We start from the raw sequence: 450,485 nt of genomic DNA, 5'->3' as shown, positions 1-450,485 counted from the left end.
GTGCGTGCTGGGCGAGCTGGCCCGCACCCCGCGCTACCAGGGCGGCGGCAGCTCGCACGTGACGCCGACCCGGCTCGAGAACGCCTGGCAGGCCCTGGGCGAGCCGCCGTTCGCCGCCGGCTACCGGCTGGACGGCGGGCCCGGCGCCGGGCTGCGCGAGGAGGCCGTCGCGCTGGCGGCCGGGTCGGAGGTGGCGCTGGTCTTCCTCGGCCTGCCCGAGCACGCCGAGTCCGAAGGGTTCGACCGCACCACGATCGACCTGCCCGCCGACCAGGTCTCACTGCTGCGCGCGGTGGCGGACGTGTGCGAGGAGGTCGTCGTCGTGCTGTCCAACGGCGGCGTGGTCTCGGTGGCCGAGTGGCGCGACTCGGCCACGGCGATCCTGGAGGGCTGGCTGCTCGGCCAGGCGGGCGGCGCGGCGATCGCCGACCTGCTGACCGGCGTGTGCGGCCCGTCCGGCCGGCTCACCGAGACCATCCCGCTCCGGCTCGCCGACGTGCCCTCCCACCTGCACTTCCCGGGCAGTGACGGCGTGGTCGTGTACGGCGAGGGCCGCTACGTCGGCTACCGCCACTACGACACCCTCGACGTCGAGGTCGCCTACCCCTTCGGCCATGGCCTGACGTACTCCCGCTTCGACTACTCCGATCTCCAGGCCGCGCTGGACGGCGTCGAGGTGACCGTCACCAACGCCGGCGACCGCTTCGCGCAGGAGGTCGTCCAGCTCTACCTGGCCTTCGACGGCGACCGGCCGCGCCACGAGCTGCGCGGCTTCGCCAAGGTGAGCCTGGAGCCGGGCGAGAGCGAGCGGGTGCGGTTCGCGCTCACCGAACGGGACCTGGCGCGGTGGTCGGTACGCCGGCACGGCTGGCAGGTCGATCCCGGCACCTTCACGGTCGAGGTCGGGGCCTCCTCGCGGGACATCCGCCTGCGCGCCGAGCTGACCACGCCGGGCGACGGCTACGTCGGGACGCTGAGCAGGATGTCCACGCTGGGCGAATGGCTCGCCCATCCGCGGGGCGGCGAGGTGCTGCGCGCCGCGCTGAAGCCGGGCGCCGCACCGGCGGACCCGGCGCTGATGCGGCTGGCGCTGGGCGTGCCGCTGGCCAAGTTCGCCACGTTCGGCGTGGGGCTGTCCACCGAGGTGGTGGACGCCCTCGTCGCCGCCCTGGCCCAGGACTCCGGTACGGACGCCGCCCCGGCACCGGACACCGGCGCGGTCACCGCAACGCCGTGAGGGTGAGTCTGCTGAACGATGCCGCGCAAGGCGATGATCATCGAGTGGATCGCCGGGTTCACGTGTCGATGCCGGCCGACGCCGACTGGACCGCCTCGCTCACTTGGGCTGGTGAGGTGCGCCAGGGAGCACCCAGGATGCCGGCAGGCCGGCGATCCGGCCGAGAGAGGAGAGCGCTTCGGCGGCACGCCGTCAGGCGGCATGAGCCCGGACGAGTTCGAAGGCAGTCGCTCAGCGGAGGATGCCGGTGCGGGCGATCTCGCCGAGCCGGCGGGCGCTCGGCTTGACGGTGCGGGCGAAGGTGTCCCGGTCGACTGACACCAGCCCGAACGTGGGCGCGTACGAGCCCCACTCGTAGTTGTCCAGCAGCGTCCAGTGCAGGTAGCCGCGGACGTCGGCGCCTTCGTCCATGGCGGCGTGCAGCCCGGCCAGGGCGCCGCGGGTGTACTCGACTCGTTCGTCGTCGTCCGAGGTGGCGATGCCGTTCTCGGTCACCAGGATCGGCACGCCGGGGGCTCGCGCGGCGGTGTAGCGCACCGCGGCGCCCAGCGCGTCCGGGTAGAACTCCCAGCCGGTGAGCGTGCGGCGGGCCTCGTCCGGCACCGGCAGCGCGCCCTCGCGGCCGATCAGGACGCGGGTGTAGGCCTGCACGCCGATGAAGTCGTCGCCCTTGGCCACCTCGATGAACTGGTCCTCGCGCGGCCACGCCCAGGCGTCCCGTTCGTCGTGCGCCCCGTCGTGCGCCTCGAAGTTCTGGCTGGCGATCGTCCATCCCGACCTGAACCCCGCCAGCTCCTCGCGGGCCGCGCGGTGCGCGGCGGCCAGGGCGTCGGCGGTCGCCTGGTCGGGCGGCGGCAGCGCGCCTGCGACGCCGCCGCCGGCGGGCCGGTCGTCCTTCAGCAGGCGGGCCATCATCGACACCAGGTTGGGCTCGTTGATCGTGCACACCCAGCGCACGCCGTCCAGGATCGGCACGACCGCGCGCACGTACCGGCGGAACCGCGCCACCGCGGCGTCCGCCAGCCAGCCGCCGTCCCGCTGGAACCACAGCGGGCTGGAGAAGTGGTGCAGCGTCACCACCGGGGTGAGACCGCGTTCCAGGCAGCCCTCGATCACCCGGCGGTAGTGGCCCAGCGCGGCCCGCGAGATCTGCCCCTCCACCGGCTCGACGCGCGCCCACTCGATCCCGAACCGGTAGGCGCCGAGCCCCAGCGACCGCACGATGTCGAGGTCTTCGGGCCAGCGGTGGTAGCTGTCGCAGGCGTCGCCGCTGCGCTCGGGCATCGGGGAGCCGGGGCGGTTCTCCAGGGCCCACAGGTCGCTGGCGACGTTGTTGCCCTCCGTCTGGTGAGCGCTGCCCGCAGCGCCCCACAGAAACCCTTTCGGGAATGCGCGGTCCATCCCGCCTGCCCTTCTCGTGGTACGGCCGTCAGCAAAAATCTACCACGTGGTTAATTTAACGCGCTTCGGCTTTGGCGGCTCTGCCATAGTGCAGAATGCAATATAGAAGGAGGCACTAACATGAAGATCTTGGTCATCGGATCGACCGGCCGTACCGGCAAGCACGTCCTCGCTCAGGGCATCGAGCGCGGTCACGAGATCAGCGCGTTCGCCCGCCGCCCCGAGCTGCTCGGCGGCCGTGCGGGGCTGGCCGGCGTGCACCAGGGCGACGCGCACGACGTGGCGGCGGTCCGCGAGGCGGTGGCCGGCCAGGACGCCGTGATCGCCGCCGTCGGCGGCAGCCGCATCGCCCGCACACTCATCACGGCGATGCGGGACGGCGGGGTGTCACGGCTGGTGATGACCAGCAGCCGCTCGGTGCCCGCCACCCGGCCGCGCCTCGCGGTCACCCTGGCCTGGCTGTTCTTCCACACGGCCTACGCCGACCTCGCGCGGGCCGAGGGGATGCTGGAGGTCAGCGGCCTCGACTGGACCATCGCGCGGGCCACCATGCTCAACGACAAGCCGGGCGCCGGCCGCGTGCACGTCGACTTCGAGGCCAACGCGACCGGCGGCGCCATGCAGCTTTCTCGCGCCGACTACGCGATGGCCCTGCTCGACGCCGTCGAGGACCCCACCCTGATCGGCCGCGCCGAGGGCATCTGCGGCCCCAAGTAACCCGGCCCGGGGGCCGCCACCCTGCACCGGCAGCCCTCGGAGACCGGCCCTCCGTGCCCCAGGACCCGCCGGCCACCCTGGGCCAGGTGCACCGGCCACTCCTGGTCCAGGGCACGCCAGGGGCCAGGCGAGCCAGGCGCCCCTGAACCAGGCCCGCGACCTCGCCGGGTCCGGCGAACCGGCCGCTCCTCAACCAGGCCGCGACCTCCCCGGGCCAGGTGAACCGGCCGCTCCTGAACCTGAGCGGCCGGTCGTTCCTGGGTTAGGCGAGCCGGGTGGGGCAGCCCAGTGTGCGGCCTATTTGGCCGAGCCGTTCGGCGAAGCCCTGGCGGGTGTTGTCGGCGAAGCCGATGAAGAAGCGGTTGGCCAGCGGGACGCCCCATCGCATCCACTGTGCGACGTTGAAGACCCTGTGTACGAGCAACGCGCCCTCGGGGTGCGGCTCGACGCTCCACTCGCCCCGGTACCACCAGCCGCCCTGGAAGGCGATGGCGTGGCCGGCGACCTCCACGGTGGAGGTGTGGCCGGGCAGATCCTCGACGGTGAACCGGCCGGCGCGCCTGCCGTCGGGCAGCAGCCTGCCCGCCAGCTCGTCGAAGACCTTGGCGACCGGGGCCTCGACGATTCCGGCGACCTCGGCGATCAGTTTCTTGCCGCTCATCGCGACATCCTGGGGGTGGGGACGGACATGACGCGACTCCTTCGTGGTCGTGGCGCCTATCCTTGGAGTTGCGAGTTCGGACAGGGCAGGCGCCTTGTTCGGATGTCCGGCCGCCGGGGTGTTGACGCACCCCGGCGGCCGTCTTTGTGAGGATCAGGCCCTCAGGGCCTGGGATCAGGCTCGCCGAGCACCTGCGACAGCAGGTCCTGTTTGAGGGTGCCCGGCCAGTCGAGCTCGCCAGACTCGAGGCGGGCGATGACGCGCTGGACCCAGGCCAGCTCGGTCTCGGCCAGCGCGTGCTCGTAATCGAGCTCGATCAGCAGCACGTCGGGCAGACCGCTGTCCTTCATCGCGCGCAGCTGGCCGTCCATCCCGGCCAGCAGGCCCTCGATCGCCGCCGCCCGGCTGCGCAGGGAACGCAGCGCGGCGGGCACCGGCAGGGTGCCGATGAGGGAGATGGCCGCGGTGAACGTACGGCGGTCGGGGTCGGGATGCTCGATGAGACCGCGGAGCCTGGTCGACAGCTCCTTGCGGCCCTCGTCGGTGATCTCGTAGACCGTACGCTCCGGCCGCCGTCCCTCTCTGCTGGTCTCGACCGGCACGATCAGCTCCTCGCCCGCGAGACGCTCGACCGCGTGGTAGAGGCTCCGGGGCAGCCCCGTCACATAGTCCTTGTGCGTGTCGATGATGAAGCGGTGCAGCTCGTACGGATGCCCCGCGCGTACCGAAAGCATGGCCAGCACGGTCAGGCCGACCAGGTCAGGACGCCGAGCCACAATGATGCTCCCCTCTATATTGCACTTTGCAGTATAGAGGATTTCGCTCACATCGCGCCGGGGAACGCCGCGTAGTAGCCGCCGACCTCGTCGCGGTAGCGCGGGTCCTCGTGCGCGGGCTCGTGGTACTCCGGCGCGTTCTTGATCTCCTCCTTGGTACGCGAGACGTACACCTTGCGGTGGTCCTGGTCGATGCGCTCGACCGTGGCGGCGGGAAGCAGCACCTTCTTGCCGAACAGCCACGGGTGCGTGTCCACGACGAGGTAGCGGTCGCCGACCTCGTTGCTGTCCACGTCCACCTTGCCGATCTTCCCGTCGCTCGCCTCCACCTCGAAGTCGACGAGCTCCAGCCCCTCGTGCGTCCCGAGCTCCGGGCGGAACTTCCACATGCCCTCGATCGTCATGAGTCCCACCTACCCGCCCGCCCGCGGGCCGCGGAGGACGGTGCCGTTTCTTGGGGAAGAGGTGATCCGTCCGTGGAAGTCCGTCGGGTGCGGCGTAGCTTGTGCGGACGGAAGTTCCCGCGGCCCGTCCGTGTTGCCATCAGCATGGAGAACCGTTTCGCCGCAGAGGACGTCATCAAGCGCCTGCTCCACGGGTCGCGGACGTGGGCGTTCGTGGGCCTGAGCGACAACCCGGAGCGCACCGCCTACGACCAGGCGCGCCTGCTCCAAGCGCGGGGCAAGCGGATCGTCCCCGTTCATCCCGATGCCGGGACCGTGCTCGGGGAGCCCGGATACGCCTCGCTGGCCGAGGTGCCCGGCAGGGTGGACGTGGTCGGGGTGTACCGGCGCTCGGAGTTCGCGGCGGGGGTGGTGGACGAGGCCATCGCGGCGGGTGCGGGGGCGGTCTGGCTGCCGCTCGGCGTGATCGACGAGGCCGCGGCCCAGCGGGCGCTCGACGCCGGCCTGGAGGTCGTCATGGACCGCTGCCCAGGAGTCGAATGGGCACTGCGGGCCTGACGACCCGGCGCGGACCGACGCTGGTCAAGGGCGGCCCGGAGTTGGTGAGGGCTGCCCGGGGCTACTCAGGGGTGGTCAGGGCTGCTTGGCTGGTCAGGGGGCGGGTGGGCTCAAGGGGAGCAGGCCGCGCTGGAAGGCGACGGCTACGGCGGCCGCGCGGTCGTTGACGCCCAGTTTGGCGTAGATGTGCAGCACGTGCGTCTTGACGGTGGCCTCGCTGATGAACAGGCGGGCGGCCGCCTCCCGGTTGGTCGTGCCCTGCGCGATCAGGCCCAGAATCTCCAGCTCCCGCGCGCTCAGCGGGTCGGCGGGGGCGCGCACCTGGCCGAGCAGGCGGGTGGCCACCGACGGCGCCAGCGCCGCCTCGCCACGGGCCGCCGCCGCGACGGCGCGCACCAGCTCCTCGCGCAGGGCGTCCTTGAGGAGGTAGCCGGTCGCGCCGGCCTCGATGGCGGGCAGGACGTCGCTGTCGGTGTCGTACGTGGTCAGGACGAGCACGCGCGCCTTGAGGCCCAGCCTGGCCAGCTCCTTGATGGCGGTGACCCCGTCCATCCTGGGCATCCGCAGGTCCATGAGGATCACGTCCGGCTCCAGGACCCGGGCCAGCTCGACCGCCTGGGCGCCGTCGCCGGCCTCGGCCAGCACCTCGAAGCCCGGGTCGCCGGCGAACATGCCGCGGATGCCGTCGCGGACGATGGGATGGTCGTCGGCTATCAGCAGCCGGATCGGGGCCTCAGGCACTCGGGCTCTCCCTGGTGACGGCGGACGTGGCGGGGACGACGGGGACCTTGGGGACATTCGCGGGGACCGCGGGGACTCCAGGGGCGACAGCGGGGACCGCGGAGATGACGGCGGGGACCGCGGGGACTCCAGGGGCGACGGCGGGGATCGCGGGGACTCCAGGGGCGACGGCGGGGACCGCGGGGACGACGGCGGAGATCGCGGTGCCGCCGCCCGGCTCCGACTCGATCTCGAAGGCGCCTGCCAGGCGGGTCACCCGCTTGCGCATCGACGCCAGCCCGTAGCCGCCCCCGTCGAGGGCGCGTTCCTGGTCGAAGCCGCTCCCGTCGTCGCGCACGTCCAGGCTGACCACATCCTCCATGTACGACAACGTCAGCCCAGCGCGAGCGGCCCCCGCGTGCTTGGCGATGTTGGCCATGGCCTCCTGGGCGATGCGGAGCAGGGTGGCCTCCACCTCCGGATGCAGGGACCGTACCGTGCCGGTGGTGGTGACCTCCGCGCGCACGCCGGTCAGCTCCGACCACTTCGCGGCGATCTCGGCGAGCGCGGCGGGCAGCGGAGCGGACTCCAGCGGCCCCGGCTGGACGGCGTGCACGGACCTGCGGGCCTCGGCCAGGCTCTCGCGGGCCAGGCCCATCGCGTGGTCGAGGTGCCGCCGCCAGGAGGAGGGGTCCTCGTGGGTGTGGGCGGCCGCCTGGAGCTGGGTGATGATGCCGGTCAGTCCCTGGGCGAGGGTGTCGTGGATCTCCCCTGCCATGCGCTGCCGCTCGTCGAGCACGCCGGCCTCGCGGGCCTGGACGAGGAGCTGGGCGTGCAGGCCGGCGTTCTCCCGCAGCGCCTCCTCCAGCCGCGCCACCATCCGCTTGCGCTCGGCGCTGCGCTCGGCCGTGACGTCCCCGACGAAGCTGAACAGGCTCACCACCGCGACGATCGCGGCGACGAAGAACACATGCGTGAGGATCGCGGCCGGGGTGCCCGGCAGGCCGCCCCGGTAGGCGGTGACGCTGATCGCCGCGGTGGCCGCCACCCCGGCGAACCTCCACTTCCCGCTCAGCATGCTCCAGGAGTGGAGATATCCGGTGAAGGCGAAGAAGCCGGCGAACCACACCCCGCGCGTGCACAGCACCCCGATCAGGATGACCAGGCCGGCCACGTAGACGTTCGGGTGGCGGGGCCAGCCGGACGGGGCGAGCACCGCCATCCAGGCCGCGGCGAGCGCCGCGAGGCCGAAGGTGGCGAGCTGGTACGTCCACGGGCGGTCGCCGGTGAGCCAGGACAGCGTCATCGACACCACGAGCAGCAGGTACGGGACTCCGCGCAGGAGCCGCTCCAGCAGCCGTTCCCAGCGGTCCAGCCGGGCGGCCGTCCCTGTCGTCATCCTCACTCCCAGCGGAAGAACCTGGCGGCGGCAAGGCTGATGATCACCGCGTACGCGGCCATGACGCCCAGCAGCAGGGGGTTCGGCGACACGCCCGCCCAGACGTCCTGGAGAGCCTGCCTGAAAGCCCCCAAAGGGGTGTATTCGCCGACACGGGCCAGGATAACCGGCATCTGGTCGGCCGGCTGCATCAGACCGGCGAGATAGGCCAGCGGGAAGTACAGCAGCACGCCCACCCCGTTCGCGGTCCGCCCGTTCTTCGCCACGGCGGCGATGAGCAGGCCGACGGCGAACATCGCGGCGGTGCCGAGCAGGAAGGCCGCGGCGACCGGCCCGGCCTGCGCGGGCATGTGCGCGCCCAGGACGGTGCCGGCGACGGCGACCAGCAGCCCGCAGGCGGCCAGCGCGAGGACGAACTGCATGATGAGCTGCACCACCAGCATGCTGCCTGGACGTACGGGGGTGGCGGACAGGCGGCGCAGGATGCCCCGTTCGCGGTAGGTGGCCAGGGTGGTGGGCAGCTGGTACAGGCCCACCAGCCCCACGGCGATCGCCAGCGTCATCGGCAGGAGCACCGTGTCGCCCGGCTCGATCGAGCTGCCGAAGACGACCAGGATGAACAGCGGGATGAGGACCGTGAAGACGGAGCCCGGCTCGCGGGCCAGCAGCTTGAGCTCGACGGTGGTGAGCTTGGTGATGACGGACATGTCGTGATCTCCTCAGAGGTGCATCGAGCGGCCGGTCAGGGCGACGAAGGCGTCTTCGAGCGTGCGCTTGTCGATGCGCAGGTCGGCGACGGGGATGAGGTTGCGGGCCAGGGCCGAGGTGACGGCGGTGGCGAAGTCGCCCCGGCCGGTGACGGTCACCTGGTTGCGGTCGCGGGTCACGCCCGAGACGCCGGGCAGGCCGCTCAGCAGGGCGGCCGGGTCGCTGTCGTCCCCCGCCATCAGCGTGAACCGCAGCTCGTGCTCGGCGTCGATCCCGTCGATCAGCTCGGCCGGGCTGCCGGTCGCGACGATGCCGCCCCGGTCGAAGACCGCGACGCGGTCGCAGAGCTCCTCCACCTCGTCCATGAAGTGGCTGACCAGGACGACGGTGACGCCGGACGCGCGGACCCGCTTGATCAGCTCCCAGGTGGCGCGGCGGGCCTGCGGGTCGAGCCCGGTGGTGAGCTCGTCGAGAAAGGCCACGCGCGGGCCGCCGACCAGGGCGAGGGCGATGAACAGTCGCTGCTTCTGGCCGCCGGACAGCTTGCCGAACCGGGCGTCGCGCTTGTCGGCCAGGCCCCACTGCGTCAGCAGCTCGCGCCAGTCGCGCGGCTTGGCGTAGAAGGAGGCGTACAGGTCGAGCGCCTCCCAGACCTTGATGTTCTCGGGCAGTTGCGTGTCCTGGAGCTGGACGCCGATGTGCTCGCGCAGTGCGCGGCCGTCGTTGACCGGGTCGAGCCCGAGCACCCGGATGGTTCCGCCGTCGGCGCGGCGCAGGCCCTCCACGCATTCGACGGCGGTGGTCTTGCCGGCGCCGTTGGGGCCGAGGAGGCCGAAGATCTCGCCTTCCTCGACGGAGAACGAGACGCCGTCGAGGGCTGTGTGGTCCGCGTACCTCTTGGTGAGGCCGGTGACGTCGATGACTGCCATGGATCAATCATGATTTTCCAGCTCACGATGGGGATCGCCCTGCTGGTCATGTTCTGGGGTGAATGCGGATGATCCGGAAATCCACCGTTCGGTTGATGGCCCGAGGCGCCCGCCGTGTGCTGGGGAGTCTTGCCGGGACCTTGCCGAAGAGGTGGCGGAGCGGACCCGGGCGTCCGGGCCGCGCCACGGTGGAATGGGCGGTGTCGTGGAAGGCGGGGATGTCGAAGTGCTCGATGAGATCCGGGCCGGTCGTGAGGCCGCGGGCATGGCGCTGGTGGGCGAGGTCGGCGCGGTCGCCGAGGCCGCGGCGGCCATGTCGGGACGATTCCGGCGCGGCGGCCGGCTGCTGGCCGTCGGCCGCGCCGAGGCGGCCGCGGACGCGGCGCACGTGGCGGTGGAGTTCACGCATCCGGTGATCGTGGGCAAGCCCGCGCTGCCCGCGCTCTGCCTGGGCGCCGAGCCCGCGCTGCTGCCGATCTGGGGACGGCCGCAGGACATCGCCGTCGGCGTCCGGCCGGCCGTCGGCGACCTGGCCGCCGCCCGCTCGCTCGGCATGCTGACCGTGGCCCTGACGGTGAACGCGACGTGCGCGGAGGCGGATCACGTGCTGGCGGCGCGCAGCGCGGATCCGCTGGTGGCGCGGGAGATCCACGTGACGATGTACCACCTGTTGTGGGAGCTGGTGCACGTGTTCCTGGAGTCGGAGGCGCAGACGTGAGCGAGGACCGGAAGGACGATTGCGACTCCTGCGTGACCTGCGGCGACGTCGCTGTGCAGGTGCGGGTCGTCGGCCTGCTGCCCGGCGGAATGGCCACGGTCGACACCGGCATCGGCGCGGGCACAGACGCGACCTCGGGTGCTGGCGCCGACGCGGGCGAGGTCGGTGAGGAGATCAGTGTGGCGCTGGTGGCGGCGCGGGTCGGTGACATCGTGCTGGTGCACGCCGGCGAGGCGATCGCCGTACTAGGAAGGGAGGAGGGGTGACGGAGACGCTCTATCCGTTCCTGCGGCGTGACCCGCTGGACGTGACGGCCTCCACCGCCGCGAAGGCGCGCGAGAGCCTGGAGCTGCGGCGGCGGGTGCTCGACGAGATGGCGGAGCCGCTGGCGCGGTGCGCGGCGGCGCTGACCGCCGCCTTCCGCGGCGGCGGGCGGCTGTTCGCCTTCGGCAACGGCGGCAGCAGCACGGACGCGCAGTCGGTGGCGGCGCTGTTCACCGGGCGCGGGCTGCCCGCGGTGTCGCTGGCCGGGGACGCGGCGCTCGTGACGGCGCTCGGCAACGACGTCGGGTTCGACGTGGTGTTCGCCCGCCAGCTCGCCGCGCTCGGCGGCACGGGCGACGTCGCCTGCGCGCTGTCGACCAGCGGCGGCTCGGCGAACGTGCTGCGCGGCCTGGCTCAAGCCGGGAGCCTGCGGATGGTGACGATCGGCTTCGCCGGCTCCGGCGGCGGGCGGATGGCCGAGGAGGGGCTGGCCGAGCACCTGTTCGTCGTCCCGTCGTCGTCGGTGCACCGCATCCAGGAGGCGCAGACGACGCTCTACCACGTACTGGCCGAGCTGGTGTCAGCAGATGCGCGGTAGCGGATCGCCGACGAGGACGTCCACCACCCGGGTGCCGCCGAACGCGGTGCGCAGCAGGACCAGCCCCGGCGGGTCGGCCGTGACCGTGCCGGCGATCGCGGCGCCGGCGCCCAGCGGGTGGGTGCGCAGCACGTCGAGCGCCTGGCCCGCGTGCTCCGCGCCGACCACCGCCACGAAGCGGCCCTCGCAGGCGACGTAGAGGGGGTCGAGGCCGAGCAGCTCGCAGACGCCGGTCACCTCAGGGCGTACCGGGATCTGCTCCTCCTCCAGGACCACGGCCACCTCCGAGGCGCGGGCCACCTCGTTGAGCACGGTGGCCACCCCTCCCCTGGTGGCGTCCCGCAGGCATCTGACGTGCTGCGGCAGCGCCTTGAGCAGGTCGGAGACGATGCCGTGCAGCGGGGCGGTGTCGGACTCGATCGGCGCTTCGAGGTCGAAGTCGCCTCTGGCCAGCATGATGGCGGCGCCGTGCGCGCCGATCGGGCCGGAGACGATGACGGCGTCCCCCGGCCGCGCGCGTGAGGCGGACAGCGTGACGGGGTGCTCGACGAGCCCGACCCCGGCGGTGGTGATGTAGCAGCCGTCGGCCTTGCCGCGCTCGACGACCTTGGTGTCGCCGGTGACGATCGTGACCCCGGCGGCCGACGCGGCGGCGGCCATCGAGTCGGTGACCCGCCGCAGGTCGGCGACCGGGAAACCCTCCTCCAGGATGAAGCCCGCCGACAGGTGGACCGGCCGCGCGCCGCACATGGCCAGGTCGTTCACGGTGCCGTTGACGGCCAGGTCGCCGATGTCCCCGCCGGGGAAGAACAGCGGCGAGACCACGTACGAGTCGGTGGTGAACGCCGTCTGCTCGCCCCCGATCCGCAGGAGCGCGCCGTCCTCCAGCGGGGCCAGCATCGGGTTGCGGAACGCCTCCAGGAAGACGGCCTCGACCAGGGTCTGGGTGGCCTTGCCCCCGGCGCCGTGGGCGAGCGTGATGCGCTCCTCCCTGACCACGGGCTTGCGCCGCCGCATCCGCTCGATGCGGTCGAGCACCTGCTGCTCCTGGATCACGTCCGGCTCGCCTCCTCTGCCAGCGGCTCGCGCGCCGCCGCGGTCATCCGCTCCCGGCTGAACCGCCCGAAGTTGTAGTACGCGGCGCAGGCTCCCTCGGAGGAGACCATGCAGGTCCCGATCGGGGTCTCCGGTGTGCAGGCGGTGCCGAACACCTTGCACTCCCACGGCTTGAGCACGCCCTTGAGCACCTCGCCGCATTGGCACGACTTGGGATCGGCGATGCGCAGCCCGGGCAGGTCGAAGACCCGCTCGGCGTCGAAGGCGGCGTACTCGCCCGCCATGGTGAGCGCGGAGTGCGCGATGAAGCCGAGCCCGCGCCACTCGAAGTGCGGTCGCAGCCGCATCACCCGGCCGATGGCGGACAGCGCGATGGGGTTGCCGGCCCACGGGACCACGCGGGCGTACTGGTTCTCCACCTCGCAGCGGCCCGCGGCGAGCTGGCCGAGCAGCATGTGGACCGAGGTGAGGATGTCGAGCGGCTCGAACCCGGCCACCACCAGCGGCTTGCCGTAGTCGCGGGCGATGAACTCGTACGGCCGGCAGCCGATCACCGCCGAGACGTGGCCGGGCCCGATGAACCCGTCGAGACGCAGGTCCGGCGAGTCGAGGATGGCCTTGATCGCCGGAATGATCATGACGTGGTTGCAGAAGACGGAGAAGTTCGTCAGCCCTTCGGCCTCCGCCCGCAGCACCGTCATGGCGGTGGAGGGCGCGGTGGTCTCGAAGCCGATGGCCATGAACACGACCCGCCGGTCCGGGTTCGCCCGCGCGATCTTGAGGGCGTCCAGCGGCGAGTACACCATCCGGATGTCGGCCCCCGCCGCCTTGGCGTCCAGGAACGAGCCCGTCCCGCCGGGCACCCGCATCATGTCGCCGAACGACGTCATGATCACGCCCGGCTGGCGGGCGATGTGGATGGCGTCGTCCACCCGTCCCATCGGGATCACGCACACCGGGCAGCCGGGCCCGTGCACCAGCTGCACCTCGGGCGGCAGGTGATCCTCCAGGCCGTGCTTGTAGATGGTGTGGGTGTGGCCGCCGCACACCTCCATGAACGTGTACCGGCGCCCGGGCCGGCAGCTCGCCGCGATCCGCTCGGCCAGCGCCCGCGCCCGGCCGGCGTCGCGGTACTCATCGACGAACCGCATCGGTCCCCCTCCGATCTGCGATCTCCATCAGGAGCTCAGCCGATGTCCGAGCCGCGCAGCGCGTCCAGCTCGTCCTCGTACGGCTGCCCGAGCCCGTGCAGGTAGTCGAGCACGGCCTGCGCCTCCTGCTCCGAGATCTTGGACAGCGCGAACCCGACGTGCACCAGCACCCAGTCGCCGAGCTGCAGGGCCTCGTCGGCGAGCAGGCCGATGTTGACGCGCCTGCGCACGCCGCTGACGTCCACCGTGGCCAGGTCGGCGTGCTCCTGGAGGAACTCGACCAGCTCACCTGGGATGCCGAGACACATCGGCCGCTCCCTCGCCGTAGGTGACCGACTCCAGGATCAGCTCCTCGCCGCCGGTGAGGTGCACGCCGTCGTCGCCGCAGACCGGGCACGCGGCCAGCGGGTCCACCGACTCCGAACGGCTCCCGCACGCGCCGCAGCCGACCGTCATCGGCATGACGACCAGCTCCACCACGGCGTCCTGGACGGCGGTGCCGGTCGCGGCGAGCGCGAACGCCTGCCCGAAGGCGTCGTCCACGACCGCGTGCCGGGCGCCGATGCGTACCCGGGCGGCCGTGACCCGCCTGCCCATCGCCTGCCGCTGGATCAGCTCGACGAGGCCCTCGCACATCCCGATCTCGTGCATGCCGCCCTACATTCGCTCGATCTTCATATACCGGCGGATCTCCGGCCATTGGTGGATGACGATGGCCGCCAGCCCGCAGAGCACGAGCAGCGTCACCATGCGTGACTTCCTCATCTCACAACACCTCACTGCGGTAGCCGATCGCGGGAGCTCGGACCGGCGCTTTCCGCAATCATGTCCATAACCAGGGAGTTCACTAGGCCGGCCGCTTCGCCGACCATCGCGCGTACGGGCTCGCTCAGCTCGAACAGCGCCTCGTCCACGGTGGCGGGCTCGCAGCAGACGACCCGCACCAGGGCGGGCAGCCGGCCGAGCCGCCTGGCCAGGCGCAGCACGCTCACCGGGTCCATGCCGTGCCCCTCCACCGGCGCGCCGTCGTCGTCGCCGGGCAGGTCGGGGTCGAGGACGGTGAGCGTGCCGGGGGCGTGACCGCGCGGGGCCGCGTCCACGAAGATCACGGCGGTGTAGTCCCGTTGCAGGGCGTAGGCCAGGTCCATGCCGCGGATGCCGAAATCTACGACGTCCACGCCCGGCACGCACGCCTGCTCGACCAGGAGGCGGGCCACCTCGACGCCGAAGCCGTCGTCCCCCAGGAAGACGTTGCCGATGCCGGCGACCAGGATCCGGCCGCCGGCCGGGCGCCCTTCGTCTTCGCCCAGCGGCTCGATCTCCGCCGCGGAGTAGAAGAACCGGTGCCCCGGCATGCGGGCCTCACCCAGGTCCCGGCCCGGGTCGCCGGCGAGCGTGACCGCGACGTGCAGCGCGCCGTCGTCGCTCTGTTCGACGCTCTCCACGATCGCCTCGCAGCCGTCGAGCACCAGGTCGAAGATGTCGGCCTGGCTTCCCGGCCGCAGCCGCACCCGGCTGCCCGGGCCGATCGCCGTGCCGTCCACGATCACCTCGGCGGGGCCGCGCCCGGCCATCCGCGTCCAGAACTCGGTCATGCCGTCGGCTCCGTCCTGCGCATGAGGCCGTGCAGGCGCATCAGGTCGTCCTGGGTGAGCGCGGCGCAGCGGTCGAGGATCTCGCGTCCCCGCGGGTCGCCGTCGCGGATCTCCTGTTGCTCCTGGTCGCTGAGCGCCAGCACGCTCAGGGTGAGGAGCTGGTCGATCTCGGTCGCGTCGAACAGGTCGCCCGGACTTTCCGGGGCGATGCGCGGGTGGTCGTACAGGATGATCGGCGCGGCCAGCACGGTGTGGCGGTCGCCTTCCGGGCCCGCCAGCACCGGCCAGACGCCTTCGTTGCGGCAGGCCGCGGCGTGCTCCCGCAGGTCGTCCGGCGGGTCCATGAGTGAGACGAACCGGGCATCCGGGGCGTGCAGCACGATGTGCGCGGAGACCAGGGCGCGGCGCATCGCGTCGGCGCGGGTGCCGCCCGGCCAGGGTGTGGTGTTGACCACCTCGGCGGTGATGCGGAACAGGCCGGGCCGCAGCCGCCGCGCGGCCACCTCGACCCGGCCGCACAACGCCTCCCAGGCGTGCGCGACCGGCTCGGCAGGCGGGCCGTCTGGTTCGGCACGCGGGCCGTGCGCTTCGGCGAGCGTGCCGTCCGGCTCGGCGGGCGTGCCGTCCGGCTCGGCGGGCGTGCCGTCCGCGCATGCCTGCGCGGCGCCGCGGCGGCCTGCGGGGATGTCGATCGTCGTGCGGGCGGGGTGGTGCGGCAGCTCGTCCAGGATCAGGCCGGGCAGGCTGAGCTCGCGTTCCCGGGCCTCCTCGCCGGACGCGGGGCGGGCGCCGGCGGCCGGCCCGCCGTCGTGCGGTTCGCGGGTGACGACGTGCAGGAATCGCACGCGTACGTCCACCGTGTCGCCGGGTTCGGCCTCGACGAGACATTCCGTCCGCATCCGCCACGGATTCCCGTCATGGGCCCTGCCGTACGCCTCGGGGTGGACGCCGCCGATGGTCCAGCGGTGCCGGTTCTTCAGCGACGACGCCCGATACGGCCACAGCAGGTAGCCCTCGTACAGGACGGCCTGCGCGATCTGCCGTACATGGTCCATGCGTGCTCAGCCTCCGCTCGTCTCCAGCAGTGACCGCACCGCGTCGTCCCAGCCGGGCAGCGTGTGCCGGGTCCTGTGCGCGTACAGGCGGTCGAACGTGTCGCGCTCCAGCCGGATCCAGGCGGTGCGCGGGAAGTGACGGTCCATGAGCTCCTTCCACACGGTCACCGGCATGCGGAAGTCCGCCTCGGTGTCCCAGGGGAGGCAGGCCGCCTGGAGGCGTCCGTCGTCCAGGTAGAAGACGGTGCCGGTGAACAGCAGCCGCAGCGGCACCTCGCCGTCGGGCAGCCCGTGCAGGTATTTGGCGGCGGCCACGTCGAAGTCGTACGTGCAGGGCACGGTGACCTGCGCGATCGTGCCGCCGGTGAAGGCGGGCACGTGGGTGACCGTCTGCGTCCAGAGCAGGCTGGACAGGTTGCGGTCCCACGCCTCGGGCGGCCCGAACAGCTCCTTGAGCCGCTGCCGGGCGTCCTCGTCGTAGCCGCGGGCGGTGGCGTCGATGCGGATCTGGGTGGTCAGCGTGAGCGCCCGGACCTCCGGCTCCCCTTCGCCCTGGTGCGAGCCGGGCAGGGCGCTGACGTTCAGGGCGAAGCGCAGGGCGGGCGCGGCGGCGGGTGCGACCGGCTCGACGCCGCGGACCTCGATCCGCAGAGCCGGTGCCTGTGGTGGTGACGGTGACATGGCCGGCGCGTTCAGGCGGGTGACAGGTTGGGCATGTCGGGGTCGATCGGGTCGTGCTTGGCCGGGTTGATGCCCGTCGAGCGCCTGGCCGTGGAGCTGCCGTCGGGCAGGTGGCCGTCCTGCTTGGCGTAGTTGCCGGTGGCGTTGCCCTCCTTGACGCCCTTGACGTGGGAGGTGGTGTCGGGGCGCACGTCCCGGCGGCCCGTCCTGATCGGCTGCTTCTTGCTCACGCTGGGCTCCTGGAGTCGTCGGCGGCCGGCACGGTGACGGCCCGCCCGCCGAGTGCGGTGAAGAATTCGGTGACGCGCTCGCGCACTTCCCGGCCGCCGGTCAGGCCCCGCCAGTGGGTGCGGATCGTTCCGACGAGGGCGTAGCAGTCGTCCACGGGGACGGTCCACGCGCCGTGGTCCTGGTCGACGAGCAGCGCCTCCACGTCGGGCTGCAGGTGGGCGAGCACCGGATGGTCACGGCACAGCGCGGCCCACGCCGGCTGGTCGGTCGCCGCGCGTACCGCGCCTGCCGGGCTCGGGTAGAACTGGACGACCTCCGCCGCGGCCGAGTCGGGCACCAGGAACACCGTGCGTACGGGAGCGCGCAGCCGCGCCCAGGCCGGCTGGTCCAGGGCGAAGCCGCTCAGCCGGCGGCGGCGCTCGGGCAGCAGGCGGTAGTGGCCGCCGCCGGCCGCCGCGTGGTCGAACAGCACCTGGCAGGCCCGGCACGCGCACCGCAGCTCGCGGGCGGGCAGCTCCAGCAGGTGGCGGTGGGTGGCGGGCAGCGGCTCGCCGCACATCGCGCACGGCTGCTCCTGTGCCGGCGCCTGGGGCGGGTGCTCCCGCGCCTGCGCGGCGAGCCGGCGCAACAGGCCGCTCATGGCGCCCGCGTCCCGGCGCGAACCGTCAGGCCGCCGGGCTGCGCCTCAGACCGGGCCTCAGGCTGGGTCTCAGGCTGGGTCTCAGGCTGGGCCTCAGGCTGGGCCTCAGGCTGGGCTTCAGGCTGGGCTTCAGGCTGGGCTTCAGGCTGGGCTTCAGGCTGGGTCTGGGCCTGGGTCGTCTGGCGGACGGTCAGGCTTTCGATCGGGATCAAGGGGGAATCGGGGTGTTCGAGCTCGATCTCCACCCGTTCGATCTCCGGGGCCGCCGCACGGACCGCCGCACGCAGCTCCGGCGCCGCCGCGGCCGCCGAGGAGCGGCAGCCGGTCGGCCGGATGCGCAGGCGTACGAGGTCGCCGTCGATCGCGAGCACGTCGGCGGAGCCTCCGGCGAGCGCCGCCTCGACGCGCGCCCGGATGTCCAGCGGATGCAGGTCGTGCAGCAGGAGCAGCGGCGAGACCAGCTCGTCGGCGGCCAGCCGGGCCGCCGGCTCCTCCCCCACGAGCTGCATGACCCGTCCCAGCCCCTCGCCGTACAGGTCGAGCAGCTCCTTGACGAGCTCGATCGCGGCCGGCCCGGCCTCGTCGAGCATGGCCTCGATGCGTCCGATGCGCTCGTTCATCCGCCCGTCCCCCATCCGCCGGCACCGGCGCCGAACGTCGGCGAGTGCACCTGCTTGAGCTCCTTGCCGCCGCCGAGGTACATGTGCACGCCGCACGGCAGGCACGGGTCGAAGCTGCGTACGGTGCGCATGATGTCGATGCCCTTGAACGAGTCGGGGCCGTTCTCCTCGAAGATCGGCAATCCCTGCACCGCGTCCTCGTACGGCCCCGGCGTGCCGTACACGTCGCGCGGGCTGGCGTTCCAGGGCGTCGGCGGGTACGGATGGTAGTTGGCGATCTTGCCGTCGCGGATCACCATGTGATGCGACAGCACCCCGCGCACGGCCTCGTGGAAGCCGCACCCGATCGCGTCCTCCGGCACCTCGAAGTCGGTGAACACCTGCGTGCGCCCGGCCCTGACCTCGGCCATCGCCTGCTCCAGGAAGTACACCGCCATCCCGGCCGCGTACGCCACGAAGTAGGCGCGGGCGCGGTTGCGCTCGATGGTGTTCGCCCAGCGCGGAACCTTCCACTCCAGCCGCGTCTCGGGGAAGCCCGCGCTCTTGGGCAGGTTGATCTCCACGCTGTGGCCGGTGGCGCGCACGGTGCCGGTGTCGACGAGCCCGGCCAGCGCCGTGGACCACAGCCGGGCCAGCGGGCCGCCGCCGGTGTCGAGCGCCAGGTGGTCGCCGGTGCGTGAGTCGTACCAGCGCGGGCTCATCACCCAGCTGTAGTTGCCGCCTTCCAGGTCGCGCTTCTGCGGCTTGGGCAGCGTCGTCTGGTTCCACGGGTGGCGCTGGTCGACCGGGTTGCCGAGCGGGTCGTGGCTGACGAACGTGGTCTCGGACTCCCAGTCGTCGTAGTAGGAGCTGCCCAGCAGGATCCTGATGCCGAGGTTGATGTCCACCAGGTTCGTCGTCAGCAGTTCGCCGTCCAGGACGATGCCCGGCGTGACGAACATCTGACGGCCCCACTCGCCCATGGTGCGGTAGTCGTAGTCGACGACCCCGGGGTTCTGGAAGGCGCCCCAGCAGCCGAGCATCACCCGCCTGCGGCCGACCTCCTCGTAGCCGGGCAGCGCCTCGTAGAAGAAGTCGAAGAGGTCGTCGTTCATGGGGACGGCCTTCTTGACGAAGTCGAGGATGCGCAGCAGCCGGACCAGGTAGTCGGTGAACACCTGCGGCGTCGCCACGGTGCCGACGCCGCCCGGGTAGAGCGTGGAGGGATGCACGTGCCTGCCCTCCATCAGGCAGCACATCTCCCGGGTCACCCGGCTCACCTGCAGCGCCTCGCGGTAGAGGTCGCCGCTGAACGGGTTGCAGGCGCGCATGATGTCGGCGATCGTCCGGTAGCCGTGGATCCCCGAGTTGGGCGCCAACGTGGTCTCGGCGCGGCGCAGCAGGCTCGGGTTGGTCTCCTTGACCATCTGCTCGCAGTAGTCGACGAAGACCAGGTTGTCCTGGAAGAGCGTGTGGTCGAACATGTACTCGGCCGCTTCGCCCAGGTTGATGATCCAGTCGGCCAGCGGCGGCGGCTTGATGCCGTAGGCCATGTTCTGGGCGTAGATCGAGCACACCGCGTGGTTGTCGCCGCAGATGCCGCAGATGCGGCTGGTGATGAAGTGCGCGTCGCGCGGGTCCTTGCCCTTCATGAACACGCTGTAGCCGCGGAACAGCGACGAGGTGCTCCTGCACTCGGCGACTTCGCGGTTGTTGAAATCGATCTTGGTGTAGATCCCCAGGTTTCCGATGATCCTGGTGATCGGGTCCCAGGACATCTCCACCAGCTCGCGGGCCTCGCCCGTCTGCTGAGGGGCCCCCGCCGTCCGGGTCGTCACTTCGCCGCGCTCCCTCTTAACCGTTTCCCCAGCGCGGGTCGTACCCGCTGGTCAGTTTGCGGCGGTTGTGCCGCCACTTCGGCTCCTCGTTGGCCGATCTGTTGGTGATCGAGCGGAGCCTGCGGACGAGCGAGCCGTACGCGGTGCTCATCGCGGCCGACGCCGATCCGCCGGGGGTTCATCCATGAACGGCATGAACTTGTCGGGGAAGCCGGGCATCGTGCAGCCGATGCAGATGCCGCCGACGTTGGGACAGCCGCCGACGCCGTCCATCCAGCCGCGCTTGGTGACGTTGCAGTTGACGACCGGACCCCAGCAGCCGACGCGCACCAGGCACTTGGGCGAGTTGTAGTCGTGGGCGAAGTCGCCCTGCTCGTAGTAGCCGGCCCGGTCGCAGCCCTCGTGCACGGTCTTGCCGAACAGCCAGGTGGGACGGAGCATCTCATCCAGCGGGATGGTCGGGGCCAGACCCGCGGCCTGGTAGAGCAGCCAGGTCAGCGTCTCGGTGAAGTTGTCCGGCTGGACGGGGCAGCCCGGGATGTTGACGATGGGCAGGCCGCCCGCGGAGCGGAAGTCGCGGCCCAGGTAGTCGGACAGGCCCATGCAGCCGGTCGGGTTGCCGGCCATCGCGTGGATGCCGCCGTAGGCCGCGCAGGTGCCGATCGCGACGACCGCCCACGCCTTGGGCGCGAGCCGGTCGATCCACTCGTTGACGGTGATGGGCTCGCCGGTGTCCGGGTCGTTGCCCATGGACGTCCAGTAGCCGTCACCGTTGATCTTCTCGTTCGGGATGGAGCCTTCGACCACGAGGATGAACGGCCCCAGCTCGTCCTGGTGCGCCCGGTGGAAGGGAGCCATGAAGGCGTCGCCCACCTCCATGGCCAGCACCTTGTTGTGCAGGTGCACCTTGGGCAGCCCCGGCACGAGCCCGAGCAGGACGTCCTCGAGGCTCGGGAGCGTGGCGGCGGTGACGGAGACGGTGTCGCCGTCGCAGCTCATGCCCTCCGAGGTCCACAGGATGTGCACCTCGTCCAAGGCGGTCGGTGTCCGGGTGGATGCCATGGCCTCTGCCCCCTTCGCGGCCTTCATCGGCACTGCAGAGGTTTAGGCGCCGTGTCCTCTGGTAGGCGACCTGCGACTCTACGTAGCCGACCTACCCGTGCCGGCAAAGGTGGTAAACCATGACGCAGACACTCCCTTCCCACACCCGACCATCCGCTGACCTGCGGGAACGCCCGCCCGCTCGCCCCCGGCGATCGCTCACGCGGGCCTGCGCGCGCGGGGCGATCGGCGCCATGGCGATGTCCGGTCTGCGGCAGTTCACCACGGCGATGGGCCTGGTGAAGAAGGTGCCGCCGGAGGCCGTGCTCGAACGCGCGGCGCCGCGGATGATCCGCCGGATGCCCGCCGGGCGCCGGCCCGCGATGGTGGAGCTGGTGCACTGGGGGTACGGCACGTTCGGCGGGTTGCTGTTCGGGCTGCTGCCGTCCGGGGTGCGCCGCCGTCCGTGGGCGGGGCCGGCGTACGGGCTGGCGTTCTGGGCCGTCTTCGAGACGACCATCGCTCCTGCGCTCGGCCTGCCGCGCCGCTCCCCGACCACGGCGGAACGGCTGGCGCTGCTGACCGATCATCTCCTGTACGGGACCGTGGTCGGCGCGTCCCCGTGGCCTCATCAGGACGAGCGGGACCGGAGCTGATCGCCGCATTGGCCGAGCCGGTCTCTGGCGACGGCGACGGCGACCTGGCCGAGGCTGATGCCGCCGTCGCCGGCCGGGACGCCGGTGTGGGTGAGGACCCGGAATCCGGCCTCGCTCAGCCCGTCCAGGGTGCGGCCGAGCAGCAGCACGTTCTGGAAGACGCCGCCCGAGAGCGCGACCGTGGTCAGTCCGGTCTCCTCGCGCAGCGTCCGGCAGCAGCGCACGACGAGGTCGGCCACGCCGTTGTGGAAGCGAGCCGAGATGACGTCCGGGCCGGCGCCCGCGGCCAGGTCCGCCGCGGCGGCCCGGACCAGATCCGCGCCGGCCGCCACGAGCCTGCCGTCCACGCGGCCGACGGCCGACGCGTAGCGGCCGCGCTCGCCCGGGTCGGCGAGCTGCTCCAGCTCGATCGCGGCCTGCCCTTCGTACGTGATCGTGTCCCGTACGCCGGCCAGCGCCGCCACGGCGTCGAACAGCCGGCCCGCACTCGACGTCAGCGGCGCGCCGAGCCCGCCCCGCCGCGCCAGCGCGGTCACCTGGTCCCAGCGCGGCCGGTTGCGCCGGGCCACGGCCAGGCCGTCCCCATCGGTCATCAGGTACGCGGCGGCCATGCGCCACGGCTGCCTGATCGCGGCGGCGCCGCCGGGCATCGGCACGACCGCCAGGTGGCCGGCCCGCTCGTACGAGGCCAGGTCGGCCAGCAGGAACTCACCGCCCCACAGGGTCCCGTCGGGGCCGTAGCCGAGGCCGTCGAACGCGACGCCGATCACCCGGCCGTGCTCACCGTGGCCGGCCAGGCAGGCGGCGATGTGGGCGTGATGGTGCTGCACGCCGACCAGCTCGACGTCCGGCAGGCTCATGGCGTGCTTGGTGGACAGGTATTCGGGATGCAGGTCGTACGCCACCACTTCTGGACGTATGTCGAAGAGCGCGGCGAAATGCTCGATCCCTTCGGTATAGGACCGGAGGGTCTCGTAGCTCTCCAGGTCGCCCATGTGCGGGGAGAGGATCGCGTGCCGCCCTTTGGCCAGGCAGAACGTGCTCTTCAGCGCGGCTCCGCAGCCGAGGACGGGGCGTGGCGCCGCCCAGGGCAGCGCGAAGGGGCGCGGGGCGTGGCCGCGCGATCGCCTCAGGACCATCCCCTTTCCCCTGAAGGGGCGGACGACCGAGTCGTCGGCGCGCAGGTGGATGGGGCGGTCGTGGGTCAGGAAGGCGTCCGCGATGCCGCCGAGGCGGTCGAGGGCGTCGCGGTCGTCGTGCACGATGGGCTCGCCGGAGCCGTTACCGCTGGTCAGGACGATGGGGGTGGCGGTCTGGGCGAGGAGCAGGTGGTGCAGCGGGGTGTACGGCAGCATGATCCCGAGGTGGCGGCTCCCGGGGGCGACCGCGTCGGCCACCGTCGTCTGCGCGCGGCGCGGGAGCAGGACGATGGGGCGGGCGCGGCCGGTCAGGAGCGTGGCCGCCGTGTCGTCCACCTCGCAGAGGCGTCGCGCCTCGTCCACGGTGGCCACCATGAGCGCGAACGGCTGGTCCGGGCGCCGCTTGCGCCGCCGCAGGCCGGCGACCGCGCGCTCGTCGGCGGCCAGGACCGCGAGGTGGTACCCGCCGATCCCCTTCACCGCCAGCACCCCGCCCGACCGCAGCACGCCGGCCGCTCCGGCGAGCGGGTCACCGTCCTGGCCAGCCAGCCGGTCGCCGTGCTGGCCGGACAGCGGGTCACCGTCCTGACCCGCCAGCGGATCGCCGTTCTGGCCGGTCAACCGGAGGCGGGGGCCGCAGGCCGGGCAGCAGATGGGCTGGGCGTGGAAGCGCCGATCGGCCGGATCGTGGTATTCGGCGCGGCACCGGGCGCACATCGCGAACCCCGCCATCGTGGTGGACGGCCTGTCGTACGGCATCGCGCGCACGATCGTCAGCCTCGGCCCGCAGTTGACGCAGTTGACGAACGGGTAGCGGTAGCGCCGGTCGGCGGGATCGGCCAGCTCGGCCAGGCAGTCGGCGCAGGTCGCGACATCGGGCGACACCATCGTGCGGGACCCGCCGGACGGATCGCTCGGCACGATCACGAACCCGGCGCCGGCCGGAGCCGTGCGGGCGCCGGTGGTGACGGTCACCCGGTCGATAGCGGCCAGCGGGGGCGCGTCGCGTTCCAGCCGCAGCAGGAACTCCTCGATCTCCCCCCGGCCGCCCTCCAGCTCGATGAAGACGCCGTGCGCGTCGTTGCCGACCCGCCCCGCCAGCCCCAGCCGGGTGGCCAGCCCGTGCACGAACGGCCGGAACCCCACGCCCTGAACGACGCCCTCGACCCGGGCCCGCACCCCCATCGGGCCAGTCTGCACCGAATTCCGGCCGGACTGAATCACCCCGGCCGACGCGCCGCGACCTGCCGGGCACGGCTCGCTACCAGGGAAGACCGCCCTCGGCGTCGAAGTAGCCGCCGGTCGGCCCGTCCGGGCCGATCTGCGCCATCCGGACGATGATCTCCGCCCCCTCCTCGACCGTCTGCGTGCCCGTGTTCGCGTTCAGGTCCGTCGCCGTGTAACCGGGCTCCACGGCGTTGATCCGGATGCCGGGGAACGCCTTGGCGTACTGCACGGTGATCATGTTGACCGCGACCTTGGACGCCGGGTAGGCGACGCCCGGGTAGGCGTACGTCGGCGTGCCCTCCGCCGTGATCCGGGCCATCGAGCCCAGGCCGCTGCTCACGTTGACGATGACCGGGGCGGCCGAGCGCCGCAGCAGCGGCAGGAACGCGTGGGTGACGCGGACGACACCGAAGACGTTCGTCTCGAACAGTGTCCGCATCGTGCCGGCGGTCAGGTCCGCCGCGCCGATCACCCCTCCTTCCGGCGTCCGCCCCTCGATGCCGGCGTTGCTGACCAGCACGTCCAGCCCGCCGTCGGCCTCGATGCTCTTCGCCGCGGCCAGGACGGAGGCGTCGTCGGTCACGTCGATGAGGACCATGCGCGCGCCCAGCTCCTCGGCGGCGCGGCGGCCGCGGCCGGCGTCCCGGCTGCCGACGTAGACGGTGTGGCCGGCCGCGACGAGCCGGCGGGCGGTCTCGAAGCCGAGACCTTTGTTCGCTCCGGTGATGAGTGTTGTCGTCATGTCTCCAGGATCCGGGCGGGTGGTGCGGTCAGCCAGTCGTACGAGCTTCCTGGGACTGTCCGTACCAGGCAAAACTCTGGCCGGCGGGGCAGACTGGGGGCATGGCGACGACAGAGTTCGGGCAGGCGGTGCGGCGCTGGCGCGACCGCGTCCCGCCGCAAGCCGCGGGGCTGCCGGCGGCCGGGTCAGGCACACGACGCAGTCGCAGCCCGAGTTCGAGGCCGCGCTGGTCGCCGGCCTGCGTGCGGCCGCCGGGCGGTATCCGGCCGACCAGGGGCTCCGGCGCCTGGTCGCGGAGCTGCGCGCGGGCAGCGGCCGCTTCGCCGAGCTGTGGGACTCCGGCGCCGTCGGCCACCACGAGGCCGCGCGCAAGACCATCGGCCATCCGCAGGCCGGCTCCGTGACGCTCGACTGCGACGTGCTCACCGTGACGGGCAGCGACCTGCGCATCATGGTCTACACGGCCGAGCCCGGCACGGAGGACGCCGACCGCCTGGCCCTGATCACCGTACTCGGCACCCAGTCCCTCGCCGGCTAGGGGGCAGACCAAGTACGGGCGAAAGGGACCGCCTATCCGCAGGTCAAGCGGCTGACGTCGGCGCGGGTGCCGCATGCGTTCTTCACGCCCTGGCCGGAAGAGTGGACTGGCCTGAAGAACGGACCGGCAGGTCGGTTCTCGTCTTACGAGGTTGTCCAGTTCCTCTTCTTGGCAGGCGGTGTCACGCCCAGGGCGCGGAAGTAGTCGCTCACGGGTGTGAAGTCGACGCTGTCGCCCCGGAAGCCGACGTACTTGTCCGGGCGGATCAGGTACAGGCTGGGGCGGCGCACGCCGTAGCGGTTGTGCGCCTCGCTGCGCAGGTCGGCGAAGACTCCGTCGATGGGGTCGTGCGGCAGGTGGCCGCGGGTGATGAGATGGACCTCGCCGTGCCCGGCCATCGCCTCGTGTGCGGAGGCCTGCCAGGCGGCCAGGGTGGTGGAGTCCGTCACGTCCGCCGCGAACAGGACGAGGTGGTGGCCCGGCGTCCGGAGGAGGTGCCGGAGCGCCACCGGCCCCTCACGGTTCTCGACGTAGACGTCGCGTACCAGCTCGCCGGCTTCCGGTCCGGTACACGCGACGTCACTCCACGCCCTGGCCGGTGACCCGTGCCAGCGTTCGAAGACGAGGCGGCTGCCGCGGTAATGGACGAGGTGCTCGCCGAAGGCGTTCGACAGTCGCTGTTGCACGGGATTGAGCTTGCCGAGCAGGCGCAGCGCGTGCCGCCTGGCTCTGCGGGCGACCAGGGTGGTGCCGGTGGCGACCTTCGTGGTGGTCGAGGTGGCGTCGACCACGGCCTTGACGATGGGCCAGCGTTCGGCCTGGTAACTGTCCAGGAGGGACTCCTCGGCGCGGCCGGTGACGACGAGCGCGAGTTTCCAGCCCAGGTTGTAGGCGTCCTGCATGCCGGTGTTCATGCCCTGGCCGCCCACCGGGCTGTGGCTGTGCGCGGCGTCGCCGGCCAGGAGGATCCGGCCCTGGCGAAGCCGGCCGGCCAGGCTCTCGCGGGCCACGAACGACGAGCTCCACTGCAGATCGCGTACGCGAGAGTCCAGGGGCGTGCGTTCGGCGACGTAGGCGGCGAAGTCGTCCAGCCCGGGCTCGTCCGGCGGTCGATCGTCCGGCGTGCTGGCCAGGATGCGCCAGTAGCCCCCGATCATGGGGAAGACGGCCACGAGGCCGGATTTGTCGAAGTAGACATGGAAGCGGTCGCGCGTGAGCGGCCAGTCCACGGCGACGTCGCCCAGGATGAACCCTCGCTTCAGGTCGGCTCTCTCCCGGGTGATGCCCGCCGTCTCGCGCACGGTGCTGTGGGCGCCGTCGGCGCCGATCAGCCACCCGGTTTCGCACCGTTCGCCACGTCCGTCCTCGTGGCTGAGATCCACGCTGACGCCCTTTTCGCCGGCCTGCTGCCCGACCAGGCGGGTGCCCCATTCGATGGTGACTCCGAGCTCCTGCGCGCGCTCGCGCAGCAGCGCGACCGTCTGCCACTGCGGGATGCACAGGTCCAGCGGGAACGGGGAGTCCACGGCCGTCACGTCCATCTCGGCCAGGGCGGTCGTGCCCTGGTAGAAGTTCAGCGTGTGGAGCGGGACGCCTCGTTCGATGGCGGCTTGGGCCAGCCCGAGATCGTCCAGCATCTCCAGCGATCTCGCCACGATCGACACCGCCCGGCTCTCCCGGTGGTCCGCGCGCCCGGCGTCAATGATCCGTGGGATCACTCCTCGCCGTGCCAGGTCGATGGCCAGCACCAGGCCGGTCGGCCCCGCGCCGACGATGAGAACGTCCGCTTTCGTGGTCACAAACCCATCCTCTTAGAACGAATGATCGTTCTTTTTAGAAGAGCATGGTCTTGCCGCCCTCGTCAAGAGCGAATGTTCGTTCTCTATCGAGCGGCTTGCGCGGGCGCCGACATCAGGGCCCGCATGCCGTTCCTGAAGGCCGCCGAATCCGCGTGGCCGTATACCGCGCGGCGCACCAGGAACCCGTCGACCAGGGCCACCAGCACATCGGCCACATCCTCGGCCGGGACGTCGGCGGGAAGCAGCCCGCGCTGCTGATGCCGCGCCACGAGGCCACCGATCACGCCGCGGGCCTCCGTCATGACCTCCTTCAGTTTCGTGTTCAGCGACGGCGATCGCAGCGCCTCCGACCAGACCTGGACCAGCAGCTGGGCCGACTCCTGCGATCCGGACAGCGGCGGGCGCTCGACCCCCAGCACCAGGTCGACGATGTTGTCCAGATCCGGCGGCCGCGCGTCGTCGTCCGCCTCGAACGCCGACGCGACCTCGGCAAGAGCCTCGGCGGCGGTCGCCGCGATGATGTCGTCCTTGCTCTTGAAGTAGCGGTAGACGGCCCCCGCCGACAACCCGGCCTCGGCCAGCACGTCCTGCATGGACGTGGCATGGAAGCCGTTGCGGATGAAGCAGTGCCGGGCGGCGTCCAAGATCTGGCGGCGGCGGGCTTCGAGGTGCTCCTTGGGCATGCGTGCCATGGGATCACAACGTAGAACGAACATTCGTGCTTGACAACTTCGCCATCCCGCTCTTAGAAAAGGAATGTTCGTTCTCTTTGTCGTGAAAGGTCGTACCATGTCGTTTGCCGCCAGCACACTGAGCGCTCTGGTCGCTCTCGTCTTCCTGCTCGCCGGCGCTCAGAAGGTCCTGTTACGGGATCCCGTGACGGCCAACCTGCTCAGGCTCGGCGTCGGCTCGACGATGACCCGATCGATCGGCGCCCTGGAGATCGCCGGCGCGCTCGGGCTCGCGGCCGGCCTCTGGTTCAAGCCGCTCGCCATCATGGCCGCCGCCGGTCTCACGCTGCTGTTGATCGGCGCCGTGGGATTCCACCTCCGCGCCCGCGACTTCACGCACCGGCGCCACCGCTCCCACGCCGTGGCGCCCGTGGTGCTGACCGTGGTCACCGGAACAACCATGGCCTTGTTGCTCGCGACCTCCTGAGCGAAGAGCGCGGTGACAGCACCGCTTCATCACTTGGGGTTCGCCCCGTTGACGACCACGCGCTCCGGCTGAGCGATACCACCCAACAGGCGCTGGAGAACCTCCTAGTTGGGTGGACTGGGGACATGCGCCGGCGGTACGAGCCGACTGACGACGGCATCGGCGTGCTCGCCGGAGCTACGGCTGTCTTGACGACGTGTGCGCGTGGCTCCACGGTGGCGCGTTTTCCTGTTGACGCCCCGGGCGGTGAGGCTCTGGACAACACTGCACATCCGTGATCTGACGGAGCAAAGCGCCGACGATCGCGAACAGGAGCACCGCGTAATGAGCGACACGCCGCGACTGCACACCGCCGGCACGACCCTGCTGGACCGAGCCCGCGAGCTGCGCCCGCTGATCGAGCGCGAGGCGGACGCGGCCGAGGCGCAGGGCAGGCTCACCGACCCCGTCGTGGACGCCCTGCACGAGTCCGGACTTTTCGGCGAATGGGTGCCCGTATCGCTTGGCGGTGCCGAGCTGTCGCCCCAGGAGCTGATCGCCGTCATCGAGGAGGTCTCGTACGCCGACGCCTCCACCGGCTGGGTGCTCATGGCCACCACGCTGGAGAACGGCACGGCCGGCGCCTACCTGGGTGACGCGGCCGTCGAGCGGATCTTCAAGGGCCCGCGGATGCCGGTCTTCGCAGGCCAGGGCACCAGGCCGGGCGTCGCCGTACCCGAGGAGGGAGGTTTCCGGCTCAGCGGGCAGTGGAGCTTCGCCTCGGGCATGCCCCACGCCCAGTACGCCCACAGCCTGGGCGCCGTCGAGGGCACCGACGAGATGCGGATCTGCATCACCCCGATCGAGGACGTCAAGATGCTCGGCAACTGGGACGTCCTGGGCCTGCGCGCGACGGGCAGCATCGACTACGCCATCGACGGCGTGTTCGTGCCGGAGTCGCAGACGCACGTCTTCACCCAGGACGAGCCGCTGCGCGGCGGCGCGCTCTACCGGCTCGGCGTGCTCGACCAGGCGCTGATCTGCCACTCCGGCTGGGCGCTCGGCGTCGGGCGGCGGCTGCTGGACGAGCTGGGCCGGCACGCGGCGGCGCGGGCCGGGCGGCCGGGCCAGATCGCCGGCAGCGACGCCTTCCACGCCGACTTCGCCAGGGCCGAGGCGAAGTTCCGGGCGGCGCGGGCTCTGGTGCGCGAGACCTGGGCGGACGCGGAACGCGCCCTGGACTCCGGCCAGTGGCTCGACGTGCGGCAGGAGACGATGGTGCGGCTCGTGCTCAACCATGTGACCTCGACGATCGCGGAGGTGGCCAGGTTCGTCTACGCCTCGGGCGGGACGTCGGCGGTGCGCGACGGGCTGATCCAGCGGCTGTTCAGGGACGTGCACGCGGGCACGGCGCACATCACCTCGGGCCCGCAGGTGCTCCAGGAGTGCGGCCGCGAGCTGGCCGGGCTGGCGCCGGGCGCGTCCTGGGTGGTGTTCGCCCTGGAGCCGTGAGCCACGAGCCACCGGGCGCCGGGCGCCGGGCGTCGGGCGTCGGGCGTCGGGCGTCGGGTCAGAGCCAGCCGGCGTCGCGGGAGATGCGGATGGCGTCGATGCGGTTGCGTCCCCCGACCTTGCTGATCGCGTTCGACAGGTAGTTGCGCACGGTGGCCTGTGACAGCGAGAGCTGGGTCGCGATCTGGGCGACCCGGATGCCGGTCTCGGCGGCACGCAGGACCTCGGTCTCCCTCGCCGTGAGCGGGCTGCTGCCGGTCTCCAGCGCAGCGGCGACCAGCTCCGGGTCGATCACGCGTTCGCCGCGGGCGATGCGGCGGATCCCGTCGGTGAGGGTCTGCGCGGGGGCGTCCTTGACGATGAACCCCTTCGCGTGCACCTTCAGCGCGCGCAGCAGGTTGCCCGGCTGGCTGAGGCCGGTGAGCACGAGGGTGCGGCAGGACGGCAGGCGCGCGGACAGCTGCTCGGCGGCCGACAAGCCGTCCAGGCCCGGCATGTCGATGTCGAGCACCGCGACGTCGGGCCGCACGCGCAGCGCCGTGGCCAGCACCTCGTCGCCGCGTTCGATCTCGGCGACGACCTCCATGTCCTCCTCCAGGGACAGCAGCGCCACGAGGGCGGAGCGGATCATGTGCATGTCTTCGGCGATCAGAACGCGGATCACGCGACCTCCTCGGGGATCTCGACCGGCAGCAGGGACGGGCCACCGGCCGCACCGGCGGGCGGCGCGCACCCGCTCGCCCATGCCCAGGGTAGAGGCACCGGCCAGTGGGAGCCTGGCCGGTGCGATGGAGAAGGTCGTACGCTTTCGCGGCGTCGCCGGATGGACCGGGAGCAGCCGCCGGATCACCCGCCGACGACCCTGCCGAGGTTGTCCATCTCGTTGGTACGGCCCATCAGCAGGCGCTGGGTCCACTCCTCGTCGTGCATCGCGTCCATGGTCATCGTGACGCGGGTGCCCGCCTCCACCGGCTCGATCCCGACCACCGTGAGGAAGTCGTACGGGTCCACGCCGGGGATGAAGTCGGCCAGCGAGGTGTAGGCGAGCCGGCCGGGCTCGTCCACGTCCACGAACGTCTTGCGCGACTCGGTGCTCAGCGGCAGGCCGGCGCCCTCCATGAACGCGACCTGCTCAGGAGCCGTCGCGGTCATGGTGTAGATCAGCTCGCCGCCGGGCTGGAGGTCCAGTTTCCCGACCTCCACGGTGAAGCCGTCCGGCGACCACCAGGACTCGATGCCCTCGGCGGTGGTCCAGAGCTGCCACAGCCGCTCCGGCGTGGCCGCGTACGTCCGCTCGATCCGTGACGTGGTCATGTGGTGCTCCTTCTGAGGTGGTGCTTACGAGGTCCAAGATTGTCCCGGCGCGCCGGGACGGCACAGATGCAAAAGTCACCTCCTGGGCGCTGACTTTCGCTTGTTAAACATACTGTTTAACACAAAATGTTGACAACTGCTCGTGAATAGCCCACCCTGGTCGAATGCCATCGAATCCCGAGCAGTCCGCACACCCGTTCACCCCCGAGGACCCGGCCCAGGCGCGGGCGCAGCGCGTGCATGCCTCGCTCTTCCGCATCGCCGAGCGGCACGCGGCCACCGACGCGCAACGCCGGCGGCAGGCGCACGCCTCCATGATCGGGCCGCAGGAAGCCCTCAGACTCGTGTCCTACCTGCTCAGCGGGGCCGCGCTGCTCGACGAGGGCGAGCCCGAGGTGGACCACGCCGACATCACCGCCGCGCTGAGCCTCGTCCCGCAGGCCCGCGGGGAGATGGACGAGCTGGAGGCCGGGCTGCTGCAGATGGCCAGAGGACGCGGGATGACCTGGCAGAGCATCGCCTTCGGCCTCGGGCTCGGCACCCCGCAGGCGGCCAAGCAGCGCTACGAACGCCTGCTCGACCGCACCACCGCCGAAGCCTGACCCGCCCCCAGACGGGGACCTCAGACCGCATCCTCAGGGGACGCCGGCCGGACGTTCCCTGAGGATGCGGGTGACCAGGCCGGTCAGGTGCTCGCGCTCGCCCGCGCTCAGCGCCGAGAACCACTCCTGCTCCCTGCGGGTCTGCTCGGCGAACGCCTCACGCACGGCCGCCTCGCCGTCCCCGGTCAGCGCCACCACCACCGCGCGGGCGTCCTCCGGCACCGGCCGGCGCTCCACCAGGCCGGTGCGCTCCAGGGTATTGACCGCGTTGGTGACCGCCGAGCGGGACATGGCGGAGAGCTCGGCGAGCCGGACGGGCTGCGTGGGCCCCAGCAGCCAGAGCTTGAACATCAGCCGGAACCCCGGCAACGTCCAGCCGCGCGGGCGGTGGATGTGCGTCTCCAGGTCGGTGACGAGCAGGTAGGCGAGCTGCAGCAGGTGATAGGCCAGCGCGAACGCCTCGGCGTCGGCCGGCGGCGGCATCGCGGCCAGGCGCTCGCGCGCGTACGCGGCATACCGCAGGTCCTCCGGCAAGGGTGGTCCCGCGAGGTCCGCGTCGGCGCTGTTCACCGGCCAAGTCTTGCGCATTCCCGCCCCTGTCGTGAATATTGTTACGGCCATAACAATCTGACGGGAGGCGCCGTGCGCATCGTCATCGCCGGAGCCGGCATCGGCGGGCTGACAGCCGCGCTCAGCCTGCACGCCGCCGGGTTCGCGGACGTGACGGTGCACGAGGCCGCCCGCGAGATCCGGCCACTGGGCGTCGGCATCAACCTCCTCCCCCACGCCGTGCGCGAGCTGACCGAGCTGGGGCTGGCCGACCGGCTCGCGAAGATCGGCGTCGCCACCGCCGAGCTGGCCTACTTCAACCGGTACGGCACGCCGATCTGGTCGGAGCCCAGGGGACTCGGCGCCGGGTACGCCTGGCCGCAGTACTCGGTCCACCGCGGGCGCCTGCAACTGCTGCTGCTGGAGGCGGTGCTCGAACGACTGGGCCAGGACGCCGTACGGACCGGCAGCCGCATCACCGGGCCGGGCGAGGAGGACCTGCTCATCGGCGCGGACGGGATCCACTCCGCCGTCCGGGCCCACCTGTACCCCGGGGAGGGGCCGCCGCCGTGCAACGGCCTGGTCCTGTGGCGGGGCACCACGTACGGCGAGCCGTTCCTGACCGGCCGATCCATGATCATGGCCGGGGACGGGATCCAGAAGTTCGTCGCGTACCCGATCGAGACGGGCGCGCGCACCCTGATCAACTGGATCGCCGAGCGGCCTCTGGACGGCGAGGCCCCGGAGCGGGGCAACTGGAACCGGCCCGCCGGCCTGCCCGAGATCGGCCGGCACTTCGCGGACTGGAGCTTCGGCTGGCTGGACGTCCCCGCCCTCATCTCGGGGGCGCAGGCGGCCTACGAATACCCGATGGTGGACCGGGACCCGCTGCCGCGCTGGACGTTCGACGGGGTCACGCTGCTCGGGGACGCGGCCCACGCCATGTACCCGATCGGCTCCAACGGCGCCTCCCAGGCGATCATCGACGCCCGGGTGCTGGCGTACGCGCTCGCCCAGGACGACCTGGACGCGTACGAGAGGCTGCGGCGGCCCGCCACGACGGCGCTGCTGCTGTCGAACCGGCAGATGGGGCCCGAGGTCGTCATGAAACTCGCCCACGAGCGCGCGCCCGGCGGCTTCGACGACGTCGAGCAGGTCATCCCGCACGCGGAGCTGGCCGAGATCGCGGGCTCCTACAAACGCACGGCCGGGTTCGACCCCGCCTCGCTCACCGAGCGTCCCTCCTGGAGCGTCACCCCGTGAACCTCGAACCGCTCGCCACCTTCCACGTCGACCTCGACCCGATCCTCGATCTGGGCGACTCGCACTGGGGCCGCCGCCGCGTGATCAACATCGTCGGCGGCACGTTCGACGGTCCCCGCCTGTCCGGCGCCGTCCTGCCCGGCGGCGCGGACTGGCAGATCGTGCACGCCGACGGCACCATCAGCGTCGACACGCGCTACACGCTGCGCACCCACGACGACGCCCACCTGTACATCTCCACCAGCGGGGTACGGCACGGCACGCCCGAGGTGCTGGCCCGCCTCGCGCAGGGCGAGGCGGTGGACCCGTCGGAGTACTACTTCCGGCTGTTCTGCCGCTTCGAGACCGGCGACGAGCGGTATCTCTGGCTCAACCGCACCCTGGCCGTGGCCTCGGCGGCCCGCACGGCCGCCGCCGTCCGGTACGACGCCTACACACTGACCTGATCCCCCAAGGAGCCGCACGTGCCGAAGCTCGATCGCCCCTCGCTCCCGGTCACCGTCGAGCACGACGCCCCCATGCCGATGCGCGACGGGACCGTCCTGCGCGGCTCCGTGCACCGGCCGGCGACCGGCGGGCCGTTCCCCGCGCTCCTCATGCGCACGCCGTACGGGGAGGGCTCGTTCCGCATGGCTCCGGTGCTCCCCGCGCTGCAGGCCGGCTTCGCGGTCGTGCTGCAGCACTGCAGGGGGCGCGGGACCAGCGACGGCGAGTACCGGCCGTGGCTGGACGAGGGACAGGACGGCCACGACACGATCGCCTGGATCACCGCCCAGCCCTGGTCGAACGGCGAGGTCGTCATGAGCGGCATGTCGTACCTGGCCGGATGCGCCCTGCAGGCGGCGGCGACCCGCCCGCCGGGGCTGAAGGCCGTGGTGGCGCAGATGACGCCGCACGACTTCCACGACGGGCTGAAGTACCACGGCGGGGCGTTCGCCCTGGGCTCGGCGCTGAACTGGGGCGCGCTGCAGTCGATGCTCGGGCTCGTGCACGCCATGGAGGCGGGCGAGGACGCGGGCGCGGGGTTCGGCACGCTGCTGCCCGTGCTGACCGACCAGCCCACGGCCGCGCGCACCCTGCCGGTATCCGACATTCCCGGCATCCCCTGGTGGCAGGACTGGACCGGGCATCCGGACCGCGACGGCTACTGGCAGGAGCGCGCCGAGACGCTGCGGCACGATCGCATCGAGGTGCCCGTGATGCACGTGGCGGGCTGGTTCGACCTGTTCCTGGCCGGGACGCTGGAGAACCATCGGCGTCTGGGCGGCCCGCTCGTCATCGGCCCCTGGTCCCACCTGGCGCCGGGCGCCTCCGGGACCGGCCGGCTGGACTTCGGCTTCGCCGCCTCGGCCCAGGCGATCCGGCTCGAACAGCGGCAGCTCGCCTTCCTCCAGGGCCAGGACGCCGGCCCGGCCGTGCAGATCTTCGTGATGGGCGACGACGTGTGGCGCGAGGAGGAGTCCTGGCCGCTCGCCCGCGCCGTCGAGACCCGCTACCACCTGCACGGCGACGGCCTGCTCTCCCTCGAACCGCCCGCGTCCGCCGAGCCCGCCGCCTTCACCTTCGACCCGCGCGACCCGGTGCCCACGCTCGGCGGCGGGCTGCTGCTCCCCGACCCCACCAACGTCGGCCCGCAGGACCAGCGGGACGTGGAGCTCCGGCCCGACGTCCTCTGCTACACCTCCGAGGTGCTGGCCGCCGACGTCGAGGTGACCGGCCCGGTCTCGGTGACCCTGCACGGCGAGACCTCCGCGGCGGCCACGGACTGGACCGCCAAGCTGGTGAACGTCCATCCCGACGGCCGGGCGCTGAGCGTGACCGACGGCATCGTCCGCACGCCGGCGCCGTCCGGGACGTACGCCATCGATCTGGTGGCGACCAGCCAGGTGTTCAAGGCCGGCCACCGCATCCGGGTGGAGGTGTCCAGCTCCAACTTCCCGCGCTTCGACCGCAACCCCGGCACCGGTGGCCCGGCCGCCGGCGCCACCGAGGCCGACCTGGTCGTCCAGCACCAGAAGGTCTACCCCGACTCCTACCTCACGCTGCCGATCGTCCCGCGCTGAGATCTGGTAGGGCCCCTTTCCCGTTCCGTCAAGCCTCTCCGTGGCGGCAGTAGCCATACAGAGTGACCACATAGAGTTATCGATCAGTCACACATCGCGACATCCGGCGTCGGGCAGACCCCAAGGCGACCGTCACCGCCGGTCATCGCTCCGCGATGGCGGCGGGGACGGGGTCCGGCACCTGCTACGAAAGGGTCACTCATGCCACGGATTCCCGCGACGCTCGCCGTCGCCACCGCAGCCGCGCTGCTCACCCTGTCCGTGCCCTCCGCCGCCTACGCCGCCAACGGCGTGCTGTACGTCAACGGCCAGTCCCACGTCAACCCCAGCGGGTGCTACTTCAGCTACAACTGGCCGCTGGCGGTCGCGAACCACACCGACGAGATCGCCCTGATCTTCGACTCGCCCGACTGCACAGGGGCGAACCCCGGTTTCGTCTATCCGGGTGAGCAGAAGATCTCCGAGTTCGGACGGAGCGTCTACGTCCACTGATCCCTTAAAGCGTCCTGGCCGGGTGCGGCGGGTCCCCACGTCGCATCCGGCCAGGCATCTTCATGAGGGGGCGTGGTGACGCTCGACAGCCGCGGCGGTCCGCGCGACGTCGCCCGCGACGATGGCCTCCACCAACTCGATGTGCACGTCCAGCCGCAGGCGCAGATAGTCGCCGGTGCGCGCGGCGTCGTCAGGACCCGCGTGCGCGGCCAGGTCGCCGATGCATCGCGTCATGCTGAGATAGACGGCCTTGGCCAGGTGGTTGGGGCTGATCTCGGCGATGCGCTCGTGCAGCGCCCAGTTGGCGCGCATGAACCGGTCGGTGCCGCCCGTCGCGCGCTTGAGGCCCGTGAGCAGCTTGCGCAGGTCGGAGATGTCCTTCTTGGTACGGTGCCGGGCCGCGTCGGCGGCGATCAGCGGCTCCAGCGCTTCGCGCACGGCGATCGCGTCGGCCACCGTGGTGGGCATCTTGCGTACGGTCAGCAGGGTGTGACGCAGCCGCACGATGGGGTTGGACCGGGCCACGAACAGGCCGCCGCCGCGACCGGGACGGATCTCGACGGCGCCGCGGTCGTTGAGCAGGCGCGCCGCCTCGCTGATGGTCGCGCGGCCGTAACCTGAGCGGTCACGGAAGTCGTCCATCGTGCCGATCAGGTCGCCGGGGCCGAGCCCCTGGTCGGCGATCATCGACTCGATGTCTGCGGCCAGCGCCTGCGCGCGCGTCAAGGGCTCAGCGTTAACCACCCGAACGATTCTATCCCATTCACCGCCGATCCCCTGGTCGGACGGCCTGCCTGCGCGCCACGGCGCTGCGCATTCGCAGGCCGAGGCGGGCGCCGCCGCCGGGGTGATCGAGCTCGGCCTCGTCGCACGGCCGGCGGACCAGCCACAGCCCGAGCCCGCGCGTCCCCGCCGGTTTGATCCGGGCCACGGCCAGGTGCCCGGGGGACAGCGTTCCGGCCACGTCGCTGATCCGGACGGTCAGGCCGCCGTCGTCGGCGACGGCCACGAGCCGGGACGCACGAGCGGGATGTTGACAGCCGGAACGATCGAACTTAGGTTTGACGACGAAAAGTGATCGATCACTTTTTGGACCCCCAAGGGAGTACTCGTGCCTGAGTCGTCGTCCCCGGCCCGCGTCGCGCTCGTCGGCGCCGGGGGCATCGCCACTGTCAGCCACCTTCCCGCCCTGGTCGCGGCGGGCGACGCCGTACAGGTCGTCGCCGTGTGCGACGTCGATCCCGCCCGCGCGAACGAGCTCGCCGACGCCCACGGCGTCCCGGGCCGCTACACCGATCTCGCGACGCTGCTCGACCGGGAGCGCCCCGACCTCGTCGTCGTCGCGACCCCGCCTGTCGCGCACCGCGCGGCCGTGATCGCCGCCCTGGACGCCGGCGCGTGGGTCTGGTGCGAGAAACCGCCGACGCTGTCACTGGCCGAGTACGACGAGATCCTCGCCCATGAGCGGGACGGCGGCCCGTACGCGAGCTATGTCTTCCAGCACCGCTTCGGCAGCGCGGCGCAGCGGCTGCGCGAGCAGATCCGTGACGGCGAGCTGGGCGCGCCGCACGTCGCCGTGTGCAACACGCTGTGGTACCGCGGCCACGACTACTTCGCGGTGCCGTGGCGCGGCAAGTGGGAGACCGAGGGCGGCGGCCCGACCATGGGCCACGGCATCCACCAGATGGATCTCCTGCTCGACCTGCTGGGCGACTGGCAGGAGGTGCACGCCGTGGCCGCGACGCTCGGCCGCCGGATCGAGACGGAGGACGTGTCGCTCGCGATCGTCCGCTTCGAGTCCGGCGCCGTCGGCTCGATCGTGAACAGCCTCCTGTCCGCCAGGGAGACCAGCTATCTGCGCTTCGACTTCGCCGACGCCACCGTCGAGGTCGAGCACCTCTACGGCTACGACAACTCCCACTGGCGGTGGACGTCCGCGCCGCACGTGGCCGACCAGGCGCGGGTGGACGGCTGGGCTCCGGCGGAGAACACCCCCAGCTCACACCGCGCCCAGCTCCGCGCGCTGCTGGCCGGCATGGCGGCCGGCGAGCGGCCCGCCGCCGGCGGGGCCGACGGCCGGCGCGTCATGGAGCTGATCACCGCCATGTATCAGTCCGCCATCACGGGACGTCCCGTCACCCGCGCCGAGCTGGATCCGTCGAACCCCTTCTACCACTCGCTCAACGGCGGCGACCTGCCCGCCGCCATCAGCTCCCTGCGGAACAGGAAGGCCGATCATGTCTGACACCGAGCTCGCCGTCCAGGACGAGGGCACCTCGCTGATCATCACGGCGGGCGACGTGCCGATCGCGCACTACGTCTACCGGCCGGACGCGCCCGACAGCGAGGCACCGAAGCCGTACCTGCATCCCCTCCGCAGCCTCACCGGCGCGCCGTTGTCGGTCTACCGCCCGTGGGACCACCGCTGGCACAAGGGCCTGCAGATGACCTGGGCCCACCTGTCGGGGCAGAACTTCTGGGGCGGCCCCACGTTCTCCGTGGAGAAGGACTACCACTGGCGCGACAACCTCGGGCACCAGAACCACGTCGAGTTCACCGGTGTCACGGGCGGCGGCGACGAGGTCGCGATCGACGAGAGCCTGCACTGGGTCACCGCGGCGGGCGAGCACTGGATCACCGAGCGGCGCCGCCAGGTCTTCCACGGCGCGGACGCCGGGCGCGGCATCTGGGCGCTGGACTTCACCACCCGCCTGCTCAACGTGCGCGGCGCCACCCTCGACTTCGGCAGCCCCACCACCCACGGACGGCCGGCGGCCGGCTACGCGGGCTACTTCTGGCGCGGCCCCCGGTCCTTCACCCAGGGCACGATCATCGCCGCCGGCGGCCGGGGCGGGGCGGAGATGATGGGGGAACAGGCCCCGTGGCTGGCCCTGACCGGCCAGCATGACGAGATCGACGGCGGCGGCACCGTGCTGGCCGTCGCCGGTCGCTCCAGCGCGTCCGTGCCGATCAAATGGTTCGTACGCAGGGAGCCGTTCGCCGTGATCAGCCCCTCCCCCGCCTTCGACGAGGAGATCGCGCTGCCCGCCGGGGACACGCTGGAGCTGGCCCATCGCTATGTCTTCATCGACCACGTCTGCGACCGGGCCGAGCTCGACGACCTCGGCGCCGAGTTCGCGCTCTGACCCCGCCCCGGCGGGATAACCGATTGCCCGGCCGGGAGGCCGCTGGCAGGGTCGTCGCCATGCCCACCTTCTCCGCTCCCGACGGCACCGTCCTCGCCTACCACGAGTCCGGCGGCGGCAGTCCCCTGGTCTGCCTGCCCGGCGGGCCGATGCAGCACTCCGGCTACCTCGGCGACCTCGGCGGCCTGTCGGCGCATCGGCGGCTGATCATGATGGACCCCCGGGGCACCGGCGGGTCCGCGACGCCGGCGGACGCCGCCTCCTACCGCTGTGACCGCCTCGTCGGCGATCTCGAAGCCCTGCGCGCGCAGCTCGGCCTCGACCGCATGGACCTGCTCGCCCACTGCGCGGGCGCGAACCTCGCGCTCCTGTACGCCGCCCGCCACCCAGGCCGCGTCCGCAGCCTCGTGCTGGTCACCCCCAGCACGTTCGCCGCCGGCATCTTCCCCGCGGGGCCGGCCAGGATGGAGATCGCCCGGCTGCGCGCGGACGAGCCCTGGTTCGGGCCGGCCTTCGACGCCCTGGAGAGCATCGTGGCCGGCCGGGACACCGACCGGGACGCCATCCAGCCGTTCTTCTACGGCCGGTGGGACGCGGCGGCGCGGGCCCACGTGGCGGCCCAGGACGGCAGCAGGAACGAGGAGGCCGCGGCCGTCTACGGCTCGGAGGGCGCGTACGACCCGGAGGCCACCCGCGCGGCGCTCGCCACGTTCGGCGCGCCGACGCTGGTGCTCGCCGGCGAGGTGGACCTCAACTCGATCCCGGGCGCCGTGGCCGAGCTCGCCGGGCTGTTCCCGGCGGCCGAGTTCGCCGTCCTGCCGGGAGCGGGCCACTTCCCGTGGCTCGACGACGCCGACCGGCTGGTGACGGCGATCACCACGTTCCTGGGCTGACGGCCGCTACGAGCCCGGCGCGGTCCTGGCGTGCGGGACCACCATCGGGGTGGCCGTACGCGGGTCCGGCACGATGTCGCACGGCAGCCCGAACACGTCATGGACGAGCTCGGCCGTCAGCACCTCCGGCGGCGGCCCTTCCTTGACCACCCGCCCCTGGTCCATCACCACGAGGTGGGAGGCGAAGCGGGCGGCCTGGTTGAGGTCGTGCAGCACGGCGACGATCGTCCGGCCCTCGTGGTGCAGCTCCTTGCACAGCTCCAGCAGGTCGTACTGATGGGCGATGTCGAGGAAGGTCGTCGGCTCGTCGAGCAGCAGCAGGCCGGTCTGCTGGGCGAGCACCATGGCGATCCAGGCGCGCTGCCGCTGCCCGCCGGACAGTTCGCCGGCCTGGGTGTGCGCGAGCTCCGCCAGGCCGGTGCGCTCCAGGGCGGCGTCGATCGCGCCGTCGTCCTCCGGCGACCATTGGCGCAGCAGCGTGTGGTGCGGGTAGCGGCCGCGACGGACGAGGCCGTGGACGGTGATCCCGTCGGGCGCGATGGGGTTCTGGGGCAGGAGGGCGACGTGCCTGGCGGCCTGCCTGCCGCGGTAGGACCAGATGTCGCGGCCGTGCAGCAGCACCTGCCCGCTGTCGGGCTTGAGCACCCGGGCCAGCGCCTTGATCAGCGTCGACTTGCCGCAGCCGTTGGGGCCGATGATCACGGTGAGGCCGCCGTCCGGGAGATCGAGGCTGACCTCGCGGACGACGGGGGCGCCCCCGTAGGAGACCGTCAGGCCTCGGGCGCCGAGCCCCTGCGGGACCGTATCGGTGCTCATAGGCTCCCTTTTCTCCATTCGCGGGTCAGCAGGTATCCGAGGTAGAGGCCGCCGACGGCCATGGTGTAGACGCCGACGGGCAGGTTGCCGGGGACGGGCAGCTGCTGCGCGGCGAGGTCGGCGAGCACCAGCAGCAGCGCGCCGACGAGCGCGGACAGCACCAGGTGCGGGCCGGGCCCGCGGGTGATCCGCCGGGCGATCTGCGGGGCGGTGAGTGCGATGAACGCGATCGGCCCCGCCACCGCGACCGCGCCCGCGGACAGGACGACCGACAGCACCACGGCGACGGTCCTGGTGCGCCTCGGCTCGGCCCCGAGCGCGGCGGCCAGCTCGTCGCCCATCTCGGAGACGTCCAGCCGCCCGGCGATGAGCGCCACGAAGGGGGCCACGGCCAGCAGCACCAGCCAGATCGTGGTGGCATGGTCCCAGGAGCGAGCCGCCAGGCTGCCGTTGAGGTACGCGGTCAGCACGGTCGCCTTGTCCCGCTCGACCGCGTACACCACGTATTGGGTGCAGGCCACCGCGATCGCCGAGACGCCGATGCCCGCGACGATGAGGCGTCCGGGGTTGCGGAACCCGGTCCCGGTGGAGACGTACACCAGGGCCATGGCGAGCACGGCGCCCGCGAGGGCGCCGATCGGCACCGGCAGCACGCCGGGCAGGAACAGCGCGGCCAGCGCGGCGCCCGCCCCGGCTCCGGCGGCGAGCCCGATCACGTCGGGGCTGCCGAGCGGGTTGCGGGTGACGGTCTGGAACAGCGCGCCGGACAGCCCGAGCGCCGCCCCGGTCCCCGCGCCGGCGACCAGGCGCGGCCCGCGCAGCCGCTCCAGCACGAACGCCGTCTTCCCCTCGGCCCCCTGGGTGAGCGCGCCCGCGAGGTCGGCGAGCGGGACGCCGAGCCGGCCGAGCGAGAGCGTGGCGACGGCGGCCACGGCGATGAGCGCCAGCACGACGGCCGCCGCGACGACCGAGGCGCGCCCCGCGGGGAGCGCCACCACGCGGCCGATCCTGAGCAGCCCCCGCGCGGGTCTGGTGCGGATCCCGGTCATGCGCCGCCCTTCATCCTGCGTACGGCCAGCAGCAGCGCCGGCGCGCCGAGGAACGCGGTCACGACGCCCACCATCAGCTCCTGCGGGCGCAGCACCAGACGGCCGGCGACGTCCGCGAACAGGAGCAGGGCGGGCCCGACGATCGCCGAGAAGGCGATCTGGGCGCGGAAGTCGATGCCCGCGAGCGCCCTGACGATGTGCGGCACGGCCAGGCCGACGAAGGCGATCGGGCCGACCGCCGCGGTCGCCGCCGCGCTCAGCAGCGTCGCCGCGACGAGCCCGCCGGCGCGCAGGGCGGCCGGGTTCGTGCCGAGCGCGGCGGCGGACTCGTCGCCGAGCGCGAGGGCGTTCAGCGCGGAGGAGAGCAGCACCGCCAGCAGCAGCCCGGCGGCGGCGAGCGGGAGCACCGAGAGGAAGACCTCGAAGTCGCGGCCGCCCAGCGCGCCGACCACCCAGTAGCGGTAGCTGTCGAAGACCTTCGGCAGGCCCAGGGTCACGGCCTGCACGTACGCGGTCAGCACCGAGGTCACGACCGCGCCGGCCAGGACCAGCCGCACCAGCCCGGCGCCGGACCCGGCCGAGCCGATGACGTGCACCAGCACCCCGGCGAGCAGGGCGCCGGGCAGCGCCCACCACACCGTGCCCCACTGGCCGCTCACCCCGAAGAAGGCGGTGGCGGTGACGATGCCGGCGGACGCGCCCGCGGTGATGCCGAGCATCCCGGGGTCGGCGAGCGGGTTGCGGGTGATGCCCTGCATGAGGGTGCCCGCCACGGCGAGGCAGAGGCCGGCGAGCAGGCCGAGCGCGGTGCGCGGGTAGCGGCTCTCGACGACCGTGGCGGTGTTGGCGTCCGCGGTGCCGTTCAGCACGTCGAAGACGTCGCCGAAGGAGGTGGGGTGGCTGCCGAACGCGACGCTCGCCAGCACGGCGAGCGCGAGCAGGGCGAGCCCGATGAGCAGCGAGCACAGCAGCCGGGCGGTGCGGGCGCGAGTGGCGCCCGCACCGCCCGGCGTGGTGCGGCTGGTGGTCGTCGTCATGGGGGTATCGCGTCGCCTCAGCGATCGATGGTGGCGACGGCCTTGTCGATCAGCGGCAGGTAGCGGTCGATGACCCAGGGCACGGTGAGCGGGTTGATGATCGAGGACGCGGTGACGAACGGGTTCTCATTGCTGGCCACGACGGAGCCGCGCTTGACCGCCGGGATCGCGCCGTACAGCTTCTGCGCCTCGATCTCCTTACGGGTCTTGGCGTCGGTGTAGAAGGTGAAGATCAGGTCGCTCTTGGCGAGCTTCTGGGCGTTCTCCAGGCCGATGAGGGCGGAGTCGGTGCCCTTGGTCTCCTCGAAGCCGTTCACGACCGGGTCCACGGTGAGCCCGAGCGAGGTCACCATCTCCACCCGCTGCTCCTCCGGCTTGAACACGCCGAGCGTGCCGGGGCCGGTGGTGTAGATGTAGGAGAAGGTGACGTCCTTGTACTGTGGCCGGGTGGCGGCCGCGTCGGCGAGCTGCTTCTTGACGGTCGAGATCAGCGTCGCGGCCTCGTCGGGCTTGCCCAGCGCCTTGGCGATGATCTGGATCTGCTGGTCCCAGTTCGTGCTCCACGGCAGGTCCGGGTAGGCGACGGTGGGCGCGATGTCCTTGAGGAGGTCGTATTGCTCCTGCGTGATGCCCGACCACGGGGCCAGGATCACGTCCGGGGCGAGCTCGACGATGGTGTCGAAGTCGATGTTCTCGCCGCCGGCGAACTGCTTGGGCAGCGTGCCGCCCGCCTTGGTGACGGCCTCGTGGATCCACGGCAGGTAGCCGGTCTTGTCGCTGCCCCACTCGTAGCTCTCGATGCCGACGGGCGTGTGGCCGAGCGCGATCGCGGTCTCCGTCGAGCCCTGGCCGAGGGTGACGACCCGCTCCGGCTGCTTGGGGATCGTCGCCTTGCCGAGTGCGCTGTCGATCGTCACCGGGAACGCCCCGGCGGCGGCGCTGCTGCCGGCCGACGCCGTCGACGGCGGCTGCTCGGCGGCCTTCGGCTCGCTGCCGCCGCCGCAGCCGGCGAGGGTCAGCAGGACCGCTGCGGCGGCTGCGGAGAGGGCGAGCGCGGGGCGGCGCACACGGGGGAACCTGAGCGGCATGGATGTTCCTTGCGATTTCACACGGTACGACGAGCTGAGCACGTCACTTCGGACACTTAGGCAAGCCTAACCTACTTATGCCCCGCTTTGCTCCCTGCCACCCCTTTCGTGAACCTGATCGGCCGCCCGCCCGACTGTGCTGGGTGACGGGAGGCTGAGATGACCGATGAGCTGCTGGTGGTGCGGGCCCAGTTGGGCGAACGCGCGGCACTGGCCGAGCTGGTGGCCCGCTGGCGGGTGCCGGTGTGGACGTACGTACGGCGCATGCTGGACGCCGAGCGGGCCGACGACGTGACGCAGGAGATCTGGCTGGCCGTGGTGCGCGGCCTGCCCCGGTTGCGTGAGCCCGGCCGGTTCGCGCCCTGGCTGTTCACGATCGCCCGCAGGTCGGTGACCGACCGGCTGCGCGGCGAGTACGCCTCCCGGCGGGAGGACCTGACGGCGGACGACCCGGTCGCCGAGGACCCGATCGAGGCGATGGTGGATCGCGCCGGCCTGGTGAGCGCGCTGTCGGCGCTGCCGGTGCCGGAGCGGGAGATCCTCGTCCTGTACTACCTGGAAGACCTGCCCGTGGAGGAGTGCGCGCAGATCTGCCAGATCCCGGCCGGCACGGTCAAGTCCCGGCTCAACCGGGCCCGCCGCCTGCTGCGCGAACACCTCCTGGAGAAGGGACACCGATCATGACAGAAGAGCCGCGCCTGTCGGCGGAGGAGCTGATCGAGCGACTTGAGCCGTCCCTGTCTCGCGGACGGCGCGTCCGCGCCCTGGCGGCGCTGCTGGCCGGGCTGGCCGGGCTGGTGTTCGCGGGCGCGCTGTGGTCGAGCGAGCCGGGTCCGCTGCCCGGGCGCACGCAGCTGATGTTCGGGCTGTGCGCCGTGTTCTGCCTGGCCTGGGCCTGCTATGGGGGGTGGCTGCTGACGCGCAGGGTGCCGCTGTTCGCCACCGATCGGGTGATCGCCGCCTGGATCGCCCTGGTCGCCTCCGTCACCACCACGGGGGTCGTGGCCGCCGTCGGCGTCCAGCGCGGCACCGGGGCGGGGGTGGCGGTGGCGGTGGCGGTCGGCGGCCTGTTCGTCGCGGCGGCGCTGGTCCTGGCCGTACGGGCCCACGCCCGCAGAGCCGCCCTGCTGCGCCGCAAGCGGGACCTGACCGGCGGCCCGTAGTCGTTCCCTTTTTGGGAGGAGACCCGGCATCAAGATCGGTCGTCGGCCTATACTGCAGCTCGTCTCGCACGTAGTGGAATTACATTCCGCATTACGGAATAGAGGGTGAGTTTGTTGATCCACCTCCGCACGCTCCTGGCCCGGTTCGCCGTGGTCACGGCCGCGTTACCGGTCGCCGTCGCCGGGCTCGCGCTCCCGTCCCAGGCGTCGAACGCCGGGGCCGCCGCCCTGTGGCGGCCACCCGTGCAGAGCCGGTGGCAGTACCAGCTCCAGGGCAGCAAGTCCTTCGCCGCGACCGGCGGCGTCAACGTCGACATCTGCGAGGTCCCGCAGAGCGGCGGCGCGTGCGTGCGGCCGAGCGTCTTCGACATCGACCTGTACGCCGCCGAGGAGGTGTCCGGCGACAACAAGACGCTGAACACGGCGGCCGTCAAGGCCATCCACGCCAAGGGCGCCAAGGCGATCTGCTACGTGGACGCGGGCTCGATCGAGGAGTTCAGGCCCGACTACCAGCAGGCCGTGACCTGGCACAAGAGCCACGGCAACGCCCTGCTGGGCAAGCCGTTCAGCCCTGAGTTCCCCAACGAGCGCTGGGCGAACATCAACAACGACAAGGGGCAGCGCGACTTTCTGCTCAAGCTCATGGAGGCCCGCGTCGACAAGTGCGTGCAGGCCGGGTTCGACGGGGTCGAGTTCGATGTCGTCAACGCCCACGAGGAGGGCAAGTCGGTCACCGGCTGGAGCGTCACCCCCGCCACCCAGCTCATCTACAACCGCGCGCTGGCCGACCTCGCGCACCGCAAGGGCCTCTCGGCGGCGCTGAAGAACGACCTCAGCCAGGTCGGCGAACTGGTGTCCCACTTCGACTACGCGGTCAACGAGGAGTGCTTCCAGTACGACGAGTGCGGCGAGCTGTCGGCCTTCGTCAAGGCGGGCAAGCCCGTCTTCCACGTCGAGTACGAGACCTCGCCGGCGAGCTTCTGCGGGAAGTCGGGCACGCTGAAGTTCAACTCGCTCAAGAAGCCGGCCGACTATTCGCTGTACGACAAGCCGTACAAGCCGTGTAAGTGAACAGCCTCCCCGCCACGCTCGCCGGGCAGGCTCCTGAGCACCGGTGAGCGTGGCGACGGGCCCCGGCCTCAGCGGGCCAGGCCGAGCGGATCGTGAAACGCCCGATTCAGCGTCTCGGAGCTCAGCACGTCGCCGGGCGGGCCCTCCGCGAGGAGCCGCCCCCGGTCGAGCAGGAGGCAGTGCTCGGCGCGCATCGCCATGGCCAGGTCGTGGGTGACGTGGACCACCGTCACACCGCGCTCCTTCTCCCGGTCGATGGCCTCGGAGATGTGCCGCCGGGCGTCCAGGTCCAGCCCGTTCGCCGGCTCGTCCAGCAGGAGCAGGTCCGGCTCCTGCGCCAGGCCCTGGGCCAGGAGGACGCGCTGGCGCTGGCCGCCCGACAGCGCGCTCAGCTGGCGTTCGGCCTGCTCGGACATGCCGACCATGGCCAGGCACGCGTCGACGACCGCCCAGTCGTGCGCCGTCAGCCGCCGCCACGGCCCGCGCAGCGCCCAGCGGCCCATGGCGACCGTGCCCCGCACGGTGATCGGCAGCGCGTCGGAGACGGCGTCGCGCTGGACCACGTAACCGGGACGGCCGGCGCCCCCGCCCTCGATCCCGCCGCGCGACGGCCGTACGGTCCCCGCGAGCACCCCGAGCAGCGTGGACTTGCCCGAGCCGTTCGGACCCACGACGGCGGTGACGCCGGCGCGCGGCAAGCGGGCCGAGAGGCCGTGCAGGACCGTTCTGCGGCCGTATCCCGCCATGACGTCACGGATGACGACCGCCTCAGCGACACCCATCGGGCCTCCTCATGAAACCTCCACTTGAAAGTGACAACGGTTTTCATTGTAGAGTGCTTCGTCATGGATTGGTTGCTTGATCCCTTTCAGGTGTCCTTCGTGCGGCAAGCCCTGTGGGCCGGGATCCTCGTGTCCCTGCTCTGCGCGCTCGCCGGGACGTGGGTGGTGCTGCGCGGCATGGCCTTCCTGGGCGACGCGATGTCGCACGGGATGCTGCTGGGCGTCGCGCTCGCCTCCCTCGCCGGCGTGAACGTCCTGATCGGCGGCCTGCTGAGCGCGGGCGGCATGGCGCTGGGCGTGAGTGTGCTCAGCCGGTCGCCCCGGCTGTCGCAGGACACCAGCATCGGCCTGCTGTTCGCCGGGATGCTGTCACTGGGCGTGATCGTCGTCTCCCACTCCCAATCCTTCGCCGTCGACCTGACCGCCTTCCTCTTCGGCGACGTCCTGGCGGTCAGGGGGCAGGACCTGGCCGGGCTGGGGCTCGCGCTCGCGGTCACCGCCGCGACGGCCGTCCTCGGTCATCGCCTGTTCGTCGCGCTCGCCTTCGACGCCCGCAAGGCGCACACACTGGGGTTGCGGCCCCGGCTGGCGCACGTCCTGCTGCTCGGCGTGGTCACGGTGGCCATCGTGGCCTCGTTCCACATCGTGGGGACGCTCCTGGTGTTCGGCCTGCTGATCGGGCCGCCGGCCGCCGCCGCGCTGTGGGCCCGCCACGTCCCGATGATCATGCTCGGGGCCGCGTTGCTCGGGATCGCCTCGACCGTGGCCGGGCTGGTCGTGTCGTGGCACGCGGGCACCGCGGCGGGCGCCACGATCGCGGCCGTCGCCGTGGCCCTGTTCTTCCTGTCCGCCCTGGCCGACCTGCTCAGGCGCAGGCTCCCCACCACCGCTGGAAAGGACATCGAGAAGTGAACGCGAGAACGCCCAGGGCGCTGGCGGCGATCCTCTGCAGCGCGCTTGCTCTGCCGGCGGGCTGCGCTCAGCCGAGCGGGGGCGCGGCCACGGCCGGGCGGGCGGAGGTCCCGCACGGGTACGTGGCGGGTGCCGAGGAGATGTCCGAGCCGCAGTCCCGCCTCGTCCTCGCCGACGGCGCGACGGGCCGGGTGCACGTGCTCGACCTGCTGACCGGGAAGGTCGCCGCGGTGGCCGGCGAGGGCGGCGTCCGGGCCGTCACCGGTGACGGCCGCTTCGCCTTTCTCCGTACGGGTTCAGGTGGGCTGCGGGTCGTCGACAGCGGCGTCTGGACCGTGGACCACGGTGACCACTCCCACTACTACCGGGCGGCGGCCCGGGACCTCGGCGTGATCACGGGGCCGCCTCCGTACGACGTGACGGGCGACGCGGCCGTCACCGCCGTACGCTCCGGCGACGGCACGGTCACGCTGCTCGACCGCGCCCGCCTGGAGCGGGGCGAGATCGCCGCGACGGGCACGATCGAGGCCGCCGCGGTGGTGCCCTACCGGCAACACCTCCTGGTGGCCGACGCCGGCGTCATCCAGGCCCGCCCGCACCCCACCGAACCGGGCACCACTGCCGGGACCGGCGGGCCGGGCGCCGCCACCGAACCCGGCACGACCGGCGGGACGGGGGTCACGGTCGGGGGTTGCGATGATCCGGCCGGGGTTGCGGTGACGCGGCGGGGTGTGGTGTTCGGCTGTGCCGACGGGGCCCTGCTGGTCTCCGAGAAGGACGGCGCCTTCGAGGGCGTGCGGATCCGGTATCCGGGCAAGCCGGCGGAGCGGGAGCGGGCGAAGGAGTTCTGGCACCGCCCGGGCAGCACGACGCTCGCGGCGAAGGCCGGCGAGCCGGGCGTCTGGGTGCTCGACGTCACCGCCAGGACCTGGCGGCTGCTGAAGACGGGCCCCGTGGTGGCCGTGACCGCCGCAGGCCCGGAGTCGCCGGTCCTGACCCTGACCCGGGACGGCGTGCTGCACGCCCACGACCCCGTCTCCGGCAAGGAGAGCGCCCGGACCGAGCTGCTCTCCGCTCCGCTGACCGGTTCGCCGGTCATCCAGGTGGACACCGCTCGCGCCTACGTCAACGATCCGGCGGGCCAGGTCGTTCACGAGATCGACTACAACGACGGCCTGCGCCGCGCCCGCACCCTGCGTCCCGGTTTCGCCCCAGCGCTCATGACGGAGACCGGCCGATGACCACGCCCCGCCGCGCCACCCGCGACGCCATCACCTCCCGAGCCATCCGAGCCACCTGCGCCGCCATCGTCACCCGAGCCCGCACCTCCCGAGCCACCCGATCCGCCCACGCCACCCGTACCGCCCGCGCCGCCCAAGCTGCCCGAGCCGCCGTCGCTGTCGTCTTGGTCGCGTTCGTGCTGGCCGGCTGCTCGGATGCCCGGGATCGCTCCCCCAGGGTCGTCGTCACCACGAACATCCTCGGCGACGTCACCCGCGCCATCGTCGGCGGTGCGGCCGAGGTGACCGTGCTGATGAAGCCGGACTCCGACCCGCACTCGTTCGGCGTCTCCGCGCAGGAGGCCGCCCTGATCGAGGGCGCGGACCTGATCGTCTACAACGGCCTCGGCCTGGAGGAAGGCGTGCTGCGCAACGTCGAGGCCGCCAAGGACGCAGGCGTGCCCGCGCTGGCCGTGGGCGAAGGCGTCGATCCGCTGCGCTTCACCGCCGACGAGTCGTCGGGAGAGCCCGATCCGCACTTCTGGACCGACCCGCAGCGGATGGCCAGGGCCGTGGACCTGATCGCGGAGCAGGTCGTCGCCCATGTGGCCGGCATCGACGCCGCCGCCGTACGAGCCGGCGCCGCCGCCTACCGTACGCGCGTCGCAGCGCTGGACGGCTGGGTCCGGCAGCAGGTCGGCACGATCACCCCGGCCGCCCGGCTGCTCGTCACCAATCATCACGTCTTCGGCTACTTCGCGCAGCGGTACGGCTTCCAGGTCGTCGGCGCCGTCATCCCCAGCGGCACGACCCTGGCCTCGCCGAGCGCGTCGGACCTGAAGTCGCTGCGAGACACGATCCGGCGCACGAAGGTGAAAGCGATCTTCGCGGACTCCTCGCAGCCCGACCGCCTGGCCCAGGTGCTCGCCTCGGAGGCGGGCGTGGACGTCGAGGTGGTCACCCTGTTCTCGGAGTCCTTGAGCCGGCGGTCACCGGGCGCCGCCACGTACCTCGACATGATCCGCACCAACACCACAGCCATCGCCGACGGCCTCAACGGCCGCCGCCGCTCCCCTTGAGAACCCCTAGAAAGGTGTACGACACATGACCGTCCGGCCACGGACCACCCCGGCGGTGCTGCTCGCAGCGGCCCTCCTCCTCACCGCCTGCGGATCTCAGCAGACCGCCGCAACACCGGCACCCACCCCCACCACCCAGAAGCCGGTGGCGGACCCCATCGTCCTGACCTACGACGGCGGCCTGTACGTCCTCGACGGCCAGAGCCTGGAGCTCGCCAAGGACATCCCCCTCACCGGCTACAACAGGGTCAACCCGGCCGGCGACCAGCGGCACGTCCTGGTCTCCACCTCCACCGGGTTCCGCGTGCTCGACGCCGCCGCCGCGACGCTGAAGGACGACGAGTTCAAGGGCGCCAAGCCCGGTCACGTCGTCCGGCACGCCGGGGCCACCATCCTGTTCGCGGACGGCACCGGCGAGGTGACCGTGTTCAAGCCGGAGGAGCTGGCCGCCGGCCTGCCGAAGGGCGAGGTCTACACCGCCGCCGCCCCGCACCACGGCGTCGCGATCAAGCTGGCGAACGGCGAGCTCGTCGTGACCCTCGGCACCGAGGAGAAACGTACCGGGATCCTCGTCCTCGACCAGGACCGCAAGGAGATCACCCGCAGCGAGGACTGCCCCGGCGTGCACGGCGAGGCCGCCGCGCAGGGGGAGGCCGTCGTGATCGGCTGCGAGGACGGCGTGCTGCTCTACAAGGACGGCAAGATCACCAAAATCGCCAGCCCGGACGAGTACGGGCGGATCGGCAACCAGGCCGGCTCGGACGGCTCCCCCGTCGTGCTCGGGGACTACAAGAAGGACCCCGACGCCGAGCTGGAACGCTCCACCCGGATCTCGCTCATCGACACGGCAAGCGGGAAGATGCGGCTGGCGGACCTCGGCACCAGCTACACCTTCCGCTCCCTGGCCCGTGGCCCGCAGGGCGAGGCCCTCGTCCTCGGCACCGACGGGGCCGTCCACGTGATCGATCCGGCGACGGCGAAGACCGTCAGGACCATCAAGGTGCTCGACCAGTGGACGGAGCCGCTGGAATGGCAGCGGCCCCGGCCGAACATCTTCGTCCGCGACCAGACGGTCTACGTGAGCGACCCGGCCAAGAAGCAGCTGCACGCGATCGACTTCGCCGCCGGGACGATCCGGAGGAGCGTGACGCTGCCGCAGGCCCCGAACGAGCTCACCGGCACCAGCGGGTGACCGCACCGCCGCTCTGATCGGTTGACGTGGTGAGTAAACGCTCGCTAACCTTCCAACGTTAGCGAGCGTTTACTCACCCATCCCTTAGGAGCGCAGATGAAACTGGTCGTCTTCGGCGCGACGGGCGGCACCGGGCAGCACGTCGTCCGTCAGGCCCTCGACGCGGGCCACCACGTCACCGCCGTCGTCCGTGACCGCGCCCGGCTGCCGCACGCCGGCCACGGCCGGCTCGAAACGGTCGTCGCCGACGTGCTCGACCCCGAGGCGATCGCCGCGAGCATGGCCGGCCGTGACGCCGTGGTGTCAGCCCTGGGCCCGCGCCCAGGCGGCACAGGCTCGGGCCCCGTCAGCACCGGCACCGGCACGGGCACAGGCACGGGCACGAGCTCGGTGTGCTCCGACGGCGCCCGCGCGATCATCACCGCCATGCGCGCCACCGGCGTCCGCCGCCTGATCGTCGTCACCGCCAGCGGCCACATCGTCGACCAGGGCGACGGACCGGCCAGCCGCTTCCTGGTCAAGCCGTTGCTGCGGCGGCTCCTGCGGGACGGGTTCGCCGACTTCGCGCGTACCGACGAGGCCGTCCGCGCCAGCGGGCTGGACTGGACGATCATGCGGCCGCCGCGGCTCACCGACGGCGAGCGCCGCGCGTACCGCACCGCGACCGACGTCAACGTCCGTGGCGGCATCACCATCGCCCGCGCCGACCTCGCCGACGCGATCCTCGCCGTCCTGAACGACCCCGCCACCGCCGGCCACACCGTCTCCGTGGGCTACTGACCAGCCACTCGAGAGGGCCGCTCAGCGGGAGCGGCGGAACCTCAGCGTGCGCCGCAGCAGCAGCGCGGCGGCCTCGGCGTCGTAGGACGGCAGCGAGCTGTCGGCGAAGGCGCAGCTCGGCGCCGGGAGCCTCCGCGGCCGGCGCGCCCGGGGACAGCGGCCGGTCAGGTGGCCGCGCCGACGTCGCCCGTCCAGTTGGCGAGGAGCTGGAGTGCCTGGGCGGTTTCTGAGCCGGGCTCGACGTTGTAGACGCACAGGGTCTGGTCGGGGTCGCCGGATGGCTGGAAGGACTCGTACGAGAAGTGCAGCTCGCCGACGAGGGGATGGTGGTAACGCTTGGCGCCATGCGTGCGGCGCAGCACGCGGTGGTCGTTCCACCATGAGCTGAACTCGGGCGAGCGCAGCGTGAGCTCGCCGACGAGGTCGGCGAGCCGGCGGTCGTGCGGATAGCGGCCTGCTTCGAGGCGCAGCACGGCGACGGTCTCCGCGGCGATGCGCTCCCAGTCACCGGTACGGGTGCGCGCCTCCGGATCCAGCAGGTAGTACCGGGCGAGATTGCGGTGCGGCACGGGAAGGGCGTCGAAGTCGGTCAGCACCTCCCGGGCCAGGCGGTTGGCGGCCAGGACGTCGGTGCGGCGGCCGAGGACGAAGGCGGGCACGCGGTCTAGCGTCTGCAGCATCAGGTGCAGCCCCGGCCTGACCCGCTGCGGGCTGATCGGGGCCCGGCGGGCGGGGCGGGCCAGCAGGTCGATGAGGTGCTCGCGTTCGGCCGGGTCGAGGACGAGTGCCCGCGCGAGCGCCTCGATGACTTCGGGGGACGGGTTTCCTGCGCGGCCCTGTTCGAGGCGGGTGTAGTACTCCGTGCTGACCCCGGCCAGCCTGGCGACCTCGTCACGGCGCAGGCCGGGCACGCGGCGGGCCCGTCCGTCGGCGGGCAGCCCCGTCCGGTCGGGAGTGATCCGGGCACGGCGGGAGCGCAGGAAATCGGCGAGCTCGCGGCTACGGTCGTCCATCCCTCCAGTGTGGCGAGCCCCGGCGGGTCCCCCGTCCGGCGGGGGTGGCCCTGCCAGTACCTGCCTCGTGAAGGCCTGCCTGGTCAGGGCACGATCGGGCGCCCTGCGAGCGCGTGTGGGCTGGTGTCCTGGATGAGGGAACGCGGCGACCGGCCGTGCTCTCTCGACCACCTCGGAAGGTGTGCATCATGACCACGCGAACCTCTGCCCTGCCCCTCGCCGGCCGCGTCGCCGTCGTCACCGGCGCCTCCAGCGGGATCGGCGCGGCCTCGGCCGAGCGGCTGGCCGAGCTGGGCGCACGGGTCGCCGTCCTGGCACGGCGGGCCGAGCGGCTGGACGATCTGGTCGCCAGGATCGGGAAGAACGGCGGCCAGGCCCTCGCCCTGTCGGCCGACGTCACCGACGTGGCGGCGGTGCGGGCCGCCGCCGATCGCGTGGCGGCCGAGCTGGGCGGCGCCGACCTGCTCTTCAACAACGCGGGCGTCATGCTCCCCGCCCCGATCGAGGAGCTGGCCGCCGATCAGTGGCAGCACCAGATCGACCTCAACATCACCGGCCTGATGAACGTCATCGGCGCGTTCGTCCCGCAGCTGGTCGAGGCGGCCGCTGAGCGCGGCGTGGCCGACCTGATCAACACCTCGTCGATCGCGGCGCAGAACATCTTCCCGAACTTCGCCGTCTACTCGGCGACCAAGGCGTACGTCACCCATCTCTCCCGGCACCTGCGGGCGGAGCTGGGCCGCAAGAACGTGCGGGTCTCGGCGATCGAGCCGGGCATCGTCGGGACCGAGCTGCAGAGCCACGTCACCGACGAGGGCGCGCTGGCCTGGCTGGCGGGCTCCAAGGAGGAGATGGAGTGGCTCACGCCGGAGGACGTCGCGCAGACGGTCGGGTTCGTCGCCGGCCTGCCGCCGCGGGTGAACCTCCAGCAGGTCACCATCATGCCCACGGGACAGCCCGGCTGAGACCACGGGCTCACGGGGTCGCGGCGCGGATGAACGCGAAAAGGTGCTCGGCGACCTCGGCCGGGGCGGCGTGGTGCAGGCCATGGCCGACGCCCGCCACGGTGCGGATCTCGCCGCCGTGGGCGCGTACGAGTGACACGTCGTCGGCGGCGGTCAGCGCCTCGACGGCGGGATCGCCGCGCAGGAGCGGCACCGGCCCCGGCACCGCGTCGAGCCAGGCGCCCGCGTGGCGGACGTCTCCGAAGACGCTCTCGCGGTGATCGAGGAGCGCGTCGAGGAAGCCGGGGTCGTGGCGGTGCAGCGAGTACGCCAGGTCCACCAGGTAGGGGTGGCGGGGGCCGAGCAGGTCCGCGAAGGTCCGGCCGCCCGCGTCCTCGTGGCCGAGCAGTCTCAACAGCTCGGGCTCGGGCCGGCCGCACCATCGCCGCCAGCGCCGCAGCCGCCCGGCGGCCTGGTCCAGCAGCCCGTACATGCGCTCCGCCGCCAGCGGGACGTCACCGCGCGGACGTCACCGCGCGGACCAAGGGGAGGAACACCTCGTCCACGATCCCGGCGATCGTCTCCTCGGTGACCGGGTGGTGGGTGAGGACCAGCTCGTGACGGAGCAGGTTCGCGGGCGTGGCCAGGACGCGGGGGCTCACCTCGGCGCAGGCGAGCTCGCCGCGGGCGGCGGCCCGTTCGATGACCTCCAGCATGACGTCGGACATGAGGCCGCTGAGGTCCGGCTGGATGTCGGCGGACTCGGCCATGAGGCCGTGGAGCACGTCTCGCGGGACGTCGTGCTGCCGCCTGGCCATCCAGCGCAGCACCTCCACGACGTCGCCGCGCAGCGTGCCCGTGTCCGGGCGGTGGTGCGCGATGGAGCCGACGTTGTGACGCATGGCGGCGACGACGAGCTCGGCCCGGTTGCGCCAGCGGCGGTAGAGGACCTGCTTGCCGGTCCTGGCCCGCGCGGCCACGCCCTCCATGGTCAGGTGGGCGTAGCCGACCTCGTGGAGCTCCGCCCAGGCGGCCTCCAGAATCGTGCCCTCCAGCTCCGCGCCTCTCCTGCGCTGGCCGGTCTGCTGCGCCACGAAGACCTCCATTAGAGACGTTGCGTCTCCTCCAAGAGTAGCGTAACAATAAGAGACGCACCGTCTCCCCGGGAGGTCGTCATGAAGACCCGTCTCGATCCCGCCGTGCTGAAGCTCGCCGGGATCCTCCTGCTCGGCGTCATGGCGCCGCTGCTGGACAGCACGATCGTGAACGTCGCCCTGCACACCCTCGGCCGCGACCTGAACGCGCCCGTGTCCGCCGTGCAGTGGGTGAGCACCGGATTCCTGCTCGCCCTGGCGATGGCGATCCCGATCACCGGATGGAGCGCGGAGCGGTTCGGGGCCAAGCGGATGTGGCTGGTCTCGCTGCTGCTGTTCCTGGGCGGCTCGGTGCTCTGCGGGCTGGCCTGGGACCTCGGCTCGCTCATCGCGTTCCGCGTGGTCCAGGGGGTCGCGGCCGGGCTGATGCTGCCGATCCTGCAGACCCTGCTCATGCGGGCCGCCGGCGGCAGGCAACTCGGCCGGCTGATGGCCGTCGTCAGCCTGCCCGCCCTCGTCGGGCCGGTCTTCGGTCCCGTGCTCGGCGGCCTGATCGCGGGGCACCTGAGCTGGCGCTGGATCTTCTACGTCAACGTGCCGATCTGCGTGGCCGCGATCCTGCTGGCCTGGCGCGCGCTGCCCGCCGACGCCGCGCGCGAGCGCCGCCGCCTCGACGTGACGGGCCTGCTGCTGCTCTCCCCCGGGCTGGCCGCGCTCATGTACGGGCTGGCGCGGGTGGGCACCGCGGGCGGCTTCTGGGACGTGACGGTGCTCGCCCCCGTCGCGGCCGGGGCGCTCCTGGTCACGGCCTTCGTCTGCCGTACGACGCCCGAGCCGCTGATCGACCTGGGCCTGTTCCGCGACAGGACGTTCGCGGCCTCCTCGGCGCTGTTGTTCCTGTCGGGGCTGGCCATGTTCGGCTCCATGCTGCTGCTCCCGCTGTTCTACCAGCAGGAACGCGGCCAGAGCGTGATCGCCGCCGGCCTGCTGCTGGCCCCGCAGGGCCTCGGGAGCCTGCTCGCCAAGGGCCTGGGCGGCGTCGCCGACCGCGTCGGGCCCCGGCCGGTCGTGCTGGCGGGCATCGCGATGACCGCGCTGGGGACGCTCCCGTTCGTGTTCGCCGACCGGCACACCGGCGGGCTGCTGCTGGGCCTGGCCCTGGTCGTGCGCGGCGCCGGCCTGAGCTCCGCGAACATGGCCATCATGGTCGGCGCCTTCCAGGGGCTGGACCGGGCCAGGATCCCGCACGCCAGCAGCACCACCAGGATCGCGCAGCAGGTCGGCGGGGCGTTCGGCGCGGCCGTGCTGGCCGTCGTCCTGCAGCGGCAGCTCGCCGGCCACCCGGCCACCGCGTTCGGGCACACGTTCGGCTGGGCGCTGGCGCTCACGGCGCTCGCCGTCGTCCCGGCCCTGCTGCTGCCCCGCGTACGCACCGAGCAGCCGGCCCCCGCCTGACGCGTTGACCGGTGTCGAAGGGAGATGGCCGCCGATCGCAACGGCTCCGGGCGTCGATGCCCGGAGCCGTTCCCGATCTCTTACGTGAACCGGCGCAGCCGCAGGCTGTTGCTCACCACGAACACGCTGGAGAACGCCATCGCCGCTCCCGCGATCATCGGGTTGAGCAGGCCGAGCGCCGCGAGCGGCAGGGCGGCCACGTTGTAGGCGAACGCCCAGAACAGGTTGCTCTTGATCGTGCCGAGCGTCCTGCGCGACAGCCTGATCGCGTCGGCGGCCACCCGCAGGTCGCCCCTGACCAGGGTCAGGTCGCTCGCCTCGATCGCGGCGTCGGTGCCGGTGCCCATGGCCAGCCCGAGATCGGCCTGGGCCAGGGCGGCCGCGTCGTTGACGCCGTCGCCGACCATGGCCACGACCCGGCCCTCGCCCTGCAGCTTCTTGACCACGTCCACCTTGTCGGCGGGCAGGACCTCGGCGATCACCTCGTCGATGCCCACCTCGTCCGCCACCGTCCTGGCCACGGCCTGGTTGTCGCCGGTCAGCAGCACCGGGGTGAGCCCGAGCGCGCGGAGCTGGGCGATGGCCTCCTTGCTGGTCGGCTTGACCACGTCGGCCACCACGAGCACCGCGCGGGCCTGACCGTCCCAGCCGACCGCGACGGCGGTGCGGCCGGCGGTCTGCGCGGCGTGCAGCGAGCGTTCGAGCTCCGGGGTGAGGTGCTGTGACCACTCCGCCAGCAGCCTGGGGCGGCCGACCAGCACCGCGTGCCCCTCCACGATGCCCTGCACGCCGAGCCCTTCGACGTTCGCGAAGCCCTCGGCCGCGGGCAGCTCGCCGGCCCGTGCCGCCGCGCCCTTGGCGACGGCCTGGGCGATCGGGTGCTCGGAGGCGTGCTCCAGCGCACCCGCCAGCCGCAGCACCTCGGTCTCGTCCTCGCCGTCGGCGACGTGCACCTCGACGAGGGTCATGCGTCCCTCGGTGACCGTGCCGGTCTTGTCGAGCACCACGGTGTCGATCTTGCGGGTGTTCTCCAGCGCTTCTGGGCCCTTGATCAGGATGCCGAGCTGGGCGCCCCGCCCGGTGCCGACCAGCAGCGCCGTCGGCGTGGCCAGGCCCAGCGCGCACGGGCAGGCGATGATCAGGACCGCGACCGCCGCGGTGAACGCCGCCCCCACGCCGTCGCCGGTGCCCAGCCAGAAGCCGAGCGTCCCGACGGCCAGCGCGATCACGATGGGCACGAAGACGCCGGAGATGCGGTCGGCCAGCCGCTGCGCCTGGGCCTTGCCGGTCTGGGCCGCCTCCACCAGCTTGGCCATCTGGGCCAGCTGGGTGTCGGCGCCCACCCGGGTCGCCCGGACGACGAGCCTGCCGCCCGCGTTCACGGTGGCGCCGGTGACCGCGTCGCCCGGCCGTACCTCGACCGGGACGGACTCGCCGGTCAGCATGGAGGCGTCCACCGCCGACGTCCCCTCTTCGACGACGCCGTCCGTGGCGATCTTCTCGCCCGGCCGGATCACGAACCGGTCGCCGGCCTTGAGCCGTTCGACCGGGACCCGCCGGCCGTCGGCCAGCTCGACGTCCTTGGCGCCCAGCTCCATCAGGGCCCTGAGCGCGGCGCCCGCCCGCCGCTTGGAGCGGGCCTCGAAATAGCGCCCGGCCAGGATGAACGCGGTGACACCCGCGGCGGCCTCAAGGTAGATGTTGCCCGAGCCGTCGGTGCGCTCGATGGTGAACGCGAACGGGTGCGTCATGCCCGGCGTGCCGGCGGTGCCGAAGAACAGCGCCCACAGCGACCAGCCGAGCGCGGCGATCGTGCCGATGGAGATCAGCGTGTCCATGGTGGCGGCGCCGTGGCGGAGGTTGGTCCAGGCGGCCTTGTGGAAGGGCCAGCCCGCGTACACGACCACCGGCGCGGCCAGCACCAGCGACAGCCACTGCCAGTTCGTGAACTGCAGCGGCGGGATCATCGCCATCGCGATCACCGGCACGGCCAGGATCACGGAGGTGAGCAGGCGGGCGCGCAGCGGACGCAGCTCGTCCTCCGGCTCCCGCGCGGCGCTCTCCGCCTGGGGCGGCACGGGCAGCGCGGCCGTGTAGCCGGCCTTCTCCACCTCGGCGATCAGCAGCTGCGGCTCGACGCCCTCGGGGAAGGTGACCTTCGCCTTCTCCGTGGCGTAGTTGACCGTGGCGGTCACGCCGTCCATCTTGTTGAGCTTGCGCTCGATCCGGTTGGCGCACGAGGCGCAGGTCATGCCGCCGATCGAGAGCTCGACCGCGTTGTGCCGGTCATCGGTGACGGAGGTCATCACCGTTCTCCTTTCTCTCGTTCAGTGGCCGTGATCGTCGCCGTGCCCGCTGGGCGCCGGCGTGGGTGTGGGCAGGTCGGGGCGGGTGCCCGCGCTCAAGGTGAAGTCTGCCGTGCGGACCTCGCCCTCGTGCTGGAAGTCCAGGAACAGGCGGTAGTCGCCGGTGCTCGGCACCTCGGCGTAGAAGACTATCCCGGGCCCCGCCGCAGTCTTGCCGTCGCCGGGCGTGCCGTCCGGGTGGACGTGCAGGTAGGCCAGGTCCTTGGCGCGCAGGGCCACCAGGTGGCCGTAGGCGCCGAGGTAGGGCTGCAGGTCGGTGACCGGCTTGCCGTTCTTCGTGACCTTCAGGGTGAGCTCGCTCGACCGGCCTGGCGTGAGGTCGCCGTCGAGGGTGACGGTGTATCCGTCCACCTTCGACGTGCGGCTGGGCGCGGGCAGGGCCTTGGGCTCGTAGTCGCCGGCCGCGTGCAGGTCGGTGCCGAGCGTCAGGCCCTCGGCGCCGGTCGGCGCGAAGTCGGCGAAGGCGCGGTACGCCCCCGCGTCCGGCAGCGTGAGCTCGACCGACCAGACGCCGTCGCCCGCCTGCTCGGGGTGCAGGTGCTGGAAGCTGCCCAGGTCGCGGGAGACCACGATGAAGTGCAGCTTCTTGTCGTGCTCGACCTGGTAATCGGTGACCGGCTTGCCGTCGGGGCCGGTCACGGCGAACCGGAAGTCCGTGGACCGGCCCGGCTTGATCGTCTCGGTGAGCGGGACGAGGGTGTACCCGTTCTCGGACACTTGGAGCCCCCCGGGGGTATCTTGCTTCGCTGCCTGAGTGGTGGCGTGCTCGTCATGTCCCGCGCTCGCGGCGGGCGCAGCCATGGCGCTGTGGTCCTCGGCCGGGGGTGTCCCGACCGGTCCCATCACCTTGCCCGCGCCCAGCGCGCCGCCGAAGACGACCGCCAGGCCCAGGGCGTACGCGCCGAGCTTGGCCGTGGTGTTCATGACTGACCCGCCACTTCGTATCCGGCTTCCTGGACCGCGGCCACGATCTTCGCGGCGTCAACGGGGCCGTCACTGCCCACGGTCAGCAGCCCGGTGGCCAGGTCGACCTCGACGCTGGTCACACCGGCCACGTCGCCGACCTCTTCCTTGACCGAGCTGACGCAGTGTCCGCAGGTCATGCCCTGGACGGTGTAGGTGACGGTGCTCATATCGATCTCTCCTTCAATCCGGTCAGGAACGAACAAGTCTGGCGATCGCCTCGGAGGCTTCCTTGACCTTCTCCGCCGCCTCGGGGCCGCCCTTCGCGGTGGCCTCGGCGACGCAGTGCGCCAGGTGCTGCTCCAGCAGCGACAACGAGAACGACTTCAGCGCGCTGGTCGCCGCGGACACCTGGGTCAGGATGTCGATGCAGTATTTGTCGTCCTCGACCATCCGCTGCAGGCCGCGCACCTGCCCCTCGATCCGGCGCAGCCGCATCGCGTGGTCCTGCTTGTCACCGCTGTAACCGGCCATGTCCAGCCCTCCCATCGCTTCCGTCGTCTCGGTCAACACTATACCCCCCTATGGTATTCCGAGCGCAAGCGGAGGCCGCGTCACCGGGCTCCGCTCGACCGCCGACGGTCGCCCGGGGCATACTGTTGCCGCTTCACCATGATCATTTACCCGAATGTCAGAGGAAGGTAAAGAGCATGTCCGAGCAAGCGATCAACCGGCGGCGGTTACTGGCCTCGGCGGCGGCCGTCGGCGGTCTGTCCTTGGGGCTTTCACTCGTCCCCGGCGCCGCGCGGGCCGCGTCCGAGGCCACCGCCCGCGGCCGCCGCAGTGCGGCCACGTGGGAGAACATCATCGAGAAGTCCTCCTTCGGCAGCTCCACGGCCTTCAGCCAGGAGTGGAACCCCCTCTATCCCTGGGACGGCGACGCCGACACCCACAACGGCGCCGCCAGGATGAACGCCGGCCAGATCTCCCTCTCCGGGGGCGTACTGACGTTGACGGCGACCCGGCTGGCCGCGCCCGACGGCACCAGCCCGCACGAGCCGCTGGCGCCGCTGTGGTACCGCTCGGGCGCCGTCCACGCCAAGGAGCAGATCCTCGTCGACGACCAGTTCCCCGAGTACGACATCGAGGGCGAGTTCCGTACGCAGACGGGGACGGGCATCTGGCCGGCCTTCTGGACCACCGGCACCTGGCCGGCCTGGCCGCCGGAGACCGACATCCTGGAATATGTCGGCAATCGCACCAACCTCTTCAACACCTGGAACAAGACTCCCAGCGGAGACGAGGGCGAGGAGCCGAACGGCGACGCGTACGTCACGCGCGCGAAGATCAGCGGCCACGAGCCCGACTCCTGGCACAAGTACCGCGTCTGGATGTCCAAGGACGGGGACGACGTCCTGCTCGACTACTACTTCGACGGGGTCTACCAGGCGACCCATCGGGGGGTCGGCTGGGCAGGCGTCCCGCAATGGCTGATCATCAACCTGCAGATGGGCTCCTGGGCCTCCGGCGTCGAGCCCGGCGATCCCGGCTGGAGCGACCAGCCCGGCCCGAGCGGCAGCACCTACTTCCGGGCCCGCAACGTATGGGCCGGTCGCACGCGCGCCTGGTGACACGCAGCCGCGAAGAGAACCCCTGAGCCATCGTGGAACTCGATGAAACGCCTACCGGGTGGGTGCCGGCGGAGCGCCCACCCGAACGGCGAAAGGGGACGCACATATCCAGAGGTGATCGAACGTACCGCGTTCCACGCGGTGTGCCGCGCGGTTCCTCACGGTCACCGACCCCGCCGCCACGCTCACCGTGGGCGCCGGCTGCACCCTGGTGACCCCGCACGAGGCGCGCTGCGCGGCCGCGAACGTCGGATCCATGGTCGTCCGCGGACTGGACGGCAACGACGTGATCACCAACTCGACGGGTCTCGGCCTGGCCATCGCCAGGGAGATCGCCCAGCGCCACCACGGAACGCTGACCATCGAGGCCGCGCCGGGAGGCGCCCGATTCGTGCTGCGGATCCCCGCCGTACAAGAGCTGCGGGCCGGACGACAGGGCGTACGGCCAGTCCCCCGCTCCTGCGCGCGTCGTTCCCCATAATGTTTGCCCCATGGCAACCAACACGTACAGCAACCTGGCGAACACTCTCAGACATGACGTGCCGGCCTCCGTCGTGGTGTTCCTCGTCGCCGTACCCCTCTCGCTGGGGATCGCGATGGCTTCCGGGGTGCCGCTGGCCGCCGGGCTGATCGCCGCCGTGGTGGGCGGGATCGTGGCGGGCGCCCTGGGCGGGTCGGCCGTGCAGGTGAGCGGGCCGACGGCCAGCCTCACGCTGGTGATCGCCGACCTGGTGTCCACCTACGGCTGGCGGGCCACCTGCATGATCACCTTGCTGGGCGGAGCCGTGCAGCTGCTGCTCGGCGTGTTCAGGGCGGCCAGGGCGGCCCTGGCCGTCTCGCCCGCCGTCGTGCACGGCATGCTGACCGGGGTCGGCATCCTCATCGCGCTCTCGCAGCTGCACATCGTCCTGGGCGGCAGCCCGCAGCGCTCGGCCATGGCGAACCTCACCGAGCTGCCCGGGCAGATCATCGGCCTGCACGGCCACACGGTGACGGTGGGGCTGGTCACCATCATGGTGCTCCTGGTCTGGACGCGGCTCCCCAAACCGATCAGGTCGGTCCCCGCGCCGCTGGCCGCGCTGCTCGTGGCGTCGGTGTCGGCCTGGGCGTTCGGCTGGGACGTCACGCGCATCGAGCTCCCCGACGTCCTGTCCACGTGGGCGCTGCCCGAGCTGCCGCAGGGCGACTGGAGCCGGATCCTGGGCGGCGCGCTGCTGATCGCGTTGCTGGCCGGGGCGGAGTCGCTGCTGTGCTGCGCGGCGACCGACACGATGCACACGGGCCGCCGCGCCGACCTGGACCGCGAGCTGTCGGGGCAGGGCGTGGCCAACATGGTGAGCGGGGCGCTGGGCGGCCTGCCGGTGGCCGGGGTGATCGTGCGGAGCACCACGAACGTCGGGGCAGGCGGGCGCAGCCGCTGGTCGGCGATCCTGCACGGGGTGTGGGTGCTGGTGTTCGCGCTGGGGTTCGGCTGGTCGATCGCGCTGATCCCGATGGAGGCGCTGGCGGCGCTGCTGGTCTTCATCGGGATCAGGACGATCAGCCTCGGCCACGTGCGGAAGGTGCACGGGCACGGCGAGGTGCCGGTGTACGTGGTGACGATGGCGGGCGTCATCGTGCTCGGCCTGGCCGAAGGGGTGCTCGCGGGGCTGGCCCTGGCCGCGCTGCTGGCGCTGCGCCGCCTGACCTGGGTGACAGTGCTCAAGCGGGAGGATCCCGAGGGCCGGCTGAACGTGACGATCTCGGGGTCGCTGACGTTCCTGGGGGTGCCGCGGCTGGCGCAGGAGCTGCGTACGATCCCGGCGGGCACGGCCGTGGACCTGGACCTGAACATCGACTTCATGGACAACGCCGCCTTCGACGTGATCCACTCCTGGCGGCTGGACCACGAACGGCTGGGCGGCGTCGTGGTCATCGACGAGCTGCACGACGAGTGGTACGCGATGGCCGCCAGCGGAGCCCGCATGTACCCGGCCAAGACCCCGCCCAAGGCTCCCGACCGCTGGTGGTTGCCGTGGGCCCACCGCGCGCCGGAGACGGCCGCGCCCGTGAGCGGGACCAAGCCCGCGACCGCCTGCCGGCTGACGCGGGGCGCGCACGAGTTCCACCGGCGTACGGCGCCGCTCATGCGGCCGGTCTTCACCGAGCTGGCCCGCAAGCAGCAGCCCTCCCACCTGTTCATCACGTGCGCGGACTCCAGGGTCGTGCCCAGCCTGATCACGGCCAGCGGGCCGGGGGACCTGTTCACGGTGCGCAACATCGGCAACCTCGTGCCGCGCAAGGGCTCCGCGCCGCACGACGACTCGGTGGTGGCCGCGATCGAGTACGCCACGCAGGTGCTGGGCGTGCACACGATCACGGTGTGCGGCCACTCGGGCTGCGGCGCGATGGCGGGCGTGCTGAGCGGCGGCGTCCAGGCGGGCAGCCTGCCCGGTCTGCGCAGCTGGCTGCGGCACGGCGACCACAGCCTGGCCAGGCTCATCGAGACCGAGGGCGACGCGCTGCACACCGGGGCCCTGGACCTGTTGTGCCGGGTCAACGTGCAGCAGCAGCTGGAGAACCTGCGTACCTACGCCAACGTGGACGCGCAGGTCGAGGCGGGCAAGCTGGAGCTGGTCGGGCTGTTCTTCGACATCGGCTCGGCCCGGGTGCACCTGGTCCCGCCGCTCAAGGCGGACCAGCCGTCGATCCGCGAATGAGCACGCCCCTGGCAGGACCTGCCAGGTGACCGGCCAGCCGGGGCGGTGGACGCCGGAGCTCCGGGCGACGACCGGCGGACCGCCGCCCGCGTCCGCCGCGATCACGCTCGCCGTCGCCGGTGCCACCCTCGGGCCGGGCCCGGTCGGCTGGGCGGTGGAGGTCATCCGTCAGGTGCAGGCGTACGGGGGCGGGCACCCTACGGGAGGTCCTCGGCGACCTGACACCTTGACGGCGTCGTCAGCCGATGCCACCGTCCGCGACCTGCCGGAAGACGACGGTGGCTTTGTAGCGGCCGTCATGCTCGGGGTCCGCTTCGGACTCGGCCGACACGACGTAGACCTCCGCGTCGTCGCCGAAGAAGCGCGTGGCCTCCAGGAGCGCCCGGGACGCCAGCTCCTTCGGGTTGGAGCCGACCACGTGGGTTGTGTGCTGGAAAGAGAAGTTCGCGAGCTGGTGAAGCCGGTCGCGGCTGTCGTTGCTCACGTGATCACCTTTCGCGAGGGGTTGATCTTTCGCGACAGTAGCACGCAGTCGAGCTCGACGCAGTCCACGACAGGGCCCCGCTCGACGGCGGCCGCCGCGATGATGCCCATGCGACCAGCGGACTGACCTCCATAAGAGCATCCCCCGCGCCTCATCCGGCGGGAAGCCGCTCGGTCCATTCAGCGTCGATCGTCACCCCCTGGTCGCTGGAGGCGATCCCTCCCGTGAGAGGGGCCCAGACGGGCGTGTTGCGGACCCGCGCGGTCGCCGGATCCACGACCACGATGCCCTTGCCGACCGCCAGCGGAATCTCCAGGCGTCGCCCCCCGTCGGTCTCGCCCAGGTCCACGACCCCCGGCCGCGCGGCGAGCGCCCGGTACGCGGCGGCGCGGACCTGGGGCGAGACCGGCGCCTGGCTGATCAGCGAGAGCAGCGTCTCCACGGCGAACCCGTCCTGCTGGACGTCGGTCGCCGGGCCCGCGCTGGTGCGCACGCCACGCTCGGCGATCGCCGACCGCAGGTGGGTGTACAGGGCGTCCGCCTCGTCCGGAAGCGCCCGTAGCTCGTCGAAGTTCATGCGCAGCGCTCCGACCGCGAACAGCGCGGGCTTCCTGGTGAACTTGAAGAGCTTGCCCTCGCCCTTCAGCCCCACGCCCTTGAGCCAGAACTGGCCGTCTCGCCGGTACCAGTACTCCTCCGTCGGCTGCCCCTCCCGGGTGACGGTGATGTGCCAGTACGTCCCGGAGCCCTCGGGCGCGCGCTCCGCGGAGGTGGCGGCCACGAGCAGGACCTCCCGCGCGTTCACCGGCACCGCCGCCGCGGACGGTGCCGGCGGCGGCGATCCGCCGAGACGGCCGGGCACGATCACGACCGCGGCGGCCGTGGCCGCGGCGACCACCGGGATCAGGAACCACCGCGCCCGCCGCCGGGGCGTGGCGCGGTGCATGCTGGAGCGTAGTTGCCGGCGCCGCCGGGCGACCGCCTCGGGAGACGGGTCGGGCTTGGCGAGCAGGGTCCGGATCTCGCGCAGGTCATCCATGGTCGTCCTCCTTGGCCAGCATCTCGTGGATCTTCTTGCGAGCGCGGCTGAGCCGCGAACCGACGGTTCCGTAGGAGACGCCGAGGGCGTCGGCCACCTCCTGATGGGTGAGCTCCGCCAGGGAGACGAGCGTCACCACGTCACGTTCGCCCTGATTGAGCCCGGCCAGCGCCCTGGCCAGGCGGGGGCCCATGCGCTGCGCCGTGACCGAGTCAACCACCCGGCCCTCGTGGCTGTCGGCGGCGGACTCGGCGCTCGTCCGGGCCAGCGCCCGGTAGTGGCGCGCCTCCTTGCGGCGGTGGCGGGCGATCAGGTTCGTGGCGATGCCGAACAGCCACGGCCTGATCGCGCCGCGGGCGGGGTCGAAGCGCCCCCGGTCGCGGAAGGCCAGGAAGAACGTCTCCGCCGCGATGTCCTCCCCGGCCTGGACGTCCAGCCGGCCGGCCGCGTACAGGTACACCTCGCGGAAGTAACGGTCGTAGACGGCCGTGAACTCCTCCGCGTCCATCCGGAAGCGGGCGACGAGTTCCCCGTCGCCCGCCTGCCCTCGCGTCTCGGTCGTCACGCTCTCACCCTTCTGCCGGCGGTCGTCGCCCTTCCTTCGCCGCAGCCGGGCCGAGCTTTCCCGCCGGTCGCGGACGAGGCTGACCGGCGGGCGGGTTACGGAGCGTGCTGTACGGCGATCTTCAACCCGCTTGCCGCCCGTCAACGTCCTCGACGGCGGCGGTCAGGCCCTCACCGAGGGGTCCGGCGAAGGCCTCTCCGGGCTGACGTCAAGGCCTCGCCCTAGAAGGCCTGAGCGATCTGAGGCGTGTTGAAGCTGCGGATCAGCCCCATACGGGTGTCGTTGAGCCTGATCCGGCCGAACACCTCATCCACCTGGGTGCCGAGGTCCTCATCGAGCCATACCCTCGGTACGGTGATCACGAAGTCAGCGCCGAGCCCGAACTCGTCCGAGGACCCGATGGTGACGACGGGAACGCTGAAAAGCCATCCGGTGGTGTCGTCCGCGAACACCGAAGCCGAGAACGGCGCGCCGTTCGTGGCGTTGATGATCCCATCGGCTTCCAGCTTGCTCATGTAAAAGTCGATGCCGATGGTGACTCTGTAGATGCCGGACCCCACGCTGTCGATCGTGAGGCACACGTTGCTGGTGGCTGCGCCCGTGCACCGCTGCTCGGCGGCAGCGGGCTGCGCCGCCAGAAGAACGACAGCGAAAGCGGACGCCATGACGATGGCGAACGCTCTCAGGAGGGCGTGTCTGGCACGACCTCGTAATCCGATGGCCCTGTTGATCATGTGAGCGTCCCTTCTGCTCGGCGTCATCATGGAGAGATGACGCTCCGATGAGAAGGCGTTCCATGCTGTTCCAATAGGCGCCGAGGCGTCCTGGGCCAGGCGTGCCGGACCTCGCGGCTACCTCTTGCGGGCGACCGCGCCGAAAAGTCGCTGCCGGGACGTAGCTGCCGGAGGGCAGGGCTTCGACGTAGCGGCCGATGAGCCCGACCGGGTCATGGGAGTCCGGCACGAAGTGCAGGACGGCGACGAGGATCAGCGCCATCGGCCGGGAGAAGTCGAGAGAGCGCAGCACCTCTGAGTGGGCAGGCCAGAGCCGATGTCGAGGCATTGGGTGACGCCTTGCTGGGCGAGGTATCGGGTGGCGGCGATCAGGAACGTGCGGTTGCTGACGGCCATGTCGCGCACCACAGGGCGCAGTCAGGAATTCCAGCGGGCTTCCCCGGATCGCCCTCGTGGACCGGCGCAGTACGTCTCCGGGTCGAGCGATCCTCGCCTGAGAACGCTTCCGCTCCCGTAGCCCGCGGATACGTCCGAACCATCACAAACACCTTCACGATCTTTAAACGCACCAATCTGGCCAGGCAGCCCCACATTGGAACACTTCTCGTTTACTACGCCTTGAGGTGGGCATTTGACTTTCTGTAGTCAAACGACTGCATAGAGTCACGATCAAGGGAGTTTCATGCCCCCCGTCAGCGGACGCGACCCCATCGCCAGCATCGACGCCCACGTCAAGACCGGCCCTGACGACGACGTCGCCGGCGGCAGCTACGACGACGACGCCTACCTCGGCATCGCCGGACGCGAGTTCAAGCTCGACCTCCCCGGCCAGAACGACCTGGATGTCGGCCAGGAGTTCCACTACATCTACGGCGCTGGAGGCAACACCGCCTACGACAAGTACAACGATCCCCGCAGCCCGCAACTGACCTTCGACGACGTCCTCAGCAACGACGTCTACGTCCGCATCAACCCCAGCGACGACTGGTGGCACGTCGAACACGTCCAGGTCAGCGTCCGTGGCGTCCTGGGCTCCCACGTCACCTTCGAGGCCCTCAACGGCAGCGCCTCCCAGTGGCTCGGCAACCCGCTGGGCCTCATCCTCCATCTGAAGAGAAGCGGCCACCAGGCCGACGAGTCCGAAAAGTCCTGACTCCAATGGCACCAGCCGACTGGCTGCGCCCTTCGTGAACCGTCCGGCATGCGCGGCTTCACAACCCGCATGCCGGACGGCAGCCAACTCCGCCGTCACAGGGAACGGCGACACCCCCAAGGCCTGCCAACCAAGATCGGCCCGAGGGCACACGCCTCTTTGTCGCTACGTACTGTAGCTGCGCCATTCACCGGCGATCTGATTTGATCACCACTGTCCGACTGGAATCAGCCCGTACGGGAGGCCGCTTTGCGTGTGACGAGCCGCACCGGGAATGCACGAAGAACCGGGTACGTCATCGTGGTCACGCTCGTTCTGCTCGCCTGTCTGGCCGAAGGCGTGCATTTGTTCGGAGGCCGCGCAGAACGCCTGCGCGAGATCTATGGTGGCGCCTTTCAGGTGGCGCATCCGGAGTTTTACCTCGTCGTGGATAAGAAGGTGGGCGTGGACCCCTTGTCGATACAGGTGTCGGCCGGGGTTTTCGACGTGGCTTCGCGTCGGCAAAGCCGTGGTGCGGAGGGGCAGATAGCGACGAACGTGCTGGGCACGACCTCTGCTTCCTCGATGCCGGAGACGACGATGAGCCCGATGTTGCGCTCGTTCCAGGGCGGCGAGGGGGTCGATGAGCCGTCCAGAGCCCATGCACGTGAGGCGATAGCGGCCCTGGACGAGAATGCCTTTTCCACCGCCGTCGTGGAGCTGGCCGAGCCCATGACCGAGGACGAGCTGACCACCACCCTGGGTGTGAGAGGGCTCCAGTCGGACGCGGTTTATCTGTTTCTCTCCGGATCGCCAGGGGGAGCCGGCAAACCTGTCTACTGGAGGTCGTGCGCAGTTTATGAGATGGAATGCGAGAGCACGTCGCCGATCGAGCTGTACCGGCGTTGGGCGGCCATCAGCCGATCCCCGTCCCGCGCCGACGGGACGGGCTCGTCCGCTCACGCGGCCAGGGTCTCGCCGACCTGAACCAGCTGATCCAGATCATGCACCGGTCGCCCACCCATTCACCGTCGAATACGCCACACCCCAGACCTTCTGCACCACCCGGCCCGGCCCACCAAGAACCGTTCTTCCGGATCGCCGAGGTCATGCCAGCATGGCCAACACCCCGGCACGTCCCCAGCGCGGGACGAGAACCTTCCGGGATCTCGCCCGACGCATGAGGCCGGCGATCAGGGTGGGCTTTCCGGTTGCTCGACTCGTCGGCCGGGCGTGCTCCTCTCCGGCCACGCCAGTCAGACACGAACCGTCTGAGACCGAAAGCTGTGGCCCAGCTCGGGCCCGAGCCCGTGGTAGTGGCGGAAGTTGAAGATCAACGGGCTCCAAGCGGTCGGATCGATATGATCGGTGCCGGGCACGACGATGCGGGAGTCCGCGTGCACCCGCAGCACGCGAGCCTCGACGATCAAGAACCGATCAGTCACGTCGGGCTGGACGCGTTCTGCCCGCGCTTCCAGTTGAAGAGGGCAGCCCACGACGCGGTGCGGCCGAACCAGGTGAGACGGCTCGGCAAGCAGGCCGGCCGCCTCGAACTTGGCCCGCTCGTGCCGGTACAGCTCCCGCTTGTCCTCCGGCACCGGGTCCCGGCCGGTCAGCGTGGCCAGACGCTCGACAGCGGACCACATCTCCGGCGCCGGCAGATTGATCACCACGTCGGGTCTGGTCATGAGGTTGTGCGCGGTCTGACTCGATCTCATCAACCCCAGGACGACGGCCTGGCCCAGCGCCCATGCCGACGAGACGGGGGCGAGGTTCACCGTGGAGTCGTCGTTCTCCGTGGTCAGCAACGCGACCGGTGTGCCGAAGTAGAGGATGCTGGGGCTGATCACCAGGTGCCTGCGGGCAGGAGCCGTCACATGTGTTTCTGCGGTCATGACGGCCCACCGTAAGGGCGGGACGCTTCGGCGATCCCCGAAGTGACGCTTTGGGAAGATGGGGGTCGTGAGCAGTCGAGACATGCCCGACGGCAACCCTGATGTGGCCGCGCTGGCCGGGTTGCTGGCCAACCGCAGCCGTGCCGCCTTCTGCCTGGCCCTGCTGGACGGCCACGAGTGGACGGTCAGCGAACTGGCCGGTTACGCCGGGGTATCCATCCAGACGGCAACGGAACACCTCAACATGCTCGTGGGTGGCGGCTTGCTGGCGGAAGAGCGCCGGGGCCGCCACCGTTATCTCCGGCTGGCGGGGGCGGACACAGCCGAGCTGATCGAAAATCTCGCCGCCCGCGCTCCGCAGCGCCCTGCCCCGGTACGCTCCCTGTCCGACGCCAACCGCCGCCGCTCCCTGGCCCACGCCAGGATCTGCTACGACCACCTGGCCGGCACCTTGGCCGTCGCGATCACCGACGCCATGACCGAGCACGGGCTGCTGGCCTGGGAGGCGCAGGAGCACGGCCCGCGGCTCAGCGAGCAAGGCATCGCCTGGCTCGTCGAACAGGGCATCGCACGGGACCCGCTGCCGGCGGGCTGGCACCCGCATGTCCGCACCTGCCTGGACTGGACGGAACAGCGCCTTCATCTGGCCGGAGCGCTCGGTGCGGCGTTCTACCGTCACATGCTTGCCGCGGGCTGGATGACCAGGAACGGCGTCAGCCGCCTCATCACGCTCACCCCCACCGGTCACACCGCCCTCCACCGGCAGCTCGGCATACCGGAAGAGGCACTCACCCCAGCTGACAGACGCTGACTCCCCCTCGGCCCGTGGGGTTCGGCCAGTGGCCGGCCCAGTCGGGCACGTCAGGGCCCGCAGGAACGTGGTGTCCTTGCTCCACGGGCACTACGAGAGTGTCGAGCCCAATCAACTCGATCTTGCGGACGAGGTGGGAGCCGACGATTCCGGCGGCGCCGGCGACCGGAATCACGAGGTGGTTCTTCTCAGGGTCGACTGGCAGGGATTCGCTCCTGCGCGGGGGAGGTGGTGATCACTTCGGTGTATCCGCCATGGGACGAACGGCGGATGATGCCGGTCTCGATGCCGTGCGCGCGTTCCTCCCGCTCCTGCGCCCGCAGGGCCAGGCACAGCCGGCGGGTGATCTCGAAGGCCACGACGGGACCGGCGAGGACCGCGACGCGGAAGAACCATGTGACGGCGAAGAGCGACAGATGGAACTGGTAGGCGATCTGGTCATTGGCCGCCGCCGTCCACAGCAGGCCGAAGAAGGTTATGCCCGCCGCGCCGAACGCGGTCCGGACAGCGGCCTCGCGGGGCCGGTCCAGTGCATGGTCGAGCGCACGGTCGCGGGTGAGCCTGCGTTCGATGAGCGGGTAGGCCGCCAGGACGGTGAAGAAGGCGCCCGGTATGCCCAGAGCGGGGATGAGGATCGACAGGGAGAGCGGGTGGCCGAAGACGACGGGTTCCCAGGCGGGCATGATGCGCAGGGCGCCGTCCAGGAAACCCATGTACCAGTCGGGTACGGCGCCCGCGCTGGTGGCGCTCGGGCCGGCCGGGCCGTACAGCCAGATGGGGTTGATCTGCACGACGGTGCTCAGCAGCGTGAGCATCCCGAAGGTGGCGAAGAACAACGCCAGCGAGCTGAGCGGCGGCACGTAGGTCGCGCCCGGGTAGTGCGTGCGGCCGTGCCGCCGCACCAGCCTGCCTCTGATCATGAGCAGCCCGATCATGATCACCGGGATGAGTGACACATGCAGCCAGTAGAACAGCGGGATCACCCGGTCTCCCGGTACGGCTTCGCCGAACAGCAGGCCCGTCAGGTGGGTGCCGATGAGCGGGATCGACTGGGTCACCCCCTGGATCAGCGCGAGACTGCCGCCCGACAGCATGTCGTCGGGCAGAATGCCGCCGGTCAGGCCCGCGGCGATCGCCAGGAGGGACAGGCCGACCCAGATCAGCCAGTTCAGAGCGCGGGGGCGGCGGAAGGCGCCGGTGAAGAACAGCCGCAGCAGGTGCAGGCAGATGGCGGCGACGAGGATCAGCGTGGCCCAGTGGTGGATTTGCCGGATCAGGAGGCCGCCGCGTACCTCCAGGCTGATCTCCATGGTGGAGTCGAAGGCACGGCTGACGGGCACACCGCGCAGCGGCGTGTAGACGCCCTGGTAGATCACCTGGGTGGTGTCGGGGTCGTACAGGAAGGTCAGGAAGACGCCGGTGACGATGAGCACGATCAGGCTATGGATCGCGATCTGGCCGAACAGGAACGACCAGTGGTCCATCCGCGCGCCCGGCCGGGCCAGCCGTACGAGGAGGCCCTTCATGCGTGGACCGGCGGCTGCGGACCCGCGACCTGGCCGCAGGTAGCACCGCCGCCGATCCGTTCGGTGATGTCGCCGCCGAAGTCACGGCGAAGGTTCTCAATCGTTGATCGCATGCCGCCCATCGTGGGTTTCGGGGGCCATGAGGATCAACGACGGATCACGCCATGCACTGGTAAGCCTGGCTTACTGCCGGAAACAGGATCCCGCTCCCGGCGCTGCCACCATCAGCCTCGGGAGCCCGCTCAGTCGAAAGTGAGCGCGCCCAGGTCTCGGAAAACCTGGGCGAGACCGCGGATGGCAGAGGTCTCCTCGTCCGTGCGCCAGACCAGGCCCCAGCTGATGGGGCGGGCGTCCCGGAGAGGCAGGTAAGCGATGTCGGGACGGGCGTTGTAGCGGATGGCGTGCCAGTGAACGGGCTGAACGACCTGGCGGTCGGCGATCAGCGTGGCCATTTCGTCCCAGGTCGTGATCGGCATGGTGCGCGTGACCGTGCGGCCCTTGGGAGTGCTGAAGGGCACCGCGGTGTCTTCCCAGTAGTCGGGCAGGGTGATCGAGGGCCCGCAGACGCCGTAATGGGCAAGTGCTTCGAGGCTGGCCGATCCACGCTCGATCAGTTCGTGGTCGGCGGCCACCATCAGGGCCCGGGGTTCGGTCCAGATGACGGGGCCGGCGGTGAGGTCCGGCTCCTCGACGGGAAACCAGCTGATCAGGGCGTCGATCGAGCCGCTGCGCAGTGGTTTGAAGGGTTCGATGAAGAGGTTGTGCCGGATCTGCAGGCCCCACTGGGGGTGCCGGGCACGGAAGGCGTCCCAGAAAGGCCGCAGGTCGTGGGCGAAGCTGGGGATCATGCCGATGCGGAGCACGCCGGTTTTGCCCTGGGCGGCCAGGGTGGCTCGCCGCATGCTCTCGTGCAGCTCCCGGTAGACCGGCCGGAGGTCGTCTCTGAGCTGCTCGCCGATCGGGGTCAGCCGTACGCTGCGGCTGGTCCGGTAGAACAGGTCGGCGCCGATCTTCCGCTCCTGCTGCTTGATCACCTGGCTCACCCGCGCGTGGGTGATGCGTAAGCGCTCGGCGGTGCGGCCGAAGTGCAGCTCTTCAGCGAGCGTCAGGAAGACCTCGATGTCCCGTAGTTCCACGTCGCCTTCCATCGGTAAGTCGGGCTTACCGGATCATAGCGAACTGCGTCGTTGATCCGGATCACCCGAAAATCCACCATTTGGAGAGGCGGCATCCAGCGGACTGAGGAGAAAGACCATGACGCATCGAGCGCGAGTCGTGATCATCGGCGGCGGCTTCGCCGGTTACAACGCCGCGCGGGTTCTGAACCGCAAGCACCGGCGGGAGATCGACGTCACCCTGCTGAACCCGACCGACTTCATGCTCTACCAGCCCTTGCTGCCGGACGTGGTGGCCGGGATCGTGCACCCGCGCCATGTCGCGGTGTCCCTGGCCGCCGCCCTGCCGTACACCCGGTTGCTGCCCGGCACCGTCACCGGGCTGGACGCCGGTCAGCGAGAAGTCCGTTATGTCGACTCCGAAGGCCGATCGCGGCAGGTGGGCTACGACCGGCTGATCGTCAGCGTGGGCGCGGTGAGCAAGGTGCTGCCGATCGAGGGTAGCGAGACCTACAGCCACGGCCTGAAGGGTCTGCCCGAAGCTCTCTATCTTCGCGACCACATCATCCGGCAGGTCGAGCTGGCCGCCGTCGCCGACGACCCGGAGGAGCGGCGGGCCCGGCTGACCTTCGTGGTGGTCGGAGCGGGGTACACCGGCACCGAGACGGCCGCCGTCGGCCAGTTGTTCACCCGGTCTCTGCTGCGCAAGTACCGGAGCCTGGCCGGCGTGCCGGTGCGCTGGATCGTCGTGCAGTACGACGATCGCCTCCTGCCCGAACTGCGCCCCTCCTTGGGCAGGACCGCCGAGCGGGTCCTGCGCAAGCGAGGAGCCGAGCTGCGGCTGGGCACCACCGTACGCAAGGCCGCACCGGATGGGGTGCTGCTCAGCGATGGCGAGTTCGTCCCGGCCAGGACCATCGTCTGGACCACGGGCGTCCGTCCCGATCCGGTCATCGACACGTTCGGCCTGCCCACTGCGGGCGGCCGGATCCAGACCGACGAGTACATGGCGGTGAGCGGCCACCCGGAGATCTACGCCGCCGGCGACGCCGCCGCCGTGCCCGACCTGGCCGGTCCGGACGAGGTCACCCCGATGACGGGGCAGCACGCCGAACGGCACGGCAAGGCCGTGGCCCGCAACGTCGCGGCCTCACTGGGACTGGGCCGGGGCGCCAAGCCGTACCGGCATCGGCTGCTGGGCTTCCTCGTCGACCTCGGCGGCTGGCAAGCGGCGGCGGACCCGCTGGGCGTGCCACTGTCCGGAGTGGCCGCGAAGCTGGTCACCCGGGGCTACCACCTGTACGTCATGCCGGGCAACCGGATCCGGGTCGCCGCCGACTTGCTGCTGAACGCGGTACTGCCGCGCCAGGTCGTGCAGCTCGGCCTGGTCAGAGGCGACGCCGTACCGCTGGACAGCCCCGACCCCGAGCTCCCCCGGCGGGTGTACCCGACCCGCTCGCCACAGGGTGAGCACGCCGAAGCGGGCACCCCTCTTTCCGTTCTCTGATCAAGCGCGGCACGGAGTCCGGCTCGTGGCCAAGGCGACCGCAACTCCTGCTCGAACCCGCCGCAGAGCCCGCCCACCTGGCCGCGCTCATCCCCCAACCTCGACCCGACGGGCCGACTCACCGAATAGAGGAGATCTCCATCATGATCCTGGTAACCGGCGCCACCGGAAACGTCGGATCCCACATCGTCACCCAGCTGCTCGACGCCGGCGAAAAGGTACGCGTCATCACCCGCAACCCCGGCGGCCATTCCTTCCCCGAGCAGGTCGAGGTCGTGCCCGGCGACCTCACCCAGCCGGACACCCTGTCGGAGGCGCTGGACAGCGTGGAGCGGGCATTCCTGTTCCCGGTCTTCACCGGGCTCGACGCCTTCCTCGACGCGGCCCGGCTGTCCGACCTGCAGCACGTCGTCCTGCTGTCGTCCGCGGCGGTCACGTACACCACACCTTCGTGGATCGGCGAACAGCACCTGAGCCTGGAGCAGGCCGTCGCCGCCTCCGGACTGGCGTGGGCGTTCGTCCGCCCCGGCTACTTCACGACCAATGACCTGGCCTGGGCGCCGCAGATCAAGGCCGGCGACGTCGTCCGCGGCATATACGGCAACGCCGCCATGGCCCCGGTCGACCCGCGCGACATCGCCGCCGTGTCCGTCCGGGCACTCCTCGATCAGCGCGTGGGCGAGTCCTTCCTGCTCACCGGGCCGCAGTCGCTGACCGGGATCGACCGGGTCCGGATCATCGCCGAGACGATCGGGCGGCCGCTGCGCTTCGACGAGCTGCCTCACGAGCTGTTCCGGGAGCAGATGTTCCACCACGGAATGCCTGCCCCCGTGATCGACGACATGATCAACGGGCTCGCCGAATGGGACGGCAAGACCGCACCGGTCCTGCCGACGATCGAGGAGATCACCGGGCGGGCGCCCTTCACCTACGGCCAGTGGGTCGCCTCCCGCGCGCAGGACTTCGGCCCGGCGCCGGCCTGACGCTGTGTCCCCGCATCGGCAGAAAGAGACAACCGCCATGATCCTGATCACCGGAGCCAACGGCGTCGTGGGACGCCAGGTGATGAACCAGCTGCTCAAGGACGACGCCGCCGTCACCGCGGTCACCCGCAGCCCCCGCGAGACCCGGCTTCCTGACGGCGTACGAGCCGTCAACGGAGACCTGTTCCATCCCCAGTGGCTCGAGGCGGCGCTGGAAGGAGCGGAAGCCATCCAGATCAGCCCGCGCGCCACCGGCCCCGGCCTCGGCGACCTGCTGAAGCTGGCCGCCAACCAAGGTGTACGGCGTGCGGTGCTGCTGTCGGCCACCACCGTGGAGTATCCAGCCGGGGAAGCCCGCTTCGCCGCCCAGTTCAAGCACGCCGAGGACCTCCTCACCAGCTCCGGCCTGGACTGGACGATCCTGCGCCTGGCCGACTTCGCCGCCAACGCCCTGGCCTGGGCACCCCAGGTCAAGGCCGGTGACGTGGTGCGCGGCGCGTACGGCCAGGCCGCCACCTCCCCGATCCACGAAACCGACATCGCGGCGGTCGCCGTACAAGCCCTCCGCACCAGCGCCCACGCCGGACAGGTCTACACGCTGACCGGGCCGCAGTCACTGGACCAGTTCGAGAAGGTGCGCCTCATCGGCGCCGCCACCGGCCGGGAGCTGTCGTTCCAGGAGCTCCCGCCTGAGCAGGTACGGCAGGGGATGCTCGCCCAAGGGCTGCCCGAGGAGGTCCCCGCCCGCCTGCTCGGCTCGCTGGCCGACTACGCCGGCCGGCCGGGCCCCACCACCGCCACCGTGGAAGAGCTGCTGGGCCGGCCCGCACTCACCTTCGCCGACTGGGCACACGACAACGCACGCGCGTTCGGCCGCTGATCACCACCCGAAGAATGGAATGAGATCATGAGCAAAGTTTGGTTCGTCACCGGTTCGTCGCGCGGTCTGGGCCGCAACTTCGTCGAGGCGGCCCTGTCTCGCGGCGACCAGGTGGCCGCGACCGCCCGGAACACCGGCAGCCTTGATGAGCTGGTCGCAGCCTACGGTGACGCGGTGCTCCCGCTGGAGCTGGAGGTGACCGACAAGGTCGCCGTCTTCGAGAGCGTGAAGCGGGCCAAGGAGCACTTCGGCCGTCTCGACGTCATCGTGAACAACGCCGGCTACGCCCAGTTCGGTGCGATCGAGGAGCTGACGGAGGAGCAACTGCGCGATCAGCTGGAGACCAACGTGTTCGGCGCGATCTGGGTCATCCAGGCCGCGCTCCCGTACCTGCGCGAGCAGGGGTCGGGGCACATCATCCAGATGTCCTCGGCGGCCGGGCTCATCGCCATGCCGCTCGGCGGCGCGTACCACGCCTCGAAGTGGGCGCTGGAAGCTCTGAACGAATCCCTTGCGGGCGAGGTCGCCGGCTTCGGCGTCAAGGTGACCATGGTCGAGCCCGGCGGCTTCGCCACCAGGTCCGGCAAGAACCCGAACCCGCTCGACAACGGCTTCAAGGTTGAGCCCAACCCGATCTATGACGGTCTCCGCCGGGCCCTCGCCGGGGTCGCGGGCAAGCTGCCCGCCGGCGATCCGGCCGCCGCGGCTCAAGCACTCCTCAAGATCGTCGACGCCGGCGACCCGCCTCTGCGGGTGCTCTTCGGCCAGGGTTTCTACCCGATGGTCCAGCAGGCCTATGCCGACCGGCTCAAGACCTGGGACGACTGGCAGGACCTTTCGGTGGAGGCTCATGGCCGGGCCGGCTGAGCAGCCTGGCTGGGCCGTACCGCCTTTCGCATCAAGCACACTCTGGTCTTCGTCGACCGGGTGCTGGTCACGCCGGCGCTGTCGGCGGGCCACGACATCACAGAAGCGAACAACTTTCCCGGCCGGCTGGCAGGGGGCACTGTCTTTCATCAGGACTCGAAGTCCAGGACACACAAGCGCTCACCCGCCGGCCGGCTACCAACCGGCGGGTCCGCCACACCGCGGACCCGCTACGACTGATGAGGACATCAGCCATGAACATCCTGGTTCTGGGAGCGGGATACGCCGGAATGACCGCCGTAGCCGCCGTCGCGCGCCGCACCCGCGGCGAGGACGTCCGCGTGACCCTGGTGAGCCCGAGCACCCGCTTCACCGAGCGGCTGCGGCTGCACCAGGTCGCCACCGGGCAGGAGCTGGCCGATCTGCGGATCCCGAAGATGCTCGAAGGCACGGGCGTCGAGTTCGTCCAAGGCTGGGTGACCGCGATCGACGCCGGCGCCCGCCGGGTGGCGCTCGCCGACGGCCGCTCGCTGGAGTACGACAAGCTCGTCTGCGCGCTCGGCAGCGTCGCCGACACCGGCATGGTGGCGGGCGTGGCCGAGCACGCGGTCACGCTGAACAGCGCGGACGAGGCCGCCCGTCTCGCCTCCCGCCTGGTGGCGGGCGCGACCGTCGTCGTCGGCGGGGGCGGCCTGACCGGGATCGAGGCCGCGGCCGAGATCGCCGAGCAGCACCCGTCCGTGCGGGTCGTCCTGCTCAGCCGGGGCGAGCTCGGAGCGATGATGGGCGCCAAGGCGCGTACCTACCTGCTGGCCGTGCTCGACCGGCTCGGCGTCGAGGTGCGGACCGGCGTGTCCGTGACCAAGGTGCTGCCGGAAGCGGTGGAGCTGAACGGCGGCGAGCTCGTCGCCGTTGACGCGGTCCTGTGGACGACCGGTGTGAAGGTGTCGCCGCTGGCCGCCGAGGCCGGGCTCGAGGTCGACGGGCGGGGCCGGATCGTGGTCGACGCCACGTTGCGTTCGGTCTCCCACCCCGAGGTCTACGCGATCGGCGACGCCGCGGCGATCCGCCAGAAGTACGGCGTGATCCACGGGACGTGCCAGAGCGGCATCCCGACCGGCGCCCACGCCGCCGCCTCGCTCGCGCGTGAGGTGCGGGGCAAGGAGCCCAGAGCGTTCCGCTTCCGCTACGTGCATCAGCCCGTGTCTTTGGGCCGCCGCGACGCCGTCATCCAGTTCACCCACGCCGACGACACGCCCGCCCGGTTCTACCTCAAGGGCAAGTGGGCGGTCTTCTACAAGGAGACGGTCAGCAGCAGCCCCTGGAAGGAGTTCGCGATCCTCAAGCGCTGGGCCCAGCTGCCGCTGTCCCTCAAGGGCGGCCGCGCGACCCGAATGGCATGATCGCCTCCACGGGGGACCACCGGAACCCTTCTTTCCGGCGACGCGATCAGCGGACGGGCAGGCCGGTGACGGCGCGGCCGATGATCAGCCGCTGGATCTCCGACGTCCCCTCGAAGATGGTGTAGATCTTGGCGTCCCGGTGGAAACGTTCCACCGGGTGTTCCCTGGTGTAGCCGGCGCCGCCGAGGATCTGGATCGCCTGCTCCGTCACCCAGACCGCCGTCTCCCCCGCCACCAGCTTGGACATCGACCCTTCCGCCTGCTCGAACTGCTTGCCGTTCCTGGCCATCCAGGCGGCCCGCCAGGTGAGCAGGCGGGCGACGTCCACCCGGGTGGCCATCTCGGCGAGCAGGAAGGCGATGGCCTGGTTCTCGCCGATCTTGCGGCCGAACTGCTCCCGCTCCCTGGCGTAGTCCCTGGCGTACTCGAAGCCCGCCCTGGCGATGCCCACGGCCATCGCGGCGACCGACGGGCGGGTGGTCTCGAACGTGCGCATCGCGGACTGCTCCCCGGCCCGTCCCCCATTGCGTACGCGGGCCAGCCGGGCGTCCAGCTTCTCCTTGCCGCCCAGGAGGCACGATCCGGGCACGCGTACGTCGTCCAGGACGACCTCGGCCGTGTGCGAGGCGCGGATCCCGTGCTTGCGGAACTTCTGGCCCATCGACAGACCGGGGGTGCCGGGCGGGATGACGAAGGAGGCCTGGCCACGGGTGCCGAGCGAGGGCTCGACCGAGGCCACGACCACGTGGACGTTGGCGATGCCGCCGTTCGTGGCCCAGGTCTTGACGCCGTTCAGCACCCAGTCGCCCTTGTCGTGGACGGCGCGCGTCCGGATGGAGCCGATGTCGGAGCCCGCGTCCGGCTCGGAGGCGCAGAAGGCGCCGAGCTTGACGTCGTTCGGAGAGCCGAACATCTGCGGCAGCCACTCCCCCATCTGCTCCGGCGTGCCGTTCGAGGAGAGGGCGGCGGCGGCCAGGCCGGTGCCGACGATGGACAGGCCGATGCCCGCGTCGCCCCAGAAGATCTCCTCGAACGCCACGGGCAGCGCCAGCCCGCTCTCCTCGAACCACTGAGTGGCGAAGAAGTCGAGGGAGTACAGCCCGATCTTGGCCGCCTCCTGGATGACGGGCCAGGGCGTCTCCTCGCGTTCGTCCCATTCGGCGCCGGCCGGGCGGATCACGTCGCGGGCGAACGCGTGCACCCAGTCACGCACTTCCACCACGTCGTCACTGAGCTCCGGATTGAACCCGCCCATGCGCTGCGCTCCTCGAAGAGTTACCGGTGGTAACACCTTACCGGCCAGTAGCCACCCCAGGAACGCCTTGTCCCCAGGAATCTCGGCCGCCTACCGCCGCGGCCTGACCAGGCGTGCGGAGACCAGTACGGCCAGGGCGGCCACGCCCATGCCGGCGGCCAGGCCGTACATGAGCGGGGTGAAGCCGCCGAACGCGGCGGCCACCTGCGGCCCGACGCTGCCGCCGACCGCGAGCGCGAAGGAGAAGAGCGCCAGCGCCGTCCCCCGCGCCTGCCCCGCGCCGGCGGAGATGGCCTCGTTCATGCTGGGCAGGCCGCCGGTGATGGCGGCGACGTAGACGGCGAGCAGGAGCACCAGGGCGGCGCCGCCGGTGAGGCCGACGGCGGCGAGCGCGAGGGCGCCCACCGTCAGGAACGCCGCCGCCCTGATCGTCATGGGAATCCTGGCGAGCCAGGGCATGAGCAGCGGCACCAGCACGATGGCCGGCAACCCGGAGGCGCGCAGCGTGAGCAGCTCGGACGGGGAGGTGACGCCGTAGATCTGCAGTCCGGTGTAGACGGCCACGAAACCCACCATCAGCATGATCGTGGCCACATAGCGGAGCAGCAGGACGCGGTCGAACAACAGACCCGGAACCGCCCGGTACGTGGACAGCAACGACCCGGCGGCCACCCGCGGCAGGTCGGGCAGCATCACGGCACGCAGCGCCAGCGCGGCGAGCACGAAACCGGCCGCGGAGATCAGGAACAGGCCACGCCACCCGATCGACTCCACCAGCAGTTGGGCGGCGACCTGCAGCATCACGGCGGAGGCGAGGAAGGCGCCGGTCACCGAGGCGATCGCGACCACCCGGCGGCGCGGCTCGACGCGTTCGGCCAGGTACGCCATGCCCGCGGGCGGGAACATCGCCACCGCGATCCCCTGGACCGCCCGTAGCCCGAACGCCACCTCAGGCGACGGGCTCAACGCCACCAGCGCCGTGGTGATCGCGGCGAGCGGCAAACCGATCATCAGCAATCTGCGCCGCCCGATGCGATCCGACAGCGGGCCGAACACCAGGAACCCCACCCCGTAACCGATGCCGAACGCGGTCACCAGCCAGGTCAGCCCGCCCGCCGAGGAGCCCCAGCCGGTGGCCATGTCGTGCAGCAGCGGGATCACGACGTAGAGCTGTCCGCTGACCAGCACGGCGGTGAGCGTGAAGGCCGTCAGCGTGCGCCCGAACGGCGCTACGGCCGGACGGGCGGCGGCGGCCGGCGCCGGAAGTGCGGCGTCATGTGGAGCGCGAGAAGCGCGTGGCGAAGTCAATGTCATGGAGCAGGACGCTAGCCAACCAACCAGTTGGATGTCAACTGGACGGTTGGGTTACAACCAACCAGTTGGTCGTGGCATGATGGTCACCATGGCACCCAAGGTCTCGACCGCCGCCACCAAGGCCGCCCTGCTGGAGGCCGCGCGGGAGGAGTTCGCCGCGTACGGCGTGGCGGGCGCCCGCGTGGATCGCATCGCCGAGCGCGCAGGCGTCAACAAAGAACGCATCTACGGCCACTTCGGCAACAAGGAGAAGCTGTTCGACGCGGTCATCCGGGAGGCGCTCGACGACCTGACCTCGCAGATGGCGCTGCCCGGGGCCGATCCCGTGGACTACGTGGCCAAGCTGGCCGACTACTACAACACGCATCCGGAGCTGGTGCGGCTGCTGATGTGGGAGGCGCTCAACTACCGCGGCCAGGACCTGCTGCCCGGACAGGAGGCCAGGGTCGAGCGCTGCGGACGCAAGGCGGCCTCGCTGGCGGAGGGCGCGGGCGAGCAGCCTTCGGCGAAGTCGGCGCGGATGCTGTTCATGCTGACGGGGCTGGCGTTGTTCCCGTCGATGATGCCGCAGCTCGGGCGAATCATTCTGGGCGAGGACGCCGACGACCACGCCGCGCTGCGCGACCAGGTCGCCGCCTTCGTCGCCGCCGGCCTGAAGTGACGCGCCGGAGGCAAGAACTGACCCGTTCCCGGCGCGCGTTCAGGCGGCCACCTCTCGGGCGCGCGTTCAGGATGCCATGGTGATCATCGGCGGGCGTTCGCCGATCCCGACGTCCCGTACCGTGACGTCGTGCCCGTCCGGCGCCCGTCTGAACTGCGCCAGCCGGTCGGACGGCTCATGGCCGCCCTCGATCTTCCCCTGACGCCGCAGCCGCGACCACGCGGCCAGCATGATCTGCGACGCCATCCCCCCGAGCGCCTCCGTCGACTGCGGCGCGTGCTCACGCGACCCCAGGTCCACCTGGGCGAACGCGTCCAGCCCCGCCAGGTCGAGCAGATCGATCAGCAGCCCCAGCTCCACCCCGTACCCGGTCAGGAACGGCACGCGTTCCAGGGCGGAGCGGCGACCGGCGTACTCCCCCGCAAGGGGCTGCACGAAGCCGGCCAGCTCCGGCCAGTGCAGGTTGATCAGCGGGCGGGCGACCAGCTCGGTGACCCGGCCGCCGCCCGTCGGAGCGCCGTCGAGCGGACGGTCGTAACAGCCCTTCGCGTACACCACGCTGGGGTCGGCGAGCAGCGGCCCGAGCAACCCGAATATCAGCGAAGCACGAAATTTCCGTATATCGGCATCGGCGAACACCAGCACGTCCCCCGACGTGACGGCCAGCGACTTCCAGAGTGCCTCGCCCTTGCCGTCCAGCGGCTTGAGCTGCGGCAGGATCTCGTCCTGGGCGTGCACCACGGCCCCGGCCCGCGCGGCGACCAGCGCCGTGTCGTCCGAGGAACGCGAGTCGATGACCACGATCTCATCGACCAGCCCGTCCAGCTCGCGCCGGATGATTCCGACGATCTCGCCCACGGTCTCCCGTTCGTCGCGGGCCGGTAGCACCACGCTCACCGTGGTCTGCCCCTTGGCGGCCACCAGGTCCTGGAGCTGCCAGTCCCCGGCGGACGAAGTACGGTGCCGCAACCATCCGCACACTTCAGGCAGCATGCGACCCCTCCCCCCGTATCCCCATATGTCAGCTTATGTGGTGGTCGGCCGCCGCGCCCAGCACCCCGAACCCTGCCGCTCACCTGCGAGTATCCCCGCCCTCCAGAGGTCACCACCGATCCAGCCGACTACCAACGGTTGGCAATGATTACTCTGGGTAGTTGTTTGGTTGCCGACGAAACCCTGCCGAGGCAGGCACCGGCAGCCCGGGAGATCACCGGGACCCACGCACCGAATGGAGAACCCTCATGGCCGTATCCTCCGCAGCCCGCATGCGGACGCGCTTCGGCACCGGCGCCGACGGCCTGCCCTGACCTGGACACGACCGCGCTCCCATGCTGATCTGCAGCGATCGCACAGTGAGCCGCGCCGAGTCGCCGGCGCTGGCGGACGGACGGGCGGCCAGGCTCGCGGCCCGCGGGATCGGGGGAAGGCGATCTCGCCGGGCTGTGCCTGCCGCACGGCTGTGAATGGGTGGTGACGTACCTGGCGCCGGCCCGGCTCCAGGTGTGCCGCGTGCCGCTGGACGCGGCGTCGGCCGACGCGGAGATCGCCCATGTGGTGCGTGACTGCGGCATGCGAGCGTTGTTCGTGTCCGCCGCCCAGGCCGGGGCGCTGGAGGGGACGTACGCGGGCCGGGTGCTGAGCTGCCCGGACGGCGCGGTCCCCCGAGCGCGGCCGGTACCCGGGCGCGAGGCCAGGCATGCGGCACCGGCCGGCGCCGCATGCCTGGCCTACCCCTCGGTGACGAGGCTGCCGGGTACGCCTGCGAACTGCGCGCCGGCGACGTCGGCGACGTCGGCGACACAGCGCGCGCTCTTCGACCCCGCGACAACGCGACCGTGAGCCGGTCGCCCCCGGCGGACGGGGATCGGCTACCGTCCATCCAAGCGTGAGGAAGAGCGACGATGGGGTGCCGGTGTCAGCAAACCCGAACGAACCTGGCTCAATGAGCAGCCGCCAGCCGCCCGGCAGGGAGGGACGAGCCAGGTGAGTGTGGCACTGGGCCTGCTGGCCATCTTCGTGCTCACGGCGGCCACCGGCTATTTCGTCGCCCAGGAGTTCGCCTACGTCAGCGCCGACCGCCTGGCCCTGTCGCAGCAGGCCGCCGGAGGCGACAGGAAGGCGGCCAGGGCTGTCGAGGTGATGGCGCGGCTGTCGTTCATGCTGTCCGGCGCGCAGCTCGGCATCACCGTCACCGCCCTGGTGGTCGGCTTCATCGCCCGCCCGGCGCTGGCCGAGCTGATCGCGCCCGCGCTGACCGCGCTCGGCCTGCCCGCGGGCATGGTCGGCGGCGTCGCGCTGGCGATCGGGTTCGCGCTGGCCACCGTCATCCAGATGGTGCTGGGCGAGCTGGCTCCCAAGAACCTCGCGCTGGCCAGGCCCGAGCGGCTCGCCCGCGCCCTGGCCGGCTCCACGATGGTCTATCTCACGATCGCGGGGCCGGTCATCAAGCTGTTCGACGCCGCCGCGAACAAGCTGCTGCGCGCCGTCGGCATCGAGCCCGTCGAGGAGCTGCACCACGGCGCCACCCTTGAGGAGCTCGGCCACATCATCGGCGAGTCCGAAGCCCACGGCCACCTGCCGGGCAGCCAGGCCGGCGTGCTGGAGCGGGCGCTGGCCTTCTCCGAGCACACGGCCGAGGAGGTCATGGTCCCGCGCGTCGAGGTGATCGCCGTCAGCGGCACGGCCACCGTACGAGACCTGGACGAGCTCATCGCCGCCCACGGTCACACCCACTACCCGGTGATCGGCCCCACGCTCGCCGAGGTGATCGGCCTGGTCAGCCTGCGTGACGTGGCCGCAGTCCCGGCCGCGGAGGCCGCCGCCACCCGTATCTCCGGCATCGCCCGCGACGTGCTGATCGTGCCGTTCTCCCTCTCGCTGCCGGATCTCGCCCGGCAGTTGCACGAGCGTGACGAGGAGGTCGCCTGTGTGGTCGACGAGCACGGCGGCCTGGCCGGGCTCGTCACGTGGGAGGACATCGCGGAGGAGCTGGTCGGCGAGATCGCCGACGAGAACGACGCCGACACCCCGCAGGCGCTGCGCCGGGACAGCGCGTGGGAGGTGGACGCCGGTCTGCGCATCGACGAGATCGCCCTCGAAACCGGGCTCAACCTGCCCGACGAGGACGAGTACGACACGCTCGCCGGGCTCATCCTGCACCGGCTCGGCCGCTTCGCCGCTCCCGGCGACACCATCACCGCCGAGCTGCCCGCCACCCTCGACCCCGGCGCGCCCACGCACGCCCGCGCCGAGGTCCTGACCCTCGTACGGCACGTCCCCGGACGCGTCCGCCTCACCCCCTACCGGCACGAAAGCCACGAGAGCCAGGAGCAGTCGTGAACCTGACCACCGGCCTCGCGCTGACCCTGCTCCTGCTGATCGGCAACGGGTTCTTCGTCGCCGCCGAGTTCGCCCTGATCGCCGCCAAGCGCCACCGCCTGGAGAAGGCCGCCGCCCAGGGCAGCAGGGCCGCCGCCGCGGCGCTGTCGGGCATCAAGGAGCTGTCGCTGATGCTCGCCGGCGCCCAGCTCGGCATCACGCTGTGCTCGCTCGGCCTCGGCGTGGTCTCTGAGCCGCTCATCGCCGGCACTCTTATGCCGCTCTTCCACACCGCCGGCCTGCCCGTGGCCGCCGCGCACACCGTCGCCTTCGTCATCGCGCTGGGCGTCGTGACGTTCCTGCACATGGTGCTCGGCGAGATGGCGCCCAAGTCGTGGGCCATCGCCCATCCTGAGCGTTCCGCCACCATCCTGGCGCTGCCGTTCCGCGGCTTCACCCTGCTCGTCCGTCCCCTGATCAGCGCACTCAACGCGATCACCAACGGCCTGCTGCGGCTGTTCAAGGTGCGTCCGCGCGAGGAGGGCGCCAATCCGCGTACCCCCGCCCAGCTCCAGCACCTGGTGGCGGAGTCGCGCCGGCTCGGCCTCATCGAGGCCGACGACCACGCCGTGCTCAGCCAGGCCCTGCGCGCCCCGACCGCCGCCATCGCCCCGTTGATCACCCCGCTGGACCGGGTCGTCACCGTGCCCGCCGACGCCACGCCCCCGCAGATCATCGACGCCTGCCTGCGCGCCGGGCGCTCCCGCCTGATCGCCGGCCCGATCGCCGATCCGGCCGGCGTGGTCCACCTCCGCGACGCCTATCTCGCCCACCGGCGCGGGACGTCCGTCTCGGCCCGGCGGCTCGCGTACCCGCTTCCTGCCCTGCTTCCTGATGTGTCGGTCGCCGAGGCGGTGGCCGGGATGCGCGCCGCCCGCAGCCAGGTCGCGCTGGTCCGCGCCGACGGAGACGGTGCTGTGGCCGGGATCGTCAGTCTGGATGACCTGCTGTCCACCTTGCTGATATCCGCGTGAGCGCTCTGGGGATCAGCGGGCGGGCAGGCGCAGGGCGAGCAGGGCGATGTCGTCCGTTCGCGGGGTGGGGGCGCGGGTGAGGATCTGGTCGCAGAAGTCCTGTACGGGGTGGCGGGCCAGGGCTGCGGCGTGGCGGCGCAGCCGGCACAGGCCGGTGTCCAGGTCGCTGGCCGGGCTTTCGACCAGGCCGTCGGTGTAGAGCAGCAGGGTGCTGTCCGGCGGCAGCGGCCGGGTGGCGTCGTGGCGGCGCACGCCGTCGCCGAGCGGGACGCCGAGCAGCAGGCTCTGCCCTTCCTCCAGGTAGCCGCTCTGGCCGTCCGGGGTGACCAGCAGCGGCGGCAGATGGCCGGCGCTGGTCCAGCGCAGCAGCCAGCCGTCGTGGCCGTCGGGCTCGATCTTGGCGAGCACCGCCGACGCGGTGGGCGCGTCGCTGACGGCGGCCATCACCTGGTTGAGGCGGTCCACGACGGCGCTCGGCGGCTCCCGGTGGTCCCAGGCGAGCGCGCGCAGCATGTTGCGGAGCTGGGCCATCTGACCGGCCGCCTCCAGATCGTGGCCGGCCACGTCGCCGATCACGAGCGCGGTGACCCCGTCGGGCAGGACGAAGGCGTCGTACCAGTCGCCGCCGACCTGCGAGCCGACCGGCGCCGCGAGGTAGCGCGCGGCCAGTTGCAGGCGATCCACCTGCGGCAGCGGGGTGAGCAGGTGGCGCTGCATGGTGACGACGATGTCGCGTTGCCGGCCGTACAGGCTCGCGTTGTCGGCGGCCAGCCCGGCGCTGCGGGCGATGTCCGCGATCAGCCGCACGTCGGCGTCGGTGAAGGGCGACGGTCCTGTACGGGCCACCGTCAGGGCGCCCACGACCCGGCGTGCGCTGCGCAGCGGGGCGACGATCGCCGATCGCCCGCCGAGCACGGCGAACAGCGCGCTGTGCGCGGCCGCCAGCGGCGTGTCCGGCGCGGTGGCGATCTCTTCTGGCCCGAGCAGCACCGCCCCTTCGTGGCCGCGCAGCACCCGGACGACCGGCGCGCGGGAGGAGACGGGCAGCGCGGGCAGCGGGCTGCACCAGCTCGGATCCATGAAGCGCCGGTCGCGGCACTCCACCGTCACCCGGCGCAGCTCCCGCGGCCCCAGGCAGAGGTCCACCGCGGCCCAGTCCGCGAGCCGCGGCACCAGCAGCCGGCCGAGCCGCCGCATGGCCTCCTCCACGTCCAGGGTCTGGGCAAGCACGGTGGTGATCTCGCTGATCAGCCGTAGCTGCCCGGTCTGGGCCTGCAGGCGGGCCAGCTGTTCGGCCTGCCGCCCGGCGGCGTCCAGCCGGTCGGCGATGCCGGCGAACACCACCGCCACGCCCAGCAGCCCGCCCTCGCCGCGAATGGGCGAGGCCAGCCACTCCACCGGCAGCAGCGCGCCGTCCCCGCGCAGGAACATGGCGGACTCGCTGCGCAGCGTCCGCTCCTCCTGCACCGCCCGGCTCAGCTCACAGCTGGAACGCGGCGGCAGCGTGCCGTCGAGCCGCCGGTGCAGCACCTCGTGCGCGTCCGCGCCGCGCAGCGACGCCGCGCTGCGGCCGAGCAGCAGGGCCGCTTGCGGGTTGACCGCGGTGATCCGCCCGTCCAGGCCGGTCAGGTAGACACCTGCTCCGGTACTGGCGAAGACGGCCTGCAACAGCTCTCCCTCCGGCGCGTCACCGCCATCCCGGCCGTCACCGCCACCATGGCCGCCTCCGCCGTCCCCGCGCCCCCGCTCATGGCTCATCGCGGCCCCCGTTCCGCTGCACCGATCATGCCCCTGACGTGGTCTTACCCAGCCGGCCGTCCCCGCAGAGGGCCGTCGAGCGACGGCGGCAGGCCGCAGGGCGCGAACAGGCCGGCGTCGAGGAACGCGACGACCTGCTCGACCCCCGCGGCGGAGAGGGTCAGCACCTGGAGGGCGTGCGGACGGTACACGCCGTCGCGGTCGCGCGCGTAGGAGCCGAACGCGGGCTGGCCGTTGACGCTCGTCGCGATCATCCGGTAGCCCCCGGCGGCGCGGAGCCTGGTGGCGAGGAACCGTCCGACCGTCTCCCTGCCCGCGAACCAGGTCGGGATCGGCGGCATCTCCCAGACCGCGTCGTCGGCCAGCACCTCCATCAGGGCGGGGACGTCGGCGTTCTCGAACGCGGTGGCGTACCGGTCGAGCAGCGCCCGCCGGGCCGGGTCGTCCGGCTCGGTGAGCCCGTCCGCGGTGGGGGCGATCTGGCCGAGCTGCGCCCTGGCCCGCTGCAACGCGCTGTTGACCGCGGCGGTCGTGGTGCCCAGCAGGGCGGCGACCTCGCCCGCCCGCCAGGCGAGCACGTCGCGCAGGATGAGCACCGCGCGTTGCCGCCCCGGCAGGTACTGCAGCGCCGCGACGAACCCCAGCCTCATCGTCTGCCTCGCCTCGACGACGGCGGCCGGATCGGCCGGCGCGGTGCCGAACAGCAGGTCGGGAGCCGGTTGCAGCCACGGCACCGCGGGCAGCCGGGCGCGCGCCGGGTCGTCCGGGTCGTCACTCGGGCCGCCCAGCCCGGAGGGCAGCGGCCGGCGGCCGTTGCCCTCCAGCGCCTTGAGACACGCCCGCGTCGCGATCCGATACATCCAGGTACGTAGCGAGGAGCGCCCTTCGAAACCGGCGTACCCGCGCCACGCCTGCAGGTAGGTCTCCTGGAGCACGTCCTCGGCGTCGTGAACCGAGCCGAGCATCCGATAGCAGTACGCCAGCAGCTCCCGCCGGAAGGGCTCGCTCAGCCGGGCGAACCCCTCGTCGCGCCCGGCGCCGTCCGGGTCCGCCGGTCGCGGCGCCGTCCGGGTCGTGTCCCCGCTGCTCATCCCATCTCCTGTCTCAGTGATGGTGGGCGTGCTGGTGGGAGCTGCCCGCGCCGCCGCCGTCGTAGGTGTCGTGGTAGGGGAACTCGTTGACGTAGCGGCCGCGGCCGAGTGGGGTCAGGTCGAGGTAGTGGTAGGTGCTCAGCATGACCTCGGCGCCGCGCCCGTACGTCGAGTAGGTGTGGAAGACGGCGTCCTCGTCGCGGACGAACACGCTGATGCCCTGCGCGTCACCGTTGACCGCGTACGCCAGGCCCTCCCGTTCCAGGGTGGCCCGGTCCTTGTAGTTGTACTCGACGGGCGCGACGGACTCGTCGTTGGTGACGTGGAAGTCGTAGTTGAAGTCGCTGCCGGCCGAGGAATACCACGGGACGATCCATCCCATCCGGGCCTTCCATCGCTCGATCTTCTCCAGTGGCGTGCGGGAGACGATCGCGAGCGTGGTGTCGCTCGCGTGCAGGTGTTCCAGGCGGCCCACGTTGTCGACCAGGAACGAGCAGCTCGGGCAGGCCTCCTCCCAGTCCTCGTTCCACATGAAGTGATAGACGATGAGCTGGCGGCGGCCCTCGAACAGGTCGGTGAGGCGCGCCCGCCCGGCCGGGCTCTCGAACGTGTACTCCTTGCCGATCAGCACCTTCGGCAGTTCCCGGCGCTGCGCGGTGACCGCGTCCTGCGCCCGCATGGCCTCCTTCTCCCTTTCGAGCAGCTTCAGCCGGGCTGCCAGCCACTCGTCACGGGAGACCGTCTGCGGAGAATGCATCGTGCTCTCTTTTCTGCTGAGGAACGACCATGAGTACAGCCGTCTACATGTACAGAGGCGCCCCGCGGCGAAAAGTCATCGATCCGGGCCCGGTCCGGCCCGGGAGCCTGCGATGGCGGCCGCTCGACCACCCGCACGCTGGGGAACCGAGGCGCTGGGCGGTCAGGAGTCCGCTTCGAGGGCGGCGATCTCCGTACGCAGCCACTCCATGTCGGCCCGCTTGGTGGCGGCGGCCATCGACAACATGCCCCTGCGGAACCGGTCGGTCATCTCGACCGCCCGCATCGGCCGCCCCTGATCGTAGAAGTAGCTGGCGGGCTGGTCGTAGAACTCCAGCCGCCTGCGCAGCACGCGCGCCTGGTCGGCCCGATCGGGCAGGTGGCCGAGGAAGGCCAGCAGGGTCAGGAAGGAGTTGCGGTCGGTGACCTCGACCTCGGCCGGGTCGCGCAGCCGCCGCAGCAGCTCGGCCCGGCCCTCTTCGGTGAGCGACAGCATCTGCCTGGTGCCGCCGCCCGGATCGGCCTGCTTGTCGACGAATCCGGCCTTGCGCAGCCGGTCGAGCGCGGGATAGAGCGCGCCATCGCTCACTGGGCGGATGTGCCCGGACAGGCCGGAGATCCGCGCCCGCAGTTCGTAGGCGTGCATGGGCCGCTCGTAGAGGAACCCCAGGACGCACAGCTCCAGCATGCGTCACAGTGTATCTCGATTAGAGTTGACTCTATTCGAGACACTCGACGATGACGCGGTTCGGCGCGCCGGCCTGGGCGCTCGCCGCGGTCCTTTCCTGAGCGGCGGACTTTACGTAGTGAATTCGCCGTCAAGCTGGAGCGAAATGGTGGCATATATCACGATTTATCGTGATTTAGGAGCTAATGTCGTAATTGTCAAAGACATCGACGGAGGGAGGAATGATGGCCGGACAGGACTTCCTGGAAGGAGGAGGCTGCGGACGCCGTCGCTGGCGTCGTCGTCGCTGCCGTCGCCGTCGGCGCTGGTGGGGCGGCTGGGGCGGCCCCTGGGGAGGCGACTGGGGAGGCGGTTGGGGTTGGTGAGGCATCAACCCCAACGAGAGCCGCAGACTGCGGTGAGTCTTGCTTCGCGCTTGATCCGAACCCGTTGGTGGCAGCGCCCTGCGAGGCCGCCGCAGTCTGCTTCGTGACCGCTCCGCGAATTTGAGCACCCCGAGCACCTCTGAGCGCGTACAGCGCCCAAGCACCGCACTGCTGACCCCGCAGCCGGAAGGAGATGAGGATGCACGGAAAATGTCTGCTTTTCGCTAGCCCGCTGATCGCCGCCCTCGTATTCGGGCCGGTCGGGACCTCACAAGCCTCAGTCGTTCCGTCGCCCATAAGCGCGGGCGACAGTCATGTCACGGCGGCCTCGAAGGCCGCGCCGCCCATTTGCCGCAGCCTCGAGAAGAAGCAGAAGAAAATCTGTACGAACGGTTACTCCGAGGGATTCGAGGCCGGTACGAAGTGCGGCCCGGCCCGCCGGCACGGGAGAATTTCCGACGACGAAGCATACGACATAGGCTTCACCGCGGGATTCCGCGCGGGCCAGAGAACGTGCCCGTCGTAGGACGCCTTCCCTGAGCTCCGGTCAGGAGCCGGGCGGCGGATATGCCGGTCCCAGGCTCCACACCCGCATCGATCCGTCGTTGCCGCCGGAGATCGCCACCGGGCGGCCGTCCAGCTGGGCCAGTGCCACCGACTCGATCAGGCCCTGATGGTCTCTGAAGGGTTCGCCGATCGGTACGCCGGTGGCCAGGTCCCAGACGCGTACCGTGCGATCTTTGTAGCCGCCGGAGACCACCACGGGACGGCCGTCACTGAGCTGCCCGACGGCCAGGCCCAGGGGCCAGCTCTGGTGGCCTTTGACGGGTTTGCCGATGGCCGTCCCGGCGGACAGATCCCAGATCCGCACCGTGTGATCGCCGTTGCCGCCGCCGGACACCGCCACCGGACTTCCGTTCAGCTGTCCTGTCGCCACCGACTCGACCGGTCCCCGGTGGCCGGTCAAGGGATTCCCGACGGCGGCGCCGGTGGCCAGGTCCGAGACCAGCACCCTGCCGTCGAAGCCGCCGGAGACCACCACCGGGCGGCCGTCGAGCTCCGTCACCGCCACTGACAGAGCCCACTTCTCGTGGCCCGCGAAGGGTTCGCTGACGAGATCTCCGGTGGCCAGGTCCCATACCCGCACCATCCCGTCGAGACCGCACGAGATCGCCACCGGACGGCCATCCAGCTGTCCTGCCGCCACCGACTCGACCGATCCCCGGTGACCGGTAAGCGGCTCTCTGACGGGATTACCGGTGGCCAGATCCCATAGCCGCACCGTCCCGTCGAGACCGCCCGAGATCGCCACCGGACGGCCGTCGAGTTCGGTCACCGCCACCGACCAGACCGGTCCCCGGTGACCCTTCAAGGGGGTCCCGACAAGGGTGCCGGTGGCCAGGTCGGACAGCAGCAGCGTGCCCTCGTAGGCGCCGGAGACGACCACCGGGCGGCCGTTCAGCTGGGCCACGGCCATCGACAGGACCCATTTCTGATGGTCTTTGGGCCATTTCCCGATGAGGGCGCCGAACGGGAGCGCGGTCAATGACGGCTCCGGCCGCGCGCTCGAAGTGGCAGGCGGGCGGGCGACGCCGGTGAAGAGGTCCGTCACGGCGGGCTTCAGCCAGAGCGCGACGGGGATCAGGAGGACCACGACGGTCGCCGCGAGCACCGTTCCCAGGCGGCGGAAGCGACCGCGTGCGGAAGGGGCGGCGGGGAGCGGGGTCACCTGCGGGGAACCCGGCGAATGCTCGGATGTGGGCAGTCGCGCCGAGGCGCGGGGCTCGGCGGCGGCACGCCGGCCATGCCCATCGCGCCCGGCACGCCCGTCGCCCCACCGGGCGGACGACGGTAGCGCATCGTCCGGTGCCGGCGCGCCCTGGAGGGAGTCCGTGAGCGGTGCCGGGCCATGGCGAAGCGCGAACGAACTCTCGACGGGCCGCTCGTGGGTGAGAGCGGTGAACAGCTCGCTGACATCGGGCCTGGCGGCGGGATCCTTGACCAGGCAGGCGGCCAGGAGCGGGCGCAGCCGGGCGGGCGTGTCGGACAGGTCGGGTTCGCGGGTCATGATGGCGTTGATCACGACCGCCGGGAGCGCGCCGGGAAAGGCCGGATGCCCGGTGGCGGCGTAGACCATGGTGGCGGCCCAGGCGAACACGTCCGAGGCCGCCACGGCCGGGTGTCCGTTGAGCTGTTCCGGCGACAGGTACGCGGGCGTGCCGGTCAAGCCGGATTGCGTCGTGGACTGCTCCAGCATGCGGGCGATGCCGAAGTCGATGACCACCGGCCCTTCCTGCCCCATGATCACGTTGCGCGGCTTGAAGTCGCGGTGGATGATGCCGGCCCGGTGGATCGCGGCCAGCGCCGTCAGGGTGGTGATGGCCAGCCGATCGAGTCCGCCGCCGGTGCGCGGCCCTTCCTGCGAGATGAGCTCGTCCAGAGATGGGCCGCGGACGTACTCGCTGACCAGGTAGGGGCGCTCCTGGGTGACTCCCGCGTCGATGAACCGCGCGGTGCAGAAGGCCGCGACGCGGCGGCTGATCTCGGCCTCGCGCAGAAAGCGTTCCCGCGCGGTGGAGTCGGCGGTCATCCGCGCGTGCATTGTTTTCACCGCGACCTGTTGACCTGAGGACGCCTGGCCGAGATAGACGACCCCTTGGCCGCCTTCGCCCAGCACGCCGATCAGTCGGTAATCACCGATTCGCCGGGGATCGCCTTCTGCAAGCGGGCGCGGACCAGACACAGGGATTCCCTTCTGCCGGCCGCGCAGGCGGACATTCCCAGCTGCCTTTCGAGCCAATTCGTAACGGTATATGTCTCCAGATAAGAGCGAAAGTCATTCGCGAGGACTTGGTCAGGCGGGAAACGCGGCCCAGAAGCGCTGCGGCCGTCGTCCTCCTCGGCCTCGGCCTGCCGCCCCCGATGCCAGAGCGGCCCTGACCCGCCCGCCCCTTGGAACGGGATGGAACGCCTATCGGGCGTAGGGCTCGTCGATCGAACCAGGGGGAAATCCCATGAAGTATCTGGCTAAAAAGCTGTTGGTCGCGCTGGCTGCCACGGCGCTGGCCGGTTCCGGAGTCGCTGCCGTCGCCGCGCTGCCCGCCTCGGCCGACGCCACCGTCCAGAGGGGCGCGCTGTTCGACGGGTTCGGCAAGGGGCTGGACGAGGACGTCGCGCTCGCCAACGCCGAGATCGCCGCCAGGCAGAACGCGGCGAACCACGGGTTCACGGAATGCTCCGTGTTCGAGTCGGTCGTTTCCCAGGACGCGAAGACGCTGGTGTTCTTCGCGATCGTCGCGGTCCGCTGCTTGGACGTGTCGTAGGGCGCGTCCCCAAGAAAAAGGGCCTCGTAGCTGAGGGCGTCTCCGCGTGTGGCGGGGACGCCCTCAGTGGTCTCGCCCAGGGCCGTCGAGCTCGATCTGGTCCGCCGGTTGGCCACCGCCGGGGAGGTCAAGGCGTTCACCCACCTGCGCTACCGCGTCCGCCGATGACCGCGGGGCGGATCGGGAGGTCGTAGTAGCGGCGGACGCTGGAGCCGATGCGGTCCAGGTCGGTGCCGTAGATGTGCAGGGAGACGGCGGTGGTGTCGCTGATGTTGCGGACGCGGTGGATGTCGCCGGGCGGGGCGAAGCCGCTGACCTCGCCGGTCAGGTTCGGGTTGTCGGCGACCTGGATCAGGGCGGTGCCGTCCTCGGTGGGCGTGTACAGCTCCTCGTACTCCACGCCGGCCAGCACGCCGAACACGCACCACGTCACGTGATCGTGGATGCGGGTCACCGCGCCGGGCTGCCAGACGATGGCCACCATCGAGAACGAGCCGTCCGGCTCCACGTGCAGGCGGTGGCTGCCGTACGTGCCGCGCCGGCCGGCGAGTTGATCGGCGGTGAGCAGCTCGGACGGCGGCAGGTGCTCGCTCAGCGCGTCGCCCACGCGGGACGCGGTGTCCCGCCAGCCGGCGTCGTGGCGGACGGCTGCGCGTACCGCGCCGACCAGCTCGTCCAGGTCTGCTGCGGGACGCACGGTTAGTCTGTTCACGGTGTCCTCCTCGTGTCGTGCCTCCAGCTTCCGGCCCGAGGGGTCCCGCGGTCATCCGTGCCACCCGCAGAGCACCACGGATGCCGCCACGGAAAGGGGCCACGGTGGCGGAACAGATCTCTGAGCGGGAAGCCGAGGTGCTCACGGCGCTCGGCGCGCGGCTGTCCAACGCGCAGATCGCGAGCCGGCTGCACATCTCTGTACGCACGGTGGAGAGTCACGTGTCGTCGTTGCTGCGCAAGTACGGCATGCCCGACCGATGGGCGCTGGCGGAGCTGGCCAGGGCCGGGGTTCGGGAGCCCGGCCGGATCGCCGGCCTGCCGGCGGACGGCACCACGTTCGTCGGCCGCGCCGCCGAGCGGGCCGCCGTGCTGGCCGCGATCGAGGAGGCCCGGCTGGTGACGCTGCTGGGTCCTGGCGGCGTGGGCAAGACCCGGCTGGCCACAGTGGTGGCCTCAGCGGTGGCTCCAGCGGTGGCCCCAGCGGTGGCCCCAGCGGTGGCCGGGGAGGCCGGCGCGCTGTTCCCGTCCGGCGGGGCGTTCGTGGATCTGGTGCCGGTACGCGACGGGTTCGTGGCCAGGGCGGTCGCGACCGTGCTCGGGGTGACCGAGGGCTCGCACCAGTCGCTGGCGGAGGCGGTCGCGACGCGGCTGGGCACCGGGCGGTCGCTGCTCATCCTGGACAACTGTGAGCACGTGATCGACGAGGTGGCCGCGTTCGCCGAACGGATCCTGGCCGACTGCCCCGGCACCCGCGTGCTGGTGACCAGCCGGGAGCGGCTGGGCCTCCCCGGCGAACGCAGTGTGCCGATCTCCCCGCTGCCGCTGGGCTCGGACGCCGAGCGGCTCTTCCACGACCGGGCGCGGGCGGCGGATCCGGCGTTCGTGGCTGAGCCCGGGATGATCGCGGAGCTGTGCGCGCGGCTGGACGGCATGCCCCTGGCGATCGAGCTGGCCGCGGCCCGGGGCGCGTCGCTGGGCGCCACGGGGCTGCTCGCCGCGATCGACGACGCGCTGCGGCTGCTGTCCGGCGGGCGGGGCGGCGAGGAGCGGCACCGGTCCCTGCGCGCGGTGCTGTCCTGGAGCTACGACCTGCTGGACGAGGAGGAACAGGCGCTGTTCCGGCGGCTCGGGGTGTTCGTCGGGGCGTTCGACATGGCCGCGGCGGCCGCGGTCGGCGGGGACCGGGCGGGCGTCGCGGACCTGCTCGGCCGGTTGGTGGACAAAAGCCTCGTGGTCCACCTGCGCGGGCGGGTCAGCCGGTGGCGGCTGCTGGAGACGGTACGGGCGTTCTCGCTGGCCGAGCTGTCCGCCGCCGGGGAGGAGGACAAGATCCGGGCGGCTCACCTGCACTGGGCGGCGGCCACGGCGTCCGCCCTCGAAGGCCGGCTCGGCGATCCCGCGTGGCGGGAGGACTTCGACGCCACGGCGGCGGATCTCCGGGCGGCGCTGGCCGCCGCGGGCGGGCCTGACGAGGTGACGCATCGGCTGGCGAGCGCGCTGGCCCACCTGGCCTTCGCCCGGCGGCACCTGCTGGAGTCCTTCGCGCACTACCGTACCGCCGCCGCGCTGGCCACGAGCGCTGCCTCGGCGGCGCGGGATCTGCGGGCGGGGGCCGGGTGCGCGCATGTGAGCACCACGTCCAACCAGCATGTGTTCGAGCTGCTGCTGGAGGCGGCCGAGCAGGCGCGGCGGGCCGGGGACGGCCGCGGGCGGGCGATCGATCTGGCGCGGGCGGTGGAGACGGCGTGCCGGTTCCCGGAGGCGTTCGAGACCGGCGTTCCGCGCGAGCGGCTCCTCGCCCTCTTCGACGACGCAACGCAAGCCGGAGCTGGGGCCGGAGCCGGAGCCGGGGCTGGGGCTGGGGCTGGAGCCGGAGCCGGAGCCGGGGCCGGGGCCGGGGCTGATCCGGAGGTGGTGGCGTGTTTGGCCGTGGCGCGGGCCTGGCTGAGCGGTCCGGAGGAGGGCGTACCAGATCTCGGGCTCGCGCCGGACGCGCTCGCAGCCGCCCGCGCGAGCGCGGATCCGGTGCTGATCAGCTCCGGGCTGTGCGCGGCGGGGACCGCTGCGCTGCATGCCGGGCGGCTGCGGGAGGCCAACCGGATCACCGGGGAACGCCTGCGGCTGCTGCCGTCCATGGATCGCGACGACCCGTACTGCGCGCCGGAGATCTGCAACGCCTACGGCCGGGCCTGCGTGTACGCGATCATGGCCGGCGATCTGCGCGGCGGGATGGCCGCGGCGCGCATGGGCATGGACGACGACCTGCTGAGCAACACGCACATCACCGCCAGCCGCCTGGTCCAGCCGCTCGCGCTGACCGGACGCTTCCGCGACGCCATCGGGTACGCCGAGCGGATGTGGGACCAGTGGGAGCTGGCCGGGCGGCCGGCGCCGCGCTGGATGCTGCCGTCGGTGTGCACGACGCTGCTGGCGTGCGGGATGCTCGGGGAGCCGGGGTCCATGGCGCTGTGGCGGTCCCGGGCCGCGGAGGTGGCCGACGGCACGCTCGGCACGGCGGCGGTCGCGGCGTTCGCGGATGTCCGTCTCGCCGTGCACAGCGGGCGGTTCGACACCGCCGAGCCCTTCGTGCGCAGGGCCTTCAGCGTCGGGACGCCGCTGGATCCGTACCTGGCGTACGCGCGGGCGGCGGGCGCGGAGCTGGCCGTGGCGGCGCGGCTGCCCGGCGCGGCGGAGCTGGTGGCGGCCGCCGCCCCGTTCGCCGAGGAGAACGGGTGGGCGGCGGCCTGCCTCGCTCGTGCCCGCGGGCGCCTGCACGGCGACCGCGACGAGCTCACTCGCGCGATCGACGCGTGGGAACGCATCGACGCGCAGGCCGAGCGGGACTGCACGCGAACGTTGCAGACGCAGCTCGGGCTCTAAGCCCAGGCGAGGACCATGGCCCTCGTGAGGACCATGGTCCAGGCGTGGCGAGGGCTTCAGTCCACCTCCACGACGGCCTGGGTGAACTGGGCCGAGTACAGCCGGGCGTAGGCGCCCTCCGCCGCCAGCAGCGACTCGTGCGTGCCCTGCTCGACGATCCGCCCGTTCTCCATGACCAGGATCAGGCTGGCGTCGCGGATCGTGGACAGCCGGTGCGCGATCACGAAGCTGGTACGCCCCTCGCGCAGCGAGCTCATCGCCCGCTGGATGAGCACCTCGGTCCGGGTGTCGACCGAGCTGGTCGCCTCGTCCAGGATCAGGATCGCCGGCTCGGACAGGAACGCCCTGGCGATCGTGATCAGCTGCTTCTCCCCCGCGCTGACCGTCGCGCCCTCCTCGTCGATCACCGTGTCGTAGCCGTCGGGCAGCGTGTGCGCGATGCGGTCGACGTGGGCGGCCTCCGCGGCGGCCTCGATCTGGGCGCGCGTGGCGCCTTCGGCCCCGTAGCCGATGTTCTCGGCGATCGTGCCGCCGAACAGCCAGGTGTCCTGCAGCACCATGCCGATGTTGGCGCGCAGCTCCTCCCTGGACATCTCGGCGACGTCGACGCCGTCGAGCGTGATGCGGCCTCCGGTCACCTCGTAGAAGCGCATGATGAGGTTGACCAGCGTCGTCTTGCCGGCTCCGGTGGGGCCGACGATGGCCACGGTCTGGCCGGGCTCCACGGTCAGCGACAGGTCCTCGATCAGCGGCCGGTCCTCGGCGTAGCGGAAGGACACGTTCTCGAACGCCACCCTGCCCCTGACCTGCGCCGGCCGCGCGGGCTTCGCGGGGTCCCCGGACTGCTCGGGGGTCTCCAGCAGCTCGAAGACCCGCTCGGCCGAGGCGACGCCGGACTGCACCAGGTTCGCCATGCCGGCCACCTGGGTCAGCGGCTGGCTGAACTGCCGTGAGTACTGGATGAAGGCCTGTACGTCGCCCAGCGAGATCGAGCCCGAGGCCACCTTGAACCCGCCCACCACGGCGACCAGCACGTAGTTGAGGTTGCCGATGAACATCATCGCCGGCTGGATGAGCCCGGAGATGAACTGGGCGCGGAAACTGGAGGCGTACAGGGCCTGGTTGTGCTCGGTGAAGGTCTCGGCGGCCTCCTGCTGCCTGCCGAAGACCTTGACCAGCGTGTGCCCGCCGTACATCTCCTCGATGTGGCCGTTGAGCTTGCCCGTCGACGACCACTGCTTGATGAACTGGGGCTGCGACCGCTTGCCGATGACCGTGGTGACGTAGACCGACACGGGCACCGTGACCAGCGCGATGAGCGCCAGGATCGGCGAGATCCAGAACATCATCACCAGCACGCCCACGACCGTCAGCACGGACGAGATGAGCTGGCTCATCGTCTGCTGCAGCGTCTGCGCGATGTTGTCGGTGTCGTTGGTGGCCCGGCTGAGGATCTCTCCGCGCGGCTGGCCGTCGAAGTAGCTCAGCGGCAGCCGCGCCAGCTTGGCCTCGATCTGCCCGCGCAGCCGGGACGCCGCCCGCTGCACGACGGTCGTGGTCAGCCGGAACTGCACGATCCCGAGCAGCGCGGCCACCAGGTAGATCGCCAGCACCCAGGCCAGCACCTGGGCCAGCGCGGTGAAGTCGATGCCCTGGCCGGGCACCACGCTCATCGACGACACCATGTCGGCGAACGTGCCCTGGCCCTGGGCACGCAGCCCGGCCACGGCCTGCTCCTTTGTGGCGTCCGCGGGCAGCCGGGCCCCGATGATGCCGGAGAAGATCAGGTCCGTGGCGTGGCCGAGGATCTTGGGTCCGGTCACGGTCAGCGCGACGCTGGCCGTGCCGAGGGCCAGGACGACGATCAGCAGCGCGCGCTCGGGCCGCAGCAGCCGCAGCAGGCTGTGGAACGTACCGCCGAAGTTGAGGGCCTTCTCGGCGGGCCCGGACATCATCCTGGCCGGGCCGAACCCGGGCTGGGGACGACGCGGGGGTGCGTCGGCGGTGCTCATGCCGCGGCCTCCTGTTCGGTGAGCTGGGACAGCACGATCTCGCGGTACGTCGGGCAGCTGTCCATCAGCTCGGTGTGGTCGCCGCTGCCGACCACGCGGCCCTCGTCGAGGACGAGGATGCGGTCGGCGTCGCGGATCGTGTTGACGCGCTGGGCCACGATGACGATGGTGGCGTCGGCGATCTGGTCGGACAGCGCGGCCCGCAGCCGGGCGTCGGTGGCGTAGTCGAGGGCGGAGAAGGAGTCGTCGAACAGGTAGATCTCGGGCCGGTGCACCAGTGTCCTGGCGATGGCCAGGCGCTGGCGCTGGCCGCCGGAGACGTTCGTGCCGCCCTGGGAGATCGGCTCGTCGAGGCCGCCGGGCATCTCCTGGACGAACTCGCGCGCCTGGGCCACCTCCAGGGCCTGCCACAGCTCCTCGTCGGTCGCGTCGGGCCTGCCGTACCTCAGGTTGGAGGCGATGGTGCCGGAGAACAGGTAGGGCGACTGCGGGACCAGGCCGACCGTCCTGGCGAGCACGACGGGGTCGAGGTCGCGGACGTTGACGCCGTCGACCAGCACGTCGCCGGCGGTCGCGTCGAACAGCCGCGGGATGAGGTTGAGCAGCGTCGTCTTACCGCTGCCCGTGCTGCCGATGATCGCGGTGGTACGCCCTGGCCGCGCCGCGAAGCTGACCTCGCACAGCACCGGCTCCTCGGCGCCCGGGTAGCGGAAGTCCACCGAGCGCAGCTCCAGCTCGCCGATGCGCCGCTCCGGGGTGACGGGGTCGGCCGGCGGGTGGACGGTCGGCTTGCTGCCGAGGACCTCCTCGATGCGTTCCGCGCAGACCTCGGCCCGCGGGATCATCATGAACATGAACATCGCCATCATCACCGACATGAGGATCTGCATCAGATAGGAGATGACCGCGGTCAGCGCGCCCACCTCCATGGCGCCCTCGGCGATGCGGTGGCCGCCGAACCACACCACGGCGACGCTGGAGACGTTCACCACCAGCATGACCGAGGGGAACATCAGCGCCATCAGCCGCCCGACCCGCAGCGACACGTCGGTCAGCTGGTCGTTGGCCACGCCGAAGCGCTCGCGCTCGTGCCGGTCGCGGACGAACGCCCTGATGACCCGGATGCCGGTGATCTGCTCGCGCAGCACCTGGTTGATCCGGTCGATGCGCTCCTGCATCGTGCGGAAGAGCGGGCGCATCAGCACCACGATCACGCCCACGATGATGATCATCACGGGCAGCACGACGAGCAGCAGCGACGACAGGGTGGGGTCCTGGCGCAGCGCCAGGACGATGCCGCCGACGCACATGATCGGTGCGGCCACCATCATCGTGAACGTCATCAGCACGAGCAGCTGGACCTGCTGCACGTCGTTGGTGGTCCGGGTGATCAGGGACGGCGCCCCGAACCTGCTGACCTCCTGGGCGGAGAAGTCCTGCACCCGGTGGAAGATCGCGGCCCGCAGGTCCTTGCCCAGCGCCATCGAGGTCTTGGCGCCGTAGTAGACGGCCACGACCGAGCAGACGATCTGCACGAGCGTCACGACGAGCATCACCAGGCCGACGCGCATGATGTAACCGGTGTCGCCCTTGACGACCCCGTCGTCGATGATGTCGGCGTTGAGCGTGGGGAGATAGAGCGTGGCCAGCGTCTGCACGAACTGGAAGAGGACGACGAGCGTGATCTCTTTCCCGTACGGCCTGAGCTGGCCCCGCAGAAGACGCAGCAGCATCAAGATGCGCTTTCTGTCGAAGGGGTGGGGGACGGGCTCATGAGCAGCCCGTCGAGCAGGACGGAGACGATCTCTTCGTCGTCCATGTCGCCGAACTCGCCGCCATGGCCGAAGCCGCGGTGCACACTCACCGCGATCAGCATGAGCAGCAGATGCGCCGCGGCCTCGGGCGAGCGGCGCAGCCGGTCGCGGTCGGGCTCGACGAGGGCGGCCAGGCCGGCCGCTATCCGATGCCTCGAGCTCATCATCCGCTCGTGGAACTCGGCGTCGTCGGCCATCAGCTCTCTGGGCGCGGCCATGAGGTTGGCGTTGGCGCTCATGCCGGCCCGCAGCAGCGCGACGGCCTGAGACAGCCGCGCGCGCAGCTCGGCCCGGGTGCCGATGGCCGCCAGCGCGTCCACCGCCGGCTGCGGGTCGAACGCGCTCATCAGCGCCGCCCGCAGCAGCGAGGCCTTGTCGGGGAACACCCCGAAGATCGTGCCCTCGGCCACTCCCGCGGCCTCGGCGATCTGCCGGGTGCTCACCGCGGTGCCGTACGCGCGCAGCAGCGGGAGCGTCGCGGCGATGAGCGCGGCACGGCGCTCTTCTGGCGCCATGGCCGGCACTCGTTGTCGTCTTGCCATGCGGCGATCCTAATGAGCGAGTACTCACTCGTTCAAATGGTTTTACGCCGTACGTCCGTCCATCACCCCGATGGAGAAGATCGCGCTAGTCCGGGAGGGTGGGCTCGGTGTCGTTCCAGCCCGCGTCCACGACCAGCCAGGAGCCGAGCATCCTGCCGGGAACCTGCCACTTCTGGCTTTCGGGGCCCGGTTCGAGCTGGATGTCCCGGCTGCCCAGGACCATGCCGGTCCGCTGGTCGAACAGCACCTCCCGCCGGATGCTCCCGCGTCCGTCGGCGCTCTCGAACGGGGCCGCGAGGCCGACCGCGGCGCGGCCGAGTGGATCGGTGACGGTGCCCAGCTGCTGCATGCCGGGATAGTCGGTGATCAGGCGCATGAGACCGGCTCGCACCTTGGGCGGCACGGGCGTGTTCGCGAGGACGTCGAAGACCCCGTCAAGCACGTTTTTGGGGCCGTCGCAGTGCTTGGGCCGTCCCGACCGGCCTGCCGCGAGCTTGACCGAGCCCTCGCACAGGATCTCGCGCAGCTCTCCTGGCTCGGTGGGGAACTCCTGGAGCTCCTGATAGCTGAACTGGCCCATGCCGGGGATGTGGAAGGTGCCGCCGCCCTGGTCGTCCGGATCGTCCACCTCCCAGGCAGCCGACTTCGTCCTGACGGTCCTGCTCACTCCCGACGAGCGAATGGTCCAGCTCGACGGGGAGCCCGCCGCACGCCAGGCGTCCGCGTCGGCCCGGGTCTGAGGCCTGCCCGCGAAGTCTCGGCCATAGAAGGACTCGCCGTCGCCGCGGGCACGTCCCGTCCACTTGAAGAACTCGCTGCGCTCTTCCACGACGTACCCGCCGGTCTTGCCGAGCGCGAGCGCCGCGAAGGCGGTGCGCTGGCGGGTGTACCAGTAGCGGCCCTGCTGTTGCCGCTCCGCCTGGGAGGCGGCGGCCAGCATCAGGCCGCGCGGCGACAGGGGACGAGGGGTGACCTCCACGCCTGGTCGCGGACGGGCGGCGTCGTCGGTGACGAGCGTCAGGCCCGCCACCGCGGCGACGACCGTAGCGGCGGCCACCAGGCCGATGGGCATGCGCCACGCGCGGCGGGTACGCGGCCGTGCGGTGTCGTCCTGGCTCAGCATCCGGCCACGGGCGGACGCCGCGACCTCCTGGGAGGGCGGGGGCGGGTCGTCGTACACCCCGCGTACGAGATCCAGTTCGTTCATCGGCGTGTCTCTTCCTCGTCCAGGAGCGGATTCGTCCCGCCCAGCGCCTTGCGCAGCTTCTTGCGGGCCCGGTTGAGCCGCGAGGACACCGTGCCGAAGGGCACGTCCAGAGCCTGTGCCACCTCGTCGTAGCTCAGCCCCGGGAGCGCCACCAGCAGCAGCACGTCACGCTGGTCCGCGGGCAGGGTGGCGATGGCCTCGGCCAGCGCGCGTTTGACGCCTTGCGCGCTCACCTTCGCCGTCACCTCGTCCTCGTGGCCCCGGGCCGGCTCCGCCTCCGGATGCAGCCGGCCCACCGCTCGGAGGAGGCGCACCTCATCGCGGCGGTACCGGCTGATGAGGTTGGTCGCGATGCCGTAGAGCCAGGGACGGGCGCTGCCGCGGCTCGTGTCGTAGCGGCGGCGCCGGCGGAAGGCGAGGGCGAACGTCTCAGCGGAGACATCGTCGGCGGCGTGCGGGCCGAGGCGGCGGGCGACGTAGCGGTGGATCTCCGCGTAATGCGCGTCGAAGACGGCGCCGAATCGCTCGGGTTCGTCCCAGGACCGCTCGATCACCGCGGCGTCGTCCTGCGGCGGTGGGGCGACGCCCGGCGGATCGGCCAGGTGTGGCTCATTCATTCAAAGGCCTTGGGGTCGGCGGGACATCGGTCACCTGCTGTTGCCCGCAGGCCGCCGTCGCCTTCCCCTGAATTCCCGGTGCCCGTCCGAGGGCACCGGCGGGTCGTACCCCTAGTCGCGCACGCCGCCGGGTCCTGGCAGCAGCGCCGCGGCGTCCTTCACCTCGTCGCCTGCCCTGAAGCGCTTGCCGAGCCCGGTGATCTGCAGGAGCCGGGCCACCCGGGGCGTTATCCCGCTGAGCGCGAGCCGGCCCCCTGCGGCCTCCACGGTGTTCGCGGTCCAGATCAGCGCGTTCAGCCCCGACGAATCGCAGAAATCGACCGCCTGGAGGTCGGCGACGATGAGCGGTGGATCGAGGCGCGACATCGCGTGGGCCAGACTACGGCGGAACTCGGCCGCCGAGGCGAGGTCCAGGTCGCCGATCGGGCTCAGCACGGCGACGCCGTCCCGGTCTTCGGCGAGCACGGTGAAGCCGGCCTGGCCTACGTTTCCCATGACACTCCGCCGCCCTCCGCCGCCGGGATCTCACGCAGCCGGGCGTAAGTGGCCGCGTACTTTATCTTTGCACAATGCAATGGAGCCGGGAAGCTGATTCCGGCCGTGTGGACGGCCTCGCAGACCTGAGTCCAGGTATGCCGGTACAACAGTGCGTATGGCGGAAGGCGATGCGGGCCGGGTGCAAGGAGAGGATCTTTCTGCCGTCATCTCGGCGGTCTTGACGGGCTCGCGGCTGCTGGTCGCCGTGACCGCGCGCTCGCTGGGGGCGGTCGAGGACGGAGTCACGCTGCCGCAGTTCCGGATGTTGGTGGTGCTGTCCGGGCACGGGGAGACCAAGCTGGTCACGATGGCCGAGCTCCTGGACGTCAACTCCTCCACGGCCATGCGGATGGCCGATCGCCTCGCGTCCGCCGGCTTGATCGTGCGGGAGGTCAATCCGCACAACCGGCGCGAGAGCCTGATGCGGCTGACGGATGAGGGGCGGCGCATCGTGGACGAGGTGATGGAGCGCCGCCGTAAGGAGATCGGCGCGATCGTGGCGCGGATGTCCGCCGCGCAACGCCGCGCGCTGATCTCGGCGATGAACGCCTTCAACGACGCGGGCGGCGAGCCCCCGGTCACCGGGCCGCACCCCCTGGGCTGGCCCGACGTCTGAATCCCCGGCCCGCGCTCTTCGCAGACGTGAAGACGCGCTGGAGGCCCAGCGCCGGGTCAGGCCGACGGCGTGGGAAAGCTTTCCGCGGTGGTCAGGCCGGTGCTCTCCAGGAGCCGCTGGTGGTTTGACGTAGGTGGTGTCGTAGGAGGAGCCGGATTCGCTGGAGATGTCGCTCATCCAGGCCTGCTGGACCGTGGTGGGCCTCACCGGCAGCTTGACCTTCAGCTTGGTGGCCGGCTCCCGGACCTGCTCGTCGAGCGTGTGGTGCTGGGCCGCGATCTCCTTGCTGATCTGGCGCACACGGGTGGAGCCGGCGCGTTGCATCGCCCGACGGCACCGGCGCAGGGGTGAAGACTGGGCGCATGGAGTTCTTCTGTTTTCACCGTGACCGGCCCGGTTCCTTGCCGCTGCGCGAGAAGCTGGTGGAGGAGCACTGGTCCTACATGGACCGGTACGCGAAGGAGCTGATCGCCCGCGGCCCGACCTTCACCGCCGATGATGAGATGCCCACCGGCAGCGTGCACATCGTCGATCTGCCGGACCCCGCCGCGGCCCGCGCGTTCGCCTTCGACGAGCCCAACTATCAGGCCGGGGCCTACCGTGACGTGCTGCTGCGCCGGTGGAGCAACAGGCTGGGGCGGACGATGTGGGATTTCCCCGGCGGCCGGACCGGTGGCAACCGCTACCTGGTGCTCGGGCTCGGCCCTGAACAGGGCGCCGAGCCCGCCGTGCCGGCCGAACGGGACGAGCTGATCGCGTACGGGCCGCTGCTGTCCGACGACGGCGCCACCTGGCTGGGCACAGCGGCGCTGGTCCGGGCGCCCGACCCGGAGACGGCCCGCGCGGTCCTGTCCCCGGACCGGTACGCCGACGTCGAGGTGCACGACTGGGAGTTCGGCGGGCGCCGATGACGCGCCCCGGTGGTCAGTGGTAGGCCAGGTTCACGACCAGGGCGGCCACCGCCAGGGAGAAGAACACGGCCCAGACGCCGAGGTGGTGGTTACGGGCGCGCAGGTGGGCGGCGAACGCGCCGAGGAAGTACAGCACGAGGCCGGCGGCGGCGAGGATGCCCAGCACCGGCACGGCGAAGCCGGCCAGCAGGCCCAGTGAGCCCGCCGCCAGCAGCGTGCCCAGCGGCAGCGTCCAAGACCGCGGCACGCGCATCTTGTCCGCTTGCTTCTTCGGGTAGTCGTGGCCGATGAGGTTGGCGACGGCGGCCACGCCGTTGACGGCCGACGCGAGGAGGGTGACCACGACATAGGCGGTGAACACGACGCTCTCCTTGTCCGTGAGGATGCACGACTGGTTCTTCATGTCACGGACGGGACAGCCGCCCCGAACGTGACACTCCTCCATGACAGATCGCGCTGACCGTCAGGCTGTACAACCTCCGGTACGCCTACCAGGGCAAGAGCTGCCCTGGCGCTACGGCTGTGGCCAGAAAGGTTCGCCGGCCTCGCCGTCCCCGTTTTCCACGTGGTGTCCCGCCTCCTTCAGGGCGATGACGGCCTGCTGCTTTCTCTGCTGGGGAATCAGAACGAGGTCGGCGTGGAAGGTGGAGGCGACGAACACCGGTATGGCCGCCTCTGCCAGCGGCGTGACGATCGCGGCCAGCATTCCGGGGACGTCCAGGTCATGGGCGGTGGCGCCACCGTAGAAACCGATCCACCCTTCTCCGGGGTCCAGAGGCGGGGCCGCACGGACCACGGTCAGCCCTTCGGGCCCGCGGACCAGCACGACCCAGTCGTCCCCGGGTGACGCCGTATGCGGCAGCTGCTCAACGGCGAATACCGGGGAAACGATGCGCAGGTGCTGAGCCTTGGACGAGGTCATGGACGCGTGTCTACCAGAGATCCGGCGGCCCCACTCGTCCGGCCCCAGCGCTAGTCCCGGCCGCCGGGGTGCGAAAGGCCGGCCGGCTGCTCGACGTTCAGCGAGTCGATCAGCTCGTCGGCCTCGTCGTTGCGTACCGGGGCGATGAGGCCGACGAGCACGAACACCACCAGCGCGGACAGGACCGGCGTGGCCACCTCCTCGGTCTGGCTCTGACCGGGGAAGACGTACTTCAGCAGCGCGAAGACCACGAGCCCGGTCGCCCAGGAGCCGATCGCGGCCGCGGGACCGCAGCGGCGGAACATCGGCAGCATGCCGAGCAGCATGGGGATGGCGATCGGGCCGACCAGCGCGCCGAACCAGAGGATCAGCAGGCCCAGCACGCCGCCGAAGCTGTCCACGCTGAGCGCGATGCCCATCGACAGCGCGATGAACAGGAACGTGGAGACCCGGCCGGCCAGCAGCTCGGACTTGGAGGACAGCTGGTTCGCCCGCTTCCAGACCGCGGGGATGATGTCCCTGATCACCACCGAGGAGATCGCGTTGGCGTCGGAGGACGTCATCGCCATCGTGTGCGCGAACATGCCTGCCAGCACCAGGCCGATCAGCCCGCCGGGCAGCAGCTGCTGGGTCAGCAGCGCGTACGACTGGTCGGGCTCGGCCAGGTTGGGCAGCAGGATCGGCGCGGCCCACATCGGGAAGAACAGCACGAGCGGCCAGAACAGGTAGAGGCCGGCGGAGAACAGCGCGGCGCGCCTGGCCGAGTCCCCGGTCGGCGCCGCGATGAACCGCTGGGCGAGGTTCCAGGTCCCGCCGTTGTAGGAGAGCGTGTTGATCAGCAGGTAGACCAGGACGAAGCCCACGGTGTACTTGTCGTTGAACGGCTGGCCGTGGCCCTCCGGCAGGCGGTCCCACAGCGTCCAGATCGCGGAGACGCCGCCGAGCTGGGCGAGCACGGCGACGAACATCGTGATCCCCGCGACGAGCTGGATGACGAACTGGCCGAGGTCGGTGAGCGCGTCGGCCCACAAACCGCCGATCGTCGAGTAGATCAGCGTGACCCCGCCGGTGAGCAGCACGCCCCAGGCGATCGGCACGCCCGCGAACACCTGGAGCAGCAGCGCGGTCGCCGCCCACTTCGCGCCGACGTCGAAGACCTTGAGCGCGGTGCCGCTCCACGCGAGCACCTGCTGCGCCGGCACGTTGTAGCGGGTCGCGAGGTACTCCAGCGGCGAGATGATCCCGAGCCGCTGCCGCAGCCGTGGCCAGCGCGGTGCGAACAGGAACGACCCGACCACCATCGCGAACGTGATCCCGATCGCCCACCAGACGTACAGGGTGAAACCGGCGGTGTAGGCGATGGCCGCGTAACCGACGAAGACCGCTGAGCTGTAGCCCGACATGTGGTGCGAGATACCGGACAGCCACCAGGGCATCCTGCCTCCGGCGGTGAAGAAGTCCTTGGCGTCGTGGATGCGGGACTTCGCCCAGACGCCGATCGCGATCATCACGACGAAGTAGCCGCAGATCACTAGCCAGTCGAGAAAACCCATGAGATCTCCCAGGTCGGGGGTGGGGAGCCGTGCTGATCAGGTGGTGGTAGGAGGTCGGATGGCGGTCGGGGCCGAGGTCGGCAGGTCACGTGGTGGTGGGTGGTGGGTGGTGGGTGAAGGGTGGCTGAGGGCGCGTCAGGTGGTGTGGACGTGGACGCCGTTCACGTAGGTGTGCAGGACGGACAGGCCGGGAGTGGTGACGATCAGGTCGGCGGGCGCGCCGGGCTCGATGCGGCCGCGGCCGGTCCCGAGCAGCCGGGCCGGGTTCGCCGCGGCCAGGGTCACCGCGGTGCCGAGATCGACCTCGGTACGCGTGACCGCCCAGCCGACGCACTCGATCAGCGAGCTGCCTGACCCGGCGAGCAGCTCACCGCCGGGCAGCGTCACCCGGCCGTCCTCCCCCACCGTGATCCGGCCGCCGACCGGCGTCGTGTAGTCGCCCGGAGCACAGCCCGCCAGCGCGACCGAGTCGCTGACCAGCACCGCCCGGCCGATCCCCTTGGCGCGGAGCATCGCGGTGAACGTGTCGGCGGGCAGGTGGTGACCGTCCGCGATGAACGACGCGGTGAGCCTGTCCTCGGCGAGCTGCGCCCAGATGTAGTTGGGGTGCCTGCGGATCATCGCGTGCGCGCCGTTGCCCAGGTGGGTGGAGAGCCGCGCCCCCGCCCGTACGGCCGCCTCGATGGCGGCGGGCTCCGCCGCGGTGTGCCCGATGGACACGATCACGCCCTGCCGGGCGAGCTCGGCGATGTAGCCGGCGGCCCCGGCCCGTTCCGGGGCCAGGGTGACGATCTTCACCAGCCCGCCGCTCGCCTCCTGCCAGCGCCCGAACTCGGCGAGGTCGGGATCGCGCAGGTGCCCGGCGTCGTGCGCGCCGCGCGGCCCGTCCTCGGGCGCAAGGTAGGGCCCTTCGACGTGCAGGGCGGGGATGGCGTGCGCGACCAGCGGGTCGGCCGCGCGTGCCGCCGCGATCACGGCCAGATTTCTGGTGATCTTGTCTTCAGGCGCCGTGATGATCGTGGGGCACAGCGTCGTGGTGCCGCGCCGCCGCAGCTCGCGTACCAGGTCGGCCACGTCGCCGGTCGAGAGGCCGGCCGCGTTGAAGTCGTACCCGCCGTACCCGTTGACCTGGAGGTCCACCAGGCCGGGGAGGATGAGCACGTCGGGTGCGTCACGGGTCTCGCGGACCGCCGCGATCCGCGGCCCGTCCAGCTCGACGCGTACGTGACGCCCGTCCGCGAGCCGCCCGTCGATCGTCACGCCGTCTCCCCGGCGAGTGCCCGCGCGGCGGCCATGACCTGGCGGCCGGCGTCGGGCGTGAACGCGGCACGCAGCCCGTACGCCCGGTGGGCCTCGCAGATCTCGTACCCGCCCGCGGCGTAGTGCGTCTCCGGGTAGGGCAGGTAGCCGGGCACCCCGCCCGTGTACCCGGCGACGAGCAGCCCGGGATCGCCGAGCGCGGCGCGCAGCTCCACGGCGAACTCGACGAAGGGCTCGCCGGGCAGGAAGACCAGCGGCACGCCGCCCCAGCGGTGCACGGCGACCTGGACCTCGACCGCCGCCGGCCCGGTGCCGGCCAGCTGGGCGCGCGCCCACCCCGTCCAGATCCCGTCGGGCTCGGCGGCGAGCGCGCGCAGCTCGCCGGGCGTGAGCGGGTCGCCGAGCGGCAGCTCGACGCGCGTGGCGGCGACCGACACCGGCCCGGCGGCCGGTTCGGTGCCCGCGGCGAGTACGGCCTCGCCGACCTGGGCCCCGATCCGCTCGGCGGCCTCGAAGGTCCTGCCGGGCTGCGGCTCGGCGGCGCGCAGGCTGTCGAGCGCGGTGTGGCCGGTGTTGAGCTGGCCGCAGCAGCCCTGCAGGAACAGGGCCACGCCACCGATCCTGGACTCCAGGTGCCGTCGCGCGTAGCCGGGCCAGTCCGCGGTGATCCGATGGTTGTCGGGGCCGAGCGTCACCGGGTGACAGGCGTGGGAGAACACGGTGGCGATGGGCTCGCCGTTCTCGCGCTCCAGCCGTACGACGGGGACCGCCGGATCGGTGAGCGTCCCGCCGCGCCGGTTGGCAGAGACGCCGTGCAGCGTGCCGCAGCCGCGCCGGAGGACGGCGGGCTCCAGTGCGCCGAGCGCCGCGACGGCGGCGCCGGCGATCCTGGCGCAGGCGTCCCCGACGTATCGCGGGTCGGCGACGCCGCCGATGCCGCCCCTGGTCACCGCGGGGCCCGCGTGCGTGTGCGTCACCGCCACGGCCACCCGCCCGGCCGGGATCCCGGTGCGCTCCTGCACGTCGCCGGCGATCCGGCGGGTGGTGTCCGGGTCGAGCGCGATGAGGTCGCAGGAGATCACGATGGACGTGGTCACGCCGTCGGAGACGGCCACGGCGGTGGCCAGGAGGGGGTCGTGCACCGCGGTGGACCCGGAGGCCCGTGCGGCGTACCCGGCCAGCGAGCCGCCGACCGGCGGCGTGATGTCGGCGACCGCGGCCCCGGCGAACAACCGCACACCTTCCCCGGCGCGCGACCCCTCCTGGGTCACGGTCAGCGTGCCTCCCCTTGCCACGGCGGGCGGCTCCTGTTCGGTCACAGGAAGCGCATCTGCCCTGGTCGTGGCCGGTGAATCGGGCCCGGTCACAGCCATCGGACCCGTCCGCGGAAGCGGTCGAGGAAGAGCCCGTTGCGCTCGTCGCCGCCCGGCGCGTTCCCGCTGCGCCAGATCTCCGGAACGGTGCCCCGCCCGGCCAGCTCGGCGATCGCCGCGGCCATCACGCAGTTGAGCGTGAAGGCGTTGGCGAACGTCGAGATCGCGCCGACCCGCTCGGGGACCCCCTCGATCTCTATTACGGCGTCGCCGATCGGCACCTTCGTGTCGATGTGCAGGTCGACGAGGTCGTGCAGATTCTGCTTGGTGGGGTGCCTGGCCGGGTGTCCGGGCGCGGTCCCGTCGGCGTGCTCCCTGGAGGAGACGCCGATGACGCTCACGCCACGCTCGCGGGCGGTCAGCGCGGCGTCGATGAGCGCGGCGTTGATGCCGTACGCGTTGACCAGGATGAGCAGGTCGCCCGCGCCGAGCCGGTTGTCCTCGATGACGATGCGCCCGTAGCCGGGGGTGCGTTCGATGGCCATCGAGCGCAGCGCGCCGCCGGACAGCAGCGTGCCCTCGTCGAGGATCGCGCTGACGTTGACCAGGCCGCCGGCGCGGAAGAACACCTCCTGCGCGGCGAGGTTCGAGTGCCCTCCCGGGCCGTAGACGTAGATCAGCCGGTCCGCGCCGTGCCGGGCGATGTGGTCGGCGATGAGCGTCGCCGCCGTCCCGATCGCGTCGGCCTCCTCGGCCTCGATCCTGCCGATCAGGCCCGCGACCTGCTCGGCGTACGTTCGCATGAGCGACGTGTGCCGTCCGTTTTGCACCTGCAGGCTCCTCGTGACCGATGAAAGCGATTGCAGGCATTTAAGACCATGTCCGAATCCCGGTCAAGAGCCGGACCGCGGCCCCGTGGAGTCTCGCGCCACGAAGGCGCCCGGCAGCGTGACGTGCTCAGGCGTGCCGCCCGGCGCCTCGATCTGCCTGGTCAGGACCTGGACCGCGGTGGCGCCGAGGTCGTCCATCGGCGCGGTCATCGTGGTCAGGCTCGGCGTCACGGTCCTGGCGAGAAGCACGTCGTCGCAGCCCACGACGCTGCGCTCCCCCGGTACGGAGACGCCGCGACCGGCCAGCTCGGCGAGCACGCCGCACGCGCTGAGGTCGTCGAAGGCGAAGGCCGCGGTGGCGTCGGTCCCGAGCAGCGCGGCGCCCGCCTGCCTGCCGCCCTTGAACGTCGCCCTGAACGGCCCCAGCTCCACCAGCTCGGCCCCGCGGCCCCGCGCCCACCTGCGGATCGCCTGCGAGCGCCGGGCAGCGGCCCACGACGCGCTCGGGCCGGCGAGCAGCGCGAACGAGCGATGACCGTGCTTGTAGAGGTGCTCGCCCGCGTCGAAGAGCGCGCTGGTGTTGTCGCAGACCACCGAGGACAGGTCGCGCAGCGGGCGGTTGAGCAGGACGCAGGGCAGCCCTCTCGCGGCCTCGCGCAGCGCCGCCGACGACGAGCGCGGCGAGGCCACGATCACCCCGTCCACCCTGCTGCGGAGCTGGGCGACGTGTCTCACCTCCGCCGCCGCGCTCTCCTCCGCGTCGACGAGCATGACCGAGCTGCCCATCCGCTCCGCCGTGCGCTGGATCGCCCGTACGAGCAGCGGGAAGAACGGGTTGGTGATGTCGGGGACGATCAGCCCGATCATCTCGGCCCGGCCCGTGACCAGGCCGCGCGCGGCCGAGCTCGGCTGGTAGCCCAGCTCGCGGGCGGCGGCCATGATCTGCTCCCTGACCGGCGGGCTGACCAGCTCGGGGCGGTTGAAGGCGCGCGAGACGGTCGCGGCGGAGACGCCGCACCGCTGAGCGATGGAGTAGATCGTCGGCTTGCTCACGCCGCGGCTCCTCAGCATTCGTCCGACCCAGCTTGACCGAAGTACTCTAGCGAAGCCAGAATCCATGCAATCGCTTTCATTGTCCGGCTACGAAAGGACGGCATGGGTTCCGAGCAGCCCGAGCGGATCGCCCGCAGGCAACTCGAGGACGTCATCCTCCCGTTCTGGCTCGAGAACGGCATCGACACCGAGCACGGCGGGTTCTTCACCTGCTTCGACAATCGCGGCCGGCACCGGCTGTCGGCGAACAAGTTCACCTGGTCGCAGGGGCGTTTCATCTGGTTGCTCGCCCGCGCCGCCCGGCTCGCCGACCGTGGCCTGCTCTCGCTGGACGCCGCGCGCACCGACCCGGGCGCGCTCGTCCGGCACGCGGAACGCGGCGCGGCCTTCCTCCTCGACCACGCCGTCCACGCGGACGGCCGGTGCGCCTACGTCCTGGACGAGCGGGGCGGGACGGCGCTCGACGAGGAGGGCCGGCCGCTGCCCGCGGAGCGCAGCGTCTTCGCCGACGCCTTCGTCGCCATGGGGCTGGCCGAGCTCACCCGCCACACCGGCGCGCCCGATCTCCTGCCCGTGATCGACGCGATCGTCCAGCGGGTCGCGGACGACGTGGCGGCGGGCGATCCGCCGACCCCGCCGTACCCGCTGCCGCCCGGCTGCTCGGGGTTCGGCGCCCGCATGATCGTCCTCAACGCCCGGCTCGACCAGGCACGCGCGCACCAGGCGGCGTCCGCCCTCGGGACGAACCCCCACGCGGACGATCTGCGCGCCGCGCGCCGGGCCATGCTCGCGCACCGGGAGGACGGCGGCCTGTTCACCGAGACGTTCGTTGCCGATCCCGGCAGACGGGACACGATCCTGGCCAGGCACCGCACCCCCGGCCACGCGCTGGAGGGCATCTGGATGGCGCTGGAGGCGGGCGAGCTGCTGGGTGAGACCGGGGACGACGCCGACCTGCTGGCGAGCGTGCCGGCCCTGTGCGAAGCCGGATGGGACGACGCGTACGGCGGCCTGTTCCGCTACGTCGGTGTCTCCGGCAGGACGTACGGCGGGCCGTACGAAGACCTGGTCAGGCGGACCTGGTCGACCAAGCTGTGGTGGGTCCACACGGAAGCCGCCTACACCACCCGGCTGGCGGCCGAGCGCTACGGCGACCCGAAGGCGGCGGCCTGGTTCGGCCGGATCTGGGACTACACGCTCCGGACGTTCCCCGGTGGGGCGGACGGCGAGGAGTGGATCCAGATCAGGGACCGGGCCGGGGCGCCACTCGACGAGGTCGTCGCCCTGCCGGTCAAGGACCCGTACCACATCGCCAGAAACCTCATGCAAATCGTTGAGCTCGCTGCTCAGGGAGATCAGCCGTGACAGGCACGAACACGGAACCCGTGATCAAGCGGAAAGCCGGGCACCTCGATGTCCGGATATACAGCGACAGGGCGCAGTCGGGTGCCGCCGCGGCACGCGCGGCGGCGGCCGTGTTGCGCACGGCGCTCGCCGCCCGCGGCGAGGCCAGGGTGGTCTTCGCGGCCGCGCCCTCGCAGCGGGAGACGCTGGCCGGCCTGCGCGCGGCCGAGGGGATCGACTGGTCCAGGGTCGCCGTCTTCCACATGGACGAGTACATCGGCCTGCCCGCCGGCGCGCCCCAGAGGTTCGGCCGCTTCCTCGCCGACGAGCTCTGGGACGCCGTACGGCCGGGCGCGGTCCACGTGATCGACCCGGGCGACGACCCGGAGGCGGCGAGCGCCCGCTACGCCGAGCTGCTCGGCGGCGGGCCCATCGACCTGGTCTGCCTGGGCATCGGCGACAACGGCCACCTGGCGTTCAACGATCCCCCGGTCGCCGACTTCGCCGATCCCCTCACGGTCAAGGTCGTCGAGCTCGACGACGCCTGCCGGCGGCAGCAGGTCGGCGACGGGTGCTTCGCCACGCTCGCGGACGTGCCCGCGCGGGCGATCACGCTGACCGTCCCCGCGCTGCTGGCCGGGCGCACGCTGGTCGCCACCGTGCCCGGCGCGAGCAAGCGGGCCGCGCTCGCCGCCGCGCTCGGCGGGCCGGTCTCCGAGAGCTGCCCCGCCTCCGTGCTGCGCACCCACCCGGACTGCACGCTCTTCGCCGACCTGGAGGCCTACCAGTGAGAATCACCGACGCCCAGGTGATCGTCACCAGCCCGGGCCGGAACTTCGTCACCCTGAAGATCACGACGTCGGACGGCGTCACGGGCATCGGCGACGCGACGCTCAACGGCAGGGAGCTCGCGGTCGCCTCCTACCTGCGCGACCACGTCTGCCCGCTGCTCATCGGCCGCGACCCCGCGCGCATCGAGGACACCTGGCAGTACCTCTACCGCGGCGCGTACTGGCGGCGCGGCCCGGTCACGATGACCGCGATCGCGGCCGTCGACACCGCGCTGTGGGACATCAAGGGCAAGGTCGCCGGGCTGCCCGTCTACCAGCTGCTCGGCGGGCGCTCGCGCGACGGCGTCACGGTGTACGGCCACGCCAACGGCGAGACGATCCCCGAAGTGCTCGACGAAGTCGCGAAATATGTCGATCTCGGCTACCGCGCGGTCCGCGTGCAGTGCGGCGTCCCCGGCCTCGACGCGACCTACGGCGTCAGCCGGGACAAGATGTTCTACGAGCCCGCCGATGCGCGGCTGCCGAGCGAGGCCACCTGGTCGACCGAGCGCTACCTGCGCGTCGTGCCCGAGTTGTTCGCCGCCGTCCGCGACCGTTTCGGCTTCGACCTGCATGTCCTGCACGACGTCCACCATCGGCTCACCCCGATCGAGGCCGGCGGGCTCGGCGCCCGGCTGCAGGAGTACCGGCCGTTCTGGCTGGAGGATCCGGTGCCCGCCGAGCTCCAGGAGGGGTTCCGGCTGATCAGGCAGCACACCACGACGCCGATCGCGGTCGGCGAGGTGTTCAACTCGATCTGGGACTGTGAGCAGTTGATCCGCGAGCAGCTCATCGACTTCATCCGGGCCACGGTCGTCCACGCGGGCGGCATCACCCACCTGCGGCGGATCTTCGACCTCGCCGCGCTGCACCACGTGCGCACCGGCTCGCACGGCGCCACCGACCTCTCGCCCGTCTGCATGTCGGCCGCGCTCCACCTGGACCTCGCCGTCCCCAATTTCGGCATCCAGGAGTACATGCGGCACACCGAGGCCACCGACGAGGTGTTCCCGCACGGTTACCGCTTCGCCGACGGCTACCTGCATCCGAGCGAGGAGCCCGGTCTCGGCGTCGACATCGACGAGAAGCTCGCCGCCCGCTACCCCTACGAACCGGCCTACCTGCCGGTCAACCGGCTCACCGACGGGAGCATGCACAGTTGGTGAGACTCAGCCGCGCCACCCTGTCCAGGGTCGCGCCCGCCGCCCGCCCGCTGGCGCTGCCGCGCCTCACCGGCGTGGTGCACCTGGGCATCGGCGCCTTCCACCGGGCTCACCAGGCCGTCTACACCGAACGCGCGATGGCGGCGACGGGCGACGACCGCTGGGGCATCTGCGGCGTCAGCCAGCGCAGCACCGACGTGGCCGAGCGGCTGCGCCCCCAGGACTGCCTGTACGCCGTGCGCGCCGGCGACGAGGTCCGCGTGGTCGGCTCCGTGCGCGAGGTGCTCGTCCCCGGTGACGACCTCGCCGCGCGGCTGGCCGCGCCGCAGACCGCCGTCGTCACGCTGACCATCACGGAGCAGGGCTACCGCCGCGGCCAGGCCTCCGGTCAAGCATCGAGCCCGGCGTCAGGGGCAGCGTCAGGCCCGGCGTCAGGCGCAGCGTCAGACCCGGCGTCAGACGCAGCATCCGGACCGGCGGCAGGCGCGGCGGCCGGCGCGGTCGGGCGGCTCGTCGCCGGGTTGCGCGCCCGTGCCGCCGCGGACGCGGGCCCGCTCACCGTCCTCTCCTGCGACAACCTCCCCGACAACGGCGCGACCCTCGCCCGGCTCGTGGCGGAGCTGTGCGAGCCGCCGCTGCTCGCCTGGGTCGAGGAGAACGTCACGTTCCCGGCCACGATGGTGGACCGGATCGTCCCCGCGACCACGCGGGCCGACCTGGACGACATGGCCGCCAGGCTCGGCGTGCGCGACCTGGCGGCGGTCGTGACGGAGCCGTTCGCGCAGTGGGTGATCGAGGATCGCTTCGCAGGGGACCGGCCGGCCTGGGACGAGGCGGGCGCGCTCCTGGTGGAGGACGTCCGGCCGTACGAGCGGATGAAGCTGCGCCTGCTCAACGGCAGCCATTCGGCCATCGCGTACCTGTCGGGGGCGGCGCTCGTGTCCGAGGCCGTGGGCGATCCCGCGTTCGCCGGGTTCCTGCGGCGGCTGATGGACGACGACCTCTCGCCCACCCTGGACGGGCTGGACGGGTTCGACCTGGCGGGGTACAAGGAGTCGCTGCTGGCCAGGTTCGCCAACCCCGGCCTGCGGCACCGCGTCGCGCAGATCGCGGTGGACGGCTCGCAGAAGCTGCCGCAGCGCCTGCTCGACCCGGCGCGCGACCGGCTGGCCGGCGGGCACGAGCCCCGGTGGATCGCCCTGGCCGTGGCCGGCTGGATGCGGCACGTCACCACGGCTCGCGAGCTGCACGACCCGCTGGCCGACCGGCTGCGCGGCGACGGGACGGCCTCCGCCGCGGCGACCGTGCACCGCCTGCTGGCGATCGAGGAGATCTTCGGCGCCGACCTCCGGGAGAACGAGGTCTTCACCGGGCTGGTCACGGACGCCCTGGAACGGCTCACCGCCGACGGCGGTCGCGCGCTCTTGTCATAGCCGCCTCCGCAAATTACGGTCAGGACCGTAATGAATTCTTCGGAGGTGGTACATGCGCATCATCGTGGCAGCGCTCCTCGTCACCTTATCCCTGGCGAATCCGGCCCAGGCTGAAACATCTGCCGCTCCACCGGCGGGCTGCGGCTTCGCCGCCCTCGGCACCCTCCCGCTGACCGGCGCCACCACGGCCGGAACCGCACTCGACGCGACCTACACCGGCGGCCCGCGCGTCTACTCCGTCACGTCGAGCGCGTCCGGTCCCGCCGTGCTCGGCGTCAGGAACGCCCGCGACGGCAGTCTGATCGCCGAACGCCCGCTCCCGCTGGCACTCGGCTCATGGGCCGTCACGGTGGCGCCCGACCACTCCGTCTACGTCGGCAGCTACAACGCCACGGCGGGCGCGATGGGCCGGCTGTTCCGCTACACGCCCGCCACCGACCAGGTGAGCGAGCTCGGCATCCCCCTCGCGACCGAGACGTTCGTCTGGACCGTCGCCGCCAGCCCGGACGGCTCGTCCGTGTACGGGGGCACCTCGCCCAGCGGCAAGCTGTTCCGCCACGACACGCGCACCGGCAAGACCACGGACCTGGGCAGTCCCGTCGCCGGCGAGCAGTATGTCAGAGACCTGGCCATCGCCTCCGACGGCACCGTCTACGCCGCGCTCGGCGCAGCCAGCATGAAGATCGCCGTCCTGACGCCGGACGGCGTTCAGAAGAAGGTGATCGCGCCGCCGATCGAGGGCAGCGGCTGGGCGTACGACGTGGACGTCGCAGGCCGATACCTGTTCGCCCGCTTCGTCACCCTCACGGGCGCCAACCCGATGGGCGTGTACGACCTGCGCCGGGGCGTGTGGAAGGACGTGGTCGACGACGTCGACAATTTGACCGTCGGCGGCGGCAAGCACGGCCATGACCTGTACCTGTTCCAGAACGACGAGCTCGCGAAATACGACCTCAAGACCGGCAAGATCAAGAAGCTGGGCTTCACCGAGTACGGCGAGGGCGCGGCCCGCCCGCTCGGCTGGCTCGGCCACACGCTCGTCGGCACCAGCTCGACCGGCCGCATCTGGCACTACGACCGCAAGACGGGCCAGGGCCGGCTGCTCGACGCCACGCTGACCGGCCAGCCCGTCAGCATCCGCTCGCTCGGCAACGGCCCCGACGGCCGCGTCTACGCGGGCGGCTTCTTCACCGGCGGCCTGGCCGCCTACGACCCGGCGACGGGCGAGTCCCAGTACTGGCAGAACGTCGGGCAGAGCGAGGGCATCGTCACCCACAAGGGCAAGCTCTACCTCGGCGTCTACCCGGGGGCACGGATCTACGAGTTCGACGGCGCCGCGCCGAGACAGCTGCTCAGCCTCGGCGACCAGGAGCAGGACCGGCCCTTCGCCATGATCTCGGCCGGCGACTGGCTCGCCTTCGGCACCGTACCGAAATCGGGCGCCGTCGGCGGCGCGCTCGGCCTGCTCGACCCGGCCACCGGCCGCACGGTGATCAGGCGGAACCTCATCCCCGGCCACAGCGTCATCGGCCTCGCCTACCGCGACGGGGTGATCTACGGCGCCACCTCCGCCTTCGGCGGCATCAGCACCCCGCAGGGCGACGCGGCCGTCGTCTTCGCCTACGACATCGCCACCGACTCGGTGAAGTGGCGGACCGAGCCGGTGGCCGGCGACCTGGCCCTCGGCTCGATCACGTTCGACGCGTCCGGGCGGCTGTGGGGCCTGACCCCGGACGCGCTGTTCGAGCTGGACCCGGCCACCGGCCAGACGCTCAGGACCGCCAAGCACCAGACCTACCCCTGGTCGACGGCGACCCAGGTCTGGCTGGACACGAACATCGTCTTCCACCGGGGATTCCTGTGGGGGAAGACGCAGGGCAAGGTGTACCGGATCGATCCGGCCACGATGTCCTTCACCCTCATCGCCCGGCCCATCTCGAACCTCCTCCAGGGCTCCGACGGTCATCTGTACCTGTCACGGATGGAGAGCTTCTCCACCTACCGGATCTGCTAGCGCGCCACCCTGAACAGGCGCGGCCCCTCCGCGAAGTAGACGTCTCCCGACCCGTGCACCGCGAGCTGGTGCACGGGTCCCTCCTTCAGCACGGTGTGCCGGCCGGTCAGCGGGTTCAGCTTGAAGACGTACTGGCCGGCGTGCGCGCCGTACAACGAGAGGTCGCGGCGGTTGAAGACGAGCCGGCCGGTGGCGCTCTTGCTGCCGGAGAGGGTGATCCGCTTGGTCACCTTCCTGGCGGCGGTGCTGACCGCGAACACCTCGCCGCCGGCGATCCCCCACAGCCTGCCCAGCGCGTCGAACGTGAGGTCCGGGATGGCGGGCTTGCCCGGCGCGGGGACGAGCTCCCACAGCAGCCGGTTCTCCTTGACCGACCAGGCGAACAGCTTGGCCTCCGGCTGCGTCGGCGGCGTGGCCGACTGCCCGCTGTAGATGGAGGTGCCGCCGTAGAGGACGCCGTCGCGGTAGGCGAGCGCGACGATGCTCTGATCCTTGATCACGTCGCGCTGGGCGTGCTTCAGCGTGCCCGTCTTCGCATCCCACAGGGCCAGCACGCCGCCGAGGTGGCCGAGGTCCGGCATGGTCCCGGTGGCGAGGTAGCGCCCAGCGGAGACGATGGCCCTGGGCCTGATCTGCTTGTCGGCGGCGAGATCGAACAGCCGCGCCGGGTTGGCCGCGGGGCCCGGCTCGGGGCTGGGCGAGTACTCGGTGCTGTTCCACGGCAGCTTCGGGTCGTAGGCGTAGACGCGGGCCTCGGGATAGGCGCCGATGTAGAGCTTGCCGTCGTGCGCGGCCATGTCCTCGCTCTGGGAGAAGGTGTGGAACTCCTCGCGCTCACCCGTCCGGGCGTTCAGCGCGGCGAAGCCGCCGTTGAGGAAGCCGCCCGCGTACATGCGGCCGTCGGGGCCCTCCGCGAGCGCGGTCACGTCGATCGGCTCGCCCCTGACGCCCGTCTGGACGAACGACTTGGCGCCGGTCTCGGGGTTGTAGCGGAACATCAGGCCGCGCCAGAGCAGGCCGACGATGCTCCTGCCCGGGTAGTCGGGCAGGCCGAGCTCGGCCCAGCCGATGCCGCGCGTGTTGGCGACGCGGCCGGCGAACGGCAGGCCGGTCGGCGTGGTGACCTTGGTCCTGGGGTCGTAGCGGACCAGCTCGCCGGCCTTGACCAGGTAGACCCGGCCTTCCTCGTCCGGTGGGGAGACGTCGAGGCCGTGTGCGGGGTCGATCGTGTCGATCCAGCGGCCCGCGGCGATGTCCCAGACGTGGAGGGGGCCGGGAGAGGCGCCGCCGTAGCGGACGTACAGGTGGCCGGCGGCGGCGTTCACGTCATATGCCCATTTGCCCGCCGGATCCAGACCGTCCGGGGTGGGGAGCTGCTTGCTCACGCCGGTGGCGGCGTCGATCTCGAACACCGCGGCGGGCGCCTCGGTGCCGGCGTAGATCTTGCCGTTCGCGTACGAGACGCTGCGGACGTACGCGTGCGCCGGCGACAGCCTGCCGTAGTCGCGCGCCCCGGTCGCCGGGTCGTAGGCGAACAGGCGGCCGCCCGGATAGGTGCCGCCGTAGACCGTCGCGCCCTCGCCCGCGGCCAGCGACCAGATGAAGGTCTCCGACGCGATCGGCCTGCCGAGGTCCTGCACGCCGGCCTGCTCCGTCCAGCGGAACAGGTGGCCCTGGCCGTACGTGCCCGTATAGACGCTGCCGTCGGGCGTCGCGTCGACCGCCCACGAGCCGTCCGCGCCGGGCAGATCGAACCTGGCCGCCTCGGCCCCGGTGGCGGGATCGACGGCGTTGAGGTGGGCGGGGCTGCCGGAGGAGGCGCCCCACAGGACGGTCCTGCCGCCGGGGCCGGGGGCCACCGTGCCGCCGATCAGCAGGACGTCCTGGAGAGGCACGCCCAGGTCCTCCGGTGCGCGGGCGGGCTGCGCGCTCACGGGCGCGGCCATGGCCAGCAGGGTCGTCACCGTCAATGCGGCAGCCGACAGGCGTCTTATTAAGGTCATGCCCGAAAACTTAAGAACGCATCCCCTGACCGTCAATACCTAATTACGGATCAGACCGTATCCAATTCAGCCTCGTGACGTACGCCAGGCCCGTTCCCACTGCCGGGTCAGGGCCGGGTAGACGATGAGGTAGCGGAACGGCGCGATGGCGGCCATGTAGAGCCGCCCGAACCATCCGTTGTGCTTGACGAGGACGGCCAGCCGCAGCTCATGGTCGCCGTTCGCGCCCTGGACCCAGCCGAGGTGCATCACGGCGTGCACGGTCTTGTTCGCCAGCTCGCGAGCGGACTCCATGTCCAGCTCGTAGACCGCCGTGAGGGGCATGCTGCCGTCGTCCGGGCCGCGCGGAGCCGCGCGGATGTCGTCCGGCAGCCGGTCGTGGAGCGAGGCGACCCGCGCGCCGACGCCCGCCGACGGTTCGTCCCAGCCGAAGAGCGCGCCGAGCCTCCACCGGAGGTCGAACAGGAACTTCACCGCCCCGGTCTGCCGCATGGGCCCGCCTGCGGCTCGCATCGCCGCGAGCATCGACGGGAAGTCGCCGGGCCCGGCTCCGGGCGTGCGGTACGACCACACGTCCTCGACCGTGAAATCGCTCGTGAGTTCGTGGATGCGCCACGGGCGCGAGGTGTGCGTGGTTGTCTGCAGCTTCACGAGAGCCAAGCTAGAAGCGGCCGGGCGATACCACCTCCCCCGGCGGGGGGATTTACCGCACCGTCGCCGAGCTCCCCGGGCCGTACGCTCAGCCGCCCGTGACGGTCTCCGGCTCCGAGAGCGGCGGTGCGGTCTCGTGCTCGATGCCCGCGCACCATACCCGCAGGATGCCGCCGGTCGCGGCGATGTCGGCCAGCGGGTCCCCGTCGATGAGGAGGAGGTCGGCGCGCTTGCCGGGTGCGATGACGCCCCGGTCGGCCAGGGAGAAGTGCCGCGCGGGCAGGCACGTGGCCGAGCGCAGCGCCTCCACGGGGCTGAGCCCGGCCTGCACCAGCAGCCGCAGCTCCTCGTGCAGGCTCTGGCCGTGCCGCACCTGGAACGGGGCGGCGGGCGCGTCGTTCGCGTCGGTGCCGGCCAGGATCGGCACGCCGGCCGCGTGCAGCGCGGCGACGGTCGCCATGCTGCCGGCGAAGCCCTCGGGACGGCCGGCGAAGCGCGCCACGCCGCGCATCATGGTCAGCGTCGGGATGGCGACGCGTCCCCCGTCGCGGAGGCGTGCCACGTCGGCGGGATCGGCCGGCGCGCCGATCGGGCAGTGCGTGACGCGGTCGGCGCCGCAGTCGACGGCCATCGTGTACGCGCCCGCGGAAGCGGCGTGCGCGACGACCAGCCTGCCGCGGGCGTGAGCGGCTTCGACCAGGGCCGCGGCGACCTCGGCCGTCAGGCCGCCTTCGCCGGGGGCCTCCATGACGATCTTGATGTACTCCGAGCCCTCGGCGATCCGGTCCGCGACCCACCGCCCGGCCTTGGCCGCATCGGTCACGACGGCCTCGGGGGTCGTCACGATCATGCGGGCGTGCGGGCCGTCCGGGCCGATGGCCGGGATGCCGGCGCTCTGGAGATCGGCGGTGCCCGCGGTCCCGCGCAGCGACGCCGGCAGCTCCGGGGGCCAGGCGGCCATGTCGAGGCCGGTGGTCACACCGTGCCGGGCCAGCGCGTCCAGGCTCTCGCGGCCGTGGACGTGGACGTGCGCGTCGATCAGGCCGGGGAGAAGGACGGCGCCGTGGACGTCGATCCGCTCGGCTCCCGCCGCGTCGTGCCCGATGAGCCCGTTCTCGACCACGACGGTGGCCGGTCCGGTCAGTTGCCGCCCGTCGAAGACGCGCGCGCCGACCAGGGCGAACGTGGTCGCCATGGACATCCTCCCCTTTAAGAGACAAATTTGTCCTCTATTAAGAGGCTATCCGTAGGCGCGAACCCCGTGCAACGAGGCCGTCCGCTATAAACGGAGGGTGGTCACTCGTCCCGCCGCGCCGGCCGGCACGCAGCAGGGGAAGCCCACCCGCAGGCGGGGAACGGAGCTCACCCGGGCGATCTACCGGGCCGCGTTCGAGGAGCTGGCCCGGCACGGCTTCGACGCCCTGGCCTTCGACAAGCTCGCCCCGCGCGCGGAGACCGGCAAGTCGGTCCTCTACCGGCGCTGGTCAACCCCCTCCGAGCTGCTGCTGGCGGCGTTGAACGACCCGGTCGAGGGCTTCGGCGACCCGCCGGTCCCCGACACCGGCACCCTCCGCGGCGACCTCCTTGCCCTGCTGCAGGGCCTGGCCCGCGTCCTCGACGAGCCCCGGGGCAAGGCGCTCGTCCCCCTGATGACCGGCCGGGGCCGCCCGCCGGAGCTCTACAGCGCCGTCCGCGAGCTGGTCTTCACCCCCCACAAGGACATCCTCGTCGGCCGCCTGCGCGCCGCCGCCGATCGGGGCGAGGCCGACCCGGCGTCCGTCACGCCGCTGGTCGCGTCGGTCGGCCCGCGCATGGTCCTGGCCGAGTCGATGGACAAGGGACACGTGACCGAGGCCGACGTCGTCGCCATCGTCGACCACGTCCTCCTCCCCCTGACGGCTCCGCGCGGCTAATCCGTTTTCTGCAATCGGTTGTTGCAGAAACAGCGACACCACCTGGTTGAACGTGCTGCGGCGTTTGCAGTTTTACCTGGATGTATTGACGTTTCCGCTATGTAACGTCACTGTTTCTGCAACCGGTTGGTATCGAAAACGCGCGTCCCCGCTATGCCCCGATCTCAGCACCCCTTCGTACGAATGGAGCTGGACGTGCCCTTCGGAAGACGATTGGCGGTCGTGCTGACCGCCGGCCTCATCACCACCGGCGCCCTGGTGGCCGCGCTCAACACGCCGGCCTCGGCGGCCCCATCCAACGGCGACTACACGCTGGCCAACGCCGGGAGCGGCCTGTGTGCCGCGGTCCCGGGGCCGAGCACCGGCGACGGCGTGCAACTCGTGCAGAACACCTGCGCCGGGACCGCCGGGCAGGTCTTCACGATCACCGCCGCCGGCGCCGGCTACCAGGTCAAGGCCGCGCACAGCGGCAAATGCCTGGGCGTCCGCGACGCCTCCACCAGCGCGGGCAAGGCGGTGCAGCAGGAGACGTGCACCGGCGCCGCGTCACAGACCTGGCAGCTCACCGCCTCCGGCTCCGACTACCGGATCGTCAACGCCAACGGCGGCAAGTGCCTCAACGTCAAGGACAACTCCACCACCGCCGGCGCGCTCCTGCAGCAGAACTCCTGCGACTCGGCCGCCACCAAGCAGTGGACCCTGCGCCCCGCGGGCAGCGGCCCGACCCCGACGCCCACGCCGACCCCGACCCCGACCCCGACGGTCACCCCGACCGTGCCGCCGTCCTCCGGCACGCTGTATGCGGCGCCGAACGGCAACGACGGCGCGGCCGGCACGCAGTCGGACCCGACGACGCTGGCCTCGGCCATCACCCGCATCGCCGCCGGCGGGACGATCTACCTGCGCGGCGGGACGTACGGTTTCGCGCAGACGGTCACCATCGCCCCGGGGAACAACGGCACCTCCAGCGCACGTAAGAAGCTGTCCGCCTACCCGGGTGAGACGCCGATCCTGAACTTCTCGGCCCAGACCGAGGACCCGGCCAACCGCGGCCTCGCCGTGAACGGTTCGTTCTGGCACCTCTACGGCATCGTCGTCGAGCGGGCCGGGGACAACGGGATCTTCGTCGGCGGCAGCAACAACATCCTTGAGCGCACGGTGACCAGGTACAACCGGGACACCGGGCTGCAGCTCTCGCGGATCGTCTCCGACACCCCGCGCGACCAGTGGCCGGCCGGCAACCTCGTGCTGAGCGCGCTGTCGCACGACAACGCCGACTCCGACGGCGAGGACGCCGACGGCTTCGCGGCGAAGCTCACCGTCGGCTCGGGCAACGTCTTCCGGTACGCGGTGGCGCGCAACAACATCGACGACGGCTGGGACCTCTACACCAAGACGGACACGGGCGCCATCGGCGCGGTGACCATCGAGGACTCCCTGTCCTACAACAACGGCACCCTCAGCGACGGCAGCCAGGCCGGGAACGGCGACCGTAACGGCTTCAAGCTCGGTGGCGAGGACATCGCGGTCAACCACGTCATCCGCCGCAACATCGCCTACCACAACGGCAAGCACGGGTTCACCTACAACCGCAACCCCGGCACGATGTCGATCGCGAACAACGTCAGCATCGACAACACCGAGCGCAACTACACGTTCGACGCCGGCACCTCGGTGTTCCGCAACAACGTCTCGTGCCGCAGCGGCAGCGGGACCAACGACCGGATCATCGGGGATGCCGACGCCTCCAACCAGTTCTGGTCCGGCTCGAACGGGTCCCGGTGCTCGTCCTACTCCGGCGCCCTGAGCTGGTCCTTCGCCACGGACGGCCGCCTCGTCGTGACCTTCGGCGGGACGCCGGCTCCGTGACACAGCTCCACCGGGCCCGGCGGCCCCTGCCATGCGGCCGGGCCCGGTGGTCCGGTCAGCGATACTCCGTGATCGTGTTCCGGCCGATCGCCCACAGCGGCTTCCCGCCGGGAAGGGCGGTCATCGTGGTCACCGGGGCGGAAGGCGTGACCCGCGACCACCGCTCACCCCCGCCGGCCAGCAGCCCGTACGCGTCCTCGGACCCGGAGACGAACCGCCGGCTGGCCACCCACACCACGCCGTCGCCGTCGCGGGCGATCCCGGTCAACCGCCCGCCGTCGATGGCGACCGCCCGCCAGGCCGTGCCGTTCCACCGGTACGACAGCGGGCGGAACGTCCCCTCCGCCGTCTCATAACCGCCCACGGCCCATGCCTCACCCGGGGCCGGCGCCAGCACCGCCGACAGTCCCGAGCCGAACACCTCGGACGAGCCGGGCGACGGCGGCGCGGGCAGGGGCAGCCGCCGCCACGCCCGGCCGTCGAAGTGGGCGACGGCGGGCTCCGACTGCGCGTAGGTGTCGTCGGGCAGCGGGTCCGCCTCGCCGACCGCCCAGATGTCCCGCGGTGACAGCGCGACGGCGGCGCGCGTGACGAGCGGGACCGCGTGGCGGGTCCAGCGCCGCCCGTCGAAGTGCCGCGCCCATCCGTCGCCGAACGTCCACGCCTGCCCGCCGCCCAGGGCGATCACCTCGGACGGGGTCTCGGAGTCGGGGGTGAACGACCAGCGCCGCCCGTCGAAGTGCAGCAGCCCCGACTCGCCGCCCTCCTGGTCCTCGGCGACGACCCAGACGTTGCCCGGATCCGAGGCGTCCACCTTGGTGAGGGTGACGTGTCGCGCCGCCTGCGGCAGCTCCTTCGTCAGCCGCCGCCACCGCGCGCCGTCCCACCGGACCAATAACGCCTCGTGGCCGTCGGTGCCGAAGGTACGCTCACCGACCGCCCACGCGCCGGCCGTGCCCGTGGCCGCGATGTCCAGGAACTCGGCGCCGTGGCCGAGCCCTTTCTGCCGGTGGACCACCCGCCAGCGGCCCTCGGGACGCGCCGTGCCGGCCGGACCGGACGTGAACTCGCCGTCGCTCGGGCCGGGCTCGCGGCCGGTGGCCGGGACGGCCGAACATCCGGCCAGCACCGCCACCGCCAGAACGGCGGCCGCCAGTCGCGGGCGCATCGCGTCTCCCTTCGCTGCGGGGTGGCCGGTTCAGCTGCCGGCGGCTCGTTCCAGCCATTCGGACATGAGCCCGCGTTCGGCCTCGGAGAGCGCGGGGAGCTTCGGGACGACGGTCCTGAAGGCGACGGCGGCCGCGATCGTACCGTCCTCATCGAGTGCGAGGGGCGGCGACGCGGGCGCGTCGAGCAGGATCGACCGCATCACCGCGTCGTACATCGCGTCCGCCAGCCCCGGGTCCCGCTCTTCCTGCGGCATGGAGAGCAGGGTGAGCACGGCGCCGGTGCCGGCGGCGCGGATGAGCTCGACGGCGCGGCGCTCGGTGACCCGGAGCCGGCCGGTCTCCGCCACACGGCGCACCCGGGCGCGCAGGACCTCGTGCCCGGCGGCCGCGGCCGGTGACCGGCCTCTGGCGGGATCGTTGAGCAGCCCGAACAGGGCCGCGTTGGCGAGACCGAAGCCGATGTGCGTGTCCCACCCCGCCCGGAGGTCCGCGACCGGGTCGCCGCGGTCGGCGCCGGAGGTCTTCCCCGCGACATAGGTGGCGAGTACGTGCTCGGCGACGGCGTCGAGCAGCCCTTCCTTGTCCCCGAACAGCCGGTAGATGGTCGGCGCCTGCACGCCGGCCGCCTGGGCGACGGCCCGGGTGGTGACGGCGGCCGGTCCCTGCTCATGCAGGAGGCGCGCCGCCACCTGCACGAGGTTGGCCCGCGTCTCCCCTCTGGCGTCCTGCATGTTCCAACGATAACGCGCCGCCGTTAGCGCTGGTTGTTTCCAATGCTATCGTTAATCTCGTTCCATCGATAACAACGGAAGGCACAACATGATCATCATCACCGGTGCCACCGGCCGGCTCGGTTCCCAGATCGTCCGGCAGCTGCTGCAGCGGGTCCCGGCGGACCGTGTCGGCGTCAGCGTGCGCGACCCCGGCCGCGCCGCCGGCCTCGCAGAGAGCGGCGTCCGCGTGCGCCGGGGCGACTACACCGACCCCGGCTCCCTCGCGGCGGCGTTCGAGGGCGCCACGCAGGTGCTCATCGTCTCGGCGGACGCGACCGGCGCGGCGGCGCTCGCTCAGCACGCCACGGCGATCGACGCCGCCCGCGAGGCCGGCGCGCGGCGCGTCCTGTACACCAGTCACCAGGCCGCCGGCCCCGATTCGCTCTTCGAGCCCATGCCCGACCACGCCGCCACCGAGCGGCACCTGGCCGGGAGCGGCACGCCGTTCACCTCGCTGCGCAACGGCTTCTACGCCGCCACCGTCCCGCACCTGCTCGGCCAGGCCCTCCAGACCGGCGAGCTGCGCGCGCCGGCCGACGGCCCCGTGTCGTGGACCGCGCACGCCGACCTCGCCGAGGCGGCGGCGATCATCCTGGCCGGCGAGGGCCGGTTCGACGGCGCGACACCGCCGCTGACCGCCCCGGACGCCCTCGACCTCAAGGACGTCGCCGGCCTGCTCACCGAGCTCAGCGGGCGCACCGTCCACCGCGTCGTCGTCGACGACGACGAATGGGCGGCGGGGCTGATCGGGCACGGAGTGCCGGAGGGTCGGGCGAACATGCTGCTCGGCATGTTCCGGGCGGCCAGGAACGGCGAGTTCGCCACCACCGGAGCCACCCTCGAAAGCCTGCTCGGCCGGGCCGCCACTCCGCTGCGCTCGATCCTCCAGGAGGCCGTCTGAAGCGTCCCCGGCCCTACGACGCCCGCAGCGTGCCGAGGGCGCCACCCCAGGCGAGGACCTGGTCGAGCATGAGGTTCAGCTTGTCCTCGTGCGTGGCGGCGGGCTTGAACGCGGTGGCGTTCTCGAAGTCGGTGTAGATCGAGAGTGCCACCTGGTGCGTCACGGTGGCCACGCCGACCATGGCGAGGATGTGGCGCAGGTGCTCGACCGCCCGCACGCCGCCGTCCACGCCGTAGCCGACGAATCCGGCCGCCTTGTTGTTCCATTCGGCGTACAGGAAGTCGATGGCGTCCTTGAGCGCGCCCGTGATCGAGTGGTTGTACTCGGGCGTCACGAACACGAACGCGTCGAACGAGCTGATCTTCGCCGACCAGCGCTTGGTGTGCTCGTGCTGGTAGTCGCCCATGGCCGGGATCTTCGGCTCGTCCAGGTGGCCCAGGGCGTAGTCCTTCAGGTCGACCAGCTCGTACTCGGCGTCGCCGCGTTTGGCCGCCAGGTCACGTACCCACTGCGCCACCGCCTCGCCGTTGCGGCCAGGACGGGTGGTGCCCACGATGATGCCGACCTTGCTCATGCTGCTGCTCCTCAGGTGTTCGGTGTGCTGTGACCACCGTAGGAGCGGCAGGTGAGATAACCAATGCGTCAGTGTCCACTGTTTATACGCGAAAGTCTCAGGCTTTGGACGGACGCGCGAGGGCGCTCTCCTGTGCCCCGGTGTAGGAGACGCGCCGGTACCACTCGTTCGCCAGCATCTGGGCGCGGGCCTGCTCCGGCAGCGAGGTGAGCAGGGTCATCGACGCGCCGCGCTCGACCTCGGACTCGTGCGCGTGCATGGCCGCCCATTTCCGCTCGGCCCACCGGCCGACGTCGAGGTGGGTGGTGACCTGCTCGTCGGGGACGCCCGGCAGCGTCTGGCCCGGCTCGGGAGGCGCCCCGAACACCGCCTGCCAGTGCGAGACCACGACCGAGCGCGGGATGGTCGCCAGGTAGAGGGCATGCGGCCGCCAGGGATCGCCCGCGTCGCGATAGAGCTGGTCGTAGCCGGCCGCTTCGACCGCGGCCATGGTCACCCGGTGCACGTGCAGATGATCCGGGTTTCCGTACGAGCCGTAGCCGTCGTAGGTGAGCACGACCTCGGGCCTGAACTCCCTGATCTGCTCGACGACCCGCCGCACCGCCTCGTCGAGCGGCGCGTCCAGGAAGCGCGGGCTGCCGGGCGCGGATTCGGGCTTGCGGGCGTCGGCGTAACCGAGCAGCCTCGGCTTTCCCGCGCCGAGGATCTCCAGGGAGCGTTCCAGCTCCCCGGCCCGCCGGGTTCCCGCGGCCCACGTGCAGGTGACGACGGCGGTCCTGGCGCCCTCGGCGGCGTATCTGGCCAGCGTCCCGCCGGTCCAGATCGCCTCGTCGTCCGGATGCGCGTGCACGGCCAGCACTCCGAAATCCACCCGAAACCCCCTGAGCGATCAACGGGCGCCCATCCTAGCCGGGGGCCGGGACCGGGATCAGGGCGTGGGACGGCGGCGGCTCCAGGAGTCGAGGATGTGGCGGCGCATGGCGGCGGCCGCGGCGTCGGGGTCGCCGGCGGCGATCGCGTCGCTGATCGCCTGATGCTCGTCCAGCGTCTGGCGCATGACGGCCTCGTTGTACTGGCCGTGGTAGCGCATGCTGGTGCGGGCCTTGTCGTGGATGCTGTTGACGACGGCGCGGCCGAGCCGGTTGCCGGACGCGGCCATGATCATGTCGTGGAAGCGCACGTCCGCGGCCCCGAAGTCGGGGGCCGAGTCGAGCCGGGCGCGCATCACACCCAGCTCGGCGGCGATGCGTTCCTCGTCCTGCGGGGTGTGGGCGCGGGCCGCGGCGGCGGCCATGTCCGCCTCCAGCGCCGTACGGACCGAGACCAGCTCGTCCAGGAACGTGGCGTTCTCGTCGTGGGCGATGACCGACGTCAGGACGACGTCGTCGAGCAGGTTCCACTGGCGGGGGTCGGTGACCTGGGTGCCACGGCCGTGCTCGATCCTGACCAGGCCCTTCTCCTGGACGATCTTCACCGACTCGCGGATCACGGTGCGGCTGACGCCGAACTCCTCGCACAGGTCGCCCTCTGACGGGAGCGCGGAGCCGGGGCGGAGCGTGCCGCGGACGATGTCGTCGACGAGTTGCCCGACCACGGTGGTGCCCAGCTTGGCGGGGCGCTCGCGGCGCGATCGGCGAGCGGGTGGGCCGGGCTGCGCGACGTCGCCGGTCCACGGGCCTGCCGGTGCGTGCTGAGTCAACGTGCCCTCCCGAGCACTGATGGTCCCGATCTTCGGACCAGCTTGATTATAGGCCATTGTAAAGACATCACACGTATGATGTCATATCTCGAAACGCGACGTTTACGTACCTCACTTCCGTCCCCCTGCCTTTCGCTCACGAGGAACACCAATGAGACGACGCAGTCATGTCCCGGCGCCGGCGATCACCGCGGCCGCGGTCCTGATCGCCCTCACCGCTTGCGCCCCGCCCAGCCCCTCCGGCACCGCGAAGACCGCCGCGGCCACGCCGGCCGCCGGCTCCCCCTACGGCTTCGCCCCGGCCCCGCAGCAGGCCGGCAAGCTCGTGGTCTGGGTGGACTCCACCCGGCTGGACGCGGCGAAGGCGTACCAGGCCGCGCACCCGGACGCGCAGCTCGACATCGTCACCTACGACGGCAACGCCAACGGCTCCAACACACTCAAGACCAAGGTCCAGCTCTTCAACCGGGCCGGCGACGGCTGGCCGGACGTCGTGTTCACCACCGACAACAACACCGCGTCCTGGGCCTCCCAGGGCGACGACGCCTTCGTGGCCCCGCTCGACAAGGGACTGATCGACCAGAGCACGCTGAGCGGGTTCGCCAAGGGGGCGCTCGACGTGTGCACGGTCGGCGGCAGCGTCTACTGCCTGCGCAACGACCTGGCCCAGGTGGTGCTCTGGTACAACAAGAAGCTCCTGGACAAGTTCGGCTACGAGCTGCCCAAGACCTGGGAGGACTACCAGGCGCTGGGCGCGAAGGTGGCCGCCGAGCACCCGGGCTACCTCATCGGCACCGCGGGCGACGCGTGGGCTCCCGAGATCTACATGTGGGGCGCGCAGTGCCCGGCCAACCAGGTCACGGCGGCCAAGGCGATCACCGTCAAGGCCACCGACCCCGCGTGCGTGCGGGCCGCGAAGCTGATCGACACGCTCGTCGCCGGCAAGACCATGTCCATGCTGCCCCTGTTCGGCCCCGACTTCGCCAAGAACCAGGGCGACAAGGTCCTCATGCTGCCCGGCCCCGCCTGGTACGGGGGCGCGGTGTTCCAGGGCACGCTCAAGACCCCGAAGGGCGAGCTGGCGGTCGGCGACGCGCTCCACTGGGCCGACCAGAGCCCGCCGGTGACGGGCAACGTCGGCGGCGGCGCCTGGTGGATCTCTCGGCACAGCGCCCGCCTGGACGCCGCCAAGGACTTCGTCACCTGGGTCACCACCGCCGACGCGTACCAGGTGGAGAAGTCGCCGGGCTACCCCGCCCACTCCGCGGCGGCGGCCAAGTGGATCGCCAAGCAGCAGGACAGCGGCTACTACGCCGGTGACATCGCCGCCCCGATCACCGCCGCGGCGGGTCAGGTGTGGCCCGGCTGGGGCTCGCCGGAGTTCAGCCAGGAAGCGGTGTGGGCCAAGACGGTCATCCCCGGCCAGACCGCGGGCAAGACCGTCGAGTCCCTGCTGCCGGAGTGGCAGACCGCGATCGAGCAGCAGGCCCAGGTGTCGGGCTACCAGGTCACCAAATGAGCGCATCCGCGATGACCGCCGCCGGCGTCCACGCCAGGAGCCGCCCGCGCTCCTGGCGGCCGGCGGCGGGGCACGTCTTCGTCTCCGGGTACGTGGTGCTGCTGGTGGCCTTCGGCATCGTCCCGACGGCGTACGCGCTCAACCTGGCCTTCACCGACGCCGACGGGCGCTTCGCCGGGGTGGCCAACTTCGTGCGCACCGCCCAGGACTACCGGTTCCTGGCCGCGGTCGGGCACGTCGGGACGTACCTGGTGCTGTGGCTGGTCATGCTAACCGTGCTGGTCCTGGTGCTGGCGCTGCTGGTGCACCGGCTCACCGCGGCCTGGCCGCGGGCGGTGCTGCGCTTCGTCTACTACGTGCCGGGCGCGCTGGCCGGCGCGTCCAGCGTGCTGCTGTGGCTGTTCATGCTGGACCCGTCCGTGAGCCCGGTCGACGGCATCGTCCGCACGCTGTGGGGCTCGACGTTCGTGGCCGTGGTCGCCCCGGGCCACCTGCCGTGGCTCTTCACGATCATCGCGTTCTGGACCGGCGCGGGCGGCTGGATCGTGATCATGTACGGCGCGCTGAACAGCATCCCGCACGAGGTCATCGAGGCCGCGCGGGTGGACGGCGCCGGCCCTGTGCGCACCGCACTGCGCGTGCAGTTGCCGATGTTGCGCAAGTGGATCGTCTACATGCTGATCCTCTCCCTCGCGGCCGGCACCCAGCTCTTCGTCGAGCCGCAGCTCATCTCGCAGGCCAGCTTCGGCGTCGTCGGCACCGACTACTCGCTCAACCAGCTCGCCTACCTGTACGCCTTCGACCACAACGACTTCAACGGCTCGGCCGCCATCGCGATCGACCTGCTCATCGTGGCGCTGTGCTCCGCCGGTCTCTTCGTCGCGCGGGGAGGGCTGTTCGATGCCGACTGACCGCCGTCCCCGGTCGATGCGGGCCGGCCATCCCGCCCGCACGGCGCTCCGGGCGCTGATCGCCGCCGTGCTGACGGCGTTCGCGCTGTTCTTCGTGCTGCCCATGGTGTGGCTGGTGCTGGCCGCGACCAAGACCCCGGCCGGCCTCATCCGGGACAATCCGCTCGCGCCGGGCTCGATCTCCGCGCTGCTGGACAACTGGCGGCACCTCATGGCCTTCCAGGACGGCGCCGTGGCGACCTGGATGGGCAACTCGGTGCTCTACGCCGTGCTGTCGGTGGCGATCACCCTGCTGGTGAGCATCCCGGCCGGGTACGCGCTCGCCCTCATGAGCTTCAAGGGCCGCCGCCTGCTGCTGATCGTCACCCTCGTGGTCATGCTGATGCCGGCCACCGCGCTGGTGCTGCCGATCTTCCTGGAGTTCAGCTACATGGGGCTGGTCAACACGACGGCCTCCGTGGTGCTGCCGATGTCGTTCTTCCCGTTCGGCGTGTACCTGACCTACATCTACTTCTCCACCAGCGTCCCCGCCGAGCTGCTGGACTCGGCGCGGCTGGACGGCTGCAGCGAGTCGGCGACGTTCGTGCGGGTCGCCCTGCCGCTGGCCAAGCCGGTGGTGGCCCTCGTCGCGTTCTTCAGCTTCGTGACGAACTGGAACAACTTCTTCCTGCCGTACGTGATGCTGCCGAACAGCGACAACTACCCCATGCAGGTGGGGCTGACCCAGATGCTGTCGGCGACCCCCTCCTTCAATCCCGTCGTGGGCGCCAACGCCGAGGTGCAGCCGCCGGAGCTGGTCCTGGCCACCCTGCTGTCGATCGCCCCCGTCCTGCTCGTCTTCCTGTTCTCGCAACGTTTCCTGGTCGCCGGCCTGACCGCCGGCGCGACCAAGGGCTGATCTTGAGGAGTCCGCACCGCATGACGCACCGCATGACCACCGTGACGGCCAGCGTCCCCGTCCTCGATCCCCCGGCCTGGGCGCTGTCGCAGCGGGCCCTGCTCGACCTGCTCGACAGCGGGTGGCGGCTGTTCTCCGCCCGCTACACCGGCCCCGACGGCTCGCTTCGGTACGACGGCCGGCTGTCCTCGCGCGACGGCGCCGACGACTTCTTCGAGCCGTTCTTCAACTGGCCGCAGCTCTACCTCCTGGGCGGCGCGGACGACCTGCTGGAGACCTGCGCGCGGCACTGGCACGGCGTGGTGGCCCAGATGACCGGCCTGGGCATGTTCGCCGACGAGTTCGAGATCGGCTACGACTGGTTCCACCAGGGCGAGAGCCTGCTGTTCACGTACTTCCTGACCGCCGCCGACCCGGCCGCCTGGGCCGCGCGGGCCACCCGGTTCGCCGACCTCTACCTCGACCCGGGCAAGGGCAACTACGATCCGGAGCGCCGGATCATCAAGGCCCCGCACAACGGCAGCGGCGGCGCCAGGGAGGGCGTGGCGGACTCCCCCGCCTACCCGTGGACCGAGGCCGAGGCCGCCCAGTACGGCTATCCGCTGGACTGGCTGCTGCCGGCCGGCGAGCCCGTCCCGCCGCTCGCCGACGACCCCCGGCTGGGCGCGGAGATGCAGCGGCGCCTCGGGCGGGGCGACGCGGCCGGCAACCTGAGCGTGGCCGGGCTGGTCTGCAACGCCTACCTGGTCTCGGGCGAGGAACGCTACGCCGCATGGCTGCGTGAGTACGTCGGCGCCTGGCAGCGCCGGGCCGAGGACAACGACGGCATCGTCCCCGACAACGTCGGCCTCGACGGCGTGGTCGGCAGCGCGCTCGACGGCCGCTGGTACGGCGCGCACTACGGCTGGACCTGGCCGCACGGCCTCTACAGCATCGGCCAGGCGGCGGCCGTCGGCGCGCTGAGCGCCGCGCTCGCCACCGGCGACGACCGGTATCTCGGCTTCGTCCGCTCCCTGCTGGACGCGGTGATCGAGCGCGGCGTCAAGCAGACCTTCGACGAGAGCGACTCGGCCAACCAGGGCCGCTGGCGTGCCCACCTCGGCCCCGGCGCGTACGTCCCGACGCTGCTCGTGCCCTACCGGCACAGCGACAAGGGCTGGTTCGACTACAACCCGATCCAGACGTCGGTGCCGCTCGCGCTCTGGCACCGCACCGGCGCGGCCGAGGACCGGGCCCGCCTCGACGCGCTGCGCGCCGCGTCCGGCTACGACTGGGCGACCGTGCGGCCCTTCCGCGACAAGGAGGAGGCCGGGCACGAGGAGCCCTGGTACGCGTACCTGTGCGGCGACAACCCGGACTACCCCGAGCGCATCCTGGCCGCCGCGCACGCCCAGGCCCGCCGCCGCATCGCGCTGCTGCTCGCCAACGCCGGCCGGGACCTGCCGGAGGAGGCCATCCACCTGTGGCAGAACGTCAATCCGGTGGTGACCGAGGCCCTGACCCAGCTCATGTGGGGCGGCCCGCAGGTGGTCTACAACGGCGGCCTCCAGCAGGCCAGGGTCCGCTACTTCGACGCCGAGCGCCGCCGTCCCGGCGTGCCCGATCAGGTGGCCGTCCTGGTCAGCGCGATCGAGCCGGAGGCCACGGTGGTCACCCTGGTCAACCTGTCGGCGACCGCCGATCGGACGATCATCGTGCAGGCCGGGGCGTTCGGCGAGCACGAGATCGTCACCGCCGCGGCGACCGCGGCCGAGCCCGGCTGGACCGGCCACGACACCGAGTACATCCACCACGAGCCGGTCGTCTCGGCCGTCGAGCACGCGGTGGGCGGGCCGCACCTGACCGTGGTCCTGCCCGCGGGCACCACCGTCACGCTGACCCTGCGGCTGCGGCTGTGCGCCCACCGGCCGTCGTACCGGCTGCCGTGGGAGGACCGCGCCGCCTGAGACGCGCGGCGGACCTCAGCGCCTGGGCCGCCTGAGAGGTGCGGGCGGACCTCAGCGCCTGGGCCGCCTGAACACCGCGAACTCGGCCAGCAGCCCCAGCGCCGCGCCCCCGCCGAAGGCGAGCAGCTCGTCGAGCCCCAGAGCCGGGTCCCGATTCGTCAGCAGCGTGACGGCCACGTTGCCGACGATGACGCCCGCGATGACGAGGATGACGAGCCGCACCGCCGGCCAGGCGGATTCCCTGGGCAGGTCCTCGCTCATGAGAAACGCACCTCCAGCAGTAGGCTGCCTACATATATGAACATGTAGGCAGCCTACACCTCCGAGCCGGCCGGAAATCCGGTCGACAGGCGGGCCCGCGGTGCACTGTGATGGTCGCGGCCATCCGCCTACCTCAGGAGCTGCTCTTGGCGACCGCGAGCACCCGCCCGCCGATCACGGCCGCCCTGGTCAGGCGCCTGGTCGAGACGCAGTTCCCACGATGGGCCGCGTTGCCGCTGGAGCCGGTCGACCCGGCCGGCTCTGATCATGTGATCTACCGGCTGGGCGCGGAGCTGTCCGTCCGGCTGCCTCGCCACGCCGACGCCGTCGGCCAGGCCGAGAAGGAGTCGGAGTGGCTGCCCCGGCTCGCCCCGCACCTCCCGCTGGCCGTCCCGGTGCCCGTGGCCGTGGGTGAGCCCGGCTTCGGCTATCCGTGGCGGTGGGCGGTGTCCCGCTGGCTGGCCGGCGAGGTGGCGACCGTCGAGGCGCTGGCCGGCTCGTCCGCGGCCGCCGTCGAGCTGGCGGCGTTCCTCACCGCCCTTCAGCGGTTCGCGCCCGAGGACATGCGGGCCGCGAAGGGCCGCGCGGACCTCACCGGCCGGCCGCTGGCCGGCCGGGACCGCGCGACCCGGGCCGCCATCGCGGCGACCGGCGGCGTGTTCGACGCCACGGCCATGACCGAGCTGTGGGACGCGGCCCTGAGCGCCCCTGGCTGGGATCGCCCTCCGGTCTGGTTCCACGGCGACTTCCACACCGGCAACCTGCTGACCGCCGGCGGCCGCCTCAGCGCGGTCATCGACTTCGGCGAACTCGGCATCGGCGACCCGGCCTGCGACCTGATCATCGCCTTCACCCTGATGTCGGCCACCGGCCGGGCCGCCTTCCGCGCCGCGCTCGGCGTGGACGACGCCACCTGGACCAGGGGGCGCGGCTGGGCCCTGGCCACCGGCCTGAACGCCTACACCTCCTACGCCGCCGTCAGCCCGGGGGTCGCCGCGCAGACCACCCGCCAGATCACCGAGGCCCTCATCGGCTGAGCCACTCTTCTAGAGCTCGCTGCCCGGGCACTTCGCGAAGTTGAGGCCCGGACCGTACCTGACGTTGTCGACCGACATCCAGCCGTACGTGCCGGTGCCCTTGACCCGCACGTAGCCCCACGGGTGTCCATGGCTGTTGAGCACCCAGCACTGGACGTACAGCACGGTGCCCCTGGCGACCTTGGTGATGGTGGCGCACCGGCCGCCCGCGTACGGCCCGGCCTTGAGGTTGTACGAGCCGGTCATGGTGACGTAGCCGGGGTCCCGGTTGGCCACCCGCGGTCGCGGGCAGCTGACCTCGGTATCGGTGGCCGCCGCGGCGGCGGGGACGGAGGCGCTGACGAGGGCCGCGGCGGCGATGGCGCCGGCTGCGACGAGGGCCGGAAACGTCTTCGAGTTCATGGCAGCATCGTGCGGCCCGGGTTGTTGAGGAAATGTTGAGCCCGCGTTGAGGCGGCCGGGCTGCTCACGGCTTATGCGGTGGCGGCGTGCCGCTGCCTTACGCGGTGACAGCGTGCCGCCGCCTTACGCGGTGGCGGCGTGCCGCCGCCTTACGCGGTGGCGGCGTGCCGCTCCAGGAAGGTGTAGACGTCGGCCTCGTCCACGCCGGGGAACGACCCGGGCGGCAGCGCCGCCAGGACGTGGGAGTTCGCGCGGGCGGACGGCCAGGCGTACCCCTCCCAGCGTTCGGCCAGCTCGGTGGGCGGGCGGCGGCAGCAGTCGCCGGTCGGGCAGTTGGACTTGGTGCGGCTGGTGGTCTCGCGCCCCCTGAACCAGCGCGACTCCTTGTACGGCACCCCGAGCGTGATCGCGAAGTCCCGCTCGCGCGACGGATCCACGTGGGCCACGCAGAAATAGGTCCCGGTGGGCGAGTCGGAGTACTGGTAGAACACCGAGAACCGATCGGGCGAGGCGAACACCTGCCGCCCCGACCACTGCAGGCACATCCGCTGGCCCTCGATGGCCCCCTGCTCGTCGGCGGGGAAGACGATCCCGTCGTTCTCGTACGCCTTGTAGATGGTGCCGCCGGCGTCGTTGCGCACGAAGTGGCAGACGAGGCCCAGGTGATGGGTGGCCAGGTTGGTGAAGCGGTGCGCGGCCATCTCGTACGACACCGCGAACACGTCCCGCAGGTCCTCCACCGACAGCGCGCGGGCGGACTTGGCCTCCTGGAGGTAGAGCGCGGCGGTCTTCTCGGGGACGAGGACGGCGGCGGCGAAGTAGTTCGCCTCGGTGCGCTGGCGCAGGAAGTCGGCGAAGTCGCGGGGCTTGTCGTGGCCGAGCGCGAGGTGCCCGAGCGTCTGAAGGAGGATCGTGCGCGGGGTGTGCATCCCGAGCTGCTCGTGCTTGACGTAGATGCGCCGGTTGCGAAGGTCGGTGATGGAACGCACGGAGCGCGGCAGGTCCTGCGCGGTGTGCACGGTATAGCCGAAATGCGTGACCAGGCTCTGGATCATGCTCTGCGACAGGGCGCCCGTACGGTAGCCGACCGCGTCGAGGGCCTCGGCGGCGGCCTTCTCGATCACCGGAAAGTAGTTGCCCACCTCGCGCTGCCTGCGCCGGAGCTCGGCGTTGGCGGCCCTGGCCTCCTCCGGGGTGGCGGTGCCCCTGGCCTGCCTGGCGCGCAACTCGCCGTACAGGCCGAGAAGGTGTTCGAGCACGTCGTTCGGCACGCGGGCGGAGACCTTCAGCCGGGGCAGCCCGAGCGCGGTGTAGATCGGGTCGCGCTGCGCCTCCTCCAGCGCGATCTCAAGCTGGGCGCGGCGGTTGGGCGGCTGGCGGCGCAGCAGCTCTTCGACGGGGACGCCCAGGGCGGTCGCCAGCGACTTGAGCAGGGAGAGCTTGGGCTCGCGCTTGCCGTTCTCCAGCAGCGAGAGCTGGCTGGGCGCCCTGCTGACGCGCGATCCCAGGTCGGACAGGGTCAGGCCGCGTTGTTTCCGCAGGTGGCGAAGGCGCTGGCCAAACGCGATCAGATCGAGCTCCTGCGTCAAAGACAGCGGTTCTTCACCTAGCAAGGGCGCCATGACGGCATCTTAGACAGAAATTCGGCCCATTTTCTAGCCTCTTCAGCCACGCCTCAAGGGCGGGCGTCGAGGGCGCGCGGGCCGAGGTTTCCGCCATCGGATTGGTCTAGGCCAACGGTAAAACTCACGATTTCTTCACTGCTGAATACCCACTGGTAATGCCGATTACGGAAACTTCCACGATTCTTCTCCTCCGCTCGGACTATTGGCGGGACCTCCGGGGGCAGAGACTCGGCGTGAGCCCCCAGGGGACGACAAAGGAGCGAAACCATGAATGATCGCCTCAAGGGAGCTGCTGAGCAGCTACAGGACGAATGGGACAACAACCCCCGCTGGGAGGGTGTCGAGCGCACCTACGGCGCGGAAGACGTGATCAAATTGCGCGGCAGCGTCCAGGAGGAGCACACGCTGGCCCGGCTCGGCGCCGAGCGGCTGTGGGCTCTGCTGCACACCGAGGACTACGTCAACAGCCTCGGCGCGCTGACCGGCAACCAGGCGGTGCAGCAGGTGCGGGCGGGCCTGCAGGCGATCTACCTGTCCGGCTGGCAGGTGGCCGCGGATGCGAACCTGGGCGGGCACACGTACCCGGACCAGAGCCTGTATCCGGCCAATTCGGTGCCTGCCGTCGTGCGCCGCATCAACAACGCCCTGTTGCGCGCCGACCAGATCACCTGGTCGGAGGGCCTTTCCGACGCGCCGCACTGGCTGGCTCCCATCGTGGCCGACGCGGAGGCCGGGTTCGGCGGGGTGCTGAACGCGTTCGAGCTGATGAAGGGCATGATCGCGGCGGGCGCCGCGGGCGTGCACTGGGAGGACCAGCTCGCCTCCGAGAAGAAGTGCGGCCACCTGGGCGGCAAGGTGCTCATCCCGACCGGGCAGCACATCAAGACCCTCAACGCCGCCCGCCTCGCCGCGGACGTCGCCGGCGTCCCCTCACTGATCATCGCGCGGACCGACGCACAGGCCGCGACGCTGCTGACCAGTGACGTGGACCCGCGCGACCAGGAGTTCACCACCGGCGAGCGCACGGCGGAAGGCTTCTACCGGGTCAGGAACGGCCTGGGGGCCTGCGTCGCCCGCGGCCTGGCGTACGCGCCGCACTCCGACCTGCTCTGGATGGAGACCGGTACGCCCGACCTGGACGTGGCCCGCGAGTTCGCCGAGGCGATCAAGGCCGAGTACCCCGACCAGATGCTCGCCTACAACTGCTCGCCGTCGTTCAACTGGAAGAAGCACCTCGACGACTCCACGATCGCCAAGTTCCAGCGGGAGCTGGGGCACATGGGGTACAAGTTCCAGTTCATCACCCTCGCCGGATTCCACTCGCTGAACTACGGCATGTTCGACCTCGCCCAGGGTTACGCCGCCGACGGCATGACCGCGTACGTCGAGCTTCAGGAGGCGGAGTTCGCCGCCGAGGCGCGTGGCTACACCGCCACCCGGCACCAGCGCGAGGTCGGGACCGGCTACTTCGACCTCGTCAGCACCGCCGTCGCACCCGACTCCTCGACGACCGCTTACAAGGGCTCGACCGAAGAGGAGCAGTTCGCGCACTAGCTTCCCCAGTCTCGCCGGCCACCTCCAGGGCATGGGATGGTTCCTCCGGCGAACGGGCCGCGCCAGTCTCCCCCCAGCGCTGGCGCGGCCCCCTTCCCATGCCCACCCACCAGCCGCCCGCCCGCACCCGATCAGCCAACCGCCGGAACCCCCGCCCCACGAAGGCGTCTGCCACCGGCCCGCGAGCTCGCACAGCCCCCGCTCCCCCGAACGGCGGGATGGCGGGATGGCGGGGCCGCACGAACACGCGAGACCGCAGGACCGCAGGACCTCGGGACCACGGGAGGGCGGGACCACAGGAGGGCGGGGCCACGGGATCTCGGGACCGGACCAGAAGACCACAGGACCGCACGCCGCCGGACCGCACAACCACCAGACCGCGCGACCACCCCACCACCGGACTGCGGGGCCCTCGGAACTCCAGGCCTCCGGACCCCCAGGCCATACGGCCACCCAACCACCGGACCGGACCACAAGACCTCCAGGCCGTACCGCCACCCCAACCACCGGACCGGACCACAAGACCTCCAGGCCGTACCGCCACCCCAACCATCGGACCGGACCACAGGACCGCCAGACCACACGGCAACCCAGCCCCCGGACAACGGGACCGCGACCACCCGGTCTCCGGACCACCCGGTCGCTGGACCACCCGACCACCGAACAGCCACCGAACCGCACGGTCACCCGACCACCGAACCGCCAGGCCACTGGGCCGACAAGCCAATGCGGTCGCGGTCGCACCAGACACCGGAACGACGCCACGACGCCACCACAAGCCTCGGGGATGAGTCGGCTCCCCTTCACGTCATGAAGATCCGGTCGAGGTCTCCGTCGGACCGGGCGAGACGGTCGAGGAGGGGTCCGGTGACTCGCCTGGCCCGTCCTGCGGGATCGTGCTGATCGAGTGCGACGGTTGCGGGCAGTCGCGCCTGGCCGCACTTCCGCGCTTCCGCCCCGCTGGGCTCGCGCACTCGCCGGGTCCCTCCTCGCCCTGCTCGCCAGGATCGCTGCTGTTCGTCGGCCGGAACGTGCTCCTGTTTCGGTCAGGCGAGGGGCTGAGCACCGTGAGCGGCCCCTTCGTACGGGTATGCGTCACGAAGATCGTGGGCGCGGCGGGTGATGCGGCCGTGGTGGTCCCGGCCCTGGTGGGTGGGACACCGCCGGTGGGCGAGGCCGTCGGGCGCGCGGTAGAGCCAGCGCTGCCGTAGGGCTGCACGGTGGCCGGGTTACCGCCGGGCAGCAGCGAACCGCCCCCGATACGCATCCCATCGCCGCTCGCCGCCGCGATCACCGTGACGGCCGCGATCGTCACCGTGGCCAGGGCCGCGAAACTGGCATGCGACAAGTGCGCCCCAGCCTTGGCTCTCCTCCTACGCCCTGAGGCACCGCTCCGCGTCGAGCCCGCTTCCGCGCCAGACCCGCCGAAACCACCCTCGTCAGCCCCACCAGCACCTCGCCCACCCAGCCCGCCAGACACCCAGCCCTCAGGGCTGCCAGCCCCCTGCCCGCCGAGCCCGCCAGACTCCCAGCCCTCAGCGCCACCAGCGCCCCGTCCACCGGGCCCGCCGAACCCACCGCCGTCAGCCCCATCAGCACCTCGCCCACCGGGCTCGCCGAACTCCCCACCTTCAGCGCCATCAGCACCTCGCCCACCGGGCCCGCCGAACTCCCCACCTTCAGCGCCATCGGTGCCTCGCCCGTCGGGCCCGCCAGACTCCCGGCTCTCAGCGCCACGAGCACCCCTTCCACCCAGCCCGCCGACCTTCCAGCGCTTAGTACCGCTGACACCTCGTCCATCGGGCTCACTGGACTTCCGGCCCTCAGCGCCACGGGTCCCTAGCCCATCGGGGCCGCCGGAGTCCCAGTCGCCGAAGTCGTTCGCATCTGGGTCGATGGGGCCGTCGTCGTTCCAGTGCCCGGACGCGCCGGAATCCGTGTCGCCGGACGGGCGGGCGAGGCGGACCCGGCCACCCCCAGGCGGGTAAGGGATGGGCGTCCAGATTTCCGCCAGCACCCCCGTCACCGACTGCCGCAGGTCCCACGGAGCTCCCACCCCGCCTGCGGCCAGCAGCGCGCGCAGCAGGTCGGCGGCCTTCGGGCGGTCGGCGGGGTCCTTGGCCAGCGCCGCCTCCACGGCGGGCCGGAGCAGGGCGGGCACGTTCTCGGTTCGGGGCGCGTCGAACAGGATGCGCCTGGTCAGCACATCCGCCTCCCCACCCCCGAACGGATGGTGCCCGGTAGCGGCGAACGCCACCAAGCACCCCCAGGCGAACACGTCGGACGCGGGCATCGCCGTCCCGCCGGTCAGCCGTTCCGGCGCCACCCAGCCGGGGCTGCCCATGACCTGGCCGGCCTGGGTGTGCGCGGCCAGGGTGTCGACGTCGCGGGCGATGCCGAAGTCGATGACTCGAGGCCCGTGCGGAGACAGGAGCACGTTGCCCGGCTTGAGATCCCGGTGCACCAGCCCGGCCTCGTGCACCGCCACGAGCGCGGCGGCGACGCCGAGTGCCACGCCGTAGGCCACGTCGGGCGTGAGCGGCCCTCTGGCCATGACGACCTGGGAAAGCGCCGGGCCCGGGATGTACTCGGTGACCAGGTAGGGGCGATCTCGATCGGTCCCGTCCTCCACGACCGACGCCGTGCAGAAGGGCACCAATCTGCGTGAGAAAGCCACTTCTTCAGCGAAGCGCGCCCGTAGCGTGGCATCGTTGAGATGCACCGCATGCGGCGTCTTGAGTGCCACCAGGCCACCCCGAGTGCGTTCGGCCAGATACACCACTCCCATCCCGCCCGTGCCGAGGCGGCCCAGGAGAAGGTGTCGCCCAATGATGACCGGGTCGCCCACCGTAAGCGGTCGCACGCCAGGAGGCATGTCGCTCGAACCACGCGCCATCCGAGTTTCGCCTCTCCTGTCTGGAACACGGCAAAGCACACTGTGGCCCGCATCCACGGAGGCTTTCCGCATGTCTGTCATAAGGGGTATTGGAGGTAAGGCGTTCGTTCCTCTGCGGTGAGTAAGTGCTGTGGTCTGGTGGTCTGAAGTGGCGTTTTGTCCTTGGCGTGCCTCCAGAGGATGATCACGTTCAGTACGGCGAGAGTCACGAAGATCGGGCCGAAGAGCGCGAACTGGACGACACCGGCGCCAGGTGTGATCGCATCGACCACCTTGATCCGCCCGTAGACGGCCCACGGCTGGCGGCCCACTTCCCGGAAGATCCAACCGCACAGCACGGCCAGGAACGGGAGCGGTATCGCGTACAGGAAGATCTTCGCGCCTCGGCTCGGCCCTCTCTGCTCCTCCGGCCCGCTGGGCGGCCCAACGCCTCTTCCGGAATGCTCCGCGCTCACGGGGTCCTGCTCGCCGGAGTCCACCGTGCGCTGAGCGCTCGTTCCGGAATGCTCCGTACTCACGAGGTCCTGCTCGCCGGAGTCCAGCGTGCGCTGAGCGCTCGTTCCGGCATGGATCCCCATGCCATAGGCGCGTTTCTTGGCTTGCCGGTCAGCACCTCCAGCGGGGACGGGTCTGGCCAGGAAGGGGCCGGCCAGGGCGAGGGCGATCAGCAGGGCACCGATGATCAGCATGGCGAGGAGCGCGGTGGCGGCCCAGGCGGGTGGGATGTAGCCGTCCGGACCGTACGCCGCGACCAGCTCGGCCTGCAGGGCGGCTTGTTCGGTGCCGGTGCCGTCCCAGAGGGCGAGCTTCATCGGCTGCAGTCCTCTGATGAACTGCTGATGACCGGCCGCTGCGACGATCACCATGCCGGGCAGCAGCGCCCACGCCCCGAACCTGACCGACCGGCGATCATGATGGTAGGCGCCGATCCCCGCGACGAATATTCCGGCGGTCACCAGGCCGGCTCCCGTGACGTGCGCGAACGCGGTCCAGGCCGCCGGGTTGACCCAAGGGTCCGCGGACGGGCTCTGCAGGTGACCGTTGGCCACCAGCACGACGTACGCGGAGATGTGAGCGGTCAGCGCCACCACCCAGATCACCGCCAGATGCGCCCACCTCGGCAGCCGGTCCCAGCCGAACAGCCACAGCCCCAGGAACGTCGACTCCACGAAGAACGCCACGATCGTCTCCACGGCGAGCGCGGGGCCGATCTCGGTGGTCAGCCGGCTCCAGTTGAGCGCGAGCTCGAACTCCATCACCAGCCCGGTGACGATGCCGAACGCGTAGTTGACCACGTAGAGCCTGCCCCAGAACCACAGCCTGGCCCGTCTCTCCGCGCTCGGCCGGAACGTCTCGCCGGTCTGCATGACGGCCAGCAGCGTCGCCAGGCCGAGGGTCAGCACGACGAAGAGGAAGTGGCCGCCCGCAGTGATCGCGAACTCCACGCGGGCCAGCGGGAGGAGGTCCATGCGGAGAAGGGTTTCAAGGGGGAGGGTGAGTTCGCGTCAGCCCGTGGTTCGATTTTGTGTACGACTCAGGTCCGACACCGATCGGCGGTGCCGGCGTGTTGCGGCGGGCGGCCCGGCCAGATTGCGGTGGGCGGCCCGGTCAGAGGTCCCGGCGGATCCAGCGTGGTGTGACGAGCCCCGATTCGTACGCCGTCACCACCAGCTGCGCCCTGTCGCGGGCCGCCAGCTTGGCGAGGATGCGGCTGACATGCGTCTTCACCGTCGCCGGACTGAGCACCAGCCGTTCGGCGATCTCCTCGTTGGACAGCCCCGACGCGATCAGGCTCAGCACCTCGCGCTCCCGTTCCGTCAGCGCGCTCAGCTCCGGCACCGGCCTGGTCACCCGGCCGGCGAACTCGGCGATCAGCCGCCTGGTGATCGCGGGCGCGATGAGCGCGTCGCCTCTGGCCGCCACGCGCACCGCGTGGATCAGCTCCATCGGCTCGGTGTCCTTGAGCAGGAAGCCGCTGGCCCCGGCCCGGAGCGCGCCGTAGACGTACTCGTCCATGTCGAACGTCGTGAGTATGACGACCTTCACCCCGGTGAGGGCGGGATCGGTGACGATGCGCCGCGTGGCTTGGATGCCGTCCACGCCCGGCATGCGAACGTCCATGAGCACCACGTCCGGGGTATCGGCGCGGGCGAGGCGTACGGCCTCTTCGCCGTCGCCCGCCTCTCCGACGACGACCAGGTCGGGCTCGCCTTCCAGCATCAGCCGGAACCCCGCGCGCACCAGCCGCTGGTCATCGGCGAGCAGCACGCTGATCACCCTGGCTCACCACCTGGCGCCATCAAAGCGACCCTCCTCGTCAACCGCCCCACCCGACCATCCGCCCGCCGACGGCTCGGGCAGGCGCATGTCGGGTAGGCGGACCCAGGTAGGCGACTTGAGGTAGGTGGCCCCGGCGGGCATGCCGGGCAGAGGCTTGGGACGGGCATGCCGGGCAGAGGCTTGGGGCGGGCATGCCGGGCAGAGGCTTGGGGCGGGCATGCCGAGCAGAGGCTTGGGGCGGGCATGCCGAGCGGAAGCATGGGGCGGATGTGCCGGGCGGAAGCATGGGGCGGATGTGCCGGGCGGAAGCTCGCGGCGGAAGGCCTCGGGCAGGTCGACCCGGGCTCGCGGATCCGGGTTCGCGGATCCAGGTTCGCGGATCCAGGTTCGCGGATCCAGGTTCGCGGATCCAGGCCGCTCCCTCGGCCCCCTCGGGGACGCCGGCTGAGGACGGGTCGCGGATCCTGCCACATGCCATGCCCACGCCACCTCACCGCCCATCCCACCGATGATCACCGTCCCCGGTCCGCGGGCAGCCGGGCCAGCACCCGGAATCCCTTCCCGTTGTGCGGGCCATACTGCAGGGTGCCGCCCAGCCGCGCCACCCGCTCCGCCATCCCCGTCAGCCCGCTGCCTGAGGATTCGGCGTGGACGCCGGAGGGCTCGCCGGGCAAGGGGCTGGCGGAGGTGGCTGAAGGGCCGTTGGGCGGGGGTTCCAAGGGCACGGCGGAGAGGTCGCCGGATCGGGAGGCTGCGGAGGAGCCGTCGGGCGAGGGCCCCGAAGAGCCTCCGGAGAGGTCGCCGGGCAAAGGCCTGGCGAGAGCGGCTGAGGGGCCATCGGGCAGAAGTTCCGAAGAGACCGCGGAGAGGTCGCCGGGCAAGGACCCGGCGGGGACGGCTGAAGGGCCATTGAGCGGGGGTTCCGAGGAGACCGCGGAGAGCTTGCCAGGTCGGGGGGCCAGGCCCAAGCCCGTCGGCAGGCTCTCCGGTGCGGCGGTCGCCTCCGCCCCGTCGTCCTGGACGATGATCGTCAGCTCCCCGCCCGCGACCGTGAGCTCCACCCAGACCCGGGTCGCGCCGGCGTGCCGGGCGGCGTTGGTGAGCGCCTCCTGCACGATCCGGTACGCCGCCAGATCCGCCTCCGGCCCCAGCCGCACCCCCTCCGGCGCGGTGAACCGGACGTCCAGCCCCGCCCGCCGAGCGTTGTCCACCAGCCGCCCGATCCCCTCGGCCCCCGGGTCGTGCCGCAGCTCGCCCACCGTCGCCCGCAGCTCACGCAGCGCCTGAGCGCTCGCCTGCTTGATGGTGGCCAGCGCCTCCTCCGCCTTGTCCGGCCGGTCGGCGAACCGGTGCAGAGCCGCCCCCGCCTGTACGTTGATCAGCGACATCGCGTGCCCCACCGCGTCATGGACGTCGCGCGCGATGCGCAGCCGTTCCTCGATGACCGCACGCCGCTCCGCCGCGGCCAGGTACGCACGGCGGCTGCGGGCGGCGGCCCCGAACGCGATCACCATGAGGAGCCAGCCGGTGATCATCACGAGGTCCCCGGGCGGCATGGCCGTCGTGATCTCCTGCCAGGCCGCTCCGGCGATGGCCACGGCCCCGCAGGCCAGGGCGATCAGCGGGTGCGCCCGGTCGGCGACCGTGTAGAGGGCCACGATGCACGCCACGTAGATGGGCATCTCCGGATAGCCGTTCGCGAAGTACAGCCACGTCAGCGCCATCTCGGCCAGCAGCACGGGCACGGGCTGCCACCGGCGCAGCAGCAGCGCGGCGGCCGCGAGCACGAGCAGCACATGCCCGAACGGCCACATCGGCGCCAGGTCGGCGCGGCTGACCAGGAGGTACAGGACGAAGATGGCGGCTACGGCCAGCGCGACGAGAGCATCGGCGACCAGGCCGCGCGGTCGCCACGGAAGCGCCATGAAAACAGCTTAATCGCGGAAAGAAGTCTTCCGCATGGCCTCCTACGGTGAGCAGGTAAGCCAGCCACAGCAGGAGAAAGCCATGATCCTCGTCACCGCGGCCACCGCCCCCGTTGGCCGTTCCATCGTCGAACAGCTCGCCGCCGCGGGCACCCCCGTGCGTGCCCTCACCCGCGACCCGTCCTCAGCCGGGCTCCCCGAGGGGGCCGAGGTCGTCGCGGGAGACCTGAACGACCCGGACAGCCTGGCCGCCGCCTTCGACGGAGTCACCTCGGTGTTCCTGCTGGCCGCCACGACCGGTTTCGCGCCGGCGTTCCTCAAGGCCGCGGCAGAGGCGGGCGTGCGCCGGATCGTGTTCCAGTCGTCGGGCGCCATCGTGGACGACGCCGAGCCCCAGCCCGACGACATCGCCGCGTTCCACGACGACATCGAGCGGCAGATCCGCGCCTCCGGGATCGAGTGGACGTTCCTGCGGCTCGCGGTCGCCTCCGCCGACGCCCTGCAGTGGGCGTTCGACGTGCCGGGCCAGCTCGAAAAGGGCGACGTGGTACGCGGCCCGTGGGCGGACGCCCAGGTCTCCCCCATCCACCCGGCCGATTTCGCGGCCGTGGCGATCGCCGCGCTCACAGACGCCGGGCGCACGGACGCCGGGCACGCCGGACACACCTACGCGGTGACCGGCCCGCGCTCGATCACGCACGCCGAGCAGATCGCCCTGATCGGCCGCGCCCACGGGCGCGACCTGCGTTACGAGGAGCTGCCGGAGGAGGAGGCGCGCAAGGCCATCAGCCCGTACGCCCCCGCGGACGTCCTGTTCGCCACCTGGTCGAGGCATCGCACGTCCCCCGCCCCGGTGACCGACACCATCGAACGGCTCACCGGCCGCCCGGCGCGCACGACGGAGGAATGGGCCTCGTCCTACCCGATCTGAACCAAGGTCTGAGCCGGGGCCTGAGCCGGCTCAGGAGGCGCGGTCTGAGCAGGGTCAGGAGCGGGGTCTGAACCAGGGGCGGTCAGGAGGCGATGGCGGCGGCTTCCTCGGCCTCCACCTCGCGGTTCCAGTCGCGCTTGACCTCGCGCCACCCCTCGTCATCCACCCCGATCCGCCAATATCCGGAAATGGACAGGCGGTCCATCGCGATCCCCCGCTCAACCCGCAGATACCGGCGGAGCTGCTTGACGAACCCAGCCTCCCCATGCACGAACGCATGCAAGTTCCCATCGGGGAACTCCAGCGCCTGCACCGCCTCCACGAGCCCCTCGCCGACGCGGCGGGAGTTCCGGTAGATCCACACGATCCGCGCGTCGGCGGCACTGCCGAGCTTCTGCTCGTCCTCCGGCCCGTCCACCTCGATCAGCACGTGTGCCAGGACGCCGTCGGGCAGCGCCTCCAGCGCGGTGGCGATGGCCGGCAGGGCGCTCTCGTCGCCCACCAGCAGGTGCCAGTCGGCCGCCGCGTCGGGCGCGTAGCCGCCGCCGGGGCCCAGCAGGTACACGACGTCACCGGGCACGGCCCGCGCCGCCCACGGCCCCGCCAGCCCTTCGTCGCCGTGGACCACGAAGTCGAGCGTCAGCTCGCAGCTGTCCGGGTCCCATGCGCGTACGGTGTAGGTCCGCAGCCGCGGCCACAGGTCCCTGGTCATGGTCTCGCGACAGGCCTTGACGCTGAACGGCTCCGGGTATTGGACGCCTTCGATGGGAAAGACGAGCTTGACGTAGTGGTCGGTCAGCCCTGAGGTGGCGAAGTCCGCCAATCCGTCGCCGCCGACCACGATGCGGATCATGTGCCGCGCGATCCATTCGGTCCGCAGGACGACGCCCCGATGATGGTCCCTGGGCTTCTCAGCCATGGAAACAGCCCCCCTGGAGAAGTTAGGTATACCTAACCTTACACCTAGTGACTGTTTACGTTACGCCGTTCTCCACAAAAGGGGCAGTACATGACGGGCAAAAAGGTCAGGCCGCCGCAGAATCCCCCATCGACTCCGACTGGGCGCCCACCGCTCCCAGGAACTGCGACATGTGCCGGAACGCCAGCCGCGCCTCCGGCAGCACGTCCGCCAGGATCGGGAAGACGTGCGGCATCCTGCGCCATTCCTCGTACCGTACCGGCACCCCCGCCAGCCGCGCCCGCTCGGCCACCCGCCGTGCCTCCTCCCGCAGCACCTCGGTGGACCCCGTCACGATCATGAGGGGCGGCAGCCCCGAGAAGTCCCCGAGCACGGGCGAGACCAGCGGATCGCGCGGGTCCAGGCCGGAGGTCCAGCGGCGGGCCAGCCACCGCACCCGGCTGGCGGGCAGCAGCGGATCCTGCCACCGGTTCGCCCGGCGCGGGCAGTCCGTCAGATCCGCCCACGGCGACAGGCAGATCGCCGCCGCCGGCTGCGGCAGGCCGCGATCCCGCAGCGCCAGCAGGGTAGCCAGGGTCAGGTGGCCGCCGGCGGAGTCGCCCGCCAGGATGATGTCCTCGGCGGCGTGACCACGCCGCAGCAGGCAGTCGTAGGCGTCCAGCGCGTCGGCCAGCGAGTCGGCCAGCTTGTGCACGGGCCCCTGGCGGTAGTCCAGCGCCAGGACCGGCCGCCCGGCCACCACCGACAACCGCCACGTGATGGATCGGTGCGTGCTCGGCGAGCACGAGAAATAGCCGCCGCCGTGGAAGTAGAGCAGCACCTTGCGCTCGTCGAGCCCCTGGCCGCCCCTGACCCACTCCCCGCCGCACGACGAGAACGCCGCTGGCACGATCGACACGTGCGCGGGATGCGGCACCCGCACCAGCCGGGTCAGATCGCCGAGCCTGGCCGCCCCGGTCAGGGCCAGCGGATGGCGCATCAATAAGGTCGAGGCCGGCTTCAAGGTGCCGCGCATCAGGCTGGTGAGAGCGCGGGCCTGCCAGCTCAAGGGGTAGTCGGGACGAACATCCGCATCGATCCGCATCATCGATCCTCCGATGTATACATTCCCGTAACGTCCTCCTTCCTACCGGCCAGTAAGTATCTCGTCTCTTACACGGATATTTCGGCGCCGTGTCACGCTGTCAGATATGGCCGGATACTCGGGCACTCCGCTGCCACGCAAACTCGGCGTCAAGCCGGGGTCCCAGGTGCTCGCCATAAGCGCACCCGACGGCCTCGACCTGGGCGAACCCGACGCGGAAGTCCACCGCGCCCCCGCAGAGGGCCCGTACGACGTCATCCTGATCTTCTGCCCGGACACCGCGGCCCTCCACGACGCCTTCCCCGCCGCCATGGCGCTCCTCGCCAAGCACGGCGGCCTCTGGGTCTGCTGGCCCAAACGCTCCAGCAAGGTGCCCACGGACCTGTCGGAGAACCCCATCCGTGACTACGGCCTGGCCAGGGGCCTGGTCGACAACAAGGTGGCGGCCATCGACGCCACCTGGTCGGGCCTGCGCTTCGTTTATCGCGTTGCGGACCGCTGACTCCGCGACAGATAATTCCATGCTTCTTGTCGGCAGACCCGTGCGCGGGTCCGGACACGGCTGGTCACCGTGTCATCACACTCCGGAGGTGCAAAACCATACCGCTCTATGCCCGGCTCGTCCGGTACGGCTTCCGCAAACACGCCACCTACCTCTGGGCCGCAGTCGCCGCCGCGTTCACCAACAGCGTGTTCGGCATCCTGCGCGCCTACATCCTCATCGCACTCTGGCAGGCCCGCCCCGGGCTGGCCGGCTACGACGTGCACGACGCCATCACCTTCTGCTTCGTCACCCAGGCCCTCATCGGGCCGATGCAGCTGTTCGGCGGCGGCCTCGGCATCCCCGAGCGCATCCGCACCGGCGACATCGCCCTCGACCTCGTCCGCCCCGCCTCGCTCCAGCTCTGGACCCTCGCCGAGGACGCGGGCCGGGCCTCCTACCTGTTCCTCGTCCGCGGCATCCCGCCCATGCTGGTGGGCGCGGCCGTCTTCGGCATCGTCGTCCCCACGGCTCCCGGGCAGTGGCTGGCCTTCCTGACCGGATTCGCGCTGGCGGTCCTGGTCAGCTTCGGCTGGCGCTACCTCATCGCGCTGTCGGTCTGCTGGCTCGCCGACGACCGCGGCGTGGCCGTCCTGTCGCTGGTGATGACCACCTTCCTCAGCGGCATGATGGTGCCGCTGCACATCTTCCCCGGCTGGCTCGGCGAGCTGGCCAGGGCACTCCCCTGGGCGGCCATGGTCCAGCTCCCCGTCGACCTCTACCTCGGCAAGGCCCCGGTCATGGAGACGCTCGCCTTCCAGACGTTCTGGGCGATCGTCCTGCTCGGGCTCGGCGCGCTCGGCACCAGGGCGATCCGCCACAAGGTGGTGATCCAGGGTGGTTAGGACGTACTTCCTGCTCGCCTGGACGTGGACCCGCGCCGCCGCGGCCTACCCGGCCTCGTTCGTGCTCATGATCGTGCTCGGCTTCGTCATCGCCGCGCTCGACGTCGCGGTCATCCTCGTCATCTTCGCCAACACCACCACGCTCGCCGGGTTCTCCCGCGACGAGGTCATCTTCCTGTACGGCACCGCCAGCCTGTCCTTCACCCTCTGCGACACCTTCTTCAGCAACCTCGACCGGATCAGCCAGCACATCAAGGCCGGCACCCTGGACACGTTCCTGATCAGGCCGGTCAGCGCCTGGATCCAGCTCGCCACCGACCGCTTCAACGCCAACAGGGCCGGCCGGATCCTCCAGGCGGCCCTCGTGCTCGGCTACTCCATCGCCGCGCTCGACCTCGGCTGGCGGCGCGCCTGGATGATCCCCGTCATGGTCGTCACCGGCCTCGTCATCTTCACGGCGCTGTGGACGATCGGCGGCGCGCTGCAGTTCGTCCTCACCGACGCGCCGGAGGTGAGCAGCTCCTTCACCTACGGCACCCACCAGCTCAGCCAGTACCCCCTCAGCATCTACGCCCGCGACCTGGTCGCCGGCGTGACGTACGTGTTCCCGCTGGCCTTCATCAACTGGCAGCCCGGCCTGTACGTGCTGGGCAGGGACGACCCGTTCGGCACGCCCGGATTCATGCGCTTCCTCGGACCGGCCGCCGCGCTGGTCCTCACCCTGCTGGCCGCCGTGGCCTGGCGGCAGGGTCTCAGGCACTACCGATCGACGGGGAGTTGACCATGATCGAGCTCGACCGGGCGGGCCGCTCCTTCAAGGTGAAGAAGCGGATCGTCCACGCCGTGAACGACCTGTCGTTCACCGTGACGCCGGGGGAGTTCGTCGGCTACCTCGGGCCCAACGGCGCGGGCAAGTCCACCACGATCAAGATGCTGTGCGGCATCCTCACGCCCACCTCGGGCAAGGTCCGGGTGGCCGGGCTCGACCCGTCGCGCAAGCGCACGACGCTGGCGCGGCGGATCGGCGTGGTGTTCGGCCAGCGGACGACGCTCTGGTGGGACCTGCCGCTCACGGACAGTTTCGAGCTGATCCGGCACCTTTACAAAGTAGATCGCACAGACTTCAGGTCGAGGCTGCGCGAGCTGACCGAAACCCTGGAGCTGGGCGAGTTCCTGCGCACCCCGGTGCGCCAGCTCAGCCTGGGCCAGCGCATGCGGGGCGACCTCGCGGCGGCGCTCCTGCACGCGCCCGACGTGCTGGTGCTGGACGAGCCGACGATCGGGCTCGACGTGGTCAGCAAGGCCAGCATCCGCGGCTTCCTGCGGCGGGTGAACGCCGAGCAGGGCACGACCGTCCTGCTGACCACCCACGACCTGGGCGACATCGAACGCCTGTGCCGCCGGGTCATGCTGATCGACCACGGGCGGCTGGCGTTCGACGGCACCCTCGACGACCTGATGGCCACGGCGCCCGACGCGTCGTCGATCGAGGACGTCGTCACCCGCCTCTACACCGGGGGCGCCACGATCACCACTCAGTAGTAGCTGCCCTCCGGCGTGGTCTCATACTCCTCGTCAACGTCGTCGTGCCGCCGCGACCAGCGCGACGGCATCAGCACGGGGATGAACAGGACCACGCCGAGCAGGGCGAGCACGCCCGTCGTCAGCATCGTCCGCGCACCGAACCCGGCGTCCCTGACGATCTGGTTCACCGACGCCTCGTCCGGGATCAGGGAGAGCGCCCTGTTCACGTCGAGCGCGTAGATGACCGTCCAGGCCAGCAGCACCATCGACGGTACGAACGTCGCCAGCGGCGAGACCCTCCCCGCCACCACAAGCCCGACGACCAGCCCTATCGCGGCCATCGCGCCGAGCGCTATCCACATCCTCTGGTTGTCCGGCGGGGTCGCCGCCGCGCTGCCGAAAGCCTGCTGAACGGCCCAGCCACCGCCCGCCAGCACGGCCACCGTCACCACCAGCCCGATGAGCAAACCAGCTAAGTGCCGCAACGTTCTCACCTCTATGTCAACGTGGTCGGCACGACCCTAGCGACAAATGCCATTTTCGGACCAGGCCTTGCGCGGCTTGGCGCCTTTTCGGACCAGGCATCACACAGCTTGGCACTCGAGGTCTCATGAGACCCTGCCCCGTGAGACCATGGGGCACACCCATGCATGCGCATCTCCCCCTCAGGCTCGCGCGGACGGCCGCCTTCGCCGCTGTCTGCGTGACGCTGGCCGCGCTCGCCCACGTGCTGGGCGGCGGCTCGGCGCCGGCTCCGTGGATCGCGGGGCTCGGGCTCGCGGCCGTCTCCGGGCTGGGCCTGGTCATGTGCGGCAGGGAGCGTTCGACGGCGACGATCAACCTCGTGCTCGTCGGCGCGCAGCTGGGCCTGCACGAGCTGTTCGCGGGCGACGGGGCGGCCTACGTCACGGTGCACGGGCACGCCGGCCAGGGCCTCGGCGTCAGCGCCGGCATGCTGCTCACCCACGTGACGGCGACGCTGATCACCGGTCTGTGGCTGGCGCGCGGCGAGGCCGCGCTCTGGTCGCTGCTCCGCCGGGCCGGCCGCCGTCTCCTGCTCCTCCGTACGGTCGCCGTCACCTCCGTACGCCCCGCCGCGCCGATCGTGCGCACCAGGGTCGTCCCGCTCCAGCCGGGTTTCCGGCACAGCGTGGCCAGGCGTGGTCCTCCACTTCCCGCCTGACCGTCTGACACCCCTTCATCCCCCGATCATCCAAGTGGAGCTCCGCATGTCCTTCGTACGCCGTGCCGCGACCGTGCTCGCCGCCGTCACCGCCATCACCGCCGGCCTCGCGCTGCCCGCGCTGGCCCACGTCACCATCCAGCCGGGCACCGCCGAGCAGGGCGGGTTCACCAAGGTCGCCTTCCGGGTGCCCAACGAGCGCGACGACGCCTCGACCGTCAAGATCGAGGTCGCCTTCCCCGCCGACCACCCGCTGGCCTTCGTGTCGGTCAAGCCCGTGCCCGGGTGGGAGGTCAAGGTCACGGAGAGCAAGCTGCCGACGCCGGTCAAGACCGAGTACGGCGACCTGGAAGAGGCCGTCACCAAGGTCGTCTGGTCGGGCGGAAAGATCAACCCGGGCGAGTTCCAGGAGTTCGAGGTGTCGATGGGCCAGCTGCCCAAGGACGTCGACTCGCTGACGTTCCCGACGAAGCAGGAATACTCCGGCGGCGAGGTCGTCAGCTGGTCCGACGCCCCGAAGACGGACGGCACCGAGGCGGAGCACCCGGCTCCGGTGCTGAAGCTGACGCCGGCGAGCGCCGAAGGGGCACACGGCTCCGCCTCCGCCTCCGCCAGCGCGGCCCCCGCGGCCGCCGCCCCGTCGGTGAGCCCGGTGGCGGCCGCCGCCACGTCCGGGTCCGCCTCTGACAGCACCGCGCGGCTCCTGGGCGGCGCGGGCCTGGTGGTGGGCATCATCGGCGTCGTGGTCGGCGCGATCGGCCTGCGCCGCCGCCCCACCGCCTGACCAGAAAGCCCAGCCCGGCGAAGCACAGCCCGGCAAGGCTCACGAGCACGGCCCGCCGCCCCCGCCCGGTGATCCGGGCGGGGGCGCGTCACGCTCGGCGTCGGGAGCGGCCGGTCAGGAGGTGATGTCCTTGCCGGAGAAGCGGGCCCACGCGATCGACCCGAACAACACGATGTACGCCCCGAACGCCAGCAGCCCCTCCCCCAGCGCCCCCGCGTCGATCGGGCTGCGCAGCACGGCGTCGAAGTTGGTGAACCTGGTCGGCAGCAGGTACGGCGTGATCGCGTCGAGCGCCGGCACCGCCCGCAGCACCTGGCAGACGATGATCAGCACGACGGTGCCCGCGATGGCCCCGATGGGCACCTCGGTGAACGTCGACAGCGCCACCGCCACCGCGGCCAGGGCGGCCATGCCCGCGCCGACGTAACCGACGGCGATGAGGATCCGCAGCAGCCCGTCCGCGACGGAGATCGTGGTCCCCGACAGCATCGTCACGGGTCCGACGGGAAAGAGGATCAGCCCCGTCACCAGCGCCGCCACCGCCACCACGGCGGTCACCGCGTAGGCGAAGATCGCCGCGTTGAGATATTTGACCAGCAGCAGCCGGGTGCGTCCCGCCGGAGCGGCCAGCAGGTAACGCAACGTCCCCGCGCCGGCCTCACCCGCGATGGAGTCCCCCGCGACCACGCTGACGGCGACCGGCATCAGCAGCAGCACCAGGAACGAGAACGACGCGAACGTCAGCATGAGGCTGTTGCCCGCCACGGCCTGGACGATCCCGCCCATGCCCTCCTCGGCGCCGGCGATCCGCAGCGCGATGCCGAGCACCACGGGGACGAGCGCGACCACGCCCAGCATCACCACGTTGCGCGGCCTGCGGAACGTCAGGCCCAGCTCCGAGCCGAGCAGCCGCCAGAACGACGACGCCATCCTGACCGGCAGCACGGATGCCCCGGGAGCCCCGGGCGCGTCCGGCGCGTGCCGCTCCGCGGAGCGCAGGGTCTCGGTCACCGGTACGAGCCCGGGCATCCGCCGCTCCTGCGCTTCGCCCGCCGCATCGGCCTGCGTGCCAGAAATCGTCCCCACCGTCGACCCGGTCGTCGACTCAGCCGTCGACATCGAAGCCCTCCCCTGTCAGTCCCACGAACACGTCCTCCAGGCTCGGCCGTACGACGGCCAGCCCGCGTACGGCCACGCCCTCCCCCACCAGGGCGGCGTTGATCCGCTCCGGCGCGTGCCCGCCCAGCTCGGCGGTGACCTCGGCGCCCGCGGGCCGCACGTCGGCCAGCCCGAGCGTGCCGAGCACCCGCGCGGCGTCGGCCGCGTCGGGCGTCTCGATCCTGACGCGGGTCACCAGGCCGCCGTTCAGCGAGGCGATCGTGCCCTGCGCGACGAGCTCCCCGGTACGCATGATCGCGGCGTGCGTGCACATCTGCTCGACCTCGGCCAGCAGGTGCGAGGAGACGAAGACCGTGGTGCTTTCGGCGGCGATCTCCTTGACCAGCGCGCGCACCTCGCGGGTGCCCTGCGGGTCGAGCCCGTTGGTCGGCTCGTCCAGGATGAGCAGCTCGCGCGGCCCCAGCAGCGCGGCCGCGATGGCCAGGCGCTGGCGCATGCCGAGCGAGTAGTTGCGGAAGCGCTTGCCCGCGGCGGCCGACAGGCCCACGCGTTCGAGCGCGTCGGCGATCCGCCGCTTCGCGGTGCCGCGTGGCGCGGTCGGGTCGGCGGAGTCGAAGCGCAGCAGGTTCGCCGCGCCCGACAGGTACGGGTAGAACGCCGGCCCCTCCACCAGCGCCCCCACCCTGGGCAGTGCCTGGGCCGGCGGCAGGCCGAGCACGGAGTACGCGCCGGCCGTGGGCGAGACCAGGCCGAGCAGCATGCGGATGGTGGTGGTCTTGCCCGAGCCGTTCGGCCCGAGGAAGCCGAACACCGAGCCGCGCGGCACGGCCAGGTCCAGCGCGTTCACCGCGACCTGGCCGCCGCGGAAGCGCTTGGTCAGGCCCTGGGTGACGATCGCCGCGCCGTCCGCCCCCGGCGGCGGGGCCGCCCCGAAGGGCGCCCCCGCTTCCTGAACGACAGTCGTCACTTGACGCCCGCCGCCTTGGTGATCTCCTCCGGGGTGACCGCGCCGACCAGAAGGCGGCCGTCGTCGGTCAGCAGGGCCGTGACAAGCTTGGTCTTGATCAGCTTGCCCGAGCCCCACGTGCCGCTCACCGGGGTGGCGGACTTGAGCACGGTGTCCAGCAGCGCGGCCGGGTCGCCGCCGCCGCCGAACTCCCTGCCTTCGGGCGTCTCGGCCGGCTTGGCGGCCAGGTCCGACAGCGAGAACGGCAGGACCGTGACGCTCGCCCAGCCCTCGCCGACGACCTTCACCTTGTCCGCGACGTCCTTGGCCTGCTCCGCGTGCTCCTCCTTGACCTCCTCGCGGCCGTTGAAGCCGAGCTCCTGCTCCTCCACCTTGGCGCCCGCGGGCGGAGTGAACTCGAAGTTCTCGGCCGCCGGCGGCGTGAACGTCACCTGGGTGAACCCGATCTGGAACGCCGGCTCGGCCGAGCCCTTGGCGAACACCTGCACCTGGAGCGGGACGTACGTCTCGCCGTCGAGCGCGATGCGTACCTCCTGGACCAGCGAGCCCTCCGCCTTGGGCGCGAGCACGAGCTGGTAGACCGGGCGGCCCGCCACCTCGGCCGTGTTGATCACCCGGACGGCGGTGTGCTGGTCGGCGTTGGCCAGCACCCGCTCGGCCACCTGCTGCGGCGTCAGATCGGTCGGCTGCGGCGTGGCCGGAGCGTGCTCCTGGCGGTCGGCTGCGGCCTTGATCTTCAGCTTGGTGGCCGTGTTGGTGCTGCTGTTCCAGTACCAGGCCTGGTCGCCGTTCACAATCAGGTTGGTCTCACTCAACTGCGTCGGCAAGGCCACCCGCAGTTTGTCGGTGGCGCCGTACCAGACCTTCACCTCGTGCGAGCCGGACAGCAGGCTGAGCGGCGACGCCTCGCCACCGGTCTGCGGCAGCGCCGGCAGACCGAGTGACGCCGTCTGCTGCACGGTGCCGGACATGGGCGGAAGGCCCTTGTCCTTGCTGGTCGCCGCCGCGGCGTCGGCCAGCAGTTGCTGGGCCGACCGCTCCGGCAGCACGGGCTCGCCGCTCACTGCGGCGATGACGGGGCCGGCGCCTATCGCGGCTCCGATCACCGCCGCGGCGGCGATCGGAACTCCCCACCTCACGAACGTGCCTCTGCGCATCTCACTCCTTAACGGTATGTCGATGCTCAGAGCCTGCGTGATGCATCCTGTGGCAGACCTGAGACAGTCTGAGACTGCTCTCAGCCTTCTCAGCGTTGTCTCAGGGCAGGAAAAGGAGAATTGCCTCATGAGAGTACTTGTCGTCGAGGACGAGCGGCGGATGGCAGCCGCGCTCCAGCGGGGGCTCCAGGCCGAGGGCTTCGCCGTGGATCTCGCCCACGACGGCGAGGACGGACTGCACGCGGCCCGGCACGGCGAGTACGACATCGTCGTGCTCGACATCATGCTGCCCAGGCTGTCGGGGTACAACGTGTGCAAGCAGTTGCGCGCGGAGGAGAACTGGGTGCCGATCCTGATGCTGTCGGCCAAGGACGGCGAGTACGACATGGCCGACGGCCTGGATCTGGGCGCCGACGACTATCTGACGAAGCCGTTCTCGTACGTGGTGCTGGTGGCCAGGCTGCGGGCGCTGCTGCGGCGCGACTCCGGGCGGCGGCCGGCGGTGCTGGTGGCCGGCGACCTGTCGCTCGATCCCGCGCGGCGCAGGGTCGAGCGCGGCGAGAGCGCGATCGAGCTGACGCCGAGGGAGTTCGCGCTGCTGGAATACCTGATCCGGCGGCGGGACGAGGTCGTGTCCAAGTCGGAGATCCTGGAGCACGTCTGGGACACCTTCGACACCGACCCGAACGTGGTCGAGGTGTACGTGGGCTACCTGCGGCGCAAGATCGACGTCCCGTTCGGCAAGAACGCCCTGCAGACCGTGCGCGGCGCGGGCTACCGGCTGGCGGGCGACGGTGGCTGACTCCCCGCTGGCCTGGTGGCGGCGTCAGGGGCTGCGGTTCAGGCTCACGGTGGCGGCCGCCACCGTGCTCGCGCTGGCGCTCGCGATCTCCGCGTCGGTGCTGCTCAGCGTGCTGGACCGGACGCTGATCGACACCGTGGACGAGTCCACCAGGCAGCAGGCGCAGGCCGTGCGCGTGGCGGCCGACGCGGGAACGCTGACCAGTCCGATCAGCACGCACGACGGCACGATCGTGCAGGTCATCGACGCGCAGGGGCGGATCACGCACGTCACCTACGGCACCGACCGGCTGGTGCCGCTGCTGGGCGAGCGGGCCAGGGCCAAGGCGCTGAAGAGCGGGCAGGCGAGGATGCTGGACGGGCGGCCGTACGCGATCCCCGGGTTCCTGCGGGTGGTGGTGCTCAGCGCGGACCGGGGCCAGACCGTGGTGGCGGCCAGGCCCATCAGCGAGATCCAGACCAGTCTGGGCACCGCGGGCAGGGTGCTGCTGGTCGGCACGCCCGCGCTGATCGTGCTGCTCGCGGTGGCGAGCTGGCTGATGATCGGCCGTACGCTGCGGCCGATCTCCGCCCTGCGCAAGAGTGCGGCGGACATCACGCACACGGCCAGGTCGCGCAGGCTGCCGGTGCCGCAGTCGCGGGACGAGGTCCACTTTCTGGCCACCACGCTCAACGGCATGCTGGCCCGGCTGGAGGAGGCCGAGCAGCGGCAGCGGGCGCTGGTCTCCGACGCCGCGCACGAGCTGCGCAGCCCGCTGGCGAGCATCAGGCTGCAGCTGGAGGTGGCGCTCGGCCATCCCGAGGGCCAGGACTGGCAGGAGACCGCCGAGGGCGTGCTGGAGGACACGATGCGGCTCTCGCGGCTGGCCGAGGACCTGCTCGCGCTGGCCAGGCTGGACGAGCGCGGCGGCGTGCCCGCCAGGCGTGAGCCGGTCAACCTCGACGAGGTGGTGCGCCAGACCGTCGACCGGTACGGCGAGGCCCGCCTGACGGTCTGCGACCCGGTCGTGGTCCAGGGGGACGCCCTCGACCTGAGCAGGGTGCTGACCAACCTCATGGACAACGCGACCCGCCACACCTCCTCCAAGGTCGAGGTGGCGCTGACGGCCGACGGCGTGCTGTCGGTGGCCGACGACGGTCCCGGCATCCCGGAGCAGGATCGCGAACGCGTGTTCAACCGCTTCACCAGGCTCGACTCCGGGCGCAGCCGTGACGAAGGCGGCACCGGGCTCGGTCTGGCCATCGTGCGCGAGACGGTGCTGGCGCACGGTGGCACGGTCGTGCTGGAGGACGCCGCGCCTGGGCTGCGGGCCGTGGTGCGGCTGCCGGTGTCGCGTTGAGGCAGCGCGAGAACGCTCCCCTGTCCCGTCAAGTCCGTCCCGTCAAGGCAACGCGAGAACGCTCCTCGCCGGCGGCGGCAGGCCAAGGCGAGGTGCGGCGGGTCAAGAGCTGAAGTCGGGCTTCCGATGCTGGCCCTCAGGGGCACGGCGTCGTCGCCGGGCCCCCTGGGCTCGGGTAATCCGGGCCCTGTCCGTGCTTTCGTGGTGCGGTTTTGCTGTTCCGTCTCCGACGTGCCGATCAGTGCGGCTGATCCGGCTTGTGCGGTTTGTGCGGCGTCAGAGGCTCTGTAGCGGGGGGTTCTTGGATCGTTCCGAATCTGGTCAGGCGGCTGTCCCCTTTTCTGCGGTGGCCAGGAAGTCCTGGGCGATCAGCGGCAGGCGCCGGCGAGCGTGCACGACGGCGATGACGCGGCGGACGGCGGGTTCGAGCGAACGCACCGTCAGGCCCGCGCGCCCGGCCTGCTCGGCCATGCCGCGGTACCAGAGCAGCGACGCCTGGCCGGCGCGCACCGCGTTGAGCCAGCCGTTGCGCTCGTCGGTCTCGAGTACGACCACCGGCGTGACGGAGTACTTGCCGAACATCGCGTCGAGCTCCCTGCGCCGCATGCTGCCGCGGGCTGGCAGCGCCAGGCGCATCCCGTGGAGCTTGCCCATCGGCACCGGGTTGGGCAGGTCGAGCCCGGGCGGGGAGATCAGCACGATCTCCTGGCGCTCGAGCGGATGGGTGATGAGGTCGGTGGGCACGGGCAGGTCGGTGAGCCCGAGATCGGCTCGCTGATCCCTGATGGCGGTGACGACGCCGTCTCTGCCGTCGCAACGCACGATGTGCACGCGTACCCCCGGGTGCTCGGCCGCGTAGGCCGGCAGCAGCCGACCGGCGAGGCCGGGCTCGAGGCTGGGTGTGGAGGCGATGCGGAGCTCCGCCTCGGTGATGCCGCCGTGGTTGGCGAGGCCCTCGATCTCATGTACGGCGTCGAGTGCCTCCCTGGCCAATTTGACCACCCGGCGGCCTTGCGCGGTGACCACCACGCCACGGCCTGAACGAGCGAAGAGCGTCATGCCGAGCTCTCGCTCCAGATCGCGGATCGCGCGGGAAAGCGCAGGCTGCGCGATGTAGAGCGACCTGGCCGCGTCGGTCATGGTGCGGTGCTCCGCAGTCGCGACCACATAGCGGAGCTGCTGGAGATTCATGCCAAGAAAGCTAGGACACCGCCCGCCGCCCGGACCGAAAGATAGCGGAGATCACCTCGAATGATTTCGGACTGTAACCGTGCACTGCTACATCCGTGACGGGTGTTAATTGAGTATGCTTTTGCCCCAAATTTGGCAAGGGTCCGACTAGTGGCGGCGCAAAGCATTCCATTCCGGACAACCGCGTGAACGGGGAGACACGGTGACAGGGAACGGGCAATATCCACCCCCGCCACAAGGGCCTGGGCAGCCACAGCGGCCTCCCTCGTTGCCCTGGCCGCCGCCCGGCCATCGCCAGCCGCAGCCGCAGGGCGGTCAAGGCAATCCGTACCCGCCGCCGCCCCAGCAGCCGCCGCCGCATTATCCGCAGCAGCCGATCCAGCCCCCGGGGCAGCCGTACCCGCAGCAGGGACAGCCGTACCCGCAGGGCGGGCGGGCGCCGCAGTACCCGCCCCCGAACCTGCCGCAGTACCCGCCCCAGAATCCGCCGCCGCCCTACGGGCAGCAGCCGTACCGTCAGCCGCCCCCTCCCCCTCCCCCGCCGATGCCGCCGCGGCAGTGGCAGCCACCGCCGCCGCGCAGGAAGTCGGGCATGGGCGTCGTCGGGGTGCTCGCCGCCGTGTTCGGCTCGCTGGCCGCGCTGTTCGTGCTGATCGTCATCGGGGCGGCGATGCTCAAGAGCTCCTCCCGGTACGAGACGACCACGCCGATCGCGATCCCGACGTACGAGCCGTCGGAGCGCGCCACCGACGACGACGAGCCGCTGCCGTCGCGGACGCGCACGCAGGAGCCGACGGACGAGCCGACCCGGGAGGCCACCGAGGAGCCCGAGCCGGAGCCGTCCGTCACCCAGCCGCCCAAGGTCACGCTCAACACGAGCCTGAAGAACAACACGATGTACCGGGCGGGCGTGCTGCCCCGGCTCGACTGCCGGGCGGGCAACGCCAACATCTTCAACCACAGCCAGCTCAAGGCGCTGATCCTGAAGACGGGCCGGTGCATGGACAAGGCGTGGCAGCCGATCCTGGAGAGGCAGGGCATCCGGTTCAGCCCGCCCGGCTACGCCATCGCCGCCAAACGGGGCAGGGGCGCGTGCGGCGACTATCCGTCGGCGGGCAGCATGGTGCCGTACTATTGCCCGCGCAACAACACCATCTACGCCTCCACCTCGGCCATGGCCAGGGGCAACGGCAACTCCCGCGGGTACGGCGAGATCATCGCCTGGCACGGCGGGATCATCAGCATGATGGCCCACGAGTACGGCCACCACGTCCAGAACATCACGGGCCTGATGGACTCCTGGTGGCGCTCGACCCTCGACTCCTCCAGCCAGAGCGGCAAGCTGGCGCTCAGCAGGCGGCTGGAGCTGCAGGCCACCTGTTTCGGCGGCATGTGGATGCGGTCGGTGGCGTCGTCGTACCCCGTCAACTCCTCGGCCAAGAGCCGGCTGTTCTCGTTCTACGCACAGGTGGGCGACTACCCCGGCTGGCCGCGCGACCACGGGACGCCCGCGAACAACAACCGATGGTTCAGACAGGGCTGGGAGCGCAACCAGGCGTACCAGTGCAACACGTGGAAGGCGCCGTCCTCAACGACCTCCTGATGGGCACGTGGTGTTCATCTCAGCTTGGGTACATGTCTCCGATGTCCAGGTATGGGGGCTAGAATCCTGGCAATCTTGTGCCCGACGGGGGACAAACGACGGTTTTGCCTGGTAGGCGTGTGAAGGAGCCGGTGTGAGCAAGCGCGATGGGGTAAACACCGGGCCGGGAGGCAAACCACGGCGCCCCATTCGCCGCCCCCGATCGGCTTCGGGTCCCGCGTCCCGCTCCGCCGCACCGCGTTTCGCCAAGCCGCTCACCACGGCCTCCGTACTCGGGTGGACGGCACTGTCCGCCATCGTGCCCGGCGCCGCGCACCTGCGGGCCGGGCACCGCCGTACCGGGCTGGCGCTGGTCAGCGTGTACGCGCTGATCCTGCTCGCCGCCCTCGGCTACTACCTGACGCACAGCCTGGAGGACCTCACCGCGTTCGCCGGCGACGGGATGATGCTCGCGGTGATCATCGTCGCCTCGGCGGGCGCGCTGGCCTGGTTCGCGCTGCTGGTGACCTCGTACGTCACGCTCGGCCCCAACCGGCTGAACCAGCAGGGCCAGGTGGTCACCGGCATCGTGATCGGCGTGCTGTGCGTCATGGTCATGTCGCCGTTCGCGGCCGTCGCCAACACCGTCCTGACCCTGCGGGGCACGATCCATGAGATCTTCCCCTCCACGTCCGACCCCGACGTCCCCGTCGCGGCCAAGAACCCCGAGGACCCGTGGGACGGCCGGGACCGCGTGAACTTCCTGCTGATCGGCGGCGACGCGGCGAGCAACCGTACCGGCGTGCGGACCGACAGCATGACGGTGGCCAGCGTGGACATCAAGACCGGCGCCACGGTCCTGTTCAGCCTGCCGCGCAACCTGCAGCACGTCCGCTTCCCGACCACCTCGCCGCTGCACAAGCAGTTCCCGAACGGCTTCATGGCCGAGCTCCCGAACGGCGGCCTGCTCAACGAGGTCTGGCAGTACGCCAGCGACAACCCGCAGGTCATGGGCGGCAAGAACAAGGGCCCCCGCGCGCTGATGGACGCCATCGGCCAGACGCTCGGCCTGAAGATCGACTACTACGCGATGATGAACATGTACGGCTTCGCGGACCTCGTCGACGCCATCGGCGGCCTCAAGATCCGGGTCGAGCAGGACGTCAAGTGGGGCGGCCTCTACGGCACGGCGGGCACCATCAAGGCGGGCTACCAGCGGCTGTCCGGCGAGGAGGCCCTCTGGTACGGCCGCTCCCGCGTCAACAGCGACGACTTCTCCCGGATGGGCCGCCAGCGCTGCGTCATCGGCGCCTTCGCCCAGCAGGCCACACCCGCCAAGATCCTGACCAACTTCACCAAGATCGCCGGCGCGGCCAAGCGGCTGGCCCAGACGAACATCCCCCAGCACCTCGTCCAGCCCCTGGCGGCGCTGGCCGTCAAGGTCAAGGACGCCAAGATCACCAGCCTCCAGTTCGTGCCGCCGGAGTTCTACTCGGGCCGCCCCGACTGGGTGAAGATCCGCCAGGCCGCGCGCAAGGCGGTCAGCGACTCGACCCGGCCGGCCCGGCAGGCCAAGACGGCGAACGTCAGCGCCTCGCCGAGTGTCACGGCCACCTCGCCGTCCACGTCGCCCACGCCGACGCGGACCGGCGCCACGCCCACCCAGACCCCGACCAAGAACGGCAGCCAGAAGGCCGGCGCCCAGTCCCTCGAAGAGCTCTGCGGCCTCTAGCGCCGCTGGGCGGGACCTCCCGGCTCCCTGGCCCGGGCCCGCTCGCTCGGGCCCGCTCAGGGCGGCCGCCTCAGCCGGCGCGGCGGAACGTCACGGGCAGCCGTTTCGGCCCGCGGACGGTCAGGCTGGAACGCCAGCTCAGCTCCTCCGGCGGCACGGCCAGGGCCAGCCCCGGCAGCCGGACGACCTCGCTGAGGGCGGCCCGGCCGACGATGCGGGCGAGCATCGCGCCGAGGCAGTAGTGCGGCCCGTGGCCGAAGCTCAGGTGCGGGTTGTCGTCCCGGGTCAGGTCGGGCAGGTCCGGCTCGGGGAAGCGCAGCGGGTCCCGGTTGGCCGCCGCCAGTGACACGAGGATCGGCTGCCCTTCCGGGACGCGGCTCCCGCCGAGCTCCACGGGCTCCAGGGGGAAGCGCCAGGTGGCCAGCTCCACGGGGCTGTCGTGGCGCAGCAGCTCCTCCACGGCCTGGTCCATCAGCTCGGGGCGGGCGCGCAGCAGGTCGAGCCGGTCGGGGTGGCGCAGCAGCGTACAGGCGCCCAGGCCGATGAGCCCGACGGTCGTCTCGACGCCGGCGACGAGCAGCAGGAAGATCATCGACATCAGCTCGGCCTCGGTCAGCCGCTCCCCGTCGTCCGCCGCGGCCGTGATCGCGCTGATCACGTCGTCGCCCGGCGCCCGCCGCTTCTCCTCGACGAGCCCGGCCACGTAGGCGGCCAGCCGCCCGAGCGCCTCCGCCCGGCCACCGCCCTGAAAGCCCCTATCGCCTGCCCGCTCGCCCTCCCCTTTCGCCGGATCCTTCTCCGGATCCTTCTCCGGTCCCTTCTCTGGCCCCTCCTCCGGCTCCTCCCCCGATTCCTCCGAGGACACCACGGCCGCCGTCCACCGCTGGAAGTCCGTACGGTCCGCGTCCGGGACGCCGAGCACGTCGGAGATCGTGGCGAGCTGCAGCGGCGCGGCGAAGTCGCCGATCAGGTCGGCCGGTGACTCCAGGCCGCCGGCGAGCTCGCGGGCGGCCGCCTCGATCTTCGGTCCGAGCCGCCCCAGCCGCCGCGTGGTGAAGAACCCGGAGACCAGGCGGCGCAGCCGGGTGTGCTCGGGCGGGTCCGTGGTGAGCAGGTGGGTGCCCAGCCCTGAGCGGTCCTCCAGGGGCTTGCCCCGCCCCGCCTCCTGCCAGTCGGCCGGCGCGTTGCGCGGGTCCTTGCTGAACCGCGGATCGGCGAGCACGGCGCGGGCGTCGTCGTAACGGGTCACCAGCCAGCCGTAGAGGCCGTTGGGCAGGCGCACGGGGTGCGGGACGCCGGACTCCCGCAACCGGGCGTAGGCGGGATAGGGGTCGGCGAGCAGCCCCTCGTGACCGGGCAGCAGCTTCTCCAGCATCTTCGTCCCCAATGGCTCCTGTGCTACCGGCTTTCCGCGAGTGACCGCCGCGGCGGCCCCCGTGTCCTCATACTGGTACGGACACCCCCGCGCGATCCACCCGTGACGCGCTGCCTCGGACAGGGGACCCCATGACGTCGCCGAACACATGCCGCACGCCCGCGACCCGTCGCGCCCGCCGCGCGATCCGGCTGACCGCGCGGCCGGCGGGACGGTGCGAGAGGTGCTCGGCGGCCTCACCTCTCGCGAAGGCGCGCGCGGGCCTCACTTGGCGAGCTGCCCCAGGATCCACTCCGCCAGCGTGGCGGTCACCTGGCCGTGCTCGGAGTTGTCCGCGTCACACTGGTAGTCATCGAGCTGGCTGTGTTCCGGCGACAGCGACGTGATGTCGGTGTAGAGGTCGACCGTCCACTCCACCGGGTCGTACTGGAGGGCGACGGCGCTCACCGACGGGACGAAGCAGGCCGACCGGTACCGGCTCTCGATCGGCACGCCGAGCTCGTCGGCGAGCAGCCCGTACGAGGCGAGCGTCCCGCCCGGCGCGCCGTCGAAGGGCGCGACGTCGCTGGTGTAGCTCTTGCTCGACCACATCGGCACCGCCCGCATGCCGCCGACGTGCTTCTTCGCGCCGCGGTCCGGCTGGGTGCGGACCGTGGCCCCGACGAGGCCGTCCAGCGCGCTCCACTCGAACACGAGCGCGTCGGGCGGCACGTTCCTGCCTGTTCCGTCGGCGGCCCCGTTGGCCACCCCGAGCTTGCGCGGCCTGACCGGGAACCAGCCCACCCGGCGCAGGTCCTCGATGAAGGCCGTGCGCAGCGGGCTGGCGGTGGAGACAGGCCCGGAGTAGCGGGCGCTCTCGACCCACGCCCACAGCAGTTGCTGCGCGGCGGGGCTCCTGATCAGGTCGGCCGGTCCGGGCTCTCCAGGATCTCCCGGGGTGAGGCTCTCGGAGAAGTACGCGAGCTGCTGCAGGATCAGCGGGAGCCACGCGCCGTTGTGCGGCGTGTCGTAGGACAGGTACGTCATGGTCTGGTGGTCCTCGCCGCGGCTCTCCATCTCCGCCAGCGCGTAACGGGTGATCAGCCCGCCGCTGCCGACGCCGCCGACGATGAGCGGGGTGCTGCCGGCCCGCTCGGCGACGGCCCGCCTGATGCAGGCGGCGGCCACCCCGGCGTTGGCCTGGATGTGCGTGTGCCGGCCGGCGAAGCCGAGCAGCACGACGTCGATGCCCTGCGCGAGGAGCTGGTCGAGCAGGCGGTGCCGCCGGGGCGGGTAGGGCGCGTTGAGGTGGTGCCACAGCGCGGGAAGCCGGCTGGGTCCGTGGCCGAACCCGTCCGCGAAGATCATCGGCTGGACGAGGCGGTCGTGGCCCGCGCCGTAGTGGACGGCGGCGGTCCCGGTGGCGATCTGGCCCCGGTGGGACCAGGCGGAGGTGAGCGCCCACGTGGAGCCCGGCACGGGCGCCTCCCCGGACGCTTCGGTGGCTGGTGCCGCGAACAGCATCCGCTGGGGGAGCACTCCGGCGACCTGCTCCGCGCGGCCCGCGGGCACCGGCTCCGACTCTTGCCGCAGGGCACGCTCGACGTCGATCCTGGCTGCCCCTTGTGTCGCCATGATTTTTCACCTTTTTTCGTGGGTTTACCGGACGTCACCCCCGATCTCTTACCTCCTTATGGAAAAGACAGATTTCCCTTTTCAACGGCAATGATCAATGCACGAATATCCTGGCCGGCATCTCTAGCTCACCTCCGGGCCGACGACAAATCAACCCGCGATGCAGACAATTCACCTGACCGTGGGTCAAGGCGTTACAGAGGTGCAGGAGTGCCGCGATACAGCACGTCAGAACGCCGGGTGCGGAAATCCTCCACACCCGGAAGGTGTCCTTTGCATTCGCCCGAAAGCGCCGGGTCAGCCGACGGCGGCGTTTCTTCTGGGGAGCAGCGCCAGAGCGCCCAGATAGAGGACGGCCGCGACGATCAGCAGGCCCTTGTATCCGATCACCAGCGCCGCATATTCCAGGCAGCCGCCCACCATGGCGCCCAGCAGGTTCGCGCCGAAGGAGGTGGTCGCGTCGGCGGTTTCGGCGAAGCGCTTGGCGAAGACCACGTTCGCGGCGAAGATCGGCAGGAACGCCACCGTGACGGCCGCCACCGCGCGCAGAGGCAACGGGAGCGACAGCAGCCACGCGTTCGGCACCAGCCAGGCCAGCAGCAGCCCGGCGAACAGCACGGCGTACATGACCGGCAGGGGTGGCATGCGGAAGCGGCGGGTCAGCTCGACGGCGGCGAGCACCGCGACGAGCACGCCGGCGAAGACGATCGCGTTGACCACCCACGTGGTGCCGAACAGCAGCGCGAACCCGGTCACGCTCTTCGTCTCCAGCAGCATGAACCCCACGCCGAGCAGGAACAGGTCCGCGTACGGGCGCATCCTGCCGTAGGGGCCGGCCACGAGGCGGACGGCGAGCAGGCTGACGATGAGGATCAGGCCGAGCGTGATGATGTAGATCGGCGGGATCGTCGCGTCCTTGAGATAGAGGAACGGACGGTCGTCGTCGGCCGGCAACGGAGTTCCCGCGGCGGCCCCCGGCCACTCGGTGGCGCACCGCTGGGCCGAGGCGGTCAGGCCGGCGGTGATCACGGCCTGCTGGCCCGCGGTGCTGACCACGTCGACGCACGGCTTGTGGCCGAACGCGCTCTGCATGGTCGAGGCGAGGCGGTCGACGAGCCAGCTCTCGCGGTAGTAGTTGTACATCGAAAACGTGCCGCCCGGCTTGAGGTGGGCGCGGGCGGCCTGCATGGCCTCTTCGGTGAACAGGTAGCTCTCCAGGCGCAGGGAGCTGGCGCCGGAGACGAGGGTGAGCGAGTCGGGCAGGGCGAAGAGGATCAGGTCGTACTTCTCGGCGCTGCGCTCCAGGAAGGCGCGGCCGTCGGTGACGTGGGTGGTGACGCGCGGGTCGTCGTAGGGCTTGTCGGGGTGCACGGAGCCGCCGAGCTCGCGCAGCTTGGGGTCGATCTCCACGGCGTCCACCCGGTTGGCGCCCTTGGACAGCGCGATCGCCACGTCGGTGCCGCTGCCCGCGCCGACGATGAGCACGTCCTTGGGCGGCTTGGTGGTGCGGTCGTACGGGAGCCCGTACTGGGCCTCCCACTGCAGGCGGGCGGCGGCGGGCACGGCCTGCTGGTGGGGGATGCCGTTGACGGCGATGTCGGTGACGTTGACGCCGGCCAGCTGCATCGCCTTGAAGGTGACCTTGTAGTACGGCGACCAGATCGCCCCGGGGGTCAGCGTCTCGGCCAGCAGCAGCCCGACCACGACCAGCGAGGGCACGGTCACCAGGCCGACGTAGAGCGTGCGCGGCTTGGGCATCAGCAGCAGGCCGTAGCAGATGGCCGCGATCAGCCCCCAGAACACCGGGGGTGCGCTCAGGAACGACAGCGCCGTGAACGCCGCGATCCCGGTGAGGCTGCCGATCAGGTCGTAGCGGTAGGCCTCCAGCCGCGGCAGCTCGGGGAAGCAGCGGCCGACCAGCTCGGCGGGCCCCATGAGCGCCACGGCCGCGGCGCAGAAGATGACCGGCAGGATCAGCCACGCGGGCGGGCCGACGGTGCCCAGGCTCGTCCAGTACAGGATGCCCTCGGTGTTCCTGTCCACGGTCACGGGGAAGGCCGAGACGACGACCACCAGGACGGCGAGCACGACCGGCGAGTAGTACGGCTGCCGCCGCGAGCGCCCCACGCGCAGGAACCCGAGCCCGATCCCCAGGAACGAGCCCAGCAACACGAAGTTCGTGAAATAGCTGAGGTGGACGATGTTCGAACCGGTCCACCGGATCAGCGCCAGCTCAAGGAAGAGCATGAACGCGCTGGCGAGGATGAGCCTCGGCCGCACCGCCAGCCAGTGATCCTTTTCCCCGCCAGTGACCGGCTTCTGCGCCTGGAGCGTCATGATGCTTCACCGTAGTGAACAGACCGAAAACAAGGAAGTCTGACGACCCAGAAGAAATGTCGCCCGCTTCGCGTGAAATGCGGCATTATTGCAGGTCAAAACCCCTGAGATCCGCTGGACGCGCACCATCAGATGAAGGAATGTTGGGACGTTCGTTCCCTCCAATCGTCCGGTGGTGACTCATGCGGGTCCTGATTCAGCTCCGCCCCTCTCCCGATCTGGTCGCGGCCGTCGCCGATCCCGGCCAGACCGCCACCACGGCCGACGTCGCCGACGGGCTGCCCGGAGTCGAGCTCGACTCGGCGTTCGTGCCGGTGGCCGTGCCGAGACCCGTTCCGCTCGCGGGCGGCGATCCGCTGTCGCTGAACCAGCCGCTCGACTTCTCGCTGGCCGCCGAGGACGCCTCCGTGCTGGTGCGCGGCACGATCTCGGACGACGAGCTGGCCTCCAGGGTGACGTTGCTGCCCGCGCTCAGGCCCGACGTGGTGGGCGTGTTCGCCGACCCGGTCATCGAGTCCACGCCGGCCTGCGGCGGCGATCCGCCGGTCGGTGACTGGCACGACGTGGAGCGGCTGCTGAACGTGCCAGGGCTGCACGCCGAGGGCCTCGACGGCGCCGGGGTGGCGCTGGCGATTCTCGACACCGGGATCAACGCGGCCCACACGGCCAGGCAGCTCGGCCGGGGCGTCACGCTCGACGCCGCGCGGTGCTGGAGCCCGTCGGGCGTGACGGGCAGGCCGGGCGAGTTCGAGGTCGATCACGGGACGATGTGCGCGTTCGACACGCTCGTCGCCGCGCCGCAGGCCACCTTGATCGACATCCCGGTGCTGCTGTCCACCAGGCCGGGCGGCTCGGCCCTGGACGGGCTGCTGTCGGACGCGGTGGCGGCGTTCGCGCACCTGCGCAACGTGCTCGACGCCCAGCCCGCCGATTCCAGGGCGCTGGTGGTGAACAACTCATGGGGGTCCTTCTCCGCCGAATGGGACTTCCCCGTCGGGCATCCGGGCAACTACTCCGACAATGCGGCGCACCCGTTCAACCTGATGGTGGCGAGTCTCGACCGGGCGGGCGCCGACGTGCTGTTCGCGGCGGGCAACTGCGGGCGCGAGTGCCCGGACGGCCGCTGCGCCTACGCCTCCCGGCCCATCGTGGGCGCCAACTCGCATCCGAAGGCCCTGTCGATCGGCGGCATCGACGTCAACGGGGAGCGGGTGGGCTACTCCTCCCAGGGGCCCGGGCGGCTGACCGCGCGCAAGCCCGACCTCTGCGCGTACACGCATTTCTCCGGGTCCAAGGCGTTCGGCGAGCGCGAGCCCGACTCGGGCACCTCCGCGGCGACGCCCGTGGCCGCCGGGCTCGTGGCCGCGGTGCGCACCCGCTGGCCGTCGACCAGGCTGTCGCCGGCCCAATTGCGGGCGCTGCTGCGGCGTACCGCGGAGGATCGCAGCGAGGTGGGGTTCGACTACGACTACGGCTACGGGATCGTGGACCCGGCGGGGATCATCGCCGCGCTCCAGCGGCGGGCCAAGAGCGTGGCCTGACCAGATCCCGCCCGCTCAGGCGTTCTCCCTGTTGAACACGCGCGTCCCGATCGTCAGGCTGACCGCGGCGAAGACCACGGTCACCGCCGCTCCCACGCCGACGGTGCCCGTCAGGTAGTGCCCGGCGAACAGGTCGCGCAGCGCCTCCAGCACGTACCTGAACGGACTGATGTGCGAGATGGCGTCGAGCCACCCCGGCGCCATCGACATCGGCAGGAAGGAGCCGGACAACAGCACCAGCGGGAGCACCGCGGTGGACATCACGGGCGCGAACAACTGCTCGTTCATGGTCAGCGCGACCGCGTACGACAGCGCCGCCAGGCTGGTGCCGAGCACCACGACGAGCACGAAGCCGGCCGCCAGCCCGAGCACCGGGGCCCGCAGGCCCAGCGCGAAGGCGGCCGCGAGGAGCAGCACCAGCTGCACGACCAGCGTGAGCGCGTTGTTGAGCACGCGGCCGAGCAGCAGCGCCAGGCGGCTGGCCGGGGTGACGCGCATCCGCTCCAGGACGCCGGACCGCCGCTCGAAGACCACGCCGAAGCCCGCCAGCCCCATGCTCACCAGCCCGAGCTGGATGACGAGCCCGGGGACGAGCGTCTCCCACGTGCCGAACGTGGTGAAGATCGGCCCGAACAGCACCAGGAAGAGCAGCGGCTGGATCGCGCCGAAGATGATGCCGACCTTCTGCTTGAGCGTGACGTGCACGCCGTGGCGGAACAGCACCCAGGTGTCGCGCAGCATCAGACGCCCGCCTCCTCGCGCAGCGACCTGCCGGTGATGTCGAGGAACACGTCGTCGAGCGTCCGGCCGCCGGCCTTGAGCCCGGCCGGCGTGCCCTCCGCGACGATCCGGCCGTGGTCGATGATCAGCAGCCGGTCGCAGAGCGCGTCGGCCTCGTCGAGGTAGTGGGTGGTGAGGAACACCGTCATGCCCTTCTCCTCGCGCAGCGCGCGGATGTGGTCCCAGAGGTTGGCCCGGCTCTGCGGGTCGAGCCCGGTCGTCGGCTCGTCGAGGAAGAGCAGGACCGGGTCGTGCAGCAGGGCGAACGCGATGTCGAAGCGGCGGCGCTGACCCCCTGAGAGCGCGGCGGCCGGCTTCGACTCCAGCCCGGTGAGGCCCAGCCTGGCCAGGACCTCGGTCATCTTGGCGGTGGCGGCCTGGCGGCTCAGGCCGTACAGCATGCCTTGGAGCACGAGCTCGCCGGCCGGCGGCAGCACGGGCAGGAGCCCGCCGCCCTGGGAGACGTAGCCGATGCGCCGGCGCACCTGCTTCGCGTCGCCGAGCAGGTCGTGGCCCGCCACCGTGGCGGTGCCGTCGGTGGGGCGCAGCAGCGTGGTCAGCATGCGCATGGTCGTGGTCTTGCCCGCGCCGTTGGGGCCGAGGAACCCGACGATCTCGCCTGGTCGTACGGATATGTCCACGCCGGCGACGGCTTCTACGCCGCCGAAGGTCTTGCGCAGACCTGAAGTCTCAATCATTTTCATCGCCTCCAAAATTAGGGTAGCTGTAATTTTGGTGTCACTGCAACTTAGGTACGATGGAGGCATGGAAGAGGGGCTGCGGGAGCGGAAGAAGCGCGAGACCCGGCAGCGCATCGCGGACATGGCGATGGGGCTGTTCATGGCGCGCGGGTTCGACAACGTGACCGTGGCCGAGGTGGCGCGAGCGGCCGACGTGTCGGTCAACACGGTGTTCAACTACTTCCCCACGAAGGAGGACCTCTTCGCCGACCGGCAGCAGCTGGCCGTGGACCTGCCGCAGCAGGTGCTGCGTGAGCGCCGTCCGGGGGAGGGCGTGGTGCGCGCCTTCCGGCGCGACTATCTCGACGCGATCGACACGCGCGACTGGCGCTACGGGCTCAACATGGGCAGCGACGTGTTCGCCCGGATCGTGGGCGCCAGCCCGGCCCTGGTCGCCCGGCTTCGCGAGCTCCACGTCGAGCGGGAGGCGGGGCTCGCGCGGATGCTGGCCGACGAGCTCGACTCCGATCCGGACGACCTCGTCCCGCAGATGGTGGCGGCGCACGTCCTCGACACCACACGCATCCTGACCGGCTACGCGGTGAGCAGGATGCTGGCGGGAGACGTCTGGGAGGCGATCGCGCCCGATCTGCGGGTGCAGGCGGAGCAGGCGTTCGGCCTGCTCGAATCGGGCCTCGGCGACTACGGCGCCCGGACGCCGCCGGGCGGGCACTGACGCCGCGCGCCCGGATCCCGGCCGGGCGGGCGCTGACGCCGTGCGCCCGGGTCCCGGCCGGTGGGCCGGGGAGTCGCTCAGCCGGTCCGGGCGGGGCGAGCGGGGGACGTCGCTCAGCCCGCCGGGCGGGCGCCCAGCTTGGGCGGGGCGTGGTCTTCGACGAAGCGCTCCAGCTCGGCCGGCGTGACGTCACCGGCGGGCGGCAGCACGATGAGGCGGTCCACCCCCAGGTCGCCGTAGTCGCGCACGGACTGCGCGTCCGGCGGGCGCGGCGGGGTGATCGAGATCCGCAGCGTCGCGGGGTCGCGGCCCGCAGCCGCGGCGGCGGCCCGCAGCCGGGAGATCAGCTCCGCGGCCGCCCGGCGTCCGAGCATCCAGCCGTACCAGCCGTCGGCGTGCCGGGCGGCGCGGCGCAGGGCGGCCGGGCTGTGCCCGCCGGCCACCACCGGGATCGGCCGCTGCACCGGGCGCGGATAGGCATCGACGCCTTCGACGTCCACGTAGCGGCCGTGGAACGCGGGGACGTCGTCATACCAGAGTGAGCGCATGGCCGCGAGGTACTCGTCGGCACGGGCGCCGCGACCCTCCATCGGGACGCCGACGGCGCGCAGCTCCGGCTCCAAATACCCGGCGCCCATCCCGAAGATCAGCCGTCCTTCGCTGATCACGTCGACGGCGGCGAGCTGTTTGGCCAGGATCACCGGGTTGCGCTGCGGCAGGACGAGCACTCCGGTGCCGAGCGCGATCCGCTCGGTCCTGGCGGCGAGGTGGGTGAGCGCGACGACCGCCTCCAGCAGCGGCGCGTCCGGCTCCAAGGGCGAGGGGCCGACCCTGGGACGAGGCAGGACGACGTGGTCGCCGACCCAGAGCGAGTCGTATCCGAGGTCCTCGGCGAGCGTGGCGACCCGCGCCGCGACCCGCGGCTGGGCGCAGAGGTGGAAGTTGGCGGCGAAGAGCCCGATCGTAGGGGTCATCGTTCGATAGTAGAAGAGTTCTACTATCGATGGGAGCGATTATCCGGTTGATATAGCCTGGAGGCGTGGCAGATCAGACGGCGGACGGGTCACTGCGCGGCGGGCTGCCGGCGGGCCTCGCGTCATTGACCGGCTTCCAGCTCTCCAAGTGCGGCTGGTGGCTGGAGCAGCGCCTGGAGGCCGCGCTGGAGCCGCTGGGGATTCGCGTCCGGCATTTCCTCGTGCTGGCGATGCTCAGCTCGTCCGACTCGCTCTCGCAGCAGGAGATGGCCGATTTCCTGCTGCTGGACCCCACGCTGATGGTCGGGCTGGTGGACGACCTGGAGGCACGCGGCCTCTGCACGCGCGCCCGCAACCCCAGCGACCGGCGCCGCTACACCGTCCGCATCACCGAGGCGGGCCTCGACCTGCACCGGCGCGCCCGCGCCCACGCCGACGACGTGGGCGAGGAGGTGTTCGAGCCGCTCTCGTCAGACGAGCGGCGCGTTCTCAGCCGGGCGATCGGCCAGGTCATGGAGCCGTTCTGGGCGGAGCAGAAACTGCGCCCGCGGCACAAGAGCGCCCGCTGACGCCGCTATGACGAGAATCCGCCGGTGATCAGGGCCAGCCCGACGACGGTCACGATGAGCGCGGCGACGAGGATGAGCATCGCCGAGCTGATGATCCCGCAGATGCGACCGGCCTGGACGGCGCTGCGGTTGTCGTAGTAATGGCCGCTTTCGTCGATCTCGCGCAGCGCCGTGTTCCCCATCACCCAGGCGAAGGGGCCGATGAACGTGCAGACCACGAGGCTCAGGATGCCCAGCACGAGGATCGTGGTGCCGTGGGGATGGGTCTGCGGTGGCGCGCCGTAAGCGGACGGGCCGTAGTGCGGATAGGACATGGTGCGCCCGGCCCCCTTCGTTCGGCTGGCGGTCAAGTGGGTTTTATACCACAGTCTCCGCCTTGATCATGTTGCGTCATCATAGTGGGGCAGATGATCAATCTCTTAGGAGCCTCTCCCCGTGCGTGAACGCACCCGCGTCTTCCTCGCCAGCCGGCGTTTCCAGCAGTTCATCGTCGGCGTCATCCTGATCAACGCGGGAACCCTCGGCCTCGAAACGGTCCCTGCCGTGGTCGAGAGCCACGGGCACCTGCTCACCGTGGTCGACCACGTCGCGCTCTACATCTTCGTCGTCGAGCTGCTGGCCAAGGTCTACGTCGAGCGCTCGGCGTTCCTCCGCGACCCCTGGAACATCTTCGACACCCTGATCGTCGCCATCGCCCTCGCGCCCTCGACGGGCGGCCTGTCGGTGCTGCGCTCGCTGCGCATCCTGCGCGCCCTGCGGCTGCTGTCGGTCGTGCCGAGCCTGCGGCGCGTGGTGTCCGCGCTGCTGCGCGCGATGCCGGGGATGAGCTCGATCGTGGTGCTGCTCTCCCTGGTGCTCTACGTGGCCGCCGTCATGGCCACCAAGCTCTACGGGCAGGCCGCGCCCGAGCGCTTCGGCAGCCTGCCGACGTCGTTGTTCACGCTTTATCAGACGATGACGGGCGACGACTGGGGGAACATCGCGAGGGACGTGATGACCGAGCACCCCACGGCCTGGATCTTCTTCACCATCTTCATCCTGGTGTGCACGTTCGTGGTGCTCAACCTCTTCCTGGCGGTGGTGGTCAGCGCCATGGACGAGGAGAGCGCGGAGGAGCGGGCCGCGCTGGAGGACAGCACGTCGAACCAGACCCAGCGGATCCTCGACGAGCTCATCGAGCTGCGCAAGGAGGTCGCCGAGCTACGCCGGCAGAACGTTCTCGACTGAGCCGCCGCGCGGCCGGTAGACGACCCGCCACAGGGCGACGGCCAGCAGCAGCGCGACCACGATCCAGGCGGCCAGCAGGCCGGCGACCGCGGCCACCGCCAGCGGGGCGACGATGGAGGGCACCGCCCAGCCCCAGATCCAGCGCCGCTCCGCCCTGGCCGCCAGGCCGAGCGCGGTGGAGGCGGCGAAGTAGACGGCCAGGCCGCCGCCCAGCACCCAGCCGACGCCGCCGTGCAGGTGCCCGGCCGGCTCCGCCGCGACCACGCCGAGCCCGGCCGCGGTCGCGGTGATGCCCGCCGTCATGGCGAAGTGCGCGGGCAGCGCCACATACGCCCGCAGCCCGCGTTCCGGGGCTCCGGGGACGGCGCTCACGCCGTACTGGAGGGTGAGCCACCACACGGAGACGATCAGGCCGAATCCGGCCACCGCCGCCAGCCCCAGGGCCGGCGTCCAGGAGTGCCCGGAGGAGGCCATCACGACCTGCATGACCCCCTCGCCGAGCACGATGATCACGAACAGCCCGAGCCGCTCCCCCAGGTGCGCCGGGTCGAGCACGGCGGCGGTGAGCGGCTCTGCCGGGTGCGCGGGGCGTCCTGGGCGGGCCCTGCGCTGCTCGCGCAGCTCCAGCCGGTGCCGCTGCTGCCGCATCCCGTCGATCATGCGTTCGGGGCTGCGGCTCTGCAGGATGGAGAAGAGCATGTCGATGACGAGGCCGAGCCCCCACAGCGCGTAACGCCATGGGGGCTCGACCCAGATGGCGGCCAGCCAGGGTGCCAGCCCCGCGCCGAGCTGGGCCGCCGGCCAGGCCGTCATGATCGTGCCGGAGTGCTGCAGAGACTGCGCGGCGCTGATCCGGCAGACGATGTACGCGGCCATGAACCAGCCGTCGTGCGTCAGGCCGGGCGCCATCTCGTGAGCGACGTCCGGCGCGGCGGCGGCCATCACGGCGATGCCGAACATGCCGATCAGCATGCTGCGCACGTGAGTCCGCTCGCCGCGGACGTTCGAGTAGAGCGTGAGCGTCGTCCACACGCTCCACACGGCGTAGTAGAGCAGCACGAACAGCGCCACGTTCGCCCACGTCGGATGTTCGAGCCGGTGCGCGAGTTGCGCGATCGCCACGACGACGACGAGGTCGAAGAACAGCTCCAGCCAGCTCGCGTGGCGCTCTCCCGCTTCTGTCACGGCTAACGAGAATAGAACTCCACGACCAGCTGCTCGTCCACCGGGATGGCGATCTGCTGGCGTTCGGGCCTGCTCGTCATGGTGATGCGCAGGTCGGCGTGGTCGACCGACAGGTAGGGCGCGATGCGCTCGTCGGCATACACCCCTTCGGCGGCGGCCACGAACGGCTGCATCCTGCGCGACCGCTCCCTGACCGTGATCACCTGACCTGGCTTGACCAGGTAACTCGGGATGTCCACCTTGCGGCCGTCCACGGCGATGTGCCCGTGGTTGACGTACTGCCGCGCCGCGTAGATCGACGGCGCCAGGCCGGCGCGGAGCACCACGGAGGCCAGGCGGCTCTCCAGCAGCGTGACCAGCTCGGCGCCGGACGCGCCGGGCTTGCGCAGGGCGAGGTCCCAGTAGCGGCGCAGCTGCCGCTCGGACACGTCGTAGTACCAGCGCAGCTTCTGCTTCTCCAGCAGCCGCACCCCGTAGTCGCCTGTCGTGCGGCGATTGGTCTTTCGTCCGTGCTCGCCCGGCGGGTAGGGGCGCTGTTCGAAGTAGCGGACGGCTTTCCTGGTCAGCGGGACGCCCGCGCGACGCGACAGTCGCACCTTCGGGCCGGTGTAGCGCACGTTCACCTCGATGTGATTAGGTATTCCTTACTTAGGTAAGCCTAACCTACCATTGCTGTTGTACTCAAGGAGGCGTCATGCTGCCGATCCCCGAGCGGGTGCGCACCCTCGCCACGACCGCGAGCGTCGCGAAGCTGTCCGTCGACGGCGCCCCCTCTCCCGCCCGTGGGGGCGTGGACGAGCGGGGGCGGCCCGTGCTCCTGGTGCTGCCCGGCGAATCCCTGCACGGCCTGCGCGAGGACGCCGTCGTCGCGGTGAACCTGACGGCGATGCGCCAGCTGGGCACCATCTCGCATCCGCGTGGCCTGCTGGAGGTGCAGGGGTGGGCGGAGGCCGTACCGGAAGAAGAGGCGCGCGGAGCGGCGGTCGCGGTGGCCGCGCACAGCGCGGACGAGAGCCTGTTCGAGGCGCTGGAGCGGTTCGGCCAGCGGGACGCGCCCCGGCTGCTGCGGCTGGACGTGGGCCAGGTCGTCTACCTGACCGGGCAGGAGTCCGGGCTGCTGGACGCCGACGACTACCTGGGCGCGGCCCCCGACCCGCTGGCCGAGACGGCCGAGCGGGTGCTCGCCCACGTCAACGCCTCGCACCGGCCGCAGCTCACCGCGGGCGTGTCCCGGCAGCTCGGCGAGCAGGCGGGCGAGGTGTGGCTGTGGGAGCTGGACCGCTTCGGCGCGACCGTGCGGGTGGACGAGTCGCTCATCCGTTTCCCCTGGCCGATCCCCGCGCATTCGGAGCTCTGCTTGGAGACGGCGATGCGCGGCCTGCTGTGCACCTGCTGACCGTTTTTGCGCCGATGTCGATCCCCCGATGACGGAGCGGAAGGCGGCCGGGTCGGGACATGCTGGGCGGAACGAGGTCTGGCGGCATGCGGCCGGGTCCTTCGCCGAGTGGTGAGCTTCGGCCGTAGATGATCACGGTTGTCTATGATTTATCGGGACATACCTATACATGGCCCGATGAGTGCGCTTGCGTCTCTACATTTGAACCGTGACCCGAACGCACCGACCCCAGGCCGAGCCCGGCGACCCCGGCGGCGAGTTCACCAACCCGGTCACGGACATCGACCCGGTCACGCGCGACCCGGACCCCTATGCCCACGTGGGGATGGACGCCGAGCTGGGCACAGCCGCTGGGCATGGCGCTGAGCTCAGCGCTGGACATGGTCCTGGGCTCGGCATGGGCACCGAGGCGAGCGCTGGACTGGGCACTGGACCAGGCGCCGACACGGGCTTCGGACCGGGCATTGGGCCGGGTACTGAAACGGGCTTTGGACCGGGCGCTGGGCCGGGCACGCGGGCCGCAGTGGGGGCGGGCGCCGAGCTGGGCGTGCCGGCCGAGCGGGGCCGCCAGGCGTTGATGGCCACCGGCGTACTGATCGGCACGCTGATGCTCGCCATGGCCGCCGTGCTGATCGGCGGATCGTCCACCATGCGGACACTTGACGCGGCCGACTGGCCGGGCGAAGGGAACGGCATGCCCGAGGCATCCGCCCTCGTCAAGCCCACGCCGACGCGGCACTTCTCCACCGCACCCGGCCGTTCTGCGCTGCCCACCGCATCCGGCACGGTCGCCGGCGCGAACACGCCCGCCACCTCAAGCACGCCGTCCGGGCCTGGGGGTCCAGCCGCGGGCAGGCCGGCCTCGGACCCGCCCGCCGACTCCCGAACGCCCGCCGCCTCGCGTAAGTCGCCTGGCCGCACGTTCGCCGCCGAGACGTCCGCCGTCTCACCGATGCCGACGTCCAAGCACGGCCAGGCGGTGGCGCCGGCGCCGGGCTCCGCCGCGACCCCGACGACGAAGCGGACCACCCACCAGCCCACCGCGTCCGGCGCGCCGTCCTCGATCGAGCCGTCAGGCGAGATCGGCGCCAACGCCGAGGTCAGGCACACACCACCGGGCCGGACGAAAACCTCCGCAAGCAAGACCCACCGCCCCCAGACCTGACCCCACGCCCGCCACAGCCTGACGCCCAGCCCCGCACGCGTACCCGTACCTGTCCGTAGCCCCAGCTTGCCGAACCGCGACACCACCGGTTCGCGCTGGCCGCCACCCCCACGCCCCGCTCTCGTGACAACCCACACCCCCTCCTTGTCGACAACCCACACCCCCTCCTTGTTACGGCGGGCCAAGGTCACCGCACGCGCCGCACCCAGTGGCCGCCCGTCATGGCCGGTCGTGAAGGCTCACGGGTCGCTCGCCGTGACGACGCGCCCCCTTGACCGGTTTCCGGGTGAAGATCTTGGACTGCCTTATGGAATGAAGCATTCCGTTCTGCTATTCTGGAACAGAACAAGCCGTTCCGATCTGGAGGCAGAGATGACCGCCCTCGACACCCGCCCGGTGCGGACACCCGCAGAACCGGCCCTCACCGCCACGACGCCCGCCACCGGCACACCCGTCGAGCAGGGCCTCTACAAGTGGCGCTGGCCGGCCCTCGCGGTGATCCTCGCCGGATCGGTGATGGAACTGCTCGACGCCACCGTCACCAACGTCGCGGGCCCGACCATGCGAGCCGAGCTCGGCGGCGGCACCTCGCTCATCCAGTGGCTCGGCGCCGCCTACACCCTGGCCATGACCGCGGGCCTGCTGACCGGCGGGCGGCTGGGTGACATCGTGGGCCGGAAGCGCATGTTCCTCATCGGCGTCACCGGGTTCACCATCGGGTCGCTGCTCTGCGCGCTCACCTTCTCCTCCGAGACGATCATCGCGGCGCGGATCGTGCAGGGGCTGTTCGGGGCGGCGATGATCCCGCAGGGGATGGGGATGATGAAGGAGATGTTCCCGCCCAAGGAGCTGCAGACCGCGTTCGGCCTGTTCGGGCCGGTCATGGGGCTGTCCGCGGTGGGCGGGCCGATTCTGGCGGGCGCGCTGACCAGCATCGACTGGCGGCTGATCTTCCTGATCAACCTGCCCATCGGCGCCGGCGCGGCGCTGGCCGCCCTGCGGTTCCTGCCCGCCTCACGGCCCGTGCGGGGCGTGCGGCTCGACCTGCCGGGCGCGGTGCTCGCCTCCATCGGCACCGTCCTGATCGTGTTCCCGCTGGTGCAGGGTGGCGAGCTCGGGTGGCCCGCGTGGACGTTCGGGCTGATGGCGGCCTCCGCGGTGGTGTTCGTGGTCTTCGCGGCGCATGAGCGGCGCAGGGCAGGGCGCGGCGGTGACCCGCTGGTGGCGCCGAGCCTGTTCGGGAAGCGGGCATTCGTTTCCGGCATGGCGACCGGCACGATCTACTTCGCCGCATTCGCCGGGTTCCTGCTGGTGGTCGGGCTCTACACCCAGATCGGCCTGGGCTACTCTCCCCTCAAGGCGGCGCTGACCGGCGTGCCCTCGTCGCTCGGCATGATCGCGGGCATGGGCGTCGCGCAGGTCTCCAGGAAGTACGGCCGCAGGGTCCTCCTCGCGGGGGCCGTCGTCATGGCTCTCGGGGTGGCCGGTGTGATCGTCATCGCCTCTCCCGGGGTCTCCCCCTGGCAGCTCGCTCCGGCTCTGGCGGTGGCCGGGCTGGGCAGTGGCCTGATCATGAGCCCGTACTTCAGCATCGTGATGGCGGCGGTGGAGCCGGCGGAGACAGGCTCCGCTTCCGGCACCCTGACGGCGTTGCAGCAGGTGGGCAGTGCGTTGGGCGTGGCGCTGCTCGGGACGGTCTACTTCGGCACCGGGAGCGTCCAGGTCACGCTGTGGGTGACGGGGGGCATGATCGCCGTGACCTTCCTGGCCGGGTTGCTGCTGCCCAGGCAGGCTCGCGAGGACGCCGCCGAGCACCCCGCCCACTGAGCGGACGAGCGTCCGCGACGGTGCCGCCGTCCCGGGGCGTGAGACGCCCGCTGAATCCCCCTCTCCCCTGCGGGCCTGCCCTCGGATCGACCCGGGCAGGCCCGTTCGGCATGCCCGGAAGGTCGGCGCGGCGCGCGAACTACCGGATACCGGACCGAACAGCCGACGGCACGCCGCTCGGCAAGGCCGACGGAGCCGCGCTCACTCAACGGCACCCAGCGGTTGGGGACGCGTAAGGCCGCGCACAGGAGTGCCAGGCGTCGGGGCAGGCGGCGGGGCCAGGCGGGTGGCGGTAGGCCGGACACGCGGCCCCGGCGGGCGAGCGCATGAGCGGGGCCGAACGCATGAAGGCAGCGGCCAGGCGCGAGGGCGCCTGGGCGGGGGTCGAACGCGAGCGGGGAACGCGAGCGGGGAACGCGAAAGCATAGGGGCCCAGGCGGGGACCGAGTGTGTGCGGTGTGAAGGTGCTGCCGAAAGAGCCGAGGGCGGTCCCTGGGGCGAGGGTGGGCGTGGGGGCCGGGAGGCCTCTTCAGAACTGGTAGCGGAGCACGGTCCCGGCCAGCCGCCCGGAGCGGGAGAGGTTGACGAGCGCGCACATCAGCTTGTCATACAGCGGTGCGCCCCGGTGCAGTCGCAGCTCGGTCTGGCTGTGCTGCTCTACCTGGCGCAGCCGGTCGTCGAGGCGGGCGACGTCGTCCGGCCCGTCGTGGGTCCACCGCATCTTGATGTCGTTGCGCTCGAAGAACGGCGGCAACCCCTTCTTGGCCTCTCGCCGCTTGACCAGGGACGAGTACGCGGTGAACACGACCTCTCCGCTGGGGAAGTGGTCGGCGACCCGGTGGAGGAGCCGCCGGAGCTCGTCCTCGGGCAGGAACATGAACAGGCTGTCGGCCACGACGATCACGGGCCGGTCACCGGGGATGCGTTCCAGCCAGCCGGGATCCGCGACGCCGGCCCCGACACTGGTGTGGTCGGGCCGCTTCGGGTAGAGGCTGTCCCTGAGGGCGATCATGTCGGGGAAGTCGACGTCGTACCAGGGGTGCCCGGGCGGCGGATCGACGCGGAAGACGCGGCTGTCGAGCCCGCATCCGACGTCCAGCACCGCCGCGCCGGGGTTGTCCGGCAGGAAGCGCCGTACCCACTCGTCCAGCAGACGGGAGCGGGCGGCGATGGTGAAGCGGGTGTAGCGAAGCCGTGCGAACTGGGTGAAGTCGAAGCTCAGCCGCTCCACCACGCCGCCCGCCCAGGAGTCGCGCAGGATCGAGCGCCGGTCCAGGCTGTCACGCCAGCGTGCGTAGAGCGTGACGAACGCGCTGTTGCGGATGCCGGTGAAGTGGGTGTCGGTCCTGTTCATGGCACTTCTCCTCGATCGAGGGCGTCGCCGGCCGCGGCGGCCTCCTGTGGTGTGAGCAGAGGTCGGGAGTGCACGTCGAGTAGGGCCCGCAACAGCCGTAGCTCTCCTTGCGGGCTGGTCAGATCGGCGTCCATGGTGCGGGAGACGTGGTCGTGGAGGACCGCGACGGACAGCGTCATCGCCGTGCGCACCGCCGCGCGCGCTCTCAGGTCGGCCTGCGGGGGAACATCCCTGGTCAGGTCCTCGCGCGCGAGCCACTGCTCATGGATCCGTATGAACTCCTCGAACAGCTCCGTGGCCGCCCCCTCGCTCAGGGCGCGGGCCAGGTAGCGCTGGTAGGGGCCGAGCTCGGCGGAGGGCCGCACGCGGGGGGCCGCGTCGAGGCCGGCGGTCTCGACGCGCTCGTTGAGCCGCCGGAAGGTCTTGATCAGTTGCTTGTCGCACTCGTCCCGCAGGCTCTGCTTGGAGCCGAAATGGTGGCGTACGAGCGAGGGCGCCACGCCGGCGAGCTCGGCGATGCCACGGAAGGTGGTGCGCTCGAACCCGAGCTCGCCGAAGAGCTTGACCGCGGCTTCCCTGATCCGGGCACGGGCGGTGAGGTCCTCGGGATCTGGCTCATTGCCGGGGGTCATAGGTCGGCTGACTCCTGTCTGCGCATGCAATTTGCTGTCTGCCTGGACAACATACTGCACGGTTGTGCAGCATCAAGTGAAGGGGCCTTCGGGGTAGGTGAACGTTTCTTGATGGATAGGGGTGGATTCATCAGCTGAGCCGGCGGTTGGCCGCTGTGCCCGGGAAACCGGCGGCGGCTGGAGGAGCGGCGGCAGCGCTGGGAGGACGAGCGGGCGCGGCTGCGCGGGCTGGTCCACACGCTCCGGCAGCGATCGGCGAACAACGACGCGCTGTCCGGGGCGTATCAGTCGGCGGTCACGCGGCTGGAGAGGTTCGAGCGGGCAGGGCTGCCCGAGCGGGCGCCGAAGGAGCAGAACGTCCGCATGCGGCTGCTCGCGGGCGTACCGGAAAGAGGGTGGTGACCTGCGAGGACCTGGAGCTGACCGGGCTGCTGCGCCCGCGGCTGCTCGCGGGCGAGCCGATCGCGCACACCGGCGTGGCGCGGCTGGGCGCGCGGGTCTCACCCGGGCATTTCGCGCAGACCCACCGGCGGCCGGACCTGCATGGGCGGGCCGCCGCCGACGTGGTGATGTACGAGCACGCCATGACCCGCAACGAGCCATGGCGGCGCCGGCCCGCCATGAGCTGGCTCCGGCGGGCGGGCAGCCGTTCGAGACGCTGCCGGAAGGGCAGGAGAGCGACGAACCGCGCTGGGATCTGCGGGAGAGGCGGCGTCGGCTGGAGGCGGCCGGTCCAAGGTAGCCGCAGCCGGCGAGGGGCCAGGCCGCGGTCGCGTCAGCCGGAGACGGCCAGGCCGCGGTCGCGGCGCAGGGCGGAGACCGTCATGGTCTCGTCCACCGCGTCCGGCGACAGCACGTGGTCCAGCACCATCACCGCGCACCCGCTGATGCCCGCCGCCGCACCCAGCCGGCTCGGCTCGATGCGCAGCCGCCGGGTCGCCAGCGCCGTGGACCGGCGGTAGACGACCTCGCGGATGCTCGACACCAGCGGCCCGAACGCCTCCGCCATGTCCCCGCCCAGCACGACCACCGAGGGGTTGAGGATGTTGACCGCCCCGGCCAGCACCTCGCCGATCCTGCGCCCGGCCTCGCGCACCGTGGCCATGGTCTCGGCGTCGCCGGCCCGCACCAGCGCGGTCACGTCCGCGATCGTCTTGACGTCCTTGCCCCGCGCGCGCAGGTCACGCAGCAGCGCGGTGCCGCTGGCCACGGAGTCGACACAGTCGGTGTTGCCGCAGCGGCACAGCACCCCGCCGCCGTCCAGCACCGGGATGTGCCCGATCTCGCCCGCCGCGCCCATCGCGCCGCGCAGGATCCCGCCGCCGGCGATCACGCCCGCGCCGATCCTGGTCGAGATCTTGACGAACATGAGGTCGTCGAGGTCGGGGTAGGCGCCGCGGTGCTCGCCGATGGCCAGCACGTTGACGTCGTTGTCCACCAGCACGGGCACGGGGAACCGCGCGGAGATGATCGGCGGGATCACCACGCCGGTCCAGGAGGCCATCACGCGAGCGCTCTCCGTGCGTCCCTGCGCGAACTCCACCGTGGCCGGCATGCCCATCCCGACGCCTCTGATCAGCGAGCGGGGCCGGTCGCCGAGCAGGTCGTCCCAGGTGTCCATGAGCAGCGGCAGCACGACGTCGGGCCCCTGCTCCACGTCCATCGCGAAGTCGCGGCCCTCCAGCTCCCGCCCGGACAGGTCGCACACCGCGACGCGCGTGCGGCTGGCGCCGAGCGCCGCCACCAGCACCACGCCGCCGGTGGCGTTGAACTCCAGCCTGACCGGCGGCCGCCCCCCGGTGGAAGGAGCGTCGGTGCGCTCCAGGACCAGCCCGCGTTCGAGCAACTCGCCGACGCGCAGCTGGACCGCGGGGCGCGACAGGCCGGTCACCCGGCCGAGATCGGCCCGCGTCACGGCCTCTCCTGTGCGGATGAGGCGGAGCACCTCGCCACTTGTGGCAAGGGTCGCAGCGGTACGTCGTGGCATCGGTTAAGTGAACCACATGGGCTTAGGTAATGAAAAGTAGCTACTTTTTCATCTCACATGTCAAAACTCTGCTTGTCTAAGACCCGAACTCTCGTTAGTGTCCGTTCTGTCCTTCCTTCGGTAGATCATCGGAGCTCACCACCGTGTCCCCCCTCTCGACCTCACCCGAATCCGGCTCGCACACCGCCGATCTCGTCGTCTTCGGCGGGACCGGTGACCTGTCCATGCGCAAGCTGATCCCGGCGCTCTATCACAGCGACAGGGACGGCCGGCTCTCCCCGGAGACCCGCGTCATCGCCATGTCCAGGGGCGGGCTGACCGACGCGGACTTCCGCGGCAAGGTGGACGCCGAAGTACGCGACCAGGTCCCGATCGACGACCCCGCCGTCTGGCAGCGCTTCCTCGGCCGCCTGCACCACGTGTCGGTGGACGTGGGCGACCACGGAAAAGACGCGGACAGGTCCGGCTGGGGCGCGCTGACCAGGCTGCTGGCCGGGCACGAGCAGCGCGACCGGGTGTTCTACCTGGCCAGCCCGCCCAGGACGTTCGGGCCCTTCTGCCGGGGGGTGGACGAGGCCGGGCTGGTGACGCCGCGCTCGCGCGTGGTGCTGGAGAAGCCGCTGGGCAACGACCTGCCGAGCGCGCAACGGATCAACGACGAGGTCGGCGCCATCTTCGGCGAGCACCAGATCTTCCGCATCGACCACTACCTGGGCAAGGAGACCGTCCAGAACCTCCTGGTCCTGCGCTTCGCCAACGCCTTCCTGGAGCCGATCTGGAACTCCCTCTGGATCGACCACGTCCAGATCACCGCCGCCGAGACCGTCGGGACGCCCGGCCGCCGCGGCTACTACGACCACGCGGGCGCGCTGCGTGACATGGTGCAGAACCACCTGCTCCAGCTCCTCACGCTGACCGCGATGGAGCCGCCGGCCCGCAACGACCGCGAGGCCATCCGCGACGAGAAGGTCAAGGTGCTGCAGGCACTGCGGCCGATCACGGGCACGGAGGCGGACCGGTTCACCGTGCGCGGCCAGTACGTCGAGGCCGGCGGCATGCCGGGCTACCTCGACGAGCCCGCCTCCACGCCGACGACGGAGGCCTCGCGGCGGGTGGAGACGTTCACCGCGATCAGGGCCGAGGTCAAGAACTGGCGATGGGCCGGGGTGCCGTTCTACCTGCGCACCGGCAAGCGGATGCCGCACCGCAGGTCGGAGATCGTGGTGCAGTTCAAGGACGTGCCGCACTCCATCTTCCCCGGCGGCGCGCCGAACCGCCTGGTGCTGCGGCTGCAGCCGGAGGAGGGCATCGAGCTGCACATCATGGCCAAGGAGCCGGGTGCGGGCGAGGTGACGCTGAAGCCGGTGCCGATGTCGCTGAGCTTCGGCAAGACGTTCACGGCGCGGGTGCCCGAGGCGTACGAGCGGCTGCTGACCGACGTGCTGGCCGGGAACCCGACGCTGTTCATGCGCCGCGACGAGGTGGAGGCGGCCTGGCGCTGGATCGACCCGATCCTGGCGGCCTGGGAGTCGTCCGCCGAGCTGCCCGAGCCCTACCCCGCGGGGACCACCGGCCCCGCGGGAGCCCACGAACTGCTCGGCCGCAGCGGTCGCGCTTGGCACGAGGAGGAAAAGTGAATCCCGTCATCCAGGACATCACCGACCGCATCGCCGAGCGGAGCGCCGCCAGCCGGGCCGTGTACCTGAACCGGATCAGGCGCGACGGCGAGGCCGCGCGGGCGAAGGGCCCCGCGCGGGCGCACCTCGGCTGCGCGAACCTGGCGCACGGTTTCGCGGCGGCCTCCGCCGAGGACAAGCCGGCCCTGCGCGGCACGGCCAAGCCCGGCGTGGCCATCGTGACCAGCTACAACGACATGCTCTCCGCCCACCAGCCGTATGAGACGTACCCGCCGGAGCTGAAGGCGGCCGTGCGCAAGGCGGGCGGCGTGGCGCAGGTGGCGGGCGGCGTGCCGGCGATGTGCGACGGCATCACGCAGGGCCGGGCAGGCATGGAGCTGTCGCTCTACAGCCGCGACGTGATCGCCATGGCGGCGGCGATCGCGCTGTCGCACGACATGTTCGACTCGTCGCTGCTGCTGGGCGTGTGCGACAAGATCGTGCCGGGGCTGTTCATCGGGGCGCTGCACTTCGGGCACCTGCCGGCGATCTTCGTGCCGGCCGGGCCGATGGCCTCTGGCCTGCCGAACAAGGTCAAGGCCCGCACCCGCCAGCTCTTCGCCGAGGGCAAGGTGGGCAGGGACGAGCTGCTCGACGCCGAGGCCAAGTCGTACCACTCCCCCGGCACCTGCACCTTCTACGGCACCGCGAACTCCAACCAGGCGCTGATGGAGGTCATGGGCCTGCATCTGCCGGGCTCGACGTTCGTCAACCCGCACACCGAGCTGCGCCACGCGCTCACCGAGGCGGCCGGGCGGCGGGCGGTGGAGATCACCGCGCACGGCTCCGAGTACACGCCGATCGGTGAGCTGGTCGACGAGAAGTCCATCGTGAACGCCTGCGTCGCCCTGCTGGCCACCGGCGGCTCCACGAACCACACGCTGCACCTGGTGGCCATGGCGGCGGCCGCGGGCATCGTACTGACCTGGGACGACCTGGCCCGGCTGTCGCCGGTGGTGCCGTCGCTCACCAAGATCTACCCCAACGGTCAGGCGGACGTGAACCACTTCCGCGACGCCGGCGGCATGCAGGTCCTCATCGGCGACCTGCTGGACGAGGGGCTGCTGCACGCCGACGTGCTGACCGTGGCCGGGCCCGGGCTCGACCGCTACCGCGAGGCTCCCGAGCTGGTCGGCGGCGAGCTGGTCTGGTCGCCGGTCACCGGCGGCAGCTCCGACCTGGACGTGCTGCGTCCGGTCGCGCGGCCGTTCTCGGCCGACGGCGGGATCCACATGCTGGAGGGCAACCTGGGCCGCGCGGTCAGCAAGGTCTCCGCGGTCAAGCCGGAGCACCTGGTGATCGAGGCTCCGGCCAAGGTCTTCGACGACCAGCTCGATCTGCTGCGCGCGTTCGAGGCCGGCGAGCTGGACGGGCAGGACTTCGTGGCGGTCATCCGCTACCAGGGGCCGAGCGCGAACGGCATGCCGGAGCTGCACAAGCTCACGCCGCCGCTGGCCGTGCTGCTCGACAGGGGCCAGCGGGTGGCGATCGTCACCGACGGGCGCATGTCCGGCGCCTCGGGCAAGGTGCCCGCGGCCATCCACCTCTCACCGGAGGCGGCCGACGGCGGGCCGATCGCGCTGGTGCGCGAGGGCGACATCATCAGGCTGGACTCGGCGGCCGGGACGTTGGAGCTGCTGGTGCCGGCCGAGGAGCTGGCCAGGCGGACGCCCGAGGGCCGGCCGCTGAGCGACGCGCAGTGGGTCGGGACGGGGCGCGAGCTGTTCTCGGTCTTCCGCCGGATGGCGGGGCACGCGGAGCAGGGCGCCGGGATCTTCGGGGTGGCCGGCGCCGAGTCGCCGCACCACGGCCCCGGGCTCGGCTTCCCCGCCGAGGCGGGCGCCTCGCACCTGGAGACGGGCGCGCCGGTCGGCGCGCGGCCCGCCGGGCTGATGCGGTGACCGCCTACGTGTGGGGCGTCGCTCACGACCCGCTCTGGGACGGTGTGCGCGTCCGTGGCATTCTTCGGGGTACGGCGAGCGATCTTGACGCCGCCCTGAATGCCGGAGGTATGCGTGAGTGCCTTTGACCTTCCGTGGCTCGTCGCCGACATCGGGGGGACCAACGCCCGATTCGGCCTGGTCACCTCGCTGGGAGCGCGGCCGTCGAACGTCGCGGTCCTGGCCGGGGCCGACTATGCCACCCTCCCCGAAGCCGTAGCCGCCTATCTCGCGGAACACGCGGGCGGAGTGCGGCCGGGGGCGGCCTGCCTGGCCGTGGCGGGGCCGATCGACGGCGACCGCTACCGGCTCACGAACTCGACGTGGGCCGGGTCCGTACGCGATCTCGACGTGCCGTTCGTCCGCCTGCTCAACGACTTCGAGGCGCTGGCCGTGTCGCTGCCGCACCTGGAGGGCGACGACCTGGTGTCGCTGGGCGGCCCGGAGCCCGGCCACGGCGTCAAGGCCGTGCTGGGCCCGGGGACCGGGCTCGGCGTCGGCGGGCTGGTGCCGTCCGAGAAGGGCTGGACGCCGATCCCCGGCGAGGGCGGGCACGTCACGGTGCCGATCGTCGAGCGCAGGGAGCTGGAGATCGTCCAGGCCCTGCAGTCGCAGGGGCTGCCGCACGTGGTGGCCGAGCACGTCCTGTCCGGGCCGGGCCTGGTCCGGCTGCACCGGGCGCTGGCCCAGGTCAACGGCGTCGGCGCGCCCGAGCTGACCGCCTCCGACATCGTGGCCAGGCTGGACGACTCGCTGTGCGCGGAGACGGTCGAGGTGTTCTGCGGGCTGCTGGGCAGCTTCGCCGGCAACGTGGCGCTGACGCTCGGCGCACGGGGTGGGGTGTACCTGGGCGGCGGAGTGCTGCCACGTATCGTGGAACGCGTACGCACCAGTGGCTTCCGCACGCGGTTCGCCGCCAATCCCGACATGTCCGAATATCTAGCGGCCATCGGGACCGCGCTGATCGTCGCGCCCCAACCGGCGCTGACCGGCGCGGCCGCCTGGCTGAGCCAGCGGGCCAGCTCGGAGCTGGTGGGCTGACAACGGCTGTCTCGCGCTGTCCGGACGGCCCCGAATACCGCCCTGAATACGGAAGGCCCCTTCGCGGGCCGATGAGGAGTACGAATCCATGAGCCTGCTCGATCTCGCCCCAGTGATCCCCGTCGTGGTGATCGAGGACGTCGAGACCGCCGTCCCGCTGGCCCGCGCGCTGGTCGCCGGGGGTCTGCCGGTCATCGAGGTGACCCTGCGCACTCCGGCGGCGCGCGAGGCCATCGCCAGGATCGCCGACGAGGTCCCGGAGGCGACCGTGGGCGCGGGGACGATCCGCACCACCGGCGACATCTCGGCGTCCGTGGCGGCGGGGGCCAAGTTCCTGGTCTCCCCCGGCACGACCCTGTCGCTGGTCGAGGCGCTCGACTCCAGCGGCGTCCCGTACCTGCCGGGAGCCGCCACCGTGTCGGAGGTGATGGCGCTGGCCGAGCGGGGGATCAAGGAGCTGAAGTTCTTCCCCGCCGAGGCGGCCGGCGGCGTCCCCTACCTGAAGTCGCTGGGCGGGCCGCTGCCGGACGTCCGGTTCTGCCCGACCGGCGGGATCAAGGTGAGCACCGCGCCCGACTATCTGGCGCTGCCGAACGTGGGCTGCGTCGGCGGCACCTGGCTGACCCCGGCCGACGCCCTCGCGGCGGGCGACTGGGGCCGGGTGGAGAAGCTGGCCTCGGAGGCCGCCGCGCTCCGCTGACGATCCGCTCCAGATCGAGCTCCGCTGACGATCAGCTCCAGATCGACACGTGCACCGGAGGGCGGAAGCGGCTGCGGGGGATGCCGTCGTCCGGGGTGCGCATGATCTGGGTGGCCGCCGGCGTGGTGAGGAAGTCCAGGAACGTGCCGGCGCCGGCCGAGCGGGCCGAGGGCTCCAGCGTGGTGGCGTACCAGTAGGCGGGCAGCGGGGTGGCCGCGGTGTCGATGGCCACCAGCTCGCCCCTGCGTAACTGCGAGGCCACCAGGTGCGCCGTGGCGGGCGCGACCCCGGCGCCCTCGGCGGCCGCCTTCCACGCGGCCGTCTGGTTCGCGAAGACCCGCACCTGCGACTCCGGCACCCGCAGCAGCCGCAGCAGCCGGCTGGTGTCACCGGCCGGGTCGGTGCCCGAGGGGCCGACCAGCCAGTGGTCCCTGCGCCCGCGCGGCGAGCCGACCACGATGAGGTGGCAGCGCAGCACGGGCCGGCTCACCAGGCCCTCCCCCGCCGGCTGGGCCCCGAGCGCGACGTCGGCCAGGCGGCTGGCCAGCAGCAGCGGCACCTCGGCGGTCCCCGCCACGCCGGTGGAGGCGTCCATCGACTTGCGCTGGGTGAACAGGCAGAGCAGCGGGCCCGCCACGTACTCGGCGAGGCCGGCGTCCATCACCACGTGCAGCCGGGCCGGGTGTCCCGGCTGGACGGCGGCCACCGCCTCCGCGCCCAGCGCGACGATCTGGGCGGCGATGCCGAGCAGCCGCCGCCCGCCCTCCGTCAGCACCATCCGGTCGCCGGCCCGTGTCAGCAGCGGGTCCCCGAGGTGTCTGCGGAGCTGGCCCAGCGACTGGGAGACCGCGGGCTCGCTCACGCCGAGCGCCCGCGCCGCCGCCTTGACCGAGCCCAGGCGGGCGACGAAGACGAACGCGCCGAGCTGGCTGAGTGTCACTCCACATTCTTAGATCCCCGGACCGTATTAAGGAATCCCTTATTTACGGATTGTCGCGACAAATCGGATGACAGCAATGTGCAGTCATGCAGGTTCCCGCAAGGTTCGAATACGAAAGAGCCGACAGCGTGCCGCACGCGATCGAGCTCCTCGAGCGGTACGGTCCCGAAGCCAGGATCGTCGCAGGCGGTCACAGCCTCATCCCGATGATGAAGCTGCGCCTGGCCCAGCCCGAGGCGCTGATCGACATCAACGGCCTGTCCGAGCTCGGCCAGATCTCCGTCGAGGGCGACGAGCTGGTCATCGGCGCACTGGTGCGGCACACAGAGCTGCTCAACAGCACCACCGCCACCGACCTTTTCCCGATATTTCGTGATGCGGAGCGAGTTATTGCCGATCCGATAGTCAGAAATCGGGGGACCGTAGGTGGTTCGCTCTGCCAGGGCGACCCTTCTGAGGATTTGTCGGCCGTCTTCTCCGCGTTGCGGGCCTCGGCCGTCATCCAGGGCACGGGCGGGACGCGTACCGTGCCGATCAGGCAGTTCCACGAGGGCCCGTACGAGACCGCCGTCGGGCCGGGCGAGCTGCTGCTCCAGCTCCGCGTGCCGGTCGTGGCGGGCACCGGCAGCGCGTACGAGAAGGTCGAGCGGCGGGTCGGCGACTGGCCGGTGGCGGCGGCCGGCGCGGTCCTCAGCGTCGCGGACGGCGTGATCACGCGGGCCGGCATCGGCCTGACCGCGGTCGGCGCCGCGCACTTCTGCGCACCCGAGGCGGAGGCCAGCCTCACCGGGAGCCCGCCGGGCGACGAGGCGTTCGCGGAGGCGGGCAGGATCGCCGCCGAGCACTGCGAACCGCACGCCGACCAGCGCGGGCCCGCCGACTACAAGCGCCACCTGGCCGCCGAGCTCACCCGGCGCGCGCTGGCCGCCGCAGCAGGGAGGATCTGACATGCGCATCACGGTCTCCGTGAACGGGCAGCCGTACACCAGGGACGTCGAGCCGAGGCTGCTGCTCGTGCACTTCCTGCGCGACGAGCTGGACCTGACCGGCACCCACTGGGGCTGCGACACCTCCAACTGCGGCGTCTGCACGGTGCGACTGGACGGCGTGCCCGTCAAGTCGTGCACGGTGCTCGCCGTCATGGCCGACGGGCACGAGGTGACCACCGTCGAAGGCCTGGAGCGGGACGGGGAGCTGGACGCGGTGCAGAAGGGGTTCGTGGAGTGCCACGGGCTGCAGTGCGGGTTCTGCACGCCGGGCATGCTGCTGACCGCGCGGGCGCTGCTCGACCGCGTGCCCGACCCCGGCGAGGCGGAGATCCGCGAGGCCATCTCGGGGCAGCTCTGCCGGTGCACCGGCTACGAGAACATCGTCCGCTCGATCCGATGGGCAGCCGAGGCGGAGGCGAAGAACGCATGAGTTACGGCCGAATGCACCGCAAAGAGGACGCCCGTTTCATCCGGGGACGCGGCAACTACACCGACGATGTCCGGTTGCCCGGCATGCTGTACGGGGCCGTGCTGCGCAGCCCGTTCGCGCACGCCAGGATCGTCTCGATCGACACCTCGGCCGCCGAGGCGCACCCGAAGGTCAAGGCCGTCATCACCGGCGAGACCCTGGCCGGCCTGAACCTGGCCTGGATGCCCACCCTGTCGCAGGACACGCAGGCCGTGCTGGCCACGGACAAGGTGCGCTTCCAAGGGCAGGAGGTCGCGTTCGTGGTGGCCGAGGACGCCTACTCGGCCCGCGACGCGCTGGAGCTCATCGACGTCGAGTACGACCCGATCGACGCCGTCATCGACGCCCGCCAGGCCCTCGACCCCGGCGCGCCGGTGATCAGGGACGACCTGGAGGGCCGTACGGACAACCACATCTTCGACTGGGAGGCCGGCGACAAGGAGCGGACGACCGCGATCTTCGAGCAGGCCGAGGTCACGGTCGCGCAGGACATGCTGTATCCGCGCGTCCACCCGGCCCCGCTGGAGACCTGCGGGGCGCTCGCCGACTTCGACAAGGTCACCGGCAAGCTCACCGTCTGGTGCCCCACGCAGGCGCCGCACGCGCACCGGACGCTGTACGCGATGGTGGCGGGGCTGCCCGAGCACAAGATCCGGGTGATCTCGCCGGACATCGGCGGCGGTTTCGGCGGCAAAGTCGGGATTTATCCAGGATATGTGTGTGCGATCGTCGGCTCGATCGTCACCGGCAAGCCGGTCAAGTGGATGGAGGACCGCTCCGAGAATCTCATGAGCACCGCCTTCGCCCGCGACTACCACATGCGCGGCGAGGTGGCCGCGACCCGCGACGGCCGGATCCAGGCGATCAGGGTGAAGGTGCTGGCCGACCACGGCGCGTTCAACGGCACGGCGCAGCCGACCAAGTTCCCCGCCGGGTTCTTCCACGTCTTCTCCGGCTCGTACGACATCGAGGCCGCCCACTGCGAGGTCACCGGCGTCTACACCAACAAGGCGCCCGGCGGCGTCGCCTACGCCTGCTCCTTCCGCATCACCGAGGCCGTCTACCTGGTCGAGCGCATGGTGGACGTGCTGGCCGCCGAGCTGGGCCTGGACCCGGCCGAGGTGCGGATGCGCAACCTGCTCAAGCCGGAGCAGTTCCCGTACACCTCCCCCACCGGCTGGGAGTACGACTCCGGCGACTACCCCAAGGCGCTGCGCCTGGCCATGGACATGGCCGGGTACGACAAGCTGCGCGCCGAGCAGGCCGACAAGCGGGCCAGGGGCGAGCTGATGGGCATCGGCATCAGCTTCTTCACCGAGGCCGTCGGGGCGGGCCCGCGCAAGCACATGGACATCCTCGGCCTCGGCATGGCCGACGGCGCGGAGCTGCGGGTGCATCCGACGGGCAAGGCGGTGCTGCGGGTCTCGTGCCAGTCGCAGGGCCAGGGGCACGAGACGACGTTCGCCCAGATCGTCGGGCATGAGCTGGGCATCCCGGCCGACGACGTGGAGGTGGTGCACGGCGACACCGACCAGACGCCGTTCGGCCTGGGCACGTACGGCTCCCGCTCCACCCCCGTCTCCGGCGCCGCCGCGGTCATCGTGGCCAGGAAGGTGCGGGACCGGGCCAAGATCGTGGCGGCGGCCATGCTGGAGGCCTCCGCGGACGACCTGGAGTGGGCCGACGGCCGGTGGTCCGTCGTCGGCGACCCGTCCGCCGGCAGGTCCCTCGTCGAGATCGCCCTGGCCGCGCACTCGAACCTGGAGCTGCCGGAAGGCGTCGAAGGCCACCTGGACGCGACGACGGTCTACAACCCGCCCAACCTGACCTATCCGTTCGGCGCGTACATCTGCGTCGTGGACGTGGACCCCGGGACCGGGCAGGTGAAGGTGCGCAGGTTCGTGGCGGTGGACGACTGCGGGGTGCGGATCAACCCCATGATCGTCGAGGGCCAGATCCACGGCGGCCTGGCCGACGGGGTCGGGATGGCGCTCATGCAGGTGATGGCGTTCGACGAGGACGGCAACCACCTGGGGGCGTCGTTCATGGACTACCTGCTGCCGACCTCGATGGAGTGCCCGTCGTGGGAGCTGGGCGAGACCGTGACGCCCTCGCCCACGCACCCCATCGGCGCGAAGGGTGTCGGTGAGTCGGCCACCGTCGGGTCGCCGGCCGCCGTGGTCAACGCCGTGGTGGACGCGCTCCAGCCGTACGGCGTGCGCCACGCCGACATGCCGCTCACCCCGGCGAACGTGTGGCGCGTCGTCAACGGCGACCCCTTCCGCACGGACCTGGCCATCCCGTGAGCGAGTTCATCGGCATGCCGGTGCCCCGTCCTCGCGGCGGGGCCCCGGTGGCGGACAGGGCGGCGGACCGGGCGGCGGACCGGGTCGCGGACCTGGAGGCGAGGGTGGCCACGCTGCGGTCGCGGCGGGAGCCGTACGTGCTGGCCACCGTCGTCCGGGCGCAGCGGCCGACCAGCGCCAAGGCAGGCGACCGCGCGCTGGTGCTGCCCGACGGGACGATCGAGGGGTTCGTCGGCGGCGTGTGCGCCGCCGACACCGTGCGGGCGCAGAGCCTGCGCCTGCTGCGGCACACCGGGCGGGCGACCCTGCTGCGGATCACCCCGGAGGCGGGCGCGCCGCGCGAGGAGGACGGGCTGGTCGCGGTGGGCCAGCCGTGCCTGTCCGGCGGAACGCTGGAGATCTTCCTGGAGGCCGTGCTGCCCGCGGCGCTGGTCCACGTGTACGGCGACAGCCCCATCGCGCGGGCCTTCGCCTCGGTCGGCCGGGCGATGGGCTACCAGGTCGAGGCGAGCGACGATCCGCTCGCCGCGGTCGCGGCCGACACCTCGGCGGTCCTCGTCGCCTCGCACGGCGTGGGTGAGGAGCCGGTCCTGCGCGACGCCCTGGCCAAGGGCGTGCCGTACGTCGGGCTGATCGCCAGCCGCAAACGCGGGGCGGCGGTGCTGGCGCAGGTGGACGGCGGCGAGCGCGTACATGTGCCCGCAGGTCTGGACATTGGGGCCAGAACGCCTGGTGAGGTGGCGGTTTCCGTGTACGCGGAGATCATCCGTCTTCGCTGAGCCGGGGTAGCGGATGGGCGCGGCCGGGTAGGGCAAGGAAGGTAAAGCCGCAGCCCCGGGAAGCCCCTTCCGCTCCTCGGAAAGCGAAAGGGACCGCAATGCCGACCAAAACGGTCAGTCAGGATCAACCCCTCGACCTCGTCCGGGCGGCGACGCAGCCGGGCAGCCTGGAGCGGGGGATCGACCTCCTCCTCGCGCTCGGCGCCGCCACCCGCCCGGTCACCCTGTCCCAGCTCTGCCGCAGCACGGGCCTGCCGAAGTCGACCGCGCACCGGATCCTGGGCGTGCTGTGCTCGCGCGAGCTGGCCAGGCGGACGGGCAACGCGTACCTGCCGGGCGAGCTGCTGGAGGCGATGGCCGGCACCGCCCGCGCCCGGGTGCCCGGCAGCCGCAGGGCGGTGCTCCCCTACCTGCTCTACCTGTACGAGACCACCAGGCAGACGGTGAACCTGGCCGTACCCTCGGGCTTGGAGGCCCGCTACGTCGAGCGCCTGTACGGCCACAACCGCGTCGGCTCCCGCTCCGACGGCGTGGACCGGGCGCCGCTGCACTGCACAGCGACCGGCAAGACGCTGCTGGCCTTCGACCCGAAGCTGCGCCAGGAGCTGCTCGCGCGCGGCGAGTTCGAGCGGATGACCCGCCGGACGATCACCAGCCTGGCCGGGCTGGAGCGGGAGCTGGCCCAGGTCCGCAGGCACGGGGTGGCGTACGCGCAGGAGGAGTACACCGAGGGCGTGGCCTGCGTGGCCGCCCCCGTCTTCGGCCCCGGGGGGCGCATCTGCATGTCGCTGGGCGTGGCCGCGCCCGCCTCGGCCGCGCCGCTGGCCAAGCTCGGCATCTCCGTGCGCGGCGCCGCGCAGGCCATCTCGGCCGCGCTGCTCGGCGTCTGAGCGTTCCGGCCACCGGAACACCCATGACGGACGTGACCGAAAGTGTTCCGGTGACCGAAACCTGTGATTGCGGACGCGGATTCGTGGCGATCACCTCTGACTATGAACGCCCATTCCGCTCCGGTCACCGTGAAGCCGCCCCGCCGGGCCTGGACCCGGACGGTTCCCGACCGGCGGGAGGCCGCGCGTGCCTAGGGGCCTCCCGAGGGCCACCGCTCTGGAGAGCCTGCGCCTGGCCTCCGCCTTCGTGCCGCCGGGCACCCCGCATGTGACCCCCGGGCGCGACCTGCTGCGGTCCCGCGCCCTGCTGGCGAACCTGGAGGCCGGCTACGGCGGCCGTCCCGTGCTGATCCGCGTGCGCGGCGGCCGGGCGCTGCTGGTCCTGTCCAAGCGCGACGCCCTGCGCGTGCTGGCGGAGGACGACGACTCCTACGCGCCGTCCGTGCACCAGCGCGCCTTCGCCCTGCCGACCGACGTCCTGCGCCCGGCGTTCATCGAGATCGCCCGCGAGGAGGCGCAGGGGATGGTAGGCACGGTGGACCACGCCCGGCTGGGCGCCCGCTGGCAGCGCGTGGCCAGACGCTGCGTCTACGGCGACGGCGCGGCCGGCGACGAGGAGCTCACCCGGCTGCTGGAGGGCGTCACGCGGGCCGGCCGGCGGCGGGCCAGCCGGCGCCAGGACCTCCTGTCCGGCCGCTACGACGCGCGGATCATCGACCACCTGCGCCGTGCGGAGCCGGGCAGCCTGGCGGGACTGATCGCGGAGACCCCCGCGGAGGCCGAGTCGCGCGGGCTCATGCAGGCGGCGTTCTGGCTGATGGGGCTCGGCGTGGCCGCGACGGGGCTGATGCAGACGCTCGCCCTGCTCGCCGCCCACCCGGCCCACCGCAAGGCGGCCCGCGCCGACGGCGACTACCTGCGGGCCTGCCTGCGCGAGGCGCTGCGCCTGTGGCCGCCGGTGCCGGCGCTGTCCCGGGTCACCACCACGGAGACCTCCTGGTACGGCACCACCCTGCCCGCGGGCGTCACCGTGCTCGTGCCGCTCGCCGCGCACCAGCGCAACCCCCGCCTGCCGTACGCCAACGCCTTCGCCCCCGAGATCTGGCTGGACGGCACCGCGGCGGAGGAGTGGTGGGCCATGCCGGGCTGCGACGGCGTGCACCTGACGCTGGCCGTCGGCACGGCCTTCCTCGGCGGCCTGCTGGAGGCAGCCCGCCCCAAGCCGGTGGGCCGGGTCCTCTCCCCGCATCGCCCGCTGCCGCACGCGCTCAACATGGCCACCCTGCGGGTGACGATCCGGCCCGCGCGAAGGCGGCCTGCTCAGGGCTAGTGGCCAACGGACAGCCCCTTCCTCCGTTAGAGTCTGGGGTACAAACGGGATGCCGGGCGGCGGAACGGTTCGGGTCGTCACAGTCACGAGCCGGCGGGAGGAACTGTTCGGGTTGAGACGGGATGACGACGGCGAGAGGACGGCGACGTTGGGGCGCTCCGCAGGCTCTCCGCTGAAGCCGGAAGATCCTCCGGCGATCGGCCTCTATGAGCTGATCAGCCGCCTCGGCTCCGGCGGCATGGGGGTCGTCTACCTCGCGAAGGCCGCCGACGGCTCGCGGGTGGCGCTCAAGGCGATCCGCCGCGACTACACCGCCGATCCGGTCTACCGGGCGCGCTTCAACGAAGAGGTCTCCAACGCGCGCAAGGTCGCCTCGTTCTGCACGGCCCGGGTGCTCGACCACGGCGAGGACAACGGCGTCCTCTTCCTCGTCACCGAGTACATCGACGGCGTCTCGCTGGAGGACCACCTCATCGAGCACGGGGCGCTGTCCCCGTCCGTGCTGCACGCGGCCGCCGTGGGCGTCGCCGCCGCGCTGACCGCGATCCACGCGGCCGGGCTGGTGCACCGCGATCTCAAGCCCGCCAACGTGATGCTGACGCTCGCCGGTCCCCGGGTGATCGACTTCGGGCTGGCCCGGTCGACGCACGTCGACTCCCGCCACACGAACGCCGGCATGGTCATGGGCACGCCTGGCTGGATCGCTCCCGAGCAGGTCTTCGAGGGGCGTACGAGCCCGGCGGGCGACGTGTTCGCGTGGGGGTCGCTGATCGCCTACGCGGGGCTGGGCGGGCATCCGTTCGGCGAGGGCGACGCTTACGTGATGGCGGCCAGGGCCCGCACGGCCCCGCCCGACCTGCGGGGGCTGCCCGCGCCGCTCGACCGGCTGGTGGCGGCGGCCATCCATCCCGACCCGGCGCGGCGGCCCGCGGCCCGGCAACTCCTCCTGGAGCTCGTGGAGGCGGCCGACGAGCCGGCCGCGCAGCTCGCCGCGACCAAGCACCTGACCAGCGCGTGGAACGCGTCGGAGTTCCCGCCGCTGGCGCAGATGCCGCAGGCGCCGCACCGGATGCCGCCCGACCGCACGGGCGCCGTGCCCGGACCGGGGCGGCAGCAGCCGCCACGGCACCCGGAGGGGCGGGGCCCGCGTCCCGAACGCCGCGGCCCGCACCCCGAGTCATCCGCCCGCAACCCGCAGGACCCGCCCCAGCCGCCGCCCGTCGAGCGCACCGGGCCCGTGCCCGGCACGGGGCGCGGGCTCCAGCCGCCGCCCGTCGAACGCACCGGTCCGCTGCCGGCCGGTCACGGGCCGCTCCCCCACCCGATGCCGCACCACGCGACCACCGGTCAGGGGCCGTTGCCCGGATACCCGCCGGTCAGGCGCAAGCGCGGCCTGTTCGCGGGCTGCCTCACCGCGGTGGTGATCGCGATCGTGCTGATGGTGGTGCTGGTGGCCGTGCTGGCTTGGCTGTGGCGTTCGCCCTCCGCCGGCGCGGACGGGCCGGTGCAGGACGGCAGGCTGCGGTTCGCGGTGACAAGCACGAAGTGCCCCAAGCCGACGAAGGCGGCGACGAAGCGCACCTGCCAGGTCGGCGTGCAGGTGAACAACATCGGCCAGGAGGCCAGGGTGCTCTACCCGGGCCAGCAGAAGCTGATCGACGAGGACGACGCGCTGCACGGCGGCAGCAAGCTGCTGGACGAGAGCGGCAAGGAGATCACGCCCATCCGCATCGAGGGGGGCCAGGCGTTCACCGGCACGCTGGTGTTCGAGCTGGCGAAGGACCTGGAGCCGGCGGGGCTCGAGGTGCACGACTCAGGGCTCAGCCGGGGCGCCCGGCTCAACCTGGCCGATTGACCGGCCCCCGGCCGCGCGAACACCGGCTCAAGAGCCCGGCTCAGAAGCCTTCGGTCGCGGAGATCACGCCTTCCAGCGGGGCGCCGTCCTGGAAGCGGCGCACGTTCGCGGTGACGCGTTCGGCGAGACCGCGCCAGTAGGCGGGGCGCGGGTTCGCGGAGTGCGGCGTGATGAGGACGTTGTCGAGTTTCCACAGCGGATGCCCGGCGGGCAGCGGCTCCGGGTCCGTGACGTCGAGCGCCGCGCCGCCGATGCGGCCCGCGCGCAGCGCCTCGACCAGGTCGTCCGTCACGACGAGGCCGCCTCTGGCGACGTTCACGAGCCAGGCGTCCGCACGCATGAGCCCGAGCTCCTTGGCCCCGAACATGCCCCTGGTCTCGGGCGTGGCGGGCGCCGCGATGACCACGTAGTCGGCCTCGGGCAGCGCGTCGCGGTAGCGGGCGCGCGGCAGCACGGTGGTCGCGCCCGGCGCCGCGCCGCTGTCGGTGACCGCCACGATCGTGCAGCCGAACGGCTCCAGCATCCGGATCAGCGCGCGCCCGATGCCGCCGCAGCCGACGATCGCGACCGTCGAGCCGGCGAACTCCTTCGCCTGGTTCGGCCCCCACTCCGTCGCCCTGGCCAGGCGGTGCAGCCCGCGCGCCGCCACCAGCATCACGGCCAGCGCGTGCTCGGCCACGGGCGCCCCGTAGGAGCCCGCGGCGGCGGTGAACACCGGCCCCTGATCCCCGGATCCGGCGAAGACGCCGGCGTCCGCCCATCGCTCGACCCCCGCGTGCGGGAGCTGCACCCACCGGATGCGGTCGTGCAGCATCGAGCGCAGCTCCGCCGGGTCGCCGCCGCCGAAGTAGACGATGGCCTCGGCCCGATCGAGCGGCACGACGTCGCCGCCCGCGCGGCGTACGGCGTCGATGAGGGCGGGCACGGGCTCCGGGCCGACGTGGACGGCGGCGGTCATCGAAGAGTCTGGCATTGGGCAGATGATAACACCATTGATTCCAGCGGTACGGATGGTGCATGGCCCCCGCGCACGCCTGAAACTAGCCGGAAAGGGCGCAGGCGCCGCCGTCGAGGAGGCGTTCGACCTCGTTGCGGGCCGACTCCAGGATCGAGCCGACCGCCCGGGCCGCCTCAGCCCTGCGGCCTGCCGCGATGGCCTCGGCCACGTCGAGATGCCTCCTGACGGCGTCCGTGTCGAGCCGCTCCGGCAGGAGCAGCAGGTCCCGCCGGGCCGCGAACAGCTCCTCGGTCACGTCGGCGAGCTGGGCGAACATGCCGTTGCCCGACGCCGTGAGCAGCGCCCGGTGAAAGGCCGCGTCGGCGATCACGAACCCTTGGCGATCACCGGCCCGCGCCGCGCTCGTCAGGGCCCGCGCGTGGGCGATCAGCTCCTGGCGCACGGCGGGCCCGGCGTGTTCCGCGGCCAGCGCGGCGGCGCGCGGCTCGACCTCGGCCCGCAGCACGGCGAGCTCGGGCAGCTGCGCCTCGCGCCGGGGCGAGGCCAGCCGCCAGCGGATCACCTGGGGGTCGTAGAGGTTCCACGCGCTCATCGGGCGCACGGTGACGCCGACGCGGGGCCGGCTGGTGACCACCCGCTTGGACTCCAGCACCCGTACGGCCTCCCGCGCGACCGTACGTGAGACGCCGTAGCGCTCCTGGACGTCCTCCAGCCGCAGCACCTCGCCCGCGCGGAGCTCCTCGGCCGCCAGCGACCGGCCGATCCTGTCCACCACCTGTCCGTGCAGGCCCTGAAGCTCCACGCCGACCTCCGTCGTTCGAATGGGTGTACCGGTCAGCGGGCTCCGGCGAGCCTGGCGAGCAGCGCGGTGACCCGCTCCCCCGCCGCCCGCGCGCCGCCCGAGGTCAACGCCGAGCCCATGCCGCAGGCCACGGCGCCGGCCGCGATCCACTCCGGTGCGTTGTCGATGGTCACCCCGCCGGTGGGGATGGCGGGGACCTGCGGCAGCGCGGCCCGCACGTCGCGCAGCCACGACGGCGACACGGCCGACGCCGGGAAGATCTTCACCGCGTCCGCGCCCTCTTCCAGGGCCCGGACGATCTCGGTCGGGGTCGCCACGCCGGGGAAGACGGGAACGCCGTAGCGGTGCCCGGCGCGGATCACCTCGGGGTTCAGGTTCGGCGAGACCAGGAAGCGCGCGCCGGACTCCACCGCGGCGCGGGCCGCGGCCGCGTCGAGGACGGTGCCGGCGCCGACGAGCGCGCCGGGGCGCTGCTCGGTGAGCCGCGCGACGGCGGTGAGCGCGCGCGGCGTGGTGAGCGCCACCTCCACGGCCTTCAGCCCGGCGTCCAGCACGGCCTGCGCGGCGGCGACCGCCTCGTCGGGCCCCGCGGTCCTGACGATCCCGAACACCCGCTGCTCGGTGACGGCCTGGACGATCTCCCAGCGGTACATGACTTCCCTTCTTCGACGGTGACCTGGTGTCCTGGTGTCCTGGTGTCACCCGTGCTAGCGGTGGACGGTCTCGCCGGTCCCGGTCTTCGCGGCGGCGAACGCGGCCAGCGCGCGGTCCAGGGCCGCCCGGTCGGGCAGCCCGTCGGTGTCGGTGGCGCACTGCACCACGAGCGCCGCGACGGCCGCCGCCTCGCGCAGGCACACCTCGTACGGCAGCCCGCGCAGCAGCCCCGACAGGAAGCCGGCGGCGAACGCGTCCCCCGCTCCCACCGGATCGGTCACGGGCACCTCGAACGCCTCCTGCCGCAGCCCGCCGCAGGTGGCCGACTTGTCGCGATGCTTGATCACGACGAGCCCGTCCAGCGCGGCCGGGTCCACCTGGAGCAGCTCCAGCTCGTCCGCGCCCGCCAGCACCACGTCGGCACGGGCCATGAGCGGCGCGACGCGCTCGCGCCACAGGTCGGGCGGGCCGAGCTTGAGCCGGATGTTCGGGTCGAACGAGATCAGCGCCCCCGCCTCCGACGCCAGCTCCAGCAGCCGGAGGGTGGCCTGGTGCGCGGAATCGGACAGCATGGGAGTGATCCCGGTGACGTGGACGAGCCGCGCGCCGCTCACCATCCCGGGCGCCAGCTCACCGGGCGAGAGCCGGGAGGCGGCCGAGCCCGCACGGTAGTACTGCACGTCGATCGCCCTGGACGGATGGCTGTCACGCAGCAGCAGCCCGGTCGGCGCGTACGGGTCCATGACGGCGTGGCGGGTGTCGATGCCGTCCGCCCTGAGCATCGCCAGCACGGACGTCCCCGCCGGGTCGGCGCCCAGCCGGCCGATCCAGCGCACCTCGTGGCCGAGCCTGGCCAGGCCGGCGGCCACGTTGGACTCCGCGCCCGCGACCGAACGGCGGAACGCGGTGGCGCGTTCGAGCGGGATGCCCGGCTCGGCCAGCATCAGCAGCATCGCCTCACCGCACACCACGACGCTCACAGGGCGAACTCCTCGGTCGTCTTCTGATTGGTGATATCAAATCACGTTGGTCGCGACTCCCGAACTCCAGGCCCAGGCGGCGATGCCGACGCGGTTGGCGGCGTTCACCTTGCGCTGGATGTTGGACACGTGGGTCTTCACGGTCCCGGCGCTGATGAAGAGGGCGGCGGCGATGTCGGCGTTCGTACCGCCGTGGGCCACCAGCCGGGCGATCTCCAGCTCCCGCTCGGTCAGCGCCTCGCGCGGCGGCTCGGGGGCCTGGGCCCGCAGGTGGCGCAGCAGGCGTACGGTGACCTGCGGGCTGATCAGCGTGTCGCCCGCCATGGCGGCCCTGATGGCCTCGACCAGCAGCGCGGGGCCGGACCGCTTGAGCAGGAAGCCGCAGGCTCCGTGGCGCAGCGCCGTGTGCACGTAGTCGTCGAGGTCGAACGTCGTCACCACGATCACCCGCGTCTGCCCGGCGAGCAGGCGGGTGACCTCGAGGCCGTCGCGCCTGGGCATGCGGATGTCGGCGAGCACGACGTCGGGTCTGAGGTGGCGGGCCGCCTCGACGGCGGCGATCCCGTCGGCGGCCTCCCCGACGACGGTCATGTCCGGCTGGGAGTCGATGATGAGCCGGAACCCGATCCGCACGTCGTCCTGGTCGTCGGCGATGAGGACGCGGGTGCTCACTCTGGGATCACCGCCGAGACCCGCCAGCCGCCGCCGTGCGCGCCTGCCGACAGGGACCCGCCTGCGGCGCCGAGCACCTCGGCCAGCCCGGCCAGCCCGAACCCACCACCCCTGCGCCCGGTTCTGCCGGTGCTTCTCGGCGGGCGGCGCTGGGGCGGGCCGCCGTCGTCGTCCACGTGTACGTGCACGTTGTCCCCATTTTTCGTGACATTGATGTTGACGGCGGTCGCGCCGGGCGCGTGCCTGCGTACGTTCGTCAGCGCCTCGGAGACGACGCGGTAGACCGTGGCGGAGCTCTCCCGTGAGAGGTCGTCGGCGTCGATCGCGAGGGTGACCCGGACGGCCGGCGAGAAGCCGTCGGCGAGCTCGCGCAGCCCGTCGAGGCCGGGCGAGTGGCTCCTCGCCGGCTCGTTGAGCATGTGGACGGTACGGTCGAGCGAGGCCATCGCGCGATGCCCGCCCGCCTCGATGCGCCGCAATGCGTCGGCCGCCTGGGCGGGCAGCTCCGGCGCCAGTTGCGCGGCCTGGGCCTGCACCAGCATGCCGCTGACGTCGTGGGCGACGAAGTCGTGCAGGTCGCGGGCGAGGGCGAGGCGCTGGTCGCGTACGGCCTGCTCGACCGCCCTGCGGCGGTGGCCGTCGAGCGAACGGAGGTAGAGCCCCGCCATCGCGGCCCCGGCCGCGCCGAGCGACCAGCCCGCGCAGCCGGCCAGCACCAGCGACGGCGGGCCCGGCCAGATCATCCTGAGCAGGATCACCGAGATGGCCAGCGCGGGCACGAGCGCGGCGGCCGGCGCGCGGCGAGCCGCGAGGGCGGTCAGGACCAGCAGCGCGGGCGCCTCGACGAACAGCCACCAGCCCGCCGTGCCTGTGGTGCCCGTGAGCGGGTGGGCGGCGGTGACCAGCATGGAGCCGGTCCCGCCGGCCAGCGCCAGGTAAACGGAGGACACGCGCGGCACCCCAGGCCGACGCGGCACCCGCGCACCCGGCACCGCCGCCGCCCCCTGCACCCCCGGCATGGCCGTCCTCGCTCGTCCAGCCAGCCTTCCGACAAAGCCCACGCCCTTGACCTTAGGACCCCTCGCGGCTCCCTTGACCAGCCGCCGGGCATGAGCAACGCTGAAGCCTGGAGGGACATCGCGCGTGAGGCGTCCATTCATCACCTTGCTGGCCGCCAGCGCACTCTCCGTCACGGGCAACATCCTGACCATGCTGGCCGTGCCCTGGTTCGTGCTCGACACCACGGGAAGCGCCGGGCTCACCGGGCTGGCGGCGTTCGCGACCACGTTCCCCATCGTCGTCTCCGCGGCCTTCGGCGGGACGATCGTGGACTGGATGGGGTTCCGCGGCGCGAGCGTGGTGTCCGACCTGGCGAGCGGGCTCATCGTCCTGGCGATCCCGGTGCTGTTCGTGACGACCGGGCTGAGCTATCAGGCCCTGCTGCTGCTCCTGTTCGTCCGCTGGCTGGCGGCCACCCCGGGCGAGACCGCGCGCAAGGCGATGGTGCCCGACCTGTCCGCGCTCGGACGCATACGCCTCGAACGCGCGACCGCGGCCTGCGACGGCGTCAGCCGGGGAGCCACGATGGTGGCCGCGCCGCTGGCCGGAGTGCTGATCCTGTGGCTCGGCCCGACGGTGCTGCTGCTGTTCGACGCGATCACGTTCCTGCTCTCGGCGGCCCTGATCGGTCTCGGGGTCCCGCGCGTCGGGCACGAGCGGGGCCCGCGCGAACCGGGTGACTCGGGCGGATACGTGAGCGATCTGCGCGACGGGATGACGTTCCTCTGGCGGGACCGGCTGCAGATGAGCGCCACCACGATGATCGTGGTCACCAACATGCTCGACACGGGCGTGACGCAGGTGCTGCTGGCCCTGTACGCGCGCGAGGCCACCGGCGATCCCCGCGCGTTCGGCCTGCTCACCGGGGCGCTCGGCGCGGGCGCGGTGGCCGGGGCGATCGTCTACGGCGCGGCCGGCGAGCGATTACCCCGCAGGCTGACCTACGGATGCTGCTTCCTGATCGCCGGCGTCCCGCGGATCCTGGTGCTGGCCCTGGGCGCGCCGTTCCCGGTGGCGCTCGCGGTGACGGCGCTGTCCGGGTTCGCGGCGGGCGCGATCAATCCCATTCTCGGCGTCCTGCAGTTCGACCGGATTCCCGTGCGGCTGCGGGCGCGGGTGCTGAGCAGCATCACGGCCGCCGCGTACGCGGGCATGCCGGTCGGCGGGCTGCTGGCGGGCTCGCTCACCGAGCTGACCGGCCTGACGTTCACCCTCTCCGCGTTCGCGTGCGTGTATCTGCTGGCGTCGGTCCCGCCGTTCGTCTTCCGGGCCTGGCGGGAGCTGGACCCGCAACAGCCCGCGAGCACCTGAGGCCCGCGATCATCCGAGCCTGCCAGCGCCTGAGCCCGCCACCATCCGAGCCCGCGGGCAACCTGAGCCCGCCACCATCTGCGCCCGCGAGCTTCTGAGGCCCCGCGCCATCCCCCGAACGGCGGAATCGGCCGTCCGTCCGGCCCCGCGAATCCGTCTTTCGGCAGATGGGCCGGCGGTGCCGCGCCGGTCACGCTGGTGACCATGGAAAAGACATCGACCACCCCGGCCCGCTGGCCGGTGTGGGTGACGTACGCGGCGGGCGGCTGGTCGCTCCTCTACGGCGGCCTCGCGCTCTCCTGGGCCCTGGGCGGCCCCGGCTTCCCGTTCGGCGAGGGCGATCTCCCGGACGCGCGGGCGGAGTCGTTCCTAGGGTCGGCGACCGCGGCGGGCACGGCCCCGGTCCTCGCCGGGCTCTGCTTCGCCGGCGCGCTGCTCGCCCTGCTCATGGCCATGCGTAGCCGCGGCCAGGCCCGGACGGCACGGCTGGGCGGCGCGGCCCGGGTCGCGGTGCTCGTACCGGCCTGGGCGGGCGCGTTCACGCTGGTGGCCCTGATCCCCGACGCCCGGATCATGACGGCGATCGGCTACGCGCCCATCTTCCTCGTCGGGCTGCCGTGGGGCTGGCCGGACGCGGACTACTTCGCGCTCGCCTTCCCCTGGCAGGTCCAGAACCTGCTGCTCTGCACGCTCGGCGGCCTGCTGTGGGCGGGGGCGGCGCTGGCGTACCAGCGGCGCACGGACGGAGCCTGCCAGAGCTGCGGCCGCTCGGAGGCCAGGCCCGCGACGTGGACCAGCCGGGAGTCGGCGGCGCGATGGGGCAGATGGGCCGCCTATACGGCCTTCGTCGTGCCGTTCTTCTATGCGGTCATCCGCTGGGCGTGGGCGCTGGGGATCCCGCTGCTGTTCAGCGAGGAGGGGATCCGCTGGCTGCACGAGACGGGGATGGCCTGGGCGGGGGCGGGGCTGGCCACGTTCGCGGCGGTGGGCGGGGTGCTCACGCTGGGGCTGGTCCAGCGCTGGGGCGAGATCTGGCCACGGTGGACGCTCGTCCGCGCCGGGCGGCCGGTGCCGCGGGCCTTCCCGCTGGTGTTCGCCTCGCTGGTCACCGCGGTGCTGGCCTCGGCCGGGGCGGTGGCGGTGCGCATCACGGACTGGTCGGATCCGGCTGCCTGGCTGGTCAGCCCCATGGCGTACTGGCCGCTCTGGGCGCTCGCCCTGGGGGTGGCGACGCTGGGCTTCCACTACCGCACCCGGGCGGCGTGCCGCCGGTGCGGCTACGGGACGGCAGGCGATCGGCCGAGCAGCAGGGCCTCGGTGATCGGGGACTCGTGAGTGCCGGCGACCGTGCAGGCGTGCGCGCCGGCGATCGCGCCCAGCCTGACGCGCTCCTCCAGCGGCCTGCCGTGCAACGTGCCGTACAGGAAGCCCGAGACGAACGCGTCCCCCGCGCCGTTGCTGTCGGCCACCGGGCCCGGCAGCGGCGCGGCCGGGAAGGCGCGCAGGCCGGAGTCCCGGGTCAGGACGAGGCAGCCGTCGGCGCCGCGCGTGCACACGACCGTGTGGGCGCGGCCCCGATCGAGGATGCCGCGCATCGTGGCGGCCGGGTCGGGCAGCGCGACGGCCGACAGGAACACCAGGTCGGACCGGTAGGCGAAGTCCTTCTGGTAGTCAGCCTCGCCGTCCCAGTCGTGCAGGTCGGTGGAGACGGGCGTGCCGTTCAGGTCCGGGTAGACGTGACGGCAGAAGTCCATGATCGACAGGTGGACGTGGCGCGGCCGCAGGTCCGTGAACAGCTCGCGGGCCAGGCGCTCGTCGGGCGTGACCTTCGGGTCGTAGAAGGAGGTGCGGCGGCCGTCCGGGCCGACGAGCAGGACGCTGCGCCGGGTGCCCGCCGCCGCGTGCCCCCATCGGGAGTCGACGTCGCGCAGCGCGTGCCGGATCAGCGCGCCCTGCGGGTCGTCGCCGATCAGGTCGGCGAACGCGACCCGCAGGCCGAGCGCGTGGCACCCGAGCGCCACGCCCGCGCCGGTGTTGCCGATCCGGTCGACCACCGGCGGCACCTGGTAGGTGTCCCGGTACGGCAGGGGCAGCTCGGGGACGTACACGGTGGTGTCGACCCCGGCGCCGCCGAGGATCAGGATGTCGCGCGTCATGCGCTCAAGGCCTCCGCACCGTGCAGGCGCGTCCAAGCGACGGCGCTCTCACTGCATCCACTGGCCGCACTCCCCTGCCTTCCCTCACCGGTTGACCAGGGGACCGGAGCCGGTGGAGCCGCGGACGACGAGCTCCGGCTGGAAGATCAGCTCGACGTGCTTGGTCTGCGCGCCGTTCACCTCTTCGAGCAGCGTCTGAACGGCAGCCGAGGCCATCGCGCCGATCGGCTTGCGCACGGTGGTGAGCGGCGGGTCGGTGAACGCGATCAGCGGCGAGTCGTCGAACCCGACGACGGACACCTCGCCCGGCACGGACAGGCCCTTCTCCCTGCAGGCGCGGATCGCGCCCAGCGCCATGAGGTCGCTCGCGCACACGATGCCGGTGCAGCCCCTGATGAGCAGTTGCGCCGCCGCGGCCTGGCCGCCCTCGACGGAGAACAGCGAGTGGGAGATCAGCTCGTCCACGTCGGTCGCGCCCAGGAGCTGGGCCATGGACTGCTTGTAGCCCTCGATCTTCCTGATCACCGGCACGAACCTGTGCGGCCCCAGCGCCAGCCCGATGCGCTCGTGGCCGAGGTCGACCAGGTGCTGGACGGCCAGCCGCGCGGCCAGGCGATCGTCGGGCGAGATGAAGGGGGCGTCGATGTGTTCGCTGTAGCCGTCGACCAGCACGATCGGCAGGCCACGGTCGGTCAGGCGGGTGTAGCGGTCCATGCGCGCGGTCGTGTCGGCGTGCAGCCCCGAGACGAACACGATGCCGCTCACACCGCGGTCCACCAGCAGCTCGGTGAACTCGTCCTCGGGCGCGCCGCCGGGGAGCTGGGTGCACAGCACGGGCGTGTAGCCGTGCTGCGTGAGCGCCTTCTCGATGGCCTGCGCGAACGCGGGGAAGATCGGGTTGTCCAGCTCCGGCGTCACCAGGCCGATCAGGCCGTTGCTGCGCTGCCGCAGCCGGGGCGGGCGCTCGTAACCCATGAGGTCGAGAGCGGCCATCACCGCCTGGCGGGTGGCCGCGGAGACTCCTGGCTTGCCGTTGAGGACGCGGCTGACCGTGGCCTCACTCACCCCGGCCTGGGCGGCGATGTCGGCGAGGCGAGCGTGACCGTTCATGTCCCACACTTTACTTTCCACCAGGCCGCCGAATCCCCTGCTCCAGGCACATCGGAGGCGAGCAGGAGCTCCCCTTCGACGCCGAAGTCCACGGGGGTCTCCGTCAGGTTGACGGTGCAGACGAACGGCCCACGGGAGAAGGCCAGCGTGCCCTCGGGCGAGTCGCGCCAGGTCAGGTCGCCGCCGATGGTGCGGCGCAGGCGCAGCGCGGCCCGATACAGCTCCAGGGTCGAGCCCGGGACGCCCTGCTGGGCGGCCACGCTCAGCTCCGACCACTCCGCCGGGATCGGCAGCCACGGCTCGTGCCAGCCGGATTCGCGCGTCCAGGGCAGCGGGACGCGGCACCCGTCGCGGCCGCTGTCGGGGTCGCGCAGCCGCTGCGGGTCCTGGCACAGCTCGTCCGGCAGGTCGAGCACCTCGGGCAGGCCCAGCTCCTCGCCCTGGTAGACGTAGGCCGAGCCGGGCAGCGCGAGCGTGAGCAGCGCGGCGGCGCGGGCCCTGCGCAGTCCGCGCTCGCCGCCGCCGTAGCGGGTGACGTGCCGCTTGACGTCGTGGTTCGACAGCACCCAGGTGGTGGGCGCGCCCACGGACCCGGCCGTGGCCAGCGAGGAGTCGATCACCTCGCGCAACGTGGCGGCGTCCCAGGGGGCGAACAGGTAGTGGAAGTTGAACGCCTGGTGCAGCTCGTCCGGCCGGACGTACATCGCCAGGCGCTCGGCCGTCGGGGCCCACGCCTCGGCCACGCCGATCCGCTCGCCGGGATAGGAGTCGAGGACGCGCCGCCAGGCCCGGTGGATCTCGTGCACGCCGTCGTTGTCGAAGAACGGCACCGGCTCGCTGCCGACCATCCTGGCCTGGTCGCCCCGGCCGATGTCGGGCAGGTCGCGCGGCTTGACCATGCCGTGCGCCACGTCCACCCGGAAGCCGTCCACGCCCAGGTCGAGCCAGAAGCGCAGGATCGACTCGAACTCCCCGCGCACCTCCTCGTTGTCCCAGTCGAGGTCCGGCTGCGCGGGGTCGAACAGGTGCAGGTACCACTGCCCGTCCGCCACCTGCGTCCACGCCGGGCCGCCGAAGATCGACTCCCAGTCGTTCGGCCGGTCGCGGAAGATGTAGCGCTCGCGGTGCTCGCCGCGCAGCGCCTGCTGGAACCAGGGGTGGGCGGACGAGGTGTGGTTCGGGACGACGTCCACGATCACCCGCAGGCCGTGGCCGTGGGCCTCGTCGATGAGCGCCTTGGCGTCCGCCAGCGAGCCGAACAGCGGGTCGACGTCGCGATAGTCCGCAACGTCGTAGCCGAAGTCGGCCATCGGCGAGGTGTAGAACGGCGTCAGCCAGATCGCGTCCACGCCCAGCTCCGCCAGATAGGGCAGGCGATCGCGAACACCGATCAGGTCACCCACGCCGTCGCCGTTGCCGTCTGCGAAGCTGCGCACGTAGACCTGGTAGATCGCAGCGTCCCGCCACCATGCGGTCATAGTCTCCCCCGAACGTCCGGGACAATGAAAGCCCTTGCCGCAAGTTTACGCAAGCCCTTCCACCAACCCCGTATCCGGAAATTTCGGTGTACGGCCACCCAAAACCCCCGACCGAAATGCCATGGAACGAGATTCTTTATGTCAAGGGTGGACATGTAGCGTTAAGGCGCGATGTACTACCTCTTCAATCAGCCTCGTCACAGGTGACACGCAAGGTGTGGGCCCATGAGCTCGGTCGTTCTCGACAAAGTGACCAAGGTGTATCCGGGCGACTACCTGGCAGTCGACCGGCTGAGCCTGAGGGCCGATGACGGCGAGTTCCTCGTCCTCCTCGGCCCCTCTGGATGCGGCAAGTCCACATTGCTCCGCATGATCGCCGGCTTGGAGGAGATCACCGAGGGCGACCTCTGGCTGGACGGCCAGATGGCCAACCATCTTGCGCCCCGTGATCGTGACGTCGCCATGGTGTTCCAGAACGGCGCGCTCTACCCGCACAGGACCGTACGCGGAAATATCGCCTTTCCCTTAGAGATCGCCAAGGCGGACCCGGCGCTGGTGCGCGAGCGCGTCACGGAGCTGTCCAAGGCCCTGCACATCGACGAGACGCTGGACCGCCGCCCCGGCACGCTGTCCGGCGGCCAGCGGCAGCGCGTCGCGATGGGCCGGGCGATCGTCCGGCAGCCCAAGTTGTTCCTCATGGACGAGCCGCTGTCGAACCTCGACGCCGGCATGCGCACCGAGCTGCGCATGGAGATCTCGGCGCTGGTCAGGTCACTCGGCGTCACCACGATCTACGTAACGCACGACCAGGTCGAGGCGCTGACCCTGGCCGACAGGATCGCCATCCTGAATCGCGGTGTCCTGCAGGACGTCGGTACTCCGGCCCAAATTTACAACGATCCAGCGACGGCGTTCGTGGCGGCCTTTCTCAACTCTCAGCAGTTGAACCTGCTCGCGGTCAATGTCAGGACCCCGCAGAACCAATATGTGATGCTCGACTTCGGCCCGCATCAGCTGACGCTGCCCTGGAGCGATCCCAGGGCGTACGCCATCTCGCAGCACACGGGCGGCCAGGTGCTGGTGGGCCTGCGGCCGGACGGGCTGGCCCCGGTGCCGGAGTCGTACGAGGGGCCGTCGTTCTACGGGCGGGTGCGGGCGCTGGAGTACCACGGGCACGAGTGGCTGGCGTACCTGGAGTGCGGGATGCCCGCCGTACCGGTGCCGGAGCCGCCGGATCCGCGCGTGCGCGTCAACGGCGAGAAGAACGGGTCGGGGAAGCTGACCAAGATGGTGCGGCGGCTGTTCTCGCACGAGCAGGTCGAGGAGCGGCAGGAGCAGGAGCGGGTGGGCCAGCACCCGAGCAACAGCGGCATCCACCGCCGCTCGGACCTGATCGTGCGCCTGGGCGGCCGGCCCATGTGGCGCGCCGGCGACGCCGCCAAGGTGGCCGTGGACCTGTCCCGCGTGATGATCTTCACCCTCGACGGCGCCCGCATCGACCCGCCCCGCCGATAACTCCCCCGGAAGTAACCAGCGCGAGCCGCCGAAGCCTGCCGCCGACCGCCACCGTCCCGCCGTATCCGGTGTCACACCCTTCTTTCTCTTACGGCGGAGCCTGGCCGGCGCCACCCGCCATACCCCCGCGGGGCCTCCAGGGAGACGCCCGCTGACCGCCACGTGGCCGGGCGCCGTAACGGCGCACGGATCGGGCGAACGACTCAGAAGGTCCTGGCGATCCGGCGGGCCTGCTCGTCGGCCTGCTTGCGCTCGTTCTCGTACGAGCCCGTCAGCGTCGGGTGATGGCGAATCTCCTGCACGTCGGCGACGCCGGCCCACCTGAGCCAGTCGCCCAGGAACGTCGACTGGAAGTCACTCCCGAACTCGGCGCCGAGCCCGGGACCCCACACGGCGCTGGTGTAGACGACGGCCGCGCGCTTGCCGGTCAGCAGCTGCCGATACCCCGTCTCCGGGTGCACGTCGAAGATCATCCCCGGCTGGCTGACGACATCGACGAACTGCTTGAGCTTGTACGGCACGCCGGCGTTCCACATGGGCACGCTGAACAGATACCGGTCATAGGCGGCGAACCGCTCGAACGTCCGCACGGCCGCCGCCCACGCCTCGGCCTGCTCCCCCTCCGGCGTGCCACCCCCGAACACCGTCATCTTCGCCCCGGCGGCGGCCGGCCCGAACTCGGGGAGCGTGCCGTCCCAGAGGTCGAAGTGATCGACCTCGGAGCCGGGGTGCGCGGCCAGGTATTCCCCGGTGAACGTCTGAGCGATCCCCAGCGAGATCGACTCACCGCCACGCGGCGAGGCGGAAATGTGCAGCAACCTGCTCATGATGCGTCCCATCCCTTTCCGGACTACGGTCCGTTTCTGGTTCAGGACCATACGGACTGCGGTCCGCTTAGTCAAGAAAGGGAACGGTGCACCCGGCGTGCCGCGCGGTGCGTGCCGGGTTACGGGATCACGTCGCCGGGGTCCAGCGGGGGCCGGCCGGGGTGTCCTCGACGGCGACGCCGCCCGCGAGCATCGCCGTTCGCAGCGCGTCCGCGATCTCGTAGCCGCCCCGCGCGCGCAGCTCGGCGCGGAGCGTGAGCAGCGGCTCCACCAGGACGTCCAGGCTCTGGGAGCGCTGGCTCGCGGTCGAGGCGAGCTCGCCGAGCCTGGCGATCAGCAGCCGCATGAGCTCCCTGGCCTGGTCCACGCCCCCGGCGTCCTCCTCGGTGTCCGCGGCCCACTTGACCAGCTCCGCCTCCAGGTCGAGCACGGTCTGCGCGGCCGCCACCATGTCGGGCTTGGCGGCGGCGGCCTTGAACAGCTCCTCGCAGGAGCGGATCGTCTCCTCCAGGGTGACCTCGGCGGGCGCGTCTTCCAGCGCGGGCGGGGGTGGCGCGGGCGTGCCCGCGACGGCGCCCTCGGCCAGGCGGCGGAGCTCGGCGAGATCGGTGCGCGCGCCCGCCGGCAGGACCGTCGCCGAGCCGGGCCGCCGGACGGTCAGGCCGCCCCGGCCCGCCACCCGCACCGACTCCGTCTCCAGGTCGATGACCAGCGCCGTGTGCTCGTCGATCCCGAGCACCGCCGTGCCGGGCGGCAGCTCGCGCTCCATGCGCGACAGCCGGCGCTCCCCGAGGTAGCAGTAGCGGGTGTCGTGGGTGCCGCCCTCGGCGTTGTCGAAGTGCGGGATCAGGACCGCCTGCAGGCCGAGCGGCTCCAGCAGGTCGATGCCCTCGCGCCAATGGGGCTCGGCCCCGACCTTGTAGATCTCGTAGACGGGCACGGTGGCCAGGCCGGCCGTGCAGGCCGCCGCCGAGGCCAGGACCGTCACCCCTTCCCTGGCGCGCACCCGGGCGCGCAGGTCGCCGGCCACGCCCGAACCGGCCCACCGGTCGAGGGCGTAGGTGGGGCTGCCGGGGCCGGAGAAGACCCAGTCGGCGCCGGTGATCCCGGGCGCGACCTCGACATCCAGGCCGACGCTGCGCGCGAAGTATCGGCAGGCGCGGGCGGAGATGTCGGCGGAGTTTTCCTGAAAGGCGTAGGGCGTGTCGAGCAGCACGGCCCGCGCGCCGGGGCGCAGCGTCCGCGCCGCCGCGCGGTGGATCTCCACCATGGTCGGGCTCGTCTCGCCCGATCCCATCAGAACCAGCAAACCGGGCATGGCTGTCGGCCTCTCTCTCGCACGTTCTCGACTACAGCCCGGCGCGCCGGAGTGTTCAAGGGCGGGACCGCATATGCGTATGGAACGTAGTTGCATATGATTGGCAGTAAGTTGTTGGCGGTGACGGGGAGACACGTGGTCTCGGTTGAGACGCTCATGCTACGGGTGGGCACCGACAATCGCTGGTCGTACCGGCAGGCCATTACCCGGCCCAGGCACGGCGAGAGCCCGGACGAGGCCGCGCGGCGGCTCTGCGGGGTCGAGCCGGGTGATCAGCAGGTCGTCGTGCACTCCACGAGCTGGCGATATGAGCCTGACGGCAGGGTCGTACTGACTTATGCGGTGTGTCCTGATCCGGCGCCGTGGCTGCCCGCGGTCGAGGTGCCCGTGCTGGAGATCGCCAGGGGCGAGGCGCCGGCGATGCCGTCACCTGACCGCGTCGCCCTGGCCAACGTGGTCGCGCACGCCGTCAGGCACCTGGCGTTCCTGGTGGCCGAGGACCCCGTCGTGGCCCGCGCCCTGTCCCGCCATCCCGAGATCGGCTCCGCCCTGGAGCCGGTGGGCGCGCCGGTCTGAGCCGCGAGGGGCGTACCGGGCCGCGACGCGGCGGCCCAGCGCCTGCATGGGCTTCTCGACGTACCTGTAGGTGAGGGTGCTGGCGGCCAGGATCACGGCCACGGCCAGCGCGGCCATGCCGAGCTGGTACGGCAGCGCCGCCCGCCGCAGGTCCCCGGTGATCTCCACGAAGTACTTCAGCAGCGGATGGTGCACCAGGTAGAGCGAGTAGCTGATCAGCCCGAGCCAGGTGAGCACCCGGGGCAGCCGCCGCCCGCGCAGCGCCATCCCGCCCGCGAACGTGGCCCCGGCCAGCGCGATCGTGGTGAACCACACGTCAGCCCGCACCCACCACCAGCCGCTCTCGATGGCCCACAGGGGCGCTATCCCGACCAGCGCCGTCGTGACCGCGACGGGCCACAGACGGCCGGCGCCGCGTTCCCACCGGTGGATCGCCGTCCCCGCGAACATCACCCCCAGCACCGCCACCCCCAGCCACGGCACGCGGCTGCTCAGCAGCAGCAACACCACCGCCATCAGGGCGAGCACGCAGGCCGACGCCGTGCGCAGCCGCCCCTGCAGCACGCATCCGAGCCCCACCACGAAGACCGCGCACGACAGGTACGCCGGCCACGCCCCGGCCACCACCGCCCCCGACGCGACCAGCCCGACGGCCACGGAGCCCGCCGCGAACAGCATCGACAGCAGCCCGCTGCGGCCGTGCCCGCCGATCAGGAACAGCGCCGTGACCAGCAGATAGAACACCATCTCGTACGACAACGTCCACATCGTGTCGGCCACGCCGCCGACGCTCACGACGTCGAGCAACATGGTCGCGTGCGCCGCGACCGCGCTCCCGTCGCGTGGCACCTCCCCGCGCACCGGCACCCACCAGGCCACGGCCAGCACCAGGACGATCACGGCGAGGTAGAGGGGGTAGAGCCGGAACAGCCGGCTGATCCAGAACGCGCGCACGTCGCCGTGGCGCTCCAGGGACGTGGGAATGATGTAGCCGCTGACCAGGAAGAACACGAGGATGCCGTAGACGCCCAGGTTGAACCAGTAGGGCCGCAGGCCGGGCAGGAACCAGGGGAGGAGGTGCTCGCCCACCACGGCCAGCGCGCCGATGCCGCGGAGCGCGTCCAGCCAGGCGAGCCTGTTGGACGAGCCGGCGGACGCGGGGGCGACGGCAGGCGGGATCGCGGCGGCTGCGGACACCCGCCTCAACATACCCGTATCGGCGCAACTGATGCTGCGGTTGTCCGGAAGCGGATCACGCCGGGGAGCTACCGGGTGCGGTGGGCGGTCAGGGAAGCGTGGTGGTCGGCGTTCGCGGGACCGTCAGGATCGGTGTGTACGGTCGCCGCCCGCAACCGGGCCAGGTCGTGGATGAGCCGATGCTCCGCCGCCACCGCCACCGCGTGCGCGTCCACGACCGACATGTCGTGATCCACCAGGATCTCCACCTCGGCGTGGAGCGCATGGCCGATCCAGCGCAGCCGTACGGAGCCGACCCGGCGGACGCCCTCGACCCTGGCCAGGATCTGTTCCGCGGCGTCCACGAGGGCGGGATCGACGGCGTCCATGAGCCGGTGGTAGATCTCGCGGGCCGCGTCGCGCAGGACGAAACAGATGGCCACGGTGATCAGCAGGCCGACGATCGGGTCGGCGATCGGGAACCCGAGCGCCGCGCCGCCCGCGCCCAGCAGAACGGCCAGCGAGGTGAAGCCATCGGTTCTGGCGTGCAGGCCGTCGGCCACGAGAGCCGCCGAGCCGATCTCCCTGCCGACCTTGATCCGGTAGCGGGCCACCCACTCGTTGCCCAGGAACCCGATCACCGCGGCCCCCGCCACCCACCCGAGCGCCCGGATGTCCTGCGGGTCGAACAGCCGCATGACGGCCTCGTACCCGGCCAGGGCGGCCGAGGCGGTGATGAGCAGGACGATCACGATGCCCGCGAGGTCCTCCGCCCGGCCGTAGCCGTAGGTGAAACGGCGGTTGGCGGCGCGGCGGCCGAGCGAGAACGCGATCGCCAGCGGGACGGCGGTGAGGGCGTCGGCCAGGTTGTGCAGGGTGTCGCCGAGCAGCGCGACCGAGCCGGAGGCGACGACGATCACCGCCTGGACGGTGGCGGTGATCATCAGGACGGCGAACGAGATGGCCAGCACGCGCATGCCGCGACTGCTGGACTCCAGAGCGCTGTCGGTCTTGGCGGCGCTGTCGTGGCTGTGCGGGGTGAGAGCGTGAAAGGCCCGCCCGAAGACCGCCTTCACACGGCCGCCGCCGTCCACCCCACCGGACGCATGCCCGTGCCCATGCCCGTGCCCATCTCCGTGCCCGTCTCCGTGCCCGTCTCCGTGCCCGTGCCCATCTCCGGCATGGGGCGTTGGAGTGGAATCCCGCTGGTCAGCCATGGCACCCCTCACTTGCGTGATTCATCACGTTTGGCCATGATATGTAGTCATGTACGCACGCGACAACACCTCAGGTGCGGCACCGTCGCAAGAGCAACCCACTCCTGCCCAGGTGAACGCGGCAGTAGACGCCTTTCGCATGCTCAGCGACGGGACCCGGCTGAGGCTGATGTGGCTGCTGTCGTCCGGCGAGCTCGATGTGAACTCCCTTGCCGCATCCATCGGCGTGCCGCGCCCGTCGGTCTCGCAGCATCTGGCCAAGCTCCGGCTGGCCGGGCTGGTGACCACGCGCAGGGACGGGCGGCGCGTGGTCTACCGGGCCAGCGACTCGCACGTGCGGGCGCTCATCGCCGAGGCCCTGTTCCATGCCGACCACGAGATCTCAGGCCTGCCCCGCCACGACTGACCCGGACACCCCGGCCGCGCACCCGGCCGCCGAACGCCGTCCCCGGCGCGACGGCTCGGGCGCGACGGCTCGGGCGCGACGGCTCGGGCGCGACGGGCAAGGGCGTCACCAGCCGACTTTGCCCTTGCCGGAGACGAGCGCGCGGGCGATCACCATCCGCTGGACGTCGTTGGTGCCCTCCCCGATCGCCATCAGCGGCGCGTCCCGGTAGAGCCGCTCGACCACGTACTCCTGCGAGTACCCGTACCCGCCGTGGATCCGCATCGCCTCCAGCGACGCCTTCAGCGCCACCTCCGAGGCGAAGTACTTGGCCATACCCGCCTCCATGTCCACCCGCTTGCCCGAGTCGGCCTGGGCGGCGGCCCAGTACGTGAGCAGGCGCGCGGCCTGGATCTCGGTCGCCAGGTCGGCGATCTTGAGCTGGATGGCCTGGAACTCGGCGATCGGCTGCCCGAACGCGGTCCGCTGGCGCGCGTAGGAGAGCGCGGCGTCGTACGCGGCCTGCGCGACGCCCACCGCACGCGCGGCGATGTTGATGCGCCCGATCTCCAGCCCGCCCAGCACCTGCTGCATGCCCCGCCCCTCGACGCCGCCGAGCAGGGCCGACACCGGGACGCGTACCTCGTCCAGCACCACCTCGCACGTCTCGGTGCCCTTGTAGCCGAGCTTGGGCAGGTCGCGGCTGACGCTGAAGCCCGGCGACGACGGATCGACGAGCAGGACCGACATGCCCTTGTGCGCGGGATCCATGACGGAGGTCTTGACGAGGACCGGCAGCGGGTCGGCGTGGCGGGCGTTGGTGATCCACGTCTTGGTGCCGGTCACGACGTAGTGGTCCCCGTCGAGGACGGCCCGGGTCTGGATGCCCTGCAGGTCGGTGCCCGCGCCCGGCTCGGTGAGCGCGATCCCGGTACGCCGTACGCCGGTGGCCAGGTCCGCCAGGTAGAGGCTCTTCTGCTCGTCGGTGCCGTGCTTGGCGATCATCCAGCAGGCCAGCGAATGGGACCCGATCGTGCCCGCCACGCCCATCCAGCCGCGCGCGATCTCCTCGAAGACCAGCGCGAACGACACCATGTCCGCCTCCATCCCGCCGTACTCCTCCGGCACGGACAGGCCGAACAGCCCCATCTGCTTCATCTTCTCGATGATCTCCGCCGGATAGCGCCCCGAGTGCTCCCACTCGGTGGCCACCGGCACGATCTCCTTCTCCACGAACGCGCGCAGGGTCTCGCGGAACGCCTTCTGCTCGTCGGTCAGCTCGAAGTCCACGTGTCTCACATCCTCAGAGCGGGCCGCTCTCGGCCTGGGGGAAGTAGTCCTTGCCGTGCGGGGCCACGCGCTCGCAGCGGCCGAGGCTCGGCTCGTGAGCGGTCACGGGCGGCTCCTGTTCACACTGATCAGACCGCTCACGTTAATCGTCTGATGATTTGGGGGTCAATTGCTTGCGTACGGGCGAGCCCCCGGTCTACGTTCCAGGCAACGGAAGATCGGGACGGGTGCGGATGACGGCTTTCCGGGCACTGGCGCTGCAGGTCGCGACGCACGCCGTGAACGGGGCGGCCGATCCGCGCGGCGAGATCCTGCGGGCCGTCGAGCGGGTGGCGGGCCGGCTCGCCGGCGCCCGCGCCTGGTACGGGCCGGAGCTGCGGCTGGTGGTGCTGCCCGAATACGTGCTGACCGGGTTCCCGATGGGCGAGAGCGTGGCCGAGTGGCTGGCCAAGGCGGCGCTGGCGCCGGACGGGGCCGAGTATGCGCTGCTCGGGGAGGTGGCAGCGGGGCATTCGGTGTTCCTGGCGGGCAACGCCTACGAGAGTGATCCGCATTTTCCCGGGCTGTACTTCCAGGCGTCGTTCATCCTGGGGCCCGATGGCGGTGTGGTGCTGCGATATCGGCGGCTGCACTCGATGTTCTCGCCGACGCCGTACGACGTCTGGGACGAATATCTGGATATTTACGGCATCGAGGCGGTCTTCCCCGTGGCCGTCACGGAGATCGGCAACTTGGCGTGCGTGGCCTCCGAGGAGATCCTGTATCCGGAGCTGGCCCGGGTGCTCGCCCTGCGCGGGGCCGAGGTGTTCTGCCACTCCACCTCGGAGATCGCCGCTCCCGGGCTCACCCAGAAGGCCGTCGCCCGCCGCGCCCGCGCCGTGGAGAACCTCGCCTACGTCGTCAGCGCGAACTCCGGCGGGCTCGACGGCCTGCCTATCCCGCGCGACTCCACGAACGGCGGCTCCGAGCTGATCGACTACGAGGGCCGGGCGCTGGCGCAGGCGGCCTCGGGCGAGTCGATCGTCGCCTCGGCCGAGCTGGACCTCGCCGCCCTGCGCCGCGCCCGCCGCAGACCCGGCATGTCGAACCTGCCGGCCCGGGTGAAGACGGCATTGTGGGCGCAGGAGTACGCCAGGCACCCCGTCGAGCAGCCCAACGGCCTCGCCGAGACGGCTCCGGACCGAAGCTGGTTCGCCCGCAGGCAACGCGAGATCATCGACCGCCTGTACGGCCCGGCCGACCCCACCCCCTGACCCCGCCAGCCGCCCGCGGGACCGCACAGGGGTCGCGGACATCCGGCCCGCACGGCACGAGGACCCGCCCGACAGCGTGAGGGCCAGACGAGACGAGGACACACCCGACCGCATAAGGCCGACACGGCACCAGGTCACCCCCGGCGCCGTAGGACTCGGACGGCGCGAGGTCACATCCCGGGCGTTCGGGTCAGGTGCGGGTGGCGAGTTTGGCGACCACGTCCACGATGCGGGCGGCGCGTTCCACCTCAGCCCGATGGAACACCGGGCCGTCCGCGCGCGCCACCACCACGTGCAGTCCCTGCGCCACCACCGGCAGCAGCATGAGCTGCATCTCCTGCGCCCCCATGGTGGCGGCCCGCGGCGGCGGCTCCGGCAGGTCGAACTTCTCGGGCGCGGCCAGCGACGCATGCCGGACGGCACCGTCGGCCAGCGCCAGCGCCAGCGACCACTCCGCGCCGCACAGCCCCGGCAGGGCGTCCACCAGCGTGGCGAACCCTCGCGACGGCTCGGCCGCGACGTGCATCAGCAGGTCGTAGTCCAGCGCCGAGCCCGGCACCTCCTTGGTCGGCCAGACGCCCTCCACCCGTACGCCGGGCATGGCGGACAGCCGCTCGCGCGCCTCTGACGAGGTCACCGGGCCGGGCCAGGAGACGGTGAAGTCGTCCACGGCCCGCCCGCCCTCGCGTTCGAGGACGGTGACCTGCAGGATGTCGGCTCCGAGCGCTCCCAGAGCCTTGGCGACCTGGCCGAGACCGCCCGGCCGGTCCGGCAGCGACACCCTCAGTCGCAGCAGCATTGCCGCCCCCTTTCCAGAGGCTCTCACAGTGCCGTGGACAAGTTTCGCGCATGTTCCACGGATATGTCGCACATGCTGCGGTTATATCCCAGGATGAAGGGTTAAGTCCGGATTATCGATACGGGTTGCCCGCAGCGAGCCACCGGCCCGCCCCACCCGGTGACACGCCGGAACCGCCGGGCGAACCTCCCCCGATCCTGCCGTGGAAAGGCTCGCCCGACACCAGGCAAAGCCCCGGTCAGGCCCACGCCCGGTCAGGCGTGGAAGCCGCTCAGGCGCGGGACCGGTCTGGGGCGGACCGGTCAGGCGCAGGACCGGTCAGGACCGAGGCCGGTCAGGCGAAGACGTCCTGCTGGTAGCGGCCGTCCGCCTCCAGCCCCGCCAGCCAGGCGGCCCCGTCCTCGCCGGTCCGCTCCCGGTGCAGGTCCAGCAGCGTCTGCCGGACGGCGGGCGCCATCCGCAGCCCGTCGCCGCACACGTACACGTGCGCCCCCTCCGTGAGCAGCGTCCACACCTCGTCGCCGTGCGCGGCGAGGGCGTCCTGGACGAACCGGTACGGATGCCCCGCCACAGCGGAGTACGCCTCGTGCACCGTCACCCCGTCCCGCGCGCCCCACGCCGCCACCTCGCCGGCGTAGAGCAGGTCGTGGGACGGGTGGCGGCACCCGGTGAACACCTCCGCGCGCCCGGCCGCCCCCGTCAGCGCGCGCTCCTCCAGGAAGCCGCGCAGCGGCGCGAACCCGGTGCCGGGCCCGACCAGGATCACGGGCGTGGCCGGGTCGTCCGGCAGCCGGAACGGCGGCGCGGGGACGCGGACGTAGCCGTAGAAGACCTCGCCCTCGGCCAGCCCGGCGAGGTAGGCCGAGCACATGCCCTGGTAGGTGCCGGTGCCGGACCAGGCAGGTCCCTCGACCAGGCCGACGGTCAGGCGCACCAGGCCGGGGTCCGCGAGGGGTGAGGAGGAGACGGAGTAGTAGCGCGGCTTGATCGGCCCGGCCATCTCCAGGAACACCGGCAGCGGCAGCTCGATCGCCGGGAAGCGTTCGAGCAGCGCCAGCGGGGACAGGCGCTTGGCCAGGATCTCCTCGGCGTAGTCGGCGGTCAGCGCGTCGAGCTGGCCGCGTGTCCACGGGCAGCCGGTGTGCGCGGCCAGCGCCTCCAGGTCCGCCCTGGTGGCCACCTCCTGCAGCTCGGCGAACTCGGTCAGCAGCAGGCCCGCCGTCACCGGCGTGTCCACCGGCAGGTGCGTGGATCCGGCGGCGCGCAGCCGTACCACCTGGTCGCGGGGGACGCGCAGGCTGCGCAGCGCCCACTCCACCAGCTCGGGGTCGTTCTTGGCGAAGACGGCCACGTGGTCGCCCGCCGAGTAGGTGACGCCTTCGGGCAGCCTGGCCACGATGGAGCGCACGCCGGGGCGGGGCGGCTCGATCGAGAAGTCCCAGAGCCCGGCCGGGTCGCCGGTCAGCTCCTCGTTGGAGACGACGGTCAGCGGGAAGGCCCGCTCGGAGACGACCGCGGGCCTGACCTCGGCCTCGCTGAGCACCTCCATCTCGTAACGCGGCCCCACGCTGCCGGAGGCGGCGCTGTACTCCTCGGCCAGCGCCGCCCACAGCCGCGCCGACCACAGGGACACGTCGCCGTCGAAGTCGCCGTCGGTGTCGGCCTCGCCCCGCTCGATCAGCGGCACCGCGCCCGCGCCCGTCAGCTTCTCGAACGCGCGCCGGGGGAAGTCCTGGTACGTCGGCCACTGCGTGTTGCCGCAGCCCAGCACGGCCAGCCGGACGCCGGACAGGTCGGGCAGCGTCTCCAGGGCGTCGAAGCGCTGGGCGTTGTCGGGCGCCTTGCCGTTGTAGGAGGAGGCGACCACGACGAGCAGGCCGCCGGAAGGCGGGCGCAGCTCGTCCAGGGTGGTCAGCGTGGTGGCGAAGCCGGCGCGTCCGGCCCGCTCGGCCAGGCGCTCCGCGATGTCGGCGCTGGTGCCGAGGTTGGAGCCGTAGGCGACGGTGAGCGGCACGCCGGTGACGGCGATGTCCTGCTGCTCGCTCTCCTGCTCCTGGGCGACGGCCACGGCGGCCCGCTCGTGGGCGCGGCGCTCGCGGACCCTGAGGGTGAAGCCGTCCGGCTTGAGGGTGAGGGTCTGCTTGATCTTCATGCGGTAGACGTTCGGGTCGGACAGGGCGAAGCGCCGCAGGATCATCGCCAGCGCCAGCCTGGCCTCGGTGAGTGCGAACTGGCGGCCGATGCAGGCCCGCTCGCCGTTGCCGAACGGCTTGTACGCCCCGGGGTGGTGGTCCTTCTTGTGCTCGGGCAGCCAGCGGTCGATGTCGAACTCCTCGGGCCGCTCCCACGCCTTGGCGTTGCGGTGCAGCGGCGGCAGCAGCACGCCGATGCCCTGGCCGGCCGGGATCTCGTAACCGCCGGGCCCGCCGAGCACGGTGTCCTCGACCGCGGACACGCCGAACACCGGGATCGGCGACCAGAACCGCAGCGTCTCCTCCAGGATGCGGGGGATGACGTCGAGCTTCATGATCGTCTCGTAGGACGGCGGCTCGTCGCCCGGCAGCAGCCGGTCCACCTCGTCGTAGGCGCGGGCCAGGGTGTGGGGCTCGCGCAGCAGGTTGTACAGGGCGAAGGAGAGCAGGCCACTGGTGGTCTCGTGGCCGGCGATCAGGAAGGTGAGGACCTGGTTGCGGATGTTCTCGTCGGACAGGCGGGCGCCGCTCTGCGGGTCTGACGCCTCCAGCATGAGCCCGAGCAGGTCCTTGGCACCGCTGCCGCCCTCGGCGCGGCGCTGCTTGATCACGTCGTCGACGAGCGACTGCATGGTGGCGATGTCGCGCCGGTAGGTCTCCTCGTGCCGGCGCTTGAGCTTGGTGACGAACGGCAGCTGCTGGTTGCGCAGCATGGCCTCGGTCAGCGCGCCACCCATGGCCTGCAGGAACGGGTGCAGATCCGGCGAGTCGAAGGAGTTGAACCGGTAGCCGAACCCGGTGAGCGAGATCGTGTCCAGGGTCAGCCGGGTCATGTCGTCGGCGACGGGCAGGTCATCCCCCTGGCGGCCTGCCCACGACTCGACGAGCTGCTCGGCGACCTCCAGGAACTGCGGGTAGTACGCCTTCATCGAGCGCTGGCTGAAGGCGGGCATCAGGATGCGGTGGGCGTGGCCCCACACCGGCTCGTCCGGCTCGGCCGTGAACAGCCCGTCGCCGCCGAAGTCGCGCACGATCGACAGCGGCGGCCGGATCCGCTTGACGAACCGGCTCTCGTCGCACACCTCCGCGACCAGGTCGGGGTCGTACACCAGGACGACCGTGCGGCCGGCGATCTCCAGCTTGAAGATGCCTCCGGGGTATCCGGCGGCCACCTCCACGAAGTGCTCCACCGGCGAGTGAGAGGGAATCTGCAGCGTGTTGCCCACGATCGGCAGGCCCTGCGGGGCGGGGATCCGCGTCATGAGTGCTCCCTTGAGTAGCCATACACCGTATGGCTGACGCTACCATACGGTGTATGGCAGTGAGCGCGCGCAGGGGTGCACCCCTGAGCCTCGAAGAGATCAGCTCCACGGCGTTGCGGCTGATGGACGAGGGCGGCGTGGAGGGACTCTCCATGCGCAAGCTGGCGGCGGAGCTGAACGTCAACCCGATGTCGCTCTACCACCACGTCGAGAACAAGGAGGCGTTGCTCGGCCAGATCTGCGCCACGGCGGCCGAGCGCATGCGCATGCCGCCGGACGACGGCACGCCCTGGCAGGAGCAGATCAGGGCACTGGCGACCGCCTACCACCGGCACGCGCGGGAGCACCCGGCCATGTGGACCTACGTGCACCTGCACCCGGAGCTCATCGCCGACCGGCGGCTGTCGATCTGGAAGACGCTCTATCGCGTCCTGCGGCAAGCCGGGGTGCCGGAGCCGGAGCTGCGGCGGACGAGCGACGTGCTGCACGCGTTCGTCACGGGGTTCATCATGGGCGAGATCCAGGGCCACATGCCGGACGATCCCGGCGAGATCGAGCGCAACTTCGACACGGCCATCGAGCTGATCATCCACGGCCTGGCGGGCCTCGCGCGGTAGCCGTCAGTTGGAAAACCCAACCCACAGCGCTAGAGTGGGTTTGGTTTTCCAACTGATGAGGAGGCCGCGATGCGCGACGCCGTCATCGTGCAAGCCGTGCGCACCCCGATCGGCCGGGGCAAGCCCGGCGGCGCCCTGGCCGGGACCCACCCGGTCGACCTGCTCGCCCACGCCCTGCGCGCGCTGATCGAGCGCAGCGGCGTGGACCCGTCCCTGGTGGACGACGTCATCGGCGGATGCGTGGACCAGGTGGGCGAGCAGGCCATGAACATCACCCGCCACGCCTGGCTCGCCGCCGGGTTCCCCGACTCCGTGCCCGCGGTCACCGTGGACCGGCAGTGCGGCTCGTCCCAGCAGGCCGTCCACTTCGCCGCGCAGGGCGTCGTCTCCGGCGCGTACGACCTGGTGGTGGCCTGCGGCGTGGAGTCGATGAGCCGGGTGCCCATGTGGTCGAACGTGCCCGCGGGCGCCGACCCCTTCGGCCCCGCCCTGGCCGCTCGCTACCCGGAGGGCCTGGTGCCGCAGGGCATCAGCGCCGAGCTGATCGCCGCCAAGTGGTCGCTCGGCCGCGAGCAGCTCGACGCGTTCTCGGCGGGCTCGCACGCGAAGGCCGCCGCCGCCTCCTTCGGCGACGAGCTCGCGCCGATCGCGGGCCTCGACCGGGACGAGTCGGTACGCCCGGCCACCACGCCGGAGATCCTCGCCGGGCTCAAGCCCGCCTTCGCCGACCCCGGCTACGCCGAGCGCTTCCCGCAGATCTCCTGGTCGATCACCGCGGGCAGCTCCAGCCCGGTCAACGACGGCGCGGCGGCCGTGCTGATCACCACGTCGGAGACGGCGGCCCGGCTGGGCCTGCGCCCGCTGGCCAGGCTGCGCGAGTTCGCCGTCACGGGCTCCGACCCCCTTCTCATGCTGACCGGCGTGATCCCGGCCACGGAGAAGGTGCTTCGCCGCGCCGGGCTCAGCCTGGCCGACATCGACCTGTTCGAGGTGAACGAGGCGTTCGCGAGCGTCGTACTCGCCTGGCAGCAGGAGACGGGAGCCGATCCCGCCAAGGTCAACGTCAAGGGCGGCGCGATCGCCCTCGGCCATCCACTGGGCGCCAGCGGCGCCCGCATCACCACCACCCTGGTCCACGCCATGCGCGAGCGTGGCGCCCGCTACGCCCTGCAGACCATGTGCGAGGCGGGCGGACTGGCCAACGCCCTCATTCTGGAGCGAGCATGAAGATTTCCGGCAGCACCGTCCTCGTCACCGGCGCGAACCGCGGCCTCGGCGCCGCCTTCACCCGGGCCCTGCTCGACCGCGGCGCGCGTACCGTCTACGCGGGCGCGCGCGATCCCGCCTCCGCCTCCGTCACCGCCACCGGCACCGGCACCGGCACCGGGCAGGACCTGATCCCGGTCGCGCTCGACATCACCGACCCCGGCTCCGTCGCCGCCGCGGCCGCCCGCTGCGCCGACGTGGACCTGCTCATCAACAACGCGGGCATCTCCCTGTCGCGCTCCCCAGGCCCGGACCGGGCTCGCGCCGAGATGGAGACCAACTACTTCGGCACGCTGTCCATGAGCCGCGCCTTCGCCCCGGTCCTGGCGGGCAACGGCGGCGGCGCGCTGGTGAACGTGCTGTCGGTGCTGTCGTTCGTGACGTTCCCGCCCGTGAGCACGTACGCGGCGAGCAAGGCGGCGGCCTGGTCCCTGACGAACGCGCTGCGCGTGGAGCTGGCCGAGCAGGGCACGCAGGTGGTCGGCGTGCACGCCGGCTACATCGACACCGACATGGCCGCCGGCGTCGAGGGGCCCAAGATCAGCCCGGCGGAGGTCGCCGGCCTGACGCTCGACGGGCTGGAGGCCGGGGCGTACGAGGTCCTCGCCGACGGCATCAGCCGGGAGACCAAGGCCGCCCTCTCAGGCGACCTCGAGCTCCTCTACCCCGCGCTCGCCACTCGCCGGTAGCGCGGCTCAGTCGCCCACGTCCCAGACGGCCTCGAAGGACGCCTGGGTGATCTCCGTCAGCTCCCAGATCTCCAGCGGCTGGTCGGTGAGGAAGCCCCGCTCGTCCTGCAGGTGCCGCCACCAGTAGCGCCGGGCGGCGCGGTCGGTGCCGACCTCGACCTGCCGGGTCGCCCAGTGCTCGGCGTTGTCGCCCTCGACGCTCTCGAACAGCCACGCCCGCCCGTCCTCGTCGGCCATGTGCCAGTAGTGGCGCGGGGCGTCGGACTCGGCGAGCTGCCGCACCAGCGGCTGGCGAAGATCTGGGACCACGTCCATCACTCTAGAGGTCCGCTCACTGCTGGTACGCCCCCGCGTCCGGCTTGCTCGTCAGCGGCTTGCCGTTGACGTCCTTGCCGAAGGCCCTGCCGCCGTACCAGGCGGGGGTGAGGGCCAGGCCGCGGCCGAGCGCCGGCGAGCCGGGACGCAGCCGCAGGTCCGTGCGGGAGACGAACTTCGGGTCGGCCAGCACGGACTTCGGCCCGAGCTTGAACTTGGCCGTGCGGCCCTTGTAGACGCTGCCGCCCTCGTCGGCGCCCCTGCCGTCCTCCCAGCCGGCTTCGCCGCCGACCACGATGACGTTGTTGCGCAGCTTCAGTATCGACGGCGCGCAGCCGTCGTGGCAGGACCAGCCGATGGTGTCCTTGGCCGGCAGGTAGACCGAGTTGTGCACGGCCACGGTGCCCTTGACCGGGCCGACGATGTGGCGGGGGCCGCGGGTGATGAGGAAGGAGCCGCGGGCGCGGGAGGAGGTCACGACGTTGAAGGCGAAGACGTTGCCAGCGGCGGTCTTGCCCTTCTGGGCGCCGAGCTCGGTGAAGGTCTCGTTGTTCCTGGAGATGTTGTGGGTGACGCGGTTGCGGTCGCCGTTGAAGATCTCGACGGCGGCCCCGTCGGTGCCGTAGTCGTCGCTCTTGGCGTAGCTGCCGGTGATGGTGTTGCCGGTCACCACGTTGTCGTCGCCGTTGAGCAGCACGCCGAAGGCGCCGGAGTCGTTGTCGCCGCCGGAGTCGTTGACGCTCATCCGGTTGTTGCCGGTCAGGACGCTGTCGCGGATGGTGTTGCGCGAGCCGGACGGCGTGACGAAGACGCCGGCGATGTTGCGGTCGGCCTGCACGCCCGACAGCTCGTTGGAGTCGCCGCCGACCTCGAACCCGGACCAGCGGCAGCCGGAGGCGCGCAGGCCGCTGATGCGCCAGTGGCTGCCCTTGACCACCACGCAGTCGGCGTCGGTGCCGCTGATCCTGGGCCGGGCGCCGCCACCGTACGCGTTGACCACGATGGGCTTGGCCGCGGTGCCGCTGGCGGTGAGGGTGAGGCTGCCGGTGAAGGCGCTGCCGCGCTTGAAGCTGACGCTGTCGCCGGGCTTGAGCTCCGCGGCGTTGACCTTGTCGAGCGACTTCCACGCCGTGGCGGCGGTGGTGCCCGCCGACGCGTCGTTACCCGCTCTGGAGTCCACGTAGTAAGTGGTGCCCGCCTGGGCGTAGGCCGCGGCAGGCGCGGCAGGCAGGAGCGCGGACAGGACGGCTACGGAGAGCAACCTCATGTGAGCACACCACTATCTAGTTGAGAGCGGAGGAACGGCAGAGGCAACGGTAGCGTGCTCAGCGTGTGAGGCGCCAGACACGGAGCGAAGGTCCGTCGCCTGGCAGGACGTCTCCGTCCGCGGCGCCGTACACGCCGGTGGCGCGGGCGCCGAGGGCCAGCGGCTCGCCCGGCGCGCGGCGCACGCACACGAGGAGTGACTCCTCGTACGTCTCGCGCGCGAAGACCAGGCAGTCGGCGTCGGCGTGCAGCCAGCGCAGGCCGCCGTGGCGCAGCGCGGGCTCGCTCCTGCGCAGCCCGAGCAGCGCGCGGTAGCCGTCCAGCGTCTCCGCGTCCTGGTCGGCCGGCCGGTCCCACGGCATCGGGGTCCGCGAGTGCTCGCCGTTCACGCCGGTCAGCCCGAACTCGCTGCCGGCGAACACCATCGGCGTGCCGGGCAGCGTGGCCTGCAGGCCGAGGGCGAGCAGGTGACGCTCGCGCGAGCCGGTGACGGTGCGGATGCGCGGCGAGTCGTGCGAGTCGAGCAGCTGCCAGGAGTGCACGAGCGAGCGCCACGACATGGCCGCGGCGAACGTCCGCAGCGTGGCGAGCGTGGCGTGCCCGTCGCGCGCGGGCACGCCGCCCGGGACGCCGAGGAAGTGCTCCAGGTCCAGCTCGGGCCCGCGCAGCCAGGCCCACACGGGACGGGTGAAGCCGCCGTAGTTCATGGTGCCGTGCCAGCCGTCGCGGTCGAGGTCGTGCGAGGCGTCGTGGTTGTGCTCGGCGATGAAGGCGGCCTCGGGGCCGAGCCCGGCCCGCAGCAGGGCGGCGACCTCGTGGTTGCGGTCGTCGGCGGCCCGCCTGGCGGTCATGTTCGCCACGTCCACGCGCCAGCCGTCGAGCGGCCCCAGCCACTTCTTCAGCACGCTCTTCATGCCCGACCGCACGAGGTCGCTGCCCCAGTTGAGCTTGGGGAGCGTCTTGACGCCCCACCAGGACTCGTAGTCGCCGGTGACGGGGTCGAAGTAGAACATCTCCCGCTCCGGCGCGTTCACGTCGGACACGGCGGCGGTGAACCATTCGTGGGTGTCGCCGCAGTGGTTGGTGGTGATGTCGCCGAGCAGCCGCATGCCGCGGGCGTGCAGCGCGCCGGACAGGCGGTGCAGGGCCTCGTCGCCGCCGAGCAGCGGGTCGATCCGGTCGAAGGTGGAGGCGTTGTAGCGGTGGTTGGAGCGGGCCGGGAAGATCGGCGTCAGGTAGACGGTGTCGGCACCGAGGCTCTGGATGTGGTCGAGCCGCCGCACGATGCCGTCGAGGTCGCCGCCGTAGAACTGCTGGGAGGTGCCGGGGCCGCTGGGGATGACCGGGTCCTGGTCCCAGTCGCGGGGCAGCGCCCAGTCGGGCAGCTCGCGCATGGGCCTGGAGCGGTCGAAGCGGTCGGGGAAGATCTGGTAGACGATCGCGTCCGACATCCAGGCGGGCGGCGGCCGGTGGCACACGAGGCGGAAGTCGCTCGCGTCGGTCACGTCGTGCGTGACCAGCCCGCCCGCGGTCAGCCAGGCCTGGCCGCGATCGGTGCGCAGCAGGAAGCGGTAGGGGGTGACCGGGTTGACGGCGGTGATCTCGGCGCGCCACCAGACGTCGGTGGCGCCGTACCCGCCCGCCCGGCTCCTGGTGGCGTCCGCGGACGCCTCGGCGTAGCGCGGCTCGCCGTCGTGCACGGTACGCACGTGCACGGCGGCGACCCCGGCGGCCAGCGGCGCCCGCAGCCAGAGCGTCACCCGCGAGCCGAGGGCGGGCGCCTGGTCGGAGACGTAGAGAGCTGAGCCGTCGTGATGCGGCTCCCCGGCGAACAGCAACGGACCTATCCCTTCACAGCCCCGGCGGTGAGCCCGGAGACGATGTACTTCTGCAACCAGAGGAACACACCCACCGTGGGGATGGCGGTGAGCAGCGTGGCCGCGGCGAACATGCCGAAGTTCGCGTTGCGGTGGTCGCCGGCGATCATGCCGTACATGCCGACGGCCAGGGTCTTGCTGCCGGGGTCGCGCAGGAACACGTTGGCCATGAGGAACTCGCTCATGGTGCCGATGAACGCCAGCAGCGCGGTGACCGCGAGGATCGGCGTGACCAGCGGCATGATGACCCGCCAGAAGATCTGCGCGTGCGTGGCCCCGTCCACGGTGGCGGCCTCGTCCAGCTCCTTCGGCACGGTGTCGAGGAAGCCCTTCATCAGCCAGGTGTTCACGCCGAGCGCGCCGCCGAGGTAGAGCAGCATGAGGCCCCACACGGTGTTGAAGCCGAAGGCGGGGTACAGCTCGGTCACCCTGGTGAAGATCATGAAGATCGTCACGATGGCCAGGAACTGCGGGAACATCTGGATGAGCAGCAGCGCCAGCAGCCCGACGCGGCGGCCCGCGAAGCGCATGCGGCTGAAGGCGTACGCGGCGAACATCGACAGCAGCAGGCTCGCGAACGAGGCCGTCAGCGCGATGAACACCGAGTTGAGGAACCAGCGCGCGAACGGATAGGTGTCGGAGGTGAGCAGGTTCGCGAAGTTGGTCAGGCTCGCGCCGGAGGGCAGCAGGTCGGTGGAGGCCAGCGTGCCCATGGGGTTGATCGCGGCGGAGACCACGAACAGGATCGGGAACAGCGCGAACGCGCACATGACCAGTACGAACGCGTGCCTCAGCGCGATCTTCAGCATCACGCGTAGACCTCCTCCTGCTTACGGGTGCGCCGGAACGCCACGGCCGAGATGAGCGCCACGATCGCGAAGATGAACACCGAGATCGCCGCCGCGAAACCGAACTGGGCGCCGCCCGCCCCGAAGGCCAGCCGGAACGTGTACGTGATGAGCAGGTCGGTGGCCCCCACCTGCGGGCTCTCCGCCGGGAACGGCCCGCCCTCGCTGGTGAGCGCGATCGCGTTGAAGTTGTTGAAGTTGAACGCGAACGACGAGATCAGCAGCGGCGTGAGCGCGACCAGCAGCAGCGGCAGCGTCACCCGCCTGAACGCCTTCCACGGCGTGGCGCCGTCGATCGAGGCGGCCTCGGTCAGCTCGCGCGGGATCGCCTGCAGCGCGCCCGTGGTGACCAGGAACATGTAGGGGAACCCGAGCCAGAGGTTGACCAGGATCACGCCGAGCCGGGCGGTCGCCGGCTCGCCCAGCCAGTCGATGTTGGCCCCGAGCAGCTGGTTGATCAGGCCGAAGTCGCGGTTGAACATGTCACGCCACACCATCAGCATGGCGAAGGCGGGCATCGCGTACGGCAGGATCAGCGCGATCCGGTAGGCCCGCGTGCCGCGCATCCGCGGATGGTGCAGCGCCAGCGCGACGCCCATCCCGAGCGCGAAGGTGCCGAGCACGGAGGCCAGCGCGAAGACCAGGTTCCAGCCCAGCACGCCGGCGAAGTAGCCGGAGATGGTGGGGTTGGTGAGCACCCGGGCGAAGTTGCCGAACCCGACGCCGGCCTGCCAGCCCTGCGCCAGGTGCTCGCCCTTGGCGTTGACGAAGTAGCCCTGGCCCTCGTCGGCCGTCCAGGTGTCGCCGTCGCCCTTGACGCAGTCGCAGGCGGCGTCGTAGACCAGCGCCGCCTTGCCCTGCACGGCTCTGCTGAGCCCGTTGGCCTTGATCACGCCGTCGCCGGCCGGGACGGCCAGCGCGGAGATCTCCTGCCCGCGGGCGGCGGCCTCGGGGGCCTTGAGCACGGTCAGGCCGGGCGCCTGGAGCACCTTGCCGGTGACGCCGACCTGGGCGCCCTCCAGCGGGGACAGCCCTTCGGCGGTGCCCAGGCTCACCTTCTTGGTCACGGGGTCGACCAGCAGGAACACCAGCTCGTCCGCGCGCAGCGCCGTGGTGAGGGCGTACTCGGGCGAGCCGGGGGCCTGGCGGACCGAGCCGGTCTCGATGGCCGTGACGGCGGCCGCCTTGTCGCCGCGGTGCCCGTCGCCGAAGTTCGTGAACGCGGTGGTGACCGTGTAGGCGACGGGGAAGACCTGGAAGGCGATGAGGAAGACGGTGCCGGGCACCAGATACTTGGCCGGGATGAAGCGGCGTGTCAGGTAGAGCCCGGCGACGGCCGCGCTGGCCAGGCCGAGCAGCGCGAGCGAGACCCACGACCCGGTGGCGGCCAGCGGCGGCACGGCGTAGAGCAGGATCGCGGCGGCCACGGCGAGCACCGCGATCCTGCTCACCACGAAGGCCGTGGTGATCTCCCGGCGGGGCCGCGGCCGGCTCGTGGCCGCCGCGGCCTTCTCTCGGACGTCGAGAACCATGTCGTCAGTTCTTGAGCGAGCCGTCGATGGCCTTCTGCGCCGCCGCGGCGGCCTTGGCCGCGTCGCCGCCCTTGACCACGGCCGTCTCCGCGATGCCGAACGGCTCCCAGATCGCCGCCATCTCGGGGATGGCCGGCATCGGCAGGCCGTCCTTGCCCGCGTCCATGAACTTGGCCGCGTCGGGGTCGCTCGTCTGGACCTCCTGCAGCGCGGCGGTCAGCGCCGGGGGCCGCGGGTCGGCCTCGTACAGGGCCTTGGCGACGTCCTTGTTGGTCACGTAGTTGGCCACGAACTCCTGGGCCAGGGCCTTGTTCTTGCCCTTGGACGCGACGAAGAACGACTGGACGCCGACGAACGGGGTGGCGGGCTTGCCGCCCTCGAACGACGGGACGGCGGTGATGTCGTAGGAGATGCCGCCCTTCTTGACCTCGCTCATCGCCCATGGGCCCGAGACGAGGTAGGCGCACTTCCCGCCGGCGAAGTTGACGATGTAGTTCTCGTTGGTGAGCGAGGTGCGCAGGCCGCCGTCGCCCTTCTCGCCGAGCGCCTTCAGCTTCTCGAACGCCTTGACCGAGTCGGGCGAGCCGAGCAGCACCTGCTTGGGGTCGGGGTCGCCGCTGCCGGTGACGCCGAACAGGGCGCCGCCGCCGGAGGCGAAGATCGGGTAGACGTGGAAGGCGTCGCCCTTCTGGCCGACGGGCAGGCAGAGCACCTCCTTGACCTTGCCGGCCGCCTTGAGCTTCTTGCCCTGCGCGATCAGGTCCTCGATCGTGGCGGGCGCGTCGGGCGCGAGCTTGGTGTTGCGGATCAGCGCGATGTTCTCCACCGCGTACGGGGCCCCGTAGATCTGGCCGTTGAACGTCACCGCCTGGATCGCCTTGTCGGAGAAGGCCGCCTTCTGCTCGCCGGTCAGCGTGACCGGGTCGATGGCGCCGTTCTGCACGAGGTTGCCGATCCAGTCGTGCGCGCCGATCATGACGTCGGGGCCGCTGCCCTGCTGGGAGGCGGTCAGGAAGGTCTGCTGGTTGTCCTTGCTGATCTCCTTCACCTCGACGGTCACGCCGTTCTCCGTGCCGAACTGGTCGGCGAAGGGCTTGAGCGGCTTGACGCGGCTGGGGTCGGCCCAGATCACGAGCGTGCCGCCGGCCCCGGAGGTGGCGGGCGCGGCGGCGCTCGCCGATCCGCCGGGCGCCGCCGGAGTGGCCGACGGGGACTCGCCACAGGCCGTGGCGGCGAACGCGAGGGCCGCGAGAGCGGCCACACCCAGAGCCCGCATGCGCATGGGACCTCCAGAGGTCATGGAGGAGCGGCGGCGCCCGCGAGCACCGCCGCCCAAGGATCATTTGTCCGCTTCCGCGGCGTATGTTTCCGGGACGTTAGCGGCTCTTTGCAAGAATTGGAAGAACTTGCGAAAGAGCGTTATCCGATCCACATCCCCCTGCACCCCGCTGACCTCGCAAGGACCACCCGCCAGGGCCCGGAGGTGAAATTTGCAACTTTCCGCAACTTGCGCTTGACCACGTGCGCGAGATCGCGACATCCTGCACCAGAACATCACCCGACATCTCGGGGCATCCGGGGGAAGGACAACCATGCTCGGCAACGACGACTGGTGGCGCGACGCCGTCGTGTACCAGGTGTACCCCCGAAGCTTCGCCGACGCCAACGGCGACGGCATGGGAGACCTCGAAGGGGTGCGCCGCCGGCTGGACTATCTCGCCGGCCTGGGCGTGGACGCCATCTGGCTGAGCCCGTTCTACACCTCCCCCATGGCCGACGGCGGCTACGACGTGGCCGACTACCGGGACGTGGACCCCATGTTCGGCGCGCTCGGCGACTTCGACGCGCTCGTCCGCGACGCGCACGGGCTGGGCATCCGGGTGATCGTGGACCTGGTGCCGAACCACTCCTCCGACCGGCATCCCTGGTTCCAGGCCGGGCTGCGCGACCGTTACATCTTCAGGGACCGGCCGAACGACTGGGAGTCGATCTTCGGCGGGCCCGCCTGGACGCAGACCGCGGACGGGCAGTGGTACCTGCATCTGTTCGCGCCCGAGCAGCCGGACCTCAACTGGGACAACCCGGAGGTGCGCGCCGAGTTCCGCGACATCCTGCGCTTCTGGCTGGACCGGGGCGTGGACGGCTTCCGGGTCGACGTGGCGCACGGCATGATCAAGGCCGACGGGCTGCCGGACGTGGGCCCGAAGGACGGCCGCCAGGCCGAGATGCTGGGCGACGAGCAGGTGCCCTACTTCGACCAGGACGGCGTGCACGACATCTACCGCGAGTGGCGGCCGATCCTCGACTCCTACCCCGGCGGCCGGATGGCGGTGGCCGAGGCGTGGGTGGCCTCGCCCGAGCGGCTGGCCCGCTACGTCGGGCCCGACGAGCTGCACCAGGCGTTCAACTTCGAGTTCATGATGGCGGACTTCCACGCCAAGTCGTTCCGTACGGTGATCGAGAAGTCGCTGAAGGAGGCGGAGCTGGTCGGCGCGCCCACCACCTGGGTGCTGTCCAACCACGACAAGCCCCGCCACGTCACCCGGCACGGCGGCCTGGCCCGCGCCAGGGCGGCCACGCTGCTCATGCTGGCGCTGCCCGGCTCGGCCTACCTCTACAACGGCGAGGAGCTGGGCCTGCCCGAGGTGCTCGACCTGCCGGACGAGCTGCGCCAGGACCCGGCGTTCCGGCGCCGCGGCGAGAGCCGCGACGGCTGCCGGGTGCCGATCCCCTGGACCGCCTCCGAGGGCTTCGGCTGGCGGGACCCGTGGCTGCCGATCCCCGCGTCCTGGGGAGCGTTGTCGGCCGAGGCCCAGGAGGGCGACCCCGGCTCCACCCTGAACCTGTACCGGGCCGCTCTCCGGATCCGCAAGGAGCACCCCGCGCTCGGCGGAGGCACCCTCACCTGGCTGGACTCCCCCAAGGACGTGCTGGCCATCGAGCGCGACCCCGGGCTGGTCGTGGTGCTCAACACGGGCGAGGCGCCGGTCCGCCTCGACCTGGGCGGCGAGGTCCTGCTGTCCAGCGGCCCGCTCGGCGCCGACGGGACGATCCCGCCGGACACCGCGGTGTGGCTCCAGCGCTGACGATTGGCGGAATCTTTCCCTTAACGCGGCATTTGGCGGCAATCACGCTCGGTAACCTCAGGGGGTGGGCGCCCGGTGGACCAGGTCCCTTCGGGGACGCGTCACTTTGATCGCGACGGCCGTAGCCGCCCTCGTGCTGATCCCCGTGGGCATCGCCGGGGTGACGGCGTCGAAGACGCTGGTCGCGGCCAGCGTCTTCAGGGACACCCGGGACACCGCCGAGCGGATCGCGTACGAGATGCGCGGCGGCGCCCTGCCCATGGGCGCCGCCATCCCCGTGCCCATCCCCTCGGTGGACCTGATCCAGGTCGTCGGCGCCAACGGGCGCATCCTGGCCACCAGTGACGCCGCCAGGAACCTGCCGCAGCTCAGCGACGTGCGCCCGACGCCCGAGAACCGGGTCATCAGCACCACGAGCTGCCTGCCGACCGAGTGCCTGCACCTGTCGGCGGTCCGGGTCACCATGTTCAACGACTCGCCCGTCGTCTACGCGGGCCGCAGCACGCCCGAGGTGCTCGCCTCGCACGTTCTGGACGTGGTCGTGTTCGGGCAGGTGGCCGTGCTGATCGCGCTGGCGTCGTGGGCGACGTGGCTGGTCACCGGGCGGGCGCTGCGTCCGGTGGGGACCTTGCGGGCCGAGCTCGACGCCGTGCACGCGGGCGACCTGAGCCGGCGCGTCACGCAGCCGCCGGGCGACGACGAGGTGGCGCAGCTCGCCAGGTCCGTCAACGGCACGCTGGCCCGGCTGGAACGTTCCTCGCTGCAGCAGCGCCAGTTCGCCTCCGACGCCTCGCACGAGCTGCGCACGCCGATCGCCGGGCTGCGCGCCCAGCTCGAAAGCGCCCAGCTCTATCCGGACGACACCGACATCGAGTCGCTGGTGGACTGCGCGCTGCGCGACACCGACCGCCTGGAGGCCATCATCACCGACCTGCTCCTGCTGGCCAGGATCGGCTCCCGGGTGGACGTGGCCAAGGAGCGGGTGGACCTGGCCGAGCTGGTACGCCAGGAGCTGGCCGTACGCAGCGACAAGCTCCCCGTGCGGGTGGACCTGGCCGACGGGGTGACGGTCGAGGGCGTCCGGCTCCAGCTCTCCAGGCTGCTGGGGAACCTGCTGGACAACGCGCAGCGGCACGCCGAGCACGGGGTCCAGGTGACGGTCTCGCGGGAGGAGACCCCTCAGGGCGGCGTGGCGGTGCTGGCGGTCGAGAACGACGGCGCGGAGATCCCGCCGGAGGACCGCGAGCGCATCTTCGAGCGGTTCACCCGCCTGGACGCCGCCCGCAGCCGCGACGCGGGCGGCACCGGCCTGGGCCTGGCGATCGCCAGGGACGTGGCGATGGCGCACCGCGGCACGATCTGCGTGGAGGACTACCGGCGCGGCGCCAGATTCGTCCTGCGCCTTCCGGTCGTTTGACCCCCGATTCCGTAGATTTCCGGCACCCCGGTCGTGGATCATGGATTCATGACGGAACAAGCGCCGCAGGGCGTAGATCCCCACATTCCGAACGCGGCGCGCATGTACGACTTCTTCCTCGGCGGCAAGGACAATTTCCAGGCCGACCGTGAGCTCGCCGAGATGGTGCTGAGTGTGATGCCGGAGGTCCGCGACGGGACCAGGGAGAACCGGGCGTTGATCGGCCGCGTGGTGAAATACCTGTGCGACCAGGGCATCACGCAGTTCCTGGACCTCGGCTCCGGCCTGCCCGCGCAGGAGAACGTGCACGAGGTGGCCCACCGGCACGCGCCCGAGGCCCGCGTGGTCTACGTGGACAACGACCCGGTGGTGGCCACGCACGGCCGGGCCTTGCTGGCCGACCCCAACCGGGTGGCCATGGTGCTCGGCGACGCGCGCCGGCCGGAGGAGATCCTGGCCGCCCCGGAGGTGCGCGGGCTGCTGGACTTCGACCGGCCGGTGGCCGTGCTGATGATGTTCATCCTGCACTTCGTCCCCGACGAGGACGACCCGCACGGCTTCCTGGCGACCTACCGCGACGCGCTGGCGCCGGGCAGCTATCTGGCGATCTCGCACGTGGGCAACGACGTCGCCACCGAGCGCGCGTCCACGATCAGCGACTTCTACCGCAAGGCGAACATGCCGTTCACGCCGCGGCCTGGCAAGGAGATCGCCACCTTCTTCGGCGACTTCGAGCTCATCCCGCCGGGCCTGGCCACAGGTCTGGGGACGGAGGTGACCTGGCCGTTCCGCGACCCCGGCAACCCGGTCTTCGTGGACGAGGAGATGGCTCGCATGGGCTACGCGGGCATCGGCAGGAAGCCCTAGACCTGCGACATCTCCCTGTCGCCTGAGTCCGTCCCCGGCTGCTCGTCCTCGTCCTCGTCCAGCAGCGTGGCCTCGTCGAACGGGGCCTGCCCGGCCAGCACCCGGCCGGCGCGTTCCCTGTCGAACTCGCCCGTCCAGGTGCCGACGAGGACGGTGGCCACGGCGTTGCCGGCGAAGTTCGTCAGCGCCCGCGCCTCGGACATGAACCGGTCGATGCCCACGATGAGCCCGACGCCGTCCACCAGCTCGGGCCTGTGCGCCTGCAGGCCGCCCGCCAGGGTGGCCAGGCCGGCGCCGGTCACGCCCGCCGCGCCCTTGGACGCGATCATCATGAACAGCAGCAGCGCCACCTGCTCGCCGAGCTCCAGCGGCGATCCGGTGGCCGAGGCGATGAACAGCGTGGCCATCGTGAGGTAGATGGCGGTGCCGTCGAGGTTGAAGGAGTAGCCGGTCGGCACCGTGATGCCGGCCACGGTCTTGCTGACCCCCAGGTGCTCCATCTTGGCGATGAGCCTGGGCAGGGCCGTCTCCGAGGACGAGGTGGACAGGATCAGCAGGAACTCCCTGCCGAGGTAGCGCAGCAGCGACCAGAGGTTGATCCTGGCGACCAGCCACAGGACCGAGCCGAGCACCACGCCGACGAACAGCACGCAGGTCACGTAGAAGGCGATCATGATGATCGCCAGGCTCTTGAGCGCCTCGATGCCGGTGGCGCCGACGACGGCCGCGATCGCGCCGAACGCGCCGACGGGAGCGGCCCACATGATCATGGCGAGGATCCGGAACACCAGCCGCTGCAGGTGCTCCACGCCCCGCAGGATCGGCTTGCCCTTGGCGCCCATGGCCTGGATCGCGAACCCGGCCAGCAGCGCCACCAGCAGCGCCTGCAGCACCGAGCCGCTCGTGAGCGCCGACAGGACCGTGTCAGGGATGATGCCGAGCAGGAAGGCGACCATGTCGCCCTCGGAGCCCTTGGCCGCCTCGGCCACCGCGGCCTGCCTGGCGGTGTCGGTGAGCTGGAGCCCCGCGCCCGGGTCGATGACGTTGCCGACCAGCAGCCCGATGAGCAGGGCCACCGTGGACATGGCGATAAAATAACCGAGCGCCAGGCCGCCGACCTTGCCGACCTGGGCGGCCTGCCGGACCGAGCCGACGCCGAGCACGATCGTGCAGAAGATGATCGGGCCGATCACCATCTGGATCAGCGCGACGAAGCCGGTGCCGAGGGGTTTGAGCTCCTTGCCGACCTCCGGCCAGACGAATCCGACCAGGATCCCGAGCAGGACCGCCGCGATGACGGCCAGATACAGGTAACGAGTGCGATCACGCATAGGGGGGTCTCCATGGGGAGGGGAACGTCTGGTTGTGCGACTATGCGCTGCGCAGTGACGCAGGTCACTATTGCGTAAGTTTCGTTCACGGAGAGGCGGCGGAATGCATCGCTGGAGCCTGGCGGGCCAGATGCTGGTCCTGCAGCTGCTCGTGGTCGCCGTCACGGTGGCGGGCGGCGCGGCGCTCGCGCTGGTGCAGGCGCGCGAGCTGCTCACCGACGAGGCGGCGAGCACGGCCAGGGCCGTCGCGGTCAGCGTGGCCGCCTCACCCGACGTGCTGGCCGCCCTGGACGACGCCGAGCCCTCCTTGCGGCTCCAGCCGTACGCCGAACGGGTGCGCGCGGCGACGGGCGTCAACTTCATCACGATCATGAAGCCGGACGGCACCCGCTACACCCACCCGAACCCGGCCGAGATCGGCCGCCCCTTCCTCGGGCACACCGGGCAGGCGCTGGCGGGCGAGACGTTCACCGAGACCTACACCGGCACGCTCGGCGCGTCCAAGCGGGCGGTCACCCCCGTCATGTCCGGCGGCCGGGTGCGGGCGCTGGTCAGCGCGGGCATCACGATCGACAGGATCAGCGCCAGGCTGCGCGGCCGGCTCGCCTGGGGCGGGCTCATCGTGGCCCTCGCGCTGTGCCTGGGCGCGGCGGGGACGTGGCTGGTCACCAAACGGCTGCGCCGCCAGACGCACGGGCTCGGCCCCGTCGAGCTCGGCCGCATCCACGACCACCACGACGCCGTCCTGCACGCCGTCAGGGAGGGCCTGCTCCTGGTGGGCACGGACGGCACGCTGACGTTGTGCAACGACGCCGCCAGGCACCTGCTCGGCCTGCCCGCCGACGCCGAGGGGCGGCATGTGGGCGAGCTGGGCCTGGCCCCGCTGGAGGACGGGATGCTGGCCGGCGACGAGGAGCGCGTCCACCTGGTCGGCGACCGGGTCCTGGCCGTCAACAGCGCGGCCAGCAGGCTCGGCACCGTCGTGACCGTGCGCGACCACACCGAGCTGCAGTCGCTGACCGGCCAGCTCGACGCCGAGCGCGGCTTCGCCGACTCGCTGCGCTCGGCCGCGCACGAGGCCGCCAACCGGCTGCACACGGTCATCACGCTGGTGGAGCTGGGCCGTACCGAGCAGGCGGTGGCGCTGGGCACGGCGGAGCTGCGGGCCGCGCAGGAGCTGACCGACCGGGTGGTCGGCGCGGTGCGCGAGCCGGTGCTGGCGGCGCTGCTGCTGGGCAAGAGCGCGGAGGCGGCCGAGCGCGGCGGCGAGCTGGTGATCAGCCAGGACAGCGAGCTGGACGATCAGGGCCTCGACCCGCGCGAGCTGGTCACGATCGTGGGCAACCTGATCGACAACGCCATCGACGCGGCCGGCCGGGTCGAGGTGCACCTGAGCGCCGGCGCGGCCGGGATCGTGATCAGGGTGGCCGACGACGGGCCAGGGCTGACCGGCCCGGCGGCGTTCACGAAGGGCTGGACCACCAAGGGCGACGGGCACGGGCTCGGGCTGGCGCTGGTCGGGCAGGCGGTGCGGCGGCTCGGCGGCACCATCGAGGTGGCCGGTTCCGTGTTCACCGTACGGCTGCCCGCCCCGGAGCCCGTCCAGAAGTCCGTGCGGGAGCGGGCGTGATGACGGCGGGCGGCGCGATCTCGGTGCTGGTCGTGGAGGACGAGGAGATCACCGCCGAGGCCAACCGCATCTACGTGGAGCGGGTGCCGGGCTTCGCGGTGGCCGGGGTGGTCAGGTCGGGCGTGGAGGCGCTGCGCTTCCTCGGCCGGACGCCCGTCGACCTCATCCTGCTCGACCTGTACCTGCCGGACATGCACGGGCTGGAGGTGTGCAGGGCCGTGCGGGCGAGCGGGCTGATGTGCGACGTGATCGCCGTCACCTCCGCCCGCGACCTGGCCATGGTGCGTTCGGCGGTGTCGCTGGGCGTCTCGCAGTACCTTCTCAAGCCGTTCACCTACGCGACACTCGCCGAGAAGCTGACGCGATATGCCCGGTTCAAGGAGGAGGCGGGGATGGCCGTCGGGCAGGGCGACGTGGACCGGGTCCTGGGGACCCTCAGAGGCACTTCTGAGCTGCCCAAGGGGATGGCGAGGGACACGCTCGCCACGGTGGCCGCCCAGCTGCGGGGGCACCCTCAGGGGCTGGCCGCGCAGGCCGTGGCGGATGCGATCGGAGTGTCCAGAGTGACGGCGCGCCGCTACCTGGAATACCTGGTGGAGCTGGGGGTCGCGGGCCGCGTCCCGCGCTACGGCCAGGTGGGCCGGCCAGAGTTGCTCTACCGGATCCCCATGGAAAGTTAATGGTGGTGATGCTGGCCGTTCAATCCAGCCCTCTAGCTTCTGGGTGCAATCCGATGCACTGAGGAGACACACCTTGCGAGTCCTGGCCGTAGTTCCCGCCCGCGGAGGTTCGGCGGGCGTTCCCCTGAAGAACCTCGCCCCGGTCGGCGGCGTCCCGCTGGTCACCCGCGCGGTGCGGTCCGCTCTCCGGGCCGAGCTCGTGGACCAGGTCGTGGTCAGCACCGACCACGACGGCATCGCCGAGACCGCCAGGCAGGCCGGCGCACTCGTCGTGGACCGCCCGGAGGACCTGAGCGGCGCGACCGCCTCCAGCGAGTCGGCGGTGCTGCACGCGCTGGACGCGCTCGGCGCGGACCCCGAGGTCGTCGTGCTCGTGCAGTGCACGAGCGCGTTCATCGACCCGGAGGACCTGTCCGCGGCCGTGCGCAAGGTGCTCGACGGCGAGGCCGACTCGGTCGTGTCGGGGCTGCCGACGCACGAGTTCCTCTGGACCGCCGCCGGCGCGGGGATCAACCACGACCCGGCCGTCCGGCCGCGCAGGCAGGACCGGGAGGCCCAGTTCCGCGAGAACGGCGCCTTCTACGTCATGCGCGCGTCCGGCCTGCGCGAGCACGGGCACCGCTTCTTCGGCACCACCGCCGTGCAGCCGGTGCCGGCGCAGCACGCGATCGAGGTCGACAACCCCGAGGACCTGGAGATCGTACGCGCGCTCGCCCCGTTCCTCGACCGGCCGGAGCCGATCGACGTGGACGCGGTCATCACCGACTTCGACGGCGTCCACACCGACGACCGCGCCTACGTCGACTCCGACGGCCGCGAGATGGTGCTGGTCAGCCGCTCCGACGGGATGGGCGTGTCGCTGCTGCGGCGCTCCGGCGTGAAGGTGCTCGTGATGTCCACCGAGCACAACCCGGTCGTGGCCGCCCGCGCCCGCAAGCTCGGCGTGCCGGTGCTGCAGGGCCTGGCCGACAAGCGGACCGTGCTGCGCGACTGGCTGAGCATCGAGGGCCTCGACCCGGCCCGCGTGGCCTACGTCGGCAACGACGTCAACGACCTGGGGCCGATGTCCGAGGTGGGCTGGCCCATCGCCACGCCCGACGCCCACCCGCGCGTGCGCGCGGTCGCCCGCGTGGTGCTGACCAGGCCCGGCGGGTCCGGCGCCGTGCGCGAGCTGTGTGACCGCGTCGTGGCCGCCCGCCCCGAGCCGTCCACCGCCGAGGTGCGGGAGCGGCCCGCGCTCGGCCCCGTGGCGATCGGCGACGTGCTGGTCGGCGACGGCGAGCCCGTCTACGTGATCGGCGAGATCGGCATCAACCACAACGGTGACCTGGACCTGGCCAGGCGGCTCATCGACGTGGCGGCCGACGCCGGGTGCCAGGCGGTCAAGTTCCAGAAGCGCACCCCCGCGATCTGCGTGCCCGAGGAGCAGAAGGGCCAGATCAGGCAGACGCCGTGGGGTGAGATGACGTACCTGGAGTACAAGGAGCGGACCGAGTTCGGCTACGACGAATACCGGCAGATCGCGAAATATTGCGATGAGCGCGGGCTGCACTGGTTCGCCTCGCCGTGGGACGTGCCCTCCGTGGAGTTCCTGGAGAAGATGGACGTCCCGGTGCACAAGGTGGCCTCGGCCAGTGTCGCCGACCACGAGCTGCTGCGCGTCCTGGCCGCGACCGGCAAGCCGCTCATCCTGTCGACCGGCATGTCCACGTTGTCCGAGATCGACCGGGCCGTCGAGATCCTCGGCACCGGCAAGCTGATCATGATGCACGCGACCTCGACGTACCCCCTGCCTCCCGAGGAGGCGAACCTGCGCACGATCACCACGCTCAAGGAGCGCTACGGCGTGCCGGTCGGCTACTCGGGGCACGAGCGCGGCCTGCAGATCTCGCTGGCCGCGGTCACGCTCGGCGCGGTCTGCGTGGAGCGGCACATCACGCTCGACCGGACCATGTGGGGCTCCGACCACGCCGCCTCGCTCGAACCGTCAGGCCTGGAGCACCTCGTCCGCGACATCCGCATCATCGAGCAGGCCATGGGCGACGGCGTCAAGCGCGTCTTCCCCGGCGAGGAGGCCCCGAAGGCCCGCCTCCGCCGGGTGACCGTCTGACCGCTCGTACCAGGAGAAACTCACATTGATCACGCTCTCGGTCGTCGTACCGGTGCGGGACGGCGAGCGTTTCATCGCCGACGCGCTCGCCTCGCTCTGCCACAACGCGCGGCGCGACTTCGAGTTCATCGTCGTGGACGACGGGTCCGTGGACGCCACCGGGGAGATCATCGGCGACTTCGCCGGTGATCTTCCGGGGCTGACCGTGCTGCGCAACCCCGCGCCCGTGGGGCTGGCGGACGCGCGTAACACGGGCCTGTCGGCCGCGACCGGCCGCTACGTCACGTTCATGGACGGCGACGACTGGCTCGCCCCCGGCTACCTGACCCGGCTCGTCGAGGCCATCGACGGGCTCGGCTGCGACTTCGTCCGCGTGGACCACGTCCAGGTCGAGGGCCGCAAACGGGTCGTGCACCGTGCCCCGCTGGCGCGGCGTGGCACGGTGCTCGACCCGCGCGACGCGATCCTGCCCGCGGGCGTGCGGACCATGGTGGACTACCCGTACGCCTGGGCCGGGATCTACCGCCGGTCCCTGCGCGACCTGCTGCAGTTCCCCGGTTCGCTGCACACGGCGGAGGACCGGCCGTGGATCTGGCGGCTGCACCGGGAGGCCGCCACGTTCGCGGTGGTGTCCATGGCCGGGCTCTTCTACCGGCGCCTGGTGTCCGGCTCGCTGACGCAGGTGGGCGACGAGCGCCAGCTCCACTTCTTCGACGCGTTCGACCTGGTGTTCAAGGATCTGGAGGCCGAGTTCCTGCCCAAGGCGGTGCGCAACTTCTGCGCGCTGCTCGGCCACCACCTGGAGATCGCCGGCCGGTTCACGCCCGCGCTGCGGGCCCGCTTCGAGGAACGCGGCGCGCAGATGGTGCGCGCGCTGCCCGCGGAGCTGGTGACCGACTCGGTGGCGCGGATGTCCGCCGAACGCGAGACGACGCTGCGGGCCCTGGTGCCCGACCTGCCCCCCAGCCCGCACGTCCGGGTCCGCCGGGACCGGGAGGAGACATAGGTGAAGGTCTTCTACGCCTCGACGCTGTTCGGGGCGATGTCACTGGCCGCCGCCATCGACGACGGCCGGTTCGGTGACGGCCGCCGCGTCCTCATCGTGTCGAACAACGCGGCCATCCCCGAGGTCTCGGCGCCGCTCGACAAGACGCCCGGCTTCGCCGTGCTGCGTTCGCGCTTCGACGAGGTGCACTCGTGGAACGAGCTCATCGCCCCCCTGCACCCGTCCGACTGGCGGGCGCGGGTGATCGAGGTGCCGATGTTCGAGCGGCTCATCCGCTCCCGCTTCGCGCTCGACGGGGTCGAGGAGCTGGTGCTGGAGTCGATCGCGGTGCCGCCCGCGCGGACGATCGCGGGGCTCGTGCGCGACTGCCCGATCACGGTCTACTCCGACGGCCTGATGAGCTACGGGCCGACCCGCGACCCGCTGCCCGCCGAGATCTTCCGCCGCATCGGGCGGCTGCTGCACCTGGACCTGGTGCCGGGCCTGACGCCGCTGCTGCTCAGCGAGTACGGCGTCGCCCCCGCCATCCTGCCCGAGGAACGCTTCCTGTCGATCGTGCACGAGGTGACCGTCACCGCGCCCGACATGATGCCCGGCCGGGCCGTCATCCTCGGCCAGTACCTGTCGGCGCTGGAGATCGTCACGCCCGAGGAGGAGGCGGCGCTGCACGAGACGATGCTCAAGGCGCTGGCCGCCCGCGGCTACCCGGAGGTCGTCTTCAAGCCGCATCCGGCCGCCGGGCGCCGGCACGCCCAGCTGCTGCGGGCCGCGGCCGAGCGGCTCGGCGTGCGGCTGTCGGTGGCCGGGGAGAGCGTGCCGGCCGAGGTGTGCTTCGCGGCGCTGCGGCCCGAGCTGGTCGTGGGCTGCTTCTCCACCGGGCTGGTGACCGCGCGGCGCTACTTCGGGCTGGAGGTGGCCTCGTACGGGGCCGATCTGGTGCTCGACCGGCTCGCCCCGTACGAGAACAGCAACCGCGTGCCGGCCACGATCGTGGACGCGCTGCTGCCCCGGCTGTCGGCGGAGGGCGAGATCACCACGCCCCCCGCCGTGGACCTGCCCGCGCTCGTGCGGGCGGTCGGCTACTGCATGCAGGCCGACACCTATCCGGAGCTGCGGCCGGAGAGCATCGAGTTCGATCCGCGCTACTTCAAGCGCAAGCGGCTGGAGACGCTGGGGTTCGTGGCCAAACCCGGCGCTTTGACCAGGCTCCGCAAGAAGATCAGGTCCGCCATCTGAGCCGCGTGTGTCGCGGGCCCTTCCCCGTCGGGAAGGGCCCTTTTCAGGACAGCGCTTTGAGATAGCGGCGCATCCGCCGCTTGGCCCGGTAGCCCGCCCGCAGCATGGTGGGCGGCACCTCCACCCGCAGCCTGGCCCGGCGCCGGGCGGCGGCGTGCTCGGGGCCGTCGAGCAGCGACCTGGCCGGCATCCGCGGCCGGGAGATCAGCAGCCCGGTCAGCAGCCCCGTCCAGTCGCCGCGCTCCGCGGGATGGAAGTAGTTGGCCGCGCACCACTCCGCCGCGGCCGTGCGGAAGTCACCCTCGGCCAGCTCCCCGAGCGTGCCCAGCAGGCCGCTGCCCTCGAACACCAGATTGATCATCTCGGCGTTCACGCCGAAGTCGCTCAGCACCAGGGACGGCACGCCCAGCGCGATCGCCTCCAGCGCCGCCGTCGAGCTCACCGTGACGAACCCGGCCGCCTGGCCGAGCTGCTCGTGCATCGATCCCGCGGCGAAGGCGAGCCGGCCCGGCTCCCCCATCTCGCGCCACAGCCGCTGGTAGTGGTGGCGCTCGTTGTGCGTCTGCCGCTCGCCCTCCAGCGCCCGCAGCTTGACCACCACGTCCAGGTCGGGACGCGCCCCGGCCAGCTCGGCCAGCGCCAGCAGGATCCGCTCCCGCTGCTCCCGTTCGCGCGGCACCTTGGCCTGGGTCGCGAACACCACCCGGTTCCCGCCCGCGGCGACGGCCTCGGGGCGCAGGAACGGCAGCCTGGCCAGGCCCACCGCCCCGCCCCCGCCGAGCCGACCGGCGATCTCGGAGAACTCGGCCGCCTCCCGCTCGCTGTGCACCACGAACAGGTCGCAGCCGCTGCGGAACAGCCACGCCTTCTCCGTCGCGGGCACCGAGATGCCCGGCAGCCCGCTCACGAACACCGGCCGCGGCCGCAGATCCGCCAGCACCTCCGCCACCAGCACGTCCACCACGGGGCCCGTGCAGGCCACGAGGATCACGTCGGGCCGCGTACGCTCCGCCAGCCGCCGCACGGACCGCGCCGACAGCACCGGTGGGGTCGTCTCCTGCCCGGTACCGGCCGCGCTGCCGTTCACCGCGCTGCCGTTCACCGCGCTGCCCTTCACCGCGCTGCCCTTCACCGCGCTGCCCTTCACCGCGCTGCCCTTCACCGCGCTGCCCTTCACCGCGCTGCCCTTCACCGCGCTGCCCTTCACCGCGCTGCCCTTCACCGCGGCGATGATCTGCTCAGGCGAGGGCGCGATCGGCGTGCGCACCACCACCAGCTCCGTCACCCAGCCCGCGGGCAGATCGCCGAGCAGACAGGCCGCCCATTTCAGATACGAATCGGAGTCGGCGACCGCCAGCACTCTCACCCAGACACTCCAGTCAAATGTGATCGCAGGGCGGGGGCCGCCCTGCTGGTCCACCAGTCATCGGGAACGTCCACGGGCTCGACGGCGACACCGCGCGGGCTGAGCAGCACCCGCAGCGAGGTGATCGCGGTCGAAGGGAGGCTGAGCACCCGCTGGCCGGGATCCAGGCCGCGCAGCGTCAGCTCGGCGGGCACGCCCGCGTCGTGGACGGTGATGCCGGGGCGTTCCCGGATCAGCGCCACGTCGACGGGGTCCTCGCGGCGGTGCGGGTAGTAGGCCAGCGGCTCCCGCGAGGCCAGCTCGGTCAGCCAGCGCAGGTAGTGCTCGCGGTGCACGAGGCCGTTGCGGACGAGCGAGGTGCCGAGGACGACCGTGCGCTCCGCGGGTCCCTCCGCGTTCGGCGGCTGGGCCCGCAGCCAGGCGAAGTCATGGCGTACGAGATCGACGCCCGCCGCGCGGACCGCCTCGGCCAGCTTGTCGCCGACGGGCAGCGCGGTGAAGACCGACACCTTGCTCAGGCGCAGCCGCAGCGCGGCGGCCAGGCCCAGCGCGGAGCGCAGCCTGCCCGGCTTGGCGCGGGCCCGCAGCAGCGGCCGGTACGGCCCCGCGGCCAGCAGTTCGAGCAGCCGGATGGTGGCCAGCCCGTCGTCGACGATCACGACGCGGCCCGGGACGGACAGCAGCCAGCGCACCTGGACCCGGCCGGAGAAGGCGTCGCCGACGGCCTGCACGCGCCGGGGCATGCGCTCACGCGGCTCCGCCAGCTCCAGACCGGCGGGCAGCACGAAAGAGCCCAGCTCCCGCCGCGTGGCCGCCAAGGGCCGTAGTCCCGCACGGGGCACGACGGCGGTCGCGGGTCCGAGGAGCCCGGCATGGTGGGCCTCGATGGCGCACAGCATCTGGAGCGGGGACTCCACCCAGGCCGACGCCTGTTCGACCACTCGTTGTCCTCCCAGCCGGGTGATGGCCCGTTCACGACCGCTTCAAGCTAGCCCGGCCGCCTTAAGCCGCCAGAAACGCTGCGTGAACAATGGAGGGTATGAACTCGCTCATGCTCAACACCGACGGCGTGCAGATCCCGCAACTGGGGTTCGGCGTCTGGCAGATTCCCGCGGACGAGGCCGAGCAGTCCGTCACGGCCGCTCTTGAGGCCGGCTACCGGCATATCGACACCGCCGCCGCCTACGGCAACGAAGAGGGCGTGGGCCGCGCCGTGCGCGCCAGCGGGCTACCGCGCGAGAAGGTGTTCGTCACCACCAAGCTCTGGAACGGCGACCACGGCCGGGCCGCCGAGGCCTTCGACGAGAGCCTGTCCAGGCTGGGCCTGGACTACATCGACCTGTTCCTCATCCATTGGCCCGTGCCGCAGCAGGACAAGTACGTGCAGGCGTGGAAGGCGATGGAAAAGATCTACCGTGACGGGCGGGTGAAGGCCATCGGCACGTCGAACTTCACCGTTCAGGCCCTCACGAGGCTGATGGAGGAGGGGGAGATCCAGCCGTCCATCAACCAGATCGAGCTGCACCCGTACCTGCAGCAGCGGGAGATGCGCGCCTTCCACGAGGCCAACGGCATCCTCACCGAGGCGTGGAGCCCGCTCGGCCAGGGCAAGGGGCTGCTCGCCGACCCGGCGCTGGCGGTGCTGTCGGACAAGTACGGCAAGACGCCCGCGCAGATCGTGCTGCGCTGGCACCTGCAGCTCGGCAACGTCGTCATCCCCAAGTCCGCGACCCCGTCGCGCATCGCCGAGAACATCGACGTGTTCGGCTTCATCCTCGACGCCGAGGACATGGCCGCCATCGGCGCCCTGAACAGGGGGCTGCGCATCGGGCCCGACCCCGACACGTTCAACATGACGTGATGGGTCTACGCTCTCCGGCGTGCGGGATTTCGGCTGGGGAATAGCGGCTACGGGCACCATCGCCCGTAAGGTGGGCGCGGCCATCGCGGCGGAGCCCGGCATGCGGGTGGCCGCCGTCGGCTCCAGGAACCTGGGCAGGGCCCAGGCGCTGGCCGGCACGCTGGGCGCGGATTCGGCGTACGACTCCTACGAGCGTCTGTGCGCCGATCCTGCCGTGGACGCCGTCTACGTGGCCACGCCGCACACCCAGCACCTCCAGGTGGCCGAGGCCGCCATCGCCGCGGGTAAAGCCGTGCTCTGCGAGAAGCCGCTGGCCGCGATCGTGGACGACGCCGAGAAGATGGTGCGCCTGGCACGGGAGGCAGGCGTGTTCCTGATGGAAGCCATGTGGATGCGGTTCAATCCGCTCATCCGGCTCATCGCGGCCGACCCGCGCTTCGGCGACCTCCGCTCCGTGCAGGCCTCCTTCGGCTTCGCCGCCCCCTACGACCCCGCGCACCGCCTGTGGGCGCCAGAGCTGGGCGGCGGGGCTCTGCTCGACCTGGGGATCTACCCGTTCGGCCTGGCGCAGCTCCTGCTGGGGATGCCCTCGGGGCTGCGTGTCACCGGCGCTCTGGCGCCCAACGGCGTGGACGCGGAGGCGGGCGGCGTCCTGCTCTACCCCGGTGGCGTAAAGGCCCTGGTGGAGGTCTCATTGCTCGGGAATTACCCGAACGATGCCCGTGTTGTGGGTACGCAGATGCGGGCGGACATCCAGGCGCCGTTCTGGGCGCCGCAGCGGATCCTCCTCACCGGGCCCTCCATGGAGCCGGAAGAGCATGTGCTCGATCCGGCCGACAACGGATACGCCGGCGAGATCCGCGAAGTCCGTGCCGCGACGGCCGAAGGCAGGACCGAATCCTCGATCATGCCACTTGACGAATCCCTTGCCATGATGGGGCTTCTGGCCGACGCTCGCAGGCAACTCGCCTAGCTGGGCTTTTATGGATTTGTAATCCTCTTGCCTCATGTATTACCTTATGGGGCATCTCGTGGCATACGTCCGGTTTGTCCGGCGATGTCCAACCATCGCACGACACATCACAGGATCGTCCTGTGACCGCTGAATTCGCCTTCGGGCGGAACCGGGGACCCAGTCCTTTGGGGTGAATCGGCACTTCGGTGCCGTAGGGCAGCTTCCACGCCCGAACCCGTCAGCTAACCCGGTAAGCGGCATGGAAGCAAGGAGTAACCCCCTCGATGGCGAAGCACCGTTTCACTGCTGCCCCGAAGATCCAGATCGCCCGCGCCCTCCTCGGCGCCACCATCGCCGCGTCGGCTCTCGGCGCCCACACCATGACGGCCAGCGCCGACACCGCGACCGGCGTCGCCGCGGCCACCGCCGCGCGCCACCCGGACTCCGCCATCGCCGCCCACGAGGCCGGCGCCAAGGGCGGCAATGCCGCGGAGACCAAGGTCAACGTCACCGCCGACCAGGTCCTGGCCTTCGCCAAGGCTCAGGTCGGCACCTCCGAGAACGCCGCCGGCGGCGGCACCAAGTTCCAGCAGTGGTACGCCGGTTCGCAGCGTGCCGCCGAGACCGTCGCCCGTGACGGCGGAAGCAGGACCGCGTACCTGAACGCCGCCTGGTGCTCGATGTTCGTCTCCTGGGTCGGTGAGCAGACCGGCGCCCGCCCGCAGGTCGGCTGGGACGCCTACACCGTCGCCCACGCCAAGTGGTTCAAGGCCAACCACCGCTTCGGCGCCCTGGCCAAGCCCGGCGCCGTGGTCTTCTTCTCCTGGAGCGGCGGCAAGGACCTCAGCGACATCCAGCACGTCGGGTTCGTCGTGAAGGACAACCAGGACGGCACCATCTCGACGGTCGAGGGCAACACCGGCAACGGCAAGGTCGAAGAGCGCGTCCGTCCGAAGTCCCAGGTCGTGGGCTACGGCTACCCGCAGTACGCCTGATCGGCCACCGGCAGGCTCCTTGCCTTCCATGACAGCGAGCGCGCGCCCCGCCCCGGGGCGCGCGCTCGCTGCGTTTTCTGGAAAGCCTCGCCCATGGGTGCTCACCGGTGGGCGAGGCTTTCGCGCTGGATGGCGTACAGGTCGGCGTAGCGCCCGGGGCGGGCGAGCAGCTCGTCGTGGGTGCCCTGCTGGACGATGCGGCCGCGGTCCAGCACGACGATCAGGTCGGCCATCCGCACGGTGGGGAAACGGTGGGTGATCAGCAGGGTGACGGCGGCTCCCCGGGCGGCGCGGCGGGCGGCCTGGGCGTAGCGGGCGAAGACGGCCCTCTCCGCGGGCGCGTCCAGGGACGCGGTCGGCTCGTCCAGCACCAGCAGCAGCGGCCCGGCTCGCATCGAGGCCCTGGCCAGGGCCAGCTTCTGCCACTGGCCGCCGGACAGCTCGACGCCGGCGGCGAAGGTGCCGCCCAGCTCGGAGTCCAGGCCGCGGGGCAGGCCCGCGACCAGCTCCGTGCCGCCCGCCTGCTCCAGTGCCCTCGCCACGGCGGCCCGGTCCGTCAGGCGGGGCAGGTCGCCGATGCCGACGGTCTCCGCGGCGGTCAGCTCGAAGCGCACCAGGTCCTGGAACACCGCGCTGATCCTGGCCCGCCAGCGTTCCGGGGGGAGTTTGTGCAGCGGTGTGCCGTCCAGCAGGATCTCGCCCCGGTCGGGCCGGTAGAGGCCGCAGAGCAGCTTGGCCAGGGTGGTCTTGCCGGAGCCGTGCGCTCCAACCAGCGCCACGGTGGCTCCGGCCGGCAGGTGCAGGCTGACGTCGCGCAGGACCGGCCGGTCCGTGCCCGGATAGGCGAAGGACACCTCCCGCAGGGTGATCCCGTCCCGAAGCCACTCAGGCGGCTCGTACGGCGCAGGCCCGCACCGCGCAGGCTCGGGGCCCGTGGGGTCGGGGCCCGTGGGGTCGGGGCCCGTGGGGTCGGGGCCCGTGGGGTCGGGGCCCGTGGGCTCGGGGCCCGTGGGCTCGGGGCCCGTGGGGTCGGGGCCCGTGGGGTCGGGTCTCCGGGCCGGGGTGCGGGGCGGGGCGGAGGTTCGGGTGCGGGCGTAGGTGCGGAGCCAGGCCAGGCGGGTGGCGGCGCGCAGGCCCGCGGCGACCGAGCCGAGGTGGAAGGCCAGCCGGGAGGCCTGGGTGACGAACTGCACGCCGACCGTGGCCACCAGCACGACGTCCCCCGCCGTGGCGAGCCCCCGCCGGGCCAGCCAGGCCGTGCAGCCGAGCGTGGCCACGTATCCGGTGATGAACACCGCGCCCCCGCAGAACGTACGCAGCGCCGCGCGCGTCCTGGCCCGCGACAGCCCGGCCGACACCTCCTCCCAGCGGTCCCCGGCCATCGATTCCAGCGCCGGGGCGGCGCCGCAGAGCCGTACCTCCTTGGCCGTCTCGGGGGCGGTGACGGACTCGGACAGGTGCTGCTCCAGCCGGGTGGCCTCAGCGGTGCGTTCGGTCGCGGCGTCGATGCGGGCGGCGGCCCCGCGGCGTACCAGCAGCGAGGGCAGCACGGCCACGCCCAGCAGCAGCGGGAGCAGCGGATGGACGGCGGCCAGCAGCGCCACCCCGACGGCGATCTGCACGCCGTGCTCCACTGCCAGGGCGACCGCCCAGACCGCGAAGTACAGCTGCCGGCTCTGTTCGCGCAGCACCTGCAGCTTGTCCAGGTAGGCGGGCCGCTCCAGGTGCTCGACGGTGGGCACGCCGGAGGTCAGGGTGAGGATCTCCTCCTGCACGGCCAGGCCCATCCGCTCGGCGAGCTCCTGCATCAGGGCCAGCTCGGCGCGGCCGAGGGCCACCCCGGCGGCCAGCGCGGCCCCCGCGGCCACGCCCCACCCCGCGCCGGACGCGGCCGCACCCGCGGTGGCGGCGTCGGTCAGCTCGCGGAGCAGGATGCCGACCAGCCCATGACTGACGGCGCCCAGGACCAGGAAGGCCGCCAGGGCGAGGCCGGCTCGCCGGTCGGTCCGCCAGGCCAGCGCCAGCAGCGTACGGAGCGTGCCCCACGCCGTCATCGGGCGCCGCCCAGGAGCAGGCCGGCCTGCATCCGGTACCAGCGCGCGTACCGGCCGTCCAGCGCCAGCAGCCCGGCGTGGCCGCCCTCCTCGGCGACGGCGCCGTCGTCGAGCACGACGATCCGATCGGCCCGGCGCACGGTGGCGAACCGGTGCGAGATGAGCACGAGGGTGCGGCCACGTGTGCGTTCGAGCAGCCGCTCGAACACCTCTCGCTCCGCCCGCGCGTCCAGATGGGCGGTGGGCTCGTCCACGACCAGCACCTGCCGCCCGGCGTTCAGCGCGTAGACGGCGCGGGCCAGCGCCACCTTCTGCCACTGCCCGCCGGACAGGTCGCGGCCGCCGGTGAAGGCGCGGGACAGCGGCGTGTCCAGCCCGTCGGGCAGACCGTCCAGCAGGTCCGTGGCGTCGACCGCCGTCAGGGCGGCCAGCACGTCGGCGTCCGTACCGTCGAAGGCGGGGTCCCCGAGCCGGATGTTGTCACGCAGCGGCAGCGGATAGCGCGCGAAGTCCTGGAACACCACGGCGGCATCCGGGATCGGGACGACACGGCCCTCCTGCGCCGGGTACAGGCCCGTGAGCAGCTTGGCCAGCGTGGTCTTGCCCGCGCCGTTCAGCCCGACGACGGCCAGCCGCTCGCCTGGCCGGATCCGCAGGTCCAGCCCCTTGAGCACCGGCGCCGTGCCGTTGGGGTAGGTGAAGCTCACCCGCTCCAGGCAAGCGCCGGTGAACGCCGTACCGGACGGGACGGCGAGTGGTACAGCGGGCGGTACGGAGGGCAGGACGGCGGGGGCGGGCCGCAGGAGCCGCAGGGTCGCCTCGTACGGCCTCGTCCCGTAGGCGATCTCGAACATCTGGAAGCTGCCCGCCCCGTAGGCGAAGACCAGCAGCGCCGCCAGCACGCACTGGGCCAGCGCGCCTGCCCCCAGGGCCCCGGCGGCCGTCAGCCAGGCCAGCGTCGCGAGCACACCGGCCGCGCCCAGCAGCTGCAGCCCCAGGATCCACCCGTAGCCGAGCACCGCCCGGCGACGGCCCCGCGCCCGCGGGGCCACGAAGGCCCGCATCGCCGCCGCGTACCGCCCGATGAAGAAGGCCTCCAGGCCGAAGACGCGCAGCTCCTTCGCGGCGCCCGGCCCACCGGCCACCTCCGCCAGATAGTCGGCCCGGCGCCGGAGCAGAGCCTGGCCGGGGCTGTCGGCCAGCGTCTCCACCCCGCCGGGACCCACCAGCATCGAGGTGATCCGCCGGTTCTGCGCGATCGCCGGCGCCAGCGCGAACGGCGCCAGCCACCACACGTGCGCGGCCAGCACCACCGCGCCCAGCAGCGCCGAGGCCAGCCGGCCGGCCTCACCGGCCCAGGCCACCGCCGCCGCCCCCGCCGTCCTGCCGCGGTGGCCGGCCAGCGCCAGCCGTATGTCGGCCTGCACCTCGGCGCTCTCCAGCCAGGCCAGCGGCATGGCGGACACCGCGGCGCGGACGCGGGAACGCAGCACGCCGTCGATCCGCCGGGCCGCCGCCGCCCCGGCCGGCTCACGCAGCGCCGTGCAGAGCTCCTGGGCCAGCAGCACGGCCAGCAGGGCGGCCGGCGGCCAGAGCCCTCCGTGGGAGATCAGCGCGCCGAGCGGCAGCGTGCCGAGCGGCCCCAGCACCGCCGCCCCGGCGGTGAGGATCCCCAGCGGGAGCAGGCGGCGGACGCCCGCGAGCGGCAGCAGTGCGGCGGCCCTCACAACAATCCAATGTGAACACATTGCTTTGTCATCCCGACGACCGTAACCGCGCTACGCTGGAGTCGTCAATCCAATGCGATCACATCGAAAAGAGAAGCCGGTGGACAGGCGCACCCGCGGCCCCGGAGCCCAGCACGAGCTGCGGCGCGAGCAGATCGCCGACGCCGTCCTGACGATCGTCGCCGAGCGCGGGCTGGCCGCGGTGTCGCTGTCCGAGGTGGCCGCCCAGGCCGGCATCTCACCCGGCCGCGTGCAGCACTACTTCCCGGCCAAACAGCAGCTCATCGAGGCCGCCTTCGACCGCGGGAACGAGCTGAGCAGCGCCCGCATCCGCCTGCGGGTCGGCGGCGACCCCGGCTCGGCCGCCCCCCGCACCGTGCTCACCACCGTGCTCACCGAGCTCATCCCGTACGACGACGCCACCCGGGCCCACATGCGCGTGCGCCAGTCGTTCCACGCGCTGGCCTTCGCCGACGAGGCCATCGCGGCCCGGCTGCGCGCCCTCTACGCCGATTTCCACCGGCAGCTCGCCGGTCTCCTCAGCGCGGACCAGCGGGCCGGGCGCGCCGTCGCCGACGACCCCCGCGAGGCCGTGCTCTCCCTCACGGCCCTGGCCGAAGGGCTCGCCGCGTACGTGCTCATCGACCTGACCCCGGCGGCGACGGCGCGCGAACGCCTGCTACGCGCCGTCGCCGCCCTCTACACGGACCTCTGAACGAACATGTGAACCGGCGCCTCTGAATCGGTCCCCGAACGAACCTCTGCACGGACTCCGGGCGGGCGTCAGTGGTCGTCCATGAGGGCCAGGTAGCCGTCCTCCAGCGTCGGCTCGGCCGGGCGGGCGCCCGGGTGCGGCGGGGCGGGCGCCACGACGCGGTAGCGCGTACCCGTCCCCTCCGGCAACGCCGACACCACCCGCCCCTCCCCCGGCGCGTCGCGTCGCCCGCCGGGTTCACTCCAGGAAGAACTTCGCCAGCGCGCCGGAGACCGCGGCGGGGTCGTTCTCCATCGGGATGTGACCCGCGCCCGGGATCCGGACCAGCGTCGTCGCGGGCATCTCGGCCGCGAAGCGCTCGGCGTGACGCACCTCCTGGAAGGTGTCGTCCTCGCCCCAGACCAGCAGCTTCGGCGTCCGGTCCGCCTGGAGCGCGGGGACGAGGCCGAGGGTGTAGCGGCTGTCGGCCGCTCCGGCGAGCGCCATCCACGACCGGCAGACGCGCAGGTCGCGCCAGGGGTCGAGATAGTCGGCCAGCTCGGGCTCCGTCGCGGGGCGGGCCAGCGCGGTGGTGACGGCCGTACGGCGGGCGGCCAGCAGCTCCTCCGTCGTCGTGGCGGCCACCACGGCCGGGTCCCGGTAACGGGCCACGCCCGGCACCGGCCAGGAGTCGTACGTGACCGAGTTGACCAGCGCCAGCCGCCGCACCGCCGGCCCGTCGCCGCCGGCCAGCAGGTGCTGGGCCACCGCGCCGCCGATGTCGTGCCCGGCCACCGCCAACGGCTCGTCCGTCAGAGCGGCGGCGAACCGCCGCACCCACCCGGCCAGCGCCGGAACGGCGGCCGTCGCCAGGGTCAGCTCACCCTCCGACCGCCCCAGGCCCGGCAGGTCCACCGCGACGGGCCGCAGCCCGGCCGCGGCCAGGTCGTCGAGCACCGGCAGCCAGACCCTGCTCCAGTACGTGCCGTGCAGCAGCAGCACCAGCGGGCCCCGCGTACCGGCAGTGAGATAGCTCGTCTTGAGCCCGTCGACGTCGATCGTCATGCGTGAAGACATGGCATAACCATCGTGATCTGATCAGGCCGTGTCAAATACCAACTAGGGTATGCCGGTATGACATTGGCGCAGCTCCGGGTACTCCTCGCGGTGGCCGAGCACGGCGGATTCACCGCCGCCGCCGACCACACCGGCATGTCGCAGCCCGCCGTCAGCCGCGCGATCGCGACGCTGGAACGTGAGCTCGGCGCGGCGTTGTTCGTCCGGCACCGCGACCACATCGCGCTCACCGAGGCCGGCCGCCGCGCGCTCGACCGGGCCCGCGAGACGCTGCGGCACTTCGACCTCATCCGCCCCGACGTGGCGGCCGCCGCCGGGGAGATCACCGGCGAGCTGCGCCTGGCCAGCCTCCCCAGCGCGACGGGGACGCTCATCGCGCGGCTGCTGCGCGCGTTCACCGACCGCTATCCGCAGGTACGGGTGCGCCTGTTCGAGGGCGTCGACGACGACATCCGCGCCTGGCTGCACCGCGGGGCCGCCGAGGTCGGCGTCGTCACCCTGCCCCCCGCCGCCGGGCAGGTCCCGGACCTGCACACCGTCCCGCTCAGCACCCACGACATGGTGGCCGTGCTCCCGTCCGGCCATCCGCTCGCCGGCCGGGAGACCGTCCACCTCGCAGACCTGGAGGGACAGCCCTTCATCCTGACCACCGCGGGCTGCCGGCCGCTGATCATGACGGCGTCCGGCGCGGCCGGGGTGGAGCTCGACGTCGCCTTCGAGGCCAGTGGCCCCGCCGCCATCCTGGAGATGGTGGCCGCGGGGCTGGGGGTCAGCATCGTGCCGACCCTGGGCCTGCCCGCCGACCTGGGCAACGCCGTGACCCGGCCGATCCTGCCGAAGATGACCCGGTCGCTGGCGCTGGCCGTCTCGTCGCAGGCGGATTGCGGCCCGGCCGCCCGTGCCTTCCTGGACCAGGCCGCCGCCTTTACGTTGTAGATTTCTCGGCCAGCGGCTGGGCGGCGGGGGCCTCCGTACGCAGGGGCACCTCCCGTACGAACCAGGCGGCGGCGAAGGCGAGGACCGCCAGGACCGCGGCCCCGATCAGCACGCCCCGCAGCCCGCCGCTGACCGCCTCGCCGACGACGGCGCGCACGGCGGCCGGCAGCGTGGACACCGACTCCGGCGTGAGCCCGCCGCCGCCCGCCAGCCGCGCCGCCTCCTCCGCGCCGAGCCCGGCGGCCATGCCCGACTCCATCCGGCCGGTGTACACGGCGCCGAGCAGGGCGATCCCGAGCGAGCCCCCGATGGTGCGCAGCAGCGTCACGGTCCCGCTGGCCGCGCCCAGGTCGCGGGGCTCGGCGCTGTTCAGCGTGAGCAGCAGCGTGCTCTGCATGAGCAGCCCGATGCCCACCCCCGCGACCACCGTGAGCGCCGAGGCAAGAGCCGCGCTCGTACTGGTGTCCAGCCAGGTCAGCAGCAGGACGCCGGCCACGAGCAGGGCGCCGCCCAGTATCGGGTAGACGCGGTAGCGGCCGTTCGCGCTGATGAGGCGGCCGGTGAGGAGCTGCGCCGCGAGCATGCCGAACATCAGGGGCAGCAGCAGCATGCCGCTGGCCGTCGGCGACAGGCCCTGGGCGAACTGCATGTACTGCGGCAGGTACGCCGTCACGGCCATCATGACCGCGCCCACCAGGAAGCTGACGACCTGCGCGAGCGTGAAGTTGCGGTCACCGAACAGCCGGGGCGGGATGATCGGCTCCACGGCCCGCCGCTCGACGCGCACGAAGGCGGCCAGGCTGACGATCGAGAGCGCCCCCAGGGCGAGGATCTGCGGCGACGTCCACGCGTACGTGCCGCCGCCCCAGCTCGCCAGCAGCGTCAGCGCCAGGATGCCGGTGGTCAGCAGGGCCGCCCCGGGGTAGTCGATCCTGGCCTTGATCCGCTCGCCGACCGGTTTGATCGCCAGACCCACGATCAGCAGGGCGACGGCGCCGACCGGCACGTTCACGTAGAACGTCCAGCGCCAGCTCAGCTGGTCGGTGAGCAGGCCGCCGAGCAGCGGGCCGCCGACGAACGCGACCGGCATCATGGCGCCGACCATCGACTGCACCTTGCCGCCGTCGCGGGGCGGCACGAGCATGCCGATGATCGACAGCGCGCCGACCATCAGCCCGCCCGCCCCGAGCCCCTGCACCGCGCGGAACGCGATGAGCTGGCCGATGTCCTGCGACAGCCCGGCGAGCATGGACCCGGCCAGGAAGATCGCGATCGAGGACATGAACGTGCCCTTGCGGCCGTACAGGTCGCCCAGTTTGCCCCAGATGGGAGTGGTGGCCGCGGCGGCGAGCAGGTACGCGGTCACGACCCAGGACAGCAGGCTCAGCCCGCCGAGCTCGCCGGTGATCGTGGGCAGCGCGGTGCCCACGATGAGCCCGTCCAGCATGGCCAGGAACATGCCGAGCATCAGCCCGAACACGCCCGCGTACATCGACCTGTTCATGGTCAGGCCCCGTAGGGCCGGGCGGCCCTGGCCGTGCGCAGCGCGCGGCCCCACCAGGCGAGCTGGTCGAGCATGGCCTTGGCCGCCGCGTCGCCGCCGGGGTTCTCGGTGGTGCCGTCGGGCCGGATCTGGGCCCAGGGCGCCTGCAGCCCCACCGCGTCGCGCATGGTGACGGCGTGCAGCTCGGCGAAGACCAGGCGCAGCTGCTCGACCGCGCGCAGCCCGGCCGAGAAGCCGCCGTAGGCGACGAACCCGACCGGCTTGGCGTTCCACTCGCGGTTGTGCCAGTCGATGGCGTTCTTCAGCGGCGCGGGGAAGCTGTGGTTGTACTCCGGCGTCACGATGACGAACGCGTCCGCCGCCGCGAGCCTCGGCGACACGGCCGACAGCAGCGCCACGGCCTCCTCCGAGGCGGGCGGCTGCCCGAGGACCGGGAACACGGTCGGCAACGGGGTCTCCACCAGGTCGATGACGTCGGTGGTCATGTCCTGGCGCCCGTCCAGATGGCCGCGGATCCAGGTCGCCACGGCCGGGCCGAACCGGCCTTCCCTGGTGCTTCCGAGCAGGACGGCGACGTGCAAGGGGGTCTCCACGATGGAACCTTTCCTTCATGTGTACAACGTATCTACGCTGAGACAACGTACACACCGATGTGTACGTTGTCTACTCCTGATACCTTGTACACGACGTAGGCGGAAGAAGGGTGATCATGGCTGCTCAGAAGGACGAAGCCTCGCTGTGGGAGCGGCTCGAACGTCCCGCGCCCGCGCCGCGCCAGACCCTGTCGCCGCAGCGGATCGCCACCGTGGCCGTCGCGGTCGCGGACGCCGAGGGGCTCGACGCCGTCACCATGCGGCGGCTGGCCACCGAGCTGAGCGTGGCCCCGATGGCCGCCTACCGCCATCTGTCGGGCAAGGACGACCTGCTGGAGCTGATGCTCGACCACGTCTACCGCGAGCTGGAGCTGCCCGGGGAGTCGGCGGGCTGGCGGGAGACGCTGCGCGAGATCGCCGTGCGCACGCGCGAGCTGATGCACAGGCATCCCTGGCTCGCGCAGCTCCCGCCGAGCGCGGTGCTCGCGCTCACGCCGAGCCGCACCGCGGTGGCCGAACGCTCGCTGCGGGCCTTGAGCGAGCTGGGGCTGGACGCCGACACGGCGATGGCCGTCGCCACCACGGTCAGCTCCTACACGCACGGGGCCGTCAGCTCCGAGATCGCGATGCGGCTGCTCATGGCCGGGCAGGGGTGGTCGGACGAGCAGCAGGTGTACAAGAGCCGGGCTCCCCAGCTCACCTACCTGCTCGACTCCGGCCGCTTTCCGATGCTGAAGCGCTACATCTACGAGGGCGTCCACAAGAACGACCCGGTGTGGCAGTTCGAGACCGGGCTCGACTACGTCCTCGACGGGATCGCCTCGCGGCTCTTTCCCCAATAGATTGCGGCGGACGTGTCGATCCGTCCCCCGCTCGTTCGACGCGTCATCGAGACCCGCAGGATCTGCGGGAACGAAAGGGAGACGGCTTCGATGAAGTTCATGATCGTGGGTAAGGCCAGCGCGGAGACCGAGGCGGGGGAGCTGCCCAGCCAGCAGGTCGTCGACGATATGCACGCCTACAACGAGTCGCTGGTCAAGGCGGGGGTGCTGCTGGCCGGTGAGGGGCTCTACCCGAGCTCAGAGGGCGTCCAGATCGCCTACAGCGGGGGCAAGGCGACCGTGATCGACGGGCCGTTCGCCGAGGCCAAGGAGCTCATCGCCGGGTTCTGGCTGATCCAGGTGAAGTCGCGGGAGGAGGCCATCGAGTGGGCCCTGCGCCTTCCGGTGCCGCCGGGGCATGACGGGATCGGGCTGGACGTGTGGCGGGTGTTCGACGCTTCGGACGTACCGGACGACTCGCTGCCGGCGCAGGAGCGCGAACGCGAGGAGGAGATGCGCCGGCGGCTCGTCGGCGACGACACGCCGGCCTGACCGGAGCGCGACGCCCGCGGGTCGCCGGCGTGACCGGACGGCGGGGACGCGCCTGGCGCAGGGCGGGTTGCGGTCGCGGGGCGCGGCTGGTCTCATGGGCCGGTGATGGCATCTTCCGACACGCATCGCGCGATCGAAGCGGTATGGCGGATCGAGGCGGCCCGGCTCATCGCCGGGCTCGCCCGTCTGGTGCGCGACGTCGGCCTGGCCGAGGAGCTGGCCCAGGACGCGCTGGTCGCCGCACTGGAGCAGTGGCCGGAGTCCGGTGTCCCGCGCAATCCGGGCGCATGGCTGATGACCGTGTCGAAGCGCCGCGCCGTCGACCTGATCCGCAGGAACGAACGCCTCGAACGCAACCTGATCGAGCTGGGCCACCGCCTCGACACGGAGGAGGAGCCGCCGGAGGTCGACGAGATCGAGGACGACCTGCTGCGGCTGGTGTTCACCGCCTGCCATCCGGCGCTGTCGGTGGAGGCGCGGGTGGCGATGACGCTGCGGGTGCTCGGCGGCCTGGCCACGGACGAGATCGCGCGCGCGTTCCTGGTGCCGGAGCCCACGGTCGCGCAGCGCATCGTGCGCGCCAAGCGCACCCTGGCCGACAAGCAGGTCCCGTTCGAGGTCCCGCAGGGCGCCGAGCTGGCCGGACGGCTGGCCTCCGTGCTGGAGGTCATCTACCTGATCTTCAACGAGGGCTACTCGGCGACCGCGGGGGACGACTGGATGCGGCCCGCCCTGTGCGAGGACGCGTTGCGGCTGGGGCGCGTGCTGGCGGGCCTGATGCCCAAGGAGCCCGAGGTGCACGGCCTGGTCGCGCTCATGGAGATCCAGGCCTCCCGCTCGGCCGCCCGGGTCGGCCCTTCGGGCGAGCCCATCCTGCTCCTGGAGCAGGACCGAGCCCGCTGGGACCGCCTGCTCATCGGCCGCGGGCTGGCCGCCCTGGAGCGGGCGGAGGAGCTCGGGGGCGCGCACGGCCCGTACGCCCTGCAGGCCGCCATCGCCGCCTGCCACGCCCGCGCCGTCAGCCCCGGGGACACCGACTGGGTACGCATCGCGGGCCTGTACGAGGCGCTGGCCAAGCTGTCGCGCTCCCCCGTGGTCGAGCTCAACCGCGCGGTCGCCCTCGCCATGGCCTACGGACCCGCCGTGGGGCTCGGCCTGCTGGACCAGATCGCGGACGAGCCGTCGCTCAGGGACTACCACCTGCTGCCGAGCGTACGGGGTGACCTGCTGTTCAAGCTGGGACGGATGGAGGAGGCGCGGGCGGAGTTCGGGCGGGCGGCCGCGATGACCCGCAACGCACGCGAGCGCGCCCTCCTGGAGGAACGCGCCGCCGCCTGCTGACCGGCGCCCTGCCGGCCTGCCTGCCGACCGGCCACCCGCCACCCGGCGGCCGGCCGCCGTGCCCGCCGTCACCCCCTGCGACGGCGGGCGGGCGGTCATGGCCGGCCGACGCTCAGGTACGTGAAGCCGAGCGCCCGCATTCCGGCAGGTTCGAGCAGGTTTCGCCCGTCGAAGAGCACCGGCCGCCGCATCACCGAAGCGGCCCGCGCCCAGTCGACCTCCTTGAGCTGCGGCCACTCCGTGACCACGATCGCCGCGTCGGCGCCGTCCATGGCCAGCTCGGGGGTGTCGTAGCGCGTGGTCGAGGACCACGGCTCGACGTCGGCCGGGCGGCCCATCGGATCCCAGCAGCGGACCTCGGCCCCCTCCGCCAGCAGCCGGGCGGCCAGAACCGTGCTCGGCGCCTCCCGCATGTCGTCCGTGCCCGGCTTGAACGTCAGCCCGAGCAGCGCCACCCGCGCGCCGGCCAGCGTGCCGAGCTCGTCCTTGAGCTTCTGGACGGCCCTGCGCTTCTGCAGGTTGTTGACCTCGATCACGGCCGACAGGAGCTGCAGGTGGTAGCCGGTGTTGTTGGCGAGCTGCCGCAGCGCCTCGGAGTCCTTCGGGAAGCACGAGCCGCCCCAGCCGATGCCGGGACGGAGGAAGTGGCTCCCCAGCCGGTGGTCCAGCCCGACCGCGTGGGCGACCTCCTCGACGTCGGCGCCGGTCTTCTCGCACAGGGTGGCGATCTCGTTGATGAAGCTGATCTTCGTGGCCAGCAGGGCGTTCGAGGCGAGCTTCACCATCTCGGCGGAGCGCACGTCCATCACGACGATCGGCCCGTCCACGCCCTCGTGCAGGTCCGAGATCAGCGCGGCGGTGGCCTCGTCGGACGCGCCGACCACGATGCGGTCGGGGTGCATGAAGTCGTTGACCGCCGTGCCCTCTGCGGTGAACTCGGGGTTGGAGGCGTAGCCGACGTGCGCGAGACCGGCGGCGTCCAGCGCGGAGCGCACGCGGCTGCCGGTGCCCACCGGCACGGTCGACTTCACCGCGACCGCACGCAGGTGCGCCGCGCCTTCCAGCGACTTCACCACGGCCCAGACCCGCGAGAGGTCGGCGTCGCCGGACGCGGACGGCGGGGTGTCCACGCACACGTACGCGACCTCCGCACCGTCCAGTGCCTCGTCGAGGTCGAGGGTGAACGTCAGCCGCTCCTTGTTGCGCACGATCATGTCGCCCAGGCCCGGCTCGTAGATCGGCACCTCGCCGGAGCGCAGCAGCCTGATCTTCTCCGGGGCGATGTCCCGGATCGCCACCTGGTGCCCGAGCTCGGCCAGGCAGGCACCGGTCACCAGCCCGATATATCCGGCACCGAACACAGCGACCCGCCGTCGCGGCATGCCAACCATGGACCATCCATTCTCACGCGGCCTGACCGCGAGTCGGACCGCCGCCTGATGAAGTGAGTGCCGAAGCACGTGAAGGATGCCCACCTTAACCCGCATCGCCCTGCCCTCTGGCGCGCAAGGTCACCCTTCGGCATCGCCCCAGGCCGGCGGCCCGCTCTCGGCGGCCGGGCCCCATACCGCGCGCACGCCCTCGCGCGCCCGGGCGTACCCCATGCCGCGCGGGGTGCCGCTCCGCACCCGTGCGGGGCCCGTGACAAGGGGCGCAACCGGGAGAAAGACCCCAGCGTGCGGGTGACATGCCCTTGATGCGACACAAAAGATGTCTCTTGTGGTGGGAGCGCTCCCAATCAGGTCTTTGAGAGGTATACACCTCAAAATCCCCTTTCACGGGGGCAAATCGCACCATTGGTAACGGTTGCGTTTCGGTGGATTGACGTGCAGACCCGCTAAGTGCACCCTTTGTGGGAGCGCTCCCAAAGACTCCCACCGCGGCGGAGCGCGTGCCGCGGTGCACCTCCCCACCATTCACCCGAGAAGGGGTCCACCTATGATGATCAGCAAGCGTCGCGGCGGTCTTGCCGCGGCCTCGGCCCTGGCCGCGGCGGCGCTGACCGTCGCCTCGTGCGGTTCCGGCAGTACGCCCGAATCGTCCAGCGCTCCTGCTTCCTCGGCCGCGGCCGAGCCGGTCACCATCCGCGTGCAGACCTTCGGCGGCGGCACCAACTTCGGCTACAAGAACGCCATCACGAAGTGGAACGCGGAACACAAGGACATTCAGATCAAGGAGGAGCACCTCACCGACCAGTTCGAGCAGCAGTACTGGCCGCAGATGATCCAGTGGCTGCAGGCCGGCAACGGCGCGGGCGACGTGGTCGGCATCGACGAGGGCGGCATGGGCCTGGCCAAGGCGCATCCCGAATGGTGGGCCGACCTCAAGGAGCAGGGCCTTGAGTCCCGCAAGGCGGACTTCCCGGCATGGAAGTGGGAGAACGGCCTGGCGGCCGACGGCAAGCTGTTCGGCCTCGGCACCGACATCGGCGGCATGAGCATCTGCTACCGGACCGACCTGTTCAAGAAGGCCGGGCTGCCGACGGACCGGGACAAGGTCAGCGCTCTCTGGCCGTCGTGGGACGAGTTCATGACGGTCGGCAAGACGTTCCAGTCGAAGGTGAAGGACAGCAAGTTCGCCGACGGCACCAACACGCTCTACCAGGTGGTCCTGTACCAGGAGGCGGCCAAGAACGGCAACGTCACCTACTTCGACAAGGACAACAACCTCATCGTCGACAAGAACCCGGCGGTGAAGTCGGGCTTCGACTTCGCGACGAAGATGAGCCAGCAGGGCCTGACCGCCAAGCTGCGCAACTTCACCGACGAGTGGGCGGCGGGCACCCAGAAGGGCGCGTTCGCCACGGTCGGCTGCCCGTCCTGGATGCTCGGCGTGGTCAGCGGCAACGCGGGCGACGGCGGCAAGGGCAAGTGGGACGTGGCCTCGGTGCCCGGCGGCGGCGGCAACTGGGGCGGCTCCTGGCTGGCCGTGCCCAAGCAGTCCAAGCACCCGAAGGAAGCGGCGATGGTGGCCGACTACCTGACCAACGCGCAGACCGAGGCGAGCATCTTCACCGACTTCGGCAACATGCCGAGCAACACGAAGTCGCAGGCCGACCCCGCCGTGCAGGGCGCGAAGAACGAGTTCTTCAACAACGCCCCCATCGGCGAGATCTTCGCCAAGTCCGCTTCGAGCCTCCAGCCGGTCTTCCTCGGCGTGAAGCACGCCCAGGTCAAGAACGCCATCGAGTCCGTCATCCAGGGCATGGACGACGGCTCGGTCCCCTATGACAAGGCCTGGCAGCAGCTGGTCGACGACGCGGTGAAGGCCGCGGGCTGACTCCCCCGCCCGGCCCGCCGCTAGCGGGCCGGGCTCGTTGCCGCTGAAAGGTCTGTTATGAGTCTCGACACCCTCCCGCGGGCGGTGCGCAACAACCACCGCCGTGATCGGCCGCCCGGCCGCCGCTGGCGTTCCAGACTGGACGTCAAGGCGATGCCGTACGCCCTGGTGTCCCCGTACTTCCTGCTGTTCGCCGCCTTCGGTCTCTTCCCGCTGGCCTTCACCCTGTACTACTCGCTCTACGACTACGACCTGGCCGGCACCACCGAGTGGGCCGGGCTCGGCAACTACGCCGCGCTGCTGGCCGACGAGGACTTCTGGAACGCCGTGACCAACACGGTGGGCATGTTCCTCCTGGCCACCGTCCCGCAGATGCTGCTCGCGCTGTTCCTGGCCAACGCCCTGAACAAGCGCTTCAAGTTCCGCCTGGCGATCCGGATGAGCGTGCTGCTGCCGCTGGTCACGTCGGTGGTCGCGGTCGCGGTGGTGTTCACGCAGCTCTACGCCCGCGACTGGGGCCTGGTCAACTGGATCCTGGGCTGGTTCGGCGTGGACTCGACGAACTGGCGGGCCGAGCGCGTGCCCTCGTGGATCGCGATCGCCACCATGGTCGACTGGCGCTGGACCGGCTACAACGCGATCATCTTCCTGGCCGGCATGCAGACGATCCCAAAGGATCTGTACGAGGCCGCGGCGATCGACGGCGCGTCCCGTCGCCGGCAGTTCTGGCAGATCACGCTGCCGATGCTGCGCCCGACCATGATCTTCGTGGTGCTCAACTCCACGATCGGCGGCCTGACGCTGTTCTCCGAGCCGACCACGTTCTACAACGGCAACGTCGACGGCGGGTCGCAGGGACAGTTCCAGACGGTGGCCATGTTCATCGTCAAGCAGGGCTTCCGCGAGTTCGACTACGGCTACGCCGCCGCGGCCGCCTGGCTGCTGTTCCTGCTCATCCTCATCGGAGCGGCCATCAACTTCCTGTTCGTGCGCAGGATCGGGGGCACGAAATGACCAACTGGTCACCGACCATCATCACCCGGGTCATGCTCGGCCTGGCCGTGCTGGTTTCGGCATTCCCGTTGTACTGGATGCTGGTCATCGCCTCGCGCACCAACGCGGACGCGGTGTCGGTCCCCCCGGCGTTCCTGCCGGGCGGCAACCTGGGCGACAACATCGTCGCGGTGCTGAACAACGAGGACGCGCACTTCCTGCTCGGCCTGACGAACTCGTTCATCGTGGCGACCGTCGTCACCGTCTCCGTCGTCATCATCTCGACGCTGGCCGGGTTCGCCTTCGCGAACCTGAACTTCAAGGGCCGCAACATCCTGCTGGTCCTCGTGCTGCTGACGATGGCGGTGCCGTTGCAGCAGATGGGCGTGGTGCCCCTCTACCGGCTCATGGTGAGCCTGGAGTGGACGGGCACGCTCACGGCGGTCATCCTCCCGTACCTGCTCAACGGGTTCGGGGTGTTCCTGATGACGCAGTACACGCGGCAGGCCGTGCCCATGGAGCTGGTCGAGGCCGCCCGGGTGGACGGCGCCGCCACGCTGCGGATCTGGTGGAACGTCGTGCTGCCCGCCGTACGGCCCGGCATGGCCGTGCTCGGCATCAACACCTTCATGCTCATGTGGAACGACTTCATGTGGCCGCTGATCGTGCTGACGCCCGACAACCCGACCGTGCAGATCGCGATCACCCAGCTCAACGCCCGGTTCTCCACGAACTACACGTTGATCTTCGCGGGAACGGCGTTGTCCATCATTCCGCTCATCGCAGTATTCGTCGCATTCGGCCGTCAGATTGTCGGCGGCCTCATGGAAGGTGCGGTCAAGGCGTGACGACACAAGAGGAACAGACGCGTTCCGGCCTGCGCTTCCCCCCTGGCTTCGCGTTCGGCGCGGCGACGTCGGCGTACCAGATCGAAGGAGCCGTCTCCGAGGACGGGCGCGGCGTCTCCATCTGGGACACCTTCACCAAGACCCCTGGCAGGGTCCTCAACGGCCACCACGGCGACGTGGCCATGGACCACTACCACCGGTACAAGGAAGACGTCGCCATCATGGCGGAGCTGGGCCTGACGGCCTACCGCTTCTCCGTCTCCTGGCCGCGCATCCAGCCGTCGGGCTCGGGCCAGATCAACCACAAGGGCCTGGACTTCTACAAGCGGCTCACGGACGAGCTGCGCCGGCACTCCATCGACCCCTGGCTGACCCTCTACCACTGGGACCTGCCCCAGGCGCTGGAGGACCAGGGCGGCTGGCCCAACCGTGACACGGCCTACCGCTTCGCCGACTACGCGGCGGCCGTGCACGACGCGCTGAGGGACCACGTGCACACCATCAGCACCGTCAACGAGCCATGGTGCGCCGCGTTCCTCGGCTACGCCTCGGGCGAGCACGCCCCGGGCAGGCGCGAGCCGCAGAACGCGATCAGGGGCGCGCACCACCTCAACCTGGCGCACGGCCTGGCCGTCCAGGCGATGGACGCCAGGCGGGTGGGCGGCTGCGTGAACCTGTACGCGATCACCCCCGCCACCGACAGCGCGGAGGACCTGGACGCGGCCCGCCGGATCGACGGTCTGCAGAACAGGTTCTTCCTCGACGCGCTGCTGACCGGGCGCTACCCGGAGGACGTGCTCAGCGACCTGCCGGTGGAGATGGACTTCGTCGAGCCCGGTGACATGAAGACCATCAACGCGCCCATCGACGTGCTGCTCGTCAACTACTACAGCCGCTTCACGGTCTCGGGAGCACCAGGCGGCAAGGCGTCGGCGGCGGCGGCCCCCACGGACTCGGCGTCGCCGTGGGTGGGCAGCGAGCACGTCTCGTTCGTCAACGGCGGCCGACCCGTCACCGCGATGGGCTGGGAGATCGACGAGGGTGGCCTGGTGGAGATCCTCGCCAGGGTGGCGCGGGACTACCCGGCCATCCCGATGGTGGTCTCGGAGAACGGCGCCGCCTTCGACGACGTGCTCGACGAGGGGCGGATCCACGACCGCGAGCGGCAGGCGTACGTCGAGGCGCACCTCGGCGCGTGCAAGGACGCCATCGAGGCGGGCGTGCCGCTCGAAGGCTATTTCGCCTGGTCACTCATGGACAACTTCGAGTGGGCGTGGGGTTACGGCAAGCGGTTCGGCCTGGTTCATGTCGACTTCGAGACCCAGGAACGGCTGCTGAAGGACAGCGCGCTCTGGTACTCGGAGATCATCCGGCAGAATAGGCGCCATGAACCGACCGACTCTTGAAGCAGTCGCAGCTCGGGCCGGTGTAGGCCGGGGCACGGTGTCGAGAGTCATCAACGGCTCGCCGAACGTCAGCGCCAGGGCCCGCGAGGCTGTCGAGCTGGCGATCCGCGAGCTGGGCTACGTGCCCAACCGTGCGGCGCGCGCACTCGTGACGCGCCGCACGGACACGGTGGCGCTGGTGGTGTCGGAGTCGCAGTTTCGCGTCTTCGACGAGCCGTACTTCGCGGGCACGATCCGCGGGATCGGCTCGGCCCTCGCGGAGACCGGCCTGCAGCTCATCCTGGCGATGGCGCGCTCGCCGGAGGAGCACGAGCGGCTCGAACACTACCTGACGGGGCAGCACGTCGACGGCGTGCTGCTGCTGTCCCTGCACGGCGCCGACCCGCTGCCGGGCAGACTCGAGGAGATGGGCGTGCCGACCGTGCTCGGCGGCCGGCCCGTCGGCCTCGACCCCTACAGCTACGTGGACATGGACAACAGGGCGGGCGCCCGGCAGGCGGTCAAGCATCTGATGGGCCTCGGCCGCACCGGGATCGCGGCGATCGCGGGGTCCCAGGACATGGGCGTGGGCGTGGACCGGTTGTCCGGCTACCGCGACGCGCTGCTGCCCTCGGGCCTGCCGGAGCTGGTGGCCTACGGTGACTTCTCGGAGCACAGCGGCGCGGCGGCGATGACCGAACTGCTGGCGGCGCACCCCGACCTCGACGCGGTCTTCGCCGCCTCCGACCCGATGGCGCTGGGCGCGATGCGCGTGCTCAAGGCCGCGGGCCGGGCGATACCCGGCGACGTGGCCGTGATCGGCTTCGACGACTCCAAGGCCGCCCTGCACGCCGAGCCGCCGCTGACCACCGTCCACCAGCCCACCGAGGCCATGGGCAGGCAGATGGCACAGCTGCTGGTGGCCCGCATCAACGGCGAGGAGCTGCGCCAGCCCGTCGTGATCCTCGACACCCACCTCGTGCGCAGAGAGACGGCTTGACCAGGCGTTACCCTGGTTTTGCCGTCCCCTGTGGCGGCCCCCGCAGCGCTCGAAGAAAGGACCTGCCGTGCCTCAGCTCGCCGCAGCCGGCTACACCGCGCAGATCAGCCGGCGCGGCGCCGCGCTCAGGATGCTCAGGCACGGCTCGCGTGACCTGGTCACCACCTGGCCGGAGGAGGGCCCGGTCCCCTACTACGCGGGGACGATCCTGGCCCCGTGGCCCAACCGGGTGGGCGGGGCGCGCTACACCTTCGGCGGGCAGATCCACGAGCTGCCGGTGAACGAGCCCGAGCGCGGCCACGCCCTGCACGGGCTGGTCTCCGGCGTCGACTGGGAGGTCGCCGAGCTGCTGTCGGCCGAGGACGACCACGCCTTCGCCCGGCTCACGCACGCGATCGCCCCGGCCGCCGGCTACCCGTTCTCGCTCGCGCTGCAGGTGCTGCACCGGCTCGACGCGGGCGGCCTGACCACCACGGTCACCGCCCGCAACACCGGCGACCGGGCGGCCCCCTACGGCTGCGGCCCGCATCCGTGGCTGCTCGGCGACGAGCTGCACCTGGCCGCCACCCAGGTCCTGGAGACCGACGAGCGGCTGCTGCCCGGGGCGCTGTCGGCCGTTCCCGGCTCGCGCTTCGACTTCGGCCGGCCGCGCGAGCTCGACGGCACCGTGATCGACCACGCCTTCACCGGGCTGGCCGGCGGCGAGGCCCGGGTGGGCGGGGTGCGCATGACGTGGGATCCCCGGGTGCTGCCGTGGGTGCAGGTCTGCACGAGCCGGCAGCTCGGCTACGAAGGGGTGGCGGTGGAGCCGATGACGTGCCCGCCCGACGCCTTCAACTCCGGCACCGACCTGGTCGTCCTGCGTCCGGGCGACGAGCACGTGGCAAGCTGGACGATCAGCGTCGCCTGACACCAGAGAGGGGTCCCGTGGACAGTAGGACGAAGCGCCGGTTATCCGCGGCGGAGCTCGACGCGCTGGCGCGGCGGGCGGTGGGCGCGGGCGTGACGTCGGCCACCGAGCTGACCGACGGCTACGCCAACGCCGTCTGGCGGCTGCTGCTCGACGACGGGCGCGAGGTGGTGCTGAAGCTGTCACCGCCGCCCGACCTCGACCAGCTCAGCTACGAACGCAACCTGCTGCGCATGGAGGCCGCCGCCTACGAGCTGGCCCTCAAGGCGGGCGTCCCGATGGCGACGCTGCTGCGCGCCGGGTTCGACGATCCGGTGCTGGGCGGCGACTACCTGCTGCTGAGCGCCCTCGACGGCGTGTCCTGGAACGACGTCAAGCCCGAGGGCGAGGACGCGCTGCGCAGGGAGTTGGGCGGCCATCTGGCCAGGTTCAACGCGGTGACCGGCGAGGTGTTCGGCTACCCGCACGCCGGGATCGTCGGCGCGACCTGGCGGGAGGCGTTCCTGGCCATGGTGGCGGCGCTGCTCGGCGACACCGAGCGCTTCCCGACGCCGCTGCCGCGCCCGGCCGCGGAGATCATGGCCGTGTTCGAGGCGGCGGCGCCGGTGCTGGAGGAGGTGACGACGCCGCGGCTGGTGCACTTCGACGTGTGGGCGGGCAACGTCTTCCTCGACCTGAGCGGCCCGCCGCGGATCCAGGCCATCATCGACCATGAGCGGGCCTTCTGGGGCGACCCGATCGCGGAGTTCGTCACGCCGACGATCTTCGGTGAGCTGACGGAGGACGACCCGCTGCTGGCCGGCTACCGCGAGGTGACGCCGCTGGAGCTGACCCCGGGGGCGCTGGCCAGGCTCGACCTCTACCGCGCCTACCTCTACCTCATCCTGCTGGTGGAGAACGGACCCCGGCAATACCCCGAGGAGGCGTACGCCAGGGTCCGCGATCTGGCGATCAGCTCACTGGGCGGGGTCCTGGACCGCCTCGTAAGCGCCTCCCCCGGCCTCGCGGGCTCCGGCTCCGGCGTGTAGTTTCGCGCACTGGCCGGCCCGCGCGCCCGTGATCTTGTTCGGCACGCCGAGGTCCACCGGCGCGGGCGTGTTCCCCGAGCAGGCGAGCGCGCCCTTGACCGTGGTGCCCGACAGGATCGGCGCCGTGTTGCCGCGCAGCAGCGCGGCCCCGCGCACGTCGGCGCCCACGACGGTCAGGGAGCGGGTGCCGCTGACGCTGAGCGCGCCGCTGAGCCGGGTGCCGAGCAGGTGCACGGCCGCGGCTCCCGCGGCGGTGAGCGTCCCGGTGATCCGGCCGCCCGTGGCCACCAGCGAGGCGCCCGCCTTCACCGTGACGGGCCCGGTGACCTGGGCGTCGTCGAGGCAGGTGACGCCCTCGGCGACGCCGAGCGGGCCGCGGTGGACGCCGGTGACGGTACGGGTGCAGGCCGGCGGCGGGGCGACGGTGGTGACGGTGAAGCTCTTGGCCTTGCCGTAGTTGCCCGCGGCGTCGATGGAGCGGTACTCGATCTCGTGGCGGCCGCGCGGCAGCTTGCCGTACACGAGGGAGTCGATGACCGTGCCCTCCTCCGTGAACGTCCACGGCAGCTCGGAGGAGGTGGGCCAGCCGAAGTAGTTGAACCAGCCGTCGCCGTCCACCCTGGACTCCGAGACCACGTAGCCGTCGCGGTCGTCGGCGCCGGTGAGCCGCATCGAGAACGGGCCGTTGTAGACGTAGGTGTCACCTGATCGGGCGAGCGGCTCGGACAGCTCGTACCGGGTGGCGGGCGCGGCGGCGTCGACCGTCCAGGTGAGCGTGCTCGCGCCGAGCGCCGCGGTGAGCGTGTGCCGGCCCGGCTTCAGGTCCAGCCCGCCCAGGTCGAGGTCGGCGCCCTCGCCGGCCTTGGCGCCGTCCAGCGTCCAGGTGACCTCGGGCAGGCTCGCGGCCGGATGGGTGGTCTCCACGTACACGACCTCGTCGCGGCCGAGCGGCCGGTCGGCAGGCGTGGAGGAGAGGAAGGCGGGCTCGGCGCCGTCCGGCGGGGTGGTCAGCGCGGTGTCCACCGTCCAGGTGCGGGTCCTGGTGATGGCGGCCCTGATCGCCGGGTCCCTGACGAAGCCGGTCGGGTCCGTGACCGTGGCCTTGACCGTGTGCGTCCCCGGCGTGAGGGAGAGGGTGCGCAGGTCGAGGGCGTCCCGGTCGCCCGGGAGGTCCCGGCCGTCCACGTTCCAGGCAGTGGTGAGGGAGTGGCTGACCGGGCGCATCGGCTCGACCCACAGCACCCGGTCCGCGCCTACGGGCGCGTCCACCGGGGCGGAGTCCTGGATGACCATGGTCTTGGCGGTGATGCGCTGGACCATGGCCTCGCGGCTGACCTGGTCGAAGTAGTAGCCGAGGGTCTTCATCATCGAGTGCCTGCTCGGCCGCCAGACGCCGGTCGTGTAGTAGAGGCCGCCCTCGAAGCGGCCGATCGGGCCGCCGGACTCGCTGGTCTCGCCCAGCCAGCGCCACCACTTCTTCTGCTGGTCGCGGAGCTGCTGCTCGGTCAGCAGCGTGTGGTGGGCGCTCGGCGGCTCGCCGCCGGTATAGGCGCCGCCGGGGACGCCGCGCTGGTAGTAGTCGTACTCGTCCTGCAGGCCGCCGAGCGAGTGGCCCAGCTCGTGCGGGCTGATCAGGGCGGACATGCTGTTGCTGCCGGAGGCGGTGGCGTACGAGCCGCCCGCGCCGCCGTACGTGCCGCTGTTGCCCAGCGCGAGGATCTGCCTGTTGCCGGACACGGTGCCGGTGACCAGGTCGGCGTAGCGGGTGGCGGCGGCGTTGTCCATGGTGATCAGGCGCTGGACGCTGCCCGGGTTGCAGCGGCCCCAGAAGCCCATGCTGAGCGGCGTCGTACGTCTCGGCGCGTCGAGCCCGGGGTCGCAGCTGATGCCGGACTCCCCGGAGACGATGTCGATCCGGTAGACGTTGATGTAGTTCCGGTAGGACTTGAACGGCTCGATCGACCACATCACGTTCAGGTGCCGGTCGGCGTCGGCCTTGAACTTCGCCTGGTCGGCCTCGGTGTAGCCGTCGCCCATGATGATCAGGTTGAACCGTTTGGCCGGGGCGCCGGTGACCTGCACGGGCACGACGGCGGCCGCGCCGGGCTCGGCTGAGGCATGAGCGGCGGAGACGGATAACTCGGGAAGCACACAGGACACGGCGGCGGCCAGGATCAAGGCCGCGAATCTACGCATGACATGCACTATCTGCCCGAATCATCCCAGTCGTCCATGCCCAGCCGCCCCCGATTTCCGGCCACAGCGCTCCCCGCGCTCCCGGCGCTCACGCGCTGGGCAGCGCGGCCAGCATGACGGGCGGCGTGGTGGGACGCTCGGAGCCGGCGGCCGGCTCGACCGTGAGCGCCACGTGGTCGTCGTCGCTCAGGGGCGTGAGCAGCATGGGCCCGGTCAGGCCGTCCTCCGCGGGGCCGATCATCCCTGCCGGACGCGTACCGCCGGGGCCCATCAGCCACAGCTCGTACGCCCTGGAGGCCGGCAGTTCCGGCAGGCCCGACGAGGCGAACACCATGCGCCCGGCCGCACGCGAGATCACGACCGTGCCGGTGCCGCCGGAGGTGACGGGCTGCCGCATGGTCTCGGCGTCGGGCGCGGCCAGCACGGCGATCAGCTCGTCGTTGCGCGCGTTGGCGTCGCCCAGATCGCGGCGGGCGTCGAAGGCGACCACCCCGAGCGCGATCGCGGCCGCGGCGGCCACCGCCGACAGCCCGGCCAGCACCCGCGACCGCCCGCGCCGCAGCGGGACGACCTCACCGCCCTCATGCGGCACGGGCGGCCGCCAGGGTGGCGCCGCGAACTCCCGGACCTCCCGGACGTCTTCCGGCGGCAGGCCGAGCGTCGGGGCGTCCGGGAAGGCATCCAGGTGCGCCGTCCCGAGAATCCGGGTCACCGGCGGGCGCCAGATGGTCGGGCTGTCGTCGAAACCCTGCTCTGGCCCCTGTTCCGGGCGTCCTGAGTGCTGCCAGGGCTCCTCGCCCGGACGTTCTTCGGGGGCTCGCGAACGGTGTGCGGCGTCGAGGAGTCTCCTGCGCAGCGCGGCGGGCGGCGGCTCTGCCACCGCTTCGGCCAGCCGGGCGGCCGTCTCCCGCAGATGCCGCACCTCGTTCCCGCATCGGGAACATGCGACCAGGTGCTCCTCGAACAGCACCCACTCGGCGTACGGCAGTGCGTGCACGGCGTAGGCGCCAGAGAGGGTGTGGAGTTCGTCGTTCATTTCCACTCCCCATGTGAGAGGCGGCTCACGCATGTACTTCGGCCGTTCGGGCATGTCGGATGGCCGCGGGGCCTTGTTCATTTCTCCTGGCTTTGCGACAATCTCATTAGGTGATGAATTATGAGCTGTGTGATAGCGGGCGGCGGGCCCGCGGGCGCGATGCTGGGACTGCTGCTGGCACGAGCGGGAGTCGAGGTCACACTCCTGGAGAAGCACGGTGACTTCCTCCGCGACTTCCGCGGCGACACGATCCATCCGTCCACGCTGCAGGTGCTCGACGAGCTGGGCCTGGCCCAGGAATTCCTGGAGCTCCCACACCGCAAGGCGTACGGGCTCAAGCTGGTCTCCGACACCGGCGACATCAGCCTGGCGAACCTGCGGGGCCTGCCGGGCACATTCGACTACATCGCGTTCGTCCCGCAGTGGGACTTCCTCAAGCTCGTCACGTCGGCCGCGAGCCGCTACCCGAGCTTCCGGCTGCTGATGAACGCCGAGGCGTACGGCCTGATCCGCGAGGGCGGCACCGTGCGCGGGCTCCGCTACCGGGACGCGTCGGGCGAGCACGAGATCAGGGCCGACCTGACCGTCGCCGCCGACGGCCGCCGTTCGGCCCTGCGCGAACAGGCCGGGCTCGTGCCGCAGGAGCTCGGCGCGCCGATGGACGTCGTGTGGTTCCGGCTGCCCAGGCTGGAGCAGGATCGCGACGACACGTTCCTGCGGGTCTCCAGCGGCCACATGATGGTCGCGATCAACCGGGAGACCTACTGGCAGCTCGCGTACCTGATCCCCAAGGGCGGGTACGGCGAGCTCACCCGCGGCGGCATCGACGCGCTCAGGGAGCCCGTGGCCAGGCTGCTGCCGTGGATCACTGACCGCACCGGGCAGATCGAGAGCTACGACGACGTCAGCGTGCTCACCGTCGCGATCAACCGGCTGCGCCGCTGGCATCGGCCGGGGTTCCTGTGCATCGGGGACGCCGCGCACGCCATGTCGCCGGTGTTCGGGGTGGGCATCAACCTGGCCGTGCAGGACGCGGTGGCCACCGCCAACCTGCTGGCCGGCTCGCTCAGATCCGGCGCGCCGATCCCCGAGGCCACGCTGCACCGGCTGCAGCAGCGGCGGATGCTGCCCACCAGGCTCACCCAGGCGGCCCAGCGGGTGGTCCAGAACCTCGTCATCAGCAGGGCGCTCAAGCGGCGGTTCAACGCCTCCCGGCTGCCACGGGACCTGACGAAGGTGCCGCTGGTCAACCGGCTGGCGCCGCGCTTCCTGGGGTTCGGGATCCGGCCGGAACACGTCCAGGTCAAGGAAGTTTGACCGTCCGCATACGCGTACGCGGATAACTGCCTTCTCACAACGTGGACAATGGGGTCGGTAGCGCCGAGCCAGTGGAATACCCTCGTATCTCGTGAGCAGCAATCTGGTGGACCTCGATTCCTGGCGAGCCCTCCCCGCGGCACAGCAGCCCGACTGGCCCGATCGCGGCGAGCTCGACAAGGTCGTCGCCGAGCTCGGCGGCCTGCCCCCTCTGGTCTTCGCCGGTGAATGCGACCAGCTCAAGGAGCAGCTGGCCGCCGTCGCCCGCGGCGAGGCGTTCGTCCTGCAGGGCGGTGACTGCGCCGAGACGTTCTCCGGCGCCACCGCCGACAACGTCCGCAACAAGCTCAAGACGCTGCTGCAGATGGCGATCGTGCTGACCTACGCCGCCAAGGTGCCGGTCGTGAAGATCGGCCGGGTGGCGGGACAGTTCGCCAAGCCGCGCTCGAAGGGCACGGAGGTCCGCGGCGGCGTCGAGCTGCCGGCCTACCGGGGCGACATGGTCAACGGCTTCGACTTCACCCCCGAGTCGCGCAAGCCCGACCCGTGGCGGCTGCTCAAGGCCTACCACTCCTCGGCCGTGACGCTCAACCTCGCCCGCGCCTTCACCAAGGGCGGCTACGCCGACCTGCGCCAGGTGCACGCCTGGAACCAGGACTTCGTGGCCGAGTCCCCCGCCGGCCGCCGCTACGAACAGCTCGCCAGGGAGATCGACCAGGGGCTGGCGTTCATGCGGGCCTGCGGGGCCGACCCCGAGGAGTTCCACACGGTCGAGTTCTACTCCTCGCACGAGGCGCTCATCCTCGACTACGACCGGGCGCTCACGCGCATCGACTCGCGTACGGGGCTGCCGTACGACGTGTCGGCCCACATGGTCTGGATCGGCGAGCGCACCCGCCAGCTCGACGGGGCGCACGTCGACTTCTTCCGCCGCATCCGCAACCCGATCGGCGTCAAGCTCGGCCCGACCACCGCGCCCGACGAGGCGCTGGCGCTGGTCGAGCGGCTCAACCCGGCCAACGAGCCCGGACGGCTCACGTTCATCACCCGGATGGGCTCCTCCAAGATCCGCGAGCACCTGCCCGCGCTGGTCAAGGAGGTCACCGCGGCCGGCGCCCAGGTGGCCTGGATCTGCGACCCGATGCACGGCAACACCTTCGAGGCGCCGAGCGGCCACAAGACGCGGCGGCTCGACGACGTGCTCGACGAGGTGGCGGGCTTCTTCGAGGTGCACAGGTCGCTCGGCACGCATCCGGGGGGCATCCACATCGAGTTCACCGGCGACGACGTGACGGAGTGCGTCGGCGGCGGGCACGAGATCGTCGAGACCGACCTCGGCACGCGCTACGAGACGGCCTGCGACCCGCGCCTCAACCGCAGCCAGTCGCTCGACCTCGCCTTCCGGGTGGCCGAGCTCTACCGCGGCTGATTCGCCCCGCCACACCCCTTCTGGACCCCGGCCCGGCCTGCTTCACCGCAGGCCGGGCCTCGGTTCTTGCGGCGGGCGGACGCGGGTGGCCGGTGTGGCGGACGAGGCGGATGGTGATCTGCGTCTCATCGGGGAGCCGACCAGAACTGAATTCCAGTAGGCGCGACTTTTCCACACTATGATCGCCCCGATAAGGCGAAAAATCGGGAGATAACGTGGATAGTGCCCCGGAGGGGGTCGACCCTAACGTCCCCAACGTCGCGCGGATGTACGACTACTACCTCGACGGCAAGGACAATTTCGCGGCCGACCGGGCCGCGGCCGAGCAGATCCTGCAGACGTTCCCCGACACCAAGCAGGGAGCCCGCGCCAACCGGGCCTTCCTGCGCCGGGCCGTGCGTCACGTGGTCGACTCGGGCGTACGGCAGATCGTGGACCTGGGCGCCGGGCTGCCGACTCAGGGCAACACCCACGAGATCGCCCCAGAGGCGCGCGTCGTCTACGTGGACTACGACTCCGTGGTCTGCGTGCACGGCAGGGCGCTGCTGGCCAGACAGGACAACGTGGACTTCCTCCAGGCCGACGTGCGGGAGGTGGACGCGCTGCTCGGCAAGCTGGGCGGCCTGGTCGACTTCGATCAGCCGGTGGCGTTCCTGATGCTGGCGATCCTGCACTTCATCCCGGACGACCAGGCGTACGACATCGTGGGGAAGCTCAAGGACACGAGCGTCCCCGGCAGCCACCTGGTGATCAGCCACGCGGTGGACGGCACCCCGGACACCACGCCACAGGCCCTGGAGATCTACAAGAAGGCCAGGGCCGCGCTCAACCTGCGCGACCGCGACGGGATCCTGCGCTTCTTCGACGGTTACGAGCTGGCCGAGCCGGGACTGACGTACCCGAACGGCTGGCGTCCCGAGGACCCGGACGCGCCGGGCAACGGGATCAACTTCGGGTACGTGGGCGTCGGCCGCAAGCCCTGACCCGCACGGCCCCGGGATGACCCGGCAACACGAGAGCCCCGTCCGGGGGACGGGGCTCGGCCGGCGACGTCAGCTCTTCCCGGCCTTCTTCAGCTCCTCGCTGAGCTCGGCCCTGATGGAGTCCATGTCGAGCGCCCGCACCTGGCGGATCAGGTCGTCGAGCGCCGGGCCGGGGATGGCGCCGGCCTGGGCGAAGACCACGATCCCGTCACGGATGGCCATCAGCGTGGGGATCGAGCTGATGTCGAAACCCTGCGCCAGCCCCTGCTCGGCATCGGTGTCGATCTTGCCGAACGTGATGTCGTCGTGCTTGTCCGACGCCTGCTCGAAGATCGGCCCGAACTTCTTGCACGGCGGGCACCACTCGGCCCAGAAGTCGAGCAGCACGATCCCCTTGTCCGCGATGTCGTTGAAGTTCGTCTCGGTCACTTCGATAGTCGCCACAAGTGGCTCCTCGTTCGTCGTTGAAGTCTGTCGTAGCGGTGGTGCATCCGTTGTCAACCACGTACCCACCACCAGCATTCCATGCTCCCAGGGGCCCGCGCCGGGCCTCCTGGGAGCAGGGTCCCTTGCGGCTACCGGCCGCCCGGCAACGTCAGGCCGACGACCAGCGGATCGTGGTCGGAGGAACGGTAGGCGTCCGGCTGGTAGAGGCCGGGCGGGTTGAACTCGGTGTTGTAGTCGAGGATGCGCGGCTCGTCGGAGTTGATGTGCCAGATGGTCGCGCTGGTCACCCGCTTGAGCAGCTGCCGGCCGACGAGCGCGTGGTCGAGCTCGCCCGCCAGCCCGTCGAACAGGTAGCTGTAGCGCAGCGGCGCGGGCACGAACCTCTTGGTCACGCTGGTCAGGCCGCCCGCCTCAAGGGTGTCGATCGGGTCCTCCGCGCCGTAGGCGTTGAGGTCGCCGAGCACGAGCGGGCTGGGCAGGTCCTGGTCCTCGATGAGCCCGAGCAGCGCCTTGGCCTGCGCGACGCGGGTGGCGTTCCAGCAGCTCTGCCCGTCGCCCTGGTCGGCGTCCGGGCCGTCGGCCGGGCAGGTGCCCTTGGACTTGAGGTGGTTGACCAGCATCGTGAACGGCTGGCCGCCGGCGGTCCTGCGGAAGGTCTGGATCAGCGGCGGGCGGCTGAACACCGCGTCCTGCGACGAGGTGGCCGCGCCGACCGGCGTCAGCTTGGCCGGCTTGTAGATCACGCCGACCTGGATGGCGTCGGTTCCGGGGTACGGATGCGTGAGCGCGGCGTACGTGCCCGCGCCGACCTCGGCGTTGACGGCGTCCACCAGCGCCTGCAGCGCGGTCTGGCCGTTGTTCTCGACCTCCATGAGCCCGACCGCGTCGGCGTTCAGCCCCTTGAGCGCGGCCACCAGCTTGGCGAGCTGGCGCTGCTGCTCGGCGACGGTGGTCGCCCCGCGCGAGCCGATCGTGGTGAACCAGTTGAGGGTGTTGAACGAGGCCACCTTGACGTTCCCGATCACCGGGAACGGCTTCGGCAGGCGCGGGTTGGCGTTGTGGTAGCCGATCGGCTTGGTGGGCTGCAGCCGGTAGGCGCCGAAGCCGTACCCGAGCACGCCCGTGATCCCGAACGCCACGTCGCCGGTCCGCACGATGGGCGGCAGGGTGGCCGGGTTCTCCCTGCTGGAGCCGTCGTCGACGAGCAGCGAGCGGCGCTTGTTCAGCGCCGGGTCCACGCCCGGCCGGTCGGTCGGCTGGAACAGCCGCCCCTGGGAGGACAGGACGACCTCGCCGAAGCGGCCCAGGTTGTAGTGCTCGCTGACGGTCAGCACCTGCGGGAACGTGAGCAGCATGTTCTCCACCGGCTCCAGGCCGGCGGACGGCAGCTTGTACGGCTGCGCCGCCACGCTGCCGGTGCCGCACACGTCCACGGCGGTGACCGGCGACAGCTCGGTCCACCCGTTGAACTCCGTCGCCCGGCCGGTCACCAGGACCCGGTCGCCGACCTTGACGTCCTTGAACGACTCCCGCGCGAAGGCGAACAGCCCCTCGGACGTCGCGGGGTCGGCGTCAGGCTGCGGATCCTGCAGGAAGAACCCGCTGAGCTGGTCGGTCCGCTGGAAGTCGGCGGTGACGACGCCTTCGACCCGCACGGTCTGGCCGGCCAGCGGGGTGGCGTCACCGCCGCCCTGCACTTGCGCGACGCGATGGGAGGCGGGGGTGTCGCAGGGGGCGGCCGGATCGGCCAGAGCCGGTGAAGGAGCCGCGAGGAGGGAGATCGGGAGAACTGCCGCGATCAGTGCCATCAGCGGTACTCGGGATAATGCGCGCATGTCCGGCACTTTAGGGCCATTTTAGAGCGCATTTTTCTACATAAAAGTGGATAGAACATTAAATCGTCGAACCTTGACATCGGCCACCGGGGGTATGACCAGTCCATGGACTGGGTAACCTGCGCGTATTCGGCTGCCTGCACCGGAATCGCCTGCCGGCCGTCCGGCTTGTGCCTGGCACACCTGTCACCAGAACAACTCCAGGAAGCGCTCCTGGGGCTGTCCCCCGGCCGCCTGCTCGACCTGCGCGGCACGACCATCTCCGGCGATCTTCTCTCCAGGATCCTCGACGCCACCGGCGCGAGACCCGGCAGGACCCGGCTGGAGCGCGTCAGGTTCACCGGCGACGTCAGGCTGTCCGGCGTGACGTTCGCGGGCGACGTGTCGCTCGACGAGGCCACGTTCGAGCGGCTGGCCTCGTTCTTCGGGGCCCGCTTCGACGGCAACGTGTCCCTGGCCGGGGCCAGGTTCACCCGCGAGCTGTCCTTCCACGGCGTCGCCGTGCGCGGTCACCTCTCGCTCGACCGGGCCGTGATGTCGCGTGACGCCCTGTTCAGCCAGGCGGTGCTCGGGCACGGGCTGTCGTGCGAGCGGGCCAGGTTCGACGGGTACGCCACGTTCGACGGCGCCCGCGTCGGCGACGGGGCCGCCTTCCGCGGCGCCCGCTTCGGCCGTACCCTGTCCTTCCGCAAGGTCAGCGGGCACGCCGGGTTCGAGGCCGCGCACTTCGCCGCCGACGCCTACCTCTCGGCCACCGGCCGGCTCTCCGTCGCCAGGGCGCGCGCCGACGGGATCCTGGACGTGGCGGTCGCCCGCTGCGGCGTGAACCTGCGCGGCGTCGAGGTGACCGGCACGACCACGTTGCGGCTGACCGACTCGCAGGCCGACCTGGAGGGCGCGGTCCTGCGCGGCCCCGCCACCGTGACCGGCAGGGGCAGGTCCACGCTGACCTCGCTGCGCCAGGTGGAGGCGGCCAGCCTCACCCTGTTCGGGCTGGACCTGTCCACGTGCAGGTTCGCCGGTCTCGCCCACCCCTCGGGGGTGCGGGTCAAGGACTGCACGTTCGCGCTCACACCGCGCGGCGTGCGGGTGAGCCTGCGCTGGCCGATGCTGCGCTGGTTCTCCCGCCGCCGTGCGCTGGCCGACGAGCACACCCTGCGCGGCTGGGGTGAGGCCGGCGGCGCCGGCACCACGCCCGACCGGCTGGCCACGCTCTACTCCGGCCTGCGGCCCAGCGACAGCGCCACCTCGGCCGACTTCGCCTTCGCGGCCATGGAGATGCGCCGCCAGGCCGGTCACCGCTGGTGGCTGTCGCTGTCCTGGCTGGTGTGCGGCTACGGCATGCGCATGGGCCGGGCGGCGGGCTGGTTCGCGCTGCTGACGGCGCTCGCCGCGGCCGTCCTGTGGTCGTCGGCCTCCCACGCCGAACGCCAGGCCGAGCCGCCGGGCCCGGCCGCGCACCGCTGACCCTCAGAGCTCCTCGACGATGGCGGCGATGGCGCGGAAGTGCGACGAGCGCCATCCGCCACCCATGATCCGGCGGGAGAGCTGCTGCACCTCGTCGTCGGGGTCGAAGCCCTCATGGTCGAGGAACAACCGCGTCCCCTTGCCCTCGGCCGCCAGCCGCCAGGTGACCGTCCAGTCCGCCCGCTTGCCGTCGCTCCAGCTGATCTTCATCAGCTCCCCGGGTACGAGCTCCAGCACCTCGCAGTAGACGACCCCGTCGAACCCGACCTGCTTCTTCGGCGTCGTGGTGAAGGTGAACCGGTGCCCGACCTCGGCCTTGAAGTCGTTGGACATGAGCCAGCGGGCGAGCAGCTCCGGCTCGGTGAGCGCCCGCCACACCTTCGCGGGCGGGTGCGCGATGAACTGGTCGAGCCTGATCGCGCGCAGGTCCTCGGTCGTCTCTCCATGGGACATCTCAGCTGGCATCGCCGGGTGCACCGTCCTCTTCCATCTCGTCGAGCAGGGTCGTGAGGTTGGCGAGCTTCTCCCGCCAGAAACGTTCGTAGGGGGTGAGCCAGTCGCGGATGTCCATGAGCGGCGCGGCCTCCAGCCGGTAGTGCCGTTCCCGCCCCTTGCGGGTCTCGGCCACCAGCCCGGCGTCCCTGAGCACCTTGAGATGCTCCGACACGCTGGGCCTGCTCATGTCGAACCGCTCGGCCAGCCGGCCCGCGGGCTGGGCGCCCTCGTCGAGCAGCAGCCGCAGCAGCTCGCGGCGGGCCGGGCTGGCCAGCGCCGTGAACACGTGGTCGGCCGTCATGCCTGGCTGACCACGTACCCGTTGCCGAAGGGGTCCTGGAACAGGAGCTGGCGGCCCCACGACTCGTCGCTCGGCCCCTCGAAGGCGGTCGCGTTCTCGCTCAGCCGCGCGGCCAGCGCGTCCAGGTCGGGCGCGGTCACGACCAGGCCGCCGATCGGCGCCATGGCGGGGAACCAGGAGGCCAGCAGCAGGGTGGTCGCGCCGCCCTTGGGGGCGACGGTGAGCCAGCGGCCCATCGGGAACGGGTTGTCGGTGCGCACCTCGAAGCCGAGCACGCCGGTGTAGAAGGCGAGCGCGCGCTCCTGGTCGGCCACGGGCACGGTGACGGTGGCGATTGCGGAAATCAGCATGTGGGACACTATACGTAGGAAATTTCCTACTTAACAACCCTTCGGCGAAATATCAGGGAGTTCCCGGATGGGCCCCCGAGGGCCGCCCTCCTAAACTTGGGGCCATGCGCATCGACGACTACGTGGCCGACCTGAACCGCGCGCTCTCTGGTCCGCACGGGCCGAAGCGGGACATGGTCGTCGAAGCGCGCCACAGCCTCTCCGACACCGCCGACGCCTTCGAAGCCGACGGGCTGGAGCGGCTGGAGGCGGAGCGGCTGGCCGTGGCGGAGTTCGGCCGGGTCGCCGAGATCGCGCCGGACTACCAGAGCGAGCTGACCGCCCTGTCGGGGCGGCGGCTGGGCGTCCTGCTGTTCGTCAGCGTCCCGGCCACGGTGCTCATGTGGTCGGTGCTCTGGCGGCTCTACCCCGCCACCGAGGAGGCCTGGGCCCGCCAGCCGAGCTGGTTCTGGCCCGTCTCACGCCTGCTCGACGTCCTCCAGCTCGCCACGGGCGTGTACGGCGGGCTGGCGCTGCTCGCGCTCAGCCGGGGCGCGCGGTGGATCCGCCGGCCGCACCTGGTGACCAGGTCGCTGGGCGTGATCGTCTGGGCCGCGCTGCCGATCACGGCCGGGCTGGGGCTGCTGCTCTCCTACGGGGCGGACTCCCCCAACACCCTGACCGCGCTGCCCACAGCGCTGGCCAACCTCGTGACCTCGGCGCTGTGGGGGATGCAGATCTACGGCGCCACGCGGTGCCTGCGCATCACGCGCGCGTCCCGTCCCAGCGCCGAACCCCGCTGACCGCCTTCTTCAGCTCGTGGCGCTGACCTCCGCTGCCCGTTGTCAGCTCGTGGCGCTGACCTCCGCGCGCAGCACGTTCCCGATCACGCTGGCGAACTCCCGCCAGGCCGACCGCTCGCCCGCCAGCTGGCTGCGGCCGGAGGCGGTCAGCCGGTAGGTGCGGCGTTTGCGCCCGCCCACCGTGGCCCACTCGCTGGACAGGTAGCCGACGCGCTCCAACCGGCGCAGGGCCGGATAGACGGTGCCCGTCGGCACGCTGAGCGCGCCTCCGCTGCGCTCCTGCAGCGCCTCGATGATGGCGTAACCGTGCAGGGGCTCACCCTCGAGCACCGAGAGCAGCAGCGCGTCCATGTGCCCGCGCAGCGCGTCTGGATTCATGACTCCGATCCTAGACACCGATTCAACATGTAGCCAGTCTACATGTAGGCTCTCTATATGTAGGTACGCACAACAACGGAGTCGTGATGGATGTACTCGAACTGGCCCGTACGCAGTTCGCCGTGACGGGGAGCCTGCATTTCCTGTTCGTCGTGCTCACGCTGGGCCTGGCCCCGCTGGTGGCGATCATGCACACCCGCTGGGTCCGGTCGGGCGACCCGGTGCACGAGCGGATGACCCGGTTCTGGGGGCAGATCTATGTCATCAACTACGCGCTGGGCATCGTCACCGGACTGGTGATGGAGTTCCAGTTCGGCCTGTCGTGGAGCGGGCTGTCCCACTACGCGGGTGACGTGTTCGGCGCGCCGCTGGCCATGGAGACGCTGGTGGCCTTCTTCCTGGAGTCCACGTTCCTGGGCCTGTGGATCTTCGGCTGGGGCCGGCTGCCCAGGCGGGCGCACCTGGCCTGCATCTGGCTGGTGACGCTGACGGCGTACGCGAGCGCGTTCTTCATCATGGTGGCGAACTCGTACCTGCAGAATCCGGCCGGATCCGTGCTCAGGAACGGGCGGATGGAGCTGGTCGACTTCGGCGCCCTGCTCACGAACAAGGCGCTGCTGTACTCCTTCCCGCATGTCATCGGGGCCGGGCTGTTCGCCGGGGGCATGGTGCTGGCCGGCGCCAGCGCGTACAAGCTGCGCCGCCGCACCGGCGAGCTGGAGTTCTTCTCCGCGTCGCTGCGGATGGGCGTCGGCGTGGCGGGCATCGGGATCCTCCTCACGATGATGTCCGGATACCTGCAGTTCAGCGGCGTGCAGGAGGGCAAGTTCAACGGGAATACGGGCGCGGCGCTCTCGCTCGCGTTCATGATGGAGATCGGGCAGCTCGTCGGCCTGTTCGTGCTGCTCGTGCTGCTGCCGCTGATCCGCAGCCTGCCCCGGCGGCGCTGGGCGCATCCGATCCTGATCGCGATGACGCCGCTGCCGTTCCTGCTGGCGATCGCGGGCTGGGGGGCGCGGGAGATCGGGCGGCAGCCCTGGATGATCTGGGAACGCCTCAGCGTCGCCGACGCCATGTCCCCCGGGCTGACGCCGGGCATGATCACGGCCTCGTTCATCGGCTTCGTGGCCGTGCTGGGGCTGCTGGCGGTCGTCGACTACGTGCTCATCGCCAAGGTGATCAGGCGCGGTCCCGGCGACCTGGCCCTCGGCGCCGCCGCGGATGAGCCCCGGTCCCCCGCCCTGAGCTACTGAGGAGTCAACGTGGATGTGATCTGGTTCGTCGTCTTCGCGGTGCTGTTCGCCGGATATTTCGCCCTTGAGGGGTTCGATCTGGGGGTGGGGCTGCTGCTGCCGGTGCTCGGCAGGACGCGTGAGGGCCGCGATCGCATGGTGGCCGCCGTCGCGCCGTACGTGCTGGCCAACGAGGTCTGGCTGGTGGCCGTGGCCGGGACGCTGTTCGGGGTGTATCCGCTGCTGGAGGGCGAGGTGCTGTTCGGCCTGTACCCGCTGGTGGTGGCCATGCTGCTGAGCTGGATCCTGCGGGACGCCGGGCTGTGGTTCCGGCGCAGGCTGGACGGCTTCCGGTGGCGGGGGTTCTGGGACGCGATGATCGCGTTCGGGTCGCTGGGGCTGTCGTTCTGCTGGGGGATGGCCCTGTACGCGGCGGCCACCGGGTTCGAGAGCCCGCCGGTGCATCCGCTCGGGGTGCTGCTGGGAGTGGTGGTGACGCTGCTGTTCGCCTTCCACGGGTGGACGTTCCTGGCCTGGCGGACGCCCGGCGTGTTCGGGGCGTCCAGATCGGGGCGGTCCCTGCTGATCTCGGGCGTGGTGGCCGCGCTGCCCGCCGTCGGTGTGCTCGCGGGCGCGATGCCGTACCTGCTGGAGCACAGCGCGCCCGCCGCCACGTTGAATGTGCTCAGTGTCATGGCGCTGCCGGTCGCACCCGTCATGCTGGGCGCGCAAGTATGGGTATGGCGGACTTTCCGGCCAGGGAAGGACGCCGTCCCGCTCCCGTCGTTCTTCTGAGGGCATGTGCATAAGGATCTTCTGCGGCTCATGCGGGCCGAGCGGTCGGTGCGCCGCCACCTGACCGTGACCATGGCCGCGGCGGTGCTGGCCGGGCTGCTGGTGCTGGTGCAGGCCGAGCTGCTGGCCGGGGTGCTGTCCGGCAGGTTCACCGCCGTCGCGCTCGCGGGGCTGGCGGGGGTCGTGGGCGTGCGCGCGCTGCTGGCGTGGACCCAGGGCGTGTTCGCCGGGCGCACCGCGACCGGGGTGAAGTCGGCGCTGCGCCACCGGCTGCTGGGCCGCCTGCGCGACCTCGGGCCCGCGCGGCTGGCCGCGCACCGATCCGGCGAGCTGGTCACGCTCACGGGGCGCGGCCTGGACGGGCTCGACGCCTACCTGACCGGCTACCTGCCGTCGATCGCGGTGGCCGCGGTGGTGCCGGTGGCCGTCCTGGTCCGGCTGTTCGCGGCCGACCTGGCGAGCGCGGTGATCGTGCTGGTCACGCTGCCGCTCATCCCGGTGTTCGGCGCGCTCGTCGGCATGACCACCAAGGCCGTCACCGAGCGGCAGTTCCTGGCGCTGTCGCGGCTCGGGGGGCACTTCCTGGACGTGGTGCGCGGGCTGCCGACGCTGCGCGCGTTCGGGCGGGCCCGCTACCAGGCCACCGTCATCCGGCAGGTGGCCGACGCGCACCGGAGCGCCACGATGCGGACGCTGCGGGTGGCGTTCCTGTCCTCGCTGGTGCTGGAGCTGTGCGCGTCGCTGTCGCTGGCGCTGGTGGCGGTGCCGATCGGGCTGCGGCTGCTCGGGGGGTCGCTGGATCTGACGACGGCGTTGCTGGTGCTGCTGCTGGCGCCGGAGGCGTATCTGCCGCTGCGGGCGATGGGGACGCGGTTCCACGCCTCCATGGAGGGGGTGGCCGCCGCGGACGCGGCGTTCGCCGTACTGGACGAGGCCGGTGACGACGAGCCTGACGGGGTACGCCCGGCCGCCGCGCCGCCGGGTGGCGCCCCCGAGATCCGGCTGGAGAACGTGACCGTGCGCTACCCGGGCCGGGACGGAGCCGCGCTGGAGAACGTCTCGCTCACCATCGGGCCGCGCGAGCGGGTCGCCCTGGTGGGTGAGAGCGGCGGCGGCAAGAGCACGCTGCTGCACCTGGTCCTCGGCTTCGTCCGCCCGTCCGAGGGCCGGGTCCTCGTCGGCGGCGTGGACCTGCGCGAGCTGGACCTGGCGGCCTGGCGGGCGCGGCTGGCGTTCGTGGCCCAGCGCCCGCACCTGTTCGCCGCGTCGGTGGCCGGCAACATCCGGCTCGGGGCCCCTTCCGCCACTCTCGACGACGTCCGCCGGGCCGCCGCGGCCGCGCACGCCGGCTTCGTGGCCGACCTGCCCGAGGGGTACGACACGGTGGTGGGCGAGCGCGGCGCCAACCTGTCGGCGGGACAGCGGCAGCGGATCGCCCTGGCGCGCGCCTTCTGCCGGCCCGGCGCCTCGGTGCTGCTGCTCGACGAGCCCACGGCGCGGCTCGACGGGCGCAGCGAGGCCGCCGTGGTCGCGGCCACCGCGGACCTGGCCGAGGGGCGTACGGCGGTCATCGTCGCGCACCGGCCCGCCATGATCGACCTGGCCGATCGCGTCATCCGCGTCCACGAGGGCCGCATCGTCTCCGACACGACCCACTCCACCGACCCATCGTTGCCACCGGGGCGCGATCACGCCGCGGCGGCGCTGCCGGGGCCGGAGGACGAGGAGGCACCGACGGCGGTGCCGAAGGACAGGGAGCCGCCAGCTGCGGCGATCCCGGCGGACGAGGAGCCGCCGGGGCGCGATGAGGTCGCGGCGGCGCTGCCGAGACCGGAGGATGGGGAGGCGCCGGGGCGCGATCATGTCGCGGTGGTGCGGCGGGAAGGGAGCGGGCGGTGAACCGGCGTATGGGAACGCGGCTCCTCTGGGCCGTGCTGGCGGGAGCGGCGGCCGACCTGGCCGGGCTGGGCCTGATCGCCGCAGCCGCCTGGCTGATCACCCGGGCCGCCGAGCAGCCGCCGCTGGCCGCGCTCAGCGTGGCGATCGTGGCGACGCGAGCGTTCGCCACGAGCAAGGGCGTCTTCCGCTACGCCGAGCGCCTCACCGGCCACGACGTCGCCCTGCGCGCCCAGGCGGGCACCCGCGAACGCCTCTACCAGGCCCTGATCCCGCCCCAGCAGCCCCGCCACGGCGGTGCCGACCTGCTCAGCCGCATGGTCGACGACACCGAGGCCGTGCAGGACCTGCTGGTGCGCTGCCTGCTCCCCGCCGCCGCGGCGGCGGTGGCCGGGCTGGCGGCCGTCGTGATCGGGCTGACCGTCCTGCCGGTGACGGCTCTGGTGCTGACGGCCGGGCTGGTCCTGGCCGGGGTGCTGCTGCCCGCCGGCACGGCCGCCGCGGCCCGCCGCTGGTCGGCCAGGATCGCGCCGGCGCGGGCGGCCCTCGCGGCCCGGGTGGCGGACCTCGTGCACGGGTCCGCGGACCTGGCGGCGTACGGGGCCGACGACGAGGCGCTGGCCAAGGCGCTGGCCGCCGACGAGGCCCTGGCCGCGCTCGAACGCCGCCAGGCCCGCGTCCACGCCGCCGCCCTGGCGGGCGGCACGCTGGTGCAGGGGCTGACGGTGGCGGCGATCGTCCTGCTCGCTCAGTCGGCTGGCGCCTCCTCGGTCGGCACGGCCGTGCTCGCGCTGACCTCCCTGGTGGCGTTCGAGCCCGTACTTCCCCTGGCGGCGGCCGGCGAGCGCCTGGCGGGCATCACGGCCGCGCTCAGGCGGCTGCGCGAGGTCCGGTCCGCCACCCCGGTGATCGCGGAGCCCGCCGCCCCCGCGCCCGTCCCCTCGGGCCCGCTGACCGTCGAGATCGACAACCTGGTGGTACGCCACTCCCCCCGCCCCGCCGCCGCGGGCACCTTCGCCACTCCCGGCACCTCCACGGCTCCGGGCACTCAAGCCACTCCTGCCGCTGAGGGCACTCCGGGCACTCCCGCGCAGGATGGCGGGCGGGCTGCGGTGGACGGGGTGTCGTTGCGGCTCGGGCCCGGGCAGCGGGTGGCGATCGTGGGGCCCAGCGGGGCCGGTAAGAGCACGTTGCTGGCCGCCCTCATGCGCCTGGTCGAGCCCGAGTCCGGCGGCATCCGGGTGAACGGCGTGGACCTCCGCGACCTCGCCGCCGACGACGTGCGTACGCTCATGACGGGCCTCACCCAAGACCCGTACATCTTCCGTGCCAGCCTGCGCGACAACCTGCGCCTCGCCGGCCCCGAGGCGGACGACGAGGCGCTGCGGAAGGCCGTACACGATGCCCGGCTCGGCGGCTGGGTCGAGCGGACCGGATGGGACGCCGAGCTGGGCGAGGACGGCAAGACCGTGTCCGGCGGCCAGTTGCAGCGGCTGGCCCTGGCCAGGGCGCTGCTGTACGACCCGCCCGTGCTGCTCCTCGACGAGCCCGCCGAGGCGCTCGACGAGGAGACGGCCGACCGGCTGATGGCCGATCTGCTCGACGTCACCAGGGATCGCACCACGCTGCTCGTGACGCACCGCCTCAAGGGCCTGGAGACGGTCGACGAGATCGTCGTCCTGGACGAGGGCCGGGTCGTCCAGCGGGGCACGCACGACGAGCTCGTCGCCGCCGCCGGCTACTACCGCGACCTGTGGGAGTCCGAAGTACTCACCCGCAGGTAAGCCTCCGTCCGACCTCTTGGGTTGAGTTTGCGCGGCCATCTGGTTTAAAGTACAAACCAGTTTAAGACTTCGAGGAGTTTGCGATGGCGGACAACAACCCCGCGCCCAGTCCGGAGGAGATGCTCCGCGTCATCGAGGAGCAGAGCGTCGCCACCGCGAAGATGCTCTTCCCCAACCCGGTCCTGTTCTACCTGCCCTGGGGCGTGGCGTGGCTGCTCGGCTTCACCGCGTTCTTCCTCAGCTACGGGCTCGGCGGCCGGCCGTACGCGCCCATCTCCCCGATGCAGGCGCTGGCCGTGCTGATGGGCGCCCAGCTCGTCGCGGGGGCGGTGACCACGTTCTGGCTCGTGCGGATGAACAGGCCCGTTCGCGGCGACAGCACGGCCAGAGGCGCGATGTACGGCTATTCGTGGTTCGCCGGGATGCTGCTGGTGGCCGTGCTCGCCAGCCGGATCACCCCCATGCTGCCGCCCGCTGAAAGGGGGCTGGTGTGGGCGGGCGCGTCGATGACGGTGGTGGCGCTGCTGTACATGGCGGGCGGCGCGATCTGGCTGAGCTGGCCGATGTTCTTCGTCGGCTCGTGGGTCGCCGGCGTGAACGCGCTCGGCATTCTGCTCGGCCCGGGCTGGCACGCGCTGCTGACGGCCGTGCTCGTGGGGGGCGGGTTCATCGCCGTGGCGGCCTTCCAGAGGCGCCGCGCATGACGACCGAGAACGCTCTGCCCGACCTGGATCCCGTGATCCACGCGCAGGCCAGGCTACGGGTGGTCGCCGCGCTCAACGTCCTTCCCGAGGGCGACGAGATGGCGTTCGCCTCGATGAAGGACCTGCTCGGCATGACCGCGGGCAACCTGTCCGTCCATCTGACCAAGCTGGAAGAAGCCGGATATGTCCGGATCATCAAGACGCACAAAGGCCGTACCCCGGTGACGTTCCTGGCGCTCACCAAACGCGGGCGGCTGGCTTTCGAGGACTACACCAAGGCGATTCGCGCCCTGCTGGACAACGCTGGAGGAATCACATGACGGTCCTCGCCCGGGCGACAGAGGTCACCCGCCGCTACGGCGACGTGCTGGCGCTCGACCGCGTCTCGCTCGACATCCGGGCCGGCGAGCTGGTCGGCCTGCTCGGCCCGAACGGGGCGGGCAAGTCCACCCTGATCAACCTGTTCGTGGGGCTGCGCCGCCCGACGTCCGGCACGGTCGAGCTGCTCGGCGGCTCGCCCCGGGATCCGGTCGCCAGGCGCGGCATCGGCGTCACCCCGCAGGAGACGGGGCTGCCCGAGTCGTTAAGGGTCGGCGAGATCGTCGACTTCGTGTCGGCGCACTTCCCCGAGCGCGCGGCCAAGGGCGAGCTGCTGTACCGCTTCGGGCTGTCCGATCTGGTCAAGCGCCAGGTCGGCGGCCTGTCGGGCGGCCAGAAGCGGCGGCTGGCGGTCGCGCTGGCGTTCGCGGGCAAGCCGCGGATGGTGTTCCTGGACGAGCCCACGACCGGACTCGACGTCGAGGCCAGGCGCTCACTGTGGGACGGCATCAAGGCCTTCCACGACGACGGCGGCACGGTGCTGCTCACCAGCCACTACCTGGAGGAGATCGAGGCCCTGGCCAAGCGGGTGGTCGTGGTGGGCGGCGGGCGCGTGCTGGCCGACGACACGATGCAGGCCGTACGCGACGTCGTGGGGGTCCGGCGCGTCTCGTTCGCCGCGGGAGAGGTGCCCGAGCTGCCCGGGGTGATCGGGTCCGAGCGCGAGGACGGCCGGATCAACCTGGTCACCACCGACCCCGACCGGCTGGTCGTCGAGCTGGTGCGGAGCGGCACGCCGTTCTCCGGCCTCGAGATCAGGCCGACCACCCTGGAAGAGGCCTTCCTCGCCATCACCTCGAAGGAGACCGCCGATGTCTAGCCTGATCGCCGCGCACACCAGGTTCCTCATGATCGAGCAGCTCAGGGTGCCGATCGGCCTGCTGGCCAGCGCGCTGTTCCCGGCCATCTCGATGCTGGCGTTCGTGGTGCCGTTCGCGGGCGACGACCCCCAGGCCGCCACTATGGCGACGGGGTCGCTGATGTTCTTCGGAGCGATGTCGGGTGCGCTGATCGCGCTCAGCATCTCGGTCGCCATGGACCGCGAGCAGCCGTGGAACCCGTATCTGCGCACGCTCCCCGCCGGGCCGTTCCCCCGCTTCGCCGGGCGGATCCTGGCCACGCTCGCCGTCATGCTGCTCTCGGTGATCCCCGTGCTGCTGGTCGCGGCGTTCTTCACCGAGGCGACCATCACGCCGCTCCGGCTGCTGCTCGGGCTGGGCGTGCTGATCGCCGGTGGCATCCCGTTCATGCTGCTCGGCCTGTTCATCGGCTTCATGCTGACGGCCAAGGCGGCCATCGCGGTGTCGCAGCTGCTGTTCTTCCCGCTCGCGATCCTCGGCGGGCTGCTGCTGCCGCCCCAGATCCTGCCCGGCTTCATCGAGGTCGTCTCGCCGTACACGCCCGCGAGGGGTGCGGCGGAGCTCCTGTGGTGGGCGATCGCGGGGAACGACCCGAACGTCACCGCGCTGATCGCGCTGGCCGGGTGGACCGTGGCGGCGGCGGCCGGTGCGGCGTGGGCCTACCGCCGCGACGAGGGCCGCCGCTTCTCCTGAATGGGGGGGTGTGCCGCCGAGTCCGCAGCGATCTCAACGGCACACCCGTCCATGAGGGGGTCCTGTTATTTCTTCTCTTCGAGGGTGACGGTGGCCTCGCCGGCCTTACCGTCCCTCATATATGTGATCTTGACCTGTTGGCCCGGTTTGAAACCTCTGACCTGCCCGACAACCGTATCGCCCCCGTCAACCGCCTTGCCGCCGATTTGAGTGATGAGGTCGCCCTGCTTCAGACCCGCCTTGTCAGCAGGGCTGTCCGCGGTGATCTCCCTGACGAGGGCTCCTGGCACGTCGCCCGTCGCGTCCGTGACGCTCACGCCGAGGAAGGCGTGGCTGACCTTGCCGCTGCTGATGAGCTGCTCGGACACCTGCTTGGCGGTGTTGACCGGGATGGCGAAGCCGACGCCGCCGCCGGCCGCCTCCGAGGCGATGGCGGTGTTGATGCCGATCAGCTCGCCCGCGGCGTTCACCAGCGCGCCGCCGGAGTTGCCCGGGTTGATCGCGGCGTCGGTCTGGATCGCGCCGCCGATGGTGGTGGTGCCGCTCGCCTGGCTCTGCTGCTGCTGTCCCCAGCCGGGCGGGATCTGCTGCTGCTGCTCGCCGCCGACGGTGAGCGTGCGGTCGAGCGCGCTGACGATGCCCGCGGTGACGGATCCGTCGAGGCCGAGCGGGCTGCCGATGGCCAGTACGGCGTCGCCGACCTTGAGCTGGTCGCTGTCGCCGAGCGTGGCCCCGGTCAGCCCGGAGACGCCTTCCGCCCTGATGACCGCGAGGTCGGTGGCGGGATCGGTGCCGACGACGGTGGCCTTGGCGGTCTTGCCGTCGCTGAACTTGACCGTCATCTGGCCGCCGCCCTGACCGGCGCCCACGACCACGTGGTTGTTGGTGAGGATGAGGCCGTCCTCCGACAGCACGACGCCGGAGCCCTCGCCGGTCTGGCCCTGGATCATCACCACGGTGGGCTGCACCTTGGCGGCCACCTCGGCGACGGTGAGCTGGCTGGAGGCCGGCTTGAAGACCGGGCTCGGCGTGCTGCTGCTCGCCACGGGCTCGGTGTGGAAGGAGTTGGCGATGGTGGCCCCCACGACGCCCCCGCCGACGGCGGTGACCGCCAGGGCGAGTCCGGCGATGGCCTTGCGTCCGGCGGCGAAGCCGGGTCGTTTCGGTGGCGCGGGTGGCGGCGGAGGCGGCTGCTCCATCATGATCGTGTCCCGCCGGGGGAAGCCCCCGGCGGCCGGCGGGGTGTCACCGAACTGGCTCCACCCGGTGCCCTGCTCGCGAGGCTCGTTCGCGTCCATCTGTCATCTCCTCAAGTCCCGATGACTCAAGAGTGCCAAGTGGCGCGTAAGACCTGGTTAAGCCAAAGATCAGAGCTTCATGAAACGATTCACGGCCGCCTTATCGCCGCTGCTGGCCGCCGTGCGGGGCCGCGCAGAATTTCTCAGAACGGCCCTGAACCCGGCGGTCAGTCGCTCCGGGCGGGCCAGTATTCGTCTCTCAGCAGGCGCTTGTACAGCTTGCCGGTCGGATGGCGGGGCAGCGCCTCGCGGAAGTCCACCGACTTGGGGCATTTGTAGTGTGCCAGATGTTCGCGGCAGTACGCGATGAGCTCCGACTCCAGCCCCGGCCCCGCCTCGTCCAGGGACACCGGTTCGACCACGGCCTTGACCTGCTCGCCCATCTCCTCGTCCGGCACCCCGAACACCGCCACGTCGGCCACCTTCGGGTGCACCGACAGGACGTTCTCGGCCTCCTGCGGGTAGATGTTCACGCCGCCCGAGATGATCATGTACGAGCGGCGGTCGGTCAGGTAGAGGAAGCCGTCGGCGTCCAGGTAGCCGATGTCGCCCAGCGTGGTCCAGCCCCTGCCCAAGGGGTCCTGCGCGGAGCGGGTCTTGCCGGGGTCGCCGTGATACTCGAAGCGGCCGCCGTTCTCGAAGTAGATCGTGCCGTGCTCGCCCGGGGGCAGGTCCGCGCCGTCCTCGTCGCAGACGTGCACCACGCCGAGCAGGGAGCGGCCGACCGTGCCCTTGTGCTGGAGCCAGTCCTGGGCGTTGACGTAGAGGAAGCCGTTGCCCTCGGTGCCCGCGTAGTACTCGTGGATGATCGGGCCCCACCAGGCGATCATCTGGTCCTTGACGGGGACGGGGCAGGGGGCGGCGGCGTGGATCGCGTACTTGAGGGATGAAATATCGTGCTTTTCCCGGATTTCTGGGGGCAGCTTGAGCATCTTGATGAACATCGTGGGCACGAGCTGCGAGTGCGTGACCCCGTACCGCTCCACCAGCTCCAGATATCGCTCGGGGTCGAAGCGCTCCATGACCACCACCGTGGCGCCGAGCCGCTGGAACGTCATGCTGTAGCGCAGCGGCGCGGCGTGGTAGAGCGGCGCGGGCGAGAGGTAGACGCTGTCCCCCGAGGGCGCGAACAGCGCCTCGATGAGCTTGAACAGCAGGCCAGGCTCGGTGAGCGGGCCGTGCGTCGCGGCCAGCTTGACGCCCTTCGGCCGGCCCGTGGTGCCCGAGGAGTAGAGCATGTCCGTGCCCGCGCACTCGTCCTCGATCGGGGTGGCCGGCAGGCCCGCGACGGCCTCCTCGTACGACTCGAAGCCCTCGGCGGCGCCGTCGAGCATGAGCCGCAGCCCGACCCCGGGGGTGGCGGCGGTGATCGAGGTGGCCACGCCGGCCAGGTCCGCGCTCGTGATGAACGCCCGGGCGCCGCAGTTGTCCACGATGTAGGCCAGCTCGTCCGTCTGCAGCCGCGAGCTGACCGGCGTGTAGTACAGGCCCGAACGGTGCGCGGCCCAGGCGACGACCAGGAAGAGGGGGTGGTTGGCGAGCATGAAGGCGATGTGGTCGCCAGGCCGCAGCCCGGCCGCCCGGAACAGATGGGCCAGCCGGTTCGACTCCTCGTCCAGCTCGCGGTAGGTGACGACCCGCCCGGAGCCCGCCATGATCACAGCGGGCTTGTCGGGGGTGACTGCTGCGATGGCTCCCGGATGCATGAACAGAACAGTATTCGGCTGATCGCCCGCCGCGCCAGGACCCGCGCGGACACGCCGAAGCCGCGGCCTCCTCGTCGAGGCCGCGGCTTGCGCGCGGATCAGGCGGCCGCGACGTACACGTCCTTCCAGCCGGAGTGGTAGCCGGTCGGACGATGGCGGTCGCCCCTGCTCACGTCCACGTAGATGTGGGCGGCGTTCTTACCGGACAACGAGAAGTCCTTCGGGCGCTTCGAGCAGTTGGCGAAACTCTTGAAGAAGGCGGAGCCGTCCTTGTTCACGACCTTGAACGTCTCCCAGGCGCACTTCCGCTTGCCCCACCATTTGTCGTTGGTGAGGGTGCTGTGCACGGTGTGGAAGTGGTCGGTGCGCCATTCCCACGTCCACTTCTTGACCTTCTTGACGACCCACTTGCAGTGCCTGTCGCCCTTGCGGTCCTTCTTGCAGACCCACTTCTTGACCAGGGCCCATTTCCAGGTCCAGTGTTTCGACCGCTTCTGGTCGACGGTCACGGAACCGCTGGCCGCGGCCTTGTGATCGCTGGAGTGGTAAGGCCCCCAGAAGGTCTTGTGGGAGGTCGTGGCGGATGTTGCGGGCGTGGCCGTCGCGTCTGCGGCGACCGGGGCGGCCACCGCCACCATTGTGGCGGCGGTGACGCCGAGAATGACACGTGCGGCGAAGTGCATTCCGGGGCCTCCTCGGGAGAGGTTTTGGTGACGCCGCCTTCGTACGCCCGCCGGATTGCGCCCCGCTTACAATTCGCTGAACGTCATAAAACCTTGGATAAGGCGGTTTTCCCGATCACTCGGCGGGGATGACGGAGCCCGCGTACTTCTGCTTGATGAAGTCCTTGACCTTCTGGTCCTGGAGGAGCTTGCCGAGAGTGACGATGTTCGCGTCCTTCTCGTGGCCGGTCTGCACGACGAGGCCGTTGACGTACGGGTTGCCCTCGGTCTTCTCCAGCACCAGCGCCTCCGACGCGGGCTTGAGCCCGGCCTCGATCGCGTAGTTGCCGTTGATGACCGCGGCGTCCACGTCCTCCAGCGAGCGCGGGAGCTGCGCCGCCTCCAGCGGCTTGAACTGCAGGTTCTTCGGGTTCTCCACGACGTCGCGCTCGGTGGCCGCGGTGCCGGCGCCGTCCTTGAGCTTGACGATGCCGTTGTCGGCGAGCAGCTTGAGCGCGCGGCCCAGGTTCGTGGCGTCGTTGGGCACGGCCACGGTGGCGCCGTCGGCCAGCGCGGACGCCGCGGTGATCTTCTTGGAGTACAGGCCGAGCGGCTCCAGGTGGACCGGCGTGACGAAGGTCAGCTTGGTGCCCTTGGAGGCGTTGAAGTCATCGAGGTACGGCTTGTGCTGGAAGAAGTTCGCGGCGAGCTGGCCCTCGTCGAGCTGCACGTTCGGCTGCACGTAGTCGGTGAACTCCACGACCTCGAGCTTCAGGCCGGCGGCCGGGGCCAGGTTCTCCTTGACGAAGTTCAGGATCTCGGCGTGCGGCACCGGGCTGGCGCCGACCTTCAGCACCGTGTCGGCCGACTCGGCGCTCTTCGTGCCCGCGCTGGTCGCGGACTGCGACGTACCGCATGCGGCGAGCGACAGAGCCAGCGCGACAGCACCCACTAGGCGATGAAATTTCATGATTTTTCCTTACTTATGCGATAGGCGCCGGGCGACCCAGTCGCCCAGGCTCTGCAGGAGTTGCACGATCACGACGAGCAGCACGACGGTCACGATCATCAGCAGCGTCTCGAACCGCTGGTAGCCGTACCGGACGGCCAGGTCGCCCAGGCCGCCGCCGCCGAGCGTGCCGGCCATGGCGGAGTAGCCGATGAGCGCGACGACGGTCACGGTCAGGCCCGCCACCAGGCCGGGCAGCGCCTCGGGCAGCAGGACCTTGCGCACGATGGTGGTCCGGCTCGCGCCCATGGCCTGGGCCGCCTGCACCACGTCGGCGCCGACCTCCCTGAGCGCCGTCTCGACCAGCCGCGCGAAGAACGGCACCGCGCCGACGGTGAGCGGCACCACGAACGCGGCGGTCCCGATCGTGGTGCCGACGACGACCCTGGTGAACGGGATGATCGCGATCATCAGCACGATGAACGGCAGCGACCGCCCGATGTTGACCACGAACCCGAGCGCCGACTTCAGCGCCGGGACCGGCCGCAGCCCGTCCCGGTCGAACACCACGAGCGCGACGCCGAGCGGCAGGCCGAGCAGCGCGGTGAACAGCGCGGACCATCCGACCATCTGCGCCGTCTCCAGCGTCGCCGGCCAGAGCAGCGGCAGCATCTCTTCCCAGGTCACGAGCCCTCCTCCCCCGTCACTCCGGTTGTGGTCACGGCGTTTGCGGTCACTGCGCTTGCGGTCACTGCGCTTGTCCGCATCACGCGCCCACCATTTCCACGATCAGTCCCGACTCGCGCAGGTAGGCCAGGGCGGCGGCGCTGTCGGCGCCTTCGAGGACCACGCGCAGGCGGCCCACCGAGCCGCCGGCCAGGTCCTCGATCGAGCCGCCCAGGATGCTCAGGTCCACGTCGAACTTCCTGACCAGCTCCGACACCACCGCCTGCCGCGGATCGCCGGTGAACGTCACCGTCACCGACCCGGCCGGCGCGGGCTCGGGCAGCGGGAAGATCTCCCTGGTCAAGCGCGACCCGGGCGTCCTGATGAGGTCGGCGATGGCGCCGGACTCCTCGATCCGCCCCCGCGTCATGATGGCGACGGAGTCGCAGACGCTCTTGACGACGTTCATCTCGTGGGTGATGAGCAGGATCGTCAGGCCGAGCTCGGTGTTGAGCCGCTTGAGCAGCGCCAGGATGGACTGCGTGGTGGCCGGGTCGAGCGCGGAGGTGGCCTCGTCCGACAGCAGCACGGACGGGTTGCCCGCCAGCGCCCGCGCGATGCCGACCCGCTGCTTCTGGCCCCCGGAGAGCTGGTGCGGCCGGTCCGTCCCGCGGCCTTCGAGCCCGACGAGTTCGAGGAGCTCGGCGACCCTGCGCTCGCGCTCGGCCTTCCCCACGCCCATCACTTCGAGCGGGAAGGCCACGTTGCCCGCGACCGTGCGCGAGGAGAGCAGCGCGAAGTGCTGGTGGATCATGCCGATGCGCTGCCTCGCGCGGTTCAGCTCGCCGCTGCGCAGCGCGGTCAGGTCCTGTCCCGCGACGGTCACGGTGCCCGCGGTGGGGCGTTCGAGCAGGTTGACGCAGCGCAGGAGCGTGCTCTTGCCGGCGCCGCTCTGACCGAGCACGCCGTAGATCTCGCCTTCGCGCACGTGCAGGTCGACCCCGTCGAGCGCGACGGTGTCGCCGTACAGCTTGCGCAGGCCGGAAGCCTGGATCACGAAATATCCCCACGACTGAGAGCGGCCGCCTACGGGGCCGCGGAAACGTACATCACCGGTAGAAGCGGGGCAGCGTCAGCGCGTGCCCGGGTGGAACGGCAGGTGGCTCAGCCTGCGCAGCATGAAAACAGGTGCGATCATGACGACCTTCGGGGAGAACGGGCGGGCGGTGTGCTCTAGCGGATGGGCATTCGCCCCATACGCGGGCTGCGACAGGCGGCCGTTCGCCTCATACGCGCGCGACGACACGCAGCGTCGCGGTGGGCGCCGGGGTCGTTCGCGTATGCCTCGTTCACGCCGTTGCTAACGACGTCCCTATATCCCCCTATTCCCCGTCTGTTTCGTGATCTGAGTCACGCTCTGCTGCCGTGACCCGGGTCATGCTCCGCCACCCATGACCTGGGCCACGCTCAGCCCTCGTGACCTCAGTCACGCTCCGCCACGAGGAAGCCGCCCTTGCCGGTCGAGGGCCTGCCGTACTCGGCCGCCAGCGCGGCGCGTCCGACCGTACGGGTGCGCCAGCCGCGCTCCTCCAGCCAGGCGGCGGCGTCCTCGCCGAGCCCGCCCCGCCACAGCTCCGCGACCCGCCGCAGCTTCGGCATGGCCCGCACCCGCTCCATCAGCCTGGCCGCGGCCTCCGCGTCGTGCTCGAACGCCAGGCTGCTCCCGCGCGCCGACAGCTCGCCGACGCGGGTCAGCAGCCGGGCCGACTCCTCCGCGTCGAGGTAGATGAGCAGCCCTTCGGCCAGCCACGCGACCGGCTCGGCCGGATCGAACCCGGCCGCGCGCAGCGCGCCCGGCCAGTCCTCGCGCAGGTCAGCGGGCACGGCGACGCGCTCGCACGCCGGCCGCGCCCCCATCTCCGCCAGCACCGCGTCCTTGAACGTCAGCAGCTCGGGCAGGTCGATCTCGAACAGCCGCACCCCCGGCGCCCAGTCCAGCCGGTAGGCCCGGCTGTCGAGCCCGGCGGCCAGCAGCACGACCTGGCGGCAGCCCGAGCCGGTCAGGTAGCCGTCGAAGAACCTCGTGCGGAACGCCAGGTGGTCGGCGAACAGCTCCCCCGACGCGCTGGCGTAGTCGGCGGCGGCGACGAAGGCTCCCGCGTATGCGTCCTCGAACAGCCGGTCGGGCCGCTCACTCTCGCGCGCCCGCACCCAAGCCGCGCCTACCGCCGTGTTCGACACACCCGTCAGATCAGTCATATCGCTGACGATACATCTCTAGCGATATGATGTCAGCCGTGAACGTGGCACGACTCCGGCGCATGGGCCGGCACTTGATCGAGTTGTCCAAGTCGGCGGCCGGGCCGACCAAAGGGCCTGCGCTGACGCCGGGCGAGGAGGCGGTGTTCGAGGACGTACTGCGCCATCCGGGCAGCGCGGTCGGGGAGATCCAGGCGCGTACGGGGTTCGTGCAGAGCCACGTGTCGGCGTCGGTGGCGCGGATGCGGGAGCGCGGGCTGCTGGAGACCGCGCAGGACCCGGCCGACGGGCGGCGTACCCAGGTACGGGTCACCGACGTGGCGGTGCAGGCGGTGCTCCGGCGCGCGAACCTGCCGGTGGAGGAGGCCGTACGGGCTGCGGTGCGCGACGACGCGCGGGCGGAGCGGGTGCTGGGGCTGCTGACGGAGCTGGAAACGCTGCTCACCCACGAGGACACGGACTGACCCTCGAAGGCGCGGCCACCTCCGGACAGACACACGCGGAGGACGTTCCCGGACAAGCACTCACACCCGGGACACCAGCCGATCTCCGAACAGACACGCACGAGGACACCGGCCATCCACCCGGCAGGCACCCATGCGTACACCAGCCACCCGCCCGGCAAGGCGCGCATGAGGATGCGCCCCGCCGTACCCGGGAGGCCGGGTGCGGCGGGGCGCGGGGTGGGTCAGGCCGCCACCGAGGAGGCGACCTGAGCCGGGGCGAGCGCGATGTCCAGCACCTCGCGCACGTCGCTGACCGCGTGGATGGTCAGCTCCGCGCGGACCTCCTCGGGCACGTCGTCCAGGTCCGGCTCATTGCGGGCCGGGATGAGCACGGTCGTGATGCCCGCCCGGTGCGCCGCCAGCAGCTTCTGCTTGACGCCGCCGATCGGCAGGACCCGCCCGGTCAGGGAGATCTCACCGGTCATGGCCACGTCGCTGCGGACGACGCGTCCCGACAGGAGCGAGGCCAGCGCGGTCGTCAGCGTCACACCGGCCGAGGGGCCGTCCTTGGGCACGGCGCCCGCGGGGAAGTGGACGTGGACCGAGCGGTCCTTCAGCGCGGTGACCGGCAGCTCCAGCTCCGCGCCGTGCGAACGCAGGTAGGACAGCGCGATCCTGGCCGACTCCTTCATCACGTCGCCGAGCTGGCCGGTCAGCGTGAGCCCGGTCTCGCCGGTCTCCGGGTCGGCCAGCGACGCCTCGACGTAGAGGACATCACCGCCCGCACCGGTCACCGCCAGGCCCGTCGCCACGCCCGGCACCGAGGTGCGCTGGGTGGCCTCGGGCAGCGACGACTCGGGCACGAACCTCGGCCGGCCGATGTAGCCCACCAGGTCACCCTCGCCGACCGTGACGCGCAGCTCGTCGCCGTCCGTCGTACCGGCCGCCACCTTGCGCAGGATCCTGGCGACCGAGCGCTCCAGGGAGCGGACTCCGGCCTCGCGGGTGTACTCGGCGGCCAGCTTGCGCAGCGCCTCGTCCTCGACCTTGACCTCGTCGGCGGTCAGCCCGGCCAGCTCCAGCTGCCTGGGCAGCAGGTGGTCGCGGGCGATGGCGACCTTCTCGTCCTCGGTGTAGCCGTCGAGCGTGACGACCTCCATCCGGTCGAGCAGCGGCCCGGGGATGGCCTCCAGGACGTTCGCCGTGGCCAGGAAGAGCACGTCGGACAGGTCCAGCTCCACCTCGAGGTAGTGGTCGCGGAACGTGTGGTTCTGTGCCGGGTCGAGCACCTCCAGCAGCGCGGCCGTCGGGTCGCCGCGGTAGTCGGCGCCGACCTTGTCGACCTCGTCGAGGAGAACGACCGGGTTCATCGAGCCGGCCTCGCGGACGGCGCGGACGATGCGGCCGGGCAGCGCGCCGACGTAGGTGCGCCGGTGACCGCGGATCTCCGCCTCGTCCCGCACGCCGCCGAGCGCCACGCGGACGAACTTGCGCCCCATCGCGCGGGCCACGGACTCGCCCAGGGATGTCTTGCCCACTCCGGGAGGGCCGGCCAGGGCCAGCACGGCGCCGCTGCGGCGGCCGCCCACCACCCCGAGCCCCTTGTCCTGACGGCGCTTGCGCACGGCCAGGTGCTCGATGATGCGGTCCTTCACGTCGGACAGGCCGGTGTGGTCGGTGTCGAGCACGGTCCTGGCACCGACGATGTCGTAGTTGTCCTCGGTACGGTCGTTCCACGGGATGTCGAGGACGGTGTCGAGCCAGGTGCGGATCCAGCCGGTCTCCGGGGACTGGTCGGAGGTCCGCTCCAGCTTGTCGACCTCCTTGAGCGCGGCCTCGCGCACCTTCTCCGGCAGGTCGGCGGCCTCGACGCGGGCGCGGTAGTCCTCCTCCTCCGTCTCGGCGGAGTCGCCGTTGAGCTCCTTGAGCTCCTTGCGCACGGCGGCGAGCTGCTGGCGCAGCAGGAACTCGCGCTGCTGCTTCTCCATGCCCTCCTGGACGTCCTTGCGGATCGTCTCGGCCACGTCGAGCTCGGCGAGGTGGTCACGGGACCACTCGATCAGCCTGGCCAGCCGCTCGGCGGGGTCGGCCGCTTCGAGCAGCTCGACCTTCTGCGCCGTGGTCAGCCAAGGGGTGTAGCCGGAGCTGTCGGCCAGCACCGAGGGGTCGTCGATCGTGTTGACCTGGTCGACCACCTGCCAGGCGCCGCGCTTCTGCAGAATCGTGGTGGCCAGGGCCTTGTACTCCTTGGCCAAGTCCTGGGCGCGCTCGCCGACGGCGACCGTGTCGATCGTCTCGGCCTCGACCCACAGTGCGGCGCCCGGCCCGGTCGTGCCGGTGCCCACGCGGACGCGGTTGACGCCGCGCACCACCGCCGCGGGCTCGCCGCCCGGCAGCCTCCCGACCTGCTCCACCACTGCCTGCACGCCGACGGCGCCGTATCGGCCGTCGATCCGGGGAACGAGGAGGACCTGTGGCTTGTTACCACCGGATGCACGGGCCGCGTCTATGGCGGCGCGCACCTCGGAGTCGGACAGGTCCAGCGGAACCACCATGCCCGGCAGGACGACCTCGTCGTCCAGCGGCAGGACCGGGAGGATCAAGCTCTCACTCATGCGAACTCCAAAGGGTTGAGTTATACCGGCTCAACTCATCGGAGCCTTGCGCTGTTCCCTTCATTGCCGATGTTCGCTCACGGCGATCGTAATCATGTAAGCCATACCTGCGGGTGAGGGCGGATCAAACCCTGGTGTGATGCCGGGCGGATGCCTTGAACGTAAGGTTGACCAGGTGATCCCCGCCCAGCGTGCCCCCGAGCCCGGCACCCGTCGCGCCCACGGCCTCGCCCAGGCGATCCGCCACCACTCCGCCCCGAAGCCCCCGGAAGCGGCTCCCCAAGGACCGGCCGAGCCCACCCCCGGCCCGCACCCGCCCAAGCCCGGTCGCGCCTCGCACGCGCAGCCCCGCAATCACGTGGTGTCCAGCAGAACCGTCGCCAACAAGCAGCCAAGCGTGTACGACTGGCGCCCCTCCGACGAGCAGCCGGCGTGGACAGCAAGATCGCCACAGGCAAACAGCCGGGCACGGACAACCAACAATCCGCACGCAAGCCACCAGACGCAGACGGCAGGGCCGCCACGGGCAGGCGGCCGTACGTGAGCGGCGGAGGCGGCGCGAGCAAGCAGCCAGGCGCGAGCGACGGGGGCGCTGCTGGCAAGCGGCCGCGCACGGACGGCGGAGGTGCCGCCGACGAACGGCCGCGCATGGACACCGGGAGTCCCTCGGACGAGCGGCCGCGCATGGACACCGGGAGTCCCTCGGACGAGCGGCCGCGCACGGACGGCGGAGGTGCCGCCGACGAACGGCCGCGCATGGATGCCGGGAATGCCGCGGACAAGAGATCGGGCGTGGACGGCGGAGGCCTCAGCGGTGGGTGGTCCGGAATGGCGCGTCGCGTCGCGTGGACGGTGGCGCAGCCGTTCGGGATGGCGCTGTTCCAGGGCGATGCCGAGCCTCCGCCATCCTCTCGGCACCTGGCGTTCAAGGGGCCGCGCTGGGCCGAGAGAATCGTGCCGCTCGGGATGTTCAACCTGGTCCAGGTGCTGGACTTCGTGCTGGCCTTGATCCTCTACGGGACCACACTGTCCATGGCGGCCGAATGGAACGCCGACGCCGCACACCACGCAGGCGGCCCCTCGCCGATCTGGGAGGGCTTCGTCTACCTCATGGCTCTGGCGGTCTCGCTGCCCGTGGCCCTGCGCGACCGCTGGCCGCTGGCCGCCTGGCGGGTCGCCGCCGTCCTGGTGCCCGTCATCGTCTGGACCACCGTCACGATCGGCCCCAACGAGCCGCCCTACGTCTTCTCGGCGATCGCGATGTACCTGCTGGTCCTCTACTCCGTCGCCGTCCGCTGCGACAGGCGGATCACGCTGGCCGTCTGGATCATCACGGTCCTCGCCGGCTGGATCATCCACCCCAACTCGATGCCACTCGTCACCGTCGTGGTGTCGGTCGCGGTGCTGTTCGGCTACAACGTACGCGTCAGGCGCTCCGCCACCACCCGGCTCGTGGCGGAGGAGCGCCGTTCCCGGCTGGCCGAGAGCGCCCAGGCCGTACTGGAGGAGCGGGCCCGCATCGCCCGCGAGCTGCACGACGTGGTGGCGCACCACATGTCGGTGATCGCGATCCAGGCCGAGGCGGTGCCGCTGAAGGCGGCGGGCGATCCGGCACAGCTCGAAGCGGGGCTGGCGGAGATCCGGAGCCTCTCGCTGGAGGCGATCACGGACCTGCGCCAGGTGCTCGGCGTCCTGCGGGATCAGGAGGGCCGGACCGACACGGCGCCACAGCCCGGGCTCGACCGGGTGGACGAACTGGTCGAGAACGCCCGCGCCGCCGGTCTGGCGGTGCTGGTCAAACGGTCCGGCCCGCTCGACACGTTGCCGCCTGCGGTGGGGTTGTCCGCATACCGAATCGTCCAGGAGTCGCTGAGCAACGCGATGCGCCACGCACCGGGAGCAACCGTCGCGGTGGACATCCGGCTGGCCACCGGCCCGGCCCCGGGAACGGACCCGGGAACGGACATGGGGCCCGGCACGGAATTGGGCACAGAATTGGATGCGGAGCCGGGCACAGGGCTGGGCACAGGGCTGGGCACAGGGCTGGGCACAGAGCTAAATGCCGGGCCGGACCTCAGACCGGACGTCGCGTCGGACCCCGGGTTAGGCGTCGGGCCGGGCACTGGGGCGAGCGGCGGACGAGAGCGGCGCGAGCTGCGGCTGCGCGTGGCCAACGGGCCTGGCACGGCACCAGGCGCGACGCCCGGGGCCGGGCAGGGGCTGGTGGGCATGCATGAACGCGCCGCGCTGCTCGGTGGCACGATCGAAGCCGGGCCGCAACCCGGCGGAGGCTTCGAGGTGCGCGCGACGCTACCGCTCCAAGAGGCGCAGGCGGCCACATGAGGAGGAACGTGGTCACGAACCGCTGGCACGCGTGCGGCCGGGACGCGACCGCCAGCGCATGTGCGGTCGGCGCGAACGGCCGGGACACGGCCGGGACACGGCCGGCACGCGTACGGTCGGCGAACGGCCAAGGCAGGTGCAGTCCGCGTACGAACGGCCAGCTCACGTGCAGTCGGCGCGAGCGGCCGGGACACGAACGACCGGGATGCGTGCAGTTGGCGAACGGCCAGCGGGCGAATGGCCGGGACACTTGCAGTCGGCACATGGACGGTCGGCACGTGTGCGGTGAGAGGGTGCGTGCGATGGGGGAAGGGGAGAGCGGTTGATCCGGGTTCTGATCGCCGATGACCAGGGCATGGTCCGCACGGGGTTCACCGTGTTCCTGAGCGCGCAGCAGGACATCGAGGTCGTGGGTGAGGCGGCGAACGGGCGGGAGGCCGTGGAGCGGGCCGCGGCGCTGAGCCCCGACGTGGTGCTGATGGACGTGCGGATGCCGGTCATGAACGGGCTGGAGGCCACCAGGGAGCTGTTGTCGCGACCGTCGTCGCCGAAGGTGCTCATCCTGACCACGTTCGACCTCGACGACTACGTCTACGAGGCGTTGCGGGCCGGGGCCAGCGGGTTCCTGCTGAAGGACGCCTCCGCCGCGCAGCTCGCCGAGGCGGTGCGGGTGGTCGCGGCCGGGGACGCGCTCATCGCCCCGGCGATCACCAAGAGGCTGATCCACGAGTTCGCCAGGCTCGGAGGGCCGCGGCCGGCGTCGGGGCGGCGGCTGGGCGAGCTGACCGAGCGGGAGACAGAGGTGCTCACGCTGGTGGCCCAGGCGCTGTCCAACCAGGAGATCGCGAGCAAGCTGTTCGTGGCGGAGCAGACGGTCAAGACGCATGTGGGGCGGATGCTGATGAAGCTGGGGCTGCGCGACCGGGCCCAGGCGATCGTCTTCGCCTACGAGACCGGCCTGGTGCGTCCGGGCGAGTGAACGAGGGTCCCGCCAGTGTGCCCGCAGGGCCGTGAGCGTCCGGATTTCGCAGCGGGTGCGGGCAAGCCGCGAGCATAAGGCGTCCCGGGCGTGAGGCGTCCCGGGCTTGAGGCGTCCCGGGCTTGAGGCGTCCCGGGCTTGAGGCGTCCCGGCGGTAAGGCGCTCCGGGCGTGAGGCGTCGCGGGCTTGAGGCGTCCGGGGCGCCTAAGTGCAGGTCGTACGTGGGCGCGCCATGGCGGGCGAGTGCATGCCCGCGTGCGCAGGCTGTAGCGTGCGCATCGCCTGCCGGTGAGCACGCTCCGAGAGCGCAGGCCGTGGCGTGTCGCGCCCCCAAGGGAGGCTGTAGCGGGCGGATGCCCTGTTCGTAAACACGCGCTCGGAAGCGCAGGTCGTAGTATGCGGATCCCCTGCTCGTGAGCACACTCCCCAGAGCGCAGGCCGTAGCGGACGCATGCCCTGCCTGTGAGCACACCCCGAGAGTGCGGGCCGTAACGTGCATGTCCCCTACTCCCCTGTGAGCGCGCTGCCCCGGGAGCGTAGGGCGGGGGGTCGGGTTACACGGTTGCGTGGTTTCGCTCAGCCGACGTCCGCCGTACATTCGGCTGATGGACCCGGTTGAGCTCTTTCGGCAGGTGGCGGCGACGGTGCCCGCTTATCGGACGTTTCTGGCGGAGAATCGCATCGATCCCGCTGAAGTCGTGACGATTCGGGATTTCGAGCGGCTGCCTTTGACGACCAAGGACAACTACGTTCGCCGTCATACTCTGCCCGATCTGTGCAGGGACGGCGTGATCGGGGACATGATCGCGGTCTCCTCGGGCTCGACCGGCGTGCCGAGCTTCTGGCCGCGTTCCGTGTCCGACGAGGAGGTGATCGCCGCGCGCTTCGAGGAGGTGTTCCGTGACTCCTTCGCCGCTCGCGAGCGCCGTACCCTGGCCGTGGTCTGTTTCGCCCTCGGCACCTGGGTGGGCGGTCTGTTCACCGTCAACTGCTGCCGTCTGCTGGCCGCGCGTGGCTATCCGATCACCGTGGTCGCCCCCGGGACCGACCGGCGGGAGATCGCCCGTGTTCTCCCCGAGCTGGCGCCGCACTTCGATCAGGTGGTGCTTCTGGGATATCCGCCGTTCCTGAAGAACGTGATCGACACCGAGGACCTCCCCTGGTCCGACTGGGACGTCAAGCTGGTCACGGCGGGCGAAGTATTCAGCGAGGAGTGGCGCAGCCTGGTCGCCGAACGGGCGGGGATCGCCGACCCGGTGCGCGGCATAGCCTCCCTGTACGGCACCGCCGACGCGGGCGTCCTGGGCAACGAGACCGCGTTGTCGGTCGGGATCCGCCGGTTCCTGGCTGCTCGCCCGGATACGGCCCGTGAGCTGTTCGGCGAGTCAAGGTTGCCGACGCTCGTCCAGTACGACCCTGATGTGCGCTTCTTCGAGGAGCATGAGGGCACGCTGCTCTTCTCGGGTGACAACGGCATCCCGCTGATCCGCTATCACATCGCCGACGAGGGTGGGGTGATCCCGTACGAGCGGCTGCTGGAGTTCGTCGGGCGACATGGGTTCGAGCCTGAGGCGGAGGGGCTGGGCACGGCCGCGGGTGCGGAGCGGCCGTTCGTCTACGTCTTCGGTCGCAGCCACTTCACCGTGTCCTACTACGGCGCGAACGTCTATCCGGAGAACATCGCGGTCGGACTGGAGCAGCCGGAGGTGAGCGGTTCGGTGACGGGGAAGTTCGTCATGGAGGTGGTGGAGGACGCGGCTCGCGACCGGCACCTCACGGTCACGGTGGAGCTGGCGCCCGGCGAGAAGCCGTCCGACGAGATCGCCCAGGGCGTGGGGGCCTCGATCCTGGCCCAGCTTCTGCGGCTGAACAGCGAGTTCGCCAACTATGTGCCTGTGCCGCAGCAGGTGCCGTTCGTCCGGCTGCGTGAGGCAGGTGATCCTGAGTACTTTCCGCCTGGTGCCAAACATCGCTACACCCGCTGATGTCACGCCGCCAACCCTCGGTATTGCTCTCGGAGAGGGAGAGGGAGAGGGAGAGGGAGAGGGAGAGGGAGAGGGGGTGGCGGCGGAAGGCGGGGGCGGTAGGCGAAGGTGGAGGCGCTAGGTGAGGGCTGAGGTGGTCGCGGCTCGTTGGATGGAAGTGTTTTGTCCGGCTCCTTTGAGGGGCGAGCGCGCCGACAAAGGGATAGTGGCGGGGCGGAGGGTGCGGCGAGCCGGGGCTGTCGTGGTCGGTCGGTGGGCGGGATGTGGCGATCGGTCGGTGGGTCGGGGCTGTGAGATCAAGTGGCGGGCCGGGCTGTGAGATCAAGTGGCGGGCCGGGGTTGTGGAGATCCGTCGGTGAGCTGTCGGCGATCGGTCTATGGGCTGCCGTGCGAGCTGGGGGTGGTCCTCGTGCTGTGGTACGACCAGAGTTTTCCCTAGTGCCGTCCCTGGGGCGGGAGCGGGCGGGCGGGCTTACCGTCGATGGGTCATCGCTCTCCCTCTCACGGCAGGTGGCGGCTCATGCTGGAAGATCTCGACCAGGTGTTCGCCTGGCTGCTCGCGACGCTCCTCCGGCCCACGTCCGGCCTGTACGGCGAATTCGACCTGCAGCCGGGCGATCAGGACCCGGCTCCCGGGCGGCCCGCGCGGTACGGCGGTCAGGAACGCCCGGCGCTCGGCGACGCCACGCATGTCCGTGACCTGCACCGGGACCTGCGTGAGATGGGCTTCCTGCTCGCCCCGCAGGACGCGACGACCTTCACCACGGCCACGTGGCTGACGGTCATGGAGTTCCAGCGGTACAGCTCGCTGCCCGACTCCGCCGCCGAGCGAGAGCCCGCTGCCGGGATCCTCTCCGAGGCGCTGACGGTGGGCGGCGGCATCGCGAAGGTCGGGCCCGGCACCGCGTTTCCTGCGGACCCGCCGTTCCGGGTGCGCATCGACGACGAGGTGCTGGAGATCATCGCCACCCGCGGGCCCGGCGTGGCGGGCAGCGCTGGTGGGCTGAGGGTTGTGCGCGGTGTGGAGGGGACGACCGCCGCCGCGCATGCCAAGGGTGCCCCGGTGGAGTTGATCCGATGGTCGGACCGTCTCGTCCCGGTGCCCGCGCGCTTCTACGAGCGTTATGCGGAGCCGATCACTGGTGTCGTCAACGCGTGGACCCGGTTCGTGTTGCGCCGGTGGAAGCAGAAGCGGCGACGGTGTCCGGTCGTGGTGGAAGCGTGGGAGATGCGTGAGGGGCAGCCGGATCGCATTCACCTGATCCCGGCCTCCGATGGCCTGCCTGCGCGCAGGGCGGACAACGTCTGGGGACACGCCGAGGTCGTCTCGACCGCTCCGCGTTTCTACGTCCGCGATCTGACGCGGACCTGGCCGCGCCCGGCCCGCCCACCCGTCGCGCCCGCGCATCCGGAGCTGGACGTGACCGGTGACTACCGCGTGCTCGGCGACTATTCCGGCCCGCGCTCCTGGCCGGAGCTCGGGCACACCTGGCGTCCTGAGGGGGAGATGCTGCCCGAGCACCTGCTGCCTGTCTCCGCGACGAACGCCTCCGCGCGGGACCGCTCTGCGCGAGATACCTCCGCTCAAGGCGCCTCCGAGGCCGGCGCCCCTGCGCGAAGCGACTCCGCAGACAGCCACCCTGCAGGCAGCGCCTCTGCGCGAGGCACCTCCGCGCGAAGCGGCTCCGCAGGCAGCGCCTCTGCGTGGAGCGGAGTTGCGGCCGGCGCTGCCGCCCCGCGCGCGCAAGGTCCCACGCTGCAGGAGTTGCTCGACTCGGGCGAGCCCGCCGCGCTCAGCACGTACAAGGTGGTGCGGGCGGTGAGTGAGGTCGAGGCGGTGGGCTACTTCGACGGCCTGAACGCCTACGACCGCGCGTTCATCTCGCTGGGCCCGTGTCATTGGACGGCCGGCCTGACGAGCGCCCCCGCCCCAGCGAGCCCTGTGGAAGGGGGCGAGTTGTGGGGTTTCGTGTCGTTCCTGAAGTCCGCCGACCGGGTCGCGTTCGTCCAGGCGCTCGGCCGGTTCGGCGTCGACGCCGCCACCCCCTGGGGGAAGAACGGTGCGGACCTGTTCAATCCGAGCCAGCGCAAGTACTCCTCGCGGCCCACCGTCCCGAAGGAGGGCGGCGGAAGGCGGGACCTGGGCACGGTCGAGGAGTACGACATGTTCCGCGGCTGGCACTGGTTCTACCGCCTCCAGATGGCCACCCGTACCGTGGACGGCTTCCGCCGCGCGATGTGGCACATGGCGCGGCTGCGGATCCGCGACATCGGTGAGACGCCGTGGGACGGGCCCGCCGATCCGCCTGTCTGGACGGTGCCCGACCCGCAGGCCCCCGGAGGGAGCCGGCCGGCGCGCATCAAGGATGTGATCAACTCTGAGCGCGGGATGGCGATCGTCTACCGCTGGCACATCAGGGCCCCGGCCAACATGGTGTCGGCGGGCCCGGCCACGGAGGCGCCGGCCACCAGGCGTATCGGCCGCGCGGGCCCCGTCCTGCGCGCGGTCTACGAGGCGGCCGCCAAGGACAACGCGACGCTCTTCGCCGGGACCCCCGACATCTGGGGCGACGCGGCCGAGCAGGCGCTGATCACGCAGTTGCGCCGGCAGGGCGGGGCCTCGGTCGAGTACGTGCATGAGTGGCCCCGCCTGGCCTCCAGGAACCGCGGCTTCACGCTGCCGGTCGAGATCCTGCCGGAGGCGTCCGACGGTGAGGGCCGCCGGCTCGGCCTGGCCAGGCGCTCGTTCGTCCTGGACACGACGGGCCTGTCCCTATGAGGGCGAGCGAATTATTCCAGGGGCCGGCGCCGCCGTTCAGCCTGGACACCACAGGCCCGCGCCGCCGCTCAGCCCGGACACCACAGGCCCGCGCCGCCGCTCAGCCCGGACACGACCGGCCCCTATGAGGGGGCCAGGGCCGCCGCGATGCGGTCCTCCGCCCAGGGCACCATGAGGAAGCCGCGCTTGACGGTCAGCACCTGCACCCCGGCCGTCCACGACTGGATGCCCGGCACCGAGGCCAGGGTGCGCGAGGTGAAGTGGTGCAGGTCGGCCGTGGTCGGCACGATCACCTCGCAGATGAGCGACGCCTGCCCCAGCAGGGAGGCGATCATGCGCACGCCGCGCTCGTCCGACAGCCGCTCGGCCACGCGGTCCTGCATGCTCGGCTCGACCGACAGCCAGAGCAGGATCTCCGCCTCATAACCGAGCGCGGCGGCCGGGATGAACGTGGCCACCGTCGCGCAGCCGCGCTCCAGCATGGCCTCCAGCCGCCGCCGGGCCGTGCTCTCGCTGATGCCCAGGCGGCGGCCGACCGACTGGGAGCTGGCCCGACCGTCCTCCCGGACGGCGGCGAGGACGAGGCGGTCGACGTCGTCGAGGTGCCCGCGCTCGCACGTGTGCGCCCGGGGGGTCAGCGCGAACGGCGCCGCCTGCTCCCCCACCACGGGCACGCTCCAGTCGTAGCTCCGCTTGTACGTGTGCAGCACCAGGTCGGCGTTGCTCTGCTGCGCCCCGGGAATGGTGTGCACGAACTCGACGAGCATCGAGTAGAGGTCGCGGTGCTTGGGCGCGACCAGCTCGAACACGATGTCGTAGCCACCGGTGACGATCGTGACGTAACGGATGTCGGGGTTGGCCGCCAGCAGCCCCGCGACCTTGAGCTGGCTGCCCGGCGCGCAGGTCAGCCGCACGATGAAGACGTGCACCGGCCCGTCGTGCTCCAGGTGCGGCAGCACCGCCACCCGCGCCAGCCCGGCGCCGAACAGGTGCTGGGCCCGCCGCGCCACCGTCGTGGTGGAGATGCCCAGCAGCTGGGCGATGTCGGTCCAGCTCGCCCGGCCGTTCAGCTGCAGCGCGGCCAGGATCTTCCGGTCTAGTTCGTCGAGATCTTCCATCGGGGGCATCATCGCGTGTTCAGCGCCGTTCTCAAACCCGGTCGCGGGCCCTGTCCAGGAATTCGCGGACGGTCGCCTCCCACAGCTCGGCCTCCTCGACCTGCGGCGAGTGCCCCGACCGCTCGAACACCCGCAGCTCCGCGCCGGGGATGAGCCGGGCGATGGTCTCGCTGCACTCGACGGGCGTGATCCAGTCGTGGCGGCCGACGGTCACGAGGGCCGGCGCGGTGATGCCGGGGAGCAGGTGCTTGATGTCGTAGTTCGGCTGGTTCACGGCGAACGCGTAGTTGTGCGTCCGGTAGTGGTACGGCGTGGCGGCGGCCCGCTGCTCGACCTTGGCCGGGTCGTAGTCGTGGTCGTAGAGGGGCAGGATCTCCCGCCAGCAGTCGCGCAGGTCCTCGTCGTCGCGCACGGTGCCGGACATGATCCGGTCCAGCTTGGCCTGGTCGATCGCGACCCGGGAGGAGGCGGCGGCGTTGCGGGTGGCCAGCTCCTGGTTGGCGTTGTCGGCCGAGGTGTCGCGCAGCACGACCGCGCTCACCCGGTCGGGGTGGCGGGCGGCGTACTCCATGGCGATGAAGCCGCCGTACGAGCCGCCGGCGATCACCACCTGCTCGGCGCCGAGCCAGCGGCGCAGGCCCTCGACGTCGTCGACCCACTGCTCGTGGGTGCAGGGGCCGTTCTCGCCGCTCGCGCCCGAGCCCCTGGCGTCGAAGACGACCACCCGGTACGCGTCCGCCAGCCGGCCGAAGCTGGCCTTGGGCTCGGCGAGCGAGCCGAGCCCGGGGGCGCCGTGATGGGCGATGATCGTCCGCTCGCCCTCTCCGAGCACCTCGACGTTGAGCTGGTTGCCATTGATGTCGACGAACAACGTGTTGCCTTTCAGATGATCACGTCGGTGAGCTCGCGCGGGTACGCCGTGAGCCTGCGCGGCCCGGACCCGGTGACGAGGACGGTGTCGGAGATGCGGTATCCGGCGTGGCCCGGCACGTACACGCCGGGCTCGCTGGACAGGATCATGCCGGGGGCCAGCTCGGTGGCGTCGCCGTCGGACAGCCACGGCGGCTCGTGGAAGCCGAGCCCGATGCCGTGCCCCTGCCGGTGGCGGATGTGCTCGCCGAGCCCGGCCTCCTCGATCACCTCCAGGCAGCGGCGGTTGGCCTCCTCGCAGGAGACGCCCGCGACCAGGGCCTCGGTGCCGATCTCCTGTGCCTCGCGGACGGTCTCGTAGTAGCAGGCCTGCCGGGTCGTGGGCTCGCCGATGACGAACGTGCGCTCGCTCTCCACGAACCTGCCGCCGACCGCGCAGCCGAGCGAGAGCATGAACGTCTCCCCCGCCCGCAGCCGGTCGCCGCCGGGCAGCCGGTGCGGCTGGGCCGAGTTGGGGCCGCCGTAGACGAGGCCGCCGGTGAGCATGGGCACGACGACGACGTCCTCGTGCCTGGCGTACATGAGGCGGGAGCCGTGGGCGATGACGTGGGCGGCCAGCTCGGTCTCGGCGGGCAGCTCGCCGCCCGCCTCCACGGCCGCCCTGACCAGCTCGACGCCGGCCGCGATCATCTCGTCGGCGATGCGGGCGGCCTCCTCGTGCAGCGCGATCTCCTCGGGCTGCTTGCGCAGCCGCACGCGGCCGACCGCCTCGGAGTCGCTCCAGCGGGTGGCGGGGAACGCCTCGGCCAGGGCCCGCGTACGGGCCACGCTGGTGGAGGGCGCGTACGCGGCGGCGTCCGGGACGCGTACGTGCCCGGCGAGCACCGCGAACGGCGACCTGACCCCGGGGAACTCCGGATAGGCCACGATCTCGGCGCGGGCCCGCTGGTCCTCGGCGTACTCGCGCTCCAGGTCGGGCACGAGCAGCACCGGGTCGCCGTCGATCGGCAGCCAGCAGGCGACGGGCCGCTCGTTCGGGAAGTGGTGGAAGCCGGTGAGGTAGGCGACGTCGAGCGGGTCGTCGAGCATCAGGGCGGACAGACCGGCCGCGGACATCTCACCGCGTACCCGGTCGAGGACGCCGGAGTAGAAGGAGGCGGGCAGTCTCTGGGAGAAGGTCATGAGTCGTTCCTGTGGTTGCGGGCGTCGTTGTAGGCCACGGACAGCAGGGTCGTGGACAGGACGAGCAGCAGGATGGCCAGCGACGGGAACAGGGTGGTCCACCAGGCGGAGGCCAGCGAGCCCGACTGCTGCGCCTTGTGCAGGATCGTGCCCCAGGACCAGCTGTTCGGGTCGCCCAGGCCGAGGAACGACAGGCCCGCCTCGGCCAGCACGGCGCGGGAGGTGGTGAGCACGACCGACACGCCGACGACGGGGATGACGCCGGGCAGCAGGTGCGTGCGCACGATCCACAGCGACGAGCCGCCGACGACCTTGGCCGCCGACACGAACGGCATGGGCACGATGGACAGCGCCTGCGAGCGCACCACGCGGGCCACCTCGGGCCAGCTGAACAGCGCGATCACCACGGCCAGCGTGCGCACGCTGGGCCCGGCCAGCGCCGCCACCAGGATCATCAGCGGCAGCATGGGCAGCGACAGCGACAGGTCCACCAGCACGCCGAGCGGGGTGTCGAGGCGCCGGAAGTAGGCCGCGCTGATGCCGATCAGCAGGCCGATCACGATGGCCAGCACGGAGGCGCTGACGCCGACCGCCATGCTGACCCTGGTGCCCCAGACGACCTGGGCGAACACGTCCTGGCCGATGTCGTCGGTGCCGAACCAGTGCGCGGCCGAGGGCGGCTGCGAGGTGTCGGCGCCGTACCCCTCGGGGAAGGGCGCGATCAGCGGCGCGAAGACGGCGACCAGGGCCAGCAGGAGCAGGACGATCGCGCTGGCCACGCCGAGGGGGTTGCGGCGGAAGGCGGACCAGGTCCGCTGCCGGGGGGTCGGCTCGACGGCCGCGTCGGGCATGAGCGCGGTCATGAGGTACGCACCCTGGGGTCGAGGATTCCGTAGGCCACGTCGGTGATCAGGTTGGCGACCACGACGGCGGCCGCGAGCAGCACGAACGCGCCCTGCAGGACGGGGAAGTCGAGCTGGCCGACCGCCTCGTAGACGGCGCGGCCGATGCCCGGGTAGGCGTAGATCGTCTCGGTCAGCACCGCGCCGCCGACCAGGGTGCCGAGCTGGAGCCCGGCGATCGTGGTCGTCGGCAGCAGCGCGTTGCGCAGGGCGTGCTTCCACACGACCTTGCCCGGACGCACGCCCTTGGCCTTGGCCAGCGAGACGTAGTCCTCGCCGAGCGCGTCGATGAGCGTGGTGCGCATCGTCAGCACGTACCCGCCGAGCTGGATGAGGACCAGCGACAGGCACGGCAGCACCAGGTGGTGCAGCATGCTGAGGGTGGCGCCGAAGCCGGTGGCGTCGAGGTCGACCGCCCCGCCGATGGGGAACCAGCCGAGCCAGACGCCCAGGACGTACATGAGGAAGATGCCGACGCTGGGCACGAACAGCGACTGCGCGGTGACGCCGGTGAGCTGGATCATGCGGTCCAGCCAGCCCTTGGCGCCGGTGGCGGCGAGCACGCCGAGCGGGATGCCCAGCGCGATCGTCACCACCATGGCCGAGATCGTCAGGATCAGCGTCCAGGGCAGCCGCTCCATGAGGACGGTCGTCACCGGGATCGACTGCCTGAACGACATCCCCAGGTTGCCCTGCAGGAGCTGGCCCAGATAGTCGAGGTACTGCGCGGCGAGCGGCTTGTCCAGGCCGAAGTCGGCCAGCAGCTTCAGGCGCAGTTCCTCGGTCATGTTCGGGTCGGCCACGGCCAGGACCGGGTCGCCGGGCAGCAGGCGGACCAGGAAGAACGTCACCGTGACCGCGAACCACAGGGTGAGCAGGCCGCGGGCCAGCCGGAGGCCGATGAACCGCATGGCGATCAGCTCGCCGGCTTCGCCGAGGCGAGGGAGAGCGGGTTCAGGATGGACAGCAGCTCACTCGGCATCGGCTTGAACCCGGTCCACTTGGCGGAGTGCGCGATGTTGAACGTCTCCACGTACAGGACGTTGTCGTAGACCTGGTCGTGGATGATCCGCGCGGCCTCCTGGATCGGCGCCTTGGCCTCCTCCTGGGTCAGCGCCCGCTGCGCCTGATCGATCAGGTCGTCCAGCTTGGGGTCGCTGACCTGGGCGTAGTTGATGAACCCGCCGGTCTTGAAGGCGAGCCCGAGGTTCGCGGGCGGGTTGTCCATGACCGCCCACGACCCGGCATAGATGTCGAAGTCGCGCTTGGCGGTCTTGTCCAGGTACGTGTTCCGCTCCAGGCCCTGGAGCTTGATCGTGATCCCGGCCTTCTTCGCCGAGTCGCGGACCATCGGGGCCCAGCGGGCGATGTTCGGGTCGGCCTGGTCGTAGATCATGCCCACGCTGAGGTTGGCGACCCCGGCCTCGGCCAGCAGCTTCTTGGCCTGCTCCGGGTCGAAGGCGTACTCCTTGGACGCCGGGTCGGTGTAGGCGGGCAGCGACGGCGTCAGCACGCTGGAGTTGGAGGACTTGGCGTAGCCCTTGAGCGCGATCGCGCGGATCGCCTCGTAGTCCACGGCGTGCGCGAGCGCCTGGCGCACGCGTACGTCGTCCAGCGGCTTGCGCTTGGTGTTGTACTGCAGGTGCGCCCAGCCCAGCGACGGGATCTGCTGCAGCTTGACCTGCTGGTCGTTCTTCAGCTCGGTCGCGGTGGCGGGCGGCAGCACGTTGCCGATCAGGTCGATCTCGCCGTTGCGCAGGGCGAGGACCTCGGTGTTCACGTCGGGGAAGACCCGGAACACGATCTCCTTGACGGCCGGCTGCCCGGGGCCGAAGCCGTCCACGCGCTCCATGATGTAGCGCTGGCCGCGCTCGACCTTGGTCAGCTTGAACGGCCCGGCGCTCACCCAGTTCGCGTCGTTGGCGAACTTCTGCACGCTCGGCGCCTTCTCGAACACGTGCTTGGGCACGATCGGCAGCCAGAAGCCGACGTTGTCCAGGAACGTGCCGTCGGCGCGGCTGAGGTGGAACGCGACCTCGGTGGGCGAGACCGCCTCCGCCTTGTCCAGGGCGGTGATGAGCCCGGCGACCACGCCGAACTTCTCCTTCTGCACCGACGTCACCGAGAACACCACGTCGTCGGCGGTCACCTGCTTGCCGTCGGACCACTTCATGTCGTCGCGCAGCTTGGCGGTGGCGGTCTTGCCGTCCTCGGAGTACGACCATTCGGTCGCCAGGTACGGGACGCGCTTGCCGGCCTCGTCCATCTGGGTCAGGTGCGGGTACATCAGGTTCGTGACCCACGAGTCGGTACGGCTGTTGCCGACGAGCGGGTTGTAGTTGACCACGTCGGCGGTCGTGCCGATGGTCAGCCGGTCCGTACCGGCCGGCGCCTGGGAGCCGGAGCCCGTGTCCGAGCCGGAGCCGCCCGCCGAGCCCGGCACGCTGGGCGCGCAGGCCGCGCTCAGGGTGAGGGCCCCCAGCACGGCCGCCAGGAGAGTGGCACGTCTCATCAGATCCAGACCTCTTCCAGCACGCGCATGACGTTGCCGCCGACGACCTTGGTGATCTCGTCGTCGGAGTAGCCGTGGCCGACCAGCCAGGCGATGATGTTCCAGAAGCACTCGGCCGGGTTCTCCAGGCCGTCCACGTACGCGACCTTCTCGTACGCCTGGCCCGCGTGCGCCTCGTTGAGCGACAGGTGCTCGGCGAAGGTGTCGTGCAGGCCCACGTGGTCGCCGAACAGGGTGTCGGGGCCGAACGCCACATGGTCGATGCCGACCAGGTCCACGCAGTAGGTGAAGTGGTCCATGACCGACTCCAGGCTGTGCCGCGGGTGGTCCGGGGACAGCGTCGTGTGCGGGGCCGCCTCCAGGCCGATGACGCCGCCGCGCTCGGCCGCGGCCTTGATGACGGAGTCCGGCTTCATCCGGTTCGTCGGCCAGACCGACCTGGCGCCCGCGTGGGTGATGAGGATCGGCTTGTCAGAGTGGCGGATCGTGTCCAGCGAGGTCCGGTCGCCCGAGTGGGAGACGTCGATGGCGATGCCGAGCTTGTTCATGCGGCGCACGGCGCGCTCGCCGAACAGGGTCAGGCCGCCGTCGGCGCGCTCCTTCAGGCCGCTGCCCAGGGTGTTGGCCTCGCTGTAGGCGATGCCCATCTGCCGTACGCCGAAGCCGTACAGCATGTCGATCCTGTCGACCTCGTTCTCGATCATGGTGGCGGCTTCCAGGGCGAGCACGAGCCCGATCCGGCCGCCGGCGTGCGCCTCGCGCACGTCGGCCAGGCGCTCGACCTTGATGAGGAAGTCCTGGTGCGCGATGTCCGACAGCCGCATGCCGATGTCGGCGATCACGTCGTTCCACTTCCAGCCCGCCTGGCTGGTGATGCAGCAGGTGCCGTCCATGAGGTTGTCGAAGACGACGGTCATGCCGGAGCGGGCCAGGCCCTCGTATCCGGTGTGGTGGCGGGCGGTGCGGTTGTAGTCGACGGTCTGGCCGATGTCGTCGGGGAAGATCGACGGGTGGTCGTGCAGGGAGACGACCAGGTTGTCGGTGAGCAGGCGGCGTACCCGCTCGGTCTGCTCGGTGGTGAGCTCGGGCCCCTGGTACGCCGGAACCCGGCCGAGCTCGGGCGCCAGGTCGAACGCGCGGTAGTCGGCCCCCGCCTCCAGGTATTCGTAGGAACGGTAGCCCTTGTAGCTCTTCGCGGCTTCCAGCACTTGCTATCCCCTCTTGTCCGATTGCCGGAAGTTTGCCAGGATCAGGCGCTAAAGGCAATATTGAAGTTGTTTTTCGGCACGACAGCCTGAGCCAGCGCCAGGTTTCGTCACATTCGAGAAGGGGGTGCGGTGAGCGAACCACCGGTCCTGGAAATCCGCGATCTCCACGTCACGTTCAGCGCCCACGGACGCGAGATCCCGGCGGTGCGCGGCGTGGACCTGACCATCGAGCGCGGCCAGACGCTGGCCCTGCTCGGCGAGTCGGGTTCGGGCAAGTCCGTGACCGCCAAGGCCGTCATGGGGCTGCTCGACCAGCCGAACGTCCAGGTGCGCTCGCAGGTCGCCAGGCTCGGCGGCCGGGACCTGCTGGCGATGTCCGCCGACGAGCGCCGGGCCCTGCGCGGCAGCGAGATGACCCTGGTCTTCCAGGACGCGTTGTCGGCGCTGAACCCCGTGCTCAGCATCGGCGACCAGGTCGGAGAGCTGTTCAGGGTGCACAGGGGGATGTCGCGCAAGGAGGCGAAGGCCCGCTCGGTCGAGATGCTGGACCTGGTCGGCATCCCGGCCGCGGCCAAGCGGATCGGCGACTACCCGCACCAGTTCTCCGGCGGGATGCGGCAGCGGATCCTCGTGGCCATGGCGGTGGCGCTCGAACCCGACCTGATCATCGCCGACGAGCCGACGACCGCGCTGGACGTGACCGTGCAGGCCCAGATCCTGGAGCTGATCGACCGGCTGCGCCGCGAGCTCGGCACGGCCGTCCTGCTGATCACCCACGACCTCGGGGTGGCCGCGGAGGTCAGCGACCGGATCGCGGTGATGTACGCCGGGCGGATCGTGGAGAGCGGCGAGGTCGGCGAGCTGTACGACCGTCCCGCCCACCCCTACACCGGCGCGCTGCTCGCGGCCATCCCCGACCTGGACAGCCCCGCGTCGGAGCTGCGCGCCATCCCCGGCGCGCCGCCGAGCCCCGCGTCGGTGCCGCCGGGGTGCTCGTTCGCGCCGCGCTGCGACCGGGCCACGGAGGTGTGCGTGAGCACCCGGCCCCCGCTGGCGCCGGTCACCGGTTCGGACCGGCAGGCCGCCTGCCACCACTCGGAGGAGATGCTCCATGGCGCCATCGCCTGAACCCGCCGCGTCCGGCCCGGCCGCGGTCCTGCCCGCGTCCGCCCCGGCGGGAGACGTCGTCCTGCGCGCGACCGGCCTGCACAAGAGCTACCACGGCGGGATGCTGTCCAGGGGCGGCGCGGTGCGCGCCGTCGCGGGCGTGGACCTGGAGCTGCGGGCCGGTGAGACGCTCGGCATCGTCGGCGAGTCCGGCTGCGGCAAGTCGACGCTGGCCAGGATGCTCGTCGGACTCGAACGCCCCGACGAGGGCGAGGTGACCTTCCGCGGGCGGCCGTTCTTCACCCGCGGCGGCGTCCCCCGCGACATCAGGCGGCGCGTCCAGATGGTCTTCCAGGACCCGCTCACCTCGCTGAACCCCCGCATGACCATCCACGACATCGTGGCGGAGCCGTTGCGGGTGCACCGGCTTTCGCCGAACGTCCGTGCCATGCGGGAGCGGGTCGGCGAGCTGCTCACGCTGGTGGGGCTGTCGCCCGACCGGATGAGCCGGTTCCCGCACGAGTTCTCCGGGGGCCAGCGGCAGCGGATCGGCATCGCCCGCGCGCTGGCCACCGAGCCGGACGTGATCGTCTGCGACGAGCCCGTGTCCGCGCTGGACATGTCGGTGCAGGCGCAGGTGGTCAACCTGTTCGCGGAGCTGCAGCGGACGCTCGGCGTGGCGCTGGTCTTCATCGCCCACGACCTGGCCGTGGTGCGGCACGTCTCGCACCGGGTGGGGGTGATGTACCTGGGCCGGCTGGCCGAGGTGGGGCCCGCGGCCGAGGTGTACGGGGCGCCGGCGCATCCGTACACGATGGCGCTGCTGTCGGCGGCGCCGGTGCCGAAGCCGCAGCTCCGCGGCCGATCGCGGATCATGCTGGCCGGGGACCCGCCCAGCCCGGTAGCGCCGCCCCCCGGCTGCCGCTTCCACACCCGCTGCTGGAAGGCGACCGAGCGGTGCGCCGAGGTCGAGCCCGTGCTCGAAGCGGCCGGCGAGCACTACGCGGCCTGTCACTACGCCGAGCGGGGCTGACCCGCGGAGCTCACGCCTCCCGGCGGACGACGACCAGCGCGACGTCGTCCTCGCCGGCCCCGAACGACTCCAGCATCCGGTCGGCGAAGTCCTCCAGGTCGTCCTCGACGGTCTCCGCCAGCCGCCTGGCGTTCTCCAGGCTCTCGTCGAGCGAGAGGCTGCGGTCCTCCACGAGCCCGTCGGTGAACAGCAGCATCGTGCCGCCGGGCGGCAGCTTCAGCCGGTCCACCTGGTACTCCTCCGGCATGGCCCCGAGCAGCAGGTTGCCCAGGCTGTGGTAGGCGCAGCCGGGCCCGGCGAACAGCGGCGGGATGTGCCCGGCGTTGGCCACCTCGACCTCGCCCGTGGCCGGGTCGATGAGCACGAGGCACAGCGTGGCGGTCATGCGCGGGTGGTAGCGCCGCATCATCTGGTTGAGCAGGTCGAGCGACGCGCTCAGGTCCACCTGGGCGATGAAGGAGAATCGCATGGCGTGGCGCAGCTCCGCCATCACGGTCGCCGCGTGCAGGGAGTGGCCCTCCACGTCGCCGATGGCCACCAGCACCCGCTCGCCGATCGGCAGCACCTCGTAGAAGTCGCCGCCGATCTCGACGTTGTCCACGGCCGGCTGGTAGCGCATCGCCACCTGCAGGCCGGGCACCTCGGGGATGCGGCTGGGCAGCAGGCTGCGCTGGAGGGTCAGCGCGATCGCGTGCTCCTCGGTGTAGGCGCGCAGCGCGCCCACGGCCAGCGCCAGCTCCTGGCCGAGCTGGCGCAGCAGGTTGATCTCGTCGGTGTCGAGCGGCGGATCGGCCTCCACCCCCAGGTAGATGGGTCCCCTGGAGTTCTTGGTCCGGCACAGCACACCGGTGCTGAGTCCCTCGAGCTGCACGTCGGGCATGAGCGTGCGCCAGGTGTCGGCGTCGAGCGTGAACACGTGGGTGCGGGTGGTCTCCTTGGGCACCATTCTGGCCAGGCGGTCGAGCAGGTCGGGGGCGGCCGGATGGGCGGTGGCCGGCTCGCCGGGGCGGGCGCGGTAGCGGCGGGTCCTCCCGTCGGGCAGCAGCGCCAGGGTGCCGGAGAAGCGGCCGAGCAGCTCGGCCGAGCCTTCGGCGGCCGCGGTCAGGAGCTCGCCGAAGGTCTCCGACTCGTTCATCCTGAGCGTCACGTCGGCCAGCCTGGCCAGGCGCTCGGCCATGAGCTCCGCTCGCCACCGCGCCCGGTAGTAGCGCAGCATGGCCTCCACCGTGGCGGCGAACTCGGCGGGCTCGATCGGCTCCGCCAGGTACGCGTCGGCGCCGCGTTCCAGGCCCTCGGCCCGGTCGGCCACCGTGATGGCGTTGGCCGACACCTGGATGACGGGGATCGCGGCGGTGGCGGGGTTCGCCTTGATGCGCTCGCACACTTCGTATCCGGGGATGTCGGGCAGCCGCACGTCCAGGACGACCAGGTCCACGTGCCGCGCGGCGAGTGTCCGCAGCGCCTCCTCGCCGCCGTTCGCCTCGACCACCTGGTGTCCCGCCCTGCGCAGCCAGCTCGACAGGATGTACCGCTTGGTCGGTGTGTCGTCGACGACCAGGACAGTCCCCGGCTCAATCACCCTTTTGCTCCTCTCGCCCGGCGGATCGCCTGGAGCAGCTGCTCTCTCCGCAGTCCGTGCTTGGACAGCACCACCCTGTTGTCGGGGGCGCGCTGGGGGGAGATCGTCACCACGACCACCGGGATCCCGCTCAGCGCGTCCTCCTCGGCCATCCGCTGGAGCAGCACGTGGCCGTCGACCCGCGGCATGAGCAGGTCGACCAGGATGACGTCCGGGGGGCCCGCCGTCATCAGGTCGAGCGCGGCGGCGCCGTCGGCGGCCTCGTCCACGTGGACGGCGAAACCGTGCAGCATGCGGCGGGCGGCGGCGCGGAACACCTCGTCGTCGTCGGCGATCAGCACGCGCTCCAGCTCGGGCACGCCGGTGTAGTGCGGCAGCCGCAGCGTGGCGGTGGTGCCCTCGCCCTGCGTGCTGGTCAGCTCCAGCGTGCCGCCCAGCGCCTCGGCCAGCCTGCGCGCGTACGGCAGGCCCAGTCCGGTGCCCCGGTACCTGACCTGGAGCGAGCCCGGCACCTGGTAGAAGTCCTCGAACACGCGGGTCAGGTGCTCCTCCGCGATGCCGATGCCGGTGTCGGTCACGGTGATGACGACCTCGCTCACCGGCCCGTCCAGCCTGGCCTCCAGCCGGACGTGGCCGCTCTGGGTGAACTTGAGCGCGTTGGACAGCAGGTTGCGCAGGATCCGCAGCAGCATGCCCTCGTCCACGTACAGCTCGGCGACCTCCTGCGCCACCTCGTGGCTCAGCACGACGCCGACGCGTTCGCTCGTCGGGTGCATCGTCATGTGGAGCTGGTCGGTCATCCTGGCCAGGTCCACCGGCGCCGGCTGCGGGTCGAGGCGGCCGGACTCCGCCTTGGCCATGTCCAGGAGCTCGCTGACGAGCTCCAGCAGCGTCTGGGTCGAGCCGCCGATGAGGCTCACCTGGTGCGCCTGCTCCTCGGTCAGCGGGTCGCCGCCCGGCCCGGTCAGCAGCCTGACCAGGCCGATGACCGAGTTGAGCGGGGTGCGCAGCTCGTGGCTGACGGTGGCCCAGAAGCGGTTCCTGGCCTCGTTCGACTCGCGGAGCTGGCTGGACTTCTCATCCAGTTCCGCGTACAGGGCCACCACGCCCCTGTTGGTCTCCTCCAGCTCGGTGGAGAGCTGGTTGTACATCGCCAGCACGCCGGAGTTGGTCTCCTGCAGCTCGGCGTTGAGGTGCAGGACGTCCTGCAGGGTCTCGGCCAGCTCCCTGTTCTGCTCGCGCAGCTCGTCGAGCGCGGAGATCGGCGCCAGCCTGGCGAGCTTGCCGCGGACCTCCTCGACCGGAGCGGGCTTCACCCGGGGGCCCAGCCGCTTGACGATCGTGACGCGTCCTTCGGCGAGGGTGACCTCGTCGACCAGCCGGCCGGCCAGCTTCATGCCTTCCGAGCCGGCCAGGTCCGGCCGCCCGGAGTGCTCCAGGGTGATCAGCAGCTCGGCCTCGCCGAGCGCGATCACCGCGGTCGCGCCGATGCCGAGGACCTCCCTGCCCGCCTCACTGAGCGCCGTCGCCACCCGGACCTGGTCCTGCGACTCCAGCCCGGCCAGCTCGGCGGCGGCCCGGCCCAGGCGGCGCAGCACGAAGACGTCCTGGTCGGCCGTGAGCTTGACGCGGATGAGCTCGACCTCCGTCATGTCCCCGGCCTCGCCGTCACCACGCACGCGTCGTCCCTCCTGCTGCCCGCCTCGCGCATCAGCCCGGCCGCGATCACCGCCGGGGTGCGGGAGAACAGGCCGGGCATGGCCGCGGGGTCCCAGCGCGCGGTCAGCCCGTCGGAGTGCAGGACCACGGTGGCGTAGCCGGGCATCTCGTACGCGTACTGCCGCAGGTGCGCTCCCTGCTTCCCGGCGATTCCCGGCACCGACACCATGCCCTGGCGCCCCTCGGCGTGCGCGACCCAGCCGGAGACGTTGCCGAGCCCGGCGAACGTCACGCCGCCCGGCTCGACGCGCGCCACCGCCGCGGCACCACCGCGGGTCCGGGTCAGCCCGCGGTGCAGGTGGTCCAGGATCGCCAGCGGCTCCTGGTCGCGTACCTGAAGGAACAGCTCGACGGCCAGGCGCGAGGCCTGCGCCGCGATGTGGCCGTGGCCCAGACCGTCGCAGAGCAGCACGGTGGTGACGGCGCCGATCTCGGAGATGGCGAAGGCGTCGCCGCAGACCGTCTCCTCGCCGATGGGCCTGGTCACGCCGCTGGCCCGCTGCGGCGGGGCGGCGGCCTTGTCGGCGGTGAAGTGCATGGCGAGCACGGTGCCCTTGCCCGGCAGGGAGTGCACGTCATAGCCGGTGGCGATGCGGGCGATGGCCCCCATGCCGATGCCCAGCGTCCCGGAGGTGGAGTAGCCGTCGCGCAGCGCGCGGCCGATGTCGGCCATGCCCGGCCCCTTGTCCAGGGTGATGAGCTCCACCGTCGCGGCGGCCTCCGGATGCGGGCGGACCATCACGGCTCCCTCCACGGCGTGCTTGACGAGGTTCGACACCGCCTCACTGACGGCCACGGCCGTCTGCCCGATCAAGGTGGCGTCGAAACCGGCCCGCTCGGCAAGCTCGACGGCCTGCCGGCGGACCGCTCCGACCGCACTGGGATCTTCGGCCCGGATCCAGTGCTCCATCGGCGGACTCGTCACCTGGCCCACTTCGTCACCGTCACGGTCGTGCCCTTGCCCGGCGCGGTCAGCAGGTCGAACTCGTCGACCAGCCGGCGTGACCCGCCGAGCCCGAGGCCCAGGCCGGACCCCGTGGTATAGCCGTCGGTGAGGGCTTTTTCCAGGTCGGGGATGCCGGGGCCCTCGTCGTTGACGACCATCTTGAGCCCGCGCCTAGGCCCGTTCTGGACGACGGAGATCCGGACGTCTCCGCCGCCGGCGTAGACGAGGGCGTTGCGCGCCAGCTCGCTGGCCGCGGTCACGATCTTCGTCTGGTCGACGAGGGAGAGGCCGACCTCGACGGCCACGGTCCTGACGAGCTGGCGTACCGCGACGACGTCGGCGCTGCTCGCCACGCCCAGCTCCCGCTCGGCGCTCACGGCGTCGCGCCCCTGATGTGGTCCAGCAGCGCAACCCCCTTCTCAAGATTGAGCGCGGTACGGACGCCGCCCAGGGACAGCCCGAGCTCGACGAGCGTGATCGCCACGGCCGGGCGCATGCCGACGACCACGGTCTGCGCGTCGAGCATGCGGCACATCGCGGCGATCGTGGCCAGCATCCGCCCGATGAACGAGTCGACGATCTCCACCGCGGTGATGTCGATGATCACGCCCCTGGCGCCGTGCGCGACGACGGAGTCGGCCAGGTCCTCCTGCAGGGCCAGCACGGTCTGGTCCTCCAGGTCGAGCTGGATGGAGACGATCAGGATGTCGCCGAGTTTGAGTATGGGGACTCGCTGCACTACGCGTTCTCCGCCCGGACGGTGACCCGCGGGCCCGGCGCGCCGATCACCTTGACGCCGCCGCGCTGGAAGGCGTGCGCGAGCGCGTCGGCCAGCGAGGACTTGGTCACGATGTCGCCGAACTCGATGCCGAGGGTGACGATGGTGTGCGCGATCTGCGGGCGGATGCCGGAGATGACGCACTCCGCGCCCATCAGCCTTGCCGCGACGACGGTCTTCAGCAGGTGCTGGGCGACCTGGGTGTCGACGGCGGGGACGCCGGTGATGTCGATGACCGCGTGCTCGGCGCCGGTGTCGACCAGCGTCTGCAGCAGCTTCTCCATCACGACCTGGGTGCGTGCGGAGTCGAGCGTGCCGATCAACGGCACCGCCACGATGCCCTCCCACAGCTTGACCACCGGGGTCGACAGCTCCAGGAGCTGCTCGGCCTGATCCAGGATGATCTGCTCGCGGGCCTCCACGTACGTCTCGAACGTCAGCAGGCCCAGGTCATCGATGAGCCTGGAGAACCCGATGAACCCGCGCAGCGCGTCGGCTTCACCGTCGGCCTCGACGACCTCGTAGAGCGCTTCCTTCAGGGCGAAGACGCGCCTGGATGTGTCCGAGGGCGTGTGCCCGGCGCGGACCCGCGCACGCGACAGCTCGGAGAGCAGGCCGCGGACGTCCGCGAAGTCGTTCTTGCCCTCTTCGAGTGCGGAGAGCAGCGCCCGGTAGAGCTCCTGAAGCTCCTCCTGCGGCGCTTGGGCGATCTCGCTCCAGCGGCGGACGATCTGCTCCTCGTTCGCACGGAGAAGCTCTTCGATACGTCGCCTGGCTACATCGGCATGAACTGACAAAGATCACTCCAGATACGGCTGCTGGCAATGTGCTCGTATGTTAGTGGGAGAGCCGGTAAATCAGGGACTCCCGATTTGACCGACGGGTAGTGACTTCTGTGCGCTGGCTCACCTCCGGCGGCGGCATCCGGCCGTGGACCGGCATCACCACGACCGTCCCCCAAACCTAGGGGTGGCGCGAGAGTGTCCGAGGTCACTCTCTGGTATTACGCAGAGATTCCGACCGTGCGGTGACGCGGGCGGCCGGGCCGCCGGCGCCGCACCTCTTGACTTCCCTATTCCTGGGTACGAGAGAGGGGAGGCACGCTTTGCTGACATGGTGTCGTCATCAGCTTGACGCACGCCGCCGATGTTTGTGACACTTCGTCATGAAACCGTAGTGCGAGTAGAGGTGGGCCGTGACGACGTCGTTCTCCGAGACCTTGAGAAACGCCACATGGGCCGACCATGAGTCGGCCGAGTCCGAGAGCTATCTCTCGGAGCTGATGGCCGGCCGGCTGAGCGAACACGAATACGGCGAGATGATCGCCCAGCACTATTTCGCGTACCTCGCCCTTGACGGAGTGTCACGGGAGCTGGCCGCGCACCCGGTGGCCGGCCGGTTCGTCTTCCCCGAGCTCTACCGGGAGCGGGCGCTGGAGCGGGACCTGGCCACGGTGTACGGGGCGGGCTGGCGCGACCGGATCGCGCCGTCCAAGTCCACCCGCACCCTCGTCGCCCGCATCCACCAGGTGGCCGACTGGCCCGGCGGCTACATCGCCCACCACTACACCCGCTACCTGGGCGACCTGTCCGGCGGGCAGTTCATCAGGATGGAGCTGCAGAAGATCTACGGCTACGCCAAGGGCGGCGGCGTCGACTTCTACATCTTCGACGAGCTGGGCAGCCTGCCCCGGTTCAAGACCGAATACCGGTCGCGGCTGGACGAGCTGGAGCTGGACGAGCGCGAGGAGCAGCGGATCATCCGCGAGGTCAAGCTGGCCTACCAGCTCAACACGGAAGTGCTCGCCGAGCTCCTGCACGTCGTCAAGGCCGCCGCCTAGACAGGCCGGGCGGTCAGCGGCGCAGCCAGGCACAGGCGTGCGCCGGGAGGAGGCCGTCCGCGACGGGCGCGCTGGCCAGCAGGACCTCCACGTGCGCGGGCAGCGCGACGGCCGCGGCCGTGAAGTTCACCACGCAGGCGAACCCGCCCGGCCGGGCGAAGGCCACGACGCCCGCGCCCGCCTCCAGCCACGTGAGCGTCTGGGGCAGCCCGGCCACCAGGCCGCGGCGCAGGGCGAGGGCGGCCCGGTAGAGGGAGAGCATCGAGCCGGGATCGGCGGCCTGCGCCTCGGCGGTCAGCCCCTTCCAGGCCGCGGGCTGCGGCAGCCACGGCTCCGCGGCGGCCTCGGGAGGCGAGAAGCCGAACGGCGCCTGGTCACCCGACCACGGCAGCGGCACCCGGCAGCCGTCCCTGCCGCGGTCGGTGCGGCCGGACCGTTCCCACGTGGGGTCCTGCAGCAGCTCCTCCGGAAGGTCCTCCACCTCGGCCAGCCCCAGCTCGTCCCCCTGGTAGACGTAGACGCCGCCGGGCAGCGCGAGCGTGAGCAGCGCCGCCGCCCTGGCCCTGCGCGCGCCGAGCTCCGGGTCGCTCGGCGCGCCGTGCCGCTTGTCGCCCATGTCGAACGCGGTCCGCTCCCTGCCGTACCTGGTGACGTGGCGGATCGTGTCGTGGTTGGACAGCACCCAGGTAGGGGGCGCGCCGACGCTCTCGTGGGTGGCCAGCGTGGCCGCGATCACCTCGCGCACCGGCCCGGCCTCCCACGCGCCGACCAGGAACTCGAAGTTGAACGCCGAGTGCAGCTCCCCCGGCCGCAGATAGCGGGCGAACTGGGCGGGCGTCGGCAGCCACACCTCGCCCACGAACACCCGCTCCCCCGCGTACGCGTCCGACACCCGCCGCCAGGCGCGGTAGATCTCGTGCACGCCGTCGCAGTCCTGGTACGGCAGGTCCGCCGGGTCGGGATCGGCCCCGGCGTCGGGCAGCCCGTCCTTCTTGACCAGCCCGTGCGCCACGTCCACGCGGAATCCGTCCGCGCCCCGGTCGAGCCAGAAGCGCAGGATGTCCTCGAACTCCGCGCGCACCTCCGCGTTCTCCCAGTTCAGGTCGGGCTGCTGGGGCGCGAACATGTGCAGGTACCACTGCCCGTCGCCGGCCGGCGTCCAGGCCGGGCCGCCGAAGTAGGACTGCCAGTCGTTCGGCGGCAGCTCCCCGTGCTCGCCGCGCCCCGGCAGGAACCAGAACCGGTCCCTGGCCGGCCCGCCGGCGAGCGCCTCCTGGAACCAGGGGTGCCGCTCGGAGCAGTGGTTCGGCACCAAATCGATGATGATCCGCAGGCCGTGGGCGTGCACGTCGGCGATGAGCTCCTCGGCCTCGGCCAGCGTGCCGAAGACGGGGTCGATGTCCCGGTAGTCGGCGACGTCGTACCCGGCGTCGGCCATCGGCGAGACGTACCACGGGGTGAGCCAGAGGGCGTCCACGCCCAGTTCGCGGAGGTAGGGCAGGCGCCGCCGGAGCCCGGCGAGGTCGCCGATGCCGTCTCCGTCGCCGTCGGCGAAGCTGCGCACGTAGATCTGGTAGATCGCGGCCGTGCGCCACCAGGCGGCCGGGGTGAGGGCCATGGACATGCTCTCCTGACTGTCGCTGTTGCGTGGATGTGTGCGGGCGTCCCGCGCTCGGCGCGGGACGCCCTCGTGCCGGATGGCCGCTACCAGCCGCTGTTGCCCTGTCCGCGGACGAAGGTGTAGCCGGCCGGGTTGTTCAGGCCGCCGGCGGCGGCCCCGGTGACGGTGACGTGGCTCGCCGTGGCGCTGCCGGCCGCGTTGGCCTCGATGCCGTACGTGCCGGCGCCGGCGATGGTGACGTGGTCGAGGGTGAGGTTCGAGATCGTCTTCTGCCAGCTCAGCAGCAGCCCCTGGTAGGTGCTGTCGTTGACGGTCACGTCCCTGACCACGACGGGCGCCGTGATCTCGCGCGACTCGGCGTAGATCCACACCGCGCCCTGGCTGCTGTTCCAGTCGTTGTTCCAGCCGCCGGTCCTGGTCAGCGTGTTGCGCTGGACCGAGGTCGTGCCGCTGAACGGCTGGGACTGGTGCCAGGTGCTGATGGCGATGCCCGCGGCGGTGTAGACGGTGTCGGAGAACAGGTTGTCCTCGATGCGGTTGCCGTTGCCGCCGTAGATCGCCGCGGTGTTGGACAGCATCGGCAGCGTGGCGGTGTTGAAGGTGAACGCGCTGCCGGTGACCGGCGTGGTGTGCGACCACATGGCCAGGGCGTCGTCGCCGGTGTTGCGCAGGACGCTCTGGTCGACGCGGGTGCCGGTGACCGCGTCGTTGAGGTTCACGCCGTCGGCGAAGGTGTCGCGGATGCGGACGCCGGCCACGTACAGGCCGTCGGTGCCGCCGTTGACCCACAGGCCGACCTTGGCGTGCTCGACCCAGACGTGGTGGATCAGCGAGCCGGTGCCGAAGTTGCCCTCCATGGCCGCGTCGGTGGTGACGACGCCGTCCGGGTCGCGGTAGCGGACGTCGCCCGCGAAGGTGAAGTCGGCCAGCTGCACGTTGCCGCCGACGGCGTAGAAACCGCCGCGGCCGTTGCCGCCCCGGATGGTGGTGTGCCACATGCCGGCGCCGCGCACGGTGACGCCCGCGACGTTGATCCGCGTGCTCACGTCGAACGTCCCCGCCGGGATCCACACGCTCGCGCCCTGCGACTTGGCGGCGCTGATCGCGGCGTTGATCGCGGCCGTGTCGTCGCCGGAGCCGGGGACGGCGCCGTGGGCGGTGATGTCCACGGAGCCGGCGGGCGCGGTGTAGGCCGGCGCCACGACCTCGGTCTCGACCAGGTCCACGGTGACGGGGGTGGCGCCCTCGTTCTGCAGCTTGAGCACGGTTCCCGCCGGGTAGGCGGGCAGCGTCTTGCGCACCTCGTCGAAGAAGCGGTGGCCGCCGCCGAGCGCCGGGTCGTTCGGGAACGGGTAGTTTCCGTACACCCAGCTGTAGGCGGAGGTCAGGGTCAGGTCGGTGACCTTGGCGCCGTTCGCGTAGACGGCCAGCGGGGCCGTGGCGCCGGTGCCCGCGGCGTTGTCCGGGATGGAGTAGCGCACGACGATCGCTCCGGCCGGGCGGGTGAGCGTGAACTGGGTGTACTTCCCGGCCCCGTCCAGGCGGACGGCGCGGCGGCCCGAGGACTCCGAGGCGATCGTGCGGTAGGCGCGGTCGGGGCCGAGCACGGTGCCGTTGGTGGTGCCGTTCTCCGCCTCGTACGCGGTGTAGGGGACGGTGGCGCCGCGGGCGGCGAGGGTGCCGGCGCCGGCGACGCTGATGCCGTCGAGCGCGACGCCGCCGCCGGTGTCGCCGCCGTCGAACTGGTAGCCGATCAGGTTGAGGCCGGCGCGCAGGCCGAGCGTGTGGGTCGTGGTCAGCCAGCCGCTGCCCGCGGGCAGGGTGAGCCGGCCGGTTTTGACGCCGTTCGCGTACGTGCTGAGCGTCCGCGCGCCGCCCGTCGCGTTGGCGTAGCGGACGGTCGTGACGGCGTCGCCCGCGGCGGGCATGGTCACGGTGCGGATCACGCGGGCGCCCGCGCCGGTGAAGCCGGTGACGTAACCGGTGCCGCTGTAGCCGCCGGTCGCGGTCGCGACGCTCGTGCCGCCGGACAGGAACGCGCTCTCCATCTCGTACGGCAGCGCCGCCACGGGAGCCGCGACCGTGATGCCGTCCAGGTTGACGTTGCCCAGGTCCGTGCTGTCGAAGCGGTAGGCGATCGTGTTGGCGCCGGCGTCGAGGGTGAGCGTCTCGTCCCGCGTGCCCCAGGCGTTCCAGGCGCCGACGGCAGGCAGCGGCGTCTGGCGGATGCGGGAGCCGTTGACGTACACGGACAGCGACATCGGCGCGCCGGTGCCGTTCGCGTAGCGCAGGCTCACCACCGCCGCGCCCGCCTGGGCGGCGGAGACGGTGAAGGTGGTGGCGGCGCGGCCCTTGTTCCCGTCGGTGTACCCGGCGACGAAGCCGGTGCCGGTGTAGCCGCTGTGCTCGGTGCTGACCGCCGCGCCGCCCGACAGGACCGCGGACTCGGCCTGGTAGGTGGTGGCGGCGGCTTGAGCGGGGGCGGCGAGCACGCCGAGGGAGACGATCGTGGCGAGTAACAGTCTTCGGAGCATGGCGAACTGAACTCCTTACCTTTTTCGGGGGGTGTGGGCGCCCGGTCAGCCCTTGAGCGCGCCGGCCGACAGCCCGTTGAGGATGCCGCGCTGGAAGATCATGAAGATGACGATCATCGGCAGGCTGGCGATGGCGAGCGCGGCGAACATCTCGTTCTGCGGGACGTACCCGGTGAACGCCATCCGGCTCAGCGCCACGCTGAGCGACTGCGCCTGGGGGTCGCGCAGCACCAGCAGCGGCCAGAGGAAGTCCTTCCAGGCCCCGATGATCGCGAAGATCGACACCACGGACAGCACCGGCCGCGACAACGGCAGCACGATGCTCCACAGCACGCGCAACCGCCCGGCGCCGTCGATGGCCGCCGCTTCCAGGAGGTCGGCGGGGATCCGGTCGAAGAAGCGCTTGAGCACGTAGATGTTGAACGCGTTGGCCGCGGCCGGCAGCCACAGCGCCCACGGCGAGTCGACCAGGTTGACGCCGAAGATCGGCACGTCGACCACGGCCAGGTATTTCGGCACCAGCAGCGCGTCGGCCGGCAGCATGAGGCTGGCCAGGATCAGGCCCAGCACGACCTTGCCGAACAGCGGGCGCAGCTTCGACAGCGCGTACGCCGCCGCCACGTCCACGACGAGCGTGACCAGCCAGACGCCGGCCGTGTAGAAGGCGGTGTTGAGCAGGAACCTGCCGAGGTCCAGGCGCTCCCACGCGACGGCGAAGGTCTCGGGGTGCCAGCTCCCCGGGACGAGCGTGGGCACCGGCTCGGCCAGCTCGGCCGGGGTCTTCATGGCCCCCGTGACCATCCAGTACAGCGGGAAGACGAAGATCAGCGCGAACAGCACGGCCATCGCCGCCAGCACGATCCAGTAGACGGCCCTGCGGTGGCCCCTGCTGAGGTCGGCCTGCGAGATCAGCGTCCGCGTGGCCGCCTCGCGGCGCGCCCGCCGTACGGGAGGCCGGGACGGGGTGGCGGGCGGGGTGGCGGGCGGGGTGGCGGCCGGGCGCGCGGTGGTGAGGGTCATCTCAGTCCTTGTCACGGGTCAGGCGCAGGTACGCGGCCGAGAAGGCGCCCAGCACCACGAACAGCAGCACGCTCATCGCCGCCGCCAGGCCGAAGTCGTTGTTGACCGTGAAGGCGTAGCGGTAGACCAGCACCATCACCGTGATCGTGTCCGGGTTGGTGGTGCCGGTGAGCTGGTACGGCTCGATGAACACCTGCATGGTGGCCACGATCTGCAGCAGGAGCAGGACCAGCAGGATGAAGCGCATCTGCGGCAGGACGACGTGCCTGATCCGCTGCCGGACGCCCGCGCCGTCGAGCTCGGCGGCCTCGTACAGCTCGCTGGGGATGGTGGCCAGGCCGGCGAGGTACATGATCGTGGCGCCGCCCATGTTCGCCCAGGTCGAGACGAGGACCAGGGAGATCATCGCCATCTTCGGCGACTGGGTCCAGTCCGAGGCGGGCAGGCCGAGCCCGGTCAGGATCGCGTTGAACAGGCCGGAGCCCGGGTCGTAGAAGTACTGCCAGAGCAGCACGCTGACGATCGGCGGCAGCATGACCGGCAGGTAGACGGCGATCCTGAAGAAGCCCCTGAGGTGACGGAACTCGTTGATCACGATGGCGACCACGAACGGCACCGCGTAGCCGAACAGCAGCGCCAGCCCCGTGAACTCCAGCGTGTTGCCCCAGGCGGTGAAGAACAGCGGGTCGTCGAACAGGGCGCGGAAGTTGTCCCAGCCGACCCAGATCGGGTCGGTGACGAAGTTGACCTGCTGGAAGCCGAGGATGACGCCCCTGACCAGGGGATACCAGGAGAACAGGGCGAAGCAGGCGACGCCGGCCGCGAGGAAGGCCCAGGCCTGCAGGTTGCCCGCGACCCTGCCGCGCGGTTCGGTGCTCTTGCCGGCGACGCGGTGCCGGTGCGGCGCGGTGCTGACCGCCATGGAGTCGTTCCCTTACTTGACGGTCGACAGAATCTGGTTGACCTGCTTCTCCGCATCGGAGAGCAGCTGAGTGATGTCGGCGTCCTCGTCGGTCAGGACCTTCTGCATGACCGTGTCGAGGGCGGCGTAGATCTGCTGGGCGTTCGGCGGCTCCAGCTTGACCGGGATGCGGGCGAGCGCTTCGGCGAAGGGCGCGAAGTTCTCCGTGGGGATGGTCGCGTGCTTCTTGGTGGCGGCGAGCTGCTTCTGCTCGGAGCCGCCGGTCCACACGTTCGGCTCGGGCAGGCCGACCGGCAGGCCCTTGGCCGCCGACCGCTCGTTGTCGGCGTCGATGCGGTCGGGGTTCTTCTTGAACGTCAGCCAGGCCAGCCCCGCCTTGATCTTCTCCGCGCTCAGCCCGGCCTTGAACATGTAACCGCTGCCGCCGCCGAGCGTGCCCTGGCCGCCGGGGATCGGGCCCATGCCGTAGTCGTCGTAGGTGCCCTTGAAGCGGGTGACGGTGTTGGTGAGGTCGCCCGTCGAGCCGATCTGCTGGCCGAGCTTCTCGGTGGCCATCAGCTTGACCAGGTCGTCGTACTCCAGGAGCTGGCGCTGCCCCATCGAGTCGTCGGTCCAGCGCATGTCCTTGAGCTGCTGCAGGACCTGGCGGCCCCGGTCGTCGTTGAAGGCGGCCTGCCAGGCGCCGCCGCCGTCCTTGACCGCGACGTCGCCGCCGAGGGAGTAGATCTCGGCGGTGAAGTGCCAGCCGCCGGTGTTGGACTTGCTGTAGTCGCCGTAGCCGACGACGCCGCCGCCGAGCGCGGAGATCTTCTTGGCGTTCTCGCGGACCTCGGTCCAGGTGGCCGGCGGGCGGTCCGGGTCGAGCCCGGCCTTCGCGTACAGCTTGCGGTTGTAGAGCAGGCCGAGGGAGTAGTTGTCGTCGGGGAGCCCGTACACCTTGCCGGCCTGGTCGGAGAAGACCTTCATCAGGCCCGGCTTGTAGTCCTTGGTGACCGGGAATCCGGCCAGGTGCGGGCTGATGTCCGAGACCTGCCGCTTGGCGATGAGGTTCTGGGCGTCGGTGAGGTAGACGTAGAAGACGTCTTCGAGCTGGCCGCCGGCGATCTTGGCGCTGAACGTCTGAGGGTCCATGAAGCCCTCCTTGGCGTCGATCCTGACGCTCGGGTTCTTCGCCTCGAACGCCTTGACGTCGGCCTCGAAGACGGCCCTGTTGTACTCGTCGGTCGCGGGAGGCAGCCCGTTGACCGTGATGGTCACCGGGCCGCCCGGCGACGCGGCGGTCTCGGCGGCCCCGCCGCCGCACGCCGTGGAGGCCATGGTCGCGCAGAGGGTCGCGCAGACGGCCAGTGACTGCCCGATGGGCTTGCCGCGCTTCATCACTAGCGATCCCTTCCGTGGGTGGAACCCCTTGTGACCGGTTCCGTGGATGGACCTGGGCAGCCCGGATCGCCAGCGGTACGCGGGTGCCGCCGTTCGTGTCAAAGGCTGGTTGCCGACGTGTCGACTGGAGGTTTCTGAGCGCCGAGGTGTTGCCCAGAACCGTAGAACCGCACTCGCCGGATGTCCAGAGAGTGACGCAAGAATCTTGCTGTGATATGAAATTTACTGACAGACCCTCCGGGCCGCCGGCAGCCGCTAGCGGGCGGCTCCGCCGGCGCACATGCCGGTGGAGCCGCGCACGATCAGCTCGGGGTCGAACAACACCTCGTCGACGGGCACCACATGGCCATGGATCTGCGACATCAGGGCGGCGACCGCCGCGCCGCCCATGGCCGCGATGGGCTGGCGCACGGTGGTCAGCGGCGGGTCCGTCACGTTCATCAGGCTGGAGTCGTCGAACCCGACGACGGACACGTCCGCGGGGACCCGCAGCCCCAGCTTGCGCACGGCCCTGATGGCGCCGAGCGCGAGCGCGTCGCTGGCGCACACCAGGGCGGTGACGCCCTCGCCGCCGACCAGCCGCCCCGCCGCGTTGGCGCCGCCCTGCATGGAGAAGATCGTGTGCGCCACGAGAGAGCGCCACCCCAGGTCACCGCGCTCCTCGGCATGCGCGGCGTACGCGGCGAGCTTGCGCGCGGACGGGACGTGCCCGACCGGCCCGAGTATCAGGCCGATCCGCTCGTGGCCCAGCGCCCGCAGGTGGCCGAGCGCCTGCTGCACGGCGACGCCGTCGTCCACGCAGACCCTGGGCACGTCGAGGTTCTCGTCGGCGGCGTTGATCAGCACGATGGGCAGCTTCCGCTCGCGCAGCGCCTTGACCTGGGCCGGCCCCGCGTCGGCGTAGCTGCTGCCGATGAAGACGATGCCGCCGACGTTCTGGGCGAGCAGCATCTCGACGTAGTGCGCCTCCGGCAGCCCGTCGGCGGTGCGGGTGCACAGGACGGGAAGCAGGTTGTGCCTGATCAGCTCGGTGACGAGGAGCTCGGCCATGGCGGGGAAGATCGGATTCTGCAGCTCGGGCAGCACCAGGCCGATGAGCGGGGCCCGGTCGTTGCGCAGCTTCTGCGGGCGCTCGTAGCCGAAGACGTCGAGCGCGGTCAGCACGGAGTCGCGGGTGGCCTGGGCGATGCCGGGCTTGTCGTGCAGCACCCGGCTGACGGTCGCCACGCTCACCCCGGCGAAGGCGGCCACATCGGAGAGTCGTCTCGGCATGAGGGGATGTTACAACGACTACTGCAAGAATGAAAATGAGTTACGCAAAAAATCGACAGTTACGTGACGGCGCTCGGCCGCCTGTCTCAAGGGGGCGGCACGTGACGGGCGGGGCGGCCTACCATGGGAGCCATGCCCCGCATCTCCGCCGCCACCATCGGCGAGCACCGCGCCCAGACGCGCGACCGGATCCTGCAGGCCGTCTCGCGCCTGTCCAAGGTGCAGGGCATCGACGCCATCTCGATGACCGACGTGGCCGGCGAGGCGGGCATCACCAGGACGGTCCTGTACAACTACTTCCCGGACAAGGCCGCGCTGCTGCTCGCGTTCACCGAGCGGGTCACCCAATACTTCATCGACAGCTACGAGCGGGAGCTGCCCGCGGGCGCCTCGCCGGCGGACCGGTTGCGGGCGTTCGTCCGGCTCCAGCTCGCCGGGCTGCTCGCGCACCCGCACCCCGGTGCGGCGGATCTCAGCGCGGCGCTGGGCCCCGACGCCTACCAGCAGCTCGCCGAGCACGTCGCGCCGATGCAGCGGATTCTGGTGGAGATCCTGGACAACGGCGTCGAGGCGGGCGACTTCCGGGTGCTCGACATCGGCGCGACGGCGCGGATGATCATGGCGGTGGTGGGGGCCGAGCGGGTGCCGCTGATCAGCGGCGAGGTGACGGTGGAGACGGCGGGGGCGCTGGTGTGCGAGTTCGTGCTGCGGGCCCTCGGGAGCGCGCAGTCCCGCTAGGAGCCTGTGCAGCGGGCGCTCGGGAGCGCGGCGCGGGGGCGCGGGCCCTCCGGGGCACGGCGGTGACAGGATTGGACCATGACAGAAGGCCCCAACGAGCTCGCGGCGAACCACCACATCGAGCTCAAGTCGGCTCGCGGCCGGTGGATCCTCGGGGCCACCGTGCTCGGCTCCGGGCTCGCGATGCTCGACAGCACCGTGGTGAACGTCGCGCTGCCGTTCCTGGGCAAGGACCTCGACGCGGGCATGGCCGGGCTGCAGTGGACGATCAACGCGTACACGCTCACCCTGGCGGGGCTGATCCTGCTGGGCGGGTCGCTCGGTGACCGGTACGGCCGGCGGAAGGTCTTCCTCATCGGCACCGTCTGGTTCGCCGTGGCCTCGGCGCTCTGCGGGCTGGCCCAGAACATCGAGTTCCTGATCGCGGCCAGGGCGCTGCAGGGGATCGGCGGCGCGCTGCTCACGCCGGGCTCGCTGGCGATCATCCAGGCGTCGTTCATCCGGCACGACCGGCCGCGGGCGGTGGGCGCGTGGTCGGGGCTGGGCGGGGTCGCCAGCGCCATCGGGCCGCTGCTCGGCGGCGGGCTGGTGCAGACGGCCGGCTGGCGGTGGGCGTTCCTGATCAACCTGCCGTTCGCGGCGCTCATCGTGTTCGTCGCGCTCCGGCACGTGCCGGAGAGCAAGGACGAGCAGGCCGCGGGGCGCTTCGACGTGCTCGGCGCGGTGCTCGCGGCGCTGGCCCTGGCCGGGATCACCTACGGGCTGATCCAGAAGGGGGTGTCGATCCCGCTGGTCGTGGGGCTGGCGCTGGGCGCGGCGTTCGTGGTGACCGAGATCCGCAGGTCGCCCGACGCGCTGGTCCCGGTGAGCCTCTTCCGCGATCGCGTGTTCTCGGCGGTGAACGTGGTGACGCTGATCATGTACGCGGCCATGGGCGTGGTGTTCTTCCTGCTCGTGGTGCAGCTCCAGGTGGTCTCCGGCTTCTCCCCCATCGTGGCCGGGCTGGCCATGCTGCCCACGACGATCCTGATGATGCTGCTGTCGGCCAGGGCCGGAGAGCTGGCCAAGCGGGTCGGGCCGCGCTGGCCGATGACGATCGGGATCCTGGTGGCGGGCGCCGGGTTCCTCTGGATGAGCACGATCGGCTTCCACGCCTCCTACCCGTTCCAGGTGCTCCCGGCGGTCACGGTCTTCGGCCTCGGGCTGTCGGGCGCGGTCGCGCCGCTGACGGCGACCGTGCTGGCCACCGCCCAGGAGCGGTACGCGGGCACGGCCAGCGGCATCAACAACGCCGTCGCCCGCACGGGCAGCCTGCTCGCGGTCGCCGCCGTGCCGCCGCTGGTCGGGCTGGTGGGCGACGCGTTCGAGAACCCGCCGGTGTTCGACGCGGGATTCCGGACCGCGATGCTGATCAGCGCGGGGATGATGGTGCTGGCGGCGCTGATCACCTTCGTGACCATCAGGACCAACGTCCTGATGGACGATGACGACGACTAGCCGGTCCTGTTGGCGACCATATTCCTATCCTGGACACGATGTCTAGCGTTGCTATGATGCAGCCATGTCCGCCATCGCGAAGCGCCGCGAACGTGAACGCGCCCAACGCCATCAGCTGATCATCACGACCGCCCGCGAGCTGGCCGAGGCCGAAGGGTGGGAGGCGGTGACGACGCGCAGGCTGGCCGAGCGCGTCGAGTACAGCCAGCCCGTGCTCTACAGCCACTTCAACGGCAAGGACGCCATCCTGAGCGCCGTCGCCGTCGAAGGCTTCGGTGAGCTCGCGGCCCGCCTGCGGCATACCCGGCTGGCCGCCCCCGAGCCGCCTCAGGCGCTGCACGCGGTCTGCCGTGCCTACCTGGAGTTCGCGACCGAGCAGCCCGCCCTCTACCAGGCCATGTTCGTCCTGCCGACCGATGTGAAGTTCGCGCACGCCGAGACGCCGGCCCCGCTGCGCGCCTGTTTCGACGAGTTCGTGAGCTGCTTCCCTCCGGACGACCCGCGACGCGAGCTGTTCGCCGAAGTCACCTGGAGCGCGTTGCACGGCATGGCCGCCCTGTCGGAAAGCGGCCGGATCCCCCCGAGCGCCCAGGCGGAGCGGCTCGACCTGCTCGTCACCCGGATCGCCGGCCCACCGAGCGGCTGAGCCGCTAGAAGGTGAACGCCTGGCTGCGGACGCTGTTGTCGAAATTCGACAGCAGCAGCTCGGGCTCGCCGACCGAGCGGATGCCGGGCAGCCTGGTCAGCAGCTCACGGAACATCGTGCGCATCTCCTGCCTGGCCAGGTTCGCGCCGAGGCAGAAGTGCGGGCCAGGCCCGCCGAAGCCGACGTGCGGCTTGGTGTCGCGGGTGATGTCGAACGTGTCCGCGTGCTGGAAGACCGACTCGTCGCGGTTGGCCGAGCCGTAGAACAGGACCACCTTGTCGCCCTTCTTCAGCTCCAGGCCGCGCAGCGAATAATCCTCGGTGACCGTGCGCCTGAACTGCATGATGGGCGACACGTAACGGACCATCTCCTCGATGGCGCCGTTGATGTGCCGGTCGAAGTCGCTCAGCAGCAGCTCGCGCTGCGCCGGGTTCTCCGTGAGGAGCCTGATGCCGTGGGCCATCGTGTTACGCGCGGTCTCGTTGCCCGCGACCAGCAGCAGCGCGAAGAACGAGCCCAGCTCGCGGTCGGCGAGCTTCTCCCCGTCCGGGTTGGCGTTGACCAGCAGGGAGACCAGGTCGCCCTTGGGGTCGGCGGCGCGTTCGTGGCCGAGCTTGATGACCATGCGCTGGAGCGCCAGCAGGGCCAGCATGTTCTGGCCGGCCATCTGCACGCTGCGTGCCAGGCTGGGGCGCACGCCGGTGTAGGCGGTGGAGACGTCGACGTGCTGGTGGACCTTGTCGCGCAGCTCCTGCGGGATGTCGAGCATGTCGCAGATGACGTGGATGGGCAGCTTGGCGGCCACCTGGGAGACGAAGTCCCTCGGGCCCTCCGCCACGACGCCGTCCACGATGCGCGCGCAGGCGGCCTCGATGTCGCTCTGCAGGTTGGCCAGCATCTTCGGGCTGAACGAGCGGGTGACGATCCTGCGCAGGCGGGCGTGGCGGGGGTCGTCCATGTTGACCATCGACTCGCCGAACACCTGCTTCACCCAGCCGGGCGGCTCGGGGTTGGTGACGGCGGGCTCGCTGGAGAAGATCTTGGCGTTGCGGCTGGCCTCGACCACGTCCGCGTGGCGTACGAGGGCGTAGAAGCCCTTGCCTGAGCGGAGGAACGGCACCTTCTTCTCGGGGAAGAACACCGGAAGCTCCTGTTGCCGGAGCTGGGCGAAAGCCTCATTTCGCTCTTTAAGGGATTTGCGCCAGAAATCCAGATCCGCGAGATCGATGTCCACCCGTCTATCCTGGCACGTTCCCGGCTCAGCGGGACCCGGCGGCCGATGTGCATCCTGCCCTCCTGGCCCGTTCTCGCGGCGTTCAGGCACGGTTCGACCGGTGTGGACATTACTTCCGGTATGAATGCGCTGCTCGCCGCCTGCCTGGTTCTTCCTCTCGCTTCCGGTACGGCCCCCGCCGCGGCTCACGCGTGCGGCGGGCACCCGCTCGACTTCGACGGCGACGCCCGGCCCGACCTCGCCGTGGCCGCGCCCTACGACGGCTCCAGGGCCGGATCGATGACCGTGATCTACGGCTCGGGGAAGAAGGTGAAGCTCTCCCAGGAGGGCGCGGAGCCGGGCGACTCGTTCGGGTCGGCGCTGGCCGTGGGCGACTTCGACGGGGACCGCTGCGCCGACCTGGCGGTGGGGGTGTCGGAGGAGTTCGCGGGCGAACGGGTGCCCGGCGGCGACGGGAACGGCGTCGTCCAGCTCTACCACGGCTCCCCCGGCGGCCTGGTGGCGGGCAGGCAGCTGGCGCTGGCCAAGCCGTCGAGCGATCGGTTCGGGGCGTCGCTGGCGGCCGGGGACCTCGACGGGGACGGCAGGGACGAGCTCGTCGTGGGCGCGCCCAGCCACCGGTCGGGCGGGGCGGTGACGGTGTACTGGATGAAGGGCCGCAAGCCGTACCAGATCACGCAGAAGACGCCGTGGGTGCGGCAGGCGGCGAGCGTCACCGACCAGTGGGGGGCGGCGCTGGCCACCGGCGACTTCGACGGCGACGGCCGGGACGAGCTCGTCGTCGGCGCGCCCGCCGACAGCGTCAAGCTGGACGGGCAGGGCTCGGTCACCGTGATCGACGTACGCGGGCGGCGGGCCCGGCAGCTCACGCAGAGCACGCCGGGCATCAAGGGGGCCTCGGAGAAGTGGGACGGGTTCGGCGCGGCGCTGGCCACCGGCGACTTCAACGGCGACGGCCGGTCCGACCTGGCCATCGGCGTTCCCGGCGAGGGGCTCAGCGCCAACCAGCGGGCCATGGACTACGGCGACGGCACCGTGGACGTCCTGTACGGCTCCCGGGGCGGTCTCAGCGCCTACAAGAGCGAGGCCTGGTCGCAGAACTCGCTCCAGGGCGTGCCGCGCTACTACGACCGGTTCGGGGCGTCGCTGGCGGCCGGGGACTTCAACGGCGACGGCCACGACGAGCTGGCCGTGGGCGTGCCCGGTGAGAAGGCGGTCCAGGTGCTCATGGGACGCGCGTCCGGCGGGCTCACCCGGGCCGGGAACCTGCTGGTCAAGGGCGAGGGCCGGGACTTCGGCGCCTCCCTGGCGGCGCTCCCGCAGGGCGGGCGCTACCGCTCGCTGGCCAAGCGGCCGCCGCTGTACGGGCTGGTGGTCGCCGCCCCCGACCAGGGCCTGGTCCTGTACGCGCCCGGCGCGCGCAAGCCGGGCCTGCGGCTCGGCAAGGTCCGCCGCCTCAGCAAGGGCACCGGCCTGTACGGCTACGCCTTCGGCTGAGCTTCCACCACCTGAGCCTGCGTCAGCTCGGCTGAGCTTCCACCACCTCAGCCTGCGTCAGCTCGGCTGAGCTTCCTTCGGCTGAGGCGGCGTCAGCTCGGCAGGGCTTTCTCCGGCGTAACCGCGGCCTGCCCGTCGACGGGCAGGATCACCCGGAACAGAGCGCCCTTGCCCGGCCGGCCCTCCGCCACGACGATGCCGCCGTGCGCCTCCACCAGCGTCGCCGCGATCGACAGCCCCAGCCCGGACCCGCCCAGGCTGCGCGCGGGATCGGCCCGGTAGAACCGCTCGAACACGCGCTCCGCCACCTCCGCGGAGAACCCCGGCCCTTCGTCGGCCACCTCCACCACGGCCTGGTCGCCGTCCACGCCGACCCGCACCTGGAAGGCCGTGCCCGGCGGGGTGTGGGTGAGCGCGTTCGTCACGAGGTTGTTGAGCACCTGCCCGAGCCGCGACTCGTCCCCCGTCACCATCACGTCGCCCTCCTTGCCGAACAGCCGGACCAGCTCGATCCGCCGGTCGGGCGCCAGGGTCTGGGCGTCGATCACCGTCGTGGCCGCCAGGCTGAGCAGGTCCACGGGCCGCATGGCCAGCGCGCGCCGCTGGTCGAGCCTGGCCAGCAGGAGCATGTCCTCCACCAGCAGCCCCATCCGGGCCGCCTGCCCCTCGATGCGGCTCAGCAGGCGCACGGCCTCGGCCAGGTCCTTGTCCTCCCCCAGCCGGTACAGCTCCGCGAACCCCCTGATCGACGTCAGCGGCGTGCGCAGCTCGTGCGAGGCGTCGGCCATGAACCTGCGCATCAGCTCCTCGGAGCGCTTGGCGGCCGTGGCGGACGCGCGGGCCGACTCGGCCGCCGCCTCGCGCTCGCGCGCGGCCGACTCGATCTGGGCGAGCATGGTGTTGAGCGAGCGGCCGAGCTTGCCGACCTCGGTGGTGCCGGCCCAGAGCGGCACGCGGCGCGACAGGTCGCCGCCGGCGATGTCCTTGGCCGTACGCGCGATCTCGCCGAGCGGGCGCATGCTCCGGCGTACCAGCCAATAACAGGCGAATCCGAGCACGATGAGCGTGCCGCCGCCGCCGACCGCCACGATCAGGCCGAGCTGGGAGACCGTGCCGTCCACGTCGCCCAGGCTGATGGCGAACACCCGGCTCTCCCCCAGCCTGCCGGGAACGGCGACCACCCGCCAGCTCGGGCCGCCCGCGGCGCGGGAGTCCACGGTGAAGGGCCGCCCTTGGCGCGCGACGACGTCGGCGCCGGTCAGCCGGGGCAGGGCGGGCGTGTGCTCGTCGGTCGACTCGCTGAGCGTCCTGATCGCGACGCCGCCGGAGTCCAGCAGCACCGAGTGGAACAGGCCGAAGAGGCGCTGCGGGCGCGCCTCCGGGCGCAGGTCGGGGGGCGGCGGCACGTCGCGTACGGGCCTGCTGGCGGCGCGCAGCTGCTGGTCGACGCGCTCGACGAGGTAGCCGCGCAGCAGCCGCACGGCGAACAGGCCCGTCAGGGTGATGGCGAGGGTGACCAGGAGGAGGGTGGCGGAGACCAGCCGCAGCCAGAGCGGGGTCCGCGCGAGCTGCTTGCGCACCGCGAGCCACCGCCTCAGCGCGCTCCCCTTCCGCTGCGCGCCTTTGTCCGCGGCGCCCTTCCCCGAGGCGGCCTGCGCCGTGGCGCTCTTTCCCGAGCCGCCCTGCTCCGGGGCGCCCCTTCCGTTGGAGCTCATACGCGGGGCGGGCGGAGGATGTAGCCGACTCCGCGCAGCGTGTGCAGGTATTTGCGCTCGCCGATGTCCACCTTGCGCCGCAGATAGGACACGTACGACTCGACCAGCCCGACGTCGGTGCGCCAGTCACCGTTCCAGACGTGGTCGAGGATCTGCGTCTTCGACAGCACCCGGCCGACGTTCAGCATGAAGTACTGCAGCAGCCTGAACTCCGTGGGCGACAGCCTGATCGGGATGCCGTCGCGCCAGACCTCGTGGGTCTCCTCGTCCAGTTCGAGGTCGGCGACCTGGAGGCGGTTCGGCGGCGGCGTCCCCCTGCGGGTCCTGCGCAGCACGGCCCGGATCCTGGCGATGACCTCCTCCAGGCTGAACGGCTTGGTCACGTAGTCCTCGCCGAGCCCCAGCCCGGCGAGCCGGTCCTCCGGCGTGTCCTTGGCCGTCACGAACAGCACCGGCACCCGGCGGCCACGGGACCGCAGCCTCCCGGCGACCGCCAGGCCGTCCAGGTCGGGCAGCATCACGTCGAGCATCACCAGGTCCGGCGTGCTCTCCTCCGCCACCCGCAGCGCCTCCATGCCGTCGGCCGCCGTCAGCACCTCGAACCCGGCCATGCGCAGGCTGGCCGAGAACAGCTCCCTGATGTTGGGCTCGTCGTCGACCACCAGCAGCCTGGCCTCGGGTTCGTTCATCGCGGGCCTCCTCCCTGGAATCCCTGCCCGCCCTGGGTGATCGACGCCGCGGCCACCGAGCCGTCGCCGCCCTGCTGGCCACGCACGACCACCGAGGTGCCGGTCTCCAGGTCGGACACCTTACCGGGCTTGGAAATCTGGACGGTGGTCTGGTCCGTCGTGGTCACCGTGACGGTGGCGCCGTCCGTGGTCTTCACGTAGACCTTGCCGCCCTCGACCTTCTCCACGGTGCCGACGGTGCCGCCGCCCATCCGCTGCCCGCCGCCGGGCTGCTGCTGGCCGCCACCCGGCTGCTGGCCGCCGCCGGGCTGCTGGCCGCGCTGGTTGTAGCCGCCGGGCAGCTGCTGCTGGCCGTACCCGCCCGTGGAACGTTGCGGCCCGCCCGCCACCGTGGCGGCGGGCGTGCCGAACAGCTTGCCCGCCTGGATGCCGATGAGCACCCCGGCCACCAGGACGACGCCGGCGGCCAGCGCCAGGGTGAGCTTCGACGGGCCCCGCCTGGGCTGCACGGCGAGCTCTTCCCGCAGGTCGTCGGGGAACGGGGAGGAGTCCAGCTGGTCCATGCGATTCTCCTTGGTCATGGCGCGAGTTGGGGGGCGCGAGTTGGGGGCGCGAGTTGGGGGCGCGAGTTGGGGGCGCGCTGTCCGTGGCGCGGGTCACTCGTGGCGCAAGGCCTGGATCGGCCTGAGCTTGGCCGCCCTGTTGGCGGGATAACTGCCGAAGAACAGCCCGATCCCCACCGACACGCCCAGCGCCAGCGCGACCGACGACGGCACGAGGACCGGCTCGATGCCGGCGATGGTGAACCTGGTCCCCACGAACGCCACCAGCACCCCCGACAACCCACCGACCAAGCTGAGCAACGTGGCCTCCAGCAGGAACTGGCCCAGGATCGCGCTCCTGGGCGCGCCGATGGCCTTGCGGATGCCGATCTCGCGCGTGCGCTCGGTGACGGTCACCAGCATGATGTTCGTGATGCCGATGCCGCCCACCAGCAGCGAGATCGCGGCGACCGCGCCGAGCAGCACGGTGAAGGTGCCGGTCGCCTCACTGACGGTCTCCTGCAGGGTGGCCTGGTTGAGAATGCGGTAGTCGGCGTTGTCGCCCGTGATGCCGTGCCGCTGGTTGAGGACGGCCGTGACCTCGGACTGCGCCGTCGTCGTCGCCTCCGCCCCCGACGCCTGCACCACGATCGAGCCGAGCGAGCCGAATCCGCTCAGACTCTGCTGTACGGCGGGCAGCGGCGCGATGGCCACGTCGTCGGCGTCCTGCATGCCGGTGGACCCGGCCTCCTTCAGCACGCCGACGACCGTGAACGGCACGCCGGACACGCTGACCTGCTTGCCGATCGGATCGACGGTCCCGAACAGCTCCTCCACCACGGTCTGGCCGAGCACCACGACCTTCCTGGCGGCCACCACGTCGTCGTTGAAGAAGTAGGTGCCCTTGACCACCGGCTTGTTGGTGGCCTCGAAGTAGCTGGGGTACGTGCCGACGAACTGGGTGATGGCATGGCTGGCGGCGCCGTACGCGGCGGTCGCGGAGGTGGCGTTCACGACGGGCGAGACGCTCTTGACCGACGGCGCGAGGGTCTTGTCGGTCAGCGCCTTGGCGTCGGCCAGGCTGAGCTGCCTGGCCTGGGTGCGCGGCCCGGTGTTCCCGCCGCCGCCCTGCACGCGCCCGCCGCCGCCACCGCCTCCGCCGCCTCCTGAGAAGGACGGCGAGATGGTGAGCGTGTTGGCCCCGAGCCGCTGGATGTTCTTCTGGATGCTCTGCGAGGAGCCCTCGCCGACGGCGACCAGCAGGATGACCGCGGCGACGCCGATGAGGATGCCGAGCGTGGTCAGCGAGCTGCGCATCTTGTTGGCCAGCAGGCCGCGCAGCGCGAAACGGAGGATCTCGAACTGGTTCATCTGGCCGCCTCCACCATGCGCGGCGGCGGGCCGTCCACCGGCGACTGGCGGCGGTCCTCCACGATCTCGCCGTCCACCAGCCTAATCACCCGCTTGGCGTGCGCGGCCACGTCGTCCTCGTGCGTGATGATCACGATGGTGCGGCCGGACTCGCTGAGCCTGTCCATGATCTGCAGGACGTCTTTCGTGGAGGCGGTGTCGAGGTTGCCCGTCGGCTCGTCGGCCAGCAGCAGGGCCGGCGCGGTGACCAGGGCCCTGGCCACGGCCACGCGTTGCTGCTGGCCGCCGGAGAGCTGGTTCGGCTCGTGGTGCACGCGGTCGGTCAGCCCGACCTGCTCCAGCGCGGCCAGCGCCCGCGCGCGCCGATCGGCCTGGCCGACGCCGCCGTACACGAGGGGCAGCTCGACGTTGGCCAGCGCGCTCATGCGCGGGATCAGGTTGAACGACTGGAAGACGAACCCGACCCTGCGGTTGCGCAAGATGGCGAGCTGGTGCTCGTCCAGATGGCCCACGTCGGCGCCGTCGATGAGGTACGTGCCGGAGGTGGGGATGTCGAGGCAGCCCAGGATGTTCATCAGCGTGGACTTGCCGGAGCCGGAGGCGCCCATGATGGCGAGGTAGTCCCCGCGCTCGACGTCCAGGCTGATCCCGCGCAGGGCACGGACCTTCGCGTCTCCGTCGCCGTACTCCTTGACCAGGTCCTGCACGCGCAGGACGGGCGCCTTTTCGCCGCTCCCGGGAGCGCTCACGTGCGTCCTGCCACCCATCTCGGATGCGTTCGCCCGCGCCTTGCCACCCGCCTCAGAGGCGTTCGCCCGCGCCTTGCCGTTCGTCTCGGGGACGCCCGCCGGCGAGGTGCCGTCCACCTCGGGGGCGCTCATCGCCCGCCTCCGGCGGGAACGCCGCCGCCGGGGAATCCGCCGCCGCCGCCGAACTGCCGCTGGTTGCCGCCGGTGGTGCTGGTCGTGGTGGCCGGCGGCACGATCTGGTCACCCTCGGACACCCCCGACTTGATCTCGGTCATCGTGGTGCCCTGCACGCCGACCTCGACGGGAGTCCTGGTCTGCCTGCCGTCCTTGAGCACGGTGACCGAGGTCTGGCCGCCGCTGGTGGAGATCGCCGTGGAGGGCACGGTGACGACGTTCTCGGCCTGGCCGACCACGACCGCGACCGTGGCCGTCTGGCCCAGCCGCACCTGGCTCGGGACCTTCGTGAACGTGACCGTGACCGGGTACTGCACGACGTTGTTGCTGGTGGACGCGACCGGCTCGATCTGGGTGACCTTGCCGGTGGCGGTCACCCCGGGCAGCGCGTCGAACGTGATCGTGGCCTCCTGGCCCTGCTTGAGCTTGCCGACGTCCGACTCGGTGAAGGTGCCGACGAGCTGCAGCTTCCCGACGTCGGCGAGCTCGACGAAGCTGCTGGAGGCACTGGAGCCGCTGGAGCCGGAGCTCTGGCTCGCGCCGGAGGCGGCGCTCGTCGCACCCGAACCGGATCCTGAGGTGCCGCCCGAGCCTGAGCTGGTCCCGCCGACCGAGCCGTTCACCGCGGTGATCGTGCCCTTGAACGGGGCCTTCAGCACGGTGGCCGCGACCGTGCGCTGCGCCTCCCTGTAGGAGTTGCGCGCCTTGATGTAGGCGGCGTAGAGCTGGGCCGTATCGGTCCCATCGTCGAGGGCGCTCTGGTACGTGGCCTGCGCCGCCGACAGGCTCTCCTGGGCGGCGGAGTCGTCCAGCCTGGCCAGCAGGTCACCCTTGGCGACCTTGTCCCCGGCCTTGACGTAGATCTTCTCGACCGTGCCGCTCGTACCGAACGAGAGCGAACGGGACTGGGAGCTCGCCACCGCGCCCGACGCGGACACCGAGGCGGTCACGGAGCCGCGGCTCACGCTCACCGTCCTGACGGCCGTCTCGCTCTCCGATTGGCCCGTGCCGAGCTGGGTATAGGCGAACACGGCACCGCCCAGCAGGAGCACCGCCAGCGCTCCGTTGGTCATCAGCGCTCTGCGCCTTGTCGACACCTTCACAGCGGGTGACCCTTGCACACAATGCTGCGCCGCAGCCGCGAGCTAGCTGAACGTTCGCTGACAGGTCCAAGGCTCGCCGCGGCACACAGGTAACTCTTAGGCTCCTCGCAGCCTGGCGCAAACCTGCTCCGCCAGGATGGGCCCTCATGAGACCGACTTTCGTGCTGGGCGGCCTCGCCCTGGCCGTGCTCGTCGCCGGATCCGGCCTGGCGCTGGCACTCCGCGACGACGACCCCGCCACCGTCCAGGTCCGGCTCGCCTCGGCGCAGCGCGGCCAGATCACGGCCTCGGTGAGCGCGGCGGGCAGCACGGTGGACGGCTCGCGCAGGGACCTGGCGTTCGGCTCCTCCGGGACGCTGACGAAGGTCTACGTCAAGGTCGGCGCCAAGGTGAAGAAAGGCCAGGTCCTGGCCAGGATCGACAGCCGGGGGGCGCGGGAGGCGTACACGGCGGCCAAAGCCGACCTGGCCGCGGCCGAGGAGGCACAGGAGAAGGCCGCGGCCACATCCACCGCTGCGCCCACCACTGGGCCCACCACTGGGCCCACCACGGGCGGCGGCACGCCCGCGGCCTGCACCCCGGCCGGGAGCAACGCCACTCCGGCGGGCAAGGCGACGGGCACCCCGGCCGGCACCCCGGCCGGCACTGCGACGCCTGGGGCCACGACCCAGCCGGCCGGCACCACGACATCCACCGCTGGGGGCAGCCCGGCCGCGACGGCCCAGGCGACAGGTGGCGCGGTGGACGGCAGCGCCGTGAACAGCACCGCGACCAAGAGCAGCGCACCTGCCACCGGGAGCGGGACCGGCAGCGCGACCAATGGCGGGACCGGTGGCGGGGGCGGCGCAAGTGCGGCGAACGGCGCGTTCGGGCCGACGGCACCTCCTCTCAAGGGCGAGGGCGCGACGCCGACCTCCTCACCGCATCCCACGAACACGCCGACGTCCGGCCCCACGGGACCCGAGCCCCAGCCGACGGTGACGGTCACGGTGACCGCGACAGTGACGGCTACGGTGACGGCCACCCCGACGGCCACCGTCACCACCACGGTCACCCCCACCCAGGCCGGCGGTTCCCCGACCGGCGGGACCGGGCAGTCCACCGGCCGCCCGTCCGCGTCCGCCAGCCCGTCGGCGACGGGCTCGCCCACCGGCAAGGCCTCGACCAGCGCCAAGCCGTCCACCAGCGGGAAACCGTCGGCCAGCGGCAAGCCCACGGCCGGCGCCAAACCCTCGTCCAGGACCGCCACGACGGACGGCACCCGTCCGTCCCAGAGCTCCTGCAACCGGAGCACGGGCACAGGTACTACGGGCACCGGCAATACGGGCACCGGCACGAACCCGGGCACCGGCACGACCGGCGGTGGCAACACCGGCACGGGTTCGGCGGCCAAGAGCGGGGTCAGCGAGGACCAGGCCGCCGCGAACGTGGACCGCGCGGAGGCCGCGCTGGAGCAGGCCGCCGACGGCGTACGGGCCACCCGCATCCTGGCCCCCGCCGCGGGCACGATCCTGTCGGTCGCGGGCGGCGTCGGCGACAGCGCGGGCACCAGCACCTTCATCAGCCTCGGTGACCTGAACGAGCTCCAGGTCCAGGCCATGGTCACCGAGTCCGACGTGAACCGGCTGAAGCTCGGCCAGCAGGCCCAGGTCACGCTGGCCACCCGGAGCGGCGAGCGGTACGAGGGCACGGTGACGGCGATCGCCCCGACGGCGACCGTGGACGGGCAGCTCGTCCGCTACTCGGTCACCCTCGCCTTCGGCAAGCCGCCGACCGGGCTCATGCTCGGCCAGACCGCCTCGGTGACGGTCACCACGGACGAGGCCGAGAACGCGATCTACGTGCCCGCCGCGGCGGTGCGCAGCAGGTCGGACGGCACCCAGGTGGTCACGGTGCGCTCCGGCGACCGGGACTCGGCGAAGGTGGTGCAGACGGGGGTGCGCGGCGACCAGTACGTCGAGGTCACCTCGGGCCTCGGCGAGAGCGACCAGGTGGTCATGTCGGGCGGCACGTCGGGCGAGTTCCCCGACGGCACCTGGCCGGACGCCTGACCCAGAGCACCCGTACGGCCCCGACGAGGTCGGCCGAAGAGTGGACGCCTGACCCAGAGGCCCGCCGAGGCCCGCCGGAGACCGGACGCCTGGCTCCGGAGAACCCGGACGGGCCCGATGAGGTCCCCACGAGACCGGACGCCTGCCCCGGCGGCGCGTCCGGTTGAGCGAATCTTCAGCGGGCTCCCAGCGAACCTTCAGCCAACGCGGGAGCCCACGCGCCCGCTCAGCCGAAGCGGGGAGCCCTGGTCTCCGCGCAACGGACGCGAGGAGGCCCGGCGCTCGCTCAGCCGACGCGGGGTGCTGCTGCCTGGGCGGCGGCGGCTGCGCCGGTGGTGGCTGGGATGGTGAGGCGGTGGGCGGTCTTGGCGCGAGCCCCCTTGCGTGAGATGTAGTCCAATGTCCGGAAATCAACGGAAATCTCGTCGCGAGTCAGCCGCGCCATCAGATACCCCCGCCGCTGATCGATGTACGAGATGTGCGGGTTCTCCTGCAGCGCCTCCGCGATCCACGTACGGTCCCGATACCCGTCACCGTCGCTGGCGACCGACGACGCCACCAGCTCTCTGGCCACCACCGGCGCGTCCGGGTCGTCGAAGTCGGTCTTCAGCTCGGCCAGGTGGTGCATGTGCGCGTCCCCCGTCAGCACCACCGGGTTGGACGTGCGCGCCAGCGACCCCAGCAGCCGGGTCCGCTCGGCCGCGTAGCCGTCCCACGAGTCCAGGTTCACCTCCCGCCCCGGACCGACCTTGTAGTCGCGCTGCGCCATCATGATCTGCTGGCCGAGCAGGTTCCAGCGGGCGTCGGAGCCGCGCAGCCCGCCCTCCAGCCAGCGCCACTGGTCGGCCCCGAGCAGCGTCCGCTCGTCCGCCAGCCGGTCGTCGCACCCGGCCCGCACGCCGTCCAGGCACGCCTGGTCGTCGCGGAACTGCCGCGTGTCGAGCAGGTGGAAGCGGGCCAGCGTTCCCCAGGAGACCCGCCGGTTGACCCGCAGCACCGCCCCCTGGACGCTGGCGCGGCGCAGCGGCATGTTCTCGTAGTACGCCCTGAACGCGTCCGCCCTGCGCCTGGCGAACCCCGGCGCCCCCGTGCTGGAGACGGGCCCGGCCCAGTTGTTCTCCACCTCGTGGTCGTCGAACGCCACCAGCCACGGCGCCACCGCGTGCGCGGCCTGGAGGTCGTGGTCGCTCTTGTACTGGGCGTGGCGCAGCCGGTAGTCGCCCAGGGTCTCGCACTTGCCCGGCGTGTGGGTGCGTACGCGGCCGGCCAGGGCGGTGTAGCCGCTGGGGCCGTACTCGTACATGTAGTCGCCGAGGAACACCACCAGCTCCGGCTCCTGCTCGGCCAGGCGGCGGTAGGCGGTGTAGTAGCCGTGCTCGTAGTGCGCGCACGCGGCCACCGCGAACGTGAGGGGTGTCTCCCCCGCGGGCGTCGTCCTCGTACGGCCCGCCGGGGAGAGCCGGCCCTCGCTCTTGAAGCGGTAGAAGTAGTCGCGGCCCGGCTCCAGCCCCTTCAGCTCGACGTGCACGCTGTGGGCGTCGCGCGCCCTGGCGGAGGCGGTGCCCGATTCGACGATCGTGGTGAAGCGCTCGTCGGCCGCGACCTGCCAGGCCACGTCCACGTCGCGGGCGGGCATGCCGCCGCGGCCGTCGCCGCTCAGCGGGTCGACGGCCAGCCTGGTCCACAGGACGAAGCCGTCGGTCGAGGGGTCGCCGGAGGCCACGCCCAGGGTGAACGGGTCGGCTGCGAGGGTTCTGCCCCGGGAGGCGGCAGCCGCCGGGGTGACGGACTGAGGGAGAAGAAGGCCGGCTGTCGCCGCTGTCAGAAAGGCTCTGCGGTCCACGTTCACAGGTATGTCCGCCCGCGCTGACCCGGCCGTGACAGCCGAGTCAAGCGTGGATGAACAGCATCAGTCGTCCAGTTCTCGCAGGCCCTCCGCCCATGATCCACCGTCGTGCCGCCGGTGGCGGATCACCGGACGCGGGTCAGTGCCGCCGACGACAGATCACCGGACGCCGGTCAGTGCCTCCCGCAGCGCGGCGGCGTCGGTGAAGTGCAGGCCGGTCATGCCCGCCGTCTCCGCGCCCGCGACGTTCTCCTGGCGGTCGTCGATGAAGACGATCTCGGCGGGGTCGGCCTTGAGCCCGCGGGCCATCTCGTCGTAGATCTCCCGGTCCGGCTTCACCAGGCCCATCCTGCCGCTGTAGAAGCGGTGCCCGATCGCGGCGATCCACGGGAGCTGGTCCAGGCCTTCCCCGAGGACGGCGGGCGCGTTCGACAGCAGCGCCACGTCACGTCCTTCCTCGATGAGGTCGCCGAGGACGGCGACCGTGCCCTCGTCGGGGTAGGCCCAGCTGGTGAGGTCCATGGCCACCAGACGGGCTGTCTCCGACGGGGTGGCGGGCCGCGCGAGCACCGCCGACCAGTAGGCGAGCGGGCTCAGGGTGGCCCGGTCGAAGTCCAGGCGGTGCTCCCAGTAGCGGCGCTTGAACGCCTCGGGCTCCGCATCGACCGCCCGCGCCATCGCGTCGGCGTCGGACTCGGGCTGCGGGAGCGACAGGACGCCGCCGTAGTCGAACACAATCCACGTCATGCCAGGAATGGTCGCAGATGCGGGTCCAGCGCCGGGCAGCCCAGGTATTTCTCCACCGTGTGGAAGTCGATCCAGTCCAGATTGACCAGTTCTTCGGCGTCGATGCCGGTGAAGCTCTCGCGCAGCCCGGGCGGGATGGCGGCGATGTCGTCCTTGTCGGCGATGTTCACCCAGCGCTTGACGCCCTTGGGGCGCTCGCCGCGGCCGTTGATGGGCGCGGGCAGCAGGCGCTCGAAGATGACGTTGCGCATGCCGAGCGGGCTGCCGAGGGTGAGCAGGAGGTCGACCTCGATGTCCGGGTTGGCCCACAGGGTCTCGTACGCGACGACGCTGCCGAGCGAATGCGCGATCACCACCTTCGGCCGGTGCCGGTGGAGGACGTCGGCCACGGCCTTCCTGCACCTCTCGCGCTTCGCCTGGTCGGTCAGGTACGTCGCCACCTCGGGCGCGAACAGCTTGGCGAACGCCTCCGACCTGCTGTCCAGCCGGGTCAGCAGCCAGCCGGTGACCGACTTGAGCACGCCCGTGACGTGCTCGCCCACGCCGAGGTTCTTCGCCCAGCCGGCGAGGACCTGCTGCGCGGAGCTCTCCATGGCCGCGAACGACTGCGGCGCCGCGCCGCGCTCCTTGCCCGCGTGCAGGTGGTGCGCGAAGTAGGCGATCTCGCTGAAGTACGCCCCGGCCTCGCCCCCGAGCGCCAAGTGCAGGTAGCGGTCCCACTTGAGCCGCATGGCCTCCTCCGCGCCCGTCGCCGAGCGGCCGGCCTCCAGGTAGTACTTGTACTTGCCGATCCCGTGCACACCGACTATCGCGGTCACCGCGCCTCCCCCACCCCGTGATCTTTCGCGCGATACTGGCATACGCCGCTTGCAAGCGACCGTCAAGACATCGATCCGCTTTAGGCTTGCCTAAAGGTTTAGGTAGAGCTAAAGTGAAGTCATCAGGGACGGATCGTCGAGAGCGAGACCGAGATGACCCTTCGCCGGAGCAATCGCGACGAGGTGGGCGGCCTCGCCCAGGAAGTCGTCGACGAGATCACGTGGTACATGCGGGAGCACAAGATAACCCGGTCCGACCTGGCCGTGGCCATGGGCGTGTCGGCCGGCCGGGTGAGCCAGATCCTGTCGGGCGACGAAAACCTGACGCTCCGCACCCTGGGCTCCGTCATCGACGCACTCGGCGCCCGGCTGTCGTTCACGCTGGGCGACGCCGAAGGCTCGGTCACCGCACTCAACCCACCCGCCTGACCGCCAGAGCAGCGCCGGGGCACGAGTCACGCACGCCATCAGGCCGCACCGGACCTCACCGTGCCCCATCAGGCCTCATCGGGCCCGCCTGACCGCTCCGAGCCCGTTCTCGCGTGCGGGCGTGGGCGGCGCGTACGGCGGCAGCGACCGGTAGCCCGCGCGGTACGCCGAGGCCAGCAGCCGCATCAGGTCGCTCTCCGCGTCGTGCCTGAGCACCCCGTGCAGCCGGGTCAGATCGTTCAGGTACCGCTCGTACCTGGCCATCCGCGTGTGCCGCGACCCGTTCAGCGCCGTGACCACCTTCGCCCGCGTCCCGCCGTCCTCGACCAGCGCCGCGACGTCCAGCCGCCGCTCGATCGCGTCGAGCCTGGCGTGCACCCGCTCCCGCCTGCGCTCGTCGGGGGTGAGCCGCTCGGCGATCCGCTCGTGGTAGCGGTGGGCGGCCAGGCTGAGCTCGTAGACGTTCCAGGAGTCGTCCACCCGCTTCTCGCACCAGACCCGCTGATCCTCGGCCATCGCCTGGTCGAGCCGGGACAGCAGCGACACCAGCCAGAACGTCGCCGCCTCCCGCCCCAGCGAGCGCCGCTCGTCCTCTTTCGCCCGCATCTGGCTCAGCCACAGGCCGCTCGGCGCGATGGCGCCCAGCACGGTGGCCAGGTACTGGTTCAGCAACATTCCGCTCAGCAACGCCACACCGGCGGACATGGAGCCGGTCAGCACGGTGATGAGGATCGCCAGCCGCCGCCCGCCGGGCCCGAACGGCCGCCCCTTGCCCTGACAGCGCAGCAACAGGAACCCGACGGCGGAAACGATGGCCAGCACCACGGTGAGGCCCGCCTGCGCGGCCGAGACAGGCTGCATGGAATGTCGCCTCTCCTGTGGAATGTTCCTCTCATATTCGCAGCGACCACGGAAATTGGAAATGCCGTTGCGGACGGCATATGACGGCCATATACGGTGACACTCTCGTAAAGAACGTTCTTCTGTGAACAGGAGCCCCACGCATGCCCGGCCCGCTCGTCGTCAACAACTCGGTCGTCATCCCCGACGCCGAGCTCGTCTGGCGCTTCTCCCGTTCCTCAGGCCCGGGCGGTCAGGGCGTCAACACGACCGACAGCCGCGTGGAGCTGATCTTCGACGTGGCCGCGACCACGGCGCTGCCGCCGGCGCTGAAGGCCAGGGCGCTCGACCGGATCGGCGGCGACACGATCACGATCGTCGCCTCCGAATACCGTTCGCAGCTGCGCAACAGGGAGGCCGCCGAGCACCGGCTCGCGCAGCGCCTGCGCGAGGCCATCGCCCCGCCGCCGAAGCGCCGCCGCCCGACCAAGCCCAGCCGGGGCGCGGTCGAACGCCGCATCGCCAGCAAGAAGCACCGCGCGGACCTGAAGCGCCTGCGCCGCGAGCCCTGAGCCCACGCCACCGGCCGCGAGCCTGACCTCCGGGCAACAGGCCGCGAGCCCTGAGCCTCGCGCAACAGGCCGCGAGCCGCCGGGCCGCCGTCCCCTGAGCCCTGCGGGCCGCAGAGGCGTCAGAGCGACAGGGCGGGCTCCAGGATCTCGGCCGGGCAGAGCTGCCCGACCACGGCCCGCACCTGCTTGCGCAGGTCGGGCGAGGTGAGCCGGCCGTCCTCGTCGAAGTGCGGGCAGGCGGGCGAGATCACCAGCTCGGCCCCCGTCACCACCGCGCCCGCGTGCTGGAGCTGCTTGTAGAGCTCCGCCTGGGCCCACATGGCCCCGCAGGCCCGCGCGCTGGCGCTCATCACCGCCACGTGCTTGCCCGACAGCCCTTCGCGGGCCGACATCCAGTCCAGCGCGTACCCCAGCTCGATCGGCAGCAGGCTGTGCTCGGGAGCGGTCAGCAGGACCGCGTCGCACCCCGCCACCAGCCCCAGCAGCCGCCGCGCCGTGGCCGGGATCATCGGGCCGGGAGCGTACGGCGGGATCTCGCCCAGCTCCCCCCAGACCTCGAAGCCGGCGCCTCGCGGCAGCTCGCCACCCGCCGCGTCCAGCAGCCTGTTGATGAAAGACCCCGCGTGGAGACTGGCGGCGATCCCGATGATTTTCACCCTTGCTCCCCAGGGGTTCCGTTGTTACCTGGAACCTGCCCGATGCCTGGGATGTCCAAGACCATGGCCCGGTCAAGAGGCGCACTGGCTTTGCCGTCCGGCTGGAGGGTCCCCACCGGCGGCGAAAGCCGTTCGGGTACGCCCGCGGCTCAGCCCCCGGGCCGGCGGAAGATGACGGCCAGCACGCGCAGCGCCAGGATCGCGGCGATCACCAGCAGGTTGTAACCGAGCAGCTGGTACAGCGACGTGGCGCCGAGCACCCGGGGACCCCCGTCGGTGCCGAGCAGGATGACCGCCATCACGCCGGCCGTCGCGCCGAGCACGGTGAGCAGCACCTGGTGGAGCAGCCCCGTCAGGTAACGGCGGTCGCGGTCGTCGGCGAGCAGCCGGACGTTCATGCTGAACCTGCCGTGCTCGGCGGCGCTCGCGATGCGCTCGACGCGGCGGGGCAGGCGGCGCAGCATCGGCAGCAGCGCGGACAGCTCCTGGGTGAGCGACTCCCTGACCGTCTCAGGGCTGACCCGCTCGGCCAGATAGCGGCCGGCGAACGCGCGGGCCTCGCCGATCAGGTCGAACCCGGGTGACAGGCGGACGAGCGTGCCCTCCAGCGTGGCCAGCGCGCGGAAGACGGCGGCCACCTCCGGCGGGATCGACAGCCCGTACGCCGAGACGATCTTGAACAGGTCGGTGAACAACCGGAGGCTGTCCGTGCCGGGTCCCAGATGCCTGGCCATGAGCTGGCCGAGCGCCCGCTGGAGCGCGGCCTCGTCGATGTCCTCCGGCCGCGGCACGACCTCCAGCAGCGCGTCGGTGACGCCGAGCGGGTCCTGCCGGTTCATGGCGAGCAGGAAGCGCTGCAGGGCCGAGCGCATGGCGGCGTCGAGCCGGCCCACGGAGCCGAAGTCGAGCAGGCCCAGCGTGCCGTCGTCGAGCAGCATGAGGTTGCCGGGATGCGGGTCGGCGTGGAAGACCCCTTCGACGAGGATCTGCCGCAGCAGGCAGTCGAGCAGGCCGCGGGCCAGGTGCGGGCCCTGGTCGCGGTGCGCCGTGGTGACCGGCTTCCCCGGCAGGCGCTGCATGACGAGCACCCGTTCGGTGCACATGGCGGTGAACGGGGCCGGGTAGGTGACGCCGCCGCCGCCCGAAGCGGCCACGGCGGCCATGTTGGCCGCCTCGACGCGGAAGTCGAGCTCTTCGCGGACGGCCGCCGCGAACCCCTCCGCCAGGTCGCGCAGCCCGAGCGAGCGGCCCCAGCGGGTACGGTCCTCCAGCGTGGCGGCCAGCCGCCGGACGATGTCGAGATCCTTGGCCACCACCGCGCCGATGCCCGGCCGCTGCACCTTGACCACGACGCTCTCGCCGGTGTGCAGCCGTGCGGTGTGGACCTGGCCGACGGAGGCGGCGGCCAGCGGCGTCCTGCCGAACTCGGCGAAGATCTCCTCCACCGGGCCGCCCAGGTCGGCGGTCAGCACCGGCTCGATCTCCGCCCACGGTGCGGGGGCCACCTGGTCCTGCAGCCGTCCCAGCTCCTCGACGAACTCGGCGGGCAGCAGGTCACGCCGGGTGGACAGGACCTGGCCGAGCTTGACGAAGGTGACGCCGCCGTCGTCCAGCGCCGCGCGCAACGACCCGGCCAGGCGCACCTTGGCCGAGCGGTCCTCCACCCGTTCGCCCCGGCCCCTCAGGTAGGGGCCGAGGCCGTGCCTGATGGCGATCCTGGTGATCTGGGAGTACCGCCTGGCCCGGGAGAGGCGGCCGCGCAGGGAGCGGAACAGCTCCAGCGGCCCCGGCACCGAGCCGGGCGGCACCAGCGCCTCGGCCATCACCAGGAGCACCATCGGGATGAGCACCAGGCACATGACGATGAGGAGCAGCAGCCAGATCGCGCCCGCCTCCGGAACCTGGTCCTGGTCGAGCTCGCCCAGGGAGTTCAGGATCGGCGACAGCACCGGCTGCGCCAGCCCGAAGGCCGCCAGGGCGGCCACGAACGTGCGCAGCCGGCCGAACCTGACCCCCAGCAGCCGCTGCGCCGCCGTGGCCAGCGCGATGATCATCAGAAGGGTGACGAGCCAGACGAAGAGCTGCGCGGGGAGAGCCATGGGCCACGATCCTGGCATGACCATGAGCGGGCCTGCCTCCCCCCTGAGAGGGAATGCCGAGGGGGAATGTCACCCTCTGGCGGCGGCGCGGGCGCGGCGCTCCTCCCTGCGCTCCACGAACCTCGCGGCCGTGGTCTCGGTCTTGGCCAGGAACGCGGCCAGCTCCTCGCGCGCCGTCTCCCCCTCGGCGTCGAGACCGGTCTTGTCGAACACCGCCCACTGCTTCAGCACCGGCATGAGCACGTCGTCGAGGTGGAGGCGCAGGTCGTAGATGCCCTCGTTCGCGATGATCATCGCCTTGCGGGTGAACCCCTCGATGCTCGAACCCGGCATCTGGAACGTGGTGACGACGTCGGTCACCGAGCGCATGGTCTGGTTGGGGTCCAGCTCGAAGGCGGCCTTGAGCAGGTTGCGGTAGAAGAGCATGTGCAGGTTCTCGTCGGCGGCGATCCTGGCGAGCAGGCGCTCGCAGCCCTCGTCGCCCGAGGCCCTGCCGGTGTTGCGGTGCGCGATCCGGGTGGCCAGCTCCTGGAACGACACGTACGCGAGCTGCTGGAGCATGGTGCCGTACTCGGTGATGAAGCCGCTCTCCATGTGCTTCATCCGGGCCCGCTCCAGGGCGACGGGGTCTACGGCGCGGGTGACGGTCAGGTAGTCGCGCAGGGCGGTGCCGTGGCGGTCCTCCTCGGCGGTCCACCGGTGCACCCAGGTGCCCCAGGCGCCGTCGCGGCCGAACGTCGAGGCGATCTCGTGGTGGTAGCTGGGGAGGTTGTCCTCGGTGAGGAGGTTGACGATGAGGGATATGCGGGCGGCCTCGGGGATCTTGGAGTCGCCGTCCTGCCAGGCCTCGCCCCCGTAGATGCCGTCGAAATCGCGGCCTTCGCTCCACGGGATGTACTCGTGCGGGAACCACTCCTTGGCCATTTTCTCGTGGCGGTCGAGCTCTCCCGCCACGACGGGCTCGAGCTCGTGCAGAAGCTCCGTCTGAGTCATCGCCATAAAAGATCTTCTCCTTCAGGTTACGGTACCGTAGGTTAGGCTACCCGAAGGACATACCGGTCAAATAGGGTGGTCGTATGCGACCCAGTGTCCGCGGAGTCCTGCTTGATCACGACGAACGCCTCGTCATCTTCCGGCGTACGGTGCCCGGCCGCGACGTCTACTGGTCCGTGCCCGGCGGGCACGTGGAACCGGAGGACGATTCGCTGGAGCACACGCTGCACCGGGAGCTGATGGAGGAGCTGGGCGCGACCGTCAATGCGGTCACGCCGCTCACCACGGTGTCGTACCGGTGGCGGGGGGAGGTCAAGACCCAGCACGTGTACGGGTGCCGGCTGGTGTCCATGGATCCGGAGTTGCGCAACGGGCCGGAGTTCGAGGATCCGGCGCGAGGGGTGTACGAGGTGGAACGGGTCCCGCTGGACCAGGCGGAGATCACGTCACGGCGGCTGATCCCCGAGGCCGTGGCGGACTACCTGTCCACCACCATCACCACACTCCCCCGGCTCATCACCTGACCCGCACGCGGTCATCGGCGGTCCTCGATCTCCCAGATGTGGTCGATCACGTGCCAGGCGATCCGCCGCAGGGCGTACCGGGGCGGCCAGCCGGTGGTCTGCGGCGGCTCCCAGGCGCGGGAGAGCACGCCGGCCAGCTCCGCCCGCATGGCCTCCCGGTCCGCCGCCGACTTGTACGGCCTGTGCCGGACGTCCACCTTGCGGGCGAAGGCGCGCTCGGCCCCCACCACGTGGTCCACGATCTTGGACAGGTCGCGCCCGCCGCCGCGCGGCCCCTTGCGCAGGTCCTCATGGGAGGCGGCGACGGTCTCGTCGAACAGCTCCCAGGCGGCCCGCAGCAGCGCCACCCCCTGGGCCGCCTCCGCCGCGGGCACCGGCTCCAGGTCCAGGTCAGGCACCGCGTACGGGACGCCGAAGTCCGTGGTGTCGCTGCCCGGCACGCGCGCCACCACGACCGGGTCGCCCGGCGCGAAGTCCAGCCCCGCCCGTGCGGCCACCACGCGGTAGCGCGGCGCGTAGTCCATGAGCCGGTCGATGGCCGCCTCCTCGCCCTTGGCGATCCGGCACCAGCCGGGCCAGTCGAGCGAGCAGGCGAACACCTTCTTCGGGCCTGTCTCCAGGTAGACGCGGGTCATGAGGCCTCAGACTGCCACGTATACCCGTCATCCTCTGTCAGGTTCGCGGCGCGGGTCTCAGATGAGGTCGATGAGGTCTGCCACGGAGTCCACGACGAGGGACGGGCGGTAGGGGAACCGGTCGATCTGGTCGCGCTGCGTGACGCCCGTGAGGACCAGGATGGTGAACAGGCCCGCTTCCATGCCCGACACGATGTCGGTGTCCATGCGGTCGCCGATCATGGCCGTCGTCTCGCTGTGGCCCTCGATCTCGTTGAGCGCGCTGCGCATCATGCGGGGGTTGGGCTTGCCGACGAAGTAGGGGGCGACGCCGGTGGCCTTGGTGATGAGGGCGGCCACGGCGCCGCAGGCCGGCAGGGAGCCTTCCGTGGAGGGGCCGATGGGGTCGGGGTTGGTGGCGATGAAGCGGGCGCCGCCCTCGATGAGGCGGATGGCCCGGGTGATCTGGGTGAAGCTGTAGGTACGGGTCTCGCCGAGCACCACGTAGTCGGGGTCGAGGTCGGTGAGGATGTAGCCGACCTCGTGCAGCGCCGTCGTCAGCCCCGCCTCGCCGATCACGTACGCCGAGCCGCCCGAGCGCTGGTCGTCGAGGAACTGGGCGGTGGCCAGGGCCGAGGTCCAGATGGATTCGGCGGGCACGCTGAGGCCCGCGCCCGCCAGCCGTACCGACAGGTCTCGCTGGGTGTAGATCGAGTTGTTGGTCAGCACCCGGAACTTCTTGCCGGATTCGCTGAGCCGCTTGATGAATTCGTCAGCACCGGGGATCGGCCGTCCCTCGTGGACGAGGACGCCGTCCATGTCGGACAACCAGGAGTCGATCCGCTTACGCTCAGTCACCCGCCCATCGTAGCGAGCGCGCTCAGGCGGCCCCCGCCCGGTGCCGCCTGCGTGCCGCCGCTGGACGCGGTGCCGCCTGCGTGAAGAATGTTCTTCATGTCGTTCACTGAATCCGCGCTGGACATGCGGGACGAGCTCGTCCGGCTCAGGCACTCGCTGCACACCACCCCGGAGCTTGGGCTCCAGCTTCCGCGCACGCAGGAGAAGGTCCTGACGGCGCTGGACGGGCTGCCCCTGGAGATCCAGACGGGCAAGACGCTCAGCTCCGTCACCGCCGTGCTGAGGGGCGGCCGGCCCGGTCCCGCCGTGCTGCTGCGCGGCGACATGGACGCGCTGCCGGTCACCGAGAAGAACGACCTGCCCTACGTCTCCCAGCTGCCCGGGCAGATGCACGCGTGCGGGCACGACCTGCACACCACGATGCTGGTCGGGGCGGCCCATCTGCTGAGCGCGCGGCGGGAGGAGCTGGCGGGCGACGTCATCTTCATGTTCCAGCCGGGCGAGGAGGGCCACGAGGGCGCCAAGCACATGATCGGCGAGGGCGTGCTCGACGCGGCCGGCGCGCGGCCGGTGGCGGCGTACGGGATGCACGTCGTGTCCTCGATGCTGCCGCCCGGGCTGTTCGCCTCGCGTCCAGGGCCGATCATGGCGGCGGCGGACACGTTCTGCGTGACGGTGAAGGGGCGCGGCGGGCACGGTTCGAGCCCGCACCGGGCGCTGGACCCGATCCAGGCCGGCTGCGAGATGGTGGCCGCGCTGCAGACGATGGTGACCAGGACGTTCGACGTGTTCGATCCGGTCGTGGTGACGGTCGGCAGCTTCCACGGCGGTTCCGCGGACAACGTGATCCCCGACGAGGCCAGGTTCGAGGCGACGGTGCGCACGTTCAGCCAGGAGAACCGGGTGCTGGTCAAGCGCCGGCTGGTCGAGGTGGTGAAGGGCGTGGCGGCGGCGCACGGGCTGGAGGCCGAGACGTCGTTCGGGATGGGCTATCCGGTGACGGTCAACGACTCCGGCGAGGCCGAGTTCGTGGGGCGGACGGCCGACGAGCTGTTCGGCCCCGGCCGCTACTTCGTCTCGCCGCAGCCGGTGATGGGCTCTGAGGACTTCTCGTACGTGCTGGAGTCCGTGCCCGGGGCGTTCGTGTTCCTGGGCGCCTGCCCGCCGGAGCGGGATCCGGCCACGGCGCCCTACAACCACTCGCCCGAGGCGGTGTTCGACGACGCGGTGCTGCCCGACGGGGCCGCGCTCTACGCCTCGCTGGCCTTCTCCCGGCTGTCGTAGGCATGCGGGCGTGGGTGGTGGCCGAGCCGGGGCCGATGGCGTCCGGGCCGCTGGAGCTCGTCGGAAAGGACGTGCCGGAGCCGGGTCCCGGCGAGGTGCTGGTGCGGGTCGAGGCGTGCGGCGTGTGCCGTACGGACCTGCACCTGGCCGAGGGCGACCTGCCGCCGCGTCGGCCCCGCACCACGCCCGGCCACCAGGTGGTCGGCCGCGTAGAAGCCTGCGGAGAGGGCGCGGGAGAGCTCACGGGTGAGCGGGTCGGCGTGGCGTGGCTGCGCTCGACCTGCGGCACGTGCCGCTACTGCCGCCGGGGCATGGAGAACCTGTGCCCCGCCTCGGCCTACACCGGGTGGGACGCGGACGGCGGGTTCGCCGAATATCTCGTCGCCAGGGCCGGCTACGTCTATCCGCTGCCCGGCGACGTGCCGGCCGAGCGGCTGGCGCCGCTGCTGTGCGCCGGGATCATCGGCTACCGGGCGCTGGCCCGCTGCGACCTGCCCAGGGGCGGGCGGCTGGGGATCTACGGGTTCGGCGCGTCCGCCCACCTGACGGCGCAGGCGGCCATCGCCCAGGGCACCGTCGTGCACGCGGTCACCAGGTCCGCGGCCTCCAGGGCGCTCGCGCTGGAGCTGGGGGCGGCCTCCGCGGGCGACCGGCCGCCTGAGCCGCTGGACTCGGCCATCCTGTTCGCCCCCGTCGGGGACCTGGTCCCGCCCGCACTGGAGGCGCTCGACAGGGGCGGGACGCTGGCCGTCGCCGGGATCCACCTCACCGACGTGCCCGCCCTGAACTACGAGCGGCATCTCTTCCAGGAGCGCACGCTGCGCAGCGTGACCGCCAACACCCGGGCCGACGGTCGGGCCTATCTGGAGCTCGCGCTGGCGCACCCGCCGCGCGTGACGACGGCGGCCTACCCGTTCGAGTCGGCCGGGCGGGCGCTGGCCGATCTCGCCGCGGGGCAGGTCAACGGTGCTGCGGTGCTGGTCATGAGCTGAACGTACATTTGGTGGAACTTAACTCCACTTCGTACACTCATGAAGGAAAGTTACATTAGCCTCACAACCTCTGGAGATTATTGACGCTGATCGGACGCGATCGTAGTGTCCGGTCATTCCCTACAGATCCTCTAGCAGGTCCGACATCCCCCGGAGCGGCAAATGAAGCGACTGGCAGCGGTAGTGGCGTTGCTGGGCCTTGCCACCGCGACTGCGGCGTGCAGTGGTGGTTCCACCAACAAGTCCGGCGGCTCGGGCGGTGGTGGTGGCGGGCTCTTCACCACGATCGACGTGAACAGGCCAGGTCTTGAGGCATCGGCCCCGGCCAACCCGTACAACCCCAAGGGCAATTCCTTCCCCGGCTACAGCTCCATGAAGCTCGGCTGGGTCAAGAACCACCTCACCGACCCCAACCAGGCTCTCCCCGGCATCGCGGCGAGCTGGGAGATCGCGTCCGACAACTCGGCCATCACGCTGAAGCTGCAGCCGAACGCCAAGTGGTCCGACGGCAAGCCCGTCACGGCCGACGACGTCAAGCTGTCCATCGGCATCGCGTACACGCAGGGCAGCACGGCCTTCTCCGTCACGCCCGGCGCGGCGGGCGCGGCCGCCGAGGTCACGGTCGTCGATCCGCAGACCGTGAAGATCACGCAGGACATGGCCAACCCCAGTCCGAAGTTCGCCCGCGGCGTGCTCGACACGACCGTGCTGCCCGCCCACGTGTGGAGCAGCGTCCTTCCCGCGGACTTCTGGGACAAGCTGAAGGCCGCCCGCGGCGAGGGCGCCGCGGCCGACAAGGCGCGCGAGGAGGTCACCGCGCTGGGCCAGAAGGTCATCGCCTTCGCCCCGGCCAAGGACGTCTCCGCCGGCCCGTTCGTGCTGGAGCGGGTCAACCCCTCCGAGGCGCTGCTGGTCAAGAACACGTACTTCTACAACGCCGCGAACGTCGCTCCCGCGCAGGTGAAGTTCCTCAACTACACCGGCAACGAGCAGATCTGGAACTACCTCACCGCGGGCAAGCTCGACCACGCCGGCTTCACCGCCGCCCCGACGGACGTGATGAACCGGATCAAGGCCGCTCCCGGCGCCGAGGTCATCAAGGGCTACTCGCCGGTGGCCGTGAGCATGGCGTTCAACCAGTCCAAGAAGCCGTACGACAACGTGCACGTGCGCAGGGGCCTGGCCTACCTGATCGACCGCGACCAGGTCACCAAGGTCGCCTCGCCCGAGGGCGGCACGCCCGCCGTCACCACCAGCGGCATCCACCAGAAGGCCGCGCAGGCGTGGATCCCCGACACGGTGCCGCAGCTGGAGCAGTACAAGCCGGACGTGGCCAAGGCCGAGGAGGAGTTCAAGCAGGCCGGCCTGACCAAGAAGGACGGCAAGTGGACGCTCGCCGACGGCAGCGCGTGGAAGGTCTCCATGCACGCGCCCTCCGGCTTCTCCGACTGGCTGTCCGCGCAGGAGAACATCAAGGGCCAGCTCGTCAAGGCCGGCGTCGACGCCGAGGTCGTGACGACCGCCGACTACCCGCTCTACCTGGAGGAACTGGCGGCCGGCAAGTATGACGTCGGCTTCTGGCTGATGGCGCTCGGCCCCGCGCCGTACGACATCTACCAGCGCCTCTACGGCGCCTCCAACGGCTGGACGAACGTCGCCGGCAAGGTGACGCACGCCGCGCCCGGCAAGACCGGCAACTGGATGGGCGGCCCCGAGGAGATCGAGGTCGACGGCGCCAAGATCAACCCCGGTGAGCTCACCGGCAAGCTGAACTCGGCCGACGAGGCGGCGGCGAAGCCGATCATGGCGCAGCTCGCCAAGGCCGCCAACCAGGACCTCCCGGTCATCCAGCTCTGGGACTACGTCAACACCCAGTTCGTCAACAACAGCAGGTTCACCGGCTGGCCCCACGACGACTCCATCCTCCGCATGGGCACCGGCGTGCTCCCGTCCGGCGTGTGGATCCAGCAGGGCCTGATCAAGGCGAAGCAGTAGCCTATGACGCTCATCGCACGGCGACTCGCGGGCCACCTGGCCCGCGGGTTCGTCATGATCCTCGTCGTCGCGACGATCAGCTTCTTCATCATCAACAACATCCCCGGCGACCCGATGGCCGCCAGGTACGAGAAGCTGATCGAGGGCGGCATGTCGCCCGAGGCCGCCTCCCAGGCGGTGAAGGTGCTCTACGGCTTCCTGCCGGACGGCACCCTCTGGGAGCAGTACAGGGACTACATGGCCGGACTGCTCCACCTGGACCTCGGCGTCTCCGTCACCAGGCCGGGCACCCCGGTGCTCGACGTGCTGACCGACGCCGCCAAGTGGACCGTTCTACCGGTGCTGCTGGGCACGCTGCTCAGCTTCATCGTCGGGGTGCTGCTGGGCGTGTACGCGGCCATCAAGCGCACCGGCAAGCTGGGCGACGCGCTGGCCATCTCCGGCTCGCTGCTGCACGGCATCCCGCAGTACGTGCTGGCGATGCTGCTCGTGGTGATCTTCGCCACGCTCATCCCGATCCTGCCCGCCGACGGCTCGGTGGACATCCTGTTCGAGCCCGGCTTCAACGCCGGCTACCTCGGCTCGCTCGCCGAGCACGCCGTGCTGCCGGTCCTGACGTACGCGGTGTCGGCCTACGGCGGCTGGATCCTGGCGATGAAGTCGAGCGTGGTCACGGTGCTCGGCGACGACTTCATCCTGGCCGCCGAGCTGCGGGGGGTGAAGCGCTCGATCGTCTTCCGCTACATCGCGCGCAACGCGATCCTGCCGCTGTTCACCATGCTGGCCCTGTCGCTGGGCCTGCTGCTCGGCGGCGCGGTCTTCATCGAGAAGATCTTCAACTATCCCGGTCTCGGCTGGCTGCTCATCAGCGGCGTCCAGGACCGCGACTACGCGCTCATGGGCGGGGCCTTCCTGCTGATCACCGCGGGGACCATCGTCGCCAACATCGTGGCCGACCTGTTCTACACGGTGATCGACCCGCGGGTGCGCAGCGGAGAGGAGGCGTCGTGAGCGCCACGCTCATCCCCGAGGCGGGCCCGGCCGCCACGACCATGCGCCGCAACTTCTGGAACGGCGTCTGGCGCGTGATGCGGCGCAAGCCCAGCCGCATGGCCGGGGTGGTCATCATCCTCGGCTTCGCCCTGATGGCGATCTTCGGGCCGATGTTCCTGCCGGAGAACCTGCCGGGCAACGCCAACGCGATCACCCAGCCACCGAGCTGGGAGCACTGGTTCGGCACCGACCCGCAGGGCAAGGACGTGGTCGCGCTCGTCATCAAGGGCTCGCGCTACGTCCTGCTGACCGCCGCGGTGACCGCGCTCATCACGGTCGTCGTCGGCACCTCGCTCGGCCTGTTCTCCGGGTTCAAGCGGGGCCGCTGGGACACCGTGCTCATGCGGCTCACCGACATGAAGCTCACCATCCCCGGCCTGCCGCTGCTGCTGGTCCTCGCGACCGTGTGGAAGTTCGGCAGCCCGGTCCAGATGGGTTTCGTGCTCGGCCTGCTCGGCTGGGGCGGCGTGGCGCGGGCCGTGCGCTCGCAGACGCTGTCGCTGCGCGAGCGCGGCTTCATCGAGGCGGCGCGCGGGCTGGGCCTGTCCACCAGGCACATCATCGGCAAGGAGCTGCTGCCGAGCATGGCGCCGTACATCGCGATGAACATGCTCATCGCGGTCACCGGCGCCGTCTACTCGCAGGTGGGCCTGTTCTTCCTGGGGGTCCTGCCGTACGAGTCGGACAACTGGGGCGTCATGCTCAACCTCGCCGTGTTCCAGGCGGGCGCGATGATCACGCCGAACGCGCTGGGCTACCTGCTGGCGCCGCTGCTGGCCATCCTGCTGCTCACGCTCGGCATCGTGCTCGTGGTGGACGCCATGGACGAGATCTTCAACCCCCGGCTGCGCGAGGAGTAGCACGTTGGCAGAGCAAGCACCGGGAGTGCGCATCGGCGGCCTCACGGTCGTCTACAAGACCCCCGCGGGCGAGCTGCCCGCCGTCAGGGACGTCAGCCTGACCCTGGAGCCCGGCACCATCACCGGCATCGTCGGCGAATCCGGCTCCGGCAAGTCCACGCTGGCCCTGTCGCTGCTCAACGCCGTCCAGCCGCCCGGCAGGATCGCCGCGGGCAGCGTCGAGATCGACGGGCTCGGCGACGTGGTGGGCTTCGAGGGCGAGCAGCTGCGCAAGGCCCGCGGCAAGCACATCGGGTACGTCTTCCAGGCCGCCCAGAACTCCCTCAACCCGCTCAAGACGGTCGGCAAGCAACTCCTCGACCTGGGCCGCTCACACGGCGTGGACGACCTGCGCGGCCTGGTCCGCGAGGCCAAGGAGCTGCTCGGCCGGATGGGGCTCGACGGGGCCAGGGTGCTCGACTCGCACCAGCACGAGCTGTCGGGCGGCATGCGCCAGCGGGTCGGCATCATGCTGGCCCTGGTGCTCAACGCCCACCTGGTGGTGCTGGACGAGCCGACGACCGCGCTCGACATGATCACGCAGGCGAACATCCTGAAGATCGTCCGTGAGGTGCACGCGGAGCGCGGCCTCACCACGCTGGTCATCACGCACGACATCGGCGTGGTGGCCGAGGTCGCCGACCGGCTCGCCGTCATGTACGGCGGGCGGCTGGTCGAGCAGGGCCCGACGCGGGAGGTGCTGAGGTCGCCCAGTCACCCGTACACCAAGGGACTGATCAAGGCCATCCCCCGGCTCGTCGGCGACATCGACGAGGCCCAGGCGCTGCCGGGCCGGCCGCCGACGCTGACGACCGTGCCGAAGGAGGGCTGCGTGTTCAGGGAGCGCTGCCCGCTGCGCATGGACGTGTGCGACGAGGTGGATCCCGACGCCGTCGCTCATCCGGGGGCGCACGGGTCCAGGATCGTGGCCTGCCACGCCGTGACCGTGAAGGAGCACGCATGATCACCGGGACCGGCGTCGTCAAGACGTTCAAGCAGCGGGGCAAGATGCTCGGGGCCCGCGAGGTGCGGGCGCTGAAGGGCGTCGACTTCGCGATCCCGAAGGGCGGCGCGGCCTCCTTCATCGGCGAGTCCGGGTGCGGGAAGACCACGCTGGGGCGGATCATCGCGGGGCTGGAGACGTACGACGAGGGCGAGATCGTGATCGGCGACGTGGCCATGTCGTCGCTCAAGCCCAAGCAGCGCCAGCCGCACTTCCGCAAGATCCAGATGATCCACCAGGACCCGTACTCGGCGCTGAACCCGACGCGGACCATCCACCAGACGCTGCACGCGCCGCTGAGCCTGCGGGCCGGGCAGACCGGGCGGTCGAAGGCGTGGATCGAGGAGCGGGCGGCCGAGGTGCTGTCGCTCGTCGGGCTGGACCCCGGCTCGGTGCTGGCGCGCTACCCGCACCAGCTCTCCGGCGGCATGCGGCAGCGCGTGGTCATCGCCCGCGCGCTGACCGTCGATCCCGAGATGCTCGTCGCCGACGAGGCCGTCTCCATGATCGACGTGTCGCTGCGGCTGGGCATCCTGGCGCTGCTGAAGGACCTGCGCGAGCGGCTGGGCGTGAGCGTGCTGTTCATCACGCACGACGTGGCCACGGCCCGCTACATCGGCGACGACGGCGAGCTGTACGTGATCTACCGCGGCCAGGTCATCGAGCGCGGGGCGGTGGACACGGTCATCGCCGACCCCGTGCACCCGTACACGCAGTCGCTGCTGTCGGCCATCCCGGTGCTGCACGGCCTGGAGGAGCCGGGCGAGCAGCCGGTGACGCCGCTGGAGTCGCTGGACGAGAGCCGGTCCGACGAGGGCTGCCTGTTCGCCCGCCGCTGCCCGTTCAGGGGCGAGCGGTGCACGAGCGAGCTTCCGCTGCTGCAGGTGACCGAGGGCGTGACGCAGGAGCACGCGTGCTTCTATCCCGAGCGGCGCAGCGTGATCGCGCGGCCCCTGAGCGAGGTGTGATGTCCCACGCCGTACGGACCGCGGAGCAGGGCGCGGCGGCACGGATCGCCGCCGCCGCGCTGACCCTGGACGCCGGGGAGGCGGCCGGCCTGGTCGCGTACCTGTCGGCGCCGCCCGCCGACCGGCGGTGGACGGCGCTGGCGACCGAAGACGGGGTGGTGCTGGCGTCGGTGTCCGCGAAGGACCCGGACGTCGGGCACATCGACCTGCTTGCCGTGGATCCCGCCGCGCAGGGGCGCGGGCAGGGCCGGGCGCTGGTGCGGGCGGCCGAGGAGTGGCTGCTCGGACAGGGCGCGCGGCAGGCCCGCTTCGCCGGGAACCCGCCCTGCTACGCCTGGCCGGGCATCGACGTGCGGTACACCGCCGCCGCCTGCCTGGCCGAGAGCCTGGGCTACGAGCGTTACCACGTCGCCTGGAACATGACGGCCGACCTGTCGGCCGACCTATCCGTGGCCGACGACCTCCTGCGGCTGGAGAAGGCCGGTGTGCGCGTGAGCGCCGCCGGGGATCCGGGCGACGCCGGCCGTGATCGGGTCGCCGCGTTCGTCCGCGAGGAGTGGAACGAGCGGTGGGCCTGGGAGGCGGCGCACGCCACCGGGCTGCACTACGCCGAGCGCGACGGGCGCGTCCTGGCCTTCGCCGCGTGGGGGGCGCGGCCGGGCTGGTTCGGGCCCATGGGCACCTCGCCCGAGGCCCGCGGGCTCGGCCTGGGCCGGGTGCTGCTGCGCAGGTGCCTGGCGGAGCAGCGCGCCGCCGGGCAGTCCAGCGCCCAGATCGGGTGGGTCGGGCCGTTGCGGTTCTACTCGCACGCCGTCGGCGCGCGAGCGGAACGCGTCTTCTGGCTCTACCGGCGCGATCTGGCGTGATGTCGCGCCGGGATGCGAGCCTAACCGCCGTAGAGCAGCCCGCCTTCCGGGTGGCGCGGCGGCGGGCACAGGTCGCGGGGGTCCTCGCCGGCCTCCAGGCGCCTGGTGAGCGTGTCGGAGCCCCACAGGTGGTCCAGGAACAGGTCGGGGCCCCACCAGCGCAGATCGTCCGGGTAGAGCGTGCGGGCGACGTGCAGCATCGACAGGCCCGTCAGCACCGGCCTGAACGCGGCCCTGTCGTGCACGTGCAGCTGGACCCCGCGTACGGGGGTGCCCGCGTGCTTGTGGAACGTCGGCGTGAACCACGTCTCCCTGAACCGCACGCCCGGCAGGCCCAGCGCGGCCAGCGCGCCCGCGAACCTGTCGTCCGCGTACGGCGCCCCGATCAGCTCGAAGGGCCTGGTCGTGCCGCGCCCCTCGGAGAAGTTCGTGCCCTCGAACAGGCCCGTGCCCGGATAGACGAGCGCGGTGTCCGCGGTCGGCATGTTGACCGACGGCATCACCCAGGGCAGCCCGGTCTCGGCGAACGTCATCCCGCGCCGCCAGCCCTCCATCTCGACCACGGACAGATCTGCGTCGAAGCCGAACCGCCCGGCCAGCTCCCCCGCCGTCCTGCCGTGCCGCACGGGCAGCGGGAAGCGGCCCACGAAGCTGGCGAACGCGGGATCGAGCAGCGGGCCCTCCTCCACGGTCCCGCCGAGCGGGTTGGGCCGGTCCAGCACCACGAAGCGCACGCCGAGCCGGGCGGCCGACGCCAGCAGGTCGTACATGGTCCAGACGTAGGTGTAGAAGCGGGCGCCCACGTCGGCGATGTCGAACACCAGCGTGTCCACGCCGGAGGCGGCCACCACCCGGTCGAGCGCCTCGCCCGACAGCGTGTGGGTGTCGTAGACCGGCAGCCCGGTCTTCTCGTCCACGGTGTCGCCCTCGCTGCCGGCCGCCTGGGCGGTCCCGCGCATGCCGTGCTCGGGGCCGAACAGGGCCGTCAGCTTGAGCCCGGCGGCCAGCAGCGCGTCGGGAGTGGGGGTGAGATCGGGCAGGACTCCGGTGGGGTTCGTGATCAGGCCGAGGCTTGCGCCCCCCGCGAGCGAGGGGTCCGCGGCCAGCCGTTCAGCTCCGGTGCGTACGTATGACATGAACCCATTGTCTGAAAGATATTTACAAGAGAGAAGTAAAGGGTGGAAATTAGCGTCATGATTGATCCGCTACCCGAGCTGTCCACCGAGCAGAGCGATCCCCGCTACAGCCAGATCGACCGGCTGCCGACGGAGCAGATCGCCCGACTGATGAACCAGGCCGACGCCGCCGTGCCCGCCGCCGTCGCGGTGGTGGTCCCGGCCATCTCGGCGGCGATCGACGCGATCGCCGCCAGGATGGCCGAGGGCGGCCGGCTGCTGTACGTCGGCGCCGGCACGTCGGGACGGCTGGCCGTGCTCGACGCCAGCGAGTGCCCGCCCACGTTCGGCACCGACCCCTCGCTGGTGCGGGGCGTCATCGCCGGCGGGCCGGACGCGCTGACCCGGTCGGTCGAGGGGGCGGAGGACGACGCCGAGGCGGGCGCGGGCGCGATGAAGGACCTGGAGGTGGGACCGCTCGACTCGGTGGTGGGCGTGTCCGCCAGCGGGCGGGCCCCCTTCGTGCTGGGCGCCCTGGCGGAGGCGGCCGGTCGCGGCGCGCTCACCGTCGGGCTGTCGTGCAACGACGGCGCGCCGCTGTCGGCCGCCGCCGAGCACGCGATCGAGGTGGTCGTGGGGCCCGAGGTGGTGACCGGCTCGACCAGGCTCAAGGCCGGGACTGCGCAGAAGCTCGTGCTGAACATGATCTCGACGATCTCCATGGTCAAGCTCGGCCGTACCTATGGGAACAAGATGGTCGAGATGTCGGCGATGAACAGCAAGCTGGCCGGGCGCGCGCTGCGCATGGTCAGGGACATCACCGGGGCCGACCAGGAGACGGCCGGCGCGGCGCTGGACGCGGCCGGCGGCCAGACGAAGATCGCGGCCGTGATGATCCAGCACGGGCTCGACGCGGCGGGGGCACGTGCGCTGCTGGAGTCGCACGGCGAGCGCCTCAGCGACGCGCTGAGCGGCTGACGGCGGTACGGGGAAGGGGACGGGGATGTCCGATCGGCTGGACGCGATCCTGGCGGACGGGGTGCCGCGCGTGTGCCCGGCCGCGGTCGCGCTGATCGCCGTGGACGGCTCCGTGGCCGCCGCGTCGGCGGCCGGGGAGCTCGTGCGGTACGCCGACGCCCAGGGGAGCCTGGCGGACGACCGTCCGCCGGCCCGCCGCGACGCGATCTTCGACCTGGCCTCGGTCAGCAAGCTGTTCACCACCGCCGTGCTGCTCTCGCTGGCCGAGGAGGGCCGGCTCGGCCTGGACGAGCCGGTGGCCTCCTGGATCCCCGGCCGCGATCCGCGGATCACGCCGCGCCGCCTGCTCACCCACACGGCGGGCCTGGTCCCGACCCGGCGCATCGACCTGGAGCTGCCCTCGGCCGGGCCCGGGGCGCGCATGGCCGCGATGCTGGACACGCCGATCACCCACCCGGTCGGCGGGCCGTACCTCTACAGCGACGTCGGCATGGTCATGGCCGGCCGGCTCGCCGAGGTGGCGGGCGGCGCGCCGCTCGACGCGCTGGTCCGCGCCCGGGTCACGGGCCCGCTGGGGCTGCCCGACACCGGCTACCGTCCCACCGGGCCGGCGGGGGCGCGGATCGCCGCCACCGAGTGGAAGGCCGAGCGGGCCGGGCCTGGGTGCGTGCGGGGTGCGGTGCACGACGAGACGGCCTACGCGCTGGGCGGGGTGGCGGGGCACGCGGGGGTGTTCGCCCCCGCCGACGACCTGCTGGCCTTCGGCGAGGCGCTGCGGCTCGGCGGCGGCCCCGTGCTGCGCCCGGAGAGCGTCGCGGAGATGCTGCGCGACCAGGGGGCCGAAGGCGCCGCGTTCCGCCACGGCCTGGGCGTGCGCATCGGCGACCCGGGCGTCACGGGCCCGCTCGGCCCCGGCGCGTACGGCCATTCGGGGTTCACCGGCACCTCGCTCGTGGTCGATCCCGCACGCGGGCTCACCGTGGTGCTGCTGACGAATGCCGTGCATCCCGTACGGGGACGCGACGGCATTCGTGAATTGCGGAATTCGGTGGCCGCGGAGGCGTTGCGCCTGGTCGATCCGTACGCTGACGCAGACCTTTGACAGCACGTAATTGCAAGACCACAAATAGTGTATTGCTCAGCCCGAAACTGTGTGTGAAGGTACCTGTGAGGAAGCTGAGAACAACGGGGCTTCCGCTAGGTTCCTTTCACCAGAAGGGCCTTGGGCACATATGGGTGAACATCCCGCGTCCCACGAACCGTTACGACTAAACCGATTTATCCGGCGATTTGCTGGAATGGGCAGATTTGGCGTGGTCTGGTCGGGCCAGGTCGTCACGCTCGTCGGAAATTCGGTGCTCCGCTTCTCCCTGGTCATCCAGGCCTGGACGGTCGACCATCAGGTCACCCAGGTCGTCGCGCTCTCCCTCTGCGCGCTGCTGCCGCAACTCCTGCTGAGCCCCACCGCGGGCGCGATCGTGGACCGCTGCCGCAAACGCACCGCCCTGCAACTGGCCGACCTCGGCGGGCTCGTGGCCGTCGGCGGGCTGACGGCCGTGTACTTCCTCGGCGAGCTGCACCTCTGGGCGGTCTATCTGACCGTCGCGCTGCTCGGGGCCGCCGCCGCCTTCCAGTTCCCCGCCCTGTCCTCGGCGGTGCCGCTGCTGGTCGGCAAGGAGCAGCTCCAGCGCGCCAACGGCCTGCTCGCCACCGCCAAGAGCGTGGCCGACGTGGGCGGCCCCGCGCTGGCCGGGCTGCTCGTGGTGACCGGCGGGCTCGGCGCGGTGCTCTGGATCGACCTGCTCAGCTTCGCGATCGCGCTGGTGACCGTACGCGTGGTGCGGATGGAGCGCGACGTTCCGGCCGGGACCGGCGGGCGCAAGCGGCTCGGCGCGGACTCGGCGGAGGGGCTGCGCTACCTGTTCGCGCAACCCAGCCTGCGCGGGCTGATCCTCGTCTTCTTCACGGTCAACCTGGTGATGGTGTTCGGGTTCGCGGTGGTGCAGCCCATGATCCTGGCCAGGACCGGCAGCGACGTCTCGGCCCTGGCCAGTGTGAACGCCGGCATCGGCGTCGGCGGCATCACGGGCGGGCTGCTGCTGGCCGCCTGGGGCGGGCCGAAGAACCGGGTGCGCGGCATGATGCTCGGCGTCGTCGGCATGTGCGTGAGCGCGCAGATCGTGATGTCCGTGGTGGACGGCGTCGTCGCGTGGACGGCCGCCATGCTGCTGGGCGCGCTGATCATGCCGGTGGTGAACGGCTCGATGCAGTCGATCATCCAGACCAAGGTGCCGGAGGAGCGCCAGGGACGGGTGTTCGGGGCCGTCATGTTCGTCTCGCAGATCTCCTCGCCGGTGGCGATGGCCTTGTCCGGGCCGCTCGCGGACGGCGTCTTCGAACCCCAGGCCGCCGCCGGCACCGGCCTCGCCGGTCTGCTCCGGCCCTTCGTCGGCGACGGGCCCGGCAGCGGGATGGCGGCGATGCTGCTGATCGCCGGCCTGCTGGGAGCCGGCGCCGCCCTGTGGGGCCTGGCCCGCCGTGCCGTTCGCCACATCGACGTGCTGACGCCTGACCTGGAGAAGCAACCCGCGGGAGGCTGACCATGACCACCAACCCCTTCGAGGACGAGACCGGCGCCTATCTGGTGCTGGTGAACGACGAGAACCAGCACTCGCTCTGGCCGGCGGACATCGAGGTGCCCGCGGGGTGGCGGGTCGCGCTGGAGGCGAGCCCGCGGGCCGCGTGCCTCGACCACATCGAGACGCACTGGACGGACATGCGCCCGGCGAGCCTGACCGGGGCGTGACGATGGGCGTACCGGTATGGTCCGGGCCCTCCCCGGACGCGCACGACGCCTCCCCGCGCTCGCAGGACCTGCGCGGGGAGGCCGCGGGCGTACACGAGATGTTCGCGCTGCAGGCGGCGCGCACCCCCGGCAGGACGGCGCTGATCAGCGGCACGGAACGGCTGACCTACGCCGAGCTGGACGCGCGGGCCTCGAAGCGCGCGGCCGAGCTCGGCGCGCTGCTCGGGCCGCGGGCCGGCCTGGTCGGGGTGCGCATGGAGCGCGGGATCGACCTGGTCGTCGCGCTCCTGGCCGTGTTGCGGGCGGGCGCCGGGTACCTGGTGCTCGACCCGGACTTCCCCGAGGAGCGGCTGCGTGGCATGGCGGCCGACGCCGGGGCGGCCGCGGTGCTCACCGCGTCGGGCCTCGAACGCCTGCCGCACGAGCCCTCTCACGACGGGCGTGCGGGCATCGCGTGCGTCATGTACACCTCGGGCTCGACCGGCAGGCCCAAGGGCGTCGCCGCGCCGCACCGGGCGATCGTGGCCACGGTGACGGGGCAGGAGTACGTGCCGTTCGACGCGGTGTGGCTGCAGTGCTCGCCGGTGTCGTGGGACGCGTTCGCGCTGGAGCTGTGGGGACCGCTGCTGTCCGGCGGGACCTGCGTGCTGCATCCGGGGCAGCGGCCCGACCCGATGGTGATGGCCCGGCTGGTGGCCGAGCACCGGGTGACGAGCATGTACCTGTCGAGCAGCCTGTTCAACGTGATCGTGGAGGAGTACCCCGGTGCGCTCACCGGCGTGCGCCATCTGATCGTCGGGGGCGAGGCCCTGTCGCCCGCGCACGTCACACGCGCCCTCGAACGGCATCCCGGGCTCCGGCTGAGCAACGGGTACGGGCCGGTCGAAGGCATGATCTTCATGACCACGCACCGGGCGTCCCCCGGCGACGGCCCCGTGCCCATCGGCACGCCGCTGCGCGGCAAGCGGGTGCACGTGCTGGACGCGAAGCTGCGGCCGGTCGCGGACGGGGAGGTCGGGGAGCTGTACGCGGCCGGTGACGGGCTGGCGCTCGGCTACCTCGGGCGGCCGGGGCCGACGGCCGAGCGGTTCGTGGCCGACCCGTTCGGCGCGCCAGGCGAGCGGATGTACCGGACCGGCGACCTGGTCCGGCGGCGGGCCTCCGACGGGGCGCTGGAGTTCGCCGGGCGGGCGGACGAGCAGGTCAAGGTGCGCGGCTTCCGGATCGAGCCCGGCGAGGTGGCCGGGGTGCTGGCGCGGCATCCGTCCGTGGGCCAGGTCGGGGTGGTGGCCAGGGAGGACGTGCCCGGGGAGCGGCGGCTGGTCGCGTACGTGGTCCCGCGCCGATCCTCCGCACCGGGCAGCGCACCGGACGGCGCTCCTGGCAACGCACCGGACTGCGCACCTGTCGGCGCACCAGGCAACGCACCGGGCAACGCACCGGTCGGCGCTCTGGTCGGTGCTCCGGTCGGCGCTGAGGTGCTGCGCGCTCATGCGGCCGCGGCGCTGCCCGACTTCATGGTGCCGTCGGCGTTCGTCGTGCTGGAGTCGTTGCCGCTGACCGCCACGGGCAAGCTGGACCGGGCCGCGCTGCCCGCGCCCTCGTACGAGCCGGCCGGGTCCGGCGCGCCACGCGGGCGGGTGGAGCAGGCGCTGTGCGAGCTGTTCGCCGACGTGCTGGGGGTGCCGGGCGTGGGCGTCGAGGACGACTTCTTCGCGCTGGGCGGCGACTCCCTGACGGTGGCCCGGCTGCTCAGCAGGATCCACACCGAGCTGGGCGCCGAGGTGGGGGTCCGCACGCTGTTCGAGACCCCTACGGTGGCGGCGATCGCCGAGCACGTGCGCGAACAGCTCGACGGCGATGCGCCGGGCGCGGCGGGCGGACCGGACGCGGCGGGAACAGGGGCCGGGGCGGCGGACGGCGTGCCGCTGTCGTTCGCACAGCGCCGGCTGTGGTTCCTCGACCAGATCGACGCGGGCGTGGCCTACAACATGCCCATGCTGGTACGGCTCAGCGGCCCCGTGGACGTGGCGGCCCTGCGGGGGGCGCTGGAGGACGTGGTGGCCCGGCACGAGGCGCTGCGCACGGTCTTCACGGTGCACGACGGGGAGCCCGCCCAGCGCGTGCTGCCGGCCGGCGAGGCACGGCCGGGGTTCGCCGCCGTCGAGGTCCCGGCCGCCGAGCTGGACTCGCGGGTGAACGCGGCGGCCAGGCACCGGTTCGACCTCGGCGGCGAGCTGCCGATCCACTCCGTGCTCTTCACGACGGGACCGGACGAGCACGCGCTGCTGCTGGTCATGCATCACATCGCAACGGACGGGTGGTCGCTGCCGCCGTTCATGCGGGACCTGTCGCGCTGCTACGCGGCCCGGCTCGGCGGCGCGCCCGCCGGTCTCCCGCCGCTCCCGCCGCTCACGACCCGGTACGCCGACTACGCGCTGCGGCAGCGCGAGCGGGTGGGGCGGGTCGCGGAGGCGGAGCTCGCCTACTGGCGCCAGACCCTGAAGGGCCTCCCCGAACGGCTCCCCCTCCCGCGCCGCCCACCACTTCCGGCCGGAACGTCGGGAACGGGCCTGAGCCCTGCCGAGGCGGCGGCCCCGGTTCGGAGCGGAGACCCGAGCCCTGCCGGAGTAGCGGGGCCGGTTCAGCGCGGAGGCCCGAGTCTTGCCGGAGTGGCGGTCCCGGTCCAAAGCGGAGACCCGAGCCCTGCCGGAATGGCGGGGCCGGTTCAGCGCGGAGGTCGGGGCGGGGCGGCGGGCCGGGGGCTGCCGGATGCGGCGGCGGGGACCGTGGTCAGGTGGGTGGGGCCTGAGTTACACGGGCGGCTCGTGGGCCTGGGCCGGGAGCGCGGGGCGACCCTGTTCATGGTGCTGCAGGCCGCCCTGGCCGTGGTGCTCGAACGCGCGGGCGCCGGCACCGACCTGCCCATCGGGGCGCCGGTCGCGGGACGGTCCACGGGCTCGGTGGACGACCTGGTGGGGTTCTTCGTCAACCTGGTCGTGCTGCGTACCGACATGTCGGGCGACCCCTCCGCCGGGAAGCTGGTGGCGCGGGTGCGGGAAACGGACCTGGCGGCGTTCTCGCACCAGGAGGTGCCGTTCGAGCAGGTCGTGCAGGACCTCAACCCGGTGCGGCGGCCCGGCGCGCATCCGCTGACCGACGTGGTGCTGGCGCTGCAGAACAACGCGCGGGCCGAGCTGTCGCTGCCCGGGGTCGAGTCGCGGGTCGAGGTGGTCAGGACCGGGGCGGCCAGGTTCGAGCTGCTGGTCGACGTGACGGACGACTACGGGCGCGACGGCGCTCCTGCGGGGATCGCCGTGACCGTCGAGTACCGTCTGGCCGCCTTCGACGAGCTGGTCATGGAGTGGCTGGCGGACGCTCTCGTACGGGCGCTGGAGGCCATGGCGGCCGCGCCGGACGCGCCGGTCTCTTCGATCGCGCTGCCGGGGCTGCCCGATATTTCGGTGGATCGCGGTACGGAGGGTGCGATGCCGTCCGAGTGCGGCCATCGGGCCCCGCGTACCGACCTGGAGCGAGCGATCGCGGCCGTCTGGGAGGACGTCCTCGGCGTGGGCCGGGTGGGGCTCGACGACGGGTTCTTCGCGCTCGGCGGGAACTCGCTGCGCGCCGTACGCGTCGCGGCCCGGCTCGCTGGTCAGGGCCTGCCCGCCACCGCCGGCCAGCTCTTCACCGCCCCGACGGTCGCCGAACTGGCCGCCCTGCTGTCCACGCTGCAGCCCACGCCCCTGACCACAGCGCCGACCATGTTGCAGGCCGCGCCTCCGGACACAGCGCCGGCCACGCTGCCGGCCGCATCGCCAAGCGCATCTCCGGCCACGCCGCCAGGCACGCCGCCGGGCATATCGCCAGGCACGCCGCCAAGCACACCGCCGCCGCCGTCCGCGACGCCGCCGGGGGCGACGCCGCCGGGGGCGCTGCCCGGCGGGGGCGCGTCGCGGCCGGCAGCCGCCATCGCCCGCCAGCCCCGAGTCCCGCGCAACCGGTGAGGAGCAGGTCCATGGACCTCAGCGTGATGTTCTTCGGCGCGGACGACGCGAGCACCGTCGGCCATGCCACCAAGTACGACGACATCCTGGCGATCACCCGGGCCGCCGACCGGCTCGGGTTCACCGCCGTCTGGACCCCCGAGCGGCACTTCCAGCAGGTCGGGCAGGTCTTCCCGAACCCGGCCCTGCTCAGCGCCGCGCTCGCCGTCGCCACCGAGCGCATCCACGTACGAGCGGGCAGCCTCGTCCTCCCCCTGCACCATCCGCTGCGCGTCGCCGAGGACTGGGCCGTCGTGGACAACCTGTCGCGCGGCCGGGCCGGGATCTCGGTGGCCACCGGCTGGCACTCCAAGGACTTCGTGCTCGCGCCGGACGCGTTCGAGGACCGCAGGGAACGGGCCTTACGCGACATCGGCCTGCTGCGCCGGCTGTGGGCGGGCGAGACGGTGGAGTTCACCGACGGGACGGGCGAGCGGGTGGCGGTGGCCTCGCAGCCACGGCCGTACTCCGCCGCTCTGCCGCTGTGGACGACCACGTCGGGCAGCCCGCAGACGTGGGAGGCGGCCGGGCGCCTGCGCACGAACATCCTGGGCGCCACCATCGGCCAGACCCGCGAGGACCTGGCCGGGAAGATCCGCCTCTACCGTGACGCCTACGCGCAGGCCCCCGAACAGGCGGGCGCACCCTCCCGGGGGATCGTCACGCTCATGGCGCACACCTACGTGGGGGTGACGGACGAGGAGGCGCGGCGGCGGGCGGGCGGGCCGCTGAAGGAGTACCTGAAGTCGTACGTGGCGCAGACAGCCACCAACAAGGCGCCGGCCAAGACGGGCGGCGAGTCGGCGGGCAGGGCTGCGGGCGGGGCGGCGGGGAGGGCTGCGGGTGACGCGGCGGGTGCGCTCACCGGCGGGCAGCTCGACACGCTGGCCGAGTTCGCCTTCCAGCGGTACCTGAGCTGGGGCAGCCTGCTCGGCTCGGCCGAGACGTGCCGCAAGAGCCTGGCGGACCTGGCGGACCTGGGGTGCGACGAAGTGGCCTGCTTCGTCGACTTCGGGCTCGGCGCCGAGGAGGTGCTCGCGGGGCTGGAGCGGCTCGCCGAGCTGCGGGAGGACCTATGAACGAGCTGAACGCGACCAGCGCAGAAGCCCTTGCGAGCACGACCGGCACACGTACCGGAAGCGGGGGCGGGAGGATTGCGGAGCGGTTCGCTGCGCTGGGCGGCGAGCGGCGGGTGGAGTTGCTGCGCCGCCTGGTCGAGGCGGGCAAGGTGGCGGCCGTGCCGGACATCGTGCCGCCGCGCGACCCCGACCGGCCGGTGCGGCTCAGCCCGGCGCAGGAAGACCTGTGGGTGTATGAGTCGCTCTATCCGGACACCGCAGCGCTCAACCTGTGCTGTTCCTACCATTTCGACACCCCCGTGGACCCCGCCGATCTGGAGGCGGCGCTGACCATCGTGCAGGGGCACCACGACAGCCTGCGCATGCGGATCTCGGGCGAGGTGGGCGACCTGCGGGTGGAGTTCCCGGAGGCGGAGCCGTTCAAGCTGGAACGGCTTGACCTGCGCGGCACGGACGTCACCCGGCAGGAGGCCCTGCACGCCTTCTCCCGCCGCACGTTCGACCTCGACGGCGGGCGGCTGATCAGGGGCCAGTTCATCACCGTGGACGACACGCGCGCCACGCTGGTCCTGGCCCTGCACCACATCGCGACCGACTGGTGGTCGTTCGACGTGCTGCACGGCGAGCTGACCGAGGCCTACAGGGCCGTCCGCGACCGCGATCTGCCGGGCCTGGGCCGTCCCGCGATCCAGTACGCCGACTTCGCCGGATGGCAGCGGGAGCTGGCGGCGGCCGGGGTGTTCGAGGCCCAGCTCGGCTGGTGGCGCGGCTACCTGGCGAACCCGCCGAAGCCGCTCACCGTCGGATCCGCCGCTCCGGGCGGCGGCTTCGGCGTGGAGCAGATCGCGTTCCGCATCGACGCGCGCACCGAGGCCGCCGTGCGCGCGCTGGCCAGGGAGCGCGGGGCCACCGTGTACGGGGTGCTGATGACGGCGTTCGCCGTGTTCGCGCACCGGCTGACCGGCGAGAACGACCTGATCACGGGCACTCCCCTGGCCAACAGGTCCGCCAGGGGCCTCGACCGCGTCATCGGGTACGTCATGAACTCCCTCCCCGTCCGCTGGCGGCTGGACGGCGGCACGACGTTCGCCGAGCTGCTGGCCCGCTTCACCGCCGACTTCCCCGCGATCCTCGCCAACGCGGACGTGCCCGTCGGGCGGATCGTCCAAGCGGTGGATCCTGAGCGGGTGGCCGGGCGGTCGCCGTTGTTCCAGTGGGTGTTCATGCACCTGCCGCGCCAGGAGAGCGTCGCCAGGCTGCGGGAGATCGCCGATCCCGAGCGGGTGCACACCGGCGGGGAGCACGATCTGATCGGGATCGTACGGGACTCGGACGACGGGTTCGAGGCGAGCCTGGAGATCCGTACCGACCTGTACGCGCCGGAGGTCGTGCGGACCTGGGCGGAGGCCTTCCGCACGCTGCTCGGCTCGCTGGTGGCCGCGCCGGAGGCACCTGTGCGGGCGGCGCCGATGGTGTCCGGGGAGGAACGGCGGCGCCTGCTGACCACGTTCGGCACGGGCCCCACCGTCGGCGAGGGAGGCCGCGAACCGGCGATTGTGGGGCTGCCGGGGGTGGTGGATCGGCAGGCGGTGCTGACGCCTGATGCCGTGGCCGTGGAGTCGGACGGTGAGCGGGTGACCTATCGCGAGCTGGTGCGCCGGTCCGAAGGGCTGGCGGGTGCGCTGCGGGAGCGCGGCGTCGGGCCGGAACGGGTGGTCGCGCTGGGACTCAGGCGTTCGGCGGCGCTGGTGGTGGCGATCCTGGCGGTGCAGCGGGCCGGCGGGGCGTACCTGCCGCTCGATCTCGACCATCCGGCCGAGCGGCTGGCGTACCTGATCGAGGACGCGGGCGCGATGCTGCTCATCGCGGAGCCGGAGCCGGAGCCGGAGCCGGGTGCGCTGCCGGGGCTGCGGATCGAGCGGATCACGCCCGAAATATCGCGATTTAAGACGGAATTTGACCCTATAGACCCGCGTAGTGCGGCCTACGTGATCTACACCTCCGGCTCCACTGGCCGGCCGAAAGGCGTCGTGGTCAGCCACGCGGGTGTCGCGAGCCTGGCTCACGCCCTGGTGACCGCGTTCGGGCTCGACAGCGACAGCCGGGTGCCGTTGCTGGGGTCTCCGGCGTTCGACATCTCGGTGGCGGAGCTGTGCATGGCGTTCGGCTCGGGGGGCACGCTGGTGATCCCGGGCGGGGGTCCGCTGGTGGGCGCGGAGCTGGGTGCGGCGCTGCGGGCGGGGCGGATCACGTTCGGGCTCGTGCCGCCGGCCGTGCTGGCGACCGTACCGGCCGGTGACCATCCCGATCTGCGCGGCCTGGCCTCGGGTGCGGACGTGTGCCCGCCGGAGCTGGTCCCGGCCTGGGCGGGCAAGCGCTTCTTCAACGCGTACGGCCCCACGGAGACCACCGTCGCGGCGAGCGTGAGCGACCCGCTCGCCGCCGGCGGCGGCCTCCCGCCGATCGGCCGCCCGCTGGCCGGCACCCGCCTGTACGTCCTGGACGCCCGCCTGCGCCCGGTGCCCGTCGGGGTGCCCGGCGAGCTGTACGTCGCCGGCGACGGCGTGGCACGCGGCTACCTGGGCCGCCCCGGGCTCACGGCCGGGCGCTTCGTGGCCGACCCGTTCGGTACGCCGGGCGACCGCATGTACCGCACCGGGGACCTCGTCCACTGGCGGGCCGACGGCCAGCTCCAGTTCCTGGGCCGGGCGGACGACCAGGTGAAGGTGCGCGGCCACCGGATCGAACCGGCCGAGGTCGAGACCGTGCTGGCCGGGCACGAATCCGTCGCCCAGGCGGCGGTCGCCCTGCGCGACGGGCGGCTCGTCGCCTACCTCGTGCCCGGGGCGGCGGGCCGGGACCTGGCCGTCGCCGGCGTGCTCGCGCATGCCGTGGCGGCGTTGCCCGCGCACCTGGTTCCGTCGGACTTCGTGGTGCTGGACGCGCTCCCGGTCACGTCCCAGGGCAAGCTGGACCGTGCCGCCCTGCCCGCTCCCTCCGCCGATCCGAAGGCTGGGCGCGAGCCGGTCACCGAACGCGAGTCGGCGCTCTGCGCGCTGTTCGCCGAGCTGCTCGGCGTGGGCGGCGTTGGCGCGGACGACGACTTCTTCCGGCTCGGCGGTGACAGCATCACGGCGATCCAGCTGGTCAGCCGGGCCAGGGAGGAAGGGCTCGGGCTCACGCCGCGCGAGGTGTTCGTCGCCAGAACCCCGGCCGCGCTGGCCGCCGTCGCCCGGGTGGCCACGCGGGCGGTCGCGGACTCTCCCACGGGACGGTTCCCGCTCACGCCGATCATGCACTGGTGGCGCGAGCACGGCGGGCCGCTCGGCGCCTTCACCCAGTCCCTGGTGCTGCCGGTGCCGGAAGGTGCCGGGGAGGAGCGGATCAGGGCGGCGCTGCGGGCGCTGACGGTCCGGCACGCGGCGCTGCGCATGCGCCTGCTGCGCCACTCGGACACGGATTGGGAGCTTGAGGTGCCGCCGCCGGACGAGGCGGCGGAGATCCCGTTCACCCGCGTGGACGCGCGTCAAGTCGCCGATGCGGTCCCAGAGACGCTGGCGCTGGATCCCGAGCGGGGCCGGATGCTGGCCGCCGCCTGGCTGGCTCCCGACCGGCTGCTGGTCACGGCGCACCACTTCGCCGTGGACGGCGTCTCCTGGCGCATCCTCGGCCCCGAGCTGACCGCTCTGCTCCAGACGCCGGACCCCGCAGCGCCGGCGCAGGGGACGTCGTTCGCGCGCTGGGCCCGCCTGCTGGCCGCCGAAGCGGTGAACCCCGAGCGGGTGGCGGCCGAGCTGCCCGTCTGGGAGCGGATGGCGGCGGACGGGAACGACGCCCTCCTGCTCCCCGCGCACCGCGAGCGCGGCGGCGCGCGGACGACCCTGACCACCACGCTGCCACCGGACCTCACCGAGCAGGCGATCACGCACCTCCCCGCCGCCTTCCGCTGCGGCCCCAACGAGGTGCTCCTGACCGCCCTGGCCACCGCCGTCGCCCGATGGCGCGAGAACGACGGCGGCGCGGGCGTGCTGGTCGACATCGAAGGGCACGGCCGCGAGGCCCTGGCCGACGACGCGGACATCTCCGGCACCGTCGGCTGGTTCACCACCCAGTACCCCGTCCGCCTGGATCCCGGCGGAACCCCGGCGGACGCCCTCAAACGGATCAAGGAGCAGCTCCGCGCCCTCCCCCGGTCCGGTCTCGGCTACGGCCTCCTCCGCTACCTGAACCCCGCCACCGCCCCCAGACTGGCCGCCCTCCCCGCCGCCGACGTGCGCTTCAACTACCTCGGCAGGTTCGACGGCGAGCTGGTCGGCATGCCCGGCGCGCCGATGGCGTACGGGCTGGAGCTGGACGCCGTCGCCCGGCCAGGCCCCGGCGGCACGCGCCTGGTGGCGAGCTGGTCCTACGACGCCCGCGCGATCACCGAGGAACGGGTGTCGGCACTGGCCGCCCTCTGGTCCCGCGCGCTGGCCGAGCTGGCCGGGCTGACCGGCGAGGGCGGCGCGACCAGCTCCGACTTCCCGCTGGTCGAGCTGACCCAGGGCCAGATCGACGCACTCGAAGCGGACCTGGACGGCGGCTGGTGAGCGGCCGGCTGGCCGACGTCCTGCCGCTCTCCCCCGCCCAGGAGGGCCTGCTCTTCCACGCCCTGTACGGCGGCGAGGACGCGTACGTCGTCCAGGCCCGGTTCGCGCTCGACGCCCCGGCGGACCCGGCACGCCTGCGGGCCTCGGTGGAGGGCCTGCTCGCCCGCCACCCCAACCTGCGGGCCTGCTTCCGCCACAAGGGCCTGGAGCGGCCGGTCCAGCTCGTGCCGCACCGGGTGCGGGTGCCGTGGACGGAGGTGGACCCGCCGTCGGCGGCCGAGCTGGAGCGCCTGCTGGAGGCCGACCTGCTGCGGCCGTTCGACGTCACCAGGCCACCCCTGATCCGCGCCACCCTGGTCCGCGACGGCCGCGCGGAGGGCGGCCACACAGAGGACGGGCGGGCAGCGGGCGGGTGCGACGAGCTGGTGCTGACGATGCACCACATCCTGGTGGACGGCTGGTCGATGCCGATCCTGGCCAGGGAGCTGGCCGCGCTGTACGCCGGCGAGAGCGCGCTGCCGCCCGCGCCGCCGTACCGCGACTATCTGACCTGGCTGCGCGCGCAGGACGGCGAGCAGGCGGCACGGGCCTGGCGCGAAGCGCTCGCGGACCTGCCCGGCCCGTCCCTGCTCAGACCGGGTGCCGGCGCGGCGAGCAGGCTGCAGGAGTCGGTGGAGCTGGAGCTGACGGCGGAGCTGAGCGCGGCCCTGCGGGAGCGGGCGCGCACGTCGGGCGTGACCGTCAACACGCTGGCGCAGGCCGCATGGGGACTCGTGCTCGGGCGGCTGACCGGGCGCGACGACGTGGTGTTCGGGGCGGTGGTGTCGGGCCGCCCGCCGGAGGTGGCCGGCGTGGAGTCGATGGCGGGCCTGTTCATCAACACCCTCCCGGTACGGGTCAGGACCCGCGAACGCGACTTGCTGACCCGCCTCCAGGACGAGCAGGCCAGGCTCACGGCCTACCACCACGTACGCCTCGCGGACGTGCAACGCGGCACCGGCGAGCTGTTCGACACCCTGCTGGCCTTCGAGAACTACCCCCGCGACGGCCTGACCGCCCCCGGCCTCCGCCTGACCGAGGTACGCGACGCCACCCACTACCCCCTCACGATCACGATCGTCGCCGGGCCCCGGCTGTGGCTGCGCCTCGGCTACCGCGCCGACCTGCTCACCCGGGCCGAGACCGAGGCGATCGCGGCCCGGCTCACAAGGACGTTCGAGGCGCTCGCGGGCGGCGGCGACGCGCGGGAGGCCGGCGCGCTGCCGGAGGCGGAGACGTACCGGCTGCTGGTGACGTGGAACGACACCCCGCGCGCCGGGCCGCCCGCCGGGTCCGTGCACGAGCGGTTCGCGGCGCAGGCGGCGCGCACGCCGGACGCCGTGGCCGTCGAGCACGGCGGGCTCACGCTCACCTACGCCGAGCTGGACGCCCGCGCCGGCGAGGTGGCCGCCCGGCTGGACCTGACGCCGGAGACGCGGGTCGCGGTGCTCATGGAACGCTCGCCCGAGCTGGTCGTCGCCCAGCTCGCCGTGCTGAAGGCGGGCGGCTGCTACGTCCCGCTGGACCCCGGGCAGCCCGGGACGCGGCTGGCCTGGCTCCTGCGCGACAGCGGCGCGCGCGTCGTGCTGAGGAGCCTGGACGACGCGCCCGCCGAGGTCCCCGCGCCCGCCGGGCCCGCCGCGCCCCTACATCCGCACGCGGCCGCCTACGTCATGTACACCTCCGGCTCCACCGGCGCTCCCAAGGGCGTCGTCGTCACCCACGCGAACATCCTGGAGCTGGCCGCCGACCCGCGTTTCGCCGCGCACCGCAGGGTCCTGCTGCACAGCCCGCACACCTTCGACGCGGCCACGTACGAGCTGTGGGCCCCCCTGCTGAACGGCGGCACCGTCGTCATCGCCCCGCCGGGCCCGCTCCAGCCGGACACGATCAGGCGCGGCCGGCTCAGTGCCGTCTGGCTGACCGCCGAGCTGTTCCGCACGCTGGCCGACCTCGCGCCGGACGCGCTCGCCACGGCCGCCGAGGTGTGGGCGGGCGGGGACGTGCTGCCGCCGGACACGGTCCGCCGGGTGTCGGGGCTCGGGGTCCAGGTCGTCAACGGGTACGGCCCCACCGAGACGACCACGTTCGCCACCAGCCACCGGGTGGACGCCTCCGGGGACCGGGATTCCGTGCCGATCGGCCGCCCGCTGGCCGGCACCCGCGTGTACGTCCTGGACGCGCGCCTGCGCCCGGCCCCGATCGGCACGACAGGAGAGCTGTACGTCGCCGGGACCGGGCTGGCCCGGGGCTACCTCGGCGCGCCGGGGCGGACGGCCGAGCGGTTCGTGGCCGATCCGTTCGCGGCGGGCGAGCGGATGTACCGGACCGGGGATCTGGCGCGGTGGACGTTCGGCGGGGAGCTGGAGTTCGTCGGGCGGGCCGACGGTCAGGTGAAGATCCGCGGCTACCGGATCGAACCGGGCGAGGTGGAGGCCACGCTGGAGAGCTGCCCCGGCGTGGCCCGCGCCGTGGCGGCCGCCGTACCCGGCGCGGAGGGGACGCGGCGGCTCGTCGCGTACATCGTGCCGGACCACGTGAATGCGGACGGCGGGGTGGTGGAGCGGGTGCGCGAGCACGCGGCGGCCCGGCTGCCCAAGCACCTCCTCCCTGACCGGTACGTCGTGCTCGGCCGCCTCCCGCTCACCCCGCACGGCAAGGTCGATCGCACCGCCCTGCCCGCCCCGGCGCTGGGCGGGCCGCAAGGGGGCGACCGCGCCGCGACCCCGCGCGAGAAGGAGCTGTGCGGCCTCTTCGCGTCGGTGCTCGGCCTGCCGGAAGCGGGCCCGGGCACCGACTTCTTCGCCGCAGGCGGCGACTCGCTGCTGGCCATGCGGCTCATCGCGGCGGTCGAGTCGGAGCTGGGCCTGCGCACCTCCATCGCCGCGCTCTTCGACGCCCCCACCCCCGCCACGCTCGCCGTCCGGCTCGACCGGCGGGCCGCGGAGCTGGACCTGTCTCCCCTGCTCACGCTGCGTGCGGAAGGGAGCAGGCCGCCGCTGTTCTGTGTGCATCCCGGCCGGGGCATCGGCTGGTCGTACACCGCCCTGCTCCCCCACCTCCCCCCGGACCACCCGGTCCACGCCCTGCAGTCACCGGTCCTCCAGGACGGCGGGTACCGGCTGCCGGAGACCATGCGGGAGCTGGCCGACGACTATCTCGCCCGGGTCAGGTCCGTCCGTCCGGAGGGGCCGTACCTGCTGCTCGGCCACTCCTTCGGCGGCCTGCTCGCGTACGAGATGGCCGCCCGCCTGCGCGCGCACGGGCAGGAGGCGGCCGTGGTCGCGGCGCTCGACGCGGTCCCCTGGCCGCCGGGGCCCGAGCCGGATCCGGACGCGGTCGAGCAGGAGGCGCTGACCATCCTGCTGCGCACCCGCGCCCTGCACCCCTACGCGCAGCCCGGCCGGCTGGAGCCCGAGCGGGTGTTCGCGGCGGTGCGCGACAGCGACGGCCCCCTGTCGGGGCTGCCCGGCGACCGGCTGGCCGCCGTGGCCCGCACGATCGCGGGGCACCTGCGGCTGGCCGTCACCTACCGGCCGCCGCCATACGACGGGACCGTGCTGCTCTACGCCGCGACCGCCCAGCCCGGCGGGGAGGACTCGGCCGTCAAGGCCGGGCGCTGGGCGAGCACGGCCCGGCACGTACGCGTCCACGATCTCGCCTGCGGGCACAGCGACCTGCTCAGGCCAGGACCCGCCGCCGAGATCGCCAGAGTCCTCCAACCGATCCTGCGGGAGTTGTGATGGTACCGGTCGAGTACGAGTTCCCCGTGTCCCCCGCGCAGGCCAGAATGCTGGTGCTCGACCAGCTCCATCCCGGGACCGCCCAGTACAACGTGCCGGTGGCCTTCGCCGTGCGCGGCGACCTCGACGCCGAGGCGTTCCGCGCGAGCCTGGACGCGGCGGTGGCCAGGCACGAGTCGCTGCGCACCGTCTTCAGGCCGCACGACGGCCAGTACCTCCAGGTGATCGCGGCGGAGGCGAAGGCCGACCTCCGCGTGGAGCGGGACGTCCCGGCCGCGGAGGCCGGGGCGCTGCTGGCGGCGGAGGCGGCGCGGCCGTTCGACGTCGAGGCGGGGCCGCTGCTGCGCTGCGTCCTGTACGCGCTCGACGACGGCACCCACCGCGTCCTGCTCACCGCGCATCACGTGATCTGCGACGGCTGGTCCCTGGAGCTGCTGCTCCAGGAGCTCGCCGAAGGCTACGGCGAGCACACGGGGCTGCGGCCGGCCCGCGCGGACCGTCCCGAGCCGCTGCAGTACCCCGACTACGCCGCCTGGCAGCGCGAGCGCCTGGCCACGCACGCCCTGGACGCCGCCGTCGGCTTCTGGGCCGGCTCGCTCAAGGACGCCCCCACGACGACGGCCCTCCCGCTCGACCATCCGCGCCCGGCCGTGCAGTCCACCGCGGGCGGCGTCGAGCGCGTGACGCTGCCCGCGCACCTGCACGAGCGCCTGACCGAGGTCGCCGCCGGGCGGAACGCGACGCCGTTCATGGCGTTGTTCGCGGCGTTCGCGGCGTTCCTGACCCGGATCACGGGACAGCGGGACCTCGTGGTGGGCGTCCCGGTCTCCGGCCGCGACCACCCCGACGTTCAGGGCCTGGTCGGCCTCCTGGCCAACACCCTCGCCGTACGGGCCGACCTGTCGGGCGACCCATCCTTCCACGACCTGCTCACCCGGGTGCGCGAGCGGCTGGTCGCCGCGCAGCCGTACCAGGAGGCGCCCTTCGAGGCCGTCGTGGCAGCCGTCCTGGACGCCGGAGCTCCCGGCCGGGAGCTCAGCCACGACCCCCTCGTCCAGGTGATGTTCGCCTACGACGACGACACCCGGCTGAGCCTGGACCTGCCGGGCCTCACGGCCGAACGGATCGAGCTGCTGCTGGACGACGCCAAGTTCGACCTGCTCCTGTCCGTGCAGCGCGAGGCCGGCGGCCTGGCCGCCCATTTCGTCTACCGGGCCGACCTGTTCACGCGGGCGACCGTCCGCCACTGGGCCCGCGCGTTCGAGACGCTGCTGAACGGGCTGCTCGACCGGCCCGGCCGGCCGCTGAGCGCCGCCGACCTGCTCGCGGACGAGGACCGCCGCCTGATCCTCGACGACTGGAACCGCACCCAGACGCCCGCCGGAACCGGGCGTCTCGTCCCTGACCTGGTGGCCGACCGCGCACGGGAGCGGCCGGACGCGACCGCGCTGGTGTACGGCTCGGTCTCGCTCACCTACCGCGAGCTCCTGGACCGCGCCGACCGCCTGGCCGGCCGGTTGCGCGCGGCGGGCGTGGGCCCCGAGGTGCCCGTCGGCCTCTGCCTGCCCAGGGGCGCCGACATGGCGGTGGCCGCCCTGGCCGTGCTGCGCGCGGGCGGCGCGTACGTCCCGCTCGACCCCGAACACCCGGAGGCCCGGCTCACGTTCATGATCGCCGACGCCGGGGTGCGGCTGCTCGTCGCCGACGAGCCCCGGGACCTGGGCGTGCCCGTGACCGCACCGGACGACACCGCCCCGCTCGCCCCCGTCGGTCCCGTGACCGGCGGGCGCCCCGCCCCGGAGAACACCGCCTACATCCTCTACACCTCCGGCTCCACGGGCGTCCCCAAGGGCGTCGCCGTCGAGCACCGCGCCCTCCTCAACCTGGCCACCGCCGTACGCCCCCAGTTCCCCGTGACCGGCGAGGACCGGGTGCTGCAGTACGTGTCGTTCGGGTTCGACGTGGCCGTGTCCGACGTGTTCTTCGCGTTCGTGGCCGGCGCGGAGCTGCACGTCGCGGCCGGGTGCGAACGGCTCGGCGACGACCTGTACGCCCGGCTGCGCGACTCCCGCATCACCTACGCCTTCCTGCCCCCGTCCGCCGCCATGTCGCTGCCGTGCCCGCCGGACGCGCTGCCCGACCTGCGCACGCTGGCCGTGGGCGGCGAGGCGTGCCCGGCCGAGCTGGTGGAGCGGTGGGCGACGCCGGCGCGCCGGGTCGTGGACGCGTACGGGCCGAGCGAGACCACGGTGTACGCCACCACGGCCGACCTCGTGCCCGGCCGCCCGGTGGTGATCGGCCGGCCGGTGGCGAACGCGCGCGCGTACGTGCTGGACGAACGCCTGCGCCCGGTGCCCGTCGGGGTGACCGGGGAGATCTACCTGGCGGGGGCCGGGATGGCGCGCGGCTACGCCAACCGGCCAGGGCTGACGGCGGAGCGGTTCGTCGCCGACCCGCACGGGCCCGCGGGCGGGCGCATGTATCGCACGGCTGACCTCGGCCGTTACGACGCCGGCGGCGTCCTGTCCTACCTCGGCCGGGTGGACACGCAGGTCAAGCTGCGCGGGTTCCGCGTCGAGCTGGGCGAGATCGAGACCGTGCTGGCCGGGCACCCGGGCGTCTCGGTCGCCGCGGCGGCCGTCAGGGAGGACCGCCTGGCGGTGTACGTCGTGCCCGCGAACGGCGAGCCGCCGCCTCCCCCTGCGGAGCTGCGGGCGTGGCTGGGCGAGCGGCTGCCCGGCTACATGGTCCCCGACACCGTGGTCCCCCTGGCCGAGCTGCCCGTGAACCGCTCGGGCAAGGTGGACAGGACCCTGCTGCCCGAGCCGCCGCGCACCCGCCCCGACCTCGGCCGGCCGTACACCGCGCCGTCCACCCCGGCGGAACACCTGCTCGCCGGCGTATGGGCGGAGGTGCTCGGCGTGCCCGGGATCGGCGTCCACGACAACTTCTTCGACCTGGGCGGCAACTCCATCAGGCTGCTGGCCGTCCTGGCGGCGCTGCGCGAACGCGGCCTGGACGGCGGGCTGAGGCTGGTGGAGCTGTTCAGGCATCCCACGGTCGCCGCGCTCGCCGCCCGCCTGGACGGCCCTGTTTCACCGGATCACGACGAGGCCAGGAACCGGGGCCAGAGCAGACGCGAACGGCTGGCCGCTCGCAGGAACGCGCAGAGAGGCGGCACGAGATGACCTATGAGATGACCGACGCACCGGCGGCCGCGATCGTGGGGATGAGCGGGCGCTTCCCCGGCGCCCGTGACCTGGCCGAATACTGGCGGAATCTGCGGGCGGGCGTGTGCTCGATCGCTGATTTCGGCGAGGAGGAGTTGCTGGCCGACGGCGTCGATCCCGGCGAGCTGCGCAGCCCCGGGTATGTGGCGTCCAAGGGGTTCCTGGCGGACGCGGACCGGTTCGAGCACGACCTGTTCGGGTTCAACGCCACGGAGGCGGCGGCGCTGGATCCGCAGCATCGGCTGCTGCTGGAGACGGCGTGGTCGGCGCTGGAGGACGCCGGGTACGATCCGCGCGCCGCCCCCGCCAGGACCGGCGTGTACGTGGGCGGCGGGCCGACCGAGCACTCGGTCGCCGCGCAGGTCGATCGGCGGCTGCGTGCCCGGCTCGGGCCCATGCACGTCCGGGTGTTCACCGATCGGGAGTTCCTGGCCGGCTGGATCTCGTACCGGCTGGGGCTCGACGGGCCCAGCCTGACCGTGCAGACGGGCTGCTCGACGTCGCTGGCGACCGTGCACGTGGGCGTGCAGGCGCTGCTGGTCGGCGAGTGCGACCTGGCGCTGGCGGGCGGCGTGTCGATCGGCTCGCCGTACAAGCGGGGTTACCTGTACGAGCCCGGCGGCATCTCCTCGCCCGACGGACGGTGCCGGCCCTTCGACGAGAAGGCGGCGGGCATGGTCGGCGGCGACGGGGTCGGGCTCGTGGTGCTCAAACGCCTGGAGGACGCCGTGGCCGACGGCGATCCGATCTACGCGGTGGTGCGCGGGACCGCGCTCACCAACGACGGCTCGGCCCGGGTGGGGTTCACCGCGCCCGGGGTGGACGGGCAGGTGGCCGCGATCGTCGAGGCGTGGGAGTCCGCCGGTCTCGACCCCGCGGACGCGCAGTTCCTGGAGGCGCACGGGACGGGCACGGACCTCGGCGACCGGATCGAGGTGGCGGCCGCGGCCGGGGCGTTCGCCGGGGCGCGGCGCTGCGGGATCGGCTCGGTGAAGGCCAACATCGGGCACCTGAACGCGGCCGCCGGCATCGCCGGGTTGATCAAGGTCGCCCTGATGCTCCGCCACCGCACGCTGGCGCCCACCGCCAACGTCACCAGGCCGCACCCCGACCTCGACCTCGACGCCACCCCGTTCCGCCTCCTGACCACGTCCACCGAGTGGACCCGCCCGGAACGCGGCACACGCCTGGCGGGGGTGTCGTCGCTGGGCATCGGCGGCACGAACGTCCACGTCGTCCTCCAGGAGCCCCCAGAACCGACCTCGGAGGCGTCCTCGCAGGCGCGGGTGGACCCGGCGTCGCCGCAGGTGGGGGCCGTGGTGGTGCCGCTGTCGGCCCGTACCCCGGAGCGGCTGGCGACGGCGGCCGGGCGGCTGGCCGCCGTGCTGCGCGCGCCCGGTGCGCCGCCGCTGGCCGACGTCGCCCACACGCTGGCCACGGGCCGCACCCGCCTGGACGTCCGCGCGTACGTGGTCGCCGCGACCCATCAGGAGGCCGCCGCCGCCCTGGACGCGCTGGCCTCGGCGCCCCTGGACCCGCCGGCCGGGGGCGGCTCACCACTGGGCGCGGACTGGGTGGCGGGCCGCGACGTCGCCTGGCCCGAGGGGGGACGGCGGGCGCACCTGCCCACGTACGCGTTCGCGGGCGAGAGCCACGGCGCACTCAGCCTGGGGACGCTGACGGGCCCGGACGCCCCCGGCCCGGCGACGGAGGCGGAGGAACAGCGGGACGACCCGGCTACGGCGGTGACCGAGCTGTTCATGACGACGCTCGGCCTGTCCGACCCCGCCGACCTGGCCAGAACGTACTTCTCCGTCGGCGGCGACTCCCTGACCGCCGTCTTCCTGGTCAGTGAGCTGCGCGACCGCTTCGCCCTGGACGTGCCCATCGAGCTGTTCCTCGGCGAGCTGCCGCTCGACCAGCTCATCGCCCGCGCCCTGAGCGCCGGGGACGACGACGACCTGCTGGGCGACCTCCTGGACGAGCTGGAACGATGAGACCTCCCGAGCGAGCTGAGCCGATGAGCCCTCCCGTACCGGCCGGAGTGGCGAGGCCGCAGCCGGACGTCGCCGGGATCGACGACCTGGACCTGCTCGACCCCGCCCTGCACGCCGCCAACGACCTCACCCCGGTCTGGCGCTGGCTGCGCGCCCACGACCCGGTACGCAGGCACGAACGGTTCTGGAGCGTCACCCGGCACGCCGACGTCCTGCGCGTCGTACGCGACCCGGCAGCCTTCACCTCACTCCAGGGCAACATGCTGCGCACGCTCCTGCGCGGCCACGATCCCGGCGCGGGCCGGATGCTGGTCGTCACCGACGGGCCGCGGCACACCCGCCTGCGGCGGCTCCTGACGCCCGGCTTCGGCCCCCGCACGCTCGGCCCCGTCACCCGCTCCATCACCACCGCCACCCGTGAGCTGCTCGGCGCGCTGGTACGGCGCGGCGGCGGCGACTTCGTGGCCGAGGTCGCCGCCCAGGTGCCCTTACGCGCGATCTGCGAGCTGCTCGGCGTCCCCGAGCGCGACCGCCGGCGCGTCCTGGAGCTGACCGGCGACGCGATGCTGGGCGAAGGCGACACCCACGAACAAGGCGGCACCAGCCCCGGAACCAGAGCGGACGGCGGAGGCGGCGGAGCGGCGGGACCGGGCCGCAGGACGGGAGCGGGTGGCGGGACGGGCAGCGCGGGCAACGCGGGCGGCGTGACTCGGCAGGCCAGGATCGCGCAGAGCGAGATCCTGCTCTACTACACCCGCCTGGCCGCAGAACGCAGGACCGCCCCCGGCGACGACATCGTCAGCCTCCTCGTCGGCGGCGGCCTCACCGAGGAGGAGATCCTGCTCAACTGCTACAACCTGATCATCGGCGGCGACGAGACCGCCCGCCTGGCGATGGCCGGCGGCCTGCTGGCGCTGGCCACGTACGGCGAGCAGTGGGCCCGCCTGCGCGCCGACCCCGCGCTCATCGCCCCCGCCGTCGAGGAGATCCTGCGCTGGACCACCCCCGCCGCCCACGTCGGCAGGACGGCCACCAGGGACACCGAGCTGGCCGGGCGGAAGGTGGCGGCCGGAGACGTGGTGGCGCTCTGGACCGTCTCCGCCAACCGCGACGAGACCGTCTTCGACGCCCCCGACCGCTTCGACGTGGGCAGGACGCCGAACAGGCACCTGACGTTCGGCTACGGCCCGCACTTCTGCCTGGGCGCCCAGCTCGCCCGCGCCGAGATCGGCGCCCTGCTGGCCGAGCTGCGGGAGAGCGTCCGCGAGATCACGGTGACGGGCCCGGTGACCTGGCTGCCGTCGAACTTCATCAACGGCGTCCGCACCCTGCCCATCGCCCTCGAATAGACACAGAAGCAGACACCGAAGCAGACACCGACATGGACGCCGGGACGGCCGCGAAATAGCCTGAAGACATGTCCGTCCATCTGAACCACACCATCGTGCCGGCCAGGGACAGAGACGAGACCGCCGCGTTCCTGGTCGATCTGCTGGGCCTGGAGCCGGCCCCGGTCTACGGCCCGTTCCGGGTCGTCTCGCTGGGCAACGACGTCTCGCTCGACGTCGTCCAGGCAGGCGCGGACGTGCCGTCGCAGCACTACGCGTTCCTGGTCGGCGACGAGGAGTTCGACCAGATCTGGGGCCGGATCAAGGATCGCGGCCTGACGTACTGGGCCGATCCGTTCCATCAGGAGCCGGGGCGGATCAACACCAACGACGGCGGGCGCGGCCTCTACTGGTCCGACCCCAACGGCCACAACCTGGAGATCATCACGGTGCCGTACGGCGGCTTCTAGGGCGCCAGCGCCTCCAGCGCCTCCTCGGCCCTGCGCATCGCGTCCTTGGCCTCGGTCGCGACGAACTCGCGGTCGAAGTTGAGGTCGTGGAAGACGTCCGTGACACCGGCCGCGGCCAGCTCGTCCACGTCGCGCCTGATCTCCTCGAACGTGCCGGTCAGCGGACGGCGCTCCCCGTCGTGCCCGGCCGGCCTGACCTGGGTGACCCCGCGGCACACGAACCTGAACGCCGCCGCGTCCCGCCCCGACTCCGCCAGCGACCGCTTGATCAGCTCGATCCGGCCGGCGATGGCGGACAGGTCCTCCCTGCTGGAGCTCACCCAGCCGTCGGCGAGCCGCCCGGCGCGGCGCAGCGCGACCTCGGCGGTCCCGCCCAGCAGGATCGGGGGCGGCCCGGGCAGGGGCTTGGGATCGATATGGGACGGCGGCACCCGGAAGAAGTCGCCGTCGTGCTCGACCACGTCGTCGGCCCACGCCTTGCGCAGCACCTCGACGAACTCCTCCCCGCGCCGTCCGCGCCTCTCGGAGCTCGTACCGGTGGCCTCGAACTCCTCCGGCAGCCAGCCCAGCCCGAGCCCCGCCGTCAGCCGGCCGCCCGAGAGCGTCTGCAGCGTGGCGAGCTGCTTGGCCAGCACCACGGGCTGCACGTACGTGTTGATCACCGCCACCCCGAGGCCGATCTCGCTCGTGACGCCCGACAGGTGGGCGAGCGTGACGACGGGGTCGTGCACGCTGCGATAGGTCGGCCCCATCGGGTGCCCGACCGGATACAGCAGCCGCTGGAACGTCCACAGCTCGCGATAGCCGAGCTCCTCGGCCCGGGCGGCGACGCGGCGCATGTTCTCGGGCGTGGCCCAGGGCCCTGACTGGGGTACGGCGAAACCGACTCTCATGGGACCTAGTCTGACCGACGCGTGTGCCCTCCCGACAGGAGCAGCCTTCGAACGCATCGGTCGTGGTCATCGTGTGCCCCCTTCAGGTTGTTGGCGTCCTTTATCTCGTTCGTCCCGAGCACGAGCTCTCGCCCGGGCCAGCGCCGTATCCCGCCGCAGCGCCTCTTTGGCCGCCTCGATCTCCGCCTCGCTCGGGCCGCCCACCGCCTCGGGCTCCGTCGCCCACTCGGCCTGCGCCACAGACTCCTCCGCCTCCAGATCGGCCCGCTGCCACCGCCAGCCCTCCCCCGGCCGCCACCCACGACGCCGCCTCGCGGCTTCCCGCTCCCGCTCCCGCATCGCACGGGCCGCCCGTCGCGACGAGACAGCCAGCCACTGCCGGGCCAGCTCCGCCCACTGCTCCGCGTCGCTCACGACAACCTCCCGGCCGACCGCCGCTCTCGTCACGCGGCCCGCAATGCCGGCCCCACCGCCTCCTGCCCCTGCCGACGCCGCTTCATCCCCGCACGAGCCGCCCGGCACTCGGCGCCCGGGCCCGCCGCCGGCACTGCCTGCACCGGGGCCAGCGTCTCAGGCGGAAGCACACGCTCAGCGTCGAACTCGCCCCCGAGCACCGCCACCAGCCGCTCCCGCGCCTGCCGCCGAACCGCCTCCGCCCGCTGCGACCGCGACGCCATCGGGCGGAGGCGGTTCAGTGCGCAGCCGCTCACACAAAGCGATCTTGTCTCGTTCCGTCCCGGCCGTGTCGTGCAAGCCCCAATGCGGCGAGATGCGTGGCCTGCCTGGCCTCCGTGGTGATCTTTCCTCGCGCGCTCATGGACGTGGGCGAAAAGATCATTCCGCGTGGAATCCGCGACCAGCGGCACCCACAGGTATCGACCGGCGCATGCACCGAACGCGGACGGGCGGCCGTTACCGCAGGCTAGGCGGGCGGTTCCGAGTGGTCCGGTGGGTCCCTTCGGCGACCTGCGACCCCAAACCTGCCAGATAGTGTGTACGAGTGGGTCTGGAGGCGGAACTGGCGGGGATCGCCGCGGCGTATGGCGGCACGGGCAGGCCTGTGCGGCACGCGACGCGCACGGATGTCGTGGTGTTACGCATGGGCGAGGTCGTGGTCAAGGCCCACTCCGCCCGCGACGACGACGAGTCGTTACGCCCCAGGCTGCGGGCCGCCGCGGCGGCCGCGGTGAGCGGCGTGATGCTGGCCCCGCTGGTGCCCGAGGTGCTGACGGCCGCCGGGCGGGCGGTGACGGTCTGGCCCGCGGGCCGTCCGGTCTCTCAAGACAACCCCGGCGCCGCCCCCTGGGAGGAGGGCGCCAGGCTGCTGGCCAGGCTGCACGCCGTCCCTCTCACGCTGATGCCCGGGATGCCCCCGGCCGGCGGGCCCGCCAGGGCCGCCCGCGCCGTCACCCGCATGACCGGTGACGGCCCCGTCGAGCAGCTGGTCAGGCGGGCCTTCAGGGAGCTGCCCGCTCCCACGCCCACGCCCGCGCTGCTGACGCACGGCGACTGGCATCTGGGCCAGCTCGTCCAGCGCGACCGCTGGCTGCTCATCGACATCGACGACCTCGGCGTCGGCGACCCGGCATGGGACCTGGCCAGACCGGCCGCCTGGTACGCCGCCGGGCTGCTGGAGCCGGCCGTCTGGGATCGCTTCCTGGGGGCGTACCAGGCCTCCGGCGGGCCCGCCCTCGGGCCGGGCGACGACCCGTGGCAGCGGCTCGATGTGCCGGCCAGGGCGCTCACCGTTCAGCTCGCCGCCGTGGCCGTGCTCAACGCCGAGCGGGAGGATCGGGAACTGGACGACGTCGAACATTCGTTGGTCGAATCGTGCAACAGAATCGTCCGAGCGTGACGAGGTTGCGCGCGGTAGGTTTCACCCTGAGACCTCGAAGCCAAGGAGAGCGACTTAGATGCAGTGCCCCAAGTGCCGCGGGAACATGCGGACCTATGAGCGCAACGGTGTGCACATCGAGCAGTGCGACAACTGCCGTGGGATCTTCCTCGACTACGGCGAGCTTGAGACGCTGAGCCGGATGGAGTCGCAGTACCACGCGCCTCCTCCCCCCGGCCCCGCCCCCGGCCCTGCCTGGGGCGCCCCGCATGGCGGCCACGGTGGCCACTACGGTGGCCACGGCCGCCACGGTCAGCGCAGCTGGGTGGGCATGCTGTTCTCGACGTGATCAGATGGGCCGCGCACCCCGGGTGCGCGGCCCCTGCCGTTTCCCGGCCCGTGAGGACCTGTGGGACCCGTGGGGCCAGCGAGGACCGTGAGGCCCGCGAGACGACCGGGTCGCTCAGCCCGGGAAGTCGTCCGGGTCCACGGGCGCGGTGCGGGCGTTGCCGCCGGAGATGGCGTGCAGCGTGATCCGCCAGTCGTGCCAGCGGATCTGCGTGGCGGTGAACGTGGTCTTGAACTTCACGCTCTTCTGGAACCGCTCGAAGCTGCACTCGCGGGTGAACGTCTTGCCCTTGCCGTCCCAGTCCACGCCGTGCGTGAAGTAGATCTTGTAGCTACCGTCCCGCACGCCTCTGACCTTGAACTTCGCCTTCCTGCGCACATAGACGCTGAACGCCTTGCTGCCGCCCTTCACGACGGTGACGACCGCGTCGCGGGTGCCGCCGTTGTCGATCTGCAGCGAGCTGCGGCCGTTGAGTGAGCCCTTGCGGATGTACGAGCCGTTGCTCAGCCGCCTGGTCTGCTTCTTCTTGGCCGACACGTCCACGACGTCGGCCGGGTAGTCGCCGGCGCTCTGCAGGGCCTCGCCCGCCTTGTCGAGCGCGGTCAGCTTGTCGTCGACGTCGGTCAGCACTGCCGAGGAGGTGCACAGGTCCCGCGCGCCGACCTTGCCCGAGGTGGTGCCCAGCTCGGTGGCGAAGTCGCGCAGGCTGGTCACGTACGTGTCGTGCTGGGCGCGGATGGCGTCGGGCGGGGTGAGGACGGCGAGCGCGTCGGCGGCGCCGCTCAGCGCGTCCTCCGCCTTGCTGACCCGCTGGTCCAGAGCCTTGACCCCGCGCGCGGCCACTAAGGCGTCGATCGCGGCGGCCATCGACTTGTGCCTGCTGTCCAGCTCGCCCTTGTAGGCCTCCGGCGTCAGCGCGGCCGGGGCGGGGCTGGTGCTGGCGGACGCGCCGCCGCTGGCCGGCGCGCCGCCCTTGCCGCCGGCGACGCCGCTGACCTTGGGCTCACCGCCGGTCGGTGCGGGCGCGGGAGACGAGCACCCGCCCGCGGTGAGCGCCGCCAGGGCCAGAACGCAGGAGATCAACCGAGGTGAAGCCACCTGCCACACTATCGCCCGGTTGATCCCTGCCCGTCAATCACGATTCAGCCAGTCCGTCCTCCCGGTCCTGCCGTAGCCAGCGGGTGATCCCGAGCGTCTCCAGGAACGGCAGGTCGTGGCTGGCCACGATGAGCGCCCCCCGGTACGCCGACAGCGCCTGCGCGAGCTGGCGGACGCTGGCCATGTCGAGATTGTTGGTCGGCTCGTCGAGCAGGAGGAGCTGCGGCGGCGGCTCCGCCGACAACAGCGCGGCGAGCGTCGCACGGAACCGTTCGCCGCCCGACAGCGTGCCAGCCGCCTGGTTGGCCCGCTCGCCTCTGAACAGGAAGCGCGCCAGCCGGGCCCGCACCTCGTTGACCGAGGCGGAGGGTGCGACGGCGCGGACGTTGTCCAGCACGCTGAGCGCGTCGTCCAGCAGGTCGAGCCGCTGCGGCAGGTAGCGGACCGGGACGTGGGCGCCCTGCTCGACGATCCGCTTGAGCAGGGTCGTCTTGCCCGAGCCGTTCGGGCCGAGCAGGGCGATCCGCTCGGGCCCGCGTACGACGAGCGTGTCCAGCACGGCCGTGCGGACCGCCCCCTCGTCCTCAGCAGCAGCGCCGGGAGGCGGGGCCAGCGGGAGGGTCAGCACCGTGCGGCCCGCGGGCACCTCGGTGCCGGGCAGCTCGATGCGGATCTCCGCGTCGTCGCGTACGGCGAGCTCGGCCTCGCTCAGCCGGTCGCGCGCCTCCTCCAGCTTCTCCAGGTGCAGGTTGCGGTGCTTGCCCGCGGACACCTGGGCCTTCCCCTTGAGGGTGTTGGCCACGATCTTCGGCACCTTCTTGTTCTCGAAGGCCTTCCTGCCGTTGCGCAGGTTCCTGTCGAGCTTGATCCTGGCCTCGACGAGCTCGCGCTGCTGCCGGCGCACCTCGCCCTCCGCGGTGCGCACCGTCCGCGCGGCGGCCTCCTGCGCGGCCGCGACCTGCTCCTCGTAGGCGCTCAGGTTGCCGCCGTACATGCGGACGACGCCCTCGCGCAGCTCGGCGATCTGGTCGACGAGCTCCAGCAGCGTACGGTCGTGGCTGACGACCACCAGGACGCCCGCCCAGGCGGCGACAGCGGCGTAGAGCCGCTCCCGCGCGTCCAGGTCGAGGTTGTTGGTGGGCTCGTCGAGCAGCAGCACCTCCGGCCGTTTCAGCAGCTGGGCGGCCAGCGCGACCATGATGGTCTCGCCGCCGGACAGCGTGCCGACCGTGCGGTCCAGCCCGATGTGATCGAGGCCGAGCCGGTCGAGCTCGGCCCGCGCGCGCTCCTCGACGTCCCAGTCGTCGCCGACCGCGGCGAAGTGCTCCTCCGCCACGTCGCCGCGCTCGATGGCGTGCAGCGCGGCCCGCGTCCCGCTGATCTCCAGCAGGTCGGACACGGTACGGCCGGCGCCGAGCGGGACGTTCTGCGGCAGGTACCCCACCTCGCCCGAGACCGACACGGATCCGGATCGAGGCGCCAGCTCCCTGGCGATGATCTTCAGCAGCGTGGACTTGCCCGACCCGTTGACCCCGATGAGCCCGGTACGCCCGGCGGGGAACGCGGCGTCCAGCCCGTCGAGCACCTTGGTGCCGTCAGGCCAGCCGAAGGACACGTGATCTACCACAATGGAAAATGACATAAGGCGGCTCCCGTCACAAACGTCGAAATTTCGTGACTTGGCGGGAATCACCGCAGATGCGCGCGACGACACAGGGAACTCGAGCGAGGGTCGCTCAGAGTGGAGGCGAGGAGATCGCCGAGGCCCAGGTGTGCGCGCATGCCCAAGACAGGGCTGAACGGCGCGGTGCCCGCGACCTCAGATCCTCACGTCGGCTGCCCCCGTGACTCGGCGATAAGACGCACGGGACTATATGCGAATCGCCCGTCACTTGGCAAGGCTCCTGGCGCGATGCGCCGCCACGTTGACCCTGTTCGCGCAGGCCAGGGAGCAGAACCGGCGCCGCCCGTTGCGCGAGGTGTCGACGTAGACGGTGTCGCAGCCCTCCCTGTCGCAGCGCCCGAGCCGGCGGCCGTCGGAGAACGAGATCGCCATCGCCAGGCCGCCCGCCGAGGTGTCCTTCGCCCTGGCCACGATGTCGGCGTCCACGGAGAAGAAGTGCAGGTGGGGCTCGCGGCCGTCGTGGGTGCTGACGTACGGCTTGGTCGCGGTGCCGTCGAGCAGATCGTTGACGAGTTTGACCTGGAGGTCGAGGTCGAGCTCCCCGAACACCGGCGCGAGCCGCCCCGCCCACCCCCGCAGCTCCCGCGCCTGCCCGGCGGTCACGGCGGTGCGCAGCAGGCGGTGCTCCGACAGCATCGCCTCGACCGCGGCCGGGCTGAAGTCGGTGGCGTTGACCAGCGCCGCGGCGAGGGCCGCGCCATTACCGCCGTAAGCGTTGAAATGCATAAGGTCATTACATCAGATTGGAATCATGCATCCCAGAGGCCTGCACGACCCCCTCGCCCTGACCGTCGTCTCCTCACACCGCACCTCCGAAGGTCTCGTCTCCTACCTGCGATGCGCCTGCGGCGCGTGGGAGGTGCGGACCGCGAGGGGCGTCGTCGTCGCCCCCCAGCGCCCTCTCCCCCACTGCTGAAGGCCGATGAACGAGCCCTCAGCGGCTCCCGCACGCCCGGGACCATCGACTGATACGGCGCCGTCGTCCTAGAGTCGGGCTCAACACCCCTCCAGGAGGTCAGGCATGTCCAGCATTCCCTCCCTGCTCCGCGACCGCATCGCGGCGACCCCAGACGCAGAGGCGTACCGCGTGCCGGCGGACGACGGCTGGACCTCGCTGACGTGGACCGAGGTGGGTGAGCGGGTCCGCGGGCTGGCGCTCGGCCTGGCCGAGCTGGGGGCAGCGCCGGGCCGCCGGGTGTCCATCCTGTGCTCGACCCGGCTCGAATGGATCCTGTCCGACCTCGCGGTGCTGGCCACCGGCGCGGCGACGACCACGATCTACCCCTCCAACACGGCCGCCGAGTCCGCCTTCGTCATCACCGACTCGGGCAGCACCATCGTCATCGCCGAGAACGACGACCAGGTCGCCAAGATCAGGTCCGTGCAGAAGGAGCTGCCCGACGTCACCCACGTGGTGGTCATCGACGGCTCGGCCAGCGACGACGGCTGGGTGGTCACCTTCGACTCCCTGAGCGGCACCGGGCACGAACGCGACTACGACGCGATGGTCGGCGCCATCGGGCCGGACGACCTGGCCACGCTCATCTACACCTCCGGCACCACCGGCCGCCCCAAGGGCGTGGAGCTGACGCACGACAACTGGCTCTACGCCGCGGGCTCCGTACGCGAGCTGGACCTGATCTCCGGCTCCGACCTGCACTTCCTGTGGCTGCCGCTGTCGCACTCGTTCGGCAAGCTGCTGGAGGTCGTGATGATCGACATCGGCGTGCCCACCGCGATCGACGGCCGCCTCGACAAGATCGCCGACAACCTGGGCGTGCTGCAGCCGACGTTCATGGCCGCCGCGCCGCGCATCTTCGAGAAGATCCACAACACGGTCGTCGCCACCCAGCAGCGCGAGGGCGGGCTCAAGCTGCGCATCTTCGGCTGGGCGCGCGCGACCGGCATCCGGGTCACCAGGGCCCGCCAGCGGGGCAAGGCCGTCCCGTTCACCACCCGCGCCGAGTACGCCCTGGCCGACCGCCTGGTCTTCAGCAAGCTCCGCACCCGGTTCGGCGGCCGGATCCGCTTCTTCATCTCGGGCGCGGCCCCGCTGTCCAAGGACATCGCCGAGTTCTTCGACGCGGCGGGCCTGACGATCCTCGAGGGGTACGGCCTGACCGAGTCGTCGGCGGGCAGCTTCCTCAACCGGACGGACACGGTGAGGTTCGGGACGGTCGGGCCGCCGCTGCCCGGCACCGAGGTGCGCATCGCCGAGGACGGCGAGGTCCTCATCGGCGGGCGCGGCATCATGCGCGGTTACCACGGCCTGCCCGACGAGACGGCGGCGGCGCTGGAGGACGGCTGGCTGCACACGGGCGACATCGGCGAGCTCGACGAGGAAGGCCGGCTGAGCATCACCGACCGCAAGAAGGAGCTGATCAAGACCTCGGGCGGCAAGTACGTCGCGCCCACCTACCTGGAGGGCCGGATCAAGGCGGCCTGCCCGTACGCGTCGCACGTGTTCGTGCACGGCGACCGGCGCAACTACGTCACGGCGCTGGTCACGCTCGACATGGACGTGGTCAAGCCGTGGGCGGAGGCCGAGTCGCTCCCCGCCGACGCCGAGGCGCTGCGCGAGCACCCGCGCATGCTCGAAGAGGTCGACAAGGCGATCCAGCAGGTCAACGCCGACCAGGCGAGCTATGCCACGGTCAAGAAGTTCGCGATCCTGGCCGAGGACTTCACGGTCGAGACCGGGGAGCTGACGGCCAGCCTGAAGATCAAGCGTAAGGCGGTCGAGGAGCGGCACGGCGCCACGCTCGACTCCTTCTACGCCTGAGGGCGCGCGCGTAGGGTTCCTGGGGTGATCTCCCACCTCCAGGTACGCCCGAGACACTGCGACGCGCAGGCGATGATGCACGCCGCCCGCTATTACGAGTTTTTCGAGGACGCCTTCCTCGACTGGCTCGCCCCCAGGGGCGGCTACGACGGGCTGCGGGCGGAGGGCGCCGACGTGGTCGTCAAGGTGAGCGGCTGCGAGCACCACGCCCCCGCCCGGCTCGGCGACGTCCTGGCCGTGGAGAGCGTCCCGGCCAGGGTGGGGACGACGTCGCTCACGATGACGTTCACCATGCGCCGGGGGGACGACCTGGTGGCCGTCGGCACGATCACGTACGTGTGCGTGCGCGACGGCCGGGTCGCTCCCCTGCCGGAGCTGCTCAGAGCACCCGTTTGGCCCCCGGCAGCGACCGCACCAGAGAGGCCAGCCACCAGCACAGCGGCAGCGCCACCACCAGCATGACGGCGAACTTGACGATCGCGATCGCCGCCAGCGGGCGCAGCGCGTAGCCGAGGGCGACCAGCACGACCGGGTGGATGATGTAGACGGTGAAGGCGTGGTCGGACAGCCACTTGCCGCGCGGCCCCTGCCCGCCGAACCGCTCCCTGAAGAGCACCAGCAGCCCGATGATCAGGCTGACCGCGAAGGCCGACTCCCACAGGGCCATCGCCGCCTGCGACACCGCGCCGCCGGTCAGGACCGCCGCGGGCAGCAGCACCGCGGTCGACAGGCCCGCCGCGGCGAAGCCGAGCCGCCCGGCCCGCGCGGGCAGGCTCTCGAACCAGCCACGCCGGTGGGCGACGCAGCCGAGCACGAACATGCTCGCGTACTGCGGCAGGCACTGCGGCGACGGCAGCCCGAGCACGGGCACGTAGCTGCCGGTCGGCACCGGGATCCGCCACAGGAACGTGACGGCGGCCAGACCCAGGACGTACAGCACGACCCACCGGAGCCTGAGCGGGACTGATCGCCGGTCGAGCGGCCTGGCGCGGGTCCGCCACAGCGCATAGACGAGCCCGAAGACGATCAGCACCTCGGCGAACCACATGGGCCCCGGGTCCCACGAGCCGAGGTAGTACTGCCAGTACGGCATCCCGGGACGCTCGGCGAGCCCGCCGAAGTTGACCAGCGGCCGCAGCAGCACGAGGAAGACCAGCAGCGGGATGCCGAGCCGCACCAGCCGGTCGCGCACGAACGCGCGCCCGCCCTTGCGGTCGTGTGAGCCGGGGGTGAAGAAGCCGGAGATGAGGAAGAAGAAGCCCATGAAGAACGCCTGGTTGACCATGACCAGGAGGTCCAGCAGGACGCCCGAGCCGTCCTTGGCGGGCTCGGTGTAGAACCACAGGGGGATGTTGCCGTAGGTGACGGCGACGTGGTGGGCGACGACGAGCGCGGTCAGCGCGACCCGCAGGTTGTCCACCGCGTAGAGCCTGGTCCCGGTCCTCGGCTCGGCCTTCATTTCGTGCATGCCCTTTCGAAGAGGTCTGCCAGCTCTCTGGCGTGCGCGTCCAGGTCGTGGTCGGGATAGACCACCCAGTAGCTGAACATGTTGTCGATGGCGGAGGACTGGGTGATGGCCATGACACGGGGGTCGAACGCCCTGAACTCCCCGTTCGCCTGCCCCAGGTGGTAGATCTGCTCCAGCGCGAGGTAGACGTCCTCGTTGGCCTTGATGCCGTAGCGAGGCGCGCCGTCGGCGGTCCTGAAGTTGTAGAAGATCTCGCCCAGCGCCTTGAGCTGGGTGCGGTGGCCGCGCATGTGCTCCGCGACGGCCAGGAGATGCGTCCTGAGCAGCTCGGTGGCGGTCCGCAGGCCCTCCATCCGGGCCATGACGTGCTCGGCGATGCCTCCGTAGGTGCGGTCGACCACCTCCTCCATCAGCTCGTCCTTGCCGGCGAAATGGTAGGAGATGACGCCCTTGCTGATGCCGGTGTGCTTGGCGATGCGCGCCAGCGAGGCCTGGGCGAACCCGACCTCGGCGATCACCTCCACGGCTGAGGCGACGATCTGGGCGCGCCTCGCCTCCTCGATGAAGGAGCGGGATTTCTGTCCGCTCGACTCAATTTCTGACCGCATGGCCAAAATTTAGCACAGTCGGCCGGAAAGCGCGTGGCGCGGAGGTCGGCGAGCACGGCCGGTCCGGCCGTGCCGGGTGCCGCCGGCCGCAGGAGGGCCGGCGCCGGGGGCTCAGCTCAGGCGTGCGCGGTAGATCGTCCTGGCCTGTTCGAGCAAGGACACGTGGTCGCCGAACTGGTAGGGGCTGGCCAGGCGGGCGTGCTGCCTGATCAGCTCCTCCAGCAGGTCCAGCCACTCCAGGCACCACCGCACGTCGTCCCGCCTGGCGACCTGCCTGCCGTCCACGTCCACGTACACGGGGCTGGTCAGGGCGTACCCGGTGGCCGTCATGGTGCGCGGGTGCGGGTCGCACAGGACCTCGGCCACCACGTACGTCGGCTCGTCCACCACGAAGTCGGCCGTCACGGTCAGCGCCTCCGCGCGGCCCGCGCCGCCCGGGCGGGCGAAGTCGCCGGGCAGCCGTTCGGCGCCCGCCCGCACGCCGTCCGCGGTGCGGATGCGCACCGCGGCGACCTCGGGCCCGATGGCGGCGGCCGTGACGGTGACGCGCTGCCCCTTGCGGGCGTGGATGACGTGGCCGGGGCCGTGACCGTCCACGGTCATCTCCAGCCAGGGGCCGGTGGTGGCGAACGTACGGCCGGCGCGTACGGCCGCCGCGAACGACCTGGCGGTCAGCTCCCCCTCGGTACGGGCGTAGACGCGGGCCCAGCCGGGCGGGTTCGACTGGTTGTCCGAGCGGGTGAAGGAGATCATCGCGTCCGTGCCCGCGGTCACGGCGAGCCGGTTGCCCGCGCCGATCAGCCGCCGGTACACCGCCGCCGTGGCCGGGATCGAGGCATGCGTGAGCACGTCGAGGCTGTCCACCAGCCCGAGCGCGGCGTCGGCGACCAGCTCGCGGGCGGCGCAGTTGCGCGGCACGGGCGACACGACGCCCTTGGGCGGGTCGCCGTCGGAGATGGGGGTGTGGAAGGGGTGGCTGTAGCCGACGAGCGCGCCGAGGCCACGCAGCTCCCGCAGCCCGTCGGCGTTGGGCGGCCAGTCCGAGTCGCCGGCGAACCCGGTGTGGTAGCGGCGCGGCGCGGCGCGCGGCGCGAAGGCGTAGACGTGGCCGAGCAGGTCGTTGCGGTATTCGACGCCCATCCTGGCCACGTGCGTGGCGTCGGACCACGGCAGGTCCTCGCCGGTCCAGTGCTCCAGCGCCTCGCGGTCGTAGACGCGGCTGCCCGCGACGTTGCCCGCGAGCAGGTTGAGCACGTGCAGGTCCTCGCCGTGCTGGGCGGCGGCCGCGTCCGCGGGCAGGCCGACCAGGTCTCCCGCCCAGTTGAGGTGGACGTGCATGTCGCCGCCGAACCAGCCGCGGGCGGGCGCGTCGTACAGGCGCTTGGGGGTCAGCTCGATCAGGTGCTCCTCGGCCGGGTCGGGGGTGAGCTCCAGGGTGGCCTCGTCGTACTCCATGCCACGGGTGACCGTGATCGTCAGGGGGACGCAGGGGACGTCGAGGAGGAGGTCGTCGCCGTGGAAGTAGGGGCGGCCGTGGTAGTCGTGGCGGCTGGGGGTGTCGGGCGGGAACCAGCCGGCGCCGTCGGCGGCCATGACGCTCCACCGGCAGGGCATCCCGGCCCGCAGCCGCAGCCTGGCCGCGGGGGTGGGCCGCAGCAGGAGGTCCAGGCGGACGCGTGCGCCGTCGACGACGATCGCGCTGTCGTGGTCGACCTCGACCAGCCAGGCGCCGCGCGGGGCCAGCCGCCGCTGCTCGTCGTCCACGCCGACCAGGCACGTGTCGTCGAGGGAGGAGTCGATGAGCAGGGAGATCCGCTCCTCGCCGCGGCCGGGCAGCGGGACGGACGGCACCAGGCCCGCCCCGCCGCCCGCCACCGGATCCGTCGTGGGGCGCCGCGCCGCGCCGCCCGCCGCCGGATCCGTGGCGGCTCGCCGCACACCGCTGTCCGGCACGGAGTCCTTGGACTTCCGCCGCGCACCACCGTCCGGCGCGGAGTCCTTGGACTTGCGCCGCGCGCCGCCGGACAGCAGGACGAACGGCGTCTCGCCCGCCCGGCGCAGGGTCACCCGCGCGCTGCGGCGGCCCTTGCCCTCCCCCTTGCCCTCTCCCTGGACTGAGCGCAGCGGCGGCGCGGGGAGCAGGACCGTCTTCGGCGCCCCCTCCAGCACGACCCCGTCCGGGCCGACACGAAGGGCCACCAGGTGCCCGGGGAGCTCACCGTCGAGGGTGTCGCGCAGGACCCGGTCGTAGTCGGGCTCGTCGAGGCGGGCGGCGAGCTGGTCGAGCGGCTCGCCCGGATGACTCTCCGCCACCGCCCTGAAGACGAGCTGCCAGAACCGGTCGAACAGCGCGGGCGGCAGAACCCTTCTCCTGGCAAAGAATTTCACATAATGGATCTCAGGTTCGCCCCACGTAATGCCGTGCGCGTCCAGCAGGCGGCCATATTCCTCCAGCGCGCCGGCCACCCTTTCGGGCAGCATCGATTCCGCACTCATCTGCGTCTCTCCCACGTCGGTTGCGCGACATCGTGACATGGATCACGCAACGCGGCCGGGCGGCTACCGTGTGGGGGGTGCGGACTTTCCTCCGAGGGGGAGTGTATTTCCACCCCTGGGTTCTCGATGCTGCTCCGCAACCACAATTCGCCCATGCGGGCGATGATTCAAGGACGTTTAAAGACGGACAAAAGCCGGTCGGCCGCGAGAGCGGGTGTGAGCTCGCCCGCGAGCACTTCGCGTTCGACCCCCGCGGTGATCGCGGCCACCTCCGGGTCGTTGCGCAGCTCCGACAGCAGCCGCTCCCGCACCAGCGTCCACGTCCACTGCACCTGCTGCCCGCGGCGCTTGTCGGCCAGGTCGAGCGACTCCTGATGGGCCAGCACGTGCCGCCAGAGCTTGTCCAGCCCGTCGCCGGTGAGCGCGCTGCAGGTCAGCACGGGTGGCGGCGCCGAGCCCGAGCGCAGCATGCGCAGCGCCCCCGCCAGCTCCCGCGCCGCCTTCCTGGCAGGCAGCTCGTGCTCGCCGTCGGCCTTGTTGACCGCGATGACGTCGGCCAGCTCCAGCACGCCCTTCTTGATGCCCTGGAGCTGGTCGCCGGTGCGGGCCAGGGTGAGCAGCAGGAACGTGTCCACCATGTCGGCCACGGCGGTCTCCGACTGCCCGACGCCGACGGTCTCGACCAGGACGACGTCGAAGCCGGCCGCCTCGACGATCACGATGGCCTCCCTGGTCGCCTTGGTGACGCCGCCGAGGGTGCCGGAGGTCGGCGAGGGGCGGATGAAGGCGGCGGGATCGACGGACAGGCGGGACATGCGGGTCTTGTCGCCCAGGATGCTGCCGCCCGTCCTGCTGGAGGAGGGGTCCACGGCCAGCACGGCGACCTTGTGCCCGCGTCCGGTCAGCAGCGTGCCGAGCGCGTCGATGAACGTGGACTTGCCCACGCCGGGCACGCCGGAGATGCCCACCCTGCACGCGTGGCCGGTGAGCGGGGTGAGCTCGACGAGCAGCCGCTGCGCCAGGATCGCGTGGTCGGGCCTGGTCGACTCGACCAGGGTGATCGCGCGGGCGACCCAGGTACGGGAGCCGGCCCGTACGCCGTGGGCGTAGTCCTCCAGGGAGTGCACCCGACTTGCCCCTTTCTTCAAGGTTAGATCAGCCTAACTTCTGACAAGTCTTGACTTTTGCCAGTAGGGTGCTGGAGTTCTGATCTCAGCTGTCACAGGAGTCACTCCCCTCATGCCCAACGTCGAACCCCTCCGCGAGGGCGACCCGGCAGCGGTGGGACCCTACCGGCTGGTCGGGCGGCTCGGTGCGGGCGGCCACGGTGTCGTCTACCTCGGCCAGGCACGCAACGGGACCCCGGTCGCGGTCAAGGTGCTGCGCGAGGGGCTGGCCGTGGGCGAGCGCCTGGCCAAGGCGATCGCCGCCGCGCGCAGGGTCGAGCCGTTCTGCCTCGCGCGGGTGCTCGACGCCTCGGCCGGCGGCCGGGCGTACATCGTCGCCGAGTACGTGGACGGGCCCTCGCTCCAGCAGGCCGGCCGGTGCGGCGGGGCGGATCTGCAGCGGCTCGCCGTGGCGACCGCGACCGCGCTGGACGCCATCCACCAGGCCGGCGTCGTCCATGGGGACTTCAAGCCGGCGAACGTGCTGCTCGGGCCCGGTGGGCCGCAGGTGGTGGACTTCGGCATCGCGGGGGCGCTCGGGTCGGGCATGAAGGCGACCGGGAGCATCGTGGGCACGCCCGCGTACATGGCGCCCGAGCAGCTCGCGGGCAAGGCCGTGGGTGCGCCGGCGGACGTGTTCGCGTGGGCGTCGGTGATGGTGTTCGCGGCGTCGGGGGTGCCGCCGTTCGGGGACGACTCCCTGCCTGCGGTGATCAACCGCATCGTGAACGAGGAGCCGCAGGTCGGAAAGCTGCCGGGGCCGTTGCGCGAGGTCGTGCTGGCCTGCCTGGCCAAGGAGCCCGGCGCCCGGCCGGGGATCCGCGACGTGCTGCTGCGCCTGGCCGCCCCCCTCCGCCAGGGCTCGCCGCCCTACCAGTCTTCTTCCCCGCACCAGCCGACCGCCTCGCACCAGACGACCGCCTCGCACGAGCAGACCGCCTCGCACGAGCAGACCGGCTCGCTCCAGACGACCGGCTCGGACCAGCAGACCGGCTCGCGCCAGCAGGGTGCCTCGCGCCAGCAGGGTGCATCGCCCCAGCAGGCCGGCTCGCGCCAGACGACCGGCTCGCGCCAGGGGTCGGGGGCGCACCCGGCTTCGGGCTCGCACCAGGGGGCGGACCCGCATCAGACGCTTGACCATCCGCCGGCCTGGGACCAGACCCCGGAGCCTGCCGCCGACCAGGCAGCGGGCGACCGGGGCGAGGCGCTGCCCTCGCGCACCCGCCATAACCCGGCGCGGTCCGCACCGCTCGCGGCCCCGCACGCAGGCCCATCCTCCCAGCAGGCCTCCCAGCAGGCCCCCCAGCAAGCACAGCGCCAGAGCTCCCAGGAGGCCGGGGCGCGGCACCAGCCCATGGGCCACCAGCAGGGCGCGGCCGGGCATCAGGACCCGGCACAGGGGGCGAACACGAACCCGGACCCGTCCGGCCCGGACGGGTCCGGACCGGCCACCTCGCCGCTCCAGGCGCTGTTCGACCTCTCGTCTCCCGTCGAGTCCTCGCCAGGGTACGAATCCCCGTCCGGGTACGAACCCGCGCAGGGGTACGAGCCCGCGCCGGGGTACGAGCCCGCGCCGGGATTCGGGCAGGCCGGGATGGCAGGTCACTCCGGGTCGGCGGCACAAACCGGGCTCGGGGGACACGCCGGGCTCGGGGCGCAGAGCGGGTCTGGGGCGCAAGCCGGGATGGCGGCGCACCCCGGGGCATCGGGCCAGGCCGGGATGGCGGCGCACGCCGAGGCTCAGGGGCACGGGGACATGGGCGGGCGGCCCGGGCCGTACGGGAGCGAGGGCGACGGGCACGGCGGCGCCGCAGACGGTCACGACGCGCCTCAGGGACCGGCCCCGAGGCGGGGGCGGCGGGTGAAGACGGTGCTCATCGCGGCCGTCTCCGGCGTCTCCGTGCTGGCCCTGGCCGGCGCCATCGTCTGGCTGACCCCCACGACGCCCACCCCGAAGACCACGAACGTCGCCGTCGTGACCGGCGTGCCCACCACGTCCGCCGCCGCCACGCCCACCAAGACGCAGCGCCCCAAGCGCACCCGCACGGCCAGGCCGACCCCGCAGACCGAGGGCACGCCGAGCACGCTGCCGAGCGGTGAGACGAGCGACGGCACCACCGCGACCGGCGGGCTCAGGGTCGTCTACCTGCGCCCTGGCGGCACCAAGAACGGCGACTGCTGGACCGGCGGCCAGGTGACGCTCCAGGCGCTGGTCAAGCGGACCGGCGAGCCGCTGAGCTTCAGCTACACCTGGGTCATCGACGGCGCCGCCGCGGGCCGCGCCTCGGCGATCATCTCCCAGGACGGCCAGCGCTACCTGGCCGCGCCGCGCAGCCTCGAAAGCCCGGGTGGCGTCCACAGCGTCACGCTGCGGATCACCTCCCCCATTGCGCTCCAACGGACCATCTCCGTCACGATGTGCGAGCGCGGGACCTATTGACGGCCCCGCAGCTCGTCGAGGAGGCCCAGGGCGGCGTCGGCGATCACGGTCCCCGGCGGGAAGATCGCCGCGGCGCCCGCGGCGCGCAGCTCGTCGTGGTCGCCCGGCGGGATGACGCCGCCGACGACGATCATGATGTCGGCGGCGTCGAGGTCGGCCAGCGCTGTGCGCAACGCGGGCACCAGCGTGAGATGCCCGGCGGCCAGCGAGGAGACGCCCACGATGTGCACGTCGGCCTCGACCGCCTGCCTGGCGACCTCTTCCGGCGTCTGGAACAGCGGGCCGACGTCCACGTCGAAGCCCAGGTCGGCGAAGGCGGTGGCGATCACCTTCTGGCCGCGGTCGTGACCGTCCTGGCCCATCTTGGCCACCAGGATGCGCGGGCGGCGGCCCTCGGCCCGCTCGAAGTCGGCGCTGGCCTGGCGGGCGCGCTCGATGCTGGCCGAAGGGCCTGACTCGTCGCGATACACCCCTGAGATGGTACGGACCTGCTCGGCGTGCCGGCCGAACACCCTCTCCAGGGCGTCGGAGATCTCACCCACGGTGGCCTTGGCCCTGGCCGCGTCCACGGCCAGCTTGAGCAGGTTGTGTTCCAGGCCCGGCGTGGGGCTGTCGGCGGCCTTGGTGAGCGCGTCGAGCGCGCGCTGCACGGTGTCGTCGTCGCGTTCGGCCCTGAGGCGGGCCAGCTTGGCGAGCTGCTGGGCGCGTACGGCGCTGTTGTCGACCTTGAGCACGTCGATGACCTCGTCGCCGTTCGCGCGGTACTTGTTCACGCCGATCACGGGCTGGCGGCCGGAGTCGATCCTGGCCTGGGTGCGGGCCGCCGCCTCCTCGATGCGCAGCTTGGGCAGCCCGGCCTCGATGGCGCTGGCCATGCCGCCGGCCGACTCGACCTCCTCGATGTGCGCCCAGGCGCGTTCGGCCAGGTCGTGGGTGAGGCGTTCGACGTAGTAGGAGCCGCCCCACGGGTCGATCACCTGCGTGGTGCCGGACTCCTGCTGGAGGAGGAGCTGGGTGTTGCGGGCGATGCGGGCGGAGAAGTCGGTGGGCAGCGCGAGCGCCTCGTCCAGCGCGTTGGTGTGCAGCGACTGGGTGTGGCCCTGGGTGGCGGCCATGGCCTCCACGCAGGTGCGGGCGACGTTGTTGAACACGTCCTGCGCCGTCAGCGACCAGCCGGAGGTCTGGCTGTGCGTACGGAGGCTCAGCGATTTCGGGTTTTTCGCATGGAAGCCGGACACGAGCTTCGCCCACAGCAGCCGGGCGGCCCTCAGCTTGGCGACTTCCATGAAGAAGTTCATGCCGATGCACCAGAAGAACGACAGCCGCGGCGCGAACCTGTCGACGTCCATTCCGGCCGCCACTCCGGCCCGCAGGTATTCGACCCCGTCGGCGAGCGTGTACGCCAGCTCCAGATCGCAGGTCGCCCCGGCCTCCTGAATGTGATAGCCGGAAATGCTGATCGAATTGAATTTCGGCATCTTCTCGCTCGTATACGCGAAAATGTCCGAGATGATGCGCATCGACGGCGCCGGCGGATAGATATACGTGTTGCGGACCATGAACTCCTTGAGGATGTCGTTCTGAATGGTCCCCGCGAGCTGCTCCGGCTCGACGCCCTGCTCCCCGGCCGCCACGATGTAGAGGGCGAGCACGGGCAGGACGGCGCCGTTCATGGTCATGGACACCGACATGCGGTCGAGCGGGATCCCGTCGAACAACTGCCGCATGTCGTAGATCGAGTCGATCGCCACTCCGGCCATGCCCACGTCGCCGGCCACCCGGGGGTGGTCCGAGTCGTATCCCCGGTGCGTGGCCAGGTCGAAGGCCACCGACAGGCCCTTCTGCCCGGCCGCGAGGTTGCGCCGGTAGAAGGCGTTGGAGTCCTCGGCCGTGGAGAAGCCCGCGTACTGGCGGATGGTCCAGGGCTGGTTGACGTACATGGTCGGGTACGGGCCCCGCAGGAAGGGGGCGACGCCGGGGTAGGTGCGCAGGAAGTCGAGCCCGTCGAGGTCGGCTTGGGTGTAGAGCGGTTTGACCCCGATGCCTTCCGGTGTCTCCCACACCTCGTCCCCAGCGGATATGGGCGGCGCGGGGGCGTCCGCCGCCCGTCCGGCGTTGAGCGGGATGCCGGAGAAGTCCGGGATCATCGGGTCACCTCCAGGTCGTCGAAGGTCGTGCCGAGGACGGCCAGGGCGTCGCAGCCGGCGTACAGGTTGGCGTCCACGCCGTCGTACTGTCCCTTCCCCGCCAGCCACACCCTTCGCGCGCCCGCCCGCCGCAGTGCGGTGGCCACGGCGACGGCGTGCTGGGCGTAGAGCTTGTCGCTGGAGCACAGGCAGGCGACGGCGGCGCCGCTCACGGCGAAGGCGGTGGCGATCTGCTCGGGGTCGGCGCCGGGGCCGGCGTTCTCGGTGGCCAGGCCGCCGGCCTGGAACAGGTTCGCGGCGAACGCGGCCCTGGCGGTGTGGGCGGCGACGGGGCCGATGGTGGCCAGGAACACCTTGGGCCGCTCGGGCTGCGCGTCGGCGAGGTCGCGCAGCGCCTCGAACGCCTCGGCGTAGCGCACCTTCGGCAGGCCGCCGCTCCCGGTCGCGGCGGTCCGGGGGCGGAGGGGTTTCTCGGCCAGGTTGGGGAACTCGCTGACGCCGGTGATCGGGCGGCGCCGGTGCGCGACGTCACGGGCACGGCGCTCCCGGGTGGCGGCGAGACGACCCGAGATCAGCTCAGCGACCGGGCCGGTGGTCCCCGCTGTGCTCGTGGGGATGCCGCCGGCGGCTTCGATCTCCTGGAACCAGGCCCAGGCGCGTTCGGCGAGGTCGGCGGTGCGGCGCTCGACGTACCAGGAGCCGCCGGCCGGGTCGATCACCCGGCCGATCCCCGCCTCCTCCAGCAGCAGCGCCTGGGTGTTGCGGGCGATGCGGCGGCCGAAGGCGTCCGGCAGGCCGTAGCAGGCGTCGAAGGGCTGCACGGTGACCGCCTGCGCGCCCCCGACCCCGGCGGCGAAGCAGGCGAGAGTGGTGCGCAGCATGTTCACCCAGGGGTCGCGGGCGGTCATCATGGCCGAGCTGGTGACCGCGTGCTGCCGCTGCCCGCCGTGCTCGCCGCCGTGCTCGCCGCCGTGCTCGCCCGCGCCGCACACCTCGGCGACCCTGGCCCACAGCAGGCGGGCCGCGCGCAGCTTGGCAATGGTGGCGAACTGGTCGGCGGTGGCGGCGTACCGGAACTCGATCTGACCTAGCGCTTGCTCAACAGAGAGGCCGCCACCGGTGAGCGCCCGCAGCTCGGCGACGCCCTGCGCGATCGAGCAGCCCAGCTCGTCGGCGTCGCTGCCGCCCGCATCGTGGTACGGCGTGGCGTCCACGGTGACCGCCCGCAGCCCGGGATGGCCGGCGGCGCAGCGGAGCGCCAGCTCCAGCCCGTCACCGTCGCCGAGGGCGGAGGCCCCCAGATTGCCTTTGAGCGTGACGCCACGGCCGGCGGCCAGGCCGAACAGGACCTCGGCGGCCTCCCCCGCCCGCGCCCCCGCCTCCAGCACCACCGGGGCCAGGTCGAGGTAGACGTCCTTGAGCACCGCGCCCAGTTCGCCGGCCGGGATCGCGCCGTCGCCGACGACCAGCCACAGGGAGGTGACGCCGTTCTCCAGGTCGGCCACCACCGCTTCCGGGTCGGCGACGGCGTGCCGCTGCCGCACGTCCCATCCGGGTACGGCCTCCGCGCCGCGCACATAGGGCGCCGCGCCGGGCATCCCCGGGTCGCCGGGCAGGTCGTCCAGGTCGTAGAGCGGCGCGACCGTCACACCGTCGTAGGTCTCGGTGGACAGCGCCTCCTCCGGCGAGCCCGCCTCGACCCCTGACTTGCGCAGGACCTCGACCGCCAGCGACCGCCAGCCGTCGCGGGTGGTGGACGCGAAACCCGCTGCCAGTTCCATGTCTCGGATAGTAGGCGGAATACGGCAAAGCCAGTAACCCCGGGTGCCCCCAGCCGCGCCAGGCTCTGGAAGGCGGGCCGAGGCGTGCGCAAAGGCAGGCTCAGGATGCACCCGCCCTATGTCGGGAGCGGGCACGGCCGTGTCTCAGGAGGCGGGTGCCTCCCAGGCCAGGCGCCACGTGACGGGGCCCACGATCCCGTCGTCCGGCACACTCTGCTCGCGCTGGAAACTGCGGCACACGTTGCGCGAGGCGGCTCCGTACGCGCCGTCCACCTCGATGTCCCAGCCCCGATTGCTCATCTGCTGCTGCCAGGTGCGCACGTCCGTGCCGTGCATCACCGGCGGGTACTTCAGCAGCCTCCCGGGGAACGGCGGCGCGGTGGGGCTGGGGTCGGGGCCGGGTCCTGGCCCGTTCGGGCGCGGCGCGCCCCGCTTGACCCAGGCGTAGAGCGCTTCGCCGGGGCAGTCGGTGGAGTATCCGTCGCGGTGCCCCTTGATCTCCTTGCCCGCGTGCCCTCGGTCCCGTACGTACTGGACGGCGTCCAGGATCGCGCTGAGCATCGCGTCGGGCGGCTGCACGAGCCCCGAGTTGCCCACGAGGCCGAGCACGGCGTAGTGGCCCGAGTTCAGCCCCGGGCCGTTGGCGGCGGGCAGGTGGTGCAGCCCGCGCCCCTCGAACACCTTCATGTGCGGGCAGGCCACGTAGGAGTAACCGATGTCGATCCAGCCGTTGCCGTCCATGTGGTAGCCCTGGATGGACCTGACCAGCGACACGCAGCCGTTGTGGTCGGCGACGATGCCCGGCTCGACTCTGCCGCCGGTGTAGTGGACTTTCACTCCCTTGGTGGAGTCGAGCTGTGTGTAGTCGCCGCGCGGGGGGCGGGCGTTCCAGTCGCGCCGTAACACCAGGTCGATGGCCATGGCGAGCTCCGAGGATCGTGATGGGGACGACCGAGCGTAACGCGGCGGGCGCGGTCAGGTCCCCGGGATCACGATTTTCGCGTCTACGGCCTGATGACCCGCTTGTCCGTGACGATCGCGGTGATCAGATCGTGCGGCGTCACGTCGAACGCCGGGTTCAGCGCCCGGGTCCCCTCGGGCGCCACCCGGACGCCGTGCACGGTGACGATCTCCTCGTCCCCGCGGTCCTCGATCTCGATGTGCTCGCCCGACGGTGTGGCCGGGTCGATCGTGGTCTCGGGCGCGACCACGATGAACGGCACGCCTGCGCGTTCCGCGCCGAGCGCCAGCGCGTACGAGCCGATCTTGTTGGCGGTGTCGCCGTTGGCGGCGATGCGGTCGGCGCCGATGAGCACCGCGTCCACCTCGCCCTTGGCCAGCAGGTACGGCCCCGCGGAGTCGGCGATGAGGCGGTGCGGCGCGCCCATCCTGGCCAGCTCCCAGGTGGTCAGCCTGGCGCCCTGGAGCAGCGGCCGGGTCTCCAGGGCGAGCACCTCGGCCAGCCGCCCGCGCTCGTGCAGGGTCTGGACGACGCCGAGCGCGGTGCCGCGTTCGACGGCGGCGAGCCCGCCCGTGTTGCACACGGTCATGATCCGCAGCCGGTCGCCTTCGAGCAGGTCGGCACCGCGCTCGCCCATGGCCAGGCAGGCGGCGATGTCGTCGTCGCGCACGCGCAGCGCGGCGGCCAGCACCGCCTCGTGGCCCTCCGCCAGGTGCGCGACGGCCTGGTCGACGCCCCAGGCGAGATTGACGGCGGTGGGCCTGGCGGCGCGCAGCCCGGCGATCTCGGCGGGGTCGCCGCCGGCCAGCACGACTCCGAGCGCCCCCGCCACGCCGAGCGCGGGCGCGCCGCGCACGGCCAGCCGCTGAATCGCGTCGACCAGCTCGGCGACGGTGTGCAGGCGGAGCATCACGCATTCGCCGGGCAGCCGCGTCTGGTCGACGAGCTCGACGGCCCCGTCGACCCAGTCAATGGTCCTCACGGGGCAAACGCTATCGTTCCCGGCTTAACGTTCCCCGCTATTCCGCCGCGCCCACTCTCGGGCCCGCGAAGCGCCCGCTCTGGGGCCCACTCTTGGGCCCCGATCGGGGCCCGGCTCGGCGGCCCTGGCTCAGCGTTCCGCGAGGACGATCACCGAGTCCTGCTGGTTCAGGACGAGGGGCTCGGCCTTGGCGGGGTTGAGGACGATCCCGTAGTGCGGCGGCAGGTTGCGCGACTGGGCGCTGCGGTAGCCGATGGCGGTCTCGCCCCTCCGGCGGGCGGCCTCCACGACCGTGGAGAACGTCACCTGCGTCCCGGTCTTGACGTACGAGCCCGCGGGCCGCGGGTAGATCTCCGAGCCGCGCGAGTCGAAGAGGTAGCCGAACACGTCCGCGAGGTGCCGGTTCTCGGCGAGCTGGGCCAGCAGCAGGCCGATGACGGTGTCGCTGATCACGATGTCGTCGGCCTCGGTGACCTCGGCCAGCGTCCGGTTGTTCTCGTCGTGCATCTCGCTGACGATCGAGTAGTGCTCGCCGAGCGCGCTCTGCATGTCGCGGAGCTGGAGCAACGTCATGAGCGTGCGCGTGTCGGAGTGGTGCGGCTTGAACCGGTCGTCGGACAGCACGATGACGTGCTGGAAGAGGCCGACTCCGAGCGACTCCAGCGCGTACCTGTCGGTGGTGTCGCAGTCCTTGACGTTCACGGTGAGGTTGCGCAGGCCGGCCAGGTTCGTGCCGGCCTTCGGGTGGTCGGCGGCGACCTCCAGGACGGAGCCGGGCGCGACGTAGCCGTCGAGGTAGCGGATGATCTGCTCGGCCCGGCCGTTCCAGTTGAGCAGCAGCGTGCGCTCGGGCTCGGTGGGCGCGCGCTCGGCCGTGACGAGCGCCGACTCGTCCACGGACGGCTTCCCGGCCGCGAGCCGGACGTGGGAGTCGTCGTGCGCGATGACGATGACCTGGTCGTCCTCCTTGATGACGGTGTCCATGGGCGGGTTCAGCACGACGCCCGACGGCCGGAGCAGGCCGATCACGGAGGCGGTCTGGTAGGCGTGCAGCGCCTCGCCGTAGGTGAGGCCGACCGTCTTCTTGGGGGTGCGCAGGTAGACCTCGCCGCCGTCGAAGTTCAGCAGGTCCATGCAGACCACGGACATGCCGGACTGACGTGAGGACTGCACGATCAGCCGGGAGGCGGTGTCGTCGGAGTCGACCAGGTGCACGTCGCCCCCGCCGGCCAGGCGGGCGGCGGCGATGTTGCGGCTGGAGGTCAGACCGGCGACCACCGGCGGGTGGATGCCGGTGCGCTTGGCCAGCGCCAGCAGGATCTTGATGACGTGCGCGTCCGGGTCCTCGCCCTCGGGCGAGAGCACGACGACGGATCTGGCCGAGGCCAGGTTCATCAGCGCGAGGTCGCGTGGCTCCGTGGGGCGGCCCGTGCGGCACACCAGCCGGGTCCTGCCGAGGTCGCCGACGTGCTCGCGCAGGTCCTCCTCCATGGCCAGCTTGTCACGTTCCGCCAGTACGGCGATGACCGAGCCCTTCTGGCTGGCGTGCGCCTTGGCCAGCTCGGCCACGATCGTGTACACCTGGTCCGACCAGCCCAGCACCACCGTGTGACCGGACTCCACGATCCGCGAGCGCCCCCTGCGCAGGCGGTCCACCTTCTGCTTGAGCCCGTTGGACAGCAGGCCGACGAGCATGCTGACGATGAAGAGCCCCCCGAGCGACCCGGCGAACATCACCGTCATGTACGCGATCGAGCCCTTGTCGCTGGCGACCTTGCTGGGTGTGAGCGCGTGCATGAGCGCCACCCACAGCACGTGCCCGGCTCCCGTCACGCCTTCCGGCTCGTCCGGCGCGAGCCAGAGCGTGAGCGCCGCCACCACCACGATGAGCCCGACCGAGACCAGCGCCAGCCAGCCGATCAGCGACGCCGTCCCCTTGGACATGGTGTTGTCGAACCAGTACCGCGTTCTCTCGCGGAACGTGACCTTCGACACTTCCCCGATACCTCCGTGTAAGGAGTGATTTGTCCTGACGTCACAAGGTACCGATGGATCTTGGCTTCCGCATGGCGACCGGTAACGTAGCCGCATGGTGATCCCCCTGACACCGGACGATCCGGCGTCGCTGGGCGACTTCCGCCTGGCCGGCCGGCTCGGCGAGGGCGGGCAGGGCGTGGTCTATCTCGCGCATGCCGCCTCGGGTGAGCCGGTCGCGATCAAGCTGCTCAGCGCGGGCGACAAGCAGACGCGGGCCAGGCTGGCGCGTGAGCTGGAGGCGCTGGAGGGCGTCGCGTCCTTCTGCACGGCGCGCGTGCTCGACGTCTCGACGGGCGGGCCGAGGCCGTTCGTGGTGAGCGAGTTCGTGGACGGCCCCTCGGTGGCCGACCGGGTACGCGAGCGCGGCCCGCTGCGCGGCGGCGACCTCGAACGGCTGATGGTCGGCACGGCCACCGCGCTCGCCGCCATCCACGCGGCCGGGATCGTGCACCGCGACTTCAAGCCGGCCAACGTGCTGCTCGGCCCGGACGGGCCCCGCGTGGTGGACTTCGGCATCGCCAGGGCCGAGGGGGCCGCGACGATGACGTCGGGGCTGATCGGCACCCCGGCCTACCTGGCGCCCGAGCAGATCGCCGGCTCGCCCGCGGCGCCCCCCTCCGACGTGTTCGCCTGGGCGGCGACGATGCTGTACGCGGCCACGGGGACGAGCGCGTTCGGGGCGGACACCGTACCGGCTGTGCTGCACCGGGTGCTGCACGCGGAGCCGGACCTGTCGGCCCTGCCGCCGCGGCTGCGCGGGCCGATCGCGGCCTGCCTGGACAAGGATCCCGCGCGCCGCCCGACGGCACAGCAGCTCATGGTCTCCTTGGTCGGCCCCAACGCCCCCCGCCTGCCCCCACCCCCGAACGGCACCGGCGACCCGCCTCCGCCCGGCGCCGGCGGCACACCAGCCTTCTCCCAATCCGGCACCGGCCCGGCACCCCAGGGCGGCACGGGTCCAGGACCTCGCGGCGGCATGAGCCCGGCGCCCGCCGGTGGTCCCGCGCACGGACATGTCACCGGACCGCCCACCGGCCCACCCGGCGGCCAGTACGGCGGGCAGCGCAACGCCGGGCTGCCGGCGCACGGCGGCCCGACGGGGCCGGGGCGCCGGGACGGGGACAGCACGAAGGACCGTCGCCCCCGGTCGAGAGGCGTCCTCGTCGGCGTCGTGGCGAGCGTGCTCGCGCTTGCCGCGGTCGTCGGCACGACCTTCTACATCATCAACCGCGACCCGGAATCAGGCCAAAGCACCCGGATCATCACGAACACGACCCAGTCACCCCCCGCCGAGACCGAAGATCCTCCCGCGGAGTCGACGCCGCCGGCATCACCCACGGATGCGGCGTCCTCCCCCGCCGAGACCGAGCCGCCCACCACGGAGCCCGGCGGCGACCTGGAGATCCCCGCCGCCTTCGCGGGCACCTGGTCGGGCCACACCACCACCACGAACCCCACCGACACCGACGGCGCCGACAACAAAGTGGTGCTGAAGCGGGGCGACGCGACTGCGGCCTGGTGGGAGGAGGACCCCGACGAGAAGTGCGCGGGCACCATCACCCTGACGAAGGTGGAGCGCACCCGGCTCACGTTCGCCCTGGGGCAGAACGAGGGTGGCTGCATCCCCGGGACGATCTGGCTGGACCTGCGGGGCGACACGCTCACCTACACCTGGCGCGACGTTCCCGGCCTCGGGTTCGTCACGCAGACCGGCGCGCTGAAGAAGAGCTGAGTGAAAAATCCCGAACACCCCTGAGCTGCGCATGGCGAATTTCTTCGGCAAAACCCTTCGACTTCTGCGCACTCCGAGTAGATCATTAGTGCTATGTCTGTCATCAGGGAGGTGCCGTTCCCCAGCCCGGACTCGTCGGATCTGCCGATGAACATCTGGATCGACGACGCCGACTCCGCCATCGACGTCATCGACGCCTTGGCTCTGTCGCCGTTCGCGACGGGCGCGCAGCCGTGGTCTCGCCTGGCGAATCTGGAGCGCGTACGCCCTGACGCCGCGCTGAGCCCCGCAGGGGGGCGCGTGCTGCGCACCGCGCGGGTGGAGGACGGCTCCGAGTCCCGGCTGATCTGCGGCGACGGCTGGACCCTGCGCGTCGTGCGCCACCGCAACCGCACGGCCACCGTCAGCGTGACGGCCGTCAACGAGGACCTGGCCAGGACCGTGCTCCAGGAGAGCATCGACGGCGCGGAAGAGGCCGTGCCCGACGTGGACCACGTCGAGATGGGCTTCTGGTGGCGCGGCATGCACGGCGGCACCCGTTCGGAGAAGCCCATCACGGCCCAGCCCTGGGCCGAGATCAGCCCGAACTACTCGGCCAAGGTGCGCCCGTCCCTCGACCGGCTGATGTCGATCACCCCGGCCGACGTGAACGGCCGCCTCATCCTCCTGCACGGCCAGCCCGGCACCGGCAAGACGACGCTGCTGCGCTCGCTGGCCAAGCAGTGGCACGACTGGTGCCAGGTGGACTGCGTGCTCGACCCCGAGCGCCTGTTCAACGAGCCCGGCTACCTGATGGAGGTGGCCGTCGGCTACGACACCGACGACGACGCCCAGCGCTGGCGGCTGCTGGTCCTGGAGGACTGCGACGAGCTGATCAGCTCGGGCGCCAAGGCGCAGGCGGGCCAGGGCCTGTCGCGCCTGCTCAACCTCACCGACGGCCTGCTGGGGCAGGGCCGCGACGTGCTGGTGGCGATCACCACGAACGAGGACCTGACCCGGCTGCACCCCGCCGTCGTCCGCCCGGGCCGCTGCCTGGCGCAGGTGGAGGTCGGGCCGCTGAGCAAGGAGGAGGCCACCGCCTGGCTCGGCACCTCGCGCGGCGTGGGCCCGTCGGGAGCGACCCTCGCCCAGCTGTACGCCCTCCGCGCGGGCCGCGAGATCACCGTGCAGGGCGGCGACGAGTCCACCGGCCTCTACCTCTGACACCTCCGGCCCACCCATCGCCGCTACCGGAACGAGCCATCACACCAGGCGGCGTCCCACCACGGCCGTCACGTCAGGCACCACCGTCCCACCACGGCCCTCCCACCGGGCGGCGTCCCGCCGAGCGGCGTCCGCCACGGCTCTCTCCGCCACAGCCGTCACGCCAGGCGGCGTCCCGCCACAGCCGTCATGTCGGGCGCCGTCACGTCAGGTATGTGTGGAGCCGCCGCGCCTCGCGGACGAAGTTGTTCGACGCCCGGCGCCCGGCGATCTCGGCCACGCACGCCAGCGGGCCCCTGGCCCCGGACCAGCGTGCCGCGCGCAGGGCGAAGGCGAGCCCCTGCGCGTGACGGGTGTTGGGCCGCTCCCCCGGCCCCGGGAGGAACACCGGCAGGAACCCCCTCATGATCGCCCACACCTCGCGATGCACCCCCTGCCCGGCCGCCGTCTCCAGGGCCTCGAACACCCGGCCCGGCTTCACCCACGTCCTGCGCAGCAGTAGGGCCAGCTGCCGTCCGAGCTGCCCGGCGTCCAGATCGCCGCGGGCCGCCGCGTCGGTCACCAGCCGCGCCCGCTCGTCCAGCCCGGCCGACCAGGACCGTTCGGCCAGGAAGCAGGCCAGCACGAGGGCGGCCCCCTCACCCCACGGCCCGCCGGCCTGCAGCAGGGCCTGCGCCTCCGGCAGCGTGAGCTCCGGCGCCTGCCAGTGGTAGAGCAGGTGCGGCACGAAGTGGAGTGCCACGACCTCGCGGTGGGACGGCAGCACGGACGGCCACCACGACATGAGCCCGCCGTGCTGATCCCTCCTGCGCCAGTCGGGGTCGGCGAGCAGGTCGTCGATCAGCGGCAGCCCGGTCGGCGCGACGCGGATCCGCGGCATGAGATCGGGGGTCTTCGAGTCCGCGGGCTCCCGGTCGTCGCGATATCCGGCCGACTCGTCCAGCCGGCCGGCGTATGCCCAGCCGATCTCGGTGACAGGCTCGGGCCGCCCGCCGTCCATCCAGCGTGCCGCCGCCCGGCCCGCCTCCGAGGTGAGCCGTCGGGCCCGCGCCGCCACCTCGGGCGCGACCTCGCGCGGCAGCCGCAGCAGCGCCTGCTGCAGGTCGGCCGGCAGTGCGTGCGCCCCGCAGCGCTCGTAGCCCTCCAGCCGCCGCACCAGCTCGGCTGCGTCCACGTGCCCGGTCCCCTCGGTGGGCTCGGCCAGCAGATACGGGGGCAGGGTCCCGCCCTGCACCGCCTCGGACACCTCGGCCCAGCGCCGCAGCAGGAACAGGTGCGGCGCGGACACCGTCCCCGCCTGCGGCAACCGCGGCTTCCCCACCCGCCCGCCGTCCACGCCGTAGCCGCCGTGCCCGCCGTGCCCGCCGTGCCCCAGGCCAGCGTCGCGCTCGCCGTGCGCCAGGGCGGCGGCGCGCTCGCGCAGCACCGCGGCGATCTCCTCGCACCACTCCCGCACCGAGAGCCATGGGCCCGCCACGCCGGGCGGCCGCGTGCTCGCCAGTGCGGCCACGAGCCCGTCCCGGTCGAGGGCGTGCAGCCGGACCACCCCGGCCAGCCACCGCTCCCCGGCGCTCCACGCCTCCCGGTACGGAATGGCGCCCAGCTCTCCCGCCGCCATGACCGGCGGAGGAAGCGGCGCGCACGGCCGGGGCTCGGGCAGCGGGACCGGCGTGAACCCGTCGTCCTCGTACGCGTCCGGTTCGGCCGCCGCCCCGCCGAACACCGCGGCCAGCGTCTCCCCCAGCTCCTGCGGAAGGACGCCGATGGCGGCCCTGATGTCCTCGGCCCCGGCCGGCGAGAACCGCTTGGCGTGCTTGACCGCCATCCGCACGGCCCGGCCCTGCACGTCGCCCGACTCGCAGGCGAAGGCGTGCCCCAGGCCGGATGCGACCTCGTCGAGCTCTCCGCCCGTCCCCCGCCCGGCGTCGCCCCCTGCCCTGGCGACCTCGTCGAACCAGGTGAGCCCGGCTGTCACCAGCTTGCGTTCCGGCCGGTGCAGCAGCGAGCGCAGCGCCTCGGCCACGTCGGCGGGCTCCAGCGCGTCCGGCAGCCGGCGCAGGTGCCGCAACGAAAGCTCCGCGACGCTCCCCGGCGCTGCGGGCAGCAGCCGCAGGTAGTCGCGGGCCCGCTTGCCGACCTCGTCGTGCGCCGGCTCCAGGAGCTCGTGCAGGTGGACGAAGAAGCGCAGGTCGGCGGCGGCGCCTCCGCGCAGGAAGCGGCGCAGGCAGCCGTCGAGCAGCAGGTCGCGCGGGATCCTGCCCTCGCTCTCCAGGTCGCGGAGCGCGGCCAGCCAGGTGCCGGGCGCGAGCGGCTGGGGGCGTTCGTCGCGCAGCACCGTACCGACGCCTTCCGCCTCGAACAGCCTGGGCACGAGGTGGTCGAGCAGCGGGTCCTGGCGCAGCTCCGCGGCGGTGACCGCGCGGCCGGCCCAGGCCACCACCAGCGGGTCGTGCTCGGGCGGGACGGCGCCGCTGCGGCGCAGCATGGCCAGGGCGAGCTCGGCGAAGTCGTCGCGCCGGCGCCGGCGCCGGGCGCTGGGACGGAGTCTGAGCGCGGCGCGGACGGCGAAGTCGGCCTGCCACTCCGGCGTGCGGGCCGACAGGACGCGTTCGAGGAGCTCCGGGGTGCCGCTCTCCTGGCTCCAGGGGTCCTGGAAGGGGCGGCGGTTGAGCCAGGCCACCACGGCCGCCGCGCCGGAGAGGGCGGCCGCTCCGGCGACGCGCATGGCGTCGGCCCAGCTCTCGTCGGGGGCGGACGGCATCCGGCGGGTGCTCCACCACAGGCCGGAGTCCGCGTCGACCTTGCGGCCGGCGCGGGCGGCGCTGCGCAGGTGCTCCTGCCAGGCGGCCTCGGCCTCGCGCTCGTGCCTGGTGATGCGCTCCTGCCACCTGGTCTCCGCCCGCCGTTCCGCCACCGGGAGGTGGCCGGGCAGCGCGGCGGCCACCTCCCGGCGGGCCCCGTCGTCGAGGCCGAGCACGCGGTCGGCGACGGTCTCGGCGTCGCCGGTGTCGATGGCGGCGACCACCGCCTCCCAGGCCGTCACCCACCGCCCCGCAACCGCCCTGATCCCAACCCCGACCCCGACCGCAGCTTCAGCCCCGGTCCCAGCCCCGACCCCGACCCCGACCGCAGCCGCTGGGCCCTCAGACGTCGCGACCTCGGCGGGCGGCGCGTCGAGGGCTGCGGGCGGCCCGGTCCGCTGGGTGTCCGGTTGCGGAGCTCGGGTGCTCACAGAGTCACCTCGACCGCGACGCGCGCGGCGATCCTGGCCGCCAGCACGTGCTTGCAGGGCCCGCGCGAGCCACGGTGGTCGAACCACCACGGGCACGTGCACTCCCCGTCGCCGAGGTGCACCTTCCGCACCCCGCCGTCGGTCGTCACCTCGGCCGCGGCTCCGGGCAGCAGCCGGACGGCGCCGGAGTCCACCAGGGCGCGGGCCGCCGTCAGCCGGGGGTTGAGCTCGGCCACCTGCTCCCTGTCGTAGGGCAGCTCGCGGTGGAAGTGGGCCGCCTCGTGCAGGTCGTAGCCGACCCGCCCGGCCGTGCCGAGCTGGGTGAGCGCGGCGCGTACGCGCTCGATGGGCAGCCCGGCGCGCTCGGACAGCAGCCCCAGCTCGACCGTGGGCTCGAAGTTGAGCAGCATGCCCACCACGTCGGCGTCGCCCGCGGCCTCGTCGGTGGACAGGTCGGACAGCACCGCGCCCTCCCCGGAGAAGCCGCGCCACGGCTCGGGCGAGACGGCCAGGGTGTAGCGCATGCCGGGCAGTTCCAGCTCCCACGCCCCGGCCGTGGATGTCCCGTCGGCGGGACCGTAGACCCGCAGCGTCTTGGCGAACCTGAGCAGCGGCATCAGCGTGGCGATCCGCCCGGTGCCCGCCAGGCAGACGCCGCCGCGTCCGGGGCTCGCGGAGACGCGCAGGTCGCGGCCGGCCGGCACGGCCCAGACGGTGGAGCGGGCGCCGCGGGGCAGGGAGCGCAGGAAGCGTACGGCGTGCGGGCCGCTCAGCTCGGCCCGCAGGTCGAACCCGGCGGCGATCACCTGCACCTCGGCGAACCCGCGCAGCCACCGCGACGGCAGCGGCACCTTCTTCTCCACGACCGCGCCGTCGAGCGTGGTCACGGTCAGCTCGTCGGGGCCGACGCCCAGGTGGAGCGGGTCCCTGCCGCCCACCCTGGCCAGCGCCTCGCGCAGCGGGCCGTTGACGTCGACGTTGGTGGTGCCCCGGTCGAGCACGTCGCCGTCGAGGTCGGACACGTCGAGCCGGGCGTAGACGCCGCCGCAGGCCGAGAACGACTCGAACCGCAGCCGGCCGCCGTCACAGGTGACCACTGGGTCGCGAGTCCAGCCCGGCCGGGGCTGGTGGTAGCGGGTGAGCGCAACGTCGGCCACGGCCAGCAGCCCCGCCGCGGCGGGGGCCGCCTGGGAGAGCAGGCCGCTGAAGAACCTGGGGTGGGCCTGGGCGCCGGATAACGCCGTCCCGCCGGAGGTCGAGAGGCCAAGTCTGCCGTCGGCGAGCACCGAGGGGCCGGCGTAGGAATATGCCTGAACCGCTTGAGTCATGCCCCGAACCATAGAGATCATCACCGACACAATCGGGCCGGTACGTAAACCATCCGATGTGCGACATGGAGTACGAAAGCACAATGTGGCTGGTGCTCACCGTCGATCTCGCCCGCGTCGCCTACACCCGCCTGCCCGTGCCCGGCGGCCCAAAAAGCACGGCAGGCACGGCAGGCACGGATGACGGTGTGTGGGTGGGTGAGGAGTGCCCGATCGGGTTCGCGGCGACCCAGCTCGTGCCCTCGTGGACCGCGCGGACCCCGCCCGGAGCCTGGATAGAGGTCGCGCTGCGGGCCACGACCGCGGCGGGCGCCCGTACCAAGTGGTATGTCATGGGACGGTGGTCCGAGCACGGCGATCCGCGCACGTCGGTGCCCGGTCAGGGCGACGAGGACGGGGACGTGGCGGTGGACACGTTCGTGGCCAGGCGGCCGGTGGTGGCCTACCAGGTGCGGGTCTCCTGGCACGGCGCGGGCGCCCGGGTGACCGGCCTGGGCGTGATGGCCTCGGCGGTGCCGCAGCGCCCGGTCGTGCCGAGCGTCGCTCCTCCGGCGGAGGCCGTGGAGCTGGCGGTGCCCCGGCACTCGCAGCACACGCACGCCGGGCACCACCCGCAGTGGGACGGCGGGGGCGCCAACTGGTGCAGCCCCGCCTCCGTGGCCATGGTGCTCGGCTTCTGGGAGCGTGGCCCGGCCCCCGGCGAGCTGGCCTGGGTGGGCGACGGCGATCCCGCGCCGGCCGTGGACCACGCGGCCATGGGCACGTACGACGAGAGCTACCAGGGCACCGGCAACTGGCCGTTCAACGTGGCGTATGCCGGGCGTTTCGGGCTGAGCGGGTTCGTGACGCGGCTGCGGTCGGCGGTGGAGCTGGAGCAGTTCGTACGGGCCGGGATCCCGGTGATCACGTCGCAGTCGTTCAAGGTGCACGAGTTGCCCGGCTCCTGCTACTCCACCAACGGCCACATCCTGGTCGTCACCGGTTTCACGGCCGAGGGCGACGTCGTCGTGAACGATCCTGCCGCGCCGGTCGAGGCCGAGGTGCGCAGGGTCTACCCGCGGGCCGCGTTCGAGAACGTGTGGCTCAGGAGCTCGGGCAGCGGCGGCATCGCGTACATCCTGCATCCGCCCGAGCACCCTCTTCCTCCCTGTACCAACGGCAATTGGTGAATTGATGAGCATTCGACCGATCGACGTGGCCCGTACCGACGGCGGCCCCCAGTGGGTGGAGGCGGTGGCCACGCCCTCCGGCGTCGAGGTCTGGTGGGACGAGCCGCGCCCGCACGAGGGCGGCCGGCGCTGCGTGGTGCGCCGCCTGCCGGACGGCTCCCGCACCGACGCGCTGCCTCCCGGCTGGAACGCGCGCAACCGGGTCATCGAGTACGGTGGCCGCTCCTGGCGGCCCCTGCCCGGCGGCGGCCTCGTCTTCACGAGCTGGGCCGACCAGCGCCTCTACCGCCTCGACGGCGCGGAGCGCTCTGTTCCCGTGCCGATCACGCCGGAGGGCCGGGCCCGGTACGCCGACCTCTATCTCCCGCCGGGCCGCGGCGAGGTGTGGGCGGTGCGGGAGACGGACGACGTACGCGACCTGGTGGCGGTGCCGCTGGACGGCGGCCCGCTCAGGGTCATCGTCAAAGCCCACCATTTCCTGATGAACCCCCGTATTTCGCCCGACGGGCGGTATGTCTCCTGGATCGGCTGGGACCACCCGAACATGCCCTGGGACGGCACCGAGCTCTGCGTGGCCCCGATCGGCCAGGACGGCACGGCCGGCCCGCACCGGGTGGTCGCCGGCGGCCCCGAGGAGTCCGTCGCCCAGGCCGAATGGCGGGACGCGACCACCCTGTACGCGGCCACCGACCCCACCGGCTGGTGGAACATCCACCTCGTCACCCTGGACGGCTCGCCCGGCGGCAACCTGACGCCGATGGAGCTGGAGTTCGGCGGCGCGGCCTGGAAACCGGGCATGAGCTACTTCGCGGTCGCGGAGGACGGACGCCTGGCCGTCGTGTACGGGACCGCCGACCACCGCCGCCTCGGCGTGCTCGACCCGGGCACGGGCGACCTGCGCGAGCTCGGCGGCGAGGCCACGCACTGGTCCTCGACCGTGTCCGTGGCGGGCGGGAAGGCGGCGGCCGTGGGCGCGACGCCGTACACGCCGCTGGAGGTGCGGCTCGTCGACCTGGACTCGGGCGCGCACGAGACCGCGTCGGCGCCGAAGCCGCTGCCGCGGCGCGACCTGCTGCCCACCCCGGAGGCGGTGACGATCGAGGGGGTGCACGCGCACCTCTACCCGGCGTCCGGGGTGCAGGGGCCCGGCCCGTACGTGATCTTCGTGCACGGCGGCCCGACGGGCAACCTGCCGGTCATGCTGGACCTGGAGATCGCGTACTTCACGAGCAGGGGCCTGGGCGTGGCCGTGGTGAACTACGGCGGATCGACCGGCTACGGCCGTGCCTACCGTGAGCGGCTGCGCGACCAGTGGGGCGTGGTGGACGTCCAGGACTGCGCCAAGGTGGCCAGGGGCCTGGTCGAGCTGGGCCGGGCGGACGCCGCGAAGATCGCCATCCGGGGCGGCAGCGCGGGCGGCTGGACGACGGTGGCGGCGCTGGTGCACAGTGACGTCTTCGCGGGCGGGGTCGCGCACTACGCGATCACCGACCCGGAGAGCTGGGCGGCCGAGACGCACGACTTCGAGTCCCGCTACCTGGACGGCCTGGTGGGCCCGCTGCCCGAGACGCGGGAGCGCTACGCCGAGCGTTCCCCGCTGCTGAACGCCTCCCGCGCGTCGGGCCCGTGCCTGATGCTGCACGGCCTGGAGGACGCCATCGTGGACGTGAGCCAGGCCGAGCGCTTCACCGCCGAACTGGACAGGCATGGCAAACAGTGGGCCCTGCTGACCTTCCCCGGCGAGCAGCACGGCTGGCGCAGGGAGGAGACTATCGTCGCGGTGCTTGAGGCTGAGCTGGCCTTCTACGGGCTGATCTTCGACATGGAGACGCCCGGGGTGCCGCCGTTGACTCTTAAGGGGAGAGCGTGAAGAGCGTTGCCGAGATCTGCTCGGATCTGATCAGGTTCGACACCACCAATCCGGGCTCGGGAGAGCGGCCGGCGGCCGAGTACGTCGCCACGCTGCTGGCCGACGCGGGGCTGGAGCCGGTGGTGTTCGAGTCGGCGCCGAAGCGGACCACCGTCGTGGCCAGGATCGACGGCGACTCCCCCGACGCGCTGCTCGTGCACGGCCACCTGGACGTGGTGCCCGCCGACCCGGCCGAGTGGCGGATGCACCCGTTCTCCGGCGAGATCGTCGACGGCTGCGTGTACGGCCGGGGCGCGGTCGACATGAAGGGCTCGTGCGCGATGACCCTCGCCACCGTGCTCGACCTGGCCGCCCGGGGCGTACGGCCCAAGCGGGACCTGGTGCTGGCGTTCCTGGCGGACGAGGAGGCGACCGGCGACCACGGCTCGCGGCACGCGGTGACCGAGCACCGGGAGCTGTTCGACGGCGTGAGCGAGGCGATCAGCGAGTCCGGCGGCTTCAGCGTGGCTTCGGGCGGGCACCGCGTCTACCCCATCGCCGTGGGCGAACGCGGCACCGCCTGGATGAAGCTCACCGCGCACGGCGTGGCCGGGCACGGCTCGCGTCCCCCGGTGGACAATCCGGTCGCCACGCTGGTGCACGCCTTGTCGCGGGTGGCCGCCCATCAATGGCCGGTACGCCTGACGCCGTCGGTCGCGGCGCTCGTACGAGACCTGTCGGAGATCACCGGGCAACCGATCGACCTGGACCGGCTCGACGCGGAGGCGGCCCGGCTCGGCCCCCTGGGCGGCCTGTTCAAGAGCCAGATCCGCAACTCCGCGAACCCGACCATGCTGAACGCCGGCTACAAGGTCAACGTGGTGCCCTCGACCGCCGAGGCGCACGTGGACGGGCGCTACCTGCCCGGGCTGCAGGAGGAGTTCCTGGCGACGATCGACGAGCTGCTCGGGCCGAAGATCACCCGGGAGTTCGTCAACCTGGAGGACGCGCCCGGCGCGCCGTACCCGTCGGCGTTCTTCGACGAGCTGGCGGGCTCGCTGGTGGCCGAGGATCCGCTGGCCAGGCCGGTCCCGTACGTGATGAGCGGCGGCACCGACGCCAAGTCGTTCGCCAGGATCGGCATCAAGGGGTACGGCTTCGCGCCGCTCATGCTCCGGCCCGATCTGGACTACTTCGGGATGTTCCACGGCAAGGACGAGCGGGTGCCGGTGGAGGGCCTGGAGTTCGGCACCAGGGTGCTGACCCGGCTGCTCACCTGACGGGCGGGCGTCACCGGACGGGCGTCACCGGACGGTCGAGCGTCATTGGGCGGCGGGCGGGCCGAACCAGGTGGTGAGCGCGTCGCCCAGGCCGTCGCGCTCGCCCGTCCATGCGACGTAGCCGTCAGGGCGTACCAGCAGGACGCCCGTGCCGGCGGGGACGGCGGCGCGGGCGATCCGCACGCGGTCGCGATGCCCCGCCGCGACGGCCTCCAGCCCATCGCCGGGCGATCCTGCCCCGTCCGACAGATCGACCACCAGCCCGCGCCCGTCCTCCAGTGACGTCGCGAGCGTCCGCGTCCCCTCAACCCCCGGCACCCGCACCTCCACCGCCGGCGCGAACCGGCCGACGCGCGGATCGGGCGACCCGGGCGCGTAGTTCGTCTCCGTCCCGTCGGCCATCCCCGCGAAGTGCTCCCTCGTCTCCGGCAGGTTCAGCGCCTCCGACAGCACCTCCCGCAGCGCGTCCACCTGCGCCCCCGGCCGCATCAGCGCGACCTGGGCCTTGGTGTTCCGCAGCACCCTGGCCGCCACCGGATGCCGCTCGGCGGTGTAGCCGTCCAGCAGGCCGGCGGGCGCGAGCCCGCGCGCCACCAGGGCCAGCCGCCACCCGAGGCCGACCGCGTCCTGCAGCCCCAGGTTCAGCCCCTGCCCGCCGATGGGTGAGTGCACGTGCGCCGCGTCCCCCGCCAGCAGCACCCGCCCCTTCACGTACGTCTCCGCGTGCCGCGTGTTGTCGCTGTAGCGGATGCCGGTCACCAGCCGGTCGACGACCACGTCGAGCCCGGTCACGCGGCGGATGCTGGCCTGCAGCTCGGCGGCCGTCATCGGCGCGTCCCGCTCGTCCGGCCCGCCGTCGAACTCGATGGTCGCGATCTCCCCCGGCACCAGCGACAGGTTGACCAGGCCGCCGGGAGAGCGCAGCGACGAGGACAGCGCCTCCGGGTCGGCCAGCTCGGCCACGGCGGTCCGCCCCGTCATGGTCGGCGGCGTCCCCTCGAACGCGAACCCCGACCGCTTGCGCACCACGCTGCGCCCGCCGTCGCACCCGACCAGGTAGGAGCCCCGCACGGTCCGCCCGTCCGCGAGCGTGGCGACGACGCAGGACTCCTCCTGTACGACGTCCGTCACCTCGCTGCCCGCCAGGATCCGCACGCCCATCGCGGCGGCGCGCTCGGCGAGGATGGCCTCCAGGCGGTCCTGCCTGAGCATCAGATATTCGGCGCTCCCGCTCTCGTCCAGCAGCGGCAGCCCCGCGAAGTGCCCTCTGACCATGCCCTTCTCGAGCACCTCGACCATGAGGGCGACGACGTCGGCCCCGGCCGGCTCGCGGCGCTCACCGCGCAGCTCGCCGAGCATCGCCCACTGCGCCTCGGCCACCGGCGCCGCCAGCCCGCGCAGGGCCAGGGACTGCACGCTGCGGGCGTTGAGCGAGCGCAGCCCCAGACTCCGCGTACGGCGCTCCTCGCCCGTGGCCGCCTCCAGGACCAGCGGCTCCGCGCCGCCCAGCTTGAGCTCGCACGCCAGCAGCAGCCCGACGGGCCCGCCGCCGACGATGATCACGTCGGTCATCTTCCGATCTCCTTACTTACAGCGTATGCTTACGTCGTAAGTAGAGCACATACACCGTAAGCTTTGTCAACACGGAAGGACGAGAGGAGCACGGGGCATGGCACGGCGCGAGCCGCTGAACAGGGACAAAGTGCTGGACGCGGCTCTGGAATTGGCCGACGAGGAAGGGCTGGACGGTCTGTCCATGCGGCGCCTGGCGAAGTCGCTCGGCGTCGAGGCGATGTCGCTCTACAACCACGTCTCGAACAAGGCCGACCTCCTCGACGGCCTCGCCGAGCGGGTGTTCAGCCAGGTCGAGCGGCCCGATCCCGAGCTAGCGTGGCCGGAGCAGGTGCGCCAGGTGACGCTGAGCATGTACCGCGTGTTCGCCCGCCATCCGGTGGTGCCGATGATCCTGGTCACCGACCAGTCGAATCCGACCTCCGTACGCGCGCTCCAGCCGCTCGACGACCTGGTCGGCGCGCTGTTCGCGGCGGGGCTCGACGACGTGGGCGCGTGGCGGGCGCTGGGCGCGGTGAACGGGCTGCTGTTCGGGTCGCTGATGCTGTCCACCGGCGGGTTCGCCGGCGATCCCGGCGTCCACGCGGGCGGGCACCAGGTCGGCGCGTACATCCGCGAGATCGACCCGGCGGTGCTCCCGCACTTCAGCAGGCTGCTCCGGGGGACGCGGGCAGGAGTTGACCCGGCGGCCGACTTCGAGCACGCGCTGGGCGTGCTGATCGAGGGGCTCGTGGCCGAGGCAGCTCGCGCCTGAAACTTGTGGAACAAATCATTCCGTTCTGATAGAGTGGAGACACCACGAAAGGGGGCTCACCGATGAGCAACTCCACTGTCAGCGGCTGGAATGTCCTGGACGCCGCGCACGAGGCCCTGCGCCAGGCGGTCGCCGGAGTGCCGGCCGGCGGCTGGGACCTGCCGACGCCATGCGAGGGCTGGACCGTCACCCAGGTGCTCCAGCACGCGGCCGGCGACCAGATCGGCTTCGCCTCCGCGCTCACCGGCGAGCCGGGGCCCTCGTTCAACCCGTTCGACCCGTCGGGCGAGCGGGTGGCGGACCCCGCGGCGTTCGCCGAGGACGCGATCGCGCGCTCGGCCAAGGCGTGGGCGGGCGTCGACCGGGACGCCGCCGAGGTGCCGACCCCGGTCCCGCCGAACAAGATGTCCCCGTGGGCGGGCTCGACGGCCTGCGCGCTCGACGCGGGCGTGCACGCGTGGGACATCGCCGTCGCGACGGGCCGGCCTTCGCCGCTCACGCCCGAGCTGGCCCGGCCCCTGCTCCAGGTGGCCAAGGAGATCGTCGAGCCGCTGCGCGGGTGGGGCGCCTACGCGGCGGTGCTGAAGCCGGCGGCGGACGATGACGACGTGGCCACGCTCCTGCGCTACCTCGGCCGCGACCCCCACTGGACCCCCGCCTCCTGAGGCCAGACCACGCCCCTCGCGAGGAACGGCCTCGCGAGGGGCGCGTTTCGAGGGGCGCCTTGCGAGGGCCGCGGTCAGCCGGCGCGCCTGATCGTGCGGCGGACGGCGAGGCCGCCCAGCGCCGCCGAGGCGACCGTCAGGATCCCCGCCTCCGTCCACTGGAACCGCCAGAACCGGCTCGGCGGGTGGTAGTACACCGCGTACCGGTACCCCTTGCCGAACAGGCACGCCTGCCACGCCTCCGCGTTCCTGCTGCTCTGTCCAGAGTCCACCCGCCGCGGGCAGCCGCTCCCCACCGGGTCCGCGACCTCCTTGCCCGAGGGATCGACCCAGGTCGCGCTCACCAGCCGGATGTCGGCGCCCTCCAGCACCACGGAGTCCCGCAACTCCACCCGAGCCGGCTCGGCATAGTGGTCGCTGGCCGCGAACAGCACGAACATCGCCGCCGCCACCCCCGCCACGACCACGGCCATCGCGGGCAGCGTACGCCGGAACAGCGTCCCCGCCGCCGTCCCGAGCGCGAACGCGAACAGCCACCACGCGGCCGGCGCCACGCCGACCATGTTGAACACGCCGGGGTTCCCGAACGAGGAGTCGATCCCCTCCCTGAACACCGGCCGCCACAGACCGACCATCAGCGACAGCAGCAGCCCGCCGGCCACGACCGCGCCGCCCAGCACCGAGAGCTTGACCGCCAGCCAGCGCCCGACGGGCACGGCCTGGGTCCAGGCCAGGCGGTGGGTGCCGCGTTCGTACTCGCGGCCGATCAGCGGCGCTCCCCAGAACGCGCCGATCAGCGCGGGCAGCACCAGCGGCATCCAGCCGAAGATCGAATAGACGGCGTCGTAGCGCTCCCCCAGCGCCGCCGCGAGGTCCCCGCAGGCCAGGGCGGGTCCCGGGCAGCCGGGCGGGGCGTGGCCGGCGACGTACAGGCCGGCCTCCACCGCCGAGCCCAGCAGCAGCGCGCCGAGCAGCGCCAGGAAGGCGGCCGTCAGGAGGATCTGCGCCCGGTGCTGGCGCCAGGTCAGCCAGATCACGCGCCCACCCCCGCCAGGGCGGGCAGCGCCGCCGACTCGGGGCTGCGCAGGTAGGCCATCACCAGCTCGTCCAGGCCGGGCCGCCGCGCCTGCCAGCGCGGGTCCAGGACGGGCGTGCCCCTGACGACCAGGACGGCCTGCCTCCCCGTACGGCTCGCGCTCACGACCGCCGCCCCGCTCGACCCCCCGCCCGCCGGCCCGTCGGCCAGCTCGGCCGGCCCGGCCAGCACCAGGTGCCCTTCGAGCAGGTCCTCGATGTCGCCGCTGACCTGGAGCCGCCCGCCGTTCAGCACGACGAGCCAGTCGCAGGTCTCCTCCAGGTCGGAGACGACGTGCGAGGACAGCAGCACGGTCAGCTCCCGCGCGGCCACCTCCGCCATGATCGTGCGCATCACGTCGTGCCTGGCCAGCGGGTCCAGGTTGGCCAGCGGCTCGTCGAGCACGAGCAGGTCGGGCTGCCTGGCCAGCGCCAGGGTGAGCGCCACCTGCGCCTGCTGCCCGCCCGACAGCCTGCCCACCTTGCGGTCGAGCGGGATGCCGAGCGCGCTCAGCCGGTCGAGCGCGGCCTGGTCGTCCCACCGGTTGTTCATCCGGCGGCCGAACACGAGGGTCTCGGCGACCGTGAAGCTCTCGTACAGCGGCTTGTCCTGCGCCACGAACGCCACCTCGCCCTGCACCCGCACACTGCCGAGCGCGGGGCGCAGCAGGCCGACGGCGGCGTGCATGAGCGTGGTCTTGCCCGCCCCGTTGGGCCCGACGAGCGCGGCGACCCGCCCGGCGGGGACGGACAGCGAGCAGCCCCGCAACGCCCAGGAGCGGCGGTAGCGCACGCCGAGCCCGGCCGCCTCCAGTGCGGGCCTCACGCCACGCCCTCCTTGGCCGAGTCCGCGAGGACCGCGGTGAACAGCGCCCGCAGATCCTCCTGGTCGAGCCCCGCCGCGACGGCCTCGCTCACCCACTGCTCCAGCCCGCTCCGCAGGCGGGTGTGGTCGGCCAGCGTCGCGCCGCCGATGGCCTGCCGCACGAACGTCCCCATCCCCGGCCGCGCCGCCACCAGCCCCTCCCGTTCCAGCTCGCGGTACGCCTTGAGCACGGTGTTGGGGTTGATGGCCAGGCTTTCGACGACCTCGCGGGCGGTGGGGAGCTTGTCACCGGGCCGCAGCGTGCCGAGCCTGAGCGCCTGTTTGACCTGGTGCACGAGCTGCAGGTACGTGGACACGCCCGAGCCGCGGTCGAGGTGGAACTCGATCACCAAAACACCCTTTCACTAATCGATTAGTGAAAGGGTGTTAGATACGGGCGCCGCTTGTCAACTCAAGAGAACTTGGTCTTCGGACGCTCCAGCAGCTCGCCGTCGAGGTAGATGTCGAGCTTCTCGTTGTAGAACGCCACCAGCCCGGCGACCCGCTCGCTCTCCGGCAGCGGGGTCGGGTAGGACCAGGCCAGGTCCTCCTTGCCGTTGACCTTCCAGTACTCCGCGGTGCCCTTGTAGGGGCAGTGGGTCACGGTGCCGGTGTGTTCGAGCAGGTCGAGCCGTACGTCCGTCTTCGGCAGGTAGTAGCGGGCGGGCAGATTGGTCTCGAAGAGGATCCGCGGGCTCCGGGAGTCGGCCACGGTGACGCCGTCCACCTCGACCCGGACGTGCCGCGAGCTGGGCAGGATGTCCACCCGGGTGTACGGGTCGCGCGGGTGGAAGTAGACCTGCTCGTCCTCCTCGAACCAGGCGTCCATCGCGTCCCACTCGAACCGGACGTGACCCCGGATCTGCTCCAGCGGCGAGTCGGGGTAGACGAGCGCCGCGTCGGCGGCCTCCCCGGTGCCGGACGTGACCGTGTAGAGGACGGCGTCGCCCCGGCTCGGGGAGTGCTTCGTGGCCCCCGTCGCCTTGAGAGCGGACTCGTCCACGTCCTCCAGCGGGATGTAGTAGGCGGGGTAGTAGGGAACCTCCCACACGAGCAGGGCGGAGGTGGTGTCGGCCACCACCCGGCCGCCGAGGTAGGTCCTCACACGCTTGGCCGTGCGCTCGACGCGTACCCGGCCGCGGTTCGTGGCATCCATGCTCGCGAAAACCTCCGCGACGACGCCCCTATTCCACCCCGGCCCGCACCCTCGCGCCCTGCGGCGGCGCAACCCCGCCGCCCCACGCACGGTCACCGTCTCACTACGGAACCGGGCCCGGGAGCGGGTGGCGGGCCAGGCCGCGCGCTTGAACGGGCCGGGAGCGGGTGGCGGGACGGGTCGAGGCTATGGGGTCGTGCAGGGGCGGCAGTACGAGCGGCGCTGTCTATCCGATGCCGAAGGCGGCAAGGGTCGCCCAGGTCGTCAGGGTGCCGACCACCGCACCCGCGAGCACCTGCGCCCACGTGTGGTGCGTGAGGCGTACCCTGGCCCAGCACACCAGCCCCACGACGGCGGCACCGGCGAGAGCGGCGGGCCAGGCGGGCAGGACGTGGGCGAGCACCACGACGGTGCCGGCGGAGACGGCGGCGTGGAAGGAGATCTTCCAGCGCAGCGTGATCGGCACGGTCACCGCCAGGGCGACCAGCATCGCGGTCACGGTGGCGACCAGCAGCGTCGGCGCGCCCATCACGACCAGCAGCGCCAGCGCCACCAGAACGGCCGCGACCGCGGCGAGCAGCGGGCCGGTGCGGCGGGCGCGGTCCACGATGTGATGCGAGTCGAGGCGGCCCGAGCGCACGCCCAGCGCGATCACCGCCGCCGGCACCCCGCCGCAGAACGCCGAGGCCACCAGCCCCCAGGCCGCCCCGCTCCACCCCTGGGCCAGCAGGCCGACGGCGGGCGGCATCGCGATCACCAGCACTTGGGGTGCCAGCAGATTCGTCACCCGTTTCGCTACGAGGTCGGCCGTCATGTCACGAAAGATTACGCGATCATGGCAGCCATCCCGCCCTCACCCCGCACCACCCGCGCGTCCCGCAAACCAGCCCCCCAATCCGCCCACGCACCCGCCCGGAGGGTGTCGGCGCGTTGAGAGGGGACGCACTTGAGGAGAGCCCGACCCGAAAAGAGGCGGACGCGAGGAGAGGCGGACGCGAGGAGAGGCGGACGCGAGGAGAGGCGGACGCGAAGAGGGGCGGGGTCAGCCCTTTCCTGCTGCGTTCACGATGCGCGTGGTCGAGCGGTCCGGGATGGCCGCCAGCTCCCAGCACTCCGCCCCCAGGATCGCCGCCGCGGCGGCGCGGCCGCCCGCGTGCGGGTCGCCGGCCGTGTGCGCGAGCGCCCCCGGCCGCATCGGTGCGAGCAGGTCGATGTACTCCTCGGGCCCGTGCGCCTCGGGCGGCCCGGTCACGATGAACACGCCTGCGACGAAGCGGAGCGCGGCCAGCACCTCGGCGCGCTCCGCGGACGGGTTGAACGGCCGCGTCGGCCCCTTCCACGCCCGTACGCGCGGATCGTCCTCGACCCCCACGACGAGCGGCAAGCCGCGCTCGGCCACCTCGCCCAGATAGCGGACGTGGCCCACATGCAGAATGTCGAAGACGCCGGTCACCACCGCCGCCCCCGGCCTCTCGTACGGCTGCACCCAGACGGCCTCCAGGCTGCTCACGCGACCTCCCCCAACGGCCGGGCGAGTAGGCTGCTGTGCACGCTTCGCTCCCCCACGGGCCTAGACGACTCGTCGATCGCAGCGTACTCGGTCGGCGTCCTGGGTCGTGCAAGCGACCTTGGGAAAGGCCATTCCTACCTTTTCGCGATAATCTCTGCCCCCCTCCTCGAGCGTCTCATTACGTCACCGGATTTGGGGGAGGTCGCCGTGGCGCCGGACTTTCACCGCGTCGAAAGGGTCGATGGGTCCGAAGGACGCGAGGGGCGTGAGGGAGGCGACGAGCCCGAGCCGGGCAATCTCGTGGTCCGGCTGCCGGGCGTCCCGTCCCAGGTGTCCAGGGCCAGAGGACTCGTGACGGCCGCGCTGGGCCGCGACCATCCGCTGTACGACGACGTGGTCCTGCTCACCAGCGAGCTGGCCACGAACGCGATCCTGCACACCAGGTCCGGCGCCGGGGGCTCGTTCACGGTGACCGTGTCCCGTTCTGAGACGATGGTCCGGGTGTTCGTGTCGGACGGCGGGGCCGACGGGCCGCCGTGCGTGTGCCGTACGAGCACGCAGTCCACCAGTGGGCGCGGCCTGCCGCTGATCGAGGCGCTCAGCCACCGCTGGGGCTTCACCCGCGAGGCCGGCACGACGACGGTCTGGTTCGAGCTGCTGCAGGCGCGCGTCCCCGCCGGACTGGCCGTCTGACCAGCGAGGCCAGGGCTCTGCGCCCCAGGCCCAGGGGCGCTCTGGCGGAAGTCGGCCAAGCCGATCGCCGGAACCGAGCGTCCGAATCGGCCGACCCGAGCCAGCCGATCGGCTCAGACGACTGGGCCAGATGACCGAGCCAGATGACCGAACTGGACGATCGGCCCTAACGACCGAATCGGCCGACCGGACCGGAGCCCTCGGTCAGGCGCCTCAGCCAGGTCGGCCAGATGCCTGAGGCACGCGACCGGATCAAGGCGGCGGGTCAGGCGTCCAGGCGGCACAGGCCCTCGGCGAGGGCCTTGGTGGTGAGGCGGGTGCGGCTGTCGCAGCCCAGCTTGGCGAAGATGTGCTCCAGGTGGGTGGTGACCGTGCGGACGCTCAGCACGAGCGCCGCGGCGATCTGCGGGTTGGAGTCACCGGCCGCCACCCTGGTGAGCACGTCGAGCTCCCGCCCCGTGAGGTCGTACGGCAGCGGGCAGGGCCGCTCGGCGGCGATGGCGCCCTGCAGCGCTCCCTGGAACCCGACCCCGGCCCGCAGCAGCCGCATCTCGTGCCATCGGCCGTCGCGGCCGAGCCAGCGCCCGTGCCGGCTCAGCTCCCGCGAGTCGATGAACGCCCGCGCGAACCCGGCCATCGCCGGATCGTCCCACAGCGCGGCCGACGTCTCGTGCCCGGGAACCTCGCGCCGCGTCCCCCGCCGGTCGAACGCGACCGCGCGGAAGTCCGTGGGCAGCCCCACCGGGTCGATCACGCACCTGGTCAGGTCGGTGACGTGCGCCAGCATCGGGCTGACCGCCGCGACGAGCGCCCCGGTCAGCCGCGGGAAGGCGTCCTTGGCGGCCAGGTGCAGCAGACCCGTGTAGCGCCCCTCGTTCAGGAACAGCGGCGCCGTCAGCCCGGCCCGCCACCCGTAGGGGGCGAGGTGCCGGCGGAAATATCGCTCCGTGCCGGGCTCGGGCATGCGCACCGGTGCCCTCGTGGCCATGGCCGTCCGGTACGCCTCCAGCCCGGCGTACTCCTCCGCGGCGTCCCGGTCGATGCGCCGATGCCCGTCGGAGACGACGCTGTGGTGCCGCCCAGTGGCGGGGTCGAAGGCGACGAACTCGTAGGCGTCGAGCGGGACCACGCGGCGCAGCGCCGCCATCGCCCCGTGCGCACCACTGCCGCCCGCCACCTGGTAGCCGACCTCGGCGAACGCCTGCAACTGGCAGACGTCCAGGGTGATCTCGGCCACGGTTCTTTATATCATTGCCCGAATTTGCCCAAAGCTTGACCGAATGCGGCAAGACACGAAATTTCCGGCACCGGTCCCCCGGGTGCCCGGCGCCGCTCACACGCGCGGCGCCGGGCTGGGGTAGGGCCGGGGCCGGTGAGGGCCTCCCAGGCAGGCGACAAGTCCCGCCGGACCCGAGGCTCGGCGGGGCGGCGGTCGGTGCGGAATCATCGAGGGCATGGAAATCTGGATCAACCCAGCCTGCTCCAAGTGCCGCTCCGCGCTGTCGATCCTCGACGCCGAGGCCGCCGGTTACACCGTGCGCCGCTACCTCGACGATCCGCCGTCGGAGGCGGAGATCCGCGCGATCCTGGACCGGCTCGGCCTCGAAGCATGGGACATCACCCGCACCGGCGAGAGCGTGGCCGCCGAGCTGGGGCTGTCCGGGTGGCCCCGCGAACCGGATCACCGGGACCGCTGGATCGCCGCGCTGGCCGAGCACCCGATCCTGATCCAGCGGCCGATCATCACCGCGGACGACGGGACAGCGGTGGTCGGACGCTCTGAGGAGGCGGTGCGGTCGGTCCTGCCCCCCGGATGAGTCCCCGGATGAGCCGTCCCATTGAGCCGTCCGAACGCCCCCCGTCCAAAAGGCGGAAGCGCGGAAAAGGGGCCGGGTGTTATCGTCGGTTGCATGCAGCGCGCTCACGTCACGACGACGCCGGACACCGTCCCGGCGCGCTGAATCCATGCTTCCCGGGCGAACGCCCGGGGACCTGGTCGTTCGCCCTTTCCAGGCAAAGGACGATCATGAACGACCATCGCAGGCTCGGCCGTGAGCTGGGCATCTTCGACACCGACCCGCTGATCGGCGCCGGGCTCCCCTACTGGCTGCCCGCGGGCGCGGCGGTGCGCAAGGCCGTCGAGGACTACGTGTACGAGCTCGAACGCCGCAACGGCTACCAGCACGTCAACTCCCCCGTGCTCGGCAAACGGGAGCTGTACGAACGCTCCGGCCACTGGGCGCACTACGCGGAGGACATGTTCCCGCCCATGAACGTGGGCGGCGAGGAGTTCGTGCTGCGCCCCAGCCTGTGCCCGCACCACGCGCTCATCTACCGCTCGCGCCCGCGCAGCCATCGCGACCTGCCGCTGCGCATCGCCGAGCTGGGCGGCATGTACCGCTCCGAGCTGTCCGGCGTGCTCGGCGGCCTCACCAGGGTGCGGGCCATCCAGCTGAACGACGGCCACGTGTTCTGCCCGCCCGAGCGGACCGCGGAGGAGGCGTCGGCCGCGCTCGACCTGATCGAGGCCGCGCACGCCCAGCTCGGCATCGAGGCCGCGCGCTACCGGCTCTCGCTGCGCGGCGAGGGCGCGAAGTTCGTGGACGACCCGGAGATGTGGGCGCGCTCCGAGGCCGTGCTGCGGGAGGTGCTGAAGGAGCGCGGCAGGGCGTACGACGAGGAGCGCGGCGAGGGCGCCTTCTACGGGCCGAAGATCGACATCCAGATCGCCGACCCGGCGGGCCGCGAGGCGACCCTGTCGACCGTCCAGGTGGACCTCTACCAGCCCGAGCGCTTCGACCTGCGTTACGTCGGCGGCGACCGGCCTGTCATGGTGCACCGCAGCGTCGTCGGCGGCCTCGAACGCCTGGTCGCGCACCTCATCGAGGTGCATGGCGGCGCGTTCCCCGCCTGGATGGCGCCGGTGCAGGCGGTCGTGCTGCCGCTGTCGGACGCCGAGCTGCCCGCGGCAGAAGACCTGCTGCGCCGCTGTGTGACCGCGGGGCTGCGGGCCGAGCTGGCGCCCGCCGGCCGGGGCAGCCTCGGGGCCAGGATCAGGGCGCACCGCTTGGTGCCGTACCAGCTCGTGGTGGGGCCACGCGAGGTGGCGGGCGGCGAGGCGTCGGTACGGCTGCGCGACGGCACCCAGGCGGGCGTGGTGCCGGTCGAGCGGCTGGCGGCCGAATGTCTGCCGCAATTGTGAGCTGGACCGCAAATATGGGTGACGGACTCTTCCCAATTCCGGTAAACGGCTCGTAAAGTCCCTGCAACGCCGTGTCGGGGAGGACGTCTTGACCGAACTGAGCGACCGCGAGGCCGAGCTGGTTTCCGCCCACGAGCAGGAACGACCGGCGCGGCAGCTCGGCGGGGTCCTGCGGCTCTGCGTGTGGGTCGCCGGCGGGTTGCTCTCGGTTTATTCGCTGGTGGTGGTGTTCCGGCCGATCGAGGCGCTGGAGCATCGGATGACGTTCCTGGCGGTGGCGTTGCCGCTGGTCTTTCTCTGCTACCGCTCGGGAATGGCGTCGCTGGCCCGGCGGCTCCTCCGCCGCGAGGAGCCTCCGGCGAGCCCGCCGCAGGAGGGCCCGCGGGTGGAGTGGCCGGGCGTCGCGGACTGGCTGCTGGCCGCCGCCGCCCTGGCCGTGCTGGTCTACCCGCTGCTCGACATCGACGGCTTTCGCGACCGCGGCTCCGGGGCCGCGCTGACGGATCTCGACATCGCGGCCGGGCTGGTGCTGACGGTGCTGCTGCTGGAGGCGGTACGGCGAACCGTCGGATGGGCACTGACCATCATCTGCGCAATTTTCCTGCTTTATGCCTATTTCGGGGCATATCTGCCTATTAACTGGACGATCGGGCATCGCGGCTTCGACCTCGGGCAAATCGTGTCGCAGCTCTACACCGGCACCGAGGGCTTCTTCGGCGTGCCGATGCAGGTCGCCGCCAGCTACATCATCCTTTTCACCATTTACGGCGCCGTCCTCGATTATTCGGGCGCGAGCCGCTTCTTCATCGACCTGAGCTTCGCCGCCTTCCGCAAGTCCCGCGCCGCCCCCGGCCGTACCGTCACCATGGCCGGCTTCCTGCTCGGCACCGTCTCGGGCTCCGGCGTGGCCACCACGGTCAGCCTGGGCAGCGTCGCCTGGCCGGTGCTGCGGCGGGCCGGCTATCCGCGGGAGCCGGCCGGCGGCATCCTGGCCGCCGGCGGCATCGGCGCCATCCTGTCGCCGCCCACACTGGGCGCGGCGGCGTTCATCATCGCCGAGTACCTCAGGGTCGGCTACCTCGAAGTGCTCCTGTACGCGACGATCCCCACGATCCTGTACTACCTCGGCATCTTCCTGGCCATCGAGATCGACTCGCGCCGCTTCGGCACCCACGCCGTGCAGGTGGACGCCCCCAAGGCGGGCCGGCTGCTGCTGCGCTTCGGCTACCACTTCAGCTCGCTGATCCTGATCATCGTGCTGATGGCGCTGGACAGGTCGGCGTTCCAGGCCGTGGTGATCGCCACCGCGGTCGCGTTCGCGCTGTCGTTCCTGGACCCGGAGCGTCGCATGGGCCCCAAGCGCGTCGGGCAGGCGCTGGCCAAGGGCACCCTGGAGGTGCTGCCGGTGACCGCGGTGTGCGCGGCGGCGGGCATCATCGTCGGCGTCATCACGCAGACGGGCCTCGGGCTCAACCTGAGCGCGATCATCGTCGACGCCGCCGCCGGGAACC

General features: G+C 71.7%; 404 protein-coding genes, 3 pseudogenes and 1 riboswitch (2 of these 408 cut by a window edge). Of the genes and pseudogenes, 187 read left to right on the top strand and 220 right to left on the bottom strand.

What is annotated here, in order from left to right:
- Positions 1-1,237, top strand: the 3' portion of a protein-coding gene (locus tag ABEA43_RS16085) for a glycoside hydrolase family 3 C-terminal domain-containing protein (protein WP_345562514.1). Its footprint begins 962 nt before the window's first position; 1,237 of the gene's 2,199 nt are visible here — the last part of the coding sequence; the start codon falls outside the window, past its left edge; its stop codon occupies positions 1,235-1,237.
- 231 nt (positions 1,238-1,468) lie between these two features.
- Here the strand turns inward: ABEA43_RS16085 and ABEA43_RS16080 are convergent, their stop codons facing one another.
- Complete coding sequence (locus ABEA43_RS16080) at positions 1,469-2,638, bottom strand: glycoside hydrolase family 1 protein (protein WP_345562512.1); 1,170 nt, start codon at positions 2,636-2,638, stop codon at positions 1,469-1,471.
- 120 nt (positions 2,639-2,758) lie between these two features.
- On the opposite strand from ABEA43_RS16080, the gene ABEA43_RS16075 reads away from it, so the two are divergent.
- Entirely contained in the window at positions 2,759-3,355 is a 597-nt protein-coding gene (locus tag ABEA43_RS16075; RefSeq protein WP_345562510.1) for an NAD(P)-dependent oxidoreductase, read from the top strand.
- Positions 3,356-3,617: 262 nt separating this feature from the next.
- Here the strand turns inward: ABEA43_RS16075 and ABEA43_RS16070 are convergent, their stop codons facing one another.
- The 3 genes from ABEA43_RS16070 to ABEA43_RS16060 all read right to left on the bottom strand — a co-directional run bounded on the left by ABEA43_RS16070 (position 3,618) and on the right by ABEA43_RS16060 (position 5,196).
- Positions 3,618-4,016, bottom strand: a complete 399-nt coding sequence (locus tag ABEA43_RS16070; protein ID WP_345562508.1) for a hypothetical protein — start codon at positions 4,014-4,016, stop codon at positions 3,618-3,620.
- Between the two features lie 161 nt (positions 4,017-4,177).
- Complete coding sequence (locus tag ABEA43_RS16065) at positions 4,178-4,792, bottom strand: PadR family transcriptional regulator (RefSeq protein WP_345562506.1); 615 nt, start codon at positions 4,790-4,792, stop codon at positions 4,178-4,180.
- A gap of 47 nt (positions 4,793-4,839) precedes the next feature.
- Entirely contained in the window at positions 4,840-5,196 is a 357-nt protein-coding gene (locus ABEA43_RS16060; protein WP_345562504.1) for a PRC-barrel domain-containing protein, read from the bottom strand.
- 144 nt (positions 5,197-5,340) lie between these two features.
- Here ABEA43_RS16060 and ABEA43_RS16055 point away from each other — a divergent pair, with 144 nt between their 5' ends.
- Positions 5,341-5,754 carry a CoA-binding protein gene (locus ABEA43_RS16055; RefSeq protein WP_345562502.1) on the top strand — a complete coding sequence of 138 codons (414 nt, stop codon included), beginning with the start codon at positions 5,341-5,343 and terminating at the stop codon, positions 5,752-5,754.
- Positions 5,755-5,847: 93 nt separating this feature from the next.
- On the opposite strand, the gene ABEA43_RS16050 is transcribed toward ABEA43_RS16055, so the two are convergent.
- The 4 genes from ABEA43_RS16050 to ABEA43_RS16035 are packed head-to-tail and all read right to left on the bottom strand — an operon-like array spanning position 5,848 to position 9,510.
- On the bottom strand, positions 5,848-6,495 hold the full coding sequence (locus ABEA43_RS16050; RefSeq protein WP_345562501.1) for a response regulator: 648 nt from the start codon (positions 6,493-6,495) through the stop codon (positions 5,848-5,850).
- On the bottom strand, positions 6,488-7,873 hold the full coding sequence (locus tag ABEA43_RS16045) for a sensor histidine kinase (protein ID WP_345562500.1): 1,386 nt from the start codon (positions 7,871-7,873) through the stop codon (positions 6,488-6,490). The genes ABEA43_RS16050 and ABEA43_RS16045 overlap by 8 nt, the downstream gene beginning before the upstream one ends.
- Before the next feature lie 2 nt (positions 7,874-7,875).
- The gene (locus tag ABEA43_RS16040) at positions 7,876-8,580 is read right to left on the bottom strand and encodes an ABC transporter permease (protein ID WP_345562498.1); all 705 of its coding nucleotides are present in this window, start codon (positions 8,578-8,580) and stop codon (positions 7,876-7,878) included.
- A 12-nt stretch (positions 8,581-8,592) separates the two neighbouring features.
- On the bottom strand, positions 8,593-9,510 hold the full coding sequence (locus tag ABEA43_RS16035) for an ABC transporter ATP-binding protein (protein ID WP_345562496.1): 918 nt from the start codon (positions 9,508-9,510) through the stop codon (positions 8,593-8,595).
- A 226-nt stretch (positions 9,511-9,736) separates the two neighbouring features.
- Between ABEA43_RS16035 and ABEA43_RS16030 the strand changes: the two genes are divergently transcribed.
- Genes ABEA43_RS16030 through ABEA43_RS16020 form a run of 3 tightly spaced genes read left to right on the top strand, consistent with a single transcriptional unit; the run spans position 9,737 to position 11,090 of the window.
- On the top strand, positions 9,737-10,228 hold the full coding sequence (locus tag ABEA43_RS16030; protein WP_345562494.1) for a phosphoheptose isomerase: 492 nt from the start codon (positions 9,737-9,739) through the stop codon (positions 10,226-10,228).
- Positions 10,225-10,494 (top strand): HypC/HybG/HupF family hydrogenase formation chaperone, encoded by a 270-nt coding sequence (locus tag ABEA43_RS16025; RefSeq protein ID WP_345562492.1) that lies wholly within the window; start codon positions 10,225-10,227, stop codon positions 10,492-10,494. The genes ABEA43_RS16030 and ABEA43_RS16025 overlap by 4 nt, the downstream gene beginning before the upstream one ends.
- The gene (locus tag ABEA43_RS16020) at positions 10,491-11,090 is read left to right on the top strand and encodes a D-sedoheptulose-7-phosphate isomerase (protein ID WP_345562490.1); all 600 of its coding nucleotides are present in this window, start codon (positions 10,491-10,493) and stop codon (positions 11,088-11,090) included. The genes ABEA43_RS16025 and ABEA43_RS16020 overlap by 4 nt, the downstream gene beginning before the upstream one ends.
- Here ABEA43_RS16020 and hypE read toward each other — a convergent pair.
- The 14 genes from hypE to ABEA43_RS15955 are packed head-to-tail and all read right to left on the bottom strand — an operon-like array spanning position 11,073 to position 20,998.
- Entirely contained in the window at positions 11,073-12,146 is a 1,074-nt protein-coding gene (gene hypE, locus ABEA43_RS16015) for a hydrogenase expression/formation protein HypE (protein WP_345562488.1), read from the bottom strand. The genes ABEA43_RS16020 and hypE overlap by 18 nt on opposite strands.
- Entirely contained in the window at positions 12,143-13,297 is a 1,155-nt protein-coding gene (gene hypD / locus ABEA43_RS16010; RefSeq protein WP_345562487.1) for a hydrogenase formation protein HypD, read from the bottom strand. Before hypD ends, hypE begins: the two co-directional genes overlap by 4 nt.
- Positions 13,298-13,332: 35 nt before the next feature.
- Complete coding sequence (locus ABEA43_RS16005) at positions 13,333-13,605, bottom strand: HypC/HybG/HupF family hydrogenase formation chaperone (protein WP_345562486.1); 273 nt, start codon at positions 13,603-13,605, stop codon at positions 13,333-13,335.
- A complete protein-coding gene (locus ABEA43_RS16000) occupies positions 13,583-13,948 on the bottom strand; it encodes a hydrogenase maturation nickel metallochaperone HypA/HybF (RefSeq protein WP_345562485.1) in 366 nt (121 codons plus the stop codon). Before ABEA43_RS16000 ends, ABEA43_RS16005 begins: the two co-directional genes overlap by 23 nt.
- 6 nt (positions 13,949-13,954) lie before the next feature.
- A complete protein-coding gene (locus tag ABEA43_RS68185; RefSeq protein WP_425570261.1) occupies positions 13,955-14,062 on the bottom strand; it encodes a DUF6893 family small protein in 108 nt (35 codons plus the stop codon).
- A gap of 11 nt (positions 14,063-14,073) precedes the next feature.
- The gene (locus ABEA43_RS15995) at positions 14,074-14,892 is read right to left on the bottom strand and encodes a hydrogenase maturation protease (RefSeq protein WP_345562484.1); all 819 of its coding nucleotides are present in this window, start codon (positions 14,890-14,892) and stop codon (positions 14,074-14,076) included.
- A complete protein-coding gene (locus tag ABEA43_RS15990; protein WP_345562482.1) occupies positions 14,889-15,947 on the bottom strand; it encodes a hypothetical protein in 1,059 nt (352 codons plus the stop codon). Before ABEA43_RS15990 ends, ABEA43_RS15995 begins: the two co-directional genes overlap by 4 nt.
- A gap of 6 nt (positions 15,948-15,953) precedes the next feature.
- On the bottom strand, positions 15,954-16,628 hold the full coding sequence (locus ABEA43_RS15985; RefSeq protein ID WP_345562481.1) for a DUF6084 family protein: 675 nt from the start codon (positions 16,626-16,628) through the stop codon (positions 15,954-15,956).
- An 11-nt stretch (positions 16,629-16,639) separates the two neighbouring features.
- Complete coding sequence (locus ABEA43_RS15980; protein ID WP_345562479.1) at positions 16,640-16,858, bottom strand: hypothetical protein; 219 nt, start codon at positions 16,856-16,858, stop codon at positions 16,640-16,642.
- Complete coding sequence (locus ABEA43_RS15975; RefSeq protein WP_345562477.1) at positions 16,855-17,499, bottom strand: DUF5947 family protein; 645 nt, start codon at positions 17,497-17,499, stop codon at positions 16,855-16,857. The genes ABEA43_RS15980 and ABEA43_RS15975 overlap by 4 nt, the downstream gene beginning before the upstream one ends.
- On the bottom strand, positions 17,496-18,119 hold the full coding sequence (locus ABEA43_RS15970; RefSeq protein ID WP_345562476.1) for a hypothetical protein: 624 nt from the start codon (positions 18,117-18,119) through the stop codon (positions 17,496-17,498). Before ABEA43_RS15970 ends, ABEA43_RS15975 begins: the two co-directional genes overlap by 4 nt.
- A complete protein-coding gene (locus ABEA43_RS15965; RefSeq protein WP_345562474.1) occupies positions 18,116-19,936 on the bottom strand; it encodes a nickel-dependent hydrogenase large subunit in 1,821 nt (606 codons plus the stop codon). The genes ABEA43_RS15970 and ABEA43_RS15965 overlap by 4 nt, the downstream gene beginning before the upstream one ends.
- Positions 19,937-19,952: 16 nt before the next feature.
- Positions 19,953-20,087: a hypothetical protein gene (locus ABEA43_RS15960; protein ID WP_345562472.1), complete on the bottom strand. Its 135-nt coding sequence runs from the start codon at positions 20,085-20,087 to the stop codon at positions 19,953-19,955.
- Complete coding sequence (locus ABEA43_RS15955) at positions 20,084-20,998, bottom strand: NADH-quinone oxidoreductase subunit B family protein (RefSeq protein WP_345562470.1); 915 nt, start codon at positions 20,996-20,998, stop codon at positions 20,084-20,086. The genes ABEA43_RS15960 and ABEA43_RS15955 overlap by 4 nt, the downstream gene beginning before the upstream one ends.
- A gap of 119 nt (positions 20,999-21,117) precedes the next feature.
- On the opposite strand from ABEA43_RS15955, the gene ABEA43_RS15950 reads away from it, so the two are divergent.
- On the top strand, positions 21,118-21,633 hold the full coding sequence (locus ABEA43_RS15950; protein ID WP_345562468.1) for a hypothetical protein: 516 nt from the start codon (positions 21,118-21,120) through the stop codon (positions 21,631-21,633).
- Here ABEA43_RS15950 and hypF read toward each other — a convergent pair.
- Together hypF and ABEA43_RS15940 are read right to left on the bottom strand one after the other, a co-directional pair.
- Positions 21,609-23,957, bottom strand: coding sequence for a carbamoyltransferase HypF (gene hypF, locus ABEA43_RS15945; RefSeq protein WP_345562467.1), 2,349 nt, complete (start codon positions 23,955-23,957; stop codon positions 21,609-21,611). The two genes, ABEA43_RS15950 and hypF, sit on opposite strands and share 25 nt — an antisense overlap.
- Before the next feature lie 76 nt (positions 23,958-24,033).
- Positions 24,034-24,741: an SDR family NAD(P)-dependent oxidoreductase gene (locus ABEA43_RS15940; RefSeq protein ID WP_345562466.1), complete on the bottom strand. Its 708-nt coding sequence runs from the start codon at positions 24,739-24,741 to the stop codon at positions 24,034-24,036.
- Here ABEA43_RS15940 and ABEA43_RS15935 point away from each other — a divergent pair.
- A complete protein-coding gene (locus ABEA43_RS15935; RefSeq protein ID WP_345562464.1) occupies positions 24,740-25,279 on the top strand; it encodes an MmyB family transcriptional regulator in 540 nt (179 codons plus the stop codon). The genes ABEA43_RS15940 and ABEA43_RS15935 overlap by 2 nt on opposite strands.
- Positions 25,280-25,422: 143 nt before the next feature.
- Here ABEA43_RS15935 and ABEA43_RS15930 read toward each other — a convergent pair whose 3' ends face one another.
- Together ABEA43_RS15930 and ABEA43_RS15925 are read right to left on the bottom strand one after the other, a co-directional pair.
- Positions 25,423-27,078, bottom strand: coding sequence for an FAD-dependent monooxygenase (locus ABEA43_RS15930; protein ID WP_345562462.1), 1,656 nt, complete (start codon positions 27,076-27,078; stop codon positions 25,423-25,425).
- A gap of 83 nt (positions 27,079-27,161) precedes the next feature.
- Positions 27,162-27,770 carry a TetR/AcrR family transcriptional regulator gene (locus tag ABEA43_RS15925; RefSeq protein WP_345562461.1) on the bottom strand — a complete coding sequence of 203 codons (609 nt, stop codon included), beginning with the start codon at positions 27,768-27,770 and terminating at the stop codon, positions 27,162-27,164.
- A gap of 97 nt (positions 27,771-27,867) precedes the next feature.
- Here ABEA43_RS15925 and ABEA43_RS15920 point away from each other — a divergent pair, with 97 nt between their 5' ends.
- Positions 27,868-28,236, top strand: a complete 369-nt coding sequence (locus ABEA43_RS15920) for a DoxX family protein (RefSeq protein ID WP_345562460.1) — start codon at positions 27,868-27,870, stop codon at positions 28,234-28,236.
- 324 nt (positions 28,237-28,560) lie between these two features.
- The gene (locus tag ABEA43_RS15915) at positions 28,561-29,727 is read left to right on the top strand and encodes an acyl-CoA dehydrogenase family protein (protein ID WP_345562459.1); all 1,167 of its coding nucleotides are present in this window, start codon (positions 28,561-28,563) and stop codon (positions 29,725-29,727) included.
- A gap of 58 nt (positions 29,728-29,785) precedes the next feature.
- Here ABEA43_RS15915 and ABEA43_RS15910 read toward each other — a convergent pair whose 3' ends face one another.
- Together ABEA43_RS15910 and ABEA43_RS15905 are read right to left on the bottom strand one after the other, a co-directional pair.
- On the bottom strand, positions 29,786-30,391 hold the full coding sequence (locus tag ABEA43_RS15910) for a response regulator transcription factor (protein ID WP_345562457.1): 606 nt from the start codon (positions 30,389-30,391) through the stop codon (positions 29,786-29,788).
- Between the two features lie 182 nt (positions 30,392-30,573).
- Positions 30,574-31,041 carry an SRPBCC family protein gene (locus tag ABEA43_RS15905; RefSeq protein ID WP_345562456.1) on the bottom strand — a complete coding sequence of 156 codons (468 nt, stop codon included), beginning with the start codon at positions 31,039-31,041 and terminating at the stop codon, positions 30,574-30,576.
- A 164-nt stretch (positions 31,042-31,205) separates the two neighbouring features.
- Between ABEA43_RS15905 and ABEA43_RS15900 the strand changes: the two genes are divergently transcribed.
- Complete coding sequence (locus ABEA43_RS15900) at positions 31,206-31,643, top strand: DNA-binding protein (RefSeq protein ID WP_345562455.1); 438 nt, start codon at positions 31,206-31,208, stop codon at positions 31,641-31,643.
- A 33-nt stretch (positions 31,644-31,676) separates the two neighbouring features.
- Here the strand turns inward: ABEA43_RS15900 and ABEA43_RS15895 are convergent, their stop codons facing one another.
- Positions 31,677-32,231, bottom strand: coding sequence for a MarR family winged helix-turn-helix transcriptional regulator (locus tag ABEA43_RS15895; RefSeq protein WP_345562454.1), 555 nt, complete (start codon positions 32,229-32,231; stop codon positions 31,677-31,679).
- A gap of 54 nt (positions 32,232-32,285) precedes the next feature.
- On the opposite strand from ABEA43_RS15895, the gene ABEA43_RS15890 reads away from it, so the two are divergent.
- The 4 genes from ABEA43_RS15890 (at position 32,286) to ABEA43_RS15875 (ending at position 36,010) form a co-directional block, all read left to right on the top strand.
- On the top strand, positions 32,286-33,455 hold the full coding sequence (locus tag ABEA43_RS15890; RefSeq protein WP_345562453.1) for a flavin-dependent oxidoreductase: 1,170 nt from the start codon (positions 32,286-32,288) through the stop codon (positions 33,453-33,455).
- Positions 33,452-33,901, top strand: coding sequence for a DUF3237 domain-containing protein (locus ABEA43_RS15885; RefSeq protein ID WP_345562452.1), 450 nt, complete (start codon positions 33,452-33,454; stop codon positions 33,899-33,901). Before ABEA43_RS15890 ends, ABEA43_RS15885 begins: the two co-directional genes overlap by 4 nt.
- Positions 33,902-33,919: 18 nt before the next feature.
- Positions 33,920-35,518: a CocE/NonD family hydrolase gene (locus ABEA43_RS15880; protein ID WP_345562451.1), complete on the top strand. Its 1,599-nt coding sequence runs from the start codon at positions 33,920-33,922 to the stop codon at positions 35,516-35,518.
- A 201-nt stretch (positions 35,519-35,719) separates the two neighbouring features.
- The gene (locus tag ABEA43_RS15875; RefSeq protein ID WP_345562449.1) at positions 35,720-36,010 is read left to right on the top strand and encodes a hypothetical protein; all 291 of its coding nucleotides are present in this window, start codon (positions 35,720-35,722) and stop codon (positions 36,008-36,010) included.
- A gap of 60 nt (positions 36,011-36,070) precedes the next feature.
- Here the strand turns inward: ABEA43_RS15875 and ABEA43_RS15870 are convergent, their stop codons facing one another.
- Both ABEA43_RS15870 and ABEA43_RS15865 read right to left on the bottom strand, forming a co-directional pair.
- A complete protein-coding gene (locus tag ABEA43_RS15870) occupies positions 36,071-36,754 on the bottom strand; it encodes a FadR/GntR family transcriptional regulator (RefSeq protein ID WP_345562447.1) in 684 nt (227 codons plus the stop codon).
- Between the two features lie 19 nt (positions 36,755-36,773).
- Complete coding sequence (locus tag ABEA43_RS15865) at positions 36,774-37,019, bottom strand: hypothetical protein (protein ID WP_345562446.1); 246 nt, start codon at positions 37,017-37,019, stop codon at positions 36,774-36,776.
- Between the two features lie 102 nt (positions 37,020-37,121).
- On the opposite strand from ABEA43_RS15865, the gene ABEA43_RS15860 reads away from it, so the two are divergent.
- The 3 genes from ABEA43_RS15860 to ABEA43_RS15850 are packed head-to-tail and all read left to right on the top strand — an operon-like array spanning position 37,122 to position 40,049.
- Positions 37,122-38,255, top strand: a complete 1,134-nt coding sequence (locus tag ABEA43_RS15860) for a Gfo/Idh/MocA family protein (RefSeq protein ID WP_345562445.1) — start codon at positions 37,122-37,124, stop codon at positions 38,253-38,255.
- Complete coding sequence (locus tag ABEA43_RS15855) at positions 38,248-39,156, top strand: DUF6807 domain-containing protein (protein ID WP_345562444.1); 909 nt, start codon at positions 38,248-38,250, stop codon at positions 39,154-39,156. Before ABEA43_RS15860 ends, ABEA43_RS15855 begins: the two co-directional genes overlap by 8 nt.
- Before the next feature lie 59 nt (positions 39,157-39,215).
- Complete coding sequence (locus ABEA43_RS15850; RefSeq protein WP_345562442.1) at positions 39,216-40,049, top strand: alpha/beta fold hydrolase; 834 nt, start codon at positions 39,216-39,218, stop codon at positions 40,047-40,049.
- Between the two features lie 6 nt (positions 40,050-40,055).
- Here ABEA43_RS15850 and ABEA43_RS15845 read toward each other — a convergent pair whose 3' ends face one another.
- Genes ABEA43_RS15845 through ABEA43_RS15830 form a run of 4 tightly spaced genes read right to left on the bottom strand, consistent with a single transcriptional unit; the run spans position 40,056 to position 44,039 of the window.
- A complete protein-coding gene (locus tag ABEA43_RS15845) occupies positions 40,056-40,865 on the bottom strand; it encodes an ABC transporter ATP-binding protein (protein ID WP_345562438.1) in 810 nt (269 codons plus the stop codon).
- Positions 40,862-41,914 (bottom strand): FecCD family ABC transporter permease, encoded by a 1,053-nt coding sequence (locus ABEA43_RS15840; RefSeq protein ID WP_345562437.1) that lies wholly within the window; start codon positions 41,912-41,914, stop codon positions 40,862-40,864. Before ABEA43_RS15840 ends, ABEA43_RS15845 begins: the two co-directional genes overlap by 4 nt.
- Entirely contained in the window at positions 41,911-42,951 is a 1,041-nt protein-coding gene (locus ABEA43_RS15835; protein WP_345562435.1) for a FecCD family ABC transporter permease, read from the bottom strand. Before ABEA43_RS15835 ends, ABEA43_RS15840 begins: the two co-directional genes overlap by 4 nt.
- Positions 42,952-42,968: 17 nt before the next feature.
- Positions 42,969-44,039 carry an iron-siderophore ABC transporter substrate-binding protein gene (locus ABEA43_RS15830; RefSeq protein ID WP_345562434.1) on the bottom strand — a complete coding sequence of 357 codons (1,071 nt, stop codon included), beginning with the start codon at positions 44,037-44,039 and terminating at the stop codon, positions 42,969-42,971.
- Positions 44,040-44,198: 159 nt separating this feature from the next.
- Between ABEA43_RS15830 and ABEA43_RS15825 the strand changes: the two genes are divergently transcribed.
- The 3 genes from ABEA43_RS15825 to ABEA43_RS15815 all read left to right on the top strand — a co-directional run bounded on the left by ABEA43_RS15825 (position 44,199) and on the right by ABEA43_RS15815 (position 46,273).
- Positions 44,199-44,723, top strand: a complete 525-nt coding sequence (locus tag ABEA43_RS15825; protein WP_345562433.1) for an RNA polymerase sigma factor — start codon at positions 44,199-44,201, stop codon at positions 44,721-44,723.
- Positions 44,720-45,202 (top strand): hypothetical protein, encoded by a 483-nt coding sequence (locus tag ABEA43_RS15820; protein ID WP_345562431.1) that lies wholly within the window; start codon positions 44,720-44,722, stop codon positions 45,200-45,202. The genes ABEA43_RS15825 and ABEA43_RS15820 overlap by 4 nt, the downstream gene beginning before the upstream one ends.
- A 105-nt stretch (positions 45,203-45,307) precedes the next feature.
- Positions 45,308-46,273, top strand: coding sequence for an endo alpha-1,4 polygalactosaminidase (locus ABEA43_RS15815; RefSeq protein WP_345562430.1), 966 nt, complete (start codon positions 45,308-45,310; stop codon positions 46,271-46,273).
- Between the two features lie 68 nt (positions 46,274-46,341).
- Here ABEA43_RS15815 and aztA read toward each other — a convergent pair whose 3' ends face one another.
- Positions 46,342-47,055: a zinc ABC transporter ATP-binding protein AztA gene (gene aztA, locus ABEA43_RS15810; protein ID WP_345562429.1), complete on the bottom strand. Its 714-nt coding sequence runs from the start codon at positions 47,053-47,055 to the stop codon at positions 46,342-46,344.
- A gap of 63 nt (positions 47,056-47,118) precedes the next feature.
- On the opposite strand from aztA, the gene aztB reads away from it, so the two are divergent.
- From aztB to ABEA43_RS15785, 5 genes are all read left to right on the top strand, one after another.
- Positions 47,119-47,967 carry a zinc ABC transporter permease AztB gene (gene aztB, locus ABEA43_RS15805; RefSeq protein WP_345562427.1) on the top strand — a complete coding sequence of 283 codons (849 nt, stop codon included), beginning with the start codon at positions 47,119-47,121 and terminating at the stop codon, positions 47,965-47,967.
- Complete coding sequence (locus ABEA43_RS15800) at positions 47,964-49,208, top strand: ABC transporter (RefSeq protein WP_345562426.1); 1,245 nt, start codon at positions 47,964-47,966, stop codon at positions 49,206-49,208. The genes aztB and ABEA43_RS15800 overlap by 4 nt, the downstream gene beginning before the upstream one ends.
- Positions 49,205-50,266, top strand: coding sequence for a zinc ABC transporter substrate-binding protein AztC (gene aztC / locus ABEA43_RS15795; RefSeq protein WP_345562425.1), 1,062 nt, complete (start codon positions 49,205-49,207; stop codon positions 50,264-50,266). Before ABEA43_RS15800 ends, aztC begins: the two co-directional genes overlap by 4 nt.
- A 25-nt stretch (positions 50,267-50,291) precedes the next feature.
- The gene (aztD, locus tag ABEA43_RS15790; RefSeq protein ID WP_345562423.1) at positions 50,292-51,458 is read left to right on the top strand and encodes a zinc metallochaperone AztD; all 1,167 of its coding nucleotides are present in this window, start codon (positions 50,292-50,294) and stop codon (positions 51,456-51,458) included.
- A 96-nt stretch (positions 51,459-51,554) separates the two neighbouring features.
- Entirely contained in the window at positions 51,555-52,238 is a 684-nt protein-coding gene (locus ABEA43_RS15785) for an NAD(P)-dependent oxidoreductase (RefSeq protein WP_345562421.1), read from the top strand.
- A 164-nt stretch (positions 52,239-52,402) separates the two neighbouring features.
- Here the strand turns inward: ABEA43_RS15785 and ABEA43_RS15780 are convergent, their stop codons facing one another.
- The gene (locus tag ABEA43_RS15780; RefSeq protein ID WP_345562419.1) at positions 52,403-53,251 is read right to left on the bottom strand and encodes a helix-turn-helix transcriptional regulator; all 849 of its coding nucleotides are present in this window, start codon (positions 53,249-53,251) and stop codon (positions 52,403-52,405) included.
- A 188-nt stretch (positions 53,252-53,439) separates the two neighbouring features.
- Between ABEA43_RS15780 and ABEA43_RS15775 the strand changes: the two genes are divergently transcribed.
- On the top strand, positions 53,440-54,216 hold the full coding sequence (locus ABEA43_RS15775) for an SDR family oxidoreductase (RefSeq protein WP_345562418.1): 777 nt from the start codon (positions 53,440-53,442) through the stop codon (positions 54,214-54,216).
- A 10-nt stretch (positions 54,217-54,226) separates the two neighbouring features.
- On the opposite strand, the gene ABEA43_RS15770 is transcribed toward ABEA43_RS15775, so the two are convergent.
- Together ABEA43_RS15770 and ABEA43_RS15765 are read right to left on the bottom strand one after the other, a co-directional pair.
- Positions 54,227-54,688, bottom strand: coding sequence for a hypothetical protein (locus ABEA43_RS15770; protein ID WP_345562416.1), 462 nt, complete (start codon positions 54,686-54,688; stop codon positions 54,227-54,229).
- Between the two features lie 22 nt (positions 54,689-54,710).
- On the bottom strand, positions 54,711-55,289 hold the full coding sequence (locus tag ABEA43_RS15765; protein ID WP_345562415.1) for a TetR/AcrR family transcriptional regulator: 579 nt from the start codon (positions 55,287-55,289) through the stop codon (positions 54,711-54,713).
- 81 nt (positions 55,290-55,370) lie between these two features.
- On the opposite strand from ABEA43_RS15765, the gene ABEA43_RS15760 reads away from it, so the two are divergent.
- On the top strand, positions 55,371-56,744 hold the full coding sequence (locus tag ABEA43_RS15760; RefSeq protein WP_345562414.1) for an MDR family MFS transporter: 1,374 nt from the start codon (positions 55,371-55,373) through the stop codon (positions 56,742-56,744).
- 80 nt (positions 56,745-56,824) lie between these two features.
- Here the strand turns inward: ABEA43_RS15760 and ABEA43_RS15755 are convergent, their stop codons facing one another.
- From ABEA43_RS15755 to ABEA43_RS15740, 4 genes are read right to left on the bottom strand one after another with little or no spacing between them, the layout of a single operon-like run.
- Positions 56,825-59,050 carry a heavy metal translocating P-type ATPase gene (locus tag ABEA43_RS15755; protein ID WP_345562413.1) on the bottom strand — a complete coding sequence of 742 codons (2,226 nt, stop codon included), beginning with the start codon at positions 59,048-59,050 and terminating at the stop codon, positions 56,825-56,827.
- Between the two features lie 21 nt (positions 59,051-59,071).
- The gene (locus ABEA43_RS15750) at positions 59,072-60,034 is read right to left on the bottom strand and encodes a hypothetical protein (RefSeq protein WP_345562411.1); all 963 of its coding nucleotides are present in this window, start codon (positions 60,032-60,034) and stop codon (positions 59,072-59,074) included.
- Entirely contained in the window at positions 60,031-60,243 is a 213-nt protein-coding gene (locus ABEA43_RS15745) for a heavy-metal-associated domain-containing protein (RefSeq protein WP_345562410.1), read from the bottom strand. Before ABEA43_RS15745 ends, ABEA43_RS15750 begins: the two co-directional genes overlap by 4 nt.
- Before the next feature lie 22 nt (positions 60,244-60,265).
- The gene (locus ABEA43_RS15740) at positions 60,266-60,547 is read right to left on the bottom strand and encodes a metal-sensitive transcriptional regulator (RefSeq protein WP_345562604.1); all 282 of its coding nucleotides are present in this window, start codon (positions 60,545-60,547) and stop codon (positions 60,266-60,268) included.
- Positions 60,548-60,723: 176 nt separating this feature from the next.
- On the opposite strand from ABEA43_RS15740, the gene ABEA43_RS15735 reads away from it, so the two are divergent.
- The 3 genes from ABEA43_RS15735 to ABEA43_RS15725 all read left to right on the top strand — a co-directional run bounded on the left by ABEA43_RS15735 (position 60,724) and on the right by ABEA43_RS15725 (position 64,343).
- Positions 60,724-61,644, top strand: a complete 921-nt coding sequence (locus ABEA43_RS15735; RefSeq protein WP_345562409.1) for a glycoside hydrolase family 16 protein — start codon at positions 60,724-60,726, stop codon at positions 61,642-61,644.
- Between the two features lie 190 nt (positions 61,645-61,834).
- Positions 61,835-62,125 carry an ATP-binding protein gene (locus ABEA43_RS15730; RefSeq protein WP_345562408.1) on the top strand — a complete coding sequence of 97 codons (291 nt, stop codon included), beginning with the start codon at positions 61,835-61,837 and terminating at the stop codon, positions 62,123-62,125.
- Between the two features lie 10 nt (positions 62,126-62,135).
- Positions 62,136-64,343 (top strand): SulP family inorganic anion transporter, encoded by a 2,208-nt coding sequence (locus ABEA43_RS15725; protein WP_345562407.1) that lies wholly within the window; start codon positions 62,136-62,138, stop codon positions 64,341-64,343.
- Positions 64,344-64,581: 238 nt separating this feature from the next.
- On the opposite strand, the gene ABEA43_RS15720 is transcribed toward ABEA43_RS15725, so the two are convergent.
- The 6 genes and pseudogenes from ABEA43_RS15720 to ABEA43_RS15695 all read right to left on the bottom strand — a co-directional run bounded on the left by ABEA43_RS15720 (position 64,582) and on the right by ABEA43_RS15695 (position 67,561).
- The gene (locus ABEA43_RS15720) at positions 64,582-64,827 is read right to left on the bottom strand and encodes a hypothetical protein (RefSeq protein WP_345562406.1); all 246 of its coding nucleotides are present in this window, start codon (positions 64,825-64,827) and stop codon (positions 64,582-64,584) included.
- A 151-nt stretch (positions 64,828-64,978) separates the two neighbouring features.
- A complete protein-coding gene (locus ABEA43_RS15715) occupies positions 64,979-65,866 on the bottom strand; it encodes a CU044_5270 family protein (protein ID WP_345562403.1) in 888 nt (295 codons plus the stop codon).
- Positions 65,859-66,431 (bottom strand): RNA polymerase sigma factor, encoded by a 573-nt coding sequence (locus tag ABEA43_RS15710; protein ID WP_345562401.1) that lies wholly within the window; start codon positions 66,429-66,431, stop codon positions 65,859-65,861. The genes ABEA43_RS15715 and ABEA43_RS15710 overlap by 8 nt, the downstream gene beginning before the upstream one ends.
- Before the next feature lie 221 nt (positions 66,432-66,652).
- Positions 66,653-67,165, bottom strand: a complete 513-nt coding sequence (locus tag ABEA43_RS15705; protein ID WP_345562607.1) for a hypothetical protein — start codon at positions 67,163-67,165, stop codon at positions 66,653-66,655.
- Between the two features lie 193 nt (positions 67,166-67,358).
- Positions 67,359-67,427 (bottom strand): annotated as a pseudogene (locus ABEA43_RS15700) (hypothetical protein); the annotation flags it as partial.
- The gene (locus ABEA43_RS15695; protein WP_345562399.1) at positions 67,418-67,561 is read right to left on the bottom strand and encodes an SAM-dependent methyltransferase; all 144 of its coding nucleotides are present in this window, start codon (positions 67,559-67,561) and stop codon (positions 67,418-67,420) included. The gene ABEA43_RS15695 and the pseudogene ABEA43_RS15700, both read right to left, overlap by 10 nt.
- A gap of 286 nt (positions 67,562-67,847) precedes the next feature.
- On the opposite strand from ABEA43_RS15695, the gene ABEA43_RS15690 reads away from it, so the two are divergent.
- Positions 67,848-68,318, top strand: coding sequence for a hypothetical protein (locus ABEA43_RS15690; protein WP_345562397.1), 471 nt, complete (start codon positions 67,848-67,850; stop codon positions 68,316-68,318).
- A gap of 300 nt (positions 68,319-68,618) precedes the next feature.
- Complete coding sequence (locus ABEA43_RS15685; protein ID WP_345562395.1) at positions 68,619-69,284, top strand: hypothetical protein; 666 nt, start codon at positions 68,619-68,621, stop codon at positions 69,282-69,284.
- A 269-nt stretch (positions 69,285-69,553) separates the two neighbouring features.
- Here the strand turns inward: ABEA43_RS15685 and ABEA43_RS15680 are convergent, their stop codons facing one another.
- The gene (locus ABEA43_RS15680) at positions 69,554-70,192 is read right to left on the bottom strand and encodes a flavin reductase family protein (RefSeq protein WP_345562393.1); all 639 of its coding nucleotides are present in this window, start codon (positions 70,190-70,192) and stop codon (positions 69,554-69,556) included.
- Positions 70,193-70,274: 82 nt separating this feature from the next.
- On the opposite strand from ABEA43_RS15680, the gene ABEA43_RS15675 reads away from it, so the two are divergent.
- Positions 70,275-71,003 carry an ArsR/SmtB family transcription factor gene (locus tag ABEA43_RS15675; RefSeq protein WP_425570266.1) on the top strand — a complete coding sequence of 243 codons (729 nt, stop codon included), beginning with the start codon at positions 70,275-70,277 and terminating at the stop codon, positions 71,001-71,003.
- 188 nt (positions 71,004-71,191) lie between these two features.
- Here ABEA43_RS15675 and qcrB read toward each other — a convergent pair whose 3' ends face one another.
- Positions 71,192-72,529: a cytochrome bc1 complex cytochrome b subunit gene (gene qcrB, locus ABEA43_RS15670; RefSeq protein WP_345562389.1), complete on the bottom strand. Its 1,338-nt coding sequence runs from the start codon at positions 72,527-72,529 to the stop codon at positions 71,192-71,194.
- Between the two features lie 242 nt (positions 72,530-72,771).
- On the bottom strand, positions 72,772-73,665 hold the full coding sequence (locus ABEA43_RS15665) for a LysR family transcriptional regulator (RefSeq protein WP_345562387.1): 894 nt from the start codon (positions 73,663-73,665) through the stop codon (positions 72,772-72,774).
- Positions 73,666-73,783: 118 nt separating this feature from the next.
- Between ABEA43_RS15665 and ABEA43_RS15660 the strand changes: the two genes are divergently transcribed.
- The 5 genes from ABEA43_RS15660 (at position 73,784) to ABEA43_RS15640 (ending at position 79,284) form a co-directional block, all read left to right on the top strand.
- Positions 73,784-75,151, top strand: coding sequence for an NAD(P)/FAD-dependent oxidoreductase (locus tag ABEA43_RS15660; RefSeq protein ID WP_345562385.1), 1,368 nt, complete (start codon positions 73,784-73,786; stop codon positions 75,149-75,151).
- Positions 75,152-75,294: 143 nt separating this feature from the next.
- Positions 75,295-76,134: an SDR family oxidoreductase gene (locus ABEA43_RS15655; RefSeq protein WP_345562383.1), complete on the top strand. Its 840-nt coding sequence runs from the start codon at positions 75,295-75,297 to the stop codon at positions 76,132-76,134.
- A gap of 37 nt (positions 76,135-76,171) precedes the next feature.
- Positions 76,172-77,014 carry an NAD(P)H-binding protein gene (locus ABEA43_RS15650; protein WP_345562381.1) on the top strand — a complete coding sequence of 281 codons (843 nt, stop codon included), beginning with the start codon at positions 76,172-76,174 and terminating at the stop codon, positions 77,012-77,014.
- Between the two features lie 27 nt (positions 77,015-77,041).
- A complete protein-coding gene (locus ABEA43_RS15645) occupies positions 77,042-77,881 on the top strand; it encodes an SDR family NAD(P)-dependent oxidoreductase (protein WP_345562379.1) in 840 nt (279 codons plus the stop codon).
- Between the two features lie 254 nt (positions 77,882-78,135).
- The gene (locus ABEA43_RS15640) at positions 78,136-79,284 is read left to right on the top strand and encodes an NAD(P)/FAD-dependent oxidoreductase (protein ID WP_345562377.1); all 1,149 of its coding nucleotides are present in this window, start codon (positions 78,136-78,138) and stop codon (positions 79,282-79,284) included.
- Between the two features lie 46 nt (positions 79,285-79,330).
- Here the strand turns inward: ABEA43_RS15640 and ABEA43_RS15635 are convergent, their stop codons facing one another.
- Positions 79,331-80,539, bottom strand: coding sequence for an acyl-CoA dehydrogenase family protein (locus ABEA43_RS15635; RefSeq protein ID WP_345562375.1), 1,209 nt, complete (start codon positions 80,537-80,539; stop codon positions 79,331-79,333).
- Between the two features lie 90 nt (positions 80,540-80,629).
- Positions 80,630-81,853 (bottom strand): MFS transporter, encoded by a 1,224-nt coding sequence (locus ABEA43_RS15630; protein ID WP_345562373.1) that lies wholly within the window; start codon positions 81,851-81,853, stop codon positions 80,630-80,632.
- A gap of 88 nt (positions 81,854-81,941) precedes the next feature.
- Here ABEA43_RS15630 and ABEA43_RS15625 point away from each other — a divergent pair, with 88 nt between their 5' ends.
- Positions 81,942-82,514 (top strand): TetR/AcrR family transcriptional regulator, encoded by a 573-nt coding sequence (locus ABEA43_RS15625; protein ID WP_345562371.1) that lies wholly within the window; start codon positions 81,942-81,944, stop codon positions 82,512-82,514.
- Positions 82,515-82,580: 66 nt separating this feature from the next.
- Here the strand turns inward: ABEA43_RS15625 and ABEA43_RS15620 are convergent, their stop codons facing one another.
- Positions 82,581-83,507 carry a glucosyl-3-phosphoglycerate synthase gene (locus tag ABEA43_RS15620; protein ID WP_345562369.1) on the bottom strand — a complete coding sequence of 309 codons (927 nt, stop codon included), beginning with the start codon at positions 83,505-83,507 and terminating at the stop codon, positions 82,581-82,583.
- Positions 83,508-83,936: 429 nt separating this feature from the next.
- Between ABEA43_RS15620 and ABEA43_RS15615 the strand changes: the two are divergent.
- The 3 genes and pseudogenes from ABEA43_RS15615 to ABEA43_RS15605 all read left to right on the top strand — a co-directional run.
- A pseudogene (locus ABEA43_RS15615) lies at positions 83,937-84,353 on the top strand (AMP-binding protein); the annotation flags it as partial.
- Positions 84,354-84,497: 144 nt separating this feature from the next.
- Positions 84,498-85,853, top strand: a complete 1,356-nt coding sequence (locus tag ABEA43_RS15610) for a hemolysin family protein (RefSeq protein ID WP_345562367.1) — start codon at positions 84,498-84,500, stop codon at positions 85,851-85,853.
- Positions 85,850-86,866, top strand: coding sequence for a hemolysin family protein (locus ABEA43_RS15605; protein WP_345562365.1), 1,017 nt, complete (start codon positions 85,850-85,852; stop codon positions 86,864-86,866). The genes ABEA43_RS15610 and ABEA43_RS15605 overlap by 4 nt, the downstream gene beginning before the upstream one ends.
- Before the next feature lie 12 nt (positions 86,867-86,878).
- Here ABEA43_RS15605 and ABEA43_RS15600 read toward each other — a convergent pair whose 3' ends face one another.
- The 5 genes from ABEA43_RS15600 to ABEA43_RS15580 all read right to left on the bottom strand — a co-directional run bounded on the left by ABEA43_RS15600 (position 86,879) and on the right by ABEA43_RS15580 (position 94,267).
- Positions 86,879-88,624 carry a SpoIIE family protein phosphatase gene (locus tag ABEA43_RS15600; protein ID WP_345562363.1) on the bottom strand — a complete coding sequence of 582 codons (1,746 nt, stop codon included), beginning with the start codon at positions 88,622-88,624 and terminating at the stop codon, positions 86,879-86,881.
- 44 nt (positions 88,625-88,668) lie between these two features.
- Positions 88,669-89,715, bottom strand: a complete 1,047-nt coding sequence (locus ABEA43_RS15595; RefSeq protein ID WP_345562361.1) for a sigma-70 family RNA polymerase sigma factor — start codon at positions 89,713-89,715, stop codon at positions 88,669-88,671.
- Positions 89,716-89,728: 13 nt separating this feature from the next.
- Positions 89,729-90,472, bottom strand: a complete 744-nt coding sequence (locus tag ABEA43_RS15590) for a DUF899 domain-containing protein (protein WP_345562359.1) — start codon at positions 90,470-90,472, stop codon at positions 89,729-89,731.
- Positions 90,473-90,634: 162 nt separating this feature from the next.
- Entirely contained in the window at positions 90,635-91,159 is a 525-nt protein-coding gene (locus ABEA43_RS15585; RefSeq protein WP_345562357.1) for a PadR family transcriptional regulator, read from the bottom strand.
- 912 nt (positions 91,160-92,071) lie between these two features.
- The gene (locus ABEA43_RS15580) at positions 92,072-94,267 is read right to left on the bottom strand and encodes a protein kinase domain-containing protein (RefSeq protein WP_345562355.1); all 2,196 of its coding nucleotides are present in this window, start codon (positions 94,265-94,267) and stop codon (positions 92,072-92,074) included.
- A 271-nt stretch (positions 94,268-94,538) separates the two neighbouring features.
- Here ABEA43_RS15580 and ABEA43_RS15575 point away from each other — a divergent pair, with 271 nt between their 5' ends.
- On the top strand, positions 94,539-94,847 hold the full coding sequence (locus tag ABEA43_RS15575) for a hypothetical protein (protein WP_345562353.1): 309 nt from the start codon (positions 94,539-94,541) through the stop codon (positions 94,845-94,847).
- Positions 94,848-94,983: 136 nt separating this feature from the next.
- Here the strand turns inward: ABEA43_RS15575 and ABEA43_RS15570 are convergent, their stop codons facing one another.
- Positions 94,984-95,559, bottom strand: a complete 576-nt coding sequence (locus ABEA43_RS15570) for a cysteine dioxygenase family protein (RefSeq protein ID WP_345562351.1) — start codon at positions 95,557-95,559, stop codon at positions 94,984-94,986.
- Positions 95,560-95,663: 104 nt separating this feature from the next.
- Here ABEA43_RS15570 and ABEA43_RS15565 point away from each other — a divergent pair, with 104 nt between their 5' ends.
- Positions 95,664-98,441 carry an ATP-binding protein gene (locus tag ABEA43_RS15565; RefSeq protein WP_345562349.1) on the top strand — a complete coding sequence of 926 codons (2,778 nt, stop codon included), beginning with the start codon at positions 95,664-95,666 and terminating at the stop codon, positions 98,439-98,441.
- Positions 98,442-98,497: 56 nt separating this feature from the next.
- On the opposite strand, the gene ABEA43_RS15560 is transcribed toward ABEA43_RS15565, so the two are convergent.
- The 6 genes from ABEA43_RS15560 to ABEA43_RS15535 form a co-directional block, all read right to left on the bottom strand.
- Positions 98,498-100,453 carry an ABC transporter ATP-binding protein gene (locus ABEA43_RS15560; RefSeq protein WP_345562346.1) on the bottom strand — a complete coding sequence of 652 codons (1,956 nt, stop codon included), beginning with the start codon at positions 100,451-100,453 and terminating at the stop codon, positions 98,498-98,500.
- Entirely contained in the window at positions 100,450-102,186 is a 1,737-nt protein-coding gene (locus ABEA43_RS15555) for an ABC transporter ATP-binding protein (RefSeq protein WP_345562344.1), read from the bottom strand. Before ABEA43_RS15555 ends, ABEA43_RS15560 begins: the two co-directional genes overlap by 4 nt.
- A complete protein-coding gene (locus tag ABEA43_RS15550; protein ID WP_345562342.1) occupies positions 102,186-102,809 on the bottom strand; it encodes a TetR/AcrR family transcriptional regulator in 624 nt (207 codons plus the stop codon). Before ABEA43_RS15550 ends, ABEA43_RS15555 begins: the two co-directional genes overlap by 1 nt.
- An 85-nt stretch (positions 102,810-102,894) precedes the next feature.
- Positions 102,895-104,016, bottom strand: a complete 1,122-nt coding sequence (locus tag ABEA43_RS15545) for a CU044_5270 family protein (protein WP_345562340.1) — start codon at positions 104,014-104,016, stop codon at positions 102,895-102,897.
- Complete coding sequence (locus tag ABEA43_RS15540) at positions 104,013-104,633, bottom strand: RNA polymerase sigma factor (RefSeq protein WP_345562338.1); 621 nt, start codon at positions 104,631-104,633, stop codon at positions 104,013-104,015. The genes ABEA43_RS15545 and ABEA43_RS15540 overlap by 4 nt, the downstream gene beginning before the upstream one ends.
- A gap of 111 nt (positions 104,634-104,744) precedes the next feature.
- Entirely contained in the window at positions 104,745-105,128 is a 384-nt protein-coding gene (locus tag ABEA43_RS15535) for an STAS domain-containing protein (protein ID WP_345562336.1), read from the bottom strand.
- A 157-nt stretch (positions 105,129-105,285) separates the two neighbouring features.
- On the opposite strand from ABEA43_RS15535, the gene ABEA43_RS15530 reads away from it, so the two are divergent.
- The gene (locus ABEA43_RS15530) at positions 105,286-105,786 is read left to right on the top strand and encodes a MarR family winged helix-turn-helix transcriptional regulator (protein ID WP_345562334.1); all 501 of its coding nucleotides are present in this window, start codon (positions 105,286-105,288) and stop codon (positions 105,784-105,786) included.
- A 135-nt stretch (positions 105,787-105,921) separates the two neighbouring features.
- Here ABEA43_RS15530 and ABEA43_RS68180 read toward each other — a convergent pair.
- Positions 105,922-106,110, bottom strand: a pseudogene (locus ABEA43_RS68180) (DUF4142 domain-containing protein); the annotation flags it as partial.
- Positions 106,111-106,148: 38 nt separating this feature from the next.
- On the opposite strand from ABEA43_RS68180, the gene ABEA43_RS15525 reads away from it, so the two are divergent.
- On the top strand, positions 106,149-106,697 hold the full coding sequence (locus tag ABEA43_RS15525) for a YciI family protein (protein WP_345562332.1): 549 nt from the start codon (positions 106,149-106,151) through the stop codon (positions 106,695-106,697).
- A 13-nt stretch (positions 106,698-106,710) separates the two neighbouring features.
- On the opposite strand, the gene ABEA43_RS15520 is transcribed toward ABEA43_RS15525, so the two are convergent.
- The 7 genes from ABEA43_RS15520 to ABEA43_RS15490 form a co-directional block, all read right to left on the bottom strand.
- On the bottom strand, positions 106,711-107,100 hold the full coding sequence (locus tag ABEA43_RS15520; RefSeq protein WP_345562330.1) for a DoxX family protein: 390 nt from the start codon (positions 107,098-107,100) through the stop codon (positions 106,711-106,713).
- Between the two features lie 111 nt (positions 107,101-107,211).
- The gene (locus ABEA43_RS15515) at positions 107,212-107,619 is read right to left on the bottom strand and encodes an ACT domain-containing protein (protein WP_345562327.1); all 408 of its coding nucleotides are present in this window, start codon (positions 107,617-107,619) and stop codon (positions 107,212-107,214) included.
- A 50-nt stretch (positions 107,620-107,669) separates the two neighbouring features.
- The gene (locus tag ABEA43_RS15510; RefSeq protein ID WP_345562325.1) at positions 107,670-109,172 is read right to left on the bottom strand and encodes a sodium:solute symporter family protein; all 1,503 of its coding nucleotides are present in this window, start codon (positions 109,170-109,172) and stop codon (positions 107,670-107,672) included.
- A 135-nt stretch (positions 109,173-109,307) separates the two neighbouring features.
- Positions 109,308-110,432: an N-acetylglucosamine-6-phosphate deacetylase gene (locus tag ABEA43_RS15505; protein ID WP_345562323.1), complete on the bottom strand. Its 1,125-nt coding sequence runs from the start codon at positions 110,430-110,432 to the stop codon at positions 109,308-109,310.
- Positions 110,429-111,727 carry a neutral/alkaline non-lysosomal ceramidase N-terminal domain-containing protein gene (locus ABEA43_RS15500; protein WP_345562321.1) on the bottom strand — a complete coding sequence of 433 codons (1,299 nt, stop codon included), beginning with the start codon at positions 111,725-111,727 and terminating at the stop codon, positions 110,429-110,431. The genes ABEA43_RS15505 and ABEA43_RS15500 overlap by 4 nt, the downstream gene beginning before the upstream one ends.
- Positions 111,728-111,795: 68 nt before the next feature.
- On the bottom strand, positions 111,796-112,575 hold the full coding sequence (locus ABEA43_RS15495) for a sugar isomerase domain-containing protein (RefSeq protein WP_345562319.1): 780 nt from the start codon (positions 112,573-112,575) through the stop codon (positions 111,796-111,798).
- Positions 112,576-112,638: 63 nt separating this feature from the next.
- On the bottom strand, positions 112,639-113,628 hold the full coding sequence (locus ABEA43_RS15490) for a LacI family DNA-binding transcriptional regulator (protein ID WP_345562318.1): 990 nt from the start codon (positions 113,626-113,628) through the stop codon (positions 112,639-112,641).
- 102 nt (positions 113,629-113,730) lie between these two features.
- Here ABEA43_RS15490 and ABEA43_RS15485 point away from each other — a divergent pair, with 102 nt between their 5' ends.
- From ABEA43_RS15485 to ABEA43_RS15465, 5 genes are read left to right on the top strand one after another with little or no spacing between them, the layout of a single operon-like run.
- On the top strand, positions 113,731-114,993 hold the full coding sequence (locus ABEA43_RS15485; protein ID WP_345562317.1) for an AGE family epimerase/isomerase: 1,263 nt from the start codon (positions 113,731-113,733) through the stop codon (positions 114,991-114,993).
- Entirely contained in the window at positions 114,990-115,763 is a 774-nt protein-coding gene (locus tag ABEA43_RS15480; RefSeq protein WP_345562315.1) for a 6-phosphogluconolactonase, read from the top strand. Before ABEA43_RS15485 ends, ABEA43_RS15480 begins: the two co-directional genes overlap by 4 nt.
- Positions 115,760-116,968 carry a D-mannonate dehydratase ManD gene (manD, locus tag ABEA43_RS15475; protein ID WP_345562313.1) on the top strand — a complete coding sequence of 403 codons (1,209 nt, stop codon included), beginning with the start codon at positions 115,760-115,762 and terminating at the stop codon, positions 116,966-116,968. The genes ABEA43_RS15480 and manD overlap by 4 nt, the downstream gene beginning before the upstream one ends.
- Complete coding sequence (locus tag ABEA43_RS15470) at positions 116,965-118,398, top strand: mannitol dehydrogenase family protein (protein ID WP_345562602.1); 1,434 nt, start codon at positions 116,965-116,967, stop codon at positions 118,396-118,398. Before manD ends, ABEA43_RS15470 begins: the two co-directional genes overlap by 4 nt.
- Positions 118,399-118,450: 52 nt before the next feature.
- Positions 118,451-120,412, top strand: a complete 1,962-nt coding sequence (locus ABEA43_RS15465) for a ligand-binding sensor domain-containing protein (RefSeq protein ID WP_345562311.1) — start codon at positions 118,451-118,453, stop codon at positions 120,410-120,412.
- Here ABEA43_RS15465 and ABEA43_RS15460 read toward each other — a convergent pair.
- The 3 genes from ABEA43_RS15460 to ABEA43_RS15450 all read right to left on the bottom strand — a co-directional run bounded on the left by ABEA43_RS15460 (position 120,409) and on the right by ABEA43_RS15450 (position 124,261).
- Positions 120,409-122,415 carry a PQQ-binding-like beta-propeller repeat protein gene (locus ABEA43_RS15460; RefSeq protein WP_345562309.1) on the bottom strand — a complete coding sequence of 669 codons (2,007 nt, stop codon included), beginning with the start codon at positions 122,413-122,415 and terminating at the stop codon, positions 120,409-120,411. The genes ABEA43_RS15465 and ABEA43_RS15460 overlap by 4 nt on opposite strands.
- Positions 122,416-122,481: 66 nt before the next feature.
- Positions 122,482-123,066 carry a DUF2867 domain-containing protein gene (locus ABEA43_RS15455; protein WP_345562307.1) on the bottom strand — a complete coding sequence of 195 codons (585 nt, stop codon included), beginning with the start codon at positions 123,064-123,066 and terminating at the stop codon, positions 122,482-122,484.
- Between the two features lie 88 nt (positions 123,067-123,154).
- Complete coding sequence (locus ABEA43_RS15450) at positions 123,155-124,261, bottom strand: amidohydrolase family protein (RefSeq protein WP_345562305.1); 1,107 nt, start codon at positions 124,259-124,261, stop codon at positions 123,155-123,157.
- 97 nt (positions 124,262-124,358) lie between these two features.
- Between ABEA43_RS15450 and ABEA43_RS15445 the strand changes: the two genes are divergently transcribed.
- On the top strand, positions 124,359-124,979 hold the full coding sequence (locus ABEA43_RS15445) for a TetR/AcrR family transcriptional regulator (protein WP_345562303.1): 621 nt from the start codon (positions 124,359-124,361) through the stop codon (positions 124,977-124,979).
- 195 nt (positions 124,980-125,174) lie between these two features.
- Complete coding sequence (locus tag ABEA43_RS15440; protein WP_345562301.1) at positions 125,175-126,848, top strand: RICIN domain-containing protein; 1,674 nt, start codon at positions 125,175-125,177, stop codon at positions 126,846-126,848.
- A 55-nt stretch (positions 126,849-126,903) separates the two neighbouring features.
- On the opposite strand, the gene ABEA43_RS15435 is transcribed toward ABEA43_RS15440, so the two are convergent.
- Positions 126,904-128,016, bottom strand: coding sequence for a hypothetical protein (locus ABEA43_RS15435; protein ID WP_345562299.1), 1,113 nt, complete (start codon positions 128,014-128,016; stop codon positions 126,904-126,906).
- 30 nt (positions 128,017-128,046) lie between these two features.
- Entirely contained in the window at positions 128,047-128,748 is a 702-nt protein-coding gene (locus ABEA43_RS15430) for a TetR/AcrR family transcriptional regulator (protein WP_345562297.1), read from the bottom strand.
- Positions 128,749-128,836: 88 nt separating this feature from the next.
- On the opposite strand from ABEA43_RS15430, the gene ABEA43_RS15425 reads away from it, so the two are divergent.
- Positions 128,837-129,691: an NmrA family NAD(P)-binding protein gene (locus ABEA43_RS15425; RefSeq protein ID WP_345562295.1), complete on the top strand. Its 855-nt coding sequence runs from the start codon at positions 128,837-128,839 to the stop codon at positions 129,689-129,691.
- Between the two features lie 13 nt (positions 129,692-129,704).
- Here ABEA43_RS15425 and ABEA43_RS15420 read toward each other — a convergent pair whose 3' ends face one another.
- The 3 genes from ABEA43_RS15420 to ABEA43_RS15410 all read right to left on the bottom strand — a co-directional run bounded on the left by ABEA43_RS15420 (position 129,705) and on the right by ABEA43_RS15410 (position 131,964).
- Positions 129,705-130,265: an NADPH-dependent FMN reductase gene (locus tag ABEA43_RS15420; protein WP_345562293.1), complete on the bottom strand. Its 561-nt coding sequence runs from the start codon at positions 130,263-130,265 to the stop codon at positions 129,705-129,707.
- Positions 130,266-130,362: 97 nt separating this feature from the next.
- Positions 130,363-131,136, bottom strand: coding sequence for a PIG-L family deacetylase (locus ABEA43_RS15415; RefSeq protein WP_345562291.1), 774 nt, complete (start codon positions 131,134-131,136; stop codon positions 130,363-130,365).
- Positions 131,137-131,193: 57 nt separating this feature from the next.
- Positions 131,194-131,964 (bottom strand): FadR/GntR family transcriptional regulator, encoded by a 771-nt coding sequence (locus ABEA43_RS15410; RefSeq protein WP_345562289.1) that lies wholly within the window; start codon positions 131,962-131,964, stop codon positions 131,194-131,196.
- Positions 131,965-132,115: 151 nt separating this feature from the next.
- On the opposite strand from ABEA43_RS15410, the gene ABEA43_RS15405 reads away from it, so the two are divergent.
- The 4 genes from ABEA43_RS15405 to ABEA43_RS15390 are packed head-to-tail and all read left to right on the top strand — an operon-like array spanning position 132,116 to position 137,238.
- Positions 132,116-133,483, top strand: coding sequence for an ABC transporter substrate-binding protein (locus ABEA43_RS15405; RefSeq protein WP_345562287.1), 1,368 nt, complete (start codon positions 132,116-132,118; stop codon positions 133,481-133,483).
- Positions 133,480-134,394 (top strand): carbohydrate ABC transporter permease, encoded by a 915-nt coding sequence (locus ABEA43_RS15400; RefSeq protein ID WP_345562285.1) that lies wholly within the window; start codon positions 133,480-133,482, stop codon positions 134,392-134,394. The genes ABEA43_RS15405 and ABEA43_RS15400 overlap by 4 nt, the downstream gene beginning before the upstream one ends.
- Entirely contained in the window at positions 134,384-135,292 is a 909-nt protein-coding gene (locus ABEA43_RS15395) for a carbohydrate ABC transporter permease (protein ID WP_345562283.1), read from the top strand. The genes ABEA43_RS15400 and ABEA43_RS15395 overlap by 11 nt, the downstream gene beginning before the upstream one ends.
- A gap of 20 nt (positions 135,293-135,312) precedes the next feature.
- On the top strand, positions 135,313-137,238 hold the full coding sequence (locus tag ABEA43_RS15390; RefSeq protein ID WP_345562281.1) for a DUF8034 domain-containing protein: 1,926 nt from the start codon (positions 135,313-135,315) through the stop codon (positions 137,236-137,238).
- Between the two features lie 51 nt (positions 137,239-137,289).
- Here the strand turns inward: ABEA43_RS15390 and ABEA43_RS15385 are convergent, their stop codons facing one another.
- Complete coding sequence (locus ABEA43_RS15385) at positions 137,290-137,499, bottom strand: hypothetical protein (protein ID WP_345562280.1); 210 nt, start codon at positions 137,497-137,499, stop codon at positions 137,290-137,292.
- Between the two features lie 146 nt (positions 137,500-137,645).
- Between ABEA43_RS15385 and ABEA43_RS15380 the strand changes: the two genes are divergently transcribed.
- Entirely contained in the window at positions 137,646-138,536 is an 891-nt protein-coding gene (locus ABEA43_RS15380) for an aminoglycoside phosphotransferase family protein (RefSeq protein ID WP_345562278.1), read from the top strand.
- Positions 138,537-138,545: 9 nt separating this feature from the next.
- Here ABEA43_RS15380 and ABEA43_RS15375 read toward each other — a convergent pair whose 3' ends face one another.
- On the bottom strand, positions 138,546-138,938 hold the full coding sequence (locus ABEA43_RS15375) for a hypothetical protein (protein WP_345562277.1): 393 nt from the start codon (positions 138,936-138,938) through the stop codon (positions 138,546-138,548).
- A 149-nt stretch (positions 138,939-139,087) separates the two neighbouring features.
- A complete protein-coding gene (locus ABEA43_RS15370) occupies positions 139,088-140,560 on the bottom strand; it encodes a helix-turn-helix domain-containing protein (RefSeq protein WP_425570260.1) in 1,473 nt (490 codons plus the stop codon).
- Between the two features lie 270 nt (positions 140,561-140,830).
- On the opposite strand from ABEA43_RS15370, the gene aceA reads away from it, so the two are divergent.
- Positions 140,831-142,117 carry an isocitrate lyase gene (gene aceA, locus ABEA43_RS15365; RefSeq protein WP_345562276.1) on the top strand — a complete coding sequence of 429 codons (1,287 nt, stop codon included), beginning with the start codon at positions 140,831-140,833 and terminating at the stop codon, positions 142,115-142,117.
- Positions 142,118-142,925: 808 nt separating this feature from the next.
- Here the strand turns inward: aceA and ABEA43_RS15360 are convergent.
- From ABEA43_RS15360 to ABEA43_RS15345, 4 genes are all read right to left on the bottom strand, one after another.
- Positions 142,926-144,992, bottom strand: coding sequence for a serine/threonine-protein kinase (locus tag ABEA43_RS15360; protein ID WP_345562598.1), 2,067 nt, complete (start codon positions 144,990-144,992; stop codon positions 142,926-142,928).
- Positions 144,993-145,090: 98 nt separating this feature from the next.
- Positions 145,091-146,482, bottom strand: coding sequence for a cytochrome ubiquinol oxidase subunit I (locus tag ABEA43_RS15355; protein WP_345562275.1), 1,392 nt, complete (start codon positions 146,480-146,482; stop codon positions 145,091-145,093).
- A gap of 139 nt (positions 146,483-146,621) precedes the next feature.
- Positions 146,622-147,290: a response regulator gene (locus ABEA43_RS15350; RefSeq protein WP_345562274.1), complete on the bottom strand. Its 669-nt coding sequence runs from the start codon at positions 147,288-147,290 to the stop codon at positions 146,622-146,624.
- 515 nt (positions 147,291-147,805) lie between these two features.
- Positions 147,806-149,218 (bottom strand): sensor histidine kinase, encoded by a 1,413-nt coding sequence (locus ABEA43_RS15345; protein ID WP_345562269.1) that lies wholly within the window; start codon positions 149,216-149,218, stop codon positions 147,806-147,808.
- Between the two features lie 82 nt (positions 149,219-149,300).
- Between ABEA43_RS15345 and ABEA43_RS15340 the strand changes: the two genes are divergently transcribed.
- Positions 149,301-150,149, top strand: a complete 849-nt coding sequence (locus ABEA43_RS15340) for an NmrA family NAD(P)-binding protein (RefSeq protein ID WP_345562267.1) — start codon at positions 149,301-149,303, stop codon at positions 150,147-150,149.
- Positions 150,150-150,231: 82 nt separating this feature from the next.
- Here ABEA43_RS15340 and ABEA43_RS15335 read toward each other — a convergent pair whose 3' ends face one another.
- A complete protein-coding gene (locus ABEA43_RS15335; RefSeq protein WP_345562265.1) occupies positions 150,232-151,068 on the bottom strand; it encodes a siderophore-interacting protein in 837 nt (278 codons plus the stop codon).
- Between the two features lie 106 nt (positions 151,069-151,174).
- Positions 151,175-152,155, bottom strand: a complete 981-nt coding sequence (locus tag ABEA43_RS15330; RefSeq protein ID WP_345562263.1) for an alpha/beta hydrolase — start codon at positions 152,153-152,155, stop codon at positions 151,175-151,177.
- 103 nt (positions 152,156-152,258) lie between these two features.
- Here ABEA43_RS15330 and ABEA43_RS15325 point away from each other — a divergent pair, with 103 nt between their 5' ends.
- From ABEA43_RS15325 to ABEA43_RS15310, 4 genes are read left to right on the top strand one after another with little or no spacing between them, the layout of a single operon-like run.
- Complete coding sequence (locus tag ABEA43_RS15325; RefSeq protein ID WP_345562261.1) at positions 152,259-152,654, top strand: hypothetical protein; 396 nt, start codon at positions 152,259-152,261, stop codon at positions 152,652-152,654.
- Positions 152,655-152,680: 26 nt separating this feature from the next.
- Positions 152,681-153,538: an ABC transporter permease gene (locus tag ABEA43_RS15320; protein ID WP_345562260.1), complete on the top strand. Its 858-nt coding sequence runs from the start codon at positions 152,681-152,683 to the stop codon at positions 153,536-153,538.
- Positions 153,531-154,319 carry an ABC transporter permease gene (locus ABEA43_RS15315; protein WP_345562258.1) on the top strand — a complete coding sequence of 263 codons (789 nt, stop codon included), beginning with the start codon at positions 153,531-153,533 and terminating at the stop codon, positions 154,317-154,319. Before ABEA43_RS15320 ends, ABEA43_RS15315 begins: the two co-directional genes overlap by 8 nt.
- 2 nt (positions 154,320-154,321) lie before the next feature.
- Positions 154,322-155,080, top strand: a complete 759-nt coding sequence (locus ABEA43_RS15310; RefSeq protein WP_345562256.1) for an ABC transporter ATP-binding protein — start codon at positions 154,322-154,324, stop codon at positions 155,078-155,080.
- Here ABEA43_RS15310 and ABEA43_RS15305 read toward each other — a convergent pair.
- Positions 155,074-155,556, bottom strand: coding sequence for a hypothetical protein (locus ABEA43_RS15305; RefSeq protein ID WP_345562254.1), 483 nt, complete (start codon positions 155,554-155,556; stop codon positions 155,074-155,076). The two genes, ABEA43_RS15310 and ABEA43_RS15305, sit on opposite strands and share 7 nt — an antisense overlap.
- A 152-nt stretch (positions 155,557-155,708) precedes the next feature.
- On the opposite strand from ABEA43_RS15305, the gene ABEA43_RS15300 reads away from it, so the two are divergent.
- Together ABEA43_RS15300 and ABEA43_RS15295 are read left to right on the top strand one after the other, a co-directional pair.
- Positions 155,709-156,245, top strand: a complete 537-nt coding sequence (locus tag ABEA43_RS15300; protein WP_345562252.1) for an MFS transporter — start codon at positions 155,709-155,711, stop codon at positions 156,243-156,245.
- A gap of 46 nt (positions 156,246-156,291) precedes the next feature.
- On the top strand, positions 156,292-157,029 hold the full coding sequence (locus ABEA43_RS15295) for a YcnI family copper-binding membrane protein (RefSeq protein ID WP_345562250.1): 738 nt from the start codon (positions 156,292-156,294) through the stop codon (positions 157,027-157,029).
- A gap of 114 nt (positions 157,030-157,143) precedes the next feature.
- Here ABEA43_RS15295 and ABEA43_RS15290 read toward each other — a convergent pair whose 3' ends face one another.
- The 3 genes from ABEA43_RS15290 to ABEA43_RS15280 are packed head-to-tail and all read right to left on the bottom strand — an operon-like array spanning position 157,144 to position 160,272.
- Complete coding sequence (locus ABEA43_RS15290) at positions 157,144-158,148, bottom strand: ABC transporter permease (RefSeq protein WP_345562248.1); 1,005 nt, start codon at positions 158,146-158,148, stop codon at positions 157,144-157,146.
- Positions 158,135-159,115: an ABC transporter ATP-binding protein gene (locus ABEA43_RS15285; RefSeq protein ID WP_345562246.1), complete on the bottom strand. Its 981-nt coding sequence runs from the start codon at positions 159,113-159,115 to the stop codon at positions 158,135-158,137. The genes ABEA43_RS15290 and ABEA43_RS15285 overlap by 14 nt, the downstream gene beginning before the upstream one ends.
- Positions 159,112-160,272: a LolA family protein gene (locus ABEA43_RS15280; protein ID WP_345562244.1), complete on the bottom strand. Its 1,161-nt coding sequence runs from the start codon at positions 160,270-160,272 to the stop codon at positions 159,112-159,114. The genes ABEA43_RS15285 and ABEA43_RS15280 overlap by 4 nt, the downstream gene beginning before the upstream one ends.
- A 127-nt stretch (positions 160,273-160,399) precedes the next feature.
- Between ABEA43_RS15280 and ABEA43_RS15275 the strand changes: the two genes are divergently transcribed.
- Both ABEA43_RS15275 and ABEA43_RS15270 read left to right on the top strand, forming a co-directional pair.
- The gene (locus ABEA43_RS15275) at positions 160,400-161,074 is read left to right on the top strand and encodes a response regulator transcription factor (protein WP_345562242.1); all 675 of its coding nucleotides are present in this window, start codon (positions 160,400-160,402) and stop codon (positions 161,072-161,074) included.
- A complete protein-coding gene (locus ABEA43_RS15270) occupies positions 161,067-162,413 on the top strand; it encodes a sensor histidine kinase (protein WP_345562240.1) in 1,347 nt (448 codons plus the stop codon). Before ABEA43_RS15275 ends, ABEA43_RS15270 begins: the two co-directional genes overlap by 8 nt.
- 321 nt (positions 162,414-162,734) lie before the next feature.
- On the opposite strand, the gene ABEA43_RS15265 is transcribed toward ABEA43_RS15270, so the two are convergent.
- Positions 162,735-163,604 (bottom strand): LysR family transcriptional regulator, encoded by an 870-nt coding sequence (locus ABEA43_RS15265; protein WP_345562238.1) that lies wholly within the window; start codon positions 163,602-163,604, stop codon positions 162,735-162,737.
- Between the two features lie 268 nt (positions 163,605-163,872).
- On the opposite strand from ABEA43_RS15265, the gene ABEA43_RS15260 reads away from it, so the two are divergent.
- Together ABEA43_RS15260 and ABEA43_RS15255 are read left to right on the top strand one after the other, a co-directional pair.
- On the top strand, positions 163,873-165,207 hold the full coding sequence (locus tag ABEA43_RS15260; RefSeq protein ID WP_345562236.1) for a neutral zinc metallopeptidase: 1,335 nt from the start codon (positions 163,873-163,875) through the stop codon (positions 165,205-165,207).
- A gap of 133 nt (positions 165,208-165,340) precedes the next feature.
- The gene (locus tag ABEA43_RS15255; protein ID WP_345562234.1) at positions 165,341-166,918 is read left to right on the top strand and encodes an LCP family protein; all 1,578 of its coding nucleotides are present in this window, start codon (positions 165,341-165,343) and stop codon (positions 166,916-166,918) included.
- 70 nt (positions 166,919-166,988) lie between these two features.
- On the opposite strand, the gene ABEA43_RS15250 is transcribed toward ABEA43_RS15255, so the two are convergent.
- The 3 genes from ABEA43_RS15250 to ABEA43_RS15240 form a co-directional block, all read right to left on the bottom strand.
- On the bottom strand, positions 166,989-168,293 hold the full coding sequence (locus ABEA43_RS15250) for a cytochrome P450 family protein (protein ID WP_345562232.1): 1,305 nt from the start codon (positions 168,291-168,293) through the stop codon (positions 166,989-166,991).
- 264 nt (positions 168,294-168,557) lie between these two features.
- Complete coding sequence (locus ABEA43_RS15245) at positions 168,558-169,907, bottom strand: lipase family protein (protein WP_345562230.1); 1,350 nt, start codon at positions 169,905-169,907, stop codon at positions 168,558-168,560.
- Between the two features lie 297 nt (positions 169,908-170,204).
- Positions 170,205-172,244 carry a spermidine synthase gene (locus ABEA43_RS15240; protein WP_345562228.1) on the bottom strand — a complete coding sequence of 680 codons (2,040 nt, stop codon included), beginning with the start codon at positions 172,242-172,244 and terminating at the stop codon, positions 170,205-170,207.
- Positions 172,245-172,426: 182 nt separating this feature from the next.
- Between ABEA43_RS15240 and ABEA43_RS15235 the strand changes: the two genes are divergently transcribed.
- Positions 172,427-173,785 carry a S8 family peptidase gene (locus ABEA43_RS15235; RefSeq protein WP_345562226.1) on the top strand — a complete coding sequence of 453 codons (1,359 nt, stop codon included), beginning with the start codon at positions 172,427-172,429 and terminating at the stop codon, positions 173,783-173,785.
- Between the two features lie 15 nt (positions 173,786-173,800).
- On the opposite strand, the gene ABEA43_RS15230 is transcribed toward ABEA43_RS15235, so the two are convergent.
- Both ABEA43_RS15230 and ABEA43_RS15225 read right to left on the bottom strand, forming a co-directional pair.
- A complete protein-coding gene (locus ABEA43_RS15230; protein ID WP_345562224.1) occupies positions 173,801-174,526 on the bottom strand; it encodes an ABC transporter permease in 726 nt (241 codons plus the stop codon).
- On the bottom strand, positions 174,526-175,263 hold the full coding sequence (locus ABEA43_RS15225; protein WP_345562223.1) for an ABC transporter ATP-binding protein: 738 nt from the start codon (positions 175,261-175,263) through the stop codon (positions 174,526-174,528). The genes ABEA43_RS15230 and ABEA43_RS15225 overlap by 1 nt, the downstream gene beginning before the upstream one ends.
- A gap of 67 nt (positions 175,264-175,330) precedes the next feature.
- Here ABEA43_RS15225 and ABEA43_RS15220 point away from each other — a divergent pair, with 67 nt between their 5' ends.
- The gene (locus ABEA43_RS15220; protein ID WP_345562222.1) at positions 175,331-175,981 is read left to right on the top strand and encodes a TetR/AcrR family transcriptional regulator; all 651 of its coding nucleotides are present in this window, start codon (positions 175,331-175,333) and stop codon (positions 175,979-175,981) included.
- Positions 175,982-176,094: 113 nt separating this feature from the next.
- On the opposite strand, the gene ABEA43_RS15215 is transcribed toward ABEA43_RS15220, so the two are convergent.
- Complete coding sequence (locus ABEA43_RS15215) at positions 176,095-176,955, bottom strand: TIGR03619 family F420-dependent LLM class oxidoreductase (RefSeq protein ID WP_345562220.1); 861 nt, start codon at positions 176,953-176,955, stop codon at positions 176,095-176,097.
- Between the two features lie 65 nt (positions 176,956-177,020).
- On the opposite strand from ABEA43_RS15215, the gene ABEA43_RS15210 reads away from it, so the two are divergent.
- A complete protein-coding gene (locus ABEA43_RS15210) occupies positions 177,021-177,524 on the top strand; it encodes a MarR family winged helix-turn-helix transcriptional regulator (protein WP_345562217.1) in 504 nt (167 codons plus the stop codon).
- Positions 177,525-177,529: 5 nt separating this feature from the next.
- On the opposite strand, the gene ABEA43_RS15205 is transcribed toward ABEA43_RS15210, so the two are convergent.
- A complete protein-coding gene (locus ABEA43_RS15205; RefSeq protein WP_345562216.1) occupies positions 177,530-177,874 on the bottom strand; it encodes a DUF4190 domain-containing protein in 345 nt (114 codons plus the stop codon).
- An 85-nt stretch (positions 177,875-177,959) separates the two neighbouring features.
- Between ABEA43_RS15205 and ABEA43_RS15200 the strand changes: the two genes are divergently transcribed.
- Positions 177,960-178,751 carry an ion transporter gene (locus ABEA43_RS15200; RefSeq protein ID WP_345562214.1) on the top strand — a complete coding sequence of 264 codons (792 nt, stop codon included), beginning with the start codon at positions 177,960-177,962 and terminating at the stop codon, positions 178,749-178,751.
- Here ABEA43_RS15200 and ABEA43_RS15195 read toward each other — a convergent pair.
- Both ABEA43_RS15195 and rpsD read right to left on the bottom strand, forming a co-directional pair.
- Positions 178,725-179,936 (bottom strand): low temperature requirement protein A, encoded by a 1,212-nt coding sequence (locus ABEA43_RS15195; protein WP_345562212.1) that lies wholly within the window; start codon positions 179,934-179,936, stop codon positions 178,725-178,727. The genes ABEA43_RS15200 and ABEA43_RS15195 overlap by 27 nt on opposite strands.
- 2 nt (positions 179,937-179,938) lie before the next feature.
- The gene (rpsD, locus tag ABEA43_RS15190; protein ID WP_345562595.1) at positions 179,939-180,553 is read right to left on the bottom strand and encodes a 30S ribosomal protein S4; all 615 of its coding nucleotides are present in this window, start codon (positions 180,551-180,553) and stop codon (positions 179,939-179,941) included.
- 77 nt (positions 180,554-180,630) lie between these two features.
- On the opposite strand from rpsD, the gene ABEA43_RS15185 reads away from it, so the two are divergent.
- The 3 genes from ABEA43_RS15185 (at position 180,631) to ABEA43_RS15175 (ending at position 184,324) form a co-directional block, all read left to right on the top strand.
- Positions 180,631-181,332 (top strand): DUF2470 domain-containing protein, encoded by a 702-nt coding sequence (locus tag ABEA43_RS15185; protein WP_345562211.1) that lies wholly within the window; start codon positions 180,631-180,633, stop codon positions 181,330-181,332.
- 208 nt (positions 181,333-181,540) lie between these two features.
- Positions 181,541-182,497 (top strand): hypothetical protein, encoded by a 957-nt coding sequence (locus ABEA43_RS15180; RefSeq protein ID WP_345562210.1) that lies wholly within the window; start codon positions 181,541-181,543, stop codon positions 182,495-182,497.
- Between the two features lie 372 nt (positions 182,498-182,869).
- Positions 182,870-184,324, top strand: coding sequence for an MFS transporter (locus ABEA43_RS15175; RefSeq protein ID WP_345562209.1), 1,455 nt, complete (start codon positions 182,870-182,872; stop codon positions 184,322-184,324).
- A gap of 529 nt (positions 184,325-184,853) precedes the next feature.
- On the opposite strand, the gene ABEA43_RS15170 is transcribed toward ABEA43_RS15175, so the two are convergent.
- From ABEA43_RS15170 to ABEA43_RS15155, 4 genes are all read right to left on the bottom strand, one after another.
- Positions 184,854-185,678 (bottom strand): class I SAM-dependent methyltransferase, encoded by an 825-nt coding sequence (locus ABEA43_RS15170; protein ID WP_345562208.1) that lies wholly within the window; start codon positions 185,676-185,678, stop codon positions 184,854-184,856.
- On the bottom strand, positions 185,675-186,310 hold the full coding sequence (locus tag ABEA43_RS15165) for a TetR/AcrR family transcriptional regulator (RefSeq protein ID WP_345562207.1): 636 nt from the start codon (positions 186,308-186,310) through the stop codon (positions 185,675-185,677). Before ABEA43_RS15165 ends, ABEA43_RS15170 begins: the two co-directional genes overlap by 4 nt.
- Positions 186,311-186,594: 284 nt before the next feature.
- Complete coding sequence (locus ABEA43_RS15160) at positions 186,595-186,780, bottom strand: hypothetical protein (RefSeq protein WP_345562205.1); 186 nt, start codon at positions 186,778-186,780, stop codon at positions 186,595-186,597.
- A gap of 305 nt (positions 186,781-187,085) precedes the next feature.
- Positions 187,086-188,297: an ROK family transcriptional regulator gene (locus ABEA43_RS15155; RefSeq protein ID WP_345562203.1), complete on the bottom strand. Its 1,212-nt coding sequence runs from the start codon at positions 188,295-188,297 to the stop codon at positions 187,086-187,088.
- A gap of 143 nt (positions 188,298-188,440) precedes the next feature.
- On the opposite strand from ABEA43_RS15155, the gene zwf reads away from it, so the two are divergent.
- The 4 genes from zwf to eda all read left to right on the top strand — a co-directional run bounded on the left by zwf (position 188,441) and on the right by eda (position 193,654).
- The gene (gene zwf, locus ABEA43_RS15150) at positions 188,441-189,934 is read left to right on the top strand and encodes a glucose-6-phosphate dehydrogenase (protein WP_345562201.1); all 1,494 of its coding nucleotides are present in this window, start codon (positions 188,441-188,443) and stop codon (positions 189,932-189,934) included.
- Positions 189,931-191,874, top strand: coding sequence for a phosphogluconate dehydratase (gene edd / locus ABEA43_RS15145; protein WP_345562200.1), 1,944 nt, complete (start codon positions 189,931-189,933; stop codon positions 191,872-191,874). Before zwf ends, edd begins: the two co-directional genes overlap by 4 nt.
- Positions 191,875-191,988: 114 nt before the next feature.
- Entirely contained in the window at positions 191,989-192,954 is a 966-nt protein-coding gene (gene glk, locus ABEA43_RS15140) for a glucokinase (protein WP_345562198.1), read from the top strand.
- Between the two features lie 88 nt (positions 192,955-193,042).
- A complete protein-coding gene (eda, locus tag ABEA43_RS15135) occupies positions 193,043-193,654 on the top strand; it encodes a bifunctional 4-hydroxy-2-oxoglutarate aldolase/2-dehydro-3-deoxy-phosphogluconate aldolase (RefSeq protein ID WP_345562196.1) in 612 nt (203 codons plus the stop codon).
- 31 nt (positions 193,655-193,685) lie between these two features.
- Here the strand turns inward: eda and ABEA43_RS15130 are convergent, their stop codons facing one another.
- Positions 193,686-194,594 (bottom strand): LysR family transcriptional regulator, encoded by a 909-nt coding sequence (locus tag ABEA43_RS15130; protein WP_345562195.1) that lies wholly within the window; start codon positions 194,592-194,594, stop codon positions 193,686-193,688.
- Between the two features lie 86 nt (positions 194,595-194,680).
- Between ABEA43_RS15130 and ABEA43_RS15125 the strand changes: the two genes are divergently transcribed.
- From ABEA43_RS15125 to ABEA43_RS15095, 7 genes are all read left to right on the top strand, one after another.
- Positions 194,681-195,541, top strand: a complete 861-nt coding sequence (locus ABEA43_RS15125) for an FAD binding domain-containing protein (RefSeq protein ID WP_345562193.1) — start codon at positions 194,681-194,683, stop codon at positions 195,539-195,541.
- Position 195,542: 1 nt separating this feature from the next.
- Positions 195,543-196,013 (top strand): (2Fe-2S)-binding protein, encoded by a 471-nt coding sequence (locus ABEA43_RS15120; protein WP_345562191.1) that lies wholly within the window; start codon positions 195,543-195,545, stop codon positions 196,011-196,013.
- Entirely contained in the window at positions 196,010-198,358 is a 2,349-nt protein-coding gene (locus ABEA43_RS15115; protein ID WP_345562190.1) for an aerobic carbon-monoxide dehydrogenase large subunit, read from the top strand. Before ABEA43_RS15120 ends, ABEA43_RS15115 begins: the two co-directional genes overlap by 4 nt.
- Positions 198,355-199,137 (top strand): XdhC family protein, encoded by a 783-nt coding sequence (locus tag ABEA43_RS15110; protein WP_345562188.1) that lies wholly within the window; start codon positions 198,355-198,357, stop codon positions 199,135-199,137. The genes ABEA43_RS15115 and ABEA43_RS15110 overlap by 4 nt, the downstream gene beginning before the upstream one ends.
- Positions 199,138-199,235: 98 nt before the next feature.
- Positions 199,236-200,027, top strand: coding sequence for an IclR family transcriptional regulator (locus ABEA43_RS15105; protein WP_345562186.1), 792 nt, complete (start codon positions 199,236-199,238; stop codon positions 200,025-200,027).
- Between the two features lie 187 nt (positions 200,028-200,214).
- On the top strand, positions 200,215-201,357 hold the full coding sequence (locus ABEA43_RS15100) for a cytochrome P450 (RefSeq protein ID WP_345562184.1): 1,143 nt from the start codon (positions 200,215-200,217) through the stop codon (positions 201,355-201,357).
- Between the two features lie 148 nt (positions 201,358-201,505).
- Positions 201,506-203,212, top strand: a complete 1,707-nt coding sequence (locus ABEA43_RS15095) for a serine/threonine-protein kinase (RefSeq protein ID WP_345562183.1) — start codon at positions 201,506-201,508, stop codon at positions 203,210-203,212.
- 40 nt (positions 203,213-203,252) lie between these two features.
- Here the strand turns inward: ABEA43_RS15095 and ABEA43_RS15090 are convergent, their stop codons facing one another.
- The 6 genes from ABEA43_RS15090 to ABEA43_RS15065 all read right to left on the bottom strand — a co-directional run bounded on the left by ABEA43_RS15090 (position 203,253) and on the right by ABEA43_RS15065 (position 208,228).
- Positions 203,253-204,185 carry a D-isomer specific 2-hydroxyacid dehydrogenase family protein gene (locus tag ABEA43_RS15090; RefSeq protein WP_345562182.1) on the bottom strand — a complete coding sequence of 311 codons (933 nt, stop codon included), beginning with the start codon at positions 204,183-204,185 and terminating at the stop codon, positions 203,253-203,255.
- 67 nt (positions 204,186-204,252) lie between these two features.
- Complete coding sequence (locus tag ABEA43_RS15085) at positions 204,253-204,972, bottom strand: FadR/GntR family transcriptional regulator (RefSeq protein ID WP_345562181.1); 720 nt, start codon at positions 204,970-204,972, stop codon at positions 204,253-204,255.
- 32 nt (positions 204,973-205,004) lie between these two features.
- Positions 205,005-205,625 carry a bifunctional 4-hydroxy-2-oxoglutarate aldolase/2-dehydro-3-deoxy-phosphogluconate aldolase gene (locus ABEA43_RS15080; RefSeq protein WP_345562180.1) on the bottom strand — a complete coding sequence of 207 codons (621 nt, stop codon included), beginning with the start codon at positions 205,623-205,625 and terminating at the stop codon, positions 205,005-205,007.
- A 54-nt stretch (positions 205,626-205,679) separates the two neighbouring features.
- Positions 205,680-206,606, bottom strand: a complete 927-nt coding sequence (locus tag ABEA43_RS15075) for a sugar kinase (RefSeq protein ID WP_345562178.1) — start codon at positions 206,604-206,606, stop codon at positions 205,680-205,682.
- Between the two features lie 36 nt (positions 206,607-206,642).
- Positions 206,643-207,278, bottom strand: a complete 636-nt coding sequence (locus tag ABEA43_RS15070; protein ID WP_345562177.1) for a response regulator — start codon at positions 207,276-207,278, stop codon at positions 206,643-206,645.
- The gene (locus tag ABEA43_RS15065; protein WP_345562176.1) at positions 207,275-208,228 is read right to left on the bottom strand and encodes a sensor histidine kinase; all 954 of its coding nucleotides are present in this window, start codon (positions 208,226-208,228) and stop codon (positions 207,275-207,277) included. The genes ABEA43_RS15070 and ABEA43_RS15065 overlap by 4 nt, the downstream gene beginning before the upstream one ends.
- A 193-nt stretch (positions 208,229-208,421) precedes the next feature.
- Between ABEA43_RS15065 and ABEA43_RS15060 the strand changes: the two genes are divergently transcribed.
- Both ABEA43_RS15060 and ABEA43_RS15055 read left to right on the top strand, forming a co-directional pair.
- Positions 208,422-209,648: an MFS transporter gene (locus ABEA43_RS15060; protein WP_345562174.1), complete on the top strand. Its 1,227-nt coding sequence runs from the start codon at positions 208,422-208,424 to the stop codon at positions 209,646-209,648.
- A 204-nt stretch (positions 209,649-209,852) separates the two neighbouring features.
- A complete protein-coding gene (locus ABEA43_RS15055; RefSeq protein ID WP_345562172.1) occupies positions 209,853-210,983 on the top strand; it encodes a hypothetical protein in 1,131 nt (376 codons plus the stop codon).
- Here ABEA43_RS15055 and ABEA43_RS15050 read toward each other — a convergent pair.
- From ABEA43_RS15050 to ABEA43_RS15040, 3 genes are all read right to left on the bottom strand, one after another.
- On the bottom strand, positions 210,926-211,804 hold the full coding sequence (locus ABEA43_RS15050; RefSeq protein WP_345562171.1) for a carbohydrate kinase family protein: 879 nt from the start codon (positions 211,802-211,804) through the stop codon (positions 210,926-210,928). The genes ABEA43_RS15055 and ABEA43_RS15050 overlap by 58 nt on opposite strands.
- 84 nt (positions 211,805-211,888) lie before the next feature.
- Positions 211,889-212,914 carry a LacI family DNA-binding transcriptional regulator gene (locus tag ABEA43_RS15045; protein ID WP_345562169.1) on the bottom strand — a complete coding sequence of 342 codons (1,026 nt, stop codon included), beginning with the start codon at positions 212,912-212,914 and terminating at the stop codon, positions 211,889-211,891.
- A complete protein-coding gene (locus tag ABEA43_RS15040; protein WP_345562167.1) occupies positions 212,911-214,392 on the bottom strand; it encodes a glycoside hydrolase family 13 protein in 1,482 nt (493 codons plus the stop codon). The genes ABEA43_RS15045 and ABEA43_RS15040 overlap by 4 nt, the downstream gene beginning before the upstream one ends.
- Before the next feature lie 225 nt (positions 214,393-214,617).
- Here ABEA43_RS15040 and ABEA43_RS15035 point away from each other — a divergent pair, with 225 nt between their 5' ends.
- Positions 214,618-215,907 (top strand): ABC transporter ATP-binding protein, encoded by a 1,290-nt coding sequence (locus ABEA43_RS15035; RefSeq protein ID WP_345562166.1) that lies wholly within the window; start codon positions 214,618-214,620, stop codon positions 215,905-215,907.
- Between the two features lie 203 nt (positions 215,908-216,110).
- On the opposite strand, the gene ABEA43_RS15030 is transcribed toward ABEA43_RS15035, so the two are convergent.
- The 4 genes from ABEA43_RS15030 to ABEA43_RS15015 form a co-directional block, all read right to left on the bottom strand.
- A complete protein-coding gene (locus tag ABEA43_RS15030; RefSeq protein ID WP_345562164.1) occupies positions 216,111-216,734 on the bottom strand; it encodes an FMN-dependent NADH-azoreductase in 624 nt (207 codons plus the stop codon).
- Between the two features lie 127 nt (positions 216,735-216,861).
- On the bottom strand, positions 216,862-218,031 hold the full coding sequence (locus ABEA43_RS15025) for a hypothetical protein (RefSeq protein ID WP_345562162.1): 1,170 nt from the start codon (positions 218,029-218,031) through the stop codon (positions 216,862-216,864).
- 447 nt (positions 218,032-218,478) lie between these two features.
- Positions 218,479-219,825 carry an acyltransferase family protein gene (locus ABEA43_RS15020; protein WP_345562161.1) on the bottom strand — a complete coding sequence of 449 codons (1,347 nt, stop codon included), beginning with the start codon at positions 219,823-219,825 and terminating at the stop codon, positions 218,479-218,481.
- A gap of 68 nt (positions 219,826-219,893) precedes the next feature.
- Entirely contained in the window at positions 219,894-220,880 is a 987-nt protein-coding gene (locus ABEA43_RS15015; RefSeq protein WP_345562159.1) for a cation diffusion facilitator family transporter, read from the bottom strand.
- 190 nt (positions 220,881-221,070) lie between these two features.
- On the opposite strand from ABEA43_RS15015, the gene ABEA43_RS15010 reads away from it, so the two are divergent.
- Positions 221,071-221,427: an ArsR/SmtB family transcription factor gene (locus ABEA43_RS15010; RefSeq protein WP_345562157.1), complete on the top strand. Its 357-nt coding sequence runs from the start codon at positions 221,071-221,073 to the stop codon at positions 221,425-221,427.
- Between the two features lie 105 nt (positions 221,428-221,532).
- Here ABEA43_RS15010 and ABEA43_RS15005 read toward each other — a convergent pair whose 3' ends face one another.
- The gene (locus ABEA43_RS15005) at positions 221,533-222,696 is read right to left on the bottom strand and encodes an acyl-CoA dehydrogenase family protein (RefSeq protein WP_345562155.1); all 1,164 of its coding nucleotides are present in this window, start codon (positions 222,694-222,696) and stop codon (positions 221,533-221,535) included.
- A 233-nt stretch (positions 222,697-222,929) separates the two neighbouring features.
- Between ABEA43_RS15005 and ABEA43_RS15000 the strand changes: the two genes are divergently transcribed.
- Positions 222,930-223,949 (top strand): nitrilase-related carbon-nitrogen hydrolase, encoded by a 1,020-nt coding sequence (locus ABEA43_RS15000; RefSeq protein ID WP_345562153.1) that lies wholly within the window; start codon positions 222,930-222,932, stop codon positions 223,947-223,949.
- Positions 223,950-224,139: 190 nt separating this feature from the next.
- On the opposite strand, the gene ABEA43_RS14995 is transcribed toward ABEA43_RS15000, so the two are convergent.
- Both ABEA43_RS14995 and ABEA43_RS14990 read right to left on the bottom strand, forming a co-directional pair.
- Positions 224,140-224,748 carry an ACT domain-containing protein gene (locus tag ABEA43_RS14995; RefSeq protein WP_345562151.1) on the bottom strand — a complete coding sequence of 203 codons (609 nt, stop codon included), beginning with the start codon at positions 224,746-224,748 and terminating at the stop codon, positions 224,140-224,142.
- Positions 224,749-225,082: 334 nt separating this feature from the next.
- On the bottom strand, positions 225,083-228,202 hold the full coding sequence (locus ABEA43_RS14990; protein WP_345562149.1) for a bifunctional cytochrome P450/NADPH--P450 reductase: 3,120 nt from the start codon (positions 228,200-228,202) through the stop codon (positions 225,083-225,085).
- A gap of 53 nt (positions 228,203-228,255) precedes the next feature.
- Here ABEA43_RS14990 and ABEA43_RS14985 point away from each other — a divergent pair, with 53 nt between their 5' ends.
- From ABEA43_RS14985 to ABEA43_RS14975, 3 genes are all read left to right on the top strand, one after another.
- Positions 228,256-228,819, top strand: a complete 564-nt coding sequence (locus tag ABEA43_RS14985) for a TetR/AcrR family transcriptional regulator (protein ID WP_345562148.1) — start codon at positions 228,256-228,258, stop codon at positions 228,817-228,819.
- A 69-nt stretch (positions 228,820-228,888) separates the two neighbouring features.
- Positions 228,889-230,046 carry a thiolase family protein gene (locus ABEA43_RS14980; RefSeq protein WP_345562146.1) on the top strand — a complete coding sequence of 386 codons (1,158 nt, stop codon included), beginning with the start codon at positions 228,889-228,891 and terminating at the stop codon, positions 230,044-230,046.
- On the top strand, positions 230,043-230,774 hold the full coding sequence (locus tag ABEA43_RS14975) for an SDR family oxidoreductase (protein ID WP_345562144.1): 732 nt from the start codon (positions 230,043-230,045) through the stop codon (positions 230,772-230,774). The genes ABEA43_RS14980 and ABEA43_RS14975 overlap by 4 nt, the downstream gene beginning before the upstream one ends.
- 6 nt (positions 230,775-230,780) lie before the next feature.
- Here ABEA43_RS14975 and ABEA43_RS14970 read toward each other — a convergent pair whose 3' ends face one another.
- The 6 genes from ABEA43_RS14970 to ABEA43_RS14945 are packed head-to-tail and all read right to left on the bottom strand — an operon-like array spanning position 230,781 to position 237,894.
- The gene (locus tag ABEA43_RS14970; RefSeq protein ID WP_345562142.1) at positions 230,781-231,083 is read right to left on the bottom strand and encodes a hypothetical protein; all 303 of its coding nucleotides are present in this window, start codon (positions 231,081-231,083) and stop codon (positions 230,781-230,783) included.
- A 22-nt stretch (positions 231,084-231,105) separates the two neighbouring features.
- Positions 231,106-232,356, bottom strand: a complete 1,251-nt coding sequence (locus ABEA43_RS14965; RefSeq protein WP_345562140.1) for a NosD domain-containing protein — start codon at positions 232,354-232,356, stop codon at positions 231,106-231,108.
- Positions 232,357-232,414: 58 nt separating this feature from the next.
- Positions 232,415-234,193, bottom strand: coding sequence for a glycoside hydrolase family 13 protein (locus tag ABEA43_RS14960; RefSeq protein WP_345562138.1), 1,779 nt, complete (start codon positions 234,191-234,193; stop codon positions 232,415-232,417).
- A gap of 5 nt (positions 234,194-234,198) precedes the next feature.
- Positions 234,199-235,041, bottom strand: coding sequence for a sugar ABC transporter permease (locus tag ABEA43_RS14955; RefSeq protein ID WP_345562593.1), 843 nt, complete (start codon positions 235,039-235,041; stop codon positions 234,199-234,201).
- Entirely contained in the window at positions 235,041-236,612 is a 1,572-nt protein-coding gene (locus ABEA43_RS14950) for an ABC transporter permease subunit (RefSeq protein ID WP_345562136.1), read from the bottom strand. Before ABEA43_RS14950 ends, ABEA43_RS14955 begins: the two co-directional genes overlap by 1 nt.
- 4 nt (positions 236,613-236,616) lie before the next feature.
- Positions 236,617-237,894, bottom strand: coding sequence for a sugar ABC transporter substrate-binding protein (locus ABEA43_RS14945; RefSeq protein ID WP_345562134.1), 1,278 nt, complete (start codon positions 237,892-237,894; stop codon positions 236,617-236,619).
- Between the two features lie 310 nt (positions 237,895-238,204).
- Here ABEA43_RS14945 and ABEA43_RS14940 point away from each other — a divergent pair, with 310 nt between their 5' ends.
- From ABEA43_RS14940 to ABEA43_RS14930, 3 genes are all read left to right on the top strand, one after another.
- On the top strand, positions 238,205-239,698 hold the full coding sequence (locus tag ABEA43_RS14940; RefSeq protein ID WP_345562132.1) for a glycoside hydrolase family 13 protein: 1,494 nt from the start codon (positions 238,205-238,207) through the stop codon (positions 239,696-239,698).
- A gap of 106 nt (positions 239,699-239,804) precedes the next feature.
- On the top strand, positions 239,805-241,115 hold the full coding sequence (locus ABEA43_RS14935; RefSeq protein WP_345562130.1) for a sensor histidine kinase: 1,311 nt from the start codon (positions 239,805-239,807) through the stop codon (positions 241,113-241,115).
- A gap of 48 nt (positions 241,116-241,163) precedes the next feature.
- Complete coding sequence (locus ABEA43_RS14930) at positions 241,164-241,982, top strand: SAM-dependent methyltransferase (protein WP_345562128.1); 819 nt, start codon at positions 241,164-241,166, stop codon at positions 241,980-241,982.
- On the opposite strand, the gene ABEA43_RS14925 is transcribed toward ABEA43_RS14930, so the two are convergent.
- Positions 241,979-243,313 carry a cation:dicarboxylate symporter family transporter gene (locus tag ABEA43_RS14925; protein ID WP_345562126.1) on the bottom strand — a complete coding sequence of 445 codons (1,335 nt, stop codon included), beginning with the start codon at positions 243,311-243,313 and terminating at the stop codon, positions 241,979-241,981. The two genes, ABEA43_RS14930 and ABEA43_RS14925, sit on opposite strands and share 4 nt — an antisense overlap.
- 103 nt (positions 243,314-243,416) lie before the next feature.
- Between ABEA43_RS14925 and ABEA43_RS14920 the strand changes: the two genes are divergently transcribed.
- The 5 genes from ABEA43_RS14920 (at position 243,417) to ABEA43_RS14900 (ending at position 249,975) form a co-directional block, all read left to right on the top strand.
- Positions 243,417-244,943: a sensor histidine kinase gene (locus ABEA43_RS14920; protein WP_345562124.1), complete on the top strand. Its 1,527-nt coding sequence runs from the start codon at positions 243,417-243,419 to the stop codon at positions 244,941-244,943.
- Positions 244,943-245,623 carry a response regulator gene (locus ABEA43_RS14915; RefSeq protein ID WP_345562591.1) on the top strand — a complete coding sequence of 227 codons (681 nt, stop codon included), beginning with the start codon at positions 244,943-244,945 and terminating at the stop codon, positions 245,621-245,623. Before ABEA43_RS14920 ends, ABEA43_RS14915 begins: the two co-directional genes overlap by 1 nt.
- A gap of 73 nt (positions 245,624-245,696) precedes the next feature.
- Positions 245,697-247,733 (top strand): N-acetylneuraminate synthase family protein, encoded by a 2,037-nt coding sequence (locus ABEA43_RS14910; protein ID WP_345562123.1) that lies wholly within the window; start codon positions 245,697-245,699, stop codon positions 247,731-247,733.
- Positions 247,734-247,758: 25 nt separating this feature from the next.
- Positions 247,759-248,739 carry a glycosyltransferase family 2 protein gene (locus ABEA43_RS14905; protein WP_345562122.1) on the top strand — a complete coding sequence of 327 codons (981 nt, stop codon included), beginning with the start codon at positions 247,759-247,761 and terminating at the stop codon, positions 248,737-248,739.
- Positions 248,740-249,975 (top strand): polysialyltransferase family glycosyltransferase, encoded by a 1,236-nt coding sequence (locus ABEA43_RS14900; protein ID WP_345562121.1) that lies wholly within the window; start codon positions 248,740-248,742, stop codon positions 249,973-249,975.
- Between the two features lie 43 nt (positions 249,976-250,018).
- Here ABEA43_RS14900 and ABEA43_RS14895 read toward each other — a convergent pair whose 3' ends face one another.
- Both ABEA43_RS14895 and ABEA43_RS14890 read right to left on the bottom strand, forming a co-directional pair.
- The gene (locus ABEA43_RS14895) at positions 250,019-251,341 is read right to left on the bottom strand and encodes a DUF6716 putative glycosyltransferase (RefSeq protein ID WP_345562120.1); all 1,323 of its coding nucleotides are present in this window, start codon (positions 251,339-251,341) and stop codon (positions 250,019-250,021) included.
- Positions 251,338-252,282: a hypothetical protein gene (locus ABEA43_RS14890; RefSeq protein WP_345562119.1), complete on the bottom strand. Its 945-nt coding sequence runs from the start codon at positions 252,280-252,282 to the stop codon at positions 251,338-251,340. The genes ABEA43_RS14895 and ABEA43_RS14890 overlap by 4 nt, the downstream gene beginning before the upstream one ends.
- A gap of 98 nt (positions 252,283-252,380) precedes the next feature.
- Between ABEA43_RS14890 and ABEA43_RS14885 the strand changes: the two genes are divergently transcribed.
- From ABEA43_RS14885 to ABEA43_RS14875, 3 genes are all read left to right on the top strand, one after another.
- The gene (locus ABEA43_RS14885) at positions 252,381-253,202 is read left to right on the top strand and encodes an aldo/keto reductase (RefSeq protein WP_345562118.1); all 822 of its coding nucleotides are present in this window, start codon (positions 252,381-252,383) and stop codon (positions 253,200-253,202) included.
- 19 nt (positions 253,203-253,221) lie between these two features.
- Entirely contained in the window at positions 253,222-254,175 is a 954-nt protein-coding gene (locus ABEA43_RS14880) for a Gfo/Idh/MocA family protein (RefSeq protein WP_345562116.1), read from the top strand.
- Positions 254,176-254,292: 117 nt separating this feature from the next.
- Positions 254,293-254,429, top strand: a riboswitch (cyclic di-AMP (ydaO/yuaA leader).
- Positions 254,430-254,441: 12 nt separating this feature from the next.
- The gene (locus ABEA43_RS14875) at positions 254,442-255,152 is read left to right on the top strand and encodes a CHAP domain-containing protein (RefSeq protein ID WP_345562114.1); all 711 of its coding nucleotides are present in this window, start codon (positions 254,442-254,444) and stop codon (positions 255,150-255,152) included.
- Between the two features lie 101 nt (positions 255,153-255,253).
- Here the strand turns inward: ABEA43_RS14875 and ABEA43_RS14870 are convergent, their stop codons facing one another.
- Positions 255,254-257,206: an ABC transporter ATP-binding protein gene (locus ABEA43_RS14870; protein ID WP_345562112.1), complete on the bottom strand. Its 1,953-nt coding sequence runs from the start codon at positions 257,204-257,206 to the stop codon at positions 255,254-255,256.
- A complete protein-coding gene (locus ABEA43_RS14865) occupies positions 257,203-258,933 on the bottom strand; it encodes an ABC transporter ATP-binding protein (RefSeq protein WP_345562110.1) in 1,731 nt (576 codons plus the stop codon). The genes ABEA43_RS14870 and ABEA43_RS14865 overlap by 4 nt, the downstream gene beginning before the upstream one ends.
- 100 nt (positions 258,934-259,033) lie before the next feature.
- Between ABEA43_RS14865 and ABEA43_RS14860 the strand changes: the two genes are divergently transcribed.
- Positions 259,034-259,648, top strand: a complete 615-nt coding sequence (locus tag ABEA43_RS14860; protein WP_345562109.1) for a TetR/AcrR family transcriptional regulator — start codon at positions 259,034-259,036, stop codon at positions 259,646-259,648.
- Positions 259,649-259,716: 68 nt separating this feature from the next.
- Here the strand turns inward: ABEA43_RS14860 and ABEA43_RS14855 are convergent, their stop codons facing one another.
- Both ABEA43_RS14855 and ABEA43_RS14850 read right to left on the bottom strand, forming a co-directional pair.
- Entirely contained in the window at positions 259,717-259,848 is a 132-nt protein-coding gene (locus ABEA43_RS14855) for a hypothetical protein (protein WP_345562108.1), read from the bottom strand.
- Positions 259,849-259,885: 37 nt separating this feature from the next.
- Positions 259,886-260,704, bottom strand: a complete 819-nt coding sequence (locus ABEA43_RS14850) for an alpha/beta fold hydrolase (RefSeq protein ID WP_345562106.1) — start codon at positions 260,702-260,704, stop codon at positions 259,886-259,888.
- A gap of 57 nt (positions 260,705-260,761) precedes the next feature.
- Between ABEA43_RS14850 and ABEA43_RS14845 the strand changes: the two genes are divergently transcribed.
- Entirely contained in the window at positions 260,762-261,640 is an 879-nt protein-coding gene (locus ABEA43_RS14845) for a LysR family transcriptional regulator (RefSeq protein ID WP_345562104.1), read from the top strand.
- On the opposite strand, the gene ABEA43_RS14840 is transcribed toward ABEA43_RS14845, so the two are convergent.
- Both ABEA43_RS14840 and ABEA43_RS14835 read right to left on the bottom strand, forming a co-directional pair.
- Complete coding sequence (locus ABEA43_RS14840; RefSeq protein WP_345562102.1) at positions 261,630-263,144, bottom strand: DHA2 family efflux MFS transporter permease subunit; 1,515 nt, start codon at positions 263,142-263,144, stop codon at positions 261,630-261,632. The two genes, ABEA43_RS14845 and ABEA43_RS14840, sit on opposite strands and share 11 nt — an antisense overlap.
- Before the next feature lie 2 nt (positions 263,145-263,146).
- The gene (locus ABEA43_RS14835) at positions 263,147-263,737 is read right to left on the bottom strand and encodes an NADPH-dependent FMN reductase (RefSeq protein WP_345562100.1); all 591 of its coding nucleotides are present in this window, start codon (positions 263,735-263,737) and stop codon (positions 263,147-263,149) included.
- Positions 263,738-263,853: 116 nt separating this feature from the next.
- Between ABEA43_RS14835 and ABEA43_RS14830 the strand changes: the two genes are divergently transcribed.
- The 3 genes from ABEA43_RS14830 (at position 263,854) to ABEA43_RS14820 (ending at position 266,451) form a co-directional block, all read left to right on the top strand.
- On the top strand, positions 263,854-264,579 hold the full coding sequence (locus tag ABEA43_RS14830) for a TetR/AcrR family transcriptional regulator (protein ID WP_345562098.1): 726 nt from the start codon (positions 263,854-263,856) through the stop codon (positions 264,577-264,579).
- Between the two features lie 90 nt (positions 264,580-264,669).
- A complete protein-coding gene (locus ABEA43_RS14825; protein ID WP_345562097.1) occupies positions 264,670-265,110 on the top strand; it encodes a YciI family protein in 441 nt (146 codons plus the stop codon).
- Between the two features lie 105 nt (positions 265,111-265,215).
- Positions 265,216-266,451 (top strand): RNA polymerase sigma factor, encoded by a 1,236-nt coding sequence (locus ABEA43_RS14820; protein WP_345562590.1) that lies wholly within the window; start codon positions 265,216-265,218, stop codon positions 266,449-266,451.
- Positions 266,452-266,546: 95 nt separating this feature from the next.
- Here ABEA43_RS14820 and ABEA43_RS14815 read toward each other — a convergent pair whose 3' ends face one another.
- Positions 266,547-267,842, bottom strand: a complete 1,296-nt coding sequence (locus ABEA43_RS14815) for a UDP-glucose dehydrogenase family protein (RefSeq protein ID WP_345562095.1) — start codon at positions 267,840-267,842, stop codon at positions 266,547-266,549.
- 547 nt (positions 267,843-268,389) lie between these two features.
- Between ABEA43_RS14815 and ABEA43_RS14810 the strand changes: the two genes are divergently transcribed.
- The 7 genes from ABEA43_RS14810 (at position 268,390) to ABEA43_RS14780 (ending at position 275,894) form a co-directional block, all read left to right on the top strand.
- The gene (locus ABEA43_RS14810; protein ID WP_345562093.1) at positions 268,390-269,730 is read left to right on the top strand and encodes an ABC transporter substrate-binding protein; all 1,341 of its coding nucleotides are present in this window, start codon (positions 268,390-268,392) and stop codon (positions 269,728-269,730) included.
- Between the two features lie 57 nt (positions 269,731-269,787).
- On the top strand, positions 269,788-270,744 hold the full coding sequence (locus ABEA43_RS14805) for a carbohydrate ABC transporter permease (RefSeq protein WP_345562092.1): 957 nt from the start codon (positions 269,788-269,790) through the stop codon (positions 270,742-270,744).
- On the top strand, positions 270,741-271,571 hold the full coding sequence (locus ABEA43_RS14800; protein WP_345562090.1) for a carbohydrate ABC transporter permease: 831 nt from the start codon (positions 270,741-270,743) through the stop codon (positions 271,569-271,571). Before ABEA43_RS14805 ends, ABEA43_RS14800 begins: the two co-directional genes overlap by 4 nt.
- The gene (locus ABEA43_RS14795; protein WP_345562088.1) at positions 271,568-272,977 is read left to right on the top strand and encodes a GH1 family beta-glucosidase; all 1,410 of its coding nucleotides are present in this window, start codon (positions 271,568-271,570) and stop codon (positions 272,975-272,977) included. Before ABEA43_RS14800 ends, ABEA43_RS14795 begins: the two co-directional genes overlap by 4 nt.
- Positions 272,958-273,956, top strand: coding sequence for a LacI family DNA-binding transcriptional regulator (locus tag ABEA43_RS14790; RefSeq protein WP_345562086.1), 999 nt, complete (start codon positions 272,958-272,960; stop codon positions 273,954-273,956). Before ABEA43_RS14795 ends, ABEA43_RS14790 begins: the two co-directional genes overlap by 20 nt.
- A gap of 67 nt (positions 273,957-274,023) precedes the next feature.
- Positions 274,024-274,866 carry an aldose 1-epimerase family protein gene (locus ABEA43_RS14785; RefSeq protein ID WP_345562084.1) on the top strand — a complete coding sequence of 281 codons (843 nt, stop codon included), beginning with the start codon at positions 274,024-274,026 and terminating at the stop codon, positions 274,864-274,866.
- Positions 274,867-274,883: 17 nt separating this feature from the next.
- A complete protein-coding gene (locus ABEA43_RS14780) occupies positions 274,884-275,894 on the top strand; it encodes a phosphotransferase family protein (RefSeq protein WP_345562081.1) in 1,011 nt (336 codons plus the stop codon).
- Here ABEA43_RS14780 and ABEA43_RS14775 read toward each other — a convergent pair.
- Together ABEA43_RS14775 and ABEA43_RS14770 are read right to left on the bottom strand one after the other, a co-directional pair.
- A complete protein-coding gene (locus tag ABEA43_RS14775) occupies positions 275,823-278,090 on the bottom strand; it encodes a M64 family metallopeptidase (protein ID WP_345562079.1) in 2,268 nt (755 codons plus the stop codon). The two genes, ABEA43_RS14780 and ABEA43_RS14775, sit on opposite strands and share 72 nt — an antisense overlap.
- 88 nt (positions 278,091-278,178) lie before the next feature.
- Positions 278,179-279,126 carry an anti-sigma factor gene (locus tag ABEA43_RS14770; protein ID WP_345562078.1) on the bottom strand — a complete coding sequence of 316 codons (948 nt, stop codon included), beginning with the start codon at positions 279,124-279,126 and terminating at the stop codon, positions 278,179-278,181.
- A gap of 120 nt (positions 279,127-279,246) precedes the next feature.
- On the opposite strand from ABEA43_RS14770, the gene ABEA43_RS14765 reads away from it, so the two are divergent.
- From ABEA43_RS14765 to ABEA43_RS14755, 3 genes are all read left to right on the top strand, one after another.
- On the top strand, positions 279,247-280,443 hold the full coding sequence (locus ABEA43_RS14765; RefSeq protein ID WP_345562076.1) for an FAD-dependent oxidoreductase: 1,197 nt from the start codon (positions 279,247-279,249) through the stop codon (positions 280,441-280,443).
- 91 nt (positions 280,444-280,534) lie between these two features.
- The gene (locus ABEA43_RS14760) at positions 280,535-281,872 is read left to right on the top strand and encodes a class II 3-deoxy-7-phosphoheptulonate synthase (protein ID WP_345562075.1); all 1,338 of its coding nucleotides are present in this window, start codon (positions 280,535-280,537) and stop codon (positions 281,870-281,872) included.
- A gap of 215 nt (positions 281,873-282,087) precedes the next feature.
- Positions 282,088-282,855, top strand: coding sequence for an SAM-dependent methyltransferase (locus ABEA43_RS14755; protein ID WP_345562073.1), 768 nt, complete (start codon positions 282,088-282,090; stop codon positions 282,853-282,855).
- A 69-nt stretch (positions 282,856-282,924) separates the two neighbouring features.
- Here ABEA43_RS14755 and ABEA43_RS14750 read toward each other — a convergent pair whose 3' ends face one another.
- A complete protein-coding gene (locus ABEA43_RS14750) occupies positions 282,925-283,299 on the bottom strand; it encodes a thioredoxin family protein (RefSeq protein WP_345562070.1) in 375 nt (124 codons plus the stop codon).
- 131 nt (positions 283,300-283,430) lie between these two features.
- Complete coding sequence (locus ABEA43_RS14745) at positions 283,431-285,137, bottom strand: ExeM/NucH family extracellular endonuclease (protein WP_345562067.1); 1,707 nt, start codon at positions 285,135-285,137, stop codon at positions 283,431-283,433.
- 105 nt (positions 285,138-285,242) lie between these two features.
- On the opposite strand from ABEA43_RS14745, the gene ABEA43_RS14740 reads away from it, so the two are divergent.
- The gene (locus ABEA43_RS14740) at positions 285,243-286,604 is read left to right on the top strand and encodes a pentapeptide repeat-containing protein (RefSeq protein WP_345562066.1); all 1,362 of its coding nucleotides are present in this window, start codon (positions 285,243-285,245) and stop codon (positions 286,602-286,604) included.
- A 3-nt stretch (positions 286,605-286,607) separates the two neighbouring features.
- Here the strand turns inward: ABEA43_RS14740 and ABEA43_RS14735 are convergent, their stop codons facing one another.
- Genes ABEA43_RS14735 through ABEA43_RS14725 form a run of 3 tightly spaced genes read right to left on the bottom strand, consistent with a single transcriptional unit; the run spans position 286,608 to position 287,750 of the window.
- Entirely contained in the window at positions 286,608-287,069 is a 462-nt protein-coding gene (locus tag ABEA43_RS14735) for an SRPBCC family protein (RefSeq protein WP_345562064.1), read from the bottom strand.
- On the bottom strand, positions 287,059-287,400 hold the full coding sequence (locus ABEA43_RS14730) for an ArsR/SmtB family transcription factor (RefSeq protein ID WP_345562062.1): 342 nt from the start codon (positions 287,398-287,400) through the stop codon (positions 287,059-287,061). The genes ABEA43_RS14735 and ABEA43_RS14730 overlap by 11 nt, the downstream gene beginning before the upstream one ends.
- Positions 287,397-287,750, bottom strand: a complete 354-nt coding sequence (locus ABEA43_RS14725; RefSeq protein WP_345562061.1) for a VOC family protein — start codon at positions 287,748-287,750, stop codon at positions 287,397-287,399. The genes ABEA43_RS14730 and ABEA43_RS14725 overlap by 4 nt, the downstream gene beginning before the upstream one ends.
- A 104-nt stretch (positions 287,751-287,854) precedes the next feature.
- On the opposite strand from ABEA43_RS14725, the gene ABEA43_RS14720 reads away from it, so the two are divergent.
- Positions 287,855-288,532 carry a permease prefix domain 1-containing protein gene (locus tag ABEA43_RS14720; protein ID WP_345562059.1) on the top strand — a complete coding sequence of 226 codons (678 nt, stop codon included), beginning with the start codon at positions 287,855-287,857 and terminating at the stop codon, positions 288,530-288,532.
- A 42-nt stretch (positions 288,533-288,574) separates the two neighbouring features.
- Here ABEA43_RS14720 and ABEA43_RS14715 read toward each other — a convergent pair whose 3' ends face one another.
- Entirely contained in the window at positions 288,575-288,910 is a 336-nt protein-coding gene (locus ABEA43_RS14715; RefSeq protein ID WP_345562057.1) for a helix-turn-helix transcriptional regulator, read from the bottom strand.
- A gap of 86 nt (positions 288,911-288,996) precedes the next feature.
- Between ABEA43_RS14715 and ABEA43_RS14710 the strand changes: the two genes are divergently transcribed.
- From ABEA43_RS14710 to ABEA43_RS14675, 8 genes are all read left to right on the top strand, one after another.
- On the top strand, positions 288,997-290,163 hold the full coding sequence (locus tag ABEA43_RS14710; RefSeq protein WP_345562055.1) for a cytochrome ubiquinol oxidase subunit I: 1,167 nt from the start codon (positions 288,997-288,999) through the stop codon (positions 290,161-290,163).
- 9 nt (positions 290,164-290,172) lie between these two features.
- The gene (locus ABEA43_RS14705) at positions 290,173-290,937 is read left to right on the top strand and encodes a cytochrome d ubiquinol oxidase subunit II (RefSeq protein WP_345562053.1); all 765 of its coding nucleotides are present in this window, start codon (positions 290,173-290,175) and stop codon (positions 290,935-290,937) included.
- Between the two features lie 6 nt (positions 290,938-290,943).
- Positions 290,944-292,836, top strand: a complete 1,893-nt coding sequence (cydD, locus tag ABEA43_RS14700; protein WP_345562051.1) for a thiol reductant ABC exporter subunit CydD — start codon at positions 290,944-290,946, stop codon at positions 292,834-292,836.
- Between the two features lie 8 nt (positions 292,837-292,844).
- Positions 292,845-294,617: a thiol reductant ABC exporter subunit CydC gene (cydC, locus tag ABEA43_RS14695; protein WP_425570264.1), complete on the top strand. Its 1,773-nt coding sequence runs from the start codon at positions 292,845-292,847 to the stop codon at positions 294,615-294,617.
- A gap of 83 nt (positions 294,618-294,700) precedes the next feature.
- On the top strand, positions 294,701-295,321 hold the full coding sequence (locus tag ABEA43_RS14690; protein ID WP_345562047.1) for a hypothetical protein: 621 nt from the start codon (positions 294,701-294,703) through the stop codon (positions 295,319-295,321).
- Positions 295,318-295,641 carry a winged helix-turn-helix domain-containing protein gene (locus tag ABEA43_RS14685; RefSeq protein WP_345562045.1) on the top strand — a complete coding sequence of 108 codons (324 nt, stop codon included), beginning with the start codon at positions 295,318-295,320 and terminating at the stop codon, positions 295,639-295,641. Before ABEA43_RS14690 ends, ABEA43_RS14685 begins: the two co-directional genes overlap by 4 nt.
- Positions 295,638-296,519, top strand: a complete 882-nt coding sequence (locus tag ABEA43_RS14680; RefSeq protein ID WP_345562044.1) for an ABC transporter ATP-binding protein — start codon at positions 295,638-295,640, stop codon at positions 296,517-296,519. Before ABEA43_RS14685 ends, ABEA43_RS14680 begins: the two co-directional genes overlap by 4 nt.
- On the top strand, positions 296,512-297,252 hold the full coding sequence (locus ABEA43_RS14675; RefSeq protein ID WP_345562042.1) for an ABC transporter permease: 741 nt from the start codon (positions 296,512-296,514) through the stop codon (positions 297,250-297,252). The genes ABEA43_RS14680 and ABEA43_RS14675 overlap by 8 nt, the downstream gene beginning before the upstream one ends.
- Positions 297,253-297,317: 65 nt before the next feature.
- Here the strand turns inward: ABEA43_RS14675 and ABEA43_RS14670 are convergent, their stop codons facing one another.
- The 7 genes from ABEA43_RS14670 to ABEA43_RS14640 form a co-directional block, all read right to left on the bottom strand.
- The gene (locus tag ABEA43_RS14670) at positions 297,318-298,550 is read right to left on the bottom strand and encodes a S1C family serine protease (protein ID WP_345562040.1); all 1,233 of its coding nucleotides are present in this window, start codon (positions 298,548-298,550) and stop codon (positions 297,318-297,320) included.
- Positions 298,551-298,717: 167 nt separating this feature from the next.
- A complete protein-coding gene (locus tag ABEA43_RS14665) occupies positions 298,718-300,256 on the bottom strand; it encodes an AMP-binding protein (protein ID WP_345562039.1) in 1,539 nt (512 codons plus the stop codon).
- Between the two features lie 98 nt (positions 300,257-300,354).
- On the bottom strand, positions 300,355-300,939 hold the full coding sequence (locus ABEA43_RS14660; RefSeq protein WP_345562038.1) for a hypothetical protein: 585 nt from the start codon (positions 300,937-300,939) through the stop codon (positions 300,355-300,357).
- Between the two features lie 115 nt (positions 300,940-301,054).
- A complete protein-coding gene (locus tag ABEA43_RS14655; RefSeq protein ID WP_345562036.1) occupies positions 301,055-301,888 on the bottom strand; it encodes a MetQ/NlpA family ABC transporter substrate-binding protein in 834 nt (277 codons plus the stop codon).
- A 9-nt stretch (positions 301,889-301,897) separates the two neighbouring features.
- Entirely contained in the window at positions 301,898-302,554 is a 657-nt protein-coding gene (locus ABEA43_RS14650; protein ID WP_345562034.1) for a methionine ABC transporter permease, read from the bottom strand.
- Between the two features lie 79 nt (positions 302,555-302,633).
- Positions 302,634-303,590 carry a methionine ABC transporter ATP-binding protein gene (locus ABEA43_RS14645; protein ID WP_345562032.1) on the bottom strand — a complete coding sequence of 319 codons (957 nt, stop codon included), beginning with the start codon at positions 303,588-303,590 and terminating at the stop codon, positions 302,634-302,636.
- 425 nt (positions 303,591-304,015) lie between these two features.
- Positions 304,016-304,792, bottom strand: a complete 777-nt coding sequence (locus ABEA43_RS14640; RefSeq protein ID WP_345562030.1) for an SAM-dependent methyltransferase — start codon at positions 304,790-304,792, stop codon at positions 304,016-304,018.
- 38 nt (positions 304,793-304,830) lie between these two features.
- Between ABEA43_RS14640 and ABEA43_RS14635 the strand changes: the two genes are divergently transcribed.
- Positions 304,831-305,256 (top strand): MarR family winged helix-turn-helix transcriptional regulator, encoded by a 426-nt coding sequence (locus ABEA43_RS14635; RefSeq protein ID WP_345562028.1) that lies wholly within the window; start codon positions 304,831-304,833, stop codon positions 305,254-305,256.
- Between the two features lie 224 nt (positions 305,257-305,480).
- On the opposite strand, the gene lon is transcribed toward ABEA43_RS14635, so the two are convergent.
- A complete protein-coding gene (gene lon, locus ABEA43_RS14630) occupies positions 305,481-307,853 on the bottom strand; it encodes an endopeptidase La (RefSeq protein WP_345562027.1) in 2,373 nt (790 codons plus the stop codon).
- 432 nt (positions 307,854-308,285) lie between these two features.
- Here lon and ABEA43_RS14625 point away from each other — a divergent pair, with 432 nt between their 5' ends.
- From ABEA43_RS14625 to ABEA43_RS14610, 4 genes are all read left to right on the top strand, one after another.
- Entirely contained in the window at positions 308,286-310,196 is a 1,911-nt protein-coding gene (locus ABEA43_RS14625) for a sensor histidine kinase (protein WP_345562026.1), read from the top strand.
- A 322-nt stretch (positions 310,197-310,518) separates the two neighbouring features.
- Positions 310,519-311,175, top strand: a complete 657-nt coding sequence (locus ABEA43_RS14620) for a response regulator (RefSeq protein WP_345562024.1) — start codon at positions 310,519-310,521, stop codon at positions 311,173-311,175.
- Between the two features lie 698 nt (positions 311,176-311,873).
- On the top strand, positions 311,874-313,160 hold the full coding sequence (locus ABEA43_RS14615; RefSeq protein ID WP_345562022.1) for a phenylacetate--CoA ligase family protein: 1,287 nt from the start codon (positions 311,874-311,876) through the stop codon (positions 313,158-313,160).
- A gap of 520 nt (positions 313,161-313,680) precedes the next feature.
- Positions 313,681-315,939 carry a hypothetical protein gene (locus ABEA43_RS14610; RefSeq protein WP_345562021.1) on the top strand — a complete coding sequence of 753 codons (2,259 nt, stop codon included), beginning with the start codon at positions 313,681-313,683 and terminating at the stop codon, positions 315,937-315,939.
- A 122-nt stretch (positions 315,940-316,061) separates the two neighbouring features.
- On the opposite strand, the gene ABEA43_RS14605 is transcribed toward ABEA43_RS14610, so the two are convergent.
- The 7 genes from ABEA43_RS14605 to ABEA43_RS14575 are packed head-to-tail and all read right to left on the bottom strand — an operon-like array spanning position 316,062 to position 323,731.
- Complete coding sequence (locus ABEA43_RS14605; protein WP_345562020.1) at positions 316,062-317,057, bottom strand: Lrp/AsnC family transcriptional regulator; 996 nt, start codon at positions 317,055-317,057, stop codon at positions 316,062-316,064.
- A gap of 31 nt (positions 317,058-317,088) precedes the next feature.
- Positions 317,089-317,928 carry an alpha/beta fold hydrolase gene (locus ABEA43_RS14600; protein ID WP_345562018.1) on the bottom strand — a complete coding sequence of 280 codons (840 nt, stop codon included), beginning with the start codon at positions 317,926-317,928 and terminating at the stop codon, positions 317,089-317,091.
- 11 nt (positions 317,929-317,939) lie between these two features.
- Entirely contained in the window at positions 317,940-319,109 is a 1,170-nt protein-coding gene (locus ABEA43_RS14595) for a M24 family metallopeptidase (RefSeq protein ID WP_345562016.1), read from the bottom strand.
- Positions 319,106-319,972 carry an ABC transporter permease gene (locus tag ABEA43_RS14590; RefSeq protein ID WP_345562014.1) on the bottom strand — a complete coding sequence of 289 codons (867 nt, stop codon included), beginning with the start codon at positions 319,970-319,972 and terminating at the stop codon, positions 319,106-319,108. Before ABEA43_RS14590 ends, ABEA43_RS14595 begins: the two co-directional genes overlap by 4 nt.
- Positions 319,969-320,922 (bottom strand): ABC transporter permease, encoded by a 954-nt coding sequence (locus ABEA43_RS14585; RefSeq protein WP_345562013.1) that lies wholly within the window; start codon positions 320,920-320,922, stop codon positions 319,969-319,971. Before ABEA43_RS14585 ends, ABEA43_RS14590 begins: the two co-directional genes overlap by 4 nt.
- A gap of 5 nt (positions 320,923-320,927) precedes the next feature.
- Positions 320,928-322,523 carry an ABC transporter substrate-binding protein gene (locus ABEA43_RS14580; protein WP_345562012.1) on the bottom strand — a complete coding sequence of 532 codons (1,596 nt, stop codon included), beginning with the start codon at positions 322,521-322,523 and terminating at the stop codon, positions 320,928-320,930.
- The gene (locus ABEA43_RS14575; RefSeq protein WP_345562010.1) at positions 322,523-323,731 is read right to left on the bottom strand and encodes a dipeptidase; all 1,209 of its coding nucleotides are present in this window, start codon (positions 323,729-323,731) and stop codon (positions 322,523-322,525) included. The genes ABEA43_RS14580 and ABEA43_RS14575 overlap by 1 nt, the downstream gene beginning before the upstream one ends.
- Before the next feature lie 129 nt (positions 323,732-323,860).
- Between ABEA43_RS14575 and ABEA43_RS14570 the strand changes: the two genes are divergently transcribed.
- Together ABEA43_RS14570 and ABEA43_RS14565 are read left to right on the top strand one after the other, a co-directional pair.
- Positions 323,861-324,859: an ABC transporter ATP-binding protein gene (locus tag ABEA43_RS14570; protein WP_345562008.1), complete on the top strand. Its 999-nt coding sequence runs from the start codon at positions 323,861-323,863 to the stop codon at positions 324,857-324,859.
- Positions 324,843-325,871 carry an ABC transporter ATP-binding protein gene (locus tag ABEA43_RS14565; protein WP_345562006.1) on the top strand — a complete coding sequence of 343 codons (1,029 nt, stop codon included), beginning with the start codon at positions 324,843-324,845 and terminating at the stop codon, positions 325,869-325,871. The genes ABEA43_RS14570 and ABEA43_RS14565 overlap by 17 nt, the downstream gene beginning before the upstream one ends.
- Positions 325,872-325,881: 10 nt before the next feature.
- On the opposite strand, the gene ABEA43_RS14560 is transcribed toward ABEA43_RS14565, so the two are convergent.
- The 6 genes from ABEA43_RS14560 to ABEA43_RS14535 are packed head-to-tail and all read right to left on the bottom strand — an operon-like array spanning position 325,882 to position 331,690.
- On the bottom strand, positions 325,882-327,450 hold the full coding sequence (locus ABEA43_RS14560) for a SpoIIE family protein phosphatase (protein WP_345562005.1): 1,569 nt from the start codon (positions 327,448-327,450) through the stop codon (positions 325,882-325,884).
- Positions 327,447-329,129 carry an ATP-binding response regulator gene (locus ABEA43_RS14555; protein WP_345562003.1) on the bottom strand — a complete coding sequence of 561 codons (1,683 nt, stop codon included), beginning with the start codon at positions 329,127-329,129 and terminating at the stop codon, positions 327,447-327,449. Before ABEA43_RS14555 ends, ABEA43_RS14560 begins: the two co-directional genes overlap by 4 nt.
- A complete protein-coding gene (locus ABEA43_RS14550) occupies positions 329,099-330,079 on the bottom strand; it encodes an ATP-binding protein (RefSeq protein WP_345562001.1) in 981 nt (326 codons plus the stop codon). The genes ABEA43_RS14555 and ABEA43_RS14550 overlap by 31 nt, the downstream gene beginning before the upstream one ends.
- An 11-nt stretch (positions 330,080-330,090) precedes the next feature.
- Positions 330,091-330,492 (bottom strand): anti-sigma regulatory factor, encoded by a 402-nt coding sequence (locus ABEA43_RS14545; protein ID WP_345562000.1) that lies wholly within the window; start codon positions 330,490-330,492, stop codon positions 330,091-330,093.
- A complete protein-coding gene (locus ABEA43_RS14540) occupies positions 330,489-330,854 on the bottom strand; it encodes an STAS domain-containing protein (RefSeq protein ID WP_345561999.1) in 366 nt (121 codons plus the stop codon). Before ABEA43_RS14540 ends, ABEA43_RS14545 begins: the two co-directional genes overlap by 4 nt.
- A complete protein-coding gene (locus ABEA43_RS14535; protein WP_345561998.1) occupies positions 330,854-331,690 on the bottom strand; it encodes an STAS domain-containing protein in 837 nt (278 codons plus the stop codon). The genes ABEA43_RS14540 and ABEA43_RS14535 overlap by 1 nt, the downstream gene beginning before the upstream one ends.
- A gap of 398 nt (positions 331,691-332,088) precedes the next feature.
- Here ABEA43_RS14535 and ABEA43_RS14530 point away from each other — a divergent pair, with 398 nt between their 5' ends.
- Positions 332,089-332,733 (top strand): biliverdin-producing heme oxygenase, encoded by a 645-nt coding sequence (locus ABEA43_RS14530; protein WP_345561997.1) that lies wholly within the window; start codon positions 332,089-332,091, stop codon positions 332,731-332,733.
- Between the two features lie 13 nt (positions 332,734-332,746).
- Here ABEA43_RS14530 and ABEA43_RS14525 read toward each other — a convergent pair whose 3' ends face one another.
- The 6 genes from ABEA43_RS14525 to ABEA43_RS14500 all read right to left on the bottom strand — a co-directional run bounded on the left by ABEA43_RS14525 (position 332,747) and on the right by ABEA43_RS14500 (position 341,482).
- The gene (locus ABEA43_RS14525; protein ID WP_345561996.1) at positions 332,747-334,357 is read right to left on the bottom strand and encodes a glycoside hydrolase family 13 protein; all 1,611 of its coding nucleotides are present in this window, start codon (positions 334,355-334,357) and stop codon (positions 332,747-332,749) included.
- Positions 334,358-334,437: 80 nt separating this feature from the next.
- The gene (locus ABEA43_RS14520) at positions 334,438-336,888 is read right to left on the bottom strand and encodes a CBM35 domain-containing protein (RefSeq protein WP_345561995.1); all 2,451 of its coding nucleotides are present in this window, start codon (positions 336,886-336,888) and stop codon (positions 334,438-334,440) included.
- Positions 336,889-336,933: 45 nt separating this feature from the next.
- Entirely contained in the window at positions 336,934-337,908 is a 975-nt protein-coding gene (locus tag ABEA43_RS14515; protein WP_345561994.1) for a carbohydrate ABC transporter permease, read from the bottom strand.
- A gap of 1 nt (position 337,909) precedes the next feature.
- Positions 337,910-338,830 (bottom strand): carbohydrate ABC transporter permease, encoded by a 921-nt coding sequence (locus tag ABEA43_RS14510; RefSeq protein ID WP_345561992.1) that lies wholly within the window; start codon positions 338,828-338,830, stop codon positions 337,910-337,912.
- A gap of 12 nt (positions 338,831-338,842) precedes the next feature.
- Entirely contained in the window at positions 338,843-340,207 is a 1,365-nt protein-coding gene (locus ABEA43_RS14505; protein WP_345561991.1) for an ABC transporter substrate-binding protein, read from the bottom strand.
- A gap of 258 nt (positions 340,208-340,465) precedes the next feature.
- Entirely contained in the window at positions 340,466-341,482 is a 1,017-nt protein-coding gene (locus ABEA43_RS14500) for a LacI family DNA-binding transcriptional regulator (protein WP_345561989.1), read from the bottom strand.
- Positions 341,483-341,614: 132 nt separating this feature from the next.
- Between ABEA43_RS14500 and ABEA43_RS14495 the strand changes: the two genes are divergently transcribed.
- The 3 genes from ABEA43_RS14495 (at position 341,615) to ABEA43_RS14485 (ending at position 344,363) form a co-directional block, all read left to right on the top strand.
- Positions 341,615-342,220, top strand: a complete 606-nt coding sequence (locus tag ABEA43_RS14495) for a TetR/AcrR family transcriptional regulator (RefSeq protein ID WP_345561987.1) — start codon at positions 341,615-341,617, stop codon at positions 342,218-342,220.
- A gap of 78 nt (positions 342,221-342,298) precedes the next feature.
- Positions 342,299-343,717: an MFS transporter gene (locus tag ABEA43_RS14490; RefSeq protein ID WP_345561985.1), complete on the top strand. Its 1,419-nt coding sequence runs from the start codon at positions 342,299-342,301 to the stop codon at positions 343,715-343,717.
- A gap of 64 nt (positions 343,718-343,781) precedes the next feature.
- A complete protein-coding gene (locus tag ABEA43_RS14485) occupies positions 343,782-344,363 on the top strand; it encodes a TetR/AcrR family transcriptional regulator (RefSeq protein ID WP_345561984.1) in 582 nt (193 codons plus the stop codon).
- A gap of 4 nt (positions 344,364-344,367) precedes the next feature.
- Here the strand turns inward: ABEA43_RS14485 and ABEA43_RS14480 are convergent, their stop codons facing one another.
- A complete protein-coding gene (locus ABEA43_RS14480) occupies positions 344,368-345,597 on the bottom strand; it encodes a cytochrome P450 (protein WP_345561983.1) in 1,230 nt (409 codons plus the stop codon).
- A gap of 120 nt (positions 345,598-345,717) precedes the next feature.
- Here ABEA43_RS14480 and ABEA43_RS14475 point away from each other — a divergent pair, with 120 nt between their 5' ends.
- Positions 345,718-347,094: an FG-GAP-like repeat-containing protein gene (locus tag ABEA43_RS14475; RefSeq protein WP_345561981.1), complete on the top strand. Its 1,377-nt coding sequence runs from the start codon at positions 345,718-345,720 to the stop codon at positions 347,092-347,094.
- A gap of 92 nt (positions 347,095-347,186) precedes the next feature.
- Here the strand turns inward: ABEA43_RS14475 and ABEA43_RS14470 are convergent, their stop codons facing one another.
- The 6 genes from ABEA43_RS14470 to ABEA43_RS14445 all read right to left on the bottom strand — a co-directional run bounded on the left by ABEA43_RS14470 (position 347,187) and on the right by ABEA43_RS14445 (position 353,407).
- Complete coding sequence (locus ABEA43_RS14470) at positions 347,187-348,809, bottom strand: ATP-binding protein (RefSeq protein WP_345561979.1); 1,623 nt, start codon at positions 348,807-348,809, stop codon at positions 347,187-347,189.
- Positions 348,806-349,498 (bottom strand): response regulator transcription factor, encoded by a 693-nt coding sequence (locus ABEA43_RS14465; protein ID WP_345561978.1) that lies wholly within the window; start codon positions 349,496-349,498, stop codon positions 348,806-348,808. Before ABEA43_RS14465 ends, ABEA43_RS14470 begins: the two co-directional genes overlap by 4 nt.
- Positions 349,495-350,061: a hypothetical protein gene (locus tag ABEA43_RS14460; protein WP_345561977.1), complete on the bottom strand. Its 567-nt coding sequence runs from the start codon at positions 350,059-350,061 to the stop codon at positions 349,495-349,497. The genes ABEA43_RS14465 and ABEA43_RS14460 overlap by 4 nt, the downstream gene beginning before the upstream one ends.
- A 93-nt stretch (positions 350,062-350,154) precedes the next feature.
- Entirely contained in the window at positions 350,155-351,411 is a 1,257-nt protein-coding gene (locus ABEA43_RS14455; protein WP_345561976.1) for an ABC transporter permease, read from the bottom strand.
- Positions 351,408-352,178 (bottom strand): ABC transporter ATP-binding protein, encoded by a 771-nt coding sequence (locus ABEA43_RS14450; protein WP_345562587.1) that lies wholly within the window; start codon positions 352,176-352,178, stop codon positions 351,408-351,410. The genes ABEA43_RS14455 and ABEA43_RS14450 overlap by 4 nt, the downstream gene beginning before the upstream one ends.
- 110 nt (positions 352,179-352,288) lie before the next feature.
- Positions 352,289-353,407: an efflux RND transporter periplasmic adaptor subunit gene (locus ABEA43_RS14445; RefSeq protein ID WP_345561975.1), complete on the bottom strand. Its 1,119-nt coding sequence runs from the start codon at positions 353,405-353,407 to the stop codon at positions 352,289-352,291.
- Positions 353,408-353,583: 176 nt separating this feature from the next.
- Here ABEA43_RS14445 and ABEA43_RS14440 point away from each other — a divergent pair, with 176 nt between their 5' ends.
- Positions 353,584-355,488: an efflux RND transporter periplasmic adaptor subunit gene (locus ABEA43_RS14440; protein ID WP_345561974.1), complete on the top strand. Its 1,905-nt coding sequence runs from the start codon at positions 353,584-353,586 to the stop codon at positions 355,486-355,488.
- A 286-nt stretch (positions 355,489-355,774) separates the two neighbouring features.
- On the opposite strand, the gene ABEA43_RS14435 is transcribed toward ABEA43_RS14440, so the two are convergent.
- The 3 genes from ABEA43_RS14435 to ABEA43_RS14425 all read right to left on the bottom strand — a co-directional run bounded on the left by ABEA43_RS14435 (position 355,775) and on the right by ABEA43_RS14425 (position 358,899).
- Positions 355,775-357,211 carry an alkaline phosphatase D family protein gene (locus tag ABEA43_RS14435; protein WP_345561973.1) on the bottom strand — a complete coding sequence of 479 codons (1,437 nt, stop codon included), beginning with the start codon at positions 357,209-357,211 and terminating at the stop codon, positions 355,775-355,777.
- Positions 357,212-357,493: 282 nt separating this feature from the next.
- Entirely contained in the window at positions 357,494-358,081 is a 588-nt protein-coding gene (locus tag ABEA43_RS14430; RefSeq protein WP_345561971.1) for an HAD family hydrolase, read from the bottom strand.
- Entirely contained in the window at positions 358,078-358,899 is an 822-nt protein-coding gene (locus tag ABEA43_RS14425; RefSeq protein WP_345561969.1) for a hypothetical protein, read from the bottom strand. The genes ABEA43_RS14430 and ABEA43_RS14425 overlap by 4 nt, the downstream gene beginning before the upstream one ends.
- Positions 358,900-359,052: 153 nt before the next feature.
- Here ABEA43_RS14425 and ABEA43_RS14420 point away from each other — a divergent pair, with 153 nt between their 5' ends.
- Entirely contained in the window at positions 359,053-359,328 is a 276-nt protein-coding gene (locus ABEA43_RS14420) for a helix-turn-helix domain-containing protein (RefSeq protein ID WP_345561967.1), read from the top strand.
- Positions 359,329-359,403: 75 nt separating this feature from the next.
- Here the strand turns inward: ABEA43_RS14420 and ABEA43_RS14415 are convergent, their stop codons facing one another.
- Positions 359,404-360,189, bottom strand: a complete 786-nt coding sequence (locus tag ABEA43_RS14415) for a hypothetical protein (protein WP_345561965.1) — start codon at positions 360,187-360,189, stop codon at positions 359,404-359,406.
- A 143-nt stretch (positions 360,190-360,332) separates the two neighbouring features.
- Here ABEA43_RS14415 and arfB point away from each other — a divergent pair, with 143 nt between their 5' ends.
- The gene (gene arfB / locus ABEA43_RS14410) at positions 360,333-360,740 is read left to right on the top strand and encodes an alternative ribosome rescue aminoacyl-tRNA hydrolase ArfB (protein ID WP_345561963.1); all 408 of its coding nucleotides are present in this window, start codon (positions 360,333-360,335) and stop codon (positions 360,738-360,740) included.
- Positions 360,741-360,859: 119 nt separating this feature from the next.
- On the opposite strand, the gene ABEA43_RS14405 is transcribed toward arfB, so the two are convergent.
- The 3 genes from ABEA43_RS14405 to ABEA43_RS14395 all read right to left on the bottom strand — a co-directional run bounded on the left by ABEA43_RS14405 (position 360,860) and on the right by ABEA43_RS14395 (position 364,494).
- Entirely contained in the window at positions 360,860-361,396 is a 537-nt protein-coding gene (locus ABEA43_RS14405; protein ID WP_345561961.1) for an NADPH-dependent FMN reductase, read from the bottom strand.
- A 149-nt stretch (positions 361,397-361,545) separates the two neighbouring features.
- A complete protein-coding gene (locus ABEA43_RS14400) occupies positions 361,546-363,495 on the bottom strand; it encodes an ABC1 kinase family protein (protein ID WP_345561959.1) in 1,950 nt (649 codons plus the stop codon).
- A 69-nt stretch (positions 363,496-363,564) separates the two neighbouring features.
- On the bottom strand, positions 363,565-364,494 hold the full coding sequence (locus ABEA43_RS14395; protein WP_345561958.1) for an acyl-ACP desaturase: 930 nt from the start codon (positions 364,492-364,494) through the stop codon (positions 363,565-363,567).
- 77 nt (positions 364,495-364,571) lie between these two features.
- Between ABEA43_RS14395 and ABEA43_RS14390 the strand changes: the two genes are divergently transcribed.
- Positions 364,572-365,012 carry an NUDIX domain-containing protein gene (locus ABEA43_RS14390; protein ID WP_345561957.1) on the top strand — a complete coding sequence of 147 codons (441 nt, stop codon included), beginning with the start codon at positions 364,572-364,574 and terminating at the stop codon, positions 365,010-365,012.
- Positions 365,013-365,023: 11 nt separating this feature from the next.
- Here the strand turns inward: ABEA43_RS14390 and ABEA43_RS14385 are convergent, their stop codons facing one another.
- Entirely contained in the window at positions 365,024-365,647 is a 624-nt protein-coding gene (locus ABEA43_RS14385) for a hypothetical protein (RefSeq protein WP_345561955.1), read from the bottom strand.
- A gap of 57 nt (positions 365,648-365,704) precedes the next feature.
- Positions 365,705-366,484 (bottom strand): HAD-IIA family hydrolase, encoded by a 780-nt coding sequence (locus ABEA43_RS14380; RefSeq protein ID WP_425570255.1) that lies wholly within the window; start codon positions 366,482-366,484, stop codon positions 365,705-365,707.
- Positions 366,485-366,580: 96 nt separating this feature from the next.
- Here ABEA43_RS14380 and ABEA43_RS14375 point away from each other — a divergent pair, with 96 nt between their 5' ends.
- The 8 genes from ABEA43_RS14375 to ABEA43_RS14340 all read left to right on the top strand — a co-directional run bounded on the left by ABEA43_RS14375 (position 366,581) and on the right by ABEA43_RS14340 (position 375,544).
- Entirely contained in the window at positions 366,581-367,768 is a 1,188-nt protein-coding gene (locus tag ABEA43_RS14375; RefSeq protein WP_345561953.1) for a M20 metallopeptidase family protein, read from the top strand.
- Between the two features lie 2 nt (positions 367,769-367,770).
- Entirely contained in the window at positions 367,771-368,760 is a 990-nt protein-coding gene (locus tag ABEA43_RS14370; RefSeq protein WP_345561951.1) for a zinc-dependent alcohol dehydrogenase family protein, read from the top strand.
- A gap of 162 nt (positions 368,761-368,922) precedes the next feature.
- On the top strand, positions 368,923-370,755 hold the full coding sequence (locus ABEA43_RS14365; RefSeq protein ID WP_345561950.1) for an ABC transporter substrate-binding protein: 1,833 nt from the start codon (positions 368,923-368,925) through the stop codon (positions 370,753-370,755).
- A 3-nt stretch (positions 370,756-370,758) separates the two neighbouring features.
- Positions 370,759-371,766, top strand: coding sequence for an ABC transporter permease (locus tag ABEA43_RS14360; protein WP_345561948.1), 1,008 nt, complete (start codon positions 370,759-370,761; stop codon positions 371,764-371,766).
- Positions 371,763-372,668 (top strand): ABC transporter permease, encoded by a 906-nt coding sequence (locus ABEA43_RS14355; RefSeq protein ID WP_345561947.1) that lies wholly within the window; start codon positions 371,763-371,765, stop codon positions 372,666-372,668. The genes ABEA43_RS14360 and ABEA43_RS14355 overlap by 4 nt, the downstream gene beginning before the upstream one ends.
- A gap of 4 nt (positions 372,669-372,672) precedes the next feature.
- On the top strand, positions 372,673-373,671 hold the full coding sequence (locus tag ABEA43_RS14350) for an ABC transporter ATP-binding protein (protein ID WP_345561945.1): 999 nt from the start codon (positions 372,673-372,675) through the stop codon (positions 373,669-373,671).
- A complete protein-coding gene (locus ABEA43_RS14345) occupies positions 373,668-374,678 on the top strand; it encodes an ABC transporter ATP-binding protein (protein WP_345561943.1) in 1,011 nt (336 codons plus the stop codon). Before ABEA43_RS14350 ends, ABEA43_RS14345 begins: the two co-directional genes overlap by 4 nt.
- Positions 374,678-375,544 (top strand): GNAT family N-acetyltransferase, encoded by an 867-nt coding sequence (locus ABEA43_RS14340; protein ID WP_345561941.1) that lies wholly within the window; start codon positions 374,678-374,680, stop codon positions 375,542-375,544. Before ABEA43_RS14345 ends, ABEA43_RS14340 begins: the two co-directional genes overlap by 1 nt.
- A gap of 20 nt (positions 375,545-375,564) precedes the next feature.
- Here the strand turns inward: ABEA43_RS14340 and ABEA43_RS14335 are convergent, their stop codons facing one another.
- Positions 375,565-376,680 (bottom strand): exo-beta-N-acetylmuramidase NamZ family protein, encoded by a 1,116-nt coding sequence (locus tag ABEA43_RS14335; RefSeq protein WP_345561940.1) that lies wholly within the window; start codon positions 376,678-376,680, stop codon positions 375,565-375,567.
- Positions 376,681-376,737: 57 nt separating this feature from the next.
- Here ABEA43_RS14335 and murQ point away from each other — a divergent pair, with 57 nt between their 5' ends.
- From murQ to ABEA43_RS14275, 12 genes are all read left to right on the top strand, one after another.
- Positions 376,738-377,637, top strand: a complete 900-nt coding sequence (gene murQ / locus ABEA43_RS14330) for an N-acetylmuramic acid 6-phosphate etherase (protein ID WP_345561939.1) — start codon at positions 376,738-376,740, stop codon at positions 377,635-377,637.
- Positions 377,638-377,662: 25 nt separating this feature from the next.
- Positions 377,663-378,739: a serine hydrolase domain-containing protein gene (locus ABEA43_RS14325; protein ID WP_345561938.1), complete on the top strand. Its 1,077-nt coding sequence runs from the start codon at positions 377,663-377,665 to the stop codon at positions 378,737-378,739.
- Between the two features lie 196 nt (positions 378,740-378,935).
- Entirely contained in the window at positions 378,936-380,237 is a 1,302-nt protein-coding gene (locus ABEA43_RS14320) for an MFS transporter (protein WP_345561937.1), read from the top strand.
- Between the two features lie 2 nt (positions 380,238-380,239).
- Complete coding sequence (locus ABEA43_RS14315) at positions 380,240-380,443, top strand: MbtH family protein (protein WP_345561936.1); 204 nt, start codon at positions 380,240-380,242, stop codon at positions 380,441-380,443.
- 2 nt (positions 380,444-380,445) lie between these two features.
- The gene (locus ABEA43_RS14310) at positions 380,446-384,450 is read left to right on the top strand and encodes an amino acid adenylation domain-containing protein (protein WP_345561934.1); all 4,005 of its coding nucleotides are present in this window, start codon (positions 380,446-380,448) and stop codon (positions 384,448-384,450) included.
- Between the two features lie 11 nt (positions 384,451-384,461).
- Entirely contained in the window at positions 384,462-385,568 is a 1,107-nt protein-coding gene (locus tag ABEA43_RS14305; protein ID WP_345561933.1) for a MupA/Atu3671 family FMN-dependent luciferase-like monooxygenase, read from the top strand.
- A complete protein-coding gene (locus ABEA43_RS14300) occupies positions 385,565-390,157 on the top strand; it encodes an amino acid adenylation domain-containing protein (RefSeq protein WP_345561932.1) in 4,593 nt (1,530 codons plus the stop codon). The genes ABEA43_RS14305 and ABEA43_RS14300 overlap by 4 nt, the downstream gene beginning before the upstream one ends.
- Positions 390,154-393,939, top strand: coding sequence for an amino acid adenylation domain-containing protein (locus tag ABEA43_RS14295; protein ID WP_345561930.1), 3,786 nt, complete (start codon positions 390,154-390,156; stop codon positions 393,937-393,939). The genes ABEA43_RS14300 and ABEA43_RS14295 overlap by 4 nt, the downstream gene beginning before the upstream one ends.
- On the top strand, positions 393,939-397,127 hold the full coding sequence (locus ABEA43_RS14290) for a non-ribosomal peptide synthetase (RefSeq protein WP_345561928.1): 3,189 nt from the start codon (positions 393,939-393,941) through the stop codon (positions 397,125-397,127). The genes ABEA43_RS14295 and ABEA43_RS14290 overlap by 1 nt, the downstream gene beginning before the upstream one ends.
- Positions 397,124-399,166: a beta-ketoacyl synthase N-terminal-like domain-containing protein gene (locus ABEA43_RS14285; protein ID WP_345561926.1), complete on the top strand. Its 2,043-nt coding sequence runs from the start codon at positions 397,124-397,126 to the stop codon at positions 399,164-399,166. The genes ABEA43_RS14290 and ABEA43_RS14285 overlap by 4 nt, the downstream gene beginning before the upstream one ends.
- 23 nt (positions 399,167-399,189) lie before the next feature.
- On the top strand, positions 399,190-400,515 hold the full coding sequence (locus ABEA43_RS14280) for a cytochrome P450 (protein WP_345561925.1): 1,326 nt from the start codon (positions 399,190-399,192) through the stop codon (positions 400,513-400,515).
- Between the two features lie 68 nt (positions 400,516-400,583).
- Positions 400,584-400,964, top strand: a complete 381-nt coding sequence (locus tag ABEA43_RS14275) for a VOC family protein (RefSeq protein ID WP_345561923.1) — start codon at positions 400,584-400,586, stop codon at positions 400,962-400,964.
- Here the strand turns inward: ABEA43_RS14275 and ABEA43_RS14270 are convergent.
- The 3 genes from ABEA43_RS14270 to ABEA43_RS14260 form a co-directional block, all read right to left on the bottom strand.
- Positions 400,961-401,857 (bottom strand): TIGR03619 family F420-dependent LLM class oxidoreductase, encoded by an 897-nt coding sequence (locus ABEA43_RS14270; protein WP_345561921.1) that lies wholly within the window; start codon positions 401,855-401,857, stop codon positions 400,961-400,963. The genes ABEA43_RS14275 and ABEA43_RS14270 overlap by 4 nt on opposite strands.
- Before the next feature lie 66 nt (positions 401,858-401,923).
- On the bottom strand, positions 401,924-402,271 hold the full coding sequence (locus tag ABEA43_RS14265; protein ID WP_345561919.1) for a hypothetical protein: 348 nt from the start codon (positions 402,269-402,271) through the stop codon (positions 401,924-401,926).
- Positions 402,272-402,300: 29 nt separating this feature from the next.
- A complete protein-coding gene (locus ABEA43_RS14260) occupies positions 402,301-402,534 on the bottom strand; it encodes a hypothetical protein (protein WP_345561917.1) in 234 nt (77 codons plus the stop codon).
- Between the two features lie 323 nt (positions 402,535-402,857).
- Between ABEA43_RS14260 and ABEA43_RS14255 the strand changes: the two genes are divergently transcribed.
- Both ABEA43_RS14255 and ABEA43_RS14250 read left to right on the top strand, forming a co-directional pair.
- Positions 402,858-403,712 (top strand): phosphotransferase, encoded by an 855-nt coding sequence (locus tag ABEA43_RS14255; protein WP_345561915.1) that lies wholly within the window; start codon positions 402,858-402,860, stop codon positions 403,710-403,712.
- 58 nt (positions 403,713-403,770) lie between these two features.
- On the top strand, positions 403,771-404,040 hold the full coding sequence (locus ABEA43_RS14250) for a TFIIB-type zinc ribbon-containing protein (protein WP_345561913.1): 270 nt from the start codon (positions 403,771-403,773) through the stop codon (positions 404,038-404,040).
- 114 nt (positions 404,041-404,154) lie between these two features.
- Here the strand turns inward: ABEA43_RS14250 and ABEA43_RS14245 are convergent, their stop codons facing one another.
- From ABEA43_RS14245 to ABEA43_RS14235, 3 genes are all read right to left on the bottom strand, one after another.
- The gene (locus tag ABEA43_RS14245; RefSeq protein WP_345561912.1) at positions 404,155-405,138 is read right to left on the bottom strand and encodes a hypothetical protein; all 984 of its coding nucleotides are present in this window, start codon (positions 405,136-405,138) and stop codon (positions 404,155-404,157) included.
- Between the two features lie 37 nt (positions 405,139-405,175).
- Complete coding sequence (locus tag ABEA43_RS14240; RefSeq protein ID WP_345561911.1) at positions 405,176-406,780, bottom strand: ABC-F family ATP-binding cassette domain-containing protein; 1,605 nt, start codon at positions 406,778-406,780, stop codon at positions 405,176-405,178.
- A 246-nt stretch (positions 406,781-407,026) separates the two neighbouring features.
- On the bottom strand, positions 407,027-407,548 hold the full coding sequence (locus tag ABEA43_RS14235; protein ID WP_345561909.1) for a CGNR zinc finger domain-containing protein: 522 nt from the start codon (positions 407,546-407,548) through the stop codon (positions 407,027-407,029).
- Between the two features lie 25 nt (positions 407,549-407,573).
- On the opposite strand from ABEA43_RS14235, the gene ABEA43_RS14230 reads away from it, so the two are divergent.
- The 3 genes from ABEA43_RS14230 (at position 407,574) to ABEA43_RS14220 (ending at position 410,066) form a co-directional block, all read left to right on the top strand.
- Positions 407,574-407,738 carry a hypothetical protein gene (locus ABEA43_RS14230; protein ID WP_345561908.1) on the top strand — a complete coding sequence of 55 codons (165 nt, stop codon included), beginning with the start codon at positions 407,574-407,576 and terminating at the stop codon, positions 407,736-407,738.
- A gap of 105 nt (positions 407,739-407,843) precedes the next feature.
- Entirely contained in the window at positions 407,844-409,604 is a 1,761-nt protein-coding gene (locus tag ABEA43_RS14225) for an AMP-dependent synthetase/ligase (RefSeq protein WP_345561906.1), read from the top strand.
- 24 nt (positions 409,605-409,628) lie between these two features.
- Complete coding sequence (locus ABEA43_RS14220) at positions 409,629-410,066, top strand: acyl-CoA thioesterase (RefSeq protein ID WP_345561905.1); 438 nt, start codon at positions 409,629-409,631, stop codon at positions 410,064-410,066.
- On the opposite strand, the gene ABEA43_RS14215 is transcribed toward ABEA43_RS14220, so the two are convergent.
- The 4 genes from ABEA43_RS14215 to meaB form a co-directional block, all read right to left on the bottom strand.
- Positions 409,984-411,072 carry an acyltransferase family protein gene (locus tag ABEA43_RS14215; protein ID WP_345561904.1) on the bottom strand — a complete coding sequence of 363 codons (1,089 nt, stop codon included), beginning with the start codon at positions 411,070-411,072 and terminating at the stop codon, positions 409,984-409,986. The two genes, ABEA43_RS14220 and ABEA43_RS14215, sit on opposite strands and share 83 nt — an antisense overlap.
- Positions 411,060-411,680 (bottom strand): TetR/AcrR family transcriptional regulator, encoded by a 621-nt coding sequence (locus tag ABEA43_RS14210; protein WP_345561902.1) that lies wholly within the window; start codon positions 411,678-411,680, stop codon positions 411,060-411,062. Before ABEA43_RS14210 ends, ABEA43_RS14215 begins: the two co-directional genes overlap by 13 nt.
- 111 nt (positions 411,681-411,791) lie before the next feature.
- The gene (locus tag ABEA43_RS14205; protein ID WP_345561900.1) at positions 411,792-414,176 is read right to left on the bottom strand and encodes a CehA/McbA family metallohydrolase; all 2,385 of its coding nucleotides are present in this window, start codon (positions 414,174-414,176) and stop codon (positions 411,792-411,794) included.
- 167 nt (positions 414,177-414,343) lie between these two features.
- Entirely contained in the window at positions 414,344-415,303 is a 960-nt protein-coding gene (gene meaB / locus ABEA43_RS14200; RefSeq protein WP_345561898.1) for a methylmalonyl Co-A mutase-associated GTPase MeaB, read from the bottom strand.
- A gap of 112 nt (positions 415,304-415,415) precedes the next feature.
- Here meaB and ABEA43_RS14195 point away from each other — a divergent pair, with 112 nt between their 5' ends.
- Positions 415,416-417,782 (top strand): serine/threonine protein kinase, encoded by a 2,367-nt coding sequence (locus ABEA43_RS14195; protein WP_345561896.1) that lies wholly within the window; start codon positions 415,416-415,418, stop codon positions 417,780-417,782.
- On the opposite strand, the gene scpA is transcribed toward ABEA43_RS14195, so the two are convergent.
- The 5 genes from scpA to ABEA43_RS14170 form a co-directional block, all read right to left on the bottom strand.
- Positions 417,776-419,929, bottom strand: coding sequence for a methylmalonyl-CoA mutase (scpA, locus tag ABEA43_RS14190; protein WP_345561894.1), 2,154 nt, complete (start codon positions 419,927-419,929; stop codon positions 417,776-417,778). The genes ABEA43_RS14195 and scpA overlap by 7 nt on opposite strands.
- A complete protein-coding gene (locus ABEA43_RS14185) occupies positions 419,926-421,710 on the bottom strand; it encodes a methylmalonyl-CoA mutase family protein (protein ID WP_345561893.1) in 1,785 nt (594 codons plus the stop codon). The genes scpA and ABEA43_RS14185 overlap by 4 nt, the downstream gene beginning before the upstream one ends.
- A gap of 144 nt (positions 421,711-421,854) precedes the next feature.
- Complete coding sequence (locus ABEA43_RS14180) at positions 421,855-422,631, bottom strand: peptidoglycan recognition protein family protein (protein ID WP_345561891.1); 777 nt, start codon at positions 422,629-422,631, stop codon at positions 421,855-421,857.
- Positions 422,632-422,714: 83 nt separating this feature from the next.
- Positions 422,715-423,653 carry an S-methyl-5-thioribose-1-phosphate isomerase gene (gene mtnA, locus ABEA43_RS14175; RefSeq protein WP_345561889.1) on the bottom strand — a complete coding sequence of 313 codons (939 nt, stop codon included), beginning with the start codon at positions 423,651-423,653 and terminating at the stop codon, positions 422,715-422,717.
- 129 nt (positions 423,654-423,782) lie between these two features.
- A complete protein-coding gene (locus ABEA43_RS14170; RefSeq protein WP_345561888.1) occupies positions 423,783-425,648 on the bottom strand; it encodes a CASTOR/POLLUX-related putative ion channel in 1,866 nt (621 codons plus the stop codon).
- 94 nt (positions 425,649-425,742) lie between these two features.
- On the opposite strand from ABEA43_RS14170, the gene ABEA43_RS14165 reads away from it, so the two are divergent.
- Entirely contained in the window at positions 425,743-427,422 is a 1,680-nt protein-coding gene (locus ABEA43_RS14165) for a serine/threonine-protein kinase (protein WP_345561886.1), read from the top strand.
- A gap of 93 nt (positions 427,423-427,515) precedes the next feature.
- Positions 427,516-428,625 carry a DUF5925 domain-containing protein gene (locus tag ABEA43_RS14160; protein WP_345561885.1) on the top strand — a complete coding sequence of 370 codons (1,110 nt, stop codon included), beginning with the start codon at positions 427,516-427,518 and terminating at the stop codon, positions 428,623-428,625.
- A gap of 202 nt (positions 428,626-428,827) precedes the next feature.
- Here the strand turns inward: ABEA43_RS14160 and ABEA43_RS14155 are convergent, their stop codons facing one another.
- Together ABEA43_RS14155 and ABEA43_RS14150 are read right to left on the bottom strand one after the other, a co-directional pair.
- Positions 428,828-431,668, bottom strand: a complete 2,841-nt coding sequence (locus tag ABEA43_RS14155) for a hypothetical protein (RefSeq protein ID WP_345561883.1) — start codon at positions 431,666-431,668, stop codon at positions 428,828-428,830.
- 185 nt (positions 431,669-431,853) lie between these two features.
- Positions 431,854-433,185, bottom strand: a complete 1,332-nt coding sequence (locus ABEA43_RS14150) for an SWIM zinc finger family protein (RefSeq protein ID WP_345561881.1) — start codon at positions 433,183-433,185, stop codon at positions 431,854-431,856.
- Between the two features lie 65 nt (positions 433,186-433,250).
- Between ABEA43_RS14150 and ABEA43_RS14145 the strand changes: the two genes are divergently transcribed.
- The 3 genes from ABEA43_RS14145 to ABEA43_RS14135 are packed head-to-tail and all read left to right on the top strand — an operon-like array spanning position 433,251 to position 437,483.
- Positions 433,251-434,354 carry a C39 family peptidase gene (locus ABEA43_RS14145; RefSeq protein ID WP_345561880.1) on the top strand — a complete coding sequence of 368 codons (1,104 nt, stop codon included), beginning with the start codon at positions 433,251-433,253 and terminating at the stop codon, positions 434,352-434,354.
- Between the two features lie 4 nt (positions 434,355-434,358).
- The gene (locus ABEA43_RS14140; protein WP_345561878.1) at positions 434,359-436,224 is read left to right on the top strand and encodes a S9 family peptidase; all 1,866 of its coding nucleotides are present in this window, start codon (positions 434,359-434,361) and stop codon (positions 436,222-436,224) included.
- Positions 436,221-437,483 (top strand): M20/M25/M40 family metallo-hydrolase, encoded by a 1,263-nt coding sequence (locus ABEA43_RS14135; protein ID WP_345561876.1) that lies wholly within the window; start codon positions 436,221-436,223, stop codon positions 437,481-437,483. Before ABEA43_RS14140 ends, ABEA43_RS14135 begins: the two co-directional genes overlap by 4 nt.
- Before the next feature lie 42 nt (positions 437,484-437,525).
- On the opposite strand, the gene ABEA43_RS14130 is transcribed toward ABEA43_RS14135, so the two are convergent.
- A complete protein-coding gene (locus ABEA43_RS14130) occupies positions 437,526-439,055 on the bottom strand; it encodes an FAD-dependent monooxygenase (RefSeq protein WP_345561874.1) in 1,530 nt (509 codons plus the stop codon).
- A 97-nt stretch (positions 439,056-439,152) separates the two neighbouring features.
- Between ABEA43_RS14130 and ABEA43_RS14125 the strand changes: the two genes are divergently transcribed.
- Both ABEA43_RS14125 and ABEA43_RS14120 read left to right on the top strand, forming a co-directional pair.
- Complete coding sequence (locus ABEA43_RS14125) at positions 439,153-439,809, top strand: TetR family transcriptional regulator (RefSeq protein ID WP_345561872.1); 657 nt, start codon at positions 439,153-439,155, stop codon at positions 439,807-439,809.
- Between the two features lie 62 nt (positions 439,810-439,871).
- The gene (locus tag ABEA43_RS14120; RefSeq protein ID WP_345561870.1) at positions 439,872-440,474 is read left to right on the top strand and encodes a TIGR03086 family metal-binding protein; all 603 of its coding nucleotides are present in this window, start codon (positions 439,872-439,874) and stop codon (positions 440,472-440,474) included.
- Positions 440,475-440,548: 74 nt separating this feature from the next.
- On the opposite strand, the gene ABEA43_RS14115 is transcribed toward ABEA43_RS14120, so the two are convergent.
- The 6 genes from ABEA43_RS14115 to ABEA43_RS14090 form a co-directional block, all read right to left on the bottom strand.
- On the bottom strand, positions 440,549-441,511 hold the full coding sequence (locus ABEA43_RS14115) for a hypothetical protein (RefSeq protein ID WP_345561868.1): 963 nt from the start codon (positions 441,509-441,511) through the stop codon (positions 440,549-440,551).
- Entirely contained in the window at positions 441,508-442,374 is an 867-nt protein-coding gene (locus ABEA43_RS14110) for an ABC transporter ATP-binding protein (protein WP_345561866.1), read from the bottom strand. The genes ABEA43_RS14115 and ABEA43_RS14110 overlap by 4 nt, the downstream gene beginning before the upstream one ends.
- The gene (locus tag ABEA43_RS14105; RefSeq protein ID WP_345561864.1) at positions 442,371-442,763 is read right to left on the bottom strand and encodes a GntR family transcriptional regulator; all 393 of its coding nucleotides are present in this window, start codon (positions 442,761-442,763) and stop codon (positions 442,371-442,373) included. Before ABEA43_RS14105 ends, ABEA43_RS14110 begins: the two co-directional genes overlap by 4 nt.
- A gap of 62 nt (positions 442,764-442,825) precedes the next feature.
- Positions 442,826-443,569, bottom strand: a complete 744-nt coding sequence (locus tag ABEA43_RS14100) for a DUF427 domain-containing protein (protein WP_345561863.1) — start codon at positions 443,567-443,569, stop codon at positions 442,826-442,828.
- A 226-nt stretch (positions 443,570-443,795) separates the two neighbouring features.
- On the bottom strand, positions 443,796-444,383 hold the full coding sequence (locus tag ABEA43_RS14095) for a hypothetical protein (protein ID WP_345561861.1): 588 nt from the start codon (positions 444,381-444,383) through the stop codon (positions 443,796-443,798).
- A gap of 228 nt (positions 444,384-444,611) precedes the next feature.
- A complete protein-coding gene (locus tag ABEA43_RS14090) occupies positions 444,612-445,079 on the bottom strand; it encodes an adenylyltransferase/cytidyltransferase family protein (protein ID WP_345561860.1) in 468 nt (155 codons plus the stop codon).
- Between the two features lie 207 nt (positions 445,080-445,286).
- Here ABEA43_RS14090 and ABEA43_RS14085 point away from each other — a divergent pair, with 207 nt between their 5' ends.
- Positions 445,287-445,772 (top strand): ATP-binding protein, encoded by a 486-nt coding sequence (locus tag ABEA43_RS14085; protein ID WP_345561858.1) that lies wholly within the window; start codon positions 445,287-445,289, stop codon positions 445,770-445,772.
- A 265-nt stretch (positions 445,773-446,037) separates the two neighbouring features.
- Here ABEA43_RS14085 and ABEA43_RS14080 read toward each other — a convergent pair whose 3' ends face one another.
- On the bottom strand, positions 446,038-447,009 hold the full coding sequence (locus ABEA43_RS14080) for a helix-turn-helix transcriptional regulator (protein WP_345561856.1): 972 nt from the start codon (positions 447,007-447,009) through the stop codon (positions 446,038-446,040).
- Between the two features lie 217 nt (positions 447,010-447,226).
- Between ABEA43_RS14080 and ABEA43_RS14075 the strand changes: the two genes are divergently transcribed.
- The 3 genes from ABEA43_RS14075 to ABEA43_RS14065 form a co-directional block, all read left to right on the top strand.
- Positions 447,227-447,589, top strand: a complete 363-nt coding sequence (locus ABEA43_RS14075; RefSeq protein WP_345561855.1) for an arsenate reductase family protein — start codon at positions 447,227-447,229, stop codon at positions 447,587-447,589.
- Complete coding sequence (gene thrS, locus ABEA43_RS14070) at positions 447,586-448,974, top strand: threonine--tRNA ligase (protein ID WP_345561853.1); 1,389 nt, start codon at positions 447,586-447,588, stop codon at positions 448,972-448,974. Before ABEA43_RS14075 ends, thrS begins: the two co-directional genes overlap by 4 nt.
- An 88-nt stretch (positions 448,975-449,062) precedes the next feature.
- On the top strand, positions 449,063-450,485 hold the 5' portion of the coding sequence (locus ABEA43_RS14065) for a TRAP transporter permease (RefSeq protein ID WP_345561851.1). It continues 560 nt past the right edge of the window; the window shows 1,423 of its 1,983 coding nt (coding positions 1-1,423); its start codon is at positions 449,063-449,065; its stop codon lies beyond the right edge, outside the window.

This window comes from Nonomuraea rosea, assembly GCF_039539705.1.
GTDB classification, from domain to species: domain Bacteria; phylum Actinomycetota; class Actinomycetes; order Streptosporangiales; family Streptosporangiaceae; genus Nonomuraea; species Nonomuraea rosea.
This window is presented reverse-complemented; position numbering and strand designations above follow the sequence as displayed.

What these genes read in the sequence shown, in the direction of transcription:
- arfB (WP_345561963.1), top strand. Translation starts at nt 360,333, where the DNA reads ATGCCCGGCCCGCTCGTCGTCAACAACTCGGTCGTCATCCCCGACGCC.
- ABEA43_RS14465 (WP_345561978.1), bottom strand. Translation starts at nt 349,498, where the DNA reads ATGAACGAACCCGAGGCCAGGCTGCTGGTGGTCGACGACGAGCCCAAC.
- ABEA43_RS15280 (WP_345562244.1), bottom strand. Translation starts at nt 160,272, where the DNA reads ATGCGCAGAGGCACGTTCGTGAGGTGGGGAGTTCCGATCGCCGCCGCG.
- ABEA43_RS15425 (WP_345562295.1), top strand. Translation starts at nt 128,837, where the DNA reads ATGATCATCATCACCGGTGCCACCGGCCGGCTCGGTTCCCAGATCGTC.
- ABEA43_RS15340 (WP_345562267.1), top strand. Translation starts at nt 149,301, where the DNA reads ATGATCCTCGTCACCGCGGCCACCGCCCCCGTTGGCCGTTCCATCGTC.
- ABEA43_RS14195 (WP_345561896.1), top strand. Translation starts at nt 415,416, where the DNA reads ATGCCCAACGTCGAACCCCTCCGCGAGGGCGACCCGGCAGCGGTGGGA.
- aztC (WP_345562425.1), top strand. Translation starts at nt 49,205, where the DNA reads ATGACCACGCCCCGCCGCGCCACCCGCGACGCCATCACCTCCCGAGCC.
- ABEA43_RS15585 (WP_345562357.1), bottom strand. Translation starts at nt 91,159, where the DNA reads ATGCTGGAGCTGTGCGTCCTGGGGTTCCTCTACGAGCGGCCCATGCAC.
- ABEA43_RS15165 (WP_345562207.1), bottom strand. Translation starts at nt 186,310, where the DNA reads ATGACCCCCGGCAATGAGCCAGATCCCGAGGACCTCACCGCCCGTGCC.
- ABEA43_RS14225 (WP_345561906.1), top strand. Translation starts at nt 407,844, where the DNA reads ATGTCCAGCATTCCCTCCCTGCTCCGCGACCGCATCGCGGCGACCCCA.
- ABEA43_RS15575 (WP_345562353.1), top strand. Translation starts at nt 94,539, where the DNA reads ATGAAGTATCTGGCTAAAAAGCTGTTGGTCGCGCTGGCTGCCACGGCG.
- ABEA43_RS14140 (WP_345561878.1), top strand. Translation starts at nt 434,359, where the DNA reads ATGAGCATTCGACCGATCGACGTGGCCCGTACCGACGGCGGCCCCCAG.
- ABEA43_RS15290 (WP_345562248.1), bottom strand. Translation starts at nt 158,148, where the DNA reads ATGTCGACGGCTGAGTCGACGACCGGGTCGACGGTGGGGACGATTTCT.
- ABEA43_RS14325 (WP_345561938.1), top strand. Translation starts at nt 377,663, where the DNA reads ATGTCCGATCGGCTGGACGCGATCCTGGCGGACGGGGTGCCGCGCGTG.
- ABEA43_RS15935 (WP_345562464.1), top strand. Translation starts at nt 24,740, where the DNA reads ATGTCTCCAGGATCCGGGCGGGTGGTGCGGTCAGCCAGTCGTACGAGC.
- ABEA43_RS15735 (WP_345562409.1), top strand. Translation starts at nt 60,724, where the DNA reads ATGTCCGAGCAAGCGATCAACCGGCGGCGGTTACTGGCCTCGGCGGCG.
- ABEA43_RS14475 (WP_345561981.1), top strand. Translation starts at nt 345,718, where the DNA reads ATGAATGCGCTGCTCGCCGCCTGCCTGGTTCTTCCTCTCGCTTCCGGT.
- ABEA43_RS15370 (WP_425570260.1), bottom strand. Translation starts at nt 140,560, where the DNA reads ATGGCGCCCTTGCTAGGTGAAGAACCGCTGTCTTTGACGCAGGAGCTC.
- ABEA43_RS15220 (WP_345562222.1), top strand. Translation starts at nt 175,331, where the DNA reads ATGGAAGAGGGGCTGCGGGAGCGGAAGAAGCGCGAGACCCGGCAGCGC.
- ABEA43_RS14965 (WP_345562140.1), bottom strand. Translation starts at nt 232,356, where the DNA reads ATGAGGTTGCTCTCCGTAGCCGTCCTGTCCGCGCTCCTGCCTGCCGCG.
- ABEA43_RS14740 (WP_345562066.1), top strand. Translation starts at nt 285,243, where the DNA reads ATGGACTGGGTAACCTGCGCGTATTCGGCTGCCTGCACCGGAATCGCC.
- ABEA43_RS14440 (WP_345561974.1), top strand. Translation starts at nt 353,584, where the DNA reads ATGAGACCGACTTTCGTGCTGGGCGGCCTCGCCCTGGCCGTGCTCGTC.
- ABEA43_RS14315 (WP_345561936.1), top strand. Translation starts at nt 380,240, where the DNA reads ATGACCACCAACCCCTTCGAGGACGAGACCGGCGCCTATCTGGTGCTG.
- ABEA43_RS14375 (WP_345561953.1), top strand. Translation starts at nt 366,581, where the DNA reads ATGTCGTTCACTGAATCCGCGCTGGACATGCGGGACGAGCTCGTCCGG.
- ABEA43_RS14800 (WP_345562090.1), top strand. Translation starts at nt 270,741, where the DNA reads ATGACCAACTGGTCACCGACCATCATCACCCGGGTCATGCTCGGCCTG.
- ABEA43_RS15900 (WP_345562455.1), top strand. Translation starts at nt 31,206, where the DNA reads ATGCCATCGAATCCCGAGCAGTCCGCACACCCGTTCACCCCCGAGGAC.
- ABEA43_RS15250 (WP_345562232.1), bottom strand. Translation starts at nt 168,293, where the DNA reads ATGCTGGAGAAGCTGCTGCCCGGTCACGAGGGGCTGCTCGCCGACCCC.
- ABEA43_RS15755 (WP_345562413.1), bottom strand. Translation starts at nt 59,050, where the DNA reads ATGACCTCCGTCACCGATGACCGGCACAACGCGGTCGAGCTCTCGATC.
- ABEA43_RS15715 (WP_345562403.1), bottom strand. Translation starts at nt 65,866, where the DNA reads ATGGATGACCTGCGCGAGATCCGGACCCTGCTCGCCAAGCCCGACCCG.
- aceA (WP_345562276.1), top strand. Translation starts at nt 140,831, where the DNA reads ATGAATGATCGCCTCAAGGGAGCTGCTGAGCAGCTACAGGACGAATGG.
- ABEA43_RS14670 (WP_345562040.1), bottom strand. Translation starts at nt 298,550, where the DNA reads ATGGACGCGAACGAGCCTCGCGAGCAGGGCACCGGGTGGAGCCAGTTC.
- ABEA43_RS68185 (WP_425570261.1), bottom strand. Translation starts at nt 14,062, where the DNA reads ATGAGGAAGTCACGCATGGTGACGCTGCTCGTGCTCTGCGGGCTGGCG.
- ABEA43_RS15695 (WP_345562399.1), bottom strand. Translation starts at nt 67,561, where the DNA reads ATGGCCGTCAGCAACCGCACGTTCCTGATCGCCGCCACCCGATACCTC.
- ABEA43_RS14770 (WP_345562078.1), bottom strand. Translation starts at nt 279,126, where the DNA reads ATGAACGACGAACTCCACACCCTCTCTGGCGCCTACGCCGTGCACGCA.
- ABEA43_RS14610 (WP_345562021.1), top strand. Translation starts at nt 313,681, where the DNA reads ATGCTGGAAGATCTCGACCAGGTGTTCGCCTGGCTGCTCGCGACGCTC.
- ABEA43_RS14640 (WP_345562030.1), bottom strand. Translation starts at nt 304,792, where the DNA reads ATGACTGATCTGACGGGTGTGTCGAACACGGCGGTAGGCGCGGCTTGG.
- ABEA43_RS15120 (WP_345562191.1), top strand. Translation starts at nt 195,543, where the DNA reads ATGCGCATCACGGTCTCCGTGAACGGGCAGCCGTACACCAGGGACGTC.
- ABEA43_RS14810 (WP_345562093.1), top strand. Translation starts at nt 268,390, where the DNA reads ATGATGATCAGCAAGCGTCGCGGCGGTCTTGCCGCGGCCTCGGCCCTG.
- ABEA43_RS15525 (WP_345562332.1), top strand. Translation starts at nt 106,149, where the DNA reads ATGGAGTTCTTCTGTTTTCACCGTGACCGGCCCGGTTCCTTGCCGCTG.
- ABEA43_RS14920 (WP_345562124.1), top strand. Translation starts at nt 243,417, where the DNA reads ATGCATCGCTGGAGCCTGGCGGGCCAGATGCTGGTCCTGCAGCTGCTC.
- ABEA43_RS14360 (WP_345561948.1), top strand. Translation starts at nt 370,759, where the DNA reads ATGACGCTCATCGCACGGCGACTCGCGGGCCACCTGGCCCGCGGGTTC.
- ABEA43_RS15185 (WP_345562211.1), top strand. Translation starts at nt 180,631, where the DNA reads ATGCTGCCGATCCCCGAGCGGGTGCGCACCCTCGCCACGACCGCGAGC.
- ABEA43_RS14715 (WP_345562057.1), bottom strand. Translation starts at nt 288,910, where the DNA reads ATGAATCCAGACGCGCTGCGCGGGCACATGGACGCGCTGCTGCTCTCG.
- ABEA43_RS15955 (WP_345562470.1), bottom strand. Translation starts at nt 20,998, where the DNA reads ATGGCATCCACCCGGACACCGACCGCCTTGGACGAGGTGCACATCCTG.
- ABEA43_RS14845 (WP_345562104.1), top strand. Translation starts at nt 260,762, where the DNA reads ATGACATTGGCGCAGCTCCGGGTACTCCTCGCGGTGGCCGAGCACGGC.
- ABEA43_RS15600 (WP_345562363.1), bottom strand. Translation starts at nt 88,624, where the DNA reads ATGAGCCATGAGCGGGGGCGCGGGGACGGCGGAGGCGGCCATGGTGGC.
- ABEA43_RS15125 (WP_345562193.1), top strand. Translation starts at nt 194,681, where the DNA reads ATGCAGGTTCCCGCAAGGTTCGAATACGAAAGAGCCGACAGCGTGCCG.
- ABEA43_RS14450 (WP_345562587.1), bottom strand. Translation starts at nt 352,178, where the DNA reads ATGGGTGGCAGGACGCACGTGAGCGCTCCCGGGAGCGGCGAAAAGGCG.
- ABEA43_RS14395 (WP_345561958.1), bottom strand. Translation starts at nt 364,494, where the DNA reads ATGGCGATGACTCAGACGGAGCTTCTGCACGAGCTCGAGCCCGTCGTG.
- ABEA43_RS15295 (WP_345562250.1), top strand. Translation starts at nt 156,292, where the DNA reads ATGTCCTTCGTACGCCGTGCCGCGACCGTGCTCGCCGCCGTCACCGCC.
- ABEA43_RS15050 (WP_345562171.1), bottom strand. Translation starts at nt 211,804, where the DNA reads ATGACGCGCGACATCCTGATCCTCGGCGGCGCCGGGGTCGACACCACC.
- ABEA43_RS15040 (WP_345562167.1), bottom strand. Translation starts at nt 214,392, where the DNA reads ATGACCGCATGGTGGCGGGACGCTGCGATCTACCAGGTCTACGTGCGC.
- ABEA43_RS15840 (WP_345562437.1), bottom strand. Translation starts at nt 41,914, where the DNA reads ATGACCGGGATCCGCACCAGACCCGCGCGGGGGCTGCTCAGGATCGGC.
- ABEA43_RS14180 (WP_345561891.1), bottom strand. Translation starts at nt 422,631, where the DNA reads ATGGCCATCGACCTGGTGTTACGGCGCGACTGGAACGCCCGCCCCCCG.
- ABEA43_RS15030 (WP_345562164.1), bottom strand. Translation starts at nt 216,734, where the DNA reads ATGAGCAGGTTGCTGCACATTTCCGCCTCGCCGCGTGGCGGTGAGTCG.
- ABEA43_RS14685 (WP_345562045.1), top strand. Translation starts at nt 295,318, where the DNA reads ATGACGACCGAGAACGCTCTGCCCGACCTGGATCCCGTGATCCACGCG.
- ABEA43_RS14150 (WP_345561881.1), bottom strand. Translation starts at nt 433,185, where the DNA reads ATGACTCAAGCGGTTCAGGCATATTCCTACGCCGGCCCCTCGGTGCTC.
- ABEA43_RS14320 (WP_345561937.1), top strand. Translation starts at nt 378,936, where the DNA reads ATGGGCAGATTTGGCGTGGTCTGGTCGGGCCAGGTCGTCACGCTCGTC.
- ABEA43_RS16045 (WP_345562500.1), bottom strand. Translation starts at nt 7,873, where the DNA reads ATGACGACAGGGACGGCCGCCCGGCTGGACCGCTGGGAACGGCTGCTG.
- ABEA43_RS14505 (WP_345561991.1), bottom strand. Translation starts at nt 340,207, where the DNA reads ATGAAGCGCGGCAAGCCCATCGGGCAGTCACTGGCCGTCTGCGCGACC.
- ABEA43_RS14290 (WP_345561928.1), top strand. Translation starts at nt 393,939, where the DNA reads ATGGTACCGGTCGAGTACGAGTTCCCCGTGTCCCCCGCGCAGGCCAGA.
- ABEA43_RS15875 (WP_345562449.1), top strand. Translation starts at nt 35,720, where the DNA reads ATGCCACGGATTCCCGCGACGCTCGCCGTCGCCACCGCAGCCGCGCTG.
- ABEA43_RS14310 (WP_345561934.1), top strand. Translation starts at nt 380,446, where the DNA reads ATGGGCGTACCGGTATGGTCCGGGCCCTCCCCGGACGCGCACGACGCC.
- ABEA43_RS14500 (WP_345561989.1), bottom strand. Translation starts at nt 341,482, where the DNA reads ATGCCGAGACGACTCTCCGATGTGGCCGCCTTCGCCGGGGTGAGCGTG.
- ABEA43_RS15115 (WP_345562190.1), top strand. Translation starts at nt 196,010, where the DNA reads ATGAGTTACGGCCGAATGCACCGCAAAGAGGACGCCCGTTTCATCCGG.
- ABEA43_RS16000 (WP_345562485.1), bottom strand. Translation starts at nt 13,948, where the DNA reads ATGCACGAGATCGGGATGTGCGAGGGCCTCGTCGAGCTGATCCAGCGG.
- ABEA43_RS14165 (WP_345561886.1), top strand. Translation starts at nt 425,743, where the DNA reads ATGGTGATCCCCCTGACACCGGACGATCCGGCGTCGCTGGGCGACTTC.
- ABEA43_RS14995 (WP_345562151.1), bottom strand. Translation starts at nt 224,748, where the DNA reads ATGCTGCTGCGACTGAGGGTGTCGCTGCCGGACCGGCCGGGCGGTCTC.
- ABEA43_RS15545 (WP_345562340.1), bottom strand. Translation starts at nt 104,016, where the DNA reads ATGAACGAACTGGATCTCGTACGCGGGGTGTACGACGACCCGCCCCCG.
- ABEA43_RS15555 (WP_345562344.1), bottom strand. Translation starts at nt 102,186, where the DNA reads ATGCTGCTGCGTCTTCTGCGGGGCCAGCTCAGGCCGTACGGGAAAGAG.
- ABEA43_RS14870 (WP_345562112.1), bottom strand. Translation starts at nt 257,206, where the DNA reads ATGACGGCGTGGGGCACGCTCCGTACGCTGCTGGCGCTGGCCTGGCGG.
- ABEA43_RS15045 (WP_345562169.1), bottom strand. Translation starts at nt 212,914, where the DNA reads ATGAACGGTCACGCTCGCCTCGCCGACATCGCCGCCCAGGCCGGGGTG.
- ABEA43_RS15055 (WP_345562172.1), top strand. Translation starts at nt 209,853, where the DNA reads ATGGAAAAGACATCGACCACCCCGGCCCGCTGGCCGGTGTGGGTGACG.
- ABEA43_RS16040 (WP_345562498.1), bottom strand. Translation starts at nt 8,580, where the DNA reads ATGTCCGTCATCACCAAGCTCACCACCGTCGAGCTCAAGCTGCTGGCC.
- ABEA43_RS15000 (WP_345562153.1), top strand. Translation starts at nt 222,930, where the DNA reads ATGACGGCTTTCCGGGCACTGGCGCTGCAGGTCGCGACGCACGCCGTG.
- ABEA43_RS14805 (WP_345562092.1), top strand. Translation starts at nt 269,788, where the DNA reads ATGAGTCTCGACACCCTCCCGCGGGCGGTGCGCAACAACCACCGCCGT.
- ABEA43_RS14850 (WP_345562106.1), bottom strand. Translation starts at nt 260,704, where the DNA reads ATGTCTTCACGCATGACGATCGACGTCGACGGGCTCAAGACGAGCTAT.
- ABEA43_RS15850 (WP_345562442.1), top strand. Translation starts at nt 39,216, where the DNA reads ATGCCCACCTTCTCCGCTCCCGACGGCACCGTCCTCGCCTACCACGAG.
- ABEA43_RS15405 (WP_345562287.1), top strand. Translation starts at nt 132,116, where the DNA reads ATGAGACGACGCAGTCATGTCCCGGCGCCGGCGATCACCGCGGCCGCG.
- ABEA43_RS14145 (WP_345561880.1), top strand. Translation starts at nt 433,251, where the DNA reads ATGGAGTACGAAAGCACAATGTGGCTGGTGCTCACCGTCGATCTCGCC.
- ABEA43_RS14455 (WP_345561976.1), bottom strand. Translation starts at nt 351,411, where the DNA reads ATGAACCAGTTCGAGATCCTCCGTTTCGCGCTGCGCGGCCTGCTGGCC.
- ABEA43_RS14790 (WP_345562086.1), top strand. Translation starts at nt 272,958, where the DNA reads ATGAACCGACCGACTCTTGAAGCAGTCGCAGCTCGGGCCGGTGTAGGC.
- ABEA43_RS15915 (WP_345562459.1), top strand. Translation starts at nt 28,561, where the DNA reads ATGAGCGACACGCCGCGACTGCACACCGCCGGCACGACCCTGCTGGAC.
- hypD (WP_345562487.1), bottom strand. Translation starts at nt 13,297, where the DNA reads ATGCGGTTCGTCGATGAGTACCGCGACGCCGGCCGGGCGCGGGCGCTG.
- ABEA43_RS15245 (WP_345562230.1), bottom strand. Translation starts at nt 169,907, where the DNA reads ATGGCGACACAAGGGGCAGCCAGGATCGACGTCGAGCGTGCCCTGCGG.
- ABEA43_RS15680 (WP_345562393.1), bottom strand. Translation starts at nt 70,192, where the DNA reads ATGACCGCAGAAACACATGTGACGGCTCCTGCCCGCAGGCACCTGGTG.
- ABEA43_RS14250 (WP_345561913.1), top strand. Translation starts at nt 403,771, where the DNA reads ATGCAGTGCCCCAAGTGCCGCGGGAACATGCGGACCTATGAGCGCAAC.
- ABEA43_RS14680 (WP_345562044.1), top strand. Translation starts at nt 295,638, where the DNA reads ATGACGGTCCTCGCCCGGGCGACAGAGGTCACCCGCCGCTACGGCGAC.
- ABEA43_RS15265 (WP_345562238.1), bottom strand. Translation starts at nt 163,604, where the DNA reads ATGAATCTCCAGCAGCTCCGCTATGTGGTCGCGACTGCGGAGCACCGC.
- ABEA43_RS14420 (WP_345561967.1), top strand. Translation starts at nt 359,053, where the DNA reads ATGACCCTTCGCCGGAGCAATCGCGACGAGGTGGGCGGCCTCGCCCAG.
- ABEA43_RS15895 (WP_345562454.1), bottom strand. Translation starts at nt 32,231, where the DNA reads ATGCGCAAGACTTGGCCGGTGAACAGCGCCGACGCGGACCTCGCGGGA.
- ABEA43_RS15855 (WP_345562444.1), top strand. Translation starts at nt 38,248, where the DNA reads ATGTCTGACACCGAGCTCGCCGTCCAGGACGAGGGCACCTCGCTGATC.
- ABEA43_RS14725 (WP_345562061.1), bottom strand. Translation starts at nt 287,750, where the DNA reads ATGCTGATTTCCGCAATCGCCACCGTCACCGTGCCCGTGGCCGACCAG.
- ABEA43_RS14925 (WP_345562126.1), bottom strand. Translation starts at nt 243,313, where the DNA reads ATGCGTGATCGCACTCGTTACCTGTATCTGGCCGTCATCGCGGCGGTC.
- ABEA43_RS15435 (WP_345562299.1), bottom strand. Translation starts at nt 128,016, where the DNA reads ATGCGCCCGCGACTGGCGGCCGCCGTTCTGGCGGTGGCGGTGCTGGCC.
- ABEA43_RS14515 (WP_345561994.1), bottom strand. Translation starts at nt 337,908, where the DNA reads ATGACCCTCACCACCGCGCGCCCGGCCGCCACCCCGCCCGCCACCCCG.
- ABEA43_RS15995 (WP_345562484.1), bottom strand. Translation starts at nt 14,892, where the DNA reads ATGACCGAGTTCTGGACGCGGATGGCCGGGCGCGGCCCCGCCGAGGTG.
- ABEA43_RS15105 (WP_345562186.1), top strand. Translation starts at nt 199,236, where the DNA reads ATGCCGACCAAAACGGTCAGTCAGGATCAACCCCTCGACCTCGTCCGG.
- ABEA43_RS14390 (WP_345561957.1), top strand. Translation starts at nt 364,572, where the DNA reads ATGCGACCCAGTGTCCGCGGAGTCCTGCTTGATCACGACGAACGCCTC.
- ABEA43_RS15550 (WP_345562342.1), bottom strand. Translation starts at nt 102,809, where the DNA reads ATGGCAAGACGACAACGAGTGCCGGCCATGGCGCCAGAAGAGCGCCGT.
- ABEA43_RS14130 (WP_345561874.1), bottom strand. Translation starts at nt 439,055, where the DNA reads ATGACCGACGTGATCATCGTCGGCGGCGGGCCCGTCGGGCTGCTGCTG.
- ABEA43_RS15645 (WP_345562379.1), top strand. Translation starts at nt 77,042, where the DNA reads ATGAGCAAAGTTTGGTTCGTCACCGGTTCGTCGCGCGGTCTGGGCCGC.
- ABEA43_RS14340 (WP_345561941.1), top strand. Translation starts at nt 374,678, where the DNA reads ATGTCCCACGCCGTACGGACCGCGGAGCAGGGCGCGGCGGCACGGATC.
- qcrB (WP_345562389.1), bottom strand. Translation starts at nt 72,529, where the DNA reads ATGAAGGGCCTCCTCGTACGGCTGGCCCGGCCGGGCGCGCGGATGGAC.
- hypF (WP_345562467.1), bottom strand. Translation starts at nt 23,957, where the DNA reads ATGGGGGTGCGGGCCCGGGTCGAGGGCGTCGTTCAGGGCGTGGGGTTC.
- ABEA43_RS15635 (WP_345562375.1), bottom strand. Translation starts at nt 80,539, where the DNA reads ATGGGCGGGTTCAATCCGGAGCTCAGTGACGACGTGGTGGAAGTGCGT.
- ABEA43_RS14510 (WP_345561992.1), bottom strand. Translation starts at nt 338,830, where the DNA reads ATGGCGGTCAGCACCGCGCCGCACCGGCACCGCGTCGCCGGCAAGAGC.
- ABEA43_RS16055 (WP_345562502.1), top strand. Translation starts at nt 5,341, where the DNA reads ATGGAGAACCGTTTCGCCGCAGAGGACGTCATCAAGCGCCTGCTCCAC.
- ABEA43_RS15960 (WP_345562472.1), bottom strand. Translation starts at nt 20,087, where the DNA reads ATGAGCACCGCGTACGGCTCGCTCGTCCGCAGGCTCCGCTCGATCACC.
- ABEA43_RS16005 (WP_345562486.1), bottom strand. Translation starts at nt 13,605, where the DNA reads ATGTGTCTCGGCATCCCAGGTGAGCTGGTCGAGTTCCTCCAGGAGCAC.
- ABEA43_RS14445 (WP_345561975.1), bottom strand. Translation starts at nt 353,407, where the DNA reads ATGACCAACGGAGCGCTGGCGGTGCTCCTGCTGGGCGGTGCCGTGTTC.
- ABEA43_RS14660 (WP_345562038.1), bottom strand. Translation starts at nt 300,939, where the DNA reads ATGCACTTCGCCGCACGTGTCATTCTCGGCGTCACCGCCGCCACAATG.
- ABEA43_RS15925 (WP_345562461.1), bottom strand. Translation starts at nt 27,770, where the DNA reads ATGGCACGCATGCCCAAGGAGCACCTCGAAGCCCGCCGCCGCCAGATC.
- ABEA43_RS14285 (WP_345561926.1), top strand. Translation starts at nt 397,124, where the DNA reads ATGACCTATGAGATGACCGACGCACCGGCGGCCGCGATCGTGGGGATG.
- ABEA43_RS14335 (WP_345561940.1), bottom strand. Translation starts at nt 376,680, where the DNA reads ATGTCATACGTACGCACCGGAGCTGAACGGCTGGCCGCGGACCCCTCG.
- ABEA43_RS15465 (WP_345562311.1), top strand. Translation starts at nt 118,451, where the DNA reads ATGCGCATCATCGTGGCAGCGCTCCTCGTCACCTTATCCCTGGCGAAT.
- ABEA43_RS15690 (WP_345562397.1), top strand. Translation starts at nt 67,848, where the DNA reads ATGCCCCCCGTCAGCGGACGCGACCCCATCGCCAGCATCGACGCCCAC.
- ABEA43_RS16035 (WP_345562496.1), bottom strand. Translation starts at nt 9,510, where the DNA reads ATGGCAGTCATCGACGTCACCGGCCTCACCAAGAGGTACGCGGACCAC.
- thrS (WP_345561853.1), top strand. Translation starts at nt 447,586, where the DNA reads ATGAGTCCCCGGATGAGCCGTCCCATTGAGCCGTCCGAACGCCCCCCG.
- ABEA43_RS15920 (WP_345562460.1), top strand. Translation starts at nt 27,868, where the DNA reads ATGTCGTTTGCCGCCAGCACACTGAGCGCTCTGGTCGCTCTCGTCTTC.
- ABEA43_RS16080 (WP_345562512.1), bottom strand. Translation starts at nt 2,638, where the DNA reads ATGGACCGCGCATTCCCGAAAGGGTTTCTGTGGGGCGCTGCGGGCAGC.
- ABEA43_RS14525 (WP_345561996.1), bottom strand. Translation starts at nt 334,357, where the DNA reads ATGTCCATGGCCCTCACCCCGGCCGCCTGGTGGCGCACGGCCGCGATC.
- ABEA43_RS15430 (WP_345562297.1), bottom strand. Translation starts at nt 128,748, where the DNA reads ATGCAGGACGCCAGAGGGGAGACGCGGGCCAACCTCGTGCAGGTGGCG.
- ABEA43_RS15025 (WP_345562162.1), bottom strand. Translation starts at nt 218,031, where the DNA reads ATGGGATCGGGCGAGACGAGCCCGACCATGGTGGAGATCCACCGCGCG.
- ABEA43_RS15820 (WP_345562431.1), top strand. Translation starts at nt 44,720, where the DNA reads ATGACAGAAGAGCCGCGCCTGTCGGCGGAGGAGCTGATCGAGCGACTT.
- ABEA43_RS15170 (WP_345562208.1), bottom strand. Translation starts at nt 185,678, where the DNA reads ATGAACAGGACCGACACCCACTTCACCGGCATCCGCAACAGCGCGTTC.
- ABEA43_RS14585 (WP_345562013.1), bottom strand. Translation starts at nt 320,922, where the DNA reads ATGCGGTTCATCGGCCTCCGGCTGGCCCGCGGCCTGCTCACCCTGTGG.
- ABEA43_RS15235 (WP_345562226.1), top strand. Translation starts at nt 172,427, where the DNA reads ATGCGGGTCCTGATTCAGCTCCGCCCCTCTCCCGATCTGGTCGCGGCC.
- ABEA43_RS14275 (WP_345561923.1), top strand. Translation starts at nt 400,584, where the DNA reads ATGTCCGTCCATCTGAACCACACCATCGTGCCGGCCAGGGACAGAGAC.
- ABEA43_RS14470 (WP_345561979.1), bottom strand. Translation starts at nt 348,809, where the DNA reads ATGAGCTCCAACGGAAGGGGCGCCCCGGAGCAGGGCGGCTCGGGAAAG.
- ABEA43_RS15620 (WP_345562369.1), bottom strand. Translation starts at nt 83,507, where the DNA reads ATGCTGCCTGAAGTGTGCGGATGGTTGCGGCACCGTACTTCGTCCGCC.
- ABEA43_RS14825 (WP_345562097.1), top strand. Translation starts at nt 264,670, where the DNA reads ATGAAGTTCATGATCGTGGGTAAGGCCAGCGCGGAGACCGAGGCGGGG.
- ABEA43_RS14730 (WP_345562062.1), bottom strand. Translation starts at nt 287,400, where the DNA reads ATGACGGCCGACCACGTGTTCACGGCGCTGGCCAGCCCGGCCCGCCGC.
- ABEA43_RS15775 (WP_345562418.1), top strand. Translation starts at nt 53,440, where the DNA reads ATGACCACGCGAACCTCTGCCCTGCCCCTCGCCGGCCGCGTCGCCGTC.
- ABEA43_RS14270 (WP_345561921.1), bottom strand. Translation starts at nt 401,857, where the DNA reads ATGAGAGTCGGTTTCGCCGTACCCCAGTCAGGGCCCTGGGCCACGCCC.
- ABEA43_RS15310 (WP_345562256.1), top strand. Translation starts at nt 154,322, where the DNA reads ATGATCGAGCTCGACCGGGCGGGCCGCTCCTTCAAGGTGAAGAAGCGG.
- ABEA43_RS15975 (WP_345562477.1), bottom strand. Translation starts at nt 17,499, where the DNA reads ATGAGCGGCCTGTTGCGCCGGCTCGCCGCGCAGGCGCGGGAGCACCCG.
- ABEA43_RS14980 (WP_345562146.1), top strand. Translation starts at nt 228,889, where the DNA reads ATGCGCGACGCCGTCATCGTGCAAGCCGTGCGCACCCCGATCGGCCGG.
- ABEA43_RS15660 (WP_345562385.1), top strand. Translation starts at nt 73,784, where the DNA reads ATGACGCATCGAGCGCGAGTCGTGATCATCGGCGGCGGCTTCGCCGGT.
- ABEA43_RS14215 (WP_345561904.1), bottom strand. Translation starts at nt 411,072, where the DNA reads ATGCACGAAATGAAGGCCGAGCCGAGGACCGGGACCAGGCTCTACGCG.
- ABEA43_RS14745 (WP_345562067.1), bottom strand. Translation starts at nt 285,137, where the DNA reads ATGCGCGCATTATCCCGAGTACCGCTGATGGCACTGATCGCGGCAGTT.
- ABEA43_RS14490 (WP_345561985.1), top strand. Translation starts at nt 342,299, where the DNA reads ATGACAGAAGGCCCCAACGAGCTCGCGGCGAACCACCACATCGAGCTC.
- ABEA43_RS15225 (WP_345562223.1), bottom strand. Translation starts at nt 175,263, where the DNA reads ATGATTGAGACTTCAGGTCTGCGCAAGACCTTCGGCGGCGTAGAAGCC.
- ABEA43_RS15725 (WP_345562407.1), top strand. Translation starts at nt 62,136, where the DNA reads ATGGCAACCAACACGTACAGCAACCTGGCGAACACTCTCAGACATGAC.
- ABEA43_RS15395 (WP_345562283.1), top strand. Translation starts at nt 134,384, where the DNA reads ATGCCGACTGACCGCCGTCCCCGGTCGATGCGGGCCGGCCATCCCGCC.
- ABEA43_RS15625 (WP_345562371.1), top strand. Translation starts at nt 81,942, where the DNA reads ATGGCACCCAAGGTCTCGACCGCCGCCACCAAGGCCGCCCTGCTGGAG.
- ABEA43_RS15740 (WP_345562604.1), bottom strand. Translation starts at nt 60,547, where the DNA reads ATGGCCGGTTACAGCGGTGACAAGCAGGACCACGCGATGCGGCTGCGC.
- ABEA43_RS14385 (WP_345561955.1), bottom strand. Translation starts at nt 365,647, where the DNA reads ATGACCCGCGTCTACCTGGAGACAGGCCCGAAGAAGGTGTTCGCCTGC.
- ABEA43_RS14240 (WP_345561911.1), bottom strand. Translation starts at nt 406,780, where the DNA reads ATGTCATTTTCCATTGTGGTAGATCACGTGTCCTTCGGCTGGCCTGAC.
- ABEA43_RS15675 (WP_425570266.1), top strand. Translation starts at nt 70,275, where the DNA reads ATGCCCGACGGCAACCCTGATGTGGCCGCGCTGGCCGGGTTGCTGGCC.
- ABEA43_RS15540 (WP_345562338.1), bottom strand. Translation starts at nt 104,633, where the DNA reads ATGAATGAGCCACACCTGGCCGATCCGCCGGGCGTCGCCCCACCGCCG.
- aztB (WP_345562427.1), top strand. Translation starts at nt 47,119, where the DNA reads ATGGATTGGTTGCTTGATCCCTTTCAGGTGTCCTTCGTGCGGCAAGCC.
- murQ (WP_345561939.1), top strand. Translation starts at nt 376,738, where the DNA reads ATGATTGATCCGCTACCCGAGCTGTCCACCGAGCAGAGCGATCCCCGC.
- eda (WP_345562196.1), top strand. Translation starts at nt 193,043, where the DNA reads ATGAGCCTGCTCGATCTCGCCCCAGTGATCCCCGTCGTGGTGATCGAG.
- ABEA43_RS14775 (WP_345562079.1), bottom strand. Translation starts at nt 278,090, where the DNA reads ATGCGTAGATTCGCGGCCTTGATCCTGGCCGCCGCCGTGTCCTGTGTG.
- ABEA43_RS15990 (WP_345562482.1), bottom strand. Translation starts at nt 15,947, where the DNA reads ATGGACCATGTACGGCAGATCGCGCAGGCCGTCCTGTACGAGGGCTAC.
- ABEA43_RS15770 (WP_345562416.1), bottom strand. Translation starts at nt 54,688, where the DNA reads ATGTACGGGCTGCTGGACCAGGCCGCCGGGCGGCTGCGGCGCTGGCGG.
- ABEA43_RS15705 (WP_345562607.1), bottom strand. Translation starts at nt 67,165, where the DNA reads ATGATCAACAGGGCCATCGGATTACGAGGTCGTGCCAGACACGCCCTC.
- ABEA43_RS14210 (WP_345561902.1), bottom strand. Translation starts at nt 411,680, where the DNA reads ATGCGGTCAGAAATTGAGTCGAGCGGACAGAAATCCCGCTCCTTCATC.
- lon (WP_345562027.1), bottom strand. Translation starts at nt 307,853, where the DNA reads ATGAGTGAGAGCTTGATCCTCCCGGTCCTGCCGCTGGACGACGAGGTC.
- ABEA43_RS14415 (WP_345561965.1), bottom strand. Translation starts at nt 360,189, where the DNA reads ATGCAGCCTGTCTCGGCCGCGCAGGCGGGCCTCACCGTGGTGCTGGCC.
- ABEA43_RS14990 (WP_345562149.1), bottom strand. Translation starts at nt 228,202, where the DNA reads ATGACGCGGATCCCCGCCCCGCAGGGCCTGCCGATCGTGGGCAACACG.
- ABEA43_RS15390 (WP_345562281.1), top strand. Translation starts at nt 135,313, where the DNA reads ATGACGCACCGCATGACCACCGTGACGGCCAGCGTCCCCGTCCTCGAT.
- ABEA43_RS15825 (WP_345562433.1), top strand. Translation starts at nt 44,199, where the DNA reads ATGACCGATGAGCTGCTGGTGGTGCGGGCCCAGTTGGGCGAACGCGCG.
- ABEA43_RS15335 (WP_345562265.1), bottom strand. Translation starts at nt 151,068, where the DNA reads ATGGCTGAGAAGCCCAGGGACCATCATCGGGGCGTCGTCCTGCGGACC.
- ABEA43_RS14830 (WP_345562098.1), top strand. Translation starts at nt 263,854, where the DNA reads ATGGCTGCTCAGAAGGACGAAGCCTCGCTGTGGGAGCGGCTCGAACGT.
- ABEA43_RS15650 (WP_345562381.1), top strand. Translation starts at nt 76,172, where the DNA reads ATGATCCTGATCACCGGAGCCAACGGCGTCGTGGGACGCCAGGTGATG.
- ABEA43_RS15590 (WP_345562359.1), bottom strand. Translation starts at nt 90,472, where the DNA reads ATGCATTCTCCGCAGACGGTCTCCCGTGACGAGTGGCTGGCAGCCCGG.
- ABEA43_RS14985 (WP_345562148.1), top strand. Translation starts at nt 228,256, where the DNA reads ATGGCAGTGAGCGCGCGCAGGGGTGCACCCCTGAGCCTCGAAGAGATC.
- ABEA43_RS14820 (WP_345562590.1), top strand. Translation starts at nt 265,216, where the DNA reads ATGGCATCTTCCGACACGCATCGCGCGATCGAAGCGGTATGGCGGATC.
- ABEA43_RS15535 (WP_345562336.1), bottom strand. Translation starts at nt 105,128, where the DNA reads ATGGGAAACGTAGGCCAGGCCGGCTTCACCGTGCTCGCCGAAGACCGG.
- ABEA43_RS15970 (WP_345562476.1), bottom strand. Translation starts at nt 18,119, where the DNA reads ATGAACGAGCGCATCGGACGCATCGAGGCCATGCTCGACGAGGCCGGG.
- ABEA43_RS15830 (WP_345562434.1), bottom strand. Translation starts at nt 44,039, where the DNA reads ATGCCGCTCAGGTTCCCCCGTGTGCGCCGCCCCGCGCTCGCCCTCTCC.
- ABEA43_RS15515 (WP_345562327.1), bottom strand. Translation starts at nt 107,619, where the DNA reads ATGACCTCGTCCAAGGCTCAGCACCTGCGCATCGTTTCCCCGGTATTC.
- ABEA43_RS14230 (WP_345561908.1), top strand. Translation starts at nt 407,574, where the DNA reads ATGCATCCCAGAGGCCTGCACGACCCCCTCGCCCTGACCGTCGTCTCC.
- ABEA43_RS16060 (WP_345562504.1), bottom strand. Translation starts at nt 5,196, where the DNA reads ATGACGATCGAGGGCATGTGGAAGTTCCGCCCGGAGCTCGGGACGCAC.
- ABEA43_RS14305 (WP_345561933.1), top strand. Translation starts at nt 384,462, where the DNA reads ATGGACCTCAGCGTGATGTTCTTCGGCGCGGACGACGCGAGCACCGTC.
- ABEA43_RS15905 (WP_345562456.1), bottom strand. Translation starts at nt 31,041, where the DNA reads ATGACCACGTCACGGATCGAGCGGACGTACGCGGCCACGCCGGAGCGG.
- ABEA43_RS14400 (WP_345561959.1), bottom strand. Translation starts at nt 363,495, where the DNA reads ATGGCTCTCCCCGCGCAGCTCTTCGTCTGGCTCGTCACCCTTCTGATG.
- ABEA43_RS16075 (WP_345562510.1), top strand. Translation starts at nt 2,759, where the DNA reads ATGAAGATCTTGGTCATCGGATCGACCGGCCGTACCGGCAAGCACGTC.
- ABEA43_RS14605 (WP_345562020.1), bottom strand. Translation starts at nt 317,057, where the DNA reads ATGGAAGATCTCGACGAACTAGACCGGAAGATCCTGGCCGCGCTGCAG.
- ABEA43_RS15985 (WP_345562481.1), bottom strand. Translation starts at nt 16,628, where the DNA reads ATGTCACCGTCACCACCACAGGCACCGGCTCTGCGGATCGAGGTCCGC.
- ABEA43_RS15300 (WP_345562252.1), top strand. Translation starts at nt 155,709, where the DNA reads ATGCATGCGCATCTCCCCCTCAGGCTCGCGCGGACGGCCGCCTTCGCC.
- ABEA43_RS14930 (WP_345562128.1), top strand. Translation starts at nt 241,164, where the DNA reads ATGACGGAACAAGCGCCGCAGGGCGTAGATCCCCACATTCCGAACGCG.
- ABEA43_RS14120 (WP_345561870.1), top strand. Translation starts at nt 439,872, where the DNA reads ATGAGCAACTCCACTGTCAGCGGCTGGAATGTCCTGGACGCCGCGCAC.
- ABEA43_RS14955 (WP_345562593.1), bottom strand. Translation starts at nt 235,041, where the DNA reads ATGCTGAAGATCGCGCTGAGGCACGCGTTCGTACTGGTCATGTGCGCG.
- ABEA43_RS14950 (WP_345562136.1), bottom strand. Translation starts at nt 236,612, where the DNA reads ATGGTTCTCGACGTCCGAGAGAAGGCCGCGGCGGCCACGAGCCGGCCG.
- ABEA43_RS14945 (WP_345562134.1), bottom strand. Translation starts at nt 237,894, where the DNA reads ATGCGCATGCGGGCTCTGGGTGTGGCCGCTCTCGCGGCCCTCGCGTTC.
- ABEA43_RS14765 (WP_345562076.1), top strand. Translation starts at nt 279,247, where the DNA reads ATGAGCTGTGTGATAGCGGGCGGCGGGCCCGCGGGCGCGATGCTGGGA.
- ABEA43_RS15080 (WP_345562180.1), bottom strand. Translation starts at nt 205,625, where the DNA reads ATGTACCGCTGGGAGATCGTCCAGGCCGTCACCGAGCAGCGGGTGTTC.
- ABEA43_RS15275 (WP_345562242.1), top strand. Translation starts at nt 160,400, where the DNA reads ATGAGAGTACTTGTCGTCGAGGACGAGCGGCGGATGGCAGCCGCGCTC.
- ABEA43_RS14550 (WP_345562001.1), bottom strand. Translation starts at nt 330,079, where the DNA reads ATGGAGCACTGGATCCGGGCCGAAGATCCCAGTGCGGTCGGAGCGGTC.
- ABEA43_RS14735 (WP_345562064.1), bottom strand. Translation starts at nt 287,069, where the DNA reads ATGCCAGCTGAGATGTCCCATGGAGAGACGACCGAGGACCTGCGCGCG.
- ABEA43_RS14915 (WP_345562591.1), top strand. Translation starts at nt 244,943, where the DNA reads ATGACGGCGGGCGGCGCGATCTCGGTGCTGGTCGTGGAGGACGAGGAG.
- ABEA43_RS15950 (WP_345562468.1), top strand. Translation starts at nt 21,118, where the DNA reads ATGACGCAGACACTCCCTTCCCACACCCGACCATCCGCTGACCTGCGG.
- ABEA43_RS15745 (WP_345562410.1), bottom strand. Translation starts at nt 60,243, where the DNA reads ATGAGCACCGTCACCTACACCGTCCAGGGCATGACCTGCGGACACTGC.
- ABEA43_RS14590 (WP_345562014.1), bottom strand. Translation starts at nt 319,972, where the DNA reads ATGACCGCGCTCATGCCCGACGCGGCCGTCGAGCCGACCCCCCGGCAG.
- ABEA43_RS14495 (WP_345561987.1), top strand. Translation starts at nt 341,615, where the DNA reads ATGCCCCGCATCTCCGCCGCCACCATCGGCGAGCACCGCGCCCAGACG.
- ABEA43_RS14300 (WP_345561932.1), top strand. Translation starts at nt 385,565, where the DNA reads ATGAACGAGCTGAACGCGACCAGCGCAGAAGCCCTTGCGAGCACGACC.
- ABEA43_RS15360 (WP_345562598.1), bottom strand. Translation starts at nt 144,992, where the DNA reads ATGCCTCCTGGCGTGCGACCGCTTACGGTGGGCGACCCGGTCATCATT.
- ABEA43_RS15330 (WP_345562263.1), bottom strand. Translation starts at nt 152,155, where the DNA reads ATGATGCGGATCGATGCGGATGTTCGTCCCGACTACCCCTTGAGCTGG.
- ABEA43_RS14710 (WP_345562055.1), top strand. Translation starts at nt 288,997, where the DNA reads ATGGATGTACTCGAACTGGCCCGTACGCAGTTCGCCGTGACGGGGAGC.
- ABEA43_RS14875 (WP_345562114.1), top strand. Translation starts at nt 254,442, where the DNA reads ATGGCGAAGCACCGTTTCACTGCTGCCCCGAAGATCCAGATCGCCCGC.
- ABEA43_RS14075 (WP_345561855.1), top strand. Translation starts at nt 447,227, where the DNA reads ATGGAAATCTGGATCAACCCAGCCTGCTCCAAGTGCCGCTCCGCGCTG.
- ABEA43_RS14095 (WP_345561861.1), bottom strand. Translation starts at nt 444,383, where the DNA reads ATGACGGCCGACCTCGTAGCGAAACGGGTGACGAATCTGCTGGCACCC.
- ABEA43_RS15845 (WP_345562438.1), bottom strand. Translation starts at nt 40,865, where the DNA reads ATGAGCACCGATACGGTCCCGCAGGGGCTCGGCGCCCGAGGCCTGACG.
- ABEA43_RS14125 (WP_345561872.1), top strand. Translation starts at nt 439,153, where the DNA reads ATGGCACGGCGCGAGCCGCTGAACAGGGACAAAGTGCTGGACGCGGCT.
- aztD (WP_345562423.1), top strand. Translation starts at nt 50,292, where the DNA reads ATGACCGTCCGGCCACGGACCACCCCGGCGGTGCTGCTCGCAGCGGCC.
- ABEA43_RS14595 (WP_345562016.1), bottom strand. Translation starts at nt 319,109, where the DNA reads ATGACCTTCTCCCAGAGACTGCCCGCCTCCTTCTACTCCGGCGTCCTC.
- ABEA43_RS14430 (WP_345561971.1), bottom strand. Translation starts at nt 358,081, where the DNA reads ATGACGTGGATTGTGTTCGACTACGGCGGCGTCCTGTCGCTCCCGCAG.
- ABEA43_RS15345 (WP_345562269.1), bottom strand. Translation starts at nt 149,218, where the DNA reads ATGGCGCTTCCGTGGCGACCGCGCGGCCTGGTCGCCGATGCTCTCGTC.
- ABEA43_RS14840 (WP_345562102.1), bottom strand. Translation starts at nt 263,144, where the DNA reads ATGAACAGGTCGATGTACGCGGGCGTGTTCGGGCTGATGCTCGGCATG.
- ABEA43_RS15355 (WP_345562275.1), bottom strand. Translation starts at nt 146,482, where the DNA reads ATGGACCTCCTCCCGCTGGCCCGCGTGGAGTTCGCGATCACTGCGGGC.
- ABEA43_RS15385 (WP_345562280.1), bottom strand. Translation starts at nt 137,499, where the DNA reads ATGAGCGAGGACCTGCCCAGGGAATCCGCCTGGCCGGCGGTGCGGCTC.
- ABEA43_RS15215 (WP_345562220.1), bottom strand. Translation starts at nt 176,955, where the DNA reads ATGACCCCTACGATCGGGCTCTTCGCCGCCAACTTCCACCTCTGCGCC.
- cydC (WP_425570264.1), top strand. Translation starts at nt 292,845, where the DNA reads ATGGGAACGCGGCTCCTCTGGGCCGTGCTGGCGGGAGCGGCGGCCGAC.
- ABEA43_RS15760 (WP_345562414.1), top strand. Translation starts at nt 55,371, where the DNA reads ATGAAGACCCGTCTCGATCCCGCCGTGCTGAAGCTCGCCGGGATCCTC.
- ABEA43_RS14160 (WP_345561885.1), top strand. Translation starts at nt 427,516, where the DNA reads ATGTCTGTCATCAGGGAGGTGCCGTTCCCCAGCCCGGACTCGTCGGAT.
- ABEA43_RS14580 (WP_345562012.1), bottom strand. Translation starts at nt 322,523, where the DNA reads ATGAGACGTGCCACTCTCCTGGCGGCCGTGCTGGGGGCCCTCACCCTG.
- ABEA43_RS15460 (WP_345562309.1), bottom strand. Translation starts at nt 122,415, where the DNA reads ATGACCTTAATAAGACGCCTGTCGGCTGCCGCATTGACGGTGACGACC.
- ABEA43_RS14370 (WP_345561951.1), top strand. Translation starts at nt 367,771, where the DNA reads ATGCGGGCGTGGGTGGTGGCCGAGCCGGGGCCGATGGCGTCCGGGCCG.
- ABEA43_RS15560 (WP_345562346.1), bottom strand. Translation starts at nt 100,453, where the DNA reads ATGAGCACCGCCGACGCACCCCCGCGTCGTCCCCAGCCCGGGTTCGGC.
- ABEA43_RS14520 (WP_345561995.1), bottom strand. Translation starts at nt 336,888, where the DNA reads ATGCTCCGAAGACTGTTACTCGCCACGATCGTCTCCCTCGGCGTGCTC.
- ABEA43_RS15010 (WP_345562157.1), top strand. Translation starts at nt 221,071, where the DNA reads ATGTACGCACGCGACAACACCTCAGGTGCGGCACCGTCGCAAGAGCAA.
- ABEA43_RS15780 (WP_345562419.1), bottom strand. Translation starts at nt 53,251, where the DNA reads ATGGACGACCGTAGCCGCGAGCTCGCCGATTTCCTGCGCTCCCGCCGT.
- ABEA43_RS15940 (WP_345562466.1), bottom strand. Translation starts at nt 24,741, where the DNA reads ATGACGACAACACTCATCACCGGAGCGAACAAAGGTCTCGGCTTCGAG.
- ABEA43_RS15655 (WP_345562383.1), top strand. Translation starts at nt 75,295, where the DNA reads ATGATCCTGGTAACCGGCGCCACCGGAAACGTCGGATCCCACATCGTC.
- ABEA43_RS15485 (WP_345562317.1), top strand. Translation starts at nt 113,731, where the DNA reads ATGGGTTCCGAGCAGCCCGAGCGGATCGCCCGCAGGCAACTCGAGGAC.
- ABEA43_RS14365 (WP_345561950.1), top strand. Translation starts at nt 368,923, where the DNA reads ATGAAGCGACTGGCAGCGGTAGTGGCGTTGCTGGGCCTTGCCACCGCG.
- ABEA43_RS15785 (WP_345562421.1), top strand. Translation starts at nt 51,555, where the DNA reads ATGAAACTGGTCGTCTTCGGCGCGACGGGCGGCACCGGGCAGCACGTC.
- ABEA43_RS15595 (WP_345562361.1), bottom strand. Translation starts at nt 89,715, where the DNA reads ATGAGCAGCGGGGACACGACCCGGACGGCGCCGCGACCGGCGGACCCG.
- ABEA43_RS15630 (WP_345562373.1), bottom strand. Translation starts at nt 81,853, where the DNA reads ATGACATTGACTTCGCCACGCGCTTCTCGCGCTCCACATGACGCCGCA.
- ABEA43_RS14665 (WP_345562039.1), bottom strand. Translation starts at nt 300,256, where the DNA reads ATGCATCCGGGAGCCATCGCAGCAGTCACCCCCGACAAGCCCGCTGTG.
- ABEA43_RS14485 (WP_345561984.1), top strand. Translation starts at nt 343,782, where the DNA reads ATGTCCGCCATCGCGAAGCGCCGCGAACGTGAACGCGCCCAACGCCAT.
- ABEA43_RS14345 (WP_345561943.1), top strand. Translation starts at nt 373,668, where the DNA reads ATGATCACCGGGACCGGCGTCGTCAAGACGTTCAAGCAGCGGGGCAAG.
- ABEA43_RS15175 (WP_345562209.1), top strand. Translation starts at nt 182,870, where the DNA reads ATGACCGCCCTCGACACCCGCCCGGTGCGGACACCCGCAGAACCGGCC.
- aztA (WP_345562429.1), bottom strand. Translation starts at nt 47,055, where the DNA reads ATGGGTGTCGCTGAGGCGGTCGTCATCCGTGACGTCATGGCGGGATAC.
- ABEA43_RS15530 (WP_345562334.1), top strand. Translation starts at nt 105,286, where the DNA reads ATGGCGGAAGGCGATGCGGGCCGGGTGCAAGGAGAGGATCTTTCTGCC.
- ABEA43_RS14675 (WP_345562042.1), top strand. Translation starts at nt 296,512, where the DNA reads ATGTCTAGCCTGATCGCCGCGCACACCAGGTTCCTCATGATCGAGCAG.
- ABEA43_RS14815 (WP_345562095.1), bottom strand. Translation starts at nt 267,842, where the DNA reads ATGGTTGGCATGCCGCGACGGCGGGTCGCTGTGTTCGGTGCCGGATAT.
- ABEA43_RS14460 (WP_345561977.1), bottom strand. Translation starts at nt 350,061, where the DNA reads ATGGACCAGCTGGACTCCTCCCCGTTCCCCGACGACCTGCGGGAAGAG.
- ABEA43_RS16070 (WP_345562508.1), bottom strand. Translation starts at nt 4,016, where the DNA reads ATGAGCGGCAAGAAACTGATCGCCGAGGTCGCCGGAATCGTCGAGGCC.
- ABEA43_RS14720 (WP_345562059.1), top strand. Translation starts at nt 287,855, where the DNA reads ATGCGCATCGACGACTACGTGGCCGACCTGAACCGCGCGCTCTCTGGT.
- ABEA43_RS14205 (WP_345561900.1), bottom strand. Translation starts at nt 414,176, where the DNA reads ATGAGTGCGGAATCGATGCTGCCCGAAAGGGTGGCCGGCGCGCTGGAG.
- ABEA43_RS15750 (WP_345562411.1), bottom strand. Translation starts at nt 60,034, where the DNA reads ATGAACACCACGGCCAAGCTCGGCGCGTACGCCCTGGGCCTGGCGGTC.
- ABEA43_RS14185 (WP_345561893.1), bottom strand. Translation starts at nt 421,710, where the DNA reads ATGGAACTGGCAGCGGGTTTCGCGTCCACCACCCGCGACGGCTGGCGG.
- ABEA43_RS15155 (WP_345562203.1), bottom strand. Translation starts at nt 188,297, where the DNA reads ATGCCACGACGTACCGCTGCGACCCTTGCCACAAGTGGCGAGGTGCTC.
- ABEA43_RS15400 (WP_345562285.1), top strand. Translation starts at nt 133,480, where the DNA reads ATGAGCGCATCCGCGATGACCGCCGCCGGCGTCCACGCCAGGAGCCGC.
- ABEA43_RS15640 (WP_345562377.1), top strand. Translation starts at nt 78,136, where the DNA reads ATGAACATCCTGGTTCTGGGAGCGGGATACGCCGGAATGACCGCCGTA.
- ABEA43_RS14975 (WP_345562144.1), top strand. Translation starts at nt 230,043, where the DNA reads ATGAAGATTTCCGGCAGCACCGTCCTCGTCACCGGCGCGAACCGCGGC.
- ABEA43_RS14940 (WP_345562132.1), top strand. Translation starts at nt 238,205, where the DNA reads ATGCTCGGCAACGACGACTGGTGGCGCGACGCCGTCGTGTACCAGGTG.
- ABEA43_RS15090 (WP_345562182.1), bottom strand. Translation starts at nt 204,185, where the DNA reads ATGCCAGACTCTTCGATGACCGCCGCCGTCCACGTCGGCCCGGAGCCC.
- ABEA43_RS15520 (WP_345562330.1), bottom strand. Translation starts at nt 107,100, where the DNA reads ATGAAGAACCAGTCGTGCATCCTCACGGACAAGGAGAGCGTCGTGTTC.
- ABEA43_RS14235 (WP_345561909.1), bottom strand. Translation starts at nt 407,548, where the DNA reads ATGCATTTCAACGCTTACGGCGGTAATGGCGCGGCCCTCGCCGCGGCG.
- ABEA43_RS14690 (WP_345562047.1), top strand. Translation starts at nt 294,701, where the DNA reads ATGGCGGACAACAACCCCGCGCCCAGTCCGGAGGAGATGCTCCGCGTC.
- ABEA43_RS14885 (WP_345562118.1), top strand. Translation starts at nt 252,381, where the DNA reads ATGAACTCGCTCATGCTCAACACCGACGGCGTGCAGATCCCGCAACTG.
- ABEA43_RS14280 (WP_345561925.1), top strand. Translation starts at nt 399,190, where the DNA reads ATGAGCCCTCCCGTACCGGCCGGAGTGGCGAGGCCGCAGCCGGACGTC.
- ABEA43_RS14565 (WP_345562006.1), top strand. Translation starts at nt 324,843, where the DNA reads ATGGCGCCATCGCCTGAACCCGCCGCGTCCGGCCCGGCCGCGGTCCTG.
- ABEA43_RS15230 (WP_345562224.1), bottom strand. Translation starts at nt 174,526, where the DNA reads ATGCTGCGCGACACCTGGGTGCTGTTCCGCCACGGCGTGCACGTCACG.
- ABEA43_RS15375 (WP_345562277.1), bottom strand. Translation starts at nt 138,938, where the DNA reads ATGAACTCGAAGACGTTTCCGGCCCTCGTCGCAGCCGGCGCCATCGCC.
- ABEA43_RS15420 (WP_345562293.1), bottom strand. Translation starts at nt 130,265, where the DNA reads ATGAGCAAGGTCGGCATCATCGTGGGCACCACCCGTCCTGGCCGCAAC.
- ABEA43_RS14100 (WP_345561863.1), bottom strand. Translation starts at nt 443,569, where the DNA reads ATGGATGCCACGAACCGCGGCCGGGTACGCGTCGAGCGCACGGCCAAG.
- ABEA43_RS15835 (WP_345562435.1), bottom strand. Translation starts at nt 42,951, where the DNA reads ATGACGACGACCACCAGCCGCACCACGCCGGGCGGTGCGGGCGCCACT.
- scpA (WP_345561894.1), bottom strand. Translation starts at nt 419,929, where the DNA reads ATGATCCCGGACTTCTCCGGCATCCCGCTCAACGCCGGACGGGCGGCG.
- ABEA43_RS15325 (WP_345562261.1), top strand. Translation starts at nt 152,259, where the DNA reads ATGGCCGGATACTCGGGCACTCCGCTGCCACGCAAACTCGGCGTCAAG.
- ABEA43_RS15035 (WP_345562166.1), top strand. Translation starts at nt 214,618, where the DNA reads ATGAGCTCGGTCGTTCTCGACAAAGTGACCAAGGTGTATCCGGGCGAC.
- ABEA43_RS15510 (WP_345562325.1), bottom strand. Translation starts at nt 109,172, where the DNA reads ATGGGTTTTCTCGACTGGCTAGTGATCTGCGGCTACTTCGTCGTGATG.
- ABEA43_RS14260 (WP_345561917.1), bottom strand. Translation starts at nt 402,534, where the DNA reads ATGGCGTCGCGGTCGCAGCGGGCGGAGGCGGTTCGGCGGCAGGCGCGG.
- ABEA43_RS15450 (WP_345562305.1), bottom strand. Translation starts at nt 124,261, where the DNA reads ATGGCGACCACGTTCGCCCTGGTCGGCGCGCGCGTCTTCGACGGGCGG.
- ABEA43_RS15240 (WP_345562228.1), bottom strand. Translation starts at nt 172,244, where the DNA reads ATGACGCTCCAGGCGCAGAAGCCGGTCACTGGCGGGGAAAAGGATCAC.
- ABEA43_RS14655 (WP_345562036.1), bottom strand. Translation starts at nt 301,888, where the DNA reads ATGAAATTTCATCGCCTAGTGGGTGCTGTCGCGCTGGCTCTGTCGCTC.